Raw genomic sequence first — 461,373 nt, 5'->3', positions numbered from 1 at the left:
CGGACTGCGATTCGTTCGCCCGGTACGGGATTACTCATTCGGATCGACCCCTCCTGGACGTCGAACAGCGGCAGGCGCCGAGGAGCGGCGTCGCGCACAACTGATGGGATGGACGGTGGCAGCGGGATCAGCGAGTCGGGTACTTCTCCAGCGCCTGTCCATCATGGTATCTGTACAGCGAACCGGGTCCGGACCGAGCCTGCCCACGAAACTGGCACGCGGCAGCGCTGGCGCAGACCACCCTGTTCTGCGTACCGTGGGTGTGTGCGTGACCATCTACCACCTGGCTTGCCGCCGGATCCATTCGCCGGAGACCCCTCCGACCCGTCCGCCGCGCTCGATGCCATCGAGCCCGGCGAGCCGCTGGATCCCCACGAGCGCCTTGCGGTCGAGGAGGATCTCGCCGACCTCGCGGTCTACGAAGCGTTACTGGCCCACCGCGGCATCCGCGGACTCGTGGTCAGCTGCGAGGACTGCAGACAAGATCACTACCACGACTGGGACATGCTGCGCGCCAATCTGCTGCAATTGCTGGTGGACGGCACGGTGCGCCCCCATGAACCCGCCTATGATCCGACCCCCGAGGCCTACGTCACGTGGGATTACTGTCGCGGCTACGCGGACGCGTCGATGAACGAGGCGTTCCACGGCGACGGTTTCGACGGATTCGACAGCTGAATTCCCCGGCCCCGCCGCGGCGGGGTGATTCGGCCGGGCTCCCTCCCGGCTCGGTGCTGTGCGCTCGTTCGCGGATCTGCTCAGGCGGAATTGTCTACTCAGGAGTCCGCACACCGCCCGTCCCCGCACAACAGACGAGAACCGACCACCTCGGCAGGCGGTCGGTTCTCGCGAGCTCATGACAGGGATCGGTCAGGTTGTCGGCTCCGGTGAGAGCACGTCGGGCGGCAACAGCTCCGTCGGCAGCTGGAGGCCGCCGGAGGGCAGGGTCGGGATGATGCCCGACGGCAGGCCACCGCCGTTGCTCGGTGCCGTGGTCGGCGGAAGCTGTGTCGCCGGCGCGTTCGTGGTCGGCGGGTTCGTGGTCGGCGGGTTCGCGGTCGGCGGCTCATCCGACGGCTGCGTGGGCGGTGCGCCCGGATCGGTGGTCGCATCCGGCGTGCCCGAGGGCTCACCCGCCTGCGTCGGGTTCTCCGGATCCGTGGGATCGGTGGTGCCTTGGTTCGGGGGCAGCATCGTCACGGTGTTGCCGGTGGTCGGGTCCACGGTGACGGTGGTCCCGGGTCGCGGCACAGTGGACGGCTGCACCGTCTGCTCCAGCTGCGTCGCCAGCTCCGGAGATTTCTCGCGCAGGTCGGTCAGCAGCAGCTGCCACGCGCGTTCGAGCTCCTGCTTCTTACCGTTGTCGCTGACCTGGCCCACATTGGTCTGCGCACGTTCCAGCAGGGCGGCGGCTTGGCTGTAGTTGCCTTGTTCGAGCGCCTGTTCCGCCTGCGACAGCTCGCTGTCGGCGCGCTGGACGACGGTGGTCTGAGCCTGCTCGCTGAACACGACCTCCTTGACCCGCCACAGCGGATCGCCCGGCTCCGCGCTGTAGGAGAACGCGGTGGTGCCGCCGATGATCAGTGCGAGAGCGGCGGCCGCTCCCGTGATGGGGTACAGCAGTCGAAGCTTCCCACGCGCCTGGGCGCCGACACGGACCTTCCGAGCCCCGATCTCCTGGTTGACCGCGGCGACGACCGCGTCCAGATCGGGTGTGCTCGGCATCGGCGGCTCGATCAGCTCGCTCCGCCAGTCCGCGAGGAGCGCGGCGAGCTGGAATTCCTCCGCGCTGTCGGTCTGCACCGGACCACCACTCACGATGGCGTCGATCAGCGCATCATCGCGGCGCACCGCCGCGATGTCCACCGGTCCGGCATCACCAGCACCCCCGGCGTAGGGACCGCTGTTCCGCGATCCGCGCCGCGCCTTCCAGTCGCCTCGACCGCGCTCGCCATCCCTAGCCATACATTTCACCTGCCCTCGCCACTTGTGCTTTCAGTTTTGCGAGTGCCCTGTGCTGGGCAACCCGTATCGCCCCCGCCGTACTGCCCACGGCGGCTGCGGTTTCTTCCGCTGACAAACCCATGACCAGGCGCAGGACCAAGATCTCCCGATGCTTTTCGGGCAGAGTCGCGAGCAGACGATTCATCTGCCTGCTCGTCTCCGATTCGAGAGCTCGTTGTTCCGGGCCGTGGTCGGTGGATATGACATCTGGTACTTCGGCCATTGCCTCCGCCTTGTTACGGGCGGCGTTGCGATGGGCGTCGGCGACCTTGTGCGAAGCGATTCCGTAGACGAAGGCCATGAAGGGCCTGCCCTGGTCCTGATACCTGGGCAAGGCCGTCATCACAGCCAGACATACCTCCTGCGCGACGTCGTCCGCTGAGAGCTGACCGCGTTCGGCCGCACCGATACGCGCGCGGCAGTAACGGACAACGAGCGGACGGACCAGCCCCAGTACCCGAGCTAGAGCGGCCCTGTCGCCCTGCGCGGCGGCAGTGACGGCGAGGTCCAACTCTTCGCCCGTATGCGTCATCGTCAGAGATATTCCTGGCGTTACGAGTGGCACGGTCTGCGAGCGACCGGTGCTTCCGCCGAACCGGCGGAACGCAACCAACAATAGCGACACCACCCCCTGCCCCCAGCATTGTGGTCACCCGCGGCCGGAACCAACTCGGCCTCGGAAGTGACTTTCAGCACGTCCCGGCCGGTCGGAACCGTCCGCCCAGATGAAAGATCATCTGCTCGCACGAATTCGCCTCGGCTGTCGCGTAAGTCCGCCCCTCGGGCGTCGCCGCCACACCGGATCCGAGCATGGCGCTCGCCCACCGCAGCGGCAGCAGCCCGTGCTCGGCGGCACGCTCGCCGGTCGCCGCGGCGAGTTCCGCGGCTCGGTCGAGGTCTCCCGCGGCCGCGGTGGCCGCGGCGACGAGCAGCGCGGACTTGATCCGATGCCGGACCGAGGGTGTCGTATCGGCCAGTCGCAGCCCGGCTTCGGCGTGCGGGAGCGCCCGGACGGCGTCGCCGCCCGCCAGCGCGGTCTCGGCGCGGACCCAGCACAGGCGGATTCGGGCCCGCACCCGGACGCTCTCGTCGTCGCCGAGCAGTGCCCAGGCCCTTTCCAGCAGCCGGGCCGCCAGATCCAGCCGGCCCAGGCCGAGCGCGTCGGCGGCCAGGCCGGTGAGCGCGTCGCACGCGGCGTCCACCCGGTCCGGCATCACTGCGCCGGACTCGGGGTCCGCGGCGACGAGCCCGGGCAGCACCAGCGCGGCGGCCCTGCCGTCCCAGCCGGAAGCGGCGGCGTGCCAACCCAGTTGACGCAGCAGTGATCCTGTCGTGCTCGCGGCCAGTGACGACGACACTGGATCGAGAGGTCTCCGCAACACCCGCGTCAGTTCCGCCCTGGCCGCCGCGTATCGGCCCTGACCACCGAGCGCGACGGCTCGCAGCCAGGTCGCGAAGGGGTCCGTGGTGGCCGGCAACCCGACAGCGGCCTCGGCCGGACGGGCCCCGAACGCCGCGTCGACGAGGATTTCGAATCGAGCATCCGCTAGCGGAACTGGTACGAACACGAGCCGCAGCGTAACCCGCGCCACGCCGGACCCCCACCGTGACCGGAACCGGCGTGACCCCTTCGGCAAACAGTCAGCATTTCCACTCGGGCGCCATGTTTCTATCCGGTAAATCTCCCGGAGGAGTAGTGCGACCAACGCCGCCGCGAATTCACATCCGTTTCCCGCAATTTACCTGCGCGCCCCGTTCACGCCATCTGGAAACATACCGCCCAACCTGCTTTCGGCGATCTCCAGCACACCGGCCCTCGAACCGACCTCGAGCCCGACCAACTCATATCTGCCCCCGAAAATGATGACCTACCAGGGATTACGCGCGGGATCACATTGCGATCGCACACTGGCGTTCTATCGGGCAACCGTCCAGTACTACCGGACTGAAGGATGAATGTAAACAGTGCGGAGGTTAAATTTCACCTTCTCCTATTCGGAAAGCCGGCGCGTCGAACTATTGACGGAAATTCACGGCTGGCCCTAACGTAGCTCATCGCCACGACGGGCGCCGCGCGAAATTGCAGCGACCTCCCGGCGGGGCGAGACCCACGGCCACGGCCGATCGGGCCGTACCCGATGACTGTGCAGAAAACAACTGCTCGACGACGCTGACGAGCTCGCATCACAAGGAGTTCACCATGCCCATGCCGACCCACCTCCCCGGACCGAACGCCGACGTCTGGGACTGGCAGATGCGCGGTTCCTGCCGCGGCGTGGACTCGGCGGTCTTCTTCCACCCCGACGGCGAACGCGGCCGGGCTCGCACCGCACGCGAGATGCGCGCCAAGGAGATCTGCCGCGCCTGCCCGGTGCTGATGCAGTGCCGCAGCCACGCACTCAAGGTGAGTGAGCCCTACGGCATCTGGGGTGGTATGTCCGAGACCGAACGCGAATTGCACGCCCGGCGCAATCGTCGCCGCATGGCCGTCTGACAGACCGCGACCCATCCACTGCCCACACCTGCGCCGAATGCCTTGCGGAAACCGACCCGACACCGGGTCGGGCCCGCATTCGTTCCAGCGAGGCATTCCCGAACCCACACGCTCCGGAGCCCACACGGCCGAGGGCGGGACGGGCCGGACAGGCTGGGGCGAGACGCACGAGGCCTCGGGCCATGTTTCCGACAACTATGGGCGTCCCCCGGGCCGCCGGCTCGCATCACGCCCGGCGTGTCGCGAGTTGCCACAACATAGCCGCAAAATTGCTGAGCCACCGACGGTTCCGGCACCCCACAGGGTGCGCCGGCGATAGCTTCGCGCTAACGTAGTGACTGATGACACAGAATGGAGCGTTGTGACGACGCGGCCGTCGGCCGCAGAGGGCGACTCGATCCGAAGAGAAGCCACCCCACCAGATGTGGAGTCTGCGGTGTCGGCACGCGTAGCCGAAAGCCTCGAACTAGCCGCGCTGTTGCGCCGATGCGGCCAGGGCGACCAGAACGCTTTCGCAGAACTGTACGACCGAACGAGCTCACGCGTGTTCGGTCTGGTGCTCCGGGTGCTCCAAGATCCCGGGTACGCGGAGGAGACCACCCAGGAGGTCTACCTCCAGATATGGCGCAACGCAGGGAATTTCGATTCCACTCGCGGCTCCGCCATGACCTGGTTGATGACACTCGCCCATCGCCGCGCGGTCGACCGCGTCCGCGCCGAACAGGCCCACACCCTGCGGGAAGCCACCTACGGGGCGCGGGTGGGCGACAACGAGTTCGACGAGGTGGTGGAGGAAGTCGAGCGCAGATCCGAACAGCGCGCCGTCCTCGCCGGGCTCGCCGATCTCACCGAGACCCAGCGCGAGGCCATCTCGCTGGCCTACTACGGTGGGCGCACCTACGCCGAGGTCGCCGCGCACCTCGGGGTCGGGCTGCCGACCGTGAAATCCCGGATCAGGGATGGTTTGACACGACTGAAGAAAAGTTTGGGGGTGACGTGAGTTGACCGAAGCCCGGATCGATCTCGCGCACGCCGTCGCGCTCGGATCGATCGACGACGAAGACCAGCACGCCTTGCACGAAGCGCTCGATGACGAGGATCCCGCCGACAGAGCGGGATTCCGCGCCGAAGTGCTACGCGCCCAGGACGCCCTGGCCGCGCTGGCGGAGGTGACCGCCACCGCCCCTCCGCCCGGCTTGCGGGCGCGCCTTCTCGCGGCCGTCGCCGCCGATGACTCTCCGACCGCGGACTGAGGCCCTTCGACGGACATCGTCCTCGAATTCCCTCTCCTGACATCTCATTCCGCCGGGACCTTTCTCCTCGAAACTTCTTCCCGACGTCCTTTTCTCCGCAGTCGCGGATTTCCCTCAGCCGTCTCGCACGCCCGCGCTCGCCCCGAGCCTGCTGCGAGCGCGCGACCGTCGGAATCGCCTGCGCCAGTCGGATGCCGAGGGGCGTCCGCGCACGGCGTCTGCGGCTACCCGGCCACGCGGCGGAGGTCTCGGCTGTCCTTCAGGGCACACACGACGGCGCCCCCGGTCGAAACGACCGGGGGCGCCGTGGGTTCACGACCTGATCGGTGAATCAGTGGGCGTGCCCGTGGTGGCCGTGATCGTCGGCCTCCTCGGCGGGCTTGTCGACGATGGCGCTCTCGGTGGTGAGCACCATGCGCGCCACCGAGGCGGCGTTCACCACGGCGGAACGGGTCACCTTGACCGGGTCGACGACACCGTCGGTGAGCAGGTCACCGTAGGTGAGGGTCGCGGCGTTGAAACCTTCCTTGCCCTCGGCGACTCTGGCGACCACGACCGCGCCGTCCAGACCGGCATTGGTGGCGATCCAGAACAGCGGCGCCTGCAGCGCCTTGCGCACGACCTCGACGCCCACCGCCTCGTCGCCGGACAGCGAGTCCCGCAGCTCGACCAGCTTGGTCGCCGCCTGCACCAGGGCGGTGCCGCCGCCGGGCACGATGCCCTCGTCGACGGCGGCCTTGGCCGCGCTCACCGCGTCCTCGACCCGGTACTTGCGCTCCTTGAGCGCGGTCTCGGTAGCCGCGCCGACCTTGATCACCGCGACGCCACCCGCCAGCTTGGCCAGGCGTTCTTCGAGCTTCTCGCGATCCCAGTCCGAATCCGTCGCCTCGATCTCGCGGCGCAGCTGCGCGGAGCGGGCGGCGATGTCCTCGGCGGTGCCCGCACCGTCGATGATCGTGGTCTCGTCCTTGGTGACGACGACTCGGCGTGCCCGGCCGAGCACATCCAGGCCCGCCTCGCGCAGCGTGATGCCCAGATCCGGGTTGATCACGGTGCCCGCGGTGACCACGGCGAGGTCGTCGAGGAACGCCTTGCGGCGGTCACCGAAGAACGGCGCCTTGACCGCGACGGCCTTGAGGGTCTTGCGGATGGAGTTGACCACCAGGGTCGACAGCGCTTCGCCTTCGACATCCTCGGCGACGATCAGCACCGGCTTGCCCGCCTCGGCGATCTTCTCCAGCAGCGGCAGCAGGTCGGGCAGCGAGCTGATCTTCTCGCGATGCAGCAGGACGAAGACGTCCTCGTAGACGGCCTGCTGGGTGTCGGTGTCGGTGACGAAGTAGGGCGAGAGGTAGCCCTTGTCGAACTGCACGCCCTCGGTGACGACCAGCTCGGTCTGCATCGTCGAGGACTCCTCGACCGTGACCACGCCGTCCTTGCCGACAGTGTTCAGCGCCTTGCCGACCATCTCGCCGATCTCCTCGTCCCGCGAGGACACGGTGGCGACCTGGGCGATGGCCTGCTCGCCGGAGACCGGGGTGGCGGCGGCCAGCAGTGCCTCGGAGACCACATCGGTGGCCTTGGCGATGCCGGAACCCAGGGTGATGGGGTTGGCGCCCGCGGCGACGTTCTTCAGGCCGCCGCGCACCAGCGCCTGCGCCAGCACGGTGGCCGTGGTGGTGCCGTCACCGGCGACGTCGTTGGTCTTGGTGGCGACGCTCTTGACCAGCTGCGCGCCGAGATTCTCGAAGGGATCCTCGAGGTCGATGTCACGTGCGATGGTCACACCGTCGTTGGTGACGGTCGGTCCGCCGAACGCCTTGGCGAGCACCACGTGACGACCGCGCGGGCCGAGGGTGACCTTGACCGCGTCGGCGAGCTTGTCGACGCCGCGTTCGAGAGCCCGGCGAGCCTTTTCGTCGAACTCGATCTGCTTTGCCATGAGTCCTTTTCCTTGAATGGGGGCTGGAACGACGGTGCCCCGGCCCCGCTGCGGGGGAACCGGGGCACGTCGCTACGACTCGATCCCGGACGGGGCCGGGTGACGCGGGCCCGAGGGGACCACGTCGAGCGCGATCACTTGCTGACGACAGCCAGCACGTCGCGCGCGGAGAGGATCAGGTACTCCTCGCCCTGGTACTTGATCTCGGTGCCGCCGTACTTGCTGTAGATGACGGTGTCGCCCTCCTGAACATCCAGGGGGATGCGCTTTTCGCCCTCGTCGTCCCAGCGGCCGGGGCCGACGGCGACGACGGTGCCTTCCTGCGGCTTCTCCTTCGCCGTGTCCGGGATGACCAGGCCGGAGGCAGTCGTCGTCTCGGCCTCGTTGGCCTGGACGAGGATCTTGTCCTCGAGCGGCTTGATGTTCACGCTCGCCACGTTGAGCCCTCCACTTTCAGGGGATACGTCGTCCGGGACTGTTGTCCCGGACCATCGGGTTCGGTCACGGTGGTTGACCCTGCGCATAGCCCCGTCGTCGCGGGTGCCGGGACCCCTGCTCAGTAGTCACAACTGCGTTCGACATCGGTTGCCGTGGTGGGCAACCGCGTCACTAGCACTCTATACATGAGAGTGCCAGCGCTCAAGGCCGGGCGGTGCCAATTCTTCCGCCGACTTTCCATAGGTTCGCCGAAACTGTAACGTTCGCATAACGGATTGTGACAGTATGGGCGACGACCGGACCACGGCCGTCGGGCCGCGCTGCCCGCATCGGTGCGGGACTCACGGCGCGGAACTCATGAAGCGGAACTCATGAAGACGCCGGAGCACCGTCACGAAGCGTTGCGCACCACTGCCCCACCGTCCCCGCCGCTCCAATCGTCCCGCGCCCCTCGCCCGTCCGTTGAAGGGAGGTGAACATGCGAACGTCCCTCGGCATCTCCGCCGGAAACGAAGTCGTCTGCTCGGCGTTGGTCGCCACCGCCGCCAACGGCGCCAAGAGCTTCGACTACCGCGTCGTCTCGGCGGACGCCGCTCATTCCGACATCGGTGATCTCGTCGCCTCCTCGATCGACCTGATGACCACCCAACTTCCGGTGACCCCGCCCGGGCACGATGCCGCATGGCCCACCCGTTCGACCGGTGTCCGGCGCGCCGGCGAACACGACACCGCCACGCCCGCGCCCGCGCAGCCGCCGACCAGCGTCGCGGTCGCCTACCGCAGCAAAGAGCAGGCCCAGGTCATCCGTTCGGCCATCGGTAGGCGACGGGAACTCGAACTCGTCCCCGAGGCGAAGGCGGCGCTGATCTACCTGCGCCACACCGGCCTGACCGATCGCTACGACACCATCGCCCTGGTCGACCTCGGCGCCACCGGCATGAGCGTGACCGTCGCCGAACAGGCCGACGACACCGTGCTGCACTCCCAGCGCACCCACGCGATCAGCGGCACCGCCATCGACGAACTCATCTACCACCACCTGGTCGACCTGCACTTCGCCCGCCGCGGCACCCGTCCGAACCGGGCCATGCTGATCAATCGCGGACGTGCCGCCAAAGAGCATCTGTCGGTGGCGCCCGCCGTCACGATCGACCATGTGGCGGGCCGTCCGCTCAAGCTCACCAGGGCCGACTTCGAGGTGCTCATCGGCGGCCTGCTCGCCGACACCGCGGCCTACGTCGCCGCGGCCTTCGCACGCTCGGCGCGCGCGCCGGAGGCGGTGGCCCTCGTCGGCGGCGGCGCCAACATCCCGTCGCTGGCGCACACCCTGGGACGCAAGCTCGAACTCCCGGTGATCACCGTGGACGATCCGGAAGCCGTGATCGCCAAGGGCGCGGCGCTCGTCGCCGACGCCGCGCAGCCGACGGCGGCTCCGGTCGGTCAGATCGGCACGGAGTCCTCGGCGAGCACGTTCACCAAGGTGGCGGGCGTGCTCGCGTGTGCCGTCGTGGTGGTGGGCCTGATCATCGGCTACGGCATCAAGACTCTCGTGCCGACCGCCGACAACGAGGTCTCCCCGGCCGGCACCACCAGCAGCGCCCGCCTGCCCGCCACCCCGACGACCACGGCCACACCGACCCTCGCCGAGCCGAACGCCACCCGGCCGCCGACCGGCGCAACGGCCGTCGGCCCCGCGCCCGGAGTCGTCCCCGAAAGCCCGACGACACCGCAGACAACCACCCCGGACGCGATCACGCCGGACCCCACCGGATCCCTCGTGCCCAGCACCCCGCCGACGCTGCGGCCCGATCCGAACCTGCCCCCGATCCCGTTCCCCGAACTGCTGGGCGACCTGCTGGATCAGCAAGCGCCCGAACAGGGCCCGGCGTCCCAGGAGCCGGAACGGCAAGGTCCCACCACCCCGCCCACGATCACCTCGCCTGCGCCGAGCACACCGCCCCAGTCCCCCGCCAGGACCCGATTCCCCTTCCCGCCCGCCGAATCCGGTTCGGCCGCGGACAGCTCCACCGGCGAACAGCGCATCGCCTAGCGTGCTCCAGCGCATACGTCTCATCGACCCATTCCGGCAGGGGGACACATCCCCTCCTGACCGGCGGCCCATCGCGCCGGGCCTCCACCTGAACCGGTGACACCCTGGCCGAGGTTCATGGCCGAGGCTCACTATCACCTCCGCCGTGAGAACCGGTCGGGCGAACGACCGCGGTTCAGCAGATCTGGCTGACCGACACCGGTAGACCGGGATCGCTGGCGACGGTGAGCGACGAAGGCTGTGCCCCACCGGCGATCACATGCGCGCCCAACGCGGCGATCATCACCCCGTTGTCGGTGCACAGCCGCGGCTTGGGCACCCGCAGGGTGATGCCCGCCGCGGCGCAACGCTCTTCGGCCAATGACCGAATCCGGGAATTGGCGGTGGCGCCGCCGCCGAGCACCAGGGTGTCGACCCCGACGTCCTGCGCCGCGCGCACCGCCTTCATGGTGAGCACGTCGGCCACCGCTTCCTGGAAGGAGGCGGCGATATCCGGGATCGGCAGCCGATCGGGTGTGATGCCCTCGCGCTGCGCGGCTTCGACATAGCGGGCCACCGCGGTCTTGAGGCCGGAGAAGGAGAAGTCGTGGCGAGCGTCGCGCGGCCCGGTCATGCCGCGCGGGAAGGCGATCGCGCGCGGATCGCCGCTGCGCGCGGCCGCGTCGAGCGCGGGCCCGCCGGGGAAGCCGAGCCCCAGCAGCCGGGCGACCTTGTCGAAGGCCTCGCCAGCCGCGTCGTCGACGGTGCTGCCGAGTTCGACGATCGGTTCGGCGAGATCGGTCACGTGCAGCAGGTGGGTGTGGCCGCCGGAGACCAGCAGCGCCACGCACGGTGGCATCGGACCGTGTTCGAGGGTGTCCACGGCCACATGGCCGCCGAGATGATTGAGCGCGTAGAACGGCACATCCCACGCCGCCGCATAGGCTTTCGCGGCCGCGACGCCTACCAGCAGCGCACCGGCCAGACCGGGGCCGATGGTGACCGCCAGTGCGTCCGGCGCGACTATGCCCGCCGCCGACAGTGCGCGCCGCATCGCGGGCACGATCGCCTCCAGGTGGGCGCGTGAGGCGATCTCAGGTACCACGCCGCCGAAGCGGGCGTGCTGATCGACGCTGGAAGCGACCTCGTCGGCGAGCAGTTCGCAACTGCCGTCCGGATGCCGCCGGACGATGCCCACCCCGGTTTCGTCGCAGGAGGATTCGATACCCATGACGATCACGACAACACCTCGTCGGTCTGGCTCGCGCGCCATTCCCGGCCCTGCGCGGTGAGTTCCGGCCTGCGCATGGTGTAGGCGTCGGCGCCGCTGGGGTGGTAGTAGTTCTTGCGCAAGCCGATGATGTGGAATCCGTGCTTGGCGTAGAGCGCGATGGCCGGCGCGTTGTCGGTACGCACCTCCAAGAACACCGGGCCGCCGCGTTTGCCCGCCTCGGCAAGCAGCGCGTTGAGCAGCAGGGTGCCGATGCCGCCGCGATGGCAGTCGGGATCGACTCCGATGGTGTGCACTTCGGCTTCGGGATGTTCGCCGTCGCCGAGCAGGGCGATGCCCGCGTACCCAACCATCCGGCCGGTGCTGTCGCGGGCGGTGATGTAGCGGTTGTGCGCTCCGGCGAGCTCGGAGTGGAAGGACACCGCCTGCCAGGGATCGTCCTCGGGGAAGAGCAGGTGCTCGAGCTCGACACAACGCGCGATGTCGGCCTCGGTCATCGGCACGATGCTGATGCCCGCGGCGCCGAGGCCGGGAACAGCGAGATCGGGAGCAGCGATGCCGGGAACGCTGAGGTCGGGAACGCTGAGGTCGGCGTCGCCGCCCGGTGATTCGGTCACCGTCACGCTCCCGTCCGGTCGAGCGTGCGGAAGGCCTTCTCGACGGCGTCGGGCCTACGCAGATACAACGGTGTCAACGGATCGGGCGCCGCACCCGCGAGCAGCCGGTCGGCGGCGACGCGGACCAGTCCGGCCGGCGAGGGCGTCTCCACCGGGATCACCGGCAGATCGAAGTAGTCGACGTGCGAAGCGGATCCCGCGACCGCACCGGCGCCTTCGTGGTCGAGGTCGGCGGGCTTGATCACCCCGGGCCCGTCGATGCGAACTCCGTCACGGTAGCGGGCCCAGTACACCTCGCGTCGGCGCGCGTCGGTGACCACCAGAAGTTCCCGAGCGGCGGGCAGATCGGCCGCTTCGGCCACATCGGCGGCGATCGCGTCGAGACTGCACACCCCGTGCACCGGGAGGCCGAGCGCGTCACCGAACGCCGCCGCGGTGGCCATCCCCACGCGCAGCCCGGTGAACGGGCCGGGGCCGATGCCGACGACGACGGCCTCGATATCGGTCCTGGAACGTCGTGCCTCGTCGAGACATTGGAGGATCTGCGGGGTGAGTACCTCGGCGTGGGCGCGCGCGTCGACGGTGATCCGCGAGGCCAGTGTGCGTGACCCGGCCGCGTCGGCCGAACCGTCCGCGGCCTGTCCCAGTTCCACCAGTCCCGCGGTGACGGCGGGGGTCGCGGTGTCGACGGCGAGTACAAGCATGATTGACCCCACGATACCGGGTGGTAGCTCGCGTCTTCGCGCAGCATCGGGCTGTGGCGGAAGACCGGCGAGCCGGGGCGTCCTCGGCGGCGCCCGCCCGGTCAGCCGATCCACTCCCAGACCGCGGTACGCACCTCCGAATCCGGTTCCCTGCGCAGTTCCACCCGCAGATGACGTTCGCTCAGATGCTCGACCACGCCGCGCCCCCATTCCACGACCACCACCGCCTGATGCAGTTCGGTATCCAGATCCAGCGCGTCCAACTCGTCGAGGTCGCCGCCGAGCCGGTAGGCGTCCACGTGTACCAGCGGCACCGGCGGGGCGCCCGCACGCGCACCGGCGCGGTGCAGCCGGGCGATGATGAAGGTGGGGGAACTCACCCTTCCCTGTACGCCGAGCCCCGCGGCGATGCCCCGGGTGAGCGCGGTCTTACCCGCGCCGAGGGGACCGTCGAGTACCACGAGATCGCCCGCCGAGAGATCGGCGGCGAGTTCACGGCCCAGCGCCTCGGTATCGGCGACGGTCGGCAGGTTGCGTTCGTGCCGCTCTGTCACGGCTGCTCTCCGTTCCCGTCCTCGATGTCGACACGGGCGACCCGCCGTGGGTCGCCGCCGGCGTCGAGCCTACCGGTGTCCTCGGGCGCCCTTCGGCGGTCCCCGTGTCCGCCTGCGGAACCGGCCCGGGCGCGTGCGAGGTCAGCTGCCCTGCCGAAGCCGCATGTCCTCGTCGAAGATCCCGGCGCGAACCAACAGGTCGTCGAGCGCGTCGTTCACCTGGTCGGGGTGTTGCAGGTGCGGCATGTGCGCGGCGTCACGGACCCGGACCAGTTCGCTGTCGGGCAGCGCCTCGGCCAGCAGGCGCGAGTGACCGAACGGGATCACCACGTCGTTGCTGCCGCCGAGCACCAGCACGGGGGTGTCGGCCAGCGCGGGCAATGCGGCCGATTCGTCGTGCAGGCGGATGGAATCGAGGAACTTCACGATCGTGTCGATCGAGGTGCGGTCGATCATCCGGGTGGTGAATCGCGACAGCGCCGGACTGACCGGGCCGTGGAAGGAGGTGACGTGCAGCAGCGGGGTGATCACGTGCCGCGCGGTGGTGCGTCCTGCCTGCACGAGCGCGGGGGCGAGGTGCGCGAACAGCCGGAAGCCGTCGATCGCCGGATTACGCAGCAGCTGGGTCACCCCCATCGAGGTCACCTCGGCCGCCGTCGTGGAGATCAACGCGACCGCGCGGATCCGGGTGGTGAACAGCTCCGGGAACCGGGACGCGGCGGCGAGCACCGCCATGCCGCCGAGCGAATGGCCCACCAGCACCACCGGCCCGCTCGGCGCGACCTTCTCGATCACCGCGCCCAAGTCGCGACCCAACCGCCCGACAGTGCAGGTGCCCGCCGCGGGCACCCCGGAGTGACCGTGCCCGCGCTGGTCGAAGAAGACCAGCCGCACATCCGGCCCCCAGCGTCGGGGCAGGTCACGGCGCTGGAAGTGGAACGAATCCATCGTGTTGCAGAAGCCGTGCACGAATATGACGGTGGCCGCGGCGTTTTCGTGCCCGTGGGTGCGCACCGCGAGCCGCACGCCGTCGGCGGTCCTGACCCAGCTCGCCGGATCGCTGTCGAACAGGGCGAAATCCTCGTTCTCATAGTCGTCGGGGAGCCGCGAATGCAGCACCCACTGACCCGCCCGGCGCAGCGCGTGCGCCCCGGCGAGCGCACCGACCATGATGGCGGCGGCCAATCCTCCGCGTCCGACAACGGAGCGTCGTGACCTCATCGGATGCATCCCCTCAGCAGACTGATTCCGAGTCCAGCACAGCACCCGACCGGTCGGCAACCGATTCGACACACTTCACGAACCGGCTCCGATGTGACGTCGGCTCACCCGCCCACGTGGCGCGCAGACCACCTCGTAGTGAATGGTGCCGAGCCGATCCGCCCACTCCTGGGCGCTGGGCACCCCCGCGCCCGCACCGAACAGCACGGCGGTGTCGCCCTCTTTCACCCCGGCCTCGTTCTCCCCGAGATCGACGATGAACTGATCCATGCAGACCCGGCCCACATTGGGGCGGCGAGCACCGCCCAGCCACACGTCGAAATGTCCGCTGAGCAGCCGGAACACGCCGTCGGCGTACCCGGCGGGCACCAGCGCCACGGTGGTGTCGCGCGGGGCGGTCCACTGGTGCCCGTAGGAAACACCCTGGCCCGCGGCGACCCGCTTCACCTGCGCGACCGAGGCTTGAAACGTCATGGCCGGGCGCAGACCGAAGTCGCCGAGTTCGGGCACCGGGCTCAATCCGTAGACGGCGATGCCGGGCCGCACCATGTCGAAGCGCAGATCCGGCCGAGTCATGGTCGCCGCCGAGTTGGCGATATGGGTCACCTCCGGGCGCAGGCCGTGCGCCGAGGCGGTGGCGATCGCCGCGACGAACCGCTCGCGCTGTTCGTCGAGGAAGGCGTGCTTGGGTTCGTCGGCGTGGGCGAGATGGGAGAACATCCCGCGTAGCCGGACCACCTTCTCCTCGACCAGTTCGCTCGACACCGCCAGGGTCGCGGGCAGCTCCGCCTCGGCGATGCCGTTGCGATTGAGCCCGGTGTCGATCTTGAGAGTGATCGTGGCCCTTCGGCCCACGGTGCGCGCCGCCGCCGCGACCGCCCGCAGCTGCGCCATGCTCGACACGGCGATCTCGACGTCGGCGGCGATTCCCGCGGCGTAGTCGGTGTCCTCGGTGTGCAGCCAGCACAGGATCGGCGCGGTGATCCCCGCCTCGCGCAACCGCAGCGCCTCCGGAATCGTCGTCACACCCAGTTCGCGAGCCCCCGCGGCCAGCGCCGTGCGTGCCACCTCCACCGCTCCGTGGTTGTAGGCATCCGCCTTCACCACGGCCATCAGTGCCGCGGCACCGGCATGGTCGCGCAGAACTCGGACGTTATGGGCGATCGCGTCGAGATCGACGACAGTTTCCACCTGGGCACTCACAGCCCCCGATCCTGCCACTCGTTGCCCCGAAAGTTATGGGCACCCCGTCTCGCCGGATCGAGAACAGGCAGGTCACAGGGATGTTCCCGAAAAGAATCACGAACGATTCTCGTTGCGGCCCTGATCGATCCGATCCGCACCAGTCGATCGGGGGCGAAAGACGGCCCACCGGCGACGGCGCCGCTGATCACTCGGGGCACGCGGACGCGCCTTCGGCGAGCGCACGCAGGTTCGCGATCGCGGCGGGCACGTGTGCCAGCAGTGGGGAGGCGGAGACCGGCGCGCCGACCGGGCCGTGCTGGTGGGCGGCCAGGGCAGCGGCGAGGGCGTGGGCCCGTGCTGCCGACGCGGCGGCCTCGGCCGGATCACGACCGGCGGCCAGCAGCGCGCCGATGATTCCGGAGAGCACGTCGCCCGCACCCGCCGTCGCTGCCCAGGATCCGCCCGCTTCGTTGACCAGCACCGGCTGTCCCGGCTGGGCGACCAGGGTGGCGCGGCCCTTGAGCAGCACGGTGACTTCCCAGCGCTCGGCGAGGTCACGGACCGCGGCGACGCGGTCGGGGCCAGGTTCGCGTCCGGTCAGCCGGGCGAACTCACCTGCGTGCGGGGTCAATACGGTGGGTGCGGTACGGCCGCGCAGCAGTTCGGGTTCGCGCGCGAGCAGGGTCAGGCCGTCGGCGTCGATCACGACCGGAACCTCGGTGGCGAGGATCTCGACCAGCCGTCGGCGCGCGTCCGCGTCGGTGCCCGCGCCGGGGCCGAACACCCAGGACTGCACCCGGCCGGTGGTGGCGATGTCTCCGGTGGCGATCGTCTCGGGGAAACGCGCGAGTACTTGTGCCGTGGCGCTGCCGGCGTAGCGCACCATCCCGGAGGTGGCCGCGACCGCGCCTCCCACCGAGAGCACCGCCGCACCGGGATAGGTCGCGCTGCCCGCGCAGACGCCGGTGACGCCCTGGGTGTATTTGTCGTCGGTAGCGGCGGGCACAGGCCACCGCGCACCCACCCGCGCGGGCGAGAGCGCCGCCAGCTGCGCCGGTGGCAGACGTAATCCGATGTCCACCAACTCGATTCGGCCGCACCACGGCGCGGCCAGCGCGTGCACGGGCTTGTAGGCGCCGAAGGTCACCGTCACCGCCGCGCGCACCGCGGGCCCGGCGATCGCACCCGTGTCCGGGTCCACGCCGCTGGGCAGGTCGACCGCCACGATCGGCGCCGCCACCCGCGCGATCACGTCCGCGGCCGCGGGGCGCAGCGCCCCTTTCCCACCGATACCGACGATGCCGTCGACGACGAGATCCGGGTGACCCGGCTCGCCGCCCACCCGGCCACCCGCCCGGCGCAACGCGGCGAGTCCCGCGGTGTGCGCCCGCTCGGGCTCGAGCAGGATCGCGCGCACGGCGACCCCGCGTCCCCGCAGTTTCGCCCCCGCCCACAGCGCGTCGCCGCCGTTGTCACCCGCGCCGACGATCAATGTCACCGACCGCCCGGCCACCCCACCGGTACGCTCCCGCAGTTCGGCGGCCACCACCCGGGCCAGCCCGTGCGCCGCCCGCTGCATCGGCACTCCGTCCGGCACGCGCGTGAACAGTTCCGCTTCGGCGGCACGGATATCGGCTACACCGAAGTAGCCGCGCGCGGATAAGCGAGAAGAATCTGACAGAACGGACATCTACGCTCGCCTCCCACGATCGGCCGGACCGTACATCGACGCGCCGCCCCACACGACACGTGCGTCCGGACCCTACCCGGCCGCCCACTACGCTCGTCCATCATGCCGATCCTGCACCGTCCCAGCCGCGCGCGTGTGATCGCCGCGCTCGTCCTGACCGCCTCGGCGGTCCTCGCCGGCTGCGGTTCCGGCGACACCGACCCGGTGCCCGCCACCGCTTCGACCTCCGTCTCCGGCGGCACGGGCGCCCCGGTCGACCCCTCCCGGACCGCGGGCGCCGCGGCCGTCACGGTGAACGTCGACGACATGGCCTTCTCCCCGGCGAATGTGTCCGTCCGGGTCGGCGATACCGTGACCTGGATCTTCGCCGACAGCGTGCCGCATTCGGTCCAAGGCATCGGCGACAAGGCGATGGGCATCAACAGCCCCATCCTCACCGCGGGCGAATGGAGCTATACCTTCACCGTGCCCGGCGAGTACCGCTACCTGTGCAGCCTGCATCCGGACATGCGCGCAACGGTCACGGTCGAGTAGTCGTCCTGGTTCTTCGCCTGGGCCGGTGTCACCGGGCGGGTCGCCGCCGACTCGGCAGCGCTGGCGGTCCCCTGGGCGGGCCCCCGTGGGTCGCAGGCCGCTCATCTCGAAGCGCGGCTTCGGGACCGGCCGGTCTACTCGACGGTGACGGACTTCGCCAGGTTGCGCGGCTTGTCGACGTCGTAGCCGCGTGCCTGCGCGATCTCGGCCGCGAAGATCTGCAGCGGCACCGTCGAGAGCAGCGGCTGGAACAACGTCGGCGCGGACGGGATCTCGATGAGGTCGTCGGCGAACGGACGCACCGTGTCGTCGCCCTCCTCGGCGATCACGATGGTGCGCGCGCCGCGGGCCTGGATCTCGCGAATATTGCTCAGCAACTTGGAGTGCAGCACCGCCCGGCCCTTCGGCGACGGCATCACCACGATCACCGGCAACCCGTCCTCGATCAGCGCGATCGGGCCGTGCTTGAGTTCACCGGCGGCGAAGCCCTCGGCGTGCATGTAGGCCAGTTCCTTGAGCTTGAGCGCGCCCTCGAGTGCCACCGGGTAGCCGACGTGGCGACCGAGGAACAACACGGTCGGCACCTGCGCGAGTTCACGGGCGATCGCCCGCACCTGCGGGGCGGTCTCGAGGACCCGTGCCACCAGCTTCGGCATCGCCTCGAGTTCCTGGAACTCGCGGGCGACCTCGTCGGGGTACTTGGTGCCCCGCGCCTGCGCCAGCGCCAGGCCGACGAGATAGTTCGCCGCGACCTGTGCGAGGAAAGCCTTGGTGGAGGCCACGCCGATCTCCGGGCCGGTGCGGGTGTAGAGCACCGCGTCGGATTCGCGCGGGATCTGCGCGCCGTTGGTGTTGCAGATCGCCAGCACCCTGGCCTTCTGCTCCTTGGCGTGGCGCACCGCCTCCAGCGTGTCAGCGGTCTCGCCGGACTGCGAGATGGCGACCACCAGCGTGGAGCGGTCCAACACCGGGTCGCGGTAGCGGAACTCGCTGGCCAGCTCGACCTCGACGGGCAGACGTGTCCAGTGCTCGATCGCGTACTTCGCCAGCAGGCCCGCGTGGTAGGAGCTGCCGCAGGCCACCACGAACACCTTGTCGAACTCGCGCAGTTCCTGATCGGCCAGACGCTGCTCGTCGAGCACGATGCGCCCGCCCGATTCGTCGGTGGTGAAATGCCCGATCAGCGTGTCGGCGACAGCGGTGGGTTGCTCCTCGATCTCCTTGAGCATGAAGTAGTCGTGGCCGCCCTTCTCGGCGGCGGCGATGTCCCAGTCGATCGTGTACGGCCGGGTCCGCACGCCGTCGGCACGCCCGGCGAAGTCGGTGACGGTGTAACCCTCGGCGGTGATCACCACGGCCTGGTCCTGGCCGAGCTCCACCGCTTCGCGGGTGTGCTCGATGAACGCGGTGACGTCGGAGGCGATGAACATCTCGCCCTGGCCGACACCCACCACCAGCGGGGTGTTGCGACGCGCCGCGACGATCATGTCCGGGTGGTCGGCGTGCGCGAACACCAACGTGAACGCGCCCTCCAGCCGACGCAGCACGGCCAGCGCGCTGGCCGTGAAGTCGCCCGCGGTCGGGCCTTCGGCATAGGCCCGAGCGACGAGGTGGACCGCGACCTCGGTGTCGGTGTCGCTGAGCAGTTCGACCCCCGCGATCTCGAGTTCGCGGCGCAATGGGGCGAAGTTCTCGATGATGCCGTTGTGCACCACCGCGACCTTGCCGTCGGCGGCCCGGTGCGGGTGCGCGTTGCGGTCGGTAGGTGCGCCGTGGGTGGCCCAGCGGGTGTGCCCCATACCGGTGCTTCCCGCGAACGCGCCCGGCCCGGACTCGGCGAGTTCGGCCTCCAGATTCGCCAAACGGCCCGCTTTGCGTTCGACCGCCAGCGAGCCCACGCCGTCCAGGATCGCGACGCCCGCGGAGTCGTATCCGCGATACTCCATGTGGCGCAACGCGTCAACGACGACGCCGAGCGCGTCCCGGTACCCGACGTAGCCAACGATTCCGCACATGGCTCCCCAGAGTACTTATCGGATAACGTTCACGTCGTGTCGGTGTCTGTGAAAGAGCTTCTGAGCGCCCTGACCCGTCGTGGCCCGCACCGCGTGCTGCGCGGCAACCTGGGAATCGCGGGCCAGCCGGGTGTCGTCTACACCCCGGAGAGTGGGCGCGGGCTGCCCGCCGTCGCCTTCGGTCACAGCTGGCTGACCGGCGCCGCCCGCTACCGCGAACTCCTCGAGCATCTCGCTTCCTGGGGCATCGTGACCGCCGCCCCGGACACCGAGCGCGGCCCGATCCCGTCGCATCTGGGTCTGGCCACCGACCTGCTCACCACCCTCGACATCTGCACCGGCGTCCGCCTCGGCGACGGCACGGTCACCGTCCACCCGGACAAGCTCGCCCTCGCCGGTCACGGCATGGGCGCCGGCGCCGCCGTACTCGCCGCCGCCCAGCGCGACGTCGCCGCCGTCGTCCCCCTCTTCCCCGCTCCCACCGCGCCCGCCGCGGAGTCCCTGGCGGGCCGGATCCGGACCCCCGCCCTGCTGATGGCCGGGACCGACATCGCAGGCGTCAACTCCAACGCCCTGCCCTTGGCCAGGGCCTGGTCGGGTCCGCTCATCCTCCGCCGCCTCGACGGCGCCACCCACAACGGCCTCATCGAGGGACGCCACGCGCTGTCCACCCTCGGCGCGGGCAAGCACGAGCCCAAGACCCACCGCACCACCCGGGCACTGCTCACCGGCTATCTGCTGCACACCCTCGCCGAAGACAAGAAATACGCCCCGTTCGCCGATCCGGAGGCCGACATCCCCCGGACCACCGTCATCGACCCGCACGCTCCCGTCGAGGAGAAGGCGACCAAGCCCAGCCTGTCTTTGGGCACCTTGCGCCAACTGGTCCGCTGATCCGGCTCCGCCGCGCCGTCGTCGCCGCGAAGAACGCCCGATCCGCACCCATTCGGCACACACCGCCATCAACGACACTGTCGGCGATCCTGCCGAGCCCAACAGCGCCGACACCGACGGCACCACATCGGCCGACACACCGCGACAAGCGGGATGCACTGCCGAGCCGACCGAGGCCGCACCGAAGCCGGTCGGGTCCGGTCGGGGAAGCGCATCCGGGCGAGGTCGATCAGATGAGCCAGCTCTCCCGCCGGTAGTACTCGCCCTCCGGGTCCTCGTCGTCGATCGGCACCACCACTTCGCCGGAGCGCCGCGCCGCCGAGGACCGCGCCATCGCCTCGCGGTACTCGCGTAGCTCGGCCGCCTGGCGTTCCTGCTCGGCGCGTTCCGCGGCCGCTCTGCGCTCCTGCTCCTCCGCCTCGGCCTGCGCGGCGGCGATCGTCTCGCCGTGTTCCTCCCAGAACTCCCGCATCGCCGCGCGCGAACGCTCGGTCAGCATCGCGCTCGTCTCCGCGGTCCGGCGGTTGATCTCGGCCAGATCGTTCTCGAGCGCCGCTGCCTCACGCCTGCACCGGTCGATGATGCGCTCCATCTCCGCGCGGTAATCCGCCATCGTCGTCCTCCTTCACCGGCCGCGCTCGTCCCACCACCACCGCCGCGTCACTCTCCATGCGCCCGTGTCACCGCGCCCTCATCGTCACCGCGCTCCCAGCACACCCTCGTCACAGCGGGCCGGCCTCGGCCAGCAGTGCGCCGGTGTCACCGACCGGCGGCTTATCCGACACAGGCTCGGCGGGTGCGGACGCCTCCGCCTCGTCCTCGATGAACTCGGGCGCCGGGATGGGTGATGGGGTGTATTCGCCGTCCTCTTCCTGCTTCGCCGGCGCCGGAGCCGACGGCACCGAACCTGATCCTGCGGGCTGCTCCTCGACGGCCGGAGTCCCCTCCGCCGGTGTCTCCTGCTCGGCTCGGTCCCCACCGGCGGGCTCGCCGGTTTCGCCCTCGACCGCGGAGATGAGCGGCACGCCGTTCTCATCGATCGTCATGCGGTATTCGGTGGTTGTCCCGTCGGGGTCGGTGAGGACCATCTTCAGACCGTCCTCACCCTGCTCGAAGGTCACCTCTTTGCCCGCGAGATCGAATTCGGCCAGCGGCTCGGACTCCTCGTCGGGCTTGCCGTCGCCGTCCTCGTCCTCCCCGGCGCCATCGGCCGGATCATCCTCGGCGTCGGTGAGGTTTTTCAGATTCTCCAGTGCCTTGTCGATCTCCGTGTCGATCGTGGTGGTCAGTGAGCTCAGCACGCTCTGCACGCTCTCGGTCAGCGAGGACAGCAGCGGGCTGAGCTGGTCGGCGATCCGACCGAGATTCGTCGAGCCGCTCAGCGGGTTCGAGGTATCGGCAGGATCGGTCGAATCGTCATCGTCGTCGGTGTCGGTGTCGGTGTCGTCGGTGTCGGTGTCGGTGTCGGTGTCGGTGCTCGTCGGATTGCTCGAGGGTGTACTCGCCGGAGTCGTCGGGGTATCCGTCGAGGACGGCGTATTGCCGGTCGGCGTGTCACTCGACGAGGTGCCGCTTCCGCGATCCTCCTCGTACGGGGAGTTCTGTGTAGACGTTGCCTTCGGGCGCGGATACGCAGCCGTCTCCAGTTTGTCGATCGCGTCGGTGATCGCTGTGTAGGCCTCGGTGACTCCCCGGTCCGTAGCGTCACATGCGTCGACCAACAGGTCGGCCTTATCCGAATATTCGGGCTTGAAGACGGTGTCCAGCCAGTCCTTGCAGCGCGTCGTGATGAGGTTCGCGTACGGTGTGCCACCTATGACGAGACCGCCCGGAGAACTGTTCGTGGAAGCGTTCCATCCGTCGACGAAACCCTCATCCATATCAGGAAAGATGCGACGTATTCGATTCACCAACGTGTCGTTCCCGAATACGGTGGACAAGCCGACTCCCTCAGCCACCGCGACGATCGCCTCGACGTCGTCTTTCGACTTGCCATCCACTCTGGGCTCGCCGTTGTCCAGAATATGGGCCACAGCATCGGATTTCAGCCGGACAGCCGCCCGGAGCGCGTCCGGAGCCAGTTCCAGAGCAGAAGCAATACTCGCCGCCACCTCCGCGTCGGCGGAGGCCAACGTGAGCTGAGTGGTGATCATCCCCAAGGCGGTCGACGCAGCGGCACCTTCCCATACCTGGGAAATGTTCTGCGAGATGGCCTGTTGAGTGCCGTGCTCATCGGCCATCGTCTTCGCTGCCGCCGACACCGCTTCGAAAGCGTCGACCAGCGCGGCTTCGTCGATACCGTTCTGCTCGAAATATCGCGCATGCAGTTCCCGGTAGCTCGGGACATTCGCCACGTGAGGGAATATGCGCTTATAGAAAGGCTCGAAGGTCTCGAAGTACACCAGCGCTTCGGAACCGTAGTCGAGTAGTCCCGCAATGCTCTGGTCGGCAGGACCCGAAGCGGTCACTGTTCCACCCCCGTGATCACTGATCGTTCATCCGGTTCGAGCGTTCCCTGTCGACCGTCGAGTATTCGACGGCCCCCGCACCGATGACCTCGGCGGTCGCGCCGGTGGCTGTCGACCAGTCGTCGATGCGCCTGCTCAGCGCCTCCAACCCGGCCCGGATGGCCCTGCCCTGGGCAGAGTATCCGGCTCCGGCGTGCTCCGCCCCGAAGAGGTTGTCGTCGAGCTTCGCAACATTTCCGGCCACCACTTCCCCCGACGACCGCAGTTCGTTGGCCAGCCGTCCGAGCTCGTCGGTGCTCACGCCGAGCGTTTCGGTACTCATCGGTCGGGTGCCCCCTCATCCTCCGTGTGACCGGCCGCGTACGCGCGCGACCGACCGCCCTACTACCTTCGACTACTTCTTTCGACGCAGCGGGCCGGGGTACGGTTCCGACCATTCGCGGTTCGAAACCGCCGTGGACCGGCGGGGACGACGCCGGAGAAGGCTCATCCGCCCAGCGTGCCCTGGTCGGTGCGCACCCATTCCGAGGTGCCGTCGGGGTGACGGTGGAACTCCCACGAGGCATGATCGCCGTCGTTCTCGACCACCGTGACGTGATCGGCGAGGCCGTCGTGGTCGAAGTCGGTCCAGACCTGCATGGCGTCGGGTCCGTAGGTGGTGTCGGTATCGAGCAGGCCGTCGCCGTCGATGTCCTGGGTGGGATCGCCCAGTTCGACGGCGCCGAGATCGTCGAGGGCCGTGGCGGTATCGATACCGGGCAGCTCCAGACCGCCGAATTCACCGGATGTGACCATGGCTCCTCCTCGAACATCGACCCCTGCGATGACGCGCCGACGAGACGGGCGCTGGATTCCTCCATCCTGTCATCTCCGCGCCCGCACGTCAGCCCCGCCCCGGCGGTGACCGCCGTCGCACGATCGGTTGGGATCACCGCCGGGGAATCACCAACCACAGCACGAGATACAGCAGGAACTGGGGGCCGGGCAGCAGGCAGGACAGCACGAACACCAGGCGCACGGCGTTCGCGCTCCAGCCGAAGTAGTCGGCGAGGCCGCCGCAGACTCCCGCTATCCAGCGATCGTCGGAGCGGGTGAGACGGCGTGTGGGTGCGGTCATCGGAAGATCCTTCCCTCTGAATCGGTATGTCTTCCACTGTCGTCGCGCGCGACGGCTCGCGCATCGGTCGAACACCCCATATCCACCCTGATTTCCGCCCCGCCGAACCGAGGGGCGAACCCCGACCACGGCGGTGACCGGCCCACCGGCACCGGAGCGGGACGACGTGGGTGGACACGGCAGACTGATCGGGGTGAGTACCACTCTGCACGCGCGCGGCCTGTCCGCCGGACACGGTGAACGAATGCTGTTCGACGATCTCGACCTGACCCTCGCCCCGGGCGACGTGATCGGGCTGGTCGGGGTGAACGGCGCGGGCAAGTCGACGCTGTTGCGGATGCTCGCCGATCGCGACAGTGCGGCCGGGGCCATCACCACCAGCCCGCCGGACGCGACCATCGGCTATCTCGCGCAGGAACCCGAGCGCGTGCCCGGCGAGTCGGTGCTGGACTTCCTCGGCAGGCGCACCGGGGTCAGCGCGGCGCAGCAGGCTATGGATTCCGCGGCCGAGCGCCTCGCCGAGGGCGGGGACGACGACTACTCGCCCGCCCTGGAGCGCTGGCTGACCCTGGGCGGCGCGGATCTGGAATCGCGAGCCGAGGAGGTGGCCGCCGAACTCGGCCTGACCGACTCGCTCGCGCAGGGACTCGCGACCCCGATGACCGGGCTCTCGGGTGGTCAGGCGGCCCGCGCCGGGCTCGCATCGGTCTTGCTGTCGCGCTACGACATTCTGCTGCTCGACGAACCGACCAATGATCTGGACCTCGACGGCCTGACCCGCCTCGAGGATTTCGTGACCGGCGTGCGGGTGCCGCTGGTGGTGATCAGTCACGACCGGGAGTTCCTGGCGCGTACGGTCAACCGGATCGTGGAGCTGGACCTGGCCCAGCAGCAGGTCGGACTCTATGACGGCGGTTACGAGGCGTATCTCGCCGAGCGCGAGATCGCCCGTCGTCATGCCAGGCAGGCCTACGAGGAGTTCGCCGACACCAAGGCCGGGCTGGAGACCAGGGCGCAGATGCAGCGCAACTGGCTGGAGCACGGTGTCCGCAACGCTCGGCGCAAGGCGAAGACCGACTCCGACAAGGCCGGTCGCAAGATGCGCGCGGAGTCGACCGAGAAGCAGGCCGCCAAAGCCCGCCAGACCCAGCGCCGAATCGAACGCCTGGAAGTGGTCGAGGAGCCGCGCAAGGAGTGGGAACTGCGGATGCAGATCGCCCCGGCCCCACGCAGCGGCTCGGTGGTGACCACGCTCACCGAAGCGGTGGTCACGCGCGGGGATTTCCGGCTGGGACCGGTGAGCACCCAGATCGAGTGGGCCGACCGGATCGTGCTCACCGGTGCCAACGGCGCGGGCAAATCCACGCTGCTCGGACTCCTGCTGGGGCGGATCACCCCCGACATCGGCACGGCCACACTCGGATCCGGCGTGCAGATCGGCGAGGTCGACCAGGCTCGTGGCCTGTTCCGCGGCGCCGACCACCTGGCCGATACTTTCGGCGCGCAGAAGCCGGACTGGCCCGATGCCGAGATCCGCACGCTGCTGGCCAAGTTCGGCCTGCGCGGCCCGCATGTGACACGCCCCTGCGACACCCTCTCTCCCGGTGAACGGACCCGCGCCGCGCTGGCACTCTTGCAGGCCAGAGGAGTGAACCTGCTGGTGCTGGACGAGCCGACCAACCATCTCGACCTGCCCGCCATCGAACAACTCGAGCAGGCCGTCGATTCGTTCACCGGCACCCTGCTGCTGGTCACTCACGACCGCCGCATGCTCGATTCGGTCCGCGCCACCCGTCGCTGGCACCTGGACAACGGTCGCTTGCACGAAGAATGACCTCCGCGTCATCGGGTGGTTCCGGCTACCCGGCCCGCATCGTCCGGAACCCGATTCCGGACGACCTCACCGCCGGAGAGACAACGCGTGCGCCACCGAGCAGCCCGATCCGGTCGTGGCGAGGACACAGAGGTGGTTGCCGGCGCGGCCATCGCGGGCAGCTCGCCGGATCGCGTCGGCACCCTCGTGGCGGACGCGATCTCCACCAGCTCGTCCGCCTGCACCCTGCCCCGGCGCCCCCGCTGGGACTCCAGTTGCACGAACAGCGCCGCCCGCGAGATCCCCCTGTCCAAAGCGGCTTCCACCACCGACAGCGCCTCGGGCCTGCTCAGCGTGCGCGCCACATCCACTACCGTGCGCACCAGGCCGGTGGCGGTCGTGCCCTGGACCATGTCGAGTTCACGCGCGTCGGCGCCGTCGGGGTGCACGACCAACCGCGGCGATCGCATCGGCCGGGCGCCGAGCACATGGGTCACCGGGTCATCGAACACGGGTAATCCGTGCAGTCGCGCCGCTGTACCGTAGGCGGCCACGAGTCCGGGGACACCGAGACACAACCGAGCCGCCTCCACCCGTAGCCGAGCCGTCGGCGGGTTCGACGCCTCCCGGTAGACACCGCGGAAGACCTGCACCCAGATCCCTCGGTCGATGAGTTCGCGCATCTCGGCCCTGCTGTACTCGCACAGCACCTGCCAGCCGGTGAACACGCCGAACTGTGTGTCGCGCACCTGCGCCAATCCCGGTCTCATGCGTCGAAGCATGCACCGCCCGGGAACCGGCGGGGCTCGGCCGACCAGGGCGAACGCGGAGCCTGTGGACAACTCCGCGATTGGGGACAATCGCGGTCACCGCGTCGAGCGGTCGCGCAGCCCCAGCCGCGTGCCGTCCGCGGCGGATGTCAGATCGTGGCGACCAGCTTGGCGAGATTCTCGGCCAGTCGCTCGGCCTTCACCTGATCGGTGGCCTCCACCATCACCCGGACCAGTTGCTCGGTCCCACTGGGCCGCAGCAGGACTCGCCCGGAATCGCCGAGTTCACGCTCGGCCTCGAGCACCGCCTCGCGCACCTCGCGCGCGTTCACGACGGCAGCCTTGTCACTCACCGGCACGTTCAGCAGAATCTGCGGGACCGTGGTCAGCACGCCGGCCAGCTCTGCCAGCGAACGCCCGGTCTGCGCCATCCGCGCCATCAGTTTCAGCCCGGTCAGCACACCGTCACCGGTAGTGCCGAACCTCGGCAGGACGACGTGTCCGGACTGCTCCCCACCGAGGGTGTAACCGCCGGCGCGCAGGTCCTCGAGCACGTAACGGTCGCCGACCGCAGTGGTGCGCAGAGTGATTCCGGCTTCGCGCATGGCGATGTGCAGACCGAGATTGCTCATGACCGTCGCGACCAGGGTGTCCTCGGCCAGATGTCCGGCTTCTTTCATGGCGATGGCCAGCACCGCCAGAATCGCGTCGCCGTCGACCACGGAACCGTCGGCGGCGACCGCCAGGCAGCGATCGGCGTCACCGTCGTGGGCCAGCCCGAGGTCGGCGCCGTGCTCCACGACCGCGGCGCGCACCTGGTCCAGATGGGTGGAGCCGCAGCCCTCGTTGATGTTGAGGCCGTCGGGTTCGGCGTTGATCGCGATCACCGTGGCTCCCGCCTCCCGGTAGGCGGCCGGCCCGACCTCGGCGGCCGCGCCGTTGGCGCAGTCGACCACCACGGTCAACCCGCTCAGATCCTGCCCGGTGGCCTCCACCAGATGTTCGACGTAGCGCTCGTGGGTGCCTTCGACGCTGTACTGGTCGGGAATGATCACACCGTGGTCGCGGGCGCCGGAGGCGTTGAGCACCCGGCCGATCCCGGCGCCTGTCGGGCGGAACGGCTCATCGGCGGCCACGAGCGCCTCGATGCGATCCTCGGCGGCGTCGTCGAGCTTGTGCCCGCCCGCGGCGAAGATCTTGATGCCGTTGTCCGGCATCGGATTGTGCGAGGCGGAGATCATCACACCGAGGCACGCGTCGTACAGGGCGGTGAGGTAGGCGACGGCCGGCGTCGGGAGCACGCCCACCGACAACACGTTCATTCCCGCGGCGGTGAGCCCTGCGGTGACGGCGGCCTCCAGCATCTCCCCGGAAGCTCTCGGGTCGCGGCCGACCAGTGCCAGCGCGCGCGTCCTGCCGCGTCCGAGCACCTGCGCGGCCGCGCCCGAAACGCGTAGCGCCAGCTCCGGACTCAGCGATTCGTTGGCCAGCCCGCGCACACCGTCGGTGCCGAACAACCGTCCCATACCTAGCCCCTATCGCGGTGAACATGCGTCGATACAGCACGAGAGCAGGCGACCAGCGATGCTGGCAGCCTGCTCTCGGACTGCTGTCGGTCCTGGGCCGCGCCGGTGTCCGGTACCCCAGGGGTACCGGACACCGCGGCCGAGAACCTGGAGATCAGCGCTTCGAGTACTGAGGCGCCTTACGGGCCTTCTTCAGACCGTACTTCTTGCGCTCGGTGGCACGCGGGTCACGCGTCAGGAAGCCGGCGCGCTTGAGGGCCGGACGGTCCTCCGGGGTGACCTCGATGAGGGCACGCGCGATGGCCAGACGCAGAGCGCCCGCCTGACCCGAGGGGCCGCCGCCGACGAGACGGGCGTGGATGTCGAAGGACTCGGTCCGCTCGACGGTCACCAGCGGCGACTTGACCAGCTGCTGGTGCACCTTGTTCGGGAAGTAGTCCTCGATGGTGCGGCCGTTGAGCACGAAGTTGCCGGAGCCGGGCACCAGGCGAACGCGCACGACGGCTTCCTTGCGGCGGCCGACGGTCTGCACCGGGCGGTCGATGACGACCGGGGCGACGTAGGCCTCGGACTCACCGTCGGCCTCGTAGCCGTAATCCTCGTCCACGACCTCGACGGCCGCGTCCTCGGCCACGAAGTCCTCGTTGAATTCTTCGGGAGCGGTCACTGGGCCACCTGCTTGATCTCGAACGGAACGGGCTGCTGAGCCGCATGCGGATGGTTCGGGCCTGCGTAGACCTTGAGCTTGCCCGCGATCGCGTTACCCAGCTTGTTCTTCGGGATCATGCCCTTGACGGCCTTCTCCACGAGACGCTCGGGACGGGTCTCCAACACCTGACCGACAGTGCGCGACTTGAGGCCGCCCGGATGACCGGAGTGGTGGTGGATGAGCTTGTCCTGCCGCTTGTTGCCACTGATGGCAACCTTCTCGGCGTTGATGATGATGACGAAATCGCCACCATCGACGTGCGGGGCGTAGGTCGGCTTGGTCTTGCCGCGCAGCAGATTCGCTGCCTGCACGGCGAGACGGCCGAGCACTACGTCAGTGGCGTCGATGACGTACCACTGCCGGGTGACGTCACCCGCCTTGGGGCTGTACGTAGGCACAGTGCATCCCTGTCTGTCGTCGGTGTTGCCGGCCCAGCGTGTGGTCGAGGTGATCCCGGCGGCCGGTGGAGACCCGGGCCCCGATATGGCCCACACGCCAGCGAGCCACGATACCAGGCGGGTATGGCAGGAAGAGAATCGACCGACTGCCCCTCCGCGGGCCGGGCTAGATACGGACCGGCGGACCCGGGTCGGCCGCGCCCGGCGGACCGGGGACGACATAGCGCAGCGTGTCCATGTTCGGACGGTTGCAGTCGGGCGCGGTATCCGAGCCGCGCACGGTGGCGATGCCCTGGCGCGACCGGTCCCGCTCGGCTCGTGGGATGTCCACGCAGGAGTGCTGCACCTGGGCTGCGCTGTGCACCTGCGCCGGGCTCTGCGTGGCCGGTCCGGCTCCGGGCGCCGGTCCCAGCTCGCCGGGCGCGGCCACCACCGCCAGCGCCATCACGCCGAGCACGGCGGGCACGCCGAACAGATTGTCCTTCAGGGTCGGGAACAGCCTGCCACGGTCCTGGCCGCCGTCCTCGCCGCGCGGGGGCTCCGCACGGGTGACCCGGGTGGTGGGCTCCTCGCCGGGTGCGGGCGCCGAGGGGTATCCGGGTCCGGAGGTCACCACCGGTGCGCCGGGCGACTGCGGTGGACCCGGCGGCGCGGGCGACCGGCGCTGATCGACCGGGACGGACCGCACCGGTTCGGCCGGATACTGCGGGCCCGGCGCCGCACCCGAGGATTCGGCGTCCTCGCTCTCGGTCACCAGCAGATGGGTGGCGCCGAGTACCAGCGCGTGCATCGGATGCGCGGCGACGTGCAACCGGTGACCCAGATGATTCTGGAACGCCAGCCGCAGCGCCTCGTTGAAGCAGGCGTTGCCACTCAGCAGCACCGTCGAGGTGTCCGCCCCGATCGAGCGCGCCGCGGCCATCACTTCGATCACCACGTTGTCGGCGGAGCGGGCATCGCGCATGGCATCGGCGGTGACCGGTACCTCGATCGATTCGGTGGGCTGCTCGTCGTCACCGTGCACCGCGACCACCAGCATGGTGCGCCCGTCGCAGTACACCCCGGTCGCGCCGATGCCGCGGGGATCGCGCGCGTCCGGCGGCCGGACCAATCCCAGAGCGCGCACGTATCCCGACAGCGCGACGCTCTCCGGCAACGGCTCCACCACGACGTCCAGCTTCTCGATGAGGTCGGCGTAGAGTTCGATCTTCTCGTCGGGCCAGCCATCCGGGAAGGGCAACGCGATCACATCGGGTTTGCCGCGCAGAAACGCGCCGATGGCCGCCAGCGGGTTGTACATCCTGGCGTGGAAGACCAGCTCCGCGGGCCAGGTCGCCCCCGCGACCACGATCTGCGGATAGCCGAGGATGTCGCGCACATCGGAGATGGCCAATCCCAGATCCGGTCTGGTCCGCTCGGCTCCGGCGGTGTGCAACCTGCCCGACGCGTCGGCCAGCAGGTACGCGGGCGGCGTATAGGTGCCCTCCACCTTCACCGGACGGATGGGGGTGCCGCCCCCGCCCGCCGCCACGGACACCACATCCCAGCCGAGATGTACTGCCCCTACTCGCACTGTCACAGGCTCAAGTGTGCACGGTGTGTGCGCGGCGCGCGCGGGATGCCTGCCCGCGGCGCGCCGGGCCCGGCCGGTACGGCACTCATCAGGCCGACCTCTTCAACCGTAGGTTGCGCCGGACGATCACCGCGAGCACCACCGTGATGACGACCAGTGCCGCGATATCGATCGCCCACCACTGCACGGTGTGCTGCCACAGCGTGTCCGGCTCGGCCTTGACGAACAGGGTCGTGAGGTCGACCGTCGAGGCACCGGAGGCGAAGCCCCACCGTGCCGGGAACAGCCACGACAGCTGCTCGAGGCCGGGCCGTCCGGCCACCGGGATGAAGCTGCCCATCATCACCAGCTGCACGATGATCGCGAGGATGAGCACCGCCATCATCTGCTCGTTGGATTTCACCAGCGAGGAGATCAGCAGGCCGAGTACCACGCTGGACACCGCCAGCAAGGTGATGTCGACGAACAATTCGACCGCGCCCGGCGGGATGACCACACCCTCGCGCGGCCCGCTCTTGCCGACCAGCACGATCGCGAGCATCACCGCGACCTGATAGACCGCGGCCAGGCTGAACACCAGGATCTTGGCCATCAGATACGCCGAGGGCGACAATCCCACCGCGCGCTCGCGCACGAAGATGGTCCGCTCGCCGACCAGGTCGCGCACGCTCAACGAGATGCCCATGAAGCAGGCGCCGATCACCAGGAACGACAGCAGCGTCTGCGCCTCGGAGCTGATCGCCGGACCGATGCCCTCCGAGGTCTGCACCAGCGGCGGCGGCTGGAAGCCGTTCTTGCCCGGTGCGGTCAGGGTGACCGCACCGACCACGACCGGCAACAGCAGCAGCGTCAGCGAGTACACCCGGTCGGAGGCGATGAGCCGCAGCTGCCTGCGCACCAGCGTCGAGAACTGCTTGACCGAGCTGGTCTGGGGAGGGGAGCCCGCCGGCCCGTAGCGCGGCGGCGGAGGCGGCGGGGGCGCGAAGGCCTGCCGCGAACGGTAGGCCGCGAACGCCTGGTCGGGATTGGCTGCCACCTCGGCGAAGATCTCGGCCCAGTCGCTGGTGCCCATGGCCGCGCCGACACCGGCGGGATGGCCGCAGAAGGCCGTCTTGCCGCCGGGCGCGAGCAACAGCACCTGGTCGCACATGTCCAGGCAGGCGACCGAGTGGGTGACCACGATGACGACGCGTCCCGCGTCGGCGAGTTCGCGCAGCATCACCATGACCTGGCGGTCCAGCGCGGGATCGAGGCCGGAGGTCGGCTCGTCCAGGATCAGCAGCGAGGGGCCGGTCAGCAGTTCCAGCGCCACCGAGGCGCGCTTGCGCTGACCGCCGGAAAGCTTGTCGACCCGGGTGTCGGCGTGCTCGGTGAGCGAGAGCTCTTTCAGTACGCCGTCGATGACCTGCTGCCGATCGGCTTTGGTGGTGTCCGGCGGCAGCCGCAGCTCGGCCGCATAGCCGAGCGCCTGCCGGACGGTCAGCTGCCGGTGCAGCACATCGTCCTGCGGCACCATGCCGATACGCGAGCGCAGTGCCTCGTACTCGGCGTGCAGATTGCGGCCTTCGAAGGTGACCACGCCGCCCGAGGGCTGGGTGTTGCCCGCGATCAATTTCGACAGCGTCGACTTGCCCGCACCCGACGGACCGATCAGCGCGGTCAGCGTGCCGCGACCCGCCTGCATGTTCACGTCGACGAGCAGCTGCTTGTTGTTCTCGACGGTGAACCCGACGCCGTGCACGTGCAGGCCCTGCTCGGTGACCGGCTTCTGCCGCAGCACCAGCGTGCCCTGTTGGACGGCGAAGTCGATGTTGCCGATGGTGATGACATCGCCTTCGCGCAGTACCGAGCGCTGCTGGCGGGTGCCGTTGACGAAGGTGCCGTTGGCCGAGCCGAGATCCTCGATGGTGAGGCCCTCGGGGCCCGCGACGAGGCGCGCGTGCTTACGCGAAGCCAGCGGATCGTTGACGACGATCTGATTGTCGGTGGTACGGCCGATGGCGAGCCCGCCCGGCGGGAGCCGGTCGGCGCGCGCGATCGCCGCGGTGGAGTTGCGTGCCCGCAGCGGCGGCAGTGCCGAGGTATCGGCCTTGGTCGTCATGTTGACGTTGGGCTGCTGCGCTTGCTGGACAGGGGGCGCGGCGTGCTGCGCCTGCTGGGCCGGAACCTGGGGACGCGCGCCCGGATACGGTCCGGCGGCCGGCTGCTGCCCCGAGCTGGGGCCCGGCTGTTGCTGCGGGAACGGCGGAGTGGGCGGACGTTGGTAACTCGGTCGTTGCGGCGGTGGCGCCGATCTGCCCTGGTGCGGCATCGGCCCGGACGGCGGCCGCGGCACCATTGCGCTGGGAAGCAGGTGCAGCAACGGCCCGCTGATCGCGTCGCCCAGCCGAACCTGCGTCGGCCGGTCGATCGTGACCGGCTGACTCAGGCGACGGGCGTCGACGAAAACGCCGTTCGTGCTTCCGTTGTCGGTAAGGACCCAGCCGCTCCCCTGCCAGGTCAATGTCGCGTGCACCCGCGACACCAACGGACTGTCGACGAACAGCGTCACTTCCGGGGCACGCCCCAGGGTGATCGGCTGGTTCGAATCGAAGGTCCGTTCCGTTCCATCATGGCGCACGGTGATGGTCTGCGCCCCCGGTGAAGACATGCAGCGGATACTATGCCATCGACCGGACATCGGGAGCGCCCCGGAAGCTCGTCCCACCCTGATCCGGCCCCTGATCCGAACCGCTGAACAGGCCGACGAGGGGGAGCCTTGGCCACACTCCGAGCGACGAGCATTTTCGCCGTCGTCCTGTGCGCGGTCACCCTGCTCGCCGGGTGCACCAGCTACGTCGACGGACGAGCGGTCTCGGTCTACGACGACCCGTTCAAAGTGGCAGGCCTGCCGACCACCAGCGGTCCGAGTGGGCCGCGCGAGGGTGTCGCCGACTCCACCCTCACCGCGACCAACGGCGACGGCGGCGAGATCGACACGTTGGCGCTCAATGCCGTCGAGGACATCCAGACCTACTGGCGGGTGGAGTACGGCAAGGCGTTCGGTGGCGAATTCGAGCCGGTCGATGAGCTGATCTCGTGGAGTGCCAAGGACCGCTCGCAGGGGCCCGAGTTCTGCGAGGAGTCGACCTACCGCCTCGTGAACGCGGCCTACTGCCGGTTGGACACGTCGATCGGCTGGGATCGCGGGGTGCTGCTGCCCACCATGGCCGAGACGTTCGGTCAGATGGCCGTGGTCATGGTGCTCGCCCACGAGTACGGTCACGCCATCCAGGACCAGTCCGGCATCGTGGCCACCAAGGATCCGGTCATCGTGAAGGAGCAGCAGGCCGACTGCTTCGCCGGCGCGTTCATCCGCCATGTCGCCGAGGGCAGGTCCGCGCACTTCACCATCAACACCTCCGACGGGCTGAACTCGGTGCTGGCGGCGACGGTCGCCATCCGCGACACCGACCCCGACGACCCGGCCAGCGTGCACGGCTCGGCGTTCGAGCGGGTCACCGCGGTACAGATCGGCTTCACCGACGGCCCGGTGGCCTGCAAGAGCATCGACATCGACGAGATCAACCAGCGCCGCGGCAACCTGCCGCAGACACTCGGCGGTCACGACGGCGAATACCCGATCGACAAGGACAGCCTGATCGAGCTGAGCAAGGCACTCGCCGCCATCCTGCCGCTGGACAACGGTCCCACCTACGACTACTCCGGCGCCGAGATCGACTGCGCCGACGGCGTCAGCACCGCGCCGGTGTCCTACTGCCCGGCCGACAACACCATCTCCACCGACATCCCGCTGCTGGCCGAACGCGGCACCGACGACAGCGATCCCGACGACCCGCTGCCGATGAAGGTGTCCGGAGACTACAACGGCTACGTCGTCTTCATCGCCCGCTACACCCTCGCCGTGCAGAACAGTCACGGACAGTCGCTCAGCGGCGCCAAGACCGGCCTGCGCGCGGCCTGCCTGGCCGGGGTGGTGACCGGCGAGCTCGCCGACCCGAACAGGCAACGCTCCCAGGGCAACATCTCGCTGGCCGCGGGCGACCTGGACGAGGCGGTCTCCGGCCTGCTCACCGACGGTCTGGCCGCCAGCGACGTGCAGGGCAAGACAGTGCCGAGCGGCTTCGCGCGGGTGGACGCCTTCCGCGCAGGGGTGCTCTACGGCGAGAACACCTGCATGTCGCGCTATTCCTGATCGGGTCCCCGCACTCCGGGGGCCGAATTCAGCCGCCGAACGGCGGCGGGGCGATCGGTTCCAGGCGCAGTACCCGATTGCCGAGCATGACCTCCGAGCCAGGGATCAGCGTCATCGGCTGATACGGATTGAGCCGGATCCAATCGCGGTAGCCGGGCAGCCTGGTCCTGGTGCCGTTGGTGGAGCCGCGGTCCACCACCGTCACATCCCAGTTCACCAACCGGATCTCGGCGTGCGCGCGGGACATGCCGCCGGAGGCGTCGTCGACCTTCAACGGCACCAGGCCCTGCTGCGCGGCCTCGGAATGTTCCGGGTCACGGCCGAGTACGGCGTCGGCGGCCAGCATGTAGGTCATGCCGTCGTCGAGGACCAGCATGCCCAGCGGCGGACGCACCACTTCGATGAGCGCCTGTGTCTGGTCGACCGGCATGCCACACACCGTGCAGAAGGCCGAACGCGGATCGCTGGGATGGGCACGAGCACATTTGAATCCGAGCACCTTGACCGTCAGAGCGGTCGCCTTCGCGGTGGCTTCCAACCGGCGCTGCAGTTCGGGATCGGGCCGGGGAGCGGGATTGGTCCCCGTGCCGGGACGGGGGCGAGCGGCGTTCTGTTCGTCGACGGAATCCATCATCGACGTCGCCGCGGCGGTCCGCGTATCGGCCTCGGCGGAGTCGACGGCGGCCGGCGCTTCACGCGCTGGGACAGCCGGTGCCGCAGGCACGGCCGCGGGCGGGATGTCGCGTTCGGTGGGCGCGTGAGCTCGCGGCCCCTGTTCGATGCGCGCGGTCGGGACCGGCGGGGCGGCGGCGGTCTCCCGGCCCGGACCGGACCCGGCCGCCGACCAGCCGCCACCGGTCCACAGAATGGCGCCGCCCGCCTGCGCCACACCGTCGACCAACCGGCCGATCCCCGGTGCCTCGGGCAATTCGGGTGCCCGGCCGCCCGCGTCGTCGACATACAGTCCCACCGCACGAGCGGGTACCGCGACGACCCGATCGACGGTGAACGCGGCGTCTCTGCCGCGCAATCGCTCGACCGCGCCCGCATCGGCCAGCACAGCCGTGACACCGCCGTGCAGGAACACCGCGAGCGCACCCTGTTCGGCGGGCGAGAGGATGCCGAAATCGATGGGCACGCCGGGGCTTATCCGTTCGGCGTGTTTCATCAACCAGCGGGTGGCCTCCCTGGCGACCAGCGGGCCGGGCCCGGACGGCTGGAACCGCTGAGCGTCGCGAACCAGATCACCGAGCGCGTGCAGAGCGACCGCCGCGGGCGACTCGGGAGTCACCGGTCCACGACCGCGGTGGGCGACCACGAGCACCGCGCCGCAGACCCGGGCCACCGCGTGCTCACCGGCGACGATCTCGACCTGACGATCCTGCACCGCTATCGGTCTCCGCCTGCCGGGTGATCACGGGTCGTCGCCATGTCGTCCAGGGTATTGCACGCCCGGGACCGCCGTCGCGATCCGGGCGGGAATCATCCATCGTCGTAGAGGCCCGATTCCGGTAGCTTCTTCTGCAGGAACGGGAGGAACGAGGGGCGCGTCATGGCACGTACTTCAAGGGTCGCGACAGTGGTGATCGCGATGGCAGCGGTGGCGGCTCTGACGGGGTGCAGCGCGGTCTCCGGCACCGCCCTCCCCGCCGAGCCGGATGTCAGGAAGCTGGAGGTCGGCCCCTATCAGGTCACCAAGCACCGCTACGACCAGGAATCCGGCGGCCGCGGCGCATTGCTCGAAGGTATGCGCATGTCCGAGGCCGTCGTGCCGACCGTGCAGATCGACCCCTCGCTGAAGTACGGGCGCGGATCGCGGGTGCTCGCCGACAGCGAAGAGGCGTTGAGCTTCCTGGCCCAGGTGTCCAAGCCCGTACTCGACACCCGCCGGTTCCTCACCGGATTCGCGGCCGCGGGCGCCGACGAAGCCGATCCACCCGGCCAGACCAGGCCCGCGCCCGATACCACCGCGATCACCAATGTGGTGCTGCGCTTCCCCGACGAGGCGATCGCCAAACTGGCGGCCCGCGAACTCGAGGACGCCGACATCGGAGTCTCCCCCGACAACCAGCGCCTCGGCTCCACCGCACATCCCGACGCCTACATCCACTGGCGGCCCGGCATCGCGAACGCCGGGGCGTTCATCGCCCACCGCGAGTTCGTCGTCTCGCTGTTCGTGCAGCGACCGACGGCCGACAGCGGCGACCTGGTGAAGTGGATCGACAAGACACTGGACGCGCAACTGCCCGCGCTCGACGCGTTCGATCCGACGCCTGTGGCGCAGTTCGACTCGCTGAAGGTCGATCCGGACGACCTGCTGGCCCGCGTCGTCGTGGAGGATCGCGACGACCGGGTGCCCGACGCCTCCAGCTTCACGATCGTCGATGCCCGTGACGCCGTGCACAATTCCGACGACCAGGCGGCGGCCCGGCGACTGGTGGAACAGACCGGCGCCGACCGCATCGCGGTCGTCGACACCGACTCGGTCTTCCGTGTCCGCGACGAGGACGCCGGACGCGCCCTGATCGACGGGCTGATCGACGCGGTAGGCGACCAGTACGACCCGCTCGAGGCACCCAAGGACGTGCCAGGCGCGAAATGCTTGCAGCTGAACAGCAGTGGCGATGTGGAACGCGAATACAGGTATCGCTGTTACGTGCCCTACAAGCGCTACGTCGGCATCGTCGTCAGCGACCAGGAGCCCGATGTGCGCCAGAAGATCGCCGCGCAGTACGCGCTGCTGGCGAACAGCCTGTAAACACGTCGGCGGCGGTCGGTAACATCCGCGGTAGGCGCATCATCGCACTTCTGGGGGGGATGAACCGATGCCGAGCGACCGCTTCTTCCGAACGCGGGGGCGAGCCCTGCTCGCCGTCGCGTCGATCGCACTGCTGACAGGCTGCGGTCAGACCGTCGGCGGGCACGCCACTGCCCGGGTCGTCCCGGTCGACCCCGCGACTCTCGAGACCGGCCCGTACCCCATCGAGCCCGCCGCCTACGAGCCCGAATTCGATGACAAGGAACAGGTCTTCGAGATCGAGTCGCGACGCATGCTCGGCTATCTCGTCCCGCCCTTCGACATCGATCCCGAACTGTCCCATCTCGACAGGCTCGAACTCGTTTCCGCCGGCGAGGGTTTGTACGGCGAGGGCTACGACGCCGCCTATCCCGCCGAGTTCAAGCCCATCGTCGATCGCCACCACCTGATCTCGGGGGTGATGACGATCCGGTCGAACAACAGCGTGCGGGCGTCGAAGAACGCCGTTCATTCGCTGCTGCGCTTCCCCTCCGACCAGACGGCGGGCGCGGCGGCAAGCGATTTCGCCACCGCGATGCACACGATCGAACCAGCGCTGCGGAAGATCGCTGTGCCAGGGCACACCGGGATCGAGGTCAGCACAGCCGACGACAAGAAGGGCTATCTGTTCCTCGCCCGCGGCTCGTTCGTGGTGCTCACCATGCTGACCATGCCCACCCCCGACGCCGGCGCACTGGCCGAACAGGCCGCCGCTCTGCTCGACCGCCAGTTCGAGCGGCTCGAATCGGCCACCGCGACACCCGTCGACGAGATCCTCGACCTGCCGTTGGACCCCGACGGGATCATGCGGCGCACCCTGCCACAGGTCGGGGGCGAGTACCTGACGGGCAGGCAATTCTCCGGACCGCTGTCCCCGGCAGCCCAGTTGCATTTCGAACGCGACGGCGCCGCGCTGAGCGAGGCGTTCGAGAACGCGGGCGTCGACCTCGTCGCGCGCAACTACGCCGTCCTGTACCGGACCCGCGATCAGCAGGCATCCTTCCGCCTGCACACCGCTCTGACGCGCCTCGACCGCGACGACGAGGACATCGACCCGCCGCCGGGACTGGAGGACGCCGCCCGCTGCCGGGTACTGGCCGAACGGGACCCCGTCACCGATTTCACGACCGTGTGTGTCCTGCTCCACGACCGCTATGTCGCCGTCGTCGGCTCGTCCGAGTCGCTCGCCCGCGGTCTCGATCCCGGCCTGTACCAGCGTGCGGCGGCGCAGTACTCGATCCTGGCGAGGAGCGAATGATGCCCGCGGCGCCCATCACCCGCCGCGCCCGTGCACTGGCCACCGTACTGCTCTGCCTCGCGATCACCGCGTGCGGCGCCGACGGCGAAGCGACCGAACCCACCCTCGCGCTCGACCCGGGCAACTACCCGACCACCCCACGCGACATCGAAGCCGAACGCACCCCTGCCACGGGTTCCCTGCAGGAATCCATCCGGATGGCCGAGCACGTCGCGCTCATGATGGATCTGAACCCGCGCCTGGTCTTCTCCAGCAGAACGTCGAGCACCCGCCACTACACCGCCCAGCACCCGCCGGTGTCCAGCGGTGTCGGTTCGGCCGAGGAGTTCAACGCGCAGATCCCGGGGCTTGTCGCCGGGTGGCGCACGGACGCCTCCCGCCGCGCCCGCCCCGCCCTCGGGCTGCACGTCACCCTCGACCTGTTCCGCTTCACCACCCCGCAACAGGCCGAACACGCGATGAACGTGCTCGCGGAGAAGAACAACGAGAAATACCCGCCCCAGCGGCCGCTCGACCTGCCCGGCCATCCGAGCAACCGCACCTTCCTCAGCACCCACGACGCGGTACAGTCCTGGACCACCCACGGTGAGTACCTCATGTGGACCTATGTCTCCGACGCACTGGCGACCCCGCCCGACCACACGCCGCTGCTCGAATTCACCCGGACGATCCTCGACGACCAGGTACGCCGCCTCGACTCCTACCAGCCCACACCGGCCGACCGGCTCTCCGACGTCCCCGCCGACATCGATGGCCTGCTCGGCCGCACCCTGCCGTACCCGGATCCGGGCAGCTACGACGATCCCACCGCCGTCTACCCGGCCCGGGTCTTCCTGCACCTGGTCTCCCGCCCCGACCTGACCGCCCGGGCCTTCGCCGACGCGGGCGTCGACCTGATCGCCCGCGGCGACTCCTCGGTCTACCGCACCGCCGACACCGACGCCGCCGCGCGACTTCTCAGCGCCCTCGTCGACCAGCACACGGACATGTTCCCCACCGACCCGCCCACCGGCGCCCCACCCGGCACCAGTTGCGTCCAGGAGGCGGCCGGCACCCCCAGCAGCCCACGACTGATCCGGACCACTGAGTGCTACCTCACCTACGACCGCTACCTGGGAGTTGTCGCCGCCACCCAGCCCCAGGATCTCAGCCAGCGCATCGCCGCCCAGTACCTGCTCCTGAGTCACGAATGAGGGCATCCCCGAACATCATGCGTGCCGGTGACGTAGTATCCCCGGCGGATGTCCGGGTTCTCGGGGGGACCGAGCGGTTCGTCGGTGACGAGAGCCAGCCGGGCACCACCGAGGAGGGGACGAGATGAGACTCGGAAAAAGTGTGCTGACGGTGGTCGCGGCGACTGTTCTGGCGGGATGTGCCGCGGAGATTCCCGGCAATCCCCAGCCAGGACAGCTACCCGTCGACATCACCACGCTGAACACCGGCGCGTATCCCGCGGAGCCGACGGCACACGACTTCGACATCTCGACGATCGGCGAATTGCGACTGGTCGAATCCCGGCGATTGCTCGAGTATCTGGTCAGCCCGTCGGAGATCGACAGCGACATCTCGGTTGCCAGTCCACTTGCTTTGTTCTCGGGCCCGAACATAGTCGGCGAGCGCACTTTTCCGGCGCAGTACGAAGCCGCAGCAGTGGACAACAACATGTTGCTCGGCGTCTATCAGTCGCGAATCAACGGTGACCTGCGTAAGCGGAAGAAGCTGATCATTTCGGTCCTGCGGTTTCCCACCGAAGACGCGAGCCGGCAGGCAGCCGAGCAGTTCGACCGGACCGCGAACGCCGAGACCGGCCGCCACCCGATCGCGGTGTCCGCCTATCCACAGGCCAGGGTGTCCTCCGGTGATGACATCACCGCGGTGGGATTCCTGGCGCACGGGCCGTACGTGATCGTGGTGAACACGGCGGTTCCCGAGCCCGATGCCCAGGCGCTGGCTTCGATCGTCGGCAGAACGTTACAGGCGCAGACCGCTCGACTCGACCAGACGACGCCGACGCCACTGGACGACGTTCTCGACCTGCCGCTCGATCCGGACAGCATCATGCGGCGAACACTGCCGCAGTCCTCCGACTACAGCGACCCGTTCTTCGGGGACTCCGATGTCGGCGTGTACACACCGGCCGCCGCACTTCATTTCGAGCGTGATCCCGAACGAATGCGAGAGGCGTTCGAGGATGCGGGAGTCGATCTCGTCGCCCGACGCGGCGGAATGCTCTATCGGGCACGCGATCTCGCCGGCGCGTTTCGGCTGCAGAACGCATTGATGACGGCCGGCCGCAAAGATGAGGAGCTGCCCCCACCACCGGGTCTCGGCGACGCCCGATGCCTGAAACTCGATGTCCCCGATCAGACGCGCAATTTCGATCTGTTCTGCACCGTGGTCTTCGATCGCTATGTCGGAATGGTCATTGCCCAGGCAGGTATTACCGGGAGGATAGACGGCGTGCTGTATCAACGCGCGGCGGCCCAATATGCCATTCTGGCCAACAGCGAGGGCACGCGATGAAATCTCTCCATCGTCTCGCTCTCGCCCTCGTCGTCGTGGCCGCCGTCGCTGGTTGCGGTACACCCGAGAAGAGCACCGACACAGCAACAATCGATCTCACGATGCTCGATTCGGGAAATTTCCCGACAGAACCGCGGACGATCGAATCCGTGCCGGGAGCAGGCCACTATCTCGAAGCTGTGCGGATCGCCGATGTCACGCCGCTCGTGGTCGACATCGACCCTGGGTACTCGTTCCAGCGTTTCCGGTACCAGGCCGACCGACGCAATACTCCCGATTCCCCGCCGCTGCTGTTCTCCGTCTCCGAGGAGGCGCAGTTCGCCGACCTCGCGGACGGCTTCGTGGCGGGGTGGGAGACCAACGGCGAGCGCCGAGCCCGGACACTGCTCGGGCGGGAGGCCACGCTCTACGCCCTGCGTTTCGAGACCGCAGCACAGGCGCAGGCAGCGGGCAACCGGATCGCCGATCGCCAGGCGGCGGACTACCCCGGCGATTCCCTTGTTCTCGAGGGCTTTACGAACGCACGATCGAAGTGGTCGGTGGACAAGCGTTCCCTCGACACCTGGCTAGCCGACGACATCATGCTCATCGGCGTCCATATCGACGACCCGGTGAGCGAACCGGCCGATCCTGCCCCGCTGATCGAATTCACTCGTCAGGCCCTGACCACTCAACTGGAGATGCTGCGCGACTACCGACCCACCCCGGTCGCCGACTTGGACTCGCTGCCCGCCGATACCGACGGACTGCTCGGCCGCACGCTTCCTTTCGAGGACAAGGATCGGTCCGCCGGCGGCGTCGATCGGTCGTGGGTCGGTCCTGCGCAGGCTGCACTGCATCCGGAGAGCCGCCCCGCGCTGGCCGCGTCCGCATTCACCGATGCGGGGGTCGATCTGGTGGCCAGCGCGGGATCACGCCTGTACCGCGCCCGCGACGCCGACGGTGCCGTCCGGTTGATGGCAGCGCTCACCAGGATCGAAGCGGAGCGTTACCTACCGGCCCAAGCCCCGCCGAACATGCCGGACGCGCAGTGCTATCAAGTCGAGGACGAGTCGGACAACCTCACGTATCCGCCCTTCTGCTACTTCGCCTATGGACGAATCGTCAGCCGAGTGCACGGCGCGAACACCCAAGAGTTGCAGCAGAAGACCGCCGCGCAGTACAAGCTGCTCGCACACGGCGCGTGACCGGCTAGGAAGGCCCATGCGAAAGAAGACACCGGCACGAGCCGCGCTCGCCCTGGCGGCCGCCGCCGCATTGTCGATCACCGGTTCCGGGTGTGGCTCGGAGATCGACGGCTCACCGGTCCGCGCGCAGACCGATCTGTCGACCTTGAACGTCGGCAACTTCCGAACCGCGCCCGAGCAGATGGGCAACGCCGGCAACGAGCGCCAGGCCAGAGTTCGGGAATCCCAGCGGCTGGGAGACTACGTGGCATTGCCGTTCGAGGCGGATCCGTCGTATACCGAGGACGTATGGTCCGTCAGGCCGCACGTCGTACTCGATCAGGACGCACTCGGCGCCCTGATCATCAACGACACTTTCGACGAAGTCGCCGAAGACCTCGTCGCAGGATGGGTGAACGCCTGGTCCACCGGCGGCGGTCCCGACGACCCGCGTCGAACAATGAACATCGCGGTGCTGATGTTCCCCGATGCGGTGACAGCCGAGGAAGTCGGCCCGGCCCTCGAACACGACGACTTCACCTACAACCCGGGCAACGAACCGGTCGCCATAGGAAAGTATCCCGCGACGAAGGCGCACTGGCGTCCCAACGTCTCCTCGATCGGCTCGTGGACGGTTCACGACCGGTACGTGGTCTTCGTGAAGATCGATGACGGGATCTCCCCACCCGACCTGCCTGCGTTGACAGCGCAGGTGGAGCAGATTCTCGATGTGCAGGTCCCGCTGCTCGACGAGTTCGAGCCGACACCGGCCGATCAGTTGCGCCGTATCCCGCTCGACCCGGAAGGACTACTCGGCCGCACTCTTCCGACAGATCCGACCACCCCGATCCGGGCGGATCCGGACGGTCTGTACACCGGCCGCGCGATCCTGTCGCTCCTGCAAGCTGCCCCAGGCGATCTGGAGATGTTGCGCGAGCATGACGTCGATCTGGTCGCCTTCGGAGATGCGGTGGTCTTTCGCAGCGAGGAGGCCGAGAGCGCGATGGCGCTGTGGCAACGGTGGCGCCCCTCGGCGGCACCGAAGCCGGAGCAGCGGATAGTCGAAGCCCCCTCTGGGCTCGGCGACAATGTCGAGTGCTACGCCGACCTGTACATCTTCGAGGGCACCGAACGAATCCGCGGATACCTCTGTGTGCTGCAGGTGGACCGCTACACCGTACAGGCCTACGCGCAGCAGCTGCAGATACTGCACCAGAAGATCTCCGCGCAGTACGCGCTGCTGACCGCGCAATGAGGCAACTCCGTCAGCGCTGGACAGCAGATGTCGCCGGGCCACGGGGGTCGAGCGTGCGGCGAAGCCTTGCTAGATTCTCGTGGATGCTCGTGGTCCGGGCGTTCGACTGGTGAGGGAGGACCGAATGGCGTTGCGGCCCGGCGCGATCGTGGGGGGCTACCGGGTGATCCAGACACTGGGTAGCGGCGGCATGGGCACGGTATACCTCGCGCAGAACCCGATCCTGCCTCGCCGCGACGCACTCAAGGTGCTCAGCTCCGATCTGTCCACCGACGACGAGTTCCGTGCCCGATTCGAACGCGAGGCCAATCTTGCGGCGGGCCTCGATCATCCGAACATTGTGGCGGTGTACAACCGCGGTGAAGAGGACGGCCAGCTCTGGATCGCGATGCAGTACGTCGACGGCACGGACGCCTCGGAGGAGACGGCGAAGGGGCCCGCGGTGATGACGCCGCAACGGGCGTTGCGTATCGCTACCGAGGTCGGCAAGGGCCTGGATTACGCTCATCGCCGCGGCCTGCTGCATCGCGACATCAAACCCGCCAATTTCCTGCTCTCGGCCGTCGAGGCCGATGACGAGGAGCGGGTTCTGCTGACAGATTTCGGAGTCGCCAAGTCAGCCGAGGACGGTCAGGATCTCACCGCCACCGGAAAATTCATGGCGACCGTCGCCTACGCCTCGCCGGAGCAGCTACTCGGCGAGCGTCTGGACCACCGATCCGATATCTACAGTCTCGGCTGTTCGTTCTATCGGATGCTCACCGGCCAGAATCCCTACCCGTCGACCGTGCCGGCCGTCGTCATGATGGGTCACCTCCACGAGGCGCCACCCAAGCCATCCGTCGTGCGCTACGGACTTCCCGTTGCACTGGACGCGGTCATGGCGAAGGTATTGGCCAAGAACCCTGCCGACCGGTACGCCACCTGCAAGGAGTTCGTCCAGGATGCCGAAGCAGCCCTCTCCGGAAGGCCGCCGGCGCGAGCGCCGATCAGCGATCCCCACATTCCGCTGCAGCAGTTGCGTTCCCAACCGCAGGTCGGCACCGCGATTCACCCGGTCACCGCCACGTACACGCCGACGGTTTCCCCCTACGACGAGACAGATCAGCACCTCGTCGACACTCTACGCAACGGCAAGCCACCCCGATCCAAAGGCCGAGTCCTGCTGTTGCCTGCGATCGTCAGCCTGGTGGTGGCAGTCGTGGTGGCAGCAGGTACCTACTTCCTCACCAGGCCGGATGCGGCTGGAGACGGCGCAGATCTGATCGCGGCTGTTCGTAGTGAGTATCCGCAATTCGCGGGGAAGTCGGTGACTGCGTTCAACTTCGGTGACGCCTCGTTGTCGGCCGTTCTCACCCCGAGTACCCAGGCACGTTTCCTGCAGGACATCGGCTTCACCTACAGCAGCACGTACAAGGCTGTCGGGCAGGAGGAGTCGCCGCGCCCCTTGTCCTTGTCCTCCTACGCGAACGAGGTCGACTCCGAGGTCGTCATCGTATTGCGCAGCGACAAGGAGGCCGGCAACGGCGGCCTGCGGGGGCTGCCCAGCTCGATTCTGAACAGCGGGGCTCGGATCGTCGTGGTCGACGATCTGGCAACGGTTCAGGCCTTTCAGGTATGGACCGACCAGTCGACAGCCACCTTGGTCGACAAAATGGTCCCGGTGATCGGCAAGGTCGTCACCGGGTAGGTGAACATGCTGGCGCCACAGGGTGCCCGTTCGGTAGGGTGATTCCAGCCAGCCCACTTGCCGCAGGGGGAAGGAGGGGAGCGGTGGTGTTGGCGACCCTGCAGCGTGGTGATGCCGCGCTCCGAGCGCCTCAGCCAATGCGGCTTTTCGCCGGTCGAGCAGCAGCGCCGCCGAGAACCGGCCATCGCCAGCCCACACGGGGACCAAGGGCTTCGCAGAATCAGGGGTTCGAAAATTTCTCTCCGATCCGATGGAACCGATCGGACACGAGGCACGTCCAACCATATGAATCGGTCAGCTGACACTTGCCATGTTGACCATGACGAGAAGCAGGAGCAACCGCGATGGCGAACAACTTCGTTGCAGATACCGGCGCAATCAACGCCAAGGCGAAAGAGTTCATGGATCAGCACAGCGCTCTGATGGCGTCCATCCGTCAGCTGAAGACCGACGAGGACAACGTCACCAACGGCGCCAACTGGCAGGGCGCGGCGCGCGACGCCTTCAACGCGTTCATGGAGCGGTACTACTTCCAGGCCGACAAGATGAACGACAAGCTGATGGAAACCGCGCAGAACCTGATGAAGGTGAGCGGTCAGGTCTCCGACCACGACACGGACTTCGCCTCCCAGGTCCAGAACCAGGTCTCCAGCCTCGACCTGCCGGCACTCTGATCCAACTTTCAATCTCACGAACAGGAGTTTCGCTATGGATCGCAATATCTCAGCGAATTTCGAGGGCGTTTCCGACGGTGCGCAGACCATCATCAAGCGTGCCGAAGGCATCCGTGACGAACTGAACGCCTTCCATCAGAAGGTCAAGGAGTTCGCGGAGACCCAGGGTGGTGCGGCGAACGAAGCGTTCATCGCATTCCAGACCCAGTGGCAGCAGCACGTCGAGCAGCTGAACACCACGCTGACCGGCGCCGGTCAGCTGGTCAGCAGCGGCAACTCGGAGCTGCAGAGTACTGACAAGGCACTGGCGAACCTCTTCAACTGAGTTCCGCCGAAGCCTGTTCGGGCCCCCGTGCTATGGCACCGGGGCCCGAACCGCGTTCAGTGGCCGAAACATTGAGAGTCGGTACGCCACGCGGGGCAACGCAAGCCCCGCTCAGGGTTGCACGTCTACCGACGCGGCAAGTTCCGCACAACTCGGCTCCAGGATCTTCCAATCACCCTCGGCCACATACTGGCACCCGATGCTGACCTGCGTGCCGTGTTCGAGCAGGACGTGCCAGCGGACGGTAGAGCCGCCTTCGGGGCGCTCGACATAGGACAGGCCGGACCGGCCGGCGAACACCACGTCGCGACGCAGGTCGCCGAGGGAAGGCTTCTCGCGCATCTGGGCTTCCAGGTCCGCCGCGATCCTGGCATAACCGGCATCGGTGGCGACAGGGGTCTGCATGACGGTGAGCCGCAGGCGGGAGCCGTCCTCGGGGACGAGATCGACTCGGCTGCTGCGGGTGCTCGGGGAACTCACGCGCCAGCCTTCCGGGATCCGGAAGGTGATGCGGCCGATGGCTTGCGTGGCGACTGGTGCGCTGGGGGGCGTCGAGGTGCTCGGGGCGGTGCTCGTCGGGTGGGTAGAGGTCGCGGCCGAGATGGTCGGTGCGGCAGCGGGCTGGTGGGAATCGTCCGAGCCGCTGACCGCGACGACCACACCGACAGCGGCGGCGGTGAGGGCAAGGACCGCGGCTGCGGCCGACGCGTACACGGCGGTGTTGCGCTCGGGTGCTCGGGCGGCGGCACGCCGGCGCAGCGGCTGCAGCCATTCGGAATCGGGCATGGCGCGCACCGGGTCGGGGACGTAGCCGGACCTGGGTTCGGGGCGGTGCAGAAGGTCGACGCCGGAGATGGGACGCACTTCTACATCTGTGCCGCAGATCTGGCGCGCCACCTGGTCGATGAGATCGAGTTTCGCGGGGTCGGATGTGCCGAACACCTGCACGACGTCGACGCGGACGCCGTCGAGCAGTCGGGTGAGCACCGCGGCCACGGCGTCGGCCGCGCCCGGGTCGACGCCGAGGTCGTCCAGCGCGAGATCTGGTTCGTATTCACAGGATTCGACCTCCGCGCCGCCGTGAGTGCGCACAACGGTGGCGGCGGTGGTGGTGAGTGTGCCGAATTCCAGGACCGCGACGCGGCGGGCACGCAGCGTCGCGTCGTCGGTGACGACCGACCGCGCGGCGAGCGGCTCGAAGACGACGTCGCCGGTGAAGCGGCGCGCCGCGGTGGCTATCGTTTCGCGGCGGCGGGTGCCCCACTCTGTCGGACAGACAATGGTGAATCGCTCGCACGGACTGCCGAGACCGAGGTTGTCCAAGACGGTGGCGAACAGCGCCGCAAGTGCCTCGGTGAGCTCGGGCACGCGCGGCAGCAACGCGATCCGCTCGGCGGTGACGAACTGCACCGCCGAGCTGACCTGACCGAGCGGAGCGAGCGGCTCGCCGACGACCAGGCTTCCGTTGCCTCCCAGCACGACGGACGGCACACCGTCCCAGTGGGTCGAGGGGCCGCGTGCCCAGATCCTGGTGTCGGTGAGGACCAGCTCGACCTGGCTCATCACTCGGCCGGCATCCAGCCGAGCTGGATCAACTCCTGGCTGTTGCGGGTCACGTAGGTGCCGCGTCCCGGCGGCAGCTGGCTCGGACGCACGCTGCCCATCAGAACGCCCTCGTCCTTCGGGCAGCTCATGATCAAGCCCGCCGCGCCGAAGTCCTTCATCCGCGCCAGCGTCGACTCGTACATCGCGCGGCTGGCGCCACCGGCCCGGCGGGCGATGATCAGGTGGAAACCGAGATCGCGCGCGTGCGGTAGGTGTTCGACCAGCGGCGCGGTCGGATTGCCCATCGACGTGGCGACCATGTCGTAGTCGTCGATGATCACGTACAGCTCGGGACCGGTCAGCCAGGCGCGATCGCGCACTTCCTGGGGGGTCACGTCCGGGCCGGGGCCACGCTGAGCGACATAGGCCGCCAGGTCGTTCATGTTCTTGGTGAACTGCGGTCCAGTGGAGCCGTATCCGGCCTGGTAGCCCTCGGGGATCATCCCGAGCATGGTGCGCCGGTAGTCACCGATGATGAAACGCGCCTCGTTCGGGGTGTTCGACGCGGCGATGCCCTCGATGATCGAGCGCAGTAGTGTCGTCTTCCCCGCCTCGCCGTCACCGATGACGATGAAGTGCGGGGTCTCGTTGAAGTCCAGGTAGACGGGGGCCAGCTCGGATTCGTTGATGCCGATGGGAATGCGCAGGTTTCTGGTCCCGCGCGGCACCTGCGAGGGCCAGTTGCCCGCCAGCTGCAGCAGTTGTTCGCGCGGCAGCCTCTCGGGCAGCATACGGGCGGCGGGCGCCGGGCGGCCGGGGGTGAGCCGGGCGATGGTAGCGACGGCCTCGGCGACGGCCTGGCCCAGCGTGTTCGGGTCGGCGCTGCCGTCGATGCGGGGCAGACCGGTGAGCATGTGCAGGCAGTCCGGGGTCATACCGCGACCGGGGCGGCCCTGCGGGACCAAGGCGGCGAACTTGCGGCCGAGGTCGGAGTCCATCGGATCACCCAGGCGCAGTTCGATCCTGGTGCCGATCTGGTCTTTGAGGGCCGGACGCGCCTCGGCCCAGCGGGCGAGTGCGATCACCACGTGCACGCCGTAGGACAGACCCTGCACGGCGAGGTTCATGATCGTCTGCTCGAGCGGGTCGAAATCCTGGCGGATCGAGCCGAAACCATCGATGACCAGGAACACGTCGCCGAAGGGGTCCTCATGCGCGCCCGCGGCGGCGTGGCTGCTCGCCGGGTCCATCGACCGCAGTCGCCGGAACTCGGCCATCGATTCGATGCCGAGCTGACGGAACCTGGCCTCGCGGGTGCGCACGATGGTGGTCATCTCCGCGACGGTGCGTCGGACCTTGTCAGCGTCGAGGCGACCGGCCACGGAGCCGACATGCGGCAGGCCCTCGAGGCCGGCCAGCGTGCCACCGCCGAAGTCCAGGCAGTAGAACTGCACCTGTTCGGCGGTGTGGGTCATGGACATGGCCATGATCAGCGTGCGCAGTGCGGTGGACTTGCCCGACTGCGGGCCGCCGACGACCGCCACATTGCCGCGGGCGCCCGACAGGTCGACCACCATCGGGTCACGACGCTGGTCGTAGGGGCGGTCGACGATGCCGATGGGCGCGCGCAGCGTGGCGATCGCCGAGTACTCGCCGGTGAGCACCGAACGCGGGATGAGCTGGTCGAGGCTGGGAGCCTCGTCCAGCGGCGGCAGCCAGATCTCGTGGGCGGGCCTGCCGTGGCCGCGGATGCGCGAGACCAGCATGTCCAGGTTGGACAGTTTCTCGCCGTCCTCGCCGCGGTGCTCCTCGGGTTCGTCGGAGGAGGCGGCGGGCAACGGGATCCGGTCGATCGCACGGAAGTCGACGTGATGCGCCGTGAACGGCCGCGCCTTGACGTCGATCTCCCCGCCCGCAACACCGGCCTGGGTGACCTCGCGCTGCGAGCCGCCGCCGACATAGGGGCCGGAGACATAGGACGCCTGGAAACGCTGGATCTCGCCGGAATCGGACTTGAGGTAGCCGCCGCCGGGGATGTTGGGCAGGTTGTAGGCGTCGGGCACGCCGAGCACCTGACGAGATTCGTTGGCGGAGAACGTCTTCAGGCCGATGCGATAGGAGAGGTGGCTTTCCAGGCCTTTGAGCTTGCCTTCCTCGAGGCGCTGGGAGGCCAGCAGCAGATGCACGTGCAGCGAGCGCCCGAGGCGGCCGATCATGACGAACAACTCCGCGAAATCCGGATGCTGGGTGAGCAGTTCGGAGAACTCGTCGAGCACCACGAACAGCGCGGGCAGCGGATCGAGATCGGCGCCCGCGGCACGGGCCTTCTCGTATTCGGAGACGTTGGCGAAGTTGCCCGCTTGGCGAAGCACTTCCTGGCGGCGGTTCATCTCGCCGGCCAGCGCGTCTTTCATGCGGTCGACGAGATCGGCTTCTTCTTCGAGGTTGGTGATGACGGCTGCGACGTGCGGGACGCCCTCCAGACCGAGGAAGGTCGCGCCGCCCTTGAAGTCGACCAGAACCAGGTTCAGCTGGTCCGGGGAATGGGTGGCCAGCAGGCTCAGCACCAGGGTGCGCAGGAACTCCGACTTGCCGGAACCGGTGGCGCCGATGCACAGGCCGTGCGGGCCCATGCCGCTCTCGGCGGCTTCCTTGATGTCGAGCTCGATCGGCATGCCCTCCGGGCCGACGCCGAAGGGCACCCGCAGCCGTTCGCGGCCGTAGCGAGGCCGCCACGCGCTCTCCGGATTGAACGTGCCGATGTCGCCGAGGCTCATCAGCTGCGCCCACGACGAGATGACCTCGGTGTCCTCGGTCTCCACGTCACTGCTGCGCTGGGTGGCCGCGCGGTAAGGGGCCAGCCGGCGCGCGGCCTGCTGGGCTTGATGGGGGCTGATCCGGTCGACGGTGGCGAAGCGCTCGAGGTTGCCGGTGGCGCCGCGGCCGACGCACTCGCCGTCCTCCACCATCATCTTGATGCCACGCGACACGGCCAGGCGCGGCGCGTATCCGCACAGGTCGATGATGGTGACGCCCTCGTAACCGGACTCGCGCAGCTGATCGTCTTCGGATTCGAGCAGGCCGCCGTCGACCACGATCACGACTTGGACGAGGCCGGGGTTGGCGGGCTGGTTACGCGAGTACCTGACCCGGTTGGCCAGCAGCGGATGCAGGCTGGCGGTGGCCTCGCGGATGGATCCGAAGAACATGCGCCGACTGCCGATGCCGTCCTGGGAATCCGGGTGCTGGGTGTGCGGCAGCCACTTGGTCCACTCCCACTCGCGCGCGGTGTCCGGGCCCGCGACGACGGCGACGAGCACTTGGTCGGGGCCCTGGAACATGCACAGCTGCAACAACATCGCGCGCACCATGTCGCGGGCCTGGGCGCGGTCGCCGTCGAGGGCGATGGTGGCGAAGCCCTTCACCGCGATCGCGGTCGGCAGGTCGGGCACGGTGGAATGCGCGCGCACGAACCGGCGCAGCGACACCGCCGCGATGGGCTCGAGTTCCTCGACCGGACCGGTTTCCGGAGCCACCAGCCTGGTCGCCAGCCGCTGCGGGCCGATGCCGATGCGGGCGTGGCAGAAGTCCTTGTCGCCGGCGCGGCGCTCCCACATGCGGCTGGTGCCCGCGAGCATCCAGATCAGGCCCGGCTCCGGGTGGCTCCACTCGACCGAGGCGCGCTGCTGACGGGCGGTCTCGTCGACATCCTTGCGGACCTGGTCGAGATAGCGCAGATAGTCCTTGCGGTCCTCGTTGGCCTCGGCCGCCTTCTGGCCCTTGCCGCCGCCCTGCCCGGCGAACATGGTCACCATCGAGACCATCATCATGACCGGGAACATCAGCATCATCGGGTTCTGCGCGATGCCGGTGCCCATGGTGAACATCAGACCGACCATGCCCAGCATGGCGACGACCATGACGACCGGCATCAGCTTCATGAGCAGATTGCCCGGTGTCACCCTGGGGATTTCGGGCGGCGGCTGCAGCGTGACCTCGCCGCCCGGAGTGCGCGGCATCTCCCGGCGCGCACGACGCTGGAACCGGACAGTGCTCATCGCCGAAATCCCCCTACTTCGCATGCGGCAACTCCGGGCTCAGTGTAGAGCCACCGGCCGACATGTCGTACAGTTCGTCTCGCATTCTGCTGCCCGGACGTCAGGGTTCGCAAACCCACCCGACGACACGCGGCTCAGCGGAATTCCGAGGTAGAGCACCAGGTTGGGGGAATCTTGACGCACGCACGAATGGACCACATCGACGAAGATGCTTCACGGGGCATCGTACGCGCGCCGGACCTGGCCCGGGTGACGATCCTCGCCAAGCACACCCAGGTCGACATGGCGATCCCGGTCGATGTCCCGGTGGCGCTGGTGATTCCCAGTGTCGTGGACATGGTCGCCCAGCACAGCCGCAGCAACGACTTCGACAACGAGGGTGAACGATTCGAGCCGGCCGAATGGGTGCTGGCCAGGATCGGGCATCCACCGTTCTCCAACTCGCTGTCCCTCGGCGAGCACGGCGTGCGCGACGGCGAGTTGCTGATGCTCGAAAGCGCCTCGCACACCGCGCCGACCCCGCTGTTCGACGACATCATGTACAACGTCGCGATCGCCGACGCCGACCACTTCCGTGGCTGGACGCCGCGCACCGCGCGGCTGACCGGCTCGATCCTGGCCGCGCTCACCATGCTCGTCGGCTGTCTGGGCCTGCTGGCCGCGCCGGAGGCGCTGCCGGTGTGGGTGAGCGGTTCGGTGGCGCTGGCGGTGGCCATCCTGCTGGTGGTGGCGGGCATGGTGCTGAGTCGGATGTACGGCGACACCGCCACCGCGCTCGTGCTCGCGGGGTGCGCGCTCCCGGCCGCATTCACCGCCGGAATGCTCTACGTACCAGATCATTACGGGTGGGCGCATCTGCTGCTGGCCTCCAGTCTGCTCGGCGCGACCGCCATCCTGTCCTGGCGGGTGACCGGGGTCGGGCTCGCGCTGTTCATCGGCGCCGCCGCCCTCGCGGTCTACGCCGTCCCGGCCGCGCTGGTCGGCATGCTCACCGATCAGTCGGTACGCGCGATCGGCGCGGTCGCCGCGGCACTGGGCCTGCTCGGTCTGTCCCTCGCGCCCCGGGTGTCCATGCTGCTGGCGAAACTGCCGCTGCCGCCGGTCCCCTCCCCCGGCACTCCGATCGACCCGACCGAGGACGATCCGGACGACCATCGCGCCCTGCCCACCTTGGACGTGCTGCGGGCCAAGTCCGATCATGCCCGGCAGTACCTGGCCGGTCTGGTCTCCGCGACGACGTCGACGACCGTCGTCGGCGCGCTCGCCGCGACCGATCACCAGGCCGACGACCCGTACTGGCAGGGCATCGCGCTCGCGCTAGTCTGCGCGGCGGTACTGATGTTCCGCAGCCGCACCTACGCGGGCGCCGAGCAGGCTGTCGTGCTGATCGCCGGTGGCGCCGCGATCGTGCTGATCATGCTGACCGGGATGGCACTGACGATGGAGATTCCGCTCGCCGTGTTCGGCGTGGCGATGCTGATCCTGGTGTCGGCGCTGATCCTGGGCATCATCATCCCGAACCAGTCGGCGACACCGCCGATGCGTCGTGCCGTGGAACTGCTGGAATACGGGTTCGTGGCCGCGGTGCTGCCGCTGGTGTTCTGGGTGACCTCGCTCTACTCCGTCGTCCGCGGGCTGTGAGCGGGCGGTGGCGCGTCGCCGCCGCTGCGGTGACGCTGGGCATGAGCGCATCTTTCGGAGTCGGCGCGAACGGCGGTGTCGCGCTGGCTGATCGGCCGCCCGCGGTGGACCCGGGCCTGAAACCGCCGGGCGATCCGGCCGCGCCGCCGGACAAGACCGAACGCCCCGCCAACTCCCACTGCGCGGATATCGTCACCGGTGGCGAAGGCCCGACGATCCCGGACGCCCAGCGCGCGCTGGATCTCGAGCGCGCCTGGCAGTTCTCCAAGGGCGCGGGTCAGCGCATCGCGGTGATCGACACCGGGGTGGCTCGGCATCCGCGCCTGCCCGGTCTGGAGGCGGGCGGTGATTTCGTCGCGAACGTGGGTGACGGCACCGAGGACTGCGACGGTCACGGCACCCTGGTGGCGGGCATCATCGCCGCGTCCCAGATCCCTGGGCAAGGGTTCGCCGGCGTCGCACCCGAGGCGCAGATCATCACGATCCGCCAGACCAGCAAGATGTATCAGAAGGAAGGCCGCTCGGCGGAGAAGGCGCCCGAAGATCTTCCCGACAGCTACGGCAATCTGCACACGATGGCTTCGGCGATCGTGCGCGCCGCCGACATGAATGTATCGGTCATCAACATCTCCGAAGTCTGGTGCGGCACCGGCAGCCCGGACGCGGACAACAAGGTCGGCGCCGCGCTGCGTTACGCGGCGGTGGAGAAGAACGTCGTCGTGGTCGTCGCCGCGGGGAACAAGGACGATTCCTGCAAGGGCGAGAACCAGGTCATCGACCCGCTCGACCCGACCGCCGACCCGTGGAGCAACGTCACCTACAACATCAGCCCGGCCCGCTGGGACGACTACGTGCTGGCCGTCGGCTCCGTCGACGCGAACGGCGCGCCGTCGAGTTTCACGATTCCCGGCCCGTGGGTGGGTGTGGCCGCTTCCGGGGAGAACATGGTCTCCCTGGATCCACGCGGCACCGGCACCGCGATCGGCACGGTCGACCAACGCGGTCAGCAGGGCTACATCACCGGCACGAGTTTCGCCACGCCCGTCGTCGCAGGCGTCGCCGCACTCGTCCGCGCGCGCTTCCCCGAGCTGAGCGCGCTGGAGGTCATCGAGCGCATCCAAGCCACCGCGCACGCGCCGGCCGAGGGGTGGAATCCCTACATCGGTTACGGGGCGGTCGATCCTGTCGCCGCGCTGACCCACGCGGTGCCGGACGCACTGCCGCCCAAGGAGCCCGCCCCGGCCAGGAGCAGGCAACTGGCGGTGCCCGCGCCACCCACGCCGCCGGACCACACCGCCCGGAATGTGGCGCTCATCGGCACCGGCGTGATCGCGACCGCGTCGATCCTGGGGTATCTGGCCTCGTTCCCGATCCGCCGCCGATTCGGCGTCGGTGGCGACGAGATGTAAGCCGTGTCCGGGCCTGCCGACGGCACCCACTGCCGTCTGCGGGCCCGGGCCGGAACTCCGACTCGCACCGATCGAGTCGGCCCGGTACGCATGTGGCGGTCCTGTCCTCGATCAGTTGGTCTTACCCACGGGATTCTCGGCGGGCGAGGCGTCCGGCGCGATGCCGTCGTGTGCCACCATCGCCTCTTCGCGTCCCAGTGTCGGACCGTTGGCGAGCAGTCCCACGATCGGCCAGGGTGCCGGTTCCGGCTTCACCCCGGACTCGATGTCCAATCCCAGCGCCTTCTGGGCGTCGGCGTTCTTGATGCCGTATCGCACGCCCGTGTCGGCGACGTAGAACATCGAATCCTTCCGAGTGCTGTCCGGTTCGATGCCGGTGGACTGCACGAACGCGCCGGTGCCCGGCGGAATATAGGTCGAGTCGGCATTGGGCCCGTTGCCGTCGGACTGCGCGAGCGGGACCAGCTTGCCGCTGTCGGGAATCGGCAGCGCGACACCGGTGACCACTGACAATTCGGCCTGTTTGCCGCCCTCGTTGTGCTCGGCGGCGACCGGATTCGGCTTCCACGACAGACAGCTGATCGGCTCGTCCTTCAACTCGACGATGTCCATCTGCCGCTGCGGATAGGTGGCGACCGCCAGGGTGTTCACCAGGTCCACCGCGACCCGGTCGGCCTGGTCGATCGTGGAGTCGGTGCCCGAGGACCGGTAGGTGTTGCGAATGATGTCGGCGGTCAGCGGGGAGATCTCCTGCAGGCCGTCGGTGAGCACGACGTAGTTCTTGTCCGGCTCGGTCGCCACCTGCACCACGTCACCGACACGGTGGCTGCCGATCTGGTAGCTCACGCTCGCGCCGGGATCGTTGATCTTGGGCGGAATGATGGGCAGCACTTCGGGAATCGCGTTGAGCAGGCCCTCACCGACGGGGCGCGGCGTCATTCCGGTGATGCCGAGGGCGTCGGTGACCTTGCGATCGTTCATGTCGACGCGGGCGCGGGTGTTGTCGTAGACGAGATAGTCCTTGTCCTGCGCGGTCACCAGCAGCGCTCGGTCCGAACCCATCGTCGAGGCCTTGTCGCCGAGTTCGAGGTCACCGGCGATGACCGAGGTCGTCAGATCGTTGCTGCCGTCGACGGCGAGCACGTCGCAGACCGTCCAGGTGCGGCCCGAACCGTCGGCGTCGTAGTGCAGCGCGGCGGGCGCGCCGGGAATGCCGATCAGCTGTCCGCGCGGCTTCTTGGTGAGCTCGGATTCCTTGATGATCGCGGCTTTTCCGCTCTCACCGGAGGCCAGCCGAGCCGAGGCGATGTTCAGCGCGGGATGGACCACATTGTCGATGACGACATAGACACCACCGCTCTCCTTGCCGATGAGCAGGGTGTTGTCGCCGATCTTGTCCTGCGGGCGGAACAGCGCGAGAATGCCGCATCCCGCCAGTACCACGACGCCGAGCACCAGGCCGACGGCGTAGGCACGCGACTGGGACCGCATCGGGTCGTGCAGCATTCGCACATCGCGGCGCACCAGCGCGTGTTCCATCCTGCGCACCAGGAATCGATAGCCGCTCACCTGCCAGCGCGTGGTGGGCTTTGAAGGCATGGTTCCTCCCCCGAACAGTGCTCACGTCCGCGCAACACAGTACAGTTCCTGGGGACTGTTGTTGAGTTCGGCCGGGCGGATTCGGCCGACACCGGTTACTTGGGGGACGTGATGGCCGAAGCCACCGGAGCGGGGCCGCGCCCGCTCCTCGGACGCATCTCGATGCCGAATCTGCTCGTCGCGCAGATCTTCGCACTCCTCGCCGGTATTGTCTCGCTGCTCTCGGGGCTGCCCGCGCTCTACTCGCTCCTCGTAGCGCTGGTCGCCCTGTTGCTGCCGCTGATCCCGATCGCCAAACGCACCGCGCTGGACTGGGTGATCACGTTGTGGCGGTTCAAGACCCGACGCGACTACGAATTGGGCGACACCGTGGACTACCGCGGTCCCGACGACCGCTCGCTCGGCCTGTACTGGGATGGCACCAGGGTGGTCACGGTCGTCGAGGTGCTGCCCCCGCGCGGCGGGCTGACCCGCATCTCCAGCAGCACCGTGCTCGCCTCGCACCTGCTGCCGCTGCCGGAACTGGCGAAATGCCTGAACCAGCACGACATTCTGCTCAGCGGCATCGACATCGTCAGCCACGGGCACCGCAGCCGCGCGGGCACCCCCGCGGGAAAGATCTACGAGTCGCTGCTCGGCCCGTTGCCCGCGACCGCCCACCGCTCGGTATGGCTGGCGATCGGTTTCGACGCGGTCGCCGGAGCCGGGGCGGCGGCTCGCCGGGGCGGGGGCACCGAGGGCGCCTCACGTGCGGTCACGATCGCGACCCAGCGCATCATGCGCGCGCTCGAGGACGCCGACTGCGGCGCCCGCATCCTCACCGCACCCGAGATCCGCAAGGCCGTCCTGCAGATCACCGCGGGTTACGACCCGCGCGAACTCACCCATACCTGGCGCTACGCCGAACTGGGCAACGCGGTCAATATCGGCAGCGCGGTCGATCCGGAACATCTCGGCTCGGATCTGCTGGCCCAACTGTGGGTCGCGCCCTCCCGCGGAACCACCATGACGGTGCGGCTGCGGCCGGGCAGTTCCGCGGAGTCGGTGAACATCGGCGCCTCCTGGCGGCTGACCACTCGCGAGCTGCCCGAGGGCGGCAAGCTCGACGGCATGATCTCGATGAACGGCCGTCATCGCGACGGGTTGCTGGCGAATCTGCCGTTGGCGGTGCCCGCGGTCGACGACGCGGTGCCGATGACCGAGTACCCGATCGATGTCATCGGCGCGCTGCACCTGCCCTCGTCGGGCTGCGGCCAGCTGATCGGTTCGGACGAGAACAACCAGGGTGTGGCGGTGCGCATCGTCGGTCAAGGTATCTCCACGGTCTACGTCGCCGGCGAGTTGTATCTGGCGCAGCAGCTGGTGTTCCGCGCGCTGGCCGTCGGTGAGCGCATCCTCGTCCGCACCGATCGCCCGCACGCGTGGGATCAGCTGGTGCAGACCATCAACAACCCGGAACGGCTGGCGATCGCGGTGGAAACCCACCAGTCCGACGCCGGGTTCACCGCGGCCGTGGTCGACGGTGTGCTCGCGCCCGCGCCGCACGCCGGTGTCACCACCATCTACGTCACCGGCGATCCGATGGGCTGGCCCGCCACCCGACCGGATCTGTCGATTCACCAGCCGGGCGCGATCGGCAACCGCGTCATCGTGCGCACCGGCACCACCCAGGTCGATCTGACCCTGGTGTCGATCGCCAAGGAAGCCACCTACATCGGCAATCCGCGCGGCCGCCGACCGATGGCCGCCGCGCGCTGACGCCGCCCGGGCCCTTCGGCACGCTAACCCGGATAGGGCTCGGCGTCTCGCGCTGCCCGCAAAGCCCTTCCCCACCAGGATAATTGGTTCAGCATCCGCTCGGCGGCGTCGATCGCTGCCCCGTCGCGGGTCCGGCCGTCGGCGTCGAACTGCCGCTTGGCGCGGTGGAATCCGACGCTTTCGCGCAGCGACACCATGTGCAGTTCGGCGACCACCTGACGCAGTTGCTCGACCGCGCGCAGCCCGCCCGACATCCCTCCGTAGGACACGAATCCGATCGGCTTGGCCCGCCATTCGTGTTTGGCCGAGTCGAACGCGGTCTTCAGCGAGGCCGGGTACCCGTGGTTGTACTCGGAGGTGACCGCGACGAATGCGTCCGCCGCGCGCAGCCGGGCACGGAAGGCCGAGACTTCCGCGGTCTCGGTCAGGTCGGCGGGCAGCGGGGTGTCGAGCAGATCGATGACCCCGATGTCGAATTCGGGGCGCGCACCAGCGGTCGCCAGGAACCAGTCGGCCACGACCGGCGCGAACCGCTCCGGCCGCACGCTGGCCACGATCACCTCGAGTCGCAACGGTGCGCGCACGGCCCGGGCGTCTTCTCCGGTCACGGCAGATCGAACGGCAGCACGACGCCCTCGTGCGGGCTGCAGTGCGCGCAAGTCTCGGTACTCTCCACCGCCGCGATCGCCTTGCGGACCACCTCCTTGAACGGCTCGATATTGCGCTTGAACTCGGCGAACACATCGACCGCGTGCACGCCGTCACCGCTTTCGAGCCCGGCGTCGAGATCGGTGACCAGCGCGATGGCCGAGTAGCACATCTCCAGCTCCCGGGCGAGCACCGCCTCCGGGTGACCGGTCATGTTGACCAGGTCCCAGCCCTGCTCGGCGAACCAGCGACTCTCCGCACGGGTGGAGAAGCGCGGACCCTGCACGACGACCATGGCACCCCCCGCGCGCAGCGGCAGCTCCTCGACTTCGGCGCCGATCGCGGCGACGCGCAGTTCGGGGCAGTAGGGGTCGGCGAAGGAGACGTGCACGCCACCGCCGTCGAAGTAGGTCTGCGCCCGTCCGGACGTGCGGTCGACGATCTGGTCCGGCACCGCGACCGTGCCCGGCCCCCAGTCGGCGCGCAGGCTGCCGACCGCGCACGGCGCGAAGATCCGTCGTACGCCCAGCGAACGCAACGCCCACATATTGGCCAGATACGGCAGCGTGTGCGGAGCGTACTCGTGCTTCTTGCCGTGGCGCGGCACGAACGCGACCGGCCTGCCCGCCACGTCACCGACCGCGATGGGCGCGCTGGGCTTGCCGTAGGGGGTGTCGATGTCGATCTCGCGCGTCTCGGCGTCGAAGAAGTCGTAGAACCCGGTGCCGCCGATGACGGCCAGGGCGGGGCGGGGAAGCTCGCTCATGACCGTTGATTCTCCCGGAGCGGCCGGGACGGCCCGCAAGGTGCCCCATCAACCGCCGACGCGACCACCTCGCCGCCCCGTACCGGCCGCACGACCCGCTCCCCCCGCCGCCCGACCACCCGATCTCGTCGCGCATGCTTGTTCACAACGGGGATGGGATGTCAGAGCCAGAGGCCGAGTTCGAAACGTCGAGGAGGTGCGGTGTCGCGCGCGCGGTCCGGTGTGTGGCTGACCGTGGCGAGCGGTCTGGCGTTCGCCAGTTCCGGCCCGCTGGCCAAGTCGGTGCTGGCGGCGCAGTGGTCGCCCGGCGCGATCCTCGCCGTCCGTTTGACCGGCGCCGCCGCGATCGTGCTGGTGGTCGCGGCACTCGCCGATCCTCGCGAGCTGCGGGAGAGTCCGCGGCATCTACGCACCATCACCGCGTTCGGCGTGGTCGCGGTGGCGGGTGTGCAGGCCACCTTCTTCCTCTCGCTGCAATATCTGCAGGTGGGTGTCGCGCTCATGATCCAGTTCCTGGCGCCGGTCGTGGTCATCTTCTGGGACTGGATCGTGCGGCGGCGCAGGCCGAGCGCCCGCACGCTCGTCGGGGCCACAATCGCGCTCCTCGGCGCCGCGCTGGTCATCGACGTGCTCCACAGCGCGGAGCTGAGCGTGGCCGGTCTGGGCTGGGCCGCGTTGTCGATGCTGTGCAATGCGGCGTTCTTCCTGCTGTCTGCGCGCACATCCGACAGCCTGAGTCCGGTGACACTGCTCGGGGCCGGGCTGGCCGTCGCGGCGGTGACGGCGTGGGTACTGGGCCTGGCGAGCGTGCTGCCGCTGCATGTCGGTGCGAGCACGGCCGTGATGGCCGAGCGCGGACTACCGGTGTGGGTGGCGCTGGCACTGCTGATCGCGATCAGTACGGTGGTGGCCTATCTGTGCGGGGTCGCGGGCGCCGCGCGGATCGGTTCGACGCTGATGTCGCTGGTGCTGTTGAGCGAGGTGTTGTTCGCGGTCGTGCTGGCCCGGATACTGCTGGGCGAGGCGATCGCGCCGGTGCAGATGGCCGGCGGCGTGCTGCTGGTCGGTGGCATCGCGCTGGCTCGTTCCGGGGCGGAGCGGCCGATCGGCGCGCCGGTCGAGACAACGCCGAGTTCGCCCACGGCGTGACCAGCGCAAACCCCTGTACCCTCGGGGGGTATGGACCGGCCTCGTCGGCAGGCCCAGAGCAAGGAGACAGTGGTGACCATCCCCGACGCGACAGACAACAGAGAACCCGCGGCACTCGACCCCGCCGCCCATGATCACGCCGCCCACAACCACGCGGGGCACGGCTACATCACGAGCAAGGACGACTACCTCAAGCGACTGCGCCGGATCGAGGGCCAGTCCCGCGGCCTGCAGCGCATGGTGGAGGAGGAGAAGTACTGCATCGATATCCTCACCCAGGTCTCGGCGATGACCAAGGCGCTGCAGGCCGTCGCGATGGGCCTGCTCGAGGACCACATCAGTCATTGTGTGGTCGATGCCGCCCGGACAGGCGGCCCCGAGGCGGAAGCGAAGATCAAGGAAGCGACCGACGCCATCGCCCGGTTCGTGCGCTGAGCACGACGCTAGCGCGGGAGCAACGGCGCGAGCGCTCGCAGCGGGGTCAGGTAATCCTCGCCGAGCGGCTGCAGCGCCACATGGTCGGCGCCCGCGTCCAGGTGCGCCCCGAGTTGCTCGGCCACCCGCGCAGCGCTTCCGTGCACGGCGAGCGCGTCGATCAGCCGGTCGCTGCCGGTCCCGTCGACGTCGCTCTCCTCGTAGCCGAGCCTGCGCAGATTGTTCACATAGTTAGCCAAACCCAGATACATCGTGACCACCGAACGCCCCAGCGCGCGGGCACGTTCCGCGTCGTCGTCGACCACCAGTTTCTGTTCCACCGCCAGTAGCGACCTGGCGCCGAGTACTTCGCGGGCGCGGCGGGTGTGCTCCGGCGTGCCGAGATAGGGCAATGCGCCCAGGGACCGGTCCCGCGCCGCCTCCAGTACCCGGGGGCCCAACGCCGCGACCGCCCGGCGCGATCGCGGCACCCCGGCGGCATCCAGGGCGTCGAGGTACTCGACGAGCGCGTCGTAGGGCTTGCGGTAGGTGCTGACAGCTTCCGGGTGCCCCACGCCGATGCCGAGCAGGAACCGCCCGGGATACCGGTCTTCGATGCGGTGGAACGACTCGGCGAGTTCCGTCACCGACGCGGTCCAGATGTTGACGATACTGGTGCCCACCGTGAGCGACTCGGTCGCCGCGAGCAGCGGCTCCACCGTATCCAGCGACGCGGGCGGCGACCCGCCGAGCCAGAGCGCGCCGTAACCGAGCTCTTCCAGTTCGGCGGCCTCCTCCGGCCGAAACCCTTTGTAGCCGCGCCACACACCGAATCGACCGAGTCCGTATTCCGTCATGCCGGAACCAACCTCCCGCTCGTCTCATACATTCCGGCGCGCGGCATCTCCGATCACTCCATTCCTGACGCAGGCATCGTGAGCCGGGTGATCCACCCGGTTCCGGACACCGAAACGATGCTGGCACTCCCACCCCTAGAGTGCTAATATCGGAGGTGCACAGCTTCCGGCGCTCGTCGGCCGAGGTGAGCGCCGCAGTGATCGAAATGGGAGGTGATTGCTGTGCTGCGATTCGATCCATTCCATGACATCGACACCGTCGCTCGCCAGTTACTCGGCGAGAGTGCCGGGACCGCACGGGCGCCCCGCTTCATGCCGATGGATCTGTTCAAGGCGGGCGACCACTACGTGCTCAATGCCGACCTGCCCGGTGTCGACCCGGGTTCCGTCGACGTCAGCGTGGACAACGGCACGCTGACCCTGCGCGCTCAGCGCAGCCTCCCCAGCGACGAAGGCGTCCAGTGGATCGCCTCCGAGCGTTTCGCGGGCACCTACATGCGTCAGCTGTCGTTGGGCGACAACGTCGATGCCGACAAGATCAGCGCGAGCTACAACAACGGCGTGCTCTCGGTGACCATCCCGATCGCCGAACGAGCCAAGCCGCGCCGCATCCAGATCAGCGGAGGCTCCGAGCAGAAGACGATCGAGGCGAGCACCGGCAGTTGAGGCCACGACACCGTCGGGGTCCACACACGATATCCACACCAAAGCGTCGCGCGTCGCCGAAATCGGCGGCGCGCTTCGCTTTCGCAGCCCAGCGCACGACGAACGCCGACCGACCCGGCACGCGGACTTCCAGTGCGGCAGCTCAGGGGCACGTGGCCGCGGGAGCTGGGGAGCGGGATGGGCAGCAGTGCTGCCCATCAGTCCCCGCAGCAGCCTTCCGGGGTGGGCACCGTCCGCATCTCCCTGGTCTGGACATTGCGGGCCGCCAGATCCTCCTCGGCCGGGTAGTCCACGGCGACGAGACTGAGTCCGTGCGCGGGCGCGACGGTGACCGCGCTCGAGCGCTGGGTCTCCCGCAGCAATCCAGCGACCCAGTCGGGCGTGCGCCTGCCCTCCCCCACCGCGAGCACCGCGCCGACCAGGCTGCGCACCATCGACCAGCAGAACGCGTCCGCGCTGACGTGTGCGATCAGCAGATCTCCCTGCCGCTCCCAGTCGTAGCGTTGCAGTTCGCGCACCGTCGTCGCGCCTTCGCGCCGTCGGCAGAAGGCGGCGAAATCGTGCAGCCCCAGCAGTTTCCGCGAGGCCGTGCGCATCGCGTCCAGATCCACCCCGGGCTTACAGGGGACCACATTGCGCGCCGCCAGGGGTTCCGCCCCGTACGGTGCGGTGGTCAGCCGGTAGACGTAGTGCCGGCGGATGGCCGAGAACCTGGCATCGAAATCGGCCGGCGCCGGGCGCGCGTCCTTGACCCGCACATCCTTCGGCAGGAACCGGGCCAGCCGGTGCACCAGCTTCGGGCCGTCGAACTCGGCCGTGGTGTCGAAATGCGCGACCTGTCCCTCCGCGTGCACACCGGCATCCGTCCGCCCGGCGACGGTCAGCTGGATGGGCTCACGCAGCACCTTGGTCAGCGATTCCTCCAGCACCCCCTGCACGGTGCGTAGTCCCGGCTGCCTGGCCCAGCCGGTGAAATCCGTTCCGTCGTAGGAGATGTCGAGCCGCACGCGAATGAGCCCGCCACCCAGGAGGGCGGCGGGCTCATCCATGGAATCCCGAGTCAGCTCAGGCTTCCTTCTTGTCCTCGGCGGACTCTTCGGCCGGAGCCTCGTCAGCCTTGGTCTCCTCGGCCGGAGCCTCGGTGGTCTCGGCGGTCGCCGTGCCCTCCTCGGAGGGAGCTTCCTCGACCTTCTTCTCTTCGGCCTTCTGCGAGGCGGCCACGCGGCGGGCGCGATCGGCTTCGTTGGTCACGGTCTTCTCCCGGACCAGCTCGATGATCGCCATCGGCGCATTGTCACCCTTGCGGGGCAGCGTCTTGATGATGCGGGTGTAGCCACCCTCGCGCCCCTCGAACGACGGCCCGATCTCGGCGAAGAGCGCGTGCACGACGTCCTTGTTGCGGATCACCTTCAGCACCTCGCGACGGTCGGCGAGAGTGCCGCCCTTCGCCTTGGTGATGATCTTCTCGGCGTAGGGACGCACGGCCTTGGCCTTGGACTCGGTCGTGGTGATCCGGCCGTGCTCGAAGAGCGCCGTCGCCAGATTGGCGAAGATCGCCTTCTGGTGCGACGCCGACCCGCCGAAGCGGGCACCCTTCTTGGGCTTAGGCATTGTTGTTCTCCTGTGTCTGATTGCGGCGTTCGCGGGGCCCTTCGTGGTGACGCTTCGCTACCGCCTCCGGGCCTGTCGCTCACGCCGCTGTCTGATTGCGGCGTTCGCGGGGCCCTTCGTGGTGACGCTTCGCTACCGCCTCCGGGCCCGTCGCTCACGCCGCGGGTCAAGGCCGACCTGGGTTGCCTACCCCAGCCGCCTAGAGCTGTTCGGTCTCGGCGTAGTCCTGCTCGCCGCCGTCGTTGTCGCTGAAAGTGCCGCTGTCGCTCCACGTTCCGGTGCTCGCGTCGTAACCCACCACGGAGGACGGGTCGAACGACGCCGGGCTGTCCTTGAGCGAGAGGCCCAGCGCGTGCAGCTTGACCTTCACCTCGTCGATGGACTTCTGACCGAAGTTGCGGATGTCCAGCAGGTCCGACTCGGTGCGGGCCACCAGCTCGCCCACCGTGTGCACACCCTCGCGCTTGAGGCAGTTGTAGGACCGGACGGTGAGGTCCAGATCCTCGATCGGCAGACCGAACGAGGCGATGTGATCCGCCTCGGCCGGCGAGGGGCCGATCTCGATGCCTTCGGCTTCGACGTTCAGCTCACGGGCCAGGCCGAACAGTTCGACCAGGGTCTTGCCCGCCGAGGCGAGCGCGTCCCGCGCGCTGATGGAGTTCTTGGTCTCCACGTCCAGGATGAGCCGGTCGAAGTCGGTGCGCTGCTCGACACGGGTCGCCTCGACCTTGTAGGTCACCTTGAGCACCGGCGAGTAGATCGAGTCCACCGGGATCCGGCCGATCTCCGCGCCGGACGCCTTGTTCTGCACGGCGGGCACGTAGCCGCGGCCCCGCTCGACGACGAGCTCGATCTCGAGCTTGCCCTTGTCGTTCAGGGTGGCGATGTGCATGTCCGGGTTGTGCACGACGACTCCGGCAGGCGGCACGATGTCACCGGCGGTGACGGTGCCCGGGCCCTGCTTGCGCACGTACATGGTGACCGGCTCGTCCTCCTCCGAGGACACGACCAGGCCCTTGAGGTTCAGGATGATGTCGGTGACATCTTCCTTCACGCCGGGGACGGTGGTGAACTCGTGCAGAACGCCGTCGATGCGGATGCTCGTGACCGCGGCCCCCGGGATCGAGGACAGCAGGGTCCGCCGCAGCGAGTTGCCCAGGGTGTAGCCGAAGCCCGGCTCGAGGGGCTCGATGGTGAACTTCGACCGGTTCTCGGCGACGACCTCTTCGGTCAGCGTCGGTCGCTGGGAAATCAGCATGAGGATCTTCCTCCTTCTAGGGCGCCCGCTATTTGACGCCACGTTTCAGGGGTTGTGTGTGGCCGCTCGTCGTCGAACGGCCACACACCAGCGGCACAGCGCGCTGAATTACTTCGAGTAGTACTCGACGATCAGCTGTTCCTGCAGCGGCACATCGATCTGTGCGCGCTCGGGCTCCTGGTGGACCAGGATCCGCAGACGACCGGGGATCACCTGCAGCCAGCCGGGAACCGGCCGGTCGCCGACGGTCTCGCGAGCCACCTGGAACGGCAGGGTCGGCAGCGACTTCTCCTTGACATCGATGATGTCGTACTGGGAGACGCGGTAGCTGGGCACGTCGACCTTCACGCCGTTGACCAGGAAGTGGCCGTGGCTGACGAGCTGACGGGCCTGACGGCGGGTACGGGCCAGACCGGCGCGGTACACCACGTTGTCGAGGCGGGTCTCCAGCAGGCGCAGCAGGTTGTCACCCGTCTTGCCCTTCTGGCGGTTGGCCTCTTCGTAGTAGCGACGGAACTGCTTCTCCATGACGCCGTAGGAGAAGCGAGCCTTCTGCTTCTCCTGCAGCTGGAGCAGGTACTCGCTCTCCTTGATCCGCGCGCGGCCGTGCTGGCCGGGCGGGTAGGGGCGACGTTCGAACGCCTGGTCACCGCCGACCAAGTCAACACGGAGCCGACGGCTTTTGCGGGTGATAGGGCCTGTGTAACGAGCCATTGTTCGCTATTCCTTTCCCGCTAGACGCGACGCCGCTTGGGCGGACGGCAGCCGTTGTGCGGCTGCGGGGTGACATCGGAGATCGTGCCCACTTCCAGGCCGGCGGCCTGCAGCGAACGGATCGCGGTCTCGCGGCCCGAACCCGGGCCCTTGACGAACACGTCGACCTTCTTGACGCCGTGCTCCTGCGCCTTGCGGGCCGCGTTCTCGGCAGCCAGCTGAGCGGCGAACGGGGTCGACTTGCGCGAACCCTTGAAGCCGACGTGACCCGAGGACGCCCAGGAGATGACGTTGCCGCTGGGGTCGGTGATCGACACGATCGTGTTGTTGAACGTGCTCTTGATGTGCGCGTGGCCGTGCGGGACGTTCTTCTTGTCCCTGCGACGCGCCTTCTGGGTCTTCTTCGGGCCCGTAGCCCGACTCTTCGGAGGCATGCGGATCCCTTACTTCTTCTTGCCGGCGACGGTCTTCTTCGGACCCTTACGCGTACGCGCGTTGGTCTTGGTGCGCTGGCCGCGCACCGGCAGACCACGGCGGTGCCGCAGACCCTGGTAGCAGCCGATCTCGATCTTGCGACGGATGTCGGCCTGCACCTCGCGGCGCAGATCGCCTTCGACCTTGAACTCCGAGGCCTCGATGTAGTCGCGGAGCTTGGTCAGGTCGTCGTCGCTCAGATCCTTCGAACGCAGGTCCGGGCTGACGCCGGTGGCCTCGAGGATCTCCTTGGAGCGGGTACGGCCGATGCCGAAAATGTAGGTCAGCGCGATCTCCATGCGCTTTTCGCGCGGGAGATCGACGCCCATCAGACGTGCCATGGTGGCAGTTCCTTCATGGTTGGCGGAGGTCTGCTCCCTGTCCGTCCCCGCGTCTGTTGATTCGGGGCACCGGCCTCCGTACCGGTGGTTGGCATACACGCCCCGGGTTGTCCTCCACAGGGGAAGAGCCCGAATTTCCACAGCGTGCAGCTGGAGCTGGGAGTTCTTCTTTGTTGGCCAAGCCGATCAGGCGATCGGTGCCCGGCGGTGGTTCTCGATCAGCCCTGGCGCTGCTTGTGGCGCAGGTTGTCGCAGATCACCATGACCCGCCCGTTACGGCGGATCACCTTGCACTTCTCGCAGATCTTCTTGACGCTCGGCTGAACCTTCACGTCTGTCCAATCTGTTGCGGGTTCACTGGGGTGTGAACACAGTTTTTCCCCAGCCGACGGCTGGGGAAGTCTCTCTATGGGATTCCGGGCGCAGCGCACTGCGCCGTCGGCCCGGACTCATCCTGCCGCGCCCCGGTGCGCCCGGGACCCGACCTCACTTGTAGCGGTAAACGATCCGGCCGCGGGACAGGTCGTAGGGCGAGAGCTCGACGACCACCCGGTCCTCGGGGAGGATGCGAATGTAGTGCTGCCGCATCTTCCCGCTGATGTGCGCGAGAACCTTGTGTCCGTTCTCGAGCTCGATCCGGAACATCGCATTGGGCAGCGGTTCGACAACCCGACCCTCGACCTCGATGGCCCCGTCTTTCTTCGCCATGTCCTCCGCGCTCCCGGCCCGGAGGCGGCCGGAGCCGCTCGAACCTGGTGTGTTTGCCTGGTTGTTTGTCCGCGTGCTTGCCGTTCGCAGGGTTTCTGCTTGGATGTACTCGTCGGGGATCACCCGGCGGTACACCGAACAGGTGGCACGCGGAACAGTCGGCGCATGGGTGCACCGCCGCTCCAGCTTACCGATCGCTGGACGATGAGGCAAAAGGCCCCCTCCGGCAGCGACAGGGGTAAAGGGGTACAGCGCTGCCTGCGCCACCCGGGGCCGGTGCGGTCCCGTAAACTGAACCGGTCCAGGCACCGGTCGAGAAGCTCTATCAGGGGGACGTCGTGAGGCAGCGCAGGGAGCGCGCGATGCTCGGCGGGCACCGGCGGTTTCGCACCACACGACGGACACCGATCACGGGGGTCCCGGACGGGTACGACAGCCGGGCGAGGCAGAGCGGAGCGCGGTCGTGAGCCGTGTCGACGACGGCCTGCCCATGCTGCCGCCGTGGCTGTCGGAAAGCGACGCCGGCGACAGCTACGACGCCCCGCCCGTCCAGAACCTCCCGCACGACGAACTCATCGACGACGAGCCCGCTCCCAAGCGCAAGAAGCGCCGGTTCTTCGGCGGCCGCGACAAGGACGATCGCACCTCCGACACCGCCGCACCCGATGCCGACGGTGATACCGCGGACCGGCCCGCCGGTCCCGGACCCCGTGATGCCCGGCCCGCGCCGCCCGCCCAAGTCCCCGCCGAGCAGACTCCGTGGGCGCCCGAACAAGACACCGGCGCCCGGCTGCCCACCCGACAGCCCACCACCCCGTCGGCGGCCTTCCGCCCCCTCGGCGCCCCCGAGCCGGCTCCCCCGGTGTCCGGGCCCTTCGTGTCGGCGTCGCCGCCACCCCTGCCGGGCCCCGCGCCCGCCCCGTCCGGATTCGCGCCGACGCCGGATGTCCAGCGGCCGCCACTGCCGAGCCCACCACCCGGCGCACCGGCGCTGCCTCCGCCCCCCTCGGGCGAGCTGCCGGCCCCGCCCGAGGCACAGCGGTCGTCGCTGCCCGCCCCCTCCATCGGTACGCCCACCCCCACGCCCACTCCCACGCCCCCGTCGCACGGATTCGGGAGTCCCCGCCCGGCGTCCGAGGCGCCGCAGCCGCCGAATCCCTCGACCGGCGTCCCCACTCCGACACCACCACGCGGCTCCGGCGATACGCCGGCGCCTGCGGAGGCTCTTCGCCCCCCGGTCCCGAATCCTTCGATCGGCCCCTCCGCGCCGACGCCCCCTTTCCCCGTCCGCGAGTCCGGGGACATGCCCGCGCCGCAGGGCCGTCCGGCGCTGCCCAATCCTTCGATCGGCACCCCGACCCCGACGATCCCGCGCGGATCCGGCGAGGTACCCGCAGCACCCGAGGCTCTGCGCCCGTCGCTGCCGAATCCGTCGATCGGCACCCCGACGGCGACGCCGCCGCACGAGTCCGGTGCGCCTTCCCCCTCGGAGAGCCTGCGCGCGCCGGCGTCCGGTGCGCCGGGCGGGACGACATCGGCATCGGCATCGGCCACCTCCACACGCCCGCCGCTGCCTGATCCGCCGATGCCAGGCCAGGTCGGCGACCGGTCGCCGGATCATCACCAGGCCACCGGTACCGACGCAGCCGTCCCGGCGGGCGTTTCGAATGCCGAGGGGCCACCGGCGCGGACCGGCCCCGTGCCCGGCGCGCCGGCAATCCCAGGCCCCCCTGCAGCGCCCACCACAGCAGCTGTCGGTGCGGGCACATCACCAGTCGCGCCGCACGCGCCTGCGGCGGAGTCCGAATCCTCGGGACCGAACTCGGGGCGGCATCGCATGGCGACCGGCGATCACCCGCTGGCCGACGGCGATGCTCGCGGGCCGTCAGGGCCGCCGACGCCGGGGCATCCCGGTGGTTCACCGGTGAGCCGGGATACCGAGGCGCCCGCGGGGCTCGGCGGCCCCGCCGGTGAAGCACCCCCCGGCGACAGTCCGGCATCTCGGGCACCTCAGGCGTCGCCGGCTTCCTCGGCGGCGACGTCCGACGACTCCGCTTCGGGCAGGATCGAACCACCGCGCGCCGAGCGCTCGCCCTACGCCACGAATCCGGCCGGTCCGGCAGCGCCGGATACCCACGCGTCGGCCGAGGGCGGACCGTCCGCGTACGCCCCGGCAGCCGAACTGCCCTATACCGGCTACGGGACGATGAACGGTCAGCCCGCCTACGGTCCCGGCTCGAATCCGGTGTACGGGCTGGAATCTCCGGCCACGGGCGAGCAGCCCTACGGTTCGCCGGGCCCGCGCGGCGGGTGGGCCGGGCCCGAGGGCTCGGGACACGGCGGCGCTCCCGCGCCCAGCAGGGGTCCGGGTGCCGGCGATCTGCCTTGGCAGAACGGTGCGCCGCAACAGTCTTCGCACCGCGCGCCGGTGAGCGAGCCGTCCGGTCACGCCGGATACCGCGACCCACGTACCTTCGTCCAGCCCCCGCCCCAGGCGCCGGGCGGCGATCCACGGATGCCTGGTGAACGCCGCGATCCCCGAGTGTTCGCGCAGCCGGAGCCGCCACCGGCGCCGTCGCCGTATCCGCCGCCGCCTCCCGGACAGCCGGAAGGCGTTCCCGCGCCGTGGAATACGGGCCCGCAGGGACATCGGGTAGAGGGTGGTCCCCCCGGGGCAGACGGCCACTGGGGTACGCCGACACAGGGACATCAGCCCGCACCGGGACCGCACCCCTCCTTGGACGACGTGCCGCTGCGGCGGGCGAAGAAGTCACCGGGCAGCGGATGGCGAAAAGCCGTGCACCACATCTCCGGCGGCGCGATCAATCCGGGCATGTCCGCCGAGGAACGACGGCTGCAGGAGTTGGTGGCGCGGATCCGTCAGCCGGTCCGCGGCGACTACCGGATCGCCGTGCTGTCGTTGAAAGGCGGGGTCGGCAAGACCACCACCACGATGGGCCTGGGGTCGATCTTCGCCTCGGTGCGCGGTGACCGGGTGATCGCGGTGGATGCCAATCCCGACTTCGGCACCCTGTCGCAGCGGGTGTCGTTGCAGACCCGATCGACTGTGCGCGATCTGCTGCTCGACCCCTCGATCGAACGCTATTCCGATGTCCGCAGGCACACCTCCCAGGCCACCAGCCGACTGGAAGTGCTTGCCAGCGAACGGGATCCGGCCGCGTCGGAGTCGTTCAACGACGAGGAGTATCGGGCGGTCGCACGGATCCTGCAGCGCTTCTACAACATCATCCTGACCGACTGCGGCACCGGTTTGATGCATTCGGCGATGACCGGCGTCCTCGACCTGGCCCATTCCCTGGTGTTGGTCTCCTCGGCGGCCATCGACGGCGCGCGCAGCGCCGCGGCCACCCTGGACTGGTTGTCCCTGCACGGCCACGACCATCTGGTCCGCAACGCCGTCGTGGTGATCAACCTGCCGCGCGAGGGATCACCGAATGTGGGCGTCCAGCAGTTGCGCGAATACTTCCTCGCCCGCTGCCGCGCCGTGCACATCATTCCCTACGACGCGCATCTTTCCGAGGGCGCCGAGATCGACCTGCACCGCCTGAGCAAGCAGGCCAAGCGCGCCTACGTGGAGCTGGCCGCGACGGTGGCCGACGGTTTCGGCGCCGACCACCGGCGATTCCACCACTAGGGACGCGACCGCACCCGGGAACAGCTCACCACTCGGGCAGCCGACGGCGACCCGCGAGCACATCGCGGATCAGATCGTCGTAGGCGTCGGCGATCTCGGCCAGCCGATGCCACGCACCGTGCAGCAGATCGTCGTTCGCCGCGAGGGTCATCAGCGCGTGGTGCGCACGGACCGAGGACTCGGCGATGCGGTCGACCACCGCGCCGACGGTCTCGGTGTGCAGGGTCGCGCCGATGCGGTGCTGCAGCACATTCCGGGCGACCCAGTCGTCGATGGCCATGACCAGTTCGCTTCTGCGCCGCTGGATCTCGAGCGATGCGGCGGACTCGGTGTCCACCGAACCATCGCGTCCCACCAGCCGCTTCTCGTGGAGCACCGCGAGATCACGGGCGAGCCAGAGCACCGGCCCGCCGACCACACGATGCCCGCGGCACGCGCGAACCAGCAGATCGGAGGTGGGTAACACCCCCGAATCCGTGGCGCCGTCCGCCGAGTCGGCGCACCAGGGTGCGCCGGAAGGAGCCATCACGACCGTAGATGAATTCGAACCTGCCACGTTGCCTCGCCGTTCATCGCCGCACAACACCGGATCAGGACGCCATCACCCTAGACCGCACTGCCGCGCTTTCAAGGTCTTTCGCGTTGCCGAACGCCACGCTGTAAGCAGTTCGTTATCTCGTGCCAACCGGTCTACAACGGTGGCAGGTGCGCGATCTGCACCATCTCCTGGCCACGTGAACGGGAGACGAGTACACCACGCCCCGGCGGCAGCTTGCTGGGCCGCACGTCGCCGATCAGCTTGCCCTCGTCGCGTGGTCCGCTCATGATCAGCGTGTCCACCGACATGTTCTTCATCGTGCCGAGCACGTTGTCGAAGAGCGCTCGCGAGGCGCCGCCGATGCGCCGGGTCACGATCAGGTGCAGGCCGATGTCCCTGGCTTGCGGCAGGTACTCCACCAGCGGAACCAACGGGTTCATGCCGGTGGCGACCATGTCGTAGTCGTCGACGACGAGGTAGATCTCCGGTCCTGTCCACCAGCTGCGTTCGCGCAGCTGCTGCGGGGTGATGTCGGAACCGGGGATGCGCTGGGACATGTACTTGGCCAGCCCGGTGAGCATCTTGCCCGAGGTCTGCGACGACGTCGAGTATCCGGCCAGGTACTCCTCCGGCACCACACCGAGCATGGTGCGCCGGTAGTCGATGAGGATGATCTTGGCCTGCTCGGGTGTGGAGTTCTCCAGCACGCCCATGACGACATTGCGCAGCAGGGTCGTCTTGCCGCATTCCACATCGGCGAAAGCCATGAAGTGCGGCTCGGACCCGAAGTCCATGACCCAGGGTTCCAGCTCGTTCTCGCCCAGACCCACCACGACCTTGGTCGGGCTCGGTGTCACATCGTGATCGGCCGCGATCGCGAGCACATCCGAGCGGCTGATCTCCAGCGGCAGCATGCGCACCTCGGGTGCACGGCGGCCACCGTACATCTGGACCAGTTCGTGCTTGGCCTGTGTGACACCGTCGGCGACGGTGGTCGCGTCCGAATTCGAGTCCAGACGCGGCAGTGCGATCAGCATGTGCAGCTGTTCCGGGGTGAGGCCACGGCCCGGCCTGCCCATCGGCACCAGTGCCGCTGTGCGCCTGCCCATCTCGGAGTCGGTCGGGTCGCCGAGGCGAAGCTCGAGCCGGGTGGCGATCTGATCCTTGATGGCCGGGCGGATCTCGCCCCAACGCGAAGCGGTCAGGATGAGGTGGATGCCGTAGGACAGGCCCTGCGCCGCGATCGCGTTGACCTGCGACTCGAGCACGTCGAACTCTTCGCGCATCGCGGCCCAGCCGTCGATCACCAGGAAGACGTCACCGAACTGGTCGGCGGCCAGCGGATCACGTGCCTGGTCGGCCGGCGTGCCGTTGATCGACCTGGCCTCGAGCGAGGCGAACTTGCGGCGCCGGAATTCGGTCATCGACTCGATGCCGAGTTCGGCGAAACGCTCCTCGCGCTGGCGCAGCAGAGTGGTCAACTCGGCAACGGTGCGGCGCACCCGGTCACTGTCCAGGCGCCCGGCCACCGACCCGACGTGCGGAATGCCGGACAGGCCCGCCAGACTGCCGCCGCCGAAGTCCAGGCAGTAGAACTGCACCTGCTCCGGGGTGTGCGTGGCGGCGGCCGCCATGACGATGGTGCGCACCGTCGTCGACTTGCCCGACTGCGGGCCGCCGACGATCGCCACATTGCCCGCCGCCCCCGCCAACTGCACCGTGAGCACGTCGCGACGCTGCTCGTAGGGCTTGTCGATGATGCCGATCGGCATCCACAGCTGCCCGTGCCGATTCACCGGGGACCGCCAATCCGGTTCCGGGAGCAGCATGTCCACGCTGGGTGACTCGTCCAGCGGCGGCAGCCACACCTCGTGTGCCGGACGGCCGTGCCCGGTGAGCCGTTTGACGACCACCTCCAGCAGCGTGTCCGGAAGACCTTCTTCCCGCGTCGGTGTGGTGGGGGGCGGCGGGGGCAGCTCCGGCAGTCCCGGTCGTTCGGTAGCGACCGGCGCCTCCGTGGCAGTCGTCTCGACGGGTGCGGCGGTGAACACCGTCGGGCTCTGGCCGCCCACGACGTGGCCGTCCACCTCGTTGCCGCCGCTCGGCGAGATGTACGGCCCGGAAACGTAGGTGGCATTGAAGCGCAACGGGTCGTCGGCGTCGCTCTTGAGGTATCCGGAGCCCGGCACGCCCGGCAGATGGTACGCATCGGTGATGCCGAGGACGGCGCGGGATTCATTGGCGGAGAAGGTGCGAAGGCCGATGCGGTAGGACAGGTGGGAGTCCAGGCCGCGCAGTTTGTTCTCCTCCAGACGCTGCGAGGCGAGCAGCAGATGCACGTGCAGTGAGCGGCCGAGCCGGCCGATCATGACGAACAGGTCCGCGAAATCCGGTTTCTGGGACAGGAGCTCGGAGAACTCGTCGACCACGACGAACAGCGCGGGCAGCGGGTCGAGCGGTGCGCCCGCAGCCCGGGCCTTCTCGTAGTCGGTCACGTTGGCGAAATTGCCCGCCGAGCGCAACAACTCCTGGCGGCGGTTCATCTCGCCCGCCAGGGCATCTTTCATACGATCGACCATCGAGAGTTCTTCCTCGAGATTGGTGATCACGGCCGCCACGTGTGGCAGCGGCTCCAGCCCGAGGAAGGTCGCGCCGCCCTTGAAATCCACCAGCACCAAGTTCAGGTAGTCCGGGGAATGGGTGGTGACCAGCGAGAGCACGAGGGTGCGCAGGAATTCCGACTTACCGGATCCGGTGGCGCCGATGCAGAGGCCGTGCGGGCCCATACCGTTCTCGGCGGATTCCTTGATGTCGATCTCGACGGGGGTGCCGTCCGGCGTGACGCCGATGGGAACCCGCAGCCGTTCGCGCGCCGTGCGCGGCCGCCACACCCGGGCAGGCTCGATCTGCGCGGCGTCGGAGATCTTCAACAGTGCCATCAGGCCGGGGTCGGCGCGGGTCTCGTCGCCGAGGCTCACGATCTGGGCGGCGGTGGCGATCCGGTAGCGCGCCACACTGCGACCGAACGCCTCCGACTCGGCGATGCTGGTCTCGTCGGCGGTGGCGAACTTCTCCACTCCCGCCGCGCTCTTGGCGCTCACGTCGCCGTCGGCCACGACGAGTTGCAGACCGCGCCGCGCCGCGAGGCCGTTCTCCGGCGCGTTCAGGTCGAGCACGGTCACCGCGTCCAGGCCGGACTCGCTGATCAGGCGCTCGCTGCCGTTGACGTAACCGTCGTCGATGACGACCACCAGATGCAGCCGTCCCTGGGTCGGCTGCGGATTGCGCATGAATCGGCCCCGCTCGAGCAGCTCCTCGTTGAGCGCGGTCTCCAGTTCCCCGAGCGAGCCGTACATCATGCGGGCCGAGCCCATTCCGTCGCGGGCCGTGGGATGTTGCAGGTGCGGCAGCCATTTCAACCACGACCAGGTGGGGGCGTCCGGGTCCGCGCAGACGACCGCGACCGCGACGTGATCGGGCCCGTGAAAGGCGGTGAGCTCCATGAGCATCGACCGCACCAGGGTGCGCGCCTGCTCGGCATCGCCGCCGACATTGACAGCGGGGAACGCGCGCAACGACACGGCGGTCGGCAGTCGATGCACCACCGAGTGGGTGCGCACGAACCTGCGCAAAGCGACCGTGGACACGGGTTCGAGGTCCTCCAGCGGCCCGGTCTCGGGGCGGGCCAGCTTGGTCGCGAGCCGGTGGCTGCCCACGCCCACCCGGACATGCCCGAAATCCGGGTCGTTGGGCCTGCGCTCCCACATTCGCCTGGTGCCGACCACCGAGATCAGGTCGCGTGGCTCGGGATGGCTCCACAGCAGCGAGTCCAGCTGCTTCTTCCCGGTGCGGCGCACGTCCTTGCGCATCTGATCCAGGTAGCGGAAGTAGTCCTTGCGTTCCTCGTTGAGTTCCGCGGCCGACTTCGAGGTACCGCCTCGGTAGCCCATCATCATGCCGACCATCGACATGATCATCATCATCGGGAACATCATCATCATCGGATTGGCCAGCAGGTTGCGACCCATCATGGCCATCATCGCGATCATGCCGACAACCGCGACGACCATCACGACCGGCATCAGTTTCATCAGCAGCGGCGCGGGCAGCGGCCTGGGGATCTCCGGCGGCGCGTTCAGCGCCACCTCCCCGCCTGGCGCGCGTGGTGGCGCGATGCGGGGGCGGCGCACGAAACCTTCGGTGACCATTCGCTATCCCTCAGTGTTTTCCCGGTCGAGGTGGTCGAGATCGAGTTCGCGCCGGTTGCGGAACGGAATCGACAGTGCGGCGCCGATGCCGAGAACGGCCAGGGCCGTGATGGAGCCGATGGCGGCCACCCGGCGCGGCAGCGGGTCGGGCCCGGGCGGACGGAACGGCGCGGGTAGTGCCCGCGGCGTGTCGGCCCCGGCGTGGACCGGCTGATCCGGCAGGTCGGCGGTCAGTGCGGCGACCGGGTCTATCAGGCCGTGGCCGAGTTCGTCGTCGCGGCCGGTGCCCGGCGCGTGCGCGGTGCGGATGACGCGGTCGATGACCTGCGCGGCGTTCAATTCCGGGAACCGGGCCCGGACCAGGGCGACCAGACCGGACACATAGGGTGCCGCGAAACTGGTGCCCTCGATGGGGCTGACGCCCTCGCTGGTCTGTACTCCGTCGACCAGGCCGGTGCCGCCGGGCTTGCTGTCGAGCGAGACGATCCCGCGCCCGATGGCGGCCGCGCGTATCCACGGTCCGTGCAGCGAGAGTTCCGAGACCATGCCGTTGGGGTCGATGGAGGCGACCGAGAGCACGTACGGATCGAACCATGCCGGGCTGGCCACCGTCTGCACCGCGGACCAGCCGGGCTGTTCGTTCTGCGTCTTACAGGCGCCCTCGGACTGCATGTTGCCCGCGGCGGCGACGACGACGACGTTGCGGTCGAAGGCGTATTTGACGGCCGCGCCCAGCGCGCCGTCCTGCGGCGTCCCGCCCGCGGTCGAACAGGCGACCTCGGAGATGTTGATGACGGTGGCGCCCATGTCCACGGCCCGCACGACCGCGCCCGCCAAGGTGAGCACGTTGCCGTAGCCGGAGGTGGTGATGGCGCCGGACTGCTCGCCGGACCGGCGGTCCTTGGGCTCGTAGGCAAGGCTGAGCTGGCGGATGGCGAGAATCTCGGCCTCGGGGGCCACACCGACGAACGCGTCGTCGGGACTGGGCACGGCGGCGATGATGCCCGCGACGAGGGTGCCGTGTCCGTCGCAGTCCACCGTGCCGTCGGTGTCGGAGACGTAGTCGCCACCCGGTTGCAGCGCGGGCAGACGTGGATGGCGGTTCACGCCGGTGTCGATGACGGCCACTTTCTGGCCCGCCCCGCGGCTGAACTGCCACGCGGTCGGAAGGTCCAGAACCGCCTGCGCCACCGATGGTTCCATGGGCGGGGCGCCGGTGAGCATCGGTTCGGCACACACCGAGCGCTGTTCGGTCGGCTCGAGCGGCGCGGGTCTGCCGCTGATCGCCAACGCCGCACCCAGCGCCGCGTCGTCGACCGCGGGTGGATCGATCGCCGCTGCCGGGGCAGGCCGCCCGAACGACGCCGTGCCGAGAACAAGGGCGGCGCTGATGATTCCGATGCCGCGGCGCAGCCCCAGCCGCCCGGTCATAGGTTCAGGTTCCTCGCCATCGAGTAGACATCGAGCAGCCACAGCGCCAGCGGGATGATGGCGCAGATCAGCAGGTATTCGAAGATCTCGCCGATCCGCCTGGTGACCGGGGTGATCTCGAGGTGCGGACCGATGACGCCGAAGGTCACGACCGCGGCGGCCAGAGCCAGCAGCAGGCCACCCGAGAGCAGCAGCAGTCCGGAGTCGCCGAAAGCGAGCCCGGTCAGCAGCCCGGCGATCACCGATGCGCCGGCCACGATCAGCGTGCCCGCCTGCACGAGATCGGCGAACGCGCGTCCGCGCAGGCAGAGGATGATCGCGGTGATCACCGCCAGCGTCAGGCCCTGCCAGCGCACCTGGCCCAGGGGGTCGGCGGTGCCGAGCGCACCGACGGTCGCGGCGACCGCGCTGCCGATGACCATGCCCGTCTGGTACTGGTTGGCCGCCCGGGCTCGCTGTCCCAACCCGGCCGCCGACGGCAGGGCCGTCGCACCGATCGCACCGATGCCCTCGATGGTCGGTCGCTGTTCGTGATCGGCCGGATCGATGGCCGCGCCCGCCGTCGGCACCGGAGGCACCGGCAGCCGGGCCGCGACAGCGGCGAGCCGGGGAATCATGGAGATCAGGATGATCGCACCGACCAACATGCCGACGGCGATCTTGGGCAGCGATGGCTCCCACACCATCCGCACGAGCGCGGCCACGCCGCCGAACAGCGTGAGCGTCACTGCCGCCGCACACAATGTCGCGCCCACCCCGGTCGCGCGATACAGCCCGACGGCGATCACCAGGGTGGCCGAGCAGCCCAGCATCAGATGCGGACTGCCCAGCTCGCCGGGCACGAAAAGCGCTGCCCCACCGAAGAACAGCAGCAGCGCGGTCAGCGACAACCACAGTGCGGTCAAGTGGTCGGTGTACTTGCGCGCCGCGATCACGGCACCGGCCGTGGCGGCGAGGCCGCCGCCGGTCGCCAGGAAGGGTGCGGCGAGCCCGCCGCCGTGCGACCGGCCGACCGCGAAGAGCATCAGCGCCAGCAGCACTGTCGCCACGCCCGCGGCCAGGCCCGTCCAGCGCGCCGATCCCGGCGACCAGCTGTGATGGTCCTCAGCCGTCAGACGCGAGACCGCGTCGATGACGTCGTCGAACAGCGCGGGTGATTCCTTGGCCGTCACCGCGCGCAGCACCAGCAGTTCGCCGTCGTACACCTCGGCTTCGGTGAGGCTGCGGCTCGGCGGGATGGCCTCGCGGCCCAGCCGGGCCAACGTCCAGTGCTGGGGCTCCAACGGCGCGCCGCCGTCCTCGCTGTCCACCGGATCCTGAGTGCGGGATTCGATCAGCGACACGAGATCCCGCATGAACGAAGCGATCGGTACGGTCGCGGGCAGACCGACGTCCACCTGCGTGTTGCCGCCGATCACGGAGACCCGGCACAGTTCGGGTTCAGCGGCTACCGCGCCACTGCTCAGCGATTCGGTCAATTGCTGAACGACCCCAGTTCCCTACTGAACATTCCCGACAACGAACCTATCCGACCCACTCGCGCATTCGGCGGGAATTCCCGCGAGCCGTGCGCGATCGCGCGGTGCCGTTCACACACCACACGGTGCACGCGTTGCGGCGGACCGGCAGCGAAACCTAATGTATCGGACAGGATCAACGCACGCGATCGGTAGGCTGGCTGAAACATGAACGCAGGCAGTATCACTGGTGAACACCAGAGGGACCGGCTTCGATGAGCGGCAACAGACAAGCGCAACGCGCCTTCGACGCGGGGGTGCTCTCACTCGGGCTCACCATCGACGGCCAGGAGTCGGTCCGTGATCTGGAGTACGCGAAACTGGCGTTTCAGCGTGCGACCGAATGGGATCCGTCGATGTGCGACGCCTGGCTGGGGCGCGCCGCCGCGGGCGAGGTGACCGCCGAGGTCCTGCACAACCTCTACAAGACCAGCACGACGACGCTCTACCGCGAACAGCGCCGCCTCGGCCTGGCGCCGCGCGCGCTGTCCGGCCGATTCCTGTCCGGCCTGTACATCGACTACCCGCTGTCCAGTTACACCGAGATCTGCCTGGCCAAGGCGGCGCACCTGATCGGCGAGAAAGAGTACGACGAGGCCGAGAAGGTGCTCGACGCCCTCTCCGAGCATCGCCGTCGGCTCACCTCCGACACCGATCGGGTGGCCGACGACAGGATCAGCGCCTATGTCCGCGGTGTTCTGCACTTCAACACCCAGCGCTGGCCCGACGTGATGAGCGTGCTCGCGGGATCGGCCGAATGGGACGATCCGTACCTGGCCTCGGGCGCGCACGTCATGGTGGGCACCGCGTGTGCTCAGCTGGGCTTGTTCGGCGAGGCGATCCGTCGCATGGAACAGGCCGAGGCCGGCCCGATCCCGGCCGCGCGCACCACCGCCATGTTCTGCCGTGGCCTGTGCCTGCGCGAGACCGGCGAGGAGGACAAGGCGCAGTCCCTGTTCGAGAAGGTCTATTCGCAGGCACCGGATTTCGCGGCCAACACCGCCGCGATGCGCGACCGCACCTACCGCCTCACGGTCACCACGAAAGAATCCATCGACGCCAGGACCGACCGATGGGACCCGGCGTCCGCGCCGTCGGCGGAGCAGATGCAGAGCGCCGACGCCGAGGATCGCGCGAAACGGATCCTGGCCGAGGCACGCGCCGAACTCGACCGCCAGATCGGTTTGGACTCGGTGAAAACGCAGGTGGCCAAACTGCAGGCCACCGCGCAGTTGGCGAAGATCCGCGCGGAGAAGGGCATGGCCAGCGTGCCACGCGGCAATCACCTGGCGTTCACCGGCCCGCCCGGCACCGGCAAGACGACCATCGCCCGCGTCGTCGCCAAGATCTACTGCGGTGTCGGACTGCTCAAGACCGACAAGGTCGTCGAGGCCAAGCGCATGGATCTCGTCGGCCAGCACCTGGGCAGCACCGCGATCAAGACCGACAAGCTGATCGACACCGCGATGGACGGCGTGCTGTTCATCGACGAGGCGTACACGCTGATCCAGACCGGCCTGTCCGGTGGTGATGCCTTCGGCCGCGAGGCCGTGGACACGTTGCTGGCGCGGATGGAGAACGACCGCGACCGCCTGGTGGTCATCATCGCGGGCTACGACGGCGAGATCGACCGGTTGCTGGCCGCCAACGACGGTCTGGCGTCTCGTTTCGCCAAGCGCCTGCAGTTCCCCTCCTACACACCGTCCGAACTCGGCCGGATCGGCAAGCTCATTGCCGAGTCGCGGGATTCGGAGCTGTCCGAGGAGGCCCTTGCGTTGCTCGAGAAGGCCTGCGAGGGACTCTACAACTCCGAGCGCGTCGACCAGAGCGGTCAGCCACGGCGGGGGATCGACTTGGCGGGCAACGGCCGCTTCGTCCGTAACGTCATCGAAGCGGCCGAGGAGGAGCGTGAGTTCCGGTTGGCCAACGACGATTCGCTCGATCTGAGCACGGTCGACGAGGCGGTGCTGATGCGCATCGAAGCCGCCGACATGCACGCCGCGCTCACCGGCGTGCTGGCCTCATTGGGTGTGACCAACCCGTCCTGACCTGGAGATCTCCCGCTGACAGCATCCCCGCGCGGCGGATCGGTCAGCGGGCGGTGGGCAGCACGTCGTGCTGGACCAGCGCGTCCGCGACGGACAACGTCGGCCCGGGGACCAGTTGGCCGACGATCGCCCACGGCGCCAGGCGCGGCTCGGCGTCGAGACCGAGCACCGCGGCGGTGTCCATGTCCGGGATGCCGTAGCGGATGCCGTTGTCGGCGATGTAGAACAGGCTGCCGCGCCGGGGGCTACCGGGATCCATGCCGGTCATCTGGACGAATTCCCCGGAGGAGGGCCGCAGGAAGGCGGTGTCCACCCGGTCGCCGGTCCCGTCGGCGGTGGCCAGCGTGACCGGTCCCGCCGACTCCGGTATCGGCGTCCTCGTCCCCGCCAGCAGCGTCACGGTGGCGCGGTCCGCGCTGCCCTCCGCGGTCGAATCCCGGGTGGGATCGGTCTTGCCCCAAGCCAGGCAGGTCACCGGCGCGTCTTCGGCGGAGACCAGTCGCGGCGCGGTCGCCGGAAAATGGTCCACGGGCAGCACGGTCACCTGGGGGATGCCGGAGAGCACATCCGGCGGCATGGTCTTGATCTGACTCATGCCCTGCGAATTCGCGGTGCGGATCACCTCGGCGGTGAAGGCACTGACCCGCTGTACGCCCTGCGCGAGCACCACATACAGGTCGCCCGCTCCCGCGCCCGCGCCGCCGACGGAGATGACGCCGCCGACCGGCACCTCCGACAGTCGGCCCGGCCCCGGCGTGCCCGACTCCGGGATCTCCGGCGCGGCCAACGGCGGAACGGCGGCGGCCGCGTCCAGCAACCCGGCGCCGACCGGGCGCGATCGGTGACCGGACAGGTCGAGCGCCCTGACCATTATCGAGTCGGCCGGATCGAGGGCCGCGCGTTTGCCGTCGTAGAGCAGGTAGGTCTGGGTGCCGCGCCGCACCAATACCGCCTCGTCCTCGCCGAGTTCCCGGATGCGCTCACTCACCTGCGGCCGGCCCGCGATCACCGTGGTCGCCACGCCTGATGCCGCGGCGGCGCTGCCGGTGATCGACAGTTCGACCGTGTCGCAGATGCTCCAGTCGGAGCGATCACCCTGCGCGGAGCCGGGCAGCGCGGACGGCGCGCCGGGAATGCCGAGCAGCGGTCCGCGCGCCTCGCCGGCGAGCTTGCTGTCCTTCACCGAGTGCGGCGATTCGCTGCTGCCCGAGATAAGCCGAGCCGAGGCGAGATTGAGCACCGGATGGAGCCGGCGCTCACCGGAGTCGCTCTGCACCACAACATAGAGCGCGCCGCTGTCCTTACCCATCACGATCAGCGAGTCGCCGATGGCGCCCTGCGGTCGCAGGAAGGCCATGATCGCCGCGCCCGCGACCACGAGCAACCCCAGGACCGCGCCGACCATCAGCGAACGGGCCTGGGAGCGCATGGGATCGTGCAGCATTCGCACGTCCCGGCGTACCAGCGCGTGATCGAGCCTGCGCAAGAGGAAACGGTATCCGTTGACCTGAGCCTTGGTAGTCAGCTGGGCAGGCACGTGGTCTCCATCGAATGCTCGGCGACGGGGGTTGTCCCGCAGTTGTTTACAGTATCGGCCACCCTGCCGGTGTCAATCCGCACAACGTGTCCGGCCCTGCGAAGGGACGTGGCCGCTGCTGGGCGCGGCCGAAATCCGCACGGTAGGGTGAGCGTGAAAGAGAGCCCGCCGAAGCGGGTGACCTGAACGTATCGACCGGCGTGACCGGGTCCGATAATCGTGACCGGGTCCGATAATCGCGAACGAGGCCGATCATCGTGGACGAGGCAGTGAACGAATCCGAATCCGCGCGGGGCGAGCCCCGGCGAACGGAACCGCAGAACTCGGTGAACACCGCATTGCAGGATCCGGAATTCTGGTTGTTTCGCCATATTCCACTTCGATACACAGTTCCGCTGGCCTTGTTCGCCGCAGCGGCGGCGTGGTCGGCGACGGCATTCGACGCCCCGGCGTATGTGATCGCGATCGTGGTCGTGGTCGTGCTGTCGGCAGGCGCGGCGCCGGTCCGCCGCCGCCACCCTCGCAACGTCGTGGGGATGATCGCGCGCACTGTCGCCTTCCGCAGGCGAAGGATCCGTCCCGACCGCCTGCCGTCCGGTGGCGAGGCCGTCGACGTTCCGCTGCCCGAGGGCGGCAGCTATGGAATGCGCTGGGATCGCGGTCTGCTGATCACCATGATGCGGATCGACCCACCACCGGACGCGCTGACCCTGTTGCGCCGCGGCTCGCTGAGCACCGCGCAGGTGCTGCCACTGACCGAGATCGGTAAATGCCTGAGCCAGTTCGACATCCGACTGGCCTCGATCGATGTCATCAGCACAGGCGCCCGTACCGCGAGCAACGGTGTCGTCGCGCGGCTCTACGACAGCATCATCGGCCCGCTGCCCGCCATCGCGCACCGCACGGTCTGGCTGGTGCTGCGATTGGACCCGCTGGCCAACGCTCGAGCGGTCGACAACCGCGGCGGCGGAGCCGAGGGCACGTTGCGCACCGCGATCATCGCGACCCGGCGGGTGGCCAATCGGCTCGCCGCGCTGGACATCTCCACATCGGTGCTGGCCGCGGGCGAGATGAACGCGGCTATGCGCATGCTCACCCGCAACGTCGCGTTGGAGGACTTCGTCGAGACCCAGCACTCGCTCGTTCACGACGGCGTCCACTCGACCAGCTACGAGATCGGCCCGGACCTGATCGGCTCCCGCGGGTTCGCCGACATCTGGGCGACACCGAGCCTGACCACCACGGTCACCGTCCGGCTGCGGCCGGGGGCGCCTCGAACCCACGAGCGGATCGAGGACTCACCGCCCATCACCTTGGGTGCGCTGGTGCGCTTCGACACCGCCGTCGAGCCCGAACAGCCGCCCGTCGAGGGGCTGCGGCCGCTGCCGGGACGCCAGTTCCACGCACTGCTCGACTGCCTGCCCGCCCAGTTGAGCGCCCATGACGCGATCGGTGACTATCAGGGTCCGCTCGACGCGCTGACGGGCATCGCGTTGCCCACCGCCGGCTGTGGGCAGCTGATCGGCGCCGACGGACTCGGACAGGGCATCGCCGTGCCGTTGATCGGTGAGGGCACCCGCCACCTCGAGGTGATCGGGAAGCTCGACCTGGCCCAGCAGGTCATCCTGCGCGCGATCGCGCTGGGAGCGCGGGCGGTCGTACACACCGACCGGCCCGAGGCGTGGCACACCATGGTCGTCAATGTCGGTGATCCGCACGCACTCTCGTTGGCTTCCCGGCTCGCAGGCACCGGTCAGCAGCCCGCTCCCCCGGTGGCGACGCCCGGCCCCTTCGCCACCACCACCGTGATCGTCTTCGACGGCATCGCGCCGATGGCGCAGACGGGTGGCGCGACGATCGTGCACGTGCGCGCGCCCGGAAGCCCCGCCGACGAATCGGACGCCGATGTCGTCCTGATCCAGGATCCACTCGCCCCCAACTCGATCACGGTGCGTACTTCGACCGCGAGCACCACGGTGACCATGGTCACCACCCCGGACGAGATGCGATACATCGGCGAATCGCTCGTCGCCGCCCGCTGATTCGCGCCGCTACCAAGCACAACCGCTCCGGTCGCTCCGCCACCGACACCGAGCGCGAGAGACGGCCGGTCGGAGTCGAACTCCGACCGGCCGTCTCAGCGGATCATCACGCGCCGAAGCCGTCGCCGATCGTCTTGTCGGTGTGGAACGCGTTCTGCATCGCGCTGTCGACCGCCGCGGCGATCTTGTTCAGAAGCGCGAGCGCATCCTGGTACTCGGGCTCCCACTTGCCGACTTCTCTGTTGAAGCCTTCGAGACCGGAGCCCTGCCATGCCTCGTTCATCTTCTTGGCGGCCTGGCTCATGTTCTCGGCCTCTTGCGTCAGTTTGTTGTAGTTGTCGTGCAAGTCGTTGTACAGGGCGGTGATCGCCGCTTCGTCGTAAAGCATGCCGTCCGACATGTGCTGTGTCCTTCGCTATCTGTGGTGAATGCGGGCGAATGTGTCAGGCGAGGCGAAGGCCGCCGAAGTCGTCGTTGTTGCTGGTGTCCATCGCCGTGAATTGCGCGGTACCGACACCGACCTGCTGCTCGATGGCGGTCAAGACGCGGTTGAGGTCGTCGTTCTTCTTGTTCCACTCGGCCGCGGCGGTCTGGAACCCGCCTGCAGCTTCACCCTTCCACCCTGCCTTCGCGGCATCGACTGCCGAGTCGATCGCGGCGAGGGCCCGCTGAACCCCGTCGACCGCATCGACCATCTCCTGCTGCGCCTGCTTGGCGAGGTCGTTGTTGGCTTCCAAGAGAGCCATGATTGTTTCCTTCCGAATATCTGGTGTGCTGGAGGGTGATGGTGTACTCCATCACCCGGTCGGAGATGATTACTGCGGTAGCCACCTCCCCCCGGGCAAGATCTCGATCAATCCGGAGATCGCCTGTGCGACACGATGATCGGTGCCCGGTGTGACGGTGGACCAGACCCGGAGGTCCGGGGCAGCGCCGGGCGCGACCACGATGCGGCCGCGACCGGTCTCGTACACCACGGCCGCGCAGGGCGTGCGCGTGGTCACGCCGTCGACGTGCGCGTAGGCGACGATCTCGGCGTAGGCACGACAGGACTCGAAGGCGAGCCCGTAGCGAGTGGCGTCGCGTTCGGCGACGCCCAGGGCGTAGACGGCGTCGGCGAAGTCGGCCGATGTCCTGGCCGTGGACAACCGGTCCGCGAGGTCGTCGGCGAGCGCGCTGAACGCGGCCACATCGGCGGGCTCACCGGGACCGAGCGTGCGCAGCAGCCGCGTGGTCAGCGCCGAGCCCGATTCGTCGGACCAGGCCGTGCCGATCTCGATGCGGTCGCCGATCCGCTCGGCGAGTGCGTGCTGGTCCGCACGGCGGGCCAAGCAGAGCCGGATCGGTTCGCTGCCCGCACGATGGATTCTGGCGACCAGCTCACGATCCGGCTGGGCGAGGGTATGCATGGCCTGCGCCAGTTCCGGTGCGACCTCCCCGTACCCGTCGATCAGGCCGGAGCCGGTCAGCTCGGTGAGGACTTCACGCTGCGCATCGGTCCACTCCTGGTAGGTCGGCTGCTGCGGCGCGATCGCCAGGACCAGCGGCATGGTCTGGATGCCGAGCCGCTCGGCCAGCGCGAGGACGCCGTCGTTCGTCAGCATCGTCATGCGCCACCGCCTGCCGCCGCGCCTCGATCGGACGGTGTTGCCATGGATTCAGGAGCTCCGAGGACCGCGGGCGCGGCGACGATGCCGAGGTCGGCCCCGAGCGCGTCGCCGACGGGTGCCGCCCCCGTCTGCGCCTCGTACTCCTGCTCCTGCGCGCTCCCGGCGGCGCCCACCGCACCCGGCAGCAGCGGCACCGAGGAACCGCCGCCGGCGGGCACCGGCTGGGTGGCGGGGGTGGCCTGTGTGACCGCCTCGGCCACCGGCGCTTGGACAGGAACCGGCGTCTGGTACGCGGTCTTCGCCCGCGGGATCGCGCCGAGTCCGAACCCGGCGGGGCGAATCATCCCCACGGTGCCGGGCGCTGTCGCACCGGCGACGGCGGTGGCCGCCGCCTGCCCGGATTGTTCGGCCTCGAGCGCGGCCGCCGAGACGAGCGCGGGCGGTTCTCGCTGTTCCCAGGGCATCGCGAGCGGTTCGGTCGCCGCCTCGTAGGCGCGCATCACCCGGGAGGCCGCCGCCTTGGCGACATCGGAGTCGGCGTCCGTACGCGCCGCCACCGCCTGAATCGGCGCGCCGAGCCCTGCGGTCATCGCTTCGAGCAGCCGCTTGGCCTCCGCCAGCGCGGCCAGCTCGCCGCCGTCGGGCATCGCCAGCCGCGCGACCTCGTACGCCGCCGCCTGCGTCTGCGCTTTGACGGCATGATCGGCGGCCGCGCTCGCGGCCTCCATCAACCAGTCCCGCAGCCTGCTCACCCGGTCCAGAACATCCCGGCTGGTGGTGGATTGCCACGCCCCGCGCAGGCTCGCCACGATCTGCTCGTACTCGACCACCGCGGTGCCGAAGCTCTCGGCAAGCCTGCCCCACGCGGCGCCTGCCTCTGCCAGCGGAACCACGCCGGGTCCGGTGGTGAGTTCGCGCGCCATCCGCTCCGGCTCGACAGCCTCCCAGACGACGCCGGTGAATCCGGGCTGCGGTGGTTCGATCATGATTGTGCTCCGTACCTCCTCCGCGCGGAACTCAGCCGAGACCGGCGCCGCCGAAGCCCGCCGCGTTGTCGCCTTCGACGCGGCCGAACCCCTCGACCTGGCCGCGCAGCACCGCGGCCAGCCTGCGTAGTTCGAGAACACCGGCGGCGGCGTTGTCCGCGTACTTCGCCGCGACCTCGTTCATCGTCTGCGCGGCACGCTGCGACACCGCATCCAGACCAGCGGGCTCGACGACCAGGGCGGGCTCGTCGTCCCGCAGCCGGTGTTCGAGGCGATCGGCCAGGCCGTCGAGCCTGCTCGCCGCCGCACGGGCGGCCACCGGGTCGAACTGCACTCCCGCGAAATCCACTCCACCGCTCACCATGCCGAACCTCCTGATCAGAGCGTGAGATCTATGTCGGGCGGCGCCTCCGCCGACGTCTGCTCGGCCGCGCCGACCACCGGTAGCGAGACCCCTTCCAGGTCGCCGACGACCTCGTCGCCGTGCTGGGCGTTCACCAGGAATCCCGGTACGTCGCCGCCGTCCCCGGCACCCCGTGTGCCGGCCGCGGCTCCGGCCCCACCCATCGGCATCATGCCGCCGGGAGTGCCACCGGAGACCGGCATCGAGGAGCGAGCGGGCGACGCGGATCCGGTCGAGGCTGGTTCCGCACCGAAACCGGCCGTCCCACCCGGGGGCAGACCGGCGGACCTGGTCCCGGTGTAGGGACTCAACGGCGTCGCTGCGGGTCCGATGCCGCCGACACCACCACCACCGACACCACCACCGGCGCCACTCGCACCGCCGAGCGCCTTCGCCTCGTCGAGCTTCTCGCCCTCCGGGGACGCGGCGTCCGCGGTGGTCTTCGGGGCGAGCAGCCCGGTGTTCGCCGCCGCCAATTGGGTCAGGCTCTGCGCGCTCTGACCCGCCATCGTCAGCAGCGGCGTGAGCATCTGCATCATCTGCATCGCCTGCTGCATCGAGTCCACGCCCTTCGGCGCGTTGGTGATCGGGACCTTCTGGCCCGCGGCGGTCATGCTCGCGGACTCGGCACCGAGTTCGGTCCGCGTCTTCGCCACGACCGCCAACGCCTCGGTGACGGCTTCGGTGGTAGCGGCGACCATGAACAGCTGTCCGCCAGGCGAACCCAGCAGCGGCGCGGCCGCGACCATCGACGCCACGAACTTCGCGATGACCGCCGACATGAGCCCGGCTCCGACCGCGACCGATGTCGCGGCGGCGGTGAGCACCACTTTCTCCTGGGTACTCTGCGTGGCGAGTTCGGCTCCGTCCTGTTGCGCCTGCCCCGCCTTCTCGGCGGCGGCCGCGGCGCCCATGCCCTGCCACACCGCCATGACGGCCTGCAACGCCGTGGTGCCCAACGTGGTGGCGGTCTGCAGCGCGGTGTTGACGCCGGTGAGCATCTGCGTCGGATTCGGGCCGGCGCCGGCCGCGGCGTCCAGCGCGCCGGTGCCGAAACTACTCGCCATATCCGTGAGCGGGCGCGCCAGAGCGGCGATGTCGATCACCGGCAGCGGCGGCAGTTCGGGCAGCGGCGGAAGCGCGGCCGGATCCGGCAACGACGGCAGGCCCATGTCCCGCAGGATGTCGTTCACGGGCCGGTCGATCAGCGGGGCGAGCGCACTGCCCCGCAACAGGTCCAGGACCGTGGGATCCATCGGCGCATTCATGCTAGATCGCGTGTGACCGAATCGAATCCGGCCCTCGAAGTCGCCTCGGACGCCTCGTAGGCGAGCGCACTCTGATCGGCGGTGAGCGCCGTCGCGGCGTGCACCGCCGCCAGCTCCATCACCGCGGACAGATGATTGGCCTGTGCGTGCGCGAACGCGAACAGGAAATCCTGCCCGATCAGGCCGAACACCGGAGTCACCGCCGCCATCGTGGCGGCTTGGTCGACCGTGCCCGCGGTCGCCACCCCGGCGGCCATCGCGGCGGCGGACGCCGCGTATCCGCGGAGGGCATCGGCTTCAGCTACGAGCTCGCTCATCGTATTCCCCGTTCCCATAACGGAATTGAACTGCCCAGTCGAACATACCAGCGACGCTTCCGCCCTCGAAAGCCTTTCCGGGCGTGTCCGGCGTTCTCCGAGCTCCCGTGTCCCTGTGAGACTCTGACGTAGATCCGTGAACGACAGATGTCTACCCGGCGACTTCCTCGTTGAATGCGGTGACCAGTTCGGCCCGGCGCGCGAACGCCGTGGCCGCGGCCGCGGTGGCCGTCGACACGAGGCACTGTTCGAAGTCGGCAGGCGAAAGCGACGAAATCCCCTCCCCGAATGACAGATTCAGTAGCGCACCGTTTCCGTCCACCTCGACGGTGATCGCGCCGTCTTCCGACGTCGCGGTGGCCCGCACGCCCGACATGTCGTCGACGAGATCGCGCATCCGATACAGCCGTCTACGCACGCTCGCTTCCAGCTCGTCCATCGTCTCGTACACGACATCCCCTCTTCCCGCCGAGATGGTACGGCGCCCGACCGTTACACCTCGCGCAGCCAGCTGCGCGGCTCGGCCTCGTATTCTTCCTCCTCGGCCAGCTCTCGACCAGCCACCTCTTCCTGGGTCGGCAAGCCGAGCAACGCCAGCATCTCAGCGGGCATTCCCGCCTGCTCGAGTTGCTCCCGCCGTGCCATCCCCGCGCGGTTGGCCGCCTGCCTGCACAACCTGAGCACCTCTGCCGCCAATTCTGCCGGATCACGGCGCAATTCCGCCGCTTCGATCGAAATGCCGCGCGGCAGACCCTGGTCGGTGGTGCGCACGGTGATCGCGCCGTCACGCGAGGACGCGCTCCACTCGGCCGGGTCCTGCTGTTGCTCGCTCATGCCCTCCCTCTCACACCCGCTCGTCCTTGATCGCCCGCACCACTGCGGCGATCCGGGTATTGATCAGCTCCGTCAACCGGCGGGCGCTCGCGGGTACCGCGACCGGCGGTGTGCGGTCGTCGATCACATAGCGCCCGTCGTCGACCAGATCTCGCCAGCGCAATCTGTGCTCGGTGATGCCACGCGGACCGAACAGGGAACGCCCTTGGATCACCGATATGCTGCCGATACGTTCGGTCGGCGCCTTCAGGAATTCCTCGCTGTTCACGTCCATCGAATCGGCGAACGAATCACGCACCGCCGACCTGCCGTACGAATAGTCCAACCCGTCGTCGTCCTCGTCGGTCGACAGGACGACCTCGCGCCGACTTCCCGGCTTCACCTCCGGCATCATGTCGACGGCCGCGGAAGCCAGCTCCAGCGCGGCACATTCGGTGACGGTGAAATCGCCACTGTGCCAGAACGTCTTTCCGGGCTGTTGGCAGACCACATACCCGCGATCACCCCGGCGGATCGCCAGAACGCGCACGATACCTTCCGGCCGATCGGCGTCATCCTCGTCCCAGGCATCGATGATCAGCCGGATGTCGTGGTGGACGAGCGCTTCGATCATGGTGCTCCACTGCGGGTCCCAGCGCGCGCGCAGTCCGTCCAGTTTCTCCCGCGCCAGCTCCTCGAATTCCTCGCTGGTGGCGACTGCGCTTCGGAAGACGAACGGTGGGGGCACGTATTCCTGCTTGTGCGCCCGGCACAGGGCGAAGAACTCGAGATCGGTGAATGTCGAGGTCGGTGTCATTTCTCCACAATGGGTTTCGCGACGATGGGCGCCTCGCCGAGCGCTTCCTCCAGATGTTCGACCGAATCCAGGTAATCGGCTCGCTTGTGTTCCTTGTTCTGTCCCTGTCCGGCGCCCTGGCCCGCCGCACCCGTCGCGCCCGGCGCGCCGGGCGTGCCCTGGCCTGCCGCCACCAGTCCGGTCCGGCCTGCGACGATGCCGGTCTCGGCGATCGAAGCACGGGGGAACAGTTTGGATGTCGCGGCCAGGTCCTTGAGCGTGCCGCCACCGCCGCCGAGTCCGGCGCCCGCGCCACCACCGCCCGCGCCTTTGCCCGCGCCACCACCGCCCCCCGCCTTCTTCTGCAGCTCCTTCTGCAGGTCGGACAGCGAGCCGGGCACACCGGCCATTCCAGCGGGGGTCAGATTCTGCTGCGCGCCTTGCAGTGCCTGCTCCAGTGCCTGCTGTCCACCCTGCAGTCCCTGCTGCAACGCTTGCTGAGCTTGCTGAGCAGCCTGTTGCGCCGCCTGTTGGGCGGCTTGCTGGGCCGCCCGCTGCTCGGCCGCTTGTTGCGCGGCGGCCTGCTGCGCAGCGAGTTCCTTCAGGCGGTTTTCCTGTTCCTGCGCCGCCCTGTCCATCGCCCGCTGCAGGTCCTTCTGCTGTTGGGCTGCCGGTAGCTGCGCGCTGGTCAGTCCGTTGGTGTTCGGCGGCTTGGCACCGCCACCGGGCCCGCCTGCCGATGGATCGCCACCACCCGGCGTCGTGCGGGTGGGGGGCCCACCGTTCACCGGGGCGATCGCGGGTGGCAGGAGCGGCACCGCCGAACTGGCCTGTGTCACGCCGGGCTTGTACCAGGCGTTGTAGGCTGCGATCGCTCTCGGCAGCATCGAATCCCGCTGGTACTCCCGAGTGGTGATATACAGCGACTCGGACGGCAGAGATGCCGCCAAACCCTTCATGCTGCCGGAGAACTGGACGAGGTTCTCGCCGAGCAGCGACATACTTTCGGCGAGCTTTCCGAAATTGCCGGCGTAGGCGCGGATCGCGCCGTTGGCGGTCCGGGCGGCGTCGGAACTCCACATCCCGTCGTTGACCTTGGCGGTCACGTGATTGGCGAAGATGTCCGCATCGGTCTTCAGTTGGTCTGCCATCCACTTCCACAGCCCGCCGAGGTCCGCGACCCGGCTGTGGTTGGCGCCGGCATTGGTCCGCAAATCCGCATACTGTTCCAACGTCAGGCTGGTGGCCTCTTCGGGCTTCACCGGCGAGGTGTCGCGACCTTCTTTGTCGCCGGCCAGCGACTTCAGTCGCTCCGGCAGATCGGGAGTCCCGGCCGTCGAAATCAGCGGTAATGTCCCCGAATTGGCCCAACCCGGGGACGGCGTCGCACCGTTGCGCGGCACAGCGGCGATGTGGCGCCGATCATTGGCGGTGTTTTCCCTTTTGAGTCGGTCGAACGCGGCCTCGGTCGACTCTTCGTTCGCTTTGTACTTCTTGTCTGCCGTGATGAAGGTGTTGATCACCTCTCGCAGAATCGCTTTGTGATCACCCAGGGTGCTCACCAGCGACCCCCCTGCCTTGAAGAACTTGCTGGCGAGGGCTTCGCCGGAAGGCAGACCGCCGAACATGTCGGGGTTGTACCCACCCTTTCCGGCGACCAGGTACGCGAAACCGTCGATCATCTCGACGGTGAGGAGCAGATCGGTGGCGGCGTTGGACAGTTCCTTGGCCACGCCGTGCTCGACCTGCAGTGCCTTCCCGCCCGCCGCCTGGTCGGCAATCCCCTTCCACGGCCCCGTCTCGGGTGGTTGGCCCATCCGTCAACTCCTGCCTCGATCGGCGCGGCCATCGTGCCACGTGTTTTCCCGAGCCCCTGGTGATCCTTGCCTGCGACCGGCAGGTCACTCCCCGCCGATCATCCCACGGATCACGTGAACGGTCAGTAGCCGAATCGTGAATGGTGCTCGGCCAGAGGGCTTTGCGTGAAACATCGGGAGACTGTCGAGGTCAGGCACCCACCGCCCCGTGCCGTTGCTGGAAGCGGCGCTCGAATTCGGTGACGAACACCGAGGGCGCCACCGACGAGGAGGACTGTTCCAGCACACCGTCGTCGGCGATGTAGAAGATCGCGCGGCCCACCGCCATCTCGCCGGGGCGGGTCGGCGCGTAGACCATCCAGCCGACGCTGATCCGGTCGGCGCGCAGTTCGTCGACCGGGTAGCCCGCCGCGTACATGCCACGCTCGACGACGAAGCGGCGTACCTTCGCGACGGCGTCCTCCTGCGGCATCGGGTCGGGCACGGTGACCGCGACACCCGCCATCGTCAGCTGGTAGAAGGCGCTGTCCACATCGAAATCACCGGTGTCGCCGAAGGCGGCGACGAGCGTTTCCCTGGTGACCACGCCGACCTCGGCGGCCGAGACGAGAGTGGCCACAGCGGTGCGCTGCTGCTCGGAGGGATCTGCGCCGAGCAGTCCGCAGACGACCTCGGCCACCGTGTCGCTGGTCCAGATGCCGGGTACCGCCTCGGCCAGCGCCTCGGCGCCCGGTGACTCGCCGCGGTACCAGCTGCCCGCTTCCCACCAGTAGCAGAACGACAGCAGGCCGTTGCCCGCGCGCGGATTCAGCACGGGGTTGGCCACCCATTCCGGCGCGCCCGCGTACACCCGGGGTACGTCCGCGCCGTGGTTGTAGGCGGCGTCGAGCTCCGGGGCGTTCCAGACGCCGCCCGACAGCACGGCTCGCCCACCCGGCAACATGTACAGGGTGGCGCCGCTGCGCCGTGCGCCCTCGAAGAAGCCCAGCGCGGGCAGAATCCGCGGGCCCCACTGCGATCCGGCGGCGACGAACGCTGCCGCCATCACCGCCCAGCGGCCCCAGAGCACCGGGAGCGCCGGAAATTCATCGTCGCTGCGCACCGCACGCACGCCCTGCGCCCGGTCGGCGCGAGCCTGCGCGGCCGCCAAGCGCGCCGGGCGCGATTGACGGCCGCCGTGCCGGAGGTACGCGGCCAGCCACACCGGCAGCGTCGCCCGCGGATAGGTCTCGAGGTCGGCGGCGTAGACCTCCGGCGGGAACAGCTGATCGTCCGGGAACGGTTCGTCGCCGTAGTCGAAATCGACCTCGATCGCGCCGTCGTTGCGCAGAGTGAGCAGCATTCGCCACCACGGGCCGTCGCCGAGTTCGGCGGACAGGTGCCGGTGGTCACGGACCCAGCTCAGCACGTCGTGGCTCGGCTGCACACGACGGGCGCGGTTGTCCTCGTCGGAGAAGAAGACCTGCGCCATCTCGGTCGTGGTGGTGAGTGCGAACATCGCCTCCAGCCGCGCCCAGCCCTGCGGGCCCTGCGCCGCGAGACCGCGCGCGATGCGGTGGCACAGGTGTTTCGCACGCTCTGCCAGCTGCGTCGGGTCCTCCGACAGGGTGAACCCGATGTCGGGATCTTCCTCGGCGTGGGAGTCGTCCGCGCGGGCGGGCGCGTCCGACTCGGCGTGGGCGGCGGTGGCGGTCTGGAGGGCGTCGGGTCGGGCCCCGGGGTCTGCCGGTGGATCGGCGGGATTCGGCGCGACAGCGGCCGGATCCCGCCAGTCGTCCCGAGTCGTGGCGTCGTCAGGGGTCCGATCGTCAGGCGTGGTCACGTCGCAGCCCTCTCCTCGTCGTCGTGCCCGCACCTCCGCTGCGCGCGGAAGGCGTTGTACCGCTGCGGCTTTGCTGTGCTCCGACGTGAAAGTTTCTGCCGGAGATCGCCCTTCTTCCGGGCCGGGGCCGTGCTCGCGTCCAATCCTGGCACAGCGGCCCCGAGCGGATCACACGGTCGGTGTCTGCGCACATCAGGCGAAGATCCGTGCGCGGCGGTCGGGATCGGCGCAGATGTCCCGGAGGAACAGGCCGATGTCGAGTTCGGCGGGCAGCGTGCGGTAGGCCATGCTGCACAGCACCGAGGGCCCGGCGCTGATCGTGAGGGTGGTCCGGCGTTGCGGGCCCGCCGCCCAGTCGACCGTCACCGGCTCGTCCAGCTGGATCAGTTGTCCGCCGATGCGCACCGCGAGCCGGGATTCGCACCGGTACAGCACAACCGGCAGACCGGCCAGATCGCCGTACACCCCCGCCTCCACACCTGAGCGGATCGATGTCGCCTGTAGCGCGCCGGTCGCCGGGTCGAACTCGGCCGAGACACCGAATCCGGAGTACGGGCGCACCAACAGGGTGGTCGGTGCGCCTTCGTCGGCGGACCGATGCCCGTTGCCGTTCGCGCGGCGACCGCCCGCCCGGGTCGTCGACGCCCCACCGCCACCCGGCATGCCCGGAACGCCCGGCGGCATCATCGGGGCCGAGGTGACAGGCGACGAGTTCGTGCGCGGCACAGCTCGATCGGCTGGGCCCGGCAATTCGGTGGGCCGACCCGACGGAGGAAGACCCGGCAGCCAAGGGCCCGGCGGCCGGCCACCGGGCGATCCCGTTCCGGGACCCCCACCGTTCGGCGTGCCGGGGCTCGGTGCGCCGTTCGGCGGTTGCGGTGCTCCGGGCACCCACGAATCGGGCGGCACCCACGAATCGGGCGGTGACCACGAGCCAGGCGGTGACCACGAGCCAGGCGGATACGAACCACGAGGCGGCACGGGTGATCCCGGCGTCCCACTACCGGGCGGCACGTGGCCCGGCGGGCCGGGTTGCCCGGGTGGTTGTCCCGGCTGCCCGGGCGGCGGCGTCCCGGGCGGCCACCCGCCGGGCGGGATGTGCCCACCTGGCGGCGGGGAGCCCTCGGGCGGACACATCCCCGGCGGCGATTGTCGCCCGGGAGGCTCGGGGCCTTCCGGCGGGTAGGAGGGGGCCGGAATCGACGGCGGCGTCGAACCAGGCGGCGCGGGCTGTCCCGGCGGGCAGTCCGCACCCCCCGGTGGAGTAGTCGGAGGAGTGTCACGCGGGGTGTCCGGTGGCCTGGGCTCGGCCGGCCGCTCCGGCATCGGCCAGGGCTCGGATTCCACCGGCGGAACGACCTTCGTGACAGGCAACTCGAAGTCATAGGTCTTGGGTGGGTGCGGGATATGCGACCGCAACGACGAACCGGGCACGGTGGGTGGCTTCGGCGGGGCCGGATCGTCACCGGCGCGGGGCGGCTGGTCGCCGTCGTCGTCACCGTGGCGCGACCGTGCCCGCGTCCCCTCGGCCCTCGAGGTGCTCTCCCCTGGCTCGTCATCCGAGCGCTGGGCAGCACCGTCCGCGGGCTCCGGCTCCGCACCGGCACGCGGCGTCGACCGCCGCCCGCGCGGTTGATCGGCATCGTCGACGCCCCGGCCGGTGCCCTCGGGCGGTTCGGCCACGCCGTCGGCCGGACGACGCGGGATCGGGTCGCCCGCCCGCGGCGGCCGGCTCGCCTGTTCCCCTCGATCGCCGTCGCCGTTTCGCCGCGCGGCATCCTGTGCGGACGGCGTCTCATCGCGGTCGGCGGGCTCTTGCGGCGGCTGGGGTCGATGTTGCTGCGCCGGTTGCCGGTGTTCGGTGGTGTCCGGCTGTTGTGTCCCTTGGTCGTTCGGGAGGGGCGCCGAGGCGGGCGGCGCCGTGGGCGGCCGCGAGGGCTGCGGCAGCGCGGGATGGCCGCCGGTCGGCCCGTCCTCGGGACCGTCGAGGCCGGGAGAGTCGTTGCCCCGGTCACGCGGCGGTGTCCATCCTGGGTCGACCGGCACGGGCGCGGGTGCGTAGGGGATTCCGGCACGCCAACCGGTGAGCGGCGGACGGTCGGCGTCCCAGTGGTAGCCGAGGCCGACAGCATGGGTGTTCGCGTCCCGCCAGCCGGCGTTGGGATGCCTGCGCAGGTACTCGGATTCGGCGAGGGCGTCGTGCAGGAGAACGAAATCCTGTCGCAGCGGTTCACCCCCCATGAGCCGGTTCCATGCCTCGGCGACGTCGGCAAGACGGTCCATCGGCCTGCGTACATAGCCGCCGTGCGGGTCGGTGTGGTCACGCACCCGATGCTCGTCGCGCATCAGGTGATCCTTGATCTGCTGGATCTGCTCGCGGGTGAAGACCGGCACCTCGTCGCGCATGTACTCCGCGAGCAGGCGGACGAGACCGTCCTCGGTCGACTCGTCCGGCCGCAACGCGCCGGTGAACCCGTCGGGATGGTCGGGGTTCAGCAGTAGCTCCCGGATGTCGGCCACGGTGTCACGCACCGCATCCGGATCATCGGAATCGAAGCGGTCGGCCACCTCCTCGGCCACCCGATCGATCTCGGCCTCCACCCGCGCGAGCTGCGCATCGACGTCACCGGCCGGGTCGATGCCCCGATGCCGGTCGACCAACTGCGCACGCACGGCCTCGACCACCTCGCGGACCGCGGCCTCCTGCTGAGCACGCCGATGCGCGTCCAGCCCGTCGAGAACAGCATCGACATCGGCATCATCGACCAGGAAACGCTCGTACTCCGCGTCGGCCCAGGCCTGCACCCGCCGCCACTCGGCGATCTCACGCTCCCACTCCTCCCCCAGCCCGAGCGGAATGTCCACCCGCCCGGCGGGCGGAGCGTGATCGGCCGCATCCCAGCTGCGGAACATCGGCTGCACATTGCGTTCCGGCGGCGCGAACCACTGATAGTCGCGGAACACCGTGCCGAACGGCGGCACATGCCGCAGCCACGGCCGCGCCTGCACCCAGCGACCGATCTCCGGATGCCGCTGGATCCACGCCTTCACCGCCGGATGCTTCGGCACCTGCGCGGCCATCAGGATCAAGCGCACCACGTTGTAGGAGTCGGCGCCCCAGTGCTGGCCGAACACCGTCACGCCGTCCGGAACGCCGGAGGTGCTGTACTGCGAGGGTGCCTGCGGTGCGTTGACCGGCAGCAGGCTCTCGGGCAGCTGGCCTGGCGGCACGTCGTCGGCCGGCAACGTGATGTCGTTGACGACATCCTCCATGGCCCAGCCGCTGACGCCGTCCGGCGGATCCTTCGGGGTGAACTTCTTCGGCAGCTCGCGCCCGTCCTGACCGGTGGTCCAATCCGGGCGGGTGGGGTCGACGGGATGCCAGACCCCCTCGGCGTCGCGCCAGCGCGTCAGCTCCAGGCGTCGCCCGCCGAACCCACCCGAGGACATCCGCTCCACCTCCGGCGGGGACATCGGCTCGTTCCGCACGACGCCCTGCCGGTCGGCGAGCACACGCCGATATTCGACCGTGGTCTCGGGCCGGACGATCGCCTGCGCCACCGACGCGTCGGTGTTCGCCGCCTCGTCCAACGCCCGATCATGATCCGCCCGCGGCGCCCGCGGGTCCGGCCGTGGACCGAAGACGACGATGCGGGGACGTTCTCCTTCGACGATGCCGACCCGGTCGGTGACCATCCGACCGCCCTCGGCCTGGATCTGCGTGCGCCACGCACCGGCCAGACCCGCCATCTCGTCCTGCAGACGCCCGATCCGGTTGTGCGCGGCGGCCACGTCGGCGGCCGCGTGGGCCAGTGCGTCGACGGCTCGTAGCCGCGCCGGCAGCTCGTCGACCGGCAGTGCGCCGGAACGCAAGTCGTGAGCGACCCGGTCCCCGAGGTCGTCCACGGTGCGGTCGAGATCGCGGGAGAGCGCCGTCTCGTCCGGGACACCGGACTCGTCGACCACCCCCAAGCGCACCGCGAGGTCGTCGCGCATCGTCCGGCGCGGTTTGATCCCGCGCACCTCGGCCGCCCGCTCACGCGCCAATTCGTCGAGGTGCGCGGCGATCTCGGCCGTCGGCGGACGGTGCTCGGCGATGCCCGCGTCCTCCAGTTCGGCGAGACGCTGCTCCTGCTGCCGCACCTGGTCGGCCAGCTCGTCGAACTCGCCCGTTGTCTCGATGAGCTTCTCCAGATCCGCCAGGCGCCTGCGCACATCCTCGTCGTCGGCGAGCCGACGTTCCTGGCGGCCGACCTCGTCGAGAGCAGCAGGCAGGTCGACGAGGTCGGTGCGGGCCTCGGCGTAGAAAATGCGCACGGCGTCGTCGCGGCTCTCGGCATCCCGGTCCGTCCACGGCGGATCGTCGACGCCCAGCAGGTTCTCGGCGCGTTCGTCGGCCTTGTGGCGGACGAACTCGCGCTCACGCACCAGTTCCTTGTGCTCGGCCAGGAGGCGGTCGTATTCCTCGAGCAGACCGATCCGGGCGGCGCTGTCGGCCGCGTCGGCAATCGCCTCGAAGTAGCCCGGAAGCAGATCCCTCAACTCCGCCAGCGCTTCGGCCCGGTCGCCGTCGAGTCGCCACCCCGCCCGCTCACGAACGGTGGCCTGGATGTTCTGCGGATCCAATGCGTCCGGTTCCCGGATCGACAGTCGCTCCCCGAGGGCGCGGATCCGCTGCGCCAGCTCGTCGCGCCTGGCCACGGCCTCGGCGTGTGCGCGGAGAGCGTCCTCGTGCGCGGAATCACGGGAACGGTCCTGCTCGGCGGAGTCGTCGGCCTGATCCGGACGCTCCGGCGGGGGTTCCTCGCCGACCTCGCCGAGGTCATCAGCGGAGCGGGGCTCCTCGGCGGCATCGTTCGGACGCGGGCCCTCGGTGTCGGGCGGTGCCGGATGGACGGCGTCAGGCGTGGTGGGAGCCGACTCGCCGGCGCTGGAGCGCACGCCCGGTGTGTCCGCGGACCGGGGGATGCCGTCTGTGGACGGGTCGACCAGATGTGCGGTGATGACGCCGTTCTCGTCGATGCTGAGCCGGAGTTCGCGGATCTGTGCGCCTGGCTGACGCAGCAGCTCTGCCAGCGCGGGTTCGGCGGCGAGGGCTTCGGTCAAGGCGCGGCCGGTGTCGGCGCCACCCCATCCGGCGACCAGATAGCGGGGCGGTTCGCCGGTAAGCACGCCCACACGCGGACCGATGAAATGCGCTCCCGCTTCGAGCAGCGCGTGGCGCGCGTTCGCGAGCAGCAGGGCGTCCTCGAGCTGCGCCATCCGCTCCGCCGCGTCCCCGGCGGCACGATCGTCTCCCGCGGCGCGGGCGGCGTCCCGGTCTCGGGCCGCGGCCTCGATATCGGCCGCGATGCGGTTCATGACAGCTTCGCGGAACCGCGATTCCGAGTCGGCCGATCGGTCGGGCTCCGTCGTCGCATCAACCGATTCCGGCGGTGTCGAGGTGTGGGCCACGGCGGTGGGGTCGGCGTTGCCCGACCGGTCCGGCGGTCCCGAATCACCCGGGTCGCGCGGGTCACCCGGATCGCCCGCGGCGGGTGGCGCGGCAGGCGGTTTCGACGGCGGGCCGGACGGCGGTGCGGCGGGCGCTGGTCCATCGTCGGGATCGTCGTCTGCTGTCGGCTCGTCCGGGCGGAGCTGGTCGGCTCCGGGCGCGTCCGGGCGCGTCACCTCAGCGCGGGGCACGTCCGGTCGCGTCTGCCCGGTATCGGACGGATCCCCCACCTCCGGCAGTGTCGGTGTGAGGTCGGCACGGGTGCGCATGCTGTCCGGCAGCGACGCGTCCGGGTCGGGCAGTGTTCGGGCGGGGTCCGCACCAGTCGTCGCGCCCTCCGGCAGCGGCCGGGTGTCCGCCTCTGTGATGCCGTCCGGGCGCGTGGTGTCGGTGAGTCCGCTCATCGGTGATCGCGGAGGGCGGTCCGGGAGCTGCGGTGTCTCGGGGCGGACGGGCGGAGCTTGGGGCCCGACGGGGGGCGGGGCGTAGGGGATCCCCGCGCGCCAGTCGGTGAGCGGGGGACGAGCGGCGTTCCAGTCGTAGCCCAGTCTGATGGCGTGCTGGTTGGCGTCGCGCCAGGTGGCCAGCGGGTTGTCGCGCCGGAAATCCGACTCGGCGAGAGCATCCCGCAGCAACAGCAGATCCTGCGGCAGGTGGTCGCCGTTGACCAGCCGGTTCCATGCCTCGGCCACGTCCGCGACGGCGTCCAGGCGCTGACGCACCAGGGCGCCGTCCTCCGGAGCGCGGATCAAGTGCTCGGCGAACATGAGGTGGTTCTTGATCCGGTGCAGTTCCTCCCGGGTGAACTCCGATCGGCCGGTGCCCAGCTGCTCGGCGACCACGTCGACCAGTTGCTCGTAGGCTCCGGCGTCCAACGGCCTGCCGACGACCCCCATCAGGTCGGCGACAAGTCGCGCCGCGTCGCCGGGCTGTTCGTCGGGCAGCGTGCCGGTCAGGTCCGAGATGATCGCCTCGGTGTCGGGAGCGTCTTGTGCCGCCAACGCCCGCAGACGCTCGATCAGCTCACGCGCCCGCGTGTTCCGCTCCGTCCTAGCCGCCTCGGTGAGGTTGTCGAAGATGCTCGCGATGTCGTCACCGGCGGTGTCGTTGCGGAACCGTTCGTACTCTCCGTCGGCCCACTGCTGCACCCGCGCCCATTCCGCTCGAGCCGCCTCCTGACGAGCACGGAATTCCGGACTGAGATTCCCGTCGTCCGGAATCCGGTCCGCGGCATTCCACTCCCGAACCATCGGCTGCACATCGGGCCGCGGCGCGCGGAACCACGGATGGCCCTTGAAACCAGGACGAATCCGACCCGGATTCGCGCTGTCGGCGAACCATGTGAAGCCGGACAACTTCGCCGACTCCAGAATGATCCGCATCGTGTGGTAGAACACGTCCGCGAACGGCAACGAATAGCTCGGAATATCCGACGGCGGCATCCCACCCGGAATCGCCGGCAGGAGCCCTTCGTTGACAGCCCCCCGCGGCACATTCCCCGAAGGATCGACGAACGGATCGACCACCGCCGCCTGGAACGGATTCACCGCCCAGCCACTCACGCCCTCCGGCAGATCACGCGGACTGAACTTCTTCGGCACCCCGCTCTCGTCACGGCCCGTATCCCACTCCGGCAGGCCGGGATTCACGTCGTTCCACCGGCCGTCGCCGTCGCGCCACCGGGTGAGATGGATACCCGGCCTGCCGGCGATCGGCGGCGAGTGCACGAATTCCCGCACCGGCGCGCGCAGATCGACAGGCTGCCAACGCCCTTCCCGGTCGGAGACGATCTGCCGATACTCGATCGTCGTCTCCGGCCGCACCATCGCCTGCGCCAACGCACCACTACGCCGCAGGGCATCGGCCAACGCCGCGTCATGATCGGCGAACGGCGCATCCCAGCGACCCCGCGGACCCACCACCACGATTCGCGGACTCTCACCGTCCACCACGCCGACACGATCGGTGATCCGCCTGGCACCCGCGGCATCGAAGACATCTCGGGCCGCCCCCGCCAGTTCCGCCATCCGATCCTGCAGACGACCGATCTCGTTCTCGGCACGATCGAACTGAACGGCGGCCTCGGCAAGCAGTTCCAGATTCCGCGCGTGCAACTCGGCCTCGTCCGCGAGGACGGTCCGGTTCGCCGCCTCGTCCAGCGTGGCCGCCAACTCCTCCGGACCCAACCGGCCCGGGTCGACGCCCAATCGGGCCGCGATGTCGTCGCGCATCACCCGCCACGGCTTCTGCCGCAACACCTGCGCCGCCCGCTCCCGGCCCAACCGCTCCAGTTCCGCAGCCGACTCCGCGCCGCGCGGACGATCCGGGAGGACGTGCGCGGCTTCCAACGCGGCGATCCGCCGGTCGATGTCGGCCAGGGCGTCGGTGGCCGCGATGAACTGTTCGGAAGCCTCCTGCAATCGGAAGATCGCCGCGCGACGCTGCTCGCGCTCCGCCGCACCCACCATTTCCGGTGTCGGTCTGGACAGTTCCTCGCCGGTGCCCGCGACCTCTCGGGTGCCGACGACCTGGTCGAGCAACCGCTGCATGGTCGGCTCCAGCCGATCGGGGCCCAGCATCCGGTCCGGGTCGCCGATGTCGAATCGCGACGCGCGATCGTCACGTTTGGCACGCCAGAACTCGCGCTCGGAGGTGAATCGCGCCTGCTCGCGCAGCAGCGCTTCGTATTCAGCTTCCGGCGACGCGACCGTCCGGAGGTAGTCGATCATCTCGTCGAGGCGAGCCAGCTCGGCGTCGGCGTCATGCAGTTCGCGCATCATCCGGTCGAGAGCATCGGCCGTCGCGGCGCGATCGGGCGCCTGCTCGGCGGACTCGGCGAGTCCGGCGATGTCCTCGCGCATTCCATCGATCCGGGCGCGGGTTTCGGCGCGCCGATGCAGGAGGTCGGCGATCTGCTCCCGGATACCGGTGGCCGGGTCGTCCGGTGTGCCGTGCTCGGAATCCCGGCTCGGCGACGCGGCATCGTGACCGCCCGTGGCCGGGGTCTCCGGGGCTCGGGGCGGTGCGATCCGGGTGGCGGCGATCCGGCCGGTCTCGTCGACCTGCACCATGCGGTAGTCGATCTCGACATCGTTGTCCGCCAACCAGGCCCGGGTTTCGGCGGGCAACAGCACCCTCGGATCGGCCAACGGCGAGGCGATGATCAACCGACGTCCGTCACGGGTCAGGCCGACCCCTTCGAGGACCATCCGCGTGCCCTCGGCAGCGAGGACGACGCGGGCGGCCAGCACGCCCGCGATCATCCGGGCGTCGTATTCGGCGCGAACAGCGTCCTGCCAGTCCCGCAGGTCCTGCCGGATCGAGTCGACCACGTCGGCGAGCCGGTCCAGGCGGTCCCGCGCCTGAGCGAGTTCTTCCTGATGCCCGCCGATCTCGTCCGGTGGCACGTCCGGCCGCTCCCGCACCTCGTCGTGGAGCGCGCGGGCATCGAGCAACTGCTGCTCGGCCGCGCGAGCGACCTCTTCGATCGTCGGATCGGTGACATCGACGGGGAGTTCCCGGACGTGCCGGAGAATCGACTGCTCGAGTTCCCGGCGTCGGACGGCGGCCGCCCGAGCCCGCTCGCCGAGTGCACGCAGTTCCCGACTCGTCGCCTCGGACGGCGGCGCGTAGACCCGCGGTGCGCCGACCGACGTCCATGCTTCGGGATCGGTGATCGTCGGCTCGCCGGATTCCGGTTGCCGCTGCGCCGGATCCGATCCGGGTTGCCGCGGTGTGGACGCATCCGGCTGCCGCGAGGTCGGCGCCGTTTCCGGCCGCGTCGCTGTGGCCTCCGCATCCGGCCGCATCGGTGCGGAATCCGATGCCGGCCGCTGTCCGGCGGTCGTATCCGGCTCGGCCGCCGAGGGTTCCGGCTCCGGGCTACCGGGTGGCCTGCCATGCTCGACCGGCTCGGCGGGCCGGGCGGATTCCTCGACCTCTGCAGCAGATGTCCGCGGCTCCGGCAGCCGCCCACTGTCCGAGGCCGCCACGTCGGGTGTGCGCTGTGCACCGGTGGGCGGTGCGGCCGGTGGTCGCGACGGCGGGCCGGGCGGCCTGACAGCAGGCCCGGCACTGTCGTCGGGGTCGGAGTCACCGGGCGGCGCCCACGGGAACCCCGCGCGGCGGGCCAGCTCGTCGAAGAACTCCTCGTTACGACGCCGCTCCTCGGCACGCTGCTCGGCCAGTCGGCGATCCACCGCGTCGAGCGCGTCGTCCACCTCTCGGCGCTGCGCGTCGAATTCGCGCGCCACCGACTCCTCGCGCATCCGCACGACCCAGTCGGCGAGCTCCGCGCGCGTCCGCGCGTTCCACTCCTGCTGCTCGGCCAGCTGGGCACGCAGCCACTCCGACGGCCCTTCTGAGTCGGGGGTTTCCGGCGCGGGCGTCTCGGTGTCCGCCTCCGCACGCGGCGGACGTGGTTCTCCCTTCGGACTCCGCGCATCGGACGGTGCGGCGGGCTGTTCACCGCCGGCGGCGTCGGCAGAGGTCCAGGGAAGCCCCGCCCGGCGAGCCAGCTCCGCGAAGAACTCCTCGTTGCGGCGGCGCTCCTCGGCACGCTGCTCGGCCAGTCGGCGATCCACCGCGTCGAGCGCGTCGTCCACCTCTCGGCGCTGCGCGTCGAATTCGCGCGCCACCGACTCCTCGCGCGTCCGCGCGACCCAGTCGGCGAGTTCCGCGCGCATCCGCGCGTTCCACTCCTGCTGCTCGGCCAGCTGGGCACGCAGCCATTCGGACGGCTCGTCGGGTTCCGGCGCACCGCGGGTGGGCGGCGGTTCCGAGGGCGGTTTGCCCGCCCCTGCGCCGGATTCGGTGGCCGGCGCCGACCGCTCGGCGGGCGGGACGACGGGCCGCCGTACCGGAGGACCCGCGGGCGAGTCGGTGAGCGGGCGACCGTCGTCCTCGTCGACGGGCCTCGGCGTGGCCGAATCGTCCGGCGCATCCGGAATCCGCTCGGGGTGCGTGGAATCGGTGCGAGTGTCGGCTCGGTCCGGCGTCGGCGTATCCGGCCGAGTCGTCTCGGCGTCGACCGGTGGCGACTCTGGGCGGGTCTCGTCCGCGGCCGGACGACGCGTCGGCTCGTCGGGGCTGGTCGATGTGTCGCCGGGCCGGGGTTCGGCGGTGTCGTCGGCCTGCTCGGCGTGCGGCAGGGGCAGCGGCCGTGTCGGATCGGTGACCGTCTGGCCCGCGGCGGGAAGCGGCAGCGTGCTGTTCGACGGGAGTTCCGGCGTCTCGGGGCGGACAGGCGGAGCTTGGGGACCGACCGGGGGCGGGGCGTAACCGATGCCCGCACGCCAATCGGTGAGCGGAGGACGGGCGGCGTTCCAGTCGTAACCGAGGCTGATGGCGAACTGGTTGGCGTCGCGCCACAGCGCGATCGGATTGTCGATCAGGAAATTCGCCTCGGCGAGAGCGTCTTGCAGCAGCAGGAGGTCCGCGGGCAACGACTCACCCGCGATGAGCCGGTTCCACGCCTCGGCCACGTCGGCGACCGCGTCGAGTGGCTGCCGCGTGAGAATCCCGTCGGTGGCCCGGTGGATCCAGTATTCGTTGCTCATCAGGTGCCGCTTGACCAGTGCGATCTCCTCGGGGGTGAAGACGGGCTGGCTGTCGGCCAGCTGGTCGGCCACCAGGCGGGTGATCTCGGCGTGGTCGGCGGGTTCCATCGGCCTGGCGACCACGTCGAGCAGGTCGGCCACCAGTCGCGCCGCGTCACCCGGCTGTTCGTCGACGAGTCCACCGGTGAGTTCGTCGACGATGGCCTCGAGCCGGGTGACGGCGTCCTCGCGGCCGGCGAGCGCGCGGAGCCGGTCGACGAGCGCGCGGAGCCGGTCGACGAGCGCGCGGAGCCGGTCGACGAGCGAGCGGGCGCGGTCGGCACGGTCGGCGGCGGCACGATCGGCTGTGTGGTCCGCGATGCGGGCGATGTCGCTGTCATCGGCGCGGAACCGCTCGTATTCGGCGTCCGCCCAATCCTGCACCCGCTGCCACGCCTGCTGCGCGCCACGCTGTCGGTCGCGGAACGGTGTGGTGAGGTTCCCGTCGTCGGGGAAGTGTTCGGCGATATTCCATTCCCGCACCATCGGCTGCACCTCCGGGCTCCGCGAACGGAACCACGGATGCCCTTTGAAGCCGGGCCGGATGCGTCCGGGGTGGGCGCTGTCGCTGAACCAGGTGAAACCCGACAGCTTCGCGCTCTCGAGGATGAGCCGCATCGTGTGATAGAAGGCGTCGGCGAAGGGCAGCGAGTACGTCGGCACATCCGAATACGGTGCGCCGCCGGGAATCTGCGGCAGGTAGGCTTCGTTGATGGCCTTCGGGTCGACGGGGCCCGACGGATCGGCGAACACATCGACCACCGCGGCCTGGATCGGATTGGCGCCCCAGCCGCTGACTCCTTCGGGAAGCGGTCGCGGTTCGAACTCCTTGGGCACCCTGGTCGAGCTTCTGCCGTCCTCCCACTCCGGCCGCGCGGTGTCGACGTGGTGCCACTGGCCGTCGCCGTCACGCCATCGGGTCAGGTGCACACCGCCCGCGCCGTTCCTCGGCGGCGCGGTGACGAATTCCCGGACCGGCGGACGCATGTCCACCGGCCGCCAGTCGCCTTCCCGATCCGAGACGATCTGCCGGTACTCGATCGTCGTCTCCGGCCGGACCATCGCCTGCGCGATCGCCGGACTGCGGCGCACCGCGTCGGCCAACGCCGCGTCGTGATCGGCGAACGGCGCGTCCCATCGGCCACGAGGACCGACGACGACGATGCGCGGATTCTCGCCGTCCACCAGGCCCACCCGATCGGTGATCCGCCGCGCGCCGGCCGCATCGAAGAGATCCCGGTTCGCCCCCGCCAGCTCCGCCATCCGATCCTGCAGACGACCGATCTCGTTCTCGGCGCGGTTGAACCGCAACGCGGCCTCGGCCAGCAGTTCCAGATTCCGCGCCCGCAGTTCGACCTCGTCCGCGGAGACGGTCCGGTTCGCCGCCTCGTCGAGGGTGGCCGCCAACTCCTCCGGCCCCAACCGGCTCGGGTCGACACCCGATCGGGCCGCGATGTCGTCGCGCATCAGCCGCCACGGCTTCTGCCCTAGCACCTGCGCCGCCCGCTCCCGGCCCAACCGGTCCAGTTCGCTCGCGACCTCGGCACTCGGCGGCCTGCCCGCGCCCGCGCCTCCGGCCTCCAGCGCGGCGATCTGCCGGTCCACCTCGGCCAGCGCATCGCCTGCCGCGATGAACTGTTCGGCGGCCTCCTGCAACCGGAAGATCGCCGCGCGACGCCGGTCGAGTTCGGCCGAACCCACCGTTTCCGGTGCCGGCCTGGACATCTCCTCACCGGTCGCGGCCAGGTCGTGCACGCCGACGACCCGCTCGAGCAGGCGTTGCAGGGTCGGTTCGAGTCGGTCGGGACCGAGTTCGCGATCCGGGTCGGCGAGGTCGAACCGCGAGGCGCGATCGTCGCGTTTGGCGCGCCAGAACTCGCGCTCGGATGCCAGTGCGGCCCGCTCCCGCACCAGTGCGGCGTACGCGTCCTCCGCGGTGGCGTCCGGCTGGTCGCGCCCGCTCTCCTCGTCGGTGCGCGTCGTCTCCGCGGGGTCGGGTTCGGTGTCGGGGCGCGGACGCGTGGAGCCGGATTCGGTGTCGGGGCGCGTAGGCGCGGAGTGGGGCTCGGCACCGGGACGCGACCGAGCGGAGTCATCGGCGCGGTCGGGGGCGGTCCCCGGATCGGTGTCGACGGGAGGCCGCAGATCGGTGACCGTGATCCGGCCCGCCACATCGACTTCCACCAGGCGGTACTCGACCGTGACACCGCCTTCTGCCAGGCTCCGCCGCATATCGGGGGGCAGCACGGGGTCCGGGCGGGCCAGCGGCGAGGCGACGATGACGCGACCGTCGTCCGGCAGCACGCCGACGCCCTCGCCGACCATCCGCGCGCCCTCGGCGGCCAGCACCTCACGCGCGGCCAGCACGCCCGCGGTCATCCTGGCGTCGTTCTCGGTGCGAACGGCCTCTATCCACCGGCCGATCTCGACGCGCGCCGCGCTCACCGTGCGGATCGTCTCGGAAAGGGCGGACTGCGCCGCACGAAGGTCCTCGAAGTGCCGGGCCATCTCCGCGGCCGGCACCTCGGGCCGGTCGCGCAGGTGCTCGACCCGCTCTTCGGCAGCGGCGAGGCGATCGTCGAGCGCTCGCGAGATCTCTTGCGGCGTACGCCCGTCCGGCTCGACCCCCAGCCGGCGAGCCAGTTCGGCGACCCGGTTCTCGGCCAGGCGGCGGGCGGTGGCCGCGTCGCCGATCCGTTCCCCGGCTCGCACCATCGCCTGGCGAATCGGCTCGCCGGTCGGCTCGTGCACGCGGCCCGGCCCCTCCGGCGACCAGTCCCGCCCGGCCGGTCTGCTCTGGTCCGGAACCGGCTGGGGTGCGCTCGATTCCGGATCGGCGGATGATCCGCGAGCCGGGTCCGGTTCGGCCGGGTCCGGCGCGGCCGACACCGGCGGCTGCCCGGGTGGCTTGCCCGCACCGCCCTCGGACCCCGGCTGCGGCGGCGGTGCGTCCGCACCGGCCGGACGCGCACCGCTGTCCGACGAGCGCGGCGCCTGCGACGCATCCTCCACCCGGATCACCGTCGCGCGGCCCGAGTCGTCGAAACGCAACTCCCGCACCCGGACATCGGCGTCCGCCAGCAACCCGGCGAGCTCCGGATGCCGAGTCGCCGCGTCCCCGAGCATCTGCCGGGCATCGCGGCCGTCGAGGTTGGCGATCACCACCATCGGCGGCTCGCCGTCGACGACACCGATCCGGTCGGTCAGCGGGCGGGCGTCGACGGCGGCCAGCGCGTCGCGTGCGCGGGCCGTGTCGATGTCCCCGGCGAGCTGATCGGCCCGCTGTCGAGCGGCTTCGGCGCGATCGAGATCACCTGCCGCGACAGCATGCTCGTGCTCGCGCAGCGCGGCGGCCCGCTCGGCCACGAGCCTGTCGATCGTCGCGCGCCGGTCCTGCGCGGCGGCCGCCCTGTCCGCGTCGGCCTCGGCGCCGCGCTCGGCCGGGAACTCCGGCGGCTCGATCCGATCGAAGGCGGTTTCCGTGCGGTCACGCGCGTTCGGGAGCGCCGCGGTGTCGCCGGCGGGGTTCGATGTGAACGGCAACCGGTTCAGCACTCTGCGGACCCCGCCGCGCTCCGGGGGCGCCAACTCCGCCGAACCGTCCTGCAGAATCCGGCCGATTCGCTTCACCAAACGCTTCGGATCGGAATCGGCCATCCCCGCGAACAACCTGCCGAGCGCGTCTTCGACCACGTTCTGCCCGGACGGCTCGGGGATGCGCCAGCCTCCGTCGCCGTCGGTCATCATGAGGACGGGGAACCTGGCGGCACCGAGGTTCAGTTCCTCCGACCGGTAGAACCGGTAGTACCGCGGCATCGCCCCGCCGTCGTCTTCACGCATGATCGCAAGCGCGATCTGGCGGGTGTACAGCCGCCGCGCCACCGAGGCCGGATGATGCTCGGGAAGACCGGGGCTCTGCTCGGTCATCTGGAATGCCTTGTCCAGGAAGTCCCCGCTGAGCTGCCCGGCACGGACGCTGCGTCGACGACTGTCGCGTGCTTCGGCCCGGGTGACGAACGCGTCGTCCGGCAGCGCGCGCAACCATTCCCGGAATCCGACGTCGATCAGACCCTCGGCGCGGTATCTGAGGTAATGCACCAGCATCTGGTCGCGGGCCTCGGTCGAGCCCGGGGCATGGTAGGGCTCTTCGGCGATGAACCGTCGCACCGGCGACAGTCGGGGCACCTCGCCGCGCCCCTGCGACACCGACAGGTACTCGATGTCGAACCCCCTGCGCCACAAGGCGCCTTCGTACTGCGGGTCACTCAGCTCCAGGGCGCGCACCGCGTCCACGTGCGCGCCCGGCTCCGCGACCACCAGCAGCCGCGTGACCGGCGCGCCCTCCGGGCTGAGGCGAGCGACGTTGTCGGTCAGACGCGTTGCGTCGGGGTGGCGGGCGAGTCGGGCGTCGAGCCCGCGGCGGGCGAGGTCGGCGGCGTCGTCCGACGCACGGGGAGCCGTCGTCGCCTCCCCCTCCGGGGCGGGCCGTGTCGGCGCCTCGGCGTCGACCAGATCGGCCCACGGCCGGTAGCCGCGGGCCTGCTCGCCCGCCCCGCGCACGACGGCGAAGGCCAGCTCGGCGTTCGCCAGGCCGACCTTGTCGAGATATCGGCGGATCGCCGCCCGGCCTGCCTCGTAGGCCTGTCTGCCGGGCGGTACGCCCCCGGTGTCACGACCACGAGCCTGCGCGCGTTCGGCATCTCGGTAGGCGCGGTCGTATGCCTCGGTGTAGGCGCGTTCGGCGGGTCCGACCGGTACGAACCGGCGAGCGTCGCGCAAGGCCCGCAGGTGCTCGATCTCGAATGCGTAGTCGGCGCTGCGCCGGTCGCGCAGCGCGGGCGAGTCGGCGGTCCGAGACGGCGACTGCCGTTCCCCTTCGGTCGGTGTGATCCCGCGGGCGCGGTCCCATTCCGCGCCGTAGTGCCCGGCGTAGTCGCGGTCGCCGAGACGCAACGCGCCCTGCGCCAGGTGCTCGCGGATCGCCCGCGCGCCTGCCTGATGGGCGGCGGCCTCGATCATGGACTCGATCACCGAACTGTTGCCTCGGAAGACCTTCCGGGCCTGGTCGGCGGCCGTGTCACGAGCCTGCACGTACTGCGAGTGCAATCCGTCCGAGCGGTAGTAGGCGGTGGGAGCGATACGAGCCCGCAGATAGCTGAACTCGTAGGCCATCGCGAGCGCGCGCGCCTGCCGGTCCAGCATCGTGTCGATGTACTCGTCACGGGAGAGGATCAACCGCTCGGGCGGACCGTCCTGCGCGGCGCGCATCTGGATCGCCATCGTGACCGCGTGGACCACGTCGGTCGCCATGTGGGCCGGACTGCCGTGCAGGTCGACGGTGAGCACACCGGTGAGCGGGTCGTAACGGGCGCCGAGTTCGGCAGTGACCGGCGTGGCGGATTCACCGAGTACGAAACGGATGGCGATGGCGTCGTCGAGCATCGCGGCGGCCCACTCGCCCACGATGTTGTGCTGGTAGTCGATGACCTGGCCGAGCAGTTCGCGGACATCGTCGAGCGCTTGTCGCGAACGCTGGGTCACGTCTTCCGGCGTGAGCAGGGGCAGTTCGCCCTTGGGACCGTCGGGCGGCCGGGGAGCGACCAGATGGCCGGGAATCGAGCGCGTGGCATCGGCTGCCCAGGCGTTGTGCAGATCGACTTGCGCGCGCCGCACACCCACCGCGCCGTCGTCGCCGACCCGCACGCTGAAGCGCTCGGCCGGCACGTGCCGCGTCGACACCATGTCCCGCAGGACGCGGTCGGCATTCACGGCGTCTCGCGTGACCGCCGCGAAATCGCCACGCGCGTCGGCGGCGAGCAACCGCGGTGGATCGCCGGGCAGCACGGCGACCCGATCCCCGACCCACCGCACGCCGTCCGGTCCGAACTCGCGCGTGAGCAGATCCCGCATCACCTGCGCGGCGAGTTGATCGGCGAGCCGGTCGCGCCGGGCTTCCAGGTCCGCGTACCGCCGGGTCGTCTCCGACAGCGCGGTCACGCTCGACACGAGCTCCGGCCGGGTGCGCCGCCAGATGTGTTCGCCGGAGAAGGAGCGGAGGTCGGCGACGATCTCCTCCAGCGCCGCCTGTCGCCCGCGGTCGAGCATGGCACGGTCGGCCGCCACCGTGGCGGGATCGAACGGACGCAGATGCCGGACGCCCCTGAGCCACTCGTCCTGCACCGCCCGCAGCTCCCGATCGAGCGCGGCCGCTTCGCGGACAAGTCGCTCCACCTCGCGGCGGGCCTCTGGCGTGGTCGGATGGTAGGAGTCGGGGTCGCTTGCCGGGACAGGCCGGGAGTCTTGGTCGCCCGCGAGGACATCATCCGCGAGCAGCGCGTCCACTCCCGCGTCGACGCCCACACGCCGCACTGTGGCACTGTCGGCGGAGGGGTCGGCCGTACGCGCCTGCGTGACGGCGGCGTCGTAGGCGTCGAGATATCGGGCGTGCAGTTCACGCGCGAGGGCGGTCTCGGTCCGATCCGCCACCGCCATGTCGGTGTCGGGATACCCGGCACGCATCAGTTCGTCGAGGAACTCCGCCCGCCTGCCGACCGCCTCGGCTTCCACCCGTGCCCGCGCATCCGGCGCGACCTCGGCCCCGGGCAGCGCAGGCAGACGCCCCGCCAGCACGGCTTCCGCGAGCGCGGCGACACGTACCAGTTCGGCAGCCTGCGCCTGCTCGCCGCGGTCGTGCGTATCGATGACCACGTCCATCGTGGCGGGGTTGAAGGCATCGGCTTCCCCCGACCGGTCGCCCAGGTCATCGAACCGCACCGCCGCGCCCGCGTCCCGCAGGACCGCCAGCGCGTGGCGGCCGGTGTCGGTATCGCCCAGAATCTGGTGCACCCGCGCTTCGGCCGGGTCGGTCGCGGGCGCGAACCAGTCCGCGCGCGGCGGCGCCGGGGCGTCGGCCGAGCGCGCTCCGTCCGCCTGTTCCGGCGGCGTGCCAGGATCCATCGGCAGCGAACCGGCACCGTTCGCGGGCTCGTCCGAGGACAGCATGTCCGGCGGTTCCGGCAGCCCGTCGGCCGACCGATCCGCGTCGTTCGGCTCGGCGGGCCGGATCACCAGGTAGCCGCGATCGGCGGCCTCTTCTTCGGTGAAGATGCCCGCGACGTCCTCGACCATCGGGATCGGGCTCTCGCCGTCACCGTGCGCGTCGTGGAGCGCGAACAACGCCTCCGGAGAAGTCGACCCGACATCCAGGTCGCTGTCCGGACGGAACGGTGAACCGGACTTCTCCGAGATGCCGGTCTGCCTGCTGCCGAAAAGAACGATCGGAGCGCCGCTTTCGGCGACCGATCGCATGGCCGCCTGCAACATGTCCGGCGTGACCCCCGGCCCCGGTTCTCCGAGCAATTCCACGCCCCACTGTTGCGGGGTCCGATGCACCGCAGCCGCGTCGACGGCGGTGACCGGCCGGTCCGGTGCGGGTGGCGGATCGGGCCTGGCGTGGTCGGCGAGCGCGTCGAGCATCCCGAGCACATCATCGTGCCAGCGCTGCCGGCCCAGCCGTTCGAAGTCCGGGCGCAAGGCTTCGACCCGCTCGCGCAGGTTCGCCACCTCACCCCGGGTGAGGTGGTGGTCGACGACCTCGAGGGTGCCGTCCGGTCCGCCGCGCTGGAAATGGGAGGCGAAGGGGCTCGAGCTGTCCGCGGTGACGGTGCCCTCGAAGGCACGGTGGTTGCCGATGCCGTGGATGTTGTCGTCGCCATCGACCATCCACCCGCGCGCGTCCCGGTCCGGGATGCCCGCGAGCGCGTCCGCCAGGCCGAGCGCGCGCCCGGCGTCGGAATCGTGGGCGCCGAGTTCGTGCGGATCACTGAAGGCGGGCCAGCGCTGCTGCGCCGTCGAGCCGGGCACCTGCCGCAGGAGGACGACATTGCGTCCGGCACGCACGGCCTCGGGGACCGGAGCACCCAGCGCGCGCGACAGCGCGGAGAACAACTGCTCGGCATCGGCGTGCCTGGCGTTGATCATCGTCTTGCGGATCAGCTGGGTGCCGTCGCCGTAGGTCACCAGCTCGACGCGGCGAGCGCTGTTGACCGAGCGGCCCTCGTGCAGCACCTGCACGGACTGCTCGCCGGAGGCCAGAGCGGCGCGCACGACGGACTCGAACGAGCGGATCCCGTGCGCGCTGTCCCACTCCGCGCGGAACACCTCGGCGTAGGTGGCACCGTCCTGGCCCGACGGCAGGTCCGCCACCAGCGGACGCAGCGCGCGCAGACCGGCGTCGTTGGCCAGGCGGTCGAGTTCGTGCGACATGGCGTCGGGATTCTCCCGCGCGGCGGCGGCCCTGGCCTCGGTGAAGGCTCGGGTGTACTCCTGCTCGCCCGGGACCAGCGGCAGTTCGTGTCCGGCCGCGCGCAACTGACTGCGCGCGACCACCTCGAGCGCGTAGGCCCTGGTCTCCTCGTCGAGCATCCGGTCGACATGGACCTCGCGCGGAGTCCGCATGCGGTCGATCGCGCCACCTGGCGTTTCGCGTGCCTGCGCGAGCTCGACATGGATCGCGTTGCGCACCAGCGCGGCCATCTGCTCGGCATCGGTGGCGCCGACGTCCAGCCGCACCGCGCGTGGCGTCGGAAGGTAGCCGTCGACGCCGTCCGAGCCGTAGACGACGCGCACGCCGTTCTCGTCGAGCACCCGGTTCGCCCACCGGCCGACCTCGGTGCCATCCAGTTCGGCGCGGACCCGGGCGATGCGGGTCTCGGCCGCCGCGGCGGCGGGATCGTGCGGGACGACCTCCGGCCGGTCGGCGGAGTCGGCGCGCGTGTTCGGGTCGGCACGGTCGAGCAGTACCCGCCCGTCGTTGTCGACGCGCGCGTCGAGATGGACGCGTTCGACGTCGCCACGGTCGAGGAGCGCGGAGAGCTCGGGATCCGTCCGCGCGCGGTCGAGGACGGACTGATGCTCGCCAGGAGGCGCGACGACGAGCAGACGATCCGGTTCCCCGGGCACCAGCGCGACCTGCTCGGCGAGCTGGCGGGCGCCGGGCTCGGCGCCGGCTCGCTCGGTCACGAACGCACGGGCGCCGCGGGCCGCGAGCTCGGCTCCGCGCTGGTCGATCGCATGCTGCATCGCGTCGCGCTGGTTCGCCAAGGCCGTCAGCGTCAACAGGTCGTGCTCGGTCCGTCGCAGGGTCGCCACCCGGTCGGGCGAGAGCCCCGCCGCACGCCACTGCGCGGCGACCTCAGCGAGCCGCTCGGCGATCCGCGCATCGAACACCGCGCGCGGCGCGGCCGGGTCGACGCCCAGCGGGGCGGCGAGTCTGCCGAAGCGCTCGGATATCTCGCGCAACGCCAGCATGTCCGATCGCAGCGCCAACGCGCCCGCGCGCAACTCCCTGGCGGCCTCGGCGCGCGTGGGCCGGAACACCTCGTCCACCGCGGGTGTGTCGCCACGCGCGGACGGAAGGCGTGCTGCCTCCCATGCCTCGCCGTAGAAGCGGGTGTAGTTGGCCCCGTTGTCGAACTCGAACAGTGTCAACGGCTCACGGAGGGCGTCGACGCCCACCTCGTGCGCGATCCTCGCCATCTCCTCGGGCGGCAGGTCCGGCTCCGCACGCAGCAGGCTGGTCTCGGCGCGTTCGTAGGCGTCGGTGTACACCCTCTCCAACTGGTTGGTGCCGACCTCGAGACCCAGCTCGCGCAGGTCCCTGGCGAGCTGGAAGCGCCTGCCGTTGGCCGCGGCCTCCTCCTCGATCATCGCGCGCACGTAGTCCTCGCGGGTCATCGAGCGCACGATCTCGGCGGAGTGCGGTGTCTGTCCGTCGATGTATCGCTGAGCGTGCACCGACTCGTGCGCCAGCGCCAACGCCTGCCTGACGTGGCTGTTGCCCTCGGTGAAGGCGACCGCGGCGAGGACGCTGCGGCGGAACGAACCGACTCGACCATCCGCCGAGGGGTTGTGGTCGTAGAGGTCACGCACCGGACCGTTGTCCAACGTGGCGAGGATCTCCCGCCCGGTAGGCGTCTGCGCGAGGATTTCGCGCACCTGATCGCGATGCTCGTCGATCGAGCGGCCGACGCGGAGGGCGGGCTCGCCCGCCTCGGCCACGTCCCCGAGGGGATGGGCGGAATCATCGGCGAGCGCACGGCCGTCGGCGTCGAGCAGGATCGCCGAGACGCGGTTCAGCTCCGCGGGCACATGTGGAGGGAAGCCGCGGGGCGCACCGTTGGCAGGGTCGATGACCTCGAGGTAGCGCGCACCCGTCACCGGGTCGACTCGAACAGTGACGAGGTAGGCGTGCGCGCCGACGCCGTAATCGTCCACGATGCCGTGATATTCGTCGACCACCAGTGCCCAGGTCGCCGAGTTGTCCTCGGCGAGCAGAACATCGGCGACGGACTGGTGCCGTGGCGCATCCGGGTCGGCCGGAGGCGCAACGTCGTGCATTCGCCCGCCCGCATGGCTCTCCACTTCGGCACGCGTCATACCCGCCGGGCCGACGTCGCGAGGTACGCGCACGGTCTCGCTGCCGGTCTCGGCGACGATCCGGTCGAGCGCGTCCGGCACACACTGCCCGCGACGTGCCGGATCGGTCTCCGGGTGCAGGACTCCCGTGGCATGCCTCCGATCGGGTCCGCCCGCCGCCGCACGGTCGGCGCCGGGGTCCTCGCCCCGCGGCTCGACGCCCCTCGGCGGCGCGGACGCCTCCGCGAGCGGCGGTACGGCGAGCATGCTCTCCGGTGGCACGGGCAGATTCGTGCCGTCGACCTGCTCCGGCGAAAGCTGCCGGCTCCGTGCGGGTTCCGCCGACGGCGCCGGAGCGTCGGCGTGGTGGGCCTGCACTCCGCCCTGGCGGCCGAGGGGGCTGCTGGTGCCGTCGGCGATGCCCGCGCGCCCGATCGGCGACGCGCCTGAGCGATCGGCGGGTGCGCCCGGTGACTGGCGGCTCTCGCCGGGGACGGCGGGGCGATCGGAGACCTGCGGGCCGGAAGCGTGCTGGGTATTGCCCGCCGTCGCACCGGCGGCGGCGCCGGTCCCGCTGCTCGGACCGGTGGACGAGGCTCCCGGCGCGGTGGCCGCACCGGGCGGCGGCCCCACCGAGACAGTGCTGCCCGGCGCGACCGGTCCGGCGCTCGCCGGCGGAGCGGCACCGGGAAGGCCGGACATCGGGGCGGCGGTCGGCTGTGCGGGGCCGTCCGGGCGGTGGGGCGTTGTCCCGTCGTGGACGCCGCCAGGGGTGGCGGGGGAACGGTCCGCGGTCGACGAGGCCGGACCGTCGGGGGTCGCTCCGGGCTGCTGCTGAGAGGTGTCGGCGCGTGGTGCGTCGTTCGTGCCGCGCGTCGGCTCGGCGGAATGGCTGCCGGTGTCGTCCGCGCGACTCGGAGCGTCGGTGTCCTGCTGCGCCGCGGCGCTGTTCGGCTCCCCAGCAGCGCTGTTCGGCTCCCCAGCAGCGCTGTTCGGCTCCGCCGCAGTGTTGTTCGGCTCCGCCGCGGTGGACTCCGCGCGCGGCGCACTGTCCGACGGTGCGTCGGCGGTGCGGTCCGCGATGGTGCCCCCGGGGTCGGCAGCTTCCCCTCGCGTGTCGCCGCTCGTCTCCGGCCGGGTGTTCACGCCGTCCGTGTCGGCCTCGTTGTCGCCGTCCGTGCTGGTTCTGGGGTCGCCGGGCTGGGGCACGGCCTCGCCTGCCGACCCGGCTGTCGAATTCCTGTCACCGTCCTGCGCCGTCGCGTCCGAGCCGGGGGCAGCGGTGTCCGGGGGCGTCGTCCCGGACGCGGGCGAAGTCCCGGGCGCGGGATCGCCGGTCGAGCCGGCTTCGGGTCCGGCGGTGTCCGGGGCGGTGCCCTCGGGGGCGAGACCCGCCCCGTCCGCACCGTTCCCCGTCGGATCCGCGCTGCCGTCGGTTCCGGTCATATCGGCGCCGTTGGTCCCGGTCGGATCCGCACCATTCGTGCCGGTCGGATCCGCACCATTCGTGCCGGTCGGATCCGCACCATTCGTGTTCGCCGGGTCGGCACCGTTCGTGCCGGTCGGATCCCCCCCGTTCGTGTTCGAGCCGAGCGGGTCCGGAGTCCCCCCGACGCGCGGTTCCGGATTGGGGTCGGGTGACGGCGCGGGATACCACTCGGGATGCCTGCGTTGATAGAAGCCGTCGGCCGTCGCCCGGCTCGCGCCCGACATCGCGCCGTTCGACATGCCCGCGGTGAGCATTCGCGGATCGAATTCGGTCTGTTTGGCGTTCTCCCACGCCTTGTCCCACCCGTCCTGGTAGGCGTCGATGCCCAACTGGGTCAACACGCTCCCGCCGAAGCCTGCCACCGACCCCACCAGGCCCGCCGCTGTTCCGACCACGGCACCGTTGATCGCACGATGCCCGAGGTTCGGCAGCGCATTGCCGAGCCAGTCCCCGACGGGGCTCGCCGCACCCGCGCCCACCGCGGAACTCGCGGCGGTCACGGCGATCTGCTCCCAGTTCATGGTGTCGCGATGACCCGCCTTGACCTGGTAGCCCTGGATCGCCACTTCCTGAAAGGTGCCGATGATCGTATCGAGGGCTATGTGCTGGACCAGGAACCTCGCCGCCCGCTGGCCGACCAGTCGCGCGGTCAACTGGATGATCCGGTTCATCACCCGCTGGGCGAGGAGCCGGATTCCGACGCGGGTGAGGCCGATGGCCACGGCCTCCGCGGCGGGCGCGGTGGGCGGGAAGATCCACGCCGCCGCGATCTCCGCGGCGAGCAGCGCCAGCGAGCTGATCATCATCAGCTGGGCGTACTCGATCTCGGTGCCCACGTCCTGCGCGGAATCACCCATCTGGTCGAAGAATTCCGCCAGTTTCTCCAGCGAATTGTCACCGCTGCGCAGCGCGTCGAAGGACTTGGTCATCTTCTCGATGCCCTCGCCCTGTGGGTAGGCCGCCAGAGTGGCGCTCTTGGCGTCGTCGATCTCGTTCAGGATCTCGCGCAGGCCGCCCGCCGCGATACGCCAGTCTCCGGCGATGTCCCACATGCCCTCGGGCTCGCCCGCGGGCCAGTCGGAGCCGGCCACCCACTCCAGCCACCGCAGGTAGCCTGGCAGCTCAGCCATCAGTGCCTACCACGGTCACCAACCGGAATCGGTGACTCCGCGGTCGCGCTCCACCAGATCGACGGCCTCGACATCGGTGAATCGCATATCCGTCGACTCCTCGCCGAATCCGATCGCCGACCGTTCCCCGGCCGTCGGCGGCGCCGTCGAGACGACCGGTGGGACAGGCACATCGGCGCCGAGATCGGGCATGCCCTCGATCAGATCGGAGAGTTTGGGCAAACGCGCGCGACGGTCCCGCAGCGTGGACATGAGTTCCTGGCCGCGCCGGGCGACGTCGGCCGCCGCCTGTTGCGCGGCTTCGGTGACCGCCTTGGCGATGTCGGGATAGGTCAACTCCTCGACGGCCGAGCCGAATTTGGTCTCGATCACCACACCGTCGGCGTTGACCGTGACCGTGACCTGCTTGCGGACCGTGGCGGTGGCCGTCAGCTGGGCGCGGTCCCGCTGGACGCGCGCGATCATCCTCATCTGCTGTTGGACCTCGTCCAGCACCGACAGCATCTCGGCCTTCGCGAACTCGTTGGTCATCTCCGCGAACCGCTCTACACCGTGTACTGGTCGCCGTTGCCGCGTTCCATCTTGCGCAACTCCCGAGCGGCATCGGTCTGCGTCTTGCTGAAGTTGCCGAAGCTGATCGCCATGTTCCCGGCGCTCTTCTCCAGGTTCTCCTTCGACTTGACGTACCCCTGGTCACCTTCGGCGAACTGCTTGCCCAGCTTGTCGTTTCCCCACGGCTCACCGCGTGCGGCGAGCGAGGCCGCGAGGGTGCTCAGCACACCGTTGATCCGATCGCGGACTTCACCGGTCGCCTGCGCCGCTTTGTCGAGCAGCGGCGGATAGTTCTCGACTGTCATGCCCTCGACTCCTCGGCGCTCGCACTGATGCCTCGAGGGTGCCGGTGACGGGCAACCGAGTGGTATCGACAACGTGAACGCAGGGTGCCGTGCTATTTACAGTCGGGCACGCATGGCGATCAGATCTGCATCTCCCAATGACTCTCGGTGCGCGCCAGCATGTCCTCGATGGCGTCGTCGACCTTCTTGGTCAGCCATTTGCGCCCGATTCCGACGGCAATCGGTGTGACAGCGGGCAACTCGATGACGTATCGACCGTCGCCAGGGAGATCCCGCCACACGAGAATGTGCTCGACGAGACCGCGCGGTCCGTACATGGAGTGGCCCTGGTGCACGGTGATCGCGCCGGTCCGGGTGGCCGGGGTGTCGAAAAACTCTCTGCTGCGACTCATTCCGGGTTCGTCGGCGGTCTCGGTGACCAGCGAACGTGGACGCCCGTACTCCTCGCCGACATCCACCTGGTCGGTGACGATGGGAATCGTTCCGGCGCGACCGGCCTCGACCCCTGGCGGAAGCAGTTTCACGATCGCCTCCGCCAAGCCGCGAGGACCGCAGTCCACGACGGTGTAACCGCCACTGTGGCCGATGGTTTCACCGGGCTTCTGGATGACCAGATACCCGTGCGCGCCGGTGCGCCCGGCACGTGCGCGCACCCACAGCTTCGGATCGTCGCGCCCGCGGTCGTACCAGCTGAGTACCCGGACGGAGACCTCGGGACGGACCAATACCCGAGTCATCTCGGCGAACTTCGGGTCGCCCGTGGCCCGCAACCGCTCCCAGGTCGAGATCTTCTGACGTTCGTAGTCGTCGGCGGTCTCGGCGCGGCCCTGGTAGGTCAGCGGCGGCGGGATATGGCTGTCGGCGTGGCGTTCACAGAGCACCCGGAATTCCAGGTCGGTCAGTTCCCAGCTGTGCATCAGGACTGGACCGCCGGGCGGGCCTCATCGAGCGGCTCGTCACCTTCCACCCATTGCTCTGTGCCGAAGTCGATGTGCCGGACCAACGGTTCCGAACCGGTGGATCGCGCGATCACGCCCGGCACGACGCCGCCGCTCTCGGACTCCGACGACACCCCCGCACCCCAGGAGGCATCCGACAGCGTGACACCGGCGTCGTCATCGGCACCCGGTGCCGAAAAGTACTCGTCGGGAGCCGAGAAGAGCTTCAGCGGAACATCCGGCAGGGCAGCGCGCGGGATCAGGCTCGCATGCTCGCCCTCCGGGGTGTAGCCGGCGGACGCCCCGGCCCCTGCCCGCACCTCGTTCGACTCTGCCGCAAGCGAATTCGCTTGTGCAGCGATCGCTTCCTCGGGTATTCCGATCACCTCGGCAAGCGGGCGCAACTCCGGGTGCTCGGCGATCAGCCGCGCGATCTCCGGCGATTCGACCAAGGCGGCGCGCAGGTCCGGCATCTTCTCCAAGAGCCCCCGAAGCGGTGCGAGGTCGAGGCCACCGGAGACAGGCTGCAGTTTCTGCAGCGACTCGAGCAGCGCGGGCACCGCCTGCGTCAGCGCGGGCACCGCCGAGGACAGCGCGCTCATCAGCGAACCAAGCATCTGCGCGGCATTCTGGCCGGCGCCGCTGTCCTGCGAACCGGGAGCAGGTGAGCCACTCACCGGCGAGGTCGGGCTACCCGCGCCATTCGGCGAATTCCCGGCCCCCGGGGCGCCGGCTCCAGGGGTCTGGTTGTTCTTCGGGTCGTTCTGGTTGTTCTTCGGGTCGCTCGGGTCGCCCTTCGGCTCTTTCTTGTTCTGCGGATCGTCCTTGGTGGGCACGGGTGTGCTCCCAGGAGCCAGGTTCTGCTTGGGATCACCCTGGTTCGGGCCCGAGCCCGGACCCGAGCCCGGGCCGCTCCCCGGGCCCCCGTTCGAGTTCGGATCGCCCTTCGAGGTCGGGTCCTTTTTCGAACCGTCGTCATCTCGACGCGGGTCCGGCGGCTTGGGTGGCTCACCGGGGACCGGCGGGGCTGCCACATGCGGAAACTGTTTTTCGGATGCGCGCGCACCTGTTCCGTAGTACTTGTCGAAGTCATCTCGACGGTGGTCCAAGTCCGCCCCACACGGCTCTTCGGCCTCGGTCGGCATGTTCAATCTGGTCAGGTCCAGCCAGTCAGCGGTGTATTCATAATTCAATTCCAGGGAGCGGGCGGCGTCGCTGAGCGCCAGCACCGTCGCGGCATACTTGCCGATCGCCGCGAGAGCCTGGTCGCCGCCTTCGCTTTCCCAACTGTCGGCGGTGATCTGCCGAAGGCCGTCCATGAGCTGAGTGGCTTCGCTGTTGGCGCGCTCGGCGATCTCTCCCCATACGGGGGCCCTGACCATGAATTCTTCGGCCTCGATATTCTGGCCGACCTTGTACAGGTCATTCCAACTCAACGTTTCGCCCGCTTCCGGCCGGGCGGCGATGGGCACTGCCGTACCGAGCTGGACGCCCTCGGGTTTGACGAGCCCTCCCGGGACTTTCAAGTCATGGTGACGCGAAGCATTGTTGGAGACGGGCGTCTTGTGATAAGTGCCGCTGCCGAGATCCCACTTGCCGTCCTTCTTGCCGGGCAGCTTCCAGGGAATGGACTCCGCAGCGGGGTCGGTCTTCACGTTTTTGAGAGCATCGAGAGTCTGCGCGGACTCCTGCTCCTTCTTCTTGTACAGATGGTCGGCGTTCCGGAAGAGCTCGATCAGATCCTGCAAAGTCTTGATGTGATTGCCGAGCTGTTCATAGAAATTGCCCGACGCCTCGTTGAAGGCGTAGGCGAGGCGGCCGCCCGAAGGAAGATCTCCGAATTCCTTCTGCGTCAGTTTGTCCATACCGACGCTGTCGAAGAGCGCCTTGTATCCCTTGAACGCGGCAATGGCCTCCGAGCAGGCGCGAGCGGCCGCGAGGGCGGCACCGGGAGCGACCTTGACCTTGCGCGATTTCGCCAACCCGGACCAGGCTGTGTTGTCTCCCACGCCGACACTCCTCGCTGTCTGCCACCGACCGCCCCGGCGCACCTTAAGCTCGATCGGTGACGAGTCTATGACATCAGGGTGAATCACCGCCCGAAGCCGCGTCGCCCGACCAGGCGAAAATCATTGCGCCCCTGCCTGGTACGAAGCCGGGGTCGCCAGGGCTCGACACCGGCGCGACCACTGCCGAACCTGTCGCCCGCTGGGCATCCGCGGATGCGAGGATCACCGCATGCGGGTACTCCTCCAGCGTGTCAGCTCCGCCCAGGTCACCGTCGACGGTGAGCTCGTCGGCCGGATCGAACCCGACCCACAGGGTCTCGTCGCGCTCGTCGGCGTCACGCACGCCGACACGGCCGACACCGCGCGAGCCCTGGCGGAGAAGTCGTGGCGGCTGCGCGTCCTGGACGGAGAGCGCTCGGCGGCGGAGACGAACGCACCGATCCTGGTCGTCAGCCAGTTCACCCTGTACGCCGACACCGCCAAGGGCCGCCGCCCGTCCTGGTCGGCCGCCGCGCCTGCGGCGGCGGCGGAACCTCTCGTCGATGCGTTCGCCCAGACCCTGCGCGAGCTGGGTGCCACCGTCGCCACCGGCCGATTCGGTGCGCACATGCGCATCGAGCTCGTCAACGACGGCCCGGTCACCGTCCTGCTGGAAGGGTGAGGCACGACCGTGGTCGAGCGACCACCGACACCCTCGGATGTCGAGTGAGGTCAGGCGCGCAGACGCCGCGATCCCGCTCTGACAGCGGATGTTCTCCTTGAGTTCACTTTTCGGCTGTGGCACAGTCAAGTGTTCACGTTTCGTCATCCGGCAGAGGCGATCCGGGAGGGGAGTCCACCATGAGCAGAGTTCGAGTGACCGCGGAGAGCGTGGCGAAGCTCGCGGGGGATGTGGAGGGCTTCGGCGGCCGACTGCGGCAGATCGCCGACGCGGCCGAAGCGGCACTCGCGCCACGGAGTTCGGCGTGGGGCGACGACAAGTTCGGTAGCAAGTTCGCCACCGAGGGCAAGTTCGACAAGAGCGCGACGACCATGCGCGACAACACCCGCAAGATCGCCGACACCTTCGACAACCTGGCCGAGGGGCTCGCCGATGCCGCGCGCGGGCTCCGGCGCGCCGAACGCGCCAGCACCTCGCAGTTCTAGATCGGGGCGGTGCGAATGCCGAACGAATTCGCCCGGCAGGCGACCTCCGACATCCTGGACGGGTTCGCCGCGCAGATGCGCGCCGTCGCGGCCGCGGCACAGCAGCGCGCCGAACTGACGGCGACGGCGTTCGCGCAGGGCAAGCGAGTCAAGGTCACCGTCAACGCCGATGGCGTCGTGCTGGAGACACGCTTCTCCGCCCACATCGGCGACCTCACCTACGACGAGATCGCGCGCGCGGTGACCGCCGCTGCCCAGGACGCGGCCGAGGAGGCGGCGAAGAAGGTGCAGGCGCTGGTGGCGCCGATCAACGATCAGCGCGCCCGCATGCCGAAGCTCTCGGAACTGATCGACGACCTGCCGGATCTCGAGTCGCAGCATCCGGACATCCCGCCCGCCTCCACGGTCCCGCTGAGCGCCAGGAAGCACGCCGTCGGCGACGCGGACTCCGCCGTCACCGAGCCGGACGCCACCGGAATCGAGTCGGCCGAGGAGTACCGGGCCCGGTGGGACGGCCGGGGCAGCGTCACCGACCAGGGCTGGTGAGGGCCTTCACCAGGCCGACAATGTCCGTGCGTAGTGGTCACGGATCGCCTCGAGCCGCGCGCGGGTGAACCTGCCGGGCTCCCGCTCGTACACCGAACGCCCGTCCATCGACGCGAACGCCGTCGCCGGGACAGCCTGCGCGGAGTCGGGCAGGAACTTCAGCACCTCCTCGACCGCGGCGAGCGCGGTCGCCAGCGTGTGCCGCCCCGTGCGTCGGCCGCGGTCGTCGAGGTTCGTGCCACGCTCGGGTACCTGGCGGGCACACTGGTCGGAATACCACAGCCATACACCGGGATCGAGAAGTTCGGACGGCTCGTCGGCGCCGAACCGCACAGTGTCCGCGGGGGGCGGCAGCACCTGGTCGGGAATGCGGAACTCGTACTGCCGAGGGGCGCCGCAGCCCGCGCAATCTCCGCTGTAGCGGCTGGCGAGTTCGCCGTCCACGGTGACCACGGCGCTGCGGAACGCGCAGTCGGCGGTCCCGCACACGTGACACGGCTGCAGCCGCAGGAAGAGCCTGGCCTCGGCGTTCGTCCTGGCCAGCGGAAGAGTCTGTGGCACCGCCACTCCCCTCACTTCGATCCGTCGGGTAGGTGAGCGTAGTTGGCTCGCTGCACCGGGGACAACCGCGCGACGGCGAGTTCACCGGCGCCCTCGCAGATCGGGCAGACGCGTCGATCGAAGCACTCCGGGCAACGGCGACGACCGTGCGGCTCGGCCGCGACCCATCCGCGGCCCTCGCACACCGGGCACCATCCCGCCCCGGCGCACTCGTAGCAGAGGACGTGACCGGGATCGACGGTGTCAGCGGTATGCGCCGGCGGACGGTGCCGGACCGGTGCGGGGTCGGAGAGCGCGATCGCGGCTGTTTCCCCGGTGTAGAGCACGACGGTCGACGTCGTCGAGAACCGCACGCGCACTTGCGATCCCGCGTTCGATCCGGTCACGATCACCCCGCCCGTGGACTCGTCCCGGTCCGTTTCCGGCACCTGCCATCCCGCGGCGGCCAGCGCGGCCGCGACGCGAGGCGCCAGGGTCTCCGGCGATAGCGCCGGGTCCCGTGATCCTCTGACCGTCAGGCTGTGCCGGTACCGCGGGGGCTCGTGCCAATCCGCCACTTCCGGCTCTGCGAGCGGTGGCATGTCGGCGAGCGCCTCCGGCGTACAGAGCGCGACGAGTTCGGCGATCCGCTCGCGCAGCTCGCCACCCCTGCGGTCCAACTCGGCCCGCGCAGCCGCTGTCTGTGCCATCGGTCCTCCGGATCTCGACGCTACCACCGACCGGCACGGGCGTCGTCGCCGCGGCAACCGGGTCACTGCGAGTATCGCTCGTGTTCCTGACCACCGTTGTTCGTATTGTCTTCACCGGGCTGTTGTGAAAAAGTCGTCAGTGCATCACCGATCGAAAGACGGGACGCGGCAGCGCTTTACGCGGCGGGCGAGCCGGCGTTCCGCGCGGATCGCGGGTCGGCGCGTCGAGCGAGGAGCTGAAGTGGGAGGGTTCACGCCATCGGCCGCTCGGTGCGATCACCGCTTCGCCCACCTCGGTGAAGGCTGAGGTCCGCTGTGGCGCTACCGTTTCCGGGCTGGGCCGAGCCGATCGAATGGCTCGTCGGCGCCGACTGGCCGCACGGCAACGAAGACCTCATGCGGGAGATGGGCCGCGACCTCGACGACGTCGCACAGGACATCCGCGCGCTCATACCGGATCTCGACGGCATCATCAGCGGCCTGAAGGAGATCTATCCGGAAGGCAGCGGCGGCGAGAAGATCGTCGCGTGGATGCAGCCTCTGCGCGACAGCGCCGACGGCGACCACGGCTCGCTGGAGAAGTTCGCGGCCAATTACGAACTGCTTTCCCGGTCGGCGGACTCCATGGGCGACCAACTCGAGGCCGCCAAGCTCAATTTCTACATCTCGTTCGCCTGGGTGCTCGCCGAGCTCGCCCTCGCCGCGATGAGCGGACCGGCCGGATGGCTGTCCACCACCGTGATCTACGGCACCGCGCGCGCCGCGTTCCGGGTGATCGCCAACACCCTGTTCGGACGGATCGCGGCGATCATCGCGCGGATCGCGGGCGGACGGATCAGCGAAGCACTGGTCAAACGCGTGCTGATGGAAGGTCTGCAGGAGGCGCTCGTCGAGACGTTGCAGGGCACCTCCCAGGAACTGCTGGTCCAGACCATCCAGAAACAGTCGGGCAATATCGACGGCTACGACTGGGACGCCGTCCGGAAGAACGCGGCCGTCTCCGCCGTGGCGGGCGGCGCGGGCGGACTCACCGGCGGACTGGCGGGCCTGCGCTTCGACACGAGGATGGGCGGCATGCAGGGCGCGCTGAACGGCGCCCTCGTGGGCGGGCTGGGCGGCTTGGGCGGCGCGGTGGCGGCCGGTCTGGTCACCGGTGAGTTCGATCCGCGCAGCCTCACCGGCGGCATCTTCTCCGGCGCGGGGCCGGGGGCCATTCGCGGGCTCCGCGGCAGCGGCACGGTCGCGGTGAACCTCGACCGGATGCCGACCGCCCCGACCGTCGACGGAGCGGTCCCCACGGTCGAGCCGATCACCGCGGACGACCCGGCCGCGGCCGGCACCGGCCCGGGACAGGCCGGTGACACAGACGCGTCCGCGAAGACTCCGCAGTCGACCCATCCGGCCGGTTCGACCGGCGATGCGGGCAACAGCCCCACCGATTCGCCCCAGGCGGGCGATCCCAGCGCTGCCCGCTCCACCGAGTCCGAGCCCGTGAACAACGCACCGCCCGCGGCGGACACCCGCAGGGACGGCGACGTCCAAGAGAGTGACGCCCGAGAGAGTTCCGAGGAATCAGGCGCACCGCGGGACACCACCGGGACCACTCAGGCGACCGACTCGCCGAACTCGGCGGGCACCACGCAATCCACCGGCGATACCGGACCGGCGGACCGAGCAGGTCAGGACAGGCCGAACACGGTCGATCCGGTGACCGACGCGCGTTCCGGCTCTCCCGATGCCAAGGCCGCCGACACGGTCGCTCCCGATTCGCGGGTCGCCGATTCGACGCCCCAGGCAACCGACTCCACCCCCCTGTCGGCCGACAGCCCGCCGGACACCACGCCTGCCTCGGCAAGCCCGAACGGTCAGACGCCGGGGGCTCTCGGATCGACCGCACCGGCCGGGCTCGCCGCGGCGGCTCCCGCGGCCCCGACATCGACGGCCTCGCCCGGCACGTCCGGCCCCGCCGCGGCGGGCACGCAGTCGTCCCCGTCCACCCCTACGGCCGGCACCGCGGCAGGGCCGACACCGCATGCCTCGTCCCCGGCTGCGCCGTCCACCCCGGGGTCCACCACGACACCGGGCTCGGCCGCCACGGGCTCGTCGACCCCGAATTCGTCGCCGTCCGCCCAGCCCACGCAGCAGGGTCAGCCCGAGTCCGGCCGGACATCCCGCCCGGACGGTGGCACACCGCTCGACGCGAAACCCGACGGATCCCGGCCACCCGTGAGCCCCGCACCGTCGCGCGCCGGCGTGGTCGACACCGCGACGACGTCTCCGTTCGCCGCCGCGCCGCAGGCCGTCTCGACCGGCATCGCGGTCGATCCGGCAGGCCCCTCGACCGCTACCGACTCGATGCCGGAGGCCGCCCTGGTCGCGCCGGTCGTGATGATCGCGGCGACCACAGGGGCACCGCGGACCTCGCCACGGATGCCCTGGGACGGCCGGGACATCGGGCAGCGAGGAGCGGCGAGCCCGGTCGGCGAGTTCCACGGCGACGCGCGACCGGCCGGTCAGCCGGATCTGGACATCGCCCAACTGCTGACCGCGATCAGCGAGAACCTGCTGCTGATCACCCCGGAGACCGTGTCCTGGAACCGGGACGGTGGCCACTTCGTCCTCGCCGACGGCCGCCGCATCCACCTGACCATCGCCCCGACGACGAACGGAGCGGTCGCGCAGTTCGGCCCCGCCTCGCACGGCGACGACTACGAGGTGCGTGTCTCCCCGCGCGCCCGCACCTCCGATGTGCCACGGGCGCTGGCGCACGAGCTCTCGGAGATCGCGCTCTCACTCGATCCGGACATCGACATCGACCCGGTCACCGAGACCCCGACCACGATGACGACCCATCTCGGGGGCCGATTCGCCGAACTCCGCGTGCTGCTCTCCCAGATCGACCGCGCCACTTTCGATCCCGCGCGCGCGGCCGAATTGCCGCTGCTGCGCCGCGACCTCGCGGATCTGTCCGCCCATCTCGGTCTCGACGACACGGCCGGGGGCCGGGTGCGTGAGCTCTTGCACGGCCACGATCCCCACCTCGCCCAGCGGTTCGACCTCGAGCAGGACAATCCGTTCGCCGCACGGCCTTCCATCGGTCCGGACGCCGACCTGTCCGCGGACACCGCTTCCTACGACGCGCAACTCGCAGAGCACCTCGACGGCGAGCACGCCGACAGCCTGCGGCGGATGGAGAACGCGGGCCTGCAGGGCCGAATCCGCGAAGAACTGGCCCGCCGCATCTTCGATCCGCTGTTCACCGGAGCGGACGCGAAAGCCGCGCGCGCGACGGTCCCCACCAAGAGCCTGCTCTCCGCCTTGGATCCGATCAACGCCGCGCTGAACGACACGACGACGACGGAAGCCCAGCGCGCTCGCGCCGTCGCCGCCGCGATCGACGGTTTTCGCGATGCCATGCCGCAGGCGTTCCGGGACGCGCTCGGCGACAACGGTTTCCAGCGTATGTACGACGCGGCGTCCGACCTGGCGAGCCATCCGCGACGCATCACCGCCGAACTGGAACAGAATGCCGGAACGGTCACCGTCGACGGTCGGCGCCTGTCGTTCGACGACTTCCTGCGCGAGGTCGACAACGCCAATCGCGGCGCGACCGCCCTGGGGGTGGACGTCGAGTACACCGTCGTCGTGCACGACCCGGTCGACGGCAGATCCGCGGTCGAGATCCTGCCCCGGCCCAGGCCCCAGCATCGGCTCCCGCTGCCGCAGAACGTGTTCGGCGAGGACGACCATCGCATCGAGCACCGGACCCGGCCCGCGGCGTCGGCGACCGCGGCGGGTGCGCACACCATCGACGTGGGTGTCGGCCGCAGCGCCTTCGGCGTGGAGATGACGCCCGCGGCGGATCGCGCCGCGGGCGGATTGATCATCAAGACCGAACTCGCTTCCGAGTTCCCGGTCGCCGCTCAGCGCCGTCGCGACCGCGGCATCCTCGACCCGGGACCGCTCACCGCACCGGGAACGGTGATGGTCTTCGGCGACCTGCTCTTCAACGGCGGCGCCCTCGTCCACGGCGGCGCGGGCACGGTGGGACGCATCTTCGTCAACAACGTCAGCGCGCACTTCACCGCGAGCCAGTACGACGCGCTCGCCGCCCAGTTGGTGCGGAGCCTGGCCCCCGGCGCGCGCATCGAACTGCAATGGGACACCAAGCCGGAGAGCGAGACAGGCTATGTCAACGACCGCGGCCACATCGACGGCGATCAGCTCTTCGCCGCGCTGCAGCGGCAGTTCCCCGACTCGGACGTGCCGTTCCGGGTGGAGGAGCGTTCGGAATTCCCGCCGCCGGGAAACTCCGATTACGACTACACCATCGACGCGGGCGGCAGCAATGTCCTGAACCGAGCGAAGATGGCCGAATTCTCCGCCCCGCGCCCGGATCACCGCATGGTGATCGTCTACGAGCCCGCCGGCACAGGGGTGCCGTCCGAGCATCGTGGCGCCGCCTCGGCGGTCGGCGACTTCCACGGCCACGCCCGCCCCGACGACCAACCCGACCTCACCGACCCCCAACTACACACCGAGATCGACAACAACCTCGACCTCATCGACCCCCTCCACGAAATCCGGACAGCGGAGCCCGGCCACTACGTCCTTCCCGACGGCACCCCGATCCGGGTGCGCGTCGCCCCCACCGCCGACAACGCCGTCGCGACTTTCGAACGCACCGACAACGGCTACGACGTGCTCGTCTCGCCCCGGGCCCGGACCGAGGACATCCCTCGCGCGATCGCCCATGAGGTCGCCGAGCTGATGCTGGCGCAACAACCGTCCATCGACATCGATCCGCTCAGCGAACGCCCGACAACGATGACCGCGCACCTGGGCGGCCGCTTCGCCGAATTGCGGGTGCTGCTCACCCAGATCGAACGAGCCGCGGCCGACCCCGCGTTCGAGAACCGGCTGCCCGGACTACGCCACGACCTGGCCGACCTGTCCGACAGGCTCGGCCTCTCCGGCCCCGAACGTTCCGCGGCCGCCGACATGCTGCTCACACGGTTCGATTCCGCTTTGGCGGAGCGGCTGCACACGGAGATCCCCTCGGACCCGGTGACCCCCGACCTGATCGAGCAGGTGCACGGGATTCCGAAACGGAATCAGGAGATCCTGTGGAACTACGCCAGACGCCACAACTTGGTGCTCTTCGTCCGGCCGACCAATCCCGACGCGGTCCGGCACCTGCTGCGCGGGGCGGTGCCCAAGCCGATGGCGATCAAGGACAAGACCGTCAACGACCTCGACATCGCCCTCGGCGCGAAGGATTGGTCGAAGGGCCTGGTCGGCCGGTTTCCGCCCGGATTCCTCAGGATGCCCGACACCACCGGAATGGAACAGTCCGAGATCGACGCACTGCGGAACCGCCTCGCCACCCGCGAGCAGGATTACGAACGCTATGCGCAGGCGATGGACCTCTACGCGGAGAAGGGCCGTTTCCGGACCACCGGGGACGGGGTGGTCGAGGCCTTCGTCGACGGCAGGTTCCGCCCGATCACCGGCGATCACGACCTGTTCGACATCCGCCGTCCCAGCGGTGATCCGCTGACCCCCGAGGAACTCGCCCGGCACGAGAAGGCGCTGATCGATCTGGGTGCCGGCGTACAGCACGGCCCACACGCGTACTGGGACCCGCCCGACACCTACCAGCGTGTCCGCAACTTCGAGTCGATCATCGCCTCGCATCAACCCGATCTCGACCCGCAGACGAAGAACGAGCCGCTGATCGTCTTCGCCCCGGACGCCGACCGGCCCGGCATGTCCTTCGCCGACCGCACCCCCGCCGCGATCGACCGCGTGATGACACCCTGGCATGTGCGCAGCGCCCTCGACAGCGTGCGCGGCGACACCGCCGCGCTGCGGGACCGCGTCGACGAACTCGCGCATCGACCCGACTTCGACCACCGCGACTACCAGACATGGATCGGCCCCGGGGCGCGCGTCCCGATCGCCATCGACATCGACGGCGACCTCGTGCCCTTCATGGCGATCGCGCGAGGCCCCGACGCCGACCCCGCGCTCGTGCGGACAGGAACACCCGCCCACGAACTCGCCACCATCCGCCGCAACGCGCAGCCGGACAGCACCCCGGCGCAGATCGTCCAGGCGGTCACCGACGCGCGCACCGCACCGCGGAACCTGCCGCAAGCCCGCGACACCGCTCATGCGCTGGAGATGGCTCGCGACCTCCTGTCTCGGGAGGACGGTGGCTTCGACCACGACCCAGCCGCTCGGGCCGCCTTGATCGAGGAACTCACCCGCGACACCGACACGTTCGACCCCGCGGCCCTTCGTGCGTGGTCCGGTGACGGCGCCCGTGTGGCGATCGTCGTCGACGCCGGTCATCGCCCCGTGGTGCGGATGGCGATCGTCGGGCCGGACGGTGATATCGGTTTCCACGACATCGGCACGCCGGCCCATCTGCTGTCGATCCTCCAGGAAAGCGAGAACACGGACGTACCGCTGAACCGGGAGCACCTCGGCGCGATCGCCGCGAACAGGTACCCGCGCGCCTACCTTCCCGCCGCCCGCGATCCCGAGCACGCGATCGAACTGGCCCGGTACATCCTCGGGCTCAACGAACCGCACGACCACATGGCCGTGCCCATCGACCCGGGCCCCAAGGTGATCGCCGACCTGAGCAACCACCCGGACGGGGTGACCAGGGACGCGGACGGCCTCATCACCCATATCGGCAACCGGCCGATCCAGGAAGTCGTCGACGCCATCGCCCACGACCGCGCGGACAAGTTCAGCGCGGCCCGGGCAACGCCCGCCGGCGAATCCGGCGCGCAGGCCACCGCACGGGTGAAGCGGTGGCAGGACAAGGGAATCCACGTCAATCACAAGTCCCACGGCAAGGTATCCGCCGTGGTCGCGGACCTGCGCACCGGCGTGGTCTTCGAGGGGTTCAACGGCCGCAACACCGACACGCTCACCATGGACGACACGCACCCCACGATCGAGCACAATGTCGACGCCATGCGGCGGCTGGGTCAGCTCATGCCCGACGGCGGCTACCCCCGCCTGGACCGCCGGGGCAATCCCGAGGGCGGCAGCGTCACCCGGCCCTACCCGCATTTCGACAGCCCCTATGGGCACGCCGAGGTCAAGGCCGCCAACGAAGCGCTCTGGGCTCGTGCGGCTCTCGGATACGACGACTCCCCCGCCGCGATGGCCGAACTCTACTCCCAGACCTATTCGCTGGTCCCGGAGAAGGACGCGGACGGCAACCCACTGCCGCTGACCCCGAAACCCTACTGCGCCAACTGTCACGGCGCGATGGGCTCAGCCACCAACCACAGCGGCCGATACCCGCGCTATCCACACGAGGACGACGAGATCACCGGGGCGTACACTCCATCCCCGGCGCATACCGGCCAGGATCCGCAGCCGGTCGGCTCGGACGCCGATGCGCCCGCGCGCACGACCCGTCACCCGGTGGGCGATCCCGCGCTCCAACGCCATCCGGTGGAAGACCCGGAACCCGAAGAGGAAGAAGAGGAGGAGCGCCGGTGACACGTATCGACCTGGATTCGGATCCCGTCGTCTACCGCAACGACGGGATCCTGGAATACGAGGGCGAGCCGTTCACCGGTGAGGTGGTCGAACAGCTCGGCGATCAGCTGATCGCCCAGCAGTTCTACGTCGACGGCATCCCACACGGCCCCGACCGCGAATGGTGGGTCGACGGTGGCCCGAAATCCGAAGGCGAAATCCGCCACGGCATGCCGACGGGCATCTACCGGGCGTGGCACCGCAACGGCCAACTCGCCGAAGAGCGGGAGTTCGCCGATGACGGCCGGGTGGCGGTGCTGCGCAGGTGGGACGAGGACGGCAACCCCATCGAAGTCGCCGGCCGCCGCGCTCGACCCGGTTCTTGAGAACTACTCCGGCCGCAACGTCAGAATCCGCGGCCCGTCCTCGGTGACCGCGACCGTGTGCTCCCAGTGCGCGGCGCGACTGCCGTCGGTGGTGACCACGGTCCAGTCGTCGTCGAGGATCTTGGTGTCGACAGTGCCCAGGGTCAGCATCGGTTCGATCGCCAGCACCGAGCCGACGACCAGCTTCGGGCCACGGCCCGGGGCGCCTTCGTTGGCCAGGAAGGGGTCCATGTGCATCTCGCGGCCGATGCCGTGACCGCCGTAGCCGTCGACGATTCCGTAGGCGCGGCCGTGTTCCTTCTCGGCGGCGCGGGTGCCCAGTTCGATGGCGTGCGAGATGTCGGTCAGGCGATTGCCCGGCACCATCGCGGCGATGCCCGCTTCCATCGACAGCCGGGTGGCCTCGCTGAGCAGCCGGTCGGCTTCGATGACGGCACCGACGCCGAAGGTCCACGCGGAGTCGCCGTGCCAGCCTTCGAGGACGGCGCCGCAATCGATGGAGACCAGGTCGCCTTCGACGAGCACTTCCTCGGCGCTGGGGATGCCGTGCACGACGCGGTCGTTGACCGACGCGCAGATCGAGGCCGGGAAGCCGTGGTAGCCCTTGAACGAGGGCACCGCGCCTGCTTCCCGGATCACCGTCTCGGCGACTTCGTCGAGTTCCAGCGTGGAGACCCCGGGCTTGGCGGCATCGCGCACGGCGACGAGGGCGCGGCCGACCACCGCGCCCGCCGCGGCCATCGCGTCGAGCTCACCGGTGGTGCGGAAAGGCACCACCTTCTTGTTCTTCCGGCCGAAGACCACGGGGCTCAGCGCTCCTGTGCTGTCATCAGCGGCCCAGCGCGGCCAGCGCGCGGGCGTTGACCTCTTCGACCTCGCCGACACCGTCGACGGAGACGACCAGACCCGCGTAGTGATCGAGCAGCGGCTCGGTCTCCTCGCGGTAGACCCGCAGCCGGTTGCGGATCACGTCTTCGCTGTCGTCGGCACGGCCGCGCGCGAGCATGCGCTCGACCACGGTGTCCTCGGCGACGACGAAGCACAGGACCGCGTCCAGCTTCTTGTCGATGTCGGCGAGGATCTTCTCCAGCGCGTCGGCCTGATCGACCGTGCGGGGGTAGCCGTCGAGGACGAAGCCGTTGGCGGCGTCGGGCTCGCCCACGCGCGCCTGCACCATGCGGTTGGTCACGTCGCTGGGCACCAGATCGCCGGCGTCCATGTACTTCTTCGCCTCGAGACCCAGCGGGGTCTGCTGGCTGATGTTCGCGCGGAACAGGTCCCCGGTGGAGATGTGCGGAACGCCCAGCTTTTCCGACAGGAGGACGGCCTGCGTGCCCTTGCCGGCACCGGGCGGACCGAGCAATACAACTCTCACTTGAGGAACCCTTCGTAATTTCTGTTCATCAACTGGCTTTCGATCTGCTTCACCGTGTCCAGACCGACGCTCACCATGATCAGCACCGCGGTACCGCCGAACGGCAGGTTCTGCACTCCGCCGGAATTACCGATGTCGAGGAACAGGTTGGGCAGGACGGCGACGAGACCGAGGTAGATGGAGCCTGGCAGCGTGATGCGGCTCAGTACGAAATTGAGATAGTCGGCGGTGGGCTTGCCCGGACGGTAACCGGGGATGAAACCACCGAACTTCTTCATCTCGTCGGCGCGCTCTTCGGGGTTGAAGGTGATCGCCACATAGAAGTAGGTGAAGAAGACGATGAGGCCGAAGTAGATCGCGATGTAGACCGGGTTGCCGGGATTCACCAGATACTTCTGGATGATCTCCTGCCACCAACTGGGATCGGTCGCGTTCTGCGCGCCGGTGAGCTGCGCGATCAGGTTCGGCAGGTAGAGCAGCGAGGACGCGAAGATCACCGGGATGACACCGGCCTGGTTGACCTTCAGCGGCAGGTAGGTCGAGGAGCCGCCGTACATCTTGCGGCCGACCACGCGCTTGGCGTACTGCACCGGAATACGGCGCTGGCCCTGCTCGACGAAGATGACCGCGACGATGATCAGGAACGCCGCCACGCAGACCAGCGCGAAGGTGATGTTGCCCCGGCTATCCAGGATCGCCTTGCCCTCGGTCGGGATCCGCGCCGCGATGCCGGCGAAGATCAACAGCGACATGCCGTTACCGATGCCGCGTTCGGTGATCTGCTCGCCGAACCACATCACCAGCGCCGCACCGGCGGTCATCACCAGGACGATGATGATCATGCCGAAGATGCTGGTGTCGGCCAGGATGTCCTGCTGGCAGCCCTGCAGGAGCTGGCCTCGGGCGGCGAGGGCCACCAGGCCGGTGGCCTGCAGGATCGCGAGCGCGATCGAGAGATAACGCGTGTACTGCGTCATCTTCGTCTGGCCCGCTTGGCCTTCCTTGCGCAATTCCTCGAACCGCGGGATGACCACGGTGAGCAATTGCACGATGATGCTCGCGGTGATGTAGGGCATGATGCCGATCGCGAAGACCGACAACTGCAGCAGCGCACCACCGGAGAAAAGATTGATCAGCTGGTAGATACCGGCGTTCTCACCGCCGGAGACCAGGTCGACGCACTCCTGAACAGCCTGGTAGTCGACGCCGGGAGACGGCAGCGCGGCGCCCACCCGGTACAGCGCGACCAACCCCAGCGTGAAGAGAATCTTCCGCCGTAAGTCCGGAGTCCGGAAGGCCGATACGAAGGCGGAAAGCACAGATCCTCCTGGCGCGAACGACATGGTCAGGACATGGGGATTTTGCGGCACGGTACATGCCGAAACCCATGGCGAGGCTTGGCAGAACTATTGAACTCTAACAGTGGCACCGGACGAGGTCTCACTCGTCCGGTGCCACCAGTTGGAGCCTACCGTCAGCCCAGCTCGGTGACAGTGCCACCGGCGGCGGTGATCTTCTCCTTGGCGGAGCCGGTCACCTTGTCGGCGGTCACCTGGACCGCGACGCCGATCTCGCCGTCGCCGAGGACCTTCACGAGCTGGTTCTTGCGAACCGCGCCCGCGGCCACCAGCTCGGCCTTGCCGATCTCGCCGCCCTCGGGGAAGAGTTCGGCGATGCGGCCCACGTTCACGACCTGGTATTCGGTGCGGAACTTGTTGGTGAAGCCCTTGAGCTTCGGCAGCCGCATGTGCAGCGGCATCTGGCCGCCCTCGAACGCCGCGGGGACGTTCTTGCGAGCCTTGGTGCCCTTGGTACCGCGGCCCGCGGTCTTGCCCTTGGAGCCCTCACCGCGACCCACACGGGTCTTCTCGGTCTTGGATCCGGGGGCGGGACGCAGGTGATGCAACTTGATGGTCATGTCAGACCTCCTCAACTGTCACGAGGTGGCGCACGACGTTGATCAGCCCACGGTTCTGGGCGTTGTCCTCACGAACCACCGACTTGCGGATGCCCCGCAGGCCGAGGGTACGCAGGCTGTCCCGCTGATTCTGCTTGGCGCCGATCGAACTCTTGATCTGGGTCACCTTGAGATCTGCCATTTACCTGGCACCTCCAGCCGCCTGAGCGCGCGCACGCAGCATGCCCGCAGGAGCGACGTCCTCGAGCGGCAGGCCACGGCGGGCCGCCACTTCTTCGGGGCGCTGCAGCATCTTGAGGGCCGCAACGGTCGCGTGCACGACGTTGATGGCGTTGTCGCTGCCGAGCGACTTCGCCAGGATGTCATGGATACCGGCGCATTCCAGCACAGCGCGCGCCGCGCCGCCGGCGATCACACCGGTACCGGGCGAGGCCGGACGCAGCATGACCACACCGGCCGCCGCCTCACCCTGAACCGGGTGGGTGATGGTCGAGCCGATCATCGGGACGCGGAAGAAGCCCTTGCGCGCTTCCTCGACGCCCTTCTGGATGGCCGCGGGAACTTCCTTGGCCTTGCCATAGCCGACGCCGACCAGACCGTTGCCATCGCCGACGATCACGAGGGCGGTGAAGCTGAAGCGACGACCACCCTTCACGACCTTGGAGACGCGGTTGATCGCGACGACGCGCTCGAGCTGGTTCTTCTCGGCCGCGCTGTCCCGACGGTCGCCGCCACCGCGGCGGTCGCCGCCGCCACGACGGTTGTCGCGGCCGCCCTCGGGGCCACTGGTGTTCTGTCCGGCGGGTCCGCTGCCGCCGTCACGCCGCTGACGTCCCGGCATCAGACGTTCCTTCCGTTGATGAAATCGAATCGCGAGCTGTGCTGAATACTCGCTCCGCAAGCTCCGCTCATTAGAACTTCAACCCGCCTTCACGAGCGGCATCGGCCAGCGCCGCGATGCGGCCGTGGTAGTCGTGACCACCACGGTCGAACACGACCGCCTCGATACCGGCAGCCTTGGCGCGGGCCGCGATGAGTTCGCCGACCTTCTTGCCCTTGGCGGTCTTGTCGCCGTCGACCGCGCGCACATCGGCCTCGATCGAGGACGCCGACGCGATGGTCTTGCCCACCGAGTCGTCGACCAGCTGCGCGTGCAGGTGCCGCGAGGAGCGGTGCACGATCAGGCGGGGACGCTCGGTGGTGCCCTCCACCTTCTTGCGGAGGCGGAAGTGGCGACGCGCCTTGGACAGGCGGCGCTTGGTGGCGACGTCCTTGCCCAGCGGAATGCGCTTGGACTTCTGGTTTTCGGTTTGCGCCATGATCACTTACCCGTCTTTCCGACCTTGCGGCGAACAACCTCGCCCGCGTAGCGGATGCCCTTGCCCTTGTACGGGTCGGGCTTGCGCAGGCCGTGGATGACCGCAGAGATCTGACCGACCTTCTGCTTGTCGATTCCGGACACGGAGAACTTGGTGGGCGATTCCACCGCGAAGGTGATACCTTCCGGCGCCTCGATCGGCACCGGGTGGCTGTAACCGAGGGCGAACTCGAGGTTCGAGCCCTTGGCCGCCACGCGGTAGCCGACGCCGAAGATCTCCATCTTCTTCTCGTAACCCTTGGTGACACCCTCGATCATGTTGGCGATCAGGGTGCGGGTCAGGCCGTGCAGCGAGCGGTTGCGACGCTCGTCGTTGGGACGGGTGACCTCGAGCTGGCCGTCCTCGCCCTTGGCGACGGTGATCGGCTCGGCGACGACGTGCGACAGAGCGCCCTTGGGCCCCTTGACCGACACGTTCTGGCCATCGATGGTGATTTCGACGCCCGCCGGGATTGCGATGGGCTTCTTACCAATACGCGACATTAGTCCTGACTCCCTTACCAGACGTAAGCGAGGACTTCGCCGCCCACGCCGCTCTTGGCCGCCTGCTTGTCGGTGAGCAGACCCTGCGACGTGGAGATGATCGCCACGCCGAGGCCGCCCAGGACCTTGGGCAAGTTGGTGGATTTCGCGTACACACGCAGACCCGGCTTGGACACCCGGCGCACACCGGCGAGGCTGCGCTCGCGGCTGGGGCCGTACTTGAGGTCGACGATGAGCGTCTTGCCCACCTGTGCGTCCTCGGTCCGGTAGTCGGCGATGTAGCCCTCGCGCTTGAGGATCTCGGCGATGTTCGCCTTGAGCTTCGAGTGCGGAGCCTTCACCTGATCGTGGTACGCCGAGTTGGCGTTGCGCAGACGGGTCAGGAAGTCTGCGATCGGATCGGTCATGGTCATGGTTCGACCTCGACACCTTTCTCGCTGCGGTTCCCATGCAGCACCCACGCGCTTGCGCACGCGAATGGTGGGCCTACAACAATTCGGCTGGTCCGGCCGGCAAACCTGCCGACCGCTGGGTACGTGCCACCGGGCGCCGCCCGCACGAATGCGGACAGATGGGTGCCCAGGCAACCGCTCTAGTGTAGGCAACCCCGCGACCTGGACAAAATCGGACTCCGCCGAGGTCGCGGCGGGTCCTCTCGGACAACCCTTGCGTCCGGTGGCTAAAGCTATTAGCCTTTGAGCTATGAGCATTAACCGCGCACCATCCGAAACCATGATTCTCGGGCTCGAGGGCGGCCGGCTGGCCTACGACGTGGCGGGCACCGGCACCAGCCCACTGTTCGTGCTGGTGCCTGGTATGGGCGAGAACAGGTCGACCTTCCGCGCCGTCGCCGACCGCCTCGTCGCCGCCGGTCACCGCGTCGCCACCATGGACATGCGCGGCCACGGCGATTCGAGCCTGGGCTGGGACTCCTACACCCGTGCCGATGTCGCAGCCGACATCCTCGCCCTGATCAGACACCTGGGCGGCCCGGCCGTCGTCGTCGGCCACTCGTTCGCCGGCGGCGCCGCCACCATCGCCGCGGCGGAGGCGCCCGACCTGGTCGAGGCCGTCGTCGAGATCGGCCCGTTCACCCGGCGCCAGCGGCCCGACATGCGCGCTCTGCTCACCAACAGCCGCTACCGCACGGGCATGCTCCTGCTGGCAGGCGCGGCGGGGCTGCGCAGTGTCGGGCTGTGGAAGCGCTACCTCGAACACGCCACCCCGGGCGCCAGGCCTGCGGACTTCGACGAGCGGCTCGCCGCGGCGGACGCCGATCTGCGTCGTCCGGGCAGGATGGCCGCGGTGAGCACGTTCGGCAGTGCGGCGCCCACCGATGCGGGCGAGAGACTGGCCGGCATCCGCTGCCCCGCGCTGGTCTTGATGGGCACCCTCGATCCGGACTGGCCGGACCCGAAGGCCGAAGGCGAAGGCATCGTGGCGGAGATGCCCGCCGGGCTCGGCCACCTCGAATTGGTCGAAGGCGCGGGCCACTACCCGCATGTCCAGTTCCCCGAGCGGGTCGCCGCGAGCATCCTCGCCTTCGTCACGGACACCGCCCGTGGCTAGGGCCACGCTGTCCCCGGCAGCGGTGGTCGAGATCGCGCTGGCGATCCTGGACGAGAGCGGCCCCGAGGCGCTGACGCTTTCCTCGGTGGCGGGCAGGGCCGGGGTGGCGACGCCGTCGCTGTACAAACATGTGCGCAATCTGGCCGAACTGCGCGCGCTGGTCTCGGCGCGTGTCCTCGGCGACATCGCCGACCGGGTGGGCGCCGCGGTGCTCGGCCGTTCCGCCGACGACGCCATCCGGGCCCTGATGACCGCGTGGCGCGAGTACGTGCGGCACCACCCGCACCGCTACGCGGCGGTCGTCCAGCGTCCGGATCCCTTGACCGAAGAAGCGGGCGCCCGCCTGGTCGGCATCGTCACCGCCGCCCTGCGCGCCTACGGCCTGACCGATTCCGCTGCCGTCCACGCGACCCGCTGTCTGCGCTCGGCGGTGCACGGGTTCGTCATACTCGAGGCCCAGGGCGGGTTCGGGCTGCCCGAGAAGCTGGACGAGAGCTACGACCTGCTGATCGGCATGACGATCGCCGGTCTGCGCGCCGATCGGCACGACGATCGCCGCTGACCAGCCGCGCAGAGGGCTGCCGCGTACCTGATCCCCCGGATTCCCCGGCTCTCCCGAATACCATGGTGATATGGCACGTCCGGCCCCACAGCGCCCAGACCTTCCGGAACGGATGACCTGGGAGGAACTCGCTCAGCTGCCCGAAGAGATCGCGCGCAATATCGAACTGTGGGAAGGCCGTGTGGTGTGGCTGCGGCGAGGCCCGGCCGAGCATCAGGAATTCACGAACCTGATGTGGAGCGGGCTGCGCCGGTGCGCGCGCGAGGCGATGGCGAAGAACCCGGAGGAATGCCGACGGGTCCACACCGAGACGAACGTGTTCTTCGGCGCGCACGGCAAGTCGGACTTCTGACCCCGGACTTCCTCGTCCAGCGCTGCCTGCCCGAGCCGTACCAGGATCTTCGCGCCACCGACGTTCAGCTCGTCGGTGAAGTCCTGTCCCCAGGTAACAGTCAGACCGACATCGATGCCAAGCGCAGGCGTTACGCCGCGGCAGGCATTCCCTGGTACTGGGAAGTGAAGCTCGAGCGGGAGAAGAGCGCGATCGCCGTGGTCCACGCGTATGCTCTCGAGACGCGGCCCGGCGAGTTGCCCGCCGGAGTACGCCCGCTGCATCCGGCGAACTATCTGCTCGTCGCCGAGTGGTCACCGAATGACAGTGAAGGCATCGTCATCGACTATCCCTTCCCCATACGCATTCCGTGGGCCGAACTCGAGTTCTGATCCGGTGGTGACCTCACCACGCCGCCGACGTAGCCCGCACCGAGCACACAGGAATGCCATCGATTCGAGGGGCTTGCACACACCGGCATGGCCCTCGCTCAACGATGCGGCAGCGACGCACCGGCCTTCCGCCTGCGGATCGAGTACCGGACGCCAGCGCCGATCAGCACCACCACGAGTCCGCCCGCGCCGAGGATCGCGGCGAGGATCGGCAGGGCGGACGACTCCGCTTCCTGCTGGGTCGCCGCCACCGGGGCGGGGTCGTCCGAGCTCCCGGGGGATGCGCTCGGTTTTCCGGATTCGCCGAAGACTCCGCCGTCGGTCGCGTTCTCGTAGGTCGGTCCCGGCTCGGGCTCGCCTGCCACCGTGAGGTCGATCGTCACCGGGACCGAGGCGCCTTTTCGCAGCCCGGTGTTCGATCCGACCTTGACGGCGAGGTAGTACCAGCCGGCCACCGACTGCCTGCGCTGGTCGAGGTCACCGTTGCGGTTGTCGTAGCGGACCGGCACGGTGGCCAACGGATTGCCGTCGAAGGGCAGTACGGTCGCGTCGCCGAGATAGGCCGCGGTGTCCATTGCAATCTCCTCGGCCAGGGGCGAGAACAGTTCGGTGCGAATGTTCGAGGCCATGGTGCGCTCGGCTTCGCCGAATCGCACGCGGTAGGCCAGGCCCTGCCCCCAGTCGAGGCGCACCCGGTAGTACACGATCTCGCCGCGCTGCAGCAGGTCGGTGTAGCGGCCGCTGCCGGGCAGTTCGGGGGCGAGTGTGAAGGAACCGCCGCCGACGACCGGCACACCGGGGTCGGTCGGTTCGACCATCACTGTGGGCGTGCCGACACGGGCGGGTCCGCGATCACTCACCGCCTGCTCGATGCCGACGAGCACCTCGAACGGCAGCCGCTGCGGCAGCTTCTCCGAGGTCTTCTTCCAGGTGAAGGCGAAGTAGTAGCGGCCCCCGCCACGGCACTTGTCCTCTGCCCGCCCGTCGCCCGCGGGCTCACGGGTGGCGCCTTCCCACGCCGCGACGCTGGTGAGGGCCTCGCCGTCGCTCGCCCCGGTCGCCAACGCGGTGTCGACTTCGAGACAGTCCTGCCCGTCCCTGCCGTAGATGCGCCGCTGGATGGAGTTCAGGTCGTCGAGGATCGACACGCCCGCGACACGGGGAAAGGGCAGGATGCCGGTGACGTAGGCGGTGGCGCGGGCGGGGACATCGACCGCGTACCAACGGGTCTCGCCCTTGCCGATCGTGTCCAGATGATGGCCGGGGGCGAGCACCGGTGCCGTCGTATGGTCGGCGCCGCCGGTCACCGGGATGCCGGTCGCCTGGTAGCTGCGCAACGCGGCGGCGGTGACCCTGGGCAGAATCCGTTCCAGGGCAGGACCGTCCGCGGCGTCGGTGTAGGAACCGCCCGTCGCGTCCGCCAGACAGCTCAGCTGCGCGCGTGCCTTCTCATCGACCGCGAAACCGATGGCGTGCACGGCCAGATCGACGCCGCCGGACTCCAATTCGCGAGCGACCTCACAGGGATCGGGCGGTGCGCAGGTGTCCTCGCCGTCGGAGACCAGCACGATCGAACGCGGGCCGGAATCCGGAAGCGCTTGCGCGGCTTGCCGCAAGGCCACACCTACCGGAGTCCAGCCCGACGCCTGGATACCGTCGACCGCACCGGCCAGAGCCGCCCGGTCCAACGGTTCGGGCTTGTGCAGGATCTTCACATCCGAACAGCCCGCGACCTTGTCCGCCTCGTCATTGCTCGTCCCGGTCCCATATGCCGTCAACCCCACTCGCGACTGCTCGGGTGCGGATTCGACGAACGAACGCACGGCATTCTTCGCCGCGTCCATCATCGTGCCGCTCGGATCTGGACGAAGCATCGAACCCGACGCGTCGAGCACGATCATCGTCGGCGCGTACTGCGTCTGCTCCGGAACCGCGGCGGCCGGAACCGCGGCGAGCATGACGCCGAGCACCCCCGCGACAAGCGCCGATACCGGACTGCTGTGCCTGCGCAACATTCACGATCCCCCGTCGCACTCGGTTTCTTCCCGCACCCTACGGGCATCGCCTGCGAAATCTCCAGGGGCCGACGCCACTCGGCACGCTCCGATAGCCAGCCGGTGCTGGAAGCACCGTTCGAAGCCGCCGGAGGACGTTGTCGAGACCACCCCCGATCTCCGGTTCGCTCCGATCCCGCCGAGGACGTAACTCCACCGCGGAGCATCCGTCCACGAACCGCCGGCGGGCGAACGCTCCGGCGACATCTCCTTCACCTTCGAGCACCGCTCTGATCAGCGGATTGGTCCGCGACGGACGGCAGTTGTCCCCTCCGGCAGCGCATCGACCACCGATATGGCACACTCGGCGAGCACGCGGGCGGATCGCCGCGTCGGAAGGTGAAGCGAGAGTTGAAGATCGCGATGGAGCTGAGCGCGATCGAGCGCCAGGTGGCGGTGGATCGCAGCGCGGCCAGAGATCGCACGGCCGAGAGCGAACTGCGGTTGGCGGCCTCGCTGTGTGAACTGGCCAAGGCGCTGGTCGAGACCAGGACCAACGGCGCGCCGCGGGATCGCACATCCGAGGCGATCGCCCCGGCCCAGGAGTCCGTCGGCATCCGGTTGCACTGGCTGATGAACGGCTACGTCACCGCCCAGGACGCCGGGGCCGTACAAGAAGCGCTGCGTGTGTTCGAGACCGTCACCCGTCAGACCGGTCATCGCGAGCTGGCGGTCAACACCATCCGCAACGCCTGCCACACCTACCGTGAGGTGGCTCAGCACTACCCGAACGTGGCGGGCACCTGCGCCGACGGTCTCGGCAAGTGCGGGGTGTGGCTGGGCAGGCTCGATCAGGACGCCGCCGTCGCCGCCACCGTGGACGCCGCCCGCATCCGGGCCGAACTGGCCGCCGCCAATCCGGAGCTGGCGGGCAAATACCTGGCCAGCCTCAGCACACTGCTGCGCACCCTGATGGTCGGCCGCTCCCGCAAGCAGGCGATCTCGATGTACCGGGAGCGGTATTCGGCGTTCACCCCGATGAGCCTGCAGATCCGGTTGCGCGCCTGCGGTGTCCGCGATCTGGACCTGACACCGAAGTCGCTGGCCGCGCTGACCGAACTGGAGTGCCGCACCCTCGAGGCGGCGGGCCGGTTGACCCAACAGCAGATCCTGCGCAAGACCTCCGGCGATCTGTCGACCGTCGAAGAGATCAACTGGCGGCTCGCGCTGGTCGGCCTGCGGCCGCTGGCCCCCGGCTCCGATCCCGAGCCGCCGTCCATGCCCGTCGAGATCGGCCCCACATTCGGCGCGCTCGGCGTGCGCTGCACCGACCGCGACGCCATCGACCAGATCAAGGCCGCGATCGTGGCCGCCTACGCGATGGACGACGCGCGCCCGGTGGACTCGAGCACCTACCGCGCGCAATCCGACTCGTTCTGGGGGATCGGCGACGCCGAGATCAACCGCGCCACCGCGCTCGGCGACGACATCGTCCTCATCGAGATGTCCTACGGCGGCTGGGTCACGGTGATGAGCCTGAACTGGGAACTCGCCCCGGTCGGCATGCATCCGCTGGCGCTGCGGCTGTCCACGCAGTGGCCGGTGATCAGCGTGTGCGCCACCGACAACACCACCTACGAACTGTGCCGCTACGACCAGGGCAAGCCCATCCAGTACGCCGCGCTCGGCCGGGTGCCGGGAGGCGGCACGACCGAGCCGCTCGGCCCGCTGGATTTCGAATGGCTGGCCACCTACGGCGCGCATTTCGCCACCGAGAACAAGCTGCGGGTGGCCTTCGGCAACACCCAGAGCTTCGCCAACCTCACCTATCTGCCCAGCAACGGCCTACGCCAGATCCGCAAGACCATGCCGCTGATCGACCACGATCACGTGCTGTTCTTCCGCACCGCCCCCGCGAACTGAACTCGCACCTCAGAAATACCGCGCCCACAGATAGCCGAACGCCAGCGCTGTCGAGGCCACGGTGACCACGACGCCGTACCTGGTGAACTGCCAGAACGTGATCGGGTGCCCCGCCCGGCGCGCGATCCCGAGCGCGACCACATTGGCTCCCGCCGCGACGGCCGTGCCGTTGCCGGAGAATCCCGCGCCGAAGGCGAACGACCACCACAACGCCCGGCCGGTCTGGTGATCGGGGGTCTGCTCGACCAGTTCCTCCACCACCGGCGCGATGGTCGTCGTGTACGGGATGTTGTCGATGAACGACCCGACCGCCGCGGAGCCGAACACCAGCGCCGCCGAAGCCGCGAGCGGACTGTCGCCCACCACCGCGACCGCCGCCGACGCCAGCCGATCGACGACGCCGGTGTGGATCAGTCCCGCCACCATCACGAACAGCCCCATGAAGAACACCAGCGTGCCCCATTCCACTTCGCGCAGGATCTCGTCGATGTCGAGATCGGCGACCAGCACCATCACCCCGGCGCCGACCAGCGCGACGATCGACGGCGCGATACCGACCACGGTGTGCAGCGCGAACCCGATCACCACGCCGGTCAGCACCGTCAGCGACCGCCACAGCAGCGCCGGATCGGTGATCGCCGCTCGCTCGTCCAGTGTCAGCGTCGCCGCCGCACGACACGCGGGCGTGCTGAGCTGCCCACGGAACAGCACCCTGGTGAACATCACGAACAGCGCGAAGATGACCGCCACCGCGGGCGCCATGTGGATGAGGAAGTCGTTGAAGCTCAGGCCCGCGCGGCTGCCGATGATGATGTTGGGCGGATCGCCGACCAGCGTCGCGGCCCCGCCGATATTGGCGGCCAGCACCTCGGCGATCAGGAAGGGCTGCGCGGGCAGCCCGAGCTGATCGCAGACCACGATGGTGATCGGCGCGACCAGCAGGATGATGGTGACATTGTCGAGAATCGGCGAGGCGATGGCGGTGATGGTCATCAGCATCACCATCAACCGGAACGGATCGCCGCGTGAACGTCTGGCCGCCCAGATGGCCAGGTAGTCGAACAGGCCGGTCTGCTTGACGACACCGACGATCACCATCATCCCCAACAACAGGAAGATGACATTCCAGTCGATGCCGATGTGCGGGTCGAAGAAGACGGCTTCGCTGGGAATCTGTCCCAGCACGGCCATCAGGCCGGCGGCGGACAGCACCACTTTGATCTTGTCGAACCGTTCGGTGGCGATACACCCGAACGCGACCACGAAGATGATCACCGCGAGCACCTGGTTCACGACGACCGCCGCCTCGGGCCGCCGCTACGCGCGCTCACGGCCGGTTCATGTTCGTGATCTCCGCTCATGCCGCCGCACCCAGCCGCCGACCGATCTCAGTCGCCGGGCCCGTCGGCGCGATCGATGCCCATCCTCCTATGCTCCTGTGCTGTGCCGCGGATACCGATGATCTCCAGTCTCTCGCCGCATCGGGCGAGACGCCATAGCTGTCAAAACCTGTGTCCACGCTCATAAGTACGGTTACAGTGCTGTCGCGGCCGACCCGGGGAGATCGGGGGCCGTGTCGTGACCGCTACAACAGTGAGAAACGTGTGATGAAGCCGCGCAACACAGCTCCCGGAACCCTGCGAAGAACCGACGGCGGGCTTTCCTCCCGGCTCGCGCCCACCTGGATCGTGCTCCTGCTGAGCGCGGCGTGCCTGCTGAGCGCGGGCTGCGGCAGCGACTCGAGCGCCGCCTCCGAGGGCAAGGCGACGCAGATTCCGGTGCCCGCCCGCAGCGCCCTGCCGATCCGCGACGGGCAATTCGAATTCATCGTCGCCAGTATCGAATCCGGCATCTCCACGATCGGCGGCCCCTCCTCCGGACGTGACGCGGACGGGCAGTTCGCCGTCGTCCACGTCCAGGTCACCAACACCGGCGACACCCGAAGCGTCTTCGACTACTCCTACCAGGAGCTTCTCGACGACAAGGGCGCCACCTACGCCCCCGACCTCGTCGGCAACATGTCGCTCAACGGCGAGTTCCGCCACGAGTACAACCCCGACGCGGCCACCACCATCCAGTTGGCCTTCGACATCCCCGAGGACGCGACCCCCGCGACGCTCGTCATGCGCGCCTCCGAGGGCTCCCCCGGCGTCCGCATCGACCTTTCCTGACCGGGGCTCCGCCGCCGCCCGTCCTGATCTCGGGGGACGGGCGCGGCATCCACCGTCCGGGGCTACCGGAAGTCGGCGAGTCGCCAGGTGAGCAGGCACACCCTGGCAGTCGAAATCAGAGCTCGCCGAGCTCGATCTCCGCGGGGAATGGGGCCGATACCTTGATGACTCCGGGGAACATATCGCCGGCAAGCGGAGCAGGTGCCACGCTCCGCCTCGAGTGCGTCGATCACCCGGCCGAATGCCGGGCGAATTCCGTCGCACCGGCCGTTGTCCGTGCCAAGGTTTCAGACAGTCCGATCCGCAGGTGCCGCGCACCACGAACCGAACCGGGAGACCACACGATGCCAACCCCTGACACACGCCCCGACTGGCGCGAGCGCGCACTGCTGGTCATCTTCCTGACCGCCTTCATCGGCCAGAACGCCATCGCCATCCCCTACGTGCGGAAGAACGGTCCGCGGTCGGTCGCCGACTTCTTCGTCGGCGATATTCTCCGGACGACACCCGGCCGCTTCGCGATGACCGACCTCGGCTTCGTCGTCATCGGCTTCCACACCTGGGCCTTCGGCGAGGCCAAACGCCTGGGCATCCTCCGGTGGTGGGCAGCCTCGATGGTGCTCACCTTCGGCGTCGGCATCGCGACGGCGATCCCGTTCTTCTTCCTCGCCAGAGAGCGCGCGCTGACACGGGCGGTGTGAATCCCGTCCCGAAGCGCTCAGACAGCCGATCCGTCCGATTGCCACGCCCGGGTCGGGAATTCGACATATTCGCGCCCGGGCACCTTGGAACTCAACGCTCCGTACTCGTAGTCGATCGTGTATCGAATGACTGGTTCACCGAAAGGCTCGATCGGCACCGACAGAAGAATGCCCGAGGTGATAATCGAACGCAGCGGCGCTTGGATATCAGCCATGGAGAAGGGATCGTCACGTGGAATCATGAGCGTAACGCCGAGGCCGAGGCCGACGAGAATACCGTCTTCGGTTCGAGTGAGCGTGAACGGAGATCCTGAAATCCGCGGAATGGCGGCGAGGATTTTCGTTTCCTTGTCCAAGAGAAAAACCCCTTCCCTTCCGAACTCGGCCGAGAGCCAGGAATGCAGATCCTCCATTACCCGACCGAAATCGTCCATCCTGGCTCTCTCCTACTCGTTAACGGCGACCGTCAGCACTCCACGCGCGACTCGGGTCCGTATCCATTCTGATAGTTCTTATAGGTCTTTCCGTCTACAGTCAGGAAGCCTTCGGCGATGCCGATGTACACGCCTGGGACACATGGGGTTCCGTTCTGGGACATCACAGTGTACTTCTTGCCTGCTGTCGGGTGGTGCACGGTGCGTTGCACGACACTGCTGTCGACCTTCGTCCAGGTCGAGCCTTCGAGCTTCGCGAAATAGATGAAGACGTCGGCGCGGTCCACGTCTCCCTCGCATACCAGAGATCCCTTGACATCCATCAGCCCAGGCGAGCCCTTCGATTGGTGCACATTGTGGACTTTGACGTCGCAACTTCCGGCGTCGGCATTTGCCGTACCCGGACTCGCCACAATGGTCCAGCCGAGTGCTGCAAGCAAAATGGCGAACGAGAACCGAATTGCGCATGATCGTGCCGCAGCAACGGCAGGCCGGAAAAGACTGATTCGCATAATTCCCCCCGAATTAATCCCCTGCTTGTCCGCAGGCGACGAGAAGAGTCTACTTCACGACGCCAGTCGGGACGTGACCAATGTATCCAGCACGGTTCTGCAGCGGCAGGGTGGGGCCACCGCCTTCGAACAGGCGTTCCCCTTTGCCGACGACGATCGGATGCACCAGCAGGTGCAGTTCGTCCAGCAGTCCGGCGGCCAGCAGTTGCCGGACCACCGACACCGACCCACTCATGGCGATGTCGCCGCCGGGCTCGTTCTTCAGCGCGGTCACCGCCTCGATCAGCTCGCCGCCGATGACCCCGGAGTTGCGCCAGTGGAACTCGAGGTTCTGCCGAGTGACCACGATCTGCGAATCGCTGTCAAAGGTTCAGACGGAGCGAGCGATAGGGATTCATCGGTACCGGGAACACAACATCGGCAGTGGCCGTGCCTGCCCTTCGCCTGTGTTGGACGGCGAGCGGAATCCGCTGCGCGGGTTCAGAACTCGAGTTCCGACCAAGGGATGCGGATCGGGAACGGCACATCGAGGTCGATCCCGGCCGAGGCTCCCGCCGACCACTTGCCGACCAGCAGATAGTTGGCCGGATACAGCGGACGCACGCCCGCGGGCAGCCGCCCGTGCGTGGTCTCCAACGCGTAGGCGTGGACATAGCGGATGGCGCTCCGCTCTCGATCCAACGCCACCTCCCAGTACCAGGGGATGCCGGCCTTCGCATAGCGCGCCTTCTTGTCCTCGATATCGGTCTGGGTATTCGACGGCGAGAGGACCTCTCCCGCGATCAGGACATCCTTGGCCCGAATGTCCTGATAGGGAACGAGGGGGCACCGGTAGACCAGGAAGTCCGGTGTCACGAAGTCGGATTTTCCTGTTTCACCGAAGAACACATTCGTCTCGAAATCCGCACGCCAACATTCGTCCGGCCGGTGCATCTTCGCTTCCCGAGTGCATCGCTTCAGTGCGGCCGTCAGCGCGAAGGTGAACGCCTGATGCTCCGCGGGTCCCCTCCGCAGCCACACCACTCGTCCTTCCCACAGCTCGATCTGGCTCGCGATCTCATCCGGCAACTGTTCGAGTTCATCCCAGGTCAAATACTCGGGGAGGTCCGGGCGCTCGGACTGCGGACTCGGCATGCCGCAATGGTAACGGCAACCGTTCGTCGCCGACGGCTCGGATCGCCCAGCGACACACGAGGGCACGGACTTGTCGAAAGTCCGTGCCCTCGTGGGATCTTCAGTTGGCGACGCTCAGACGAGCGTCAGCTCACCAGGAGCTCTTGTGCACGCCGGGCAGCTCGCCCTTGTGCGCCATGTCGCGCAGGCACACGCGGCACAGGCCGAACTTGCGGTAGACCGCGTGCGGCCGGCCGCAGCGCTGGCAGCGGGTGTAGGCGCGGACCGCGAACTTCGGCTTCGCATTGGCCTTGTTGACCAGAGCTTTCTTCGCCATGGCTCAGTTCTCCTTGAACGGGAAGCCGAGGTGCTTCAGCAGGGCACGGCCTTCTTCGTTGTTGGTCGCGGTGGTGACCACGGTGATGTCCATACCGCGCGGACGGTCGATGGAGTCCACGTCGATCTCGTGGAACATCGACTGCTCGCTCAGACCGAACGTGTAGTTGCCGTTGCCGTCGAACTGCTTCGGCGACAGGCCGCGGAAGTCGCGGATACGGGGCAGCGCGATGGAGACCAGGCGATCCAGGAACTCCCACATGCGGTCGCCGCGCAGGGTGACCTTCGCGCCGATCGGCATGCCCTCACGCAGCTTGAACTGCGCGATGGACTTGGTGGCCTTGCGGACCAGCGGCTTCTGGCCGGTGATGAGGGCCAGGTCCTCGACGGCGCCGTTGATCAGCTTGGCGTCACGGGCGGCGTCGCCGACACCCATGTTCACGACGACCTTCACCACGCCCGGGATCTGCATCACGTTGGCGTAGTCGAACTCGTTGTTCAGCGCGTCCCTGACCTCTTCGCGGTAGCGAACCTTGAGGCGCGGCTGGGTCTTCTCAGTCGTAGTCATGCTCAGATGTCCTTCCCGTTGCGACGGGAGATGCGGACCCGCTTGCCGTTCTCGTCGGTCCGGTAGCCGATGCGGGCCGGCTTGCCGTCGGAGTCGACGACCATCACGTTGGACACGTGGATGGGGGCTTCCTGGGTCACGATGCCGCCGGAGGAGGCGCCGCGCTGGTTGGCCGAGTCCGCGACGTGCTTCTTGATCCGGTTGACGCCCTCGACGAGGACGCGGTTGTCCTGCGGGTAGGCCTGGATGACCTTGCCCTTGGCGCCCTTGTCCTTACCCGAGATGACGAGCACGGTGTCGCCCTTGTGCACCTTCATGTCAGAGCACCTCCGGAGCCAGCGAGACGATCTTCATGAACTTCTTGTCGCGCAGCTCGCGGCCGACGGGGCCGAAGATACGAGTGCCGCGCGGATCGTTGTCCGCCTTGATGAGAACGGCGGCGTTCTCGTCGAACTTGATGTAGGAACCGTCCGGACGGCGGCGCTCCTTGACGGTGCGCACGACGACGGCCTTGACCACGTCACCCCGCTTGACGTTGCCGCCGGGGATGGCGTCCTTCACGGTGGCGACGATGATGTCGCCGATACCGGCATAGCGACGCGACGAACCACCGAGAACGCGGATGCAGAGGATTTCCTTCGCACCCGTGTTGTCGGCGACGCGCAGTCGCGACTCCTGCTGAATCACTTCAGCCTCCTTGACCTGGACGTAAAAGCACGCCGGATTTCCGACCCGACGGGCATGGTCGTGCTGCCCCCGGAAACGCGCGCCTACCAGCGGATTCTCACAACCACTGGGGGTTCACGGCCGAGTTCGCGGGATACAGCGCCCGCGGGCAACCGGTCAAGTGTATGGGAAAGCGCAGGTCGGACCCAAATCGGGGTCAGCCGATCGGGGCGAGCTGCCAGCCTGCCTCGGCGCCGCCCTCGAGTTCCAGGCGCTGGGTGTGGTGCTGGTCGACGGTGCTGCGGTGGGCGACGCTGACGAGGATGGTCTCCGGCGCCTCGGTGCGGATCAGGTGATAGAGGGAGTACTCGAGCCCCTCGTCGACCGCGGAGGTGGCCTCGTCGAGGAAGACCACCTTCGGTCGGATCAGCAGGATACGGGCGAAGGCCAGGCGCTGCTGCTCACCGGGCGAGAGGATCTTGGCCCAGTCGGCTTCCTCGTCGAGCCGATCCACCAGATGACCCAGGTGCACGGAATTCAGCGCGGCGCGCAGGGTGTCGTCACCGATCTCGTCGGGACGCGCCGGATAGGCCACGGCGGTGCGCAGGTCGCCCAGCGGCAGGTACGGGATCTGCGAGAGGAACAGGGTGTCGTCGCCTCCGGGCCTGCGGATCTGCCCGTCGGCGTAGGGCCACATCTGGGCCAGGGCGCGCAGCAGAGTGGTCTTGCCACTGCCGGAAGGGCCCTTCACGACCAGGGCGTCGCCCGGGACCAGACGCAGCGTCAGGTCGTCGATGAGGACCGCGCCGTCGGGCTTGCGCACGTCGATCTTGTCCAATTCGACGGCATCGTCCAGGTCGGTCACCGTCAGCTTGGGCAGGTGGCGCGACTCCTCGCCGGCCACCATCAAACCGTCGAGACGGATCAGCGAGGCGCGCAGCATGGCGAAGGTGTCGTAGGACTCGCGGAAGAACGACAGCGAATCGTGGATCTCGCCGAACGCGGTGGCGGTCTGGTTGACCCCGCCCAGAGTGACCTGGCCGGTGAAGAAGCGCGGCGCCTGGATGATCCACGGGAAGACGACGGCGGTCTGGTTGACACCGAGGTTCCAGCCGTTGAACTTGATGGTGCGGAACACCACTTGCCAGTAGACCTTGATGACCGCGGCGAATCGGCCGAGCAGACCGCGCCGCTCCACGTTCTCGCCCTGATAGAACGCGACGTTCTCGGCGCTGTCACGCAACCGGACCAGGGCGTAGCGGAAGTTGGCCGTCGCCATCTCGTAGAGGAAATTCAGGCGGATCAGCGGGCGGCCGATCCAGAACGCGATCACTGTCGACAGCAGCACGTAGATGAGGACGAGGAACATCATCGCGCGCGGGATCTCGACGTCGAACAAGGTCAGCGGCCCGGACAGATCCCACAGGATCTTGGTGAACGAGACGACGGTGACCACCGAACTGACCCCGCCCAGCGCCAGCGTCCGCGAATACATCACGAAGTTGGTGATGTCGGCCTGCACACGCTGGTCCGGGTTGTCGATCGTGTTGTCGATGAAGCGGGCCCGGTAGTAGGCGCGTTCGCGCAGCCAGTCCGTGGTGACATGGTCGGTGAGCCATTCACGCCAGCGGATGTCGAAGGCCTCGCCGAGGTAGTAGATCAGCAGCGCGCGGATCACGTGGATGGTGGCGAGCACGGCGAACAGGATCATCGAGTTCCAGAACGCCGTCTCGGCGGCGTCGAGGGCGGCCTGATCGCCGGAGACCAGGGCGCCCGCGCCTTCCTGAAGCGCCGAGAACATGTCGTTGCCCTGATAGGAGAACAGCACGTTCATCCGGACCGCGAACACCGTCATGAACAGCAGCAACGCGACGAAGGCGATGGTCCAGCGTCCCTCACGACCGGCGAAGAAACCACCGGTCAACCGCCAGAATTGCCTGCCCCAACTGGTCAGCCACAGCAGCAGCGCGACGATCACGGTGAAAGCGACGGCGGTGATCGTGAAAGCGATGGCCAGCCACTTCACGGTCGCGACGAGCTCGTTGCCCCAGTCCCTTGACGTTTCCAACCGAGCTCCCCATCCGCGCCGAGCACAAAGTCGGCGAAGTCTAACCCGCGGCAGCGACGGGCGCAGATCCGCGGGTTCGAGGCGTGAAACAGCAGGTGACCATAGGTGTACAGGGGCAGCTAGGTTAGCCTTTGCTCAACCATGGCTGCGGCATCGCCGGGCCGTCGCGCGATTCTCGACAGAGGAGGGTGCAGGCGATGAGGGCTGTCGGTAGAACTCGGATGTGGGCACGCGCCGCGGTCCCCGCTGTGGCGGCCGCGCTCGCGCTCGGTGTCGGCGCGTGCGGATCCTCGGAGGAGGACGGTTCGGGCGAGGAGATCACGGTCACTCACGCCCTCGGCGCGACCGTCGTCGACGGCGTCCCGGCCAAGATCGTCGCGCTGGGTGCGCAGTGGCTCGACACCGCCCTCGCGCTCGGCGTCACCCCGGTCGGCTACCTCGACAATATCGCCGTCACCTCGCGGCACGCCTCGCCCTGGCACCCCGAGGGCGCGCTGGCGTCCGCGACCGAGATCAGTACCACCGGCAATGTCGCCGAGCAGGTCGCCGCGCTCGAGCCGGATCTCATCCTGGCCGATCCGTTCATCGCTGATCAGGAGACCTACGGCGATCTGAGCGAGATCGCGCCCACCGTGCCCGGACTGTCCGCCTCGATCATCACGCCCTGGCAGGACCAGGTCACCACACTCGGCGGTGTGCTCGGCAAGCAAGGCGAAGCGAGCAGGGTCGTCTCGGGCGTCGACGAGAAGATCGCCGCCATCACCGCGGCCAACCCGGGCCTGGCGGGCAAGACCTTCGTCAGCACCTGGCTGGCGGGCCCCTCGCAGCTGATGGTCCTCATCGACCCGAACGACGGCTCGTCGAAGGTGTTCGCCGATCTCGGCATGACCATCCCACCGAACCTGCAGGACCTCCCCGCCCACCAGGGCCGCGTCACGCTCCCGCCGGAGCGGGTCGAGGAGTTGACCGCGGATCTGTTGCTGGCCGGTTACTCCCCCGGCATGGACGAGCAGTACCGCCGACTACCCGGCTTCAGCGATCTGCCCGCGGTGCAGAAAGGTTCGGCGGTATTCCTGACCACCCAGGAGATCAGCGCGGTGAATCAGCCCACGGCACTGTCGGTTCCCTACATCCTGGACAAGCTGGACCCGGCGTTCGCCGCGGCGGCACAGTAAGACGTGAGATCGTTCGGTTCCACACGCGGAGGTCAGCGGTTGCCCACCGTCACCTATTCAGAACAGACCCGATTCGCACTCTGTGACGGGCGTCACCTTCACCACCACCCCGGCCGGGGCCAGTCTCCACGCCCCGCCCCGCAATGTGGAATTCACCGATCTGGCCGACGGCCAGCTCCTCGCTTTGCGCACCTTGCACCAGGGCCCCAAGACGGTGTCGGAGATCGCGGCGCAGGCGGGTGGCGCGGATGTCGCCCCGCTGCTCGAGCAGCTCGCCGACGGCGGCTGGCTGGCGGTCACCATCCGCGACGGCGGCCGCGACCTCTACACCGTTCGCCCACACGACCGACCCGCGCCGCGCCCGACGCAACCACTGCCCTCCTGGTCGGCGACACTGTCGAAATTCGCGGTGCTGCACCGGGACTCGGAGGGTTTCGTGCTCGAGCACCCCCGATCGTGGTGTGCCCTGCGTATCCACGATCCGCGGCTGATGGCGCTGCTGGACGGTCTCGGCTCGGCCGACGCCAACATCCCGATCGCGGTGAAGACCCAGTTCGCCGATGATCTGCACTGGTGTGGATTCCTGGTCGCCGACGACCGGGCCGAGGAACGGGAGGCGGGCGCTCGCCGCTGGAGTGCGGCCGACCTGTGGTTCCACCGGCGCAGCACCTCGGGCGCAGGCGCCGGAACAGGCGACAGCGCCGCGGAAGACGCGCGAGTGCCCGTGCGCAGGCCCGACTATGCCGGCGAGGCGGTGCGCTTACCCGCGCCCGACCTCACGCAACGGCGCGCGTCGGACCCGAGCCTGGCCGCGGTGATGGAGGACAGGGTGTCCACCCGCGCCTTCGACGACGCCCGGCCGATGACCGTGGAGCAGCTCGGCGAACTCCTGTACCGCACGGCTCGTAGTCGCGGGGACGGCGCCCGCTCGGCGGCGCGGCCGTATCCGTCGAGGGACGACGCCTACGAGATCGAGCTGTATCCGGTGGTGTGCGGCGTCGCCGGACTGGCGCCGGGGATGTACCACTACGACTCGTTCGAGCACGAACTGCGGCCGGTCGCGCCCGCCGATTCGCTCTCGGTGCGGCGGCTGCTCGAGGCGTCGACCGCCGCACGGGCCGTGGGCAACGGCAACGGCGACGGCGACGGCGCGCCGCCGGTGAACGACGCCGCACTCGGCGAACGCGTTCGCCCCGTCGACGTCGGCGTACCGCGGACCACCGAATCGCCCGCCGGGAAGCCGCAGGTGCTGATCGTGCTCGCCGCACGTGCCGGGCGCGTGGTGGACTCCCACGGACAGGTCGGCTACGCGACGATCCTCCAGCACGTCGGCGCGCTCACCCAGACGCTGTATCTGGCGGGTGCGGCGATGGGGCTGGGCGTCTGCGCCCAGCCGTTCACCGAAACGGCGGCGTTCGCCGCGGCGACCGGTAACGACGAACTCGACGAATGCGGCTTGGGCGCGATCGTCGTCGGGACCCCCGCGCGGCGGTAGGGTGGCCCTCGGCCGGCCTGACGGGGGGCGGTCTGTTGATCAGGGGCGGTTCCGGGCGGCTCGAACCACGCACGGCCCGGCGCGGCGCCGTGACCACGAAACGAGCCGGTGATGTCGACCTTCGACGTGATTCTCGTCGTTCTCACGCTCGGCCACGCCGTCGCGACCGTAGCGGCGCCACGCGCGGCGATGTTCGCGCTGCCGGTCGTGGGACCGTTGTTGTTGTTCGGCTGGCCACTGCAACTGCTGGTGGAGCGCTTCTATTGGCAGTTCCTCCCGCTCTACCTCCTGTTCCCGCTCAGCGCGGTGGTGTCCTTCGTCGTGGGGGCGCGGCGGCGGACCGGTGCGCGCGCGGTCGGCGCGCGCGTCGCCGTGGCCGTGCTCGCGGTGATCGCGCTGCCCGCACCGGCCGCCGTGCCGGTGCCGCGCCTACCCGAACCGACCGGCCGCTACGCGGTGGGATCGGAGATCTTCCGCTGGGTCGACGAGCAGCGCGCCGAGCCGTCGGCCCCTGCCGACCGGCGCAATGTCGTCGTGCAGGCGTGGTACCCGTCCAACGGATCGTCCGGGCGGCGATACCTCTATCTCGACGGCGACGGTGAACTGCCCGGCAGCGTCGCCGGTGTGCCGGGGTGGCTGATGCGCGGATACGGTCTCATCGACAGTCACGCCTCCGCCGACGTGGCCGTCGCCGACGACCGGGCACGATGGCCGGTCGTGCTGTTCTCCCCCGGCTACGGCGCACCGCGCGCCTTCTACACCGCACTCGTCACCGACCTGGCCTCCCGGGGATTCGTGGTCCTCGCCGTCGACCACCCCTACGACTCCGCGATCACCACGCTTTCCGACGGCCGGATCGTGACCACCGCCCCCGACACCTCCGCCGACGACGCCGAGGCCGCCCGGGCGATGGGCGACAGGCAGCGCACCCGCGCCGCCGACCTGAGTTTCGTCATCGACCAGCTCGCCCGTCCCGATCTGCTCGGCCCGCTGGCCGGCCGCCTCGACACCGATCACATCGCCGCTGTCGGGCATTCCCTCGGCGGCGCGAGTGCGCTCGCCGCCCTCGCCGACGATCCGCGCATCGACGCCGCGGTCGATATCGACGGAACCCCCTATGCCGACCTTCCCGACCGCGCCCTCACCCGCCCCGTGCTACTGCTCGAGAGCGACCACGACCGCACCGACCACTCCCAGCGCTACCTCGACGGCAACAGCGCCCTGCTCGGCAACCTCACCGCACCCGGCCACCGCTACGCGCTCGGCGGCGCCGACCACTACGGCTTCACCGACGCCCCCTACTTCCTCGCCAGGCCCGCGCGCTTCGCGCTCGCCGGATTCCCCGGCGGCCCCCGCGAGCCCGCCGATACCGGACGCACCGCCAACGCGCTCATCGAAGCCTTCCTTCGCGGACCGCTCGGCGACCCGCCCGCCGACCTCGCCGCCACGGCCGCAGCCGCCGACGACGTCACCGGCGGGCCCGTCGGCCCCGGCTGAGCCGCACGGGATCACCCGCCGCGTGTGCGGCAGGCCACCGGACACCGGCCCTGGCCGGTGGGCTCGGGCGGCGTGGCCGATAGAGTTCGAGCCGATGAGACGCAGGCAGCAGCCACCGTTGCCCAAACGGCACGGCCTGGACCCCGCCCGGCTGCGGATGCCGGAAGCGGGCGAATGGGCGACGATCCGTGATCACCTGGTCGAGCGGTTGCCGCGCGTGTCACCCGACCGTATCGACGCATTGCTGCGCTCGGGCGAGATCGTCGACCTGTCCGGCCCGATCGCGCCGGACGCCCCGTACGTCCCCGGCGGAGCGGTCTGGTTCCACCGCGACCTGCCCGACGAGGTCGACGTTCCCTTCGAGATCACCGTCGTGCACCGTGACGACACCCTCCTCGTCGCCGACAAACCGCACTTCCTGGCGACCATCCCGCGCGGACAGCACATCCGCCAGACCGCGCTGGTGCGTCTGCGCGAACAACTCGGTCTGCCCGACCTGGTTCCCGCGCATCGGCTCGACCGGGTGACCGCCGGGCTGATCCTGTTCGTCGTCGACCCGGCGCGGCGCGGCGCGTATCAGACGATGTTCCACAAGCGCACCGTGCGCAAGCAGTACGAGGCCATCGCGCCCTACGACCCGCAACTGTCTCTGCCGCGCACCGTGCGCAGCCGCATCGTCAAGGAAAAGCACGTGCTCGCCGCCCGGGAAGTCGAGGGCGAGCCCAATGCCGAGACCCTGGTCGAACTGCTCGAACACCGTGACGGTCTCGGCCGCTACCGGCTGACCCCGCACACCGGCCGCACCCATCAGTTGCGCCTGCACATGAACAGCCTCGGGGTGCCCATCCTCGGCGACGACTTCTACCCCGTGATCACCGACAAGCCCGTGCACGAGTTCACCCGCCCACTGCAGCTACTGGCCTCGACGCTGGAGTTCACCGACCCGGTCACCGGCGAACCGCGCCGATTCCGGAGCACCCGCACGTTGCGGGCCTGGACCGATCACCGGGGCTGGGCCGGCTGACCGGCATCAGGACCCCATGAAGCCCAGTGGTCCGGCGCCACATGTGGCGCTGCCGCTGACCGTCGGTTCGGCCACATTCACCTTGATCTCGTAAGCCAGGCCCTGCAACGCGGCCAGAGTATGGGTGCCCGACTTCGACGGCTTCCACTGGATCGTGGCGACGCCGTCGACCGGCTTGACCGGGCTGCCCGAGATGACCAGAGCGTTGTCGTAGAACCAGACCTCGAACCAGTGGTTCACCTTCGCGGTCAACTGGTAGACGCAGCCCGCCTGCGGTCGGCTGCTCGACACCGCCAGGTGATCGACCGTTGCGGCGGCGTGCGGGGCCCCGGCGACCACCGCACAGGTCACCGCGGCAAGCGCGCCCAGTCCGACTCTGAGACGACCGACGTTCCTGCTCTCGCTCATGACAACTCCTCTACAGTCCATGCGAACGCTCGGACTGTATCGCCCGTCCAGTTCCCCGGTGCCGAATTCTGAAATATTGATTATTCACTTTCGTGCCGGTGGTGAGCATCGACACTTCGTGACCACCGGAACGGCCGCTCGGGCTGAGCGGCACGGGTTACGCCGATCCCCGGAACCCGTTCCGTCCCCGCGGTTCCCGCGCTCGCCCGCCGCAGCCCTCGGCACGGCGGTCCACGCAAAGACGTGGCGAACGCCGCAGTGCGCGCGATCCCCGGCTGGGTAAGCTGGGGCGAATGCACGAACCCGACGCCGTGGCCGTGATCGAAGCCCCTGCCGTGACCGCGACCGAGCCCGGTCGCCATCGGCTGCACGCCTATATCGATGTCGCCGTGGTGATCGCCGTGCTGGCGGGCACCAATCTCATCGCCCATTTCACCACGGCCTGGGCCAATATCGTCAGCGTCCCCGTCGCCGCGCTCGTTCTGCTCGCCCTGGTCCGCAGGCGCGGTCTCGGTTGGGCCGAACTCGGCCTCTCGCCCCGCCATTGGCGGCGCGGCTCGATCTACGCACTGGCCGCCGTCGGCCTGGTCCTCGCGGTGATCGCCGTCGGCGCACTCCTGCCGATCACCCGCCCGTTCTTCCTCGCCGACCGCTACGCCACCCTCTCCGGCGCCCTCATCGCGTCCATGATCGTCATCCCGCTGCAGACCGTCATTCCCGAAGAACTCGCCTTCCGCGGCGTCCTGCACGGCACCCTCGACCGCGCCTGGGGCGCCCGCGGCGTCTTCGCGGCCGGGTCGCTGCTGTTCGGCCTCTGGCACATCGCCTCCTCGTTCGGCCTCACCAGCGGCAACCAGGGCCTCAGCAGCCTGCTCCCCGGCGGCATCGTCGGCCAGGCGATCGGCATCCTGCTCGCCGTCATCGCCACCGCCGCCGCGGGCGTGGTCTTCACCTGGCTCCGGCAACGCAGCGGCAGCCTGCTCGCCCCCATCGCCCTGCACTGGTCGGTCAACGGGCTCGGCGCCCTCACCGCCGCCCTGGTCTGGCACACCACCCTGGCCTGACCGTCCGAACCGAGGTTCAGCACCCGGCGATCCCCGGTGTGCGAACACCCCACGCGCCATCCGTTCAGTGCGAGTCGTCCGGAAGAAGTCGAAAAGCGGGGTAGCGGTTCAGCGGGCGGATCGCCCGGAAGTCCCGGCGGTCCAGCGTCAAGATCGCATCTGTGTCGAAGTCATCCGCCAGCGTGACACACGCCGCGTCGACGAGATCCAGATTCAGTCCGTCATATTTCGCGCGAACATCGATCGCCGTTCGGAGCTGAGGGGCAGTCGTTTCGCCCATCACGATCCTGGTCGATGCGATGCGATCGGACAGCAACCCCAGGATGGCGTCGGCAGCTCTGCGACCTGCTCGCACACTCGCGACATGGTGAACCTCGGTCAGCGCGAGCGGGCTGATCACCAGCGCCCCGGCTCGGTCCGCGGCCCTGCGCACGGCGAAATGCTCGGGGTCAGAGCGATTGAACAGTGCCAGTATTCCCGAGGTGTCCGCGATGACAATCATGCGGGCCGGTTCATCGCGTCGCGAACATCCTCTTTGCCGATCGGCCCGCCGAGATCGAAGGTCTCCTCGTCGCTGAGCAGCGGGACATCCCACCGACGATGCCGCATCAGGTAATCGCGGACGGCGTCGCGCGTGATCTCCTGCTTCGACCGGCCCTCGAGATCGGCTTGCGCCGTGAGCGCTGCCTCTTCCTCTTCCGAGAGTCGCATTGTCCAAGCCATGATGCTGATGGTATCAGCACTGATACCGACTCCTGAAGCCCAACTGCTCCCATGCGTAAACATTCGCCTGCCGCGGATCGATCACTGTGCAACCACCGCGTCGACGGTGCACCGACCGAGGAGGCGAAGCCATGAATGTCACGATGAAGAGCGCGCTGGGCGTATCGATCGGCGCGGCAACGGGGTTCACCGCGTATGAACTCTGGGCACGCAGCCGCGACGGCAGCTGGCCCGACGGCGCCGCGGCCTGGCTCACGGTCGCCGTCACCGCGCTCGTCGTGGGGATCGTGACCGCGATCGTCTACCACCTCGTGCTCGGCCTCCGTGAACGCCGAGCCCGCGGGACGACTCGCTGATCGCGCCGCGTCATCCCGGCGTCACCCACCCGACCGTATCTCCGGAAGAGTCGAGACCAGGACACCACGAAGGCCCGCCTCCCCGGGGACGGGCCCGCACTCACCCGATGGCCTCAGCGGGTCTGGTGCTGATAGTTGAAGTTCGGGTTGGCGACCTGCGAGTTGATGGCGTTGCAGTACGCGTACGCCTGTCCGGGCCGATTGGCCCACGGCCCCCACGGCGACCAGCTGCCGTTCTTGCACAGGGCCCTGATCCGGAATTGCGAGTACGACCCACTGCGGCACTCGACGCCGAGCGCGTTCGTATCCCACCAGCTGATCTTGCAGCCGGGCACGGCTTCGGCCTGCTGCGGCGCTGTCACCATGAAGCCGACAGCGATGGCGGCCGCCGCCATCGTGCCCGAGAGGACGCGTTTCATGTCATCACCCTTCGTCACGTGAGCATCGACTGATAGCCGAAACCTTCACCGCCACAGCCTATCCCGTTTGCAAACACCTATGTTCGCTTCTCGTGACACGACCGAGCGCTCGGTGCGCCGGACCCGATGCGGCGACCCCTCGGTCGAGCATTCGCTTCGCCCGACTCGAACCCCGGTCGACTACCCAGCCTGCGCCTACGCTCTCAACCGGCATCATCCGGGAACAGCCGGAAGGCGGGGTACCTGTGCAGAGGCCGGAGCGCACGGAAATCCCGGCGGTCGAGGGTCGAGATGGCGTCGGTGTCGAATTCATCCGCCGGCGGGACCCCGGACACGACGAAGGCCCGCTTCCCCCGCAAGGGGAAACGGGCCTTCATGTTCTTCGACGTATAGGCCGAAGGATTCCTCAGTCGAGGAGTAAGCCTTACTTGGCCTTCTCCAGGACCTCGACCAGACGCCAGCGCTTGGTGGCCGACATCGGACGGGTCTCCATCAGCGCGACGCGGTCGCCGACACCGGCGATCTCGTTCTCGTCGTGCGCCTTCACCTTGGAGGTGGTGCGGATGATCTTGCCGTAGAGCGGGTGCCGGTGACGGTCTTCCAGCTCGACGACGATCGTCTTGTTCATCTTGTCCGAGACAACGTAGCCGCTACGAACCTTGCGGCTGTTACGGTCCTGTCCCTTCGCGTTCTCGCTCATGCCGCATCTCCCTTGTCAGCGGGTCCGGTGGCCAGACCGAGCTCACGCTCACGCATGACCGTGTAGATGCGCGCGATCTCGTGACGAACGACGCGCAGACGACGGTTGTTGTCGAGCTGACCCGTCGCCATCTGGAAGCGCAGGTTGAACAGCTCTTCCTTCGACTCACGCAGGCGGGAGACGAGTTCGTCCTCGGTGAGCTCGCGGAGCTCTGCGGCCGGTGTTCCGGTAGCCATCAGAACTGCTCCTCCCTGGTCACGATCCTGCACTTCATCGGGAGCTTGTGCATCGCGCGGCGCAGGGCCTCACGAGCGATCTCCTCATTGGGGTACGACATTTCGAACATCACGCGACCGGGCTTGACGTTCGCGACCCACCACTCCGGCGAACCCTTACCGGAACCCATGCGGGTTTCGGCCGGCTTCTTGGTCAGCGGGCGATCCGGGTAGATGTTGATCCAGATCTTGCCGCCACGCTTGATGTGGCGGGTCATCGCGATACGAGCGGACTCGATCTGCCGGTTGGTGACGTAGGCGGGCTCGAGAGCCTGGATGCCGAACTCACCGAAGGACACGGCGGTGCCGCCCTTGGCCATACCGGAGCGACTCGGGTGATGCTGCTTGCGGTGCTTGACCCTACGAGGCATCAGCATGCGTCAGCCCTCCTGATTCTCTGCCGGAGCCTCCGCCACCGCAGTGGCGGCCCGTCCGGCCTCAGTGCTGGTCGCGGTGGTGCCGGTGGAACCGGAACGACGCGGACGGCTCGGCCGCTCGCGGCGCGGACGATCACGATCGCCGGCCGGAGCGCTCACGGCGGTCAGCTCACGCTTGCCACCGACGATGTCGCCCTTGTAGATCCAGACCTTCACGCCGATGCGACCGAAGGTGGTCTTGGCCTCGTAGAGGCCGTAGTCGATGTCGGCGCGCAGCGTGTGCAGCGGCACCCGACCCTCGCGGTAGAACTCCGAGCGCGACATCTCGGCGCCACCGAGGCGGCCCGAGCACTGCACGCGGATGCCCTTGACGTTCGGCGAACGCATGGCCGACTGGATGGCCTTGCGCATCGCGCGACGGAACGCCACACGGTTGGACAGCTGCTCGGCCACACCCTGGGCGACGAGCTGGGCATCCGATTCGGGGTTCTTGACCTCGAGGATGTTCAGCTGCACCTGCTTCTTGGTGAGCTTCTCCAGCTCGGCGCGGATGCGGTCGGCCTCGGCGCCGCGACGGCCGATCACGATGCCCGGACGCGCGGTGTGGATGTCCACCCGCACGCGGTCACGGGTGCGCTCGATCTCGACCTTCGAGATGCCCGCGCGCTCCATGCCGGTGGCGAGGAGCTTGCGGATCGCGACGTCTTCCTTCACGTAGTCCGCGTACTGCTTGTCCGCGTACCAACGGGACTTCCAATCGGTGGTGATACCGAGGCGGAAGCCGTGGGGATTGATCTTCTGTCCCATTTACTTTGCCCCTCCCTTCCGGCGGCTGCGAGCAGCACCGGCGGTGGGCACGCTCTCGACCTCGATGGTGATGTGGCTGGTGCGCTTGCGGATCCGGAACGCGCGGCCCTGGGCCCGCGGCTGGAAACGCTTCAGGGTCGCGCCCTCGTCGACGTACGCGGTCGAGATGACCAGCGTGGCCGGGTCGAGGCCGAGGTTGTTCTCGGCGTTGGCCGCGGCACTGGCGACGACCTTGGCGACCGGCTCGCTCGCGGCCTGCGGAGCGAACTTCAGGATCGCCAGGGCGTCCTCGACCCGCTTGCCACGGACCAGGTCCACGACACGACGAGCCTTCATCGGAGTAACGCGAACGTGCTTGGCGGTCGCGCGGGCGGTCGGGTTCTGAGTCTCAGTCGTCATCGCCGCTTGCTCTTCCGATCTTCCTTGACGTGGCTCTTGAACGTCCTGGTCGGCGCGAACTCACCGAGCTTGTGCCCGACCATGTTCTCGGACACGAACACCGGCACGTGCTTGCGGCCGTCGTGGACCGCGAAGGTGTGACCGATGAAATCCGGGGTGATGGTCGAACGACGCGACCAGGTCTTGATGACCTGCTTCGTGCCCTTGTCGTTCTGCACGTCCACCTTCGCCTGGAGGTGGTCGTCGACGAACGGGCCCTTCTTGAGGCTACGTGGCATTTCTTACCTCCTCCTTCAGCGCTTCTTGCCGGTCTTGCGACGGCGGACGATGAGCTTGTCGCTCGGGCGGTTGGGCTTGCGGGTGCGGCCTTCCGGCTGACCCCACGGCGAGACCGGGTGGCGACCACCGGAGGTCTTGCCCTCACCACCACCGTGCGGGTGGTCGACGGGGTTCATCACGACACCACGAACCGTGGGGCGGCGGCCCTTCCAGCGCATACGGCCGGCCTTGCCCCAGTTGATGTTCGACTGCTCGGCGTTGCCGACCTCGCCGACGGTGGCGCGGCAGCGCACGTCGACGCGGCGGATTTCACCGGAGGGCATACGCAGCGTGGCGTAGGGGCCTTCCTTGCCGAGCAGCTGGATGCTCATGCCCGCGGCACGAGCCAGTTTGGCGCCGCCGCCGGGACGCAGCTCCACGTTGTGGATCGTGGTACCGGTCGGGATGTTGCGCAGCGGCAGGTTGTTACCCGGCTTGATGTCGGCGGTGGGGCCGGACTCGATCGGGGTGCCCTGCGAAATGCCCTTCGGCGCCAGGATGTAGCGCTTCTCGCCGTCCACGTAGTGCAGCAGCGCGATGTTGGCGGTCCGGTTGGGGTCGTACTCGATGTGCGCGACCTTGGCCGGGATGCCGTCCTTGTCCAGGCGACGGAAGTCGATGATGCGGTAGGCCCGCTTGTGCCCGCCACCGCGGTGACGGGTGGTGATGCGGCCGTGCGCGTTACGACCACCGGTCTTGCTCAGCGGACGCAGCAGCGACTTCTCGGGAGTGGACCGGGTGATCTCGGCGAAGTCCGAAACGGACGACCCACGCCTACCGGGGGTTGTCGGCTTGTACTTGCGAATTGCCATGAGTTCTTCTCTGCTTTCTGGAATCCCGTCCGCTTACGCGACCGGGCCTCCGAAGATCTCGATGGGCTTGCTGTCGGCCGAGATGGTCACGAGCGCGCGCTTGGTGTTCTTGCGCTTGCCGTAACCGAAGCGGGTCCGCTTGCGCTTGCCCTGACGGTTGGCGGTGTTGACGCTGGTGACCTTCACACCGAAGACCTTCTCGACGGCGATCTTGATCTGCGTCTTGTTGGAGTCCGGGTGCACGATGAAGGTGTAGGTGCCTTCCTCGATCAGTCCGTAGGACTTCTCCGAGATGACCGGCGCCAGCAGGATGTCGCGGGGGTCGGCGATGGTGGTCACTTGCTCTCCTCCTGAGCCGCCTCGGTCGGGCCGTGAACGAAAGCGTTCAGGGCTTCGACACTGAAGACCACGTCGTCGCTGTTGAGCACGTCGTAGGTGTTCAGCTGATCCGGGGCGATCGGCTGCACGTTCTGCAGGTTCGCCACGCTCTTCCACGCGGCGACGTCCTCGCGGCCGACGACGACCAGGAACTTCTTGCGGTCCGACAGCTCGGACAGGAAGCTCTTGGCGGTCTTGGTCGACGGGGTCTGGCCGGCCACCAGCTCGCTGATCACGTGGATGCGATCGTTGCGGGCCCGGTCGGACAGCGCGCCGTGCAGCGCGGCACGGATCATCTTCTTGGGGGTGCGCTGGCTGTAGTCACGCGGCTGCGGGCCGTGGACGGTGCCACCGCCGGCGAACTGCGGCGCGCGGGTCGAGCCCTGACGGGCGCGGCCGGTGCCCTTCTGCCGGTACGGCTTCTTGCCGCCGCCGGAGACCTGGCCACGCGTCTTGGTCGCGTGGGTGCCCTGACGGGCCGCGGCCAGCTGCGCGGTGACGACCTGGTGCATCAGCGCGATGTTGGCGGTCACGTCGAAGATCTCCGCGGGGAGCTCGACGGTGCCGTTGGTCTTGCCTCCGACTTCCTTGACAGGAAGCGTGAGGTTCGCCTTTTCGGTTTCCTTCTGAGTGCTCACGGCGCTCATGCGTGCGCACCACCCTTCACGGCGCTCTTGACGATCACGACGCCGCCCTTGCGACCCGGGATCGCACCCTTGATCAGCAGCAGGCCGTTCTCGGTGTCGACCTTGTGAACCGACAGGTTCTGCGTGGTCACGCGGTCGTTACCCATACGACCCGACATGCGCATGCCCTTGAACACGCGACCGGGGGTGGCACAGCCACCGATGGAACCCGGACGACGGTGCACGGCCTGCGCACCGTGCGAGGCACCCTGGCCGGCGAAGCCGTGGCGCTTCATGGTGCCCGCGAAGCCCTTGCCCTTGGAGGTGCCGGTGACGTCGACGTAGCTGCCCTCTTCGAACACGTCGGCGTTGAGCTCCTGGCCGACCTCGAAGGCCGAGGCGTCGGCGACACGGAGTTCGGCGATGTGGCGACGCGGGGTGACACCGGCCTTGGCGAACTGGCCGGAGACCGGCTTGTTCACCTTGCGGGGGTCGATGGCGCCGAAGGCGACCTGCACGGCGCTGTAGCCGTCGCGCTCCTCGGTGCGGATCTGGGTGACCACGTTCGGGCCCGCCTTGATCACGGTCACCGGGACGACGCGGTTCTTGTCGTCGAAGACCTGGGTCATGCCGAGCTTGGTGCCCAGGATTCCGGCGGCAGGCCGGTTCTTGTTGTCAGTCATATCTCGAGTCCCCGTCACTGAATATTGACGTCGACGCTGGCCGGCAGGTCGATGCGCATCAGCGCGTCGACCGTCTTCGGCGTCGGGTCGAGGATGTCGATGAGACGCTTGTGCGTGCGCATCTCGAAGTGTTCGCGCGAGTCCTTGTACTTGTGCGGCGAACGGATGACGCAGTACACGTTCTTCTCGGTCGGCAACGGCACCGGTCCGACCACGCGGGCCCCGGTGCGGGTGACCGTCTCCACGATCTTGCGCGCAGACGCGTCGATCGCCTCGTGGTCATAGGCCTTGAGCCTGATGCGGATCTTTTGTCCCGCCACGCTAAGTGTCCTTTTCTCCGCTTTCCTTCGTGGCCCGGAAGCCGTCAGGCATCCGATACCACCCTCATTTGCTACAGCCCGAACACACGAAAGACGCCTCAGAGGAGACCAACCGACCGGGGCATGCCCGATCTTCGCCGCTGTTCATCTGTCATGGTTCTCCGGTCCACGCGGTCGGGCGTGTCGCCTTTTCGCTCATTCTGCGGCCCGGATCGAAAACTTCATCACAGGCTTGCAGAACCATGTCCCGGACGTACTCACACCGGAATCCCGGTGAAGTACATGATTGGGTACTGCTCTCGCCCCACCCGATCACGTCCCGTTTCGCCAGGAAACGACCGCAACCCCGTGCAAGGCAACCCGAACAGTATGCATGAGCCCCGCCGCCGACTCAAATCGCCCCCGTGGCGGGTGCGATCGGACCGATAGCCCTGGTCCAGGCCCCGCCCACATCGGCCGAACGGCTGTCATGATCGGCGGATGAGCGAACGTGAGCTGACCGGACCCGTCGATCTGTGCGACGAGCGCGGGCGCCTGAATCCCGACGCCGTGGGCTGGTCGCGCACGCCGCTGCATCGCGCGAATCTGTCGCGAGCGTGGGGCAGGAAGAAGCGCTGGGATTACTGGTGCGTCACCGCGCCGGACCTCTATATCGCGATCACCTGCGCCGATCTGGATTACCTCGGCAACGCCTCGGTGTGGATCTGCCGTCCATCCACCGGCCTGTCGGTCTCGGTGGACCGCATCGTGCCCGGTGCGCGCGGTTTCGCCCTGCCGGACCAGCCGTGCACGGGTCTGACCGTCGTCGAGGCGTCCGGGCTGCGGGTGGAGATCGACGAACGATCGGCCGAGTCCACCAGGCTGCGGGCGTCGTGCGCCTCGACCACGGAAGGTCCCCTCGCCATAGACATCGAGGTCGCCGAACCGGCCGGGCACGAATCGCTGAATGTGGTGATCCCGTGGTCGCGGCGCCGCTTCCAGTACACGAGCAAACAGAACACCCGCCCGGCGACCGGCACCGTGCGCCTGGGCCGCCATCGATGGGAACTCGGCGGTGCCGATCTGCCCGCCTACGGCACCCTCGACCTCGGCCGCGGGGTCTGGAAATACCGCAATCGCTGGAACTGGGCGGCCGCCTCGGGCGTATCGCACGACGGCCGGACCGTCGGCCTGCAATTCGGTGGTAAGTGGACCGAAGGCACCGGCTACACCGAGAACGGACTGTGCGTCGACGGCAGGCTCACCAAGATCGGCGAGGAATTGCGGTGGAGCTACGACTGGGTCGAGCCCATGCGCCCGTGGCGGATACGCGACAGCGCGGGCATGGTCGACGTCGAACTCGTCCCCGACCACGACCGGTATGCCCGCACCAGTGCGGGCGTCCTGTCGATGGAGGTCCACCAGTGCTTCGGCCGCTGGTCGGGCACGATCGTCACAGATGCGGGCGAGCGGGTGGAATTCACCGACGTGATCGGCTTCGCCGAAGAGGCCCGCAACCGGTGGTGACGGTTCGGCGCACCCCCCTTCCCGGATAACTTACCGAAAAGTAAGATAGCTGGCATGACTGCCGCTACCTCGACCTTCCGCAGCTGGAAGAAGTTGCCCGACAACCTGTTCGGACACACGCTGTTCTCCCTGGGCATGGTGGCGCGGGTGCCGTACTTCGGCACCGTGCTGCCGACCGTGCGGCGGCTCGAGCCCGGGCTGTGCGAGGTGAGCGCGCCGAAGTGGTTCGGCATCCGCAATCATCTCGGCACCTTCCACGCCATCGCCGCCTGCAATCTGGCGGAGGTGGCGATGGGGATGCTGTGCGAGGCGACGGTGCCGTCGTCACATCGCTGGATCCCCAAGGGGATGAATGTGCGGTACCTGGCCAAGGCGGAGAGCAGGCTTCGGGCGGTGGCCTTCCTGCCCGAGGTCCCGGACTTCGCGGCGATCACCGAGGGGCGGGAGCTGGTGGTGCCGGTGTCGATCTACGACCGGGACGGTGTGGAGGTGGTGCACGCCGACATCACCACCTGGGTGACGCCGAGGTAGTTCATCGAACAAGGATCCGGGCAGCGTCAGCGCACGGCGGTCTGTGCCACCGGCGCGCTCCCCTCGAGCATCCACGGCCCACGCTTCCCGCCGGGGAGAGTGTTTGCGCTCGGACGGCGTGTCCGATTTGATGCCCTCATGAGCAATGGCGACAGGGAAGCCGACATCTGTGTGGTCGGCCTCGGTCCGACCGGGCGCGCGCTGGCGCACCGGGCGATGCGCGCGGGGATGCGGGTGACCGCGATCGACCCCCGCCCGGAGCGACTGTTCCCGCCCACCTTCTCCTGCTGGATCGACGAACTGCCGGACTGGCTGCCGCGGGAGGTGATCGCCAGCCGGATCGAGGCGCCGGTGGTGTGGACGAAGACCGAGCACCGGATCCAGCGGCCCTACGCGGTGCTTTCCAAGCAGGGTCTGCACGACGCGCTGTCGCTGGAGGACGCGACGGTGATCGCCGCACGCGCGAGGCGGGTGGACGCGCACGAAGTCGAACTCGGCGACGGGACCGTGGTGCGCGCGGCGACGGTGTTCGACACCAGGGGTCTGCCGACAACAGGGCGGCGGCGGGCCGCCAGCGCGCACGGGATCTTCGTGGACGAGCAGACCGCGGCCCCGATGGTGGCCGAGGGTGAGGGGCTGTTGCTGGACTGGCGGCCGGAGAACGGGGCCGGTCAGGACGAGCCGCCGTCGTTCCTCTACGCGGTACCGCTCGGGGACGGCACAGTGATCTTCGAGGAGACCAGTCTCGGCCTGCGCGGCGGGATGCCGCAGCACGAGTTACGCAAGCGGACGCTGGCCCGGCTGGCCGCGCACGGCATCCGGCTGTCCGGGGACGAGCCGACCGAGGCGGCGCACTATCCGCTGGACCAGCCACCGCCGCGCAAGGGCACCGCCCGGGCGGTCGAATTCGGCTCGCGCGGCGGCATGATGCACCCGTGCACCGGCTACAGCGTGGCCGATTCGCTGGCGCTGGTGGATACCGCGGTGGACGCCGTGCGGGAGGGACGCGACCCTATCGAGGCACTGTGGCCGTGGCAGGCGCGGCTGGTGTACTGGATGCGGATGCGCGGGCTCTACGGGCTGGGCCGATTGACCACCGCGCAGTCGATCTCGATGTTCGAGGCGTTCTTCACCGAGTCCGAGCGCGGGCAGCACGCCCTGCTCTCGGCGCACGCCGACTACACCGCGCTGGGGGCGGTGCTGTTCAACACCGTGGCGCACACCTGGCCGTTCCGCTGGCGCTACGACCTGGTCGGCTGGACCAACCGCAATCGCTGGGTCGGCTACGAGTTCGAGCCGGCGCGGGAGAAGACGCCCGAGCTGGACTGACCTGAGGACCGGGCACAGCGTCGGCTCTCGGCATCGCACGGACCGGCGCCGCGCACGGCGAGTCGGGCGGCCCGACTGTCTGTGCTCGATGGCCTCGGTCCCGCAGGCTGCCCTCGCCGCTCGCGCTGGGTTTCGTCGCACCGGAATGCCCGAACTGGCGATCAGACCGGAGCACACGGATCTGGCCGCGAAGAAGCCGAGCCCGGCGGGCACCTCCTCTCGAGGCGCCCGCCGGGCTCGTCGTGTCCGTGCCGGGCACGCCCGGCGAGTGATCAGCTGGTCTCGGCGGCGCGCCGGTACCCGCGGACGGCGGGCCAGGCGAACACGACGATCAGGCCGAGGGTCCAGGCGACGGTCTTCAGTAGCGGCTCGGCGACCGGACCGCCGTAGGACAGGCCGCGCATGGCGTCGATGGCGGTGCTCATCGGCTGGTTGGCGACGACGTCCTGCAGCCAGGTCGGGTAGGCGAAGACGGGGACGAAGCCGGTGTTGAAGAACATCAGCAGTGTGTTGATGATGCCGATGACGCTGACCAGCAGCACCCCCTCGGTCAGCGTGGCCAGCGCGGTGACCAGCACCGCGAAGCCGACCCCGAACATCACCGGGATCGCGATGAGCGCGATCGCGGCCAGCGGACCCTGACCGAAACGGAACCCGAGCATCAGGCCGACGGCGAGGACGAACAGCGTGGTGATGAGCACGCGGACCGCCTCGGCCAGCAACCGACCGGTCAGGCCCGCGGCCCGGTTCATCGGCATGGTGTGGAAGCGGGCCAGCAGGCCGGTGGCCTTCTCGGTCTTGAACCCCAGCGCGCTGACCACCGCACCCGACATGGCCGCGACCAGGCAGATCATCGGCACCTGGCCGTAGACCGAGGGCATCCCGGTGGCCGAGGAGATGGCGTTGCCGAGCACGATCTTGAACATCAGCAGGGTGGCCGCCGGATACACCAGCGTCTGGATGGTGGTCGCGGGGTCGCGCAGCCAGCCGATCAGCAGCCGCTTGCACTGCAGCAGGCTGTGCCGGGCCCAGGTGGCCGGTGAGTTCTCCGATCGCGCGGGCACCGCGGGCAACTGCTGGAAGCCCTCGGTCCGCGGTTGATCGCTCGTCGCGCTCGCCTCCTCCGATGGGGTCGCCGTGACTGTCGCCGTGGTCTGCACCGAACTCATGCCCGCCTCACACTCGCCCACACCGCGAACGGGGTGAACACCAAAGCCAAACCGACGACCCACGCCAGCGGCACCCACAGCACGCCCCAGCTCACGCCGTCCGCGGCCATGTCGCGCAGGGCGAAGGAGAACTGGGAGATCGGCTGATTGCGCACGAACGGCTGGATCCATTCAGGAAAATTGCGTTCGGGCACGAACCCGCAGGAGAGCATGCCGAAGATGAGCGTCGGCAGGGTGAGCGCCTGGCTGAGCTGCTCGGGGCTCTTGGTCAGGCTGCCCAGGCCGTCGGCGCCGACCGCGAGCACGGTGCCGACCGCCACGGAGAAGACGCAGAACAACACGGCCTGCCCCACGCCCGCCTCGAAGCGGAAGCCGATCATGTGACCGAACAGCAGCGCGCCGACCAGTGAGGTCAGCGAACGCACGAGGCCGGCGCTGATGCGCGAGCAGAACGGCACCAGCGTGCCGATCGGCATGGTCTGCAGCCGGGTGCTCAGGCCGGTCATCGCCTCGAAGGCGGCCAGCTGGGCATTGGAGAGCATGGTGACCGACATGGTCTGCAGCACGATGATGGGCATGACGAACTGCGCGTAGTCGATGCCCTGGAACTTCATCACGTAGCGCAGCGGCAGATAGAAGCCGAGGGTGAAGACCAGCGGGGTAACGAACGCGACGACCAGCTCGCCCTTGGTGGCCATCGTCCACACCACGCGACCGGTGAGCGCGCGCCACTGGGCGAACGACGAGGGCTTCGCCTGCGGAAGCGCGGCGAACAGGTCGGTGCGGGGGTGCTCGGCGACGGCGGTCACGCGTGACCACCCGAATGGCCGGTGATCGACAGAAACACGTCGTCGAGGGAGGGCCTGCGCAGGGCGATGTCGGCCAGTTCGACGCCGGCCGAGTCGAGCCTGCGCAGCGCTTCGGCGAGGGTGGCCGCGCCCTCGGGGGCCGGGATGGACAGGCGGTCGCCGCCGTCGCCGGACTCGGCTGCGGCCAGCACCGCCGCGGGCACCAGATCGCCGAGGGCGTAGGCGGCGATGGTCAGCTTGCTCGGGTCCAGCGGGACCACCTCGCAGTAGCTGCCGCCGGTGCGCTCCTTGAGCTCGTCGGCGGTGCCCTCGGCGATGACCGTGCCCTTATCGATGACGATGATGTTGTCGCTGAGCACGTCGGCCTCTTCGAGGTACTGCGTGGTCAGCAGGACGGTGATGCCTTGATCCTTGAGGACGTTCACCAGATCCCACACGCCCTGGCGGCTGCGCGGGTCCAGACCGGTGGTCGGCTCGTCGAGGAAGACCACCTCGGGGCGCACCACCAGGCCGCAGGCGATGTCCACGCGCCTGCGCATGCCGCCGGAGAAGGTGCGCACCGCGCGCTTGCCCGCGCCGACGAGGTCGAACTCCTCGAGCAGGGTGTCGGCGCGCTTGCGGGCGGCGGACTTGCCCAGCCCCATCAGTCGGCCGAACAGCTCGAGGTTCTCGCGGCCGGAGAGGTTCTCGTCGAGGGCGGCGTACTGGCCGGTCATCATGATCGAGCGGCGCACGCCCGCCGGGTCGATGCGCACATCGTGGCCGGCGACGATCGCGGTGCCGGAGTCCGGGCGCAGCAGCGTCGAGAGCACCTTGACGGTGGTGGTCTTGCCCGCGCCGTTGGGACCGAGGATGCCGAGCACGCTCGCCTTGGTCGCGGTGAAGCTGATGCCGCGCAGTGCGTGCACCTCGCCGAAGGATTTGTGCACGTCCTCCACGACGACCGCGGGGTCGATTGCCGCGGGCTCGCCTGCGGGTGATTCGGCCTGGGGGGAACTCGGCATCAACTCTCCACTGTCTACGCCATCGGCGAGGAATGTCGCCGCACGGCTGCTCGAACACATCGCGGTGATGATCCCTACCGCCCGGCCAGATGTTACCGGCATCCGCTTCAAACGTCGGCCGAGCGGCGAACCCGGGCGAGGATGGACCCAGCTCACAACGTAAGACAAACTATGGCGTTGGTCACAATTTGTCAGTAAGGTTCGGGCCCCGGGGAATCACCGCTGGTCGCGCCGTCGGCGCCGTCGGCGAGGGCGCCGCGACCGTCCTTGTCGGGCGGGTCGCGGCGGCCATACTGTGGTTCCCAGGGGACCAGGTCACTCACTCGTCGGTGGGACAGCCGGTATTTCGTCCCGCGAAGCCGGCTCGATTCGAGTGAGGTGTCAGCGGGACGACTTTGCGAAGAGGTGATCGATGGCCGAGTCCGCGCAGCCACGCCTGGCAGCGTATCCGGGAGGCACTGGCCGAACGAGTGTGCTGACTTCCTACGACCCACGCACCGGTGAGGCGGTCGGTGAGTATCCCGTGCAGCGCACGGCGGATCTCACCCGCGCGGTGCGCGCCGCCCGCGGTGCCGAGAAATGGTGGGGCGGACTGGGATTCAGCAAACGCAAGCGGTGGTTGCTGGATTGGAAGCGCCTCATCGCGCGCCGGGCGGACGAGCTGGTCGAACTGATCTGCACCGAGACAGGAAAACCGGAGGCCGACGCCACCGTCGAAGTAGTGCTGGCGATCGAGAACCTGGACTGGGCCGCGCGCAATGCCGCGCGCGCACTGGGCAGGCGCACGCTGGGCCGGAATTGGTTGACCCGCAATCACAAAGCCACCGTCGGCTATCTGCCGCTCGGGGTGGTCGGCGTGCTGGGCGCGTGGAACAACCCGGTCTACACGCCGATGGGCTCGATCACCTACGCCATGGCGGCGGGCAACGCGGTGGTGTTCAAGCCGCACGAGCTGACCACCGGCGTGGGGATGTGGCTGGCCGAGAGCTGGCGCGAGCTGGCTCCCGAGCAGCCGGTGCTGCAGGCGGTGACCGGGGACGAGAACACCGCGATGGGCCTGTGCCGGGCCGCGGTGGACAAGATCGCCTACTCCGGGTCGGAGGCCGTCGCGCGGCGGGTGATCTCCTGCTGCGCGGAGACCATGACGCCGGTGGTGGTGGAGCGCCACGACAAGGGCGCGATGATCGTGCACGTCGACGCGAAGCTCGACGACGCCGCCGAGGCCGCGGTGTACGGGGCGATGGCCAACGCGGGCCAGAATCCCAGCGGCATCCAGCGCGCGTACGTGGCCGATTCGGTCTACGACACGTTCCTGCACCTGGTGGCCGATCAGGCGCGGCGGTTGCGGCCGGGGGCGGACCGGCGCGCGTCCTACGGGCCGATGATCGTGGAATCGCAGGCCGAGGTGGTGCGCAGGCAGGTGCGTGACGCGCTGGCCAAGGGCGGGCGCGCGGTGGTCGGCGGGCTGGAGTCGATCCGCGAGCCCTACATCCAGCCGATCGTGCTGGCCGAGGTGCCCGAGGACAGCCTGGCGATCACCGGCGAGGCGATCGGTCCGGTGCTGGTGGTCAACCGGGTGGCGAGCATGGAGGAGGCCGCCGAACGAGTCGATGCCGGCGGCAACGCGGTCGCGGTCGCGATGTTCACCCGCGATGTGCACAACATCGAGACCTTCGCCGAGCGGCTGCGCGTGGGAGTGGTGACGATCAACTCCGCCACCGCCTACACCGGTATCCCCGCGCTGCCCTACGGCGGCGTCGGCGAGTACGGACAGGGCCACAGCCACGGCGACCAGGGTCTGCGCGAATTCAGCCGCACGCTGTCGATCGCCCGCAAGCGGTACCGGGGCACGGTCGACCTGACGACCTTCGACCGGGATCCCCGCGATCTCCGCCGGGCCAGGAGGATTTTCCAGATACGCCACGGCCACCGCCTGTGACGGTCAGGGCGGAGGCGGCCGTCGCTAGCTGGGCTCTCGGGTGTTCGCGCCGAGCAGGACCGCTTCCATGAGGGTCGTGACGCGGGCGAGCTGGGCGGGACGGGCGTCGAAGCGCAGCAGCCTGCCGACGTCGATGACCTGACCGATCGCGGCGTGCACGCGGAAGCGCGCCTCGATCGGGTCGCCGTCGAGCAGGTTGGCCCATTCGAGGATGTTCTGGCGCTGGATGGCACGCAGTTTGTGCTGTTCGGCCTGCGGCAGGTTGGAGAACTCGGCGTAGTAGACCGGCATGATCTCCGGCATGCCGAAGGTCAGCTTCGCCTGTCGTTCGGCGATCCGGCGAGCGGCGTCGGGCCTGCTGGTGGATTCGGCCAGCGCTTCGGTGATGGCCAGCGAGACGCGGTCGCCGGTGCGGTGGAAAGCGGCGGCGAGCAGGTCGGCCTTGCTGGAGAAGTACCGGTAGACGCTGGAGGCGTTGATGCCGACGGCCGCGCCGATCTCCTCGATGCTGGCCTCGTGGTACCCCTGGCGGCCGAAGATGCGGATCGCCTCGGTGAGCAGTTGTTCGCGTTTGGAGGTGACCGGCAGGCCGCGGGGCGCGGGTTGCTGCTCGACCGCTGGTGGCGCGGGCGGCAGGTCCGCGCGGAGCACGGCCCAGCTCATGTCGCGCAGCAGGGGCATGAGCCGGGCACTGGACAGCGCGGTGCGGTGGTGGGCGATGCTGGCGATGGCGCTCATCATCGAGGCCGCCAGGATGCGCAGGTCGGCCTGATCCAAGCCGGGGCGCAGCCGGGCGATGGGGGCGGCGACGGTGTCGTTGAGGTCGTCGTAGACCCGACGGATGCGGCGACGGTCCTCGGCCTCCAGATAGCGGCGTTCCCACCGGTAGAGCCCGGCTTCGCGGCGGATCTCGATGGTGTACTCGCTGAGCGCTTTGATCAGCGCGTCCAAGCGGGGCTCGGGGTCGAGATTCGGGTCGTCGGCCGCCTGTACGACCTGCAGCAGATGCTGGGCGCCGATTTCCGCGGCGGCGACGAGCAGGGCGTACTTGTTGGCGAAGTGCCGGTACAGCGCGGGCCCGGAGATACCGACCTCGGCGGCGATCTCGTCGACGCCGACCGGGTAGTAGCCGCGTTCGCTGAACGCCCTGGCCGCCGCCCGCACGATCTGCGCTTTACGGTCCTTGGGCCTGCGGCGCACGCCGGATTCGCCGTTCGCCCGATTCGCGCCGTTGCCCGTCGCCACCGCCGTCTCCGTCCCCGCGGATTTCGCGGCCGCCGTTCTCCCGCCCGGGCCCGGCCGCGATGTCGCGAGTTCGACCTCGCCGTGTTCCGCGACCATGCACCTCTCCCGTTCCGGACCGGCGCCATGTGGTTGACAGCGCCGGACATATCACCTTAAGTTAACCACAATTCGCAAAGTTAACCACTATTCGAGGCCCGGCGCCCGCCGAATCCCGCACGAGGAGCGCACCACGATGAGCAACACCGATTCCGCGACCGAGGCTCCGGCCCCGGCCCGCTTCTCGGCGGTCAAGGACGGCACGATCCTGCGCGTCACGATCACCAACCCGAAGCGCAAGAATGCCATCAGCTACGACACCTTGGTGGCGCTCGGCGATACTTTCCTCGAGGTCGCGCAGGATACCTCGGTGCGCGCGATCGTCCTCAGCGGCGAGGCGGGCGACTTCAGCACCGGTGCCGACCTGTCCTCCTCGGCCGCCGAAGCGCAGCGCGGCATCACTCCCGAGCAGATCATGGACGCGGCCAACCGCCTCGTGCGTGCGATCGTGGACGCGCCGGTCCCGGTGATCGCCAAGGTCACCGGCGCGGCCGCGGGCGTCGGTGTGGGCATCGCGCTGGCCGCCGACCTGGTCTACGCCGCCGAGGACTCCTACCTGCTGCTGGCCTTCATCAACATCGGCCTGATGCCCGACGGCGGCGCGGCCGCGCTGGTCGCCGCCGCGGCCGGTCGCCCGCTGGCCGCGAAGATGGCGCTGCTGGGCGAGCGGCTGCCCGCCGCCGAGGCGCACAAGGCCGGCCTGTTCACCGCCGTGCTGCCCGCGGACGAGCTGGACGCCGCGGTCGAGGCGGTGGCCGCGAAGGTCGCCGCGGGCCCGCGTCGCGCGCTCGAGCTCACCAAGCGCGCGCTGAACCAGAGCACCCTGGCCACCCTGGACGAGACGCTGGCCGCCGAGAAGACGGGCCAGTCCGAGCTGCTGCAGTCGCCGGACTTCGTCGAGGGCGCGACCGCCATGCTGACCAAGCGCAAGCCGGTCTTCGGCGACTAGCTCGCCGCGACGCCGCCGCGCGGGCGGGCTCGGACTCTACCGCGCGGTTGGATTCTTCCGCCTCACGGCGGATCGGTGGTTCGCGGGCCGTCCTGGGTAGCTCCGGGCCCGCGAACAGCCACCGTTCACGTCACAATTGTGACACCGAACACATGTGATCAGCGCCGACTGGCTATGTTGATCGGCTATGACATACCTGGTCACCGGCGCCACCGGGTTCATCGGCCGCTTCCTCGTTCCCGCGTTGCTGCGCCGCGACGGTGATATCCATGTCCTGATCCGGCCGGGCGACGCGGCTGCCGAGCGCTTCGCCCGCTGCGCCGCCGAATGGGACGGCGGCGAACGCGTCCGCCCGGTCGTGGGAGATCTCGCCGAGCCGGGCCCGACGATCGATCCGGCCTGGGTGGACGAGCATCGCGGGACGATCGCGCACGTCTTCCACCTCGCCACCACGATCGACCACATAGGCAACGCGGACACCGATCCCGAGCATCTCGCCGCCCTCGATCCGGCCGCGACCCGGCGCGTGGTGGAGCTGGCCCGAGCACTCGAGGCCGATCGGCTGCACCACCTTTCGACCGTTGACGTCTCCGGCGATCATCGCGGCCCGTTCACCGAGAGCATGCTCGACACCTGTCAGCACCTGACTCCCCGGCAGCGCGGGCGCTACGAGTCCGAGCGGGTGATCCGCGCGAGCGGGCTGGACTGGCGCATCTACCGACCGGCCATCGTGATCGGCCATTCCCGCACCGGCGAGGTCGACGAGTCCGACGTGGGCACCGGGCGGTTCTTCGAACTGCTGCGCCGCGCCGGGCAACTGCCGCGCCTGCTGCCGGTGCTCGTGCCGCAACTGGGCGAAACCAACATGGTCCCGGTCGATTTCGTCGCCGAAGCTCTCGACCACATCGCCCACTCCCCCGCACCCGCCCACAGCACCTTCCACCTGACCGATCCAGCCCGCGTACGCGCGGTGGACGCCCTGAACCTGTTCGCCGACGAAGCGGGCGCACCCCACCTGGTCGAGGTCATGGGCAAGAACACCCTGCGCAAAGTGCTGCGCATGCCCGGCATGCAGCGAATGCTGCCTAGCGTCGGACTGCCCGAGGACGCGCTGGAGCACAGCGAGTTCGGCTGCTGGTTCGACTGCGCGAATACCACCGCCGCCCTCGCGGGCACCGGCATCACGGTGCCACCGCTGGCCGACTACGCGCCGCGCATCTGGAAGACCTGGAACGAACTCGCCACCGTGCGGTGACCATGTCCCGATAGGTGACCATGTCCCGATAATCACACAGCCCGAGGTATCACTGCGGATCCACGGGTGCGAGAGCGACGAGGAAGTCCGCTCACCCGCCGACCACCAGGGCCAAGGTTGTCCTTCGTCGGCCACGACGAGTTCGACAGAATTTCCTTGAAGCATGCCCTCCACTTTTTCGTCGAAGTCCGGCCCAACCGATCGCGCAGTAGAGTCCGACCACCTCACCCCATCGCGTCGGTCTCAGGGCCGAGCGTCGAAAGGTACGCCTCCCAGGATGGCAGCACAAGCGGCTGCTCGGAATCGCTCACGTCGCTGGTCTCGAACTCCGCCACGATCCGTCGTCCATTGATCGCGAGGACGGCCTCGGTCTTGACCCGCTAGAATTCTTCGGCCGTATCGTAACGCCTGCCATCGATAACAAATTCCGCCCGCCACCGATCGTTTCGCTTCACCCAGACAATGCTTCGCCCTCCCCCTGAAACCACCATCAATCGCCACGAAGGAATCGTTCGAATGCGTCTTCCTCAGGCTCGGGCATACCGAACATCCCAGCGATTTCCAACATTCTCTCATCGGTCACGACAGCCGGCACGTAATCGCGACTGCGGACGTATTCGAGAAAATCATCCGGAGGCGAGACCCCATGCATCCGCACATAGTCCGCCCACGCCAAGGGCCATACCCACACGCCATCTGTCATAACTCCGACGGAAACGACCACAGAAGGGCCGTCAACGAAGGGATCGGGTATCATTCCCGGCGACAATACAACTGGAGACGCATTTCGAAAATAATACTCCAATCTACCGGCTTCAGCCGGCGATATACCGAACGGCTGAGCATCTATATGTCTGTCATCCGATCCGATACGTCGAGGCGCCGAAACCGCAGTCACTTCATTACCATTCACTAGATTTACGTGGCGAATACTATACGAATTTCCCTTGGTTCGTCGGATACTTGCCCTTACCTGCCGCATCCCGAGGAGCAGATCTGATTCGTTGAGACGGACATCCCTCCGCCACGGCCTCATCTCAACTCGTAGCCGAAACCAAATCCACCCTCGGTATCGGATCCATATCCTCGCGCCGATACTGTTGGCCGATTTGCATGCGGCTTATGTTCGATCACCCCAGCACCGTCGTAGTGTGCTGCTCGGCCTCCGCCTACGCAGCGGCCGCCCGCGCCTGGTAGCCCCTGGTCCGCACAGCGGAGGCCCTTGGTCCGTTCGGGGCGATATCGGAGAAGACAGCAGCCCCGCTCACACGCGTCGGTGAGCGGGGCTGCCGGGAACTACAGCGATCGACCTCAGATGCCGAGGCCCTTGGCCAGCACCGGCCAGGACTTGGGGAACTCCTCGTTCCAGTAGCCCCAGGAGTGGGTGCCGTTGGGGCGGAAGTTGTAGGTGGCGGGGATGCCGAGCGAGTCGAGCCTGTTCTTGAGGTTGTTGGTGCAGTAGTTGGTGCCCGCCTCGATGATGCCGCCGATGATGATCTGGTTGGCCAGGCCGTAGGAGCCGGGCAGCGCGTAGGGGCCGTCGAGGGTGTCGTACGGGCCGGGCAGGCCGTTGCCGGTGGAGATGTAGAGGTCGAGGCCGCGCAACTTCTCGGCGTTCACGTAGGGGTCGTTCTCGACCCACTCCTCCGAGCCCTCCGGGCCCCACATGTTCTCGACGTCGCCGCCGCCCCAGGTCTCGACGGTCAGCTTGATGAACTGCGCGCCGACCGGGTCACTGGTCTGCGCGCAGCCGCTGTAGGCGGCGGCGGCCTTGTACAGGCCGGGCTTGGCGATCGGCAGGGCCAGCACGGTGGTGCCGGAGGTGGACAGGCCCGCGATGGCGTTCACGCCGTTGGTGCCCAGCGCGCCGTCGACCAGCGGGGGCAACTCCTCGGTGAAGAAGGTCTTCCACTTGTTGCGGCCCAGCTCGGGATCGTCCTTGATCCAGTCGGTGTAGTAGCTCCACTTACCGCCGATGGGCTGGATGACATTGACGTTCTTGTCGGACAGGAAGTCCAGGGCGTTGGACTTGGCGACCCAGGACGCCGAGTCCTCGCCGCCGCCCGCGCCGTTGAGCAGGTACAGCGTCGGCCGGGGCACCGAGGCGTCGGCCGGGCGCTGGACGTCGATGATGATGTCCTCGTCCATCGCGGCCGAGTGGACGTAGAGGCGCAGGTTGCGGTCGTCCTTGACCTCGGCGCGGGAGATGCGCGAGCCGTTGGGGGCGACGGGATCGGCCAGCAGCGCGCCGGACTCCATGATCGGGTCAGCCGTCGCGGAGGAGACGCCGAGGCCGGAGACCAGTCCGGCGAACAGCGCGGTGGTCGCGATCAGCGCAGCGGCTCGCGAGCCACGACGCCGGGTCTGCCGACGAATCAATTTCGCACCTTCACTTCGTATCGGTATCGGGATCACGGGTCAGGTCGATCACGGGTCTCCCTCGATCGGGCGGCGTGCGGGTCCACCACGCCCCGACACGGCCCGCGTGTCCGATCGATGTAGTCGTCACGTCAGGGGGAACCGTTACCTTGCGTTGCCATCATGCCTGATGGGACCGCTGACCGGTGTTCGCACCCCCGGGGCGAGTCGCGCGGCCAGCGTCGGCCCGATCTGGGCGAGCGCGTGCGGCGAGGTCATCTCGTCGTGGGTGGCGTGCACCGGATGATCTACCACCTCGCCCGCGACGAACGGCCGCCACTTGACCGCCGAGGTCCCCGGATCGATGCCGCGCACCAGGTTGGCGCCCAGGATGCGGGCACTGAAGTAGTCGACCCGGCCCTTGAAGACTCCGGGACGGTAGTCGGAGATCAGTTCCGCCGAGCGGACGGCGCTGCGGTAGACCCGGCCCAGCCGCTCGGGGGTGAGCGCGGTCAGGTCGGCCGGGATCGCCGCGTGCAGGGCGGCCAGCGAGTCCTCGCTCAGGTACGGCGCGGGCTCGTCGCCGAGCAGGTTGTCGGCCTGGATGCCGATCTCGGCGAGCGCGCCGCGCAGCGCGTCGTGGAAGTCCGCGGCGGAGATGTCGTGGTGGCTGTCGAGCAGCGCCAGCACCGCGACCTCCTCGCCCGCCTCCTGCAGGGCGACCGCGACCGCGTGCGCCAGCAGACCACCCAGCGACCAGCCCACCAGGTGGTAGGGGCCGAAGGGCTGCACCGAGCGGATCTCGGCCAGGCAGCGCGCGGCCATCTCCTCGAGCGACCTGGGCAGGTAGTCGGGTTCCGACAGCGCGGGCGACTGCAGGCCCAGGACCGGGCGGGTCGGTTCGAGGTAGGCGAGCAGGCCCGCGTACCCCCAGGACAGACCGGCCATCGGGTAGAAGCAGAACAGCGGAGGCAGGGCGCCCTCGCCGCGGATCGGCAGCAGCGGGCCGAGCGCGTCGGCGGTGCCCGGCTCGTAGTCCACCCCGCAGGCGCGCGCCTGTTCGATGCGCCTGGCCAGGGTGGCGACCGTGGAATCGGTGAAGAACCACTGCACGCGGGTTTCCACCTCGGCGTCCTGGCGCAGCCTGGCGACCACCTTGGTCGCGGCCAGCGAGTTGCCGCCGAGTTCGAAGAAGTCGTCGTCGGCGCCGACCCGATCCACCTCGAGCACCTCGGCGAACACCGAGGCCAGCAGCTTCTCGGTCTCGGTGGCGGGTGCGCGATAGGGGCGCACCGGCAGTTCGGGCACCGGCAGCGCGCTGCGATCGAGCTTGCCGCTGGCATTGAGCGGCAGTTCCGACAGCGGCACCACGGCGGCGGGGACCATGTACGGCGGCAGCGCGGCCCGCGCGTGCGAGATCAGCGCGCCGGGCACGACGACCGCGCCCTCGTCGGGCACCACATAGGCGACCAGGCGTTCCCCGGCGGGGGCCTGCACGATCGAGACGGCGGCGTGACGCACCGCCGGATGGGCGAGCAGCACGGCCTCGATCTCACCGAGCTCGATGCGCTGGCCGCGCAGCTTGACCTGGAAGTCGGTGCGGCCCAGGTATTCCAGCACCGCCCGGCCACCCGCACCGCGCCGCCAGCGCACCACGTCGCCGGTGCGGTACATCCGCTCGCCGCCGTTGCGGGCGACGAAGCGCTCGGCGGTCAGGCCGGGCGCGCCGTGGTAGCCGCGCGCCAATTGCACACCCGCCACATACAACTCGCCCGCGGTGCCGTCGGGCACCGGCCGCAGCTGACGGTCGAGCACGTGCACGCGGGTGTTGGCGACCGGCGAGCCGATGGGCACGCTCGCGCCGCCCTCCGCATCGGCCGGGTCGGCCCGGTACTCGGTGACCACGGTCGCCTCGGCGGGCCCGTACCAGTTGAGCAGGTCGACGCCCGGCAGCCGCTCGGCGAACATCGCGGCGGTCTCGGTGGACAGCACCTCGCCCGCGGCGAACACCCGCCGCAGCGAGGTGCGCCTGCCCGGCCGGATGTCGGCGAGGAAGGCATCGAGCATGGAGGGCACGAAATGCACGGTGGTGACGCGATGTTCGGCGACCACCGCGGCCAGGTAGGCCGGGTCGCGGTGACCGTCGGGTTCGGCGATCACCACCGACGCGCCCGCCTGCAACGGCCAGAACAGCTCCCAGGCGGAGATGTCGAAGGTGATCGGCGTCTTGTGCAGGACCACGTCGGTGCGGTCGTGCGGTTGGGCGCGCTGGGCCCAGCGGAGCTGATTGGCCATCTGGCGGTGGGTGATCGCCACCCCCTTGGGCCTGCCAGTGGAGCCGGAGGTGTAGACGACGTAGGCCAGATCGTCGGCGGCGACCCGGACGCCGGGATGCGCGGGCATGCCGGTGAGGTCGAGGGTGTCGACCTCCACCACGGGAATCGCCGTGGCGGTGCGGAATTCGTCGACGGACCTGGTGAGCACGCAGACCGGCGCGGCGCCTGTCAGCACCTGCTCGTTGCGCTCGTCGGGATGGTCGGGGTCCACCGGCACGTATGCCGCGCCCGCGCGCAGCACCGCGTAGATCGCGACCACCAGGTCGATGCTGCGGCGCATGGCGACCGCGACCAGCTGTCGCGGCTCGACGCCCAGCTCGGCCAGTTCGGTGGCCAGCACGCGGGAGCGCCGGTCGAGTTCGGCGTAGTCCAGCACGGCACCACCGGCGATGAGCGCGGTCGCGCGCGGGGTGCGGGCGACCTGCTCGTCGAACAGCCGCGGAAGGGTCGCGTCGTCCAGCAGTTCGGGCACCACGGTCGAGTTGCGGGCGAACAGCGCCGCCCGCTCGTCGGCGAGCAGCGCGTCGACCTCGCCGACGCGGGCGTGCGGCACCGCGACGAACTTGCCGATCAGGGCGGCCAGCCGGGAGGCCAGGGTCTGCGCGGCCTCGGGTTCGAACAGATCGCGCAGATACTTCACCTGCACCCGCAGTTGCTCTCCGAGCGCCACGATCACCGTCACCGGGTAGTGCGTGCCGTCGGTGACGTGGACGCCGCTGACCCGCATGCCGTCGATCTCGCTGATCCGGCGCAGGCCCTCGGCGTCGACCGGGTAGGACTCGAAGACGACCAGCGAATCGAACAGCGACTCCAGACCCAGCGCCTCCTGGATCTCGCTGAGGCCGAGGTGATGGTGATCCAGCAGCACGGCCTGTTCGTCCTGCACGGTGCGCAGCAGCTGGTCGAGGGTCCTGGTCGGGTCGAGGCGCACCCGCACCGGTGCGGCGTTGAGGAACAGCCCGACCATCGTCTCCACGCCGTCGAGATCGGCGGGTCTGCCGGAGACGGTGGCGCCGAAGACCACGTCGTCGCGGTCGGTGCTGCGGCCGATCAGCAGCGCCCAGGCGGTCTGCACCACGGTGTTGACGGTGACGCCGACGCGCGCCGCCAGCCGAACCAGCGCCTCGGTCTGGGCGGTGGACAGGGCGAAGCCCGCTTCCCCGATGCCCGCGGAGATCTCATGGCCCGGCCTGCGCGCGAGCAGGGTCGGCTCGGTGACGCCCTCCAGCGCGGTCCGCCAGGCCGCCAGCGCCGCCTCGCGGTCCTGGTCGGCCAGCCAGATCAGGTAGTCGCGGTAGGGGCGCACCGGCGGGAGTTCCCGCGAGTGCGGACCGAACGCGTAGCCGGTCAGCAGTTCGCGCATGAGCAGCGGCACCGACCAGCCGTCGAGCAGGATGTGGTGGCTGGTGACCACCAGGTGATAGCGCTCCGGCGAGGTGCGCAGCAGGGTGAAGCGCAGCAGCGGCGCGGTGCCGGGATCGAAATGCTGTGCCAGTTCGGCGTTCTCGATGCGCTCGGCCTCGGCGGCGATGACCGCGGGATCGAGGTGGTCGAGCGCGATCTGCCGCCACGGGGCATCCACCCGGGCGGGCACCACCTGCACGGTGGTGCCGTCGGCGGTGTCGGCGAAGGCCACCCGCAGGTTGGCGTGCCGGTCCAGCAGTGCCTGGGCGGCGGCGCGCAGCCGGCCCGCATCGACGGAACCGTCGAGGTCGAGCACGAACTGGATCATGTACGGGTCGATGGAGGCGTCGGCCAGCAGCGCGTGGAACAGCATGCCGGACTGCAGCGCCGTCATCGGCCAGATGTCGGCGGGCGCGGAGTAGGTCTCGGTGAACCGGTCCAGATCGATCTGGGTCAGCCGCACCAGGGGGAAGTCCGAGGGCGTGTGCCCGCCCGCGCCGGGACGGGAGCCGTGTTCGGCCAGACCGCCGAGGGCGCGCACCCAGTGTTCGGCGAACCCGCGGACCTGCTCGGCGGTGAAGGCCGCCGAGGCGAAGTCGAAGCGCGCCAGCAGGCCGTTGCCGGTGGTCTCGATGAGCATGTCCAGCAGCAGGTCGTCGGCGGGGGCGTCGGTGTGCACGCGGGCCGGTCGCAGGTCGCGGTAGCGCAACCGGAGCAGGCCGGGTCCGGGCAGATCGATACCGGGATCGAGGTAGCGCAGCAGGCCGTAGCCGACGCCGCCCGCGGGGACCGCGCGATGCGCTTCCTTGACCTGAGCCAGTGCCCGGCCCGCGGCCGGACCGCCCACCAGGGCGTCGGCGGTGTCGAGGTCGCCGAGGTCGAGCACCAGCGGATAGCCGGTGGTGAACGCGCCCACCATGTCGGCGTCGGCTTCCGAACGCGCTTCGGTGTCGAAGGCGCCACGCGCGGCGGAATCGAAGCCGCCACGGGCGTCGGCGTGCAGGCGGACCACCGGGCCGGTGGCGCGCACGACGGGACTGTCCGCGGCGGTCCGCAGGGCCAGGGCCAGCGCGGTGAGCAGCACGTCCCCGACGCCGGTGTGATAGGCCGCCGCGGTCGTCGCGACGGCCGCGGCGCCTTCGGCGGTGATGGTCAGCGATACCCGGGAGCGGGCCGACAGCTCGAGATCGCGCGGTGCCTGCCTGCTCGCGGGCGCGACCGCGCGCCACCGGTCGAGTTCGGCGTGTACAGCCGGATCGGCGGCTCGGGCGGCCAGGTCGCGCAACAGGATCGCCAGACCGTGACCGGTGGCGGGCACCGGACGCACGAGTTCGGCGGAGTGCGGGCGCGACCAGGCCGCGACGAGCTGGTCGATGAGCACCCGCCAGGCGCGGTCGTCGACCACCAAGCCGTTGGCGACCACCACGAGCTGGGCGGAGCCGTCCGCGCCGACGTGCACGAACCGGATATTGCGGCCTTCGACCGGGTCGAGCGCGGCTGCCGCGGCGGCGACCACGTCGTCGAGCGGAACACTGTCGGCCAGCCGGAAGTACGGTCGGTCGTCCGGCGACGGGGTCGGCGGCAGGACGAATCCGGCGGGGCGTCCGTCGGCGGCGGTGCGCAGCCGCGCCCACAGCATCGGATTGCGGGCGAGCACGATCTCCACCGCCTGCCGCACCTTGACCGGTGTGGCGTCCACGGGCAGGTCCACGACCACCGCGCGCGGCTCGATGCCGTCCGGCCGGGTGGCCAGGATGCGCGTCGCCTTCGGGGTGAGCGGCAGTTCGCCCGGCCGCTGCGCGGGTCCGGCCGGCGGGGCGGTGCCCGCCGCGGCCAGAGCGGCGACGGTGCGCAATTCGAAGACCTGACGCGGAGTGAACCGCACGCCCGCGGCCCTGGCCCGCGCGACCACCTGGATGGCGGCGATGCTGTCGCCGCCGATGGCGAAGAAGTCGTCGTCGGCGCCGACCTGCTCGCGTCCGACCACCTCGGCCACGACCTCGGCGAGTGCCTGCTCGGCGGCGGTGGCGGGGGCGCGGTGCGTGGTAGCGGCCTGCCGTGGCGCGGGCAGCGCGGCGCGGTCCACCTTGCCGACCGAGGTCAGCGGCATCCGCGGCAGCACGACCACGGCGGTGGGCACCATGTATTCGGGCAGCCGGGTGCGCAGTCCGGCCAGCAGGGTCGCCTCGTCCAGCGGCGCGCGCTCGGCGGCGAGCACGTGCGCGGGGACGACATAGGACACCAGCGACATTGCCCGGCCGGGCTGGTCGCGGCCCACGGTGACCGCCTGGGCGACGCCGGGCTGGGCCAGCAGCGCGGCGTCGATCTCGCCGAGTTCGATGCGGAAGCCGCGGACCTTGACCTGGAAGTCGGTGCGGCCCAGGTATTCCAGATTCCCCGTCGTGGTCCGGACGACCAGGTCGCCGGTGCGGTACATCCGCTCGCCCGCCGCGCCACCGGCTTCGACGGCGAACGGGTCGGCGAGGAAACGCTCGGCGGTCAGCGCGGGCCTGCGATGGTAGCCGCGGGCCAGCTGCGCGCCCGCCAGGTACAGCTCGCCGGGGACGCCGTCGGGCACCGGGAGCAACATCCCGTCGAGCACATAGACGCGGCTGTTCCATTCCGGCGAGCCGATCGGCACGGTCGCCGAATCCGCTTCGCTCACCGCGTGATCGGTGATCGACACCGCGGCCTCGGTGGGTCCGTAGAGGTTGTGCAGCCGCACCCCGCTCGCGCGTACCCGCGCGGCCAGCGCGGCGGGCAGTTCCTCGCCGATGGCCAGTACCAGGCGTACCGAATCCGGCAGGCTGCCACCCGCTTCGGTGACCAGCGCGTCGAGCATCGACGGCACGGTGTGCAGGGTGTTGACCCCGGTCTCACGGATGAGGGTGTTGAGGTAGGACGGATCGCGGTGACCGTAGGCGTCGGCGATCACCAGCCTGCCGCCGCACACCGCCGCCGACCAGAACTCCCACACCGACAGGTCGAAGGTGGCCGCGGTCTTCAGCAGCACGATGGTGTCGCGGTCGAGCCCGAATTCGGCGGTCTTCCACAGCAACTGGTTGACGATCGCGCCGTGCGAGATCGTCACGCCCTTGGGGGTGCCGGTGGAGCCGGAGGTGAAGATCACGTACGCCGGGTGGTCGGCGTGCAGCTTGCCGTTGCGCTCCGAGGGCGCAATGGCCGCGGGCGAGAGCATCGACAGGTCGAGCGTGTCCACCACGACGGTGAGCGCGGCGGTGGTGTCGAAGGCGTCGCGGGTGGTGGTCAGCACGCAGATCGGCGCGGCGGTGGTCAGGATCTGCTCGACGCGCTCGACAGGCTGATCGGGATCGATCGGCACGTAGGCGGCGCCGGACTTGGCGACCGCGAACATGGCCACCACCAGGTCGACGCTGCGGCGCATGGCCAGCACCACCCGGTCCTCCGGGCGCACCCCGCGCCGGATGAGGTGGCGGGCCAGGCGGTTGACCCGCTGGTCCAGCTCGCCGTAGGTGATCCACACCGCGCGCTGGCCTTCGCCCGCGACCAGCGCCAGCGCCTCGGGGCTGCGCATGACGGTGTCGTCGAGCAGCGAGGACAGGTTCGCGCGCGGGTCGATCCAGTGCTCGGTCTCGTTCGCCGTGCGCAAGATCGCCTCGCGCTCGGCGGCCGAGAGCAGGTCGATACCGGCGACGGGCATCATCGGGTCGGTCAGCACGGTGTCGAGCACCCGCTGGAACCGGTCGGCGACGGCCTGGACGGTGGATTCGTCGAACAGGTCGGTGGCGTAGCTGAAGTCGGCCAGGATCTCGGCGGGCGTGCCGTCGGCCTCGTAGCGGTCGGTGACGGTGAGCTGCAGGTCGGTCTTGGCCAGATGGGTCTCGAACTCCAGCGGCGCCACCCGCAGGCCGGGCAGCTCGAAGGTGGTCTCGCGCAGATTCTGGAACGAAAGGCCCACCTGGAAGAGCGGATTGCGGGCGGTGGAGCGGGGCGGGTTGAGCACCTCGACCAGGCGCTCGAACGGCACGTCGGCATTGTCGAAGGCGGTCAGGTCGCCCTCGCGCACGCTCGCCAGCAGTTCGGTGAAACTCTCGCCGGGTGTCACGCTGGTCCGGAAGACGACGGTGTTGACGAACATGCCGATCAGGTCGTCGAGTTCGCGTTCGCCGCGACCGGCAAGCGGGGTGCCCACGGCGATGTCGCCGGAGCCGGAGAGCTTGGCCAGCAGCACCGCGAACGCGGCGTGCACGACCATGAACAGCGAGGCGCGGTTCACGCGAGCCAGCTCCTGGAGGGCGGCGTGCCGGTCGGCGGAGACCACCAGTCGCACGGTCGCGCCCTGGAAGGACTGCGCGGGCGGGCGCGGGCGGTCGGCGGGCAGGTCGAGCTGATCGGGCAGGCCGGCCAGCCGCTCACGCCAGTAGGCGATCTGCGCGGCCGCGACCGAATCCGGGTCGTCCTCGTCGCCGAGCACGGCGCGATGCCACAGAGCGTAGTCGGCGTACTGCACCGGCAGCGGGCTCCAGCGCGGCGTACTCCCGTGCAGGCGCGCGGTGTAGGCCACCATGATGTCGCGGGCCAGCGGGGCCATCGAGGCGCCGTCGGCGGAGACGTGGTGTACCACGAAGGCGAGCACGTGCTCGGTGGGCGCCAGGCGCAGCAGCGCGACGTGGAACGGGATCTCGCGGGTCACGTCGAAGGTGCGCCGGGCCAGGTCGGTGAGCGTGGCGAACAGCCGGTCCTCGGGCACGTCGACAGCGCCGAGTGCCACCGGCTCGGTGGGGACGGGGTGGATCAGCTGGTAGGGACGCTCGTCGCCGCCGGGATAGACGGTGCGCAGCACCTCGTGGCGGGCGAGCACATCGGTGACGGCGCGGCCGAGTGCGGCGACGTCGAGTTCGCCGGACAGGCGCACGGCCATCGGGATGTTGTCCACGGCGGAGGCCGCGACGTCGAACTGGTTGAGGAACCAGTAGCGCCGCTGCGCCGGGGACAGCGGAATCCGGTCGGGGCGCGCTCCCGCGGTCAGCGCGGGACGAGCCGCCGCGGAGGCGCCGGGCGCGGCGGAATCGAGCCGGGCGCCGAGGCGGGCGGCCAGACCGGCGACCGTCGGCGCGTCGAACAGTTCACGCACTTCCAGCCGGGTGCCGAGGGCGGCGCCGAGCCGGGCCACCACCTGGGTGGCGATCAGCGAATTGCCGCCGCGAGCGAAGAAGTCGTCGTCGGCGCCGACCGGTTCGGCGGACCCGAGGGCTTCGGCGTACAGCGAGGCGACCACCTGCTCGAGCCGACCGCGCGGGGCGCGGAAGGTGCTGACCCGCAACACCGGCGCGGGCAGCGCGGCGCGGTCCAGCTTGCCCGCGGGGGTGAGCGGAATGGTGTCGAGCACGGTGATCGAGGCGGGCACCATGTGCCGGGGCAGCGCCCGGCTCGCGGCGGCCAGCAGGTCGTCGGCATCGATGCGAGCGCCCGCGACGGGATGCACATAGGAGGCGAGAATCGTGCTGCCGTTGTCGAGTTGGTGGCCGACGGTGACCGCGAAGTCCACCTCGGGCTGCGCGGTCAGCGCGGCGTCGATCTCGCCCAGTTCGATACGGAAGCCGCGGATCTTGACCTGGAAGTCGTTGCGGCCCAGGTACTCCAGTTCGCCGGCAGCGGTGCGGCGCACCAGGTCGCCGGTGCGGTACATGCGGGTGCCGTCGGCCGCGAACGGGTCGGCGACGAAGCGGGTGGCGGTGAGCACAGACCGGTCGCGGTAGCCCCGGGCCAGGGCGGGACCGGAGAGGTAGAGCTCGCCGCTGACCCCGGCCGGGACCGGGCGCAGTCGCCGGTCCAGCACGTAGGCGGCCGTGGCGCGGAGGGGCGCGCCGATGGTGATCGGGGCATCGGGCGCCATCGGGCCGGTCACCGAGGCGACCACGGTGGACTCGGTGGGACCGTAGGCGTTGTGGAACGCGAGCGCGCCCGCCTCGATCGGACCGGCCCAGCGCCGCACCAGTTCCGGCGGGCATGCCTCGCCGCCGGTGATCAGCACCCGTAGATCGTCCAGGTTCTCGGGATCGAGCCCGGCCAGTGCGGCGGGGGTGATGAAGGCATGGGTCACCCGTTCCCTGCGCAGCACCTCGGCCAGGTCGCCGCCGCCGAACACACTGGGGGCGACCACGATCATGGTCGCGCCCGCACCGACGGCGAGCAGCAACTCCAGCACCGAGGCATCGAACGACGGCGAGGCGAAGTGCAGGGTGCGGGCGTGCGGGGTCAGCGCGAAGCGCTCGCGCAGTTCCTCGGCCAGCGCCGCGAGTCCCGCGTGGGTGACGGTGACGCCCTTGGGGGTTCCGGTGGAGCCGGAGGTGTAGATGACATACGCCGGATGCTGCGGACGCAGCGGGCGGCGCCGGTCGGCGTCGGTGAGCGCCGTGGTATCGAACCTGGCCAGACGCGCGACGAAGGCGATGTCGTCGAGCAGCAGCCAGCGCACCCGCTTGGGCAGCGCGGCCACCTCGTCGCAGACGGTCAGGCCGAGCACCGCGCCGGAGTCGGCGAGCATGTGCGCGATCCGCTCGGCCGGGTAGGCCGGGTCGATGGGCACGAATCCGGCGCCGGTCTTGGCGACGGCCCACAAGGCCAGTACCGATTCCAGTGAGCGCGGCACCGCCACGGCCACCAGGTCTTCCGGGCCGACGCCGCGGTCGACGAGTTCGCGGGCGAGCAGGGTGGAGCGGGCGTCGAGTTCCTGATAGTCCAGGACGCCGAGCTGCTCGACGGCGTCGGTGAACACCACCGCCGTGTTGCCCGGCGCGGTGTCGACCGCCTCGGCCAGCAGCTGCGGCAGGGTCAGGTCGGTGCGCACCGCGGTCTCGGCCGGACGCAGATATGCCCGATCGAGATCGTCGAGCAGGTCGATGTCGCCGATCGGCTGCGTGGGGTCGGCGGCGACCTCGGCGGCCAGCCGCGCGAAGCGGTGCGCGAAGCCCTGCGCGGTGGCGGCGTCGAAGATGTCGGTGGCATAGGTGAGCGCCGCGCCCAGCGGACCGGGCATGCCGTCGGCGTCGTGCCTGGGCTCGATTTCGAGCAGCAGGTCGAACTTGGCCGCCAGCGGACCGGAGTCCATCGCGGTCACGGTGAGGCCGGGCAGTTCCAGGACCGGCTTGGTGAGGTTCTCGAAGCCGAGCACCACCTGGAACAACGGGCTGCCGGTGCCCGCCCGGTCCGGGGCGACGGCGTCGACGACCCGCTCGTAGGGCAGCTCGGCGTGGTCGAAGGCGGCCAGGTCGGCCTCGCGCGCGGCCTCGACCAGTGCGCTGAAGCTCGAATCCACGTCGACGTCGGTGCGCAGGGTGAGCGTGTTGACGAACATGCCGACGAGGTCGTCGAGCGCGCGTTCGCCGCGGCCCGCGACCGGCGTGCCGATGGCGACGTCGGATTCGCCGCCGAGGCGGGCCAGCAGCGCGGCGAGCGCGGCGTGCACCACCATGAACAGCGAGGCGTTGTGTTCGCGGGCCAGCTCGGCCAAGGCGACGTGGACCTCGACGGGCAGTTCGAACCGTACCGACGCGCCGCGGGCGGCGGCACCGGTGGCGCGAGGCCGGTCCGGGGTCAGCGCCGGCCCGGGGCGCAGGCCGTCGAGCCGCTCGCGCCAGAAGGCGAGCTGTCGCGCGGCCAGCGATTCCGGATCGTCCTCGGCGCCCATCACCTCGCGCTGCCACAGCGCGTAGTCGGCGTACTGCACCGGCAGCGGTTCCCACTCGGGGGCCTGCCCGGCCGAGCGGGCGGCGTAGGCGGTCACCAGGTCGCGGGCCAGCGGGGCCAGCGAGGCGCCGTCGGCACAGATGTGGTGGGTGACCAGCACCAGCAGATGCTTGTCCGGCACACCGCCGTTGAGCAGCGCGATGCGCACCGGCACCCGCTCGGTGACGTCGAAGCCGGAGGTCATCAGCTCGATGACCCGGCCCATGATGTCGCGCGGCCGTTCGACCCGCAGGCCGCCGGGCAGCACCTCGCCCAGCGGCAGGATCTCCTGGTAGGGCAGCTCGTCGGCGCCCGCTGGGTAGCGGGTGCGCAGCACCTCGTGGCGCTCGAGTACGTCGTCGACCGCCCCGCGCAGCGCCTCGACGTCCAGCGCGCCCGCGATCTGCAGCGCGAACGGCACGTTGTAGGCGACCGAGGACGGGTCCATCCGGTTGAGCACCCACATGCGCTGCTGGGCCGGCGACAGCGGCACCGTCGCCGGGCGCGGGCCCGCGGTCAGCGCGACACGGCTGTTGCTGCCCGCACCGGGCACGATGCGCTCGGCCAGCGCGGCGACGGTGGGGGCCTGGAACAGGGCGCGCACGTCGAGGGCGGCATCGTGGGCCTCGTTGAGCCGGGCGATGACCCGGGTGGCCAGCAGGGAATTGCCACCCAGGGCGAAGAAGTCGTCGTCCAGACCGACCTCGTCGCGGCCGAGCAGGTCGGCGTAGACACCCGCCACAGACTGTTCGACGGCGGTGACGGGCGCGCGGAAACTCTTGGTCTCGAAGACCGGGTCGGGCAGCGCCTTGCGGTTCAGCTTGCCGACGGCGCTGAGCGGGAATTCGTCGAGCACCACGATCGCGGCGGGCACCATGTAGTCCGGCAGGGCCGCGGCCAGTCCGGCGCGCACGGTGTCCACATCGACCGCGGTGAACGAGCCCGCGGTGACGTAAGCGATCAGCTGATCACCGAGTTGCGGGTCGGTGCGCACCAGTGCGACCGCGTCGCGGACGCCCGGCTGGGCCCGCAGCGCCGTCTCGATCTCGCCGAGCTCGATGCGCAGGCCGCGCAGCTTCACCTGGAAGTCGCTGCGCCCCAGGTAGTTCAGCTCACCGTCGCGGGTCCACGACACCAGGTCGCCGGTACGGTACATGCGGGAACCGGACGCACCGAACGGGCAGGCCACGAAGCGGTCGGCGGTCAGATCCGGCCGCGACAGATAGCCCACCGCCAGCTGATCGCCCGCCAGATACAGTTCGCCCACGACGCCGGGCGCCACCGGGCGCAGGCGCGTATCGAGCACGAACACCGACGTGTTCCACACCGGGCGGCCGATCGGCACCGAGGTCACGTCGGCGTCGACGACCTCGTGGAAGGTCACGTCGACCGCGGCTTCGGTGGGGCCGTAGAGGTTGTGCAGGCGGGCGCCGGTCAACTCGCGCAACCGCTGCGCCGTCGCGGCGGGTAGCGCCTCGCCCGAGGCGAACACCTGTCGCAGGCTCGACACCCCGGCCCGCAACTGTTCGCCGTGCTCGGCGAGCGAGGCGACGAATACCGCCAGCATCGAGGGCACGAAATGCACCGTGGTGACGCGGTGTTCGGCGATGAGCCGGGCCAGGTAGACCGGATCGCGGTGGCCGTCCGGGGCGGCCACGACCAGGCGGGCGCCGGTCTGCAAGGGCCACAGGAACTCCCACACCGACACATCGAAGGTGGCGGGCGTCTTCTGCAGCACGGCGTCGGCCGGACCGATCGGATACTGCGCCTGCATCCACAGCAGGCGGTTGACGATCGCGGCCTGGCTCACCGCGACGCCCTTGGGACGGCCGGTCGAGCCCGAGGTGAAGATGACGTAGGCGATGTCGGCGCCGGTGGCGGCCCTCGGCCGTTCGGCCGCGGTGATCGGGCCGTCCGGCACACCGTCGAGGTCGAGTGCGTCGATGGCGATGCGCGGCACCGTGGAGCCGGGCGCGCCTGCCTGCCCGGCGGGCGTCGGCGACATCAGCGCCGCGTCGGCGCGGGTGGTCAGCATCAGGACCGGATCGGCGGTCCCGAGCACCGATTCCCGGCGTTCGGCGGGCTGTTCGGGATCGAGCGGCACGAAGCCCGCACCCGACTCGAGCACCGCGTACATGGCCACGACCAGGTCGATCGAGCGCCGGATGCCCAGGGCGACCAGGGAACCGGGGCCGACACCGGAGAGCAGCAACGCCCTGGTCAGGCGGTGCACGCGGGTGCCGAACTCGGCGTAGGTCAGCGTCTCGTGCTCACCGGCCACCGCGACCAGCCGCGGATCCGCGGCCAGGCGCGCCTCGAACAGTTCGACCAGCGTGACGTTCGGCACCGGATAGGTGGTGGCGTTCCACTCGGTGAGCACCGCGTGCCGTTCGGCGTCGGAGAGCAGGTCCACCTCGCCCGCGACTTTGTGGACGCTCGCGACCATGGCCGAGAGCACCCGGCGGTAGCGCTCGGCGAAGGAGCGGATGGTGTCGGCGTCGAAGAGGTCGGCGGCGTAGGCGATCTCGGCGGCGATGCCGGACGGGGTGCCGTGCTGGTCGGCGGATTCGGCCAGGGTCAGCTGCAGATCGAACTCCGCCAGCGGACGCGCCGAGGTGACGCCTTCCACGGTGAGCCCGGGCAGGTCCAACGCGCCCAGACGCAGGTTCTGGAAGGTCAGCATGACCTGGAAGAGCGGGTGGTGCGCGGTGGTGCGCGGCGGGTCGATCAGGCCGACCAGCCGTTCGAAGGGCAGGTCGGCGTGCTCGAAGGCGTCCGCGTCGCCGGCGCGCACCTGGGTGAGCAGTTCGTCGAAGGTGGCCTCCGGGCGCACCTGGGTCCGCAGCACCAGCGTGTTGACGAACATGCCCACCAGGTCGTCGAGGGCGGGTTCGCCGCGACCGGCGACCGGGGTGCCGATGGCGATGTCGTCGCCGCCGGACATCCTCGCCAGCAGCACCGCCAGCGCCACGTGGGCCACCATGAACAGCGTGACATTGTGGCGGCGCGCGAGTTCGGCGAGCGTCGCGTGGAATTCCGCGTCGATGCCGAAGGTCAGGGTGCCCGCGCGATAGGACGCCTCCTGCGGACGCGGCCGGTCGGTGGGCAGCGTCGACAGCTCGGGCAGATCGGCCAGCCTGGCGCGCCAGTACTCGCGCTGGTCGTGCAGCAGCGAACGCGGGTCGTCCGCCCCACCGAGCAGTTCGCGCTGCCAGAGCGTGTAGTCGGCGTACTGCACGGCCAGCGGCGTGAAGTCCGGCGCCCGGCCCGCCGTGCGCGCCTGGTAGGCGAGCATCAGGTCGCGGGTGAGCGGGCCCATCGAGAAGCCGTCGGCGGCGATGTGGTGTACCACGCACACCAGCACGTGCTCGCGCGGGGACAGCTCCAGCAGCCGCAGTCGGATCGGCGGCGCGACGGCCACGTCGAAGCCCGTGCCGATGACGGTGTTCATCAGTTCGGGCACCCGGTCCGGCGCGACCGCCAGGACGGGCAGTCCGGGTATCGCACGCGGGTCCTCGACCGGCAGCACCACCTGGGTGCCCTCGCCGTCGACCTCCGGGTAGACCGTCCGCAGCACCTCGTGGCGGGCGATGACGTCGGCGACGGCCGCGTCCAGCGCGGCCACGTCCAGCGCCCCCGACAACCGCACCGCCACCGGGATGTTGTTCACTCCGCTGGCCGCGTCGAAGCGGTTGAGGAACCACATGCGCTGCTGGGCATAGGACAGCGGGACCCGATCCGGCCGCTGCACCGCGCGCAACGGCGGGCGGGCAGGCGCGTCCAGACCCTCGATCAGTGCGGCGAGGCCGGACACGGTGGCGGCCTCGAACATCAGCTTGACCGGGACCTGAACGCTCGCGACGCTGCCGATCCTGGCGACCGCCTGGGTCGCCAGCAGCGAGTTGCCGCCCAGCTCGAAGAAGTCGTCGTCGGCGCCGACCTGCAGCTGCACGTCACCTTCGGGCGCCAGCACCGAGGCGAAGACCTCGGCCACGATCCGTTCCATCGGTGTCGACGGTTCGCGGTAGGTCCTGGTGGCGAAGACCGGCTCGGGCAGCGCGGCGCGGTCGAGCTTGCCGACGGCGTTGAGCGGCAGTTCGTCGAGCACCATGATCGACGAGGGCACCATGTAGGTGGGCAGGACCTTGCGGATGTGTTCGCTCACCTGGGTGATGTCCAGGGCGGTCCCCGCCCGCGCGAGCACGTAGGACACCAGCGCGGTGCTGCCCGAGGGCAGCGTGGCGCCCAGGGTCGCGGCGAAGTCGATGTCGGGGTGCGAGGTCAGTGCGCTGTCGATCTCGCCGAGTTCGATGCGCAGGCCGCGGATCTTCACCTGGAAGTCCGAGCGCCCCACGTACTCGAACGCGCCGTCGGATTCGCGGCGGCGCACCAGGTCGCCGGTGCGGTAGAGCCTGCTGCCCTCGCCGTCGAACGGGTCGGCCACGAAAGCGGCGGCGGTCAGCGCGGGGCGGCCGTGGTACCCGTGCGCCAGCGAAGGACCGGCCAGGTACAGCTCGCCCACCACACCCGCGGGCACCGGGCGTAAGAGGGTGTCGAGCACGTAGGCGCCGACTCCCGGCAGCGCCGTGCCAATCGTGATCTCCTCGTCGACGTGCAGCGGCTCGGAGACCGTCACGATCATCGTCGCCTCGGTCGGACCGTAGATGTTGTGCATGGTCCGGCCGGGGTACGCCCACCGGCCGACCAGTTCGGGGTTGAGCTTCTCGCCGCCGACGGCCAGCGTGCGCACCGAGGTCAGGCCGAACGGATCGACCGATTCCAGCGCGGCGGGGGTCATCATCAGGTGCGTGACGCCGGTCCGCTCGATCAGCGCGGCCAGTTCGGCCCCGCCGTAGACCTCCGGCGGGGCGATGACCATCGTCGCGCCCTGCGGGAAGGCGAACATCGCTTCCATCAGCGAGAAGTCGAAGCTCGGCGAACTCAGGTGGGTCACCAGGTCGCCGACGCCGATGCCCAGATTCGCGCCGGCCGAGGCGACAGCCGCGATGCCGGTGTGCGAGACCAGCACGCCCTTGGGCATGCCGGTCGAGCCGGAGGTGTAGATCATGTAGGCCGGGTGCGCCGGGGTGAGGGTGCGCACCCGGTCGGCGTAGGAGATCGGGTGCGCCGGATGGGCGGCGATGCGCTCGGCGCGCACCGGATCGTCCAGTTCGATCCAGTAGGTGCCTGTCCCCAGCACGGGGCGGTGCGCGGAGGTGGTCAGGCCGAACTCGGCGCCGGAATCGGCCAGGATGTGCGCGATCCGCTCGGCGGGGTAGTTCGGGTCCACCGGCACATAGGTGGCACCGGTCTTGGCGATCGCCCACAGCGAGAGCACCGATTCGATCGAGCGGGTGATGCCCATGGCGATCGTGTCGCCCGGGCCGAGATCGCGGCTGATCAGCTCCCTGGCGATCCGCGAGGAGGCTTCGTCGAGCTCCCGGTAGGTCAGCTGACGCCGGTCGGCGGGATCGCCGGTCGGGTCGCTGAGGACCGCCACCGCGTCGGCGGCGGACTCCACGGCCGCGGTGAGCAGCTGGGCCAGCAGCGGCGAGCCCGACCGGCGGCGGCGACCTTCACGGCTGGAACGTCTCCCTGTGTCCATCGCGCCAGTTCACCTCTCGGGTCGAGCAAAAACCACACCCGCACGGCACTCGTGCGGACATACACGGCGACCTCGGGCACGCAACAATAACCGCCCGCGATGTTCTGCACATCGCTGTACGCATACGGTTCATTGCACCCGAGACCCCGGTAGGTTACTCACACCACTTAACAGACCATCAGGTCTGGTCAGTGTGCGAGTCGGGTGACCTGCCACCCCGGTCACACGGATCATCTCTCGCCGCAGCGAAATACTCCAGAGTGTCGACGAACGGGCTCGGCATCGTATCCACCGCCACTCGTGGGCTGCCGCGACTGTGCCCGGTCGTCGTTGCGCGGGCCGTCGGCTGCCCCTCGGCCCGGCGGCCGGCGAAGGTCTCGGACGGCGCACGGCGTGACGAACCGGGCGGCAACGCGACGGCAACCGCATCGTCCCGGTGCGCCCCGTGGCCGGGCGCGGGGCTCGAGCCCCGCGCCCGAGCCGGATATCAGGAGCGGAGTGATCCGGCCTGCCGCGCCCGGTGCACCTCGTCGAGCACACGACCGATCTCTCCGAGCCCGGTCTCGGTCGTCATCCGCCAATGCGAGGTCGGCACCGGATGGACGCGGATCGTTCCCTCGATCGCCCCTCGCCAGGTGTCGGCCCCCGTGCGACCGGCCGGGTCGTCCTCGGCAGCTGCGAAATACACCAGGTCGCCGACGAACGGAAGCGGCCGGTACCGCGCGGTCACCGCCGCCGAATGCACCGCCCCCTCGAGCACCCGGCCGATGCGCTGGGCGCCGAAGGAGGCGAACGGCTCCGGCAACCGCGCCAGCCGCTCGGCGATCTCGGCGGGGCCGACCTCCGCGGCCGCATCGATGTCGCCGAGAGCGAGTTGCGCCGCGTCGCCGAGCAGGCCGCCGAGCAGCTCGGCCACCGGCGCGGGGCCGGACTCGATCGCGGACTCCTCGATCTCCACGCGCAGGTAACTGTCCATCATCGCCAGCAGCTCGACCCGTTCGCCCTCGGTCTGCAACTGCACCGCGATGGCATGGGCCAGGACGCCGCCCAGCGACCAGCCGAGCAGGTGGTAGGGCCCTTCCGGCTGCACCGCACGGATCTCCTCGAGATACCGCACGGCCCATTTCTCGGCGGTCTCCGGCAGCGTCTCGTCGGAACCGAGCGCCGGCGACTGCAGCCCGTAGATCGGGCGGTCGCGGTCCACGTGCGCCGAGAGCCCGGCGAAGGACCACGCGATGCCGCCGAAGGGGTGGATGCAGAACAGCGGTGCACCGGTACCGGCGCGCAGCGGCAACAGCACGTCATAGGCCGATTCCGTCGAATCCGCCGCATCCGGTTCGGCCAACCGCGCGGCCAGCGCCGCGACAGTGGACGCTTCGAACAGCAGCCGCACCGGCATACCGGTGTCCAGCGCGGTGCCGAGCCGGGCGGCGACCCTGATGGCGATCAGCGAGTTGCCACCCAGTTCGAAGAAGTCGTCGTCGGCTCCCACCCGTGGCAGATCGAGCGCCTCGGCGAAGACCTCCGCCACGGCCTCCTCGATCGGGCCCGCGGGCGCGCGGTACTCCCGCGCTCGGAATTCCGGAACGGGCAGCGCCTTGCGATCCAGCTTGCCGGAGGTGTTGAGCGGGAACTCGTCGAGCGTCACCACCGTCGAGGGCACCATGTAGGCAGGCAGCCTGCGACGCAGGGCGTTCTTGACGTCCTCGACGTCGAGTCCGGCCGCACCTGCGCCTGCGCCTGCGACCACGTAGGCGACCAGGTGTTCGCCCGTGGACGTGCTGATCACCTGTACCGCGGCCTGCTCGATGTCGCGATGCTCGAGCAGCGCGGCCTCGATCTCCTCGAGTTCGATGCGCTGGCCGTGGAACTTCACCTGGAAGTCGGTGCGGCCGAGGAACTCCAGCACCCCGTCCTCGAGCGGTCCCGCCCCGCTGTCCGCGTTGCCCTTCCAGCGCGCCAGATCCCCGGTCCGGTAGAGCCGCTCGCCGGGCTCGCCGAACGGATCGGCGACGAACCGTTGCGCCGTCAGATCCGGACGCGCGTGATAGCCGCGCGCGATCTGCACACCGCCCAGATACAGCTCGCCCGCCACACCAGGGGCCACCGGGTGCAAGCTCTCGTCCAGGACATGGACCCGCGAATTCCACACCGGGCGGCCGATGGGCACCGAGATCTCATCATCGGCCACCGGCCACCCCGTCGCGTTCACCGTGACCTCGGTAGGACCGTAGACGTTGACCAGCGCCGCCGAGGTCACGCTGCGCAGCAGACCGACGACGTGTGGCGTCAACGCCTCGCCGCCGGAGAAGATACTGCGCAGCGAAGCGCATTCCGCCTCGGAGGCAGTCGTGGCGAACACTGCCAGCAGCGTCGGCACGAACGACGTGAGCGTGACCCGATGCCGGTGGATCGTCTCGGCCAGATACCGTGCGTCGCGGTGCGCCTGCGGCTCGGTGAGGATCATGCGCGCGCCCATGATCAGCGGCGCGAACAGCTCCCACAGCGAGGCGTCGAACGTGAACGGCGTCTTGTGCATCACCACATCGGTCTCGTTCATACCGACGGCGTCGATGCGCCAAGCCAACTGGTTGACCATCGATGCATGGGCGATCGCGACGCCCTTCGGCCTGCCGGTGGAACCGGAGGTGTAGAGCACGTAGGCGATGTGCTCCGGACGCAGCGGCCCCCGGCGCTCGGCGGGTTGGATCGGCGAGTCGTCGTAGGCACCGAGGTCGGCGGTGTCGACCTGGACAACCGGGCACAGCGAGGTCCCGATGTCGTCGCGAGTGGTGGTCAGCAGCACCGCGGGCGCAGCATTGTCCAGCACGTACTCGGTGCGCTCGGCGGGGTGGTCCGGGTCGACGGGAACGTAGGCGCCACCCGCGGCCAGCGCCGCGTACACCGCCACCAGCATGTCGACCGACCGGCGCATGCCGACCGCCACCCGAACGTCCGGACCGACGCCCAGTTCGATCAATCTGCGCGCCAGCCGATTCACCCGCGCCGAGAACTGCGCGTAGGTCAATTCCGCGAACTGCCCGGTGCCCGATTCTCCCTGATCGGCGACCACAGCCGTCCGGTCGGCATACCTGCGCACGCTCTCGGCGAACAGATCCGGCACCAGGCCCACCCACGGGATCTCGTGGGTGGTGCGGTTCCATCCGCACAGCACGACCTCGCGTTCCGCGGGATCGAGGATCTCGATGTCGCGCACGGCAGTACCCGGCTCCGTGACCAGCACGCGCAGCACCTGCTCGAAGCGACGCACGAGGCTCTCGATGGTCGCGTGGTCGAACAGGCTGGTGCGGTAGGCGACCATGCAGGCGATGCCTTCCGGCGTGCCGGCGGAGTCGTAGCCGTCGGCGAGCGTCACCTGCAGGTCGTATTCGATGCTCTCGGAGTCGAATTCGATACCGGAGACCGACAGGCCGGGCAGTTCCAGGCGCGGCTTCGCCAGGTTCTGCAGCGCGAACATCACCTGGAACAGCGGATGCCGGGACTGTGAGCGAGCCGGATTCACGGCCTCCACGACACGTTCGAAGGGGATGTCGGCGTTGGCGAAGGCCGCCAGATCGGATTCCTGCTGCGCGGAGAGGAATTCGGAGAAGGAGCGAGCGGGATCCACCCGGCTGCGGAGCACCAGGGTGTTGACGAACATGCCGACCACATCGTCGAGCGCCTCCTCACCGCGACCGGCTACCGGCGTACCTACGGTGAGGTCGTCGGTGCCCGACAGCTTGCTCAACAGCACCGCGAGCGCACTGTGCAGCACCATGAACAGTGTCGTGCGCTCGGCACGCGCGAACTCGGTGAGATCGCGGTGGAGGTCGGCGTCGAGGTGGGCGGTCACCCGCCGCGCGCGGGTGTCGCGCGCGGCAGGCCGCGGCCGGTCGAAGGGCAGCGGCAGGGCATCGGGCAGACCGGCCAGCTCGGTGCGCCAGTAGTCGAGCTGCCGAGCGGCCTCCGAGTCCGGGTCGGCCTCGTCACCGAGAACCCGGTGCTGCCACAGGCTGAAATCGGCGTACTGGACCGGCAGCGGGGTCCATCCGGGCACCGCGCCTGCGACGCGGGCGGCGTAGGCGACGACGAGATCGCGGGTCACCGGGGCCATCGACCAGCCGTCCGCACTGATGTGGTGTACGACGAGCACCAACACGTGCTGCGAGGGATCCCCGTCGACGCGCAGCAGCGTGATCCGCAAGGGGACTTCGCTGGTCAGGTCGAACGGGGTCGCCATCTCGCGTGCGATCCGGGGGCGCAACTCCGCGCTGGGGACCGGCTCGGCGGCCAGGTCGGGCACGACCCGATCAGCCGTGACGATCACCTGGTGAGCGATTCCGTCCCGCGCCGGATAGTAGGTGCGCAGCGCCTCGTGCCGCGTCACCACGTCGGTCATCGCCTCGCGCAGCGCGGGCACCGACAACTCGCCGGACAAGGCGATGGCGGCGGGGATGGTGTACACCGCCACCCCCGTGTCGATGCGGCTCGCCAACCACATGCGCTGCTGGGCGAGCGAGAGTGGAATGTGGTCCGGCCGCGGCCCGGCGACCAGCGGCGGTCGCCTGCGCCCGCCCGCGCCCTTGCCTTCCGATTCCACGCGCGCAGCGAGCGCCGCGACCGTGCCCGTCTCGAACAGCCACCTGACCGGCACCTCGGTACCGGTCGCCGCCGACAGTCGGGCGGCCACCTGGGCCGCGATCAGCGAGTTGCCGCCGAGGGCGAAGAAGTCGTCGTCCGCACCGACCCGTTCCACGCCGAGTACAGCGGCGAACACGCCCGCGACGATCTCCTCCATCGGTGTCGAGGGCGCACGGAACTCGCGCGCCTGGAACACCGGGGCCGGCAACGCCTTGCGATCGAGCTTGCCGTTGGCGTTGAGCGGCAGCGCGTCGAGCACGACGAAAACGGAGGGCACCATGTACGACGGCACCCGCTCGGCCAGATGCGCCTTGACCGACTCGATCTCCACCTCGCCCACAGCCGGTTCCGGCACCACATAGCCGACGAGTTGATCGCCGATCTGGTCATCGGTGTGCACGGTGGCCACCGCCTGACGGACGGCATCGTGGGTCAGCAGCGCGGCCTCGATCTCGCCCAGCTCGATGCGCAGACCACGAAGCTTGACCTGGAAGTCCGTGCGGCCCAGGTACTCCATGTGTCCATCGGCATTCCAGCGCACCAGGTCACCGGTGCGATACAGCCGCTCCCCCGGCACGAACGGACTGGCGACATACCGGGCGGCGGTGAGATCGGGCCGCCCGAAATACCCGCGCGAGAGCTGGATACCACCGTGGTACAGCTCGCCCGCGACACCGACCGGCACCGGATGAAGCCGATCGTCGAGCACGTAGGCACCCACATTCGAGGTCGGCATGCCGATCGGCACGATGCCCGTGGCGTCCTCGGGAACCCGCGCGGTCATGGTGGCCACGGCAGCCTCGGTCGGACCGTAGAGATTGTCCAGCCTCGCCCGCGAGACCCGGCGCGCCGCCACCGCCGTGTCGGCCGAGAGAGCTTCGCCACCGAGCCAGATCACCCGCAGGGACGCCAACGCGCCGCCTTCCAGCGAGGTACCGGTATCGGTGTCGAGGATGGCACGCAGCATGGACGGGACGAACGGGATCACGGTGACCCGTTCGGCGGCGATCACCTCGGCCAGGTAGCGCGGATCGCGATGCCCGTCGCGGCCGGCGACCACCAGCCGACCACCGACGATGAAGGGCACGAACACATCCCACACCGACATGTCGAAGGTGATGGTCGTCTTGAACAGCGAGATGTCGGCCGCGCCGATGCTGTAGTCGGCGATGAACCAGCGCACATGGTTGGCCACCGCGCGATGCGGCACCGCGACACCCTTGGGCCGCCCGGTCGAGCCGGAAGTGAACAGGATGTAGGCGGTGTTCGCCGGACGCAACGGCGCGATGCGTTCCGCGTCGGTGACCGGCTCGTCACGGTAACCGGACAGATCCAGCTCATCGATCCGGATCACCGGCACGCGATCGGCGCGGAAATCCGCGGCCGCGTGGGTGAGCACACAAGCCGGCTCGGACAGCTCCAGCACGTAGGCGGTGCGGTCCTCGGGATGGTCCGGATCGACCGGCACATAGGCGCCACCCGCCCGCAATACAGCGTGGACAGCTACCAGCAGGTCGACACTGCGATGCAGCGCGACCACCACACGGGACTCCGGGCCCACCCCCCGCTCGATGAGGTATCGCGCCAGCCGGTGAACCCGCGCATCCCACTCCGCGTAGCTGATCTCGGTCCGCTCGTCGGTGAGCGCGCCGTCCACGATCGCCACCGCGCGCGGATCGACGCGCGAGCCGAACGCGGAGAGCGACACCAGAGTGGCCGCGGCGTCGAGCGGGTAGTCGGCGGTGTTCCGGACGGTGAGCGGGTAGTCGGCAGTGTTCCGGACGGCGATCGGGTGGTCGGTGGCGTTGCGGGCAGCGAGCACCTCGGCGCGTTCGGCCTCGGTGAGCCATTCGACGTCACCGACCGCAACGGCGGGCTCGACGGCCAGCGCGGCCAGCAACCGTTCGAACCGGCGGGCCAGCGTCTGGATCGTCGACTCGTCGAACAAACTGACCGGGAACAGGATCCGACCCCCGATACCGATCGGCTCACCATGCTCGTCGTAACCGTCGCCGAGCATCAACTGCAAGTCGTACTCGGTCTGCTCGGCATCGAACTCCATCGCCGAAACCGACAACCCCGGCAGCTCCAACCCGGCCCGAGCCTGATTCTGGAAAGCCAACATGATCTGGAAAACCGGATGCCTGGCAGTCGAGCGCACTGGATCGAGCACCTCCACCAAGTGCTCGAACGGCACATCAGCATGCGCGAAAGCAGCCAGATCGATCTCACGCTGACGGCCCAACAACTCACCGAACGACTGGGCTGGATCTACTCGAGTACGCAACACCAGCGTATTGACGAACATACCGATCAAGTCATCGAGCGCCGCCTCACCACGACCCGCGATCGGCGAGCCGATCGCTATGTCATCCGAACGCGACCAGCGCGCCAACAACACCGCCAGCGCCGTGTGCACCGCCATGAACAACGTCGCATTGTGCTCCCGGGCCACAGCCAGCAGCGCACGATGAGTGGCCGCGTCGATATTCAACGCCACTGAGCGGGCCACCGTTTCCTGCAACGCCGGACGCGGACGATCGAAGGGCAGATCGAGCGCATCCGGCAGCCCTGCCAGCGCAGTACGCCAATAGCCGAGCTGACGCGCGGCCACCGACTGCGGATCGCTCTCCTCACCGAGCAGCTCGCGCTGCCACAGACTGTAATCGGCGTACTGCACCGGCAGCGGCTGCCACCCGGGCGGACTACCCGCCACGCGCGCGGCATAGGCGATCATCAGATCACGGGTGAACGGCGCCATCGACCAACCGTCAGCGCTGATGTGATGGACCACCAGAACCAGCACATACTCGGACGGCTCCTCGGCGACCCGCAGCAACTCCACGCGCACCGGCACCTCGGCGGTCACATCGAACCCGGTCGTCACCACGCGCACGATCCGCTCGAGCACCTCGCTCGCGGGCACCACCCGCGCAGGCAGTTCCGGCCGCACCCGGTCCACGGGCAGCACCACCTGGTACGCGACACCATCGTGGGCCGGGTACACGGTGCGCAGGACCTCGTGACGGGCCAGCACGTCACCGAACGCCTCGCGCAGCGCCGACACCGACAGCTCGCCCGACAGCCGCACCGCGGCGGGGATGTTGTAGACGGCCGACCCACCATCGATGCTGTGCAGCAACCACATTCGCTGCTGGGCGGGCGACAGCGGGATGCGCTCCGGCCGCGATCGCGCCACCAGCCGCGGACGTCTGCCGGTACCGGACAGCGCCTCCACCGCGACCGCGAGTGCCGCGACGGTGGGTGCCTCGAACAGCAGCCGCACCGGCACCACGGCGTCCAGCGCCGCACCGAGCCGAGCCACGACCTGGGTGGCGATCAGCGAGTTGCCGCCCAGGGCGAAGAAGTCGTCGTCGACACCGACCCGTGTCACACCGAGCACATCGGCGAACACGCCCGCGACGATCTCCTCGATCGGCGTCGACGGCGGACGGAACTCTCTGCTGGCGAACACCGGTTCGGGCAGCGCCTTGCGATCCAGCTTGCCCGAAGCATTCAGCGGGAACGCGTCCAGCACCACGATCGCCGCCGGAACCATGTACGGCGGCAACGATTCCGAGATCGCGGCCCGCAACGCCGACTGATCGGCCACCTGCCCCGGACGCGGCACCACATAGGCCACCAGCTGATCGCCCAGCACCGAGGACACCACCAGCGTCACCGCCTGGTTGATCTCCGGCTGGGCCAGCAGCGCGGTATCGATCTCGCCCAGCTCGATCCGGAATCCGCGGAACTTCACCTGGAAGTCGGTACGGCCGATGTACTCCAGCCGCGGCTGCCCGGCCACGCCGGAACGCCACCGCACCAGGTCACCGGTGCGATACATCCGCGCACCCGGCACGAACGGATTCGCCACGAACCGGTCGGCGGACAGATCCGCACGCGCGACATAACCGCGCGCCAGCTGCTCACCGGCCAGATACAACTCACCGGCCACACCGTCGGGCACCGGCCGCAGACGCGAATCCAACACGTAGACAGCGACATTCCACTGCGGCAGACCGATCGGCACAGTCCGCTCGTCGTCTCCACGCGCGGGCCAATAGGTCACCGACACCGCGGTTTCGGTCGGGCCGTACAGGTTGTGCAGCCTCGCATCCGAGACCCGGTACCAGGCGGCGACCGTCTCCGGCGGCAACGCCTCACCGATGACGAACACATCGCGCAGCGTGGGCACCGAACCCGGCGCGGTGTGGGCGGCGAAGACGGTCAGCATGGACGGCACGAAATCGGTGACCGTGACCTGTTGTGCGGCTACGGTTTCCGCGAGGTAGGCCGGGTCGCGCAGACCGTCGTGGGTGGCCACCACCAGCTTCGCACCCGTGCGCAGCGGCATGAAGTAGCCCCACAGCGACAGATCGAAGGTCGTCGCGGTCTTGTGCAGATACCCATCCCCCGGACCCATCGGATACTCCGAGAGCATCCACGCGATCTGATTGTCGATCGCACCGTGCGAAACCGTCACCCCCTTCGGACGGCCGGTCGAACCCGACGTGAAGATGACATACGCCGGGTTGTCGCGGCGCACCGGACGCCGCAGCTCCCCCGCCTGGACCGGCGCGGTCGAGTAGCCGCTCAGGTCGACCCCATCCAACAGCACCACATCGGTGCCCGCCGGGACCGGCACCGCGTCGGCAGTCGTCGACAACACGCACGCCGGCCGCGCGGTATCCAGGACATGCGCGATGCGCTCGGCTGGGTGATCCGGGTCCAACGGCACATACGCGCCACCGGCCGTCACGATCGCGTACATGCCCACGACCAGATCCAGCGACCGCCGGACCGCCAGGCCCACCAGCGATTCCGGGCCGACGCCCCGGGCGATCAGCAATCGGGCCAACCGGTTGACCCGCTCGTCGAACTCCCGATACGTCAGCTCCGCACCCTCGTAGACGACAGCCACCGCATCGGCGTGCTCGACCACCGCGCGCCGGTAGCCGTCGAGCAGCAACGCGGGCTCCAGCGGATGAGCGGTGTCGTTGCGACCGGACACCAGCTCCCGCCGCTCGTCCCGATCCAGCAACGCCAGATCACCCACCGCAGTGCCCGGAGCCGCGACCACCGCGTCGAGCAGACGAACGAACCGCCGCGCGAACACCTCCACCGTCGGCCGCTCGAACAGATCACTCGCATAGGTGAACACACCCGCGACACCCGTCGGCACACCATGCTCGTCGTAGGTATCGGTCAGGATCAGATGCAGATCGAACTGCGAGACCTGGGTATCGAAGTCCACCCCCGACACCGTCAAGCCGGGCAGCTCCAACGAGGCCTTGGCCTGATTCTGGAACGACAGACCCACCTGGAACAACGGGTGCCGCGCCTGCGAACGCGCCGGATTGAGCACCTCCACCAGCCGCTCGAACGGCACATCCGCGTGCGCGAACGCCTGGATGTCGACCTCGCGCTGACGCGCCAACAGCGACTCGAACGACTCACTCGCATCGATACGGCTGCGGAACACCAGCGTGTTGACGAACATGCCGATCAGGTCTTCCAGCGCCGCCTCGCCACGACCGGCGATGGGCGTGCCGATGGCCAGATCCTGCGCACCCGACAGGCGCGAGAGCAGCACCGCGAACGCGGTGTGCACGACCATGAACAAGGTCGCGCCCCGGCCGCGCCCCAGATCCGTCAACGCCCGATGGGTCGCGGCGTCGATACGGACGTCGACCACGTCACCGGCGAAGGACTGGGTCGTCGGCCGAGGACGATCGGCGGGCAGGTCCAACTGCTCGGGCAGATCGGCCAGCGCGGTCCGCCAGTAGGCGAGCTGACCGGCTGCCACCGAGGCCGGGTCGTCCTCGCTGCCCAGCACGCGACGCTGCCAGATGCTGTAGTCGGCGTACTGCACGGGAAGCGGCGCCCACATCGGCGCATGCCCGGCCACGCGCGCGACGTAGGCGGTCATCAGATCTCTGGTCAGCGGTACGCCGGAGGAACCGTCACCGGCGATGTGATGCACCGCGATCGCGAGCACGTGCTCGATGTCCGCACCGGCCTGGGTCGCGCCGACCCGGAACAGCACCGCCCGCAGCGGCACTTCCGCGGTCACGTCGAATCCGCCCGTGAGGTGCTCGCCGATGGCCGAGCGCACGTGCTCCGGCGCGATCTCGCGCACCGCCAGCCGCGGCACCGACTCTCCCGGCGGCAAGATCACCTGCACCGGCCCGTCGGTGGTTTCCGGATACACGGTGCGCAGCACCTCGTGGCGGGCGATCAGGTCATCGAAGGCCGCGGTGAGTGCGGCCACATCCAGTGCGCCGGTCAACCGGATGGCGATCGGAATGCTGTAGGCCGATGAGCCGGGGTCGAAACGGTTGAGGAACCACATCCGCTGCTGTGCCGGTGACAGGGGGATGCGCTCGGGCCGGGGCACCGCGCGCAACTCTTCGAGCCCGCCGCCGGTGTTCCCGCCCGACAGTTCGGCCAATCGCTCGGCCAGCTTCGCCACCGAGGAGTTCTCGAATATCGACCGGGCGGGCACCTTGGTCTCCAGCGCCGCACCGAGTCGGGCCGCGGCCTGGGTGGCGATCAGCGAATTGCCGCCCAGCTCGAAGAAGTCGTCGGCCGCGCCGACCGGCGAGCCGTCACCGACGAGTTCACCGAAGACCCTCGCCACCATCTCCTCGTACCTGCCCGAAGGAGCGCGAAACACCGTGGTGCGCAAAACCGGAGCGGGCAGCGCGCGGCGGTCCAGCTTGCCGACCGGGGTCAGCGGGATCTCGTCGAGCACCGTGATGGAGGTCGGCACCATGTGCGCGGGCAGATGCCGCTCGGCCAGGGCGACGAGTTCGGTGGTGAGTTCCGCCGCGTCGACCGCCACGCCGGCAGCGGCGTGAACGTAGGCGGCGAGAATCGTGCTGCCGTTGTCGAGTGCGTGGCCCACGGTGACGGCGAAATCGACCTTCTCGTGCCCGGCCAGCACGGCATCGATCTCGCCGAGCTCGATCCGGAAACCGCGAATCTTCACCTGGAAGTCGTTGCGCCCCAGATACTCCAGGTCACCGGCCGAGGTGCGGCGTACCAGATCACCGGTGCGGTACATGCGGGCGCCGTCGGCGGCGAACGGATCGGCGACGAACCGCTGCGCGCTCAGCCCCGGCCGGTTTCCGTAGCCGCGAGCCAGTTGCGCGCCCGCGAGGTACAGCTCGCCCGTCACACCGGTGGGCACCCGATGCAGCCGTGAGTCGAGCACGTAGGCTGCCATATCGCGGATCGGCGCGCCGATGGTCACCAGTTCGCCGGGCACCAGCGGATCGCTGATATTGGTCATGATGGTGGTTTCGGTGGGCCCGTACCCGTTGTAGAACTCGCGGGTCGAACCGTCCGCGAGCGGAATCGCCCAACGGCGCACCAGCTCCGGCGGGCAGGCCTCGCCGCCGACGACCACGACGCGCAGCGCGTCCAGACCCTCGGGGTCGATCGAGGCCAGCGCGGCCGGGGTGATGAAGGCGTGGGTGACCGCGTTGCGCCGCAGCAGCGCCGCCAGCTCGGCGCCGCCGTACACGGTCGGAGCGGCCACGACCATCGTCGCCGCACCACCGATCGCCAACAGCAATTCGAGCACGGAGGCATCGAACGACGGTGAGGCGAAGTGCAGGGTCCGCGAGGATTCGGTCACCCGGTAGCGCGTGCGCTGCTCCTCGCAGAAGCTCGCCAGTCCGGCCTGGGTGACCACGACGCCCTTGGGCATGCCGGTCGAGCCGGAGGTGTAGATGACGTAGGCGGGATGTTCGGCGCGCAGACGCCGTACCCGGTCGGCGTCGATGATCGGCTCGGCGGACTGCGCGGCGAGCAGGGCGCTGGTGGCGGGGTCGTCCAGCACCAGCCATTCGATGTCATCGGGCAGATCCGCGCGTACGTCCGCGACGGTGATACCGACCGCGGCGCCCGAGTCGGAGAGCATGTGCGCGACGCGATCCCGGGGATAGTTCGGGTCGACGGGCACGAAACCGGCTCCGGTCCTGGCCACCGCCCAACACGCCGTCACCGATTCGATCGACCGCGGGATACCCAGCGCGACAAGATTTTCCGGCCCGATGCCACGGGCGATGAGCACGCGGGCGAGGCGGGTCGAGCGCTCGTCCATTTCACGATAGGTCGCTTCGGCCGGCACTCCATCGGCAGCCACCCCGAGCACGGCGACGCCGGAGGGAGTGGCCTCCACCGCCCGGGCGAGCAATTGCGGCAGGGTCACCACCCGCGGCCGACGGGGGCGGGGCCGGGGCCGGGGCTCGCGGACGGAACGGGTCATCGACGCACCCCCGCGCCGCTCTCACGCCACGAAGTTGCCACACCTGGGCCGAGCCGATCGAACATACCGAATTACCTCCCACTTCGTGCCGACATGCATCCCTCGGCCGACGGCCGTCTCGAACTCTGCGCGCACACCCCAGGCCCAGAGCGAACCCCCACGGGAACCGTACAGATTGGCATGCCGGAAAAGTCGGCTCCCCGCCGGGGGCCTCGCGGCGCGGGGAAGGTGGAACGGGCGCAGGCATATCCGTGTAACCGCCTGCGAGGAAGAAGGGTACGGGACAGCGTCGGCGCAGGTGGGGGTTCCGGCTGCGGAAGTTCGGTGCCTACGGCCCGTCGCCGGATGTCGACGGCGAGGCGCCGGCTCGAGCCGGCGCCTCGCCGGGTGTCAGGCTCGAGGTGTCCCGGACTGCCCCGACCCGTGGACCGCGTCGAGCACACGACCGATCTCGGCGAGCCCGGCCTCGGCGGTCATCCGCCAATGCGAGGTCGGGACCTGATGGTTGCGGATCGTTCCCTGGACCGCACCGATCCAGGTGTCGGCGCCCATACGGCCGCTCGGATCATCCTCGGCAGCGGTGAAGTACACCAGATCACCGTCGAACGGACGCGGCCGATAGAGCGCGGTCACCGCCGCCGAGTGCACCGCACCCTCGAGCACCCGGGCAATACGCTCGGCCCCGAACGAGGCGAACGGCTCCGGCAACCCCGCCAGCCGCTCAGCGATCTCGGCGGGACCGAACTCGGCAGCATCACCGATCTCGTCGAGGTCGAACTGCGCGGCGTCACCGAGCAGACCACCGAGCAGCTCCGACATCGGCACGGGCCCGGACGCGATCGCGGACTCCTCGATCTGCACGCGCAGATAGCTGTCCATCATCGCCAACAGCTCGACCCGCTCACCCTCGGCCTGCAACTGCACCGCGATGGCATGAGCCAAAACACCACCCAACGACCAACCCAGCAGATGGTAAGGCCCCCGCGGCTGCACCGCACGGATCTCCTCCAGATACCGCAACGCCCACTTCTCGGTCGACTCCGGCAACGTCTCATCGGACCCGAGCGCAGGCGACTGCAAACCGAAGATCGGGCGATCACCCCCCACATGGGCCGCGAGCCCGGCAAAGGACCACGCGATACCACCGAACGGATGAATACAGAACAACGGCGCACCGGTACCGACGCGCAAGGGCACCAGCACGTCGAACGCCGATTCCACGGATACCGGCCCGGCATCGGCGCCGGACTGCTGGGCGAGCACCTGTGCTGCCAGCCCGGCCGGTGTCGGCGCGGTGAACATCCACACCACGGGCACCCTGATCCCGAGCTCCTCGCCCAGGCGCGCCGCCGCGCGCGTGGCGACCAGGGAGTTGCCGCCCAGCTCGAAGAAGCTGTCGTCCATGCCCACCGCGTCCAGGCCGAGCACTTCGGCGAAGACTCCGGTGACGGAGTGTTCCAGCGGCGTCCGCGGTTCCCGGCGCGAGCGAGCCACGAACGCCGGGCGCGGCAGCTGTCGACGGTCGAGCTTGCCGTTGGCGTTGAGCGGCAGTTCGTCGAGCACGACGAAGGTGGCGGGCACCATGTAGGAGGGCACGCGCTCGGCCAGATGGGCCTTGAACGACTCGGTATCCACCTCGCCCGCGGCGGCTTCCGGCAGCACGTAGCCGACGAGCTGGTCGCCGAGCTGCTCGTCGGTGTGCACGATCACGACCGCCCGACGGACGCCCTCGTGCGCCGCCAGCGCGGTCTCGATCTCGCCGAGTTCGATGCGCAGGCCGCGGATCTTGACCTGGAAGTCGGTGCGGCCCAGGTACTCCATGTGTCCATCGGTATTCCATCGCACCAGATCGCCGGTGCGGTAGAGCCGCTCCCCCGGCGCGAACGGACTGGCCACATACCGCGACGCGGTCAGGTCGGGACGCCCGAAGTAGCCGTGCGAGAGCTGGATTCCGGCGTGGTAGAGCTCGCCCGCGACACCGACCGGCACCGGATGCAGCCGATCGTCGAGCACGTAGGCCCGCACATTCCAGATCGGCGTGCCGATGGGCACGATGCCGATGGCGTCCTCGGGGACCCGCGCGGTCATGGTGACCACCGCGGTCTCGGTCGGACCGTAGAGATTGTCCAGCCTCGCCCGCGAGACCCGGCGCGCGGCGGCCGCCGTCTCCGCCGGAAGCGCTTCACCGGCCAGCCAGATCACCCGCAACGAGTGCAACGCGGCGCTGTCGACAGCGGCGGTGTCGAGGATGGCCCGCAGCATGGACGGAACGAACGGCGTCACGCTCACCCGTTCGGCCTCGATCACCTCGGCCAGATAGCGGGGATCGCGATGTCCGTCACGGCTCGCGACCACAACCCGGCCACCGGTGATGAACGGCACGAACACATCCCAGATCGACATGTCGAAGGTGATGGTCGTCTTGAACAGCGAGATATCGGCCGCGCCGATGCCGTAGTCGGCGACGAACCAGCGCACATGGTTGGCCACCGCGCGATGCGGCACCGCGACACCCTTGGGCCGCCCGGTCGAACCGGAAGTGAACAAGATGTAGGCGGTGTTCGCCGGACGCAACGGCGCCAGCCGTTCGACGTCGGTGATCGGCTCGTCGCGGTAACCGGACAGATCCAGCTCGTCGATCCGGATCACCGGCGCCCGGTCGGTGCGGAAGTCGGCGGCCGCATGGGTCAGCACACAACTGGGCTCGGACAGTTCCAGCACATAAGCGGTGCGATCCTCGGGATGATCGGGATCGACCGGCACATACGTGCCGCCCGCGCGCAACACGGCGTGAACGGCGACCAACAGGTCGACGCTGCGATGCAGGGCGACCACCACGCGGGTTTCCGGACCCACCCCGAGCGAGATCAGGTGGCGAGCCAGCCGATGCACCCGCGCATCCCAGTCGGCGTAGCTGATCTCGGTGCGCTCGTCGGTGAGCGCGCCGTCCACGATCGCCACCGCGCGCGGATCGATGCGCGAGCCGAGCGCCGAGAGGGACACCAGGGTGGCCGCGGCGTCGAGCGGGTAGTCGGTGGCGTTGCGGACGGCGAGCACCTCGGCGCGTTCGGTCTCGGTGAGCCATTCGACGTCGCCGACCGGGACCGCGGGCTCGGCGGCCAAGGCTGCCAGCAGCCGTTCGAACCGGCGGGCCAGCGTCTGGATCGTCGACTCGTCGAACAAACTGACCGGGAACAGGATCCGACCCGCGATACCCGTCGGCTCACCATGCTCGTCGTAACCGTCGCCGAGCATCAACTGCAAGTCGTACTCGGTCTGCTCGGCATCGAACTCCATCGCCGAAACCGACAACCCCGGCAATTCCAGCCCGGCGCGGGCCTGATTCTGGAAAGCCAACATGATCTGGAAGACCGGATGCCTGGCAGTGGAGCGCACCGGGTTGAGCACGTCCACGAGATGCTCGAACGGCACGTCGGCGTGCGCGAAAGCGGCCAGGTCGGTCTCGCGCTGACGACTCAACAACTCACCGAACGACTCGGCTGTATTCACTCGAGTACGCAGCACCAGCGTATTGACGAACATGCCGATCAGGTCGTCGAGCGCGGCATCACCACGGCCCGCTGTCGGCGAACCGATCGCGATGTCATCCGAACGAGACCAGCGCGCCAGCAGCACCGCCAACGCGGTGTGCACCGCCATGAACAGGGTGGCGTTGCGCTCGCGGGCGACGGCGAGCAAGGCGCGGTGGGTGGGCGCGTCGATGTTCAGAACCACCGAGCGGGCCACCGTGTCCTGCAGCGCCGGACGCGGGCGGTCGAAGGGCAGATCGAGCGCGTCCGGCAGTCCGGCCAGCGCGGTGCGCCAGTAGCCGAGCTGACGCGCGGCCACCGACTGCGGATCGTTCTCGTCACCGAGCAGTTCGCGCTGCCACAGGCTGTAGTCGGCGTACTGCACCGGCAACGGCTGCCACGCGGGCGGACTGCCCGCCGTCCGCGCGGCATAGGCGATCATCAGGTCACGGGTGAACGGGGCCATCGACCAGCCGTCGGCACTGATGTGATGAACCACCAGGACCAGCACGTACTCGGACGGCTCCTCGGCAATCCGGAACAGTTCCACACGCACCGGCACTTCGGCGGTCACATCGAAACCGGTCGTCACCGCGCGCACGATCCGCTCGGGCACCTCGCTCGCGGGCACCGCCTGCGCGGTGAGCTCCGGCGCGACCTGGTCGGCGGGCAGCACCACTTGATGGGCCGTGCCCTCGTGCGCCGGGTACACGGTGCGCAGGACCTCGTGGCGGGCCAGCACGTCGGCCAGCGCCTCGCGCAGCGCGGACACCGACAGCTCACCCGACAGCCGCACCGCGGCGGGGATGTTGTAGACGGCGGTGCTCGCGCCCATGCCGTTGAGCAACCACATGCGCTGCTGGGCCAGCGAGAGCGGAATCCGGTCCGGGCGCGGCCGCGGCGACAGCGCGGGCCGCCTGCCCGCACCGGCCAGGGTCTCCACCCGTACCGCCAGCGCGGCCACGGTGGACGCCTCGAACAGCAGCCGCACCGGCACCTCGGCGTCCAGCGCCGCGCCGAGGCGGGCGGCGACCTGGGTGGCGATCAGCGAGTTGCCGCCCAGGGCGAAGAAGTCGTCGTCCACGCCGACCCGCTCGACGCCGAGCACATCGACGAACACGCCGGCCACGATCTCCTCGATCGGATTGCCGGGCGCACGGAACTCGCGGGCTTCGAACACCGGGTCCGGCAGGGCCTTGCGGTCGAGCTTGCCGTTGACGTTGAGCGGCAGCACGGGCAGCACCACCCACGCCGTCGGTGTCATATACGAGGGCAGGCGGGCGGCCAGCGCGGCGGTGATCGCGGGGATGTCGAGTTCGGCTCCGGCCTCGGCGGGCACGAGATAGCCAACCAGCAGGTCGCCGGTGTGCGGGTCGGACTTGGCCGCCACCGCCGCGGCCGCGACGCCCGGCCGGTCCAGCAGCGCGGCCTCGATCTCGCCGAGCTCGATGCGGAAACCGCGCACCTTCACCTGGAAGTCGGTGCGACCGCGATAGTCCAGTTCGCCTGCGGCGGTCCAGGCCACCAGGTCGCCGGTGCGGTACATGCGCGCGCCCGGTTCGAACGGGTTGGCCACGAACCGATCCGAGGTCAGATCGGGGCGGCCGAAGTACCCGCGGGCCAGCTGGTCGCCGGCGAGGTACAGCTCGCCCGGCACGCCGACCGGCACCGGCCGCAACCGCGCGTCCAGCACGTACACCCGGCTGTTCCACTCCGGCGCCCCGATCGGCACCGACGCCCGATCCGCTTCGGTCACCGGGTGATTGGTGATCGAGACGGCGGCCTCGGTGGGACCATAGAGGTTGAACAGCGCCGCGCCCGCGGCCAAGGTGCGCTGCGCGGTGGTCGCGGGCAGCGCCTCACCGATGGCCAGGATGCGGCGCAGCGCCCCCGGCAGCCTGCCGTCGGAGACGGTGAGCAGCGCGTCCAGCATGGACGGCACCACGTGCAGGGTGGTGACGCCCTCGCGCTCCATCAGGTGATTCAGGTAGGCCGGGTCGCGGTGACCGTCGGGGCTCGCGATGACCAGGCGGCCCGCGCAGACCGCCGCCGACCAGAACTCCCACACCGACAGGTCGAAGGTCGCGGCCGTCTTGAGCAGCACCGCGTCGTCGGCGGCGAGGCCGAATTCGGCGGCCTTCCAGCGCAACTGGTTGACCACCGCGGCGTGCGGCACCGCGACGCCCTTGGGCCTGCCGGTGGAGCCGGAGGTGAAGATGACGTAGGCGGTGTTGTCCGGGCGCAGCGGCGCGATCCGGTCGGCGTCGGTGATGGGGTCGGCGGAACCGGCGGTCAGCGCCGGGCCGTCCACCCGAAGCACCGCGGCGTTGCCGGAGACGAAATCGGTGGCCTCGTCGGTCAGGACGAGGATCGGCGCGGCGGTGAGCAGGATGTAGCCGGTACGGTCGGCGGCCTGATCCGGGTCGACCGGAACGTACGCGCCGCCCGCGCGGGTCACCGCGTACATGGCGACCACCAGGTTCACCCCGCGCCGCATGGCCAGCGCCACCCTGGTCTCCGGGCCGACGCCGCGCGCGATCAGCTGGCGGGCCAGCCGGTTGACGCGGGCGTCGAGCTCCGACCAGGACACCCGACTACCGTCGTCGGACACCAGCGCGACCGCGTGCGAGGAGGCCGCCGCGACCGAGGAGTCCAGCAGTTCGGCCAGCGTGCCCGGCCGCAGCGGGTAGCCGGTGGTGTTGGCGCGCACCAGGATCCGCTCGCGCTCGGCGGGGTCGAGCAGGTCGATGTCTCCGACCGGGGTGCGCGGAGCCGCGGTGACCTCGCGCAGCAGGCGCACGAACCGGTCGACGAACATCTCGACGGTCCTGCGCTCGAACAGCGCGGTGGCGAAGGTGAGCGCGCCGCCAAGACCGGCGGGGGCACCGTCGGCGTCGTAGCTGTCGCCGATGATCCAGTGCAGGTCGAACTGGGAGACGTGGGTGTCCACGTCCAGTCCCGCCACGGTCAGGCCGGGCAGTTCCAGGCTCGCCTGCGCGAGGTTCTGGAAGGAGAAACCCACTTGGAACAGCGGGTGCCGCGCGGTGGAACGCACCGGGTTGAGCACCTCGACCAGCCGCTCGAACGGCACGTCGGCGTGCGCGAAGGCCTGCAGGTCGGTCTCGCGCTGGCGTCCGAGCAGCGCGGTGAACGACTCGCCGCGGTCGATCCGGCTGCGGAACACCAGCGTGTTGACGAACATGCCGATCAGGTCGTCGAGCGCCGCCTCGCCGCGACCGGCGATGGGCGTGCCGATGGCGATGTCCTCGGCGCCGGACAGCCGCGACAGCAGCACCGCCAGCGCGGCGTGCACCACCATGAACAACGTCGCGCCCTCGGCGCGGGCCAGATCGGCCAGCGCACGGTGCAGCTCGGCATCGATACGGATGTCGACCACTCCGCCGTCGAAGGACTGCACCGCCGGGCGAGGACGGTCGGCGGGCAGGTCCAGCTGGTCGGGCAGATCCGCCAGCTGCCGCTTCCAGTAGCCGATCTGGGCCGCCGCGAGCGAATCCGGATCGTCGTCGCTGCCCAGCATCCGGCGCTGCCAGACGCTGTAGTCGGCGTACTGCACGGGCAGCGGCGGCCACTCCGGCGCGTGCCCCGCCGCCCTGGCGACGTAGGCCGTCATCAGATCCCTGGTCAGCGGGCCGCCGGAGGAACCGTCGCCGGCGATGTGGTGCACCGCGATGGCGAGCACGAACTCCTGCTCGGCCACCCGGAACAGCACCGCGCGCAACGGTACTTCGGTGGTCACGTCGAACCCGTCGGCGAGCAGCTCACCGACGGCGGCACGCACCTGCTCGGGCGTGACCTCGCGCAGCTCGAGCCGCGGCAGCTCCTCCCCCGGCGCCAGGATCACCTGCACCGGGCCGTCGGCGGTCTCCGGATACACGGTGCGCAGCACTTCGTGGCGGGCGATCAGGTCGTCGAAGGCCGCGGTGAGCGCGGCGACGTCCAGCGCACCGGACAGCCGGATGGCGATCGGGATGGTGTAGGCCGCCGACGCGGAGTCGAAGCGGTTGAGGAACCACATCCGCTGCTGGGCAAGCGAGAGCGGGATGCGCTCCGGGCGGGGGCCCGCGCGCAGTTCCTCGCGCCCGCCCTGACCGGACAGCTCGGCGATGCGTTCGGCCAGCTTCGCCACCGAGGACGCCTCGAACAGCAGGCGGGTGGGCACCTTGGTGTCCAGCAGCGCGCCGAGCCTGGCCGCGGCCTGGGTGGCGATCAGCGAGTTACCGCCCAGCTCGAAGAAGTCGTCGGCCGCGCCGATCGGCGATCCGTCCCCGACCAGGTCGTCGAAGACCTGCGCCACCATCTCCTCGAACCGGCCGACGGGGGCGCGGAACTCCTTGGTGTGCAGGGCCGGGGCGGGCAGTGCGCGGCGGTCCAGCTTGCCGACCGGGGTCAGCGGGATCTCGTCGAGCACCGTGATGGAGGTCGGCACCATGTGCGCGGGCAGATGCTGCTCGGCCAGGGCGACGAGTTCGGTGGTGAGTTCCGCCGCGTCGACCGCCGCGCCGTCGGCGGGGTGCACGTAGGCGGCGAGGATGGTGCTGCCGTTGTCGAGCTGGTGGCCCACGGTGACCGCGAAGTCCACCCGCTCGTGGGCGGCCAGCACCGCGTCGATCTCGCCCAGCTCGATGCGGAAGCCGCGGATCTTCACCTGGAAATCGTTGCGACCCAGATACTCGAGCTCGCCGGTGGCGGTGCGGCGCACCAGATCGCCGGTGCGGTACATGCGGGCACCGTTGTCGGCGAACGGATTGGCCACGAAGCGATCCGCGCTGAGCCCCGGCCGGTTTCCGTAGCCGCGGGCCAGTTGCGCGCCCGCGAGGTAGAGCTCGCCCGTCACGCCGGTGGGTACCAGACGCAGCCGGGAATCGAGCACGTAGGCGGTCACATTGCGGATGGGCGCGCCGATCGTCACCAGCTCGCCCGCGGTGAGCGGATCGCTGATGTTGGTCATGATGGTGGTCTCGGTGGGGCCGTACCCGTTGTAGAACTCACGGATCGAACCGTCGGCGAGCGGAATGGCCCAACGGCGCACCAGCTCCGGCGGAACGGCCTCGCCGCCCGCCACCACCACGCGCAGCGCGTCCAGACCGGTGGGATCGATCGAGGCCAGCGCGGCCGGAGTGATGAAGGCGTGCGTGACGTCGTTGCGCCGCAGCAGCCCGGCCAGTTCCGCGCCGCCGTAGACCGTCGGGGCGACCACGATCATGGTCGCCGCGCCGCCGATCGCCAGCAGCAGTTCCAGCACGGAGGCGTCGAACGACGGCGAGGCGAAGTGCAGGGTGCGCGAGGATTCGGTGACCCGGTAGCGCTCGCGCTGCTCCTCGCAGAAGCTCGCCAGGCCCGCCTGGGTGACGACGACGCCCTTGGGCATGCCGGTCGACCCGGAGGTGTAGATGACGTAGGCCGGATGCTCGGCGCGGATGTGGCGTACCCGGTCGTCGTTGGTGACGGGCTCCACCGACTGCCCGGCGACCAGCGCGTCGGTGGCCGGATCGTCGAGCACCAGCCATTCGACGTCGCCGGGTAGTTCGGCGCGCACGTCGGCGACGGTGATGCCGACCACGGCGCCGGAGTCGGAGAGCATGTGCGCGACCCGGTCCGCGGGGTAGTTCGGGTCGACGGGCACGAACCCGGCGCCGGTCTTGGCTACCGCCCAGCACGCCAGCACCGACTCCACCGAACGGGGGATGCCGAGGGCCACCAGATCCTCCGGGCCGATCCCGCGGGCGATCAGCGCGCGTGCCAGCCGGGTGGAACGCTCGTCGAGTTCGGCATAGGTGAGCTCGCCGAGGATGTCGGTGGCGTCCGCGCAGCGGACGGCCGTGCCGGCGGGGTTGGCCTCGACGGCCTTGGTCATCAGCTGGGCCAAGGTGGTCAGGCGGGGGCGGCGGGTGCGCGTCGGCCGGACGCGAGCGGGCCGGGTCACGCCGTCGCTCCCTGCATCACGAGCCGCCGCCGCTGTGCCGCGCCCCCCTGCGGGGCCGTCCGCCACCAACCCAACCGATCCACCATCCGAGCTTTCCTACCCACTTCTGCCGAGCGTTCGACGCCTGCCGAGATACCGTCACCGGGCGGGTGCCATATCGGCCTGCAACCGCTCGAGTGCCGTGCGCCGCCACCTACCCTGTCACGTCGTAGTTGTCGTTTCGTGACCAGGTAGCGCTACACCCTGTCGTTTCGTGACCAGGTCGCGCTACACAGCTGGGGCGGCGGCGAGCGCCATATCATGGCACCCGAATCATTCCGGCAGATGAACCGAGCGCTACGCCGAGCGGCAAGCCTGGTGACACAGCTCACCCCGTAGTGCTGCGGGCATGCTCATGCACAGTGGGCACGCCGGCTCTCGCCGGGACCGTCGTCGCTGGTCAGCTATCCGTGCGTGGCCTGCCTCAACGACGCGCGGGCTTCAGGAAATCGGCCACGGCGAAGACCTCCAAGCCCTCCGCGTCCCCGGCTTCCATCGTCCGGTCGTGGCCGTCGAGGACGACCACGCGCAGTTCCGACGGCGCAGTGAGGTCGATCGCGGCCGGTCCCTCCCGGTCGGTCAGCAGGTGGGTGACCCATTCCTCGGCCAGCGCTTCGGCGCGTTCGGCCGGGCTGGTCTCCGGCCCGCCGAGGGCGGCGAGTACGAGCGTCGCGCCCGCGGCGCCCGCCGCGACGACCTCGAGGATCGCCGCGCCCGAGCTCGCCGGACCGTACCGGAAGGTGCGAGATTCGAAGGTCAGCTTCGTGCGGGCCTGCAGCCGGTCGCTCGCGGCGGCGAGTCCGTCGTAGTCGATCGTCTCGCCGGAGGAGGGCACGAGTGCGGGATGCTCGCCTCGGAGCACTCGCACTCGGTTGGCGTAGGTGACGGGCCGGTTCGATTCCGCGGCGATCTGCGCCTGCGCCTGCGGAGTGTCCAGCCGCAACCACTGCTCACCGGAGAACTCGGCGTAGCTCCCCACGACCAGGCCCAGATCGGCTGGAGTGCCATCGGCGGGCTCAGGGTGCGCCTGCGTCACCGGAGCCAGCGCGGCACCGGTCTTGAGCACCGCCCAGACCGCCACCACGAACTCGGTGCCACGGTCGGCCGCCAGCGCGACGGTGCTTTCGGGCCCGATGCCCCGCCCGATCAAGACCCTGGCCAGGCGGGAGGACTCGGCGTCGAGTTCCCGGTAGCTGATCTCGACGTCGCCGCCCACCACCGCCGGGGCGTCGGGATCGTCCTCGACGACGGCGGTCAGCAGCTGCGGCAGTTCGGTGCCGCCGGTGGTGACGAACTCGTCGTCGTCCGCGTGGTCGGCGTCGAGCGCCGCGCCGGCCACCAGGCCGTGCTCCTCGGGCTCGAGAATGTCGATGTCGCCGACGATCGCGTCGGCGTCGGCGTGCACCGCGCGCAGGATCCGCTCGAACCGACGCGTCAGCGCCGCGATCGTCGCCTCGTCGAAAAGGTCGGTGGCATAGGTGAACAAGACGCCGAGCGGGCCGGGGGTGCCGTCCTCGTTCAGCCTCGGCTGCACGATCAGTTGCAGGTCGAACTTGGCGCTGACCTGATCGGAGTCCAGCAGCGAGACGGCCAGGCCGTGCAGTTGCGCGCTCGGCGGGGCGTAGTCCTCGAAGGCGATCACGACCTGGAACAGCGGGCTCTGATCGCGGTTGGCCTGCTGGACGACCTCCGAGACCCGCTCGAACGGGATGTCGGCGTGCGCGAAGGCCGCCAGATCGGTCTCCCTGGCGCGCTCCAGCAGCGCCTGGAAGCCTTCGGCCCGGTCGACCTCGGTGCGCAGGGTCAGTGTGTTGACGAACATGCCGACCAGCTCGTCGAGCGCGCGTTCGCCACGCCCGGCGATCGGGGTGCCGACGGCGATGTCGGAGCTGCCCGACATCCGCGCCAGCAGCACCGCGAGCGCGGCGTGCACCACCATGAACAGCGAGGCGCGATGGGCGTGGGCCAGTCGGACCAGACCGGCGTGCACGTCCGGTTCGACCTCGATCCCCACCGTCGCGCCGCGTTCGGACGGCACCGGCGGGCGCGGATGATCCAGCGGCAGATCCAGCGCGCCGGTCAGCCCGGCCAGCTGTTCGCGCCAGTACGCGAGCTGCCGCGCCGCGGGCGAGTCCGGGTCCTCGTCGGTGCCCACCACGTCACGCTGCCACAGCGCGAAATCGGCGTACTGCACCGGCAGCGGCGCCCAGCCGGGGGCCTCGCCGCCGCTGCGCGCCAGGTAGGCGGTGACCAGGTCGCGGGCCAGCGGGGACAGCGAGATGCCGTCGGCGCAGATGTGGTGCACCACCAGGACGAGCACGTGCTCACGACTGTTCGGGCCGCCGGACAACAGCCGGATGCGCAGCGGCGCGGCCTCGGTGACGTCGAAGCCCGCCGAGAGCAGTTCGCCGATGCGGGCCGCCGGATCGGCCGGTGTCTCCACCTCGAGGCCGTGCGGCAAGACCTCCACGACCGGGAGCACCTGCTGATAGGGCTGTTCGCCGGGCGCGGTCACCGGGAAGCGGGTGCGCAGTGCCTCGTGGCGCACCAGCACGTCCTCGACGGCCAGACGCAGCGCCTCGGTGTCGAGTTCGCCGGACAGCCGGATGGCGAAGGGCAGGTTGTAGGCGGCCGAGGCCGGATCGAGCTGGTTGAGCACCCACATCCGCTGTTGGGCCAGCGACAGCGGCACGTGCTCCGGTCGCGGCCGCTTGACCAGCGGCGGCCGGACGACCCCACCGGCGCCGGGGACCACGCGTGCGGCCAGCGCGGACACCGTCGGCGCCTCGAACAGATCACGCACGGAGACCGCGGTTTCCAGTGTCTCGTTCAGCCGGGCGACCGCGCGGGTGGCCAGCAGCGAGTTGCCGCCGAGAGCGAAGTAGTCGTCGTCGGCGCCCACCCGGTCCAGGCCGAGCAGTTCGGCGTAGACACCGGCGATGATCTCCTCGATCGGAGTGCTCGGGGCGCGGAACTGCCTGGTGCGGAAGGTCGGTTCCGGCAACGCCTTGCGATCCAGCTTGCCGCTGGTGTTGAGCGGGAAGGCGTCGAGCACCATCACCGCACCCGGAATCATGTACGCGGGCAAGCTCTTCGCGGCGGCGTCGAGCAGATCGTCGATGTCGACGGTCTCCCCCGGCCGCGCCACCACATAGCCCACGAGCTGGTCACCGGTGGCCGTCGGCACCACCAGCGCCACCGCCTGGCTGATCGACGGGTGCGCCAGCAGCGCGGTCTCGATCTCGCCGAGCTCGATCCGCTGACCGCGGAACTTCACCTGGAAGTCGGTGCGGCCCAGGTACTCCAGCCGGTGCGGCTGATCTCGCCAGACCACCAGGTCACCGGTGCGGTACATGCGCGCGCCCGGTTCGAAGGGATTGGCGACGAACCGATCCGAGGTCAGATCCGGGCGGGCGACATAGCCACGCGCCAACTGGTCGCCGGCCAGGTACAGCTCGCCGACCACACCGGCGGGCACCGCGCGCAGACGCGAATCCAGCACATATACGCGGGTGTTCCACTGCGGCAGGCCGATCGGGACGGTGGTGGTGTCGGCCTCGGTCGCGGGCCAGTAGGTCACCGACACCGCGGCCTCGGTGGGACCGTAGAGATTGTGGACGGCGGCACCGGACATCGCCCGCACCTCGGCGACCGTCTCCGGCGGCAGCGCCTCACCGATCACGAACACATCGCGCAGTGTGGGCACCGAACCCGGCGCGGTGTGGGTGGCGAAGACGGTCAGCATGGACGGCACGAAATCGGTGACCGTGACCCGCTGCGCCGCGATGGTTTCGGCGATGTAGGCCGGGTCGCGATGCCCGTCGTGGGTGGCCACGACCAACTTCGCGCCCGTCCGCAACGGCATGAAGTAACCCCACAGCGACACGTCGAAGGTCGTAGCGGTCTTCTGCAGGTACACATCCCCCGGACCCATCGGGTACTCCGAGAGCATCCACGCGGTCTGGTTGTCGATCGCGCCGTGCGAGATCGCCACGCCCTTCGGCCTGCCCGTGGAGCCGGAGGTGAAGATCACGTACGCGGGATTGTCACGGCGCAGCGGACGCAGCAGTTCCGTGGCCTCGACCGGCGCGCCGGAGACCCCGGACAGATCGACGGTGTCCACGCGTAGCACGTCGACGCCCGCGGGCACGGCATCGGAATCGGCGAGGGTCGACAGCACGCACACCGGCTGCGCGGTGTCGAGGATGTGCGCGATGCGCTCGGCCGGGTGATCCGGATCCAGCGGCACATACGCGCCACCGGCGGTCACGATCGCGTACATGCCCACGACCAGATCCAGCGACCGCCGGATCGCAAGACCGACCAGCGATTCCGGGCCGACGCCCTGGGAGATGAGCAACCGGGCCAACCGATTGACCCGCTCGTCGAACTCGCGATAGGTCAGCTCGGCGCCCTCGTAGGCGACGGCCACCGCGTCGGCGTGCTCGACGACCGCGCGCCGGTAGGCATCGTGGAGCAGTTCCGGGGCGAGCGGATGGGCGGTGTCGTTCCAGTCCCGCAGGATGCGCTGCTGCTCCCAGCGTTCCAGCAGTTCGATGCCGCCGACGCTGCGCTGCGGGTCGGCGACCACGGCGGTCAGGATGCGACGCAGGCGCTCGGCGAAAGCGGCCATGGTCGACTCGTCGAACAGGTCGGTGGCGTAGATGAAGGTGGCTGCCAGACCCGCGGGGGCGCCGTCGATCTCGTGCGGCACCAGGGTCAGTTCCAGATCGAACTTGGCGGGTGGGGCGCCCAGTTCCAGCGCCGAGGCGGTGAGGCCGGGCAGCCGGAGTTCGGTGTGCGACATGTTCTGGAAGGTCAGCATCACCTGGAACAGCGGGTGCCTGGCCATCGACCGGGCCGGGTCGAGCAGTTCGACCAGCCGCTCGAAGGGCAGGTCCGCGTGCGCGAACGCGGCCACGTCGGTGCGACGGACCTCGGCGAGCAGTTCGGCGAAGCTCTCGTCCGGATCGACCTCGCTGCGCAGCACCAGCGTGTTGACGAACATGCCGACCACGTCGTCGAGCGCCTCGTCGCCGCGCCCGGCCACCGGGGTACCCACCGCGATATCGGTGGTGCCCGAGAGCCGGGCGAGCAGCACGGCCATCGCGGCGTGCATCACGAAGAACAGCGTCGAATTGTGCTGCTTGGCCAGCGTGCTCAGCGCATTGTGCAGTTGGGCGTCCAGGGCGAAGGAGTAACCCGCCGAACGGTTGGACATCACCGCGGGGCGCGGGCGATCGGCGGGCAGATCCAGTTGCTCGGGCAGTCCGGCCAGTTGTGCACGCCAGAACGAGACCTGTTGGGCCAGAGTCGACTCCGGGTCGGACTCGGCGCCCAGGGTCGCGCGCTGCCACAGCGTGAAATCGGCGTACTGCACCGGCAGCGGCTCCCACGCGGGCTCCGCGCCGGTGGCGCGCACCGAGTACGCGGACATCAGATCACGGGTCAGCGGACCCATAGAGAAACCGTCGGCGGCGATGTGGTGCACCACGCACACGAGCACATGCTCCTCGGGAGCGAGCGCGAACAGCCGCAACCGGATCGGCGGTGCGAGCGTCACGTCGAAGCCGTCCATCGCGAGCGCGACGACCTGCGCGACCAGATCGTCCTCGGTCGCGGGCGCCAGGTCCATGGCGGGCACGGCGCGCTGATCCTCGATCGGCAGCACCACCTGCGTGCCCTCGCCGTCGACCTCCGGGTACACCGTCCGCAGCACCTCGTGGCGGGCGAGGAGATCGCCGACCGCCGCGCGCAGGGCGGCCACGTCCAGCGATCCGGACAGCCGGACGGCCACCGGGATATTGTTCACACCGCTGTCGGTGTCGAAACGGTTCAGGAACCACATCCGCTGCTGGGCGTAGGACAACGGAATCCGGTCGGGGCGGGTCATCGCACGCAGCGGCGGGCGCGCGGCCCCACCGGCCTGCTCACGCAGCCGGGCCGCCAGATCGGCGACGGTGGGACATTCGAACAGCAGCGGCAGCGGTACGCGGGTGTCGAGTTCGGCGGCGATGCGGGCCACCGCCTGGGTGGCCATCAGCGAGTTGCCGCCGAGCGCGAAGAAGTCGTCGTCCGCGCCGACCCGCTCGTCGGGACCGGCGTCCGGGATCAGCAGCGCGGCGAACACGTCGGCGACGATCTGCTCGAACCGGTCCGACGGCGCCCGGAAAGCCTTGCCCGCGAACACCGGCGCGGGCAGCGCGGCGCGATCGAGCTTGCCGACGGGGGTCAGCGGCAACTCGTCGAGCACCATGATCGCCGAGGGAACCATGTACGCGGGCACGGACTTTCCGACGAACTCCGCCACCTCGGCGGTGTCGAGCCCGGCGCCCTTGCGGCTGAGCACGTAGGCGACCAGCGTGGTGGCCCCCGAAGGCAGCGTGACGCCCAGGGTGGCCGCGTAGTCGATGTCCGGATGCGCGAGCAGCGCGTTGTCGATCTCGCCCAGTTCGATGCGCAGACCGCGGATCTTGACCTGGAAGTCCGATCGGCCCATGTACTCGAAGGCGCCGTCGGACTCGCGACGGCGCACCAGGTCGCCGGTGCGATACATCCGCGGGCTCGCCCCGTCGGATTCGGCGACGAACGGATTGGCGACGAACCGCTCCGCCGTCAGATCCTGCCGATTGCGGTACCCGTAGGCCAGCGAGGGCCCGGACAGATACAGCTCGCCGACCACGCCCGCGGGCACCGGACGCAGCATCGGATCGAGCACATAGGCGCCCACTCCCGGGAACGCGGGGCCGATGGTGATCGGCTCGTCCGGGCGCAGTTCGGTGCCGGTCACGATCACGGTGGTCTCGGTGGGGCCGTAGAAGTTGTGCACGGTGCGCCCGGGCGAAGCCCATCGGTTCACCAGCTCGGCGGAGACCTTCTCACCGGCGGCGACCACGGTGCGGATCCTGTCCAGGCCCGCCGGGTCCACCGACTCCAGTGCGCCCGGAGTCATCATCAGATCGGTGACCTGTTCGCGGCGCAACAGTTCGGCCATCTCCGCGCCACCGAAGATCATCGGCGGCGCGATCACCATCGTCGCGCCCCGCGGGAACGCGAAGAGCATCTCCATGAGCGAGAAGTCGAAGCTCGGCGAACTCAGGTGGGTGATCGTCGAACCGAGGCCGACGCCGAGCCGAGCGCCCGCGGCGACGACCGGGCCGAGGCCGTGATGGGACACCAGCACGCCCTTGGGCTTTCCGGTGGAGCCGGAGGTGTAGATGATCCACGCCGGATGGTCGGCGGTCAGCGGCCGGACCCGGTCGGCGTAGGAGATCGGGTGCGCGGGATGGGCGCCGATACCGGCGAGCTGATCGGGGTCGTCGAGTTCGATCCACTCCACTCCCTCGCCTGCAGCGCCCGCGTCCAGGGCGTCGCGGTGCGTGGAGGTGGTCAGGCCGACCCGGGTGCCGGAGTCGGTGAGGATGTGGGCGATGCGGTCGGCCGGGTATGCCGGGTCCACCGGGACGTAGGTGGCGCCGGTCTTGGCGACGGCCCACAGGGCGGTCACCGATTCGATCGAGCGCGCGATGCCCATCGCGATGTAGTCGCCGGGACCGAGGCCGCGCGCGATCAGTTCACGCGCCAGTCGCGAGGAGCTCTCGTCGAGTTCGCGGTAGGTCAGCTCGCGCTGGTCGGCCGGTGCGCCGGTCGGGTTGAACCGCAGCGCCACCGTGTCCGGCGCGGATTCCACCGCGGCCGTCAGCACCTGCGGAAGTAGGGACGCACCGGAACGCCGGCGTCGCCCGCCAGCAGCACGTGTACCCGCGGTCCGACGAGCGCTTTCCATCCGGCTGCACAACCTCTCGCGTCAGTCATGGCCCTCGGGCCGTTCTCCTGCGCCGGCGCAATCCAGGCCATCCGACCGAGCGCCATCGCCCCCGACAATGTCGGCATCGTGTTCTAATCGTCACCTCGCTCCGACCCGTTGCCGTGCTGTGATGTAGCTCACAGCAGCGGACGGCATACGGAACGCGTCCGAGGGGTACCACCCGTGGCGGAGGGTCGAGCGGACGATCCGCCCCGGGCATCGGTGCACCATGTCGGCCCCGGCGCCCGTTCCTCCCTTCGGACGCGCCGTGGCCGGAGCGTGGTACCGCCCGGATCGGCAACACAGTTGCCGTGACCCACCCCTGCTCGATACCGTACCGGCCCCAGGCGAACCCACCGAATCCGGCTGGTCGCCGTGGCCGCGCGGGCGGAAATCGACCCGCGCGGAGGAAGAAAGACCGCGACCCCCTCACGGCCGGGGAAGGCGTGAGGGGGTCGAGGGAACGGGTCGCGCGGCCTCGATGGGCGGGCGGGGAGCCTCAGTGGGCGTGCGAGGGGCCCCACTGCATCGGCACGCCCTTGGCGGCCAGGTACGGCTGCGGATCGATCTTGTTGCCGCCCTGGTCCCAGATCTCCAGGTGCAGGTGCGGGCCGGTGGACTGGCCCCGATTGCCCACGGTCGCAATGACATCGCCCGCGTTGACCCGCTGACCGGCCTGCACGTACATGTCGTTCACGTGCCCGTAGACCGCGGTGGTGCCGTCGTCCTGGAGCACCCGCACCCACAGCCCGAAGCCGGACGCGGGACCGGCCTCGATGACGGTGCCGTTGCTGACCGACTTGATCGGCGCGCCGAGCGCGTCGGCGAAGTCGATGCCGTAGTGCATGCTGCCCCAGCGCGCGCCGTAGCCGGAGCTGATGACCCCGGCGACCGGGCGCACGGCCACGGGCGGCGCGAGGTGCTGCTGCACGCCCTTGAGGATGTCCTCGACCTGGCCGAGCGGCGTGGCGATCTCGGCGGGCAGGTTCTGCAGGCCGAAGGGCTGAGACACCGGCTGCGCGACGGGCGCGGCGACCGCGGTGACCGGCGGCTCGGCGGCCTCGGCGGGCGCGGCGATGGCCTGCGCGGCCTCGACCAGCGGGATTTCCCCGGTGCCCTGGAAGGTGATGGCCTCCTCGGCGGCGTCGGTGTGACGTTCGGGAGCCAGCGGCGAGGCGGCGGCCAGCGCGGGCGCGACCTGCGCGGCCACGCCGACCAGGGCGGCGCCGGCGACAGCGGCCCCCGCGGCGGCACGGATGCGCTCGCTCTGGGCGGGCGCGGCCCGGTGCCGGGTGGGACGGGTCGCGACCGCGGTGCCACCACGCCCCTCGACACCGGAGCCGAGAAGGCTCTCGACAGTGATGGAGCTGGGGCCTACCCGGTGCTGCGACATACGTGCGTCCTCGCGTCCGTCCTACAGTTGCCAACGAACGCCGTAGCATCACCTGGTGCTCTCCCCGGACGACCATGTCGTCGGAGATCGGCCGGAAGTCACAATGTGTAACGTTTCGGCATCCGTTGTGATGGGAACTCTACCCGGTCGTGACCATTTCGCAACCTTCGAGTTCGAGGTACATGTCACAACGAGTGCCGACATATGTCGATCACGTGACCCACCCCGGCGCGCAAGATCCGGAGAACCCGGCCTGACCAGCGCGCATCGCCGAACGCGAGCCCGCCCGATCGCTCGACCGGCAGGCGCGACGGGCATCGTCACATCGACGAACAGATGCAAGCACATCCGCCGCGATATCGAAAGTTGGCCTCGCCGAACAGCTTCGACGCCGAATCCAGTCTTGTTGACAACAATTTTCGTTTAGACTCGGACGCGCACCGCCCCCGACCTTCTGGAGGAGAGCGCCATGTCCCTCGATGTTCCCGCCGCCCTGCTCGAACGCGCCGAACGAGGCGACGTCGACGATGCCGAGTTCGTCGACTGCGTGAAGAACTCGCTGCCCTACGCCTGGGAGGTGGTCAGCCGGGTCGTCGACGAACTGCGCTCCGGCGCCGACGAATACGCCGACAACACGATCCCCCCGCCGGACGACAAGGCCCGCGGCGAACTGCTGCGCGCGCTGGCCTCCGACGCGATCCGCGGCGGCCTGGAGCGCCACTTCGGCGTGAAGCTGGCCTTCCAGAACTGCCACCGCGTCGCGGCCTTCCCGCTCGCCTCGGTCGGCGGCGAGACCTACTCGACGTTCATCAGCACCCGCGCCCAGCTGCTCAACCAGAGCCCGGAACTGCGCAACTGCTGACGGCGCGAAAGCACCGCCCCTCACCGGCACGAACCCTTGTGCCGGTGAGGGGCGGTGCTGCCTCGGGTGAGGGCTTCTCCTCGTCGGTTACCTGATGTAGCCTGCGCCATACCATTCACAGCCGTCGCGTACCCGCGGAGCGCGCGCTCGATCCGACCGTGCGAGGGAGGCGCGGAGTCGCCGAGGTGATCTCGGCCGCCATCAGCTCCCGTCAGACAAACCGATGACCCACGCCATCGTGCGGGCCGATCGAACCGTCGCGGCCGGAGGGCCGCGGCGACAGCCGGAATCGGCCCGGCCCAGGTACCCACAACGAGCACGCGTGCCGAGATGGTAGATCGAAAGAAGTAGATGAACGATTCAGCACTGATCACCATCGGTTTGCCGATCGCTCTCGCGATCATCATGTTCGGACTCGGGTTGACTTTGACCGTCGCCGATTTCAGACGAGTGGCACGAACCCCGACCGCGGTCGTGATCGCGCTCGTCCTACAGATCCTGGTCCTGCCGCTGATCGCCTTCGGGCTGATCACCCTGTTCGACCTCGACCCGCTGCTGGCGGTGGGAATGATGTTGCTGGCCGCCTCACCCGGCGGAACCACCGCCAATCTGTTCAGCCACCTCTTCGGGGGCGACATCGCACTCAACATCAGCCTGACCGCGATCAATTCGATCCTGGCGGCCTTCACCATCCCGATCATCACCAACCTCGCCATCGCCCACTTCGATGCCGATGGCGAACTCGGATTGCAGTTCGCCAAGGTCATCCAGGTCATCGCGATCGTGCTCATCCCGGTCGTGATCGGCATGCTGGCACGCCGGCGCTGGGCGGAATTCGCTCAGCGTGCCGATCGTCCGGTTCGTGTCTTCTCCATCGCGGTGCTGGTGTTCGTCTCGTTCGGCGCGCTCGTGAGCGAACGCGACAACTTCGCTGACTATGCGAGGCAGGTCGGTGTGGTGACCGCCTTGTTCTGCCTGGCCAGCCTCACCCTCGGCTACGCCGGTGCGCGGCTGCTGCGACTCGAGCAGCGCCAGGCGATCGCGTGTTCGATGGAGATCGGGATCCACAACACGACCGTGGCTCTCACCATCGCGCTCAGCGTGCTGGACAGCACCGAGGTCGCGATCCCCAGCGCCGTCTACTCGGTGCTCATGTACATCCTGGCCACCGGCTTCGGCTTCCTGATCACCAGACTGCCCGCACGCACCGACACCGCTGCCTCCTCACCAGTCCGCTAGCGCGGCCGAGCACCGGTCTCGGCGCCTCGTCTGCCGGGCGGGTGAGGTGTCCGAGCCGGTCAGACCAGCGCCTGCCCCACCTCGTACTCGTCGGGATCGAATCGCCGTGTCTTCCAACGGAACAGCGAGGTGACCCCCGGCCAATTGTTGGTGATCCGCCCGGCGGCGTTGCGATACCAACTCGAGCAGAAATTCCACGGCGTCGTCTTCAATCGCCGTTGCAGCCAATCGTCCCAGTTCTGTTCGACATCGGCGCGCGCCGCCAGATGACGGCCGGGCCGTGCCGTCACATAGGAGACGACCTGCCGGATATAGCGCGCCTGCGACTCCAGCATGTAGATGATCGAGCCCGCGCCGACATTCGTGTTCGGCCCGTACATCATGAACAGATTCGGAAAGCGCGGCACGGACATGCCCAGATAGGCGCGCGCCCCGGCCGAGCCCCACACATCGGCCAGCTTGGCCCCGCCGAGCCCGTAGATGTTCATCGGCGCGAGGAATTCGGTGCCTTTGAATCCGGTGCCGTAGACGATCACGTCCACCGGGTGTTCCACGCCGTCGACCGTGCGCACCCCGGCCGGGGTGATCTCGGCGATCCCCGTCGTCTCCACCGTGACGTTCGCCTGCCCCAGTGCCGGGAAATAGTCGTTGGAGAACAGCCCGCGCTTGCATCCCGGCTCGTAATCCGGCGTCAGCTTCGCCCGCAACGCCGGATCGGGCACCTGCGTCCGCCGGTGCCGGTCGGCCAGCGCCACCACCGGCCGCTTGATCCACGGCAGGTCGGTGAGACCGAGCGCGAGGATTTCGAAGGTCGCCCAGATCAGGAAGCGCTCGGCCAGCCGCACCGGCGGCACAGATCTGAACAGCGCGTGATGCACCGGCCGGTACTCCACATCCGGCTTGGGCAGCACCCACGCCGCCGAACGCTGGAACAGCGTCAGTTCCAGGACCTGCGGCTGGATGCGCGGAATGTACTGCACGGCGCTCGCGCCGGTGCCGATGCAGGCCACCCGTTTGCCGGTCAGATCGATGTCGTGGTCCCACTCGGCGGAGTGGAACGACGCGCCCGCGAAGGTGTCGATGCCGGGAATGTTCGGCAGCGCGGGCCGCGACAGCTGCCCCACCGCGGGCACCAGAATCGTGGTGCCCAGTCGTTGCCCGTCGGCCGTGGTGACCGTCCAGCCGCCGGTGGCCTCGTCGAATTCGGCGTCGGTGACCTCGGTACCGAACCGGATGAAACGCGCCAGATCGTACTTACGCGCGACCGCGTGCATGTATTCGTGGATGTCACGCTGCTCGGAGAACCGGCGCGGCCAGTCCGACCTCGGCTCGAACGAGTACGAATACAACGGCGACGGCACATCGCAGGCCGCGCCGGGATAGGTGTTCTCCCGCCACACGCCGCCCAGGTCGGCGGCGCGCTCCAGAATGACGAAATCGTCGAACCCGGTTCGGCGCAATTCCAGGGCGAGGCCGAGACCGGCGAAACCGGCTCCGATGATCAGGACGGACGGCGTTCTCATGTCCCGAGCCTAAGCGCAGAACCGGCCGCGGGACAGGGGCTGACGGCCCCCGCCGTCACATGCTCGCGAGTTGCCTCGCGATGACCAGGCGCTGGATCTGGTTGGTGCCTTCGAAGATCTGCATGACCTTCGCCTCGCGCATATACCGCTCCACCGGGAAATCTTGGGTGTAGCCGTAGCCGCCGAGCACCTGCACCGCGTCGGTGGTGACCTTCATGGCCGCGTCGGTGGCGATCAGTTTCGCCACGCTGGCCTGGCGCGAATACGGCCGTCCCGCGTCGCGGCGGCGAGCGGCGTCGAGGTAGGTGGCGCGCGCGGAGTCGACCGCGGCGGCCATGTCCGCCAGCACGAAGCCGAGGCCCTGGTGGTCGATGATGTTCTTGCCGAACGCCTGACGTTCCTTGGCGTAGGCGACCGCGTCGTCGAGGGCGCGCTGCGCCAGCCCGGTGGCGACCGCGGCGATGCCGAGACGGCCGGAGTCCAGCGCGCTGAAGGCGATGGTCAGGCCCTGCCCCTCGTCGCCGATCAGCCGCTCGTCGGGCACGAACACCTCGTCGTAGGAAGCCGTGGTGGTCGGGATGGCACGCAGGCCCATCTTCTCCTCCGGCCTGCCGAACGAGAGCCCCGGCGTGTCCGCGGGCACGAGGAAGCAGGACACACCGCGCGATCCCGCACCCGTGCGCGCGAACAGGGTGTAGAAATCGGCCCGGCCACCGTGGGTGATCCACGCCTTGGAACCGTTGATCCGGTAGCCGCCGTCGACCTTGGTCGCCCGGCAGCGCAGCGCGGCGGCGTCGGAGCCGGCATGCGGTTCGGAAAGGCTGTAGGCGCCGACGGTCTCACCGGAGAGCATCTCGGCCAGCCAGCGGTCCTTCTGCTCGGCGGTGCCGAAAGCGAACAGCGGGTGGCACGACAGACTGTGCACACTCACCGCCACCGCCACCGCCGCCCACCGCGCGGCCAACTCCTCGAGCACCTGTAGGTACACCTCGTAGGGCTGACCGCCGCCGCCGAACTCCTCCGGATACGGCAGGCTCAGCAGCCCGGCGGCGCCGAGCGCGGGGAAGACCTCGTCCGGGTAGGTCTCGGTCTTCTCGCACTCGACGACCCGCGGCTCGAGCACCTTGTCGGCGATGTCGCGGGTGAGGTCGAGCAGGTCCCTGGCCTCCTGGGTGGGCAGCATCCGATCCACTGGCATGCGCCTTTTCTACCGTCCAGGCTCCGCGGCGGGCCACCCCCGTTCGGGGGTGGCGCCGCCACTATCGCCTCGCGCACCCTTGTCCCGCGTAACATCCCGGTGTGACGTGGCTCATTGCTCCCCAAGCGAGCAGCCCGCCACCGATGAGTTAGGAGTTCCCGCGAAATGTTGAGCACCATGCAGGACGAGCCGCTGTCGCTGGCGACATTGCTCCGATACGCCTCGACCTTCCAGGGCGACAGCACCGTGTCGACCTGGACCGGCACCGGCGTGCGCACCATCACCTACCGCGAACTCGGCGCCGAAGCGGCCCGGCTGGCGAACGCGCTGACCGGGTTCGGCATCGGTCGCGGCGATCGCGTCGGCACATTCATGTGGAACAACAACGAACACATGGTCGCCTACATCGGCGTACCCGCGATGGGGGCCGTGCTGCACGCGCTCAACATCCGCCTGTTCCCCGAGCAGCTGGTCTACGTCGCCAATCACGCCGAGGATCAGGTCGTCATCGTCGACGGCTCGCTGCTGCCGCTGTTCGCCCAGCTGCTGCCCCAGCTGAAGACCGTGCGCCACGTCATCGTCGCCAACGGCGACGCCGCGGACCTCACCGCCCCCGAGGGCGTCCAGGTGCACTCCTACACCGAGCTGCTCGCCGCGCAGTCCGACGACTTCGACTTCCCCGTGATCGACGAACGCGAAGCCGCCGCCATGTGCTACACCTCCGGCACCACCGGCGACCCGAAGGGCGTCGTCTACTCCCACCGCTCCAACTGGCTGCACGCCGTCCAGGTGCTCACCCCGATGGGCATGGGCCTCAGCGGCACCGACACCGTGCTGTCCATCGTTCCGCTCTTCCACGCCAACGCCTGGGGCATGCCCTACGCCGCGCTCATGTCCGGCGCGAACATGCTCATGCCCGACCGTTTCCTGCAGCCCGGCCCGCTGCTCGAGATGATGGCCGACCAGAAGCCCACCTTCGCCGCCGCCGTGCCCACCATCTGGGGCGGCGTACTCGCCGGCCTGGCCGCCCACCCCCAGGACATCTCCCACCTGCGCACCGCCGTGGTCGGCGGCTCGGCCGTCCCACCGTCGATGATGCGCGCCTTCCAGGAGAAGCACGGCGTGCGCGTCCTGCACGCCTGGGGCATGACCGAGACCTCCCCGCTCGGCTCGGTCGCCAACCCGCCCGCCGGCGTCACCGGCGAAGAGGAATGGGAATACCGCTTCACCCAGGGTCGCTTCCCCGCCGCCGTCCAGGCCCGCCTGGTCGGCGACGACGGCAAGGTCGTCCCCAACGACGGGAAGTCCCTGGGCGAGCTCGAAGTGCGCGGCCCCTGGATCACCGGCTCCTACTACTCCCCCGACGGCGCCGAGGTCGATCCGGACAAGTTCGACGACGGCTGGCTGCGCACCGGCGACGTCGGCAAGATCACCCCCAACGGCTACCTCACCCTCGTCGACCGCTCCAAGGACGTCATCAAGTCCGGCGGCGAATGGATCTCCTCGGTCGACCTGGAGAACGCCGTCATGGGCCACCCCGCCGTCGCCGAAGCCTCCGTCATCGGCGTCCCCGACGAGAAGTGGGACGAACGCCCCCTGGTCGCCATCGTCCTGGCCGACGGCGCCACCGCCACCGCCGCCGAACTGCGCGACTTCCTCGCCGACAAGTTCGCCAAGTGGCAGCTGCCCGAGCGCTGGACCTTCATCGACGAGGTCCCCAAGACCAGCGTCGGCAAGTTCGACAAGAAGCGGCTGCGCACTCGGTACGCGGACGGCGAGCTGGACGTCGTCACCCTCGACTGAGCAGGTGCGAGCCCGGCGGTTCTGCTGACCGCCGGGCTCGGCCCGGGACAATTCGGCTCCCGGCCACCGGACCCGGTAGACTCACCGACGTCCATATCGGCCTTCGTAGCTCAGGGGATAGAGCACCGCTCTCCTAAAGCGGGTGTCGCAGGTTCGAATCCTGCCGAGGGCACTTATATTTTTGCAGGTCAGGCCGATTTCTTGTCGCGATCTTCCGCCCCCGAAGCCCGTTTCGTACGCAGATCGTACGCAGCGGCGAAACCCATACGTGCCGAGTCAAGCCTGGTCGCTACGTCGTCCAAATCGTCATCGAAGAGATCGCTGTAGAAGTCCAGGGTGGTACTCGGCTTGTCGTGCCCGAGCATCCGCTGAAGCGCCAGCACCGAGGCACCTTCGGACACCGCCAACGACGCGGCGGTGTGCCGGAGTTCGTGAGGTGTGAGCCCTTCCAAGCCCGCAGCTTTCGCGGCCCCGTCGAACCAGTCCCGACGCATGTTGCGCACCCGCAGCACTGTCCCTTGCGACGAGGTGAAGACCTCAGCATCCTCGCGACGGCCCGCAAGACGCTGTTTCAGCGGATCAGCCAGGAATGCCGGAAAGGCGACGCTTCGCCGCTGGTGATCCTTTGGAGCCTTGATCACCAGCTTTCCGTCCACCTCGGTAATCGTCCGTTCGACCTGGATACGGCGACGCCCCAGGGACACCGCCGACACCTGCATACCGGCCAACTCAGCGAAGCGGAGACCGCAATATGCCAGCACCATCACCGTCAGCCAGTTGCCACCCGCGTGCTCGGCCAGCCGTTCGACCTCCACGCCGGACAAATAGCGCCGCTTGGCGAGCCGCTGTTTCGGACGGTCCACCGCACGGCACGGGTTGACCGCGATCTTGCGCGTCTTCACCGCATGGTCACAGATCTGCGAGAGCACACCGAGGTTCTTCCGCACAGTCCCACCTGCCGCCCCGTTCGCGACCTGACCAGTCACCCACGCCTGAATCTCGTCGTGCATCTCCACCAGATCAGCGAGGCGAACACTCCCCCATTTCGGAAGGATGTGCCGATTCACGATCGACTTGTAGCGGGAACGAGTTCCTTCCTCCCACGACGGATGACCGGCCAGCCACGCCTTCGCCACCACCTCGACAGTGACCCGCCCGGCCGAAGGTGGGGCATGTACCCCGGTGACGACGGCCGCCGTCTGACCATCCAACCAGGCTTGCGCGTCGACCTTGCGCGCGAACACCTTCGAATGCTCGCTACCGTTGCCGTCGACATACCTTGCGCGCCAACGCTTCCCCTTCCCGTCCAGCTTCGACGGGACCCGCTGCTTTGTGCCGTCCGGTAGACGTTCCTCCTTCGTCCAGAGGTCTTCGACACCAGAACGGCGGTTGCGTCGGGTAGCCACTATGCGGCCGAGTTCGTGCCGGTGGCCTGTTCCTGTTCGGCGATCCACGCCAGCACCACCGACTTGCGCCACACACGCCGCCGAGGACCAAGCTTGAAGCTCGCCGGACCCTTCCCGACGTGCGCCCACCACCGCCACGTTGCCTCCGGAATCCCCGTCAGCGCCTCGCAATCCTTCGCCCGCAAGTACTCCTCATGCCCCATCTGTCCGCCCCTCTCACGCTGCTGCTTGAACTGCTGAACGATTCGGTGGTTCCGGCGGCCCGCCACTTCCCGCAGCAAGGCGAGCATTGGTGTACTCGGCGCGTTGTCGCAGCCGTTCGGACACCGCGGCGATGATCAAGTGCTCACGCGGCGGGGCTTCCTTGTCCCCGGGCCGCACGAGGGTGATGCGCAGATCGGCGCGGGTGTCGGGGCGGATGATGCCGACCGCCGCGAGGGTTTGCCGAACGAACTCGGCCCGTTCGGCTTTGTGGTCGGCGACGGTCTTGCCGGTCCACAGGTTCGAGTTCAACACCCGCTGACCGGGCAAGCCGAGGGTGTCGCGGCGGTGCGCTTTGCCCTTGCATCGGCCGGGGATCATCTTGTCCTTGGCACCCTTGGGGACGATCCCGTAGCGCAGCCACACCCCGCAGGTCGGTGAGCATGGGGTCCGCTTGAGTTCTTCGTGAAGGCGGTCGTAGTGGACGGCGACGCGGGTGCTGTCGGGTTCGAGGAGTTCGGCGATCGACTTGGTGAGGTACTTGGTCAGGTACTTGACCTTGCGGTCTTCCTCGTCCGAGCCGCCGAGGATCTGAATCGGTTTGGACTGGGCACCGAACCGGATCGTGTGCGACGGCTCGAGGTCGTCCACGGCGTCCATCGCCGCCAACATGTCGTCCCAGGCGGCCAGCGGAGTCCGGGTGTCGGGATCCACGAATGTGTTGGCGCGGTAGTCCCAGACCGGCATGTGATCACCGCTGTAGAGCTCGCGGTCGTGCTGGGGCCACCAGATATTGCGGTAGGTCGCATTGGTGACGGCGGTGAAGATCGCGTTGGGGATGGTGCCGCGGATCGCGATGTGCAGGTGCGGGGCGCCGCGCTTCTGGGGTTCGACGGTGGCGAAGTACTGCACGTTCCAGCCCACGGCGCGGCGCAGGTTCTGCACCCACCGGTCGAACAGCTTGGCGAAGTGCACGATGTCGCGGGCGGCCTGGGTGTAGTCGTAGGTGTCGGGGTCACGAGGGGAGCCGTCGGTGACCAGCTTGCCGTCCGGGCCTGTCACCTGGTTGATGTGCCCGTAGGAGGGCAGGGTGAGGGTGACGAAGGTGGAGGGCCGGTACTTGCCCGCGTACTCGCGTCCGACCGTGGTTTTGGCGACCTTCTTGCGCGGCAGGTCGGGCACGTCGTCACGGCGACGAGTCGACTTCGCCTTTCGACGCGGTTTGCCGTCCAGCGGTGGGAACGGGCCACGGACGCCGAGTTCCTTCAACTCCTGGTCGAGTTCGCCGACGAGTTCGGCGATGGCGTCGGCGGCTTCGTCGTCACCGAGGCGGCGGGCTTCGTGGTACTCGGTGAACATGCGGGCACGCGCGTCCAGCACGTCCTTTTGGGCGTCGGTGACTGTGGGCTTGTCGCGTTGCGGTTCGTCGGCCAGGCACCAGCCTTCGCGGCATTGGGTCATGCGCAGCCAGCGAGCGGCTTTCGCGCACGGCGGGCAGACGGCTTCCATGGTGGATTTGCAGGGGACACCGATGTAGGAGACTTTGCCGGTGGTCGGGTCGATGGCGCGCATGGGCAGGACGCGGGAGCAGACGCCTTCTTTCTCGGCGGCGGATTCGGCGATCTCGCGCAGGTTCGGGAGTGCACGGTGAGCCGCCGCGGTCACCCGAGCATTCGGGGACTGCGACGGATCGCCGTTCACCGCCAGTACGGCAGTGCTGTTGCTCATGCTGCTCCCTTCATCCAGTCGGCCCCGTCGATGACCTGGGGAAGGTTCACCGGTTCGGCGAGGGCATCGTGGTAACGGAAGTTCAGTTCGACCAGGCCGGGGCCGAGGACACGGACTCGGCACTCCTCGGCGCCGAAGGCGTGCGCGAGCTGGTCGGCGCGGTCGCTGTAGTCGTCGGGGCGGTGGCCGGGCACCATCCGCACACGAACCAAGTCATCGGCCTCACCGATCGACACCTCGAGCAGTCGAGGCACCCGCACCCGGTCGCCGTCGAGGACGACCAGCTGGCAGGCGGTGAGCAGGCGCACCCAGCGACGCCGGTAGCGGAACAAGGCGAGGAACCGGGCACGGGCACGGGCGGTGATCCAGCGCTCGAAGGTCTGCGGGCTCCGCACTCGCCACAGCACTATCCCCGCGACAGCCCCACCGGCCACCCCGGCCCCGGCCAACGGATGCACCAGCACCCCGGCGACCACGGCCAGGGCGATCGGGAGCGAGACCATCGGGAACAGCACCGCCCACCAGACCGTCACCGCAACGGCGACGAGGATTCCGCCAACGAGGTTGAGCAGGGCCAGGCCGAGCACGTCGAGCGGGTCACGCCCGGTCGTGGTGGTGGTCGTGGTTGTGGTGCTCATCGCTCGGTGTCTTCCTGCTCGAAAAGGGTCATCTGGTTCGGGGACAGGGCGTACAGGTCGACCCGCTTCCTGCGGCGCTTCCCCTGATCGGCCGGTACCTGCTGCTCCGTTGTCTTCTCCTGCGCGGCAACAGGTTCGCGGGCAGTCACGCCGCCCACCCGCCGTCGCCGTCGTCGTAGCCGTCGCTGACCGGCCAGGCCATCACCGTGCCGGTCTCGGCCAGGACGTGGACCGCGACCGCGATCGGGTCCAGGCCACGAGCTTCGAGCTGGCAGCGGCGACGGGCTGCCAGGTCGATCACGTTGGAGTCGTAGCGGTTGCTCATCAGAGAAAGCCCTTCCGGGAGTAGACGAGATGCGATGCCGGGCTCAGGTCAGGCCGCGGCGGGCGAGGTGCCGGTGTCGCCGTCGCCGAGGTCGTCGGGGTCGAAATCCGAGTAGTCCTCGACCGGGCCGGTGATCTGCGGGGCCGGGGAATAGGCGTCCACGATCGCGTCGGCGGCATCGTCGGACACCCAGAACGCGCGCACCCGCACGAACTCGGTCGTGCCGTCCTCACCCACGAACCCGACACCCGGAGTGTGTTCACTGATCCGGTCACAGCGGGCACCCCGATCACGGGCGCCCTGGCCGTGAACCATCGCGACCTGGTTCGGCTCATCCAGGCGCAGGCCGATCCGGATCGGGAACAGTTGCCGGTTCGGCATGGTCTCCTTGGACGGATCCTGCAACGCCGCGACCACCGACACCCCCGCCGCACGACCCTGCGACAACAGCAGACCCGTCAGGCGCCGGAACTCGGCTTGCTGGTCCCGATCGGCGTAGGCCGACAGCGACGCCGCCTCATCGATAATGATCAGCAGCAACGGGTGTGCCGGGGTCGGGATGTGCTTGCGGATGCCGTTGGCGCGCATGAACGCCAGCCGTTCCCGCATGACCTCGACGGCCTCACGCAGCAGCGCCAGGATGGTGTCCGTATCGGTGGCGAACCGGACGAACAACCGGTCTTCCCCGCGCCCGAACTCGACACCGCCTTTCGGGTCGGCCATCCACACATCCACCAGGCCATCCCGGATCGCCGGACCGAGCCCGCCCAGGATCGACCACAGGACCGAGCCCTTCCCGGAACCGGTGGCCCCGGCGAGCAGGACGTGCCCGTAGAGGACCCGCAGCCGCCACAGGTCATGAGACTCGGTGACCCCGACCGGCACCGCCTCCAAATCGACCCGATGCCCGCCACCGAACGGCGACGGCGCCGGGACAGCGAGAGTGTCGACGGTCCGCACGTGCAGGCGCACCCAGGACGGTACGGGCGAGGAGGCGGTGACCTCGGGAACAGAGAAGTAGGTGGCGAACTGGGCAAGGGTTTCGTCGTTGGACCAGTCGGTGAAGGACTGGCCACCCAACATGAGGATGTCGACGTAGAGGCCGTGCTCGGTGTAGTCGTAGCTGTCCACGTGCGGGAACCCACCGTCGAGGGAGCCCAAGCCGAGCGCAGAGAACATCAGGTTCGTCTGTCCGGGATCGGCCAGGACGTAGACCGCGGTGCGCAATCCGGCCGGGGCGGCATCGGCGATATCGTCGGCTGTGACCGGGCGGGAAGGGGTCTCGCTGGCCCAGCGCATCCAGGCCATACCACCGGAGGCCAGGACGGCAGAACCGGCGGTGAACAGGGTTGTCAAGGTGGACATTTCAGCCTCCTACAGGCAGAGCGATCGGCAGCATGTCCTGCACCGGCCGCGAAGAACGGACAGGGTTGACCGGCACCACCGGCCGCGGAGCAGCCACCGGCATCGGCGCGGTCACCGGCTCCGGAGCAGGGACAGGCACCGGTTCGGGATCAGGTACGGGCACCGGTTCCGGCGATGCCACCTCGGGCACGGGATCGGCCGATTCGGCCGGCACTTCCGGGCGCGACTCCACCGACGGAACAGGCTCGGGCACATCGACCTTCGCCGGTGTGCGGTGAGCGACCCGGAACAGCACCGCCAAGCCGTGCGTATCAGCGAGCAGCGATATCGGGGCGATCGCCGCCACGATGGCCGACGCCCACGCCGGGAGCGGTTGACCGTTGGCGACCGCGTGCAGGCTGTTGCCCGCCACCGAGACCGCCGAGCCGATCACCAGCACGCCGAGGAAGAAACGGCGTTCCCGGCCCGGGCACACCAGCACCCCGAACGTGGCGAGCAAGATCGTGCCGTCCACGATCAACGGGAACAACCACGCGTCCTGGGCCGGGATATGGGCCAGGATCGCGAGGTCCTTGAGGGTGGAGTAGGACAGCCGGAACGCTGCCGCACCCACGCCGACGATGATGGCTGCGGCGGACCAACGCGCGTAACGCATTCCCGCCGCCTGGCCCGCCGCCCCCATGATCAGGCCGCCTTATCCGAGGCCACGGCCGCGTCGTGTTCGGCCAGCACACCCGGCAACTGGGCCAGCAGCGAACGAGCATCCTCGATACTCAGCCTCAGGTGAGCGGTCAGATCCGCCCCGGTCAGCGAGACATGCACCGCGCCGCTGAACGTGTGGCCACCGTGCTCGAAGCCGGGCAAATACTTAGCCGAAATCCCGTCGTGCCCGGTGACCGTGGTGGTGATGAACGACATGATCAGGCCGCCTTGCCCGCGGTGGGGTTGGTCTTGGCGCCGGAGTTGTCGCCCTTGATCCCGGTCGCCCGCACCGTCCAGCCGATCGACTTGAACTCACCCGACCCGGCGACCTTCGGCTTGACCATCAACCCCTCCAACTCGATCGGGGTCATGCCCGGCACGATCTCGGCGACCGCGGGGACCGGCTGCACGTCGGCCACGAACGTCACGTCGAAGGCGGCGTTCTTCGCGTTCGAGGCGCACGGATCGGTGACGGTGCCCTTCCACAGCCGCTTGCCGGTGCCGTTGCCCTCGAAGTCGAAGTCCTGCTTCTGGATCTTCGGCGCGTTGCGGTCCCGGTTGAACTCGGTCACCGGCTCGATCTCGCCCAGCAGGAACAGACCCTTCGGGAACGCCTCGTGGAAATCCGGGCGGAACCACACATCCTTCAGTGCCATCGCTTCTCATCTCCTCGATGTCTTCCTAGTCTCCCTAGGTAGATCGAAGGTAGCGCGATCTCCCTAGGTAGGTCAAGAGCCTTCCGGGGATACCTAGGCAGATCGGCTATTCTTGCTGCGTGGCAGCCATCGACCGCGACGATCACCGACCGCCCTCGCAGCAGATTGCGGACTATTTACGGGCGCAGATCTTGACGAGGAAGCTCGTCCCCGGCGAGAAGCTGCCCTCGGGCCCTCAGCTCAAGGAGCAGTTCAAGGTAGCGAAGAACACCGTCGAGCAGGCCATGCGCATTCTTCGTGACGAAGGACTCGTAGTGTCCCGCAAGGGATCTGGCGTCTATGTGCGCGAACGCACCGAGCGGCCCGTAGGACTCCGTCCACACATCGAGCGCGCTTTCGAGGCCGAACACGTCACGATCGATTTCGCCGGCTTCTCGGGCGAAACCCTCCACGGTGCGATTGCCGAACCGATCGACCGCATCCGGGAAGGCCAGTTGCGCCCTGACACGCTGACTGTGCGCCTGTTGGTTCCGGATGCTTCGATCCCGTGGCACCTGCCCGCGCGGACCGACGACCTAACCGATAGCCCCGCGTTCCGTCAGCGAGCGAACCGCATCATGGAGCGTCACAGTCTGGCGATCGTCGACGCCGTGCACGAACTCGGATCGCTCGGCCTCGTGTCCCACGCCACCGCACAGGTCCGGTCGTTCCCCTCGGTACCGCTGTTCAAGCTCTACATCCTCAACGGTGAGCAGGCGTTCTTCGGCTACTACCCGGTGCGCGAGCACAAACTCCAACTGGACGGGGACGCGGTAGCCATCTGGGATCTCATGGGCAAGGACGCCACACTGTTCGAGACGACCCGCGACGTCGATCCCGACTCCACCGACAGCCAGTTCGTCAGACAGTCCCAGATGTGGTTCGACAGCATCTGGGACTCCGTCGCCCGGGATTACCAGCCGTGAAGCCCGCGTCGGAGCTCATCACTTCCGACACCTGCCTCCTGCTCGACTTCGACGGCCCAGTGTGCTCGGTCTTCTCTGGCCTGACCAACCGCGAGGCTGCCCAGCGCCTCATTGCCGATCTCGATGCCGTGCCGACCAACGTGGCCGAAACCATCGATCCCTTCGACGTCCTCCACTTCGCTGCAACACGGGACGCAGCCACTGGTGCTCGGATCGAGGAACTGTTTACCGAGATTGAGATTGAGGCGGTGCGGGTGGCACGCCCTACATCGGGGGCGCATGAACTGATCCACCACGCCGCCGCGGCGGGTCACATCGTAGCCATCGTGAGCAACAACTCCATGGCCGCGATCAACGACTATCTCGTCCTCCACCAGCTGCGACACCGCATCCGCGGCATCTTCGCGAGGACCACTTCCGACCTGTCCCAGCTCAAGCCGAGCCCGTACCTGCTCGACATTGCAACCACCACACTGGAGGTGTCGGCCGAACGATGCGTCTTCATCGGCGACTCCACGACCGATATCCACGCCGCGCGAGCGGCCGGTGTACCGGTGATTGCCTACGCAAACAAACCCGACAAGCTCACACGCTTCTTGCCTCTTGCTCCGAACGCTCTCGTGAACAGCATGTTTGAGCTAGAGGGTACGATCAAGGACTAGTTCACCAGCTCCCAGATTGGGTGCACTGCCATGCACTGGCGACTACTGCTTGCATTGCGGGTACTGCCCAAGCCGTGCCGCTGGAAACCCGCATCATGCTGCCGCGCGCCGATGTCAGAGGGACTCCGTATCCTATTCGATCAAGCCGGATCGAGCGGCTAAGGGTGATATGCGGAGGAGTCGACCATGCAGGCATGGGCGTTCAAATCAGTTGGTGACGATCGTGATTGGCAGAGCAACGATGGTTACCCCGACGTCCACGGGTCGCAGTACGCTTACAACAACAAGGTTGGCAACTCGCAGCGAGTGACCGTCGGAGACGTCGTCGTCGTACACGACCGCCGTGCGGTGCATGGCATTTCCCGGATCGAAGAGATCAAGATCGAACCTGATGTCAAGGTCAGGATCCGACGATGCCCGAGCTGCCGAAAGACCGGCGCAGGGTTCCGTAAGAGCATGAGCCCGATGTACCTCTGCGGGAGATGCCGTCACGAGTTCGATGATCCGTTCGTCGAGTACGAGTCCCGGACTGTCTATACCGCATGCTACGAGACCGAGTGGCGACCCATTGACGGCAATGTGACAGCAGCAGCACTCCAAACCGTGCTGTTGGTCGACGACAAGCAGAGCGCGATCCGAGCCGTTGACCCCGACAAACTCGCCGACCTTCTTGGTGAAGCCGTAGATAACCCGAAGCCGCTGGAGGTCGTGCAACGCCGCCGCGCCGAGGAAATTCCTCCTACTAACGCGGTACCTTCGAAGCCGATCGCCGGCGGCCGAGAGAAGCGCATGGTTACCGTCCGCAAGAACCAGGGGCCGTTTCGACGTGCAGTGATGCGCCGCGACGGACTTGTCTGCGCTATCACCGGCCCAGCACCTTCGAGCGCCCTCCAGGCCGCGCATCTTCGTGCGTACGCCGTGCATGAGACCCACAATCCCGAAGAAGGGTTGATGCTGCGTACCGACATCCACGCGCTCTTCGACGCAGGCCTCCTCGCCGTCGATCCCACCACGATGTGCGTTGAGGCATCACCCGAACTCCGTCACTACCCGGACTACTGGAACCTTCGTGGAACTGAGGTCAAGTCCGGCCCTTGGAAGGCGGCACTAGCCGACCATTTCGCCGCAGCTTCCGAGGCGTGGCCGCCCAGTCCGGAGGCAGAGTGACCCCCGCCCAGCTGACAGGACAGGTCCCGACTTGCGATGCGCTGACAAGCCCATTGCGTACCAACGCTTCTCGCCTCGAAGAGTAGTTGCCGAAACCCGCCATATGAAGTCAAGGGCGCCTGCGGCGGCGCATACGCGCCGCCGCCGCGCTACGACGCGCAACGCGGCTGATGGGGCGTCGCTCGCGGCGCGTCGGCACGTCGGCGGCACGTTTGCGCCGTGGCAGAACGGTCCGTGATCCACTCTGACCGCCTTCTCCATCAACTGAGCAGGGCAGGGCACGACGCCAGCCCTACCGGACTTGCCTCCCGCAGCCGAGCACGAATCGGCCGGCACTCTGCCCGGTCCACTGGCTGTGGTCCCGCTCGATCCGGTCCAGCCAACCACGAATCTCACCCCGAGCACCCGATGAACTACTGCGCGACCTCTGGCCGCGTGGCCCTGCTCTGGGTTGGCCTGCATTGTGATCCCGCGCCCCTCACACCTCAAGAGCGCCTATCGGCGTCACTACGTGATCAGCTGCGCTGACTCTTGACCTGTGAGCCTCTGCGCGTGACGGGCAGGCCCTATGGGGCAGGCGGGTAGCCAGCCCCCGACGAGTGCAGCCCAACCCAGCACAGGGCCAACCGTGGTCCAGACATGCAGAAGTCGCGGAGCATCACACTCCGCGACTTTCGTACGCAGATCGTACGCAGCGCCCGCAGCGACGACCAATCTTTACCAACGAACCCAACGACGAAAACCCAGGTCACGCCACTTCAACCAACGATGCCAACAGCATCAATACCCGGCAAAGCGGACATTATCCGCTCTCCTAAAGCGGGTGTCGCAGGTTCGAATCCTGCCGAGGGCACACACGTAAACCCAGCTCAGGCTGGTTTCCTATCCGCGTCTGCTGTCGCCGAGCCCGGCTCGGTACGCAGGGAGTACGAAGTAACGAAGTTCCCCCGACGCGGCACAGCGGTGGGATGGAGGGTGGGGAGTCCTTCCAGGGAAGCCTTGCCAACAGAAATCGGGGCGTTTCAAACTTGCGGGCCCTGACTACTGTCAGCTCGTCGCTACTCAACGTTCGAAAGGCGGCGCAATGCCCCGAATGGCATCGAAAATTATTGTGGCGGTCGGCGTGACGTTGTCGGTGGGCTTCTCGCCCGCGATGGCCTCAGCCGCACCGGTGACGGCGGATCCCGTCGTGACCCCCCAGCCTTCCACCGGTTCCGACGCGATCGACCTCACCCGGCTCCTGCTGAGGTGCCTGACGACCGGTTCCACGGTCGCCCCTGGTGATCCGATGGGTTTCCCGGCGATCTGCGTGTAGCGGACTGCTGGACATCTCGGGTGTTCCGGCCCCGCGACGTCATCGCGGTGCGGGGCCGATGCAGTGAGCCGGTCACCCCCGGATGCCCGCACCGACTGGTCTACACGACTCATCTACGGAGTGTGCGGACATTCCGTGCCTCCGATCTGCCTCCCCGACCTGTTCGAGATCGTGGAGCGCATCGGCGAACGGGCGGTGCTGATCGACTCGGTCGAATCGGCTCGCGGCGCGGCGCACTCGACACCTTGGGCCGAGTCGGCGAGCGCCGGGTGCAGGGCCGAATTCGACGCTACGCGGGTCGTTTACGCGTGCATATGCCTACCACCGGTGACACATGTCGGCAGAGGGCGGCGGATACGTATCAGCTGGTGATGCGGTGTTCGACCTCGCCGATATCATCGAGGGTCAAGGTGAGGACATCTCCCGGCTCGAGCCAGTTACCGGTTTCCATACCGCTGCCGCCGGGCAGAGTGCCGGTTCCGAACAACTCTCCAGGAAAGAGATGTTCACTATGGGAAGCGTGAGCGAGGACTTCACCGAGGCTCCATCGCATCCCGGCGCTCGATACCGAGTTGACGGTGTTTCCGTTGATTCTGACCGACCCGGTGAGGCTATCGATGCGCGGCAAGATTTCGTCCGCGGTCACGGCTGTCGCCGACATCGAACTGGCGAAATGCTTGGACTTCTGTGGCCCGAATCCGCTAACCATCTCGGCGCGTTGGATGTCACGCGCGCTGAAGTCGTTGAGCAGGACGAATGCGCCGATCGCGGCAGCAGCCTGCTGCGGCGTCGCACAGTACAGGGGCTCGGCGAGAACGAATCCGATCTCGAGTTCGTAATCCAGTGCCGACGAGTAGTCCGGAGCGCAGATCGGGGTACCCGACGGGACGAATGTCAGATGATTTCCCATGTAGTAGATCGGCTGCTGATAGAACAACGGCTTCGGCTTGAACAGCGGAAAGCTCCGACCAGTCAGCCGCTCCACCGCAGCGGCCAACCTGTACTGCGTCGGATGGAAGCGGCGCACCAGACCGCGGCTGGCATCGATATTGTGCTGTTCGAACAACATGAAATCGCGAAATGATGCCGGGTTGAACGGCAGCAACAGCTCCGACTCCCGCAGGTGCCCGTCAGCGACGCCGAGCTCCCACTGATCACTGAACACCTTCCCGCCCAGCGGTTCTGGATGCGCAGACCACCGCCCATCACGCAAACACTGGGTCTGCAGACCATCCTCGGTCCGCACACGACGCAACTTCATCGGGGTCCCTTCATGCAGAACAGCAGCGTACTGGGTGCACCCGGCAGATGACGAGACCTCCGTCAGCGGGCGGCAGGACGGTCGAATGCGCAGCGTCCCCGACTCCCTACCAGCCGCGATCCTGTCCGCGGTCGATACCTCGTTCCCGGTCGCGCTCGGCCTCCCGATGCCGTCCCCGACTCACCGGCGGACGATGGAGCGAAGCCTGTCGCGCCGCCTCCGTCGCCGGTTCGACAGTGCTGATATCCACAACCTCTCGCATCAAGACCTGATCGACCGACAAGCCCCGGTCGACATCGCGCACCATCCGGGCCAGGCGCCGCTCCGGTGCATCGTGTTCGACTCCGACGGCCGGACTTCCCGACCGCTGGTAGCTGTGAACCTTGCCCGAAGAGTCGTATCCGGCTTCGTGACCGTCATGGACGGCACGAAACCGTTGCAGGTCCAAACCCGCGACCTTCTCCGGCATGATCAACAACCGCTCGGCCTGCCGACGAGCCTGATCGACCGCGATCTCCCGCTCCAACCCTTCCCTGCCCTGGTAACGCGCCTCAACCGACCGCAGATGCTCGACGCTCAGTCGCTGCACTCGCGCGTTGTGCTGTTCGGCGATCTCGCGCCACTGCCCCCGCTCGACCTCGCGTCCGATCTCCCCGAGACCGCGAACCACATCCTCGCGGCGGCGCTCCCGTTCCTCCTCCTGCAACTGCTCCATCGTGCGCATCTGCTTGTCGCTCAGCTGCAAACCCAGCGAGCGCAGCAGGCCACGGGCGTTCCTGCGCTCGGCCTCCCTGATGTTGTCCAGCCTCGTGCTCAACCGCTCATGCTGCTTCTGCAAGGTTGCGGCGTCCAGGGACTTGCCGGTCTCGGCGCGCTCGGCGATCTCGCGCAGTTGCTCTCGCACTTGCTCACGATGGCGCTCACGTTGTTCTGCCAACGACTTGCCGGTCTCGAGTACCTTAGTGAACGCTCTCTGCCGCCCAGGGTCTTTGCGTTCCCGAATCTGCTCCCGCGCCGTCTGACCGACACCCGGCAACTCGAGCTGCTGACCCCGTTCCAGTTGCCGCCCCAGCGCCCAGACCTCGCGAGCATCCGCACGCGAAACGATCTGGTGGGTGAACTTGTCCGGAAAATCCCGCTGTAGGTTGTCGATTAGTGTCTGCGCCTCCGGCGAGATGCGTTCACCGGCAACCGAACGCAGTAGCAGGTGTTCGACCTTGCCGTCCCGGATCAACTCGTAGTCGCGACGCAGTTGCTCTTCGTCCTTACGTCCACCGATCTTGCCTGATTTGTCTTCGATGGCTCGGACGGGACCGTTCTCGACGTTTCCCCGCTGTTTGTCGTAGCGACGACTTTTGTCGCGGGTGGTTAGTTCATGTTTCCGTGACGGCTTGAGATATCCATTTTCGCGATCACGGTAGTGACGGTCGGTGCCATTCTCCCAGATCCGGCCACGCGCATTGTTGTCGAACGACTCGCGATCTCTATCGTATCCGTCACGAGACATGACTAACCCACCCCCGCCATGCTGGTTGTCTCAGTTACAAATAATTGCGCTATCGGGTATTACCTGATCGAGCCAGCGATCCTGTCGTGCTCTTCCCGCATCTCGTCGGCTAGTAGGGAAAATCCGTCCCCATACTTGGAATGGTTCGCAACACCCTCCATGAGCGCCCATGCCGTGACTTCTTCGTCCTCGTCATCGTCGACGAGCCACCGAAGTGCGGGGTTCACGCTGTCGTAGAAGGAATGCTCCCTGCCACGCCATTCGAAGTCGAACCACTGGGCCCGTGCGAACTTGATATAGCATTCGCCGACAAAACAGATGAACTCGTCCGCAGCGTCCGAATTCTCTGGTCTCATGGCTGTCTCCATATTTGGAAATAGCTGTGTGACAAGGGCATCGAGCCTCTTCACCTCCGGCGAACCGGCGGCCCAGGGGGTGTTCGGGATGCGGGTGACCCCGGCGCGATCCATGAACTTCCGTGCCTGGGCTGTCCGGCGCTCAGGATCGACCCAGTCACCCCAGGCGGTCCGTTGCACTTCGAAGTCCAAGCCCAACTGCTCATCGGTTCCCATGCTCTTCCCTTCTGTCAGTTGCCGCTCATCGACGAGGGCTACTCGCGCGCCGCGCCGTCGGGCCAGACCACCGTGACCGGCACCCCACGCTCGCGGGCCAGCTCGACTACCGACGCAGTGCCCCCGGCCTGCCCGGTGTCGCCGTCCCACACCGCCACCAACTGGTCGACACTGCCCAGTACAGCCTCGTTCGCCGCCTCATACGCCTCCCGACCGGCAGCGTCGAAGTCCATCACCCGCACCACCGTCGCACTCCGCACGAGTTCATCGAACACCTCGGCGTGATCGGGCTTCACCTTCGCGGTCCGGTAGTTCCGCGAAGGCAACACCACCTCCAACTGTCCACCGATGTCGAGGACCGCACGCGCGAACACACTGTCAGCGCCACGCGCGATGCACGACACCCCGACCACCCCGCTCGGGTCGCGTCCGAGCAGGCCACGCAGCACCTCGTACACCAAGGCTGCTGTCGCCTCGGTGATGTTCACATGCCCGGTGACACCGATCCGCACCATGCCGCAGTACTCCTACACACTCGTGGTAACCAGTGGCCGCATCCGCTCCCGCAGCTCGACCACCGCCGGGACCATCGCGTAGGCCCCCGTGCGGTTGTACACGGTGGCGATCTTCTTCGCGACGGTCAGAGGCGGCGGTCTGCGACGCGGAGCGAACGACTCGCTGCCGTCGGTCCGCTGGAGACCTCGTCCATGAGCATCCGCAGCGTCAGCGAGTGCTTCTCCGGTGGCAGCGCATCGAGCGCCGCCCGGGCGTATGCGACGCCACCTTCCCGATCCCCGGTACGGACGAGCATCAGCCCTCGGTGCATCTCCAGGTGTGTCGCGAATCGGGGCATGGTGGCAGGCAGCAGCCGACGGGCCTCGTCCTGCGCCGCCACTGCGGTGGCCTCGTCGCCGAGGCGAGCCGCCAGCAGGGATCGGAAGACTCCGAGTCGCCAGTACGGCACCGCATAGTCGGACGCTTCGTCGTCGCCGGAACCGGCATGGTCGAACACCCGGCGCCCCTCGGTGTCGAGTGCACGCGCCGTATCGAGGTCGCCGGTGAGCGCTGCCGCGTGGGCCTTGCCGTAGATGGCGTTCAGACGGCCCAAGGAAGGTCTGTCGTCCAAGGCCAGCGCCTGATCGGCGAACATGTTCGCGATGGGTAGGGAGGCGCCCTCGTATCCCAACGCGATAGCGGCTCGCCCTCGTACCCATATGCGGGTGCTGATGTCGCCGGAGCGGTCGGCGGACTCGGCGGCCATCCGGTACCACGACACCGCCTTGGAACCATCCGACCCGGGGAAAGTCTTCGCGAACAAGGTCATCAGTCGCGAGGCGTGAGCCCACATGCGCGGGGTGTCGCACTGCTGCTGGATCACGGCGAGGTCGATCGCGAGCCGCTTCTGGATCTCGGCCGCGCCGAGAGTCATGTAGTCCGCTCCGTACGCCGTGAGCATCGAATCCCAGGTTTCGACAGTCGGGCCGGCACCGTTCAGCCGCGCCGAGAAGCCCTCGCGAGCAGGTCCGAGGCCACGCCGGGAGCGACAGTCGTGGCGGCGAACGTGGACAGGAATAGACGACGGTTCACTCCGGACTCCAGGACGGCTAGCGGGACATCGAGAACGGCGGCGAGATGCCGCATCCAGAACGCGGAGGGCTCGGTTTTGCACGACTCCCATCGACGGGAGATGTACTCGCGGCCGATCGGGACCCCTGAGTGCTCCGCGAGCGCATCGGCAAGGCGGCTCTGAGACCAACCGCGCGCCTGTCGCAGATCACGAATGAGCTTGCCCATGTGCATGAACATGCCCACCGCCGCGACGCACGGGCTGCCCCCTCTCGACTCGTTCACACCGCATGCACGTAGGCGCGCAGTGTCGCGCGTTCTTCGGCTGCTTCCTTCGAATCCGGGAAGTGCTGGGCAAGAATATTGCCCAGTTGGTTCAGCCGCTTCCGGACCCAGGAAAAATGGTGCTCGATCGGTTGCTCGAGAACCGGTGAGACAGCCGCCAGACTGGCGTCCAGATGGCCGACGCGAGCGTTGGCCGTGGCGAGGTAGATCCTCGTCAGCATTTCGTCGCCCGGCGAGCGCTGCACCTGCCAGGCGTGGAGAGCCTCCTCGGATGCCTTGATCGAGCGGTTCAGCGTCTTCGCATCGTCGGCCCACATCAGCGAGAACCCATGGTAGTACATCTGTTTCGCAGGAGTGAAGGTGAACAGTCCCGGAATTTCGTCGCTGTCGGCGCCATGATCGCGCACCCGGTCGGCCTGTTCGAGCAGTGCCAGTGCCCGGCCGCTGTCGCCGAGGTTGGCCACTGATGCGGCCAGACTGCACAACAGCCGCGGTTCCGAAGTACCGGTCGAGCCGTTCACATAATTCAGCCCGTCTTCGGCAGCTGCGGCCGCCAGCTCGAAATCCTTTGTGAACCTGTGCGCGAGGGCTTGCGTGCCACGCGACCAGGCGCGTAGCTGGTCATGGTCGGCACGGTCTCCGAGTTGGAATGCAGCTTGCGCGTGGATCTTGGCGTGATCGGCCTGGCCGAGGTCGAGGGTCAGATACGACAGGATTCCGCATACACGTCCCAGCGCCACATAGAGATCACGAATCGTGTTCGGGTTGTAGGCACCGGATCGCAGTCTGCGGGTCAGCTCAGCACGCAACGCGAGGGCGCGCTCCAACGTGCGGTCGTAGGACTCGAGCCGCGCTTTCGTCGCGATATCAACGATCCGCTGTCCGATCTCATCGAGAGAGGCACCATCCGGAACCAGCAAGAGTTCTTCCGACTCGCGGCGTGCAGTCTCGAGGAGACGCATCGTATCGGCTGCCTGCGCACGTTCGGCCTGGTCGGCATCCCAAGCCGCGACCAGTTCCCCACCCGCGTCCAACACCAGATCCACCTCTTCGACCCAACCACGATTCGCCGGCCATCGGCGGCCTGCCTCGATGCTGGTGATGAAAGAGCGATCGCAGAACAACGTGGCCGCCAACTCGCGTTGGCTCAGTCGCCGCGCGAGGCGGAATCGGCGAAGGGTCTGCCCTACTCGGTTCGAGTTCATATTCGGCAATCGTGCAGCTTGCGAGGTCATCTCTCATCATCCCCAGTGGTGACAGATCACGGATGCGCGGTTTGTCACCACCGTAGCCCCACGAATACCTCCTGGCGCGTGGTGATCTGAGTTCAGCGCGCGGCCAGGGATGCGACCCGCCGAGCGCCCGCTGTTCCGTCGCGCTTGCCCAATTCATCTGACACGGAGGGGATTCGAGATGTTCGTCAATGATGCCTGGATAGTCCTGGCGGTAGCGCCGTTGTCGTCGCTGCTCGTCCTCGTCCCGTTCTTCCTCGGCTTTCGATCCCGTCGACACCGGGCTCCGATCATCGAACCGACAACCCGGACGCACACTTCGCACTACACGCCGTTTCGCCCCTACAGCCTCGAAGTCGCCAGAGCGATAGCCATCGAACACGCCGACTGCCCACGCAGCCGATGCGGCGCCAAAGCCTCCGCGATGAGCGTGCTCACCGCAGCGGGGCGCACCTGCGCGACGAGGGGGCACCGGTGAGCGTTCATGAGCTGAGGCCACGCAAGAAGCCGCCCGTCAACGAGGGCTGCGAGAACGGGTCCGTGCCCGGAATCACCGATAAATGGGCACGCGGAATCATCGCGATCCACGAAGGCTGTGAACCAGCCTGCCCGCGGAAGACGACGGCCCTGCGATATCTCGCGGACTCAGCCAGTCAGACCGAACCCGACCCTGGACCGCCGCAGAACGACGAGGCATAGGCGGTGCCCCGTATGTGGGACATCATCGTCGTGTTCGCGGTGGTGGCCGGTGCCGCCACGCTCGCGTTCTGCCTCGTCTGCCCAGCAGACCACATCGAAGACCCACCACGGGAGGGGTCCGCGCCTCGTGAGCCCGCCTGCACCGACACGCGGCCGATCCCTCCGTGGGTGCATACGACGCCGCCCCGACCCCTGTCCATCACCCAGGCGCACCAGGTGATGCAAGACCACATCGACTGCCCACCCTGGCTGTGCGGAATGAAAGCCGCCGCGACGCAGACCCTCCGCGAATCCGGCCGCATCACCCTGCGACGCATGCCTCTGTGGTGAACCCGAGGAGCAGAAGCCACCATGCTGCCCAAACGCGAGAAGAACACCGACATCCGCCCGTACCCGATCCAGCCAGCACCGCTCTCGGTTATCGAGCGCACCCACGAGGCCATGCGGAAAGCCTGGCCCGAACTCGACCACACCCCCATACCCGCCGACGCCGTGAGCCGACATGCACCCGCACCCGGCCCGTCCGAGAGACACTGCGGGCCAACGAGTCCCGCACTTCAGCCCTGGCCAGCGTATCCGGAAAGCACCCGATGAAGTTTGTGGGCCCGTTCCGGTTTCCTGGAAGAACGGGCGGCAGATAGTTGTGCCGCCCGCCTACAGTGTCTGATCAGATGACCGATCAGGTCCAGCCGCCCATCATCTGGTCGGCTCGTGACCGTCCCGGCCGCACAGAGCGGCGAAGTGCTCGACTACAGCCACCTAACCTCCGCCCTACAGGGTCGAGCGTGACCGGAAGCGCATGTAGCCTCGCATCGAAAGGGGGGCTTGATGCTGATCGAATTCGTTCCCGACCGGAACCTCTACCCATTCGAGTCGCGTTGGTTCGACTCGTCCGTCGGCCGCGTCCACTACATCGACGCGGGGACCGGGCCGACGATCTTGTTCTGTCACGGTGCTCCGGCGTGGAGCTTCCTCTACCGCCGAATCGTGCAGAGCTTGCGTGGCCGGTATCGGTGTATCGCTCTGGACTATCTGGGTTTCGGGTTGTCCGAACGTCCCGCGGGGTTCGGCTACACGATCGCCGAGCACACCGCGGTCCTGGGTGAGCTGATCGATCATCTGTTTCTGGAGAACTTCGTCGTGGTGGGACACGATTGGGGCGGCCCCATCGGTCTGGGCGCGGCGACAACGCGGGCGGACCGAGTGCGGGGAATCGTGCTGGGGAACACCGCGTTCTGGCCGATCGAGGCGCTGGCCAATCGGGCGTTCAGTGTGATCATGAGCAGTCGTCCGATGCAACGGCGGATACTGGAGAAGAATTTCCTCGTCGAGCGCGTACTGCTGGGGGAACTGGGGCGCATGCTCACCACGGCCGAGGCCGATCATTACCGTGCGGTGCAGCCCACCGCGCAAGCCCGTCGAGCACTCGCCGTGACGCCTCGTGAGATCCGTGCCGCCCGCCCGCTGCTGAGTCGCCTCGCCGAAGATGTGCCCGCCGCGCTGGGCGACAAGCCGACTCTGTTGGTATGGGGCATGCGGGACATGGTGTTTCGTCCCAGCGCCTGTATCCCGCGGATGCGTGCCGCCTTCTCCGATCTGGAGGTGACCGAACTGCCCCGGGCGCGGCACTTCATCCAGGAACACGAACCAGCGGCGATCGCGACGGCGATCGCCGGGCGATTCCCCTCATCAGTCTGACGATGTGCACGACCGGCCACCCGGCCATATCTCTCGGCCACCTCGGGAATGGGTAGAACTCACCGACCTGCCACGCTGACACATCCTGCCAACTGCCGGCACGGCGATCGGGCCGAGCTAGTACTGGTAGGCGTTGTAGGTGAGGTAGCCGGTGTCGCCACCGGCGTAGTAGGTCGCTTCGTCGGCCTCGGCGAGCGGCAGATCGGCGCGCAGCCGCTCGACGAGGTCCGGGTTGGCGATGAACGCTCGCCCGAAGCTGATCAGGTCCGCGCCCAGTTCGAGCCAATGATCGGCGGCCTTGCGGTCGGACTGGACGGCGCCCAGCGGCTCACCGGGGTTCATGATCATGGCGCCGGGCCACGCGCGACGCAGCCCGAGGAGAGTGTCCTCGTCGGTCGTCGCTTCCAGGTGCACATAGGCGAGGTCGTGGGTGGCGATTTCGGCCAACAATGCGCCGTAGAGCTCGGGTACGTCGTCATCGATCGCGTCCCAGATACCCGCTCCCGGGCTGAGCCGGATGCCGACGCGGGCGCCACCGACGGCATCCACCGTCGCGGCGACCGCCTCGGCGGCGAAGCGGATCCGGCCCGCGATCGATCCGCCGTAACGGTCGGTGCGGTGATTGGCGCTACTGGAGAGGAACTGCCCGATCAGGTAGCCGTTGGCGCCGTGCAGTTCGACGCCGTCGAAGCCCGCTTCGACCGCCTTGCGGGCGGCGACCGCGTACGACAAGGCCTCCTGCCCGGCCTCGGCGGTGGTCAGCGCGCGCGGAACGGGCGCGGGCTGCCGCCCGGTCGGGGTGAAGACCATCGCGTCACGTGCGGCGACCGCCGACGGACCGACGGGCTGCAAGCCGGTGGTGTCGGGGTGACCGATCCGGCCACCGTGCATGATCTGACCGAAGATCCGCCCGCCGTTGGTGTGGACGGCGGCGGTGACCGGCTTCCACGATTCGACCTGGGCGTCGGTGTACAGGCCGGGAGTCAGCGGATTGGATTGACCGAGCAGGCTCGGCTGGATGCCTTCGGAGATGAGCAGGCCGGCTGTCGCGCGCTGGGCGTAATACGCGGCCATCGACGGCGTGGCCGTCCCCTCGGTGTTGGAGCGGGCGCGGGTCATCGGAGCCATCACGATCCGATTCGGAAGCCGCAGCCCGGACATGTGGAAAGTCTCGAACAGAGTTGCCATGCCCACCACGCTAAAATCTACCGTTGACGTCAGGGGCAAGCATTTGTGGTGGAGGTCATAATGCGAATCGGTGAGCTGGCGGAGCAGGCGGGCGTGAGCGTTCGCTCGTTGCGCTACTACGAGGAACACGGATTGCTGACCAGCACTCGCAGCGGCGGCGGCCAACGGATCTACGCACCCGGCGATGTCGACCGCGTTCGCCTGCTCCAGCGCCTCTACGCCGCCGGACTGTCGAGCCGGACCATCGCCGAGGTGCTGCCGTGCGTCTACACGCCGAGCGCCGAACAGGCGGATGAGACGTGGGACCGACTGATGGAAGAACGTCGACACCTCGACGACCGCATCGCCGACCTTCTTCGCGCCCGCGACGCCCTCGACGAGATCATCGCGGTGAACCGCCGGCACCGCCAGACATATCGCGATGCATCCGACCGACCACGCGACGACGCCCCCCTGCCCGTCTTCCAGAGCGGTCGTTCGCGCAGCGTCGGTGAGATTCGTGAGGATATCCACCAGCAGAGCGAGCAGCGATCGGCCCGACCATGATCGCGCGTCCACCGCTTCGCGCCGAGCAGGGCAGCACAAGGCTCATGAAAGGCACGATCCTCGGCGCGCTGTTCGAGCATTTGGTGGCACTCAGCGTCCATACCTACGCCGAAGCCGCCGAAGCACATCTCGCTCACCTGCGCAGCCGAAATGGCGACCACGAAGTCGACGGGTCCGCCTACCCGTGTCGAGCCACGTCCTCGCACAGAATGCTCGGCCAGCGGGCGAGATCGGCCGGTGTGCGCGCCACCTCCAGGGTGGCCTTCGGCAGCAGGTCCACCAGCGCCTCGGCGGTCGACACCGGATGGGCGGGGTCGCCGATCCAGGCCAGCACCGTGGTCGGCACCTCGATGGCCGCGATCGCCTCGGGGGCGGGCAGGTCGCTCATCGCCGCTCCGCGGAACAGGGACGGCAGCAGGTGCTCAGCGACATCGGGCACGGTATCCGGGCTCCCGGCAGTGGCCGGCGGGCGAGCCATGGCGAGATCGGCGCCGAGGAAGGCGTCGAGTCCCTGCTCCTCGATCAAGCGGGCGTTCTTCCGGTAGATTTCGGCCTTCGCAGCGCGGGTTTCCCAGGCGGTCGCGGGCACCAGCAGGGTGAGGCCGGCGAATCGGCCGGGGTCGCGGACAGCGGCGTGCAGCAGTGTCCCGGTGCCCATCGACGGGCCGACCCCGTGCACCTTTTCGCCGGGAAACCAGTGGTCGAGCAATTGCAGCAGGTCGTCGGCCAGCGCCGGCCATCGATAGTCCTCGGGGACGGCACGACCCGTCGACTGGCCGTGGCCGCGCGCGTCGTAGCGCAGCAGCCGGGTTCCGCTGAGTCCGCGGCCGAGATCGAGGTCCATCAGGCGGTCGCGGTGGCGGCTGGAGGTGAGGCCGTGGAGCTGGACGACGGGGTGGCCGCCCTCGTCGCTCAGTTCCACGTCGAGGTCGGCGCCGGGAACGCGGAAGGTCGGCACGGTGACTCCAGTGATGGTGAGACAGGGTGGTGAGGCAGCGGTGGTGAGACGCTGGGAAGGAGCCTAGGATACGCGCATGCGGCTGACCAATGTCGCGCATCTGCGCCTGCCGTTCGGCCGCTTGCTGGGCTACGACGTCACCGCGGGCCGGGTGGGCCATTCGCTTCCCGTGTCCTTCGATCAGCGACGCCACGTCGGCGCGGGCGACCGGCCGGGTTCCTGGATGGCCTTGTCGTTCAAGCTTTCCGCGCCGGTTCCGCTCGGCGAGCTCGCGACCGCCTGGCTGGCGGTGATCGAGCGGCACGGCACGCTGCGGTCGGTCTTCGTGCCGGGCGAGGACGGCGAGCCGCGGCTGCACGAGGTCGAGATCCTTCCCGGCGAGTGGGTCGAGCACGAGATCGCCGCGGGGCAGGCGGTCAACGACGCGCTGCGCGATGTGCTCGACCGTGCGTGCTCGCCGTACTGTCGCCCGTCGCATCGGCTGTGTGTGCTCGAGACCGCGGTCGGGCCGACGGTGGTGATCGCCGCCGACCACTCGCACGTCGACATGTGGTCGATGCTGGTGATCGCGCGCGACCTGCTCGCCGCGCTGGCCGCGGTGCGGGCGGGCCGCTCGCCCTCGTTGCCGCCTGTGCCCGCCTTCGCCGAGCACACCCGTGCGCTGCGTGATCAGCCTGCGGCGCCCGCCGAGGTGCGCCGCCGCTGGGCCGAGGTGCTGGCGAGCAGCGGCGGTGTGATGCCGCGGTTCCCGCTGTCGCTGGGTGCGGCGATGTTGCACGAGGAGCGCGTGGAGGTGCGCGATGTCCTCGACGTCGACGACAGCGCCGCGTTCTCGGCGCAGGCCCGCGACGACGGTGTCTCGACGCTGGCCCTGGTGGTGGGGGCGATGACCGAGGTGACCGGCGAGTTGGCGGGCACGGCACTGCGGGCCGTGTTTCCGGTGCACAGCCGGTACGAGGCCACCTGGCACGACTCGGTCGGGTGGTTCATCACCAATTCGGTGCTCGAGTCGGCCGACCCTGATCCCCGTGCCAGCGCGGAGGCGGTGAAAGAGGCCGTCCGGCTGGGGTCATGGCCATTGGAGGACATCCTGCGTCCGTGGGGCGGGATGCCCGAGGCGCCGGGAATGTTCGCGATCTCGTGGCTGGACCTGCGCCGTCTGCCGGTCCGAGTCGACGCGACCGGATTGGAGGCGCACTACGTCGGCGCGACGATCCGGACCGACGGTGTGATGCTCTGGTTCATCCTCGACGAGGCCGGACTGCACCTGCGCTGCCGGTACCCGGACACTCCCGAGGCCCGGCGGCACGTCGGCGCCTGGCTGGACACGCTGATCGCCCGATTGCAGTCACGGGCACGGGCTTCGGTCGGTGGCCTGCTGCGCCTCGGCGACCGGACCTATCGCGTGCAGCGGGCCGCGCGCGCCGATGTGCCCGCCCTGGTCGCACTGCTGTCCGACGACGAGATCAGCCGCGCGCGTGAGGTTTCCGAGATCGCACGCTATGAGGAAGCCTACGACGCCGTCAGCAGGGACTCCTCGCACTATCTGGCCGTGGTCCGGGACGAGGGCGACCGGATCGTCGGCACCATGCAGCTCACCATCATTCCGGGACTGTCCCGCGGCGGCGCCACCCGCCTCCAGATCGAGGGAGTCCGGGTCGCCGCCTCACAGCGCTCCCGCGGCATCGGAACCGCGATGCTCGAGTGGGCGCACGACCACGGCAGGCACCGAGGTGCGACACTCGCGCAGGTCACCACGGACCGGGTCCGTGAGCGGGCGCACGCCTTCTATGCCCGGCTCGGGTACGACAACAACCACATCGGACTGAAGCGGGCGCTCTGACCGATTCCCGGCACCGGCTCAGTGGCCCGAGAGGCGAGTACGCGCGAAAAATCTCTCGAAAGGCGCCCCGAATTCGGAAACGCCGTAGTCGTTGCCGCTGTCGATGAATCGCCGGCGCGGTTTCCGGTATCCGAACTCGGCCGGCGACCGGAAACCGCGCATCGTTCACCCGAAGAAAATCAGGGCAGGACCTGCGGAATGACCTGCGGGGCGATCGCGCCGACGATCAAGCCGACCAGAGCCCCCTGGAGCGCCGGTCCCAGAATGCAGAGCGGAACGAGCGGAATGCCGACCACAGTGACGGCACAGACGACAGCCCCGAATGCGCCACCGACCACCGCACCGGCCGCAGCGCCATTGGCCATCGGATCGTGGTTCTGAGCATTCGGATCCGTGGCGATATCTTCCACCCCCGCGATGGGCTGCACGACCTCGGGCGCCACCGTCGTAGCCGCAACCGGCATCTCCTCGACCGCGGCCGTCTGCACGACGGCGACCGACTGCGGGGAGACGGCCACAGCCTCGGCAGAAGCTGCTCCCGTACCCGCGAAAGTCACCGCGACCGCCAGCGGCAAAACCGCGACAATGCCCTTGCGACCGAATTTTCCGAAAGACCTGCGCATGATTTCCATCCTCACGACCCCCGCCGCACGCGAAACCTGTTGGCGTGCGAGATGTTCGACGTTGCGATTTGCAACGGCCAAGTTTTATCCGATCAGCGCCACCGAATCAAGTCCAGGCGCCGCCGCCGCACAGGGCGGAGTCGAAACATTCGACGGTTGCGGCTGCTCGACGAGCTGCCACCGGCCGTCGCGGAAGGTGAAACAGTTCGAGAAATCGGTCGCCGAATCCTTCGACCGGCACGAGAGCGTTTCACCGAGGCCGATAAGAGCGGTATCGCATTCCGGCCTCGGGGTCCCGCCGGAAAACGTAAGCTCGGTACGGTGATGCCGAGTGAAGTGCGGGAATGGCGCGATCGAGGGCACATGGTCCGATGCCGAGCAGGGTCGGTATTCCTGCGCCACGAACCCGGGGACGGAACGACCGTGCTGCTTCTGCACGGATACCCGTCGAGCTCCTATGACTACCGCCACATCGTCGGCCTCCTCGGTGGCCGGCCGTGGCTCGCACCGGACTTTCTCGGTTTCGGCTTGTCGGACAAGCCGCGACCGCACCGGTACAGCTTGTTCGAGCAAGCCGACATCGTCGAAGAAGTAGTCGCCGCGAGCGGCACGGAATCGGTGGTCGTGGTGGCGCACGACATGGGCACCTCGGTCGCGACCGAACTGTTCGCCCGCGATCTGGAAGGCTCGCTGTCGTTCGCGCTCGACCGAGCAATCCTGAGCAACGGCAGCGTGATCCTGGACCGGGCGACGCTGCGACCGATTCAGAAGATCTTGCGCGGCCCCTTCGGCCCGGTCGCGGCGCGGCTGGCGAACCGCCGCATGTTCGCTCGCGAATTCTCCACGCTGTTCTCGGCCGAACATCCGATCTCCGCGGACGAAGTGGCCGCGCAATGGGCGCTGCTGGCCGAAGCGAACGGTCACCGGATCGCGCACCTGCTGACCGCGTATCTGCGAGAACGCGTGACCTACGCCGACCGCTGGCACGGGGCGGTGCGGAACTGGGACAAGCCGCTCGGCTTCCTCTGGGGCACAGCGGATCCGGTCGCCACCACAGCTGTTCTCGACGGTCTGCGCGATCTTCGGCCTGCCGCGCCGGTCGTCGAACTGACCGGCGTGGGGCACTATCCCCAGATCGAAGTCCCCGACGCCTTCGCAGCGGGCGCTCGAACTCTGCTGGGTATCGACTGATCCCCGGCCACGCGGGAGGTGTGGCGGCCGACCTGCTCTTCCGGCTACGCGAGCGTGCGGATCGATGAGCGGACACCGAATCCGTTCCGAGTCAGAACTTGCCGGTGTGATGCACGATGCGATGACCGAGTCGGGCACCGAACTCGGTGACGAACTCCTCGGTGAGCGGCGGCCAGCCCCAGAAATCGAAGGCGAGGGCGCCGAGGGCGAAATCATCGGCCCAATGCCAGGCGGTGATCGGGCTCGTCGTGGCGCAGGAGGCGCAGGTCGCCGCGCCGGTTCCGGTGTCCTGCCACGCCTCGATCGCGTGCGAGAAGCGTTGCCAGACCATGGGATCGGCTTCCCACCGCTGTGGGTAGTCGATGATGACGGTGACGGCCCGGCAGTGCGGGCAGTGCGCGGCCGACGGTGCGGCGCCACCCTGCCCCGGATGATGGGCGTACCTACCGACGACGACGGCGACCGGACCCGGTATCCAGTCCTCGCCCCACTGCTGAGCGATCCGGTCCCACTCGGGGCCGGGCACATAACCTTCGTCGACCTGGAGGCTGTACATCCCCTGCCGTGAGGTCTCGCGGGACACGATGCCTCGCGACACCATCCAGTCGACCATCCGCTCGGCCGACGCGCGCGCGCCCTCCGAGCTCACCTCGACGTCGACGATCCGTTCGAAATAGTCACCCACACCCGCATGGTGCCAGTGCGCACCGACAGTGGGCCGCGGTTACCGGGTCGCCGGACGCTGTTCGAATTCAGGAGGCCCGCGAGCCGGCGCCGAGTCCGAACCGGTGCCCGGAAATTGCAGTTGTTCTGGAAGAAGTCGCATCCGTCCGGCATACCGAGCGGGAATTCGCAACGGGCCGGGTCCTGGAAAGGACCCGGCCCGGAATCTCGCCGCCGAATCAGCGGGCGTTGGCCGTGCAGATGACGTCGATGACTTCCGCGCCGCTCAGGCTCGCGGAGCCGACGTTGGCCAGATGCGCTGTCGGAGTGATCTCCGCGAGGCGCTGGAAGGCGGCACGTTCGGCCTCGGCGCGGTTCGGACCGGACGCCGCGGCCACCCCGTCGTTGCTGCCGACCAGCGCACCGCAGCCGTTGGCCCAGGCCACCATCAACGAGCAGTCGTCGGCGCCGCACTCGGCGATCGCGATGTCCCTCGACTCCTCGAAGGAGGCCGCATTCACACTGATCCCGTAAGCCCATTCGTTGTCGCTGAATGCGATCGCCGCGTACATGCCCGCAGCGTTTGCCGACCCCGCGCCCAGCACCGACCCCACCGCAAGGCTGCTCACCGCGAGGGCGAAACCGACCTTACCCATCAATCCCATCGAATATCTCTCTCTCGAAATGGTTCCGAAGTCGGAACTTCCGTAATCATTCACGCTGGAATCGTTTTCGTCCAATGGGCGGCAGGCGCGATCGAGAAGGCCGACCGGGGCGACGAATTCGGCGTCGCCCCGGCCGGCCGTGTTCTGCCGCCGATCAGATCTCGGGTACCTCGACGTAGGTGAAGGCACCGGCCGCGGTGGCGCTACCACCGGTGGTGGTGACGACCACGTCTGCCGGGCCCGCGACTCCCGCCGGAGTCGTCGCCGTGATCTGGAGATCGGAGACGACGGCGAACGGCGCGATCACACCATCGAAGGTGACCGACTGGGTGGTGGACAGACCGGTGCCGATGATGGTCACCGAGTCCCCTCCGATCGTCGAGCCTGCGATGGGGCTCAGGCTGCCGATCGTGGGCAGGGCGATGTAGACATACGGCAGCCCGTTGCTCGCGCCGCCGGCAGTCGTGACCACGACCTGCTCGATCCCGGTGCCCGCCGGAGCGGTCGCGGTGATCTGGGTGTCCGAGACGACCGTGAACGAGGTCGCCGGAGTCGCACCGAAGGTGACCGCACTGGCCCCGGTGAAACCGGTACCGGTGAGAGTCACCGTGGTGCCACCCGCCTCCGGACCCTCAACCGGATCCAGAGCGGCCAGCAGTGGAGCCACCACGAAGGTGAACGACAGACCGGTGCTGACACCACCGACGGTCGTCACCGTCACCGGCTCCACACCGGTCCCCGCCGGAGCGACCGCGGTGATCTCGGAGTCGGAGACGACGGTGAACGACGTCGCCGGAGTCGCACCGAAGGACACCGCCGTGGCCCCGGTGAAACCGGTGCCGGTGAGAGTCACCGTGGTCCCGCCCGCCGCCGCGCCTGCTGTCGGATCGAGCGAAGTCAGCACCGGGGCCGCCACGTAGGTGAACGGCGAACCGGTGCTGACACCACCCACCGTCGTCACCGTCACCAGCTCCACCCCGGTCCCCGCCGGAGCGACCGCAGTGATCTCGGAGTCGGACACGACCGTGAACAAGGTCGCCGGAGTCGCACCGAAGGTGACCGCACCGGCGCCGGTGAATCCTGTCCCGGTGATGGTCACCACGGTCCCGCCGGTTTCCGGGCCCTCAGCCGGATCCAGAGCAGCCACGACCGGAGCCGCCACGTAGGTGAACGGCAGACCGGTGCTGACACCACCCACCGTCGTCACCGTCACCGACTCCACCCCGGTCCCCGCCGGAGCGACCGCGGTGACCTCGGAGTCGGAGACGACCGTGAACGACGCCGCCGGAGTCGCACCGAAGGACACCGCAGAGGCCTCGGTGAAACCAGCGCCCGTGAGAGTCACCACGGTCCCACCGGTCTCCGGACCCGCGGTCGGATCGAGCGAAGCCAGCACCGGGGCCGCCACATACGTGAACGGAACACCGCTGCTGATGCCACCCACCGTCGTCACCGTCACCAGCTCGACACCGGTGCCCGCCGGAGCGACCGCCGTGATCTCGGTGTCCGAGACGACCGTGAACGAGGTCGCCGGGGTGGTATCGAAACCGACAGCGGTCGCGCCGGTGAAACCTGTCCCGGTGATGGTCACCACGGTCCCGCCGGTTTCCGGGCCCTCCGCCGGATCCAGACCAGCCACGAACGGAGCCGCCACATAGGTGAACGGGGAACCGTTGCTGACACCGCCGACGGTCGTCACCGTCACCGGCTCCACCCCGGTGCCCGCCGGAGCGGCCGCGGTGATCTGCGTGTCGGAGACGACGGTGAACGACGTCGCCGGAGTCGCACCGAAGGAGACCTCGGTCGCCCCCGCGAAACCGATACCGGTGATGGTCACCACGGTCCCGCCGGTCTCCGGGCCCTCCGCCGGATCCAGACCAGCCACGAATGGAGCCGCCACATAGGCGAACGGCAGACCGGTGCTGACACCACCCACCGTCGTGATCGTCACCAGCTCCACCCCGGTGCCCGCCGGAGCGGTCGCCGTGATCTCGGAGTCGGAGACGACCGTGAACGAGGTCGCCGGAGTCGCACCGAAGGACACTGCCGAGGCCCCGGTGAAACCAGCGCCCGTGAGAGTCACCACGGTCCCACCGGTCTCCGGACCCGCGGTCGGATCGAGCGAAGCCAGCACCGGGGCCGCCACATAGGTGAACGGAACACCGCTGCTGGTGCCGCCGATGGTCGTCACCGTCACCAGCTCCACCCCGGTCCCCGCCGGAGCGACCGCCGTGATCTGGGTATCGGACACGACGGTGAACGACGTCGCCGGAGTCGCACCGAAGGACACCGCCGAGGCGCCGGTGAAACCCGTGCCGGTGATGGTCACCACGGTGCCGCCGACGGTGGGGCCTTCCTCAGGGCTGATACCGCTGACCGAGGGAACCGCCACGTAGGTGTAGGAGACCCCACTGCTGGTACCGCCGACGGTCGTCACCGTCACCAGCTGGACACCGGTGCCCGCCGGCGCGATCGCGGTGATCTGCGTGTCGGAGACGACGATGAACGACGTCGCCGGGGTCGCACCGAAGGAGACCGCTGTGGCCCCCGACAGACCCGTGCCGGTGATGGTCACCACAGTGCCGCCGGTTTCCGGACCCGCGGTCGGATCGAGCGAGGCGACCACCGGAGCCGCCACATAGGCGAACGGCGAACCGGTGCTGACACCACCCACCGTCGTCACCGTCACCAGCTCCACTCCGGTCCCCGCCGGAGCGGTCGCGGTGATCTGGGTGTCGGACACGACGGTGAACGATGTCGCCGGAGTGGCGCCGAAGGACACCGCCGAGGCCCCGGTGAACCCCGTGCCGGTGAGAGTCACCACGGTCCCACCGGTTTCCGGACCCGAGACCGGATCCAGACCGACCACGACCGGAGCCGCCACATACGTGAACGGAACACCGCTGCTGACTCCGCCGACGGTCGTGACCGTCACCAGCTCCACCCCGGTCCCCGCCGGAGCGACCGCCGTGATCTGGGTATCGGAGACCACGGTGAACGACGTCGCCGGAGTGGCGCCGAAGGACACCGCCGAGGCCCCGGTGAACCCCGTGCCGGTGAGAGTCACCACGGTCCCACCGGTCTCCGGACCCGCGGTCGGATCGAGCGAAGCCAGCACCGGGGCCGCCACATAGGTGAACGGAACACCGCTGCTGGTGCCACCCACGGTCGTCACCGTCACCTGGGCGATCCCGGTCCCCGCCGGAGCGACCGCCGTGATCTGGGTATCGGACACGACGGTGAACGACGTCGCGGGCGTCGCACCGAAGGACACCGCCGAGGCGCCGGTGAACCCCGTACCGGTGAGAGTCACCACGGTCCCACCGGTTTCCGGACCCGAGACCGGATCCAGACCGACCACGACCGGAGCCGCCACATACGTGAACGGAACATCGTTGCTGACTCCGCCGACGGTCGTGACCGTCACCGGCTCCACCCCGGTCCCCGCCGGAGTCGTCGCGGTGATCTGGGTGTCCGAGACGACGGTGAACGACGTCGCGGGAGTCGCACCGAACAACACCGCCGAGGCATCAGTGAAACCCGTACCGGTGATGGTGACCGGAGTGCCACCGGTCTCCGGACCCGAGACCGGATCCAGACCGGCCACCACCGGAGCCGCCACATAGGTGAACGGAACACCGCCGCTGGTGCCACCCACGGTCGTCACCGTCACCTGGGCGATCCCGGTCCCCGCCGGAGCGACCGCCGTGATCTGCGTGTCGGACACGACGATGAACGAGGTCGCCGGAGTCGCACCGAAGGACACCGCCGTGGCCCCGGTGAAACCCGTACCGGTGATGGTGACCGGAGTGCCACCGGTCTCCGGACCCGAGACCGGATCCAGACCGGCCACCACCGGAGCCGCCACATAGGTGAACGGAACACCGCCGCTGGTGCCACCCACGGTCGTCACCGTCACCTGGGCGATCCCGGTCCCCGCCGGAGCGACCGCCGTGATCTGGGTATCGGACACGACGGTGAACGACGTCGCGGGCGTCGCACCGAAGGACACCGCGGAAGCGCCGGTGAACCCCGTACCGGTCAGAGTCACCACGGTCCCACCGGTCTCCGGACCCGAGAGTGGATCCAGACCGGCCACGACCGGAGCGAGGACGTAGGTGAACGGGACACCGTTGCTGGTGCCACCGACAGTCGTCACCGTCACCGACTCCACACCGGTCCCCGCCGGAGCGACCGCCGTGATCTGGGTATCCGAGACGACGGTGAACGAGGTCGCCGGAGTCGCACCGAAGGCCACCACCGAGGCACCGGTGAAACCGGAACCGCTGATGGTCACCACGGTGCCGCCGGTCGCGGGGCCTTCCTCAGGGCTGATATCGGTGATCGACGGAACCACAACGTAGGTGTAGGAGACCCCACTGCTGGTACCGCCGACGGTCGTCACCGTCACCTGCTGAACACCGGTCCCCGCCGGAGCGATCGCCGTGATCTGAGTGTCCGAGACGACCGTGAACGACGTCGCCGGAGTCGCACCGAAGGACACCGCTGAGGCCCCGGTGAACCCCGTACCGGTGATGCTCACCGGAGTCCCACCGGTCTCCGGGCCCTCAGCCGGATCCAGACCGGCCACGACCGGGGCCGCCACATAGGTGAACAGAACACCGTTGCTGGTGCCACCCACAGTCGTGACCGTCACCGACTCCACACCGGTCCCCGCCGGAGCGATCGCGGTGATCTCGGTGTCCGAGACGACGGTGAACGAGGTCGCCGGAGTCGCACCGAAGGACACCGCGGAAGCATCGGTGAACCCCGTACCGGTCAGAGTCACGACGGTCCCACCAGTCTCCGGACCCGAGAGCGGATCCAGACCGGCCAGCACCGGGGCGACCACATAGGTGAAAGGCTCACTGTTGCTGGTGCCGCCGACGGTCGTGACCGTCACCTGCACGGTCCCGGTCCCCGCCGGAGTCGTCGCGATGATCTGGGTGTCGGACAGAGCGGTGAACGAGGTCGCGGGAGTCCCGCCGAAAGACACCTCGGTCACGCCGGTGAAGCCCGTGCCGGTGAGGGTCACCAGAGTGCCGCCGGTCTCCGGACCCGAGGCGGGATCCAGAGTGGTCAGCACCGGAGCCGCCACATAGGTGAAGGGCTCACCGTTGCTGGTGCCACCGATGGTCGTCACCGTCACCTGCTCGACACCGGTCCCCGCCGGAGCGGTCGCGATGATCTGGGTGTCCGAGACGACGGTGAACGACGTGGCGGGAGTCCCGCCGAAGGACACCGCGGAAGCACCGGTGAAACCGGTACCGGTGATGCTCACCACGGTCCCACCGGTCTCCGGACCCGACGCCGGATCCAGATCGGCCAGTACCGGGGCCGCCACATAGGTGAACAGAACACCGTTGCTGGTGCCACCCACAGTCGTGACCGTCACCTGCTCGACACCGGTCCCCGCCGGAGCGATCGCGGTGATCTCGGTGTCGGAGACGACGGTGAACGAGGTCGCCGGAGTCGCACCGAAGGACACCGCGGAAGCATCGGTGAACCCCGTACCGGTCAGAGTCACGACGGTCCCACCGGTCTCCGGACCCGAGAGCGGATCCAGACCGGCCAGCACCGGGGCGACCACATAGGTGAAGGGCTCACTGTTGCTGGTGCCGCCGATGGTCGTGACCGTCACCTGCACGGTCCCGGTCCCCGGCGGAGCGGTCGCGATGATCTGGGTGTCGGAGAGAGCGATGAACGACGTCGCCGGGGTGGTACCGAAATCGACAGCGGTCGCGCCGGTGAAGCCCGTGCCGGTCAGGGTCACCACGGTCCCACCGGTCTCCGGACCCGACGCCGGATCCAGATCGATCAGCACCGGAGCCGCCACATAGGTGAACGGGACACCGTTGCTCGTGCCACCGACAGTCGTGACCGTCACCTGCTCGACACCGGTCCCCGCCGGAGCGGTCGCGATGATCTGGGTGTCCGAGACGACGGTGAACGAGGTGGCGGGAGTCCCGCCGAAGGACACCGCGGAAGCACCGGTGAAACCGGTACCGGTGATGCTCACCACGGTCCCACCGGTCTCCGGACCCGACGCCGGATCCAGATCGGCCAGTACCGGAGCAGGCACGTAGGTGAACAGGACACCGTTGCTCGTGCCACCGACGGTCGTCACCGTCACCGACTCCACACCGGTCCCCGCCGGAGCGATCGCGGTGATCTCGGTGTCCGAGACGACGGTGAACGACGTCGCCGGGGTGGCACCGAAATCGACAGCGGTCGCGCCGGTGAAGCCGGTACCGGTGAGGGTCACCACGGTCCCACCGGTCTCCGGACCCGACACCGGATCCAGATCGGCCAGCACCGGAGCAGGCACGTAGGTGAACAGGACACCGTTGCTGGTGCCACCAGGAGTCGTCACCGTCACCGACACCGTCCCGGTTCCCGCCGGCGCGGTCGCGGTGATCTGCGTATCCGAGACGACGGTGAACGACGTCGCCGGAGTACCACCGAAGGACACCGCGGTCGCCCCCGTGAAGCCGTTACCCGTCAGGACCACCGACGTGCCGCCCCCGATCGGACCTTCGTCGGGTTCGACAGCGCTGATCGACGGAACCACGGCATAGGTGTAGGGAAGCCCGTCGCTGGTGCCACCTACGGTCGTGACCGTCACCTGCTGGACACCGGTCCCCGCCGGAGCGATCGCGATGATCTGCGTGTCGGAGACGACGGTGAACGACGTCGCCGGGGTGGCGCCGAACGTCACCGCGGTAGCACCCGCCAGCCCCGTGCCGGTGAGGACGACCGCGTTCCCACCCGCTTCCGGGCCGGCAGTCGGATCGAGAGCGGTCAGGACCGGCGCCACCACGTAGGTGTAGGAAACGCTGTTGCTGACGCCGAAGAGGGTGGTGACAGTGACCTGCACTGTGCCACTGCCCGGCGGGGCGATCACGGTGATCTGGTTGCTGGAATCGACATCGAACGCGGCCGCCGTGGTGCCGAAACGCACGGCGGTGACATTCACGAATCCGGCACCGGTCAGCGTGACAGTGTTGCCCCCGGCCGCGGGACCTGCGGGCGGGTCGACGGAGGTGATCACCGGAAGCAGGAGGTAGGCGTAGGAGACACCGTTGCTGACACCGCCCGCAGTGGTGACGGTGACCTGCACTGCTCCGCTGCCCGGTGGCGCCGTCGCGGTGATCTGGGTGTCGGAGACGACGGTGAACGAGGTGGCGGGGGTCGCGCCGAAGGTGACCGCGGTGGCTCCGGTGAGACCGGTGCCGGTGAGGGTCACCGTGGTGCCGCCGGTGGTGGGGCCACGGTCGGGGCTGATGCCGCTGAGCGACGGGACGGGAATGTAGGTGTAGGGAAGTCCGTTACTGGTGCCGCCGGGGATCGCGGTGACAGTGACCTGCACTGTTCCGCTGCCCGCCGGGGCGGTCGCGATGATCTGGGTACTGGATTGGACGGTGAACGCCGCCGCCGTGGTGCCGAAGCGTACGGCGGCGACGTTCACGAATCCGGTGCCGGTCAGCGTGACGCTGTTCAGCCCGGCGGCGGGGCCCGAAGTCGGGGCGAGGGAGGTCAAGGCCGGAGCCATGAGGTGCTCCTTTCAGAGCGAGAGGGATCGGGTCAGAGAGCGGTGTAGGTGAAGGCACCGGCCGCGGTGTCGCTGCCACCGGCGGTGGTGACCACGATGTCGACGGTTCCGGCCGGATTCGCCGGGCTGACCGCGACGACCTGGGCGTCGGACAGGACGGCGAACGGCGCCGGGACGCCACCGAAAGTCACAGACGTGGTGGTGGTCAGGCCGGTGCCGGGGATGGTCACCGCGGTACCGCCCCCGACCGAACCCGAAGTGGGAAAGGGGGTCCCGACGCTGGGTGCGTCCACATAGGTGTACGAGAGGCCGTTGGTCGACCCGCCCGCCGTGGTGACGGTGACCCCGACGACCCCGGCCGCGGCGCCCGCGGGCACGGTCACCGTCAGCTCACCGTCGTTCACCACTGTCGGCTCCACGGACTCGGCTCCGAAAGCCACGGATTGGGCTGTGCTCAAGCCGATTCCGGTGATGGTTACCGTGTCGCCGCCCGTGACGACGCCCGCCGCCGGCGACAGGCTCGCTTTGAACGGCGGGCCGATGTAGTAGAACGTCAGCGGCCCGGCGATACCGCCCGGCGTGCTGACGGTCACCGGGACCGGGCCCGCCCCCGACGGGGAGACGACCGTCACCGAGGTCTCGGTGTTGTCGGTGATGGTGGCCGTCTTGGAGCCGAAGCGAACGGCCGTCGCGGAGCCCAGGTTGGTGCCGGTGATGGTGACAGTGGTGCCGCCGCCGGTGGTTCCCTGGGAAGGAGAGATGGGCATGGTGCTGTCCTTGTGCTCGAAGTGTGGTGTGGGCACGACTGATCGACGCCGGGCGGCCGCATGCCGCCGGGCGGGAATCGCGCACGTAGTTGTCGTCACTCGCACCCGCTGCCGCTGTCCGGCTGTCGGCGGGTACGGACGAGGAGGCGGCCCTGGTCGAGCTGCCGTCCGAGACATCACCGGTGCGGGGCCGCACAGTCACCACTCGCGCTCGGCGTGGTTGCCGCCCGGTGGCGGACGCGCCGATGCGGTGGCCGGCAGCCGACGATGACGATTTCTACCGGTGACGCAATCGCATAAAGCGTGAAGGCTCCACCGGCTCGAACCGGTGGCCTCGGATGATAATCAGTTATGATCCATATTTCTCCTCGCACAATTCTGATCGAAATGAGCCCAACCGCCAAGATACGTGCACGTAACACCTCGTGCAACAACGATTTTCGCGGTCGAGCACCTGGTCGGCACCGCTGCGATCGGAAATTCTCGCCAATTCCGAAGGAGTTCTCGCGAATTCTGACAGCATTTTTTCACGAATTCCGGCGGGGTCTTTTCACGAATTCTGGCGACACCAGCGAGAGATACCGGTTCGTTCGATACACCGATATCGCCCGACGCTCGCTCGGATATGCGCCGGAGCGCTGCGCGACGAAGTCGGCGGGCCCGCGAACGCCGCCCGGCGCGCGCGACCGCACCGGCCCGGCGACCTCGGGCGCGCCCGGCGCCGGGCGGATGAGCGGGATCAGTCGGCGAGCATGCCGGACTCGGCGCGAGCCCGGCGATAGCTCCGGGTTCCGGTGTCGACGACGGTGCCGCCGAAGGTGAGCCGGTCGATGATGGCGGCGCGGAGCCGCGCGTCGGGGAAGACTTCGGACCAGTGGACGATGCTGCGGTTGGACGCGATCGCGACCGACTTCTTCTCGTCGCGTTCGGTGAGGACCTGGAACAGCAGTTCGGCACCGCGCCGGTCGAGTGCGGTGTAACCGAGTTCGTCGATGCAGAGCAGGTCGACGCCTCGATAGCGGCCGATGATGCGCGAGAGCCGGTTTCGGTCGGCGGCTTCGGCCAGCGCGGTGACCAGTTCGGTAGCCAAGGTGTATCGGACCCGGAAGCCCGCTTTCGCCGCTTCGGCACCCAGGGCGATCAGCAGATGGGTCTTTCCTGTGCCCGCCTCGCCGGTCAAGCACAGCGGCCGTCCTTCTCGCACCCAGTCGCACCCGGTGAGGGCGCGGATCACCGCCGGGTCGACGCTCGGATTGGCACCGAAATCGAAGTCACGCAGCGTTTTCAGGCGCGGAAAGCCGGCCGTGCCGACGAGGCGGCCGGTGCGGCGGCGAGCGGTCACCTGCTCCGCGCGCAGTTGCGGCCTGCGTTCGCGGATATAGGCGCTGACCCGCTGATACGACACATCGGCCATGCCCTGCTCGGCGCGCAGACGCTGATAGATCCGGGTGGCCGTATGCCGTTGCCGTGGCGGACCTTCCAGATCACCGCGCAGGATGTCGTCGATGAACGGCTTGTAGGGATCCAGCTTCTGGGGACGCGGGGGATACTCTTTGCGCGGCCCGGGGAGCACCGACTCCGTGGCCTTCGCCACAGTGCGCCATCCGACGCCGTGCTTGCGTTCGATGGCGCGCTTGGACATACCCGCACGGAGATCCTCCCGGATCGCCGCGTACAGTTCGACTTTCGAGATCTCTGACATCACACCCCACCACTCGCCCCAGTTATTCCATATCTACATGATAGGTCGGGGGTGGGCACCGGCATCCGACCTTGAAACCGAAGGCAACGCCACCGTTTTCGGCGCGCGAACGCCGTCGGGATCGGTGAGCGGCGGGGCGCCGGGCTGATCGGCGCGCCGCGTAGATTCGCCGGTGTCGGGAGTGCGGGCGATTCCGGAAGGTTGCGCTGGTGGGCAGAGTGGTGGGGTTGCTGATCGTCGCTGTGATGGTCGGCCTCGTGGCGGGATTGCACTGGTACGTGTGGCGACGGCTGGTGCGCGACAGCACGGTGGCCGGGTCGATCGGGCGGCGCGCCGGGACCGCGGTGATCGTGGTCGGCGGGCTGTTCATGGTGGGCACGATGGCGACGCGGATCGACATGGTGCCGTTCGGAGTGGTGCGCGTGGTGGCCACGGTCGGGTATCTGTGGGCCGCGGTGCTGATCTATCTGCTGCTCGGGGTGCTGGTGGGGGAGGTTCTCCGTCCGCTGATGGTGGGGTGGGCGAACCGGCGGGGTGGGTCGGGCGCGGCTGCGGCCCGCACCGCAGCGGCGAGACGGGAGGCAGACCCCGAGGCACCGATGGGCGCCGAGGCGACAGCACCGACCGCGCGGACCGGTGCCGCCGGTACCGCTGAGACCACGGCGGAAGCGACGTCCCCGGCGATCGTCGAGAACACCCACGCGCCAGCCGAGAGCGCCGGGTCGCGGGCGGTGTCGCGAAGGATGTTCGTCAGCGGGGGGCTGGCCGGCGCGACGGCGGTGGCGGCGGTGGCCACGGTCGGCGCGGGCACGTACGGGGTGCTGAAAGGCCCGGCCGTCAATCGGGTGACCGTGCCGCTGCGGCGGCTGCCCGCCGAGGCGTCCGGGTTCCGCATCACCCTGGTCAGCGATCTGCACCTCGGTCCGTCGCTGGGCCGCGGTTTCGCGCGGACGGTGGTCGACACCGTGAACCGCACCCGGCCGGATCTGATCGCCGTCGCGGGCGACCTGGTCGACGGAACCGTCGCGGACCTGCGCGAACACGTAGCGCCGCTGGCGGACCTGCGCGCGCCGCACGGCGTCTACTTCTGTATGGGCAATCACGAGTACTACTCCGGCCCGGACGAGTGGATCGCGTATCTGCCGAACCTCGGCATCCGCGTCCTGTTCAACGAGCGCGCCGAACTCCCCTGGTTCGACATCGCCGGGGTGGACGACCTCGCCGCCGAGGCCTACGACCGCGCCCCCGACTTCGATGCCGCGCTCGGCGGTCGCGACACCTCGAAGCCCTGCGTGCTGCTGGCCCACCAGCCCTCGCTCGTCCACGACGCCGTCGATCACGGCGTGGACCTGCAACTGTCCGGTCACACCCACGGCGGCCAGATGTTCCCCGCGAATCTGATCGCCGCCCTGGCGAATCCGACGCTCGCCGGACTGGAGCGCTACGGCGACACCCAGCTCTACGTGACTCGCGGTGCGGGCGCGTGGGGTCCGCCGGTGCGCGTCGGGGCGCCCTCCGACATCGCCGTCATCGAGCTCGTCCCGGACAACTGAGGCGCGGTCTCGCACCGATCGGCCGCGAGTGGCCGCCGAAGTCGCCCGCGAGGCCCCGGTGGACCGGCGAGCGTGATCTCTTGCGCCGCATGGGCACCGGCCGTAGCGTCGGTCACCGTAGCTGTCAGGCGGGCTGAACACGACGATGTGTGAGCCGGGTACGAGGAGGAACAACCGTGGGTGGTCGGCTGGAGGGCAGGGTCGCGTTCGTCACCGGCGCCGCGCGCGGACAGGGACGCGCGCACGCGGTCCGGCTCGCCGGGGAAGGCGCCGACATCATCGCCGTCGACCTGTGCGCGCCGCTGCCGGAGGCCGTGCCCTACGACTCCTCGACGCCCGACGACCTCGCCGAAACCGTCGCACTGGTGGAGGCCACCGGGCGCAAGATCGTCGCGAAGGCCGCCGACGTGCGCGATATCGACGCGCTGCGGGCGGTCGTCGACGAAGGGTTTACGGCGTTCGGCAGGCTCGACGTGATCGTCGCCAACGCGGGCATCTGCATTCCGGAACCGTGGGACACCATCACGCCGCAGTCGTTCCGCGATGTCGTCGACACCAATGTCACCGGCACCTGGAACACCGTCATGGCGGGCGCGCACCGGATCATCGAAGGCGGGCGCGGCGGATCGATCATCCTCATCGGCTCGGCGGCCGGGGTGGCCATGCAGCCGTTCATGGTGCACTACACCGCCAGTAAGCACGCGGTCACCGGCATGGCGCGCGCGTTCGCCGCCGAACTCGGCAAGCACTCCATCCGCGTCAACAGCGTGGCTCCGGGGCCGGTGGCGACGCCGATGGGTTCCGGCGACATGGTCGGCGCGCTCGTGCGGGCCGGTCGGACGAACGAACTGCTGGCGAAGATGAACACGCCGATGCTGCCCGACGGCGTCGCCATGCCCGAGGACATCGCCGATACCGTGGCCTGGCTCGCCAGTGACGAGGCCCGGTTGGTCACCGCGGCCAGCATCTCCGTCGACCTGGGCGCATCCCAGTACTGAGCTGCCCCGTCGGACCCCGCATCCGCCCGGCATTCCCGCCGCAGTGCCTGGCGAACTGCTCGACGAGGCGGTGGTGGAGTCCCTGCGCTCCGGACACGACACGGGCACGAACATCCCCGACGCGGCCGACAAGGAACTGAAGACCCTGCGCGTGGTGGCCGAGAACAGCTGAGCTGACGCTGGCCTCGCATTCCAGCCTCCGACACTCTCGGCGGGTTCGTGCGCGAAAACCGATTGCGCCGCATCGGGTGTCCCATTACCGTTCATATCACTACATTCGAAGTACTTCGATCGGAGTGATAATGCGAGAGCTCGTGTACTACGCGGCGGTCAGCCTCGACGGCCGTATCGCCGGGCCGAAGGGAGAGGCCGACTTCTTCTACGTCCCCTTGACCGACGAGAAGCGCTCCGCCGCCTACCACGCGTGGATCGCGGAGCACTTCCCCGACGTCACGCCCACCCCGTTCCGCGAGCAGTCCGGGCTCGCCGATGTGCCGAACGTGCGGTTCGACACCGTGCTCATGGGGCTCGGGACCTACCGGGCGGCCTACGACGAGGGCATCACCAGCCCGTACGCGCATCTGCGCCAATACGTGGTGTCGAGCAGCCTCGGCGATATCGGCGAGCCGGCGGTGACGGTCGTCGGCCACGACCCGATCGCGCTGGTGCGTGAGCTGAAGAAGGAGGACAGCGACAAGGCGATCTGGCTGTGCGGCGGCGGACAGCTCGCGGGCACGTTGCTGCCGGAGATCGACCGTCTGGTGCTCAAGTCCTACCCGATGCTGGCGGGGGCGGGAATCGGTCTGATCGACGGCGGATTCGATCCCACGCTGTTCGCCCCGGTGGACCGGCAGGCGTTCGACAACGGGGTGACGGTCACCGAGTTCGTCCGCGCCTGAGCGGTTTCCGGCATCGATCGGGTGCCGGTACGCCTGCGGCTCGCGCCGGGCGGGAAAGCCCGGGACGGGCGCGGCGCCGGGCCGTAAGGTGACGGAATGGCGTCGTCGCAACAGCAGCATTCCGAGCTGGTCCAGTCGGTGGTGGAGTCCTATCTCCTGGGTGGCGAGCGCAAATACGACCGACATCAGGTCGCCGAGCATTCCGGGGTGGCGCCCGGGGTATCGCGCAGGCTGTGGACCGCGCTGGGCTTTCCCGCCAACGACGACAGCGCCGTCGACTACACCGAGGGCGATGTGGAGGCGGTGCGGAAGTTCCGGTCGATGAGCGTGGTCGGCGGCGCGGATCTGCGGTCCCAGGCGGCGGCGGCGCGCACCATCGGTCAGGGGATGGCGCGGCTGGCGGAATGGCAGGCGGACCTGGTGCTCGCCGAGATCTACACCCGGATGGCCGCCGAGGGCGACTCCCCGGAGAATGTCCGCCGCATCTCCGAGGAGACGATGACCGCGCTCGCGGATCTGCTCTCCTACACCTGGCGCAGGCACCTGGCCGCGGCGCTGAACCGTTCGTTCGACGGCGCGGTCACCCCGCTCAACGAGGACTCGACCAGGGAACTGGCCGTCGGATTCGCCGACATGGTCGGCTACACCCGGCTCACCAGGCACCTGCATCCCGACGAATTGTCCACGCTGCTGGAGGCTTTCGAGTCCACCACGACGGCAGCCATCACCGAGCACGGTGGGTGGGTGATCAAGAACGTCGGCGACGAGGTCATGTTCGCCGCCGAGACCGCGCGCGCCGCCGCGCACATCGCGCTCGACATCCAGGAGTCGACGATGCTGGTGGGCTCCACCCCGGAACTGCGGGTGGCGGTGGCCTACGGGCCGGTGCTGCAGCGATTCGGCGACCTGTACGGGACGGTGGTCAACATCGCGGCCAGGCTGACCGGCGTGGCCAGGCCCGGCACAGTGCTCGTCGACGACGGCGCCGAGGAGAAACTGCGCGACGATCCGGAGTTCAAGGTGCGGCATCTGCGCAGTGTCCGGCTGCGCGGGTTCAACCGGCTGCGCCCGCATCTGATCCGCCGGGCCTGACACGCCCGGGCGCACGGGCGTCCGTAAGGTCGACGGCGTGGATGCCGGAGTGGAAACGGACTGGTCGCGGCTGCGGGAGCGGTACCTGCTCGCCGAGGACGCGGCGGTGCTCGCGCTGAACAAGCCCGCGGGCATCTCGGTGACCGGGGAACGCCACGACACCGACATCGTGGAATCGGCCGCCGCGGCGGGCGAGACGTTGTATCCGGTGCACCGCATCGACAAGGTCACCTCGGGGCTGGTGCTGCTGGCCAAGGACCTCGGCGCGCACGGCATGCTGACCAGGCAGTTCGCCAAGCGCACGGCGGAGAAGGCGTACCTGGCGGTGGTCGAGGGGGTCGAGCTGCCCGATCGCGGCGTCATCGAGCTGCCGCTGAGCGTCGGGCGCAAGAATCGGGTGCGCATCGCCGCGCCGCGCGAGTCCATCCGGTCGGCGGACGGGCGCTGGTTCGTCGACGAGGCCGATCTGCTGCCCACCAAGAACTACCCGTCGCGCACCGAGTTCACGACCCTGGCCCGCACCGGCGGCCGGGCGGTGCTGGCCCTGCGCCCGGTGACCGGGCGCAGACATCAGATCCGGGTGCACCTGGCCTGGATCGGGCACGCGATCGTCGGCGATCCGCTGTTCGGCAGGTCCGGGCTGCCGCGCGCGCACCTGCACTCGTGGCGGCTGCGTTTGGACGCCCCCTGGCGCGATCCGGCCGTGCTCGATCTGATCGCGCCCCCGGGGGCGGACTTCTGGTCGGCGGTGCCCGAACTCGACGACCCGGCCGCCCTGCTCGATCCCGACGCGCCGATCGGCTCCTGAGCCGCGGCCCGTTCGCGCGAGCAGCGGCTCCGGTCGTCGACAGCCGACGGGGCCTTCCCGCCGCGGTCACCGCCCCCGCCGGTCCGTCGACGAGCGCGCACCGGTGCCGACCGATCGTGGTGAGGCTCATGCGGACCGGCGGTCCAGGGGCCGTTAGCCTGGACAGGTGCATGTGCTCGCGTGCCGACCACGCCGTGACGCGACGCGGCGACTCCGCAGAGAAAGCGACCGCCGATGATCCTGGTAGCGCAGGTCAGCGACACCCATTTCGACCTCGGCACCCGCAACGCCCGACGGGCCGAGAAGGTGATGGACTTCCTGGCCGACCTGCCGCGCAGGCCCGACGCGATCCTGCATACCGGTGACATCACCGAGTCCGGCAGCGCCGCGCAGTACGCCGAGGCGCGCGCCGCGTTGAAGTCCGACATCCCCGTCTATTCCATTCCCGGTAATCACGACGAGCGGGTCGCCTTCCGCACCGAACTGCTCGGCATCGAAGCCTCCGCCGATCCGATCCATCACGTCCACCGCATCGGCGAGCTGACGGTGATCATGCTGGACACGACCGTCCCCGGCGAGCCAGGCGGGCGGATCGACGAGCAGAGCTACGACTGGCTGCGCGGCGTCCTCGCCGAGACGTCCGCGCACGCGCCGATCGTGCTGGCCATGCATCATCCGCCGGTGCGCCTGCACAGTCCCATCGTCGACGACATCGCGCTCGCCGAGCCGGGCAGGCTGGCCGAACTGGTGACGTCCGATGCGCGGATCCGCGCTGTTCTCGCAGGTCACGCCCACTCTTCGGCGGTCACCCTGTTCGCCGGTCGGCCTCTGCTGGTCGCGCCGAGCACCTCGTCGGTGCTGAGCGGCGCGTGGGAGCTGCGGCCACCGGACCGGGTGATGGACTATTCCCCCGATCCGGCCGTCGCTCTGCATGTCTTCGACGAAACCGGGGCGATCACGACGCATTTCCGCACCGTGCCGATGAACGGATGCACGGGCGCGCCGCTGTCCTGACATCCGGGGCGGCCGGCAGCGCGGCCGCGCCGTTTGACCGGGGCGGGTCCGGGCACCCAGGCCACATGACCCAGCTCTTCCGTGAGTTCTTCGCGGGCGCGGCCCGACTCCGGCACGCGCGCGTCTTCCATCCCAACGGTCTGCCGCTGTCGGGCAGGCTGCACCCCGAGCCCGAGGTCGAAGACCTGTTCGGCGAGGGTGAACGCGCTGTACTCGCGCGCATGTCCAAGGGCATCGGCACACCGTCCGGACTCCCCGATGTGCTGGGGCTGGCGCTGCGGGTGCTCGATCGCGACGACAAACCGTTCGATCTCGCGCTGGCCACCACCGGCGAAGGCGTGCTCGGCCGCTACTTCCTCACCCCGGCGCGCGGCTGGCGCAGCGCCCGCTACGGCAGTCTGATGCCCTATCGGCTCGGCGACCGATCCCCGGTCTGGCTGTTCGCCGAGCCGGAGCCGGGTCTGCCCTCCTCTTCGTCGCTGGACGATCTCGAGGAGCACGTGCGCACGACGCCGATCGAATACACCCTGTCGGCGGCGGGCCTGATCGGACGGCCCCGCAAGATCGCCCGGGTCACCCTGCATCCGGTCGACGCCGGCGACTACCGCACCGACTTCTTCGATCCGGTGATGAACCATCCCGACGACGTGCGTCTCCTGCCCGAGGTCGTCGGCCGCGTGCGCGAGCTGGCCTATTCCGGCAGCCGGGAGGGGCGCGGCCAGCACCCGTGACCGGCATATTCCACAACCCCGCCGTTGTCCACAGGGCAGCGGCGCCTGCCGCCGAAAGGACATGACCGGCCATCGCGCGCCTCTACAGTTGAGGCATCGGCGGCAGGGTGAGGAGAGGCGCATGGGTTCAGGTCCTTCGGTGCTCGTCATCGGCGCCGGCTTCGGCGGCATCGGCGTGGCTGTCGAGTTGCAGCGCAACGGTTTCGACGATGTCGTCGTTCTCGAGCGGGCCAGCGACCTCGGTGGGGTGTGGCGGGAGAACACCTATCCCGGCGCGGCCTGTGATGTGCCCTCGCCGCTGTACTCCTATTCCTTCGAGCCCAAGCCGGATTGGCCTCAGCGCTACTCCGGTCAGGCCGCCATCCACGATTACCTGCGTGGTGTCGCACGCAGACACGGCCTGCTCGACCGCATCCGATTCGGTGCGCAGGTCACCGAGGCCGTCTTCGACGAACGGCCCGACGGGGCAGCAGCCCGCGCGAACGGCGGCGGTGCCGTCGCGGGCGCGGACACCGCGGCCCCCGGTGCCGGGCGGTGGACGGTGCGGACGGCCGAGGGGAACACCTACGTGGCCGATGTGCTCGTCTCGGCGGTGGGGCAGTTGTCGCGCCCCGCCATGCCCGACATCCCCGGGGTGGACACGTTCACCGGAGCCGCCTTCCACTCGGCGCTGTGGGATCACGATGTCGATCTCACCGGAAAACGGGTGGCGTGCATCGGGACAGGGGCCAGTGCCGTCCAGTACATCCCCCGGATCCAGCCGCGGGTCGAGCATCTGACGGTGTTCCAGCGCAGCGCGGCCTGGGTGCTGCCCAAGTTCGACACCGATTACACACCGGTGCAGCACACGCTGTTCGCGAGGATTCCCGGCATGCTCTCGGCGGAACGGCTCGGCTGGTGGACGCTGGCGGAGGTGTCCTCGCTGGGGCTGGTGGACGCGCCGTGGATCGCCTCGCTGGTGAGCAGGATCGCGGCAAGGCATCTGCGCAAACAGGTCCCCGATCCGGCGTTGCGGGCGAAGCTCACGCCCGACTATCCGATCGCCTGCAAGCGAGTCCTGTTCTCCGGGGATTACTTTCCCGCGCTCACCCAGCCGAATGTCACCGTGGCGACCGAGGCGATCACCGAGATCACCCCGACCGGCGTGCGCACCGCCGACGGGACGGTGCACGAGGCCGACGTGATCATCTACGGCACCGGCTTCAAGGGCACCGAATTCCTGTGGCCGATGCGGGTGCGCGGGCGGGGCGGGCGCGAACTCTCGGCGGCGTGGGCCGAGGGCGCGCACGCCTTCTACGGCATGACGGTGCCGGGCTTCCCCAACATGTTCATGGTCTACGGGCCCAACACCAATCTGGGTGTCGGCTCGATCATCGCCATGATCGAGACGCAGGCGCGCTATATCCGTCAGGCCGTCGAACTGCTCGCCGACCGACCGGGACACGTCATCGAGGTCGATGCCGCGCGGGAGGAGCGGTTCAACCGGGAACTGCGGGAGCGGCTCGATCGCTCACCGTGGAACTTCTGCTCGAGCTGGTACCGCGATGCCGCCGGGCGCATCACCAACAACTGGCCGGGCACGGTCACCAGCTACCGCCGTCGGGTCCGCACGCTCGACCCCGACGACTACCTTCTGACGCCCGCGTCGTGAGCGGCACGCGCGACGGCCGCGGTCGACGCCCGCGGCGCCGCACACACGCGCGGGCCGCCCTCGCCCCTCCCCAGCAGGCCGGCGGGCGGAGCAGCGAGCCACGACCTGGCGGGCCCACGACCGCGCGGCTGCCGGGGCGTCGCCGGGTCGTACCGGAGCAGCGGGCCGGGGCCTCGCGGGCCGACGGCCGGTCGGCTGCCTTGTCGGCGGGCAGGCGGCGGCCGCGGGCAGGGGCTCGTGGGCGAGTCGGCGTAGTCCGCCGCAGTCCGCCGCCGAGCCGAGTGGCCCCGCGGCGGGGCTGGCAGACTTGTTCGCGTGAGTGAGACGCCGACCGTGCTCGTCGCCGGTCCTGGGCAACGCGGGACGCTGCGGCCGATCGAACTGGCCGTGGGCGCGGTGCTCGGCGGCGTCACCGTCGGCCTGATCACCGTCGGCTCGGTGGTGCCGTTCGCGGCCGCGCTGCAACTGGTGGCGGCGGTGCCGATGGGCATGCTCGCGCATCGGTACCGGGTGCGGGCGCTGGTGACCGCGACGGTCGCGGCGGCGCTGGTGACCTTCGTGGCGGCGGGCGTGATGCCCGCCATCGGCGTGGTCAGCACCGCCACCATCGGCGGCATCATCGGCGGAGTCAAACGGCACGGGCGCGGGCTGGCGACAGCCTGTCTCGCGGCGTCGGTGGCCGGGCTGGCGTGGGCGGCGTTCTCGGTGGGATCGCTGCTGGTGTTCGCCAAGACCAGGGAACTGTTCTTCGACACCGTCCGCAACACCGCGGGCGGGGTGCGCGAGATCACCGAGAGCAGGCCGGAGCTGGAGTCGATCGGCCGCGCGGTGGACTCGGCCACCGAGGCCGTGCTCACGTGGTGGTGGCTCTACGTCGGCAGCGGCGTGGTGGTCGGTGTGCTGGTCAGCGCGGTGTGCTCCTGGTATGTGCTCGGCTCGATCCTGGACCGGTTGGCCTGGCTGCCCAGCCGTGACCGGCTCGACGCCCCCGCCGACGACCGGCCGATCGGCCCGTTGCCGGTGACCTTGCGTGGGGCCGGGTTCCGCTATCCCGGCGCGCACGTCGACGCACTGCACGGCATCGACCTGACCGTGGCCGCGGGCGAGTTCGTCGCCGTGGTCGGCCACAACGGCTCGGGCAAATCCACGCTGACCCGGCTGCTGGCCGGTCTGCCGCCCACCAGCGGCGAAGTGCTGCGGCCGGGCTCGGCCGGACTCGGGCACTTGGGTGGCACGGCGCTGGTGCTGCAACGCCCGGAGAGCCAGACGCTGGGCGTGCTGGTCGCCGACGACGTGGTGTGGGGGCTGCCCACCGACCTCGCCGCGCAGGTGGATGTGGACGGGCTGCTGCGCGAGGTGGGCCTGGACGGTATGGGCGGACGGGAGACGGCCACGCTCTCGGGCGGCCAGCAGCAGCGGCTCGCGGTGGCCGCGGCGCTGGCCCGCAGGCCCGCGCTGCTGATCGCCGACGAGGCGACCTCCATGATCGATCCGCGCGGGCGCCGGGATCTGGTCGCGCTGCTGCGTGAACTGCCTGCCAGGCACCGGATGGCGGTCGTGCTGGTGACCCACCACGAAGCCGACGCGGCCGCCGCCGACCGGGTGGTGCATCTGGGCGCCGGCCGGATGGTGCAGCGCCTGCCCGCCTGGCCGCAGCCCGCACGCGGCGAGCGGCGCACGCCGATGGGCGGGCCGGTGCTGGAGCTGCGCGATGTCCGCCATACCTACAACCGGGGCACGCCGTGGGAGGCGCCCGCCCTGCACGGGCTCGACCTGACCGTGCGCCAGGGGGAGGCGGTGCTGGTGGTGGGTGGCAACGGCTCGGGCAAGTCGACGCTGGCCTGGATCATGGCCGGGCTCGTGACCCCGAGTTCGGGTGCGTGCCTGCTCGGTGGAAAGCCGGTGACCCGGCAGATCGGGCGGGTGGCGCTGGCCTTCCAGCATTCGCGGCTGCAACTGCAGAAGCAGACCGTGGGCGCGGAGATCGCGGACTGGGGCGGGCGGGCCACGGGTTCCGGCGCGGTCGGGCGGGCACTGGACGCCGTCGGGCTGGACCGGGCGCTGGCAGCGCGCTCGATCGAGGAACTCAGTGGCGGGCAGGCCAAACGGGTAGTGCTGGCGGCCATCGTGGCCAGCCACCCGCAGGTGGTGGTGCTCGACGAGCCGCTGGCCGGGCTCGACCCGAAGGGCCGCGCCGACATCGTGGAACTACTTGCGCGGCTGCGCGATTCCGGGCTCACCCTCATCGTCATCTCCCATGACGTCGAGGACATGGCCGCGGTCTGCGACCGCACCGTGCATCTGAGCGGGGGCCGCTTCACCGACACCGCCGGCTCCGGGGACACCCCTGGATTCGAGGACAGGTCAGCCAGTTCGAGATCGCGGCCCGCGCAGGTGTGGGGATACCAGGACGGGAGTCACCGATGAGCACCATTCTGCTGCGCCGGGTTCCGGTGGACAGCCCCGTGCACCGGCTGTGGGCGGGCACCAAGATGATCGCGGCCTTCCTGCTCAGCCTGCTGCTCATGGTGTGGCCGTCGTGGACGGTACTGGGCGTGATGATCGTCTTCCTGATCGTCATCGGCGCGGTCGCGCGACTGCCGCTGGGAACCCTGCCGCGGCTGCCGCTGTGGTTCTGGTCGCTGATCGCGGCGGGCGCGCTGATCAATCTGCCCATGGGCGGGTCGGCGGTGCTGCGCTACACGCAGGTGGTGGTGTTCGGTTTCGTGTTGGTGGCGGCGTCGTTCCTCATCGCGTGGACCACCCCGATGGGCGAGATCGCGCCCGCTCTGGCCAAACTCGGGGCTCCGCTGCGCAAGCTGCGGGTGCCGGTGGACGAGTGGGCGGTGGTGGTCGCGTTGACGCTGCGCGGGCTGCCGCTGCTGCTCGAGGAGATCCGGGTGCTGCGGGCGGCCCGCAAGCTGCGACCCAAGGAGCGGCTGCTCGAGCGCGCCACCGACAGCCCCGTCATCGACATCCTCACCGCGGCGATGGCGGTGGCGTCGCGCCGGGCGACCGAACTGGGCGAGGCGATCACCGCGCGCGGCGGCACCGGTCAGCTCACCGCTCATCCGGCCGTTCCGACCCGCCGTGACGCGCTGGCGCTGGCGCTCGTGGTGCTCGCCGGGGCGGGCGCGGTGGCGATCGACCTGCTCCTCTGAGCGGCGCGGGCGGGGTCGCGCACGTGCGGGTGCACAGCCACCGCCGAATGGACTGCCGACAAGTTGCTGGCCGCTTGCAAAAACAAACCGTCCAGATTGTCAAAACCCCCAGCCTTGGGGGCAGAAACAGCTTCCGGCACCGATTCCGCCACATACTCACAAATCAGAAATAGCCGATCCACATAAGGCGACCTCGCCGAAAAGAGCACGGCGAACACTCTGTTGCGACGATCACAACGAGGGAGTTCGCCTATCACGAACTGGCGTCATAGCCGAGGGCAATGGATCGGCGGATGTCGAGCGAACGCACCACATTCCTCGAATTGCTTCCCTTTTACCGGGAATTCGCGTGCCGGAATACCCAGCGATTCAGTAAGGTTACGGTGACGTAGCTGTTCTGTGGATCATCGCCTGTCCACCCCGGCGTCGAGGGGAGCTTTTCTCGCCGGGGCGGACTTCGTAAGGGCTCGACCTCATGAAGATTGGAATCCTCGCATGCGCATGCGCAAGCTCTCCGCGGTCCTGGTACCGCTGATCGCCGCTGTCACCGTCGGCGCGAGCACCGTCGCCCACGCCGAACCGGCGCCGGTGCCGGATGTCGGTTACGAGGCGAAGCTGGTGGGCGACAAGGTCGTCACCACGCTCACCAACGGCACCTTCGAGACCGACGGCGGCATCGTCGAGGTGAAGGACGCGGCGGACAACACGCTCGTCTCCTTCCCGCTGGCGTTCCGGCAGGACGGACTGGAATACCCGCTCGGGCACCAGATCGCCGACGAGGGCCGGATGCTGGAACTGTCGGTCGTCAAGGACGTCTCCAAGGCCAGGCCGGTGCCGGTGACCCCGGTGGCCTCGCTGGAGGAGAACCGGCGGGCGATGGATACCTTCGCCTCGCAGTTCGGTCTCGCCACGGCGGTCGGCGGGTTCATCGGGCTCGCGGCCGGTGCGGTCATCGGCTGCATCGCCGGGCTGGTCGGAGCCGTTGTCGGCTGCCTGCCCGGTATCGCGACCGGTGCGAGTGTCGGCGGCATCATCGGCACCATCGTCGTCGGTGGCCCGACGCTGGTGGTAGCCGGTATCGACCTCATCCAGACGCTGGCCGCCGAGCCGGGCACCACGAAGTGGATGGAACAGACGGGTCAGCCCGCGAACTGAATCCCCCCACCCACGAACACGGCGCGCGCCGAGCACGATTCGGCGCGCGCCGTCTCGTGTCCGCACGACCGGGAGCGAGCGGCGGCCCGCCGACGGACGGCGTGCCCTCACGATCACGAGTCGGCCTCGCCCAGCCAGGCGGCGTGCCACAGTCGCCCGGTCTCCGTCCATCTCATGAACCGCACCCGGCCGGTGACCACCGGATCCACCCAGATCGCGTCCTTGCGTTCGGCGGCGGTGAGTTCGGTGGTGAACGGACAGGTCGGACGCCGGGACGACCGTAGTCGCGGACCCAGCTCACGCATATCCGGGTCGGAGAATCCGGTGCCGACGCGCCCCGCGTAGACCAGTTCCTCGCCGATCGGGATGCCGACCAGCAGCGAGGCGAAGTCGCGGGCGGCGCTGCGCCGATAGCCGCCGACCACCACCTCGCGGGTGCGCCAGTTGCGGTGTTTGATCCAGGACTGCCCGCGCCTGCCGGGCAGGTAGACCGAATCGAATCGCTTCGCCAGCACCCCTTCCAGCCCACGTTCGGCACTGAGCCGCACAGCGTCGGCACCGTTGTCCGCCAGCGGCGGCGGGACCAGTAAGGACGATGCCGTGGCCGCGAGGGCTTCGAGTACCCGGCGCCGATCGGCGAAGCGCTTGCGCACCAGCGATGTTCCGTCCAGGTACAGCACATCGAAGGCGACGAATTCCGCACGCGCCGGATCCGCCTGCAGCAGGCTGATGTCGGGCACGCCGTCGTCGTCGAAGACCACCATCTCCCCGTCGAGAACCACCCGGTGGCCGGACAATTCGGCCGCGGCGGCGGCGAAGCGCGGATAGCGGGCGGTCACGTCCGTGCCGGACCGGCTGCGCAGGACGAGATCGTCGCCGTCGATGACGGCCATCACCCGGAAGCCGTCCCATTTCGTCTCGAAGCACCATTGCCCGGGGTCGAGCCCGGCCACCTCGCCCGCAGTGGCCAGCATCGGCGCGAGGTCACGCGGGAAAGGTGCCTCGCTACGTCGTTGTCCGCCATTGCCTTCGGCGCGGCGACCGGGCACGCCCGGGGACGGCTCCGCCCGGGAGGGGGCATCCCGCACCGATCCCACTCCTGCCCGTGCGGGCGGTGTCGACTCGGGGGGCTGATCGCGCATGAGATGCATCAGCCATTGGTCGGCACGGGTACGGATGAGTGCGTAGCGGCCGGTGAGGGTCCGGCCGTGGAAACGGACGATGACCTCGTCCTCGCGCCACTTCTCGGTCTCGTAGGTACCGCGATCCCAGATGGTCATCCGGCCGCCGCCGTATTCGCCGCGCGGGATGACACCGTGGAAATCGAGGTATTCCAGCGGATGATCCTCGGTGCGCACGGCCAGGCGGTTCTGCGACGGCGAGGTCGGCGGGCCTTTGGGCACCGCCCAGGAGGCCAGCACGCCGTCTCGTTCCAGGCGCACGTCCCAGTGCAGGCGGCGCGCATGGTGCTCCTGGACCACGAAACGATCACCGGAGCCGGGAGTCGGCGGTGCCGCCGGGACGGGCTCGGGGGTACGGGCGGGATCGCGCATGGACCGGTATCTCGCCAGCGCGTCGCGCTCGTGCGGGGCGGACTCGACGGGCAGCGGTGGATCGAGATCGGCGAGCAGGTCGCCGTCGTCGCGCCACCGGGCCAGCACCTCGTCGAAACGCAGGTGGCGCAAGGTCGCGGTGTCCTCGATCTCGGCCCAGGTGCGCGGGGCGGCCACATCGGGGTGTGCGCGGCCGCGCAACGAATACGGCGAGACGGTGGTCTTGGCGGGGTTGTTCTGACTCCAGTCCAGCAGGACCCTGCCCCGGCGCACCTCTTTCGCCATCGTGGCGGTCACCAGGTCGGGGTGCAACTTCTCCAGATCGGTGGCGAGCTGTTTGGCGACGGTGGACGCGCCGCCCGGGCTGAGCACCCGATCCAGCGGGACATAGAGGTGAATGCCCTTGCTGCCGCTGGTCACCGGATACACGCGCATGCCCGCGCCCTCGATGATCTCCTTGACCGCCAGCGCCACCTCGGCGCATTCCGGTAGTCCGGCACCGGGACCGGGATCGAGGTCGAACACCATCCTGGTCGCCGGCCCCGGCCGATGGCCGGCGATACGCCATTGCGGCACATGGATTTCCAACGCGGCCTGTTGTCCGAGCCAGGCCAGGCCCGCCTCGGAGTCGACGAGCGGATAGGTGACACGGCGATCGCTGTGCTCGATCGCCTGGCGGCTCAGCCAGGCCGGGGCATGGCCGGGCAGGTTCTTCTCGAAGAACGAGGTCTCCGCCACCCCGTTCGGCCAGCGTTTACGGGTGATCGGACGCCCGGACAGGTGCGGCAGTATCGCCGGGGCGATGGCGGTGTAGTAGGCGATGACCTCGCCCTTGGTGGTCCCGGTCTCCGGATAGAGGACCTTGTCGAGGTTGGTGAGCGCCACCTCGATCGGCCCCGCACCCGGACCGCCGTCGAACGCCGCGCGCACCACCGGTGCCGGCCTCAGCGAGGGCCGGGCCGGACCGGCGGGCTACCGACGCAAGAGCCGCCGCCGCGCGGACTCACGCGCTCGGGGGCTGTCCGGGCTGCTCCGGCGGGACCGCCTTCTTGGCGGCCTCCTTGCCCTTGGCGATCTTGTCGGCGTACTTGCCGTGGGTCTTCTGATCGAGGAAATCGCCGCCCTTGTCGATCGCCTCGTTGATCTTGTCCGCGTTCTTGGCCGCGGCCTCCTTGCCTTTTTCGACCAGACCTCTGAGATTGTTCGCGAAACTCATCCGTTGCGTTCCTTCCGCTGTCGACGTGCCTGGGAACTGCTGATCAATCCACATTCTCCCACCAGGGCTCGGTCCGCGCCGGATTCCCCGCGCTCACCCGCTCCCCCGGCCTGGGCACCGCGATGTCGGTGCCCGTCGCGCGCGCGGCGACGACCAGCCTGCGCACCGGTTCGGACCAGCCGTGCAGGGCCAGGTTGAAGGTGGCCCAGTGGATCGGTACGAGCAGCCCGTACCCGGCGTCGCCGAGACAGAGGTCGCCGTGCGCGCGGACCGCCTCTTCGGGATTCATGTGGATGTCGACCCAGTGCTCGTCGTAGGCGCCGATGGGCAGCAGGGTCAGATCGAAGGGACCGAGCGCGGCACCCGCTTCTGCGAAGGCCTTGGTGTAGCCGGTGTCACCGCCGAAGTACACCCTCCTGGTCGGACCGACGATCGACCAGGATGCCCACAACGTCGTGTTGCGCACCAGGGCGCGACCGGAGAAATGCCGCGCCTCCGAGCAGGTGAGGGTGAGATCGGCGCCGTCGCGTCCGCGGCCGAGCGCGGACAGCGACACCGAAGCGCCCCAGGCCAGTTCGACGATGCGATGATCGGGTACTCCCCAGTGCCGCAGATGCGCGCCGATGCCGACCGGCACCACGAACGGCGTCGACCGGTGCTGCGCCAGCGCCATGATCGTCGACTTGTCGAGGTGGTCGTAGTGATCGTGGGAGATGACGACCGCGTCCACTTCGGGAAGTTCGGCCAGCGGCAGCGGGACCGGATGCAACCGGGCGGGGCCGACCAGTGACGACGGGGAAACCCGCTCGCTCCACACCGGGTCGGTGAGTACCAGGAAACCGTCGATCTCGATCAGCGCCGACGCGTGACCGTACCAGGTGACCGCCAGATCGGCGGGTGCGCCGGTGGCCTGCGGGCGCACGACCGGTACCGGCTTTCCGGGGCGGCCGTTCTTACGCTGACGCCACGCCGTGAACACCAGCGCCGCCGCCGAACCCGCTTCGAGTTGGGTGCTGGGCTCGGTGTTGTGGAACCGGTCGCCGCGGTAGTTCGCCGCCGCGCCCGCGACGGGCTTGATCGCCGAGACCGAGGCGCCCAGCGTCGAAGGGATATCCCACACGGCGCGGGCCGTCCACGCCGCCGCGGCCGCACCGGCCGCCAGCAGAAGAGGTTTCATCTGTCCATCATGCCCGCGACTCCGGTGCGCGGCCGGTCGGCGCGGCGACTGCCGGACCGGTGTCAGCGGCCGGTGAACCTGGGCCGGCGTTTCTCTTCGCGGGCCCGGCGGGCTTCCTTGGCGTCGTCGCTGGCCCAGGCCGCGGCCAGTGCCTCGCGCTGCACCGCCGAATCCGGATCGCGCGTGCCGTCGTCGTTGAGCACCAGCTTCATGTGCCGCAACGACAGCGGGGCCAGTTCGGCGATGGATTTCGCCCAGGTCTGCGCGTCGGCGAGGGTGCCGAGGCGGTTGGCGAAGCCGAAGGCATGGCACTCGCGGGCGGACACCTGCTCGGCGCCGAGCAGGACGGCTCGGGCCGGACCGCCGCCGATCAGCGACACCAGCCGGTGCATGGTCCAGCGATCCACCGTGACGCCCAGTTTCGCGGCCGGAATGGCGATGTAGGAGTCCGGCTCCATCACCCGTAGGTCCGAGGCCAGCGTGAGCTGCACGCCGCCGCCGAGCGCGCCGCCGTTGATCGCCGAGATCACCGGCACCGGGGCCGATTCGATGGTGTGCAGCATGTCCATCAGCAATTCGAGGAACTCGTCGGAGTACACCCCGTTCAGGTCCGCGCCCGCGCTGAAGATCGGACCGCGCCCGGTCAGCACGATCGCCCTGGCCCCGTCAGCGACGGCGGCGAGCACGGCTTCCCGCAGCAGCGTCACCAGTTCGACATTGAGCGCGTTGCGCCGCTGTTCGCGCTGCATCTCGATCGTGACGACATCACCGTCGCGGCTGACTCCGAGCATGATTCCTCCCCGCACCGGCTGTTCGCTGTGGATGCCCTCAACTCTGCCACAGCGCCGCTGCGCCCCCGGAGACGCACTACCATCGGCCGTTGTGCCGGACGATTTCGACATCCTGGTGATCGGCGCCGGCCAAGCCGGATTGTCGGCCGCCTATCACCTGCGCAGGCTCGGACTGGTCCCCGAGCGGGACTTCCTCGTGCTCGACCACGCCGAGGGGCCGGGCGGCGCGTGGCAGCACCGCTGGCCGTCGCTGACGTTGAGCACGGTGAACCGGGTGCACGACCTGCCCGGCATGAGCTTCGGGGAGACCCTGCCGCCCGGGTCGGAGCAGGCCCAGGCCGCGACCGCCGTGCCGCACTACTACGAACTCTACGAAAAACGCTTCGACCTGCGGGTGCACCGGCCGGTCTCGGTGCGGGTGGTCTGCGACCGAACCGCCGACGGGCAGCGCTGCGACTATTCCCGGCGACGCGGCGACATACTGCACGCCGAGACCGACACGGCGGGCACAGTGCGGGCACGCGGGCTGATCAACTGCACCGGCACCTGGGAACGACCGTTCATCCCGCGCTATCGTGGCCAGGAGGACTTCGCCGGGCGGCAGTTGCACACCCGCGACTATCACGACGCCGCCGAATTCGCGGGCAAGCACGTGGTCGTGGTGGGCGGCGGGATCTCCGCCGTGCAGTTGCTCGACGAGATCTCCCAGGTGACGTCGACAACCTGGGTGACGCGCAGCGAACCGGTGTTCCGGGACGAGCAGTTCGGCCCGGAGGACGGGCGGGCGGCCGTCGCCCGGGTCGAGGACCGGGTGCGGCGCGGGCTGCCGCCCGGTTCGGTGGTGTCGGTGACCGGGCTGCCGTGGACCGACGCGCTGCGCGCGGCGAAGGCGCGCGGCGCGCTGGACCGCGAGCCGATGTTCGACCACATCGAACCGGGCGGGGTGCGCTGGGCCGACGGCGGCTTCCAAGCCGCCGACGTCATTCTCTGGGCCACCGGATTCCGCAGTTCGCTCGACCATCTCGCGCCGCTGCGGCTGCGCGGTCCCGGCGGCGGCATCACCATGACCGGGCGACTGGCCACCCGGGTGGCGGCCGACCCTCGCATCCATCTGATCGGCTACGGGCCGTCGGCGAGCACGATCGGCGCCAACCGGGCCGGGCGCGCGGCCGCGGTGGAACTGACCGCCGAACTCGGGTTGTCCGGGATCAGAGACCGGCGCTGAAGGTCTCCGGGTCGCCGCCCATCCGGTAACCGCGGTCCAGGGCGTCGATCGCCGACATCTGTTCCTCGTCGAGCTCGAAGCCGAAGACATCGAAATTGGACTCGATGCGCGAGGGCGTCACCGACTTCGGGATGACGATGGTGCCGGACTGCAGATGCCAGCGGATGATCACCTGCGCCGGCGTGCGGTGCACCTGCTCGGCGAGCGCCATGACGACCGGATGGTCGAGCATGGTGCCCTGGCCGAGCGGCGCCCACGCCTGGGTCGCGATCGCGTTGTCGGCGTGGAACTCTCGCAGTTCACGCTGGGCCAGCGCGGGGTGCAGCTCGATCTGGTTGACCGCGGGGACGGTACCGGTCTCGGAGATCAGCGTGCGCAGATCGCCGATGGTGAAGTTGGAGACGCCGATGGAACGGACCCGGCCCTGACGCTGGAGTTCGGAGAAAGCACGGAAGGTATCGACGAAACGGCCCGCCACGGGCACCGGCCAGTGGATCAGGTACAGGTCCACGTATTCGAGGCCGAGCCTGTCCAGGCTGGCGTCGAAGGCCCGCAGTGTCGAGTCGTAGCCCTGCTCGGAGTTCCACAGCTTGGTGGTGACGTGGACTTCGTCACGGGGTAGACCGTACGCGCGGATCGCGCGGCCCACGCCCTCCTCGTTGCCGTAGATCGCGGCTGTGTCGATCCCTCGGTAACCCGCTTTCAGGGCCGCGGAGACCACGTCGAAGGTGGTCTCGGGCGGAACCTGGAACACGCCGAATCCGAGCTGAGGGATCACGTTTCCGTCGTTGAGCACGATCGACGGCACGGTGGAGGTATCGCTGCGGAAGGTCACCTTCCGACCGTAGGAGTGTGCGGGCGAGCCGTCAACGAAGGTCGCGGGCGTGTTCGCCGCGGCTCGTTCACCCGGTGAAGCCGGGCACCCCCAGACGCCGATACCGCAGGTGACGGCTCTGGCGCAGGTCCGGCGCGGACACGCCGCGCAGCTCGGCGAGCTCGTGCGCGACGGCGGCGACCACGCGACGGGCGAACTCGACCGGCTCGTCGGCGGCGTCGGGGAGCTCCGGCACGATCCGGTCCACCACCCCGTCGGAACGCAGGTCGGCGGCGCCGATGCGCTGTGCGGCGGCCAGCTCCGGTGCGTGGTCGACATCGCGGTGCACGATCGCGCTCGCGCCCTCCGGCGGCAGCGGCGCCAGCCACGCGTGGGTGGCGGCCAGCACACGGTCGGCGGGCAGCAGGGCCAGGGCCCCGCCGCCGGTGCCCTGACCGAGCAGGATCGACACGGTGGGCGTGTCCAGCGTGACCAGATCGGAGATGCATCGTGCGATCTCCGGGGCCAGCCCGCGCTCTTCGGCCTCCTTGGACAGGGCCGCACCCGCGGTGTCGATCACCAGCACCAGGGGCAGCCGCAGTTCCTGGGCCAACGCCATGCCGCGGCGAGCTTCGCGCAGCGCCGCCGGACCCATGTGCTCGCCCTGCCGACCGGCGCGGTCGTGGCCGAACACCACGCACGGCTGGCCGCGGAACCGGGCCAGCGCGAGCAGGGTGGTGCGGTCGGCCTCGCCCTGGCCGGTGCCGCTGAGCGGAACGCGCTGGGTGGCGTGGCGCAGCAACTCGCGAACGCCCGGGCGGGCGGGTCGGCGGGAGATCACCACCGAGCGCCACGTCGGCGAATCGGTGTCGTCACCGCGCGTCGGCCCGCCTGCCGAGAGAGGGGCGGCGGACTCCGGTATCCCCGCTGCCTCCGCCGAGGGCGTCCGAGCTCCGCCGTGCCCGGACGATCGTTCGGCCGCTGCCGTGCCTTCCACATCCGAGACGGGCTGTGGCACCGGCGAGGGCGCCGCGGCCACCCCTGGGCCCGCCGCCACCGGAGCCGGTTCGCTGGTCCCCCGCTCCGTCAGGACGGTCCCCTGCTCCGGAAGCACGACACCGCTGCACACGCTCAGGGCGCGGTGGGCGATGCGGCGGAAGACCGAGACCGGCAGCACGCCGTCGATCACGCCGTGGCGGTAGAGGTTCTCCGCGGTCTGCACCCCTTCGGGAAAATTCTCGCCGTAGAGCGCCTGGTAGACGCGCGGGCCGAGGAAGCCGACCATCGCGCCGGGCTCGGCGAAAGTCATGTGGCCGAGCGAACCCCACGAGGCGAAGACGCCGCCCATCGTGGGGTTGCGCAAGTACACCAGATACGGATGACCCGCCGCCTTGTGCGCGGCGACCGCGCCCGCGATCTTGATCATCTGCACGAAGGCGACAGTGCCCTCCTGCATGCGCGTGCCGCCGGAGGTCGGTGAGGCCACCAGCGGCAGGCCGAGTTCGGTCGCGCGCTCCACGGCCAGCACGATGCGCTCGGCCGCGGCCACGCCGATCGATCCCGCGAGAAAGCCGAACTCGCAGGCGATCACGGCCACGCGCCTGCCGCGCAACATTCCCTCGCCGGTCAGCACCGACTCGTCGGTGCCCGCCGCGTCCCGCGCCGCGCGCAGCTCATCGCGATAGCGCGGTGCGGTGGTGGCCGCGGCAACCGTCACCGGTGGCCGATCCCAGCTCACGAACGACTCCGCGTCGAGCAGCTGCCCGAGTAGTTCCCGCGCCGATATCCGCATCGCGCGAGCGTATCGCGCCGGACACACCGACCCGAGCGGCTGTGGGCAGCACAACATCGCGGCACCACCGGATCGGCGGTGCCGCGATGTCATGGTCTCGCACGGGCCCGATCGTTCCCCGCCGCCGACGCGCGGCCCTCGGTGCTGCTACCCCACAGCACTTCCGGCTCCGCCGCGCCTCCGGTCCGGTGGCGAACGAGATCGGTGACACCTCGGGCATCCGCAGCACTGGTCGGCACCGCGGCTGCACGGGAGTTCAGTAGCCCTGCATCACCTTGCGCAGCGCGTACTCGGTCAACGCCACCAACGCCTGCTTGGCAGGCTCACGGCGACGCGCGTCGATGGACAGGATCGGCACGTCGGCGGAGACCGCCAGCGCCTGCCGAATGTCCTCGATCGGGTATCGGGGCGAATCGTCGAACTCGTTGAGCGCCACCAGGAAAGGTAGGTTGCGCGCCTCGAAGTAGTCGACGGCCGCGAAGCTGTCCTCGAGCCTGCGGGTGTCGACCAGCACCACCGCGCCGATGGCGCCGCGGATCAGGTCGTCCCACATGAACCAGAAGCGGTACTGGCCCGGCGTACCGAACAAATACAGCACCAGGTCGTCTGCGAGGCTGATCCGGCCGAAGTCCATCGCCACCGTGGTGGTCGACTTCATCGGAATGCCGGTCAGATTGTCGATACCCGCACTGGCGTTGGTGACCAATGCCTCGGTGCGCAGCGGAACGATCTCCGAGACAGCACCGACCAACGTGGTCTTACCGACACCGAAGCCGCCGGCGACCACGATCTTGGCCGAGGTCGGCTTGCTGGTGCGGGTATCGACCTGCGCCGTCGAATCAAATACGCCGGAGTCCACTGAGAACCCTTTCGATCAACTCGCGACGTTCATCGTCGCTGGAATCCTCTTTCAATGTCGCCGAAACGCGCACGTGCCCGGCATCGATCAAGTCGGCTACGAGTACCCGCGCAACTCCGATCGGAATCCCGAGCCGCGCCGCCACTTCGGCGACGGACGGCGATTCTCTGCACAACTCCACGATCGACGTCTCGATGTTGGTCAGCTCGAACTGCCGCTCCATAGCGACCGGCTGTGAGGCGACAAGCGCCTCGAGCGCCAACTCGACCTTGGGCCTGGTGCGGCCCGCGGTCAGCGAGTACGGCCGGACGAGGCTCGGCTCGGCGCTCTCCACGTGGTGATCTTCTATGTCCATCCCACCATCAGGAACCCATCGTGACACGCGGCGTGGCCTGTACTGTCTGGCCCACCCGTTCGACCAGCAGCGCCATCTCGTAGCCCACCTGTCCGATATCGCAGGACGTGTTGGTCAGCACCGCGAGGTAGGAGCCGTCGCCCACCGCCATCAGCAGCAGGTAGCCGTGCTCCATCTCCACGACGGACTGCAGCACCGTGCCGCCTTCGAACAGATTGGACACACCTACGGAGAGGCTGGCCAGGCCGGCGGTCACCGCCGAGAGTTGTTCGGCGCGATCGACGGGCAGCTGGGCGCTCGCGGCCATCAGTAGGCCGTCAGCCGAGACCAGGACGGCATGAGCTACGCCAGGAACCTCGTTGGCGAAGTTCGAAACCAGCCAATCCAGCTGACGGTTCGTACCACCTAGATCGGGGTTCATCGGTCTCCTTTGTCTCCGGTTAGGTTCATTGCTCTCATTGCGCGGCCATCCCGGACGCCCTTCTGGTGACGACTCAAGCTGGACCTGATCGACTCCGGATCACGCCTTGGCGCGCGATCCGCGGCGCCAGTTACGGCACCGGGGACTAGCCTTCCGCCCGGATCGCGTTGCGGCAAGCCCGCAGCGGTCTTTTTCTCGGCTCGGGCCTCACTCGCCTGTTGCGCGGCCCGCCAGCCCTCGTCGGCGGGCGAGTCGAACGCCTGGACCACTTCGGAGCGGTCCGGGTTCGGATCGGCCAGCCACGCCGACATCATCTCGGCGAAGATCGGGCTGTCCATCGACGTGCCGGGCTCGGCGGTGGCGGGCTGCAACCGGGTCTGGAAGAACGAGGCCGTCTTGGCCGGGTTCGACTTGTAGCTGTGCTTGCCGGGATCGCGGGCGGGGGCACCCTCGGCCGCGCCCTCGGTGCCTTCCTGGCCGGGAGCGCGCTGCGGCAGACCGACACCGGGCGGAACCTCGCCGAGCGGCTGCAGGCGTGCGCCCGGATCGCGCTGCGGCAGACCACCGCCCGCCGGGGGCTGCGGAGCGCCGTTGGCGCCCGGGGCGCGCTGCGGCAGACCGCCGGCGCCCGGAGCACGTTGCGGCAGACCGCCCTCGCGCTGCGGCAGACCACCCTCGCGCTGCGGCAGACCGCCGGGACCCCGCTGTGGGAGCCCGGTCGCGGCCGCGTCACGCTGCGGCAGACCGGGCGTGGCACCCGGCTGACGCTGCGGCAGGCTGCCGGAGGTGGGCCGGGGACCGGGAGCGCCGGGACCCGCGTCGCGCTGCGGCAGACCGCCAGGGGCGGCGCCGGGGGAGATCTCCGGCCGCGGCGCGCCGTTGGCGCCGGGAGCACGGTGCGGGAGACCACCCGCCAGTGGCTGTGGGCTGCCGTTGGCGCCCGGCTGACGCTGCGGCAGACCGCCCTGGGACGGGCCCGCGGGAGCCGGGCTGCCGTTGGCGCCGGGCTGACGTTGGGGCAGGCCCCCGTGGACCGAGCCACCTTGGACCGAGCCACCCTGGACCGAGCCACCCTGAACCGGACCACCCCGACCGGGACCGCCGGGGCCGCCGAGGCCCGGACCACCCGGCTCGGACGGCGGAGCGCCGTTGGTGCCCGGCTGCCGCTGCGGCAGCCCGCCGGACGCGGGCCGCTGAGCGGGACCGGCCGGAGCCGAGCCGCCGAGCGCCGCGGCCTGGTTGGGGCCGTTCGCACCTGGCTGACGCTGTGGGAGGCCACCGGGACCGCTCGGCGCGGGACTGCCGTTGGCACCGGGTTCACGCTGCGGGAGACCGCCCGCGTTCACACCGGGCTCGCGCCGCGGCGGACCGCTCGGCGCGGCGACCGAGGGCGCCTCACGCACGGTGGGCCCGGAGACCGGCGGCAGCGGACCCGAAGGCGGCTGCGCGGTCCCCGGCGTCGCGGCGGACACGTTGCGCTTGGGCATGCTGGCAGCGGCGAGCTTGCCGCGCTGCGGGCCGCCGGCCGCGGCGGACGCGCTCGACTCGCGCAGGCTCGCCGAATGCGTGCCGCCGCCGCTTCCGCTCTCGGCGGCCATGCCCGCCGAAGCGGCGGCCGTACCGGGCTGACGCTGCGGCAGTCCGCCGGATCCGGTGGCGGCGGGGACAGCGGGGGCAGCGGGGGCCATGGGGGCGATCGGAGCGGAATCACCGGTCTGGATCGGACCGCTGACACCCGGATCGACAGTGACCACCACGTTGCCCGCCGACGTGCGGGTGACCGCGCGAGTCTGCATGGTCGACACCGGGCGCTGCGGGTTCGGCTGCACCGGCGCGGCCTGCACGGCCTGCGGCCCGGTACCCGCGGCGCTGCCCTTGATCGGCACGATCAGGCCGACCGGCACGTGCACGGTGACCGTGACGCCCGGATCGCGGGCGGTGTCGAAGGTCGGGCGAAGCCGGACGGTCAGACCGTGTCGCTCGGCCAGCCTGCCGACCACGAACAGGCCCATGTGGCGGGCGGTGTCCGGGCCGGGCTCGGCGGTCTGCTCGAGCTTGCGGTTGATCTCGGCCATCTCCGCGGGCGGCATGCCGATGCCGCGGTCGGCGACCTCGATGAGCAGCCCCTGATCGTGCGCCTGCGCGAAGGTGAACTTCACGTCCGTCTCCGGCGGCGAGGCGCGCAGCGCGTTGTCGAGCAACTCGGCGAACAGATGCGCGAGGTCGGAGGCGGCCGGTTCCTTGAGCGCGCCCCGCGGGGTCGCGCCCAGCTTCACCCGCTCGTAGTCCTCGACCTCGGAGATCGCGGCGCGCAGCACGTCGGCGATCTCCACCGGGGCGGACTTGGCGCGACGCTGCTTGGTGCCGGCCAGAATCAGCAGGTTGTCGCCGTTACGGCGCATACGGGCGGCGAGATGGTCCAGCCGGAACAGGTTCTCCAGCAGGCGCGGGTCCTTCTCGTCGTACTCCATCGCCTCGATGAGGGTGAGCTGATGGTCGACGAGGGACTTGGAGCGCCGGGCCAGGGTCTCGAACATGTCGTTGACCTGGGAACGCATCTGCGCCTGATCGCTGGCCAGGCGCAGCGCCTGACCGTGGATGTCGTCGATGGCGCGGGCCAGCTGGCCGATCTCCTCCTCCGAGCGGATCGGCATCGGCTCCAGCGGCACGTCCTCCGGGGAGGCGCCGGTACGCAGCTGGGCGACCTCGTGCGGCAGGTCGCTCTCGGCCACGCGCAGCGCGGCCAGGCGCAGGCGGTGCAGCGGCACGATCATCGAGCGCGCGACGAACACCGCGAGCAGCAGCGCCGCCAGGATCGTGGCGAGCACGACCGCGGTGTAGGTCCAGGCGTCCCGGTTGGCACGGCTGGACAGATCGTTCATGGCGGTGTCGAGGTCGCTGGTGGCCTTCGCGATGACGCGCTCGTAGACATCGACGCTGGTGGTCAGCGAGTTCTTCAACTCGCCGAGCGGGATCTTGCCCGCCTGCGCCTCCGGGCCCTCGATCAGCGCGATACGGGTGTCCACGCCCGCGCGCAGGTCGGCGATGGCGGTGTCGCCGTCGGCGAAGCGGTGCGCCAGCACGTTCAACAGGTGCCGTTCGGTCTCCGAGGCGGTCACGAACTCGTCGACACCCTTGTCGAAGGAGTGCAGGACGGTGTTGAACGCGGCGAGCTCGGTGACCAGCGTCGCGCGGGTGTTCAGCGAGTCGACCAGACGCAGCTTGGCCGCGTCCATGGCCGGATCGCTGACCTGCGACACGGTGCCCTCGACGATGCTCACGCTCTCGTTGCGGATCTTGTCGATCCCGGCGAGCGCCTCGGCCGAGCCGACGGCCGCCTTGCCCCTGGCGAGGATCGACCTGGCTTCGGTGACCATCGTCTGCAACGAGGCCTGCGACTCGTCGCGGCCGTCGAGTTTCCCGTTCGCGGATTCCGCGGTCGCGATGGCCTCGTCGAGCTCGGTGAGGTCCTGATCGGTCACCACGGAGGCGCCGGGTATCAGGGACACCATCTGCGAGCCCGCGACCGTGGCGGCCGCGGCGCTCAGGCCGGTGACGGCCGGAATGACCTCGATATTTCCCGCGACGCCCTCGAGCCGATTGGCTTCGCCGAACTCCGTGGTAATCCTCGACACTCCGAGACCGACCGCGACCGCCAGAGGCACGGCGAGAACCGCCGTAACCTTCCAGCGCAGGTCCCAATTGCCGAGCGCCCAGCGCTTCTTGCCGGACCTTGCGGCGTCACGCATCTCCCACTCACTTTCCAAACTGGCCCCATCCACGCGCCATCAGCGAACCTCCACAATCGCACTGGCTCGACAGGTGGAGCTGGCCGAGAACTGCGGCTGGCCGAGAAATTGCGTCTATGACGGCCGAAATAAGTGACATCAGATTCTAACGGATCAATAACAGCTTGGGCGACATCAGGTAGCGCCACGGGACTTGACCAGCCTCTTCCAGGCATAACCAAAGGTCGCGGCGCCCTCCCGGGCGTCGCGTGAAGTCTGCCACAATCACACAGATCTATCGAGGCGGGCATCGAAGCGAGGGCTAGGGAGTCACCGGAGTTGAACGAGAAGCGCGAGTACCGGCCGGTCTACCAGACCAGTCTGGTCGATCCGGCAGGCTTCTGGGCCGCCGCGGCCGAGGCCGTCGACTGGGATGTGCCGCCCACCCAGATCGTCGACGCAGGCGCCAAGCCGGCTGCCCGATGGTTTACCGATGCCCAGCTGAACACCTGTTTCAATGCCCTGGACCGGCACCTGCCCGAACGCGCCGACCAGCCCGCGCTGATCTACGACTCGGCGATGACCAATACCAAGCGCACTTATACCTATGCCGAATTGGTCGACGAAGTCGCCACCTTCGCGGGCGCGATGCGGGAACTGGGCGTGCGACGCGGTGACCGGGTGGTCGTCTATCTGCCGATGATCCCCGAGGCCGTGATCGCGATGCTGGCCTGCGCGCGGATCGGCGCGGTGCATTCGGTGGTCTTCGGCGGATTCGCCGCGCCGGAACTCGCCGCCCGCATCGACGACGCCGAACCTGTGCTCATCGTCACCGCCGCCGGTGGCCTCGAACCGAATCGCAAGATCGAATACCCGCCCATCGTGCGGCGCGCGCTCGGACTCGCCGAGAGCGGCACGGTGCGTCATGTCCTCGTGAAGAAGCGCGCGCCGCACTTCACGCCGGACACCGACGAGGACACCCGATCCACCGATACGGTGCGCTGGCTGGACTGGGACGACACCGTCGCCGACGCACCGAAAGCCGATCCGGTGAGCGTCGCCTCGACCGATCCGCTCTACATCCTCTACACCTCCGGCACCACCGGTAAGCCCAAGGGTGTGGTCCGCGACAACGGCGGGCACGCGGTGGCGCTGACCTGGTCGATGCGCAACATCTACGACATCGGCGCGGGCGAGGTGATGTGGGCCGCCTCCGATGTCGGCTGGGTGGTCGGCCACTCCTACATCGTCTACGCGCCGCTGCTGGCCGGGGCGACCACGCTGCTCTACGAGGGCAAACCGGTGGGCACCCCCGACGCGGGCGCGTTCTGGCGCATCGTCGAGGAGTACGACGTGCGGGTGCTGTTCACCGCGCCGACGGCGCTGCGCGCCATCCGCAAGGCCGATCCCGAGGCCAAGCTGGCCCGTTCCCACGATCTGTCGTCGCTGCACGCGCTGTTCTGCGCGGGCGAACGGCTCGACCCGGCCACCTTCGACTGGGCGTCGCGGACTCTGCTCGCCGACCTGCCGGACTGCCCGGTGGTCGACCACTGGTGGCAGACCGAGACCGGCTGGCCGATCTGCGCGAACCCGCTGGGTCTGCAGCGCCTGCCGATCAAGGCGGGCTCGTCGTCGGTGCCGGTACCCGGATTCCGGCTCCGCGTGCTCGACGCGGTCGGCAATCCGGTACCCGCGGGCGTCGAAGGCAATATCGTGATCGGCCTGCCCATGCCGCCGGGCACACTCATGGGGCTGTGGCACGACGACGAGCGCTTCACCCGCTCCTACACCACGGCCTTCCCCGGCCACTACGCCACCGGCGACGCGGGATACTTCGACGAGGACGGCTATCTCCACGTCCTGGGCCGCAGCGACGACGTCATCAACATGGCAGGCCACCGTCTGTCGGCCGGCAGCATGGAGGCCGCCGTCGCCGGGCACCCCGCCGTGGCCGAATGCGCGGTCATCGGGCTGCCCGACGAGCTCAAGGGGCAACGGCCGATCGCGTACGTGGTGCTCAAAGAAGGCATCGACGTCGATCCGACCGAGTTGCGCGACGAGCTGATCACGCGGGTCCGCGAGCAGGTCGGCGCGATCGCGGCGCTGTCGGACGCGGTGATCGTGGCGGGCCTGCCCAAGACTCGCTCGGGCAAGATCCTGCGCAAGACGATTCGTCAGATCAGCGCGGGCGAGCAGGTCGAAGTGCCCTCCACCATCGAGGACCCGGCCGTGCTGGCCGCGCTGGAGGACCAGATCCTCACCAGCCGAGCCGACGCGGCCGCCCGAGCCGCGAACGCGGCGGGACAGTCGCCGGTGGCCGAGGATCCCCAGCCGAGTTCCTGAGCGCGCGAGTTCCTGAGAAGACGGCACGGCGGCGAGCGCGGCGAAAAACGCGGCGCTCGGGTTCTTTTCGCGTTCCGGGCCGTCACGATCCTCAGAGTCTTCTCAATGAACTCACAAACCCGCACCCCGCGTTTGCACCTACCGTCGGGGGTAGTCGGGTACCGACACCCGACTGGATCTGGAGGCTCAACCGATGAATTTCGTGCGCACCCGCACCCGGCTCGCCGGCCTGACCGCCGCCACCGCTGCCACGGCGGCGGTTCTGCTCGGCCCCGCGGTCGCTTCCGCGGGCCCGGCCGAACTGGCCGAACCCCTGCTCACCAGCGACTGCACCTTCGCGCAGGTCGAAGCGGCGCTGCGAGTCGAGGCCCCCGAGCTGGCCCAACTGCTCGACGCCAACCCCAGCCAGAAGGCCGAGTTGCAGCGGCGCTTCGATCAGCCGGTCGAGCAGCGTCGCGCGGAGTTCCAGCGACTGCTCGAGGAGAACCCCGGGGCCGCGGAACAGGCGCAGTCCGATCCGCGCGCGGCTCACCTGAGCCAGGTGCTGGCCCAGGTCGCGGCGACCTGCCAGAACTACTGACGCCGGTGTCGTTCTGATGCCGCAGTCGCGTCCACGCGGAGAATGGGTGGGGTGAGCGCCATCCCACCGCCGACCGTCCTCGTCGTCGATGACGACGAGGACGTGCTCGTCTCGGTCGAGCGCGGGCTGCGGCTGTCGGGTTTCCACGTCCTGGTGGCCAGAGACGGCGCCGCCGCCTTGCGCAGCGTGACCGAGCACAGTCCCGACGCCGTCGTGCTCGACATGAACATGCCGCTGCTCGACGGCGCCGGGGTGGTCACCGCCCTGCGCGCGCTCGGCAACGAGGTGCCGGTCTGCGTGCTCAGCGCCCGCTCCTCGGTGGACGACCGGATCTCGGGTCTGGAATCCGGCGCCGACGACTACCTGGTGAAACCGTTCGTGCTCGCCGAACTGGTGGCCCGCATCAAGGCCCTGTTGCGCAGGCGCACCGACACCGCCCCGCCCGCCGCGCCGGGGACGATCGCCGTCGGACCGCTCGAGGTGGATGTCGCCGGTTACCGCGCCCTGCTGCACGGACGCGAAATCGAGCTGACCAAGCGCGAATTCGAACTGCTCTCGACGCTGGCCCGCAACGCGGGGGTGGTGCTGAGCCGGGAACGGCTGCTCGAACTGGTCTGGGGGTACGACTTCGTCGCCGACACCAATGTGGTGGACGTGTTCGTCGGCTATCTGCGCCGCAAGCTCGAGGCAGACGGCACCGCGCGACTGCTGCACACGGTGCGCGGGGTCGGGTTCGTCCTGCGAGCGCCGAAGTGAGTCCGTCCGCCGCCCGGCGCAACCGCACCGGCCGCAAGCGCCGGACGTTCTCCCTGCGCACCCGGGTCGCGGGCGCGGCGGCCGCCGGTGCGGTGATCCTGGTGCTGCTGGTCAGCGCGGTCGCCGTGCGCGCCATCGAGCGCATCAACCTGCAGCAGAGCGACCAGCAGCTCGCGGTGGCCTCTCGGCTGGTACTCATCAATCCGGTGATCGCGGTCGGCGTGCTCGGCCTGACGGGGCTGGGCGACGACATGGCGGTCACGGTGCGTGAGGGCGGCGAGGTGCTCGCGAGCAGTTCGGTGCTCCTGCCCGACCTACCGGTGGGCTCGCGCACCGTCACCGTGGCGGGCACCAGGTACCGGGTCCTCACCACCACCGAGAACCAACCCACCGGACGCACTGTCTCGCTGGGTATTCCGGCCGACGAGGCCGCGCGGGTCACCGCTGAACAGCAACGCAGGGTGGTCGGCGGCGCGCTGCTGGCGGTGGCCGCCGCGGCGGCGCTGGGCTGGCTGTTCGCCGGGCGGGCGGTGCGCCCGATCGTCGATCTCACCGAACGGGTCGGCGCGCGCACGGCTTTCGGCGGTCCCGAGCCCGCGTGGTCGCCGGTGGACGGCTCCGGCGTGCGGGAGGCCGAGCGCTTGGCCGAGGCGGTGAACACCATGCTGGCGCGCGTGGACCAGGCCCAGGCCGAGACCGCCGCCGCGCTGGCCACGGCCCGCGATTTCGCCGCTGCCTCCGCCCACGAACTGCGCACCCCGCTGACCGCCATGCGCACCGACCTCGAGGTGCTGCGGACCCTCGAGCTGACCGCGGAGCAGCGCGCCGAGATCCTCGCCGACCTGCAACGCGGCCAAGCTCGGGTGGAGGCCACCCTGGCGGCGCTGGAACGGTTGGCCACCGGCGATCTCACCCAGGACCGCGACCATGTGGACACCGATGTGGGCGACCTGTGCGACCAAGCCGCCCACGACGCGATGCGGCATTTCCCCGGCCTCACGGTGCGCATCGACGCCGACGCCGATCTGGTGACCCGCGGCCTGCCCGCCGGGCTACGGCTGGCGGTCGACAACGCGCTCGCGAATTCGGTGAAACACGGCGGCGCGACCGAGGCCGAGGTACACGCGCACCGCGTCGATGACGGAACGGTGGTGATAGCCGTCGACGACAACGGCAGCGGATTGCCCCTCGACGAACGGGAATCGGTGTTCGAGCGTTTCCGGCGCGGCCGCCGAGCCGGTAAAGGCGGCTCCGGACTGGGGCTCGCTCTCGTCGCGCAGCAGGCTCAATTGCACGGCGGTCGAGCCTATTTCACCGACAGTCCCCTGGGCGGCGTGCGCTTGGTGCTCGAATTACCGCAACGCCCGGGCAATTCGTTCTCCGCGCAATCGGATTCGCCCGCCGGGCGTTCGCACTGAGCGTTTTCCGCACTGCCTCCGCACCACGCACGAATCCGCACGCCACACCGAATTCCGGAGTTTCTCCGAACCCGGCCGGATATCGCGCCCAGAAGTCCGGCCCCCGGAAGAATTCGATCTCGATGCGCGAGCGCACTCTGCCGCGGGTCGTCGTGCGCACCCGATGTGCGCACCCGATCCGGATGGCCAGCGCATTCCGCCGCCGCCCGTAGTGTCGCACCCGATCCCGGATTCACGCCGTCAGACGTATTCGGACCCGATGGCCCAGCGCGCGCCCTGCCGCAGGCCCGTCGTACGCACCCGAGCCCTGTCCGCGCTTCGGACCTGTGCGACGCCGCGGGCGCACCGGTCCGGACCGGTGCGCCCGCGGCGTCGATCAGCGGCTCGCCGTGTCCCCGCGTCGGTCCCGCGGACGGGTGAGGCAGTGGCGGGCTGCCGATGCGCGGTGGCATTCCGCGGTCCGCCATCGGGCTCGACGTCCCCCGATCCGGTCGGGTGGCGGAGACGAGCCCGGCGCGGGCGGCCCTGCCTCAGGCGTGGCCGACGCTCGACCAGCCCGCGACCTCTTCGGGCTTGCGCGGCCCCGGGCCGGTGTAGATGGCGGCCGGGCGGACCAGCTTGCCCAGACGCTTCTGCTCCAGGATGTGCGCGCACCAACCCGCGGTCCGGCCACAGGTGAACATGGCGGGCATCATGTGCGCGGGCACCTCGGCGAAGTCGAGGATGACCGCCGCCCAGAACTCGACATTGGTCTCGATGGCGCGATCCGGGCGGCGCTCACGCAGCTCGGCCAGCGCCGCCTGCTCGAGCGCGGCGGCGACCTCGAAGCGCGGGGCGGCCAGCCGCTCGGCGGTGGCGCGCAGCACGCGGGCGCGGGGATCCTCGGCCCGGTAGACCCGGTGACCGAAGCCCATCAGCTTCTCCTTGCGGTCCAGGATGCCCTTGACCAACGCGCGGGCGTCGCCGCTCTTCTCGACCTCTTCGATCATCGGCAGCACGCGGGCCGGGGCGCCGCCGTGCAGCGGGCCCGACATCGCGCCGATCGCGCCGGACAGCGCGGCCGCCACGTCGGCACCGGTGGAGGCGATCACCCGGGCGGTGAAGGTGGAGGCGTTCATGCCGTGCTCGGCTGCCGAGACCCAGTAGGCGTCGATGGCCTCGGTGTGGCGCGGATCCGGGTCACCCTTCCATCGGGTCATGAAACGCTCGGTGACCGTCGTGCACTCGTCGATGGTCTTCTGCGGGACGGCGGGCTGGTAGATGCCGCGCGCGGACTGCGCCACATACGACAGCGCCATCACCGAGGCGCGCGCCAGGTTGTCCCTCGCGGTGGCGTCGTCGATGTCCAGCAGCGGCTGGTATCCCCAGATCGGAGCCAGCATGGCCAGGCCGGCCTGCACGTCGACGCGCACGTCGCCGGTGTGCACCGGCAGCGGGAAGGGCTCCGCGGGCGGCAGGCCGTGCCCGAACTCGCCGTCGACCAGCAGTGCCCACACGTCGCCGAAGGTCACCCGGCTGCCGACCAGATCCTCGATGTCGACGCCCCGGTAGCGCAGCGCGCCACCGTCCTTGTCGGGTTCGGCGATATCGGTCGTGAAGGCCACCACGCCCTCGAGACCACTGACGAAATCATCCGGAACGGCAGCGTTTCCACCGGATACCGCGGGGCTGGTAGTCATGGTGTGACTCTCCTTGCACTTCGGTCGCATGTCCTGCGAGGGCGCATGAGGCCTCGCCGAGGTGGGTGCTTCGCCGAGCCCATGCCGATCACCAGCACCCTATCTCCCCGCTACCGCGGAGTAACGTCTGCCCCATGGCTGACCTGCACAATTCCCCGCCCCACGCCGACCGGTCCGACGACGGGACCGGGCAGCCGACGAACCTGGAGGCGACCCTGCGACAGGTGGCTGCCGACCTGGCCGCCATGCGCGTGGACTACACCGGGGTGCCCTTCGGCTCCGGCGAGGACGTCGATCTCGACGAGACCTGGTTGGCAGGCGGCTGGGAGCCGTTGTTGCGCAACTGGATCGAGCAGGCGACCGCGGTGGGCGTCGCGGAGCCCAACGCGATGGTGCTGGCGACCGTCTCGATGGTCGACGGGGTGCCGAGACCGTCGTCGCGAACCGTGCTGTGTAAAGGCCTCTCGCCGGAAGGTGTGACCTTTTACACGAATTACGACAGCGCCAAGGGCAGGCAACTGCGCGAGGTGCCCTACGCGGCGATCACCTTCGTGTGGCCGACCCTGGCCAGACAGGTGCACCTGCGCGGGCCGGTGGAGCGGGTGAGCGCCGAGCAGACGCGGGTGTATTGGCGTTCGCGACCCCGTGACTCCCAGCTCGGCGCCTGGGCCTCCCAGCAGTCGCGGCCGATCGCATCCCGCGCCGAGCTGGACCGGGCACTGATCGAGACCACCGAGCGATTCGCGGGAACCGACGAGATCCCGGTGCCCCCGCACTGGGGCGGATTCCTGTTGCGCCCCGAGGAGGTGGAGTTCTGGCAGGGCCGCCAGGGCAGGCTGCACAACCGGGTCCGTATGCGCGTCGAGCCCGGCGGCATGCGCGCCGAGCGGCTCCAGCCCTGACGTACTCGCGTCATCCGCACTGACGCCGATATCCGCCCCCGTGACATTCGCGTGATATTTGCCACGGTTTCTCTCGTCGACGGCCCGGGTACTGCTGCGGGTCGGCGCGCTTCCCGCGGCCTCGCCGACCGCGGGCCGACGCGCCGGCGAGCATCGGGCGGGGAGCGATTCCGGCAGGCACGCAGCATCGCCGCGGGGGCGCCGGACACAGCGCGACAGCGCCTTTCGCACGACCCCACCCGGTGCTGCTCGCGCACCGTTCTACCACCGAGACGACGGCCTGCCACCAGGGAAATCCGGTTACCGGCCGGTACTCACCCGACGACCGTGCCGATTGTGAGCGGAGCGGGTATGTTCGCCACGGATACCCGCGCGGCGGACCTGGTCCCGGCGAGCCCGCCCGCCGTTCCTCCCCTCCCTCCCCCGCCCACCGGGGGCGTAGTCGAAGGCGCCGCGCCGCACGGTGGCCGGGCACCCCGTGCAGCGCACCCTCGTGCCGAAGGAACTCGCGTCAGCGACTAGCGTCTAAGTGATCGCACCGCCGTGCCGACCGCACTCCGATGCCGACGGTCCTAGCCTGAGAGGGATCCTTCCGTGCCCGAGAACCACAACGACGCCAAGCCGGTATTGAGCTACCCCGGCGGCGAATACGCCATGACGATCACCGAGGCCACCGAAGGCAACCACGGTGTCGACCTGGGCAAGATGCTGGCCAGCACCGGGTACGTCACCTACGACCCGGGTTTCATGAACACCGCGCCCACCAAGTCGGCGATCACCTACATCGACGGCGAAGCGGGCATCCTGCGCTACCGCGGCTACCCGATCGAGCAGCTGGCGGACTCCTCGACCTTCATCGAGGTCAGCTACCTGTTGATCTACGGCGAGCTACCCACCCAGGCGCAGCTCGACGAGTTCACCGACCGGATCCGCCGCCACACCCTGCTGCACGAGGATCTCAAGCGGTTCTTCGACGGCTTCCCGCGCAACGCGCACCCGATGCCGGTGCTGTCGTCGGCGGTCAACGCGCTGTCGGCCTACTACCAGGACTCGCTGGACCCGCGTGACCCCGAACAGGTCGAGCTGTCCACCATCCGCCTGCTGGCCAAGCTGCCCACCATCGCGGCCTACTCCTACAAGAAGTCGGTCGGTCAGCCGTTCCTCTACCCGGACAACTCGCTGACCCTGGTCGAGAACTTCCTGCGGATGACCTTCGGCTTCCCGGCCGAGCCCTACGAGGTCGACCCCGAGGTCGCCGCCGCGCTGGACATGCTGCTCATCCTGCACGCCGATCACGAGCAGAACTGCTCCACCTCCACCGTGCGCCTGGTCGGCTCCTCCGACGCCAACCTGTTCACCTCGGTCTCCGGCGGCATCAACGCGCTGTGGGGTCCGCTGCACGGCGGCGCCAACCAGGCCGTGCTGGAGATGCTCGACGACATCAAGGCCCAGGGCGGCGATGTCAAGGAGTTCATCCGCAAGGTCAAGAACAAGGAAGACGGCGTGAAGCTCATGGGCTTCGGACACCGCGTCTACCGCAACTACGACCCGCGCGCGGCGATCGCCAAGAAGCACGCCGACGCGATCCTGCGCAAGCTGGGTGGCGACGACGAGCTGTTCGACATCGCCCAGGCGCTCGAGGAAGCCGCGCTCACCGACGACTACTTCGTCGAGCGCCGCCTGTACCCGAACGTCGACTTCTACACCGGTGTCATCTACAAGGCGATGGGCTTCCCGACCCGCATGTTCACCGTGCTGTTCGCGATGGGCCGGCTGCCCGGCTGGATCGCGCACTGGCGCGAGATGCACAGCGAGCCGCTGAAGATCGGCCGCCCGCGTCAGATCTACACGGGCTACCCTGCCCGTGACTACGCCCGGATCACCGAGCGCTGACGATCCACGGGTCACACACCAGTCACGTTTCCAGCACTCACTGTCGAAGGGGATAGCGAATGACCAAGCCGGTTGTCGAATTCCAGGCCGGGCCGCCGCCCGCCGAGCTCGTCATCAAGGACATCATCGTGGGCGAGGGCGCCGAGGCCGTGCCCGGCGGCACCGTCGAGGTCCACTACGTCGGCGTCGAATTCGAGACCGGTGAGGAGTTCGACTCGTCGTGGAGCCGCGGCGAGTCCATCACCTTCCCGCTGCGTGGCCTGATCCAGGGCTGGCAGGACGGCATCCCCGGCATGAAGGTCGGCGGCCGCCGTCAGCTGACCATCCCGCCGGAGCTGGCCTACGGCCCGGCCGGTGGCGGTCACCCGCTGTCGGGCAAGACCCTCGTCTTCGTGATCGACCTGGTCGGCGCAGAGTAACTCGCGCATCGTGGAAAAGGCCCGCGTCCCGTGCTCCGGAACGCGGGCCTTTCTCGTCGCGGCGGCCGGTTCATTCGGCGCGCAGTGACGCCGTCCAGTCGACGGCGACCGACTCGCCGCGATCGACGGTGAAGAACGCGGCCCGCAGTCGGGTGCCCAGGTCGACCAGCCCGAGCGCGACCAGTGGCACCGGCTGGGTGATCCGGACCCGCCACGGTCGCGGCTCGTCCCAGGCCCGCAATTCCAGATCCAGGCGCAGCACCGGGTCGGCCAGGCCCGCGTAGTCGGCGGCCACCGGGGCGGCGGCCAGCACGGTCGCTTCGGCCCGGCGACCGTCGCGCAGGATGCGGGCCATACTGGTGGCCTCCTGCTCGCCGTTGTCGACCAGGTACAGCACGACGCGGGTCCGGTCGCCGGGATCCACCCGGCACAGCACGGTGTCACCGGGGCGCATGGATGCCAGATCCGCGCGGGACACGGGCTGGCGGACGGTCGTCTCGTAGGGCAGTTCGCCGTCGAGGCGCACGCGCACCCGTAATACCCGTTCGCGATCGTCGCTGCCCGGTCGCCGGGCGGCCATCCGGCGGGCGGCCTGCCCGGCGAACGGCCGAGCCGAGCGCCGCCGGACCGGTCGCACACCCATTACGACCGCCGTGCCGGGAGTACCGCGCAGCAGGAGTTCACGCCGTGCCTCGGCCGTGAGACCGGCCGGACGGCGGCCTCGGCCACGGCCGAGGCCCGGCCGCCATCGGGAGTTCGCTGCCGCCTTGCCCATGAGCGGATACGTTAGTCCCCGGACGATGCGTGCGACACCGGTCACATACCCGGCCCCGACCCGGCGTGTCCCCGCCACGCCGACCCCCACCCACTGTGATCGGGCAGGTCGGACACGCTTTACCCTGGTGCCATGACCTCTGCGTTCCCCACCATCCCCGACGACCTCAAGCCCGCCGACGGACGCTTCGGCTGCGGCCCTTCCAAGGTTCGCCCGGAGCAGCTCGAGTCCCTCGTGCGGGTGGGCGCCTCGGTGTTCGGAACCTCGCATCGGCAGAAGCCGGTCAAGGACGTGGTCGCCCGCGTGCGCTCCGGTCTGCGTGAGCTGTTCGCGCTGCCCGACGGCTACGAGGTGGTGCTCGGCAACGGCGGCACCACCGCCTTCTGGGATGCCGCCGCGTTCGGTTTGATCCGTGAACGCTCGCTGCATCTGACCAACGGCGAGTTCTCCAGCAAGTTCGCCTCCGTCGCCAAGGGCAACCCGTTCATCGGCGACCCGATCGTCGTGGCGTCCGAGCCGGGCAGCGCTCCCGAGCCGGTCTCCGACCCGTCGGCCGACCTCATCGGCTGGGCGCACAACGAGACCTCCACCGGCGTCTCGATCCCGGTGCAGCGGCCCGCCGGTTCCGAGCACGCGCTGATCGCCATCGACGCCACCTCCGGCGCGGGCGGCCTGCCGGTGAACATCACCGACGCCGACGTGTACTACTTCGCGCCGCAGAAGTGCTTCGCCGCCGACGGCGGGCTGTGGATCGCGCTGATGAGCCCCGCCGCGCTGGCCCGCGTCGAGGAGATCAAGAACAGCGGCCGCTGGACTCCGGAGTTCCTGTCGCTGCCCGTCGCGATCGACAACAGCACCAAGGACCAGACCTACAACACCCCGGCGCTGGCCACCCTGCTGCTGTTCGCCGACCAGATCGAGTGGCTCAACGGCAACGGCGGCCTGGACTGGGCGGTCAAGCGCACCGCCGATTCCTCCTCGCGCCTGTACACCTGGGCCGAGGCCAGCGAGTACGCCACCCCGTACGTGGTGGACCCGGCGCACCGCTCGCAGGTCGTGGGCACCGTCGACTTCGCCGACAGCGTGGACGCCGCCCAGGTGGCGAAGATCCTGCGCGCCAACGGCATCGTCGACACCGAGCCCTACCGCAAGCTCGGCCGCAACCAGCTGCGCATCGGTATGTTCCCGGCGATCGACCCCGAGGACGTCTCGCAGCTGACCCGCGCCATCGACTGGGTCGTCGGACAGCTCTGATCTGATTCCCCTGTCCTGTCCCCTTTTCGGCGGACGAGGACGGGGACGGACACGCCGCCTCCCGCAGCGCCGGATCGCACCAGCGGTCCGGCGCTGCAAGGTTTTTCGAGGATTTCGGGGTGCGTTCCCCGGCTGCGAAATCCACAAACATTAGCGCCTTCTCCGCCACTTCGCCGAAGTTTCCGCCCGCGTGTCTTGCCCCGGACCACTGTTGTGTGCACTACTGTTGCGAACCAGTGGGCGGTGTCGCGAGTCGGCGCGATAAGGAGGTAGCGGTGCGTGAACTTCGTGTGATCGGGGTGACGCCCGACTCCACGCACATCGTGTGTGTCGACACCGAATCCGGTCAGAAGTTCCGCCTTCCCGCGGACGACAAGCTCCGAGCCGCCGCGCGCGGCGACCTTGCCCGGTTCGGCCAGATCGAAATCGAAATGGAAGCGTCTATGCGTCCTCGCGATATTCAGGCCCGTATCCGTGCCGGCGCGTCCGTGGAGCAGGTGACCGCCGAGTCGGGGATGCCCGCCAGTCGCGTGGAGCGCTTCGCCTACCCGGTGTTGCTCGAGCGCGCCCGCGCGGCCGAACTCGCCCAGAAGGCGCATCCGGTACGCGCCGACGGCCCCGCGGTGGCGACCCTGATCGAGGTGGTCACCGCCGCCTTCACCGAGCGCGGGCACACTCTGGAGAACGCCGAGTGGGACGCCTGGAAGGACGAGAAGGGCTTCTGGGTCGCCCAGTTGCAGTGGCAGAACGGACGTTCGGAGATCGCCGCGCACTGGCGCTACCAGCCGGACGCGCACGGCGGCTCGGTGTCCCCGCTCGATGATCCGGCCTCGGATCTGATCGATCCCGACTTCGGCCGCGCGCTGCGCGGGCTGGCCACGATCCTGCCGTCCGAGCCCGAGATCGACGTGACCACACCGCAGGATCCGGTCCTCGAGCCGCGCCGCGATGTCGCCGCGCCGCCGGCACGACCGGCCAAGCAGGCCGCGCCGATGGTCGACGAATACTTCGAGAAGCGCGCGGTGGCCGCCGGTGGCGGTGTGCCCGCGGGGATCGCGGCCACCGCCGTTCCCGCCGCGCCGGTGACTCCGCCGGTCCCTGCCGCCCCGAAGACCGGCGGATCGAACGGCACCGCCCCCGAGTCCGCTCCGGCCGCCGAGATCGCGGCCCCGGCGCCCGCCGCCGAGGCTCCGGCCACGGCACCCGCGGTCAAGACGCCCGCGGCCGAGACCACGCCCGAGCCCGCCGAGAAGGACACCAAGGCGGCGGCCAAGCCGGCCAGGGCCAAGCGCGGCAAGGCACCGATGCCGTCCTGGGAGGATGTGTTGCTCGGAGTGCGCAGCTCCGGCCACTGACCCTCGGGACACACCGGTACGAACCCGATTCGGCCCCGCAGCGACCCGCTGGAAGTACATTTCCATCATCCGTTCACCCGAACATCGGAGGGGAACGTACGGTAGCGGGTAGTTAGCGAGGTAGCTCGCTCAGCACTCGGGAGGTGCCGGTAGATGGTCTCCACAGTCTCGACGCTCTGGTATGTCGACGCCGATGATCCGGCGGCCGTCCTGCGCGAGCACCGCGAACCCGACCAGGGGGCGGCCCAGGCGCTGGCCAAGCAGTTGTTCGAGGATCACGAGATCACGCCGAAGACGACCGGGACCCTGGCGGGCTGCGCGGGCCCGGCCGACGACGAGATCTACATCGGCTGCTATCCCGGCCTGACCGTGGTCTGTACCCGGCAGGTCCGGCTGCCCGACCCGACGACGCTGCCGGAGCCGCTCATCCGCCCGCTCGCCTGCGAGCACACCTATCTGGTGTCCTTCGACGCGAGCATGGGCTGGGGCAGCTTCGCGCACTGGGAGCGCGGCGAATTCCGCCGCGGGTTCTCCTCCTCGCGGATGAAGATCCTGGCCGACGCGGGCCTGCCGATGGTGTGGGAGCGCCCGTTCTGGGCCGGTGAACGCCCCGTACTCTGGCGCGCGAACGAAATCCCCGACCCGCAGTGCCTGCCCTACGACCCGCTCGATTTCGCCGACGAGGCCAACAGCGAATGGCTCGGCTTCCAGTACCGCGCACCGGTGGTCGCGGGTGCGCTGCTCCCCCGCGACATCGCGGTGTGCGGATTCACCCTGAGCCCCGAAGACCCTCCGCGGGAGCCCGCGCCCGATCCGCGAACCGCGGACGACCGGCCGCGGGACCCCGCCCCGGTGCACGACCAGCACAGCCGGGCGCCGGGGCGCAGCCGTGGCCTGCGAGCGCTGGAGGCCGGGCGGCGCGGCCAGGGGACGGAAGACCGGCCGGAGGATCAGGCATTCGAGCCGCACGATCCGGCGCCGGGCCCGCGCGCACGTGTGCGCGAGCCGCGCGCCCGGTCGGCCGGCCCGCGCGAGCAAACGATCGGGCCGCGTGGTCAGGTGCCCGCCGCTGTGCGACAGGCCCGCAGCACGCGCGCGGCAGTGCCCGGGCCGCAGGCCCGAGCCACCGGCGAGCGGAAGGCGATTCCGGGCGAACGAGAATCCCTCGCGGTTACGAAGCAGCGTGCGTTCGGTCAGCGGGGGCCGGTGGCGGCCCGGCAGGGACAGCCCTCGGATGTCGATGGGCGTGAGCCGGAGCCCGAGCCCCGCGCAGCGGCGCCGCAGGCGAGACAACGTCGCGGCCTGCTCGGCTGGCTCCGCGATGCCTCCCGGACGACCTGAGCCGACACGCCCGGCCTGCCGATACATCGACACGCGGTCCGGACCGGCGTGGCCCGTTCAGCCCACTGGATGACCGCGCACAGCCTTCACAGGGCGGCGAGTCCGGTGCTGATCAGCCCGAGCCAGCCGAGCATCACGCCCGCCGCGCATCCGAGCAGCACCCAGCGGGTGACCGGCGCATCCCGCCACCGCCAGGCCGTGGGCGCGGCGCCGCCGACCGCCACCAGATTGATGAGCAACGCCAGCAGCGGGTGCACTTCGGCCAGTGCCGCGCCGAAGGCGTAGACAGCCACCGTCGCCAGGGCGGCGACGAGCACGGCGACGGTGATCCCGGCCGCCCACGGCGTGGGATCGCGTACCGGCGGCACGGACCGGCCCGGGTCGTTGCGCGAATGGTCGACCACGTTCTCACCCTTCACGAGTTGCGGACCCGTTCGTAGAACGCCATCGCGGCAGCGGTGGCGACATTGAGCGAATCGGTGCCGGGCGTCATCGGGATGCGGGCCCGGACATCGCAGGCTCGCATCGTCTCCTCGGTGAGGCCGGGGCCTTCCGCGCCGAGCAGCAGGGCCACCCGCTCACCGGTCATGGCGCTCGCCAGGTTCGCCGCAGCCGGATCCGGGGTCAGGGCGATGAGCTGGAACCCCTCCGCGCGCAGGATGTCCAGGTCCCGCGGCCAGGCGGACAGCCGGGCGAACGGCACCCGCAGCACGTGCCCCATGGACACCCGCACCGAGCGGCGGTAGAGCGGATCCGAGCAGCGCTGCCCGAACAGGACGGCGTCGACGCCGAGCCCGGCGGCATTGCGGAACATCGAGCCGAGGTTCTCGTGATCGTTGACGCCCTCGAGCACCGCGACCGTGCGTGCCCCGGCGAGCACCTCGGGCACGCTCAGCTCGGCGGGGCGCGGCGCGACCGCGAGCACGCCCCGGTTGAGGTGGAAACCGACGATCTCGGCCATCGTGTGCGCGTCTGTCCGGTAACAGGGCACGTCGACGCGGGCGAGATCGTCGGCGAGTTCGTCCAGACGCCGCCCGACGCCCAGCAGAGCGCTCGGGGTGAACCGCGAGCTCAGCATGCGCTGCACGACGACCACGCCTTCGGCGATCACCAGCCCCTTGCGACCGGGCAGGTCGGGCCGCCGGTCGGCGTTCGACAGATCTCGGAAATCATCGACCCGCGGGTCGGCCGGGTCGTCCACGTCGATCACTTGGGCCACCCGCCCATCCTGCCGGACCGCGCGGGGCGCCGCGGCGGCGGCCACACGGCCGCGGCGACCTGCGCCTACGGCGCACCGCGCCGGAAGCTGGCATGCTGGTGGACGTGAAGCCGATTCAGCTGGTGCTCAACATCCTGTGGTTGATCTTCGCGGGATTCTGGATGGCGCTGGGCTACATCGTCGCCGGCATCATCTGCTGCCTGCTGATCATCACCATCCCGTTCGGGATCGCCTCGTTCCGCATCGCCGTCTATGTGCTGTGGCCGTTCGGGCGCACGACAGTGGAGAAGCCCGACGCGGGCGCGGGGTCACTGATCGGCAACATCATCTGGTTCGTCGTCGCCGGCTGGTGGCTGGCGATCGGGCACCTGCTCACCAGCATCCCGCTGTTCCTCTCGATCATCGGGATTCCGTTCGGATGGGCAAACCTCAAGTTCGTCCCGCTGTCGCTGTTCCCGTTGGGGCGCGAGATCGTCGACACGGACCAGGCTTTCGGTGGGCGCTGATTCCGGCGGGCGAGCCCACCCGGCTGTCTATTCGGATTCGGCGACGATCTGCTTCATGATCGCGACGGCCTCGCCGAGCACCTCGAGCTGAGACTCCGACAAGGTGGACAGCTGCTCGGTCATCCAGGCCTCGCGAGCGCTGGCTTCGTCGGCGAGCACCGCCTCACCCGCCTCGGACAGCGAGACGATGATCTGACGCCCATCGGTCGGATGCGGCTGTCGCTGCACCAGATTCATGTCCGACAGCGAAGCGATCACCCTGGTCATCGAGGGCGGTTGGACCCGTTCTCTGGCGGCCAGCATGCCCGGCGTCATGGCCCCGTCGCGGCGCAGGGCCGCGAGTGCCGACAGCTGGGTCAGCGAAACCGGTGAATCGGCGCGGCGGCCGCGGAGATGTCGCGTGAGCCGGACCACCGCCAGCGACAGCTCGCCGGCCAGGGCTCTCACATCCGAAGGGGTCGTCGTCACCCGCCAAACGATACGGGAAGCGCCCTGGACGCTACGCCTGTTCGCCCCGCTACCCTGGGGCGGTGACCCCCGAAGTACCGCAGATCCCGGCGCGCCTGACCGATCCCCGACCCGTGCTCGCCGTCGGCATCGCGTTGTGGGTGCTCGCCTCGATCGTCGTGTGGGCAGGTGGGGATCGTTGGGAGTCGATCCGTCCCGTCTGCGCGATGGGGGTGCTCGTCGGCGGGCTGGCCCTGGTGATCTTCCTGATCCAGCGGCGTGGCGCCCGCCGCGGCGACAAGGGCGCGCAGACCGGGCTCTGAGTCTCCGCGCGGCGGAGACTCAGAGCGGCGGAGACTCAGCGCGGCGGAGACTCAGCGCGGCGGAGACTCAGCGCGGCGGAGGCTTCGCGCGGCGGGCTTCAGCCGATCGTGAACTCTTCGCTGGTGCCGGTGAACGAACGCAGCTCACCACCGGCGGTGCGCTGGTCGGCGAAATGCACGAAACGGTAGCGGCCCGCCGGAGCATCGGCGGGGATATCCCAGGTGAAGCGGGCGACCGATTCCGCTGCGCCGCGCTTGCTCCAGTAGAAGCGCACCGCCCACTCCCCCTCGTTGGCGACGCGCACCCAGCGGTCCCCGTCGCGACGCTGGATCTCGAGGAAGGTGCCGTTACGGCGCGGATTGTGTTTCGGGTGCGCCGAGACGAATTCGACCGCCGCCTGCCCGCCCGGCGCGTAGGTCCCGGCGGGCTGGACGAGCACATCGCCGAACGCGCGGCCCACGGGCGCGGCGTCCGGGCCGGGCGCGGGCACGAAGTTCGGCTGCGCCCCGGAAAGGTCCCGGGGCGCGGGGCCGCGATCGATTCCCGCTCCTGCCGCGAATGCCGTTGCCAGACGGGTGAACTCCTGCAGGTAGGCGGGCAGGGTGTAGCGGCCGTAGAGCGTCGAGCCGCCCTCGTACTGCTGGGCGTCGTACTCCTCCGGCGTGGTCACGTACTGGTGGTAGGCGTTCGCGTAACCCTGCAGGAGGACCTGTTCGGTGGCCACGCCGAGCGCCGCGGCGACCGCGCGGCGCACCCGCAGACCGGCGACGATGGTGAACTCGCCGCCCGCGGCCGCCAGATACAGCTCCCCGATCCGCATCACCTGGATCGGCACCACGCTGGGCACCCACGGCACCGGCGGCAACAAGCCCAGCGGCGCGGCGATCACCTTGGGCGCCTGCGCGTCCGCGAGCCAGGACGGTGCGGGCCGGCCGGGATCGCCGAGCGCGTCGATCATCGGATTGCGCACGCCTTCCGGGACGGGACTGCCGGGGAGGCCGGGGCCGTCCTCGACGCTGCCCGCGATCAGCGAGAGGCCCGCGGCGGCGGTCGTGGTGCGGCGCGGCTGCCCGTCGGGAGTGAAGCGCCCGTCCACGGCTGTGTCGGCGAGGTCGATGTAGCACAGCAGGGCGCCGACCGGACCGCTGATCGGCCGCGCGGCCCCCAGCGCGGCGACCGATGCCGCGTATTGACGCTCGCCGATGACGCGGGTGTTGTCGAATTCGTTCTCGGTCGGCCCCGAGCCGGGGCGCAGGTTCAGGTTGGGCGACATGTCACCCGCGTTGGTCTGGGCGAAGGCGGCGATGAAATCCGGTCGGCCGTCGAGATAGCGGACGCCGTGGTCGAGGTACTCGTGCGCGAACGAGGCGTAGCCCTTGTTGTCCGAGCTGATCAGCCGATTCTCGTTGGTCATCGACGTGTTGTGGGTGGCGAACCAGGTGATCGCGCCGACCCGTCTGCCGCCCTTGTCGATCGCCAGCGCGGTGACGGCCGGATCGATGGCGGCGGGGAAGTGCTGCTTGTCCGCGGCCGGATTCCGGTCGAAGGCGACGCGGGAACGGTTCACGCTCGCGTCGTGCAGTTCGGCCCGGCCCAGTGCCAGCGTGGCCGGGCCGAGGTCGTCGTGGGCGGCGGCGACGGCCTCCACGATGCCGTTCACCTCGGCGTCGTAGACCTGCTGCTGGAAGCCGAGGATCGACAAGTTGTAGGCGTAGTCGTGGCTGGAACCACCGCAGCAGGCGTGCGAATGGGTGGAGGTGAGCAGGACGTTGCGCTCGGTGTAGAGATCGCCGTAGCGGCGGGCGAGTTCGAGCAGGACGCCACGGTGCACGGACTGGAAGATCATGCCGTTCTCGGCGACGGCGAACACCACCCGCTCACCACCCGCCTCGAACACATAGGCGCGGGCGCGGGGACGCAGGTGGATTCCCGCGGTGTCCTGGCCGAGCTGGGAGTAGCCCATCATGCCGCACTCGGCGGCCGGGCCGGTGAGATCGGAGATGCCCGCGCCGACCCGATATCCGGCGACGGGGGCGGCCGATGCCGTCGCGGCGCGGCCGGAGGACACCGCGCCCGCGACCGCGAGCGCGGCCGTCGTGACGCCGGTGCGGGCCAGCAGAGTCCGGCGATCCATTCCCGCCGGGTGAGTTCCGGTGACAGCGTTGCGCATCGAGCCTCCCTTTCTCCAGGTCGCAGCGAACCACACAACTGGACAAACGTCCAGTGACACCACAGATAACAGAGAATTGACTGTGCGAGTTCGGACGGCTTAACTCGCTGGAGTGTCCTCCCGATTGAGCGTCGAAGAACGACGGGCCCACCTTGTCGAGGCGGCTATCGGCTTGGCCGAGAAGAAGGGCGTCGCGGGCGTGACCACGCGCGATGTCGCTCAGGCAGCCGGTGTTTCGCTCGGAGTGGTGCACTACTGTTTCGAAAACAAAGACGCGCTGATGACCGAACTGGCCAAAGCGCTCGCCATGGAATTACGCGATTCCGTGGACGCCGACGAAGCGGTATGGCAAGACGCCGGAACCGGAATAGAAGCGCTTCGACAATTGGTGCGCGCCGGGCTGGAACTCATGTGGCTCAACATCGAGGCCACCCCCGAGCGTCAGCTGCTGACCTACGAGACGACGACCTACGCATTGCGCGAAGGCGAGACGACCCCGGCGAAGCTCGCGATCGCCCGCGAGCAGTACACCTTCAACGACTCGACCGTCGCCGACATCCTCGATCACGCCCGCGAGGCGACCGGCACCGAATGGTCGGTCCCGGTGCAGACCCTGAGCCGGTTCACGCTGAACATGATCGACGGGCTGGTGCTGCGCTGGCTGGTGGACAACGACAGCGCGGCGGTGCGCACCCAACTGGATCTGCTCACCGACATGGTCACCGGGTACGCCGTCGCGGGCTCGGACGACGCCTCCGGCTCCTGATCCGGCACTCAGCCGATCGGTTCGGGGGCGAGCACGTGGGTGACGGCGCCCTCGCGCCACCACGGCACCGCCACGGTGCCGCGCACCGCACCGTCGAGTCTTACCCGAAGCTCGGTGTGCAGGACCAATTCACCGCCCGCCACCGGCGCGGCGAACAATTCGGCCAGCACCACGGCGAGCGGTTCTTCCGACCAGGTGGTGTGCCTGCCCTCGCCGAGCACCTCGGCCGAGACCGCTTCGGAGACCAGCGGCAGGTCCAGCAGGCCGGCCAGCGCGTCGGCGTGCTCGGCCGACCCGGCGACCAGCCGTTGCGGGGAGATCGCGAGCCCGAACCAGGGCAGGTCGAGCACCATCGCCTCGCGGGCGTCCACCGCCGCGCCGGAGAGCGCGCGCACCCGATCGGGCAGATCGAGCTCGGCTACGTCGAGCCTGCCCCCGGCGACGGCGGCGGCCAGACGGCGGTGCGCGCCCGCGACCACGGCGGGGTCCGGACGGCGCCGCGGGTCGGCCAGCGCGTCGAGCAGAGCGTGGGCGAGATCGGTGTCGATGACGGCGGGATCGGCCAGGACGGTGCGCAGCAGGGCCAGCCGTGCGGGGTCGACGTCGGCTGCCGGGAAATCCGGTAGCAGACCGGCGAATTCCGGATCGCCGGGGAATCTGTGGTGGCCGAGCGGGATTCCGTCGTAGCGGGCGTGCTCGCGCAGCCACCAGGGGGTGTAGCCCCGCGGGTCGGTGAACAGGTCGGCGGTGCGCGGATCGGTGGTCAGCAGGCGAAGCGCGCGCGGCCAGGCCGCGTCGTCGACGAGGTCGAGATCGCGTACCGCGACGAGGTGCTCGGGATCGGACTCCAAGCCGGCCCACCAGTGTTCCTCGTCGTCGAGGTGATGATCGGGTCCCGTCGGATCGGTTTCGCTGACCAGCCCGAAGTTCCAGCCGACCCCGATCGCCCGCAGCGCCTCCGCGCCGTACTCCCGCACCGTCTCGGCGGCGACCACCCCGAACGGCGAATCGGCGACCAGCAGTTCGCCCAGCGGCGCGCCGGGCAACAGCAGTTCGTCGGCGGGACGCGGTGCACCGGTGCTGTCGGGCAATTCGAGCAGACCGAGCCAGGCGGGCAGGGACTGCGGCGCGGCGCGCGGGACCAGCCGCAACACGGCATCGACGATGTCCGGGTCGCCGGGATCGTCGTCCAGGTGGGCCCGCAATGCCGGGTCGGCGAGCAGATCCGCCGCCGTCGCCGTGCGCGCTCCCAGCCGTGCCAGCAACGGATGCGCGGCCTGCGGATGCACCAGCCGCGCCCACGGCAGCGCCACGGCCACGCCGAGCCCGTCGTCGAGCACCACGGTCCGCGGCCCCGTCACCACTCGATCGTCGGAGAGCGGAACCGCCAACGCGCCCAACGCCTCCGCCGCGACCGGATCCACCACGAACGGTTCCAGTGCCGCGTACAACGCACGCCACCAGGCGGGGGGCCGGCGTAGACCCGAGGTCGACTCCGCGACCCGCGCCAGACCCAGCCGGTGCACATCGAGCACCGCCAGCGCCTCCGCGTGCGCGGGCCCCGACAATCCTGGCGGTACCAGCGGCCCGATCAACTCATCGAGCAGGACCGCGAGTTCTGCTGTGAGCCCGGGGAAGACACTCGCCCGCGTCGGTAGCGCCACTGTCGCGCGCCGGGCGGCGAGCACCGCACTCCGCGTGCTCGGTACGGCGTCCGGGCCGTCGGAGGCAGAAGCCGAGTGGGCCCGGGCTGCTTGCGCGCCTTCGAGAGTGCCGACCGGGCGACCGGACTCGGCGCCCGGATCAGCGAGCACAGCGCCCGTAGTCGTCGGTGCGGCGCCGGGGATGCCGTGTTCGACCGGGCCGAGCACCGGCAACCACGGATGCGTGCGCAGTTCGTGCAGCAGGGCTTCGCGCAGCAGGCCGTCGATCTCGCTGCGCGCGAATCCGGGAGCGGGCACCAGCGCCAGGCGGGCATGTTCGGGCAGAGCGCGCGCGAAATCCGCGTAGCCCTCGGCCAGTGGAGACACCCGGGCGCCGGGCAACGCGCGGCGGCGGTCGGGCTGCATGGGGAGGTCGGCGACGAGGAGAGCGGGCAGCGACAGCTCCTCGTCGGAGCGGGTGGGCGCGCGCAGCACATCCTCGACGACCGGGACCGGACGACCGTCGCGCACGGGCAGCAGCCAGCGCGATCTGCGCGTGCGGTACTGCCACCAGGTGAGGGAACCGTCCGGCGTGTGCACCCGGACCTCCTCGAGGCCCGGACCGCCCGAGCCGTGCGAGTCGTCCGCGCTGTCACCATCACCGTCGTGGTCGCCGAGGATGTCGGCATCGATGGCGCCCACGGGCCCATCGACGTCGGCCGGGTGTCGGGGTCCGGACGGAACCGGGGTCACCTCGGCGGTGAACACGTCCTCGCCGATGCGGATCTCCCGCAGGGCGGGCAGTTCGAGCAGGAGGTCGACGGCTTCGGCACGCATGGCCGCGCGGAGACCGGAGCGGTCCACCTCGTCGCGCAGCAGGAGCACGATCTCGGTGTCCCAGCCGTCGGCGGGTGCGTGGGCCGCGGGCCAGGCCAGACGCAGGACCGCCGGGGCGGTCTCGGTTTCGGGCACGGCCGCCTCGGTGAGCGCGGCGCGCGTGGCCGTCAGGGAGAAGCACAGGCCCCCCGCGCGGGACCGGAGTTCGATTTCGTCGCTCACCGATCGCACGGCGGTGAAGCCGACGCCGAATCGGCCGACGTTCTCGCCGGTCTCCGACTTGCCGGACGCGCGCAGCGCGGTCAGCGCGTGCACGCCGGAAAGGTCGAGCGGCGCACCGGTATTCATGACATGCAGCGTGTCACCGGCGAGGCGGACGGCCAGCCTGCCCGGCACCCCGGCCCTGCGCGCGGCGTCGGCGGCGTTCTGCGCCAGTTCGGTCAGCAGCCGATCCCGGTAGCCCGCGCGCACCAGGTCCGCCTCGGTGGCGGCGTCCTCACGCAGGCGCGTCGGCGAATCCCGCCAGGCCGCGAGGATGCCCGCACGCAACGCCGCCGTCCCGAAGGGATCGGCCGGATCGCTCAGTTCGACGCCGATGACGAGGGCTCCGGCGAGTCGGAGTCGGACCCACCGACCTGTACACCGTCCGCCACTGGGGCCTCGGCCCCGGTCTCGCCGTCCTCCTGCGCGACAACTTCATCGGACGCGGCAAGGCCGTCGGACACGGCGATGTCATCGGACGCGGCGATGTCATCGGACACCGCAATTTCATCGGACACCGCAAGGTCGTCGGACGCGGCAAGGTCGTCGGACACCGCAGCCTCACCGGACACCGCAGCCTCCCCCGGCACGGGCGCCTCGCCGGTCACCGCCGTCGCGTCGTGGACTGCCTCACCGGAAGCCGCCGCAACCTCGCCGGACACAGCCGCGCGGAGTGACGCGGCGGCATCGGTGGACAAGGCGACCTCAGCGGTCACGACAGCGCGCTCGGATTCGACGGCTTCGTGGGGCACGGCGTCGCCGGGCATCGACGTGGGATCCGGCGCCGTCCCGTCGGACGAGGAAGCCTCGGAGAACACGGCAGCTTCGGGAGAGGCGGCATCCCCCTCCGGCACACCAACCTCGGGCGAAGCACCCGCGTCGGCGGAATCGGCCACCTCGGGCGATGCACCGTCGGCGGCGGGGGCGGGCCTGCGCAGTTCCGCGGCGGGGACGAGATCCACGGCCGCGTCGTCATAGGCCTCGTGGCGGGGCGAACCGCCGCCGGTGGGCAGTTCGACGTCGGAGTGCGCGCCGCAGCCGTACTCGACATGCACGACCATCCCGTCGGCGCCCATCGCATTGCCGCAGACGCCGAAGGCGGCACGCAGGGCACCGGATAGCGGGAGGTAGAAGCCGCAGCTGCCGCAGACGCCGGGGGCGGCCCGGGCCATATCGGTGTCGGGACCGTGCTCGGCGTACCAGCGTTCGGCTGCCTCGGCGCGGCCTTCGAGGCTGAGCACCTTGGTCCGACCGAGGCCGACCTCGCGGGCCAGCTCGTCGATTTCCGGGTCGCCGTTGGCGACGTAGCCGGGGACCAGACGCGGGTCGTCGGCGGGCGGTGCCAGCAGGTCGCCGGGGGCGAGGTCGCCCGGCCGGATGCGCTGCTCCCACGGGATGAAATCGGGTGCGACGAGGGCCTCGGGGCCCGGTAGCAGCGCGGATTCGCTGACCGTGGCGTAGTCGGCGCCAGGGGGCGCGGCCACCACCACCGCCCACTGCCAGCCGCGATAGCCGGGGAGAGTGGACTCGAAGCGGTGGGTGGCGGCGGAATCACCTTCGGCGGTGACGCCGAGATGGATGCCGACCCCGTTCGGTTCCAACTCCACGAGCGCACGGCGAGCCAGGTCGGCGGCATCGACCAGGACGGGACGCACGTCGGGCTCGGAAACAGAAACAGCGCTCACGGCCTACATTTTGCCGTATGGAACGCACTCTGCGTGCGTCGGCCGCCGGTGTGCTGGTCGGCGCGCTCGTCGCGGCGGGATGCGGGCAGCCCGCGGACCCCGCCCCACGGCTGCGTGTCGAGGTCGTCGGCACCCGGCCACACGACCGCGAGGCGTTCACCCAGGGCCTCGAAGTCGTCGGCGGCGTGCTCTACGAGAGCACCGGCCTGACCGGCCGTTCGGGTGTGCGGGCCACCGATCTTTCCACCGGAGCCGAACTCGCCCGCGCAGTGCTGGACGACGCCTACTTCGGGGAGGGCATCACCCACGCCGGAGCGATCCTGTGGCAACTCACCTGGCGTGAGGGCGTGGCCTTCGCCCGCGACCCCGAAACGCTGCGCGTGCTGCGCGAGGTGAGCTACGACGGCGAGGGCTGGGGCCTGTGCGCGAGAGGCGACACGCTGGTGATGAGTGACGGCAGCGACACGCTGACCTTTCGTGATCCGGTCACTTTCGAGGCCACCGGCACGCTGCGCCTGTCGAACAGAAGGGATGCGCATCTCAACGAATTGGATTGCGCGCCAGATGGTTTCGTCTACGCCAACGACTATCCGAGCAACCGGATACTGCGCATCGACCCGGAGACCGGCCAGGTGCTCGCGGTGGCGGACCTGGGCGGGTTGCTCACCCGCGCCGAACGCGCCGACGCCCAGGTGGCCAACGGTATCGCCGCGTTGCCTGGCACCGATCGGTTCCTGGTCACCGGCAAGTACTGGCCCGCCGTGTTCGAAGTCCGTTTCGTCCCGGAATGACCGATCCCAGAGACCACGTCGGCGAGCGCGAGTGAACCGTCCGCGACACGGTGGGCCAGAATTGGGGGGTGACTACCTCCCGCGATCCGCACGGTTGCGAGCGTGGTCCGTGGGACGGCGGTCAGCGGAACGCGGACGAACCACCACCGATCGAACGGCATCCCGGCCACGACAGGTACCCGCCGCCGAACTCGCCCACGCGACGGCGCACAGCGCTGCCCCCGCTCGATCCCGAACGCTACGCGCCCCGCCGCCCGCCGCTGGGCCCACTGGAGAAGCGCGGCACCGCGGCCGGTCCGAGGCCCCCGGCCGGACCCACCGCGCCCGGCCGAAGCGCGCCACCCCGAACCGAATCGCACCGGCCCGAGACATACCGTGCCGCACCCGGCCCACCCACCCGGCCGCTCGACGGACAGAACACCGACGCGGAGCACAGCCGCCCTCCCCGTGAGCAGCCCGTGCCGCGCAAGCTGACCGTAACCAGGGTGGCCGCCATGCGCGGCAAGCAGCTGACCGAGAAGGGCATCGCCACTTTCCAGCGCGCGGCCAAAGCCGACGGCGCCGACAAGTCCGGGCTGACCGCCCTGACCTACGCCACCATGGCGAACTTCGCCCTCGACGCCGCCATCGCGGTCTCGCTGGCCAACACCTTGTTCTTCGCCAGCGCGACCGCCGAGAGCAAGTCCAAGGTCGCGCTGTATCTGCTGATCACCATCGCGCCGTTCGCGGTGATCGCCCCGCTCATCGGCCCGCTGCTGGACCGGTTGCAGCGCGGGCGCAGGCTGGCGCTGGCCACCTCGTTCGGGGTGCGCGCCGTGCTGGCGGTCGTCCTGGTGGTGCAGTTCGACTCCTGGGCGCTGTATCCGCTGGCGCTGGGCATGATGATCGGCTCCAAATCGTTCGCGGTGCTCAAGAGCGCGGTCACGCCGAGAGTGCTGCCGCCGGAGATAGACCTCGTCCGTACCAACTCCCGGCTGACGGTCTTCGGCCTGGTCGGCGGCACCATCGGCGCGGGCGCGGTAGCCGGGGCGATCGCCGCCGTCGCGGGGTCCACCGGGTCGCTGATCCTGGCGACCGTCATCGCGATCGGCGGCGCCTATCTGAGCCTGCGCATCCCACGCTGGGTGGAGATCACCGAGGGGGAAGTGCCCGCCACCTTCGGCTACCACGGCGACGACGCGCGCACCGAGGTGCTGCGACCGGGCACCGAATCGGCCGTGCCCGCGCGCAAACGCAGGCAACCGCTCGGCCGCGCGGTGGTCTCCGGCCTGTGGGGCAACAGCTCCATCCGGGTGCTCACCGGCTTCCTCACCTTCTACATCGCCTTCGTCGCCAAAGCCACCGAACACCGTCCGTTGCAGCAGGCGCTGATGCTCGGCGCGGTGGGCGCGGCCGCGGGCATCGGCAACTTCGCGGGCAACGCCACCGGCGCGCGCCTCGCGCTGGGACGGCCCTCGGTCATCGTGGTCGGCGCCACCGCGGCCTGCACCGCAGTCGCGCTGTTCGCGGTGTTCGCCGACAACCTGCTCGGCGCGGTGGTGGCCGCGCTGGTGGCCTCGGCGGCCAGCGCGCTGGCGAAGGTGTCGCTGGACGCCTCGATCCAGGACGATCTGCCACCGGAGTCGATCGCGTCCGGATTCGGGCGCTCGGAGACGGCGCTGCAGCTGAGCTGGGTGATCGGCGGGGCGGCCGGGGTGCTGCTGCCGACCGAGTACTGGATCGGCTTCGCGGTGGTGTCGGGAATACTCGTGCTCGGGCTGGCCCAGACCTTCCTGAGCTATCGGGGTCACAGCATTCTGCCCGGCCTCGGCGGCAACCGGCCCCAGCACGCCGAACAGGAAGTGCACGCCACCGTCGCGCCACCGCGACGGCAACCCGGAAAGAGCCGAACCAGGATGACGGGAGAACGCTGAGTTGAATGGACCAGCGGTGAATGGACCAGCGGTGAATGGACCAGCGGTGAAAGAACCAGCGGTGAACGACCCGGCGTTGGATGATCGACGTTCCGCGTGGGCGGCGCGATGAGCGGGGCAGGCCGCGGGCGCGGGCGTCTGATCGCCGCGCTGGCCGGAGCGGGACTGCTGGCGCTGGTCGCCGTGATCGCCGTGGTCGTGACGATCGCGGTGCGCAACGCACCGAGGCAGGATCCGGAGATCACCGCGTACGCCTACGGCACCGCGGTCACGGTTCCGCCGTACCAGTACTGCGATCTGCGCCTGATCGGTGAGGACCGGCTGGACTTGGCCGACTGCAGGCAGAACCGGGTCGTCGACCTGGAGACGCCGCCGGGCTACCCGCTGCAACTGTCGCTGCCGTCGGAGATCGCCGACGCGCCCTGGCAGGGGCTGCTCGTCTACGCCTTGCCCGGCGACGAGGAGATCCTCACGCAGGAGATCTACCACTCCGACTACGCACCGGGCACCCTCGCGCTGACCATCGATTCCCAGCCCGCACCGGGCCTGCGCCTGATCGGCGTGGAGATCCAGCTTCCCGTCCCCGCGATCGACGAGGCGGGCCGGGAGACGACCGTGCCGCACGCCTCCTGGTCCATCCGCACCGGCACCCTCGGCGGCGACGAGCAGCAGTGACATCCGGTGGCCCGGTGATGCCCACGGCCGACCGGCCGTGACACTCGGGGACGCCTATGACAGAGGCCCCGCCGAGCGGTGGGGCCTCTGTCACGGGAAGGGCGCTGTCACGGGACTGCGTCCGGGTGGCCGGGAAGGCGTCGGGAAGAGCTCGGCGCCGACGGACCAGATCAGTGATCGAGCTCGCGCGCGACCGCCCGGACGACATCGGAGATGGTCTTGGCGGTCTTGCGGTCGGGGTAGCGCCCCTTGCGCAGGTCGGGCTGCACCTTGGTCTCGAGCAGGGTGATCATGTCCTCGACCAGGCCGTGCAGCTCGTCGGGCGCGCGCCGCGGACCGGCGGGTTCTTTGCGGCCGCCACGCTCGGCGCCCTGGCTCTGGCGCAGCGACGGCGGCGCGTCGATCAGCTTGAGGCTCAGCGCCTGGGGGCCGCGGCGACCCGCCGCCATGCCGAATTCGACGCGCTGCCCCGGCTTGAGTCCTTCGACGCCTTCGGGCAGCGCCGAAGAGCGGACGTAGACGTCCTCCCCCTCGTCCTGGGACAGGAAGCCGAAGCCCTTCTCGACGTCGTACCACTTCACCCGGCCGGTCGGCACTGCGCTCACCCGTTCATCGTTTCGACACCCGGACCCCGATGGTCCGTGCACAAGAACGCGCCCCACAGATGGTGCAGGACGCGATTACCCGAGTCTACCCCGGTGACCATACGCCGAGCACATCAGTTTTACGGTGCAGCGGTGACCAACTCTCCCCGCCCCGGTTCACCCCGATCCGGCTCGTCCCGCTCGGCCGATTGGTTGCTGAAGCTGGCGCTCGCGCTGTTCGCCGCGGGCCTGCTCGCGATCGTCGCCATCTTCGTCAGCCCTGTCGTTTCCGACGGCGAGCCGGCGCTGTGGCTGTACCTGGCCGCGATGCTCGCGCCGGCCGGTTTCCTGCTCGCGGTGATATTCGCGCTGTGGTCGGGTAGACGCTCGCGCTGAGGCGCGAGACCGATTACCCCGCAGGACCCGCGTGACGAACCATACTGTGATACTCATCACATAACGGTGTGATCACGGCCCGGCCTCAGCGGCGCGGCCGCCCGCCTACCCGCCTTCTAGCTGCGCGTACGCCTGCACGCGCACGCGAGACAGCACCGAGACCGACTTCCACACGCCGGTTACCAAATAGTGATTTTTCGCGGGAACCGTCGTACGGTCTATCCCAGCCGGGCAGTCCCGGCGCCACCGGCCCGCCGCACCGAACCTCGCCCCGCGGGTACCGGACACCCGACCGCCTCAGGGGTGAGGGCGGGACGGACGACCTCTCAGTCCGAACCCGAGCGAATCCTCGCAGGTGCGTACGAGAGGAAGACACCCGATATGAGTGGACGCCATCGCAAGCCGACCTCCACCGGGCGCACTGTTGCCAAGGTCGCCGTCACCGGCGCGATCTTCGGTACCGCGAGTGCCGCCCTCGCCGGAAACGCCAGCGCGGCTCCCGACTCCGACTGGGATCGCCTCGCGCAGTGCGAGGCCGGCGGCAACTGGGGCATCAACACCGGCAATGGTTACCAAGGCGGCCTGCAGTTCTCGCCGAGCACCTGGAAGGCGCACGGCGGCGGTGAGTTCGCTGCCAGCGCGAACCAGGCCACCCGTGAAGAGCAGATCGTGGTCGCCGAGAAGGTGCTCGCCTCCCAGGGCTGGGGCGCCTGGCCCTCCTGCTCCGCCAAGCTCGGTCTGAGCAGCGCGCCGACCATGCGCGAGGCCCCGACCGCCCCCGAATCCTTCGGCTGGAACCCGGCCCAGGCGGCCCCGCAGGCCCAGGCCGATCCGAACCAGGACCTGTTCCAGGCCGTCGATCGCGCGATCGCGACCGTGCAGCAGCAGGGTGTGCAGATTCCGCAGCCCGCGCTCGACTTCTTCAACGCCGCCAAGTCCAGCAATGTGCAACTCGACCCGCACGTGGTCGATTTCTTCGAGGCGAACAAGGGCCTGCTGCCCTCCTGAGTTCCCCGATACGCCAACGAACAAGGCCCCCGCCTCATCGAGGCGGGGGCCTTGTCCCACTCTGGGGCACGTCCCGGATCAGCGGTTGATCACCGTGTGCGGGTGCCGGTACGGCAATTTCTCGGCGGGCAGCGGAAATTCCGTGTCCTCCCCGTAGGGCGAGAGATTGCCGGCCCGATTGGCGGCCAGTTCGGTGACCGCATGGTCACCTTCCGCCACCTGGGGCCAACCATTGTCCACATAGGGCTTCTTCGATTTGTTCACCACAAGGTCATTCTGGCACGAACCGATTCCGGCGTGCCTCCGGTGCGGCGCAGGCGACATCGTAGGGTGGTCATGATGAGCACGACCGATTCCCTGGCGGGGTGGCTGGCATCCCGCAGCGATGCCCAGTTGGTCGCGCTGCTGCAAGCCCGGCCCGATCTGGCGGTCCCGCTGCCCTCGTCGATGACGGTGCTGGCGGCGCGGGCCGAACAGCGGGCTTCGGTACTGCGGGCCTGCGAGGATCTGGACACCCTGGAGTTCGCGATCATCGATCTGCTGGCCTGCCGCGCGCAGTCCGGCGACCCCGAGCCGCTGACCCGCCGAGCACTGCACGCGCAATGGAAGGGCCGGGCGGCCAAGGCCGCGATGGACGCCGCATTGGAGCGGCTGACCGGGCGGGCGCTGGTCTGGATCGACGATGACGCCCTGCGCCTGGTACCCGCGGCCGCCGAGGCGTTGCCGTGGCCGCTGGGCGCCGCCGTGGAACTCTCCGACGCGCTCACCGAACCCGAGATCGAGGCCGCGCTGGCCGAACTGGGCGCACCCGAGCGGGCGCTGCTGGACAAGCTCGCCACCACCGGCCCGCGCGGGCGCACCAAAGACGCCGCCCCGGACGCACCGGCGGACCGGCCGGTGCCCCGGCTGATCGCGTTGCGGCTGCTCGACCGGATCGACGAGGAAACCGTGGAGCTGCCGGTCACCGTCGCACAGATGCTGCGCCGAGAACCGGTCACCGCTCCCAACGTGCTGACCCCGCCGCGCACCAGGCCTGCCAAGCACTCGCCTGTCGAGGTCGCCGCCGTGGCCGCGGGCGAAGTCGGCGAGCTGCTGCGCCATTGCGCCGACATCCTCGCGGCGCTGAGCCGGTCGCCCGCCCCGGCGTTGCGGGCGGGCGGGCTCGGTGTGCGGGAGTTGCGCCGCATCGCCAAGCAGACCGGCATCGAGGAGGAGCGGGCCGCACTGTTGGTCGAAGTGCTCGCCGCCGCCAAACTCATCGAGAAGGGGCAGCCCGAGCCGCCGCCGGATACCGATTCCGACTCGGTCGACTACTGGGCGCCCACCCCGGCCTCGGACGCGTGGCTGGACGGTCCGCCCGCGCGCCGCTGGACGGTGCTGGCGATGGTGTGGCTGGATCTGGACCGGATGCCGTGGATGATCGGGATGCGCGACAGCAACGACAAGCCGCTGGCGGCACTGTCGGCCGAACTGCGCCTGCCGTACGCCCCGCGCGACCGCCGCGCCGTCCTCGGCGTGCTCGCCGAGCAGCCCTCCGGCACCGCGCTGGATGCCGCCGACCTGGGCCGGGCGCTCGCCTGGCGGCAGCCGCGGCGGCGCAGGCATTTCCGGCAGGAGGCGGTGGAGAACACCCTCGCCGAGGCCTCGGCACTCGGCTTGCTCGGACGGGGCGCGCTGGCTCCGGCGGCCAGGGCGCTGTTGCACGACACGGTCACCTCGGCCGCCGACGCCGAAGCCGAGATGGACGCGGCGCTGCCCGAACCGGTGGATCACGTGCTCGTGCAGGCGGACCTGACGGTGATCGCGCCGGGCCCCCTGGTCGGCGAACTGGCCCAGCGCATGTCCCTGGTGGCCGACATCGAATCCGCGGGCGCGGCCACGGTGTACCGGATCGGCGAGAACTCGGTGCGCCGCGCGCTCGACGCCGGCCTGACCGCCGCCGAACTGCACAGCCTGTTCGCCACCCGCTCCCGTACCCCGGTGCCGCAGGCGCTGACCTACCTGATCGACGATGTGGCGCGCAGGCACGGGCAGCTCAGGGCGGGGATGGCGCAGTCTTTCGTGCGCAGCGACGATCCGGCCCTGCTCGCGCAGGTACTGGCCGATCCGGTGGCCGGGCTGCTCGCGTTGCGGGCGGTGGCCCCGACGGTGGCGATCTCGCAGGCGCCGTTGGGTGAGGTGCTCGAACAATTACGCGGCGCGGGTTTCGCCCCGGCGGGCGAGGACTCCTCCGGCGGCATCGTCGATCTGCGCCCGCGCGGCGCGCGGATTTCCACCCGCCCCCATGCCAGGCAGGCGTATCGACCGATGCCACCGAACACCGAACAGCTCGCGCTGCTGGTCGCCGAGCTACGGGCCGGAGAACGGGCCGCGGGGGCGCGGTCGGGGCACGCGGTGCGCTCGGACGGCACCAGAACCAGCACGGCCGCCACACTCGCGCTGCTGCAATTGGCGGCGCGGGCGCGGCGGCCGGTGAACATCGGCTACGTCGATGCGCAGGGTGTGGCGTTGCAGCGGGTGGTCGAGCCGCTGCGGGTCGGCAACGGCCGGCTGGACGCGCTGGACCCGGTGACAGGCGCGGTCCGGCACTTCACCCTGCATCGCATCGCCTCGGTGGCACTGCTGGAGTGAGGCGGGACTAGGGCGTGCTCAGGCAGAACAGCGTCTTGGGGTCGGAGACGACGATGAATTCCTCACCGCTGTCGCAGAGCAGTTCGTCGGTCTCGCCGTCGACACGCTGCACCACCTTGAAAGTCGCGTCCGGGGACGAGCAGTCCACCCACTTGTAGGGCGAGGTGCCGACGTCGTTGTAGCAGGCGTCCTGTGCGAAATTGGGCGCCAGGCACAGGAACGTGGTGCCTCCGGTCGGCAACTGCTCGGTGTAGCTGGTGTACTCGTTGGAGGCGCACTCGGTCTGCTCGTCGAAGCTCTGATGCACCTTGTAGACCGCTTGCGGGGTGGAGCAGTCGGCGGGCTCGCCTTCGGTGGCGGTCGTCGAATTGTCGGTGATGTTGATGCAGTCGCCGACCTTCGTCTTGGCCACATCGGACTTCGTCGCGTCGTCGATGGCCGAACAGCCACTCATCACGACCGCGAGCGCGGCCGCCGCCAGGAGGGCGAGCGCGATACGCGCCAGCAGCCTCGGTCCCCGGAACTTCACGTGAAAACCTCTCTCACCGAATGTCGTTCACGTGGTTCTCGTGAACGCCGTTTTTCGTGAACGACGAGGAGAATACCCGCGCGCGCGCCGGGGTCGTCGAGCTGCCGCCTCGGCGCGCGCCGGGGAGCGCTCAGAGGCTGAGCCCGTGCATTCCCAACAGGGAGTAGCCGATAACGCGCGGAAGCAGCTGGCCGAGGAGGAGGTAGCCGGAAAGATCCACTGAGTAAAGCCTTTCAGAAATCGCCCACGAAGTGGACGCCTGCCCAATTCTTGAACAGTGTCGCTCCTCGGGGCCGGGTCGTTACGCTTGGCAAGTATGCCGCTGGAAGAGGTCGCCGTCGACTTGTACGGCCTGGTACCGGCCGATTTCGTCGCGGCCCGCGACGAGCGGGCCGCCGCCGCCACCCGCGCGGGCGACAAACGACTCGCCGCCGCCATCGGGGCCCTGCGTAAACCCACGCTCACCGCCTGGGCGGTGAATCTGCTCGTCAGACGAGCGAATGACGAGGTCGCCGCGCTGCTCGCGCTCGGCGAGCAACTGCGCCGGGCCCAGCGGGAACTGTCGGGCGAGCAGTTGCGGGGGCTCACCACACAACGTCAGCAGGCGGTCTCCGCGCTCGCCCGCCGCGCGGGCGAGCTGACCGCTGAACAGGGAAAACGTCTACCCGAGAACGCGATCCGTGAGGTCGTCCAGACCCTGAACGCCGCGCTGGCCGATCCGGAGGTCGCCGAGCGGGTGCGCACCGGGACACTGGCCACCGCGGCGACCTATGCCGGCTTCGGACCCGCGGGGCCGGAACTGGTCGCGGTCGACGGCGACGCGACCGAGCCGGCGCGCCGCGGCCGGGCCGCCGGAACGCAGGCCACCCACACGAAAGGCGACATTGCGCGGGCCGGAAAGCAGCCCGCGAAGAAGAAACCGCCCGCGACGACATCGAAGAAGGGCGCGGCGACGCCGAAGAAGGCCGACAACGTCGAGCGGACCAGGCAGCGGGATCGAGCCCGGCGCGAATTGGACAGGGCGCGCGGGGAACTCGACGATCTCGTCCAGACGCTGGAGTCCGAACGCGCGGCGCTGGCCGCTGCCCACGCCGAGGCCGAACGCGCCGATCGAGCGCTGCTGCGCTGCGAGGCGGAGATCGAGCGGCTGCGCGCGGAGCTGGCCCACGCCGAGCAGCAACGCCGGTTCGCCCGCACCGCGCAACGCGGCGCTCAGGACGAACTCGACACCGCGCAACGGCAGGTCGAGCGGGCCGAGCGCCGCGTACGGCGGGCTCGTGATCGCGTCGGGGAACTCTCCGACGCGAGCCGCTAGGGCCGCAGATCCGCCGGATACAGATACTCCGGGGGCGGCGGGGTCGTCCCGTCGAGCCAGGCGGCGAGGAAACCGGTCAGATCCGTCCCGGTCCTCGATGACAGGAAGGCGCGGAAATCCGCCATGGAAGCGTTGCCGTAGGCGTGGCGGGCCAGGAATTCGCGCAGCGCGGCGAAGAAGACCTCGTCGCCGATCAGCCTGCGCAGCGCGTGCAGGAACAGCGGTCCGCGGTAATAGACCGAGCTGAATTCGCGTCCCGCACCGGGATTCTGCAGCGGAATCTCCCAGAAATCCGGCGAGTCCTTCCGCCGTGCGATGGTCGCGCGGTAGCGCGCGTCGACGTCTGTTCTCTCGACCCGCTCCGGCCACAGGTAATCAGCGGTGTAGCTCGCGAAGCACTCGTGCAGGCAGATGTCGGACCAGTCCCGGATGGTGACGGAATCGCCCCACCACTGATGGGCGATCTCGTGCACGACGGTGTTCAGGTCGGTCCACGGTGCGTAGAGCGGGCGGGTCTGGGTCTCCAGCGAGAACGGCAGGTCGGTGTCGAGGTGGATGCCGCCCGCGGTGTCGAAGGGATAGGGGCCGTAGAGCTGTTCGGTGAAGTCGAGGATTTCCGGCAACCGGCGTTCGAAGGCGATCTTGTCCCCGGCCGCCGGGGCGAAGGCGCTCAGCAGCGGGGTGCCGTCGGCGCGGCGCTGTTCGAGGAAGGTGAACCGATCGACCGCCACGGTGGTGAGGTAGCCGATCACCGGGTGCCGCGATTCCCAGGTGACGGTGCGCGACGGCCCGTTCACCACGTTGCCGGTGCGCCTGCCGATGGAGACGACCTCCCAGTCGGCGGGCACGGTGGCACGCAAGGCGAAGGTCGCCTTGTCCCGTGGGGTGTCGTTGAGCGGGTACCAGGTGCTCGCCGAATGCGGCTCACCCGCCGCGAACGCGCCGCCGTTCGGGGTGAACGTCCAGCCCGCGCCCGCGTTCTCCACCGCCTCGCCGCCGTAGTGGACGGTCACGGTGAACGGCAGGCCGGGCAGCAGGGGCAGCAACGGGGTGATGGTGAGCTCGTGTTCGCCGTGGCGGTCGAACCCGGCCGGGAGCTGATTCACCGTCACACCGGTGACCGGCGGACCGCTGTAGTCGAGGTTGAACGCGCGCAACGGCTGGGTGGCCGCCGCGTCGATGCGGGCGGTCCCGTCCAGCCGCCTGCTCGGCGGATCGTAGGCGAGGGTGAGATCGTAGTGGCGGACGTCGTATCCGCCGTTGCCGTCCAGCGGGTAGTAGGCGTCGCCGAGTCCCGGCGCTCCGACGAACGGATCGGGTTGCGCCGCGGCCGGACCCGTACCCGCGAGCAGCGCGGCCACCACCGCCGCGCCCAGAATCGCCGACCGCACCCGCTGCCACCCCTTTTCCGCCGAGCCACCGCCCGGCCGAGCAGCCGGAGCCACCGTGCACGCTAGTGCGTCGCGCCGACCCGATCACTCGACGCGCCGCGTCCCCCGCCGGACTCCGCGCGTTCAGCCGCCCAGGTCGGGCAGCTGCCGGTGGTCGAGCAGCAAGCGTTTGGCGGCGGTGCGTCTCACCTTGTCGGCGAGCGCGAGATTGTCGGCGAGCAGCCGCCACTCCGCTTCGCTGATGGCCGCGCGGGCACGCTCGATCACCGCGGGATCGGTGGTGCCCCAGGCGATCGGCATGGGACTCACCGATTGCCAGCGCTCCCCCACCGGCCGCGGCGCCGCTTCGATGCGCACCGCCACCGCGGGCACCCGTTCGCCGGGACGCTTCTGATGACCGGGCAACGCGCGGACCCGCCTGGTGACCAGCGCGTAGCGCGGACCGGATGCGTCCGGCCCGGCGACGTCGACCAGCGCCAGCAGCACCAGGGCGCGGGGACGGATGCGCGAGACCACCGCGGGCACCAGTTCACCGGCTGCGTAGAGACGGTCGATGCGCGAGCGGCCAGGGGCGCGCAGCGCCACCCACCCGGCGATGATCGTGCCAAGCGCGAAGGCCACCGCGAGCAGATAGGACCACGGATGGTCCAGCCGGACGAGCAGGGCGGTCACCAGCGCCGAGGCGATCGCGGCGGCGATCGCGAGCAGGCGACGGCGACGCATGGCGGCGAGCACTTCGTTCACCGCGTGTGCATGCCCCCGGTCCACCGCGAATTCGAAGCTTCGCACGTATTCTTCCTAGCACACGTTGCGGAGGTTTTGCCTCCACTTATCCGGCCGCGTTCCCGGACCGACCGGCGCGATCACCCGATCGCCGGACCGAGCAGATCGTCGGCGTCGGTGATGCGGTACGCGTAGCCCTGCTCGGCGAGGAAGCGCTGACGGTGCGCGGCGTATTCGGCGTCGAGGGTGTCGCGGGCGACCACCGAATAGAAGTGCGCCTGTCCGCCGTCGTGCTTGGGCCGCAGCAGGCGGCCGAGGCGCTGGGCCTCCTCCTGCCTCGACCCGAAGGTGCCCGACACCTGCACCGCCACCGAGGCCTCGGGCAGGTCGATGGAGAAATTGGCCACCTTGCTCACCACGAGCACCGGGATCTCCCCGCGCCGGAAGGCGTCGAAGAGCGCCTCGCGCTCCTTCGTCCTGGTGGAACCCTGGATCACCGGCGCGTCCAGCGCCGCACCCAGTTCCTCGAGCTGGTCGAGGTAGGCGCCGATCACGAGTTTCTGCGAATCGGGATGCCTGCCGAGAATGGATTCGACCACGGCGACCTTGGTGCGCGCGGTCGAGCACAGCTTGTAGCGGTCCTCCGGCTCGGCGGTGGCGTAGGACATCCGTTCGGCGTCGGTGAGGGTGACGCGCACCTCGACGCACTCGGCCGGGGCGATCCAGCCCTGCGCCTCGATGTCCTTCCACGGCGCGTCGTAGCGCTTGGGGCCGATGAGGGAGAACACGTCGCCCTCGCGACCGTCCTCGCGGACCAGCGTCGCGGTGAGCCCGAGCCTGCGCCGGGACTGCAGGTCCGCGGTCATCCGGAAGACCGGTGCGGGCAGCAGGTGCACCTCGTCGTAGATGACCAGGCCCCAGTCGCGGCTGTCGAACAGCTCCAGGTGCTTGTACTCGCCCTTGGTGCGGCGGGTGATCACCTGATATGTGGCGATGGTGACGGGCCGGATCTCCTTGCGCTCGCCGGAGTACTCGCCGATCTCGTCCTCGGTCAGCGACGTGCGCGCCAGCAGTTCGCGCCGCCACTGCCTGCCCGCGACGGTGTTGGTCACCAGGATCAGCGTGGTGGCCTTGGCCTTGGCCATCGCCGCCGCGCCGACCATCGTCTTGCCCGCGCCGCAGGGCAGCACCACCACCCCGGAACCGCCCGCCCAGAACGAGTCGGCGGCCAGTTCCTGGTAGTCGCGCAGGTGCCAGTGCCCGCCCTCGTAGTCGAGCTCGATCGGGTGCGCCTCGCCGTCGACGTACCCGGCGAGATCGTCGGCGGGCCAGCCGATCTTGAGCAGCATCTGCTTGATCCGGCCGCGTTCGGAGGGATGCACGGCCACGGTGTCGTCGTCGATGCGCGCGCCGAGCATCGGGGCGATCTTCTTGTGCCGGAGCACCTCTTCGAGCACCGCGCGGTCCAGGCTGACCAGGGTGAGCCCGTGCGCGGGATGCTTGACCAGCTGCAGACGCCCGTAGCGGGCCATGGTGTCGACGATGTCGACCAGCAGCGGCTGGGGTACGGCGTAGCGGGAGAAGCTGACCAGCGCGTCGACGACCTGCTCGGCGTCGTGCCCGGCCGCGCGCGCGTTCCACAGCGCCAGCGGCGTCACCCGGTAGGTATGCACGTGTTCGGGGGCACGTTCCAGTTCGGCGAACGGCGCGATGGCCTGGCGCGCCGCGTCGGCCAGTTCGTGGTCGACCTCCAACAGCAGCGTCTTGTCACTCTGCACGATCAGCGGACCGTCGGTCACAGTCTCTCCTCGTCTCGGCGCACCCGGCGCGGTTCTTCCCGCGCAGCTCGGTGCTGCCCGTCCCTGGCAGGGCGCCGCCCTCATGGGGTGCGTCCATTGTCCCCGACCCCGCCGACCACCCCCACGGCGCATTCTCGCCGGTACAGCGTTCGGGGCGCCGGTTTTGTTCCGGAGCGGTGTCCTGCGAGCAGGTTCGCTCCGCGGCGGGTTGTCGGCAAGACCGCAAGGCCAGGGGCCCCCGACTGGACCGAGACGCGGCCGGACGTGGCGGGTGAGGATGGCGAGCATGATCGAGACGGCGGCGGTTCTCGGTGTCGCGGCGGCGGCGCTGGCGATGGTCCTCACCCCCGGGCCGAACATGATGTATCTGGTCTCCCGCACGGTCGCGCAGGGCAAGCGCGCCGGGCTGGTATCGCTCGGCGGGGTCGCGGCCGGTTTCGCGGTGTACCTGGCGGCGGCGACCGCGGGCATCACGGCGGTGTTCGCGGTGGTGCCCGGCCTGTACACGGCGGTAAAGGTGGCGGGTGCGGCCTACCTGCTGTGGCTGGCCTGGAAGGCGCTGCGACCCGGTGGCGTCTCGGTGTTCGCGCCCGCCGACCTGCCCGCCGACCCGGCGCGCAGGCTGTTCACTATGGGGTTGGTCACCAATCTGATGAACCCGAAGATCGCGGTCATGTACATGGCGCTGATCCCCCAGTTCGTCCGGCCGGGGCACAGCCCCGTCTGGCTACAGAGCCTGTGCCTGGGTGCGGTGCAGATCACCGTGGCGCTGGCGGTCAACGCGCTGATCGTGCTCGTCGCGGGTGGGCTGGTGGGATTTCTCACCCGACGTCCGCTGTGGTTGCGCACCCAGCGCTACGTCATGGGCGCCGCGCTGGCCGGAGTCGCGGCGTTCCTGGTCGCCGACCGCACCCGGCCGGTACCGGCCTGACCGGATGCGGATTCCCCGCGATCAGGCCGGGGGGCTCAGTCGGTAGGTGAGCACGGCGAACTGGCCCATGGTGGACGAGGCGGTCAGGCGCAACCGGTCGGAGAGGATACGGCGGGGCAGCAGGGGCGCGCCCGCGCCGAGAGTGACCGGGGCGATGGACACGATCACCTCGTCGAGCAGCCCGGCGTCGGCGAACTGCCCGGCGAGGTCTCCGCCGCCCATCACCCAGATGTTGCGCTCGCCCGCCGCCTCGGCCATCTCTTTGTGCACGTCGGCGACATCACCGGAGACGAAACGCAAGTTCGCCCCTGGCAGGGTGGGCAGATCGCGGTGGGTGAATATCCAGCAGGGCAGGTCGCCGTAGTTGTCGGTCCAGGTCTGCGGGGCCTCGTTGGCCAGGAGCCATTCGTAGGTGGTGGCGCCCATACACATGGCACCCACGTTCGCGGTGAAAGCGCCGATCTCCTGTTCGCTGCTGCCACCGTCGTCAACGGCGAACAGCCAGCTCAGCGAGTTGTCCTCGTCGGCGAGGAAGCCGTCGAGCGTGGTGGCGGTGTAGTACTGCGTCATCGTCATGAGGCGATCGTGGCAGGCAGACCTGACAACGAGTGTCAGGTTCCCGCGCGATTCTTGCGCAGCCGCCGCACGCCCTCGTCCAAAGTCTCGTCGCGCTTGCAGAAGGTGAAGCGGACGAGACTGTTCCAGGGTTGCTTGTTGTCGGCGAACACACTGACCGGCACCGCCGCGACCCCGACGGCGCCGGGCAGCGCGCGACAGAAGGCCAGCCCGTCGGTCTCGCCGAGCGGGGTGATGTCGGCGCAGACGAAATACCCTCCGTCGCTGGCCTTGACCTCCCAACCGCTCTCGGCCAGCGCTGCGGAGAGTCGTGTCCGCCGCTCGGACAGCGAATCGCGCAACCTATCCACCCAGTCGAGTTCCTCGGTCAGCGCGTGCGCGACGGCGGGCTGGAACGGGCCGCCGCCGACGAAGGTCAGGAACTGTTTTGCCGCGAGCACCGCGTCGAGCAGGTAGGCGGGGGCGCACACCCACCCGATCTTCCAGCCGGTCACGCTGAAGGTCTTGGCGGCGCTGGAGATCACCACGGTGCGCTCGGCCATGCCGGGCAGAGTCGACAGGCTGATGTGCTCGGCGCCGTCGTAGACCAGATGCTCGTACACCTCGTCGGCGACCACGAGAAGATCGCGCTCACAGGCGATCTCGGCGATGGCTGTCAGATCGTTCCGAGACAGGACCGCGCCGGTCGGATTGTGCGGTGAATTCACCATGATCACCCGGGTGGCGGGGGTGACGGCGGCGCGCAGGCTGTCCAGGTCGAGAACGAACCGGTCCCCCTCGGCGACGAGCCGAGCGGTGCGGCGGTGCGCGCCCGCCAAGGCCACGGCGGCGGCATAGGAATCGTAGTAGGGCTCGATGAGCACGACTTCCTGGCCCGGTTCGACCAGGCCGAGCAGGGTCGCGCTGATCGCCTCCGTCGCGCCGACGGTCACCAGGATCTCGGTGTCGGGGTCGTACTCGGTGCCGTAGCGGCGCCGTCGGTCGGCGGCGATCGCCTTGCGCAGCACCGCCATCCCGCGCCCCGGCGGGTACTGGTTGAGTCCGTCGGCGATGGCCCGGCGCGCGACCTCGAGCATGCCCGCCGGACCGTCGGAGTCGGGAAAGCCCTGCCCGAGATTCACCGCGTCGTGTGCGACGGCGAGCTCGGTCATCTCGGCGAAGATCGTGGCGCCGAACGGGCGCAGGCGTTCGACGGTGGCAGGGCGTACAGGCATAGCTCGCAGAGTAGCCGAGCGGTCGCCAAAGTTGCGAACAGATAGCGAAAGGCTATATTTCACATTTGTTTTCGGCCATCTACCTGCATGGTTGTGCGTTGCCGGAGCGGCAGCTAGCCTCCTCGTGTTCTACCTCACACCACTACCGCCGTTCCGGCGGCGGTGCATGAAAGGGGGCGCACATGAGCGCCTATCTCGACCTGTTGCTGCATCCGGCCGCGTCGGAGGTGGCCGGAACGGTACTGGGCGCGATCCGCGACGTGGCCCACGATCTGATCGCGGGCACGGGCGACTTCTTCACCGGATCCTCCACCGGCGACGCGGGACTGGGTTCCTCCACGCCCGACGCGGGCCTCGGCTCCTCGACCGGCGACTTCTTCACCGGCTCGACCTACCCGTGACACGCGCACCGGATCGGGTCGATCACGACCCGATCCGGTGTTCGCCCTGCGCGCTCGCACCGCGGCGACGATGCTGTTGCCATCCGCGCGACAACAACCCCGGGGAGGCCGACGGTGGGCGATGAACGGTTCGGTTGGATCGTCGAGATCATGGACTTGCGCCCCACCGACCTCGTCCTCGAGATCGGCCCCGGCCCGGGCACGTCGCTCGAATACCTCGCACGCGAACTTCCCCGCGGACGCGTACTCGCGGTCGACCGCTCGGCCACCGCGATCGAACGCGCGGCGCGGCGCAACGCCCGGGATATCGACGCCGGGCGGATCAGCCTGTGGCAAGCGGACTTCGGGCGGCTCACTCCCGATCGGGTGCGCGCTGATTTCGACGCTCCTGGTGGATTCGACAAGATTCTCGCGGTCAACGTCAACGCCTTCTGGACGACGAAGCGGCCGCCCGCCGAACTGACGGTGGCGCGCGAACTGCTCGCCCCCCACGGCGCGCTGTTCCTCTGCTACGGCTATGGCGCCTCGTCGACCGGGCCGAAGCCCGAGACAGGCGACCTCACCCGCCGCCTCGCCGAGGGTGGCTTCCTGACCACGACGATCACGCACGGCGATCTGCTCGCCGTCCGCGCCTGGACGCCGGGCGGGTGAGCCGGTCGAGCGGCAGACACGCAGAGAGCCGGGCCCCGAGTTACCTTCGGGGCCCGGCTCGTTCGCGCATGTCGGGCAGCGTCACTCACCGATGGAGTGGCGTCGCTCCTGATTCACTCACAAGGCACTGCCGAGGCAGACCGAACCCGAGCAGCCACCCACACCCACGTCGATCCCGGCCGGCGAGCTCAGGCCGGTGGCGATCTCGGTGAGCGTTCCGCCGGTGACCGGCAGCGAGTACACGGTGCCGGTCAACTGCTCGGTGACGTAGAGCGTGTCGCCGTCGACCGCGATGCCCACACCGACGTTCACTTCGGCCAACTCGGTCGGCGTGCCGCCGGTGACCGGCACGGACCAGATCGGGCCGATGGCGCTGGTGATGTACAGGGTGCCGTTGTCGGCCGCGATGGCCAGGGGGTTGGTCAAGTCGGCCACGACGGTGGTCGGCGCGCCACCGGTGACCGGCACCGAGACGACGCTGCCCGCCAGGGAGTTGATGGTGACGTACACCTGGCCGTTGTAGACCGCGATGCCGCCGACGTTGCCCAGGTCCGCCAGCAGCACCTCCGGCGTGCCGCCGTCCTTGTCCACCGAGTACACGGTGCCGGCGTCGACGATGAACAGGGTGTCCCCGGAGATCGCGATGTAGCTCGGGGCCACCAGGCCGGGGACGGCCAGCGGCGTGGCCGTTCCACCGCTGATCGGCGCGGTGACGATCCGGGCCGCGCCGGCCTCGGAGATGTAGAGGGTGTCACCGTCGACCGCGACGTCGAACGGCGAGATCAGCCCGGTGACCAGGGGATCCACCTGACCATCGAGGGAGACGGCCACCACCGTGCCCGCGGTGCTCTCGGCGACGAACAGGGTCTTCTCGCCGAAGGCGGCCGCCGGGCCCGCGCCGGGGCCCACCATCGCGGCGAGCGCCGTCACGAACAGCAGCAGCGCCGAGGCCGCCATGGTGACCACGCTGCCGAACCCACGACGGGCGCCGGCTCGATGACCACCGCGGCTCGCTAAGCGAGCCAATACGACATGCAGATTCACGCTTGTCCTCACTCTCCGAAGGAATTCTCGAAATGACGGAACTTCAGGAGCAGCGCGCGACCCGGAGCCGGCATCGAACAAACCGACCGATCGGGAACCCCCGGTATCGCGCCCCGAGTGGAGCGATCTCTTGCGAATGCCGCATAACCGTATCGAAACAAAAGCCCAGGTCAAGTACTAAAGGCATTTCAGAATGGCGTACGCGAGACAACGGCCCGCCCCGCTACCCGCGCGCCGACGCGCGCGCCGGTAACGAAACAGGCCGGTATGCGGGGGGCGGGTAGGGGCGAGAGCGGAATCAGAGACCGCGCCGACGGCGGACCGCGTCGGCCAACAGATCCAACTGCCGCGCCGTGGTGTCCCAGTCGATGCAGGCGTCGGTGATCGACTGACCGTAGGCGAGGTCGTCGGAACGACCGAGGGTCAGGTCCTGACGACCTGCCACCAGGAAGCTCTCCAGCATCAGACCCACCACCTCGCGCTCGCCGGCGGCGATCCGGCCCGCGATGTCGGCGACGACGTCGACCTGCTTGTTGTGGTCCTTGTTGCTGTTGCCGTGGCTGGCATCCACCACGACCCGCCGCGGCAACGACGCCTTCTCCAGGCGCAGGCAGGCATCGGTGACCGAAGCCGCGTCGTAGTTGGTCCCGTTGCTGCCGCCGCGCAGGATCACATGGCAGTCCGGGTTGCCGGAGGTGCGGATCAGGGCGGCGCGGCCGTCGAGATCGGTGCCGGGGAACACATGGCTGGCCGCGGCCGCGCGCACGCCGTCGACCGCTACCTGCACATCGCCGTCGGTTCCGTTCTTGATGCCGACCGGCATGGACAGCGCGCTGCTGAGCTGCCGATGCACCTGGCTGGCCGCGGTACGCGCGCCGATCGCGCCGTAGGAGACCAGGTCGGCGATGTACTGCGGGGTGATCGGATCGAGGAACTCGCACGCCACCGGCAGCCCGAGTCCGGTGATGTCGACCAGCAGCTTGCGTCCGATGCCCAGACCGGTGTTGACGTCGAAGGAGCCGTCCAGGTGCGGATCGTTGATCAGCCCCTTCCAGCCCAGGCTGGTGCGCGGCTTCTCGAAGTAGACCCGCATCACGATGTGCAGATCCTGCCCCAGTTCCTCGGCCTTGGCGGCCAGGCGGCGGGCGTAGTCCAGGGCGGCGGCGGGATCGTGCACCGAGCACGGGCCGACGATCACCATCAGGCGATCATCGGCGCCGTCGAGCACCTCGACGGTGGCCTTGCGGCCCGCGCGGACGGTATCGGCGTGGGTATCGGTGATCCGGTGGACCATGCGCACCTCGGCGGGCGAGCGCAACGGGCTCACCGCGAGAGTGCGCTGGTGATCGAGGTCGGCATGGCGTGCGTCGACGTCTACCGCAGTGGTCATCGTGGTCGTTTCCTTTTCTCCAGGCCGACCCACGGAAATCACGAACACCGTAGAGCCGGTCCATCATCCGGCTCGGGGTGGGATAGTCAGCGCAGGTGGTTGCCGCAGACCGACCCACCCGGGGCCGGCTTGCTAAACCAGAAATACGCGCGCTGCACGACAGAGACCATACCAGCCCACCACGCCGCGGTGACGCGGGGGCGGCGGACGTCACGCCCCGCGCCCCCGCGATCCCCCGGTCAGTGGAACTGACCGGGGACGTAACCGCCCGCGGGGGTACGGCTGATGACATTCATCCGGTTGTAGGCGTTGATCAGCGCGATCAGTGAGATCAGCGCCGCGATCTGCTCGGCGTCGTAGTGCTTCTCGACCTGCGCCCAGGTCTCGTCGGACACGCCCGTGTGCGCGTCGGCGAGGCGGGTGCCCTCCTCGGCCAGCGCCAGCGCGGCCCGCTCGGCCTCGGTGAACGCGGTGGCCTCGGGCCAGGCCGCGACGAGGTTCAGCCGCAGCGGATCCTCACCGGCGTGGACGGCGTCCTTGTAGTGCATGTCGACGCAGAACCCGCAGCCGTTGATCTGGCTGACCCGCAGCAGCACCAGTTCACGGGTGGCCGGGGCCAGCGTGGACTCGCCCACGACCATGCCCGCGTTGTTGATCCGCTTGACGAACTTCGCGCCGAGAGCGTTCCCCGCGTAGTCGAACCGCTGTTCCATGATCTGCTCCTCGCCTGTCTCGCGCCCGGCCTCCCGCCGAGCGGCTCACACACAGACGACGCCGCGGACCACCGGAGTGTGACACCCCGAGAAGTGACGGCCATCACAATGCTCGGACAATCAGCGCTCGGACAGCCCGAACTCGCGGTAGTCAGATCGAGTAGGTGACTCCGGTGAGGCGCTCGGACAGCGCGAACAGTTCACGCGCCACCGTCTCGTCGCGCGAGGCCTTCGTCGACCCGCAGCGAGCGGGGTGGCCGCGCATGCCGCCGAACGTGTCGGGACCGTAGAAGGCGCCTGGCTCGACCGGCTCGGTGGCGGCGAAAAGCTGTGGCAGCGCACCGTTCTCGGCGCTCTGGGCCAGCAGCCGGTTACCCACGGCCATGAACGAATCCATGAACGATTCGGTGTGTGACTGCAGATCCGTCGCCGCGTAGCCGGGATGGGCGGCCACCGAGAGGATCGGCGAGCCGGCCGCGGTGAGCCTGCGCTGCAACTCGTAGGCGAACATCAGGTTCGCCAGCTTGGCCTGTCCGTAGGCGAGCCAGCGTCGATACCGCCTGCGCTCCCAGTTCAGATCGTTCAGGTCGATCTTGCCCACGGTGTGCGCGCCGCTGGAGACGGTGACCACCCGATCGGCGATCTTGTCCAGTAACAGTCCGGTGAGCGCGAAATGACCGAGATGGTTGGTGCCGACCTGCATTTCGAAGCCGTCGGCGGTGCGACGCTTCGGCACCGCCATCACCCCGGCATTGTTGATCAGCACGTCGACGCGATCGATGCCCGCGGCGAAGGCGCGCACCGAGGACAGGTCGGCCAGATCGAGCGAACGCACGTCGGCGCGCGACCCGAGATCCGCAGCGACGCGTTCGGCCTTGGCCAGATCACGGCACGCCATGATCACCTGGGCACCCTTGGCCGCCAAGGCCCGGGCGGTGACCGCGCCGAGGCCGCCGTTGGCGCCGGTGACCACGAAGATCCGGCCGGTCTGATCGGGGATATCCACGGCTTCCCAGCGACTCATGCGATGAGTCTAGCCCGGATGATCAGCCGCCACCGGCCATTCAGATAGGGTTGCCTAACCTCATCTGATACGACCGGACCCAGCGAGGAATCGTGACGACAACCACCGACCACCGGGACGGCTATGTGCCCTTCCCCGCCGAGACCGCACAGGCGTACCGGGCCGCGGGCTACTGGACCGGCACGTCGCTCGGCGACCTGCTGCGCGCCACCGCGAAGCGGCATCCCGAGCGCGTCGCCCTGCGCACCGACGAGGGCGCCCGGGACTACGCCTGGGTGGACGCCGAAGCCGACCGCATCGCGCACGGCCTGATCGCCCTGGGCATCGCGCCCGGCGACCGAGTGGTCGTCCAGTTGCCGAACGTGCCGGAATTCCTGACGGTCCTGTTCGGCCTGCTGCGTGCGGGCGCCATCCCGGTGCTGACCCTGCCCGCGCACCGCAGAGCCGAGATCGAGCATCTGACCGCGCTGTCGGAGGCGGTGGGCTACATCATCGCCGACACCTTCGGCGACTTCGACTACCGCGATCTGGCCGCGACCGTGCGGGAGAAGGTCCCGAGCCTGCGCCACGTCCTGGTACTCGGCGACCCCGGACCGTTCACCGATCTGAACAGCATCGGCCGCGACGGTGATTCGCTGCCCGCGATCGATCCCTCCGACATCGCCTTGATGCTGGTCTCCGGCGGCACCACCGGCCTGCCCAAGCTGATCGCGCGCACCCACGACGACTACGTCTACAACGCCACCGGCAGCGCCGAGATCTGCGAACTCACCGCCGACGACGTGTATCTGGCGACCCTGCCCGCGGCGCACAACTTCCCGCTCGCCTGCCCCGGCATCCTCGGCAGCGTGAGCGTCGGCGCCTCGGTGTGCTTCGTCGGCGATCCGAGCCCGGAGAACGCCTTCGCCGCCATCGAGCGCCACGGCGTGACGGTGACGGCCGTGGTGCCGCCGCTGGCCCAGTTGTACTGCGCGGCCGTGGAATGGGAGCAAGCCGATCTGAGTTCACTGCGCCTGCTGCAGGTCGGCGGCGCGCGGCTGGCCGACGTGAACGCCAGGGAGGTCACACCCGCGCTGGGCGCGCGGCTCCAGCAGGTCTTCGGTATGGCCGAGGGCCTGCTCAACTACACCCGGCTCGACGATCCCGACGAGCTGATCTGCACCACCCAGGGCAGGCCGATGTCGCCCGCCGACGAGCTGCGCGTGGTCGACGCCGAGGGCAACGACGTCGCGCTCGGCGAGGAGGGCGAGCTGCTGACCCGCGGCCCCTACACTCTGCGCGGCTACTATCGGGCCCCCGAGCACAATGCCCGCGCGTTCACCCCCGACGGCTACTACCGCAGTGGTGATCTGGTGCGACGCCTGGAATCCGGGCACCTGATCGTCTCCGGCCGGATCAAGGACGTCATCAACCGTGGTGGCGAGAACATCTCCTGCGACGAACTCGAGGAACACCTGCTGGCGTACCCGGCGGTCCGGCACGCGGCCGCGGTCGGCCTGCCGGACGCGGCCCTGGGCGAGAAGGTGTGCGCGGTGCTGGTCGTCGACGGCGAGATGCCGAGCCTGCCGAGGATCAAGACCTTCCTCACCGAGCGTGGCCTGGCCACCTACAAGCTGCCCGATGTGCTGCGGCAATCCGATGTGCTGCCGATCACGGCGGTCGGCAAGATCGACAAGAAGGCACTGCGCGCCACCTACAGCTGACCGGCCCGCCCGGTCCGGCCCGTCACCCCGGTGGCGGTCCCGGCCGCGCGGAGCGGGCTACCGGCACAGCCGGGACGGACTCGGCGGATCGGACCGGGTCTACGAGTCCGACCCGGGAGGAAGCGGGCGGCGCATCCGAAAGATACGCCGCCCGTGCGTGTTCGCGCGGCGGCCGGTCAGGCCTTGACCACGTAGGGAGCGATACTGCCGAGCTTCTCGCAGGTCTCCTCGAACTCCCGCTCCGGCTCGGACTGACCCACCACGCCCGCGCCCGCGCGCAGCCACGCGCCCTCGGCGGTCTGGTAGACCGCGCGCAGCACCAGCGTCGCCTCCAACGCGCCGGTCGGCGAAACCGTCACCACCGCACCGGAATACAGCCCGCGCGGCGCGCCGTCGAGCCGGAAGACCGAATCCACGCCCTCACGCTTCGGGATGCCCGACGCGGTGACCGACGGGAACAGCACCTCGAGGGCGTCCCAGCCGGAACGATCGGCGGCCAGCGTGCCACGCACCGTCGAGGCCAGATGCTGCACGCTGCCGCGCTCGCGCACCGCCATGAAGTCCGACACCGCCGGGGTGCCGGGATCGGCGACCGAACTGATCTCGGCGAAGGACAGCTGCACCGAGATGGCGTGCTCCACGATCTCTTTCGGGTCGCTGACCAGGTCGGCGCGCGCGGCCATGTCCTCGGCGTGGCCGCGGCCGAAGGCGCGGGTGCCCGCCAGCGGCTCGGTGGTGACCACGCGGTCGTCGTCGACGGACACCACCAGCTCCGGGCTGAAACCGGCCGACTCCAGGCCACCCAGGCGCAGCAGGTAGGAGCGCGCCGGGGTGTTGTTGGCGCGACCGAGGCGGTAGGTGGCGGGCACGTCGACGATGAAGGGCAGATCCACCTTTCGCGACAGGATGACTTTCTGATACCTGCCGGCGCCGATCTCGGCGACGGCCTCGGCGACCCTGTCCCGATACCCGGTCGGGTCGACGCGCACGTCGATCGGCTGAGCGTGCGGCAGTTCGGTGTCCTGCGAGTCCGCGATGAGATCGTGGATGTCGGCGGCCTCCCGAGGGCTCGCGCCCGAGATCCGCACGCCGGACTCGTCGACGGTCACCTCGATGCGCGGAATCATCAGATGCGCCAGCGACATCCGCTCGTCGACGTGGGCCCTCGCCTGCAGTGCCCAGGCGCAGAATTCGAATCCGATCCAGCCGTAGGCGTGGGCGGAGTGCGCGGGCAGCATGGCCAGGGCGCGATCGAGGGCGCGGGCGGGCGAGCCCTCCCACGCCGTCACCGTGGTCTCGCCCGCCCAGCTGACCCGCAGCTCGGTGGCGTCGAGCTCGATACTGCCGATCGGGTCGGCGGCGAAGATCCACTGTCCGGGGCGCTCGTACATCACGTATTCGCCGAAACGATCCGCGCTCGCCAATCGGGACATCGCCGCCGCCGGATCGGTTACATACTCAACGCGAGAGCGCTCATCCGTCGTCGACAACGATCCTCCAGAATTAAGATGACCTAACTTGATGCGAAGTAAGGTTAGCATTACCTGCCTCGCGGGTGGGTGCGCTCGGCAGCGCGCCATCGCCTCGGCGAACTCGGGTCGTGAAGTCAGGGCGCAAGATCACCGCACGCGAGACAATGGGGTGCCGTGACTCGCGACCCCGCCGCATCGGGCGGCGGGCCGACAGGCAGACGGAGGCCCCATGATCGAGCCCGCCGATTCGCAGCCGCCACACCCGGCACCACGATCGGTGGTCGCCCTGGTGGACGCGTCCTCCGGCGTCGAGCGCGAACTGATCGGCACCTGGCTGGCCGAAGGCGGCATCGCGGCGGAACTCGGCACCGACGCCCCGGTCACCCAGATCGATCTGGACGCCACCGCGGTCGCGGCCCGGCTGATCGGCCGCCGGGACGATCCACTGGTGGTCCCCGTGCGGGTGCTGTGGCTGCCGAAAGAACGCGACGGCGTGCGGCGCATGAGCTTCGGCGACCTGGTCACACTGACCGATCCGCGCAAGCCCAATCGGCTCGTGCAACGCAGGCTCGCGCGCACGGCCCCCGACCGGCACGTCGTGCTCACCGGGGCACCCGCTCCGCTCAGCAAGCTGCGCGCCAAGAACCCCGAGGCCGCCGCCCTGCACACCGCGGGAAGCGGAGAGCCCTTCGCGCGTGCCATCGTGCGCGCCGCGGTGGTCGCGCTGGAGCGCGCCGAGCGCGCCGTGATCGGCGACCGTTACAAGGTCCCCCGGCTGGTAGCCGAGGAGATCCTGGATTCGCCGGAGTTCCTGCGCCGCCTGCGATTGATCGCCGATCAGATCGACGCCGATCCGCAGGATGTGTACCGGCGCGCGGAGAAGGGGCTCAACGAACTGGTGGCGGCCCAGTCGCGGATGGTGTCGGACCTGTTCACCCAAGCCATGCGCCCGGTACACGCCTCCACCTGGAAGGTCGACACCGACGACACCGGCCTGGACCGGCTGCGCGAGCTCAACCGCACCTGTCCGCTGGTCTTCCTGCCGTCGCACCGCTCCTATGTGGACGCGTTCGTGCTCGGCGATGTACTGGCGCGCAACGACTTCCCACCCAATCACGTCATCGGCGGAGCCAACCTGCGGTTCTGGCCCATCGGTCCGATCGCCCGGCGCACCGGCACGGTCTTCATCCGCCGCAGCTTCGGCGACGACGAGGTCTACAAGGCGGTCGTCGAGGAGTACTTCGCCTATCTGCTCAGCAAGCGATTCAACCTGGAGTGGTACTTCGAGGGCGGGCGAACCAGGACCGGCAAACTGCGACCGCCGCGCTACGGCCTGCTGAACTACCTGGCCGCCGCGGTGCGCGCCCATCGCGTCGACGACGTCATGCTGGTGCCTGTCTCGATCACCTACGAACGTCTCAACGAACTCGGCGCCATCGCCACCGAACAACTGGGGGGACGCAAGAAGCCCGAGGGCCTGACCTGGCTGGCCCGTTACATCCGCTCGCAACAACATTCGGCCGGACACGTCTACGTCCGCTTCGGCGAACCGCTCTCGGCGCGCGCTCGCCTGAGCGCGCTCGGCGACCCGATGCACACACCGCCGGTCACCATTCCGCTGCACGGCCCCGACAGCGCGGCACCCGCCCCGACGCCCGCCGAGCAGGAGATCGCGGAGAAGGAGCGCCGCGCCGTGCAACTGCTGGCCTTCGAGGTGGCCGTCGGCATCAACAACGTCACGCCGATCACGGTGAACGCGCTGGCCACCCTGGCCCTGCTCGGCGTCGAACAGCGCGCCCTCACCCTCGGCGAGGTCCGCGCACTGCTCGCCCCGGTCATCGATTACATCCGCCGCCGGAGACTGCCCTCCGGCGAACTCACCGCGCTGACCGAGGAACCCTCGCTCGCCGTCGTACTCGAACAGCTCTCGCTGGCCAGAGTGGTGACGGTCTACCGCGGCGGCATCGAGCCGGTGTACTCGATCGAGAGCGGCGCGCATCTGGAAGCCGCGTTCTATCGCAACAGCGCGGTGCACTGGTTCGTCGACCGCGCCATCATGGAGCTGTCGGTGCTGGCCGCGATCGAAGCCGTCGACGACAATCTGCGCGCGGGCTGGGAGGAGGCGTTCCGGTTGCGCGATCTGCTCAAGTTCGAGTTCTTCTTCCCCGACCGCGCCGAGTTCTCCGAGCGGATCACCGCCGAGATGCTGCTGGTCGACCCGGAGTGGAACAGCAGGGGCAGGGAGACCCAGGGCAGCGAGATCGTGGCGCGGCTGCGCGGCTCGGGCTTCATGATGGCTCACCGCGTGCTGCGTTCGTTCTTCGACGCGCAACTGGTGGTCGCCGAACGCCTGGCCGACAAGGACGCCGCCGCGCCGATCGACCGCAAGGAACTGATCGCCGAATGCGTGTCGGTGGGCAAGCAGATGCTGCTGCAACGGCGCCTGCACAGCCCGGAATCGGTGTCCACCGAGCTGTTCTCCAGCGCGATCGCCCTCGCCGACAACTACCACCTGATCGAGCCGGCCGAGGCGACAGCCGCCGCCGACCGCACCGACCTCACCCGGCGGCGCGCCGAGTTCGCCACCCAGCTGCGCGCCATCAGTTCCCGCATCTCCCTGGCGGCCAATCTCGACCCGTCCAACACGCTCGGCCCGGTGACACGATGAACGACCCGGCAGCGATGAGCGACCCGGCAAGGACACAGGACCTCACCGAACTGCTCGCGCGCATCCGCTCCGGACCGGCCGGGCCCGAGGTGCTCGCGGTTTTCGACCTGTCCGCCGTGCTGGACGGGTTCACCGGGCCCTCGGTGCTGCGCCGCACCCGGCCGGGCGGCGTCCGCGACCCCGCCGCCCGCATCCTGCTCGACGGCTTCGAGCCCGCGCTGACCGACGGCGGCTACAGCCGTTTCCTGCACCAGGCCGCGGCGCGACTGGCCGGGCGGCGCCGCGACGAGCTCGCCGAGCTGGGTGTCCGGCTGTTCCGGCGCGAGGTCTACGGCTACCTGTTCCCCGAAGCGTGGCAGCTGGTCCAGACGCACCTGGCGCGGGGACACACCGTGGTGCTGGTGAGCGCGCTGACCGAGTTCCAGGTCGCGCCGGTGGCCGCCGAACTCGGCATCGAGCACGTGCTGTGCACGGCGATGGACACCGACGCCGACGGCGCGCTCACCGGCTACGTGGCGGGCAAGACACTGTGGCGCAACGGCAAAGCTCGAGCCGTGCGGGCCTTCGCGACCGAACGCGGCCTCGCCCCGACGGCCGGCTACGCCTACAGCGGCGCGACCACCGATCAACCGCTGCTGGCCCTGACCGCGCACCCGGTGGTGATCGATCCCGATCGGATTCTGCGCGCGGCCGCCGTCGATCACGACTGGCCGGTGGTGTCGTTCCGGCGCAGACGCGATCCCCGGCTCGTCGACTACGTGCGGACTGTCGCCGGATTCGTCGCGCTGCTGCTCGGCGCGTTGTCCGGCGTGCTGGCCAAGTCCTCCACCCGCGAGCGACGCGCGATGGCCGACGGGCTGATGGCCTACGGGACAGCGGCGACGCTGGCCACGGTCGGGGTGCGGGTCCGGGTGACCGGTGCCCGCAACGCGCGCTCACCGCGACCGGCGGTGTTCCTGTTCAATCACCAGAGCCAGTTCGACGTGATCATCGTCCCGCACGTCCTGCACGGCGGCGTGACCGGAATCGGGAAGAAGGAACTGACCCGGAATCCGGTCTTCGGACCGCTCATGCGCTTCGTGGGCGTGACCTTCATCGACCGGTCCAGCACCGAGAAGGCCAGGGCCGCGCTGGCGCCGGTGGTCCACACCCTGCGCGAGGGGCTGTCCATCGCCGTTTCACCGGAGGGCACCCGGTCCTACTCCCCCGCGGTGGGCCCCTTCAAGAAGGGCGCCTTCCACATCGCCCATCAGGCGGGCGTGCCGATCATCCCGGTGGTGATCCGCAACGCCGGTGAGATCGCCAGACGCAATTCGATGGTCGCGCGCGCGGGCACGGTGGACGTAGCGATCCTGGAACCCGTCGACGTAGGTGACTGGAATCTCGCCGAACTGGACCTACGGGCCGAACAGGTGCGGCAGCTCTTCGTCGACACCCTGCTCGACTGGCCCGAACCCGACGAGGCGGCGAGGCCCCGGCCGAAACGGCAGCGGCAGGCCCGGAAGGGCTGAGTCAGACCGAACGGCCGAACAGCAGCTTCCACGGCATCAGCGCCGACTCCAGCTGCACCTTCAGACTCATCTTGGACGCGCCGAGGGTCCGCTCCTCGAAACGGATCGGCACCTCGGCGATGGCGATGCCCTTGCGGACAGCCCGGTAGTTCATCTCCACCTGGAACGAGTAGCCGTTGCTGCGGATGGAGGCCACGTCGATGGCGCGCAGGGTGTCGGCCTTCCACGCCTTGAAGCCGGCGGTGGCATCCTTCACCCCGAGGCGCAGGATGAGGTTGACGTAGAAGTTGGCCCAGGCCGAGAGCGCCTTGCGGTACCACTTCCACTCCTCGGCGGTGGAGCCGCCGGGCACGTAGCGGGATCCGAGCACCACACCCGCGTCGGATTCGCTCAGCTTCGCCAGCATCGCCGGGATCACCTCGGCGGGGTGCGAGAGATCGGCGTCCATCTGGATGACCACGTCGGCGCCCTCGTCCAGCGCGCGGGTGATGCCCGCGACATAGGCGCGGCCGAGGCCGTCCTTCTCGGTGCGGTGCAGCACTCCCACCACGTCGGGCAGTTCGATGGCCAGCTTGTCGGCCACCTCGCCCGTACCGTCCGGAGAGTTGTCGTCCACGACGAGGATGTGCAGGTCGGGCACCGCCAGCGCGGTCAGCCGGTCCACCGCCACCGGCAGATTCTCCCGCTCGTTGTAGGTCGGCACAACAACGGTAACCCTCAAGGGTCGCCCTCCCTGCTCACCTGTCCAGCTCGCAGGCCCACGCCGGACCGGTACGAGCGATAGTCGATTACCGAGAAACCGTACTCGATCCGCCTGATGAGCAGCTGAGCGGCCGCGACCGGACGCCGGACCGGGATCGAGTCACCGACCTGCGGCAACGTACCCGCACACCGGTGGCGGCGGCTCGGGCCGGTGAAAACGGTTGCCGCGCAGCGGCGCTTGTCAGTCGCCCTCGCGCCAGGACCGATCGCGGGCGTCCTCACGCTCGTTGCGCGCCCGCACGATCTCCAGCGCCCGCTCGGCCGTGGCCCGATCCGGATACGGACCCATCCGATCCTGGAACCAGCACTGCCTGCCCTGCTCGGCCCGCTGGTGCTTCAAGCAGTAGTACCACCGTTCAGCCATGCCTCCAGCATCGCATCTCCGGCCCCGGCCGGCTGCACAGACGAAAAATCCCCCTGGCCGGATACTGCTCCAGGGGGATGACGTGGCCAGGGCCGGGATCGAACCGGCGACCTTCCGCTTTTCAGGCGGACGCTCGTACCAACTGAGCTACCTGGCCGCAGGCACCCGTTCCGAATGCCATACGCGAAGCGCCGGATCTCTCCGGCGCTTACTTGCGACCCTGACGGGACTCGAACCCGCGACCTCCGCCGTGACAGGGCGGCGCGCTAACCAACTGCGCCACAGGGCCTTGCTGTGCTACCAACAGTCCGAAGACCGTACCCCCTACGGGATTCGAACCCGCGCTACCGCCTTGAAAGGGCGGCGTCCTAGGCCGCTAGACGAAGGGGGCTCGCCCCGGATTTCTCCGGACCGGCTTTCAACGGTGTTCCGTTGGGAGCTCGCATAGCTTATGACAGCATCGCCGAGAGTTCCAAATCGGCTGGTCAGACGCCCAAACCGAGCTCTTCCAGCCGCGCCGACGCAGCCCACCCGTCGACGGCGAACTTCTCCCGCCACTCCGGCGTCGCCATCGACTCGACGACGACCTCCAGCGCCTCCTGGAACCGGCCACGCAGATCGGCCGCCACGCCGGGCAGATCGACCAGATAGCGCTGGCCGGCCAGCGCCGCGCTCAGCGTGCGCGTGAAGCGATCCGGATCGGCGTCCTCACGCAGCTGTCCGTGCTCGACGGCCCGCAGCGCCAGCGAGCGCGTGGCCCGGATGAGGATACGCCCGCCGCCCGCCTGGACATCGCGATAGAAGTCGGGCTCGATGATCAGCCGGTATTCCGCCTGCACGATGATGTCGTGTTCGAGACGCAGGGCCAGCTCGTCGAGCATGCCGTGCAGCACGTCGAGTGGGCCCAGATCGGTTCGAGCGAGCCAGCGTTCGGCAGTGGCGCGGTAACGCTCCACCGCCGTCTCCAGCACCGCCCTGGCCAGTTCTTCCTTGGAGTCGAAGTGGAAGTACATCGCTCCCTTGGTCGCGCGCGACCCTTCCAGGATTCTGTTCAGCGATGCCGCGGCATAGCCGCTCTTACCGAATTCGACGGCCGCGGACCTGATTATCGCCGCCCGTGTCCGGCGGGCCCGCTCTTGCTGCCGTGCCATGCTCGAAACGCCTCCGAAGCTACTCACCGCCATTCGAAGCCCCCCGTAGGAACGGACCCCTGGCGCACTTGTTGAATAATTGAATACTTCGAGCCGGTTTCTTCGGTTCAATTCATACTTTCGGTATGAATATGGCCGAGTTACCAATAACACACCGGCTGGTATAATTCGTTGTGCCCGGGTGCGCCGCAGGGGGTGCGCACCCGGGCCCACCTACGTCTCCGGACCTGTCTCCGATCAGCCTCCTGCGGCAATCGTTGCTGTGTGCGGACACCACAATGACGCATCGAAATCCGATCGCCGGACGCGATGACGACCCCCTCGCAACGGCGATTCACCGGCGGCGCATCGCCGAGATCCGCGTCACCGGAAGACGTATCACCGAAATCGGCGATTCGCCCGCAATTCATCAATGCGCCACGGTACCCGCAATCACGATCCGACACGCGGCAAACCGGGGAGTCCGATAGCCCACTCGACACACTTCGCACACAGCTAACAGTTCGCAATCCAAAAGGTCTGCGCAGCGGGTATTTACAATTCGCCACAGCACCCGCGCCGCCGCGTCGCGGAGCCCGATCCGAGGACCACATCGGCCGCGCAGGCCGCCCGGGGCGGTCGGTCCCGAGCACCGCGCTCACACTCCCTCCGGGTGGCCTACCGAAGCGAAACCAAACTGGTTGGTAGGCAACATGATTCGATACTATCCAGCGGACGCCGAAATGAACAAAGCTGAGGCTCAACGCTTTCCCACCCACCCGATCGGCCACACGCAGCCCGCGCCGGCCCCTCCCCACGCACCCCCCGGAGGTTCACACTCCCGGTTTCCCGAACGAGGACCCGGCGCACTACACTTGCCGCACACGCCCCTATAGCTCAGTTGGTAGAGCTACGGACTTTTAATCCGCAGGTCCCAGGTTCGAGCCCTGGTGGGGGCACATCGGACGGGCGCCCGGTCGACCGGGCGCCCGTCCTCGTCTTCGGCCCCGGCCCGGCCGCCGCTCTCCGCCGCGGCCCACCTCTCCCTGGGCGGCGCCGACAACTCCCTTCGAGCGCCCCGGCCCCTCCGGCGACCCGCTCCGTTCATCACATCGATGGAAGGCCGTTGTGCCTGGTACGCGACCACAGTGGGCGAAAAGCGGCATCCGGGCTGATCAGACCCGGCGTGAATCGACACAGGGCTACCGGAGCCGAGTGCGTGAACAGGCACAGCGGGCCGGCGACCGACGCCGCGCGCGCCGGTTCCGCCGTCGGCCCAGCGCAGTCGGCGTTTCGCACGCGGCGCGAGACCGGCGCTAACGAATCGGGCGCCGGACCGATAGAGACGGGAACGAGGGTCGCGGCGCGGGGCTTCCCGCCCACTCGCCGCCCGTTCGCGCATACACTCGAGGTGGCCGCATCCTGCGGCGATGCCGTCGCGGGGACCATCGTCGTCCGGCGTGAGGACTTCGGTCCGCACTTCGGATTCACACCTCCGAGAGCGTTTCGTGTCACACCTACGGTGCCGTAAGGTATGGCCGCATCGGGCACGGTCCGCTCCGACAAACCACCTGCAAGAGTGCACGCAGACTATGAAGGGCTGATACATGGCAAGGGATCTGACTCAACTCGAGCTGCTCACGGAGTTGGAGCCGGTTGCCGAGGAAAACGTCAACCGTCACCTCTCCCTGGCCAAGGAATGGCATCCGCACGACTACGTCCCGTGGGACGAAGGCCGCAACTTCGCGGCGCTCGGCGGCGTGGACTGGGACCCGGAGCAGTCCAAGCTGAGCGAGGTCGCCAAGGCGGCCATGATCACCAACCTGCTCACCGAGGACAATCTGCCGTCCTACCACCGGGAGATCGCCGAGAACTTCTCCCAGGACGGTGCCTGGGGAACCTGGGTCGGTCGCTGGACCGCCGAGGAGAACCGTCACGGCATCGTGATGCGTGACTACCTGGTCGTCACCCGCGGCGTGGATCCGGTCGCGCTCGAAGAAGCGCGCATGATCCACATGACCAACGGATTCGCCTCCCCCGCCGACGCCGACGCCGGCTTCCTGCACTCTGTCGCCTACGTCACCTTCCAGGAACTCGCCACCCGCGTGAGCCACCGCAACACCGGCAGGGTCTGCGACGATCCCATCGCCGACCGCATGTTGCAGCGCGTGGCCGCGGACGAGAACCTGCACATGATCTTCTACCGCAACATGTGCGGCGCGGCCCTGGACCTGGTGCCCGACCAGGCGATCGAGGCGATCACCTTGATCCTGGAGAACTTCCAGATGCCCGGCGCGGGCATGCCCAACTTCCGCCGCAACGGCGTGCTGATGGCCAAGCACGGCATCTACGACCTGCGCCAGCACCTCGAAGAGGTGGTGCAGCCCGTGCTCAAGAAGTGGGACGTCTTCGAGCGCAACGACTTCACCGCACGCGGTGAGCAGACACGTGAGCGGCTGGCCGCCTTCCTGGAGAAGCTGTCCCAGGACGTCGTCAAGTTCGAGGAACAGCGCGACCGCATGCTGGCGCGCGAGGCGAAGAAGCGTGAACTCACGGGGGCGACCGCGGGCTGATCTCCGCGCCCTCGCACGACCTCATGGCACCGCCGCCGGGCTTCCGGAGGCGGTGCTCTCGTCTGTCGGGCGTGTGGCGGGTCGTACACCCGGTTCGGGCGTCCGGCCTGCCGCGGGGCAGTGATGAGAGACTGGAGACCGTGACGATGACTACCGAGGCGAAGGCGACGCTGCGGATCGGCCCGTATCCGGTCGACCCGCCGGTCGTGCTCGCGCCGATGGCGGGCATCACCAATCTGGCGTTCCGCAAGCTGTGCCGGGAGTTCGGCAGCCCGACGTCGATCTACGTCTGCGAGATGATCACCGCGCGCGCGGTGGTGGAACGCAACGAGAAGACGCTGCACATGATGTCCTTCGACGCCGACGAACATCCGCGTTCGATGCAGCTCTACGGCGTCGACCCGGAGACGCTCGGCGAGGCCGTGCGCATCATCGTCGGCGAGGGCTGGGCCGATCACATCGACATGAACCTCGGCTGTCCGGTACCCAAGGTGACCCGGCTCGGCGGCGGCGCGGCACTGCCCTACAAGCGGGCGCTGTTCGCCCGCATCGTGCGGGCCATGGTCGCCGCGGCCGAGCCGGCCGGCGTGCCGGTGACGGTGAAGTTCCGCATCGGCATCGACGACGAACACCTCACCTACCTGGACGCGGGCCGCATCGCCGAGGCCGAGGGCGCCCGAGCGGTCGCGTTGCACGCGCGCACCGCCGCCCAGCGCTACTCCGGACAGGCGGACTGGTCGGCCATCGCCCGGCTCAAGGAAGCGGTCACCACCATCCCGGTGCTGGGCAACGGCGACATCTTCGCCGCGGAGGACGCGGTGCGGATGATGGACGAGACAGGATGCGACGGCGTCGTGGTCGGGCGCGGCTGCCTGGGCAGGCCGTGGCTGTTCGCCGAGTTGCAGGCCGCGCTGCGCGGTGAGCCGCTGCCCGCGCCACCGAACCTCGGGCGGGTGGGCGAGATCCTGTACCGGCACGGAACGCTGCTGTCGGAGCACCTCGGCGAGGACAAGGCGATGCGCGATCTGCGCAAGCACATGGCCTGGTATCTGATGGGCTTCCCGGTCGGGGCCGATCTGCGCCGCTCGTTCGCGACGGTGTCGAGCCTGAACCAGCTCGGCGATCTGATCGAGCAGCTCGATCCGGAGGCGCCTTTTCCGCGGGACGCGGAGGGCCCCCGCGGGCGTCAGGGTTCGCCGGGCAAGGTGGCGCTGCCACACGGCTGGCTCGACGATCCCGACGATCCCGCGGTCCCGACGGCGGCCGATGTCATGCACAGCGGGGGCTGAACTGCGGAAACGCTGTTGCGGCGTAGCGGATTTCACACCGGCCTGCCTGGCCGTGGCGGAATCGTTATCATTGGCGAAATCGTTTCGTGCTGGTCGAGCTCGGCCCAAGCGACAGCAGAGAAGTAAAGCGAGGTTCGTTGGTGGGTGACGATCGGCACGGGCATGCCCAGCGGCCCGGAGGTCGTGCCCCGTGGGAGCGTGCTCCCGCGGCGGAGAACGAGCAGGAGGGCGTGTGGACCCCCCGACGTTCGAGGCACGGTGAGACCGACGACGACGCGACCCCGCTGACCGTTGCAGACCTCGTCGAGAAGGTCGACAGCGAACGCATCTCGCGCCGCCGTCGCGCCGACCCCGACGGTGCGCGATCCGCCCGGCACGACGCCGCCCCCTCGGCCCCACCCGCTCGTCCCCCCGCCGCCACGCCACCGCGCGGGGAGTCCGGTGCGCGGAGCACCGAGGCCGCGTCACGTCGTGGGACTCCCGAGGTCCCGGCCACCCGGCACCAGGCCGCGAGCGCGCCGCCGCGTGCCGTCCCGCCCGGCGCGCCCGCGGCGCGGCGTTCGGCTCCTGCCGAGCCTCCCGCCCCGCCGCGTCGCGCTTCCGGGGCCGACACTCCCCCCACCCGGCGCGGCGCCTCGGCCGACCCCCCGCCGCGGCGTGGCACCGCCGCGGAGCCGCCCTCTCCCCGTCGTACCGCCACACCGGCGGGCCGGGGCGAGTCCCCCCGGCGCGGCCGGACCTCACCCGTCGTCGAGGACATCACCGGCGGACAGCAGCCGGTCTCCGCGACGCCGACACGGGGCACACGCGGCGCAGAGGGCAAGCCCCTGCCTGCGGAACGGCCCGAGGAGGTCACCGACGTCCTGGCGCCGGTAGCCGACGACGAGAGCGGCGCGGGCCGCCGATGGCCGCTCACCCGCAACAGCCGGACCGAGAAGGCTCGTGACGGCGTCGAGGCCGAGGCCGACGGGGTCGAGGCGAAGAACGGCACACGGGCCGCGCTGAAATCGGTGCCCAGCGCGCCCCTGTCGCGGGTGGCCGCCGACAAGCAGCGCCGTAGCCGCAGGGCCAAGACGATGGGCCGTTCGATGGCGGCGGTGTTCGCGGTACTCGCCCTGCTGACCACCGGCGGCGGCTGGAGCTACCTGCAGTCGACGAACAACAGTTTCACTCAGGTCTCGGCGCTCGACGGGAACCCGGAAGACGTGGTCGACGGCGACGCCCAGCTCGGCGACGAGAACTATCTGATCGTCGGCACCGACACCCGCGCGGGTGTGAACGGCAAGATGGGTGCGGGCACGCTCGAGGACGCCGAGGGCGCGCGCGCCGACACCGTCATGCTCGTGCACGTCCCGAAGGACCGGCGCCGGGTGGTGGCGGTGTCGTTCCCCCGCGATCTGGACGTCACCCGGCCGCAGTGCGACCGCTGGGACAACGACAACGCCGACTACACCGACGAGACCTTCCCCCCGGCGATGGGCGACAAGCTCAATGCCGTGTACGCCCTGGGTGGCCCCCGCTGCCTGGTGAACGTGGTGCGCAAGATGACCGGCCTGAACATCGGCCACTTCATCGGCATCGACTTCGCCGGGTTCGAGGCGATGGTGGACACGATCGGCGGCGTGGAGGTGTGCTCGAACCAGCCGCTCGAGGACGGCGTCCTGGGCACCGTGCTGGAGAAGGCGGGCAAGCAGGTGGTCGACGGCCACACCGCGCTGAACTTCGTGCGCGCCCGTCACGTCTACGGCGAGGAACGCAGCGACTACGACCGGATCAACCGGCAGCAGCGGTTCATGGCCTCCCTGCTGCGCGGCGCGCTGTCGAGCAACGTCCTGCTCGATCCCGGCAAGCTCAACGGCTTCATCAACGCCTTCACCAAGCACACCTTCGTCGACAATGTGAAGCCCGAGGATCTGCTGCGGCTGGGTCGTTCGCTGCAGAAGGTCGAGGCGGGCGCGGTCACCTTCCTGACCATCCCCACCGCGGGCACCACCTCCTACGGCAACGAGATCCCGCGCGAGACCGATATCAAGGCGATCTTCTCCGCGATCCGCGACGACCGCCCGCTGCCGGGCGAGCAGACCACCGACGCGCCGCAACCGCAGGCCCCGCCGGAACCGCAGGCGCCGCCGGAGTACGTGGCGGTCGATCCGGAGACGATCAGCCTGCTGGTCTCCAACGGCTCGGGCTACTCCGGTCTGGCGGCGGCCGCGGCGACGCGGTTCGGCAACGAGGGCTTCTCCATCTACAACACCGCCAACTTCGACGGCGGCACCTCCTCGGTCACCAAGGTGCGCTTCTCCTCCGGTTACGAGGCCGAGGCGGCCACCGTCGCGAGCGCGGTGCCGGGCGCGAGCCTGGAAATCGACGAGGATCTGGGCGGCCTCGTGGAGATCGTCATCGGCGCCGACTCGGCGAACGGATTGGTGGTGCAGAGTCCGACCGACATCGGACAGACCATCACCGGACTGCCCGCGGTGGGCGCGTCCAAGGAGACCCCGCTGGAACTGCCGGAGGATTTGGAGCACGTCAACGCGGCGGGTGAGTTGTGCGCGTGAGACCGAGCACCCGGGCGATTCCTCGCCGGTTCCCGGGCACTCGGCAACACCTGCGCACCCTCCTTGTAACCCACCGTTGGTGACGTGGTTGCCGCACCGCACTACGCTTTGCAAGCATGCGTGTCATCTACAACGAGCAAATGGCCGATCTCGCCTCCCTTCTCGGCGAGATGGCCGATCTGGCGGGTTCGGCCATGGACCGAGCCACCCAGTCGCTGCTCCAGGCCGACCTCGCGCTCGCCGAGCAGGTGATCGGCGAGAGCGATCGCATCGGTGAGCTGATCGCCGACGCGGAGGAACGCGCGTTCGCGCTGCTGGCACTACAGGCACCCGTCGCGGGCGACCTGCGTCAGGTGGTCAGCGCCATCCAGATCGTCAACGATGTCAATCGGATGGGCGTGCTCGCCGTGCACGTGGCGAAGGTGACCCGCCGCCGCCATCCCCAGCCCGCACTACCCGAGGAAGTCAACGGCTACTTCGCCGAGATGGGCCGGATCGCGGTCAACATGGGCCACAGTGCGCGGGAAGTGCTCGAATCCCGTGACCCCGAGCGCGCCGCCCAGCTCAACCAGGACGACGAGGCGATGGACGACCTGCATCGCCATCTGTTCACCCTGCTGATGGACCGGGAATGGAAGCACGGCGTCGCCGCCGCGGTCGACATCACGCTGCTCGGCCGCTACTACGAGCGCTTCGCCGACCACGCCGTCGAGATCGGCAGACGGGTCATCTTCCTGGTCACCGGCGAACTCCCGCCCGACAAGGACAACTGAGAACCACGACACGGCGGAAGGCCCGCGCGATTATCGCGCGGGCCTTCCGCCATGAGCGAGGAGTGAGCCGGACCGGCCGGCCCGCCCGAGGCGGGGTTCCGCCGAAGCGGCCGATCAGCCGAAGCGGCCCGAGATGTAGTCCTCGGTGGCCTTCTGGCCCGGGTTGGAGAAGATCTTCTCGGTGTCGTCGATCTCGATCAGCCTGCCCGGCTTGCCCTGGGCCTCCAGGTTGAAGAAGCCGGTCTGATCGCTCACGCGCGCGGCCTGCTGCATGTTGTGCGTGACGATGACGATCGTGTAGTCCTTCTTCAGTTCGGTGATCAGGTCCTCGATCGCCAGGGTGGAGATCGGGTCCAGGGCCGAACAGGGCTCGTCCATCAGCAGCACGTCGGGTGAGACAGCGATGGCGCGGGCGATGCACAGACGCTGCTGCTGACCGCCGGACAGGCCGCCGCCCGGCTTGTCGAGCCGGTCCTTGACCTCGTTCCACAGGTTGGCCCCGCGCAGCGAGCGCTCGGCGACCTCGTCGAGTTCCTTCTTGTCGCGCACGCCCTGCAGACGCAGACCGGCCACCACGTTGTCACGGATCGACATGGTGGGGAACGGGTTCGGGCGCTGGAAGACCATGCCGATGGTGCGGCGCACACCGACCGGGTCGATGTTGTCGCCGTAGATGTCCTCGCCGTCGAGCAGCACCGCGCCCTCGACCCGGGCGTTCGGAGTCACCTCATGCATCCGGTTCAGCGAACGCAGCACGGTGGACTTACCGCAGCCGGACGGACCGATGAACGCGGTCACGCTCCGCGGCAGCACGGTCAGCGAGACATCGGCCACGGCGTGGAACTTGCCGTAGAAGATGTTGAGTTCTTTGACGTCGATCCGCTTGGCCATGTGAGTTTCCGTTCGCTTCTATCGGTTCCGCGTGAGCAGCTTGTTGACGACCGCGGCAGCCCCGTACAGCAGCGCGATGAGCAGGATCAGCGTGAGCGCCGCACCCCAGACTCGTTCGCGACCGGCCGCCTCGGGGTTGGCCAGTTCCTGGTAGATCAGCAGCGGCAGCGAAGCCATGTTGCCGTCGAAGAGGTTGGTGTTGATGGACTTGGCGTAACCGACCAGCACCAGCACCGGCGCCGTCTCGCCCATCACGCGGGCCAGCGCCAGCAGCATGCCGCTGATCATGCCCGGCGCGGCGGTCGGGATGACGATCCGTACGATCGTCTTCCACTTCGGGATACCCAGCGCGTAGGAGGCCTCGCGCAACTCGTCGGGCACGAGTTTGAGCATCTCCTCGGTGCTGCGCACCACCACCGGCAGCATCAGTAGCACCAGTGCCAGCGACACGGCGAAGGCGCTCTGCGGTGCGCCGAAGGTCGCGATCCACAGCGCGAAGATGAACAGCGCCGCGACGATCGAGGGCACACCGGCCAGGATGTCGACCATGAAGGTGGTGACCTTGGCCAGCCTGCCCTTGCCGTACTCGACCAGGTATACCGCCGCCATGATGCCCAGCGGCACCGCGATGACGGCGGCGACCGCGGACTGGACGATGGTGCCGTAGATCGCGTGGTAGACGCCGCCGCCGCTCTGATCCGGCAGGATGCCCTTCTGCGAGTTGGTCCACCAGGTCGAGGACATGATCGCGCTGATGCCCTCGCTGACCACCATCCACAGCACCCAGCCCAGCGGAACGAGGGCGATGGCGAAGCACAGGGTCACCACGGCGGTGGCGAGGTTGTTCTTGAAGCGCCTCGCGGAACTCACATGCCGGAAGGTGGGCGCCTTGACCGGCTGATCGAACTTCGTGAGCGTGGTCATCAGCCGTTCACCTTTCCGCCTGCGGCGAGCCGGGCCAGCGCGTTGACCACGAAGGTCAGCGCGAAGAGGACGAAGCCGGCCGCGATGTAGGCGCCGGTCGGCAGCGGCGAACTGAACTCCGATGCCGCCGAAGCGATCTTGGAGGCGAAGGTGTAGCCGCCGTCGAACAGCGACCAGTTCCCCGCCTGTGCCGACGTGCGCAGCACGATCAGCACCGCGATGGTCTCACCGAGCGCGCGGCCGAGACCGAGCATGGATCCGGCGATGACGCCGCTGCGCCCGTAGGGCAGCACCGTCATCCGCACGACTTCCCATTTGGTCGCGCCGAGCGCCTGGGCCGCCTCGATGTGCGAGACCGGCGTCAGGTTGAACACCTCGCGCGAGACCGAGGTGATGATCGGCAGGATCATCACGGCGAGCACGATGCCCGCGGTGAAGATGGTGCCGCCGCCGGAAATCGAGACGTTGCCCTCGGAGAACAGGAAGAACCAGCCGAGGTTGTCGTTCAGGAACCGCTGCACCGGCTCGATCTTCGGGGCGAGCACGAGGAAGCCCCACAGACCGAAGACGATCGACGGGACCGCCGCGAGCAGATCGACCAGGGTCGCGAACGGCCGCGCGACCTGCTTGGGGGCGTAGTGGGTGATGAACAGCGCGATGCCGATACCGATCGGCACCGCGATGGCCAGAGCGAACACCGAGCTCAGCACCGTGACCATGAACAGGTCGCGGATGCCGAACCGCAGATGGTCGGCATCGCCGGTGCTGAACTCGGTACTGGTGAAGAAGTTCGCCTCGTTCGCCATGACCGAGGGGACCGCGCGAATAAGCAGAAACAGCGCGATCAGCGCGATGGCCGCCACGATGGTCGCACCGGCCGCTGTCGCCAGCGATCGGAACGCGACCTCCAATCGCTGACTGGGGACGCTCCGCGACCGCCCGGCGGACGGTTCGGTGCTCGGTTCACTCGGCATAAGCGCAGTATCTCCAGCCACTGCCGAGCCAGTCGAGTCGGACTGGCCCACAGCGGCCACCTCGGGGTGCACGGTCATGGCTACGCGATCAGGAGATGGCGTCGATGGCGGCGGTCAGCTTGGTCTTGAACTTCTCGGGGATCGGGATGTACCCATTGTCCTCGAGGCCGTTCTGACCATTGGTGACGGCCGACACCAGGAACGCCTTGACGGCGGTCGCGGTCGCGTCGTCGGCGTAGTTCGAGCAGACGACCTCGTAGGTCGGCAGGATGATCGGGTACGCGCCCGCCGCGGTCGGCTTGTAGAACGAGGAGACGTCGAGCACGAGGTCGTTGCCCTCGCCCTTGATCTTCACGCTGTCGATGGCCTTGCCCGCCGACTCGACGGTCAGCTCGACCGGCTCGGGACCGGCCGTGGTGACCACCCGCGCGACCGAGAGGTTCTGCGCCTTCGCGAACGACCACTCGTTGTAGGTGATGGAGTTCTTGGTGTTCTTCACCGCGGCCGAGGTGCCCTCGTTGCCCTTGGCGCCCTCACCGACACCGCCCGCGAAGGACTTGCCCGCGCCCTTGCCCCACGCGCCCTCCGAGGCGGCGTCGAGGTAGAGCTGGAAGTTGTCGGTGGTGCCCGACTCGTCGGAGCGGAAGACCACCGCGATCGGCGCGGCGGGCAGCGAGGCGTTCGGGTTCAGCGCCTTGATCTCCGGGGCGTCCCAGGTCTTGACGGTGCCGTTGAAGATCTTGGCCGTGGTCGGGCCGTCCAGCACCAGATCGGTGACGCCGTCGATGTTGTAGGTGATCGCGATCGGGCCGAAGACGGTGGGCAGGTTCCACGCCGGCGAGCCGCAGCGTTCCTGCGCCTTGGCGGGCTCGCCCTTGCTCTGGCTCAGCGGCGAGTCGGTGCCGCCGAAGTCGGTCTGACCGCCGAGGAACTCGTTGACACCGGCGCCTGAACCGCTCGAGGTGTAGTTCAGGGTGTACCCGTCGCAGTTGGCCTCGTAAGCGGCGACGAAGCGCTCCATGGCGTTCTTCTGAGCCGACGAACCGCTCGACTTCAACGCGGTCGCACCGCCGCAGGCCACGCTGCTGTTGGCCTCGGTGCCGCCGTCAGAGGCGTTGTCGTCGCTGCCACAGGCGACGAGAGGCATGGCGACGGCCGCCAGAACGCCCACCAGGGCGCTGCTGCGCTTGAGATTCACTGTTCCTCCGGGAATCGCTTCCGACACGCCCGGTCCCTCACCGGCCCGGGCGGGTGGTCATGGTGGCCGTTCACACTGAACTCGCGCACCGGGCAACAGTGGTGTTGCCCAAGGAACAAAGTAGATTTCTCCGGTTGACAGCCGGACGAGCCAGGATGAACGCAGGGTGAACAGGATCGCGCGATTGCGTCTGAATTGCGTGATATTTGCCACCGGGTCGCTGTTCGCCATCTCGACGACATCGGATCGACATCCGGCGATTACCCGCCGCGGGCCGCGCTAACCGGAGATCGGCGCGCCATAGGCGACGTCGATGTGGAACGGAGCGAAGCCCAGTCTCGTGTAGGTGCGAACCGCCGCGGTGTTGTCGGCCTCGGTGTAGAGCAGGACGGTGTCCAGGCCGCGCGAGCGCAGATACCGCAGCCCGGCCAGGGTGAGCAGGCGCCCCAGGCCACGGCCCTGCGCCGCCGGATCGATGCCGACCACATAGACCTCACCCAACGGCGGCTCGGTCTCGGTGTGCACCTTGGTCCAGTGGAAGCCGAGGATCCGTTCCGGCGCGGCGGCCTCGGCCACGATGAACAGCCCCGCCGGATCGAACCAGGACTCGGTGCGCCTGGCCTCGATCTCGCGTTCGGTCCAGCCCCCCTGTTCGGGATGCCAGTCGAACGCGGCGTTGTTGACGCGAAGCAACTCGGCGGTGTCCGCGGGACCGGCGTAGGTCCGCAGCACGAGCCCCTCCGGCACCTCCAGTTCGGGTAGCTCGGGTGTCGCCAAGCCGCGGCGCATCTGCCACAGCTCGCGGGCAACCGTCAGGTCGAGCCGCGCCGCGACGCTCTTGGCCGCGGGCAGATCGCCGTGCGCCCAGATGCGTGCGCCAGGACCGCCCTCGGCCAGCGCGGCGTGCACCAGCTCGGCGCCGATACCGCGACCGCGCAGGCCCGGATCGACCGCCGCCTCCACCATCGCGGGGTGATCGCCGTGCGCGGCAACCAGATTCGCGTATCCCGCGAGAACGCCGTCCTGCTCGGCGAGCAGGTGCCGCGCCGCGCCGGGCGCGGTCAGCGAGAGCACCGCCTGTTCGGAGATCGGCGCGACACCGTCGGCCGCGTGCGCCCGCGCCAGCAACGCCCGGATCGCCTCGGCCGATGAGTCGGTGATCTCCTGCCACCGCAGGACGAGGTCGCTCATCGGTTACTGGGCCGATCTGTTGGTCGGCGCGAGCGCGTCGTCACCGGGCGCATCGGAGGAGTCCTCGTCGGGAAAGGTGGTGACCTCCCCCGCCGCTTCGCCGCCCTTGACCGACGAGCGCGCCGGGCGCACCGCCTTGTAGCCGACGTTGCGCACGGTGCCGATCAGCGATTCGTACTCGCTGCCGAGTTTGGCGCGCAGACGTCGCACGTGCACGTCCACGGTGCGGGTGCCGCCGAAGAAGTCGTAACCCCAGACCTCCTGCAGCAGCTGGGCGCGGGTGAAGACCCGGCCCGCGTGCTGAGCGAGGTACTTGAGGAGTTCGAACTCCTTGTAGGTGAGGTCGAGCGGGCGACCACGCAGCCGGGCCGTGTAGGTGCCCTCGTCGATGACCAGCTCACCCAGGGTGATCTTGCCGGTGTTCTCCGGGCTGGCCACGCCGCCGTTGCGACCGACGAGCAGCCGAAGCCTGGCGTCCAGCTCGGCGGGACCGGTGCCGGGCAGCAGGATGTCGTCCAGACCCCAATCCGCGTTCACCGCGACCAGCCCGCCCTCGGTCAGTACCGCCACGACCGGCACCGACGACCCGGTGCTGCCGAGCAACCTGCACAATCCGCGCGCGGCGGCCAGATCGGTGCGGGCGTCCACCAGAGCGACGTCCGCGGTTCCCGCCTCGAGCAGCGAAGCAACCTCGGTCGGCGCGGGTCGCACATTGTGCGCGAGTAGCACGAGCGAGGGCAGCACCGACTCAGGGTTGGGGTCGGAGGTCAGCAGGAGCAGCTCCACAAGCCCTCCTCCCATCTCATAGCACGGCCTTCGTGTGGCGGCGGTGCCGGAAGCGAGCAGCAGCAGCAACACCGGAGCACCGAAGCCGCATCGCTGTTACAGGTGATCGGATGCAAGATTAGCGCGTGCAACCCGATGACCTCGTGGTCCGGGTGAATGTACCCGCGCCGGGACCGTCGCGTCCGGCAACCGGAGGCCGCACTAGTGTGGACGAACATGCGCAAGGTGATCATCGGGCTGCTGTGCCTGGCGGGCTTGGCGGTGATCGTCGACTTCGGCGCCGCCGCCTACTCCGAGTACCAGGTCTCCCGCGCCCTGCGCGAGGGAGCCGCCCTCGGCGCCGACCCCGAGGTGACCATCCACGGCTTCCCCTTCATCGCCCATGCCCTGGACGGCAGGTTCGAGAGCGTGGTCATCACCGCCGTGGCCGTCCGCCCCGACATCCCCGGCGAGATCGCCATCGACGCGAGGCTGACCGGTGTCCGGCTGAACCTGGAGGAGCTCGACGAGGGCGGCAGCAGACGGGTGCCGGTCGAGCGGATCGAGGCCGCCATGCGAGTGCGGCCCACCGAACTGGGCAGGCTGTTCAACATCCCGGACCTGCAAGTGCATTCGCGCCCGGCGGACAAATCCGACGGAACAGGCGGATCGGGCGGATCGGGTATGACGACCGAGGGTGCGCTCGTGCTCACCGGCACCGTCGCGCGCGCGGGTGCGCCGACGAACATGGCCGCCGGACAGACCGGTGTCGCGGTGGCCGTCGACGCCGATCTCGTGCTCGACGGCGACCAGATCCGGATCACCGCCACCGGTCTGCACCGCAGCGACGAGAGCGACCTGGCCACCCCCGCGGTGGTGCCCGAGGTGGACGAACCCGCCGTGCTCGCGATGTTCTCCCGCACCATCGACACCAAAGACCTGCCGTTCGGCGTTACTCCTACCAAGGCGTTCGCGCTCGGCGGCCAGATCGTGGTGGAAGGCCGGGGCGAGAACGTGACCATCGACCTGGATCAGTTGCAGAGGCCATGACCGAAATCACAATTCTCATCGTCGTTCTCGTCGTCGCCGGGGGCATCGGACTGTTCGTGCAGCGCCGTGACGGCCGCGCCAGGCCGACCGAGGCCCCGGTGACCGACACCCGGCGCACCGAACTGCTCACGGCCGCGGGCATCGGCACGGCTGGTCCGGCGGTACTGCACTTCTCCGCCGAGTGGTGCGGGCCGTGCGCGGCGGTGCGGCGTGTGGTCTCCGGCGTCACAGCGGATCTGGCGGATCGCGCGCGACCGCCGCGCGACATCGAGATCGACATCGATGCCGAGCCCGCCCTCGCGCGCGAACTCAATGTGCTCTCGCTGCCGACGACCTTCGTCTTCGACACCGAGGGCCGTGAACGCTTCCGCATCTCCGGCGTCCCGAAGACCGCCGACCTCCGCTCCGCGCTGGACCCCTTGACAGTGGCCGACCAGGGCTGAGCGCCCGCTGTCCGACCCCGCGGTCCATTTCCCGCTCGAATTGGGTAAACTGCCTTCCGTGCAAGCCAACCACGAGCTGATGCTCACCCGACGTCGCACAGTTGACCTGTGTCGACTCGGTGGTTGTTGCTGTCTGTGCCGCTGACGGCCGGCCGTCTTCCGAAGTTCCATCCGACGCCGACCGCTGCCCGCCGCACGAGTGATCCCTTCCGGTTGATCCTCCGGCGACCTGGCCATTCCGCCATCGAAAGCAATCAGCGCAGGAGTTCGCACCATGTCCTCTCACCTCGAGACGTCTTCCCACCTCGAGCCGCCCCGCACCGAGTCCGCCTCTCGGCGCGCGATCGATCAGGTCGATGTGCGCGGACCGCGGTTCGTCGCCTGGATCACCACCGCCGTGCTGGTGCTGGTGCTGCTCGCGGCCTCCGCCGCTCCCGGCCTGGCCGCGGCGTTGATCGCGGTGCAGGCGGTCGTGTTCGCCGTCGGCGCGCTCGCGGGACCGCGTAAGCATCCCTACGGCCTGATCTTCGGCACGCTGGTCGCACCGCGACTGGGCCCGGTCACCGAGACCGAGCCGACGCCACCGCTGCGCTTCGCCCAACTGCTCGGCTTCGCCTTCGCGGCCGTGTCCCTGCTGGGCTTCGCGCTCGGCTCCACCGTGGTCGGCGCGGTGTTCGCCGGCTTCGCGCTGTTCGCGGCGTTCCTCAACGCCGCGTTCGGAATCTGCCTGGGCTGCCGGATCTATCCGCTGGTCGCCCGTTTCCGTCCGGCCGGATCCCCGGCATCGAACTGACCTGCACTGTTACTTCCGACCCTGCAGTTGTCATCGCTGAAAGGAACACAATGGCTCGCTCCGATGTCCTGGTCTCCGTGGACTGGGCCGAAGAGAACCTCAACACCCCCGGCGTGGTCTTCGTCGAGGTCGACGAGGACACCTCCGCCTACGACACCGGTCACATCGAAGGCGCCGTGCGCTTGGACTGGAAGACCGATCTGCAGGATCAGGTCCGCCGCGACTTCGTCGACCAGCAGCAGTTCTCCGACCTGCTCTCCGCGCGCGGCATCTCCAACGACGACACCGTCGTGCTCTACGGCGGCAACAACAACTGGTTCGCGGCCTACGCCTACTGGTACTTCAAGCTCTACGGCCACAACGACGTCAAGCTGCTCGACGGTGGCCGCAAGAAGTGGGAGCTCGACGGCCGCCCGCTGTCGACCGAGGCCGTGAACCGCCCGGCCACCCAGTACAAGGCCGCCGAGCCGGACCTGTCGATCCGCGCCTTCCGTGACGAGGTCATCGCGGCCATCGGCACCAAGAACCTGGTCGACGTGCGTTCGCCCGACGAGTTCTCCGGCAAGATCCTCGCCCCCGCGCACCTGCCGCAGGAGCAGAGCCAGCGGCCCGGCCACGTTCCCACCGCGATCAACGTGCCGTGGAGCAAGGCCGCCAACGAGGACGGCACCTTCAAGTCCGACGAGGAACTCGCCGCGCTCTACAAGGACGCGGGCCTGGACGGCGAGAAGGAGACCATCGCCTACTGCCGCATCGGCGAGCGTTCCTCGCACACCTGGTTCGTCCTGCAGGAGCTGCTGGGCCATCAGAACGTCAAGAACTACGACGGGAGCTGGACCGAGTACGGCTCCCTCGTCGGTGCACCGATCGAGTTGGGAGAGTAATCAGCATGTGTGCAGCACCTACCCAGGGACAGGCCATTCCGGCGGGCGTCGACGTGGAGAAGGAGACGGTCATCACCGGCCGTGTCCTGAGCGCCGACGGTCAGCCGGTGGGCGGCGCGTTCGTGCGTCTGCTCGACGGCAACGGTGACTTCACCGCCGAGGTCGTCGCCTCCGGCACCGGAGACTTCCGCTTCTTCGCCGCGCCGGGCTCGTGGACCGTGCGCGCGCTGTCCTCGGCGGGCAACGGCTCGGCCGAGGTCAGGCCCGAGGGCGCGGGCATCCACCACGTGGACGTCGCGGTCGCCAAGTAAGGCACCACCGAGCAAGACCCGCAAGGCTCCAACGGCCCCGCGGCCCCGCCGGATCACTCACCGGCGGGTTGCCGCGGGGCCGTTGCGCTGTCTCGGGAACGGAGTCGATAGACTCGGCGACGTGGTCCTCTTCTTCGAAGTTCTGCTGGTCCTGGTGTCGGTACTGATCGCGTGGTTCGGTCTGTACGTGTTCTACCGGCTGTTCACCGAGTCATGAACGGTCTCGCGAGCGAAGGTTCCGAACCGGCCGAGCGAGCGAGTAACACCATGAACGGCAATGCCGCTGCACCCCACCGCAGCGGTGATCAAGCCATTGCCGACGCCGCCGAGCGCGCCGAATCCACCGGCAGCCGCAACATTCCGGCGCTGCCCGGTCTTCCGTTGCCCGAGGACACCGCGAATCTGCGGCTCGGACCGGACCTCGACCACGCCTTGCTGGCACTGCTGCCGATGGTGGGCGTGTGGCGCGGCGAGGGCGAAGGCCACGACCCCACGCGTGGTGACTACCGCTTCGGCCAGCAGATCGTCGTCTCCCACGACGGCGGCGACTACCTGTGCTGGGAGTCGCGGAGCTGGTTCCTCGACGACGACGGCGACTACGACGGCCCCGACCTGCGCGAGACCGGCTTCTGGCGGGTCGGCGTGGATGGCAACGACGAGGTCATCGAGCTGCTGCTGACCCACAGCACCGGCATCGTCGAACTGTTCTACGGCACCGCGCTGACCCAGTCGTCCTGGGAGCTGGCCACCGACGTGGTGATCCGCAGCCAGTCCGGCATCGTCGTCGGCGGCGCCAAGCGCCTCTACGGCATCGTCGAGGGCGGCGACCTGGCGTATGTGGAAGAGCGCGTCGTCGCGGACGGCCCGCTGGAACCGCGCCTGTCCGCCCGGCTCCAGCGCTACATCGGCTGACCGGCTCGTCCGAACCCTTCGCTGCCGACGCCGCCGCTCACCCGCGACGGCCCAGCGCGGTCAGATCGATGTCGATCGGGAACGGCGCGGAGATCCGCACCCGGTCGTGGAAGATGCCGACCGGGACATAGCGCCTCGTCGCCGGATCGAGTTCGTAGGCATAGACGACGACACGATCATCGGCTCCGCGCTCCACACGCCAGAAATGCGGGATGCCGGCGTTCGCATACTTCAGCGGCTTGGTCTCCCTGTCGCGTTCCACCGAATCCGGAGAGACCGCCTCGACCGCGAGCACGAGATCGTCGGCCAGGTAGAACGCGGAGGGCTCGGGTCGCTCGAAGGCCGCCGTGGTGACGACGAGGACGTCAGGTTCCGGCATCTGCCGTGGACCGAGGCGAACAGCCATCTCGCGATCGGCCCGTAGATGCGGCGGCGCTTGAAGATCGAGTTCCCGGCGAAGCAGCGACAGTACCTGACGGTGCCACTTCTCCTGCGGGCTCACGAAGACAAGACCCCCGTCGATCAACTCGGTGTGTTTGGGCAGACCACGCAACGCCAGGAAAGCGTCTACGGTGTAACCGCCCGCAGGGGGGATCACCCAGTCGGGGAGCGGCTCGACGGTCATTGTCCCAGCGTAACGGTCTCTCGTGGATCGGTCCGGAAAAGGAACGACCCCCGAGCCGTATCGGCGCGGGCTGGTGCCTGCACCGATCCCGGGCGGACTCGACCGGGGGCTCGGGGGCCGGGTGACTGCCTGGTATTCGCTCGGCGCACAGCGTACGGGCGGATACCACCAGTGGTGGGCGCCTAGCGGACAGCCACCTCACATGTCCTGGAACTATCCATTCCTCGAACCACCTCCCTTCCTGTGTACCGACGAAAGTAGTCGCTGTTCAGGAGGTCGGCAATGTATTTTCCGCGACGTTCGCGGTGCGCGGATCCGGCGTGCCGGGGCCGGGCGCGATATCGATCCGCCAGGGTGGTTCGACCCTGACCACGGTGTCGGCGCGGTGGTCGGCGGGGAGCTGATGGGTGACCACGACGACCACGCGATCCGGCGACACCAGGCCGGAGTCGGCGTCGAGCAGGGCACGCAGCAGGTCGGCGCCCGCGTCGGCTTCCATGTGCTCGGTGGGCTCGTCGAGGAGCAGCACTCGGGCCGGGGAGACCAGGGCTCGGGCGAGCAGGAGACGTCGGCGCTGACCGCCCGACACCGCCGACGCGCCACCGACGAGATCGGTGCGCACACCGCCGGGCAGGGTGTCGAGCCAGTCCGCCAGACCGACGGTGCGCAAGGCGTCCTCGGCCTCGGCCTCGGTGAGATCGCCACGGGCGACGCGCAGGTTCTCCAGCACGCTCGTGCCGAACAGGTGCGCGTCCTCGGCGAAGAAGGTGATGCCCGCACGCTCGGCGCCCTGGCCGTCGAGCAGGCCGGCCCAGGCCATCAGCAGCGTCGACTTGCCCGCACCGCTGGGACCGATCACCGCGATGCGCCGGCCCGGTGGCAGATCGGGCAAGTCGGACGGGAAGTCTTCCCCGACTGCCGCCATGCCCTCGCCATCCCCGTCGACGGCGTGCCCGGTCGCGGGTCGACCGGCTGTCGTAGGTTCCGCCGTCGGCCCGCTCATCGAGCGGTCGGCAGCGCGGTCGGCGGTCGCCGTGGCGCGCTCTTCGTTCGATCGAGACGCCGCGCCTTCGGCGCGCTCGATGCGTCCCAGCGCCGCGCGAGCCGTGGTGACGGCCTTGGCGGCGGCGGGAAGCGCGGCCATCGCCTCGAAGGACGACAGGGGCAGCAGCACCAGGATCGTCAGCGCCATCGGGGTCATGCCGCCGGGCAGACCTCCGCCGGGGCCGTAGACGGCCACGCCGACCAGCAGCGCGCCGAGGACGCTCGCCCCCATCGCCAGCGGTGTGGCCGCGGCCGACCACGCGGTCCGGGCGGCAGCGGAATCCTCGGCGGCCACCGCGCGCTGCCCGGACATCCGGGCGGCGGCGACGGTGTCGTCCAGGCGGCCCGCCACCCGCAGTTCGGGGGCGTGATCCAGGACGGTCAGCGCCCGGGCGGTGAACTCAGCGCGATCGGCGACCACCGCCACCTCGGCCTCGCGGGCGGCGCGAGCCGACAGCCAGGGCGCGAGCACGGCCGACACCGCCAGGGACGCAGCCAGAATCACTGCGGCCTCCGGTGAAATGAAGGCGATAGCGCCGACCGCGGCCAGCGCGAGTACCACCGCGACGGCGATGGGGACCAGCGCGCGCACCACCACCGAGCCGAGATCGTCGATGTCCTTGCCGACCCGGACGAGCAGGTCGCCGCGGCGCAGTGGGCGGCCCGCACCGTCGGCGGCTCCCGACGACCGGCGTTCGCGGCGCAGCCAGATGTCCGATCCCGCCAGTTCGCGGTAGACGCTGGTGCGCGCCGTGGTCATGGAACGCAGCGCGACATCGTGGGTCGCCAACCGCTCCAGGTACCGGCACAAGCCACGGGAGATGCCCAGCGCGCGCACCGCGGTTACGGCGACGCTCAGGTCGAGCACCGGCGGCATCTGCCAGGCCCGGGCGATCAGCCAGGCGGCCAGCCCCGCCAGGGCGAGCGCGCTGCCGAAGGACAGCACGCCCCACCCGATCGCGACGCCCACCCGCATCGGCGCGAGTTCGAGCAGCCGCCAGATCGTGCGCAGATCCGCGAACAGCGACGCGAGTCCCGATCGCCGCTGCTCGGCATCGCTTCCTTCCTCGGTGCGCGGGCTCGCGTCGATGCCCGCGCGGGCGTTGAGACCGCCCCTCGAGCCGCACTGTGCCCCGGAGCGCACGTCGACCCCGGACCCGGCCCTGGTGAGCGAACCCGAGCCGATGCCCGCCCCAACACTCGAACCCGCTCCGAAGCCCGAACCGGAGTCAGGCGAAGCGGAGGAGCCCGCGTTGGAGTCGGGGCGGAATGATGCGCTCACGAGGCGTTCACCGTGTCCTTCGCCAGCACGGGCACGATCTCCTCGGCGGACGCCAGCACGGTGGGCCGGTGCCCGACCACCACGACGGTCGCCCCCGCGGCGGCCCGCTCGCGCAGCGCGGCGAGCACGCCCGCCTCGCTCGCCTCGTCCAGATGCGCGGTCGGCTCGTCGAGCAGCAGCACCGGCCGGTGTGTGGCGAGCATCCGGGTCAGCGCCAGCCGTTGCCGCTGCCCCAAGCTCAGGCCGTGTCCGCCCGCGCCGACGACGGTCTGCCATCCGTGCGGCAGTTCGGCGAGCACCGCGTCGAATCCGGTGGCGGCGCAGGCGCGATCGAGGTCGGCGAGGTCACCCGCCCCCAGCAGTTCCAGGTTCTCCCGCAAGGTGCCCGGCACCAGCACCGGCCGCTGCGGCAGCCACGCCAGCCGGTCCCACCACATCCGCTGATCGAGTTCGCGCACATCCACCCCGTCGATGAGCACCCGCCCGCGCTCGGGCTCGATGAGCCCGAGGATCGCCGACAGGGCGGTGGACTTGCCGCTGCCGTTGGCCCCGGCCAGCACGGTCAGCGCGCCGGGGGGCGCATCGGCGTTCAGTTCCCACGGCGCCCAGCCTTCTCGGGCGCGCACCCCCAGACCCCGTATCTCGATGCGAGCGGCGCCGTGGCCCGGCCGTCGATCACCCGGCGGCGTGGCAGCGGGCGTGGCGGTGCGCGCCTCGGACGGCTCGAGCACGGCGAAGGCCTTGTCCGCGGCGGCCATTCCGTCCTGAGCGGCGTGGAACCGCTCGCCCAAGGTGCGCAGCGGCAGGTAGACCTCGGGCGCGAGGATCAGCGCCACCAGTCCGTCGTAGAGGTCCATCTCGCCGTAGACCAGGCGCAGGCCGATGGACACGGCGATCAGGGCGACGCTGAGGGTGGCCAGCAGCTCGAGCACCATCGAGGAGAGGAATGCCATGCGCAGGGCGCGCATGGTGCGGATGCGCAGGCTGTCGCCGAGCGCCCGGACACGCGGGACCATCGACGGCGCCGTCGACGCGCCCGCGTCGTTCCCGGCGCTCTCGCGGCCGAGCGCGCGCAGGGTGGGCATACCGGCGAACAGGTCGAGCAGCTGGCCGGACAGGCGGGTGGTCGCGTCCAGCGTCGCGGTCGCCCGGCCCTGGGTGAGCAGGCCGATGAGGATCATGAAGACGGGGATCAGCGGCAGGGTCACCACGGCGATGCCGCCGGAGACCGGGTCGTGGGCGAAGATCACCGCCAGCAGCACCGGGGGTACCAGGACGGTGAGCAGCAGGGCGGGCAGATAGCCGGTGAGGTAGTCGCGCAGCCCGGACAGTCCGGTGCCCACCACCACGGCGAGTTCGGTTCGGCGATTGTCGAGTTCACGCGGGGTGAGCCCGGCTCCCGCGGCCAGCACGGCGGTCTCCAGTTCGGCGACCACGCTCGCGCCCGCCCGGTGCGCCAGCCTGGCCTGCCACCAGCTCGCCACCGCACGCCCGCCCAGCGCCACCGCGAGCACCGCGAGTTCGGTTGTCCAGTCGGCGAACTCGCGGTGCGTCGGGTCGGTGATCACTCCCGCCAGCACCCTGCTCAGCGCCACGGCGGCGACGACGATGCAGACCGTGGTCAGCACCGACAGGCCCACGCTGTAGCCGAGATAGCGGCGCGCCGAGCGGGCGTGACGCCACAGGCGGGGATCGACGGGCGGACGGGCCATCGGGTCGTCAGTCCTTGCCCGGCCGCAAGCTCAGCCCGATCGGCGCCGGGATGTGTTCGACGCTCAGGCGCTGGCGGAACACCCAGTAGGTCCACGCCTGGTAGCCGAGCACCACCGGGGTCACCACGACCGCCGCCCAGCTCATGACCTTCAGTGTGTACGGCGTCGACGAGGCGTTGTCGACGGTCAGCGAGAAGGCCTCCGAGATCGTCGAGGGCAGCACGTTCGGGAACAGTGCGCCGAACAGCAACACGGTGGCCGCGGCGATGGTCAGCGCGGTGCCGGTGAAGGCCCAGCCGTCCCGGTCGGCGAGCACCGCGACAGCGGCGACGACCAGCCCGACCACCGCCAGCGCGAGCGGGATCAAGGTCCAGCCCTGCCCGTACGCCGCTTGGGTCCAGATCCCGAATCCGGCCACCACGAGCGCGGTCGGAGCGAGCAGCAGTTTGGCGATGCGCACCGCGTCCGCGCGCACCTCGCCGCCGGTCTTGAGCCCGAGGAAGATCGCGCCGTGCAGCGCGAACAGCAGTCCGGTGGTCAGCGCGCCCAGCAGCGAGTACGGGGTGAGCAGGTCCGCCACAGAACCGGTGATCTGCTTGTTCTCGTCCAGCGGAACGCCGTGCACGATGGTGGCGAACACCCAGCCCCACGCGAACGCGGGCACCCACGAACCGATCCCGATGCCGATGTCGGCGCGGGCCCGCCAGCGCGGGTCGTTGATCTTGCCGCGCCATTCGATGGCGCAGATCCGCAGGATCAGCGCCACCAGCACCAGCAGCAGCGCGAAGTAGAACCCGGAGAACACGCTGGCGTACCACTCCGGGAAGGCGGCGAACATGGCGCCGCCCGCGGTGATCAGCCAGACCTCGTTGCCGTCCCACACCGGACCGATGGTGTTGAGCACGACCCGCCTGCGAGTGTCGTCGCCCTTGCCCAGCACCGGCATCAGCATGCCGACGCCGAAGTCGAAACCCTCCAGCACGAAGTAGCCGGTGAACAGGACGCCGATCAGGACGAACCAGAATTCCGCGAGACTCATTGCCTGGCTCCTCAGTACGCGAACGACAGTTGTTCGACGGCGGGCTCTTTCTCTTCCTCACCCCGGGCACCGCCCGCGCCGCCGGTGTAGTCCTCCGGCCCGCGGGGTTCGGGGCGGCTCGCCGGGTCGGGGCCCTCGATCACGTAGCGGCGCATCAGGAAGAACCACGCCACCGCGAGCACGCCGTAGAGCAGGGTGAACACCACCAGCGAGATGATCACCGTGCTCGTCGCGTGGTCGGAGACGCCCTGTTGCACGGTCATCCGCAGCAGCGGGTCGCCGGTCGGGTTGGGCACGACCACCCACGGCTGCCTGCCCATCTCGGTGAACACCCAGCCGGCGCTGTTGGCCAGGAACGGGGTGGGGATGGCCAGCAGGCTCAGCCACGAGAACCAGCGCTGATCGGGGATGCGCCCGCGCCTGGTCACCCACCATCCGGCCAGCAGCAGCAGGATCGAACCGGCCGACAGGCCGATCATGGCGCGGAAGGACCAGTAGGTGACGAACAGATTGGGCCGGTAGTCACCGGGGCCGAACTTCTCGACGTAGGCCTCCTGGAGGTCCTTCACGCCCTCGAGGGTGACGCCGCTGCCCTTGCCCTCGGCCAGGTAAGGCAGCACATAGGGCACCTCGATGAGGTGGGTGACGCTGTCGCAATTGTTGTGGGTGCCGACGGTGAGCACCGAGAAATCGGGATCTTCCTGCGTGTGGCACAGCGATTCGGCCGAGGCCATCTTCATGGGCTGCTGGTCGAACATCAGCTTGCCCTGGATGTCGCCGGTGATCACCAGTCCGACCATCGAGACCGCGATCACCCAGGCGCCCATCCGCCCGGCCGGCCGCCACATGCTGCGCGCTTCGGCCATCTTCTCGGGGTCACCGCTGCGCGCGTTGCGCACCATCCACCAGCCCGCGATACCGGCCACGAAGGTGCCCGACACCAGGAACGAGCCCGCGATCACGTGCGGGAACGCGGCCAGGGTGGTGTTGTTGGTGAGCACTTCCCAGATGCTGGTGAGCTCGGCGCGGCCGCGTTCGGGGTTGTAGCGCGCACCGACCGGGTGCTGCATGAACGAGTTGGCGGCGATGATGAAGTAGGCGGAGGCGTTGACGCCGATCGCGGCGATCCAGATGGTGGCCAGGTGCACCAGCCGGGGCAGTCGGGTCCAACCGAAGATCCACAGGCCGATGAAGGTCGACTCCATGAAGAACGCGATGAGCGCTTCCAGTGCCAGGGGGGCGCCGAAGACGTCGCCGACGAAGCGGGAGTATTCGCTCCAGTTCATGCCGAACTGGAATTCCTGCACGATGCCGGTGGCGACGCCGAGCGCGAAGTTGATCAGGAACAGCTTGCCGAAGAATTTCGTCAGGCGGTACCAGCGTTCGTTGCCCGTGATCACCCAGGCGGTCTGCATGCCCGCGACGAGCGGCGCCAGACCGATGGTGAGCGGGACGAACATGAAGTGATAGACGGTGGTGATACCGAACTGCCACCGGGATATGTCCAGCACATCCATCCGAACCTCCAACCCGACCTACTACGAAATGTCGTAGTCAAGGCTACGTCGGCTCGCACCTCCGGAGAACGAGGCACGCGTCACGAAACCCCATCGACTTCAGCGCCGACCTGGGGTTTCCCGGCCCGGCGGCGCTCGCCCCGCACCAGAAGTGCGCAGCATCACGCCGCCGAACCGCCACGATCACCAGTCGCCGATCGCTCCGCCGCGTTCGATGCCGCGATCGACGAGGTCGATGATCTCCTCGGCGTTGTCGGGCGCCGACATCCGCAGACCGTCCAGCGAATTCACCCGCGCGGCAAGCGTGATGCTCGACAGCATCCAGATGCTGTCGCAGGTCAGCAGGTCGGCGGTGAACAGCGGCGCGTAGCGGCATTCCCAGCCCGCCTTGGCCGCCTCGGTGTACAGCGCGCGCTGCGTCACGCCGGGCAGCACACCGTTCTTGGCGGGCGGGGTGATCAGTTCCTTGTCCCTGGCGATGACGACCGTCGAACGCGGCCCCTCCAGGACCCGGTTCTCGGTGCTGGTGAAGATGACGTCGTCGGCGCCCATCCGGTGCGCGAACCGCAGCGCGGCCATATTCGTCGCATAGGACAGCGTCTTGGCGCCGAGCAGCTGCCAGGGGGCGGCCTGGGCCAGGTCGATCGAGATCCCGCGGGCCAGCGTCACCACCGACACACCCTCGGTGCGGGCCTTCTCGACGCGCTCGGGCACCGGCGTCACGAGCACGTAAGCGGTCGGCACCGGCACGGCCGCGGCCAGATCACCCGAGGTGACAGAGGAAGGCGCGTTCAGTTCGCCCTCGCGGCCGCGGGTGAGCACCAGGCGCAGCACGCCCTCGCGTTCGGCGCCCCATTCCTTGGCGGCGAGCTGCGCGGCCTCACGCCACTTGGCCAGTTCGGGCTCGGGTAGATCCAGCGCCTGCGAGGAGCGGCGCAGTCTGCCGAGGTGGAATTCCAGCGCACACGGATCGCTATCGCGCACCAGCACCGTCTCGAAGACTCCGTCGCCGCGCAGCACCCCGATGTCGTCGGCGAACAGCAGCGGCTCGTCGGCGTCGCGAACGACGCCGTCGAGGGTGACAAGAACTCGATCTACCATGCGTCGAGCCTAGGCGGAACGGGTTGCCCGTGCCTACGTCAATCGCGAGTTTCCACCACCGGATTCGCATACTCGGCACCGGATGTGTCTCCGACCGCCGCCTGGCCGCCGAAACGGTGCTTGTTCACAGTCTCCGGGCGAGATTTCGGCCCGTCCGGGACCGGTGCGCACACATGAGCCAGGGCACGCCTAGAGTGGATGGGGTGTCCGTGGACGATGCACCCAGCCCTTTGCTCTCCGTCGCGGGCGCTGTCGCGGGCCCGCCCGGCTCTCCGGACGCCGCGGTGGCCTGGCATCACGGCGATCCCCTCGGTGAACAACGTGCCGCCGCCGAACGGGTCGCGATCGTGGACCGCTCGCATCGGTTCGTACTGAGGATCACCGGCGCCGAACGGCTGAGCTGGCTGCACACCATCTCCAGCCAGCACCTCACGGGGCTCGCCGACCGGCAGTCGGCGGAGAACCTCGATCTGGATCTCAACGGTCGCGTGCAGCACCACTTCGTGCTCAGCGATCTCGACGGCACCCTGTGGATCGACACCGAAGGCGAGCGCGGGCCCGCGCTGCTGGACTTCCTGACCAAGATGGTGTTCTGGGCCGACGCCGAACCCGCCGCCGCCACCGATCACGCGGTGCTGAGCCTGCTCGGCCCGCGGGTGGACAGCCTGCGCGAAGCACTCGGCGTGCCCGATCTGCCGGACGTCTACGAGGTCGCCCCGCTGCCCGGCGGCGGCTTCCTGCGCCGGATGCCGTGGCCCACCGAGGATTCCTACGACCTGGTTATCCCCCGCGATCAGCTCACCGCCTGGTGGTCGAAGCTCACCGAGGCCGGCGCCGAACCCGCCGGGCTCTGGGCCTTCGAGGCCCTGCGGGTGGCCGCGCTGCGCCCACGGATCGGGTTGGACACCGACGAGCGCACCATTCCACACGAGGTGCGCTGGATCGGCGGAGTCGCCGAACGCGGCGCGGTGCACCTGGACAAAGGGTGCTATCGCGGGCAGGAGACGGTCGCCCGTGTCCACAATCTGGGCAAGCCGCCGCGGCAGCTGGTGCTGCTGCATCTGGACGGATCGGCCGACGAGCGGCCCGCACCCGGTGACGAGGTGACGGCGGGCGGGCGCACGGTGGGCAGGCTCGGCACCGTCGTCGACCACTTCGAATACGGCCCGATCGCACTGGCGCTGATCAAACGCGCCGTCCCCGCCGACACCGCGCTCACCGTGGGCTCCTGCGCCGCGGCCATCGACCCCGACTCGGTGCCCGACGAGAGCGGCCCGCAGGCGGGCAGGCTCGCGGTCGAGCGGCTGCGGGGCCGGTGATCGGCACTGCACGGCGCGAGCGGCGCCGGATCGGCGGCGCTGACGTGTCTGTACCGAACCGCTCGGCGTGTTCGGCCGAACAGGGGAGGGGAACCGATGCCGACCACGGATGATCGGGCCGCGCGCGCCCGGGTGCTCGCGGTATGTGTGGTCCACGCGGAGCTGACCGTGCCGGGCCGAGTCGGGCGCACCGCCATCGACAAACGCCCGGTGCGCGGACGGGTCGAGGTCGGCCCGCTCGGGCTGAGCGGCGACCACGTCTGCAACACCAGAGACCACGGCGGCGTGCACCAGGCCGTCTACGCGTATGCCGAGCAGGATGCCCGGCTCTGGGCCGAGGAACTCGGCCGCGAGCTACCGGCGGGCTGGTTCGGCGAGAACCTGCGCATCGAGGGAATGGCCGTCTCCGACGCGGTGCTCGGCGCGCGCTGGGCGATCGGCGACACTCTGCTCGAGGTGAGCGCGCCCCGGGTGCCGTGCGCGACCTTCGGACACGTGGCAGGCGAAGCCCGCTGGGTGAAGCGTTTCACCCAGCGCGCGCACACCGGCGCGTACCTGCGGGTGCTCGAATCGGGCACGATCGGGGCGGGCGATCGCGTCGAGGTGGTGCACCAGCCCCGCCACGGGATCACCGTGCGTGAGGTGTTCACCGGCGCGGACATGGACCGGCTGGCCACCCTGCTCGCCGAGGAGCCGACGGTTTCCGACGACGTCCGGATGCAGATCGACCGGCATGCCCGCCGGCACGGCGTGCCCTCCCCCACCGGCGCCGTGCCCGCGGGCCGCTTCGGACCCGCCGGCGACGTCGAGGACGAGGTGGCCTCATGAGCGTGGAACTGGTCGAGGTGGTGCGTTCGGGCTTCCGTGAATGCGTGCACCGGGGTTCGGTGGTCGTTCTGGGAGCCGACGGCGAACCTACGGTGTCCCTCGGCGAAACACATCTGCCGATCTTCCCGCGCTCCACCAACAAGCCGATGCAGGCGCTGGCCCTGCTGCGACTCGGGTTCGAACCCGCCGACGACGTGGAACTGGCGCTGTCGAGCGCCTCGCACTACGGGGAGCCCGACCAGGTCGCGCTGGTCGAGCGTCTGCTCACCCGGTTCGGTTTCACCGAAGCCGATCTGGCCTGCCCGCCCGATCTGCCGTTCGACGAGCACGCCCGCGCCAGGGCGCTGGCCGCGGGCCCGCGCCCGATCTACATGAACTGCTCGGGCAAGCACGCCGCCATGCTCGCCACCTGCGCGGTCAACGGCTGGCCTGCCGAGGGTTATCCGGCGGAGAACCACTCGCTGCAGCAGGCCGTCGCCGCCACCATCGTCGAACTGACCGGCGAACCCGAGACCGATCTGGGTATCGACGGCTGCGGGTTGCCGATCATCCCGGTGTCGCTGGTCAACCTCGCCCGCGCCTATGCCCGGCTGGCCACCGCCGATGCGGGCAGTCCGCAGCGTCGGGTCGCCGACGCCATCCGCGCCCATCCGCGAGTGATTTCCGGCACGAACGCACCGGACCTGATGATCATGAATGCCACCCCGGGACTCGTCTGCAAGATCGGCGCCGACGGAGTGCACGCGGGCGCGTTGCCCGACGGTTCGGCTTTCGCTTACAAGATCGACGACGGCGGCGACCGCGCGCGCATGCCCCTGACGCTGGCGATTCTGCAGCGGATGGGGATCGACTGGACAGCTGTCCACGAGGATTTGGCGGCCCAGCCGGTGCTCGGCGGCGACGCTCGGGTGGGGGTGGTCCGGGCCATCCCCGGCATACTCTGAGCGACGCTGCTCACGACGAATTTCCGGCGCCCTGACCACCCGGCGCGGGCACTTCGGTCACTCATGGAGGCGCGGACGCCTGACACACGCTAAAGTGTCTGTCAGGAAGAGTATTAATTCGAACGGGGCCGCCAACACACCCCAGGCCGCCCCGCTGTGACGCGAGGGGGTCAGCCATGGGCCGTGGCCGGGCTAAGGCAAAGCAGACCAAGGTTGCTCGAGAGCTCAAGTACAGCTCGACGCCAACCGACTTCGCGAGCCTTCAGCGCGAGCTCTCGGGACACCCCACCAAGCACAGTGGTGGCGTGTTGTCCGATGAGCACGACTCGGACGACTCCTTGTCCCGCTGGGACGAGGACGACTACGACGACTGGCGCCGCTGACTCGGATACAACGTCAACAGGGGAGGCCGACGGGGCCTCCCTTTTGCACGTTGCCGGGTACGCGGCTCGGTCGAGCAGGCTTGCCAAGACAATTCGACGTCCGGTGACCCTTCGTGGTTGCCGGGCAACGAATTTCGCCGGGTAGTCCCGAACGACGATTTCGTCGTCGCCGCAGCGCGGGACGTCCGGTAAATTCTCACCGATACCGATCAGCCGCGGAATTCACCGGAACCGGAATTTCTCTCGGCACGAAAAAGGGCCGATCGTCCGCAAAACGGACGATCGGCCCTTCTCGTCGGTCGGTGACAATCCCGCGGCGATCCGATCAGAATCGGGGATGCTCGCCCAGCAAATGGGCCCGCGCGGAATCGGCGTCCTTGGCCTTCTTCACGGTGCCCAGCGTCCAGCATTCGACGTGGCGAGCGGTCAGCACCGCCAGCGCGCGGTCGACGTCCTCGGGCGCCACCACGGCGACCATGCCGACACCCATGTTGAAGGTCTTCTCCATCTCGGCCCGCTCGACCCGGCCGCGCTGGGCGATCATCTTGAACACCGGCGCCGGATTCCAGGTGCCGCGATCGAGCTCGGCGACCAGGCCCGCCGGGATCACGCGCGCGAGGTTGGCCGCCAGGCCGCCGCCGGTCACATGCGCGAAGGTGCGCACATCGGTCTCGGCGATCAGCGCCAGGCAGTCCTTGGCGTAGATGCGGGTCGGCTCGAGCAGTTCCTCACCGAGCGTGCGGCCGAACTCCTCGACGTGACCGGTCAGCGACATCCGGTCGATGTCCAGCAGCACCTTGCGGGCCAGGCTGTAGCCGTTGGAGTGCAGGCCCGAGGCGCCCATGGCGAGCACCACGTCACCGGGGCGCACCCGGTCCGGGCCGAGCACCGCGTCGGCTTCCACGACGCCCACGCCGGTGGCGGACAGGTCGTAGTCGTCGGGGTCCATCAGTCCGGGATGTTCGGCGGTCTCCCCGCCGAGCAGCGCACAGCCGGCCAGCACACAGCCCTCGGCGATACCGGAGACCAGTTCGGCGACCTTCTCCGGGACGACCTTGCCGATGGCGATGTAGTCCTGCAGGAACAGCGGCTCGGCGCCACAGACGACGAGGTCGTCGACCACCATGGCGACCAGATCGAGGCCGACGGTGTCGTGCTTGTCCATGGCCTGGGCGACCGCGATCTTGGTGCCCACGCCGTCGGTGGAGGCGGCGAGCAGCGGTTCACGGTAGCCGCCCTTGAGTGCGAAGAGACCGGCGAACCCACCGAGGCCACCTTGGACTTCGGGGCGAGTGGCCTTCTTCGCCAATGGCCCGAACAACTCGACTGCGCGATCACCGGCTTCGATGTCCACGCCTGCCGCGGCGTACGAGGCACCGCCGGTGGGGGTCTGTTCAGTCATTTTCGGGGAGAGCTCCAAACCGGATCGGCGGATACATGCCTGATCACGCTACCCGAACCGGATCTCGGGCACGCATGGGTGTCGGCCTCCACGCGACCCGATCGCGGGACGGCTCGACGACGGCAGTCAGGACGACTACGACGGGGAGTCAGGGACGACTCAGCGCGCTGGCGTTGGCGTTGTCGCCGAGCAGAACCGATTCCGGCTGCCCGGTGAGCATGCCCTCGAGCAGATTCTTGCCGATGGAAGCTTCGGTCGGGAGCGGAATCGGATAATCGCCGTCGAAACAGGCACAGCACAGTCGCGAGCGCGGCTGCTCGGTGGCGGCGATCATGCCCTCGGTGGAGATGTAGCCGAGCGAATCCGCGCCGATGGAGCGGCGGACGGCTTCGACCATGTCCTGGTAGCTGTCGTCGGCGCCCGCGCCGTTGGCGATCAGCTCGGCTCTGGAGGCGAAGTCGATGCCGTAGAAGCAGGGCCACTTGACCGGCGGGGAGGCGATGCGCACGTGGATCTCCAGCGCACCCGCCTCGCGCAGCATCCGGATCAGGGCGCGCTGGGTGTTGCCGCGCACGATCGAGTCGTCGACCACGACCAGCCGTTTGCCGCGGATGACCTCGCGCAGCGGATTGAGCTTGAGCCGGATGCCGAGCTGGCGGATGGTCTGACTGGGTTGGATGAAGGTACGACCCACGTAGGCGTTTTTCATCAGGCCCTGGCCGTAGGGGACGCCGGAACCCTGCGCGTAGCCGACGGCGGCGGGGGTCCCGGATTCGGGCACCGGGATCACCAGGTCGGCCTCGATCGGATGCTCCTTGGCGAGCCTGCGCCCGATCTCCACGCGCGTCGCGTGCACCGAGCGGCCCGCGATGGTGGAGTCCGGGCGGGCCAGGTACACGTACTCGAAGACACAGCCTTTGGGCTCGGGGTTGGCGAAGCGCATCGACCGCACGCCCTCGGCGTCGATGGCCAGCAGTTCGCCGGGTTCGATCTCGCGGACGAAGGCGGCGCCGACGATGTCCAGCGCGGCGGTCTCGCTGGCCACCACCCAGCCGCGTTCGAGCCTGCCCAGGCACAGCGGTCGCACACCGTGGGGGTCACGCGCGGCGTAGAGGGTGTGCTCGTCCATGAAGGTCAGGCAGAACGCGCCGCGCAGCTGCGGCAGCAGTGTCATCGCGGCCTGTTCGATGCTCGAGTCCGCGGCGGCGTGGGCCAGCAGCGCGGTCATCACATCGGAGTCGGAGGTGGCACCTACCGGCTGCGGGCGCCCGTCGGCGGCGACCGGTGTGCCGATCAGGCCGAGTTCCCGTGCGCGACCGGCCAGCTCGGCGGTGTTGACGAGGTTGCCGTTGTGACCGAGGGCCAGGCCGGAGCCGACAGCGGTGGTGCGGAAGATCGGCTGAGCGTTCTCCCAGGTCACGCCGCCGGTGGTGGAGTAACGGCAGTGCCCGACGGCGATGTGACCCGGCATGGCGGCCAGCGTCTGCTCGTCGAACACCTGACTGACCAGCCCGAGATCCTTGAACACCAGGATCTGCTGACCGTCGGAGACCGCGATGCCCGCCGCTTCCTGGCCGCGATGCTGGAGCGCGTAGAGGCCGTAGTACGTGAGCTTGGCCACGTCCTCGCTCGGGGCCCAGACACCGAAAACACCACACTCCTCGCGTGGTTCGTTCTCGTCCTGGTCCGAGGTGGCGGCGAGGTTGTCGACCGCGGATTCGGCGTTGATCACCGTACGCTCCCTGTTCGGGCGGGCTTGGGGGCTCTCGCCATTCTACGGGTGCCCACTGGTCGCGCGATCACCGCTTCGGCATACCGACGGCAATCACACCTGCCGGAGGATGTGCCGACAGCCGCCCGGGCGGTACCTTTCGATCGTGATGAGCGAAAACCGGCCGACGGAACAGACCGCACCGTCCCGGCCGCCCAAGCCGCACACACTGCTGCGCGCGACGGTCTTTCCGCTGGTCGTGATCACGCTGGTCGCGACTCTGCTGAGCTATCTGTATCTGGCCTATGTGGCCGATCCGGAGGAGAACCTGCACGGGTTCCCCGTCGCGCTGGTGAACATGGACGTCGGCGACACCCTCGGCACCGCCGCGGAACCCGAGCAGGTGAATTTCGGCACAGAAGTCGCCGAGGGCATTGTCGCCGGGATTCCGGCCGACGAGATCGACCTGCGAGAACTGGGCATCAACGAGGCGCAGCGCCAGCTGCGCAACGGCGAGGTGTACGGCGCGATCATCATCCCCGGCGATTTCAGCAAGCGCCTGGGCATCCTGGGCGTGGGCAGCGTGGTGCCCGGCGACATGGAGCAGCCGATCATCATCGTGCAGACCAATCCGCGGGTCGGCCCGTTCGCGACCACCATCGTCGACCGCATCGCCGATCAGATGTTCCCCCGGGTGAACGAGCAGGTCGGCAGACAGCTCACCGAACAGGTGCGAGCCCAGCTGACCCCGCCCGGCGGCGGCACGCCCACGGAGATCAGCGGCGCGACGCAGCTCACCCTGGAGTCCCCGCTGCGGCTGGTGCACGAGGAGTTCCGGCCGCTGCCCAGCGGCACCGGCGAGGGTCTGACCGCGTTCTTCTTCGCGCTGTTGCTGCTGCTGGTCGGCGTGATCGGCGCCATGACGATTCACACCATGGTCGACGCGGCGTTCGGTTTCGTACCGACCGAGTACGGACCCTGGTATGTGCACTTCCCGCCGACGCCGATCTCCCGGGTGCGCACCCTGTTGCTGAAGTGGGGTGTGATGACCGGCGCGGCGATCGTCATCGCCGGGGTCTTCCTGGTGGTGGCACACGCCTTGGACATGCCGATCGAGCGGCCGTTGGCGCTGTACCTCTACAGCGCGCTGGCGATCGTCGCGGTCGGGGTCACGGGGTTGTCCATGCTGGCGGCGTTCGGCTCGGCCGGCCTGCTGGTGAACCTGATCCTGTTCGTGGTGCTCGGCCTGCCCTCCTCCGGCGGCACCGTGCCGATCGAGGCGACGCCGAGCTACTTCGCCTGGCTGGCGACGTTCGAGCCCATGCACCAGGTGTACCTGTCCGTGCGAGCCATCCTGTACTTCAACGCCGACTTCAACGCCGGGCTCGGCCGCGGGCTGTGGATGACGATCTTCGGGCTGGTATTCGGCGTGATCTTCGGCCTGGTGATCACCCGCTTCTACGACTACAAGGGGCTGCACCGCAGCGCGGGCGAGCGCGTTCCCGCCTGATCCGATCCGGGCGACCGGTGGGGGCTCGGCACGAACTCGCCCGAGCGACTCGCCCCATCGGGGATCATTCGGAGGCCGGTCGCGTGATCGGCAGCCAGCGCGCGATCTCGCCCGCCCGGCTGCCCGACGCCGTGACCACCCCGTCCTCGACGGCGCGCGCGAATTCCGACAGCCCGGTGGCCAGCAGCAACCAGGTGCGCGGATCGGTCTCCACGACGTTCGGCGGCGTCCCGCGCGTGTGCCGCGGCCCCTCCACGCACTGCACCGCCACGAACGGCGGCACCCGCACCTCCACCGAGTGTCCCGGCGCGGCTTCCGCCAGCGTCCGCGCGGTCGCCCGCACCGCGGCCGCGATCTCCGCACGCGCCGGAGCGGCCGACCGCTCGTCGCGCAACCACTCGCTCACCGCCGCCACCGCGGCCCGCAACTCCCCCGGATCAACTCTGCGCCGTGCCACTCCGCGAGGCTACCGCCGTCCTCCCGCGTCACGAGTCGTGCCTCCGCCGAGCGAGCGTGACGATCACCGCACCGACGGCATCGAGGGTGAAATGCAGCAGCGCGGGGGCGGTGGTGCTGCGGGCACAGCGGTTCAGCAGAGTGAACACAACGCCCGCGGCGGTGGTGGCCACGACGGTCGGGAGCACCCGGTCACCCGCGCTACGGGCGGGGTGGATGTGCCAGAGACCGAAGGCGGCCGCGCCGAGGAGCAGGGCAGGGCGGGCACCGAACCGGGCGGTCAGCAGCGGGTCGAGGGTGGCGCGGAAGACGAGTTCCTCGGCCACGACGGTGCCGAAGGGGATGTGCACCGCGATCCATTCCGCCGGTGACACATCGGGCACGCGGTCGGGGGTTTCGGTGAGGACGGCGCGTACCGGGGCGAGGGCGAGCGCGGCGGCCGTGCCGGTCACGAGGACCGAGCTCACCGCGAGCCCCACGCGAAGGCCCGTGGCGGAACACCAGTTCGGCCGTCCCGCGAAAGTGGCGGCGTAACCGGTCGCGAAGCCGAGATGGGCCAGGGTGCGGCCGCGTCGACCCAGGCCGAGCGCGGGCGCGATCCGGTTGTTCCACAGCGGCGGAGCGATCAGCGCGGCGAACGCCGGGAACAACCGGATCACCGGCGCGTGGGAAAGACGCGGGCTCACTTGGTGGCTCGTTCGAAGTCCTCGGCCGACTCCAGCTGGAAACGCACCCGCTCGGCGAGCTCGGGGGTCCAGTCGGCGGGCTGGGCGATGGCGGCCCAGGCGTCGACGACCAGACTGCCGTAGCGGTGGCCGTGACCGTCGGCGACGCCCTGGGCATTGGTCAGGTCGGCGGTGACCTGCCAGAAGGTGATGAACGGCGCCCAGCGCATCTGCGAGGACACGTCCGAGCCGCGCGGTTCGGCCAGCCAGTCGGGACGGGAGAAGATCAGGTCGGGCGACCACCAGACGATCGGGTCGGAGGCATGCTGGAGGTAGGCGATGCGCGGCGTCTCCCACTGTGGTCCGGGCTCCGCCAGATCCGGTGCGTCGGCGGCGAAACGCACGACCAGCCCGTCGGCGTACATCGGCAGTACCTCCGGCGAGCCGGGGTCGCGGCGGTCGACGATCTGCTTCCACAGCCGGTTGGAATTCGGCGGTCCCACCCACAGCGCGCCGTCGACCTTGCCGCGCAGGTCCGCCAGCCCGGCGAACGCCTCCTCCGACCCCTGCGAACCGAGGCTCTCGCCGTAGACGAACAACTTCGGCCTGCTCTGCACCGGCTCCCGCGACCAGCGCTGGTACACCGCGTCGAAGATCTGCCTGCCCGCCGAGGCGGCCTTGCCCTTGTCCGCCAGGAACGACAGCACACTGGGCAGATACGAGTACTGCGTGGCGAGGATCGCGCTGTCCCCGCCGTACATGTACTCGATCGCGCCCGCGGCCATCGAGTTCACCCAACCGGTGCCGGTGCTGGTGGCCACGACCAGCACCTTCCGGTCGAAAGCGCCCGCGCGCTCGAGTTCGCGCACGGCCAGCTCGGCATGGGTCTCCTCGCCTTCGGCGGATTCCAGACCGACGTAGGCGCGGATGGGTTCCTGGGCGGGCCGGCCGGTGACCGCGGCGATCCGGCTCGCGGTGGGCCCTTGCGAGACGAACCAGCGCCCCTCGAACCCGAGGGTGTCCCACGCCGCGAACGATTCCGGACTGCCCGAGCGCTGCGGCAGTCGCGGCTGCACCGCGTTGGGCGAGGTGTGATCGTTGCGCACGCTGAACGCCGAGTTGGCGACGGCGAAGAAGGCCCGGGTGGCGACGCCGTTGAAGATCGTGGTCGCCGCCACCACCAGCACCAGCGCGCCGACGGCGGGGGCGAGTTCGCGCGGCACCCGGACCCAGCGATTGAGCTCTCTGGCCAGGAAGAGCACGATCTCGCGGATGGTGCGATAGACAGCCACCACGATGACGCCGATCGCCAGGCTCAGCAGCCCGGTACGCAGGTAGGCGGGCGTCGTGGTGCCCTCCATGCCCATCAGCGCGGTGATCTCGCGCTGCCAGCGCGCCGACTGCACCAGCATCAGCGCCGCGGTCAGCCCGGCGGTCGTCAGCACGGCCGCCTTCACCGCGTAGACCACCCAGCTCGGTGCGGGCGGGATCATGGTGAGCCTGGGACGGATCGAGGAACGGAAGCCCCACTCCAGCAGACAGCCGAGGCCGTAACCGAGCGCGGCGTTGACCCCGCTGATCAGTCCTTGGAACAGCCAGTCACGCGGCACCAGCGACGGGGTCACCGACAGCGCGAAGAACAGGGTGGCGACGACGATTCCGACGTAGTTGAGGTCGATGACGACCTCGGCCCGGCGCGCCAGGACGGCGCCGCGCGTGCGCAGCCTCGTCAAGGTGTCCGCTTTCTCGAGCACCCGAACAGTATGCGTGGTCGGTCCGGTTACCCGCCCGGCCCGCCCCGCAGTGTCCGGGGCGGGCCGGGCGGGTAGCCGGTGGGGCGCTCAGACCGTCTGGGCGCCGAACAGCTTCGGCAGCGTGCCCTCGAAGGCCTCGCGCAGTTCGGTCATCGGGATGGAGAACTGGCCCTGCACCTCGATCTCCTCGGAGCCCTGATCGACCACGCCGATGCGCACCCACGGCAACTGCCTGGCCTCGCACATCTTGGTGAACCGGGTCTCCTCCGAGCGCGGCACCGCCACCAGCACGCGACCGGCCGATTCCGAGAACAGGGTCACGAACGGGTCGGCGCCCTCGGGAAGCAGGATGCGGCAACCGGTCTCGCCGGCCAGCGCGGCCTCGACGACCGCCTGGGCCAGACCGCCCTCGGACAGGTCGTGCGCGGCGGAGATCATGCCGTCGCGCGAGCCGGCGACCAGCACCTCGGCGATCAGCTGCTCGCGGGCGAAATCCACCTTCGGCGGCACGCCACCGAGATGGTCGTGGGCGACCTGCGCCCAGATGGATCCGCCGAACTCGTCGTGGGTGTCGCCGAGCAGGATCAGCGTCTCCCCGGGCTCGAGGCCGAGCCCGGTGGGGATGCGCCGGTGCACGTCGTCGATGACGCCGAGCACTCCGACCACCGGGGTCGGCAGGATCGCGTCCTGACCGGTCTGGTTGTAGAAGCTGACATTGCCGCCGGTCACCGGGATCCCCAGGGCCACACAGCCGTCGGCCAGACCGCGCACGGCCTGCTGGAACTGCCACATCACGCCGGGATCCTCGGGCGAGCCGAAGTTCAGGCAGTTGGTGACGGCCTTCGGGGTCGCGCCGGTGGTGGCGACATTGCGGAACGCCTCGGCCAGCGCCAGTTGCGCGCCGGTGTACGGGTCGAGCTTGGTGTAGCGGCCGGAGGCGTCGGTGGCCAGGGCGATGCCGCGACCGGACTCCTCGTCGATGCGGATGACACCGGCGTCGGCGTTCTCCGCGAGCACTGTGTTGCCGCGCACGTAGCGGTCGTACTGCTCGGTGATCCACTTGCGGCTGCACAGCTGCGGGCTGGCGATCATCCTCAGCAGCGTCTCGCGCAGTTCCTCGGCGGTCTTCGGCCGCGGCAGCGCGTCGGGGGCGTCGGCGATCAACGCGTCCTGGTAATCCGGACGCCGCACCGGGCGTTCGTAGACCGGGCCCTCGTGGGCGACGGTGCGCGGCGGCACGTCCACCACGGTCTCGCCGTGCCAGCTGACGACCAGGCGATCACCGTCGGTGACCTCGCCGATCACCGTGGCCAGCACGTCCCACTTGGCGCAGACCGCCATGAAGGCGTCGACGTTGTCCGGGGTCACCACGGCGCACATGCGTTCCTGGGACTCGCTGGAGAGCACCTCGGCCGGGGTCATGCCGGTGGCGCGCAGCGGCACCTTGTCCAGTTCGATGTACATGCCGCCGTCACCGGCCGCGGCGAGTTCGGAGGTGGCACAGGACAATCCGGCGCCGCCGAGATCCTGGATGCCGACCACCAGCTCGGCCGCGTACAGCTCGAGACAGCACTCGATGAGCACCTTCTCGGTGAACGGGTCGCCGACCTGGACGCTGGGCAGCTTCTTGCGCCCGGAGCCCGATTCGTCGCCGGAGAAGGTGTCCGAGGCGAGCACGGACACGCCGCCGATGCCGTCGAGACCGGTGCGCGCGCCGAACAGGATGATCTTGTTGCCGGTGCCGGAGGCGAAGGCCAGGTGCAGGTCCTCGACCCGCATCACGCCCGCGCACAGCGCGTTGACCAGCGGGTTGCCCTGGTAGGAGGCGTCGAAGACGGTCTCGCCGCCGACATTCGGCAGGCCGAGGGAGTTGCCGTAGCCGCCGACGCCACGCACCACGCCGTCGACCACGCGACGGGTGTCGGGGGCATCGGCCGCGCCGAAGCGCAGCTGGTCCATCACCGCGATCGGGCGCGCGCCCATCGCCATGATGTCGCGCACGATGCCGCCGACGCCGGTGGCCGCGCCCTGGTAGGGCTCCACATAGGACGGGTGGTTGTGACTTTCCACCTTGAAGGTGACCGCCCAGCCGTCGCCGATGTCCACCACGCCCGCGTTCTCGCCGATGCCGGCCAGCATGCAGGCGCGCATCTCGTCGGTGGTGGTCTGACCGAAGTAGCGCAGGTGCACCTTGGACGACTTGTACGAGCAGTGCTCGCTCCACATCACCGAGTACATCGCCAGTTCGGCGTCGGTCGGCCTGCGGCCGAGGATCTCTTTGATGCGGGCGTACTCGTCGTCCTTGAGACCCAGTTCTTTGTAGGGTTGCGCGACCTCGGGGGTTGCTGCGGCTGCGCTGACGGTGTCGACCTGCGGAGTCACGGAGTACCAGGGTCCTTTCGGCCGGGCATTGTGAAGCGACGAGCTCCGGTCCCGCCGACATGACGGGAGGGCGGGCTCAGTCTACGGTGCACCCGCGACGGCCCCGCAGGTGAGGGGCCCGCCCGCGACCGCGGATGGGTACTCGGACATACCGGGCACACCCCGCCGGGAACCGATTCCGGGCCAGCGGTAGTCGCTGGGCCGTTGCCGCGAGCGCGCATCACCCCGGGTTCGCGGGCCACACGACTTGTCCACGCACCACACGGCCCGTGCGGGACAGATCGCCGCCCGTGACCGCGCAGTTGCCCGGACTGGTGAACACCGGGCCGGAAAGGTACAGCGCACCGGTACTCTGGGCGGGTGAACGAACGATCGGGGGTGGCCGAACAGGCCGCGAAGCCTGCCGACCTCGGCACCCCCCACCTCCACGGCGTAGAACCTCCCTCCCCCCGATCCACGGAACCCGCTGCCACGCTCGCGGGTTCACGGCTGCGGCTGCTTGCCGGCGCGCTCGCGCTCTTCGCCGTCTCCGCTCTGGTCTCGCTGCTGGCGCACTGGTGGAGCGGTTACATCGACCTGCAGGTCTATCGCAACGGCGCCCGAGTATGGCTGGACGGCGGCGAGCTGTACGGGCCGATGCCGCCGGTCGCCGGCATCGGGCTGCCGTTCACCTATCCGCCGCTGGCGGCGCTGTTCTTCGCCCCGCTGGCGCTGATGCCGCTGCTGCTCGCCGAGGTCGTCGTGCTGCTCACCTCGCTCGGCTGCCTCGGCCTGACGCTGTGGCTGGTGCTCGACCGGCTGCGCCCCGGCCTGGACCGGCGGGTGGCGGTGCCGGTGGTGATCGCCGCGCTGGCGCTGGCGCTCTACCTGGAACCGGTGCGCCAGACCTTCGGCTTCGGTCAGATCAACCTGGTACTGATGGCCGCGGTCGCGGCGGACTGCCTGGTACGCAAGCCGTTCTGGCCGCGCGGCATGCTCATCGGTATCACGGTGTCCATCAAGCTGATTCCGGGCGGCTTCCTGCTGTACTTCCTGCTGCGCCGGGACTGGAAGGCCGCTGCCACCATGGTGGTCTCCGCGATCGGCGCGGTGGGGCTGGGCTTTGTGCTGTTCCCGAGCGATTCGGTGGAGTACTGGTTCCGCACGCTCGCCGACACCGGCCGCATCGGTCCGCCCTACTTCGCGGGCAACCAGTCGCTCAAGGGCCTGGCCTTCCGGCTCGGCGTGCCCGACACCGCGGCGACGGTGATCTGGCTCGTCCTCGCGGTGATCGCGGTGGCGCTGGCCGCGGTGTGGATGCACCATCTGATCCGGGCCGGGGCGCACGTCGCGGCACTGCTGGTGAACGCGGCCGCGATCCTGCTGGTCTCCCCCGTCTCGTGGTCGCACCACTGGGTGTGGGCCGCGCCCGCCCTGCTTCTCACCGCCGACGTCATCGTGCGCAGGCGCGCCGGGCAGGCGCCCTGGCGGCTGTTCGCCTGGGTCGCCGGCGCGATCACCGTGCTGTACCTGATCGGCCCGCACTGGCTGCTGCCGCATGCGCAGGACCGCGAGCTCGACTGGGCGTGGTGGCAGCAGATCATCGGCAGCAGCTACGTGCTGGTCACCCTGGGCGTGCTCGCGGTCGCCGCGTTCACCTACCGGCCCGCGTCGGCGGCCCCGTCTTCGGGCGCCGAGAACGCGGCCAGCGCGGCGGCGTAGGAGACCACGTCGGCCGCGCCCATCAGTTCGCGCGCCGAATGCATCGCCAGCTGTGGCGCTCCCACGTCCACGGTCGGCATGCCGGTGCGCGCGGCGGTCATCGGGCCGATGGTGGAACCGCAGGGCAGATCCGCGCGGTGCACATAGCGCTGCAACCGGACCCCGGCCCGGGCGCAGGCCAGCGCGAACGCGCCCGCGCCGGTGGCGTCGGTGGCATAGCGCAGGTTCTGGTTGACCTTGAGCACCGGGCCGCCGTTGACCTCGATGCGGTGCGCGGGCTCGTGGCGCTCGGGGTAGTTCGGATGGGTGGCATGCGCCATATCCCCGGACGCGCAGATCGAACCGGCCAGCGCGGCCAGGTATTCGGCGCGGCCGCCGCCCCGGGTGAGCACGATGCGCTCGAGCACGGCGGGCAGCAGATCCGACTGCGCGCCGCGATCGGACTGGCTGCCGACCTCCTCGTGGTCGAACATGGCCAGCACCGGGATGGCCGTCCCCGGCGCGTCGACCGCGGCCAGGAATCCGTGCAGACCGGCGTAGCAGGTGCCCTGATTGTCCAGACGCGGCGCGCTGACCAGGTCGCGTTCCCGGCCGACCAGGCGACTGGGCGCCAGGTCGTGGGTCATCAGTTCCCAGCCGAGTACCGAATCCGATGCCACCCCGGCATATTCGGCGACCACATCCAGGAACGCGCCGCCCGTTTCACCGACGCCCCAGATCGCGTTGACGTGGCGCTGCGGATCGAGACTGACCCCGCGCCGGTCCTCGGACAGGTGGATCGCCAGTTGCGGCACCCGCAGAATGGGATCGTCGATGCGAACCAGTTCGGTGCGCACGGAGTTGCCGTCGCGGACGGTCAAGCGGCCGGACAGTCCCAGCTCACGGTCGAGCCAGGAGTTCAGCCACGCGCCGCCGTAGGGCTCGAGGCCGACCATCCGCCACCCGGCCGAGACCAGATCGGGATGCTGCTTGACGCGCAGGTTGGGACTGTCGGTGTGCGCGCCGACCACCCGGAACGGCGTGACGGCGGGACCGGGGGTATCGGCCCAGGCCACCAGAGAAGCCCCGCGCACCACGTAGTGCCTGCCCGGCTCACCCGCGGTCCACGCGGTGGACTCCGGCAACCGGGTGAACCCCGCCGCGTCGAGTTCGGCGGCGACGGTCCGGCAGACGTGGAACGGCGAGGGCGAGGCGTCGATGAAGGTGCACAGCCCTTCGGCGGTGGCGGAGGTGGTCGGGGTGCTGGCAGCTGACATACCGCCGATCCTAGGCAGCGCCGACCGCTACGCCGGGAAAGACCACGATGCCGGTGAAGACCCCCGGCTCGCCGCACTCAGGCCTCGGCGACGACCTCGAGCAGCCGCAACAGCTCTTCGTAGCGACGCGCGCCCAGTGTCGCCCGTACCCGCTGCTCGGCGAGCGCCTCGTCGGCGCGCACCGCGGCGACCAGTTCCACACCGCGTGTGCTCAGGCCGATGAGGATGCGTCTGCGGTCCTCTTCGGCCGCGACCCGGAAGATGAGCCCGCGTTCGGCCAGATGGTCCGCGTGCCGGGTGGCCGAGGACGGCGCCAGCTGAGCCTTGGCCGCCAGCTGGCTCATGGTGATACCGGTGTCGGCGGACAGATTGCACAGCATCGACCACTGGTCGGGCGAGAGTTGCCGTGCGCACAAGGTGTCGTCGAGGTGGCGCAGCCATCGGCGCTCCGCGGCGCGCAGCGCACCGTGCAATGTCGCGGTGCGGCCTACAATGGTGGTCATCGTTTTCCCGCCTGCCGTTTTCGCTCGATGGAGAAGAAGAGTACCGAATGTCCGCGTACGGGGAGAGCCCCGAGGACACCGTCGAGATCCTCAACATAGTTCCGATGCGCGGGCCGCTGGCGATCGCCGTCCCCTCCAGCGACAACGCCATCTCGCTGGCCACCGAGGAGATCAACTCGGGTACCGGGATTCTCGGCCGCGAGATCCGCGTCACGAACATCGACGGCGGACGCGCACCGGAGCAGGTCGCGACGGAGATCTCGGCGCTGCTGGCGACCGGCATGGTGCACGCCATCACCGGCTGGCACACCTCGGCGGTGCGGATGGCGGTGGCGGAGGCCGGCGGCGGGCGCGTCCCCTATATCTACGCCGCGTGCCATGAGGGCCTGCCGACGCCGACCGGCGTGCTGATGCTCGGTGAGCATCCGGCCGAGCACACCCTGGCGGCGGTGTCCTGGGCTCGCCGCGAACTCGGGGTGCAACGCTGGGCGATCATCGGCGCGGATTACATCTGGCCACGCGAACTCGCCAAGGCGATACGCGGGGCAGCCGCGGAATTCGGCGAGGTGGTGCTCGAACGATTCACGGCGCCGGGTGTGGCCGACTTCTCCGACTTCTTGGAGCACCGCGATCTGGACCGCGCCGACGGCGTGCTGATCATGTTGCTCGGCGCCGACGCCGCGGCTTTCAACCGGCAGTTCGCCGCTTCGGGCCGGGACGGGACACAGGTCAGGATCGGCCCGTCGATCGACGAGAACGTGCTGCTGGCGGGCGGACCGACCGCTCACCACAATCTGTACGTGCCCTCCAGCTTCTTCGTCGGCCGGTGTCATGAGAACGATCTCCGAGCGCGGTATCGCCGCCGCTTCGGCTCCTTCTCGCCGGGACTGACGACCTTCAGCAATGCCGGCTACGAGGCACTGCACACGCTGCGCGAGGTCGCCGAGATCGCGGGCTCGCTCGAGGTACCCGCCATCGAGCGGATCGTGCACGAGAAGGCCGCCTTCGACGCACCGGACGGGCCGTGCTTCTTCCGTGGCAGACAAGCCGTGCGGCCCAGTCGGCTGGCGCGCGTCGAGGGCGTCGACTTCGAGATCGTCGACACCCTCCACGGCGTCGGGCTCAGGCGCTGACGAGGCTGTCCAGCACCGACAGGAACAGGCCGAGGCCGTCGTCGCTGGGGCCGGTCAGCGGCTCGGTGGCGTGCTCGGGATGCGGCATCAGGCCCACCACCCGGCCGTTGGCCGAGGCGATGCCCGCGATGCCGCGCTGGGAGCCGTTCGGGTTCTCACCCGCGTAGCGGAACACCACGCGACCCTCGCCCTCGAGTTCGTCGAGCACCGCGGCCGAGGCCTGGTAGCGGCCCTCGCCGGACTTCAGCGGCACCAGGATCTGCGCGCCGGGCTCGTAGCGGGAGGTCCAGGCGGTGTTCACCGACTCGACAGTCAGCCACTGGTCGCGGCAGATGAAGTGCAGGCCCTCGTTGCGGGTCAGCGCGCCGGGCAGCAGGCCCGCCTCGCAGAGCACCTGGAAGCCGTTGCAGATGCCCAGCACGGGCAAGCCCTGCTCGGCGGCCCGGACGACCTCGCCCATGACCGGCGCGAACCTCGCGATCGCACCCGCGCGCAGGTAGTCGCCGTAGGAGAAGCCACCGGGCACGATCACCGCGTCGACGTTCTTCAGATCGGCGTCGGCGTGCCACAGGTTCACCGCCTCGGAGCCGGACAGCCGCACCGCCCGCGCCGCGTCGACATCGTCGAGGGTGCCGGGGAAGGTGATGACGCCGATGCGCGCGCTCACGAGAGCCGCACCACCTTCCACTCCTCGATGACGGTGTTGGCCAGCAGGCGCTCGGCGATCTGCTCGAGCTCGGCGTCGCTGACGTCGTCGGCCACGTCGAGTTCGAACCGCTTGCCCTGGCGGACATCCGAGATGCCCTCGAATCCCAGGCGCGGGAGTGCGCCGACGATGGCCTGCCCCTGGGGGTCCAGGATCTCGGCCTTCGGCATCACCTCGACCACGACTCGTGCCACGAGTTGCTCCTAGCTCTGAGGACACCACCCGAGCAGGGTGGTGGTTGCGGGGGGAATACCCATGCAGCCTAGTTGTCCTCCGACGTCACGCCACCTGCGGGGTCGAGCCGCATAGCATGGCGCCATGCGCATAGCCCATTTCGGACACTCCTGCCTGCTCGTCGAACTGCACGGCAAGAAGATCCTGTTCGATCCGGGGACGTTCTCCCACGGCTTCGAGGGCATCACCGGCCTGGACGCGATCGCGATCACCCATCAGCATCCCGACCACATCGACCCCGAACGCATCGACGCGCTCACCGAGGCCAATCCCGGCGCGCGGCTGCTGTCGGACCCACAGACCGCGGCACAGCGCGGGGGCCGCTGGGAGGCGGTGCACGCGGGCAACGTCCTGGATCTCGACGGGCTGCGCATCACCGGCGGGGGCGGTAGGCACGCGGTCATTCATCCCGAACTGCCGGTGATCGACAACACTGTCTTCCAGTTGGGGACAGCCGAGGATCCCGCCCAGCTGGTCCATCCCGGCGATTCGCTGTGGGTACCGCCGGTCCCGGTCGGCGTGCTGGCCACGCCCGCCGCCGCGCCGTGGATGAAGATCAGCGAGGCGGTGGACTATCTGCGAGCGGTCAACCCGCGCACCGCGATTCCGATCCATTACGGCATCGTCGCCCCGGAGGCCAGGGGCATCTACTTCGGGCGGCTCACCGAGATGCGGCCGGAGGGAACGGAATTCACCGTTCTGCCCGCCGAGGACAGCCGGGACTTCTCCGCCTGATCCCGCTCGCGGACCGAACCCTTCGCGCCGACACGAGCCCGGGCGCGAACGACCGCCGCCCCACACCGGATTTCCGGTGCGGGGCGGCGATCACGAGAACGACAGAACCGACTCAGAACAGGCCTTGGGGTTCGTCGTCCCCGCTCAGCGAAACGATCAGCGACAGCAGGAGCTCGAGCAAGCTATCCATGGTGCATCCTTTCGTCGGTTTCATGAGTGCTTGCACTGGCAGGTTTGCTCATTCACGGCGACCACAAACCACGCGAGCAAAGATTTCTCGAAAATCTTTCCCAGACCGCCGGATTGACCGACCATGATCAGCTGAAATCGCGAGAATCCGACCGAATCACCGGAAAAAGTCCCGAGCATCATGGATAGCGGCATGTTTGCACGCCGGGAATCGAACGCCGCGAATGCCGCTGCCCGTAGCGTGATTCGGATCGCGCGGGCCGGGTATGCCGCCCGACTGTCCGCCTATAGGTGATCTTGATCACATTCGCGGAACGATTCTCGCCCGAGTTGTCGCGCCCGCACAGGCCGGCTCATGCCGCGCGCGACGCGGAGGCCGGTGCGCGACGGTAGACCTCGCTGACCGCACCGTGATACAGCGCCAGATCCACCGCGTCGAGCATCGCCTGACGCGGACCGGGGCGCTGGAGTTGCGCGCCGGAGATGGCCAGCCGCAGGACACCGCCCCGGCGCGCGGTCCTGGCCGCGCCCATCACCAGTGCCCGGCACCACCAGGGCTCGGCACGGAAGCCCTCACCGATCCCGTAGACACGAGCCCGCTGCACACTGCCGCGTTCGAGGTCGTAGATGCCGGTCAGACCGAGGGCCACCCGGAAGCCGACGTCGGGCAGCGCGTCCAGCGCGCCCTCGGAGGCGCTCCAGCGCGGCGCGGCGAACAACCGGGTGCGCAACTCCACCTGCTCCATCACCCGGTCCGCCGCGGTCAGCCGCAGCCGCGCCTCGTGGCGAGGCAGCGCGGCGAATTCCGCGCGGCGGCGCTTGGTAGCGGCCTGGTCGTAGCCGTGCAGCACGATCGCGTCCTGTCTGGCGCGTCTGCCGCGCAACCACGCCTGGGTGGCGAGATCCTCGGTCAGCCGGTAGCCGCCCTTCAACCGGGGCGCGACCAACAGCGAGAGCCGGACCCGCCGCCGATCCATCTCGGCGGCGAATTCGATCGCCGCATCGCGAGTGGTGTCCCTGATCCCCGACACGGAAACGATCAGCTCGGCGCTCATGACACCACGATGCCGTACGCACGTGTACACCCCGTGCAGCCGACATGACGGGGCGACGAACACCCCATCACATTCGTCGGCAACACCGTCACACGGGTATCACCGGCACCGTGACGGCGCGCTGTCGGCCGGCAAGCGCTGGCCGCCCGGCCGGATTCCACACCTCACTCGGCGAGACCGACGGTGTCGAGCACCCAGGCGAACTCGAAGGCGACTTCCTTCCACTTCGCGTAGCGGCCGCTGACTCCGCCGTGGCCGGCGCTCATCTCGGTCTTGAGCAGCAGCGGCGCGTCACCGGTGCGGGTGGCGCGCAGCTTGGCGACCCACTTGGCCGGCTCCACGTACAGCACCCTGGTGTCGTTGATGCTGGTGATCGCCAGAATCGCCGGGTAGTCCGCGGCCCGCACGTTCTCGTACGGCGAGTACGACCTCATGTACTCGTAGACGTCCTTGTCGGCCAGCGGGTTGCCCCACTCGTCCCACTCGATGACCGTCAGTGGCAGCGACGGGTCGAGGATCGAGGTCAGCGGGTCGACGAACGGCACATTGGCCAGGATGCCCGCGAACAGCTCCGGCGCCAGGTTGGCGACCGCGCCCATCAGCAGACCGCCCGCGCTGCCACCGTCGGCGACCAGGCGATCCGGCGCGGTGACCCCGGCCTCGATCAGGTGCCGGGCGCAGGCCACGAAATCGGTGAAGGTGTTCTTCTTGCTGAGCGTCTTGCCGTTCTCGTACCAGAGCCTGCCCATCTCACCGCCGCCGCGCACATGCGCGACCGCGAACACCATGCCGCGGTCCAGGAGCGACAAGCGCGCCACCGAGAAACCGGGGTCGATGCTGGACTCGTAGGAGCCGTAGCCGTAGAGCAGCATCGGGCGCGGCTGCCCGCCGGGATCGGCCGCGCCCTTGCGCCACACCAGCGAGATCGGCACCCGGGTGCCGTCCTCGGCGACCGCCCAGTCCCGGTGCTGTTCGTAGTCGCCCGCGTCGTAGCCGCCGAGGACCGGCTGTTCCTTGCGCAGCAGCAGCTCGCCGGTCGCGGGGACGTAGTCGAAGACCTGCATCGGGGTGATGAACGAGGTCAGCCCGATGCGCAGAGTCGGCTGTTCCCACTCCGGATTCCCCCCCATGCCCACGGAGAACAACTCGAGATCGAACTCCAGCTCCCGCAGTTCCCCGTAGCCGGATTCGGTGAGCGGCCAGACCGCCACCCTGGTCAGCGCCTCACGGCGGTAGCTGAGCACCAGATGATCGGCGAAGGCGTCGATGTCCTCGAGCCGCACATCGTCGCGGTGCTCGATGAGGGTGCGCAGTTCGGACGGGTTGTCCACAGGCGCTTCGGTCAGCACGAAATTCTGCGCCTTCACACCGTCGGCGCCGGTGTCGTTGTGCAGGATCAGGAAACGGTCCTGTCCGGCGATCACCGCGTGTTCGGCGGAGTACTCCACACCCTCGCGGCGCGGCAGGATCACCCGGAACTCGCCTTCGGGATCATCGGACTCCAGCACCCAGCCCTCGGTGGTGATCTTGGAGCCGACCCAGATCATCAGGTACTTCTCCGAGCGGGTCGCGCCGACGCTGACCCAGTACCGCTCGTCGGGCTCGTGGAAGACCTTCACATCGGCGTCGGTGGCGGTGCCGAGCCGATGGCGCCAGACGGTGTCGGGCCGCCAGGATTCGTCGACGGTCTGGTAGAAGATGTGCGTCCCGTCCAGCGACCAGGTGGCGCCCGGCGCGGTACCCGCGACCTCGTCGGACAGCAGTTCGCCGGTGCGCAGATCCTTCACCCGCAGCGTGTAGCGCTCGTCGCCGACGGTGTCGACCGAGTAGGCCAGCAAATGACCGTCGTGGCTGACCGAGAACGCGCCGAGAGCGAAGAAATCGTGGCCTTCGGCGAGGGCGTTGCTGTCGAGCAGCACCTGCTCACCCGGGATCTCCCGATCCGCCTCGAGTTGCGGCGGCGTCCACGCCTGCGACTCGCCCGCGCTCGTGTCGATCGGGCACCGGCAGTGCACGCCGTACTGCTTGCCCTCGAAGCTGCGGGAGTAGTACCAGAACTCGCCCATCCGGGTCGGCACCGACAGGTCGGTCTCCTGGGTGCGCGCTTTGATCTCCTCGAAGATCTTCTCCCGCAGCCCGGCCAGGTGCGCGGTCCGCGCCTCGGTGTAGGCGTTCTCGGCCTCGAGGTAGCCGATGACCTCGGGGCTCTCCTTGTCGCGCAGCCATTCGTATTCGTCGACGAAGACGTCGCCGTGATGGATCCGCTCGGTCGGCACCCGCTTGGCGATCGGCGCCGCCACCTGACTCTCGACAGACATGGGGTCCACCCTACTGATCCGGCGGCCACGCGCCCGAGGGATCGGCGACGCCGCTCTCCCCTCGCCACTAGGCTCGCCCCATGCCCTCCGCCACGGCCGCCCGTCTCGCCGCCCTGGCGCTCCGGCGTCTCCGGCCCACGTCGCCTCGCACCGCCGCGACCGTTCCGCTCGCCTCGCCCGGTCCATCCGCCGCTGCGACCCGCGCCGCCGGACCGTCCCGCCGCGGGGCCGCCGCGGCTCGCGGTGCCGCGACGGTCGCGATCCTGGGCGCCGTGCTCTCGCCCGGCGCGATCGGCCCGGCGACGGCGTGCGCCTGCGGCGGCATCGTCAGCCCGGGCGACGCCGCGACGGTCCACCAGGAGACGGCGGCGCTGACCTGGGACGGACGACGCGAGACCGTGCTGATGCGACTGTCCCTGGCCTCCGACACCGACCACGCCGCCCTCGTCGTGCCCACGCCTACCCCGGCCACGGTGAGCGCCGGATCGGCGGACACCTTCGGCGAACTCGCTCGCCTGACCGCACCCGAATACATCGTCGAGACCGAGTGGTTCTCCGGCCGGGACGACGACGGCGTGGGCGCACCGGCGGGGGGCGGCGCGCCGATGGTGCTCGACCAGGTCCGGCTCGGCCCGCTCGAGGCGACCACCCTGTCCGGCGGCGATCTCGGCGGCCTGCGCCGCTGGCTCAGCGGCAACGGCTACGCCATGCGCCCCGAGGTGACCGCCACGCTGGAACCGTATCTGCGCGAAGGCTGGTCGTTCGTGGCCGTGCGGCTCACCGGCGACCGGGAACTGTCCGGCGCGCTCGACCCGGTGCGCCTCGCGTTCGACTCCGATCGGCTGATCTACCCGATGCGCATGTCGGCCGCGGCGAGCACCGCGCAATCGGTCCATCTCTACGTCCTCGGCGAGCACCGGATGCAACGCGACGACCCGAACGCGGCGGGTCAGAACACGGTGGTCGAGTTCTCCGGCCGTCTCTCCCCCGGCGACTCCGACGATCCGTTCCTGCGCGAAGCGATCGGCACCGGCCGCGACTTCCTGACCGAGATGCGGGTGCGCATCGGCGATCCCGGCGCCATCACCTCCGACTTCACCTTCGCCGCCGCGCCCGAGGACACCGTTTATCGCAAGCGCGTCGTGCAGACCGACACGGTGACGCTGTTCGGCCGACCGGCGGGGTACATCGTCCTCGGCGCCGCCGCGCTCGCCGCAGCGGTCGTGGTGGTCGCGGTCGTCCGGGTCGCGCGGGCTCGCCCCACCGACTGACCGCGACGGCCGTGGTGGGGCTCCGATGGCCGGGCCGACGGTGGCGCGGCCCGTCGCTGGAGGTAGCACCTGCACCTGGATGACCGACCCGTCGCGGGTGAGTCGGCGAACACGGCCGGGCTGGGGGCGCCGAACCTGTCGACGCGAACGCCCTGGGCTGCCCGAGGCAAGGGCACCTGGCGGACTCTCCGGTCTACTCGGCGCGCGCCAGCGCGCCCCGGATCGAACCGGCCAGATAGTCCAGATCGGCGCGGTGCGGACTGGTCGGGCGACCGCGCAGACCGAAGCCGTCGCCGGGCGTGCGCGGAATCACGTGCAGGTGCACGTGGAAGACCTCCTGTCCCGCGGTCACCCCGTCCGCGAGAAAGAAATTCACTCCGTCGCAGGCCACTTCACTGGCCCGCAGCGCGGCGGCCAGCCGCTGACCGACCTGGAACAGCTTGCCGCCCACCACCGGATCCAGCGCGGCGAGATCACGGGCGGGCACCTTGGGCACCACGAGCAGATGTCCGGGCGTCATCGGCCGGATGTCCATGAAGGCGAGGACGTCGTCGTCCTCGTACACCTTCGAGGCGGGTGCGCGACCGGCGACGATATCGGAGAAGACGGTGTACGGATCCACACCGCACCTTAACCCCGCCCGACGAGCCAGGCCGGGCAGCCGTCGCCGCGCCCAGGTCCGCAGACCGGGGCGGGGCAACGCGGGCATCGACAGCGGCCTGCGGACTACAGGATCGGGGACGGCGTGTAGCGGGCCGCCTCCGGATAGGTCTCGACCAGCTTCTGCACCTGCGCGACCACCTCGCCGGTCTGGTCGCCCGCGGCGCCGACGAAGGCCGACTTGTCCGCCAACGCGGCGTCGAGCGCGGCCCGGTCCAGCGGCAGCCTGGCATCGGCGGCCAAGCGGTCGAGCAGATCCGGCTCCCTGCCCTGTTCGCGCATGGCCAGCGCGACGGCCACCGCGTGCTCCTTGATGACCTCGTGCGCGGTCTCGCGACCCACACCGGCCCGCACCGCCGCCATCAGGATGCGGGTGGTGGCCAGGAACGGCAGGTAGCGGTCCAGTTCGCGGGCGATCACGGCCGGGTAGGCGCCGAATTCGGCCAGCACGGTCAGGAAGGTCTCCATCATGCCGTCGATGGCGAAGAACGCGTCGGGCAGCGCGACCCGGCGCACCACCGAGCAGAACACGTCGCCCTCGTTCCACTGCGCGCCGGCCAGTTCGGCGGCCATCGAGGCGTAGCCGCGCAGCACCACCTGCAGGCCGTTGACGCGCTCACACGAGCGGGTGTTCATCTTGTGCGGCATGGCCGAGCTGCCCACCTGGCCGGGCTGGAAGCCCTCGGTGACCAGTTCGTGGCCCGCCATCAGGCGGATGGTGTGCGCGAACGACGACTGTGCCGCGCCGATCTGCACCAGCGCCGAGAGCACGTCGTGGTCCAACGAACGCGGGTACACCTGACCGACGCTGGTCAGCACGGTCGCGAAGCCGAGATGGCCGGCCACCTGCTGTTCCAGGCGGGCCAGCTTCGCCGGATCGCCGAGCAGGTCCAGCATGTCCTGCGCGGTGCCCATCGGGCCCTTGATGCCACGCAGCGGGTAGCGGTCGATGAGTTCGCGCAGCCTGGTCAGGCCGATGAGCAGTTCGTCGGCGGCCGAGGCGAAACGTTTGCCCAGCGTGGTGGCCTGTGCGGCGACATTGTGCGAGCGGCCCGCCATCACCAGCGCCTGGTATTCGGCGGCCCGTTCGGCCAGCCGGGCGGCCACCGCGACGCCGTGGGCGTGCACGTGCTCGAGGGAGAGCCGGATCTGCAACTGCTCGACGTTCTCGGTCAGATCGCGGCTGGTCATGCCCTTGTGCACGTGCTCGTGCCCGGCGAGCGCGTTGAATTCCTCGATGCGCGCCTTCACGTCGTGGCGGGTGACCCGCTCACGTTCGGCGATGGAGGCGGTGTCGACGTGGTCGATCACCCGCTCGTAGTCGGCGAGCACGCCGTCGGGCAGGTCGATGCCGAGCTCGGACTGGGCCCGCAACACCTCCAGCCACAGCCGCCGCTCGAGCACGATCTTGTGTTCCGGCGACCACAGGTGCACCAGCTGCGGACTGGCATAGCGGGTGGCGAGGACGTTCGGGACGAGGGTCACGTGGGGTCAGTCTAGTGGCCGCATTTCCGGGCCGGTCGACCTGCTGCCGTTGAGTTGCTGCTCCAGGTCGGCCGGGCGCAGCGACGGGGAATCGACAGAGCGCAGCGGCGGGGCCACGATGTCGATCACTTCCAGCAGCGCGGCCCGTGCGGTGCGGCGCGGGTCGGGGTCGTTCTCGGTCAGCGCGGCGACGACGGCGCCGTCGACCACCGCCACCAGTCTTCGCAGATGTTCGGGGCGCACGCTGCGATCGGAGCGACGCAGCACGTCGGCGAGCAGTTCCTCGAGCTGCGCGCGCAGTCGGAGCTGGACCTCGCGTAGCTCGGGATGGCGAGCCGAGGCCACCGAACGCTCATAGCGGGCGATCAACTGGCCGCGCGCGGCCTCGTCGTGCCGATCGCCGATCAGTAGATCGAGCACCAGCTCGACGGTCGCCTCCGCACCGCGCCGACGGTGGCTGACCTCGCCGACGCGCTTGCGCATGGCGTCGAGTTCGGCACTGCCGCTGAACTCCACGGCGCGCGCGATCAGATCCTCGAGCGAGGCGAAGTAGTAGGTGGTCGACGCGAGCGGGAGGTCGGCGCGGGTCGCCACCGAACGATGCCGCACCGCATCGAATCCGCCTTCGAGGAGCAGTTCTGCGGCGGCGGCGACCAGGGCCTGGCGACGCCGTTCACCTTTCGGGGTCGTCGCGGTTATCACCGTGCCATCGTGCCAGTCATCATCGGTTCATCCGTGGAAAATCGAAAGAAGAGGCTTCAGCCGTCGAAGTGGGCTCAGCTGTCGAACTCAGCCGTCTTTTGTTCTACCCCATCCGGGGATCGACGGCATCGGAGCGGGGAAAGTTGTTGCCCACCAGACACTTCGAATCGGCGTCAATCCCCCGCGCGGAGATACCCCGCCAGCCGGAGCAATGCCTGCTCGATATCGGCGTGCGCACCGGCGAAAGAGAAACGCACAGAGCGATCTCCGTTCACGGTGTCGAAATCGATGCCGGGCGCCAGCGCCACCCCGGTGTGCGCGAGCACGTCCGCGCACCAGGCACGCGAATCCTCGGTCAGGTGGCCGATGTCGGCATAGGCGTAGAACGCGCCGTCGGCCGGGGCCAGTTTCGTGATCCCCAAGGCGGTCAGCCCGTCCAGCAGCAGCCTGCGGTTGGCCGCATAGCGCAGCACGTGGGAGTTCAGCTCGGCCTTGGACTCCTCGTCGAAGGCGTGCACCGCCGCGTACTGCGAGATGGCGGGCGGGCACACCGTCATGTTCGAGGCCAGCCGTTGCAGGGCCGGGCGCAGATCCGGGGGAACCAGCATCCAGCCCAGCCGCCAGCCGGTCATCGAGAAGTACTTCGACACCGAGCCGATGACCACCGCGGCGCGCGAACTCTCCCAGGCCGAGCTGGTGCGCGCGTCGTCGCCGTAGGTGATCCCGTGATAGATCTCGTCGGAAATGAGCAGCGTCCCGTTGTCCTCGCACCAGCGGGCGAGCGCGGCCAGCTCGCCCGGCTCGATCATGGTGCCGGTCGGATTCGCCGGGCTCGCCACGATCAGGCCCCTGGGCGGTTCCGGCAGCGCGGCCAGCATCTCCACCGTCGGCTGGAATCGGGTCTGCGGACCGCAATCGAGTTCGACCACGCGGCAGCCGAGCGCGCTGAGGGTGTTGCGGTAGGCCGGATATCCGGGCCGGGCCACCACCACGGTGTCGCCCGGGTCGAAGGCGGCCAGGAAGATCAGCGTGAAGGCACCGGAAGAACCGGTCGTGACCACCACGTCGTCGGGGTCGACCGGGTATCCGTAGGTCGTGGCGTGGTGTCCGGCGATGGCCTCGCGCAGCGCCAGGATGCCGAAGGTCTCGGTGTAGCCGAGCAATTCGGCGTCGATCGCGGCTTTGGTGGCGCGCAGCACCGGAGCGGGCGCGGGCGTCGAGGGCTGACCGGCGGCCAGCACGAGCACATCGCCGTGCGTTCTGGCGCGTTCGGCGGCGGCTTTCCAGACATCCATCACGTAGAAAGGTGGGATGGTCGACCTTCGAGATTCTCTGGACACCCGAACGACGGTAGAGCACCGTCGTTCGGGTGAGCCGGGATATGGTCGGCACGATGCTTGACAGGGCTCGTCGCACCGAACTGGATCGTGCGGGTGACGCGGGCGGCGGCGTCGTCATCCCGCCGGATTGGCGTTCGCGCGCCGCGCGCCGACGTCCCGGGCTGCGGCAGCGCGCCGCCGCACTGCGCCGCGCGGCCGGTCGCCGCGCCGCCGCGCTGGGAGACACGGCGGCCGGGCTGTGGGAGGCGGCCGAAGCGCTGCCCGACCGCGCCCGCACCGAACTCACCGGCATGCGGCACCGGGAGCTGCCCGATCCCCGGCGGCTGTGGACCGAGGACAAACGCGCCGAATACCTTCGTCTGCTGCAGCGCCATCGGTGGCTGATCGCCGGACTGATCGGCGTACTCGTGCTGGCCGGAGCCGATACGACCCTCGGACGCGGGTTCCAGGACGGTCCGCTGGGCCCGAACGAGGCCCGCCGCGTGTTCTTCGCCCACCCCCAGCAGTATCAGTCCACGCCGCCGTCGGTGCGCCGCTACCTCAATGCCATCGCCAACGGTGAACACCTGCGCGAACAGGCCGTGGTCGCCGCGGCCGCCCGCGCCACCCTGGAACGCGCCAAAGCCGAGGCCGCCGCCGCGGCCGCGGGGGAATGGCAGCCGTGGATCAACGAGCCCGGCGTGGTGGTCACGCCGGGCTCGGTGCTGCCGGGCATCGGCGGGTTCGTGCTGCCCGCGCGCGGGCTGTTCACCTCGGGATTCGGCTCCAGGTGGGGCACCTTCCACAACGGCATCGACGTCGCGGGCCCGATCGGCACCCCGATCTACGCCGTCGCGGACGGCACCGTCATCGACGCCGGTCCCGCCCAGGGCTTCGGCCTGTGGGTCCGCATCCGCCACGACGACGGTTCGATCACCGTCTACGGGCACATGTACGACTTCTTCGTCTCGGTCGGCGAACGCGTTCCTGCGGGCATGCAGATCGCCCGCATGGGCAACCGCGGCGACTCGACGGGCCCGCATCTGCACTTCGAGGTCATCGTCAACGGGGGCCATGTGGATCCCAGCCCCTGGCTCGCGGCCCGGGGCCTGCGGTACTGAGCACGATCGTCCCGGATCGGCACGACCTCGCCCCACCGGAGGGCCCGGTCCCGGTGAACTCAGATGGTGATGCGCGACTCGACGGCGGCCAGACCGATATCGGTGCGGAAGTGGCCGCCGGGCAGTTTGATCGAGGCCATCCGCGCGTAGGCGCGCTCGCGGGCCTGCGCCAGATCCGCGCCCACCCCGACGATGCTGAGCACCCGCCCGCCCGCGGACACCAGCGCACCGTCGTCCCTGGTGTTCGTCCCCGCGTGCAGTACGGCGGTCGTCTCGTCGGACGCGGCGTCACCGGCGCCGGTGATCACATCGCCCAGCCGTGGCCGGCCCGGGTAGTTCTCGGCGGCCAGCACGACCGTGATCGCCGCCCCGTCCTTCCAGCGCGGCGCCTCGACCTCACCGAGGGTGCCGGTGGCGGTGGCGTTCAGCAGTTCGCCGAGCGGGCTCTCCAGCAGCGCCAGCACCGCCTGGGTCTCGGGATCGCCGAAGCGGCAATTGAATTCGACGACCGCGGGGCCCGCCGCGCCGATCGCCAGACCGGCATAGAGCAATCCGGAGAACGGGCAGCCGCGGCGCACCATCTCGGCGGCCACCGGCTTCACCACATCCTCGACGATCTCGGTGACGGTCTCGACGGGCAGCCACGGCAGCGGCGTGTAGGCGCCCATGCCGCCGGTGTTGGGACCGGTGTCGCCGTCACCGACGCGCTTGTGATCCTGCGCGGGCAGCAGCGGCACCACGTTCTCCCCGTCCACCAGGCAGAACAGTGATACCTCCGGCCCGTCGAGGAAGGACTCCAGCAGCACCGGATGCCCCTGCTCGAGCAGCTCGGCGGCGTGATCGCGGGCCGCGGAGCGATCAGCGGTCACCACGACACCCTTGCCCGCGGCCAAACCGTCGTCCTTGACCACCCAGGTGGGGCCGAACCGGTCCAGCGCGTCGTCCAGCTCGGCGGGGGTGTCGACCACTTCGCTGTGCGCGGTGCGCACACCCGCCGCGGCCATCACGTCCTTGGCGAACGCTTTGGAGCCCTCGATCCGCGCCGCGGCGGCCGAGGGCCCGAAGCAGGCGATGCCCGCCGCGCGCACCGCGTCGGCGACGCCGAGCACCAGCGGCACCTCCGGCCCGATCACGACCAGGTCGGCCCGCACATCCTTCGCCAACGCGACGACCGCCTCGGCCGAGGAGGCGTCGACGGGACGCACGTCGGCGTGCTGGGCGATCCCGGCGTTCCCCGGCGCCGCGATCAACGCGGTGACGGCGGGGTCCCGGCGCAGCGCCAGGACGAGGGCATGTTCACGGGCTCCGGCTCCGATGACGAGTACGCGCACCGCAACAGCTTAGGGGACCGGCCCGGGGCCACTGTGCGCACCGGAGGACCGGTCGGCTGCTGTTCACCCACCGTTTGCCGGTCTCGTGCGAAATCGCTTGTCGTGCTTGACGTGTAGCACGCCGCGATACGGGCATAGTGGAGATACGGGCTCCGCGCACCTGGTCGGAGCCGCCGACGGGGACAGGGGCGAACGATGGGTCTGATGGATGGATTGATGGGCAATGCGGGCCGGATCGACCCGGCCGCGGCCCAGCAGGAGTACGCCAAGCTGCTCGGCAACGGCGAACAGGTCTACACCGCCTACATCCTGGTACGCGACGCCCTGCTGTTCACCGACCGCCGCCTGATCATCATCGACAAGCAGGGGCTCACCGGCCGCAAGGTCAATTACCACAGCGTCCCCTACCGGGCCATCACCCACTTCGCCGTGGAGACCGCGGGCACCTTCGACCTCGACGCGGAACTGCTCATCTGGCTCTCCGGCAGCGACGTCCCCATCCAGAAACGCTTCAACCGGCAGGTCGACATCTACGAGGTGCAGGGCATCCTGTCGCATTTCGTCGCCCGCTGACTACTACTCTGCGGGGCATGGCTTCTGTCTTCAGCGCGATCATCGCAGGTCAGCTCCCCGGTCGATTCGTATGGGAAGACGACGAATTCGTCGCCTTCCTGACGATCGCCCCCGTCACCCAGGGCCACACCCTCGTCGTGCCGCGCGCCGAGATCGATCAGTGGCAGGACATCGACCCGGCGGTGTTCGCCCGGCTCACCGCCGTCGCCCAGAACGTCGGTCAGGCCGTGCGCACCGCCTTCGACGCCCCGCGGGCCGGCCTGCTGATCGCCGGCCTCGAGGTCCCCCATCTGCACGTCCACGTCTTCCCCGCCTACGACATGGGCGACTTCGACATCTCCCGCGCCGACCCGAACCCCGCCCCCGCCTCCCTGGACGAAGCCCAGGCCAAGATCAAGCAGGCCCTGCGCGACCTCGGTCACGGAGCCAACGTCCCCGAGTGAGCCGACGAGAGCCGTTCCCGTCCCTGCCGACCCCGTCACCGCCGCCAACGCGGCGTCGACGGGATCGTCTGCGTCTGGGGCCGCCCGACCTCGACGCCCCCGTCGAGACGGCCATCCGACAGAGTCGTCCGCTCCCGACCGCGTGGTCCGAGTGTCCCGGAACCCTCGGATCCGGCCGAGGGCCTGCCCCGCTCGCGGCCGCGCGAACGGGCATGAGGTGCACCGACTTCCAGAACAGCGGCGTCCTTGCACTGCGACGTGCCGATCAGCCGCTGTGTCCGTCCGATTTCCCTTGACCGGTACACGCCGAAGCCCGGCATACGGGTGGTGGATGTGCGAGTGCGGCTCCGCACTGGTCGGAGCCGTTCCGGGCGAAGAGCCCCCTGTCAGGATTGAACTGACGACCTTTCGCTTACAAGGCGAGTGCTCTACCACTGAGCTAAGGAGGCGAAGATCGGAGTCCGGCTACGCGGAATCCGACGACGACGGTCATCATAGCCGCGCTCCGTCGCCGCGCGTCACCGGATATCGGTGACGTGCGGCGACGGTCGAGCGAGAGACTCCCGGCGCAGTATCGGCTACCGCAGGGTCAGGACTGGCTGCCCTGCCTGGCCGCGTCGTCGGCGGCCATCGCGTCGCGCAGGCTCTTGGGACGCATGTCGGTCCAGTTCTTCTCGACGTACTCCACGCAGGCGGCGCGGCTGTCCTCGCCGAACACGACTCGCCACCCGGCCGGGACCTCGGCGAAGGCAGGCCACAGGGAGTGCTGTTCCTCGTCGTTGACCAGGACGAAGAAGCGGCCGTCCTCGTCGTCGAAGGGGTTGGTGCTCAATTTCACCTCACTGGATACTGGCGCTTGTACGGGATTAGGCTCTTGGACCCCTCCGTTGCGGTGGCCCGTGCCACGACGAGCCACGCACCGGATGACTACCCGAGCGTTGTGTCGACCCTAGCAAGGGACACGTTACGGGAAGGCCATTACCTCGGGTGCCGACCGGCCGCACGTCCCCGGACGCGGTCGGCTCGGGTTCATTCGGTGAAGAAGTCGAGCAGGATCTTGTTCACCGTCTCCGGGCGCTCGAGATAACCGAAGTGACCGGCATCGGGTACTTCCTGGTAGCGGGCGCCCGGGATGACGTCGGCGACTTCCCTGGTCAGGTAGGCCGGGATCATCCGGTCGTCGGCGAACCCGACCGCCAGGCAGGGCACCTCGATCGCCTTGTACGCCTGCACACGGTCGAAATCGTGATCCATTCGCCGCTGGGCGCGGATGCCGGGGGTGACCGGACCGCCGGTGAATTCGAACAGGTCCAGCCAGTCGCGGGCGGCACTGACGTCGGCCAGGGTGGCCGGCGAGAGATTCATGACGGCGGTGACCGCGGCCTCGTATTTCGGCGGCAGCTTCACCCCGGCGGCATCGAGTTCGTGTTCGCCCAGCGACAGGGTCTTCTGGAACTGGTCGAGGCGGGCGTGCCCGGCCATGAAGACGGCCTTGCGGACCAGATCGGGACGGGCCAGCGCCAGTTCCTGGGCCACCCGCGCGCCCATCGAGGTACCCGCGACCAGGGCCGGCCCCTCGTCGAGAAGTTCGATCAGACCGGCGGTGTCGGCGACGAGATCCTCGATGGTGATCCCGGCCGCCGATTCGTCGGAGGGAGCGATACCGCGGTTGTCGAAGGTGCAGACGCGGAAACCCGCGGCCAGCAGCGCGGGCACCTGGTGCAGTTCCCAGACCCGGCCCGGGCTGCCGGTGCCCATGATCAGCAGGATCAGCGGCGCCGACCCCTTCGCCTCGGTGCCCTTCGCACGGTCTCCTTTGACCTGGTAGTTCAACGGTATTCCGTTCACCGTGGCCAGCGGCATGGTCCACCCTTTCGTCAGATGATGCAGCGCACCCACGGTATAGGCCGTACCCCTGTCGCCTACCATGGACACTTCGAAACGCTCGAGCGTAACGAATCGGGAGGACACGACAAATGGCCGCGAAGAGCAGCGCGAACGATATCGCGGACGACGAGCTGGAGCCACTGACCGACGAGACGGCGCGGCAGGCGCAGCGGGTCGTGGCGGCCTACGCCGCCGACGCCGACGAATGCCGGATGCTGCTGTCGATGCTCGGCATCGGGCCGAACAGCCGCGCCGAGTAGATCACCTGGCGCCGAGCGGGGACAAACACTCGGACCGGCGTGATCGCGGCGTGAGCGAGGGGCTGCCGCCGCTACGTGAGAACAGAACAAGGATGCGTGAGTGGACCAGATGACCGATCAGCCGTCCGAGAACTCCCAGCACTCCCAACCCGAACCGGAATCCGGCGCGGTGCGGTCCGACGACGGGCCGCATGACGCGGGTTCCGGTTCGGCCATCGACCGGCCGCGGGAAGCGGGCTCCGATTTCGTCGTGGTGGCCAACCGGCTGCCCGTCGACCTGGAACGTCTGCCCGACGGCACGACCCGGTGGAAACGCAGCCCCGGCGGTCTGGTGACCGCGCTCGAGCCGGTGCTGCGCAACAACAAGGGCGCCTGGGTCGGCTGGGCAGGTGTGCCCGATATCGATGTCGACCCGATCATCGAAGACGGCCTGGAACTGCATCCGGTGCCGCTGTCGGCGGGGGAGGTGGCCGACTACTACGAAGGTTTCTCCAACGGCACGCTGTGGCCGCTGTATCACGACGTGATCGTCCGGCCCACCTACGACCGCGCCTGGTGGGCGGCGTATGTGCAGGTCAACCGCCGTTTCGCGGAGGCGACGGCGAAGGTGGCCGCCCAGGGCGCGACGGTCTGGGTGCAGGATTACCAGCTGCAGCTGGTGCCGAAGATGCTGCGCATGCTGCGCCCGGACCTGACCATCGGGTTCTTCCTGCACATCCCGTTCCCGCCGGTCGAACTGTTCATGCAGATGCCGTGGCGCACCGAGATCATCGAGGGCCTGCTCGGCGCGGATCTGATCGGCTTCCACCTGCCCGGCGGCGCGCAGAATTTCCTCTACCTGGCGCGTAGGCTGGCCGGGCAGCCGACCTCCCGCGGCTCGGTCGGGGTCCGTTCCAAGCTGGGCGTCGTGCAGGTCGGTTTCCGCACCGTGCGGGTGGGCGCGTTCCCGATCTCGATCGCCTCGGCCGAACTGGACGAGCATTCGCGCAGGCGCTCGATCAAGGAGCGGGCCGCCAAGATCCGCGCCGAGCTGGGCAATCCGAAGAACATCCTGCTCGGGGTCGACCGCCTGGACTACACCAAGGGCATCGACATCCGGTTGAACGCGCTCGAGGAGCTGCTGCGCGAGAACCGGTTCGATCCGGCCGAGACGGTGATGCTGCAGCTGGCGACTCCCAGCCGGGAACGCGTCGAGAGCTACAAGCAGATGCGCGGCGACATCGAGCGCCAGGTGGGCCGGATCAACGGCGAGTTCGCCCGCGTCGGCTACCCGGTGGTGCACTATCTGCACCGGCCGATCCCCCGCGACGAGCTGATCGCCTTCTTCGTCGCCGCCGACGTCATGCTCGTGACGCCGTTGCGCGACGGCATGAACCTGGTCGCCAAGGAGTACGTGGCCTGCCACAGCGGTCTCAACGGCGCGCTGGTGCTCAGCGAGTTCACCGGCGCGGCGGCCGAGCTGCGCCAGGCCTACCTGTGCAACCCGCACGATCTGGACAGCGTGAAGGACGCCATCGTCGCCGCGCTCGAGGACGACAGGGAGACCAAGCGTCGCAAGATGCGCGGGCTGCGCAGGCAGGTACTCGCCCATGACGTCGACCGCTGGGCCAGGGCGTTCCTCGAGGCGCTGGCTCGCGACCAGGTGGCGGGCAGCGCGCTGATCGCCCCGCCCGAGGAGTTCTCCGACGAGGACGAGTTCTCGCGCTGACCGCCCTGGCGGACACCGCGGGACGCGCGAGCGGCCGCACAGCGACTTCACAGGAACCCTCCAGCGAGGTCCCAGCCCGCGGGCGCATCATGAGCGTATGAGTGATGCGCCCGCGGTGCGGCGTCCCGAGGCCCGCGTCCTGGTGGTCGACGACGAGCCGATGATCGTCGAACTGCTCTCGGTGAGCCTGCGGTTCCAGGGCTTCGAGGTCCAGACGGCGGTCGACGGCGCGCAGGCGCTCGATCGGGCCCGCGTGTTCCGGCCCGACGCGTTGATCGTGGACGTGATGATGCCCGGCATCGACGGCTTCGGCCTGCTGCCCCGGCTGCGCGCCGACGGCATCGACGCCCCGGTGCTGTTCCTGACCGCGCGCGACGACGTGCAGGACAAGGTCGCGGGCCTGACGCTGGGCGCCGACGACTACATCACCAAGCCGTTCAGCCTCGAAGAGGTGGTGGCCCGGCTGCGGGTGGTGTTGCGCCGGGCCGGGCACGGCGAGCCGGTGCGGGCGAGTTCGCGGATCACCTTCGCCGACATCGAACTCGACGACGACACCCACGAGGTGTGGAAGGCGGGTGAGCCGGTGGCGCTCTCACCCACCGAGTTCACGCTGTTGCGCTACTTCATGGTCAACGCGGGCACCGTGCTGAGCAAGCCGCGGATCCTGGATCACGTGTGGCGCTACGACTTCGGTGGCGAGGTCGGGGTGGTGGAGACCTACGTGTCGTATCTGCGCAAGAAGGTCGACACCGGCGAGCAGCGCCTCATCCACACCCTTCGCGGCGTGGGTTACGTGCTGCGGGCGCCGAACCGGTGATCGCCGCGCGATCGGGATCCACGCGCCCCGCTCCGGCCCCGCTGGGGCCGCTGCGCCGGGCCCGCGAGTACGTCGGGGCCCGGCTGAGCGCCATCCCGCTGCGGGTGACTTTGGTACTGGCGCTGGTCGTCTCGGCCGGGCTGGGCCTGGTGGTGTCGGGCACGGTGGTCACCTCCGCGCTGGAGAAATCGCTGCTCAGCCGCACCGATCAACAGTTGCGCGATGCGGTCTCACCTCGGCCGCGACCTCGCCCGGCCACCCCGCCACCGCCCGCGGACCCGCGCACTCCCCCGAGCTCGTTCTACATCGTCATCGACTCCGGTCCCGGCACAGACCTTTTCGTGCTGCGGCCCTACGACGTGGACGCCGCACCTGACCTGTCGAGCGTTCCCTCGGCCCAGCCGGTGACGGTGCCCTCCCTGGGCGGCGGCGAAGTCCATTGGCGCGCACTGAGAGTGACAGTGGCCGGCGAGACGACCACCATCGCGGTGCCGCTGACGCAGAACGAGGACACCGTGGCCCGGCTGGTGGCGCTGCAATCGATCGTCGGGCTGGCCGTGCTCGCCGTGCTGGCGCTGGCCGCGTATTTCGTGATCAGGCGCAGCCTGCGACCGTTGCGGCGAGTGGAGAACATCGCGGCGGCCATCGCGCGGGGTGATCTGTTCCGGCGGGTGCCGGTGCGCGGCACCAACACCGAGGTGGACCGATTGTCCCAGTCGCTCAACGGAATGCTGGCGCAGATCCAGTCGGCGTTCGCCGCGACCGAGGCTTCGGAGGCGGCCGCTCGCGAATCCGAGGCGAAGATGCGCCGGTTCGTCGCCGACGCCAGCCACGAACTACGGACCCCGCTGACCACCATTCGCGGGTTCGCCGAGTTGTACCGGCAGGGCGCGACGGACGACCCGGCGATGGTCGTCGACCGCATCGAGCACGAGGCCCGCCGGATGGGTCTGCTGGTCGAGGACCTGCTCATGCTGGCTCGGCTGGACGCGCAGCGCCCGCTGCGGCTGGGCACGGTGGATCTGCTGACCGTGGCGGGCGAGGCGGTGCACAATGCCCGCGCGGTGGCCGCGGCCGCCGACCCGGAGGGCCCGCGCAGGAGGATCGAGCTGGAGGTCGAGCCGGGGCCGGGGACGCTCGAGGTCAGCGGCGACGCCGATCGGTTGCGGCAGGTGCTGGCCAACCTGCTGACCAATGCCCTCACCCATACACCGGTCGAGGCGGAGGTGACTGTGCGGCTGACGCCCGGTGCGCACGAGGTGACCGTCGACGTCGTCGACACCGGCCCCGGACTGGCGCCGGAGGAAGCCGAGCGGGTGTTCGAGCGGTTCTATCGCACCGATGTCTCGCGCACCCGGGCCAGCGGCGGCTCCGGGCTGGGCCTGTCGATCGTGCAGGCGCTGGTCGCCGCGCACGGCGGGCGCGTCACGGTACGCAGCGCGCCAGGTGAGGGCACCTGTTTCGCGGTGTGCCTACCGCGTGCGACCTGATCCGGACCGGTCGCATCGCCGCGCCGGGCTCGAACTGTGAGACGGGTTCGACGCGTCACCCAGCCGGGCCGACGACATCGACCGGCGTCCCGGTGCGTGCGTTTCGATCGGGCACGCGCGTCCGCCCGTCGCGACCGGGAACGGGATTCAGATGGGGGTGACGGCGTCGACCAGCCAGCGGTCGCCGTCCTTGTCCAGTTCGACGCGCAGTCTGCTGCCGGTGGTGGTGCCCTCCGGGCTGTCCTTGCTGGTGGTCACCTGGTTGAGGAACAGCATTACCACGGCGTGTTCGCGATCGGCGTCGACGATGCCACCCGCCTGCGCGGTGGCCATGACGCTGAGCTGCTTCTCCTTGGCGCCGGGCGCGATGGCGCTGGTGATCAGCGCCAGATAGTCCTCGCGGAAGGCGGGCGAGAGCAGGTCGGCCGTCTTCGGCAGTTCGGTGTCGACAGTGGTGTATTCGTAGCTGAACATGGCGGGCACGGTCGTGGTGGCCGCCGCCAGCGCCTGCTCACGGGCCTTGTCGTCCTGGTCGGCACTCCAGTAGCGGTAGCCGCCGAAACCCATGACCAGCAGCGCGGACAGGGCGAGCACGCCCGCGAGGAACGCCGCGATCACTCCTGGGGTGAATTTCATGGCACGAACTCCACATTCGAGGCCGTCAGGCCGGAGTCGGATTCGGATACCGTCACCCGGAAGCGGTAGTACCGCGTCTGCGGCCCCTCCTGGCCCGCGTTGGTGAGGCTCTGCTTGGCAGCGACGAGCACCTTCGCCGAATTCTCCTCGTCGCTCTCCAGGGCGGCCTCGACGATCTCACCGGTGGCACGGACCTCGGCCTGCTGCACGATGGTGAGGAACGGATCGACCCGACCGTCGAACTCGGTCTTGAACTTGCCCGACGCCAGCGACAGGATGCGGTCGATGTCCTCCGCGGCCGTGTCGGCGTTGATGGTGGTGAGGTTCAGGATCGCCTGCTCGGCGGTCTGCACGTATTCGGTGCGCCGGTCGGCCTGGCGGTCGATGGAGCGGACGGCGAACACCGAGACCACCGCGCCGGCCACCAGCGCGGCGATCAGTACCGCGGCGGCCGCGACGAGCACGATGCCGCGCGTACCGAAACCGGTGGAGCGGGCGGGCACGTCCCCGGCGACGGACTCCTCCGCCGACTTCGACGACACGACCGTGGCCGCTTCGCCGGACACGTCCTCGTCGGCGGACGGGTCCGCGTCCGCCGACTTCGACAGCACCACCGTGGCGGACTCGGCGTCGGCTATCTGTTCGTCGGACTTCTTCGCCGCGGCCGGCGTCTTCGGCTTCGCTTCGGCGCCGACGGCCGCCCGCTGCCCGGCAGCGGACCGAGTCGCCGACTTCGAGGCCCCCGCGGTCGTCTTCGCGGTCGCCGACGCACCGGTATCGGCCGCACCGGCATCCTCCACCGGTGGGCCCGCGGTGCGGACCGCCCGGCGGCGGGTACGTCGTGAATCGTCGTTGATATCACTCATCGTTGCTGCTCCTCGAGCATCGCCTGCCAGCTCGACGGTACCGTCCCCGAACCGCCGGGGGCGACATCTCCTTGCCGATAGGTGCGGCCGTCGGTGCCGATGTAGACACCTGTGGACGGATCGTAGGACCGCCCCGCCGCGGGCGCCTGGTACGAGGCGGGGGCGGTGGTGCCGGGATCCTCGCCGGAGCCCGCGGCCGGGGGGACCGGATTCACCGGGCCGTACGCCGGTTCGTCGCCCAGCGGGACGTATCCCGTGCGGCACAGTTCGGGGGTGGGCGCGCGCCTGCCCGGGTACTCCATGCACGGGGTGTTGCGGATGCCGCGCACCTCGATCGGCGAGTCCTGCGGGAGCTTGCAGTACAGGCCGGGCGGGGTGGGGATGTAGTCGGTCTCACTCGGCGAGCGCCGCTGGTCCGCGGGCAGGAAGCCGGTGGTGCACGCGGGCGGGTCGTGCACGGTCGTCATGAAGTCGACCATGACGCCGTATTCCAGCGGGCCGCGGATCGCGGTGATGAGGGAGGCGATCAGCGGCGGATACACCACCAGTATCTGTTCGATGCCCGGGTGGTAGATCGAGGACACCTGTCCGACGCTGACCAGATTGGACAGCAGGATCGGCAGCGTGGGTTGCAGCTCGTTGAACTGCTGGGTCACCCGCGCCATCGCGGCGGGGCTGTCCTGGAGCAGGCTGCGCAGGGAGGGGTCGTGGGCACGCAGTTGGTCGGTGAGGGTGGCCAGGTCGGCGGTCCAGGATCGGATGGCGTCCTCGGAACGGACCTGGGTGTCCAGCAGCGGGCCGATCTGCTCGATCAGCTTCTTGGTCGGCTCGGTACTGTCCTGGGCCTCCTGCACCAGCAGTGCGGCCGAGTCGATGAAGCGCTGCAGATCCGGGCCCGCGCCGTTGAACGCCTTGAACGCCTCGTCGATCACCTGGCGCAGCCGGGTGTCCTGCACGCTGGCCAGCAGCCGCTCGGTCTGGTCGAGCAGCGCGCCGACGTCCTGGGGCAGCTGGGTGCGCTCGACGGGGATGACCGCGCCGTCTCCCAACTCGCCGCCGGTCGACGGGTCCGGCGGGATCAGATCGACGTACTGCTCGCCGATCGCCGAGACACTGCGCACCCAGGCGTCCACGTCGGCGGGGATCGGGTAGTCGCTGTCGATGGACAGTTCGGCTTCCACGCCCTCGGTGGTGAGCCGAACCTCCTTCACCCGCCCCACATTGGTGCCGCGATAGGTGACATTGGCGTGCTCGTAGAGCCCACCGGTGGCGGCCAGCTGCACGGTCACCTGGTAGCGGCCGATGCCGAACATGGCGGGCAGTTGCACATAGGTGCCCGCCATGACGGTCAGGCCGACCACGGTGAGGATCGAGAAGATCACCAACTGGGTGCGGACGAACCGGGTCAGTTTCATGGCTGTCCCCCTTCCAGCGGAACGGTCAGACCGGGAATGGCGGGCAGACCGGGGATCGGCGGCAGTCCGGGAATGGTCGGGGTGGGCGAGGGCGTCGGCGCGGGTTCGGCGAGCGGACCGGTGGCCGGGTTGCCGACGTCGCTGGCCGTGCTCGGCGCGAAGCTGCCGACAATGCCTTCCACGCCGCCGAAGCGACCACCCAGCGGGGTGCCCGACAGCCAGTTGGAGTCCAGGCGTTTGCCGGTCATGTCGACGGTCATGAACAGGTTCAGGTAATCGCCCTTGATGGCCTTGTCCAGGTTCTTCAACGGGAACGGGAACGTCAGCAGGATCTTCAGCGACTCGGCGAGATTGCCGCCGGTGTCGGCCAGCTGCTGCAGGGTCGGCCAGAGCGCGTCGAGGTTGGCCTTCAGGTTCTCCCCGCTGGTGTCGATGACCCGCTGGGTGACATCACTGAGCTCGCCCAGCGCGGTGATCGCGCGGGTGATGTTCTCCCTGCGGTCGGCCAGCACAGTCAGCGCCGGATGGATTCCGTCGAGCGCGTTCTCGAGCACCACCCGCTGATCGGCGAGTTGCCCGCCGAAGCGGTCGAGCCCTTCCATCGCGGCGATGATGTCGCCGGTCTGCGCCTGCAGATTGGTGGTCAGCTCGTTCAGCTGCGGCATCAGGTCGCGAATGGCGTCCTCACGGCCGGTCAGGGCCGCGTTCAGTTCGGTGGTGATGGTCTCGAGCTGCGCGATGCCGCCGCCATTGAGCACCACCGACAGCGAGGACAGCACTTCCTCGGTGGTCGGGTAGGCGCCTGCGCGGGCCAGCGGGATCACATCGCCCGGCTCGAGCTGTCCTTCCGGCGCGACGTCCTCGGGTGCGGCCAGCTCGACGTGGTTGGAGCCGAGCAGACTGGTCTGGCCGATCCGGGCGACAGCGTTGGCGGGCAGGCGCACCTCCGGATTCAGTGAGACGGTCACCAGCGCGTGCCAGTCCTGCACCACGATGTCGGTCACCGAGCCCACATCGACGTCGTCGACGCGCACCGGCGAGTTCTGCGTCAGCGTGGTGACATTGGGCATCTGGATCTGCACCTGGTAGGCGCCCTCGCCCGTGCCCTCCGCACCCGGCATGGGCAGCGAGTTCAGGCCGGTCCATTCACAGCCGGTGGTGGCCAGTGCCAGGCTCACCCCCAGCGCGAGCACCGCGGTCGTGCGGCGTGCGCGGCTCATCGTCCACCTCCGGGAATCGCCAGTCCGGCCAGCCCGCTGGGCACGACGACCGGCGCGGGTGCGGGCGCGGCCCGCGGGTTCTTCACCGATTCGGGCACCTCGTCGGCCAGGCTCGGCGGACTGAAGGTGAGCTGGTTCGGGAAGGCGTGCACGCCGGTGGCCGGGTTGACCATGATCGGCGCGTAGTTCATCGCCAGCGAGTCGATGACCGGGGCCAGATGGGTCGCGCACAGGTCGGCGCTGCGATCGGAGTCGTTCTCCTCGAGCGCGCGCACCGAACCGCACAGGAAGCTCAGCGGGTCGGCGGTGTTGTTGAGCGCGACGGCGCCGGTGAAGCTCCCTTGGGCCGGCTTGTAGAGCTGGTAGAAGTTCACCAGCGCGGTCGGGCCGGAGTGCAGCACTCGTTCGACCTCCGGGCGCTTGTCCACCAGGATCTGGGTGACCTCGGCCAGGCGCTGGGTGCTGTCGGTGAGTTCGGCGCCGCTGGAATCCAGGAAACGCTGCACGTCGGCGACGGCCAGATCCAGATTGTCCAGACCCGCCCCGAGGTCGTCGGACACGCCGGCCAGCACCGAGGAGACCGAGGCCAGCCTGCCGCCGAACTGCACGATCTGCTCATTGCTGGCCGAGATGACCTCGACGAACTGCTGCAGATTGCGGATGGTGCCGAACAGGTCGGTGCGACCGTCCGACAGCGTGGTCAAGGTGGCCGACAGTGCGCGCAGCGTTTCGCGCATCCGTTCGCCGTTGCCGTCGAGGTTGTCCGCGGTGGTCTCGACGAAGCGGCCGAAGGAGCCCTGCTCGTCGTCGCCGACCGGCCCCAGCGTGGTCGCCAGCTCGGACAGTTCGGTCTTGATGTCGTCCCATTCGACCGGGACGGCGGTCCGCTCGATCGGGATCTCGTCGCCGTCGACCAGCTTGTCGCCGCCGGTGTAGGCCGGGGCGAGCTGGATGAAGCGGGCGGTCACCAGCGAGGGCGAGACGATGACGGCGCGAGCGTCGGCGGGGATGTCGACGCCGCGGTCGACGGTCATGCGCACCTTCACCTGCTCGTCACCGGGCTCGACCGAATCGACCTTGCCGACCGGGACGCCGAGCACCCGCACGTCGTCGCCCTTGTACAGGCCCGAGGTGGACGGGAAGTAGGCGGTGATCCGCATGGTGCTGATCCGGGTGACGCCGATGTAGAGCAGCGCCCCGACGAGGGCGACGACGATCGCGGCGGCGACCAGCAGCGCCCAGCGCGGCGGCCTGCGCAGTCCGGAGGTCCGGTCGGCGGTGTCAGATGTGGTCATCGTGGCGGCTCCTGCACGGCCGGCTCGATCGAGGGCGGCGGGTTCAAGAAGAAGTTGCGCAGATCGTCGGGCAGATGCTCCGGCCACACCAGCGCGTCGACGAGGGGTTGCAGGCCGACGCTGGTCGCGTTGACGACGTAGGCGTTGAACCACGGCCCGTTGCCGACCTGTTCACCGAGGGCCGCCGCGAACGGGCCGAGCCCGTCGAGCGCCTCGCTGATGTCCTGGCGGTTGCGCTGCAACACATCCAGCACCTGATTGAGCTTGTCCAACGCGGGCGCGAGCTGCGCCTCGTTGTCGGCGACGAGTCCGCGCAGTTCCTGAGCCAGCCCGTTGACGTGGACGATCAGCTGGCCGAGCGCGGTGCGCCTGGCGTCGAGTTCACCGAGCAGCTGGTTGCCGTCCAAGAGCAGCGCGTTGATCTGCTGGCTGCGGTCGGAGAGGATCTTCGTGACGCTCTGCGCCCGTTCCAGCAGCTGCGAGAGCGCCTCGTCGCGGGTGTTGATGGTGCGCGAGAGTTCGGTGATGCCGTCGAGGGCGCCGCGCAACGGCGCGGGGGTGTCGGCGAAGGTCACCGACAGCGCGTCCAGGGTCTCGTCGACCTTCTGCATGTCCAGGCCCCCGACGGTGGTGGCGAGTTCGCCGAGCGCGTCGTTGAGCGAGTACGGCGAGGTGGTGCGCTCGAGCGGGATGGTGTCGTCGCGACGCAGCGCGCCCGCGCCGTCGGGCACCACCTCGAGCGACTTGCGCCCGAGCACGGTATTGGTCTTGATCGCGGCGGAGGTCCTGTCCCCCAGCACGAGCGTCTCGTCGACGGTGAACCTCACCAGCACCTTGTCCCCGGCCAGCTCCACGCCGTCGACCCGGCCCGACCGCACCCCGGCGACCTGCACATGGTCACCGGGCAGCAGTCCGCCCGCGTCGGCGAAGAAGGCGGTGTAGCTCGCGCCGGAGCGGATGAACGGCAGCCGGTCGAACTGCAGTGCCGACAGCGCCACGCAGACCGCGACGACGACGCCGACGATGCCGATGGTGATGGCGGGCGAGCGGTTCCCTGTCTTTCCGGCGTCTGTCTTTCCGGTGTCTGTCATTCCGCCGCACACCTTCCCGTGTCCTGACCGCCGGGCATGTTGACCAGCAGCGGTTTACCGTCGGGACCGTCGATCAGGAAGTTCGTGGCGCAGACGTAGAGGGCCAGGAACGAGCCGTAGGAACCGATGCGGATCAGCTTGCGGTAGGTCTCGGGCAGTTGCTGGATGACCCACTCCATGGTGTCTTCGCCGGCGTTGAGATTGCCCGCCAGCCGATCGGTCTGTTCGACGGTGGCGCGCAGATCCGGCCGAGCCTGGGCGAGCAGATCGGTGAGGTCGCCGGTGGCGCCGGCGATCCTGGGGATGGCCGAGGCGATCGGGTCGCTGTCCGCGGCCAGCCCGCTGACCAGGCGCTGCAGTTCGTTCAGGGTGGTGTCGAACTGCTGGTCGCGCTCGTCGATGGTGGCGAGCACGGTGTTGAGGTTGTCGATGACGCTGCCGATCAGCGCGTCGCGCTCGCCGAGGGTCCGGGCGAAGGAGCCGCCACTGTCGAGCAGGGAGACCAGCGTGCCGCCCTGGCCCTGGAACACCTGCAGCAACGCATTGGTGAGGTCGTTGACCTGGCCGGGGTCCAGGCCGCGCAGCAGCGGCTTGAATCCGCCGAGCAGCATGTCCAGATCCAGCGCGGGCGCGGTCTGCTGCACGGGAATGGTGCCACCGGGGCGCAGCTCGTCGGCGCTGCCCGGCCCCTCGACCAGTTCCAGATAGCGGTCGCCGACGAGGTTCTCGTACTTGATCTGGGCACGGGTGCTGGTGAGCAGCCGGTACTTGCGGTCGATGTCGAATTCGACGTGGGCCAGGTAGTCGCCGCCGGGCTCGTTCGCGTCGGACCTGTCCACCTCCACCGAACTGATCGATCCGACCGGCACGCCCGCGATGCGCACCTTGTCGCCGGGCAGGATGCCCGAGGAGCTGGTGAACACGGCGTGGTAGCCGTCCTGTCTGGCGAAGCGCATCTGACTGAACACGACGGCCAGGCCGGCGAAGATCAGCGCCATCACCAGGGTGAAGATGGTCAGTTTGACCGTGGTCGCGGTGTTTTTCACGGCGCGCTCACCCCCGGAAGACCTCCCAGCAGCAACTGGAACACTTTGGGACCGTTGAATTTCGTTTCCATGGACGGCACGTACGGCATGCCCTGACTGGTGTCGGTGACGACGTAGTTCACATGGCTGCCGGGCACCCGGTCGACCAGGCCCTCGCAGCGCGGACCGCCGGTGGCGTTCACCTTCGGCAGGTCGTCGGGATAGGAGTAGGGCTCGGCGCCGAACATGAAGTTGGTGTTCATGGCGACACCGGGCTGCAGGCCGCCGAACACCGCCTCGCCGAGGGGCATCATCGCGGCCACCGCGTTGATCATGCACTGCGTGCCCGGCGCGTACTGCTCGAGCAGTTGCGTGGTCGGGCGCAGCAGATCCAGCGCCGTCCCCAGGTTCTGCTCGTTCTCCCGCAGCACCGCGCCCGTGGTGTCGGCCAGGCCGATCAGGTTGGCCAGCACGTCGTCGAGGCTCGCCTGTTCGTCGACCAGCGCGGAACTGGTGACGACCGCATTGTCCACCATGCGCAGCAGATCAGGGGCGGTGTCGGCGTAGAGGTGGCCGACCTGCGCGGTCACCCGCAGATCCTCGCGCAGGGTGGGCAGCGTCGGGTTCATCTCGCGCAGGTACCCGTCCAGGTCTTCCATCAGCTGCCCCAGTGTCTCGCCGCGACCGTTCAGGGCTTGGCCGAGCGCGGCCAGCGTCGCGTTGAGCTTCTGCGGCTCGAGTTCGGTCAGGATGTCGGACAGCTGCTGGAACAGCGTGTTGAACTCGACGGTCACGTGGTCGGCGACCACCGTCGCGCCCGCCCGCAACGTTTCGGCCGACGGATTCTCCGGGATCTGGAAGTTGACGTACTTGGCGCCGAACACCGTGGTGGACCGGATGTCGACGGTCGCGTTGGCCGGCACCAGCTTCAGCTTGTCCGGATCCAGCGCCAGCTTCAGCGTCGCGTCCTCACCGTTGTGATCGATCTGCGCCACCGTGCCGATCTCCACGCCGCGCACCTTCACCTTGGCGTCGGGATCGAGGACCAGACCGCTGCGGGGCGCCTGCACCAGCACCGTGGCCGTGGTGGTGAAACCGCCGACGAACATGGTCAGCGCGACCGCGACGACGGCCACCAACCCGAGCACCATCGCCAGGCCCGCCAGTTTGAGGCCGAGCGGGCTGTCCAGCCTGCTCTGTGAATTCTTCGTACCCGCCATGTCCTGAGCCCGTCTACCCGGAGAGGTGGAAGTTGCCGGAGGTGCCGTAGATGGCCAGCGACATCAACAGCGTCACCGTGACCACCGCGACCAGTGAGGCGCGCACCGCATTGCCGACCGCGACGCCGACCCCGACCGGGCCGCCCGCGGCGAAATATCCGTAATAGGTGTGAATCATCATGACCGCCAACGCCATCAGGATCGCCTGCGCGAAAGACCACAGGATGTCGCTGGGGATGAGGAAGGTCGAGAAGTAATGGTCGTAGACGCCGGCCGACTGGCCGTAGATGACGACCGTGGCGAAGCGCGCCGCGAAGAACGAGGCGATCACCGCCAGCGCGTACAGCGGCACGATCGCGATCATCCCGGCCAGCACCCTGGTGCCGATGAGATACGGCACCGGGCGGATCGCCATCACCTCGAGCGCGTCGATCTCCTCGGAGACCCGCATCGCGCCCAGCTGCGCGGTGGATCCGGCGCCGATAGTGGCCGCCAGACCGATACCGGAGATCACCGGGGCGGCGATGCGCACGTTCAGGAAGGCCGAGAAGAAGCCGGTCAGCGCCTCGACGCCGATATTGCCCAGCGAGCTGTAGCCCTGCACGGCGATGGTGCCGCCGGAGAACAGCGTCAGGAAGCCGACGATCACCACCGTGCCGCCGATCACCGCCAGCGCGCCGGTGCCCATCGAGATCTCGGCGATGAGCCGGATGGTCTCGGTGCGGTAGTGCACCAGCGCGCGGGGGATGGAGGCCAGTGCCCTGGCGTAGAACACCGCGTGCTTGCCGGCTGTATCCAGCGAATCGGAGAGCCGGCGCACCCGTCGCACCGCCTTGGGGAAACGGGAAGCGATCACGAACGACATCGCGTCACCGCGCCGAGAACTTGATGCCGACCGCGGTGACCACCACGTTCACCACGAACAGGGCCATGAAGGCGAAGACGACGGTCTGGTTCACCGCATCACCGACACTCTTGGGACCACCTTTGACGTTCAGGCCGAGATAACAGGCCACCAACCCGGCGATCAGCCCGAACAGCCCGGCCTTCACCTCGGAGATGATCAGCTCGGGCAGATTGGTCAGCAGGGTGATGCCGTTGACGAAGGCGCCCGGATTCACGTCCTGCAGGTACACCGAGAAAAGAAAACCGCCGACGATGCCGATGGTGCACACCAGGCCGTTGAGCATGAGTGCGACGAACATCGAGGCGAGTACGCGCGGCACGACCAGGCGCTGTACCGGGTCGATGCCCAGTACCCGCATGGCGTCGATCTCCTCGCGGATGGTTCGCGCGCCGAGATCGGCGCAGATGGCCGTGGCGCCCGCGCCTGCCACGATGAGCACCGTGACGATCGGGCCGACCTGCGTCACCGCACCGAAAGCGGCGCCCGCGCCGCTGAGGTCGGCGGCGCCGATCTCGCGGAGCAGGATATTCAGCGTGAAGCTCACCAGAACGGTGAACGGGATCGCGACCAGCAGGGTCGGCACGATGGATACGCGCGCGATGAACCAGGACTGATCGATGAACTCACGCGCTTGGAAGGGCCTGCGGAAACTCGCTCGGGCGACATCGGCGCAGAGTTCGAAGAACCCTCCGACGGCGCGAAGCGGAACGGCAAGGACCTCGTTCATCCGCGATCCTCCTAGCTCACTCAGCACTTACGGCGACGGGACACGACCGATCGCCGTGGCCGCTTCGCCGTCATGATTAGAACACGTTCACATCTGAATTGTGAGTTTTTACCCACAATTGACCTGCATTTTGTCGAATGTCAGTCCGCAAAATTTGCAACACGTATCAGCACCATGTACTCCGTGTTTCGTCGATCCGGTGTGAGCCCGAGCACACATGGGGACACACATGTCTACCAAGACGCGGACCGGTGATCAACAAATGGACACTTGATCAGTTGAGCCGCGTCGCCGGTAGCTTCCGCGCGGTGGACCCGAAACCCGGTCCCACCGTCGCGACACCGGGCGCGAGGAGCTACCCCAGATCCTTCAGCGACGACGCCGAGAAGGTGCGATCGGCGGGACGCTCGGCGAAGTAGCCACCCAGCGTGGACGCCAATTCGGTTGCGCCCCAGGCATCTCCAGCAGCATCGAAGCGCTGCTCGACCACGGGTGCCGCCATCAGCGCGACCATCGGCCCGTAGACGACGAACAGCTGCCCGTTCACCGATTCCGCCGCGGGCGAGGCCAGGTACGCGACCAGGTTCGCCACATGATCGGGCGAGAGCGGATCGACAGCGCCCTCGGGCGCGTCGCTGAACACCGCCGCGGTCATCGCGGTCCTGGCCCGCGGGGCGATCGCGTTGGCCCGCACGCCGTAGCGCGCGAGCACCCGCGCGGCCGACAGGGTCAACGCGGTGATGCCCGCCTTGGCCGCGCCGTAGTTCGCCTGACCTTCCGGGCCGAGCAATCCCGCCTCGGAGGAGGTATTGATCAGCCGGCCGTATACCGGAGCTCCGGCCTGCTTGGATTTGTCGCGCCAATACGCGGCCGCATTGCGGGTCAGCAGGAAATGACCGCGCAGATGCACCGCGATCACCGCGTCGAATTCCTCGTCGGACATGTTGAACAGCATCCGGTCGCGGGTGATGCCCGCATTGTTGACCACGATGTCCACACCGCCGAAGGACTGTACGGCGGTGTCGATCAGCGCGTCGGCGGTGGCGCGCTCGGCGATGCTGCCCGCGACGAATTCCACCTTCGCGCCGCAGTCCCTGATCTCGGCGAGGGTTTCGGCGACCGCTTCATTCTCCGCCAGGTCGTTGATCACCACCGAGGCGCCCGCGCGGGCCAGCGCGAGCGCCTCCGCCTTGCCGAGTCCCGCACCCGCACCGGTCACCAGGGCCACCCGGCCCGCCAAGCTCAGATTCGTTTCGCTCACGGGCCGACTCTAGAACGTGTTCCTACCGGTGACAAGCATCGGTCAGAGCAGCTTCAGCGCGGCCTTCGGGCACTGCGCCACCGCATCCTCCACCGCGGCGCGGCGATCGGCGGGCACATCGTCGACGAGGATGTGCAGCTGGTCGTCGTCGTCGAGTTCGAACACGTCGGGGGCGAATCCGACGCAGATTCCGTTGGCCTCGCACTGGTCGAGATCGACGCTGACCTTCATGAGAACTCCTTTACACCCGACTCGGACGCCAGACTACAAGCCGATGCGGGCACTCGCGCGCGCATCGACGGTATTCACCGGCAATACTGGAACATGTTTCAGTCGATATGCAATCATCGGGACAACATCGGTATCGCCCAGAACACCCGCTGACACCCGCCGTCACGACATGAGGTCTCGCCATGCGCATCGCGTACACGCCGCAGCAAGAGGAGCTCCGCGCCCAGCTGCGCGACTACTTCGCCGAACTGCTCACCCCCGAGCGGCGTGCGGCGCTGAGCTCCACCACCGGCGAGTATGGCGAAGGCGACGTGTACCGGGAGGTCGTGCGTGACATGGGCCGCGACGGCTGGCTCGCGCTCGGCTGGCCGAAGGAATTCGGCGGTCAGGACCGCCCCACCATGGACCAGCTGATCTTCACCGACGAGGCGGCCATCGCAGGCGCCCCGGTGCCGTTCCTGACCATCAATTCGGTGGCGCCGACGATCATGCACTACGGCACCGAGGAACAGAAGAAGTTCTTCCTGCCCAAGATCGCCGCGGGGGAACTGCACTTCTCCATCGGCTACTCCGAGCCCGGCGCGGGCACCGATCTGGCCTCGCTGCGCACCACCGCGGTCCGCGACGGCGACGACTACGTGATCAACGGCCAGAAGATGTGGACCAGCCTGATCGCCTACGCCGACTACATCTGGCTGGCGGTGCGCACCGATCCCGATGCCAAGAAGCACAAGGGCATCAGCATGCTCATCGTGCCCGCCGACGCCGAGGGCTTCTCCTGGACTCCGGTGCACACCATGGCGGGCCCCGACACCAGCGCCACCTATTACCAGGACGTGCGGGTGCCGGTCAGCTCGCGGGTGGGCCCGGAGAACGGCGGCTGGGCTCTGGTCACCAACCAGCTCAACCACGAGCGCGTGGCGCTCACCTCCGCGGGCTCGCTGATGACCGGTCTGGCGCAGACCCTGCAATGGGCGCGCGAGACGAAGACCGCCGACGGCTCCCGGGTGATCGACCAGGAATGGGTGCGGGTGAAGCTGGCCGAGGTGCACGCCAAGGTCGAGTACCTGAAGCTGCTGAACTGGGAGATCGCCAGCCGCGCCGACGCGGGCGGCGACGCCGCGCCGCGCCCGTGGGATGCCTCGACCTGCAAGGTGTACGGCACCGAACTGGCGACCGAGGCCTACCGGCTGCTGATGGAGGTACTCGGCCCGCAGGCCTACCTGCGCCAGGACTCGGCGGGCGCGCAACTGCGCGGCAGGCTCGAACGCCTGCACCGCGCCGCACTCATCCTGACCTTCGGCGGTGGCACCAACGAAGTGCAGCGCGACATCATCGCCATGACCGCCCTGCGTCAGCCCGCCTCGGCCCGCTGATCGGCCCACGCGGAACCGGAAAGGTAGACACACCATGGATTTCACGCCCACCGAGGGCCAGCTCGATCTCGCCGCACTGACCGGCGAGGTGTGCGCCAAGCTGGTGACCGCCGACCGGCTGCGCGAACTCGACACCACCGCGAGCCGGACAGGCGCAGGGCGCTTCGACGAACCGCTGTGGGCCGCGCTCGCCGAGACCGGCATCCTGTCCGCGACGGTGCCCGAAGACGTCGGCGGCAACGGGCTCGGTGCGCTCGAGCAGTACGCGGTGCTGCGCGAACTCGGCAAAGTGGTGGCCGCCGTGCCCTACCTGTGGTCGGTGGTCGTCGGCGCGGGCACGCTGGCGCGCTTCGGTTCCGACCAGCAGCGGGAATGGGCGCGCCGCGCGGGCACCGGCTCGGCCGTCCTCAGCGCCGCGCTGATCGAAGAGTTCAACTACCGCCCCGAAGCGCCCGCCACCGCCGCGACCGAGAGCGCGGACGGCTGGCGGCTGACCGGCACCAAGATCACCGTTCCCTACGCCGACCGCGCGGCGCGCCTGCTCGTCTCCGCCCAGGTGGCGGGCTCGCCCGCCGTGTTCCTGGTCGATCCGGCGGCCGAAGGCGTGCGGATCACGCCCCAGCAGGTCGTCGATCTCGGCGCCGAGTCCATCGTCGAATTCACCGATGCCCCCGCCGAGCTGATCGGCCCGGAGGGCGCGCCGGAGAACGGCGCGACCGTCCTGGACTGGCTGCTGACCCGCGCCTGGTTCGGGCTGAGCGCCCAACAGCTCGGCACCTTGGAGCGCGCGCTGGACCTCGTCGCGGGCTACGCCAGGGAACGCGAGCAGTTCGGCAAGGCCATCGGAAGCTTCCAGGCCGTCGCCCAGCGCCTTGCCGACGCCTATATCGACGTCCAGGGCCTGCGCCTGGCCGTCACCCAGGCCGCGTGGCGGCTGGCCGAGGAACTGCCTGCCGCCGAGGCCGTGCACACCGCCAAGTTCTGGGCCGCCGACGCGGGCCACCGCGTCGCCCACACCGTCGTCCACATCCACGGTGGCGTCGGCATCGACCGCGACCACATCGTGCACAACTACTTCACCGCCGCCAAGCACAACGAATTCGCCCTCGGCGGAGCCACCGACCACCTGCGCGCCCTCGGCGCGCTCTTGGCCGACCCCGCCTGAGCGGGCTCGTGCACGGCGAAGCCGCCCGGCGACAAGCGTCGCCTGGGCGGCTTCGTCGTCCGAAGTCGTCGCGCGGCCCGTCTACCTAGCGTCGCGAGAAGTCCACCTGGGCGGCGGGATTGGCCACCGCCGTGGTCACGCCCGCGCCGAACGGCCCGTCCTCGTCGAACAGCGTGGCATTGCCGACCGCGATCCCGTCGGCGCTGAAGTGGTTCTCGGCCTGCACGCCGATCGCGCCGCCGCGTGGCAGCCTGCTCAGCACCAGGGTGAGGTCGCCGTTGATGAAGCCGACGCCCTGTGCGCCCCAGTTGGTCAGCATGCTGGTCGATTCGCCGACGGTGGCCACGGTGGCGAGCACATTCGGCTCCTCGCCGAGGATCACCGGGAACGGCCGCTGCCAGGTGCGCTTGCGCTGGTCGTTCTGGTGTCCGCCCAGGCGGCGTGACCAGCCGGCGGGGTCCTCGCCGCTGTTCCACAGATACGACACCGGCCCGCCGCTCAGCTCGGCGGGCGGCGGCGCGGGGATCTCACCACGGGTCCAGACCTCGCCCGGCGGCTGTTCGGAGGGGCGGAGGAACACCGCGGTGGCCCTGGCCACCGCACGGCCTTCCTGGAGCAGCTGAGCGTCGGCCACGGCGATGCGCGACCCGCGGCGGACCTCCACGGTGGTGACCTCGAGCGGCTTGCGCAGCGTCGCGCGGAACAGGTCGACGGTGAGCCGCGCCGGCACGAAACCTTCCGGCCGGTGCGCCGAGTCGAGCTCACCGGCGAGCAGACCGCAGATCGCGGGCCCGTTGACCATGTCGGGCGACCACGCGCCGACCGCGGCGGGCAGCGGCTCGAAACCACGGTCGGTGCGCTCGAAGAACGCGGGCGGAATATTCATCTCACTCCTGTCCGCCGCCGGGCGCGAAAAAGCCGCCGCGTCGTGACGCGGCGGCCCCTCGACCCTTCGGCCCTACTGCTGTGCCGGTTGCTTGGCGCCCGCCTCCGCGTGCGCGTCGGCCGGACGCGCCTCGGTCTGTTCCTTGGCCCAGCGGTAATCCGGCTTGCCCGCGGGCGAGCGCTTGATCTCGTCGACGAACCACAGGCTACGCGGATGCTTGTAGGAGGCGATCTCCTGGGTGAGCACCGGACGCAGCTCCTCGATGCTCGGGCGGTTCTCGCCGCGACACTGCACCACCGCGCAGACCCGCTGCCCCCAGCGCTCGTCCTCGACTCCGACGACCAGCGCGTCGAAGATGTCCGGATGCGCCTTGAGCGCGCCCTCGACCTCTTCCGGGAAGATCTTCTCGCCGCCGGAGTTGATGCTCACCGAACCACGCCCGAGCATGGTGACGGTGCCGTCCTCCTCCACGCGCGCGAAGTCGCCCGGGATCGAGTAGCGGATCCCGTTGAACTCTTTGAACGTCGCCGCTGTCTTGGCCTCGTCCTTGTAGTAGCCGAGCGGGATGTGGCCCTTGCGCGCCAGCACACCGATCTGCCCGGAGCCGGGGACCACCGGATTGCCCTGCTCGTCGAGCACCTCGGTGGAGGCGTCGATCTTCACCCGAGGACCGCCGCTGTTCCCGGCCCCCTTGGCGGCCATGCTGATGCCGGCGAAGCCGGTCTCCGAGGAGCCGATCGAGTCGGTGATGACCCGGTTGGGCAGCAGATCGAGGTACTTCTCCTTGATGCTCGGGGAGAACAGCGCCGCGCTGCTGGCGATCGCGTACAGACTCGACGGCTCGTAGGGCTTACCGGTCTCCGGGTTGCCCTCCAGCAGCGCGTCCAGCATCGGCCGTCCCATGGCGTCGCCGGTGATGAACAGGACATTCACCGCGTGCCGTTCGATGGCCTGCCACACCCCGTGCCCGCTGAACTCCGGCAGCATGACGACCTTGCCGCCGCCGAACAGGCTCTGGAAGGTCGCCCACTGCGAACCGCCGTGGATCATCGGCGGGATCGGGTACCGGGTCAGCGCGCCGTTGGTCTGCCCTTCCTTGGCCAGATCCCACTCGTCGCCCACGACCGCGCCGGTCATGAAGTTGATGCCGCCGCCGAGCACGCGCCAGACGTCTTCCTGCCGCCACATGACGCCCTTGGGCATGCCTGTGGTGCCGCCGGTGTAGAGCATGTAGAGGTCGTCGGGCGAGCGTTCGCCGAAATCCCGCTCCCCGGAGGACTGCGCCAGCGCCGCTTCGTATTCGACCGAATCGGCTGCGGTCGCGATGGTGCCGGTCGTATCGTCGTCGACGACGACGACGGTGCCCAGTTTCGGCGTATTGGCGCGCACGGCGGCCACCTTGTCGCTGTAGCGCCGCTCGTGGATCAGCGCCACCATGTCCGAGTTGTCGAAGATGTACTGCAACTCGTTCTCGACGTAACGGTAGTTGACGTTGATCATCACCGCGCGCGCCTTGAACACCGCGACCATGGCCTCGACGGCCTCAACGGTGTTACGCGAGTAGATACCCACCTTGTCGCCGGGCTTCACGCCCTGCTCGAGCAGGTGGTGGGCCAGTTTGTTGGCTCGCTCCTCCAGCTGTGCGTAAGTCACCTCACGGGCGTCGTCGACCAGCGCGACGCGGTCGGGCATGAGGTCGACGGCATGTTCGACGAGGTCCGCTATGTTGTAGCTCACAACCCCCAAAATAGAACGTGTTACTGTTTCTGACAAGACTCGAGCAGTCAGGAGAACAGAAGTCATGGCCCCAGAAGCGGGAACTTCCCACCCGGACACGAGCCACTGCCTCGTCGAGAAGCGCGGTCACGTCCTGATCGTCACGATGAACCGCCCCGAGGCGCGCAACGCGCTGTCGGCGGAGATGATGGCGATCATGCGCGATGCCTGGGATCAGGTCGACAGCGATCCGGAGATCCGCGTGGCGATCCTGACCGGCGCGGGCGGCGCGTTCTGCGCGGGGATGGATCTCAAGGCCATGAACTCCCGGCCGCCGGGCGATTCGTTCAAGGGCGGCGGCTGGGATCTCACGCGCTTCGACGCACTGCTCAAGGGCCGCAGGCTCACCAAGCCGCTCATCGCGGCCGTCGAGGGCCCCGCCATCGCGGGCGGCACCGAGATCCTGCAGGGCACCGACATCCGGGTGGCCGGCGAGAGCGCGAAATTCGGTGTGTCGGAAGCGCGCTGGGGGCTGTTCCCGCTCGGCGGCTCGGCGGTACGACTGGTCCGGCAGATCCCGTACACCATCGCCGCGGAGATCCTGCTCACCGGCCGCCACCTCCCCGCGGCCGAGGCCAAGGAGATCGGCCTGATCGGCCATGTGGTCCCCGACGGCACCGCGCTCGACAAGGCACTGGAACTGGCCGATCAGATCGCGGCCAACGGCCCGCTCGCGGTGCAGGCCATCCTGCGCACCATCCGGGACACCGAGGGCCTGCACGAGGAGGAGGCTTTCAAGATCGAGGCGAAGTTCGGCGCCGAGGTCTTCGCCTCGGCCGACGCCAAGGAAGGCCCGAGGGCTTTCGCCGAGAAGCGCAAGGCCACTTTCACCGGGCACTGACCTTTCCGGGCACCCGCACCTCGGGTGCCCGACCCCGGTGTGGCCGTCCCGGTCACTCCGCGCCGGGGTAGTCCATCCAGAACGGCTCCCACTGGTGGCCGTCCGGGTCGAGGAACGTGCGCCCGTGCATGCCCACCTCGGCCTCTTGGGCGCGCTTGTCCTCGTTGATCTCCTCGGTCCCGCCCGCCGCCAAGGCCGCCTCGGTCAGCGCGTCGACCTCCGCCGCGCTGCCGAGCGACAGGGCGTAGGCCGCGCCGGTCGCCGCGGTGGTCTCGGCGACCGGGCGGCGGGTGAAGGTCTGGAAGTACTCCCTGGTCAGCAACATCAGGCAGATGTTGTCGTCGACCACGATGCAGGCCGCGTTGTCGTCGGTGAAGTCCTCGTTCAACTTCCAGCCCAGCCTCTGGTAGAAGTCCTTGGCGCGGGACAGATCGCCGACCGGGAGATTGACGAAGATCATCTTGCTGCTCATGGTGTTTTCCTCTCGCACACGGTGTCGGTGTCATCAGTGCAGACGGAGCCCCACGGGCGGATTCATCGCTCCGGCCGTGCCGGTTTCGTACCCTGTTTCCTGTCGGTGGGCTGTGGCATCGTGATCGCCATGACCGAAACGTCAGGCTCGACCACCGCCACGGCCGACGCGAACGTGCTGGCCTCGTTCGAATCCCACCGGCGGGAACTGTGCGCCTACGCGTACCGTATGCTCGGATCCTCCTTCGAGGCCGAGGACGCGGTGCAGGAGACCTTCACCCGGGCATGGAAGTCCTACGGCTCGTTCCAGGGCCGCGCCAGCCTGCGGTCCTGGCTCTACAAGATCACGACCAATGTCTGCCTGGACATGCTCGACGGGCCACAACGCCGCGCCAGGCCGATGGACCTGTCCGGGCCGTCCCGGCCGGATTCGCCACTGCCCGCCCCGCAACCGGACTACGTGTGGGTGGAGCCGATACCCAACGCGCTGGCCTTCGGCGCCGACCCGGCCGAGCACGCCACCACCAAAGACTCTTTACGGCTGGCGTTCGTGGCGGCCTGTCAGCACCTGCCCGCCACCCAGCGGGCCATTCTGATCATGCGCGAGGTACTTCGCTTCTCGGCGAGCGAGACCGCCGAGGCGCTGACGCTGTCCCCCGCCTCGGTCAACAGCGCCCTGCAACGAGCGCGCGCCACCATGGCGAAGGTGCGCCCGGCCGACAACGACGAGTACGACGAAACCGACGACCAACAGCGCAGGCTCGTCGACGATTTCGTCACCGCGTTCGAGGCCTACGACATGGAGGCGCTGACCGCGCTGCTGAAAGCCGATGTGGCGCTGTCCATGCCGCCGATCGAGCTATGGATCAGCGGGCCGGAGAACGTCGCCGAGTTCATGCGCGGCACGGGCAGCGCCTGCGAGGGTTCGCGGATGATCCGGTTGGACGGGGCCAACGGGCTGCCCGCCTTCGGTCACTACAAGCCGACCGAGACGCCGGGAGTCTTCGCCCCCTGGTCGATCACGGTGCTCGAACTGTCCGGCGGCGCGATCAGCGGACTGAACTTCTTCCTCGACACCGAGCGGCTGTTCCCGCTGTTCGGCCTGCCGATGGAACTACGCGAGGAAACCGCCACCGAGCGGGCCGAGCAGGCTGCCTCCTAGCTCACCGGCGTCCCAACTCACCGGCGTCCCAGCTCACCGACGTCCGGACACAGAGCCGGCGCACGACCCGACGAGCAGCAGGAACGGTCGGTCCTGGGCTCGCGGGTCGTGCACAGTGCCTCGGTCGGCGCGCGATATCAGCTCGCCGGGACGTAGCGCTCGCGCAGCTTGCGCTTGTAGAGCTTGCCGTTCGGATCGCGCGGCAGCTCGTCGAGGTAGTCGATCGAGCGCGGCATCTTGTACTTGGCCAGGCGCTCGGCGGCGAAGGCGAGCAGTTCGGCGGTGAGTTCGTCGTCGCCGGTCACGCCTTCGGCCGGCTGGACGACCGCCTTGACCTCCTGGCCCCAATCCTCGTGCGGAATGCCGAAGACCGCGACGTCGGCGACTTTCGGATGGGTGATGAGTACGGTCTCGACCTCGGCCGGGTAGATGTTCACGCCGCCGGAGAGGATCAGGTCCGAGCGACGGTCGCACAGGAACAGGTAGCCGTCCTCGTCGAGATAGCCGATGTCGCCGACGGTGAACAGGTCGCCGACGCGCGACTCGTCGGTCTTGGCCTTGTCGTGGTGGTACTCGAAGCTGGAGGCGCCCATCTTCATGTAGACCAGGCCGGTCTCACCGGGCGGCAGCTCCGAGCCGTCCTCCTCGCTGAGCACCTTGATCACCGAGTACGGCCACGACTTGCCCACCGAGCCCGGCTTGTTCAGCCATTCGGCGCCGCTGATGACGGTACCGCCGCCCTCGGTGGCCGCGTAGTACTCGGTGACCGTCGGACCCCACCATTCGAGCATCCGGCGCTTGGTCTCCTGCGGGCACGGCGCCGCGCCGTGCACCATGCTGCGCAACGAGGACACGTCGTAGCGCGCGCGTACCTCGTCGGGCAGCGCGAGCAGGCGATGGAACTGGGTGGGCACCATGTGGCTGTGGGTGACACGATGCTTGTCGATCAGCCGCAGCATCTCCTCGGCGTCCCACTTGTCCATCAGAACGACCTTGTGCCCCAACTGGATCGAGATGGTCGCGAAGTTCAGCACCGCGGTGTGGTAGAGCGGGGAGCCGCAGATGTGCACGTGATCGTCGTAGGGCTCGAGCCCGAACAGAGCGAAGAAGGCGGTGTTCGCGGCCGACACCACATCGGGATCGGCGCCCGTGAGCGGGCGCCGCACTCCCTTCGGACGTCCGGTGGTCCCCGACGTGTACAGCATCGGCGCACCGGTGGTGCGCTCCTGCGGCCTGCCCGCGTCGTCGCTGCCCAGTTCCGACAGCGGGGTGAAGCCTTCGATCTCGCCGACCGCGAAGCGCGCCGTCGCGGGCAGGCCCGCCTCGTCGGCGGCCGCGGACGCCGCGGCGGCGAAGCGATCGCTGGCGAAGAACGCCTTGGCTTCGCTGTCGCCCAGGATGTAGGCGACTTCCGGCCCGGTCAGGTGCCAGTTCACGGCCACGATGTAGAGACCGGACTGATAGGCCGCGAAGTAGATCGCGATGGCCTCGGCACAGTTGTGCACCATGCTCACCAGCACGTCACCGGTGCGCAGGCCCAGCTCGTGCAGCCCGGCGGCGTAGCGGTTGGCCAGCTGGGCCAGTTCGCGATAGGTCACCTCCCGTCCCGACGGATCGACCAGCGCGATCCGCTCGGGTTCGGCGGCAGCGATGTTCCAAAGACCGAGAATTTCTGACTCCTGCGTCGTCACCCTGTCGAATTTAGAACGTGTTCTACTGATCGACAAGGGGTGCGAGCTTCCGAAGATGTTCCACGTCGGGAGCCGACACCAACATCATGGTCACGCCGGCCGCTTCCCAGATCTTCAGCTGCTCGCGCACATGGGCCTCGTTTCCGATGATCGCGGTGTCCAGGATCAGCTCGTCGGGGACCGCGGCGGCGGCCTCGGCCTTGCGTCCGGCCTGGAACAGCGCGCCGATCTCGTCGACCTCGCGGTCGTAGCCCATCCGCCGGTAGACCTGGGCGTGGAAATTCATCTCCGGAGCGCCCATGCCGCCGATGTAGAGCGCCATGATCCAGCGCATCCGCTCGAGTTCGGCGGCCGGATCGTCGGTGATCACCACCTGACAGCTGGCGGCGATCTCGAAATCCTCGCGGGAGCGGCGCGCGCCCGGCCGGGCGAAGCCCTCGTCCAACCAGGAGTGGTACATCTCGGCCAGTCGCGGGGCGAAGTAGATCGCCAGCCAGCCGTCGGCGATCTCGGCGGTCAGCGCCACATTCTTCGGCCCCTCCGAGCCCAGCCAGATCGGCAGATCCGCACGTAGCGGGTGCACGATCGGCTTGAGCGGCTTGCCGAGGCCGGTCGCGCCGGGGCCCGTGTAGGGCAGCGGGTAGTGCGGTCCGTCGTTGGTCACCGGCGCCTCGCGGGCCAGCACCTTGCGGATGATCTCGACATACTCCCGGGTGCGCTGCAACGGCTTGGCGAACGGCTGGCCGTACCAGCCCTCCACCACCTGCGGGCCGGACACGCCCAGCCCGAGCACCGCGCGGCCACCGCTGAGATGGTCCAGGGTCAGCGCGTGCATGGCGGTGGCCGCCGGGGTGCGCGCCGACATCTGCACCACCGAGGTGCCCAGCCGGACCCGCTCGGTGCGCGAGCCCCACCACGTGAGCGGCCCGAAGGCGTCCGAGCCCCAGGATTCGGCCGCGAAGACCGCGTCGAACCCGGCCGCCTCGGCGGCGACCACCAACTCCCCCGCGTTGGCGGGCGGCTGCGCCATCCAATATCCGAGTTGCAGTCCGAACTTCATGGTCGACCCTTTCAACGCACTTCTGCTTGCCACCAGAATAAGAACCTGTTCTACTCGAAAGCGTGACCGAGGGGAATAGCGCGTCCGGCGGCGTCGCAGCGCCCCACCCGGATCGACGCCGCGCCCTCACCACCATTGTCACCGCCGAGAAAGGGCCGGAATTGGACACCGCCACCAGCACGGGACCCGATGTGCTGAGCGCGCCCCTGCGGATGCGCTTCGACTACACCCGCTCGGTCGGACCGACCATCGGCGCGTTCCTCACCGGACTGCGCGCCCGCAAGGTCGTCGGGGCCCGCGGCAGCGACGGCCGGGTGCTCGTCCCGCCGCCGGAATACGACCCCGTGAGCAATCTCCCGCTCACCGACTTCGTCGACGTCGCCGACACCGGCACCGTCTCCACCTGGACCTGGGTGCGCGAACCGCAACCCGGTCAGCCCTTCGACCGGCCTTTCGCCTGGGCGCTGATCACCCTCGACGGCGCCGATTCCGCCCTGCTGCACGCCGTCGACGTCGACTCCCCCGAGCAGATCCACACCGGTCTGCGGGTGCGGGCGCGGTGGGCGGCGGAGACCACCGGCGACATCAAGGACATCGTCTGCTTCGAGCCGGGCGAGGGCTCCGAAACGGCCACGGCGCCGACCACGTCCGAGGGCGACGCCGAGCCGGTCACCATGATCACCACGCCGGTCGACCTGTCCTACAAGCACACCGCCTCCCCTCAGGAGACGGTGTATCTGCGCGGACTGGCCGAGGGCAAGCTGATCGGCGCGCGCACCGACGCGGGCGGCAAGGTGTACTTCCCGCCGCGCGGCGCCAACCCGACCTCCGGCCTGCCCACCGAGGACTACATCGAGTTGTCCGACCACGGCACGGTCACCACCTTCTGCATCGTCAACGTGCCCTTCCTCGGTCAGCGCATCAAGCCGCCCTATGTGGCGGCCTACGTGCTGCTCGACGGCGCCGACATCCCGATACTGCACCTGGTGCTGGGCTGCGAGGCGAGCGAGGTCCGGATGGGCATGCGGGTGAAGGCGGTCTGGAAACCGCGCGAGCAGTGGGGCCACGGGCTCGAGAACGTGGACCACTTCGAGCCCACCGGTGAACCCGATGCCGACTACGAGACCTACAAGCACCATCTCTGAGAGGCGAGCACGTTGACCGACAACTCCACCGACATCGCGGTCGTGGGTTTCGCCCATGCGCCGCACGTGCCGGAGACCTTCGGCACCACCAACGGTGTCGAGATGCTGGTGCCCTGCTTCCAGCAGCTCTACTCCGAACTCGGAATCACCAAGTCCGACATCGACTTCTGGTGCTCGGGCTCCTCGGACTACCTGGCCGGGCGCGCCTTCTCGTTCATCTCCGCGGTGGACTCGATCGGCGCGGTGCCGCCGATCAACGAGTCGCACGTGGAGATGGACGCGGCCTGGGCGCTCTACGAGGCTTTCGTGAAGTTGAAGTCGGGCCAGGCGTCCACGGCGCTGGTCTACGGCTTCGGCAAGTCCTCGGCGGGCAGCCTGCGCCGCATCCTGACCATGCAGCTCGATCCGTATCTGGTCGCCCCGCTGTGGCCGGACGCGCTGTCCATCGCCGGCCTGCAGGCCCGCGCGGGCATCGACGCGGGCCGCTGGAGCGAACGCGATATGGCCGCCGTCGCCGCGGGCGAGTCCGGTGACCTCGACGCTCTGCTCGACTCGCCCTATGTCGCCGATCCGCTTCGCGCCCACGACGTCGCGCCGATCACCGACGGCGCCGCCGCGATCGTGCTCGCCACCGGCGACCGGGCCCGCGAGCTGCGCGAACGTCCCGCCTGGATCACCGCGATGGCCCATCGCATCGACTCACCCGTGCTCGGCGCGCGCGATCTCACCGTCTCCCCCTCGGCCGCCGCGGCAGCCCAGGCCGCGACCGGCGGTGATGTGAGCGGCTTCGACCTGGCCGAACTGCACGCCCCCTTCAGCCACCAACAGCTGATCCTCACCGAAGCCCTGGGTCTGAAACCGGAGACCAGGATCAACCCCTCCGGTGGCGCGCTGGCCGCGAACCCCATGTTCGCCGCCGGACTCGAGCGCATCGGCCACGCGGCCACGGCGATCATGACCGGCACGGCCGGGCGCGCGCTCGCCCACGCCACCAGCGGCCCGGTGCTGCAGCAGAACCTTGTGACCGTCCTGGATTCGGAGGCGAGCCGATGAGCTTCCCGGCCGCGGTGCTCGGCACCGGACAGACCCATCACGTGACGAAGCGCCACGATGTGTCGATGGCGGGCATGTGCCGCGAAGCCATCGATCGCGCGCTCGCCGACGCCGGCCTCACCATCGCCGATATCGACGCCGTGGTGGTGGGCAAGGCCCCCGACATGTTCGAGGGCGTCATGATGCCGGAGCTCTATCTCGCCGACGCGCTCGGCGCGACCGGCAAGCCGCTGCTGCGCGTGCACACCGCCGGTTCGGTCGGTGGCTCGACCGGCATCGTGGCGGCCAATCTGGTGCAGGCCGGTGTGCACAAGCGGGTGCTGGCGATCGCGTGGGAGAAGCAGTCGGAGTCGAACGCCATGTGGGCGTTGTCGATTCCGGTGCCGTTCACCATGCCGGTCGGCGCGGGCGCGGGCGGGTACTTCGCCCCGCACGTTCGCTCCTACATCCGCCGCTCCAACGCGCCCAGCCACATCGGCGCGATGGTCGCGGTCAAGGACCGCCGAAACGGGGCCAAGAACCCGCTCGCCCATCTGCAGCAGCCCGACATCACCCTGGAGAAGGTGCTGGAATCCCAGATGCTCTGGGATCCCATTCGTTTCGACGAGACGTGCCCGTCCTCCGACGGTGCGTGCGCGGTCGTCATCGGCGATGCCGAAGCCGCCGAGAAGGTCGAGTCGCAGGGGCGCAAGGTCGCCTGGATCCACGGCACCGCCATGCGCACCGAACCGACCACCTTCTCCGGCCGCGACCAGGTGAACCCGCAGGCGGGCCGGGATGCCGCCGCCGCGCTGTGGGAGGCCGCGGGCATCACCGATCCGCTCGAGGAGATCGACGCCGCGGAGATCTACGTGCCGTTCTCCTGGTTCGAGCCGATGTGGCTGGAGAACCTGGGCTTCGCCGCGCCGGGTGAGGGCTGGAAGCTCACCGAGAAGGGCGAGACCGAGATCGGTGGCCGCATCCCGGTCAACCCGTCCGGTGGCGTGCTCTCCTCCAACCCGATCGGCGCCTCCGGGCTCATCCGCTTCGCCGAGGCCGCCAAGCAGGTCATGGACCGGGCGGGCGACTACCAGGTCGCCGGAGCCCGCAAGGCGCTCGGTCACGCGTACGGTGGTGGCTCGCAGTACTTCTCGATGTGGGTTGTCGGCTCGGAACGGCCGGGCGCATGACGGTGTCCACACAGCCGTTGCAGTTCACCCTCGGCATCGCGCTCAGCCCGCTCGAGCAGCTGGGCGAGCTGGCGCGCACCGCCGAGGAGTGTGGCTTCACCTCCATCGCGCTGCCGGACTCGCTGTTCTACATGAAGTCGGCGGCGGCGAAGTACCCCTACACCGCCGACGGCTCCCGGTTCTGGGGCGCGGACACCCCGTGGGTGGACCCGCTGATCGGCGCCACCGCGATGGCCGCGGTGACCACCCGGCTGCGCTTCTACACCAACGTCCTCAAACTGGGCTCGCGTAATCCGCTGCTGCTGGCCAGGCAGGTCGGCTCGGTAGCGAACCTGTCGAACAACCGGTTCGGATTCGGCGTCGGCATCGGCTGGGCGCCGGAGGAATTCGAGTGGTGCGGGCAGCCCTACGCCCGCCGCGGCGCGCGGGTCGACGAGATGATCGAGGTCATCAAGCTGGCGCTGGGCGGCGGCATGGTCGAATTCCACGGCGAGTTCTACGATTTCGACGAGCTGCAGATCAGTCCCGCGCCGAGCGAGCCGGTGCCGTTCTACATCGGCGGACACACCGACGTGGCGCTGCGCCGGGCGGCCAGGGTCGGCGACGGCTGGACCTCGGCCATGATGACCTTCGCCGAACTGACCGACACCATCGGCAAGCTGGACGCGCTGCGGGCCGAGTTCGGCCGCACGGAGGTGCCGTTCGAGATCCAGGCGGTGTGTGTGGACAAGGCGGGCCGCGAGGGCTATCAGGATCTCGCCGACGCGGGCGTGACCGACGCGATCGTGGTGCCCTGGCTGTTCGACGGTATCGGCTTCGACGGCGAACTCGCCGCCAAGCAGGACTCGCTGCGCCGCTTCGCCGAGAAGTACATCGCCGACCCGATCATCGGGCGGGCGCGATGAGCACCGCCGCCGAATCGAGGATCACCGAACATCCCGCGCGCGCGGCGGGCCTGGCCTCCCAGGCGGCCGTGCGCTCCCGCGACAAGGCGGCATGGCTGTCGCTGTTCGCCGTCGATGGGGTCGTCGAGGACCCCATCGGGCCGTCCGGCTTCGACCCCGAGGGCCGGGGCCATCACGGCCTCGACGCCATCGGCGCGTTCTGGGACACCGCGATCGCGCCGACCGAGTCCATCGAATTCCGCTTCGAGGACTCCTTCGCCTGCGGCGACGAGGTAGCTTTCACCGGCCTCATCCGCACGACCCTGGGCGGGCACCTCATCGACGCCGAGGGCGTGTTCACCTACCGGGTCGACGCGGAGGGAAAGATCGCGGCCTTGCGCGCCTACTGGGAACTCGACCGCGCCATGAAGACCGCGCGTCCGGCGCACTGAACGCCGGGCAGAGTCCCCAGGCCACCACGAAGGCCCTCGAATCACACCGATTCGAGGGCCTTCCGTGTTTCTCGCTACGCGGCGTCAGCGCGGTGGTCGGCACCGTCGCGCGCACGGCACCGAGGCCGCGCCGAGGTGCCGGTAGTCTCCGTCACCGCACCGAACGGCCGGATCGCGGCGCACAGCGCCGGATGGCCGGATCGCGGTGTCGCTCGCGACCGGCCGAACCGGAGCGTCAGTGCTTGACCGGGCAACCACCGGTCTTGTAATCCACCTGGAATTCCTTGATGCCGTTCAGCCAGCCCGAACGCAGCCGCTGCGGATCGCCGATCTTGGTGATGTCGGGCAGGTGGTCGGCGATGGCGTTGAAGATCAGGTCGATCTCCAGGCGGGCCAGGTTCGCGCCGATGCAGAAGTGCGCGCCGGTGCCGCCGAAGGACAGGTGCGGGTTGTCCGCGCGCATGATGTCGAACTTCAGCGGGTTCTCGAAGACGTCCTCGTCGAAGTTGGCCGACCGGTAGGCCAGCACCAGGCGCTGCCCCTTCTTGATCTGGACGCCGCCGAGCTCGACATCCTCGAGCGCGGTGCGCTGGAAGGAGGTGACCGGGGTGGCCCAGCGGATGATCTCGTCGGCGGCGGTGGCCGGGCGCTCCTTCTTGTAGAGCTCCCACTGGTCGGGGTTCTCCAGGAAGGCGATCATGCCGTGCGAGATGGCGTTGCGGGTGGTCTCGTTGCCCGCCACCGCCAGCATGATCACGAAGAAGCCGAATTCCTCCTCGGTGAGCTTGTCACCGTCGACGTCGGCCTCGATGAGAGTGGTGACGATGTCGTCGGCCGGGCAGGCCTTGCGGGCGGCGGCCATCTGGTAGGCGTAGCCGAGCACCTCGGCCGAGGCGACCACGGGGTCGGCGTCGTTGTCCGGATCGTCGTAACCGGTCATCTGGTTGGACCAGGTGAACACCTTCATCCGGTCCTCCTGCGGGATGCCGATCAGCTCGGCGATCGCCTGCAGCGGCAGCTCACAGGCCACCTGGGTGACGAAATCGCCCGAGCCCGCCTCGGCGGCGGCCTTGACGATCTGCTCCGCCTTGGCCGAGAGCTCGGCGCGCAGGCCGTTGATGGCCCGCGGGGTGAAGCCGCGCGAGATGATCTTGCGCAGCTTGGTGTGCTCCGGGGCATCCATGTTCAGCATCACGATGCGCTGCAGCTCGATCTGCTCGCGGGTGATGTCGTCGTTGAAGCGCGGGATGGCGGTGTTCTCGAAGTTGGAGAACACGTCGCTGCGCCGCGACACCTCCTTGATGTCGGCGTGCTTGGAGACGACCCAGAAGCCCTCGTCGTGGAATCCGCCGACCTCCGGCGGCTGCGGGTTCCACCAGATCGGGGCGGACCGGCGCAGCTCGGCGAATTCTTCGACCGGAACTCGCTCGGCATAGATGTCGGGGTCCGTCACGTCGAACCCTTCCGGCAGATTCGGGCGGGCGTTCCGAGTCTCAACCACCAGATGTCTCCTTCACCGCAGATGTCTCGCTCGCAGATTGCCCACGTCCGGATCGACCACGTCGGCAAACTGAAACACGTTCTACAATCAATTCCAGCACAGCCGGTCGCACTAGTAAAGAAGACCTGGGCATCCAGCTGTCACACGTTCCAGTTTTCCCGAGAGGAAGGTTCCCCCGATGGGCACTCCCGTCATCGTCGAGGCCGTACGTACCCCGATCGGCAAGCGCCGCGGCGCACTCGCCGGCCTGCACGCCGCCGAACTCCTCGGCCTCGCTCAGCGCGGCCTGCTCGATCGCGCCGGCCTCGACCCGGCACTGATCGAACAGGTCATCGGCGGCTGCGTCACCCAGGCGGGCGAGCAGTCCAACAACATCGCCCGCGTCGCCTGGCTGCACGCCGGACTGCCCTGGCAGACCGGGGCGACCACCGTCGACGCGCAGTGCGGTTCGGCCCAGCAGGCCAACCACCTGATCGCCGGCCTCATCGCCACCGGCGCCATCGAGATCGGCATGGCCTGCGGCGTGGAGGCGATGAGCCGAGTTCCCCTGGGCGCGAACATCGGCGAGAACGCGGGCCCGCGTCGCCCGGCGTCGTGGAGCATCGATCTGCCCAACCAGTTCGAGGCCGCCGAGCGGATCGCCAAGCGCCGCGGCATCACTCGCGACGACGTGGACGAACTCGGCGTGCGCTCCCAGCGACTGGCCGCCCAGGCCTGGGCCGAGGGTCGATTCGACCGCGAGATCATCCCGGTCACCGCCCCGGTGGTCGACAAGGAAGGCACGCTCACCGGCGAACAGCACGAGGTGACCCGCGATCAGGGCCTGCGCGAGACCACCAAGGAAGGGCTGGCGAAGCTGAAGCCGGTCATGGAAGGCGGCATCCACACCGCGGGCACGTCCTCGCAGATCTCCGACGGCGCGGCCGCGGTTCTGCTCATGGACGAAAAGGTCGCGCAGCGTGAGGGTTTGCGTCCGCGCGCGCGGATCCGCACTCAGGCACTGGTCGGTGGCGAACCGGAGTTCCATCTCGACGGCCCGGTGCAGGCCTGCTCCCGACTGTTGGAGCGTTCGGGTATGAGCATCGGCGACATCGATCTGTTCGAGATCAACGAAGCCTTCGCCTCGGTCGTCCTGTCCTGGGCCCAGGTACACAAGCCCGACATGGACCGGGTGAACGTCAACGGCGGCGCGATCGCACTCGGCCACCCGGTCGGATCGACCGGGTCTCGGCTCATCACAACGGCTTTGCACGAACTCGAACGGACCGGCGGAAGCACCGCGATGATCTTGATGTGCGCCGGCGGGGCGATGGCGACCGGCACGATCATCGAGCGCATCTAGGTCATTTGCCCAAATCTCGACCGTATGTTGAACCTTCATCCCCAGCCCGGCAAAACGTGTCGTACACCACACCATCCGCGTCGGTGGTAAACACATGAGATGTCAGCTATCTCACGGTTATCATGGGATGACTTCCGAAGACCGTCGCGACGGGCCGGAACCGGTGCGTACCGGGGGTCCACTGGAGGCGTTGGGGTGACCCGCAAACGCTATAGAGTCGACCGGTTCGCCACATCGGAGCCCTGGTTCGCGAAGGAAAACCCGAATCAGGCGTAGGTTTTCAGTTACTGAGCCGCTAATATCAATGATAGGTATCCGAGATAACGACTGTTAGTACAGTGAAGGGAATTGGGCGGCTCACAATGGCTGATTTCGCGGCGCGGCTGAACAAGCTGTTCGAAACCGTGCATCCCCCGGGGCGCAAGCCTCACACCAACGCGGAGGTGGCGGCTGCGCTGACCGCCTCCGGTCATCCGATCTCGAAACCGTATCTGTCGCAGCTGCGGTCGGGACAGCGGACGAATCCCTCGGATGAGACGGTGGCGGCGCTGGCCAAGTTCTTCAAGGTCAAGCCGGACTACTTCTTCAACGACATCTACGCTGCCAAGATCGATCACGATCTGGAGCTGCTGTCCCAGCTGCAGGGCTATGGACTGCGTCGCTTGTCGAGTAGGGCTTTCGACCTCTCCGAAGAATCACAGAACCTGCTGACCTCCATGGCGGAGAAGTTGCGAGCAAGCGAAGGCCTGCCCGAAATTCCTCCGGACGGCACGGAATAGGTTCACCGGCAACGCGGGCAGTGCGTCCTCCGGGCCGCACTGCCCGCGTTCTGCCCGCCGCCCGCGTGGGCGGCGACGCCGTCACGCCCGCCCGTGCAGGGGCAGGCAGCGGCGGCGAGGTCGCGGCAATGCCGCGATCAATTCACGCTTCGGCTTCTCACGCGGAAACTCACTATTGCAAGTACAGACGTACGTGCATTTCCGGGGACACGGATACCTATCTCACCAAAACCTCCCCGGCAACGCCTCCGTGATCGTACAGCGATCGCGAATGTCTGTGACAAGACCCGAATGCCCTGGTGGTTTCTCGGGATGCCGCACAGTTCTCCGTGACGACGCCCGACCTCACCGCCGGACGACCGAGGATGTGAACCTCGATCGATCGCTGAACGACTGCGGTCGGCGATCGATCGGGTGGTCAGCGTTCGGCGTTGCCGCTCACCAGCAGAGCTTCGTCGGACGCGTCGAAGGCCCGGGCGATCGCCCGCACCCAGCCACGCGGGCTGATGTCCTCCGGAGGCGCGATCCAGCGCGCGTCGACCACGATCTCGCCCAACGGGTTACGCGCCCAGCGGGCCACCCGCTCGGCTCGCACGGGCACGTCGGCGGGCGGACTGCCCGCGGCGACCAGCTCGATGCCGCTGCCGGACTGCAGATACAGCGCGTCCATGATCTGGGCGACCTGGTCGGAGGCGCGCAACTGAGTGGACGAGCTCGGCTGCTCGTGCGCGATCACCTCGGGGAAGCGTTCGAGCATCGTCCGGTGCAGCGCCCTGGTATCGCGCAACGTCTGCTTGGCGCGCACCCACAGTTCCACCACGATCCACACCGCGCCGAGCGCGAGCAGTAACGAAGCCGCCGACCACACCGGCCACGCCCATTGCGCCTGCCCCGGCTCCATCGACTCGGCGCCGGTCCACGACCGCCACGCCTGCAACGCCGCGAGCACGCCGACCACGGCAGTACCGGCGGTATAGACGGCGATGCCTCGGCCGAGGGCGGTCCAGTCCAGGTTGCGCAGACCGGTGAGCACGATGAACGCGCAGGCCAGGACGAGCGCCACCCAACCGGCGGTGAACGACGACACCAGTGTGCCGAGGATCGCCAGCGCGCCCACGCCGTAGATCACCGATGCGATCTGGCGAAGATTGCGCCGCGACACCACCGGCCACGCGGCGGCGGCCACCACCGAGGTGGCCGTGGCGAAGGCGATCCAGGCCGAGAGGTGTGCGCCGTCGGACAGCGATCCGGCCGGCAGTCCGGCCGGACGCAGATTGTCCACTGCCAGCGCGATTTCCGGCACCCCCACCGTGGCAGCCGCGCCGACCGCGGCCACGGCGGTCACGATCGCCACGCGCGGCGTCGTCGCCGGCCGCACCAAGACGCGGCCCACGCGGGCCCCGACGGCAACCCAAACCAGAAGAGCTGTCAACCACACGGTCATCCGAGAGCCTCGTCGAATCGAAGGGCCGAGACGCCCGCGCCCCGGCTGTTGAACACGCGTAGCCGCGTCATCAGCATCGCCGCGAAGGTCTCGGCCTCCCATTCGGCCATCTCGTCCGCGCCGTCGTCGACGATCTGCTGGTGCGCCCGCTGGCTGAGCATGTAGGCGATCAGATCGTCGCTCGCCTCGAGGGTCACCTCGGCGGCGGGCGCGCCTGCGTGGTTGAACACGATGTGCCCGAGTTCGTGCGCCAGTGTGTGTTCCCGGCTGGGCAATGCGGTCGCCAGCACGATCACGTCGCGGTCCGGGTAGAAGCGCCGCTGACCGCAGACACCCGGCCCGAGGTCGGCGTCGGCGATCTCGATGTCACGCATCCGCTCGGCGGAGACGGCGGCGACCACCTGCTCGAGCGTGGTGGCGTCGAAATCGGCGGCGACCGCGCAGACCGCGTCGACCGCGGCCGCGACCCGGCGGTAGGACCGCGGATTGATCCTGGTTCTGCTCTGACTCATGGTCATCCTCACAACCTCGGGCCCTACAGCCTCGGGCCGAAGAACTCGGCGCGCGCGGCGTCGACTCGGGCTTGGGCGGCAGAGGCGCTCTGGAAACTGACCGCGCCCGCGCCCGCGGCGACCAGTGCCATCGCGGCCAGGCCGCCGAGCACCACCAGTCCGTCCGTGTCGGGCGGCTCGGCTTCGGCGCTGGTCGGGCGCACGGAGTGGTCCGGCGCGGGCGGCGACGCGTGGGAGCGAGGCCGCTCGGCGGGGGCGGCCGGAGGCGGATCGGGGGCGGCCTCGACAGCGGTGGGAGCTGAGACCGGCAGTGCGGATTGCTCGGCGGACGGCCCCGTCGGCAGGGAAGGCGCGGAAGGCGTTGGCGCGGAAGGAATGTCCAGGGGCGTCGACGGCGTGGCGGGCACCGACGGGACAGGTGACGCGGGCACGCTGGGCAGCGGGATCAGCAGCAGTAGCAGCGGTACTGCCGAACCGACCGCCGCCGAACCGAGCGCCGCGCCCGCCGAACCGGCACCGAGCGCCGAGCCGAGTCCCACAGATCCGGCGCCCAGCCCCAGACCGAGTCCGGCCGAACCGACGCCCAGCCCCAGACCGAGTCCGGCGGATCCGGCGCCGAGTCCGGCGGAGCCGGTCGCCGGGCCGAGCCCCACACCCGCCGAACCGGTCCCGAGCACGGTGACGAGTCCTGACGAACCGGCGCCCAGTACCGCGGCGAGACCGGCAGAGCCGCTGCCGAGCACGACGGTCGCGCCCGCGGAACCGGCCGCCGAGCCCGCACCGGACCCGGTGGCACCGATCGGCTCGGGCGCATCGGATGTCGTGGGCGGGTCGAGCGAGAGTTCCGGTCCGACCGGAAGGCCGGGCGCCGGAGTGCCGCTCGCTTCCGACCCGGATGCCGATCCGGTCGGGGGCGGCTCGGGAACGTTCGCGATCGGACCGCTCTCGCCCTGTCCGGGGTTCGCACCCGCATTGCCCTGGTAGCCGGAATTCCCGTTCCCCGGGTTCCCGCCACCGGGATTGCCGTTGTTCGGATTCCCGTTGCCGAGGGTGCCGTTCGCGTTGCTGTTGCCGGATTCTCCTCCACCGGGACTCCCCTCGGTGGCGTCGCCGTCGGCCGGGCCACCCGCCCCGGACTCGGTGCCGGAAGGGCTGCCGCCGGAGTTACCGTCCGAAGCACCACCGGGACCGGCGTCGCCGGGTGAGCCGCCCCCTGGATCGATCCACGGGGTGCCCCCGCCCGAATTCCCGTTCCCGGCGTTCCCGTTCCCGGAGTTGCCGTTGCCGGAGTTGCCGTTGCCGGAGTTGCCGTTGCCGGAGTTGCCGTTGGCAGGACCTTGGTCCACGGACAGGTCGAGGGGCACATCGGAGTCGGTCGCGGGCTGCGCGGGGGCGGCGGGCTCGGCCGGAACGGCTGTGACCGAGTCGAGCGGCGGCTTGCCGCCCTCGCTCGCCGGCGCGGCCGACGCTCCGGTGGAAGCGGACAGCGCAATTCCGGCAACAGCGCTCGCCACGGCCACAACGCGCCTCGCGCGACCAGCGGCCATCGGCCGCCCTCCCCTCTGTACAGCGGCAATCCCGCTCGGTCACCCACTCCCGCCGGGACTTCGTACAACGGGAGCACATACTAATGCGCTTACCGAATAATGTGCGAAGAACGTTAGCAACCGTGGGAAAAGCCGAGAACAGTGGCTATGAGGGCTTCTTCGACCGCCGAGACGGGCCGCGCTCGAGCGCGCGGCGATCAGGCTCCGTATACCGCTTCCGGCGGCGCGGATTTGGCGATGAGATCGGCGACGACCGGCCCCAGCTCGGCCGGATCCCAGCGCGCTCCCCGGTCGACGGCAACGCCGTGGCGCCAGCCGTCGGCGAGGGCCACCTTGCCGCCCTCGAGCTCGAACACGCGCCCGGTGACCGCGGCCGATTCGGCACTGCCCAGCCACACCACCAGTGGCGAGATGTTCTCCGGGGCCATAGCGTCGAAGCCGGAATCGGGCTTGGCCATCATGTCGGCGAAAACGGTCTCGGTCATCCGGGTGCGCGCCGAGGGCGCGATGGCGTTGACCGTGGCGCCGTAGCGGGCGAATTCCGCGGACGCGGTCAGGGTCAGCCCGGCGATACCCGCTTTGGCCGCACCATAATTGGATTGTCCGACGCTGCCCTGCAGGCCCGCGCCGGAACTGGTGTTGATCACGCGCGCATCCACCGGGTGGCCCGCCTTGGATCGCGCGCGCCAGTACTCACCGGCGTGCCGCATGGTCGCGAAGTGGCCCTTGAGGTGGACCCGCACGACCGAATCCCATTCTTCCTCGGAGAGATTGACCAGCATCCGGTCGCGCACGAAACCGGCGTTGTTGACCAGCACGTCGAGTGTGCCGAAGGTGTCCACGGCCTGCTGCACGAGATTGCGCGAGCCCGTCCAGTCGGCGACGTCGTCGTAGTTGGCCACCGCCTCGCCGCCCGCCGCCCGAATCTCGGCGACCACCTGTTCGGCCGGACGCTCGCCGGTGGCGTCGCCGTGCAGGGACGAGCCGATGTCGTTGACGACCACCCGGGCGCCCGCCGCGGCGAAGGCCAGCGCGTGCGCGCGGCCGATTCCGCGTCCGGCGCCGGTGACGATGACGACACGCCCCGCGCAGATCTGCTGATCCATTCCGTTGTCCTCTTTCCGTTCTCGATGCGGGTCAGGCCCGCTGCTGCTCGCCTGTGCTCGCGGTGCCGTTGCCCGCTGCGCTGTTACCCACTGCGCTGTTGCCCGCGGTGGACACGGCGAGGAAGGGGGGCCGTTCACCGCCACCGTGCACCTGCACCATCGCCCCGCTCACATAGGCGGCCAGCGGGGAGGCGAGGAACACCGCGACCCGGCCGACGTCCTCGGGCTTGGCCAGCCGCCCGAGCGGGATGGTCGAGGCCACCGCGTCGATGCCCGCTCGATCGCCGTAATGCAGTTCGCTCAGCTCGGTCTCGACCGGGCCGACGATCAGGGAGTTGACGCGCACCTTGGGCGCCCATTCCATCGCCAGCGACTGGGTGAGGCTGTCCACGCCCGCCTTGGCGGCGCCGTAGGCGGCGGTGCCCGGCGAGGGCCGGTGCCCGCTGAGGCTGGAGATCATCACGATCGATCCGCCCTCGGGCTGCTGTTGCATCACGGCATTGGCGGCCTGTGAAACCCACAGCGCCGACATCAGATTCAGTTCCAGGATCTTGGTGTGGAAGTTGACGCTGGCCGTCGCGGCGGGCGCGAACGGTGCGCCGCCCGCGTTGTTGACCGCGTGATCGAGACGGCCGTGGGTATCGACCACGGTGTCGACCAGGGCGCGCACCGCCTCGGCGTCGCGCACATCGCAGGGCAGGAAGTGCGCCCGCCTGCCCTCGAAGCTCACCGGCGTCTCGGGTTCGCGGCGCGCGCACACGACGACGGTCGCCCCGGCGGCGAGGAATTCCCGGCTGATGCCCGCGCCCACACCACGTGCCCCGCCGGTCACCAAGACGACGCGATCGGACAGGTCGATTTCGAGTCCCACCGTGCTAACCTACCAAGCAACTGCTTGCTTTGCCAACCATTCGCTTTGTCACCAGAGCTGCATCTACGAAGGGCCTGCGATGGGCATCAACCGTCACACCGAATCCACCGGCATCGCCGTCGTCACGATCGACTACCCGCCGGTCAACGCCATCCCCACCGACGGCTGGTTCGCCATCGCCGACGAGATCCGCGAGGCCGGGCGCGACCGGAAGACCAAGGTCGTGGTGCTGCGCGCGGAGAACCGCGGTTTCAACGCGGGCGTCGACATCAAGGAGATCCAGAGCAAGCCGGGACACCAGGCGCTCATCGACGCCAACCACGGCTGCTTCGAGGCGTTCGGCGCGGTGTACGACTGCCCGGTCCCGGTGATCGCCTCGGTGCAGGGCTTCTGCCTGGGTGGCGGCATCGGCCTGGTCGGCAACGCGGACGTCGTGATCGCCTCCGACGACGCCACTTTCGGCCTGCCCGAGGTCGATCGCGGCGCGCTGGGCGCGGCCACCCACCTGGCCCGGCTGGTCCCCCAGCACCTGATGCGCGCGCTGTTCTACACCGCGAGCACCATCACCGCCCAGCAGTTGCACCACCACGGCTCGGTGTACCAGGTGGTGCCGCGCGCCGAGCTCGATGCCGCGACCTTGAAGGTGGCCGAGAACATCGCCGCCAAGGACGGCCGGGTGATCCGCGCGGCCAAGAAGGCCCTCAACGGCATCGACATCCAGGACGTGCACCGCAGCTACCGCTACGAGCAGGGCTTCACCTTCGAACTCAATCTGGCGGGCGTCGCCGACGAGATCCGCGCCCGCTTCGACGACGACCTCGCGGCCCGCAAGTCCGCGAACCAGGAGTGAGGACGATGAAAGACAAACGAATGTCGCTCGACGACGTGGTCGGCGAGCTGCGCAGCGGCATGACCATCGGCATCGGCGGCTGGGGTTCGCGACGCAAGCCGATGGCGCTGGTGCGCGCCATCCTGCGCTCGGACGTCACCGACCTGACCGTGGTCAGCTACGGCGGCCCCGACCTGGGCCTGCTGTGCTCGGCGGGCAAGGTGCGCAAGGCCTACTACGGCTTCGTGTCGCTGGACTCCGCGCCGTTCTACGACCCGTGGTTCGGCAAGGCCCGCACCTCCGGAGCGATCGTGTCGCGCGAGATGGACGAGGGCATGCTCAAGTGCGGGCTGGAGGCGGCCGCGGCCCGGCTGCCGTTCCTGCCGATCCGCGCCGGGCTCGGCTCGGATGTGTTCACCTTCTGGGAGGGTGAGCTGAAGACCGTCTCCTCGCCGTATCCCGGCGCCGACGGCAAGACCGAAACCCTCACCGCCATGCCCGCGCTGAACCTCGACGCCGCGCTGGTGCACCTCGACCTCGCCGACGAGCACGGCAATGCCGCCTACACCGGCATCGACCCGTACTTCGACGACCTGTACTGCATGGCCGCCGAGCGCCGCTACCTCTCGGTCGAGCGCGTGGTGGACACCGAGGAACTGGTGAAAGCCGTTGTACCGCAGCAACTGCTGCTCAACCGCATGATGGTCGACGGGGTGGTCGAGGCGCCGAACGGCGCGCACTTCACCTTCGCCGGCGACTACCAGCGCGACGAGAAGTTCCAGCGCCACTATGTGGAGGCGGCGAAGACGCCGGAGTCCTGGCAGCAGTTCGTCGACACCTACCTGGCGGTCTCCGAGGACGAGTACCAGGCCGCTGTCCGCCGGTTCGCACAACAGCAGGAGGGCTCGCGATGACCAGCACCGAGACCGTCACCAGGGCCGAGTACTGTGCCGTCGCCTGCGCGGAGATCTTCGACGGCGCGGGCGAGATCGTCGCCTCGCCGATGACGCCGATGGCCACCCTCGGCGCCCGGCTGGCCCGGCTCACCACCGAGCCGGATCTGCTGATGTCCGACGGCGAGGCGCTGCTGCTCGCCGACACTCCCCCGCTCGGCGGCAAGTCCCCCATCGAGGGCTGGATCCCGTTCCGCAAGGTCTTCGACGTGCTCGCCTCGGGCCGTCGCCACGTCGTGATGGGCGCCAACCAGATCGACCGCTTCGGCAACCAGAACCTCTCCGCCTTCGGCCCGCACCAGCAGCCGACCCGGCAGATGTTCGGCCTGCGCGGCGCGCCCGGCAACACCATCAACCACGCCACCAGCTACTGGGTCGCCAAGCACAACAAGCGCGTCTTCGTCGACGCCGTCGACATCGTCTGCGGCGTCGGCTACGACAAGGTCGACCCGGACAACCCGGCCTTCCGGTTCCTGAAGATCCATCGCGTGGTGACCAACCTCGGTGTCTTCGATTTCGAGGGCCCCGAGCACACCATGCGGGCCCGCAGCCTGCACCCCGGCGTCACCCCGGAGGAGGTCGCCGAGAACACCTCCTTCGAGGTCGCCGGTCTGGCCGAGGCGCCGCACTCCCCCGCGCCCAGCGCCGAGCAGCTGCGCATCATCCGGGAAGTGCTGGATCCGAGGAAGATTCGCGAGAAGGAGGTGCCGTCCGCATGACCACCCCGACGCCGCGC

Annotated in this window: 364 protein-coding genes, 7 tRNA genes and 1 pseudogene (2 of these 372 only partly in view); 145 read left to right on the top strand and 227 right to left on the bottom strand. The window is 69.2% G+C overall.

Features of this window, described 5'->3' with window-relative positions; all coding sequences use genetic code 11:
• Positions 1 to 38, bottom strand: the 5' portion of a protein-coding gene (gene guaB, locus IU449_RS17075) for an IMP dehydrogenase (protein WP_195003043.1). The gene continues 1,507 nt to the left of window position 1, outside the view; only the first 38 of its 1,545 coding nucleotides appear in the window; the start codon lies at positions 36 to 38; its stop codon lies off the left edge, out of view.
• A 226-nt stretch (positions 39 to 264) separates the two neighbouring features.
• Here guaB and IU449_RS17070 point away from each other — a divergent pair, with 226 nt between their 5' ends.
• The gene (locus IU449_RS17070; protein WP_011207424.1) at positions 265 to 678 is read left to right on the top strand and encodes a DUF5319 domain-containing protein; all 414 of its coding nucleotides are present in this window, start codon (positions 265 to 267) and stop codon (positions 676 to 678) included.
• A gap of 192 nt (positions 679 to 870) precedes the next feature.
• Here the strand turns inward: IU449_RS17070 and IU449_RS17065 are convergent, their stop codons facing one another.
• The 3 genes from IU449_RS17065 to IU449_RS17055 form a co-directional block, all read right to left on the bottom strand.
• A complete protein-coding gene (locus tag IU449_RS17065) occupies positions 871 to 1,965 on the bottom strand; it encodes an anti-sigma-D factor RsdA (RefSeq protein ID WP_228804787.1) in 1,095 nt (364 codons plus the stop codon).
• Positions 1,958 to 2,536 (bottom strand): sigma-70 family RNA polymerase sigma factor, encoded by a 579-nt coding sequence (locus IU449_RS17060; RefSeq protein ID WP_195003041.1) that lies wholly within the window; start codon positions 2,534 to 2,536, stop codon positions 1,958 to 1,960. Before IU449_RS17060 ends, IU449_RS17065 begins: the two co-directional genes overlap by 8 nt.
• Positions 2,537 to 2,693: 157 nt before the next feature.
• Positions 2,694 to 3,572 (bottom strand): hypothetical protein, encoded by an 879-nt coding sequence (locus IU449_RS17055; protein WP_195003040.1) that lies wholly within the window; start codon positions 3,570 to 3,572, stop codon positions 2,694 to 2,696.
• 632 nt (positions 3,573 to 4,204) lie between these two features.
• On the opposite strand from IU449_RS17055, the gene IU449_RS17050 reads away from it, so the two are divergent.
• The 3 genes from IU449_RS17050 (at position 4,205) to IU449_RS17040 (ending at position 5,751) form a co-directional block, all read left to right on the top strand.
• Positions 4,205 to 4,498, top strand: a complete 294-nt coding sequence (locus tag IU449_RS17050) for a WhiB family transcriptional regulator (RefSeq protein ID WP_040794630.1) — start codon at positions 4,205 to 4,207, stop codon at positions 4,496 to 4,498.
• A 424-nt stretch (positions 4,499 to 4,922) separates the two neighbouring features.
• Entirely contained in the window at positions 4,923 to 5,498 is a 576-nt protein-coding gene (gene sigK, locus IU449_RS17045) for an ECF RNA polymerase sigma factor SigK (RefSeq protein WP_195003039.1), read from the top strand.
• A gap of 1 nt (position 5,499) precedes the next feature.
• Positions 5,500 to 5,751: an RskA family anti-sigma factor gene (locus IU449_RS17040; RefSeq protein WP_195003038.1), complete on the top strand. Its 252-nt coding sequence runs from the start codon at positions 5,500 to 5,502 to the stop codon at positions 5,749 to 5,751.
• Positions 5,752 to 6,082: 331 nt separating this feature from the next.
• Here the strand turns inward: IU449_RS17040 and groL are convergent, their stop codons facing one another.
• Positions 6,083 to 7,693 (bottom strand): chaperonin GroEL, encoded by a 1,611-nt coding sequence (groL, locus tag IU449_RS17035; protein ID WP_195003037.1) that lies wholly within the window; start codon positions 7,691 to 7,693, stop codon positions 6,083 to 6,085.
• Positions 7,694 to 7,827: 134 nt separating this feature from the next.
• A complete protein-coding gene (gene groES / locus IU449_RS17030; RefSeq protein WP_040704586.1) occupies positions 7,828 to 8,130 on the bottom strand; it encodes a co-chaperone GroES in 303 nt (100 codons plus the stop codon).
• A gap of 479 nt (positions 8,131 to 8,609) precedes the next feature.
• Between groES and IU449_RS17025 the strand changes: the two genes are divergently transcribed.
• Positions 8,610 to 10,181, top strand: a complete 1,572-nt coding sequence (locus IU449_RS17025; protein ID WP_195003036.1) for an Hsp70 family protein — start codon at positions 8,610 to 8,612, stop codon at positions 10,179 to 10,181.
• A 175-nt stretch (positions 10,182 to 10,356) separates the two neighbouring features.
• On the opposite strand, the gene tsaD is transcribed toward IU449_RS17025, so the two are convergent.
• The 7 genes from tsaD to IU449_RS16990 form a co-directional block, all read right to left on the bottom strand.
• Positions 10,357 to 11,400, bottom strand: coding sequence for a tRNA (adenosine(37)-N6)-threonylcarbamoyltransferase complex transferase subunit TsaD (tsaD, locus tag IU449_RS17020; protein ID WP_195003035.1), 1,044 nt, complete (start codon positions 11,398 to 11,400; stop codon positions 10,357 to 10,359).
• Positions 11,397 to 11,888 (bottom strand): ribosomal protein S18-alanine N-acetyltransferase, encoded by a 492-nt coding sequence (gene rimI, locus IU449_RS17015; protein WP_195003255.1) that lies wholly within the window; start codon positions 11,886 to 11,888, stop codon positions 11,397 to 11,399. The genes tsaD and rimI overlap by 4 nt, the downstream gene beginning before the upstream one ends.
• Before the next feature lie 122 nt (positions 11,889 to 12,010).
• Positions 12,011 to 12,712: a tRNA (adenosine(37)-N6)-threonylcarbamoyltransferase complex dimerization subunit type 1 TsaB gene (gene tsaB / locus IU449_RS17010; RefSeq protein ID WP_195003034.1), complete on the bottom strand. Its 702-nt coding sequence runs from the start codon at positions 12,710 to 12,712 to the stop codon at positions 12,011 to 12,013.
• Positions 12,713 to 12,813: 101 nt separating this feature from the next.
• Positions 12,814 to 13,266: a tRNA (adenosine(37)-N6)-threonylcarbamoyltransferase complex ATPase subunit type 1 TsaE gene (gene tsaE, locus IU449_RS17005; protein WP_195003033.1), complete on the bottom strand. Its 453-nt coding sequence runs from the start codon at positions 13,264 to 13,266 to the stop codon at positions 12,814 to 12,816.
• Positions 13,267 to 13,407: 141 nt separating this feature from the next.
• The gene (locus tag IU449_RS17000; RefSeq protein WP_195003032.1) at positions 13,408 to 14,487 is read right to left on the bottom strand and encodes an alpha/beta fold hydrolase; all 1,080 of its coding nucleotides are present in this window, start codon (positions 14,485 to 14,487) and stop codon (positions 13,408 to 13,410) included.
• A gap of 75 nt (positions 14,488 to 14,562) precedes the next feature.
• Positions 14,563 to 15,708 carry an alanine racemase gene (alr, locus tag IU449_RS16995; protein ID WP_195003031.1) on the bottom strand — a complete coding sequence of 382 codons (1,146 nt, stop codon included), beginning with the start codon at positions 15,706 to 15,708 and terminating at the stop codon, positions 14,563 to 14,565.
• 169 nt (positions 15,709 to 15,877) lie between these two features.
• Positions 15,878 to 17,362: an NAD(P)H-hydrate dehydratase gene (locus IU449_RS16990; RefSeq protein WP_195003030.1), complete on the bottom strand. Its 1,485-nt coding sequence runs from the start codon at positions 17,360 to 17,362 to the stop codon at positions 15,878 to 15,880.
• Between the two features lie 102 nt (positions 17,363 to 17,464).
• Here IU449_RS16990 and IU449_RS16985 point away from each other — a divergent pair, with 102 nt between their 5' ends.
• Positions 17,465 to 17,896 carry a cupredoxin domain-containing protein gene (locus IU449_RS16985; RefSeq protein WP_195003029.1) on the top strand — a complete coding sequence of 144 codons (432 nt, stop codon included), beginning with the start codon at positions 17,465 to 17,467 and terminating at the stop codon, positions 17,894 to 17,896.
• A 134-nt stretch (positions 17,897 to 18,030) separates the two neighbouring features.
• Here the strand turns inward: IU449_RS16985 and glmS are convergent, their stop codons facing one another.
• Positions 18,031 to 19,911 (bottom strand): glutamine--fructose-6-phosphate transaminase (isomerizing), encoded by a 1,881-nt coding sequence (gene glmS, locus IU449_RS16980; protein WP_195003028.1) that lies wholly within the window; start codon positions 19,909 to 19,911, stop codon positions 18,031 to 18,033.
• Positions 19,912 to 19,947: 36 nt separating this feature from the next.
• Between glmS and IU449_RS16975 the strand changes: the two genes are divergently transcribed.
• Positions 19,948 to 20,805 (top strand): hypothetical protein, encoded by an 858-nt coding sequence (locus IU449_RS16975; protein ID WP_195003027.1) that lies wholly within the window; start codon positions 19,948 to 19,950, stop codon positions 20,803 to 20,805.
• 229 nt (positions 20,806 to 21,034) lie between these two features.
• Here the strand turns inward: IU449_RS16975 and IU449_RS16970 are convergent, their stop codons facing one another.
• The 5 genes from IU449_RS16970 to IU449_RS16950 form a co-directional block, all read right to left on the bottom strand.
• On the bottom strand, positions 21,035 to 21,418 hold the full coding sequence (locus IU449_RS16970; RefSeq protein ID WP_195003026.1) for a hypothetical protein: 384 nt from the start codon (positions 21,416 to 21,418) through the stop codon (positions 21,035 to 21,037).
• Between the two features lie 109 nt (positions 21,419 to 21,527).
• A complete protein-coding gene (locus IU449_RS16965) occupies positions 21,528 to 23,273 on the bottom strand; it encodes a hypothetical protein (protein WP_195003025.1) in 1,746 nt (581 codons plus the stop codon).
• Positions 23,274 to 23,289: 16 nt separating this feature from the next.
• The gene (locus tag IU449_RS16960; RefSeq protein ID WP_195003024.1) at positions 23,290 to 23,595 is read right to left on the bottom strand and encodes a hypothetical protein; all 306 of its coding nucleotides are present in this window, start codon (positions 23,593 to 23,595) and stop codon (positions 23,290 to 23,292) included.
• 164 nt (positions 23,596 to 23,759) lie between these two features.
• Positions 23,760 to 24,068 (bottom strand): DUF6802 family protein, encoded by a 309-nt coding sequence (locus IU449_RS16955; RefSeq protein ID WP_195003023.1) that lies wholly within the window; start codon positions 24,066 to 24,068, stop codon positions 23,760 to 23,762.
• 133 nt (positions 24,069 to 24,201) lie between these two features.
• Complete coding sequence (locus IU449_RS16950; protein ID WP_195003022.1) at positions 24,202 to 24,390, bottom strand: PspC domain-containing protein; 189 nt, start codon at positions 24,388 to 24,390, stop codon at positions 24,202 to 24,204.
• Between the two features lie 244 nt (positions 24,391 to 24,634).
• On the opposite strand from IU449_RS16950, the gene IU449_RS16945 reads away from it, so the two are divergent.
• The gene (locus IU449_RS16945; RefSeq protein WP_228805026.1) at positions 24,635 to 26,224 is read left to right on the top strand and encodes an ABC-F family ATP-binding cassette domain-containing protein; all 1,590 of its coding nucleotides are present in this window, start codon (positions 24,635 to 24,637) and stop codon (positions 26,222 to 26,224) included.
• 8 nt (positions 26,225 to 26,232) lie between these two features.
• On the opposite strand, the gene IU449_RS16940 is transcribed toward IU449_RS16945, so the two are convergent.
• The 6 genes from IU449_RS16940 to IU449_RS16915 all read right to left on the bottom strand — a co-directional run bounded on the left by IU449_RS16940 (position 26,233) and on the right by IU449_RS16915 (position 33,829).
• Entirely contained in the window at positions 26,233 to 26,973 is a 741-nt protein-coding gene (locus IU449_RS16940; RefSeq protein ID WP_195003020.1) for a hypothetical protein, read from the bottom strand.
• Positions 26,974 to 27,122: 149 nt separating this feature from the next.
• A complete protein-coding gene (glmM, locus tag IU449_RS16935; RefSeq protein WP_195003019.1) occupies positions 27,123 to 28,499 on the bottom strand; it encodes a phosphoglucosamine mutase in 1,377 nt (458 codons plus the stop codon).
• A 154-nt stretch (positions 28,500 to 28,653) separates the two neighbouring features.
• Complete coding sequence (rpsI, locus tag IU449_RS29110) at positions 28,654 to 29,166, bottom strand: 30S ribosomal protein S9 (protein ID WP_195003018.1); 513 nt, start codon at positions 29,164 to 29,166, stop codon at positions 28,654 to 28,656.
• On the bottom strand, positions 29,163 to 29,606 hold the full coding sequence (gene rplM / locus IU449_RS16925; RefSeq protein WP_195003017.1) for a 50S ribosomal protein L13: 444 nt from the start codon (positions 29,604 to 29,606) through the stop codon (positions 29,163 to 29,165). Before rplM ends, rpsI begins: the two co-directional genes overlap by 4 nt.
• 166 nt (positions 29,607 to 29,772) lie before the next feature.
• Positions 29,773 to 31,185 carry a hypothetical protein gene (locus IU449_RS16920; RefSeq protein ID WP_228804785.1) on the bottom strand — a complete coding sequence of 471 codons (1,413 nt, stop codon included), beginning with the start codon at positions 31,183 to 31,185 and terminating at the stop codon, positions 29,773 to 29,775.
• 82 nt (positions 31,186 to 31,267) lie between these two features.
• Positions 31,268 to 33,829: an FHA domain-containing protein gene (locus tag IU449_RS16915; RefSeq protein WP_195003016.1), complete on the bottom strand. Its 2,562-nt coding sequence runs from the start codon at positions 33,827 to 33,829 to the stop codon at positions 31,268 to 31,270.
• A 108-nt stretch (positions 33,830 to 33,937) separates the two neighbouring features.
• Between IU449_RS16915 and IU449_RS16910 the strand changes: the two genes are divergently transcribed.
• The gene (locus tag IU449_RS16910) at positions 33,938 to 35,374 is read left to right on the top strand and encodes a metallopeptidase (protein WP_195003015.1); all 1,437 of its coding nucleotides are present in this window, start codon (positions 33,938 to 33,940) and stop codon (positions 35,372 to 35,374) included.
• A gap of 28 nt (positions 35,375 to 35,402) precedes the next feature.
• Here IU449_RS16910 and IU449_RS16905 read toward each other — a convergent pair whose 3' ends face one another.
• Positions 35,403 to 36,761: an FHA domain-containing protein gene (locus IU449_RS16905; RefSeq protein WP_195003014.1), complete on the bottom strand. Its 1,359-nt coding sequence runs from the start codon at positions 36,759 to 36,761 to the stop codon at positions 35,403 to 35,405.
• A gap of 165 nt (positions 36,762 to 36,926) precedes the next feature.
• On the opposite strand from IU449_RS16905, the gene IU449_RS16900 reads away from it, so the two are divergent.
• The 9 genes from IU449_RS16900 (at position 36,927) to IU449_RS16860 (ending at position 47,062) form a co-directional block, all read left to right on the top strand.
• Positions 36,927 to 38,132, top strand: coding sequence for a DUF7373 family lipoprotein (locus IU449_RS16900; RefSeq protein WP_195003013.1), 1,206 nt, complete (start codon positions 36,927 to 36,929; stop codon positions 38,130 to 38,132).
• 67 nt (positions 38,133 to 38,199) lie between these two features.
• Positions 38,200 to 39,429 carry a DUF7373 family lipoprotein gene (locus IU449_RS16895; protein ID WP_195003012.1) on the top strand — a complete coding sequence of 410 codons (1,230 nt, stop codon included), beginning with the start codon at positions 38,200 to 38,202 and terminating at the stop codon, positions 39,427 to 39,429.
• A complete protein-coding gene (locus IU449_RS16890) occupies positions 39,429 to 40,622 on the top strand; it encodes a DUF7373 family lipoprotein (RefSeq protein ID WP_195003011.1) in 1,194 nt (397 codons plus the stop codon). The genes IU449_RS16895 and IU449_RS16890 overlap by 1 nt, the downstream gene beginning before the upstream one ends.
• A 304-nt stretch (positions 40,623 to 40,926) precedes the next feature.
• Entirely contained in the window at positions 40,927 to 41,952 is a 1,026-nt protein-coding gene (locus IU449_RS16885) for a DUF7373 family lipoprotein (protein ID WP_228804783.1), read from the top strand.
• 149 nt (positions 41,953 to 42,101) lie between these two features.
• Positions 42,102 to 43,139, top strand: a complete 1,038-nt coding sequence (locus tag IU449_RS16880) for a DUF7373 family lipoprotein (protein WP_195003009.1) — start codon at positions 42,102 to 42,104, stop codon at positions 43,137 to 43,139.
• A 16-nt stretch (positions 43,140 to 43,155) separates the two neighbouring features.
• Positions 43,156 to 44,373, top strand: a complete 1,218-nt coding sequence (locus IU449_RS16875; RefSeq protein ID WP_195003008.1) for a DUF7373 family lipoprotein — start codon at positions 43,156 to 43,158, stop codon at positions 44,371 to 44,373.
• A gap of 124 nt (positions 44,374 to 44,497) precedes the next feature.
• A complete protein-coding gene (locus IU449_RS16870; RefSeq protein WP_195003007.1) occupies positions 44,498 to 46,063 on the top strand; it encodes a serine/threonine-protein kinase in 1,566 nt (521 codons plus the stop codon).
• Positions 46,064 to 46,407: 344 nt separating this feature from the next.
• Positions 46,408 to 46,737 (top strand): WXG100 family type VII secretion target, encoded by a 330-nt coding sequence (locus IU449_RS16865; RefSeq protein ID WP_195003006.1) that lies wholly within the window; start codon positions 46,408 to 46,410, stop codon positions 46,735 to 46,737.
• Positions 46,738 to 46,771: 34 nt separating this feature from the next.
• Positions 46,772 to 47,062 carry a WXG100 family type VII secretion target gene (locus IU449_RS16860; protein ID WP_067861459.1) on the top strand — a complete coding sequence of 97 codons (291 nt, stop codon included), beginning with the start codon at positions 46,772 to 46,774 and terminating at the stop codon, positions 47,060 to 47,062.
• 111 nt (positions 47,063 to 47,173) lie between these two features.
• On the opposite strand, the gene IU449_RS16855 is transcribed toward IU449_RS16860, so the two are convergent.
• Together IU449_RS16855 and eccCa (IU449_RS16850) are read right to left on the bottom strand one after the other, a co-directional pair.
• Positions 47,174 to 48,625 (bottom strand): type VII secretion-associated protein, encoded by a 1,452-nt coding sequence (locus IU449_RS16855; RefSeq protein ID WP_195003005.1) that lies wholly within the window; start codon positions 48,623 to 48,625, stop codon positions 47,174 to 47,176.
• The gene (eccCa, locus tag IU449_RS16850) at positions 48,625 to 52,665 is read right to left on the bottom strand and encodes a type VII secretion protein EccCa (RefSeq protein WP_195003004.1); all 4,041 of its coding nucleotides are present in this window, start codon (positions 52,663 to 52,665) and stop codon (positions 48,625 to 48,627) included. The genes IU449_RS16855 and eccCa (IU449_RS16850) overlap by 1 nt, the downstream gene beginning before the upstream one ends.
• Before the next feature lie 189 nt (positions 52,666 to 52,854).
• Here eccCa (IU449_RS16850) and eccD (IU449_RS16845) point away from each other — a divergent pair, with 189 nt between their 5' ends.
• Positions 52,855 to 54,306 carry a type VII secretion integral membrane protein EccD gene (gene eccD, locus IU449_RS16845; protein WP_228804781.1) on the top strand — a complete coding sequence of 484 codons (1,452 nt, stop codon included), beginning with the start codon at positions 52,855 to 52,857 and terminating at the stop codon, positions 54,304 to 54,306.
• Positions 54,307 to 54,347: 41 nt separating this feature from the next.
• Entirely contained in the window at positions 54,348 to 55,715 is a 1,368-nt protein-coding gene (gene mycP, locus IU449_RS16840; protein WP_195003002.1) for a type VII secretion-associated serine protease mycosin, read from the top strand.
• A 111-nt stretch (positions 55,716 to 55,826) separates the two neighbouring features.
• Here the strand turns inward: mycP (IU449_RS16840) and eccB (IU449_RS16835) are convergent, their stop codons facing one another.
• Positions 55,827 to 57,314, bottom strand: a complete 1,488-nt coding sequence (eccB, locus tag IU449_RS16835; RefSeq protein ID WP_195003001.1) for a type VII secretion protein EccB — start codon at positions 57,312 to 57,314, stop codon at positions 55,827 to 55,829.
• Between the two features lie 111 nt (positions 57,315 to 57,425).
• Between eccB (IU449_RS16835) and eccE (IU449_RS16830) the strand changes: the two genes are divergently transcribed.
• On the top strand, positions 57,426 to 59,072 hold the full coding sequence (gene eccE, locus IU449_RS16830) for a type VII secretion protein EccE (RefSeq protein ID WP_195003000.1): 1,647 nt from the start codon (positions 57,426 to 57,428) through the stop codon (positions 59,070 to 59,072).
• Between the two features lie 23 nt (positions 59,073 to 59,095).
• Here eccE (IU449_RS16830) and IU449_RS16825 read toward each other — a convergent pair whose 3' ends face one another.
• Positions 59,096 to 59,680, bottom strand: coding sequence for an NAD(P)H-dependent oxidoreductase (locus IU449_RS16825; protein WP_324188288.1), 585 nt, complete (start codon positions 59,678 to 59,680; stop codon positions 59,096 to 59,098).
• Positions 59,677 to 60,486, bottom strand: coding sequence for an S-methyl-5'-thioadenosine phosphorylase (locus IU449_RS16820; RefSeq protein WP_195002999.1), 810 nt, complete (start codon positions 60,484 to 60,486; stop codon positions 59,677 to 59,679). Before IU449_RS16820 ends, IU449_RS16825 begins: the two co-directional genes overlap by 4 nt.
• A 201-nt stretch (positions 60,487 to 60,687) precedes the next feature.
• Here IU449_RS16820 and IU449_RS16815 point away from each other — a divergent pair, with 201 nt between their 5' ends.
• Both IU449_RS16815 and IU449_RS16810 read left to right on the top strand, forming a co-directional pair.
• Positions 60,688 to 61,635 carry an EamA family transporter gene (locus tag IU449_RS16815; protein ID WP_195002998.1) on the top strand — a complete coding sequence of 316 codons (948 nt, stop codon included), beginning with the start codon at positions 60,688 to 60,690 and terminating at the stop codon, positions 61,633 to 61,635.
• Between the two features lie 30 nt (positions 61,636 to 61,665).
• Positions 61,666 to 62,070, top strand: a complete 405-nt coding sequence (locus tag IU449_RS16810) for a metal-sensitive transcriptional regulator (RefSeq protein WP_228804778.1) — start codon at positions 61,666 to 61,668, stop codon at positions 62,068 to 62,070.
• A gap of 8 nt (positions 62,071 to 62,078) precedes the next feature.
• On the opposite strand, the gene IU449_RS16805 is transcribed toward IU449_RS16810, so the two are convergent.
• The gene (locus tag IU449_RS16805; protein ID WP_195002997.1) at positions 62,079 to 62,906 is read right to left on the bottom strand and encodes an LLM class F420-dependent oxidoreductase; all 828 of its coding nucleotides are present in this window, start codon (positions 62,904 to 62,906) and stop codon (positions 62,079 to 62,081) included.
• Between the two features lie 222 nt (positions 62,907 to 63,128).
• Between IU449_RS16805 and IU449_RS16800 the strand changes: the two genes are divergently transcribed.
• The gene (locus IU449_RS16800; protein WP_195002996.1) at positions 63,129 to 63,572 is read left to right on the top strand and encodes an Hsp20/alpha crystallin family protein; all 444 of its coding nucleotides are present in this window, start codon (positions 63,129 to 63,131) and stop codon (positions 63,570 to 63,572) included.
• A 197-nt stretch (positions 63,573 to 63,769) separates the two neighbouring features.
• On the opposite strand, the gene truA is transcribed toward IU449_RS16800, so the two are convergent.
• The 8 genes from truA to infA form a co-directional block, all read right to left on the bottom strand.
• The gene (truA, locus tag IU449_RS16795) at positions 63,770 to 64,621 is read right to left on the bottom strand and encodes a tRNA pseudouridine(38-40) synthase TruA (protein ID WP_195002995.1); all 852 of its coding nucleotides are present in this window, start codon (positions 64,619 to 64,621) and stop codon (positions 63,770 to 63,772) included.
• A 16-nt stretch (positions 64,622 to 64,637) separates the two neighbouring features.
• On the bottom strand, positions 64,638 to 65,183 hold the full coding sequence (gene rplQ, locus IU449_RS16790; RefSeq protein WP_195002994.1) for a 50S ribosomal protein L17: 546 nt from the start codon (positions 65,181 to 65,183) through the stop codon (positions 64,638 to 64,640).
• 199 nt (positions 65,184 to 65,382) lie between these two features.
• Positions 65,383 to 66,441, bottom strand: a complete 1,059-nt coding sequence (locus IU449_RS16785; RefSeq protein ID WP_040794580.1) for a DNA-directed RNA polymerase subunit alpha — start codon at positions 66,439 to 66,441, stop codon at positions 65,383 to 65,385.
• 108 nt (positions 66,442 to 66,549) lie between these two features.
• Positions 66,550 to 67,155, bottom strand: coding sequence for a 30S ribosomal protein S4 (gene rpsD / locus IU449_RS16780; RefSeq protein WP_067861486.1), 606 nt, complete (start codon positions 67,153 to 67,155; stop codon positions 66,550 to 66,552).
• Between the two features lie 20 nt (positions 67,156 to 67,175).
• Positions 67,176 to 67,589 (bottom strand): 30S ribosomal protein S11, encoded by a 414-nt coding sequence (rpsK, locus tag IU449_RS16775; protein WP_067861488.1) that lies wholly within the window; start codon positions 67,587 to 67,589, stop codon positions 67,176 to 67,178.
• 9 nt (positions 67,590 to 67,598) lie between these two features.
• On the bottom strand, positions 67,599 to 67,970 hold the full coding sequence (gene rpsM / locus IU449_RS16770; protein ID WP_040794577.1) for a 30S ribosomal protein S13: 372 nt from the start codon (positions 67,968 to 67,970) through the stop codon (positions 67,599 to 67,601).
• A gap of 218 nt (positions 67,971 to 68,188) precedes the next feature.
• Entirely contained in the window at positions 68,189 to 68,302 is a 114-nt protein-coding gene (gene rpmJ, locus IU449_RS16765) for a 50S ribosomal protein L36 (protein ID WP_025347279.1), read from the bottom strand.
• Between the two features lie 154 nt (positions 68,303 to 68,456).
• The gene (infA, locus tag IU449_RS16760) at positions 68,457 to 68,678 is read right to left on the bottom strand and encodes a translation initiation factor IF-1 (protein WP_003418601.1); all 222 of its coding nucleotides are present in this window, start codon (positions 68,676 to 68,678) and stop codon (positions 68,457 to 68,459) included.
• Positions 68,679 to 69,141: 463 nt separating this feature from the next.
• Here infA and IU449_RS29870 point away from each other — a divergent pair, with 463 nt between their 5' ends.
• Positions 69,142 to 72,333 (top strand): AAA family ATPase, encoded by a 3,192-nt coding sequence (locus tag IU449_RS29870; protein ID WP_416382181.1) that lies wholly within the window; start codon positions 69,142 to 69,144, stop codon positions 72,331 to 72,333.
• Between the two features lie 25 nt (positions 72,334 to 72,358).
• Here IU449_RS29870 and IU449_RS16750 read toward each other — a convergent pair whose 3' ends face one another.
• The 4 genes from IU449_RS16750 to eccD (IU449_RS16735) form a co-directional block, all read right to left on the bottom strand.
• A complete protein-coding gene (locus IU449_RS16750; protein WP_324188287.1) occupies positions 72,359 to 72,799 on the bottom strand; it encodes a DUF4254 domain-containing protein in 441 nt (146 codons plus the stop codon).
• Positions 72,800 to 73,023: 224 nt separating this feature from the next.
• Entirely contained in the window at positions 73,024 to 77,079 is a 4,056-nt protein-coding gene (gene eccCa / locus IU449_RS16745; RefSeq protein WP_195002993.1) for a type VII secretion protein EccCa, read from the bottom strand.
• 3 nt (positions 77,080 to 77,082) lie between these two features.
• Positions 77,083 to 78,510, bottom strand: a complete 1,428-nt coding sequence (mycP, locus tag IU449_RS16740; protein ID WP_195002992.1) for a type VII secretion-associated serine protease mycosin — start codon at positions 78,508 to 78,510, stop codon at positions 77,083 to 77,085.
• Positions 78,507 to 79,988 carry a type VII secretion integral membrane protein EccD gene (eccD, locus tag IU449_RS16735; protein ID WP_195002991.1) on the bottom strand — a complete coding sequence of 494 codons (1,482 nt, stop codon included), beginning with the start codon at positions 79,986 to 79,988 and terminating at the stop codon, positions 78,507 to 78,509. Before eccD (IU449_RS16735) ends, mycP (IU449_RS16740) begins: the two co-directional genes overlap by 4 nt.
• A gap of 254 nt (positions 79,989 to 80,242) precedes the next feature.
• On the opposite strand from eccD (IU449_RS16735), the gene eccA reads away from it, so the two are divergent.
• Complete coding sequence (eccA, locus tag IU449_RS16730; RefSeq protein ID WP_195002990.1) at positions 80,243 to 82,075, top strand: type VII secretion AAA-ATPase EccA; 1,833 nt, start codon at positions 80,243 to 80,245, stop codon at positions 82,073 to 82,075.
• Between the two features lie 43 nt (positions 82,076 to 82,118).
• On the opposite strand, the gene eccB (IU449_RS16725) is transcribed toward eccA, so the two are convergent.
• Positions 82,119 to 83,612: a type VII secretion protein EccB gene (eccB, locus tag IU449_RS16725; protein ID WP_195002989.1), complete on the bottom strand. Its 1,494-nt coding sequence runs from the start codon at positions 83,610 to 83,612 to the stop codon at positions 82,119 to 82,121.
• A 326-nt stretch (positions 83,613 to 83,938) separates the two neighbouring features.
• Between eccB (IU449_RS16725) and eccE (IU449_RS16720) the strand changes: the two genes are divergently transcribed.
• Positions 83,939 to 85,654 carry a type VII secretion protein EccE gene (eccE, locus tag IU449_RS16720; RefSeq protein ID WP_324188286.1) on the top strand — a complete coding sequence of 572 codons (1,716 nt, stop codon included), beginning with the start codon at positions 83,939 to 83,941 and terminating at the stop codon, positions 85,652 to 85,654.
• Positions 85,655 to 85,760: 106 nt separating this feature from the next.
• Here the strand turns inward: eccE (IU449_RS16720) and IU449_RS16715 are convergent, their stop codons facing one another.
• The 17 genes from IU449_RS16715 to IU449_RS16635 form a co-directional block, all read right to left on the bottom strand.
• Positions 85,761 to 86,054: a WXG100 family type VII secretion target gene (locus IU449_RS16715; RefSeq protein WP_067861502.1), complete on the bottom strand. Its 294-nt coding sequence runs from the start codon at positions 86,052 to 86,054 to the stop codon at positions 85,761 to 85,763.
• A gap of 43 nt (positions 86,055 to 86,097) precedes the next feature.
• Positions 86,098 to 86,391 (bottom strand): WXG100 family type VII secretion target, encoded by a 294-nt coding sequence (locus IU449_RS16710; protein WP_169811660.1) that lies wholly within the window; start codon positions 86,389 to 86,391, stop codon positions 86,098 to 86,100.
• Between the two features lie 78 nt (positions 86,392 to 86,469).
• The gene (locus IU449_RS16705; RefSeq protein WP_195002987.1) at positions 86,470 to 87,264 is read right to left on the bottom strand and encodes an ESX secretion-associated protein EspG; all 795 of its coding nucleotides are present in this window, start codon (positions 87,262 to 87,264) and stop codon (positions 86,470 to 86,472) included.
• Positions 87,261 to 88,250, bottom strand: a complete 990-nt coding sequence (locus IU449_RS16700; protein ID WP_195002986.1) for a PPE family protein — start codon at positions 88,248 to 88,250, stop codon at positions 87,261 to 87,263. Before IU449_RS16700 ends, IU449_RS16705 begins: the two co-directional genes overlap by 4 nt.
• A gap of 31 nt (positions 88,251 to 88,281) precedes the next feature.
• Entirely contained in the window at positions 88,282 to 88,614 is a 333-nt protein-coding gene (locus tag IU449_RS16695; protein ID WP_195002985.1) for a PE domain-containing protein, read from the bottom strand.
• A 14-nt stretch (positions 88,615 to 88,628) separates the two neighbouring features.
• Positions 88,629 to 89,909, bottom strand: coding sequence for a hypothetical protein (locus IU449_RS16690; protein WP_228804776.1), 1,281 nt, complete (start codon positions 89,907 to 89,909; stop codon positions 88,629 to 88,631).
• Positions 89,910 to 89,917: 8 nt separating this feature from the next.
• Entirely contained in the window at positions 89,918 to 90,238 is a 321-nt protein-coding gene (locus IU449_RS16685) for a type VII secretion target (protein WP_195002983.1), read from the bottom strand.
• Between the two features lie 151 nt (positions 90,239 to 90,389).
• Positions 90,390 to 90,677: a YbaB/EbfC family nucleoid-associated protein gene (locus IU449_RS16680; protein WP_228804774.1), complete on the bottom strand. Its 288-nt coding sequence runs from the start codon at positions 90,675 to 90,677 to the stop codon at positions 90,390 to 90,392.
• Positions 90,678 to 90,730: 53 nt separating this feature from the next.
• Positions 90,731 to 91,072 (bottom strand): hypothetical protein, encoded by a 342-nt coding sequence (locus IU449_RS16675; protein ID WP_195002981.1) that lies wholly within the window; start codon positions 91,070 to 91,072, stop codon positions 90,731 to 90,733.
• 10 nt (positions 91,073 to 91,082) lie between these two features.
• Positions 91,083 to 91,868, bottom strand: a complete 786-nt coding sequence (locus tag IU449_RS16670) for an ESX secretion-associated protein EspG (RefSeq protein WP_195002980.1) — start codon at positions 91,866 to 91,868, stop codon at positions 91,083 to 91,085.
• Complete coding sequence (locus tag IU449_RS16665; protein ID WP_195002979.1) at positions 91,865 to 93,664, bottom strand: hypothetical protein; 1,800 nt, start codon at positions 93,662 to 93,664, stop codon at positions 91,865 to 91,867. The genes IU449_RS16670 and IU449_RS16665 overlap by 4 nt, the downstream gene beginning before the upstream one ends.
• A 190-nt stretch (positions 93,665 to 93,854) precedes the next feature.
• A complete protein-coding gene (locus tag IU449_RS16660) occupies positions 93,855 to 95,486 on the bottom strand; it encodes a hypothetical protein (RefSeq protein WP_324188285.1) in 1,632 nt (543 codons plus the stop codon).
• Positions 95,487 to 95,678: 192 nt separating this feature from the next.
• The gene (locus IU449_RS16655; protein WP_195002978.1) at positions 95,679 to 119,612 is read right to left on the bottom strand and encodes a hypothetical protein; all 23,934 of its coding nucleotides are present in this window, start codon (positions 119,610 to 119,612) and stop codon (positions 95,679 to 95,681) included.
• Positions 119,613 to 119,627: 15 nt separating this feature from the next.
• Complete coding sequence (locus tag IU449_RS16650) at positions 119,628 to 120,143, bottom strand: YbaB/EbfC family nucleoid-associated protein (protein ID WP_195002977.1); 516 nt, start codon at positions 120,141 to 120,143, stop codon at positions 119,628 to 119,630.
• A 14-nt stretch (positions 120,144 to 120,157) separates the two neighbouring features.
• Entirely contained in the window at positions 120,158 to 120,469 is a 312-nt protein-coding gene (locus IU449_RS16645) for a hypothetical protein (RefSeq protein WP_195002976.1), read from the bottom strand.
• Positions 120,470 to 120,588: 119 nt separating this feature from the next.
• Positions 120,589 to 121,386, bottom strand: a complete 798-nt coding sequence (locus IU449_RS16640) for an ESX secretion-associated protein EspG (RefSeq protein WP_195002975.1) — start codon at positions 121,384 to 121,386, stop codon at positions 120,589 to 120,591.
• Positions 121,386 to 123,416 carry a hypothetical protein gene (locus tag IU449_RS16635; protein WP_195002974.1) on the bottom strand — a complete coding sequence of 677 codons (2,031 nt, stop codon included), beginning with the start codon at positions 123,414 to 123,416 and terminating at the stop codon, positions 121,386 to 121,388. The genes IU449_RS16640 and IU449_RS16635 overlap by 1 nt, the downstream gene beginning before the upstream one ends.
• Positions 123,417 to 123,645: 229 nt before the next feature.
• Here IU449_RS16635 and dtd point away from each other — a divergent pair, with 229 nt between their 5' ends.
• The 3 genes from dtd to IU449_RS16620 all read left to right on the top strand — a co-directional run bounded on the left by dtd (position 123,646) and on the right by IU449_RS16620 (position 125,108).
• On the top strand, positions 123,646 to 124,077 hold the full coding sequence (gene dtd, locus IU449_RS16630) for a D-aminoacyl-tRNA deacylase (protein ID WP_195002973.1): 432 nt from the start codon (positions 123,646 to 123,648) through the stop codon (positions 124,075 to 124,077).
• Positions 124,078 to 124,256: 179 nt separating this feature from the next.
• On the top strand, positions 124,257 to 124,562 hold the full coding sequence (locus IU449_RS16625) for a PE domain-containing protein (protein WP_195002972.1): 306 nt from the start codon (positions 124,257 to 124,259) through the stop codon (positions 124,560 to 124,562).
• A gap of 15 nt (positions 124,563 to 124,577) precedes the next feature.
• Positions 124,578 to 125,108 carry a YbaB/EbfC family nucleoid-associated protein gene (locus IU449_RS16620; protein WP_195002971.1) on the top strand — a complete coding sequence of 177 codons (531 nt, stop codon included), beginning with the start codon at positions 124,578 to 124,580 and terminating at the stop codon, positions 125,106 to 125,108.
• Between the two features lie 6 nt (positions 125,109 to 125,114).
• Here the strand turns inward: IU449_RS16620 and IU449_RS16615 are convergent, their stop codons facing one another.
• Both IU449_RS16615 and IU449_RS16610 read right to left on the bottom strand, forming a co-directional pair.
• Positions 125,115 to 125,669 (bottom strand): hypothetical protein, encoded by a 555-nt coding sequence (locus tag IU449_RS16615; protein WP_195002970.1) that lies wholly within the window; start codon positions 125,667 to 125,669, stop codon positions 125,115 to 125,117.
• Positions 125,670 to 125,680: 11 nt separating this feature from the next.
• Entirely contained in the window at positions 125,681 to 126,358 is a 678-nt protein-coding gene (locus IU449_RS16610) for a hypothetical protein (protein WP_195002969.1), read from the bottom strand.
• Between the two features lie 315 nt (positions 126,359 to 126,673).
• Here IU449_RS16610 and IU449_RS16605 point away from each other — a divergent pair, with 315 nt between their 5' ends.
• Both IU449_RS16605 and IU449_RS16600 read left to right on the top strand, forming a co-directional pair.
• Entirely contained in the window at positions 126,674 to 133,888 is a 7,215-nt protein-coding gene (locus tag IU449_RS16605; protein ID WP_195002968.1) for a hypothetical protein, read from the top strand.
• The gene (locus IU449_RS16600; protein WP_195002967.1) at positions 133,885 to 134,253 is read left to right on the top strand and encodes a toxin-antitoxin system YwqK family antitoxin; all 369 of its coding nucleotides are present in this window, start codon (positions 133,885 to 133,887) and stop codon (positions 134,251 to 134,253) included. The genes IU449_RS16605 and IU449_RS16600 overlap by 4 nt, the downstream gene beginning before the upstream one ends.
• A 3-nt stretch (positions 134,254 to 134,256) precedes the next feature.
• Here IU449_RS16600 and map read toward each other — a convergent pair whose 3' ends face one another.
• From map to rpsH, 9 genes are all read right to left on the bottom strand, one after another.
• Entirely contained in the window at positions 134,257 to 135,057 is an 801-nt protein-coding gene (gene map, locus IU449_RS16595; RefSeq protein ID WP_195002966.1) for a type I methionyl aminopeptidase, read from the bottom strand.
• A 25-nt stretch (positions 135,058 to 135,082) separates the two neighbouring features.
• Positions 135,083 to 135,628, bottom strand: a complete 546-nt coding sequence (locus IU449_RS16590) for an adenylate kinase (protein WP_195002965.1) — start codon at positions 135,626 to 135,628, stop codon at positions 135,083 to 135,085.
• Positions 135,625 to 136,947, bottom strand: a complete 1,323-nt coding sequence (gene secY, locus IU449_RS16585; RefSeq protein WP_195002964.1) for a preprotein translocase subunit SecY — start codon at positions 136,945 to 136,947, stop codon at positions 135,625 to 135,627. The genes IU449_RS16590 and secY overlap by 4 nt, the downstream gene beginning before the upstream one ends.
• A gap of 155 nt (positions 136,948 to 137,102) precedes the next feature.
• A complete protein-coding gene (rplO, locus tag IU449_RS16580) occupies positions 137,103 to 137,546 on the bottom strand; it encodes a 50S ribosomal protein L15 (protein ID WP_067861002.1) in 444 nt (147 codons plus the stop codon).
• Between the two features lies 1 nt (position 137,547).
• On the bottom strand, positions 137,548 to 137,727 hold the full coding sequence (gene rpmD, locus IU449_RS16575) for a 50S ribosomal protein L30 (protein WP_014349110.1): 180 nt from the start codon (positions 137,725 to 137,727) through the stop codon (positions 137,548 to 137,550).
• A complete protein-coding gene (rpsE, locus tag IU449_RS16570) occupies positions 137,728 to 138,387 on the bottom strand; it encodes a 30S ribosomal protein S5 (RefSeq protein WP_195003249.1) in 660 nt (219 codons plus the stop codon).
• Positions 138,388 to 138,457: 70 nt separating this feature from the next.
• A complete protein-coding gene (gene rplR, locus IU449_RS16565; RefSeq protein ID WP_195002963.1) occupies positions 138,458 to 138,865 on the bottom strand; it encodes a 50S ribosomal protein L18 in 408 nt (135 codons plus the stop codon).
• Positions 138,866 to 138,867: 2 nt separating this feature from the next.
• Positions 138,868 to 139,407 carry a 50S ribosomal protein L6 gene (gene rplF / locus IU449_RS16560; RefSeq protein ID WP_195002962.1) on the bottom strand — a complete coding sequence of 180 codons (540 nt, stop codon included), beginning with the start codon at positions 139,405 to 139,407 and terminating at the stop codon, positions 138,868 to 138,870.
• Positions 139,408 to 139,421: 14 nt separating this feature from the next.
• On the bottom strand, positions 139,422 to 139,820 hold the full coding sequence (gene rpsH / locus IU449_RS16555) for a 30S ribosomal protein S8 (protein WP_040794535.1): 399 nt from the start codon (positions 139,818 to 139,820) through the stop codon (positions 139,422 to 139,424).
• Positions 139,821 to 140,109: 289 nt separating this feature from the next.
• On the opposite strand from rpsH, the gene IU449_RS16550 reads away from it, so the two are divergent.
• From IU449_RS16550 to IU449_RS16540, 4 genes are all read left to right on the top strand, one after another.
• On the top strand, positions 140,110 to 140,976 hold the full coding sequence (locus IU449_RS16550) for an alpha/beta fold hydrolase (RefSeq protein WP_228804770.1): 867 nt from the start codon (positions 140,110 to 140,112) through the stop codon (positions 140,974 to 140,976).
• Positions 140,969 to 141,538, top strand: coding sequence for a TetR/AcrR family transcriptional regulator (locus IU449_RS16545; RefSeq protein ID WP_195002961.1), 570 nt, complete (start codon positions 140,969 to 140,971; stop codon positions 141,536 to 141,538). The genes IU449_RS16550 and IU449_RS16545 overlap by 8 nt, the downstream gene beginning before the upstream one ends.
• Before the next feature lie 70 nt (positions 141,539 to 141,608).
• Complete coding sequence (locus tag IU449_RS29695; RefSeq protein ID WP_324188284.1) at positions 141,609 to 141,890, top strand: hypothetical protein; 282 nt, start codon at positions 141,609 to 141,611, stop codon at positions 141,888 to 141,890.
• Positions 141,827 to 142,261 carry a Uma2 family endonuclease gene (locus IU449_RS16540; protein WP_324188283.1) on the top strand — a complete coding sequence of 145 codons (435 nt, stop codon included), beginning with the start codon at positions 141,827 to 141,829 and terminating at the stop codon, positions 142,259 to 142,261. The genes IU449_RS29695 and IU449_RS16540 overlap by 64 nt, the downstream gene beginning before the upstream one ends.
• Before the next feature lie 98 nt (positions 142,262 to 142,359).
• On the opposite strand, the gene IU449_RS16535 is transcribed toward IU449_RS16540, so the two are convergent.
• The gene (locus IU449_RS16535) at positions 142,360 to 144,276 is read right to left on the bottom strand and encodes a vWA domain-containing protein (RefSeq protein ID WP_195002960.1); all 1,917 of its coding nucleotides are present in this window, start codon (positions 144,274 to 144,276) and stop codon (positions 142,360 to 142,362) included.
• Positions 144,277 to 144,666: 390 nt separating this feature from the next.
• On the opposite strand from IU449_RS16535, the gene IU449_RS16530 reads away from it, so the two are divergent.
• The gene (locus IU449_RS16530; protein WP_228804766.1) at positions 144,667 to 146,178 is read left to right on the top strand and encodes a hypothetical protein; all 1,512 of its coding nucleotides are present in this window, start codon (positions 144,667 to 144,669) and stop codon (positions 146,176 to 146,178) included.
• Between the two features lie 9 nt (positions 146,179 to 146,187).
• Here IU449_RS16530 and IU449_RS16525 read toward each other — a convergent pair whose 3' ends face one another.
• Positions 146,188 to 147,471, bottom strand: a complete 1,284-nt coding sequence (locus tag IU449_RS16525) for an SLC13 family permease (protein ID WP_195002959.1) — start codon at positions 147,469 to 147,471, stop codon at positions 146,188 to 146,190.
• 314 nt (positions 147,472 to 147,785) lie between these two features.
• Here IU449_RS16525 and IU449_RS16520 point away from each other — a divergent pair, with 314 nt between their 5' ends.
• Together IU449_RS16520 and IU449_RS16515 are read left to right on the top strand one after the other, a co-directional pair.
• On the top strand, positions 147,786 to 148,349 hold the full coding sequence (locus tag IU449_RS16520) for a DUF4352 domain-containing protein (RefSeq protein ID WP_195002958.1): 564 nt from the start codon (positions 147,786 to 147,788) through the stop codon (positions 148,347 to 148,349).
• 344 nt (positions 148,350 to 148,693) lie between these two features.
• The gene (locus tag IU449_RS16515) at positions 148,694 to 149,050 is read left to right on the top strand and encodes a DUF2834 domain-containing protein (RefSeq protein ID WP_195002957.1); all 357 of its coding nucleotides are present in this window, start codon (positions 148,694 to 148,696) and stop codon (positions 149,048 to 149,050) included.
• 17 nt (positions 149,051 to 149,067) lie between these two features.
• Here the strand turns inward: IU449_RS16515 and IU449_RS16510 are convergent, their stop codons facing one another.
• From IU449_RS16510 to IU449_RS16470, 9 genes are all read right to left on the bottom strand, one after another.
• A complete protein-coding gene (locus tag IU449_RS16510; RefSeq protein WP_195002956.1) occupies positions 149,068 to 149,484 on the bottom strand; it encodes a hypothetical protein in 417 nt (138 codons plus the stop codon).
• 32 nt (positions 149,485 to 149,516) lie between these two features.
• On the bottom strand, positions 149,517 to 149,996 hold the full coding sequence (locus tag IU449_RS16505; RefSeq protein ID WP_195002955.1) for a hypothetical protein: 480 nt from the start codon (positions 149,994 to 149,996) through the stop codon (positions 149,517 to 149,519).
• Between the two features lie 49 nt (positions 149,997 to 150,045).
• A complete protein-coding gene (locus tag IU449_RS16500) occupies positions 150,046 to 150,342 on the bottom strand; it encodes a dihydrofolate reductase family protein (protein ID WP_324188282.1) in 297 nt (98 codons plus the stop codon).
• A 134-nt stretch (positions 150,343 to 150,476) separates the two neighbouring features.
• Positions 150,477 to 151,130, bottom strand: coding sequence for a Uma2 family endonuclease (locus IU449_RS16495; RefSeq protein ID WP_195002954.1), 654 nt, complete (start codon positions 151,128 to 151,130; stop codon positions 150,477 to 150,479).
• A gap of 130 nt (positions 151,131 to 151,260) precedes the next feature.
• Positions 151,261 to 151,446, bottom strand: a complete 186-nt coding sequence (locus IU449_RS16490) for a type Z 30S ribosomal protein S14 (protein ID WP_067646866.1) — start codon at positions 151,444 to 151,446, stop codon at positions 151,261 to 151,263.
• Positions 151,447 to 151,449: 3 nt separating this feature from the next.
• A complete protein-coding gene (gene rplE, locus IU449_RS16485) occupies positions 151,450 to 152,013 on the bottom strand; it encodes a 50S ribosomal protein L5 (RefSeq protein WP_040794499.1) in 564 nt (187 codons plus the stop codon).
• A 2-nt stretch (positions 152,014 to 152,015) separates the two neighbouring features.
• Complete coding sequence (gene rplX, locus IU449_RS16480; RefSeq protein WP_067861037.1) at positions 152,016 to 152,330, bottom strand: 50S ribosomal protein L24; 315 nt, start codon at positions 152,328 to 152,330, stop codon at positions 152,016 to 152,018.
• 1 nt (position 152,331) lies between these two features.
• Complete coding sequence (gene rplN, locus IU449_RS16475; RefSeq protein ID WP_014981702.1) at positions 152,332 to 152,700, bottom strand: 50S ribosomal protein L14; 369 nt, start codon at positions 152,698 to 152,700, stop codon at positions 152,332 to 152,334.
• A gap of 196 nt (positions 152,701 to 152,896) precedes the next feature.
• The gene (locus IU449_RS16470) at positions 152,897 to 154,747 is read right to left on the bottom strand and encodes an ABC transporter ATP-binding protein/permease (RefSeq protein WP_195002953.1); all 1,851 of its coding nucleotides are present in this window, start codon (positions 154,745 to 154,747) and stop codon (positions 152,897 to 152,899) included.
• Positions 154,748 to 154,944: 197 nt separating this feature from the next.
• Between IU449_RS16470 and IU449_RS16465 the strand changes: the two genes are divergently transcribed.
• From IU449_RS16465 to IU449_RS16450, 4 genes are all read left to right on the top strand, one after another.
• Positions 154,945 to 155,922 (top strand): ABC transporter substrate-binding protein, encoded by a 978-nt coding sequence (locus IU449_RS16465; protein WP_195002952.1) that lies wholly within the window; start codon positions 154,945 to 154,947, stop codon positions 155,920 to 155,922.
• A gap of 82 nt (positions 155,923 to 156,004) precedes the next feature.
• Positions 156,005 to 157,417 (top strand): nitroreductase family protein, encoded by a 1,413-nt coding sequence (locus IU449_RS16460; RefSeq protein ID WP_416382179.1) that lies wholly within the window; start codon positions 156,005 to 156,007, stop codon positions 157,415 to 157,417.
• 111 nt (positions 157,418 to 157,528) lie between these two features.
• A complete protein-coding gene (locus tag IU449_RS16455) occupies positions 157,529 to 158,914 on the top strand; it encodes an alpha/beta hydrolase family protein (protein WP_195002951.1) in 1,386 nt (461 codons plus the stop codon).
• 94 nt (positions 158,915 to 159,008) lie between these two features.
• The gene (locus IU449_RS16450) at positions 159,009 to 159,938 is read left to right on the top strand and encodes an RluA family pseudouridine synthase (RefSeq protein WP_195002950.1); all 930 of its coding nucleotides are present in this window, start codon (positions 159,009 to 159,011) and stop codon (positions 159,936 to 159,938) included.
• 6 nt (positions 159,939 to 159,944) lie between these two features.
• Here IU449_RS16450 and IU449_RS16445 read toward each other — a convergent pair whose 3' ends face one another.
• Positions 159,945 to 160,346 (bottom strand): hypothetical protein, encoded by a 402-nt coding sequence (locus IU449_RS16445; RefSeq protein WP_195002949.1) that lies wholly within the window; start codon positions 160,344 to 160,346, stop codon positions 159,945 to 159,947.
• A 293-nt stretch (positions 160,347 to 160,639) separates the two neighbouring features.
• On the opposite strand from IU449_RS16445, the gene IU449_RS16440 reads away from it, so the two are divergent.
• Positions 160,640 to 161,410, top strand: a complete 771-nt coding sequence (locus tag IU449_RS16440; RefSeq protein WP_195002948.1) for a CPBP family intramembrane glutamic endopeptidase — start codon at positions 160,640 to 160,642, stop codon at positions 161,408 to 161,410.
• 64 nt (positions 161,411 to 161,474) lie between these two features.
• On the opposite strand, the gene IU449_RS16435 is transcribed toward IU449_RS16440, so the two are convergent.
• Together IU449_RS16435 and IU449_RS16430 are read right to left on the bottom strand one after the other, a co-directional pair.
• Positions 161,475 to 161,912 carry a type II toxin-antitoxin system VapC family toxin gene (locus IU449_RS16435; RefSeq protein WP_195002947.1) on the bottom strand — a complete coding sequence of 146 codons (438 nt, stop codon included), beginning with the start codon at positions 161,910 to 161,912 and terminating at the stop codon, positions 161,475 to 161,477.
• Positions 161,909 to 162,133, bottom strand: a complete 225-nt coding sequence (locus tag IU449_RS16430; RefSeq protein ID WP_195002946.1) for a ribbon-helix-helix protein, CopG family — start codon at positions 162,131 to 162,133, stop codon at positions 161,909 to 161,911. The genes IU449_RS16435 and IU449_RS16430 overlap by 4 nt, the downstream gene beginning before the upstream one ends.
• Positions 162,134 to 162,264: 131 nt before the next feature.
• Here IU449_RS16430 and IU449_RS16425 point away from each other — a divergent pair, with 131 nt between their 5' ends.
• Positions 162,265 to 162,489 (top strand): hypothetical protein, encoded by a 225-nt coding sequence (locus IU449_RS16425; protein ID WP_195002945.1) that lies wholly within the window; start codon positions 162,265 to 162,267, stop codon positions 162,487 to 162,489.
• Between the two features lie 113 nt (positions 162,490 to 162,602).
• Here the strand turns inward: IU449_RS16425 and IU449_RS16420 are convergent, their stop codons facing one another.
• The 12 genes from IU449_RS16420 to rpsJ all read right to left on the bottom strand — a co-directional run bounded on the left by IU449_RS16420 (position 162,603) and on the right by rpsJ (position 168,603).
• A complete protein-coding gene (locus tag IU449_RS16420) occupies positions 162,603 to 162,908 on the bottom strand; it encodes a hypothetical protein (protein ID WP_195002944.1) in 306 nt (101 codons plus the stop codon).
• Between the two features lie 424 nt (positions 162,909 to 163,332).
• Positions 163,333 to 163,608 carry a 30S ribosomal protein S17 gene (rpsQ, locus tag IU449_RS16415; RefSeq protein WP_195002943.1) on the bottom strand — a complete coding sequence of 92 codons (276 nt, stop codon included), beginning with the start codon at positions 163,606 to 163,608 and terminating at the stop codon, positions 163,333 to 163,335.
• Positions 163,605 to 163,844 (bottom strand): 50S ribosomal protein L29, encoded by a 240-nt coding sequence (gene rpmC / locus IU449_RS16410; protein WP_040794488.1) that lies wholly within the window; start codon positions 163,842 to 163,844, stop codon positions 163,605 to 163,607. The genes rpsQ and rpmC overlap by 4 nt, the downstream gene beginning before the upstream one ends.
• Positions 163,844 to 164,260, bottom strand: coding sequence for a 50S ribosomal protein L16 (gene rplP, locus IU449_RS16405; protein ID WP_067861063.1), 417 nt, complete (start codon positions 164,258 to 164,260; stop codon positions 163,844 to 163,846). The genes rpmC and rplP overlap by 1 nt, the downstream gene beginning before the upstream one ends.
• Before the next feature lie 3 nt (positions 164,261 to 164,263).
• Positions 164,264 to 165,067 (bottom strand): 30S ribosomal protein S3, encoded by an 804-nt coding sequence (rpsC, locus tag IU449_RS16400; protein ID WP_195002942.1) that lies wholly within the window; start codon positions 165,065 to 165,067, stop codon positions 164,264 to 164,266.
• Positions 165,068 to 165,466, bottom strand: coding sequence for a 50S ribosomal protein L22 (gene rplV, locus IU449_RS16395; protein ID WP_195002941.1), 399 nt, complete (start codon positions 165,464 to 165,466; stop codon positions 165,068 to 165,070).
• On the bottom strand, positions 165,463 to 165,744 hold the full coding sequence (gene rpsS, locus IU449_RS16390) for a 30S ribosomal protein S19 (protein WP_014349056.1): 282 nt from the start codon (positions 165,742 to 165,744) through the stop codon (positions 165,463 to 165,465). The genes rplV and rpsS overlap by 4 nt, the downstream gene beginning before the upstream one ends.
• Positions 165,745 to 165,759: 15 nt before the next feature.
• Positions 165,760 to 166,596 (bottom strand): 50S ribosomal protein L2, encoded by an 837-nt coding sequence (gene rplB / locus IU449_RS16385; RefSeq protein WP_067861071.1) that lies wholly within the window; start codon positions 166,594 to 166,596, stop codon positions 165,760 to 165,762.
• 33 nt (positions 166,597 to 166,629) lie between these two features.
• The gene (gene rplW / locus IU449_RS16380; RefSeq protein WP_040794483.1) at positions 166,630 to 166,935 is read right to left on the bottom strand and encodes a 50S ribosomal protein L23; all 306 of its coding nucleotides are present in this window, start codon (positions 166,933 to 166,935) and stop codon (positions 166,630 to 166,632) included.
• Complete coding sequence (gene rplD / locus IU449_RS16375) at positions 166,932 to 167,621, bottom strand: 50S ribosomal protein L4 (protein WP_195002940.1); 690 nt, start codon at positions 167,619 to 167,621, stop codon at positions 166,932 to 166,934. The genes rplW and rplD overlap by 4 nt, the downstream gene beginning before the upstream one ends.
• Complete coding sequence (gene rplC, locus IU449_RS16370; protein ID WP_195002939.1) at positions 167,618 to 168,283, bottom strand: 50S ribosomal protein L3; 666 nt, start codon at positions 168,281 to 168,283, stop codon at positions 167,618 to 167,620. Before rplC ends, rplD begins: the two co-directional genes overlap by 4 nt.
• Positions 168,284 to 168,297: 14 nt before the next feature.
• Entirely contained in the window at positions 168,298 to 168,603 is a 306-nt protein-coding gene (gene rpsJ / locus IU449_RS16365) for a 30S ribosomal protein S10 (protein WP_003938093.1), read from the bottom strand.
• Between the two features lie 480 nt (positions 168,604 to 169,083).
• Here rpsJ and IU449_RS16360 point away from each other — a divergent pair, with 480 nt between their 5' ends.
• The 3 genes from IU449_RS16360 to IU449_RS16350 all read left to right on the top strand — a co-directional run bounded on the left by IU449_RS16360 (position 169,084) and on the right by IU449_RS16350 (position 171,969).
• Positions 169,084 to 170,109: a DUF2804 domain-containing protein gene (locus tag IU449_RS16360; RefSeq protein WP_195002938.1), complete on the top strand. Its 1,026-nt coding sequence runs from the start codon at positions 169,084 to 169,086 to the stop codon at positions 170,107 to 170,109.
• Positions 170,110 to 170,163: 54 nt separating this feature from the next.
• Positions 170,164 to 170,640, top strand: a complete 477-nt coding sequence (locus IU449_RS16355; protein ID WP_195002937.1) for a hotdog fold domain-containing protein — start codon at positions 170,164 to 170,166, stop codon at positions 170,638 to 170,640.
• A gap of 138 nt (positions 170,641 to 170,778) precedes the next feature.
• On the top strand, positions 170,779 to 171,969 hold the full coding sequence (locus IU449_RS16350) for a lycopene cyclase family protein (protein WP_195002936.1): 1,191 nt from the start codon (positions 170,779 to 170,781) through the stop codon (positions 171,967 to 171,969).
• A 272-nt stretch (positions 171,970 to 172,241) separates the two neighbouring features.
• On the opposite strand, the gene IU449_RS16345 is transcribed toward IU449_RS16350, so the two are convergent.
• From IU449_RS16345 to IU449_RS16335, 3 genes are read right to left on the bottom strand one after another with little or no spacing between them, the layout of a single operon-like run.
• Entirely contained in the window at positions 172,242 to 173,138 is an 897-nt protein-coding gene (locus IU449_RS16345; protein ID WP_195002935.1) for an ABC transporter permease, read from the bottom strand.
• The gene (locus tag IU449_RS16340; RefSeq protein WP_195002934.1) at positions 173,135 to 173,947 is read right to left on the bottom strand and encodes an ABC transporter permease; all 813 of its coding nucleotides are present in this window, start codon (positions 173,945 to 173,947) and stop codon (positions 173,135 to 173,137) included. The genes IU449_RS16345 and IU449_RS16340 overlap by 4 nt, the downstream gene beginning before the upstream one ends.
• A complete protein-coding gene (locus IU449_RS16335) occupies positions 173,944 to 174,951 on the bottom strand; it encodes an ATP-binding cassette domain-containing protein (RefSeq protein ID WP_195002933.1) in 1,008 nt (335 codons plus the stop codon). The genes IU449_RS16340 and IU449_RS16335 overlap by 4 nt, the downstream gene beginning before the upstream one ends.
• A 472-nt stretch (positions 174,952 to 175,423) precedes the next feature.
• Between IU449_RS16335 and IU449_RS16330 the strand changes: the two genes are divergently transcribed.
• The gene (locus tag IU449_RS16330; protein WP_324188281.1) at positions 175,424 to 176,890 is read left to right on the top strand and encodes an aldehyde dehydrogenase family protein; all 1,467 of its coding nucleotides are present in this window, start codon (positions 175,424 to 175,426) and stop codon (positions 176,888 to 176,890) included.
• Between the two features lie 24 nt (positions 176,891 to 176,914).
• Here IU449_RS16330 and IU449_RS16325 read toward each other — a convergent pair whose 3' ends face one another.
• A complete protein-coding gene (locus IU449_RS16325) occupies positions 176,915 to 178,231 on the bottom strand; it encodes a TetR/AcrR family transcriptional regulator (protein ID WP_195002931.1) in 1,317 nt (438 codons plus the stop codon).
• Between the two features lie 136 nt (positions 178,232 to 178,367).
• On the opposite strand from IU449_RS16325, the gene IU449_RS16320 reads away from it, so the two are divergent.
• Positions 178,368 to 179,180 (top strand): enoyl-CoA hydratase-related protein, encoded by an 813-nt coding sequence (locus tag IU449_RS16320; RefSeq protein ID WP_195002930.1) that lies wholly within the window; start codon positions 178,368 to 178,370, stop codon positions 179,178 to 179,180.
• A 187-nt stretch (positions 179,181 to 179,367) separates the two neighbouring features.
• Positions 179,368 to 180,435, top strand: coding sequence for an SDR family oxidoreductase (locus IU449_RS16315; RefSeq protein WP_195002929.1), 1,068 nt, complete (start codon positions 179,368 to 179,370; stop codon positions 180,433 to 180,435).
• Positions 180,436 to 181,746: 1,311 nt separating this feature from the next.
• Here IU449_RS16315 and IU449_RS16310 read toward each other — a convergent pair.
• From IU449_RS16310 to IU449_RS16285, 6 genes and pseudogenes are all read right to left on the bottom strand, one after another.
• A complete protein-coding gene (locus tag IU449_RS16310) occupies positions 181,747 to 182,769 on the bottom strand; it encodes an alpha/beta hydrolase (protein ID WP_228804998.1) in 1,023 nt (340 codons plus the stop codon).
• A 189-nt stretch (positions 182,770 to 182,958) separates the two neighbouring features.
• A complete protein-coding gene (locus tag IU449_RS16305) occupies positions 182,959 to 199,848 on the bottom strand; it encodes a non-ribosomal peptide synthetase (protein WP_195002928.1) in 16,890 nt (5,629 codons plus the stop codon).
• A 487-nt stretch (positions 199,849 to 200,335) separates the two neighbouring features.
• Positions 200,336 to 212,761: pseudogene (locus IU449_RS16300) on the bottom strand (amino acid adenylation domain-containing protein); the annotation flags it as partial.
• Positions 212,762 to 213,157: 396 nt separating this feature from the next.
• A complete protein-coding gene (locus IU449_RS16295) occupies positions 213,158 to 222,241 on the bottom strand; it encodes an amino acid adenylation domain-containing protein (protein ID WP_195002926.1) in 9,084 nt (3,027 codons plus the stop codon).
• Between the two features lie 463 nt (positions 222,242 to 222,704).
• Positions 222,705 to 230,066, bottom strand: a complete 7,362-nt coding sequence (locus tag IU449_RS16290; protein ID WP_195002925.1) for a non-ribosomal peptide synthetase — start codon at positions 230,064 to 230,066, stop codon at positions 222,705 to 222,707.
• Positions 230,067 to 230,586: 520 nt separating this feature from the next.
• Complete coding sequence (locus IU449_RS16285; protein ID WP_195002924.1) at positions 230,587 to 231,480, bottom strand: M23 family metallopeptidase; 894 nt, start codon at positions 231,478 to 231,480, stop codon at positions 230,587 to 230,589.
• Between the two features lie 469 nt (positions 231,481 to 231,949).
• Between IU449_RS16285 and IU449_RS16280 the strand changes: the two genes are divergently transcribed.
• Positions 231,950 to 232,342: an SCO5389 family protein gene (locus IU449_RS16280; RefSeq protein ID WP_195002923.1), complete on the top strand. Its 393-nt coding sequence runs from the start codon at positions 231,950 to 231,952 to the stop codon at positions 232,340 to 232,342.
• Between the two features lie 351 nt (positions 232,343 to 232,693).
• Entirely contained in the window at positions 232,694 to 233,581 is an 888-nt protein-coding gene (locus IU449_RS16275) for a bile acid:sodium symporter family protein (RefSeq protein WP_195002922.1), read from the top strand.
• Positions 233,582 to 233,640: 59 nt separating this feature from the next.
• Here the strand turns inward: IU449_RS16275 and IU449_RS16270 are convergent, their stop codons facing one another.
• Positions 233,641 to 235,104, bottom strand: coding sequence for a flavin-containing monooxygenase (locus IU449_RS16270; RefSeq protein WP_195002921.1), 1,464 nt, complete (start codon positions 235,102 to 235,104; stop codon positions 233,641 to 233,643).
• 55 nt (positions 235,105 to 235,159) lie between these two features.
• Positions 235,160 to 236,302: an acyl-CoA dehydrogenase family protein gene (locus IU449_RS16265; RefSeq protein ID WP_195002920.1), complete on the bottom strand. Its 1,143-nt coding sequence runs from the start codon at positions 236,300 to 236,302 to the stop codon at positions 235,160 to 235,162.
• Positions 236,303 to 236,467: 165 nt separating this feature from the next.
• Here IU449_RS16265 and IU449_RS16260 point away from each other — a divergent pair, with 165 nt between their 5' ends.
• Both IU449_RS16260 and IU449_RS16255 read left to right on the top strand, forming a co-directional pair.
• Entirely contained in the window at positions 236,468 to 238,105 is a 1,638-nt protein-coding gene (locus IU449_RS16260; RefSeq protein ID WP_195002919.1) for a long-chain fatty acid--CoA ligase, read from the top strand.
• Between the two features lie 99 nt (positions 238,106 to 238,204).
• Positions 238,205 to 238,277 (top strand) — tRNA-Arg (locus IU449_RS16255).
• A gap of 16 nt (positions 238,278 to 238,293) precedes the next feature.
• Here IU449_RS16255 and IU449_RS29865 read toward each other — a convergent pair.
• The 9 genes from IU449_RS29865 to IU449_RS16210 all read right to left on the bottom strand — a co-directional run bounded on the left by IU449_RS29865 (position 238,294) and on the right by IU449_RS16210 (position 245,126).
• The gene (locus tag IU449_RS29865) at positions 238,294 to 239,649 is read right to left on the bottom strand and encodes a tyrosine-type recombinase/integrase (protein ID WP_416382178.1); all 1,356 of its coding nucleotides are present in this window, start codon (positions 239,647 to 239,649) and stop codon (positions 238,294 to 238,296) included.
• Between the two features lie 78 nt (positions 239,650 to 239,727).
• Positions 239,728 to 241,440 carry a helitron helicase-like domain-containing protein gene (locus tag IU449_RS16245; protein ID WP_228804762.1) on the bottom strand — a complete coding sequence of 571 codons (1,713 nt, stop codon included), beginning with the start codon at positions 241,438 to 241,440 and terminating at the stop codon, positions 239,728 to 239,730.
• Positions 241,437 to 242,078, bottom strand: coding sequence for a hypothetical protein (locus tag IU449_RS16240; protein WP_195002918.1), 642 nt, complete (start codon positions 242,076 to 242,078; stop codon positions 241,437 to 241,439). Before IU449_RS16240 ends, IU449_RS16245 begins: the two co-directional genes overlap by 4 nt.
• A complete protein-coding gene (locus tag IU449_RS16235; RefSeq protein WP_195002917.1) occupies positions 242,075 to 242,227 on the bottom strand; it encodes a hypothetical protein in 153 nt (50 codons plus the stop codon). Before IU449_RS16235 ends, IU449_RS16240 begins: the two co-directional genes overlap by 4 nt.
• A complete protein-coding gene (locus tag IU449_RS16230; protein ID WP_195002916.1) occupies positions 242,224 to 242,403 on the bottom strand; it encodes a hypothetical protein in 180 nt (59 codons plus the stop codon). Before IU449_RS16230 ends, IU449_RS16235 begins: the two co-directional genes overlap by 4 nt.
• 48 nt (positions 242,404 to 242,451) lie before the next feature.
• Positions 242,452 to 243,768, bottom strand: coding sequence for an FtsK/SpoIIIE domain-containing protein (locus IU449_RS16225; RefSeq protein WP_195002915.1), 1,317 nt, complete (start codon positions 243,766 to 243,768; stop codon positions 242,452 to 242,454).
• Position 243,769: 1 nt separating this feature from the next.
• Complete coding sequence (locus tag IU449_RS16220; protein ID WP_195002914.1) at positions 243,770 to 244,423, bottom strand: DUF2637 domain-containing protein; 654 nt, start codon at positions 244,421 to 244,423, stop codon at positions 243,770 to 243,772.
• Between the two features lie 29 nt (positions 244,424 to 244,452).
• Positions 244,453 to 244,686 (bottom strand): hypothetical protein, encoded by a 234-nt coding sequence (locus IU449_RS16215; RefSeq protein ID WP_195002913.1) that lies wholly within the window; start codon positions 244,684 to 244,686, stop codon positions 244,453 to 244,455.
• Positions 244,687 to 244,688: 2 nt separating this feature from the next.
• Positions 244,689 to 245,126 carry a hypothetical protein gene (locus tag IU449_RS16210; protein WP_195002912.1) on the bottom strand — a complete coding sequence of 146 codons (438 nt, stop codon included), beginning with the start codon at positions 245,124 to 245,126 and terminating at the stop codon, positions 244,689 to 244,691.
• A gap of 119 nt (positions 245,127 to 245,245) precedes the next feature.
• Here IU449_RS16210 and IU449_RS16205 point away from each other — a divergent pair, with 119 nt between their 5' ends.
• From IU449_RS16205 to IU449_RS16190, 4 genes are all read left to right on the top strand, one after another.
• Complete coding sequence (locus IU449_RS16205) at positions 245,246 to 246,091, top strand: GntR family transcriptional regulator (protein ID WP_195002911.1); 846 nt, start codon at positions 245,246 to 245,248, stop codon at positions 246,089 to 246,091.
• Positions 246,088 to 246,753 (top strand): HAD family hydrolase, encoded by a 666-nt coding sequence (locus IU449_RS16200; RefSeq protein WP_195002910.1) that lies wholly within the window; start codon positions 246,088 to 246,090, stop codon positions 246,751 to 246,753. Before IU449_RS16205 ends, IU449_RS16200 begins: the two co-directional genes overlap by 4 nt.
• A gap of 186 nt (positions 246,754 to 246,939) precedes the next feature.
• Entirely contained in the window at positions 246,940 to 247,920 is a 981-nt protein-coding gene (locus IU449_RS16195; protein WP_195002909.1) for an HNH endonuclease, read from the top strand.
• 790 nt (positions 247,921 to 248,710) lie between these two features.
• Positions 248,711 to 248,773, top strand: a tRNA-Ser gene (locus IU449_RS16190).
• Positions 248,774 to 248,982: 209 nt separating this feature from the next.
• Here IU449_RS16190 and IU449_RS29085 read toward each other — a convergent pair.
• The 7 genes from IU449_RS29085 to IU449_RS16155 form a co-directional block, all read right to left on the bottom strand.
• A complete protein-coding gene (locus IU449_RS29085; RefSeq protein ID WP_228804760.1) occupies positions 248,983 to 249,153 on the bottom strand; it encodes a hypothetical protein in 171 nt (56 codons plus the stop codon).
• A 443-nt stretch (positions 249,154 to 249,596) separates the two neighbouring features.
• A complete protein-coding gene (locus tag IU449_RS16180; protein ID WP_195002907.1) occupies positions 249,597 to 250,496 on the bottom strand; it encodes a fumarylacetoacetate hydrolase family protein in 900 nt (299 codons plus the stop codon).
• A 106-nt stretch (positions 250,497 to 250,602) separates the two neighbouring features.
• Positions 250,603 to 252,003, bottom strand: coding sequence for a hypothetical protein (locus IU449_RS16175; RefSeq protein ID WP_195002906.1), 1,401 nt, complete (start codon positions 252,001 to 252,003; stop codon positions 250,603 to 250,605).
• Positions 252,004 to 252,062: 59 nt separating this feature from the next.
• Positions 252,063 to 252,575: a hypothetical protein gene (locus IU449_RS16170; protein ID WP_195002905.1), complete on the bottom strand. Its 513-nt coding sequence runs from the start codon at positions 252,573 to 252,575 to the stop codon at positions 252,063 to 252,065.
• A gap of 38 nt (positions 252,576 to 252,613) precedes the next feature.
• Complete coding sequence (locus IU449_RS29490) at positions 252,614 to 253,090, bottom strand: hypothetical protein (RefSeq protein ID WP_195002904.1); 477 nt, start codon at positions 253,088 to 253,090, stop codon at positions 252,614 to 252,616.
• A 125-nt stretch (positions 253,091 to 253,215) separates the two neighbouring features.
• Entirely contained in the window at positions 253,216 to 254,031 is an 816-nt protein-coding gene (locus IU449_RS16160; RefSeq protein WP_228804758.1) for a DNA-binding protein, read from the bottom strand.
• 391 nt (positions 254,032 to 254,422) lie between these two features.
• Positions 254,423 to 255,661, bottom strand: coding sequence for a helix-turn-helix domain-containing protein (locus IU449_RS16155; RefSeq protein WP_195002903.1), 1,239 nt, complete (start codon positions 255,659 to 255,661; stop codon positions 254,423 to 254,425).
• A 708-nt stretch (positions 255,662 to 256,369) separates the two neighbouring features.
• Between IU449_RS16155 and IU449_RS16150 the strand changes: the two genes are divergently transcribed.
• Together IU449_RS16150 and IU449_RS16145 are read left to right on the top strand one after the other, a co-directional pair.
• The gene (locus IU449_RS16150) at positions 256,370 to 256,687 is read left to right on the top strand and encodes a hypothetical protein (RefSeq protein ID WP_195002902.1); all 318 of its coding nucleotides are present in this window, start codon (positions 256,370 to 256,372) and stop codon (positions 256,685 to 256,687) included.
• A gap of 498 nt (positions 256,688 to 257,185) precedes the next feature.
• On the top strand, positions 257,186 to 258,055 hold the full coding sequence (locus IU449_RS16145) for a haloalkane dehalogenase (protein WP_195002901.1): 870 nt from the start codon (positions 257,186 to 257,188) through the stop codon (positions 258,053 to 258,055).
• A gap of 117 nt (positions 258,056 to 258,172) precedes the next feature.
• Here the strand turns inward: IU449_RS16145 and IU449_RS16140 are convergent, their stop codons facing one another.
• Entirely contained in the window at positions 258,173 to 259,243 is a 1,071-nt protein-coding gene (locus tag IU449_RS16140) for an alkene reductase (protein WP_195002900.1), read from the bottom strand.
• Positions 259,244 to 259,303: 60 nt separating this feature from the next.
• On the opposite strand from IU449_RS16140, the gene IU449_RS16135 reads away from it, so the two are divergent.
• Positions 259,304 to 259,789 (top strand): MerR family transcriptional regulator, encoded by a 486-nt coding sequence (locus IU449_RS16135; protein ID WP_195002899.1) that lies wholly within the window; start codon positions 259,304 to 259,306, stop codon positions 259,787 to 259,789.
• A 178-nt stretch (positions 259,790 to 259,967) separates the two neighbouring features.
• Here IU449_RS16135 and IU449_RS16130 read toward each other — a convergent pair whose 3' ends face one another.
• The gene (locus IU449_RS16130) at positions 259,968 to 260,747 is read right to left on the bottom strand and encodes an alpha/beta fold hydrolase (protein ID WP_195002898.1); all 780 of its coding nucleotides are present in this window, start codon (positions 260,745 to 260,747) and stop codon (positions 259,968 to 259,970) included.
• 76 nt (positions 260,748 to 260,823) lie between these two features.
• Here IU449_RS16130 and IU449_RS16125 point away from each other — a divergent pair, with 76 nt between their 5' ends.
• Entirely contained in the window at positions 260,824 to 262,590 is a 1,767-nt protein-coding gene (locus IU449_RS16125; RefSeq protein WP_195002897.1) for a GNAT family N-acetyltransferase, read from the top strand.
• A 179-nt stretch (positions 262,591 to 262,769) separates the two neighbouring features.
• On the opposite strand, the gene IU449_RS16120 is transcribed toward IU449_RS16125, so the two are convergent.
• Positions 262,770 to 263,294 carry a hypothetical protein gene (locus IU449_RS16120; protein ID WP_195002896.1) on the bottom strand — a complete coding sequence of 175 codons (525 nt, stop codon included), beginning with the start codon at positions 263,292 to 263,294 and terminating at the stop codon, positions 262,770 to 262,772.
• A gap of 243 nt (positions 263,295 to 263,537) precedes the next feature.
• Between IU449_RS16120 and IU449_RS16115 the strand changes: the two genes are divergently transcribed.
• Complete coding sequence (locus IU449_RS16115) at positions 263,538 to 264,404, top strand: alpha/beta fold hydrolase (protein WP_195003243.1); 867 nt, start codon at positions 263,538 to 263,540, stop codon at positions 264,402 to 264,404.
• Positions 264,405 to 264,495: 91 nt separating this feature from the next.
• Here IU449_RS16115 and IU449_RS16110 read toward each other — a convergent pair whose 3' ends face one another.
• From IU449_RS16110 to istB, 5 genes are all read right to left on the bottom strand, one after another.
• On the bottom strand, positions 264,496 to 265,089 hold the full coding sequence (locus IU449_RS16110) for a hypothetical protein (RefSeq protein ID WP_195002895.1): 594 nt from the start codon (positions 265,087 to 265,089) through the stop codon (positions 264,496 to 264,498).
• 217 nt (positions 265,090 to 265,306) lie between these two features.
• Positions 265,307 to 265,723 carry a DUF4189 domain-containing protein gene (locus IU449_RS16105; RefSeq protein WP_228804756.1) on the bottom strand — a complete coding sequence of 139 codons (417 nt, stop codon included), beginning with the start codon at positions 265,721 to 265,723 and terminating at the stop codon, positions 265,307 to 265,309.
• 163 nt (positions 265,724 to 265,886) lie between these two features.
• Positions 265,887 to 273,284: an IPT/TIG domain-containing protein gene (locus tag IU449_RS29075; protein WP_228804755.1), complete on the bottom strand. Its 7,398-nt coding sequence runs from the start codon at positions 273,282 to 273,284 to the stop codon at positions 265,887 to 265,889.
• Positions 273,285 to 273,316: 32 nt separating this feature from the next.
• Positions 273,317 to 274,051, bottom strand: coding sequence for an IPT/TIG domain-containing protein (locus tag IU449_RS16075; RefSeq protein ID WP_195002893.1), 735 nt, complete (start codon positions 274,049 to 274,051; stop codon positions 273,317 to 273,319).
• Positions 274,052 to 274,790: 739 nt separating this feature from the next.
• The gene (istB, locus tag IU449_RS29690; protein ID WP_324188279.1) at positions 274,791 to 275,753 is read right to left on the bottom strand and encodes an IS21-like element helper ATPase IstB; all 963 of its coding nucleotides are present in this window, start codon (positions 275,751 to 275,753) and stop codon (positions 274,791 to 274,793) included.
• A 209-nt stretch (positions 275,754 to 275,962) separates the two neighbouring features.
• Between istB and IU449_RS16065 the strand changes: the two genes are divergently transcribed.
• From IU449_RS16065 to IU449_RS16010, 12 genes are all read left to right on the top strand, one after another.
• The gene (locus IU449_RS16065) at positions 275,963 to 277,306 is read left to right on the top strand and encodes a metallophosphoesterase (protein WP_324188278.1); all 1,344 of its coding nucleotides are present in this window, start codon (positions 275,963 to 275,965) and stop codon (positions 277,304 to 277,306) included.
• A gap of 176 nt (positions 277,307 to 277,482) precedes the next feature.
• Positions 277,483 to 278,304: a mycofactocin-coupled SDR family oxidoreductase gene (locus IU449_RS16060; protein ID WP_195002892.1), complete on the top strand. Its 822-nt coding sequence runs from the start codon at positions 277,483 to 277,485 to the stop codon at positions 278,302 to 278,304.
• Positions 278,305 to 278,347: 43 nt separating this feature from the next.
• The gene (locus IU449_RS16055) at positions 278,348 to 278,476 is read left to right on the top strand and encodes a hypothetical protein (RefSeq protein ID WP_416382177.1); all 129 of its coding nucleotides are present in this window, start codon (positions 278,348 to 278,350) and stop codon (positions 278,474 to 278,476) included.
• Between the two features lie 130 nt (positions 278,477 to 278,606).
• Positions 278,607 to 279,203: a dihydrofolate reductase family protein gene (locus IU449_RS16050; RefSeq protein ID WP_195002891.1), complete on the top strand. Its 597-nt coding sequence runs from the start codon at positions 278,607 to 278,609 to the stop codon at positions 279,201 to 279,203.
• Between the two features lie 96 nt (positions 279,204 to 279,299).
• Complete coding sequence (locus tag IU449_RS16045) at positions 279,300 to 280,295, top strand: adenylate/guanylate cyclase domain-containing protein (RefSeq protein ID WP_195002890.1); 996 nt, start codon at positions 279,300 to 279,302, stop codon at positions 280,293 to 280,295.
• 37 nt (positions 280,296 to 280,332) lie between these two features.
• Positions 280,333 to 281,103, top strand: a complete 771-nt coding sequence (locus tag IU449_RS16040; RefSeq protein WP_324188277.1) for an RNA pseudouridine synthase — start codon at positions 280,333 to 280,335, stop codon at positions 281,101 to 281,103.
• 234 nt (positions 281,104 to 281,337) lie between these two features.
• Positions 281,338 to 282,117, top strand: a complete 780-nt coding sequence (locus tag IU449_RS16035) for a metallophosphoesterase (protein ID WP_195002889.1) — start codon at positions 281,338 to 281,340, stop codon at positions 282,115 to 282,117.
• A 65-nt stretch (positions 282,118 to 282,182) separates the two neighbouring features.
• Complete coding sequence (locus tag IU449_RS16030) at positions 282,183 to 282,848, top strand: phosphodiesterase (protein ID WP_195002888.1); 666 nt, start codon at positions 282,183 to 282,185, stop codon at positions 282,846 to 282,848.
• Between the two features lie 121 nt (positions 282,849 to 282,969).
• Positions 282,970 to 284,499 (top strand): flavin-containing monooxygenase, encoded by a 1,530-nt coding sequence (locus IU449_RS16025; protein WP_195002887.1) that lies wholly within the window; start codon positions 282,970 to 282,972, stop codon positions 284,497 to 284,499.
• A 315-nt stretch (positions 284,500 to 284,814) separates the two neighbouring features.
• The gene (locus IU449_RS16020) at positions 284,815 to 286,926 is read left to right on the top strand and encodes an ABC transporter ATP-binding protein (protein WP_195002886.1); all 2,112 of its coding nucleotides are present in this window, start codon (positions 284,815 to 284,817) and stop codon (positions 286,924 to 286,926) included.
• A complete protein-coding gene (locus IU449_RS16015) occupies positions 286,923 to 287,660 on the top strand; it encodes an energy-coupling factor transporter transmembrane component T family protein (protein WP_195002885.1) in 738 nt (245 codons plus the stop codon). The genes IU449_RS16020 and IU449_RS16015 overlap by 4 nt, the downstream gene beginning before the upstream one ends.
• A 495-nt stretch (positions 287,661 to 288,155) precedes the next feature.
• Positions 288,156 to 288,815, top strand: a complete 660-nt coding sequence (locus tag IU449_RS16010) for an ammonium transporter (protein ID WP_195002884.1) — start codon at positions 288,156 to 288,158, stop codon at positions 288,813 to 288,815.
• 113 nt (positions 288,816 to 288,928) lie between these two features.
• On the opposite strand, the gene IU449_RS16005 is transcribed toward IU449_RS16010, so the two are convergent.
• From IU449_RS16005 to IU449_RS15990, 4 genes are all read right to left on the bottom strand, one after another.
• Positions 288,929 to 291,298, bottom strand: coding sequence for an ATP-dependent DNA ligase (locus IU449_RS16005; RefSeq protein ID WP_195003238.1), 2,370 nt, complete (start codon positions 291,296 to 291,298; stop codon positions 288,929 to 288,931).
• Between the two features lie 73 nt (positions 291,299 to 291,371).
• Positions 291,372 to 291,584, bottom strand: a complete 213-nt coding sequence (locus tag IU449_RS16000; protein WP_195002883.1) for an antitoxin — start codon at positions 291,582 to 291,584, stop codon at positions 291,372 to 291,374.
• A gap of 43 nt (positions 291,585 to 291,627) precedes the next feature.
• On the bottom strand, positions 291,628 to 292,761 hold the full coding sequence (locus IU449_RS15995) for an MBL fold metallo-hydrolase (protein ID WP_195002882.1): 1,134 nt from the start codon (positions 292,759 to 292,761) through the stop codon (positions 291,628 to 291,630).
• Between the two features lie 62 nt (positions 292,762 to 292,823).
• A complete protein-coding gene (locus IU449_RS15990) occupies positions 292,824 to 293,552 on the bottom strand; it encodes an enoyl-CoA hydratase (RefSeq protein ID WP_195002881.1) in 729 nt (242 codons plus the stop codon).
• Between the two features lie 91 nt (positions 293,553 to 293,643).
• Here IU449_RS15990 and IU449_RS15985 point away from each other — a divergent pair, with 91 nt between their 5' ends.
• Positions 293,644 to 294,777: an NAD(P)-binding domain-containing protein gene (locus IU449_RS15985; RefSeq protein ID WP_324188276.1), complete on the top strand. Its 1,134-nt coding sequence runs from the start codon at positions 293,644 to 293,646 to the stop codon at positions 294,775 to 294,777.
• On the opposite strand, the gene IU449_RS15980 is transcribed toward IU449_RS15985, so the two are convergent.
• The 6 genes from IU449_RS15980 to IU449_RS15955 all read right to left on the bottom strand — a co-directional run bounded on the left by IU449_RS15980 (position 294,761) and on the right by IU449_RS15955 (position 302,767).
• Positions 294,761 to 295,612 carry an aldo/keto reductase gene (locus IU449_RS15980; protein WP_195002880.1) on the bottom strand — a complete coding sequence of 284 codons (852 nt, stop codon included), beginning with the start codon at positions 295,610 to 295,612 and terminating at the stop codon, positions 294,761 to 294,763. The two genes, IU449_RS15985 and IU449_RS15980, sit on opposite strands and share 17 nt — an antisense overlap.
• 67 nt (positions 295,613 to 295,679) lie before the next feature.
• Complete coding sequence (locus IU449_RS15975; RefSeq protein ID WP_195002879.1) at positions 295,680 to 297,383, bottom strand: acetyl-coenzyme A carboxylase carboxyl transferase subunits beta/alpha; 1,704 nt, start codon at positions 297,381 to 297,383, stop codon at positions 295,680 to 295,682.
• 256 nt (positions 297,384 to 297,639) lie between these two features.
• Positions 297,640 to 298,242 carry a GTP-binding protein gene (locus tag IU449_RS15970; RefSeq protein ID WP_195002878.1) on the bottom strand — a complete coding sequence of 201 codons (603 nt, stop codon included), beginning with the start codon at positions 298,240 to 298,242 and terminating at the stop codon, positions 297,640 to 297,642.
• Positions 298,223 to 298,597 carry a DUF742 domain-containing protein gene (locus IU449_RS15965; RefSeq protein ID WP_067865660.1) on the bottom strand — a complete coding sequence of 125 codons (375 nt, stop codon included), beginning with the start codon at positions 298,595 to 298,597 and terminating at the stop codon, positions 298,223 to 298,225. The genes IU449_RS15970 and IU449_RS15965 overlap by 20 nt, the downstream gene beginning before the upstream one ends.
• A 7-nt stretch (positions 298,598 to 298,604) precedes the next feature.
• Positions 298,605 to 299,018: a roadblock/LC7 domain-containing protein gene (locus IU449_RS15960; protein WP_011207200.1), complete on the bottom strand. Its 414-nt coding sequence runs from the start codon at positions 299,016 to 299,018 to the stop codon at positions 298,605 to 298,607.
• On the bottom strand, positions 299,015 to 302,767 hold the full coding sequence (locus tag IU449_RS15955) for an ATP-binding protein (RefSeq protein WP_195002877.1): 3,753 nt from the start codon (positions 302,765 to 302,767) through the stop codon (positions 299,015 to 299,017). Before IU449_RS15955 ends, IU449_RS15960 begins: the two co-directional genes overlap by 4 nt.
• A gap of 318 nt (positions 302,768 to 303,085) precedes the next feature.
• Between IU449_RS15955 and IU449_RS15950 the strand changes: the two genes are divergently transcribed.
• From IU449_RS15950 to IU449_RS15935, 4 genes are all read left to right on the top strand, one after another.
• Entirely contained in the window at positions 303,086 to 305,089 is a 2,004-nt protein-coding gene (locus tag IU449_RS15950; protein WP_195002876.1) for an AMP-binding protein, read from the top strand.
• 193 nt (positions 305,090 to 305,282) lie between these two features.
• On the top strand, positions 305,283 to 305,669 hold the full coding sequence (locus IU449_RS15945) for a hemophore-related protein (RefSeq protein ID WP_195002875.1): 387 nt from the start codon (positions 305,283 to 305,285) through the stop codon (positions 305,667 to 305,669).
• Between the two features lie 42 nt (positions 305,670 to 305,711).
• A complete protein-coding gene (locus IU449_RS15940; RefSeq protein WP_195002874.1) occupies positions 305,712 to 306,425 on the top strand; it encodes a response regulator transcription factor in 714 nt (237 codons plus the stop codon).
• Positions 306,422 to 307,843, top strand: a complete 1,422-nt coding sequence (locus tag IU449_RS15935; protein ID WP_195002873.1) for an ATP-binding protein — start codon at positions 306,422 to 306,424, stop codon at positions 307,841 to 307,843. Before IU449_RS15940 ends, IU449_RS15935 begins: the two co-directional genes overlap by 4 nt.
• Positions 307,844 to 308,373: 530 nt before the next feature.
• Here the strand turns inward: IU449_RS15935 and IU449_RS15930 are convergent.
• Positions 308,374 to 309,522 carry a citrate synthase 2 gene (locus IU449_RS15930; RefSeq protein WP_195002872.1) on the bottom strand — a complete coding sequence of 383 codons (1,149 nt, stop codon included), beginning with the start codon at positions 309,520 to 309,522 and terminating at the stop codon, positions 308,374 to 308,376.
• A gap of 245 nt (positions 309,523 to 309,767) precedes the next feature.
• Between IU449_RS15930 and pdxH the strand changes: the two genes are divergently transcribed.
• The 3 genes from pdxH (at position 309,768) to IU449_RS15915 (ending at position 312,736) form a co-directional block, all read left to right on the top strand.
• Entirely contained in the window at positions 309,768 to 310,424 is a 657-nt protein-coding gene (pdxH, locus tag IU449_RS15925) for a pyridoxamine 5'-phosphate oxidase (protein WP_228804975.1), read from the top strand.
• 594 nt (positions 310,425 to 311,018) lie between these two features.
• Complete coding sequence (locus IU449_RS15920) at positions 311,019 to 312,317, top strand: citrate synthase (RefSeq protein ID WP_195002870.1); 1,299 nt, start codon at positions 311,019 to 311,021, stop codon at positions 312,315 to 312,317.
• Positions 312,318 to 312,376: 59 nt separating this feature from the next.
• A complete protein-coding gene (locus IU449_RS15915) occupies positions 312,377 to 312,736 on the top strand; it encodes an FKBP-type peptidyl-prolyl cis-trans isomerase (RefSeq protein WP_195002869.1) in 360 nt (119 codons plus the stop codon).
• A gap of 70 nt (positions 312,737 to 312,806) precedes the next feature.
• Here the strand turns inward: IU449_RS15915 and IU449_RS15910 are convergent, their stop codons facing one another.
• Positions 312,807 to 313,511, bottom strand: coding sequence for a hypothetical protein (locus IU449_RS15910; RefSeq protein ID WP_195002868.1), 705 nt, complete (start codon positions 313,509 to 313,511; stop codon positions 312,807 to 312,809).
• Positions 313,512 to 313,643: 132 nt separating this feature from the next.
• Between IU449_RS15910 and serC the strand changes: the two genes are divergently transcribed.
• From serC to IU449_RS15895, 3 genes are all read left to right on the top strand, one after another.
• A complete protein-coding gene (gene serC, locus IU449_RS15905; protein WP_195002867.1) occupies positions 313,644 to 314,765 on the top strand; it encodes a phosphoserine transaminase in 1,122 nt (373 codons plus the stop codon).
• A 275-nt stretch (positions 314,766 to 315,040) separates the two neighbouring features.
• A complete protein-coding gene (gene sepH / locus IU449_RS15900) occupies positions 315,041 to 316,120 on the top strand; it encodes a septation protein SepH (RefSeq protein ID WP_195002866.1) in 1,080 nt (359 codons plus the stop codon).
• 153 nt (positions 316,121 to 316,273) lie between these two features.
• Positions 316,274 to 317,461, top strand: coding sequence for a DUF6928 family protein (locus IU449_RS15895; protein ID WP_195002865.1), 1,188 nt, complete (start codon positions 316,274 to 316,276; stop codon positions 317,459 to 317,461).
• Between the two features lie 86 nt (positions 317,462 to 317,547).
• On the opposite strand, the gene IU449_RS15890 is transcribed toward IU449_RS15895, so the two are convergent.
• Both IU449_RS15890 and IU449_RS15885 read right to left on the bottom strand, forming a co-directional pair.
• On the bottom strand, positions 317,548 to 317,865 hold the full coding sequence (locus tag IU449_RS15890; RefSeq protein WP_324188275.1) for a DUF2537 domain-containing protein: 318 nt from the start codon (positions 317,863 to 317,865) through the stop codon (positions 317,548 to 317,550).
• Positions 317,866 to 317,876: 11 nt separating this feature from the next.
• On the bottom strand, positions 317,877 to 318,680 hold the full coding sequence (locus IU449_RS15885; protein ID WP_195002864.1) for a TrmH family RNA methyltransferase: 804 nt from the start codon (positions 318,678 to 318,680) through the stop codon (positions 317,877 to 317,879).
• Positions 318,681 to 318,772: 92 nt separating this feature from the next.
• Here IU449_RS15885 and IU449_RS15880 point away from each other — a divergent pair, with 92 nt between their 5' ends.
• Complete coding sequence (locus tag IU449_RS15880) at positions 318,773 to 319,186, top strand: YccF domain-containing protein (RefSeq protein ID WP_228804753.1); 414 nt, start codon at positions 318,773 to 318,775, stop codon at positions 319,184 to 319,186.
• Positions 319,187 to 319,213: 27 nt separating this feature from the next.
• Here the strand turns inward: IU449_RS15880 and IU449_RS15875 are convergent, their stop codons facing one another.
• Positions 319,214 to 319,654 (bottom strand): MarR family winged helix-turn-helix transcriptional regulator, encoded by a 441-nt coding sequence (locus IU449_RS15875; protein ID WP_195002863.1) that lies wholly within the window; start codon positions 319,652 to 319,654, stop codon positions 319,214 to 319,216.
• A gap of 62 nt (positions 319,655 to 319,716) precedes the next feature.
• Between IU449_RS15875 and IU449_RS15870 the strand changes: the two genes are divergently transcribed.
• On the top strand, positions 319,717 to 319,956 hold the full coding sequence (locus IU449_RS15870; protein WP_195002862.1) for a DUF2530 domain-containing protein: 240 nt from the start codon (positions 319,717 to 319,719) through the stop codon (positions 319,954 to 319,956).
• Between the two features lie 98 nt (positions 319,957 to 320,054).
• Here the strand turns inward: IU449_RS15870 and IU449_RS15865 are convergent, their stop codons facing one another.
• On the bottom strand, positions 320,055 to 322,127 hold the full coding sequence (locus tag IU449_RS15865) for a neutral/alkaline ceramidase (RefSeq protein WP_228804751.1): 2,073 nt from the start codon (positions 322,125 to 322,127) through the stop codon (positions 320,055 to 320,057).
• A gap of 112 nt (positions 322,128 to 322,239) precedes the next feature.
• Here IU449_RS15865 and IU449_RS15860 point away from each other — a divergent pair, with 112 nt between their 5' ends.
• Positions 322,240 to 322,893, top strand: coding sequence for a TetR/AcrR family transcriptional regulator (locus IU449_RS15860; RefSeq protein WP_324188274.1), 654 nt, complete (start codon positions 322,240 to 322,242; stop codon positions 322,891 to 322,893).
• Between the two features lie 8 nt (positions 322,894 to 322,901).
• On the opposite strand, the gene IU449_RS15855 is transcribed toward IU449_RS15860, so the two are convergent.
• Together IU449_RS15855 and IU449_RS29860 are read right to left on the bottom strand one after the other, a co-directional pair.
• Complete coding sequence (locus IU449_RS15855; protein WP_228804749.1) at positions 322,902 to 325,922, bottom strand: sacsin N-terminal ATP-binding-like domain-containing protein; 3,021 nt, start codon at positions 325,920 to 325,922, stop codon at positions 322,902 to 322,904.
• A gap of 32 nt (positions 325,923 to 325,954) precedes the next feature.
• Positions 325,955 to 327,319, bottom strand: coding sequence for a DUF3027 domain-containing protein (locus IU449_RS29860; protein ID WP_195002861.1), 1,365 nt, complete (start codon positions 327,317 to 327,319; stop codon positions 325,955 to 325,957).
• Between the two features lie 17 nt (positions 327,320 to 327,336).
• Between IU449_RS29860 and IU449_RS15845 the strand changes: the two genes are divergently transcribed.
• The 3 genes from IU449_RS15845 (at position 327,337) to IU449_RS15835 (ending at position 330,698) form a co-directional block, all read left to right on the top strand.
• Positions 327,337 to 328,110, top strand: coding sequence for a glutaminyl-peptide cyclotransferase (locus tag IU449_RS15845; RefSeq protein WP_195002860.1), 774 nt, complete (start codon positions 327,337 to 327,339; stop codon positions 328,108 to 328,110).
• Positions 328,111 to 328,178: 68 nt separating this feature from the next.
• A complete protein-coding gene (locus IU449_RS15840; protein ID WP_195002859.1) occupies positions 328,179 to 330,023 on the top strand; it encodes an MFS transporter in 1,845 nt (614 codons plus the stop codon).
• A gap of 108 nt (positions 330,024 to 330,131) precedes the next feature.
• On the top strand, positions 330,132 to 330,698 hold the full coding sequence (locus tag IU449_RS15835) for a DUF2771 domain-containing protein (protein WP_195002858.1): 567 nt from the start codon (positions 330,132 to 330,134) through the stop codon (positions 330,696 to 330,698).
• A gap of 170 nt (positions 330,699 to 330,868) precedes the next feature.
• Here IU449_RS15835 and IU449_RS15830 read toward each other — a convergent pair whose 3' ends face one another.
• On the bottom strand, positions 330,869 to 331,294 hold the full coding sequence (locus IU449_RS15830; protein WP_067862052.1) for a cold-shock protein: 426 nt from the start codon (positions 331,292 to 331,294) through the stop codon (positions 330,869 to 330,871).
• 141 nt (positions 331,295 to 331,435) lie between these two features.
• Here IU449_RS15830 and IU449_RS15825 point away from each other — a divergent pair, with 141 nt between their 5' ends.
• Both IU449_RS15825 and IU449_RS15820 read left to right on the top strand, forming a co-directional pair.
• Positions 331,436 to 331,678 (top strand): hypothetical protein, encoded by a 243-nt coding sequence (locus IU449_RS15825; RefSeq protein WP_324188273.1) that lies wholly within the window; start codon positions 331,436 to 331,438, stop codon positions 331,676 to 331,678.
• Positions 331,679 to 332,059: 381 nt separating this feature from the next.
• Positions 332,060 to 332,686, top strand: coding sequence for a transglycosylase family protein (locus IU449_RS15820; RefSeq protein WP_195002857.1), 627 nt, complete (start codon positions 332,060 to 332,062; stop codon positions 332,684 to 332,686).
• A 78-nt stretch (positions 332,687 to 332,764) separates the two neighbouring features.
• Here IU449_RS15820 and IU449_RS15815 read toward each other — a convergent pair whose 3' ends face one another.
• Positions 332,765 to 332,953 (bottom strand): hypothetical protein, encoded by a 189-nt coding sequence (locus IU449_RS15815; RefSeq protein ID WP_195002856.1) that lies wholly within the window; start codon positions 332,951 to 332,953, stop codon positions 332,765 to 332,767.
• A gap of 72 nt (positions 332,954 to 333,025) precedes the next feature.
• Between IU449_RS15815 and IU449_RS15810 the strand changes: the two genes are divergently transcribed.
• Complete coding sequence (locus IU449_RS15810; protein ID WP_195002855.1) at positions 333,026 to 335,317, top strand: helicase-associated domain-containing protein; 2,292 nt, start codon at positions 333,026 to 333,028, stop codon at positions 335,315 to 335,317.
• Between the two features lie 7 nt (positions 335,318 to 335,324).
• On the opposite strand, the gene IU449_RS15805 is transcribed toward IU449_RS15810, so the two are convergent.
• Entirely contained in the window at positions 335,325 to 335,846 is a 522-nt protein-coding gene (locus IU449_RS15805; RefSeq protein ID WP_195002854.1) for an LppU/SCO3897 family protein, read from the bottom strand.
• Between the two features lie 316 nt (positions 335,847 to 336,162).
• Between IU449_RS15805 and IU449_RS15800 the strand changes: the two genes are divergently transcribed.
• Entirely contained in the window at positions 336,163 to 337,161 is a 999-nt protein-coding gene (locus IU449_RS15800; RefSeq protein ID WP_195002853.1) for a hypothetical protein, read from the top strand.
• Here the strand turns inward: IU449_RS15800 and IU449_RS15795 are convergent.
• The 3 genes from IU449_RS15795 to IU449_RS15785 all read right to left on the bottom strand — a co-directional run bounded on the left by IU449_RS15795 (position 337,158) and on the right by IU449_RS15785 (position 341,074).
• The gene (locus IU449_RS15795) at positions 337,158 to 338,606 is read right to left on the bottom strand and encodes a M1 family metallopeptidase (protein WP_324188272.1); all 1,449 of its coding nucleotides are present in this window, start codon (positions 338,604 to 338,606) and stop codon (positions 337,158 to 337,160) included. The genes IU449_RS15800 and IU449_RS15795 overlap by 4 nt on opposite strands.
• 69 nt (positions 338,607 to 338,675) lie before the next feature.
• A complete protein-coding gene (locus IU449_RS15790) occupies positions 338,676 to 339,341 on the bottom strand; it encodes a DUF3239 domain-containing protein (protein ID WP_195002852.1) in 666 nt (221 codons plus the stop codon).
• Positions 339,342 to 339,415: 74 nt separating this feature from the next.
• Positions 339,416 to 341,074 carry a DNA repair helicase XPB gene (locus IU449_RS15785; protein WP_195002851.1) on the bottom strand — a complete coding sequence of 553 codons (1,659 nt, stop codon included), beginning with the start codon at positions 341,072 to 341,074 and terminating at the stop codon, positions 339,416 to 339,418.
• 286 nt (positions 341,075 to 341,360) lie between these two features.
• Between IU449_RS15785 and IU449_RS15780 the strand changes: the two genes are divergently transcribed.
• Positions 341,361 to 342,005 carry a LysE family translocator gene (locus tag IU449_RS15780; protein WP_195002850.1) on the top strand — a complete coding sequence of 215 codons (645 nt, stop codon included), beginning with the start codon at positions 341,361 to 341,363 and terminating at the stop codon, positions 342,003 to 342,005.
• 21 nt (positions 342,006 to 342,026) lie between these two features.
• Here IU449_RS15780 and IU449_RS15775 read toward each other — a convergent pair whose 3' ends face one another.
• Both IU449_RS15775 and IU449_RS15770 read right to left on the bottom strand, forming a co-directional pair.
• A complete protein-coding gene (locus tag IU449_RS15775; protein WP_195002849.1) occupies positions 342,027 to 342,581 on the bottom strand; it encodes a dihydrofolate reductase family protein in 555 nt (184 codons plus the stop codon).
• A gap of 35 nt (positions 342,582 to 342,616) precedes the next feature.
• Positions 342,617 to 343,795 (bottom strand): pyridoxal phosphate-dependent aminotransferase, encoded by a 1,179-nt coding sequence (locus tag IU449_RS15770; protein ID WP_195002848.1) that lies wholly within the window; start codon positions 343,793 to 343,795, stop codon positions 342,617 to 342,619.
• A 182-nt stretch (positions 343,796 to 343,977) separates the two neighbouring features.
• On the opposite strand from IU449_RS15770, the gene IU449_RS15765 reads away from it, so the two are divergent.
• Both IU449_RS15765 and IU449_RS15760 read left to right on the top strand, forming a co-directional pair.
• Positions 343,978 to 344,196 (top strand): hypothetical protein, encoded by a 219-nt coding sequence (locus IU449_RS15765; protein WP_195002847.1) that lies wholly within the window; start codon positions 343,978 to 343,980, stop codon positions 344,194 to 344,196.
• Positions 344,197 to 344,310: 114 nt separating this feature from the next.
• Positions 344,311 to 344,847 (top strand): class I SAM-dependent methyltransferase, encoded by a 537-nt coding sequence (locus IU449_RS15760; protein ID WP_324188271.1) that lies wholly within the window; start codon positions 344,311 to 344,313, stop codon positions 344,845 to 344,847.
• Between the two features lie 117 nt (positions 344,848 to 344,964).
• Here IU449_RS15760 and IU449_RS15755 read toward each other — a convergent pair whose 3' ends face one another.
• The 4 genes from IU449_RS15755 to IU449_RS15740 all read right to left on the bottom strand — a co-directional run bounded on the left by IU449_RS15755 (position 344,965) and on the right by IU449_RS15740 (position 349,018).
• On the bottom strand, positions 344,965 to 345,813 hold the full coding sequence (locus tag IU449_RS15755) for a hypothetical protein (protein ID WP_195002846.1): 849 nt from the start codon (positions 345,811 to 345,813) through the stop codon (positions 344,965 to 344,967).
• A gap of 376 nt (positions 345,814 to 346,189) precedes the next feature.
• The gene (locus IU449_RS15750) at positions 346,190 to 347,281 is read right to left on the bottom strand and encodes a 3-deoxy-7-phosphoheptulonate synthase (protein WP_195002845.1); all 1,092 of its coding nucleotides are present in this window, start codon (positions 347,279 to 347,281) and stop codon (positions 346,190 to 346,192) included.
• 239 nt (positions 347,282 to 347,520) lie between these two features.
• Positions 347,521 to 347,994: a carboxymuconolactone decarboxylase family protein gene (locus IU449_RS15745; protein ID WP_195002844.1), complete on the bottom strand. Its 474-nt coding sequence runs from the start codon at positions 347,992 to 347,994 to the stop codon at positions 347,521 to 347,523.
• A gap of 151 nt (positions 347,995 to 348,145) precedes the next feature.
• Positions 348,146 to 349,018 (bottom strand): oxidoreductase, encoded by an 873-nt coding sequence (locus tag IU449_RS15740; protein ID WP_195002843.1) that lies wholly within the window; start codon positions 349,016 to 349,018, stop codon positions 348,146 to 348,148.
• Between the two features lie 92 nt (positions 349,019 to 349,110).
• Between IU449_RS15740 and IU449_RS15735 the strand changes: the two genes are divergently transcribed.
• Positions 349,111 to 350,721 (top strand): (2,3-dihydroxybenzoyl)adenylate synthase, encoded by a 1,611-nt coding sequence (locus IU449_RS15735; protein ID WP_195002842.1) that lies wholly within the window; start codon positions 349,111 to 349,113, stop codon positions 350,719 to 350,721.
• A 176-nt stretch (positions 350,722 to 350,897) separates the two neighbouring features.
• On the opposite strand, the gene nbtS is transcribed toward IU449_RS15735, so the two are convergent.
• A complete protein-coding gene (gene nbtS / locus IU449_RS15730; protein WP_195002841.1) occupies positions 350,898 to 352,211 on the bottom strand; it encodes a nocobactin biosynthesis salicylate synthase NbtS in 1,314 nt (437 codons plus the stop codon).
• 211 nt (positions 352,212 to 352,422) lie between these two features.
• Here nbtS and IU449_RS15725 point away from each other — a divergent pair, with 211 nt between their 5' ends.
• A complete protein-coding gene (locus IU449_RS15725; RefSeq protein ID WP_195002840.1) occupies positions 352,423 to 354,861 on the top strand; it encodes a glycerol-3-phosphate 1-O-acyltransferase in 2,439 nt (812 codons plus the stop codon).
• Positions 354,858 to 356,372: a 1-acylglycerol-3-phosphate O-acyltransferase gene (locus tag IU449_RS15720; RefSeq protein WP_195002839.1), complete on the top strand. Its 1,515-nt coding sequence runs from the start codon at positions 354,858 to 354,860 to the stop codon at positions 356,370 to 356,372. The genes IU449_RS15725 and IU449_RS15720 overlap by 4 nt, the downstream gene beginning before the upstream one ends.
• Before the next feature lies 1 nt (position 356,373).
• On the opposite strand, the gene IU449_RS15715 is transcribed toward IU449_RS15720, so the two are convergent.
• From IU449_RS15715 to IU449_RS15690, 6 genes are all read right to left on the bottom strand, one after another.
• A complete protein-coding gene (locus tag IU449_RS15715) occupies positions 356,374 to 357,093 on the bottom strand; it encodes a polyprenol monophosphomannose synthase (RefSeq protein WP_228804747.1) in 720 nt (239 codons plus the stop codon).
• Between the two features lie 222 nt (positions 357,094 to 357,315).
• A complete protein-coding gene (locus IU449_RS15710) occupies positions 357,316 to 357,498 on the bottom strand; it encodes a hypothetical protein (protein WP_195002838.1) in 183 nt (60 codons plus the stop codon).
• Positions 357,499 to 357,581: 83 nt separating this feature from the next.
• A tRNA-Phe gene (locus tag IU449_RS15705) sits at positions 357,582 to 357,655 on the bottom strand.
• A gap of 58 nt (positions 357,656 to 357,713) precedes the next feature.
• A tRNA-Asp gene (locus IU449_RS15700) sits at positions 357,714 to 357,787 on the bottom strand.
• A 29-nt stretch (positions 357,788 to 357,816) separates the two neighbouring features.
• A tRNA-Glu gene (locus tag IU449_RS15695) sits at positions 357,817 to 357,889 on the bottom strand.
• A 94-nt stretch (positions 357,890 to 357,983) separates the two neighbouring features.
• Positions 357,984 to 358,649: a TetR/AcrR family transcriptional regulator gene (locus IU449_RS15690; protein WP_195002837.1), complete on the bottom strand. Its 666-nt coding sequence runs from the start codon at positions 358,647 to 358,649 to the stop codon at positions 357,984 to 357,986.
• 865 nt (positions 358,650 to 359,514) lie between these two features.
• On the opposite strand from IU449_RS15690, the gene IU449_RS15685 reads away from it, so the two are divergent.
• From IU449_RS15685 to phoU, 5 genes are all read left to right on the top strand, one after another.
• Positions 359,515 to 359,587 (top strand) — tRNA-Lys (locus IU449_RS15685).
• 648 nt (positions 359,588 to 360,235) lie between these two features.
• Positions 360,236 to 361,201, top strand: a complete 966-nt coding sequence (locus IU449_RS15680) for an acyl-ACP desaturase (RefSeq protein ID WP_195002836.1) — start codon at positions 360,236 to 360,238, stop codon at positions 361,199 to 361,201.
• Between the two features lie 146 nt (positions 361,202 to 361,347).
• Positions 361,348 to 362,490, top strand: a complete 1,143-nt coding sequence (dusB, locus tag IU449_RS15675; RefSeq protein ID WP_195003227.1) for a tRNA dihydrouridine synthase DusB — start codon at positions 361,348 to 361,350, stop codon at positions 362,488 to 362,490.
• Between the two features lie 140 nt (positions 362,491 to 362,630).
• The gene (locus tag IU449_RS15670) at positions 362,631 to 365,048 is read left to right on the top strand and encodes an LCP family protein (RefSeq protein WP_324188270.1); all 2,418 of its coding nucleotides are present in this window, start codon (positions 362,631 to 362,633) and stop codon (positions 365,046 to 365,048) included.
• A gap of 116 nt (positions 365,049 to 365,164) precedes the next feature.
• Positions 365,165 to 365,821 carry a phosphate signaling complex protein PhoU gene (gene phoU / locus IU449_RS15665; RefSeq protein ID WP_067861953.1) on the top strand — a complete coding sequence of 219 codons (657 nt, stop codon included), beginning with the start codon at positions 365,165 to 365,167 and terminating at the stop codon, positions 365,819 to 365,821.
• A 114-nt stretch (positions 365,822 to 365,935) separates the two neighbouring features.
• Here the strand turns inward: phoU and pstB are convergent, their stop codons facing one another.
• The 6 genes from pstB to IU449_RS15635 all read right to left on the bottom strand — a co-directional run bounded on the left by pstB (position 365,936) and on the right by IU449_RS15635 (position 371,785).
• Complete coding sequence (pstB, locus tag IU449_RS15660) at positions 365,936 to 366,712, bottom strand: phosphate ABC transporter ATP-binding protein PstB (protein ID WP_067861950.1); 777 nt, start codon at positions 366,710 to 366,712, stop codon at positions 365,936 to 365,938.
• Between the two features lie 18 nt (positions 366,713 to 366,730).
• Entirely contained in the window at positions 366,731 to 367,636 is a 906-nt protein-coding gene (gene pstA, locus IU449_RS15655) for a phosphate ABC transporter permease PstA (RefSeq protein WP_195002834.1), read from the bottom strand.
• Positions 367,636 to 368,610 carry a phosphate ABC transporter permease subunit PstC gene (pstC, locus tag IU449_RS15650; RefSeq protein WP_228804743.1) on the bottom strand — a complete coding sequence of 325 codons (975 nt, stop codon included), beginning with the start codon at positions 368,608 to 368,610 and terminating at the stop codon, positions 367,636 to 367,638. The genes pstA and pstC overlap by 1 nt, the downstream gene beginning before the upstream one ends.
• 88 nt (positions 368,611 to 368,698) lie before the next feature.
• Positions 368,699 to 369,808 carry a phosphate ABC transporter substrate-binding protein PstS gene (pstS, locus tag IU449_RS15645; protein ID WP_195002832.1) on the bottom strand — a complete coding sequence of 370 codons (1,110 nt, stop codon included), beginning with the start codon at positions 369,806 to 369,808 and terminating at the stop codon, positions 368,699 to 368,701.
• A 279-nt stretch (positions 369,809 to 370,087) separates the two neighbouring features.
• Positions 370,088 to 370,999 carry a mycothiol synthase gene (gene mshD, locus IU449_RS15640; RefSeq protein ID WP_195002831.1) on the bottom strand — a complete coding sequence of 304 codons (912 nt, stop codon included), beginning with the start codon at positions 370,997 to 370,999 and terminating at the stop codon, positions 370,088 to 370,090.
• A 3-nt stretch (positions 371,000 to 371,002) separates the two neighbouring features.
• Complete coding sequence (locus IU449_RS15635; protein WP_324188269.1) at positions 371,003 to 371,785, bottom strand: response regulator transcription factor; 783 nt, start codon at positions 371,783 to 371,785, stop codon at positions 371,003 to 371,005.
• Positions 371,786 to 372,001: 216 nt separating this feature from the next.
• Here IU449_RS15635 and IU449_RS15630 point away from each other — a divergent pair, with 216 nt between their 5' ends.
• From IU449_RS15630 to IU449_RS15605, 6 genes are all read left to right on the top strand, one after another.
• A complete protein-coding gene (locus IU449_RS15630) occupies positions 372,002 to 372,814 on the top strand; it encodes an LmeA family phospholipid-binding protein (RefSeq protein ID WP_195002829.1) in 813 nt (270 codons plus the stop codon).
• Positions 372,811 to 373,257, top strand: a complete 447-nt coding sequence (locus tag IU449_RS15625; RefSeq protein ID WP_195002828.1) for a thioredoxin family protein — start codon at positions 372,811 to 372,813, stop codon at positions 373,255 to 373,257. Before IU449_RS15630 ends, IU449_RS15625 begins: the two co-directional genes overlap by 4 nt.
• A gap of 274 nt (positions 373,258 to 373,531) precedes the next feature.
• Positions 373,532 to 374,050: a DUF4395 domain-containing protein gene (locus tag IU449_RS15620; RefSeq protein ID WP_228804741.1), complete on the top strand. Its 519-nt coding sequence runs from the start codon at positions 373,532 to 373,534 to the stop codon at positions 374,048 to 374,050.
• A 50-nt stretch (positions 374,051 to 374,100) separates the two neighbouring features.
• Positions 374,101 to 374,934, top strand: a complete 834-nt coding sequence (locus IU449_RS15615; RefSeq protein WP_195002827.1) for a sulfurtransferase — start codon at positions 374,101 to 374,103, stop codon at positions 374,932 to 374,934.
• 5 nt (positions 374,935 to 374,939) lie between these two features.
• A complete protein-coding gene (locus tag IU449_RS15610) occupies positions 374,940 to 375,245 on the top strand; it encodes a DUF1416 domain-containing protein (RefSeq protein WP_195002826.1) in 306 nt (101 codons plus the stop codon).
• Between the two features lie 213 nt (positions 375,246 to 375,458).
• Positions 375,459 to 376,157, top strand: a complete 699-nt coding sequence (locus IU449_RS15605) for an FABP family protein (protein ID WP_195002825.1) — start codon at positions 375,459 to 375,461, stop codon at positions 376,155 to 376,157.
• A gap of 37 nt (positions 376,158 to 376,194) precedes the next feature.
• Here IU449_RS15605 and IU449_RS15600 read toward each other — a convergent pair whose 3' ends face one another.
• The 6 genes from IU449_RS15600 to IU449_RS15575 all read right to left on the bottom strand — a co-directional run bounded on the left by IU449_RS15600 (position 376,195) and on the right by IU449_RS15575 (position 384,477).
• Positions 376,195 to 376,782 carry a Uma2 family endonuclease gene (locus IU449_RS15600; protein ID WP_195002824.1) on the bottom strand — a complete coding sequence of 196 codons (588 nt, stop codon included), beginning with the start codon at positions 376,780 to 376,782 and terminating at the stop codon, positions 376,195 to 376,197.
• Positions 376,783 to 377,050: 268 nt separating this feature from the next.
• Entirely contained in the window at positions 377,051 to 378,802 is a 1,752-nt protein-coding gene (cydC, locus tag IU449_RS15595; RefSeq protein ID WP_228804946.1) for a thiol reductant ABC exporter subunit CydC, read from the bottom strand.
• Between the two features lie 302 nt (positions 378,803 to 379,104).
• Positions 379,105 to 380,820 carry a thiol reductant ABC exporter subunit CydD gene (cydD, locus tag IU449_RS15590; protein WP_195002823.1) on the bottom strand — a complete coding sequence of 572 codons (1,716 nt, stop codon included), beginning with the start codon at positions 380,818 to 380,820 and terminating at the stop codon, positions 379,105 to 379,107.
• 7 nt (positions 380,821 to 380,827) lie between these two features.
• Complete coding sequence (gene cydB, locus IU449_RS15585; protein ID WP_195002822.1) at positions 380,828 to 381,859, bottom strand: cytochrome d ubiquinol oxidase subunit II; 1,032 nt, start codon at positions 381,857 to 381,859, stop codon at positions 380,828 to 380,830.
• A gap of 11 nt (positions 381,860 to 381,870) precedes the next feature.
• On the bottom strand, positions 381,871 to 383,376 hold the full coding sequence (locus tag IU449_RS15580) for a cytochrome ubiquinol oxidase subunit I (protein ID WP_195002821.1): 1,506 nt from the start codon (positions 383,374 to 383,376) through the stop codon (positions 381,871 to 381,873).
• A 183-nt stretch (positions 383,377 to 383,559) separates the two neighbouring features.
• Positions 383,560 to 384,477: an aminodeoxychorismate lyase gene (locus IU449_RS15575; RefSeq protein ID WP_195002820.1), complete on the bottom strand. Its 918-nt coding sequence runs from the start codon at positions 384,475 to 384,477 to the stop codon at positions 383,560 to 383,562.
• A 173-nt stretch (positions 384,478 to 384,650) separates the two neighbouring features.
• On the opposite strand from IU449_RS15575, the gene IU449_RS15570 reads away from it, so the two are divergent.
• From IU449_RS15570 to IU449_RS15555, 4 genes are all read left to right on the top strand, one after another.
• Complete coding sequence (locus IU449_RS15570; protein ID WP_195002819.1) at positions 384,651 to 385,796, top strand: YgfZ/GcvT domain-containing protein; 1,146 nt, start codon at positions 384,651 to 384,653, stop codon at positions 385,794 to 385,796.
• A gap of 96 nt (positions 385,797 to 385,892) precedes the next feature.
• Positions 385,893 to 386,624, top strand: coding sequence for an MOSC domain-containing protein (locus IU449_RS15565; RefSeq protein WP_195002818.1), 732 nt, complete (start codon positions 385,893 to 385,895; stop codon positions 386,622 to 386,624).
• Entirely contained in the window at positions 386,621 to 387,568 is a 948-nt protein-coding gene (locus tag IU449_RS15560; protein WP_195002817.1) for an asparaginase, read from the top strand. Before IU449_RS15565 ends, IU449_RS15560 begins: the two co-directional genes overlap by 4 nt.
• A 176-nt stretch (positions 387,569 to 387,744) precedes the next feature.
• Positions 387,745 to 387,951: a DUF3073 domain-containing protein gene (locus IU449_RS15555; protein ID WP_040794344.1), complete on the top strand. Its 207-nt coding sequence runs from the start codon at positions 387,745 to 387,747 to the stop codon at positions 387,949 to 387,951.
• A 325-nt stretch (positions 387,952 to 388,276) separates the two neighbouring features.
• Here IU449_RS15555 and purM read toward each other — a convergent pair whose 3' ends face one another.
• Positions 388,277 to 389,353: a phosphoribosylformylglycinamidine cyclo-ligase gene (gene purM, locus IU449_RS15550; RefSeq protein ID WP_067861903.1), complete on the bottom strand. Its 1,077-nt coding sequence runs from the start codon at positions 389,351 to 389,353 to the stop codon at positions 388,277 to 388,279.
• A gap of 148 nt (positions 389,354 to 389,501) precedes the next feature.
• Positions 389,502 to 391,085, bottom strand: a complete 1,584-nt coding sequence (gene purF, locus IU449_RS15545) for an amidophosphoribosyltransferase (protein WP_195002816.1) — start codon at positions 391,083 to 391,085, stop codon at positions 389,502 to 389,504.
• 148 nt (positions 391,086 to 391,233) lie between these two features.
• Here purF and IU449_RS15540 point away from each other — a divergent pair, with 148 nt between their 5' ends.
• Positions 391,234 to 392,574, top strand: coding sequence for a YhgE/Pip domain-containing protein (locus IU449_RS15540; RefSeq protein ID WP_195002815.1), 1,341 nt, complete (start codon positions 391,234 to 391,236; stop codon positions 392,572 to 392,574).
• A gap of 64 nt (positions 392,575 to 392,638) precedes the next feature.
• On the opposite strand, the gene IU449_RS15535 is transcribed toward IU449_RS15540, so the two are convergent.
• From IU449_RS15535 to purL, 4 genes are all read right to left on the bottom strand, one after another.
• Entirely contained in the window at positions 392,639 to 393,031 is a 393-nt protein-coding gene (locus IU449_RS15535; RefSeq protein WP_195002814.1) for a sterol carrier family protein, read from the bottom strand.
• Positions 393,032 to 393,059: 28 nt separating this feature from the next.
• On the bottom strand, positions 393,060 to 393,716 hold the full coding sequence (locus tag IU449_RS15530) for a CPBP family intramembrane glutamic endopeptidase (RefSeq protein ID WP_324188268.1): 657 nt from the start codon (positions 393,714 to 393,716) through the stop codon (positions 393,060 to 393,062).
• Positions 393,713 to 395,449, bottom strand: a complete 1,737-nt coding sequence (locus tag IU449_RS15525) for an alpha/beta hydrolase (RefSeq protein ID WP_195002813.1) — start codon at positions 395,447 to 395,449, stop codon at positions 393,713 to 393,715. Before IU449_RS15525 ends, IU449_RS15530 begins: the two co-directional genes overlap by 4 nt.
• A gap of 87 nt (positions 395,450 to 395,536) precedes the next feature.
• Entirely contained in the window at positions 395,537 to 397,831 is a 2,295-nt protein-coding gene (gene purL / locus IU449_RS15520) for a phosphoribosylformylglycinamidine synthase subunit PurL (RefSeq protein WP_195002812.1), read from the bottom strand.
• Between the two features lie 360 nt (positions 397,832 to 398,191).
• Between purL and IU449_RS15515 the strand changes: the two genes are divergently transcribed.
• Entirely contained in the window at positions 398,192 to 399,532 is a 1,341-nt protein-coding gene (locus IU449_RS15515) for a glycosyltransferase 87 family protein (RefSeq protein ID WP_195002811.1), read from the top strand.
• Here IU449_RS15515 and IU449_RS15510 read toward each other — a convergent pair.
• Positions 399,469 to 400,788 (bottom strand): M18 family aminopeptidase, encoded by a 1,320-nt coding sequence (locus IU449_RS15510; protein WP_195002810.1) that lies wholly within the window; start codon positions 400,786 to 400,788, stop codon positions 399,469 to 399,471. The two genes, IU449_RS15515 and IU449_RS15510, sit on opposite strands and share 64 nt — an antisense overlap.
• Before the next feature lie 77 nt (positions 400,789 to 400,865).
• Positions 400,866 to 401,291 carry a MarR family winged helix-turn-helix transcriptional regulator gene (locus IU449_RS15505; protein WP_195002809.1) on the bottom strand — a complete coding sequence of 142 codons (426 nt, stop codon included), beginning with the start codon at positions 401,289 to 401,291 and terminating at the stop codon, positions 400,866 to 400,868.
• A gap of 47 nt (positions 401,292 to 401,338) precedes the next feature.
• Between IU449_RS15505 and IU449_RS15500 the strand changes: the two genes are divergently transcribed.
• Entirely contained in the window at positions 401,339 to 402,424 is a 1,086-nt protein-coding gene (locus IU449_RS15500; protein WP_195002808.1) for a substrate-binding domain-containing protein, read from the top strand.
• Here the strand turns inward: IU449_RS15500 and purQ are convergent.
• Together purQ and purS are read right to left on the bottom strand one after the other, a co-directional pair.
• Positions 402,414 to 403,091 carry a phosphoribosylformylglycinamidine synthase subunit PurQ gene (gene purQ / locus IU449_RS15495; RefSeq protein ID WP_195002807.1) on the bottom strand — a complete coding sequence of 226 codons (678 nt, stop codon included), beginning with the start codon at positions 403,089 to 403,091 and terminating at the stop codon, positions 402,414 to 402,416. The two genes, IU449_RS15500 and purQ, sit on opposite strands and share 11 nt — an antisense overlap.
• On the bottom strand, positions 403,088 to 403,324 hold the full coding sequence (purS, locus tag IU449_RS15490; RefSeq protein WP_040794334.1) for a phosphoribosylformylglycinamidine synthase subunit PurS: 237 nt from the start codon (positions 403,322 to 403,324) through the stop codon (positions 403,088 to 403,090). Before purS ends, purQ begins: the two co-directional genes overlap by 4 nt.
• A gap of 124 nt (positions 403,325 to 403,448) precedes the next feature.
• On the opposite strand from purS, the gene IU449_RS15485 reads away from it, so the two are divergent.
• Positions 403,449 to 404,099, top strand: coding sequence for an MBL fold metallo-hydrolase (locus tag IU449_RS15485; RefSeq protein WP_195002806.1), 651 nt, complete (start codon positions 403,449 to 403,451; stop codon positions 404,097 to 404,099).
• Positions 404,100 to 404,641: 542 nt separating this feature from the next.
• Here the strand turns inward: IU449_RS15485 and IU449_RS15480 are convergent.
• Positions 404,642 to 405,343 (bottom strand): DUF2334 domain-containing protein, encoded by a 702-nt coding sequence (locus IU449_RS15480; RefSeq protein ID WP_195002805.1) that lies wholly within the window; start codon positions 405,341 to 405,343, stop codon positions 404,642 to 404,644.
• A gap of 164 nt (positions 405,344 to 405,507) precedes the next feature.
• Positions 405,508 to 407,661, bottom strand: coding sequence for a S9 family peptidase (locus IU449_RS15475; protein WP_195002804.1), 2,154 nt, complete (start codon positions 407,659 to 407,661; stop codon positions 405,508 to 405,510).
• A gap of 80 nt (positions 407,662 to 407,741) precedes the next feature.
• On the opposite strand from IU449_RS15475, the gene IU449_RS15470 reads away from it, so the two are divergent.
• Positions 407,742 to 408,932 (top strand): DUF2330 domain-containing protein, encoded by a 1,191-nt coding sequence (locus IU449_RS15470; RefSeq protein WP_195002803.1) that lies wholly within the window; start codon positions 407,742 to 407,744, stop codon positions 408,930 to 408,932.
• A gap of 193 nt (positions 408,933 to 409,125) precedes the next feature.
• Here the strand turns inward: IU449_RS15470 and IU449_RS15465 are convergent, their stop codons facing one another.
• The 4 genes from IU449_RS15465 to IU449_RS15450 form a co-directional block, all read right to left on the bottom strand.
• Positions 409,126 to 409,554 carry an HIT family protein gene (locus IU449_RS15465; protein WP_195002802.1) on the bottom strand — a complete coding sequence of 143 codons (429 nt, stop codon included), beginning with the start codon at positions 409,552 to 409,554 and terminating at the stop codon, positions 409,126 to 409,128.
• A 104-nt stretch (positions 409,555 to 409,658) separates the two neighbouring features.
• Positions 409,659 to 411,077, bottom strand: coding sequence for an adenylosuccinate lyase (purB, locus tag IU449_RS15460; RefSeq protein WP_195002801.1), 1,419 nt, complete (start codon positions 411,075 to 411,077; stop codon positions 409,659 to 409,661).
• 6 nt (positions 411,078 to 411,083) lie between these two features.
• Entirely contained in the window at positions 411,084 to 411,779 is a 696-nt protein-coding gene (locus IU449_RS15455; protein WP_324188267.1) for a TetR family transcriptional regulator, read from the bottom strand.
• A 173-nt stretch (positions 411,780 to 411,952) separates the two neighbouring features.
• The gene (locus IU449_RS15450) at positions 411,953 to 413,119 is read right to left on the bottom strand and encodes a pyridoxal phosphate-dependent aminotransferase (protein ID WP_195002800.1); all 1,167 of its coding nucleotides are present in this window, start codon (positions 413,117 to 413,119) and stop codon (positions 411,953 to 411,955) included.
• Positions 413,120 to 413,172: 53 nt separating this feature from the next.
• Here IU449_RS15450 and IU449_RS15445 point away from each other — a divergent pair, with 53 nt between their 5' ends.
• Complete coding sequence (locus IU449_RS15445) at positions 413,173 to 414,219, top strand: M23 family metallopeptidase (RefSeq protein ID WP_228804737.1); 1,047 nt, start codon at positions 413,173 to 413,175, stop codon at positions 414,217 to 414,219.
• A 59-nt stretch (positions 414,220 to 414,278) separates the two neighbouring features.
• On the opposite strand, the gene purD is transcribed toward IU449_RS15445, so the two are convergent.
• Entirely contained in the window at positions 414,279 to 415,550 is a 1,272-nt protein-coding gene (gene purD, locus IU449_RS15440; protein ID WP_195002799.1) for a phosphoribosylamine--glycine ligase, read from the bottom strand.
• Positions 415,551 to 415,745: 195 nt separating this feature from the next.
• Between purD and IU449_RS15435 the strand changes: the two genes are divergently transcribed.
• Both IU449_RS15435 and IU449_RS15430 read left to right on the top strand, forming a co-directional pair.
• Positions 415,746 to 416,123, top strand: a complete 378-nt coding sequence (locus tag IU449_RS15435) for a PH domain-containing protein (RefSeq protein ID WP_195002798.1) — start codon at positions 415,746 to 415,748, stop codon at positions 416,121 to 416,123.
• 17 nt (positions 416,124 to 416,140) lie between these two features.
• Complete coding sequence (locus IU449_RS15430) at positions 416,141 to 416,566, top strand: HIT family protein (protein ID WP_195002797.1); 426 nt, start codon at positions 416,141 to 416,143, stop codon at positions 416,564 to 416,566.
• A 377-nt stretch (positions 416,567 to 416,943) separates the two neighbouring features.
• Here the strand turns inward: IU449_RS15430 and IU449_RS15425 are convergent.
• The 3 genes from IU449_RS15425 to IU449_RS15415 all read right to left on the bottom strand — a co-directional run bounded on the left by IU449_RS15425 (position 416,944) and on the right by IU449_RS15415 (position 418,429).
• Positions 416,944 to 417,015, bottom strand: a tRNA-Thr gene (locus IU449_RS15425).
• 140 nt (positions 417,016 to 417,155) lie between these two features.
• Entirely contained in the window at positions 417,156 to 417,398 is a 243-nt protein-coding gene (locus tag IU449_RS15420; RefSeq protein WP_040794323.1) for an MbtH family protein, read from the bottom strand.
• A 197-nt stretch (positions 417,399 to 417,595) separates the two neighbouring features.
• Complete coding sequence (locus IU449_RS15415; RefSeq protein ID WP_195003222.1) at positions 417,596 to 418,429, bottom strand: alpha/beta fold hydrolase; 834 nt, start codon at positions 418,427 to 418,429, stop codon at positions 417,596 to 417,598.
• Between the two features lie 113 nt (positions 418,430 to 418,542).
• Between IU449_RS15415 and IU449_RS15410 the strand changes: the two genes are divergently transcribed.
• The 4 genes from IU449_RS15410 (at position 418,543) to IU449_RS15395 (ending at position 422,728) form a co-directional block, all read left to right on the top strand.
• A complete protein-coding gene (locus IU449_RS15410) occupies positions 418,543 to 418,713 on the top strand; it encodes a hypothetical protein (RefSeq protein WP_195002796.1) in 171 nt (56 codons plus the stop codon).
• 109 nt (positions 418,714 to 418,822) lie between these two features.
• Positions 418,823 to 420,421 (top strand): trehalose-6-phosphate synthase, encoded by a 1,599-nt coding sequence (locus tag IU449_RS15405; RefSeq protein ID WP_228804927.1) that lies wholly within the window; start codon positions 418,823 to 418,825, stop codon positions 420,419 to 420,421.
• Between the two features lie 97 nt (positions 420,422 to 420,518).
• The gene (locus tag IU449_RS15400) at positions 420,519 to 421,238 is read left to right on the top strand and encodes a response regulator transcription factor (protein ID WP_195002795.1); all 720 of its coding nucleotides are present in this window, start codon (positions 420,519 to 420,521) and stop codon (positions 421,236 to 421,238) included.
• A gap of 92 nt (positions 421,239 to 421,330) precedes the next feature.
• Positions 421,331 to 422,728, top strand: a complete 1,398-nt coding sequence (locus tag IU449_RS15395) for a sensor histidine kinase (protein ID WP_195003220.1) — start codon at positions 421,331 to 421,333, stop codon at positions 422,726 to 422,728.
• Between the two features lie 147 nt (positions 422,729 to 422,875).
• Here IU449_RS15395 and IU449_RS15390 read toward each other — a convergent pair whose 3' ends face one another.
• The 12 genes from IU449_RS15390 to IU449_RS15335 form a co-directional block, all read right to left on the bottom strand.
• On the bottom strand, positions 422,876 to 423,364 hold the full coding sequence (locus IU449_RS15390) for a h domain protein (protein ID WP_195002794.1): 489 nt from the start codon (positions 423,362 to 423,364) through the stop codon (positions 422,876 to 422,878).
• Positions 423,361 to 424,230: a hypothetical protein gene (locus tag IU449_RS15385; protein ID WP_195002793.1), complete on the bottom strand. Its 870-nt coding sequence runs from the start codon at positions 424,228 to 424,230 to the stop codon at positions 423,361 to 423,363. Before IU449_RS15385 ends, IU449_RS15390 begins: the two co-directional genes overlap by 4 nt.
• On the bottom strand, positions 424,227 to 425,645 hold the full coding sequence (locus IU449_RS15380; protein ID WP_195002792.1) for an MCE family protein: 1,419 nt from the start codon (positions 425,643 to 425,645) through the stop codon (positions 424,227 to 424,229). Before IU449_RS15380 ends, IU449_RS15385 begins: the two co-directional genes overlap by 4 nt.
• Positions 425,642 to 426,865 (bottom strand): MCE family protein, encoded by a 1,224-nt coding sequence (locus tag IU449_RS15375; protein ID WP_195002791.1) that lies wholly within the window; start codon positions 426,863 to 426,865, stop codon positions 425,642 to 425,644. The genes IU449_RS15380 and IU449_RS15375 overlap by 4 nt, the downstream gene beginning before the upstream one ends.
• Positions 426,862 to 428,160: an MCE family protein gene (locus tag IU449_RS15370; protein WP_195002790.1), complete on the bottom strand. Its 1,299-nt coding sequence runs from the start codon at positions 428,158 to 428,160 to the stop codon at positions 426,862 to 426,864. The genes IU449_RS15375 and IU449_RS15370 overlap by 4 nt, the downstream gene beginning before the upstream one ends.
• Positions 428,157 to 429,251 carry an MCE family protein gene (locus IU449_RS15365; protein ID WP_195002789.1) on the bottom strand — a complete coding sequence of 365 codons (1,095 nt, stop codon included), beginning with the start codon at positions 429,249 to 429,251 and terminating at the stop codon, positions 428,157 to 428,159. Before IU449_RS15365 ends, IU449_RS15370 begins: the two co-directional genes overlap by 4 nt.
• Positions 429,248 to 430,297: an MCE family protein gene (locus tag IU449_RS15360; RefSeq protein ID WP_195002788.1), complete on the bottom strand. Its 1,050-nt coding sequence runs from the start codon at positions 430,295 to 430,297 to the stop codon at positions 429,248 to 429,250. Before IU449_RS15360 ends, IU449_RS15365 begins: the two co-directional genes overlap by 4 nt.
• On the bottom strand, positions 430,294 to 431,496 hold the full coding sequence (locus IU449_RS15355) for an MCE family protein (RefSeq protein ID WP_195002787.1): 1,203 nt from the start codon (positions 431,494 to 431,496) through the stop codon (positions 430,294 to 430,296). Before IU449_RS15355 ends, IU449_RS15360 begins: the two co-directional genes overlap by 4 nt.
• Before the next feature lie 13 nt (positions 431,497 to 431,509).
• Positions 431,510 to 432,361 (bottom strand): MlaE family ABC transporter permease, encoded by an 852-nt coding sequence (locus IU449_RS15350; RefSeq protein WP_195002786.1) that lies wholly within the window; start codon positions 432,359 to 432,361, stop codon positions 431,510 to 431,512.
• Between the two features lie 4 nt (positions 432,362 to 432,365).
• Entirely contained in the window at positions 432,366 to 433,130 is a 765-nt protein-coding gene (locus IU449_RS15345; RefSeq protein WP_195002785.1) for an MlaE family ABC transporter permease, read from the bottom strand.
• A 355-nt stretch (positions 433,131 to 433,485) separates the two neighbouring features.
• Positions 433,486 to 434,391 (bottom strand): 3-oxoacyl-ACP reductase, encoded by a 906-nt coding sequence (locus IU449_RS15340; protein ID WP_195002784.1) that lies wholly within the window; start codon positions 434,389 to 434,391, stop codon positions 433,486 to 433,488.
• A gap of 42 nt (positions 434,392 to 434,433) precedes the next feature.
• The gene (locus IU449_RS15335; protein WP_195002783.1) at positions 434,434 to 434,622 is read right to left on the bottom strand and encodes a ferredoxin; all 189 of its coding nucleotides are present in this window, start codon (positions 434,620 to 434,622) and stop codon (positions 434,434 to 434,436) included.
• Between the two features lie 182 nt (positions 434,623 to 434,804).
• Here IU449_RS15335 and IU449_RS15330 point away from each other — a divergent pair, with 182 nt between their 5' ends.
• Together IU449_RS15330 and IU449_RS15325 are read left to right on the top strand one after the other, a co-directional pair.
• Positions 434,805 to 435,998: an acyl-CoA dehydrogenase family protein gene (locus tag IU449_RS15330; RefSeq protein WP_195002782.1), complete on the top strand. Its 1,194-nt coding sequence runs from the start codon at positions 434,805 to 434,807 to the stop codon at positions 435,996 to 435,998.
• A 34-nt stretch (positions 435,999 to 436,032) separates the two neighbouring features.
• Positions 436,033 to 437,163, top strand: coding sequence for an acyl-CoA dehydrogenase family protein (locus IU449_RS15325; RefSeq protein ID WP_195002781.1), 1,131 nt, complete (start codon positions 436,033 to 436,035; stop codon positions 437,161 to 437,163).
• Positions 437,164 to 437,248: 85 nt separating this feature from the next.
• On the opposite strand, the gene IU449_RS15320 is transcribed toward IU449_RS15325, so the two are convergent.
• A complete protein-coding gene (locus tag IU449_RS15320; protein ID WP_195002780.1) occupies positions 437,249 to 438,049 on the bottom strand; it encodes an acyl-CoA thioesterase domain-containing protein in 801 nt (266 codons plus the stop codon).
• 72 nt (positions 438,050 to 438,121) lie between these two features.
• Positions 438,122 to 439,786 carry an acyl-CoA synthetase gene (locus IU449_RS15315; protein ID WP_195002779.1) on the bottom strand — a complete coding sequence of 555 codons (1,665 nt, stop codon included), beginning with the start codon at positions 439,784 to 439,786 and terminating at the stop codon, positions 438,122 to 438,124.
• Between the two features lie 64 nt (positions 439,787 to 439,850).
• Between IU449_RS15315 and IU449_RS15310 the strand changes: the two genes are divergently transcribed.
• Positions 439,851 to 440,666: a crotonase/enoyl-CoA hydratase family protein gene (locus tag IU449_RS15310; protein WP_195002778.1), complete on the top strand. Its 816-nt coding sequence runs from the start codon at positions 439,851 to 439,853 to the stop codon at positions 440,664 to 440,666.
• A 52-nt stretch (positions 440,667 to 440,718) separates the two neighbouring features.
• Here the strand turns inward: IU449_RS15310 and IU449_RS15305 are convergent, their stop codons facing one another.
• Entirely contained in the window at positions 440,719 to 441,138 is a 420-nt protein-coding gene (locus tag IU449_RS15305) for a VOC family protein (RefSeq protein WP_195002777.1), read from the bottom strand.
• 129 nt (positions 441,139 to 441,267) lie between these two features.
• Between IU449_RS15305 and IU449_RS15300 the strand changes: the two genes are divergently transcribed.
• A complete protein-coding gene (locus IU449_RS15300) occupies positions 441,268 to 442,299 on the top strand; it encodes a sigma-70 family RNA polymerase sigma factor (RefSeq protein ID WP_195002776.1) in 1,032 nt (343 codons plus the stop codon).
• A 137-nt stretch (positions 442,300 to 442,436) separates the two neighbouring features.
• Here IU449_RS15300 and IU449_RS15295 read toward each other — a convergent pair whose 3' ends face one another.
• Together IU449_RS15295 and IU449_RS15290 are read right to left on the bottom strand one after the other, a co-directional pair.
• A complete protein-coding gene (locus tag IU449_RS15295; RefSeq protein ID WP_195002775.1) occupies positions 442,437 to 443,990 on the bottom strand; it encodes an acyl-CoA synthetase in 1,554 nt (517 codons plus the stop codon).
• A 22-nt stretch (positions 443,991 to 444,012) separates the two neighbouring features.
• Positions 444,013 to 445,050 carry an LLM class F420-dependent oxidoreductase gene (locus IU449_RS15290; protein WP_195002774.1) on the bottom strand — a complete coding sequence of 346 codons (1,038 nt, stop codon included), beginning with the start codon at positions 445,048 to 445,050 and terminating at the stop codon, positions 444,013 to 444,015.
• Between the two features lie 212 nt (positions 445,051 to 445,262).
• On the opposite strand from IU449_RS15290, the gene IU449_RS15285 reads away from it, so the two are divergent.
• The 5 genes from IU449_RS15285 to IU449_RS15265 are packed head-to-tail and all read left to right on the top strand — an operon-like array spanning position 445,263 to position 449,753.
• Positions 445,263 to 446,195 carry a Zn-ribbon domain-containing OB-fold protein gene (locus IU449_RS15285; RefSeq protein ID WP_195003219.1) on the top strand — a complete coding sequence of 311 codons (933 nt, stop codon included), beginning with the start codon at positions 445,263 to 445,265 and terminating at the stop codon, positions 446,193 to 446,195.
• 12 nt (positions 446,196 to 446,207) lie between these two features.
• The gene (locus tag IU449_RS15280) at positions 446,208 to 447,248 is read left to right on the top strand and encodes a thiolase domain-containing protein (protein ID WP_195002773.1); all 1,041 of its coding nucleotides are present in this window, start codon (positions 446,208 to 446,210) and stop codon (positions 447,246 to 447,248) included.
• Complete coding sequence (locus IU449_RS15275; RefSeq protein WP_195002772.1) at positions 447,245 to 448,417, top strand: thiolase domain-containing protein; 1,173 nt, start codon at positions 447,245 to 447,247, stop codon at positions 448,415 to 448,417. The genes IU449_RS15280 and IU449_RS15275 overlap by 4 nt, the downstream gene beginning before the upstream one ends.
• 17 nt (positions 448,418 to 448,434) lie before the next feature.
• Positions 448,435 to 449,322 carry a TIGR03619 family F420-dependent LLM class oxidoreductase gene (locus IU449_RS15270; protein WP_195003218.1) on the top strand — a complete coding sequence of 296 codons (888 nt, stop codon included), beginning with the start codon at positions 448,435 to 448,437 and terminating at the stop codon, positions 449,320 to 449,322.
• Positions 449,319 to 449,753 carry a nuclear transport factor 2 family protein gene (locus tag IU449_RS15265; RefSeq protein WP_195002771.1) on the top strand — a complete coding sequence of 145 codons (435 nt, stop codon included), beginning with the start codon at positions 449,319 to 449,321 and terminating at the stop codon, positions 449,751 to 449,753. The genes IU449_RS15270 and IU449_RS15265 overlap by 4 nt, the downstream gene beginning before the upstream one ends.
• 235 nt (positions 449,754 to 449,988) lie before the next feature.
• Here the strand turns inward: IU449_RS15265 and IU449_RS15260 are convergent, their stop codons facing one another.
• Positions 449,989 to 451,254 (bottom strand): cytochrome P450, encoded by a 1,266-nt coding sequence (locus tag IU449_RS15260; protein ID WP_195002770.1) that lies wholly within the window; start codon positions 451,252 to 451,254, stop codon positions 449,989 to 449,991.
• 178 nt (positions 451,255 to 451,432) lie between these two features.
• Between IU449_RS15260 and IU449_RS15255 the strand changes: the two genes are divergently transcribed.
• The gene (locus tag IU449_RS15255) at positions 451,433 to 452,596 is read left to right on the top strand and encodes a steroid 3-ketoacyl-CoA thiolase (RefSeq protein ID WP_195002769.1); all 1,164 of its coding nucleotides are present in this window, start codon (positions 451,433 to 451,435) and stop codon (positions 452,594 to 452,596) included.
• A 362-nt stretch (positions 452,597 to 452,958) separates the two neighbouring features.
• Positions 452,959 to 453,375 (top strand): helix-turn-helix domain-containing protein, encoded by a 417-nt coding sequence (locus IU449_RS15250; protein WP_011207048.1) that lies wholly within the window; start codon positions 452,959 to 452,961, stop codon positions 453,373 to 453,375.
• 418 nt (positions 453,376 to 453,793) lie between these two features.
• On the opposite strand, the gene IU449_RS15245 is transcribed toward IU449_RS15250, so the two are convergent.
• The 5 genes from IU449_RS15245 to IU449_RS15225 all read right to left on the bottom strand — a co-directional run bounded on the left by IU449_RS15245 (position 453,794) and on the right by IU449_RS15225 (position 458,855).
• Positions 453,794 to 454,729 carry a hypothetical protein gene (locus IU449_RS15245; RefSeq protein ID WP_324188265.1) on the bottom strand — a complete coding sequence of 312 codons (936 nt, stop codon included), beginning with the start codon at positions 454,727 to 454,729 and terminating at the stop codon, positions 453,794 to 453,796.
• Between the two features lie 86 nt (positions 454,730 to 454,815).
• The gene (locus IU449_RS15240; protein WP_195002767.1) at positions 454,816 to 455,331 is read right to left on the bottom strand and encodes an ImmA/IrrE family metallo-endopeptidase; all 516 of its coding nucleotides are present in this window, start codon (positions 455,329 to 455,331) and stop codon (positions 454,816 to 454,818) included.
• Between the two features lie 23 nt (positions 455,332 to 455,354).
• Entirely contained in the window at positions 455,355 to 456,845 is a 1,491-nt protein-coding gene (locus tag IU449_RS15235; protein WP_195002766.1) for a hypothetical protein, read from the bottom strand.
• Positions 456,846 to 457,075: 230 nt separating this feature from the next.
• Positions 457,076 to 457,984 carry an SDR family oxidoreductase gene (locus IU449_RS15230; RefSeq protein ID WP_195002765.1) on the bottom strand — a complete coding sequence of 303 codons (909 nt, stop codon included), beginning with the start codon at positions 457,982 to 457,984 and terminating at the stop codon, positions 457,076 to 457,078.
• Between the two features lie 31 nt (positions 457,985 to 458,015).
• A complete protein-coding gene (locus IU449_RS15225) occupies positions 458,016 to 458,855 on the bottom strand; it encodes an SDR family oxidoreductase (RefSeq protein WP_195002764.1) in 840 nt (279 codons plus the stop codon).
• A 79-nt stretch (positions 458,856 to 458,934) separates the two neighbouring features.
• Between IU449_RS15225 and IU449_RS15220 the strand changes: the two genes are divergently transcribed.
• The 4 genes in view from IU449_RS15220 to IU449_RS15205 are tightly spaced (at most 5 nt apart) and all read left to right on the top strand, a layout consistent with a single transcriptional unit that may run on beyond the window.
• Entirely contained in the window at positions 458,935 to 459,705 is a 771-nt protein-coding gene (locus IU449_RS15220; protein WP_195002763.1) for an enoyl-CoA hydratase family protein, read from the top strand.
• A 5-nt stretch (positions 459,706 to 459,710) separates the two neighbouring features.
• On the top strand, positions 459,711 to 460,598 hold the full coding sequence (locus IU449_RS15215; protein WP_228804730.1) for a CoA-transferase: 888 nt from the start codon (positions 459,711 to 459,713) through the stop codon (positions 460,596 to 460,598).
• A complete protein-coding gene (locus tag IU449_RS15210) occupies positions 460,595 to 461,356 on the top strand; it encodes a CoA-transferase subunit beta (protein ID WP_195002761.1) in 762 nt (253 codons plus the stop codon). The genes IU449_RS15215 and IU449_RS15210 overlap by 4 nt, the downstream gene beginning before the upstream one ends.
• Positions 461,353 to 461,373 carry the 5' portion of an NAD(P)H-dependent flavin oxidoreductase gene (locus IU449_RS15205; RefSeq protein WP_195002760.1) on the top strand. It continues 1,077 nt past the right edge of the window, so the window shows 21 of its 1,098 coding nt (coding positions 1-21); the start codon lies at positions 461,353 to 461,355; its stop codon lies beyond the right edge, outside the window. The genes IU449_RS15210 and IU449_RS15205 overlap by 4 nt, the downstream gene beginning before the upstream one ends.

The organism is Nocardia higoensis, assembly GCF_015477835.1.
Classification (GTDB): domain Bacteria; phylum Actinomycetota; class Actinomycetes; order Mycobacteriales; family Mycobacteriaceae; genus Nocardia; species Nocardia higoensis_A.
This window is presented reverse-complemented; position numbering and strand designations above follow the sequence as displayed.

What these genes read in the sequence shown, in the direction of transcription:
- IU449_RS17065 (WP_228804787.1), bottom strand. Translation starts at nt 1,965, where the DNA reads ATGGCTAGGGATGGCGAGCGCGGTCGAGGCGACTGGAAGGCGCGGCGC.
- IU449_RS17060 (WP_195003041.1), bottom strand. Translation starts at nt 2,536, where the DNA reads ATGACGCATACGGGCGAAGAGTTGGACCTCGCCGTCACTGCCGCCGCG.
- IU449_RS17050 (WP_040794630.1), top strand. Translation starts at nt 4,205, where the DNA reads ATGCCCATGCCGACCCACCTCCCCGGACCGAACGCCGACGTCTGGGAC.
- groL (WP_195003037.1), bottom strand. Translation starts at nt 7,693, where the DNA reads ATGGCAAAGCAGATCGAGTTCGACGAAAAGGCTCGCCGGGCTCTCGAA.
- IU449_RS17025 (WP_195003036.1), top strand. Translation starts at nt 8,610, where the DNA reads ATGCGAACGTCCCTCGGCATCTCCGCCGGAAACGAAGTCGTCTGCTCG.
- rimI (WP_195003255.1), bottom strand. Translation starts at nt 11,888, where the DNA reads ATGACCGAGGCCGACATCGCGCGTTGTGTCGAGCTCGAGCACCTGCTC.
- tsaB (WP_195003034.1), bottom strand. Translation starts at nt 12,712, where the DNA reads ATGCTTGTACTCGCCGTCGACACCGCGACCCCCGCCGTCACCGCGGGA.
- IU449_RS17000 (WP_195003032.1), bottom strand. Translation starts at nt 14,487, where the DNA reads ATGAGGTCACGACGCTCCGTTGTCGGACGCGGAGGATTGGCCGCCGCC.
- IU449_RS16990 (WP_195003030.1), bottom strand. Translation starts at nt 17,362, where the DNA reads ATGTCCGTTCTGTCAGATTCTTCTCGCTTATCCGCGCGCGGCTACTTC.
- IU449_RS16985 (WP_195003029.1), top strand. Translation starts at nt 17,465, where the DNA reads ATGCCGATCCTGCACCGTCCCAGCCGCGCGCGTGTGATCGCCGCGCTC.
- glmS (WP_195003028.1), bottom strand. Translation starts at nt 19,911, where the DNA reads ATGTGCGGAATCGTTGGCTACGTCGGGTACCGGGACGCGCTCGGCGTC.
- IU449_RS16970 (WP_195003026.1), bottom strand. Translation starts at nt 21,418, where the DNA reads ATGGCGGATTACCGCGCGGAGATGGAGCGCATCATCGACCGGTGCAGG.
- IU449_RS16960 (WP_195003024.1), bottom strand. Translation starts at nt 23,595, where the DNA reads ATGAGTACCGAAACGCTCGGCGTGAGCACCGACGAGCTCGGACGGCTG.
- IU449_RS16955 (WP_195003023.1), bottom strand. Translation starts at nt 24,068, where the DNA reads ATGGTCACATCCGGTGAATTCGGCGGTCTGGAGCTGCCCGGTATCGAT.
- IU449_RS16950 (WP_195003022.1), bottom strand. Translation starts at nt 24,390, where the DNA reads ATGACCGCACCCACACGCCGTCTCACCCGCTCCGACGATCGCTGGATA.
- IU449_RS16945 (WP_228805026.1), top strand. Translation starts at nt 24,635, where the DNA reads ATGCTGTTCGACGATCTCGACCTGACCCTCGCCCCGGGCGACGTGATC.
- IU449_RS16940 (WP_195003020.1), bottom strand. Translation starts at nt 26,973, where the DNA reads ATGAGACCGGGATTGGCGCAGGTGCGCGACACACAGTTCGGCGTGTTC.
- glmM (WP_195003019.1), bottom strand. Translation starts at nt 28,499, where the DNA reads ATGGGACGGTTGTTCGGCACCGACGGTGTGCGCGGGCTGGCCAACGAA.
- IU449_RS16915 (WP_195003016.1), bottom strand. Translation starts at nt 33,829, where the DNA reads ATGTCTTCACCGGGGGCGCAGACCATCACCGTGCGCCATGATGGAACG.
- IU449_RS16900 (WP_195003013.1), top strand. Translation starts at nt 36,927, where the DNA reads ATGGCACGTACTTCAAGGGTCGCGACAGTGGTGATCGCGATGGCAGCG.
- IU449_RS16895 (WP_195003012.1), top strand. Translation starts at nt 38,200, where the DNA reads ATGCCGAGCGACCGCTTCTTCCGAACGCGGGGGCGAGCCCTGCTCGCC.
- IU449_RS16890 (WP_195003011.1), top strand. Translation starts at nt 39,429, where the DNA reads ATGCCCGCGGCGCCCATCACCCGCCGCGCCCGTGCACTGGCCACCGTA.
- IU449_RS16875 (WP_195003008.1), top strand. Translation starts at nt 43,156, where the DNA reads ATGCGAAAGAAGACACCGGCACGAGCCGCGCTCGCCCTGGCGGCCGCC.
- IU449_RS16870 (WP_195003007.1), top strand. Translation starts at nt 44,498, where the DNA reads ATGGCGTTGCGGCCCGGCGCGATCGTGGGGGGCTACCGGGTGATCCAG.
- IU449_RS16865 (WP_195003006.1), top strand. Translation starts at nt 46,408, where the DNA reads ATGGCGAACAACTTCGTTGCAGATACCGGCGCAATCAACGCCAAGGCG.
- IU449_RS16860 (WP_067861459.1), top strand. Translation starts at nt 46,772, where the DNA reads ATGGATCGCAATATCTCAGCGAATTTCGAGGGCGTTTCCGACGGTGCG.
- IU449_RS16855 (WP_195003005.1), bottom strand. Translation starts at nt 48,625, where the DNA reads ATGAGCCAGGTCGAGCTGGTCCTCACCGACACCAGGATCTGGGCACGC.
- eccCa (WP_195003004.1), bottom strand. Translation starts at nt 52,665, where the DNA reads ATGAGCACTGTCCGGTTCCAGCGTCGTGCGCGCCGGGAGATGCCGCGC.
- eccD (WP_228804781.1), top strand. Translation starts at nt 52,855, where the DNA reads ATGGACCACATCGACGAAGATGCTTCACGGGGCATCGTACGCGCGCCG.
- mycP (WP_195003002.1), top strand. Translation starts at nt 54,348, where the DNA reads ATGAGCGCATCTTTCGGAGTCGGCGCGAACGGCGGTGTCGCGCTGGCT.
- eccB (WP_195003001.1), bottom strand. Translation starts at nt 57,314, where the DNA reads ATGCCTTCAAAGCCCACCACGCGCTGGCAGGTGAGCGGCTATCGATTC.
- eccE (WP_195003000.1), top strand. Translation starts at nt 57,426, where the DNA reads ATGGCCGAAGCCACCGGAGCGGGGCCGCGCCCGCTCCTCGGACGCATC.
- IU449_RS16820 (WP_195002999.1), bottom strand. Translation starts at nt 60,486, where the DNA reads ATGAGCGAGCTTCCCCGCCCCGCCCTGGCCGTCATCGGCGGCACCGGG.
- IU449_RS16810 (WP_228804778.1), top strand. Translation starts at nt 61,666, where the DNA reads ATGGACCGGCCTCGTCGGCAGGCCCAGAGCAAGGAGACAGTGGTGACC.
- IU449_RS16805 (WP_195002997.1), bottom strand. Translation starts at nt 62,906, where the DNA reads ATGACGGAATACGGACTCGGTCGATTCGGTGTGTGGCGCGGCTACAAA.
- truA (WP_195002995.1), bottom strand. Translation starts at nt 64,621, where the DNA reads ATGGATGAGCCCGCCGCCCTCCTGGGTGGCGGGCTCATTCGCGTGCGG.
- rplQ (WP_195002994.1), bottom strand. Translation starts at nt 65,183, where the DNA reads ATGCCTAAGCCCAAGAAGGGTGCCCGCTTCGGCGGGTCGGCGTCGCAC.
- IU449_RS16785 (WP_040794580.1), bottom strand. Translation starts at nt 66,441, where the DNA reads ATGCTGATTTCCCAGCGACCGACGCTGACCGAAGAGGTCGTCGCCGAG.
- rpsD (WP_067861486.1), bottom strand. Translation starts at nt 67,155, where the DNA reads ATGGCTCGTTACACAGGCCCTATCACCCGCAAAAGCCGTCGGCTCCGT.
- rpsK (WP_067861488.1), bottom strand. Translation starts at nt 67,589, where the DNA reads ATGCCTCCGAAGAGTCGGGCTACGGGCCCGAAGAAGACCCAGAAGGCG.
- rpsM (WP_040794577.1), bottom strand. Translation starts at nt 67,970, where the DNA reads ATGGCACGTCTGATGGGCGTCGATCTCCCGCGCGAAAAGCGCATGGAG.
- infA (WP_003418601.1), bottom strand. Translation starts at nt 68,678, where the DNA reads ATGGCGAAGAAAGACGGGGCCATCGAGGTCGAGGGTCGGGTTGTCGAA.
- eccCa (WP_195002993.1), bottom strand. Translation starts at nt 77,079, where the DNA reads ATGGTCACCGAAGGTTTCGTGCGCCGCCCCCGCATCGCGCCACCACGC.
- mycP (WP_195002992.1), bottom strand. Translation starts at nt 78,510, where the DNA reads ATGACCGGGCGGCTGGGGCTGCGCCGCGGCATCGGAATCATCAGCGCC.
- eccA (WP_195002990.1), top strand. Translation starts at nt 80,243, where the DNA reads ATGAGCGGCAACAGACAAGCGCAACGCGCCTTCGACGCGGGGGTGCTC.
- IU449_RS16715 (WP_067861502.1), bottom strand. Translation starts at nt 86,054, where the DNA reads ATGTCGGACGGCATGCTTTACGACGAAGCGGCGATCACCGCCCTGTAC.
- IU449_RS16705 (WP_195002987.1), bottom strand. Translation starts at nt 87,264, where the DNA reads ATGACGATGCTGACGAACGACGGCGTCCTCGCGCTGGCCGAGCGGCTC.
- IU449_RS16700 (WP_195002986.1), bottom strand. Translation starts at nt 88,250, where the DNA reads ATGATCGAACCACCGCAGCCCGGATTCACCGGCGTCGTCTGGGAGGCT.
- IU449_RS16695 (WP_195002985.1), bottom strand. Translation starts at nt 88,614, where the DNA reads ATGGTGAGCGGTGGAGTGGATTTCGCGGGAGTGCAGTTCGACCCGGTG.
- IU449_RS16690 (WP_228804776.1), bottom strand. Translation starts at nt 89,909, where the DNA reads ATGGATCCCACGGTCCTGGACCTGTTGCGGGGCAGTGCGCTCGCCCCG.
- IU449_RS16685 (WP_195002983.1), bottom strand. Translation starts at nt 90,238, where the DNA reads ATGAGCGAGCTCGTAGCTGAAGCCGATGCCCTCCGCGGATACGCGGCG.
- IU449_RS16680 (WP_228804774.1), bottom strand. Translation starts at nt 90,677, where the DNA reads ATGGACGAGCTGGAAGCGAGCGTGCGTAGACGGCTGTATCGGATGCGC.
- IU449_RS16675 (WP_195002981.1), bottom strand. Translation starts at nt 91,072, where the DNA reads ATGAGCGAGCAACAGCAGGACCCGGCCGAGTGGAGCGCGTCCTCGCGT.
- IU449_RS16670 (WP_195002980.1), bottom strand. Translation starts at nt 91,868, where the DNA reads ATGACACCGACCTCGACATTCACCGATCTCGAGTTCTTCGCCCTGTGC.
- IU449_RS16665 (WP_195002979.1), bottom strand. Translation starts at nt 93,664, where the DNA reads ATGGGCCAACCACCCGAGACGGGGCCGTGGAAGGGGATTGCCGACCAG.
- IU449_RS16655 (WP_195002978.1), bottom strand. Translation starts at nt 119,612, where the DNA reads ATGGCTGAGCTGCCAGGCTACCTGCGGTGGCTGGAGTGGGTGGCCGGC.
- IU449_RS16650 (WP_195002977.1), bottom strand. Translation starts at nt 120,143, where the DNA reads ATGACCAACGAGTTCGCGAAGGCCGAGATGCTGTCGGTGCTGGACGAG.
- IU449_RS16645 (WP_195002976.1), bottom strand. Translation starts at nt 120,469, where the DNA reads ATGACAGTCGAGAACTATCCGCCGCTGCTCGACAAAGCGGCGCAGGCG.
- IU449_RS16640 (WP_195002975.1), bottom strand. Translation starts at nt 121,386, where the DNA reads ATGCACAGCTGGGAACTGACCGACCTGGAATTCCGGGTGCTCTGTGAA.
- dtd (WP_195002973.1), top strand. Translation starts at nt 123,646, where the DNA reads ATGCGGGTACTCCTCCAGCGTGTCAGCTCCGCCCAGGTCACCGTCGAC.
- IU449_RS16625 (WP_195002972.1), top strand. Translation starts at nt 124,257, where the DNA reads ATGAGCAGAGTTCGAGTGACCGCGGAGAGCGTGGCGAAGCTCGCGGGG.
- IU449_RS16620 (WP_195002971.1), top strand. Translation starts at nt 124,578, where the DNA reads ATGCCGAACGAATTCGCCCGGCAGGCGACCTCCGACATCCTGGACGGG.
- IU449_RS16610 (WP_195002969.1), bottom strand. Translation starts at nt 126,358, where the DNA reads ATGGCACAGACAGCGGCTGCGCGGGCCGAGTTGGACCGCAGGGGTGGC.
- rplO (WP_067861002.1), bottom strand. Translation starts at nt 137,546, where the DNA reads ATGACCATCAAGTTGCATCACCTGCGTCCCGCCCCCGGATCCAAGACC.
- rpmD (WP_014349110.1), bottom strand. Translation starts at nt 137,727, where the DNA reads ATGGCAGATCTCAAGGTGACCCAGATCAAGAGTTCGATCGGCGCCAAG.
- rpsE (WP_195003249.1), bottom strand. Translation starts at nt 138,387, where the DNA reads ATGCCGGGACGTCAGCGGCGTGACGGCGGCAGCGGACCCGCCGGACAG.
- rplR (WP_195002963.1), bottom strand. Translation starts at nt 138,865, where the DNA reads ATGGCGCAAACCGAAAACCAGAAGTCCAAGCGCATTCCGCTGGGCAAG.
- rplF (WP_195002962.1), bottom strand. Translation starts at nt 139,407, where the DNA reads ATGTCGCGTATTGGTAAGAAGCCCATCGCAATCCCGGCGGGCGTCGAA.
- rpsH (WP_040794535.1), bottom strand. Translation starts at nt 139,820, where the DNA reads ATGACCATGACCGATCCGATCGCAGACTTCCTGACCCGTCTGCGCAAC.
- IU449_RS16550 (WP_228804770.1), top strand. Translation starts at nt 140,110, where the DNA reads ATGAGCATTAACCGCGCACCATCCGAAACCATGATTCTCGGGCTCGAG.
- IU449_RS29695 (WP_324188284.1), top strand. Translation starts at nt 141,609, where the DNA reads ATGGCACGTCCGGCCCCACAGCGCCCAGACCTTCCGGAACGGATGACC.
- IU449_RS16540 (WP_324188283.1), top strand. Translation starts at nt 141,827, where the DNA reads ATGCCGACGGGTCCACACCGAGACGAACGTGTTCTTCGGCGCGCACGG.
- IU449_RS16535 (WP_195002960.1), bottom strand. Translation starts at nt 144,276, where the DNA reads ATGTTGCGCAGGCACAGCAGTCCGGTATCGGCGCTTGTCGCGGGGGTG.
- IU449_RS16520 (WP_195002958.1), top strand. Translation starts at nt 147,786, where the DNA reads ATGAAGCCGCGCAACACAGCTCCCGGAACCCTGCGAAGAACCGACGGC.
- IU449_RS16515 (WP_195002957.1), top strand. Translation starts at nt 148,694, where the DNA reads ATGCCAACCCCTGACACACGCCCCGACTGGCGCGAGCGCGCACTGCTG.
- IU449_RS16510 (WP_195002956.1), bottom strand. Translation starts at nt 149,484, where the DNA reads ATGGACGATTTCGGTCGGGTAATGGAGGATCTGCATTCCTGGCTCTCG.
- IU449_RS16505 (WP_195002955.1), bottom strand. Translation starts at nt 149,996, where the DNA reads ATGCGAATCAGTCTTTTCCGGCCTGCCGTTGCTGCGGCACGATCATGC.
- IU449_RS16495 (WP_195002954.1), bottom strand. Translation starts at nt 151,130, where the DNA reads ATGCCGAGTCCGCAGTCCGAGCGCCCGGACCTCCCCGAGTATTTGACC.
- IU449_RS16490 (WP_067646866.1), bottom strand. Translation starts at nt 151,446, where the DNA reads ATGGCGAAGAAAGCTCTGGTCAACAAGGCCAATGCGAAGCCGAAGTTC.
- rplE (WP_040794499.1), bottom strand. Translation starts at nt 152,013, where the DNA reads ATGACTACGACTGAGAAGACCCAGCCGCGCCTCAAGGTTCGCTACCGC.
- rplX (WP_067861037.1), bottom strand. Translation starts at nt 152,330, where the DNA reads ATGAAGGTGCACAAGGGCGACACCGTGCTCGTCATCTCGGGTAAGGAC.
- IU449_RS16465 (WP_195002952.1), top strand. Translation starts at nt 154,945, where the DNA reads ATGAGGGCTGTCGGTAGAACTCGGATGTGGGCACGCGCCGCGGTCCCC.
- IU449_RS16455 (WP_195002951.1), top strand. Translation starts at nt 157,529, where the DNA reads ATGTCGACCTTCGACGTGATTCTCGTCGTTCTCACGCTCGGCCACGCC.
- IU449_RS16450 (WP_195002950.1), top strand. Translation starts at nt 159,009, where the DNA reads ATGAGACGCAGGCAGCAGCCACCGTTGCCCAAACGGCACGGCCTGGAC.
- IU449_RS16445 (WP_195002949.1), bottom strand. Translation starts at nt 160,346, where the DNA reads ATGAGCGAGAGCAGGAACGTCGGTCGTCTCAGAGTCGGACTGGGCGCG.
- IU449_RS16440 (WP_195002948.1), top strand. Translation starts at nt 160,640, where the DNA reads ATGCACGAACCCGACGCCGTGGCCGTGATCGAAGCCCCTGCCGTGACC.
- IU449_RS16435 (WP_195002947.1), bottom strand. Translation starts at nt 161,912, where the DNA reads ATGATTGTCATCGCGGACACCTCGGGAATACTGGCACTGTTCAATCGC.
- IU449_RS16430 (WP_195002946.1), bottom strand. Translation starts at nt 162,133, where the DNA reads ATGGCTTGGACAATGCGACTCTCGGAAGAGGAAGAGGCAGCGCTCACG.
- IU449_RS16425 (WP_195002945.1), top strand. Translation starts at nt 162,265, where the DNA reads ATGAATGTCACGATGAAGAGCGCGCTGGGCGTATCGATCGGCGCGGCA.
- IU449_RS16420 (WP_195002944.1), bottom strand. Translation starts at nt 162,908, where the DNA reads ATGAAACGCGTCCTCTCGGGCACGATGGCGGCGGCCGCCATCGCTGTC.
- rpsQ (WP_195002943.1), bottom strand. Translation starts at nt 163,608, where the DNA reads ATGAGCGAGAACGCGAAGGGACAGGACCGTAACAGCCGCAAGGTTCGT.
- rpmC (WP_040794488.1), bottom strand. Translation starts at nt 163,844, where the DNA reads ATGGCTACCGGAACACCGGCCGCAGAGCTCCGCGAGCTCACCGAGGAC.
- rplP (WP_067861063.1), bottom strand. Translation starts at nt 164,260, where the DNA reads ATGCTGATGCCTCGTAGGGTCAAGCACCGCAAGCAGCATCACCCGAGT.
- rpsC (WP_195002942.1), bottom strand. Translation starts at nt 165,067, where the DNA reads ATGGGACAGAAGATCAATCCCCACGGCTTCCGCCTCGGTATCACCACC.
- rplV (WP_195002941.1), bottom strand. Translation starts at nt 165,466, where the DNA reads ATGACGACTGAGACTCAGAACCCGACCGCCCGCGCGACCGCCAAGCAC.
- rpsS (WP_014349056.1), bottom strand. Translation starts at nt 165,744, where the DNA reads ATGCCACGTAGCCTCAAGAAGGGCCCGTTCGTCGACGACCACCTCCAG.
- rplB (WP_067861071.1), bottom strand. Translation starts at nt 166,596, where the DNA reads ATGGCAATTCGCAAGTACAAGCCGACAACCCCCGGTAGGCGTGGGTCG.
- rplD (WP_195002940.1), bottom strand. Translation starts at nt 167,621, where the DNA reads ATGAGCGCCGTGAGCACTCAGAAGGAAACCGAAAAGGCGAACCTCACG.
- rplC (WP_195002939.1), bottom strand. Translation starts at nt 168,283, where the DNA reads ATGACTGACAACAAGAACCGGCCTGCCGCCGGAATCCTGGGCACCAAG.
- IU449_RS16360 (WP_195002938.1), top strand. Translation starts at nt 169,084, where the DNA reads ATGAGCGAACGTGAGCTGACCGGACCCGTCGATCTGTGCGACGAGCGC.
- IU449_RS16355 (WP_195002937.1), top strand. Translation starts at nt 170,164, where the DNA reads ATGACTGCCGCTACCTCGACCTTCCGCAGCTGGAAGAAGTTGCCCGAC.
- IU449_RS16350 (WP_195002936.1), top strand. Translation starts at nt 170,779, where the DNA reads ATGAGCAATGGCGACAGGGAAGCCGACATCTGTGTGGTCGGCCTCGGT.
- IU449_RS16345 (WP_195002935.1), bottom strand. Translation starts at nt 173,138, where the DNA reads ATGAGTTCGGTGCAGACCACGGCGACAGTCACGGCGACCCCATCGGAG.
- IU449_RS16335 (WP_195002933.1), bottom strand. Translation starts at nt 174,951, where the DNA reads ATGCCGAGTTCCCCCCAGGCCGAATCACCCGCAGGCGAGCCCGCGGCA.
- IU449_RS16325 (WP_195002931.1), bottom strand. Translation starts at nt 178,231, where the DNA reads ATGGTCGCGGAACACGGCGAGGTCGAACTCGCGACATCGCGGCCGGGC.
- IU449_RS16320 (WP_195002930.1), top strand. Translation starts at nt 178,368, where the DNA reads ATGAGCAACACCGATTCCGCGACCGAGGCTCCGGCCCCGGCCCGCTTC.
- IU449_RS16315 (WP_195002929.1), top strand. Translation starts at nt 179,368, where the DNA reads ATGACATACCTGGTCACCGGCGCCACCGGGTTCATCGGCCGCTTCCTC.
- IU449_RS16305 (WP_195002928.1), bottom strand. Translation starts at nt 199,848, where the DNA reads ATGGACACAGGGAGACGTTCCAGCCGTGAAGGTCGCCGCCGCCGGTCG.
- IU449_RS16290 (WP_195002925.1), bottom strand. Translation starts at nt 230,066, where the DNA reads ATGGAAAGCGCTCGTCGGACCGCGGGTACACGTGCTGCTGGCGGGCGA.
- IU449_RS16285 (WP_195002924.1), bottom strand. Translation starts at nt 231,480, where the DNA reads ATGTCGCAGCACCGGGTAGGCCCCAGCTCCATCACTGTCGAGAGCCTT.
- IU449_RS16280 (WP_195002923.1), top strand. Translation starts at nt 231,950, where the DNA reads ATGTCCCTCGATGTTCCCGCCGCCCTGCTCGAACGCGCCGAACGAGGC.
- IU449_RS16275 (WP_195002922.1), top strand. Translation starts at nt 232,694, where the DNA reads ATGAACGATTCAGCACTGATCACCATCGGTTTGCCGATCGCTCTCGCG.
- IU449_RS16270 (WP_195002921.1), bottom strand. Translation starts at nt 235,104, where the DNA reads ATGAGAACGCCGTCCGTCCTGATCATCGGAGCCGGTTTCGCCGGTCTC.
- IU449_RS16265 (WP_195002920.1), bottom strand. Translation starts at nt 236,302, where the DNA reads ATGCCAGTGGATCGGATGCTGCCCACCCAGGAGGCCAGGGACCTGCTC.
- IU449_RS16260 (WP_195002919.1), top strand. Translation starts at nt 236,468, where the DNA reads ATGTTGAGCACCATGCAGGACGAGCCGCTGTCGCTGGCGACATTGCTC.
- IU449_RS16245 (WP_228804762.1), bottom strand. Translation starts at nt 241,440, where the DNA reads ATGAGCAACAGCACTGCCGTACTGGCGGTGAACGGCGATCCGTCGCAG.
- IU449_RS16240 (WP_195002918.1), bottom strand. Translation starts at nt 242,078, where the DNA reads ATGAGCACCACAACCACGACCACCACCACGACCGGGCGTGACCCGCTC.
- IU449_RS16230 (WP_195002916.1), bottom strand. Translation starts at nt 242,403, where the DNA reads ATGAGCAACCGCTACGACTCCAACGTGATCGACCTGGCAGCCCGTCGC.
- IU449_RS16225 (WP_195002915.1), bottom strand. Translation starts at nt 243,768, where the DNA reads ATGTCCACCTTGACAACCCTGTTCACCGCCGGTTCTGCCGTCCTGGCC.
- IU449_RS16220 (WP_195002914.1), bottom strand. Translation starts at nt 244,423, where the DNA reads ATGCGTTACGCGCGTTGGTCCGCCGCAGCCATCATCGTCGGCGTGGGT.
- IU449_RS16215 (WP_195002913.1), bottom strand. Translation starts at nt 244,686, where the DNA reads ATGTCGTTCATCACCACCACGGTCACCGGGCACGACGGGATTTCGGCT.
- IU449_RS16210 (WP_195002912.1), bottom strand. Translation starts at nt 245,126, where the DNA reads ATGGCACTGAAGGATGTGTGGTTCCGCCCGGATTTCCACGAGGCGTTC.
- IU449_RS16195 (WP_195002909.1), top strand. Translation starts at nt 246,940, where the DNA reads ATGCAGGCATGGGCGTTCAAATCAGTTGGTGACGATCGTGATTGGCAG.
- IU449_RS16180 (WP_195002907.1), bottom strand. Translation starts at nt 250,496, where the DNA reads ATGAAGTTGCGTCGTGTGCGGACCGAGGATGGTCTGCAGACCCAGTGT.
- IU449_RS16175 (WP_195002906.1), bottom strand. Translation starts at nt 252,003, where the DNA reads ATGTCTCGTGACGGATACGATAGAGATCGCGAGTCGTTCGACAACAAT.
- IU449_RS16170 (WP_195002905.1), bottom strand. Translation starts at nt 252,575, where the DNA reads ATGGGAACCGATGAGCAGTTGGGCTTGGACTTCGAAGTGCAACGGACC.
- IU449_RS29490 (WP_195002904.1), bottom strand. Translation starts at nt 253,090, where the DNA reads ATGGTGCGGATCGGTGTCACCGGGCATGTGAACATCACCGAGGCGACA.
- IU449_RS16160 (WP_228804758.1), bottom strand. Translation starts at nt 254,031, where the DNA reads ATGCTCACGGCGTACGGAGCGGACTACATGACTCTCGGCGCGGCCGAG.
- IU449_RS16155 (WP_195002903.1), bottom strand. Translation starts at nt 255,661, where the DNA reads ATGACCTCGCAAGCTGCACGATTGCCGAATATGAACTCGAACCGAGTA.
- IU449_RS16150 (WP_195002902.1), top strand. Translation starts at nt 256,370, where the DNA reads ATGTGGGACATCATCGTCGTGTTCGCGGTGGTGGCCGGTGCCGCCACG.
- IU449_RS16145 (WP_195002901.1), top strand. Translation starts at nt 257,186, where the DNA reads ATGCTGATCGAATTCGTTCCCGACCGGAACCTCTACCCATTCGAGTCG.
- IU449_RS16140 (WP_195002900.1), bottom strand. Translation starts at nt 259,243, where the DNA reads ATGGCAACTCTGTTCGAGACTTTCCACATGTCCGGGCTGCGGCTTCCG.
- IU449_RS16135 (WP_195002899.1), top strand. Translation starts at nt 259,304, where the DNA reads ATGCGAATCGGTGAGCTGGCGGAGCAGGCGGGCGTGAGCGTTCGCTCG.
- IU449_RS16125 (WP_195002897.1), top strand. Translation starts at nt 260,824, where the DNA reads ATGCGGCTGACCAATGTCGCGCATCTGCGCCTGCCGTTCGGCCGCTTG.
- IU449_RS16115 (WP_195003243.1), top strand. Translation starts at nt 263,538, where the DNA reads ATGCCGAGTGAAGTGCGGGAATGGCGCGATCGAGGGCACATGGTCCGA.
- IU449_RS16105 (WP_228804756.1), bottom strand. Translation starts at nt 265,723, where the DNA reads ATGGGTAAGGTCGGTTTCGCCCTCGCGGTGAGCAGCCTTGCGGTGGGG.
- IU449_RS29075 (WP_228804755.1), bottom strand. Translation starts at nt 273,284, where the DNA reads ATGGCTCCGGCCTTGACCTCCCTCGCCCCGACTTCGGGCCCCGCCGCC.
- IU449_RS16075 (WP_195002893.1), bottom strand. Translation starts at nt 274,051, where the DNA reads ATGCCCATCTCTCCTTCCCAGGGAACCACCGGCGGCGGCACCACTGTC.
- istB (WP_324188279.1), bottom strand. Translation starts at nt 275,753, where the DNA reads ATGTCAGAGATCTCGAAAGTCGAACTGTACGCGGCGATCCGGGAGGAT.
- IU449_RS16050 (WP_195002891.1), top strand. Translation starts at nt 278,607, where the DNA reads ATGCGAGAGCTCGTGTACTACGCGGCGGTCAGCCTCGACGGCCGTATC.
- IU449_RS16045 (WP_195002890.1), top strand. Translation starts at nt 279,300, where the DNA reads ATGGCGTCGTCGCAACAGCAGCATTCCGAGCTGGTCCAGTCGGTGGTG.
- IU449_RS16035 (WP_195002889.1), top strand. Translation starts at nt 281,338, where the DNA reads ATGATCCTGGTAGCGCAGGTCAGCGACACCCATTTCGACCTCGGCACC.
- IU449_RS16030 (WP_195002888.1), top strand. Translation starts at nt 282,183, where the DNA reads ATGACCCAGCTCTTCCGTGAGTTCTTCGCGGGCGCGGCCCGACTCCGG.
- IU449_RS16025 (WP_195002887.1), top strand. Translation starts at nt 282,970, where the DNA reads ATGGGTTCAGGTCCTTCGGTGCTCGTCATCGGCGCCGGCTTCGGCGGC.
- IU449_RS16015 (WP_195002885.1), top strand. Translation starts at nt 286,923, where the DNA reads ATGAGCACCATTCTGCTGCGCCGGGTTCCGGTGGACAGCCCCGTGCAC.
- IU449_RS16010 (WP_195002884.1), top strand. Translation starts at nt 288,156, where the DNA reads ATGCGCATGCGCAAGCTCTCCGCGGTCCTGGTACCGCTGATCGCCGCT.
- IU449_RS16000 (WP_195002883.1), bottom strand. Translation starts at nt 291,584, where the DNA reads ATGAGTTTCGCGAACAATCTCAGAGGTCTGGTCGAAAAAGGCAAGGAG.
- IU449_RS15995 (WP_195002882.1), bottom strand. Translation starts at nt 292,761, where the DNA reads ATGAAACCTCTTCTGCTGGCGGCCGGTGCGGCCGCGGCGGCGTGGACG.
- IU449_RS15990 (WP_195002881.1), bottom strand. Translation starts at nt 293,552, where the DNA reads ATGCTCGGAGTCAGCCGCGACGGTGATGTCGTCACGATCGAGATGCAG.
- IU449_RS15975 (WP_195002879.1), bottom strand. Translation starts at nt 297,383, where the DNA reads ATGCGGATATCGGCGCGGGAACTACTCGGGCAGCTGCTCGACGCGGAG.
- IU449_RS15965 (WP_067865660.1), bottom strand. Translation starts at nt 298,597, where the DNA reads ATGGACATAGAAGATCACCACGTGGAGAGCGCCGAGCCGAGCCTCGTC.
- IU449_RS15960 (WP_011207200.1), bottom strand. Translation starts at nt 299,018, where the DNA reads ATGAACCCCGATCTAGGTGGTACGAACCGTCAGCTGGATTGGCTGGTT.
- IU449_RS15955 (WP_195002877.1), bottom strand. Translation starts at nt 302,767, where the DNA reads ATGCGTGACGCCGCAAGGTCCGGCAAGAAGCGCTGGGCGCTCGGCAAT.
- IU449_RS15945 (WP_195002875.1), top strand. Translation starts at nt 305,283, where the DNA reads ATGAATTTCGTGCGCACCCGCACCCGGCTCGCCGGCCTGACCGCCGCC.
- IU449_RS15940 (WP_195002874.1), top strand. Translation starts at nt 305,712, where the DNA reads ATGGGTGGGGTGAGCGCCATCCCACCGCCGACCGTCCTCGTCGTCGAT.
- IU449_RS15930 (WP_195002872.1), bottom strand. Translation starts at nt 309,522, where the DNA reads ATGACTACCAGCCCCGCGGTATCCGGTGGAAACGCTGCCGTTCCGGAT.
- pdxH (WP_228804975.1), top strand. Translation starts at nt 309,768, where the DNA reads ATGCGCGTGGACTACACCGGGGTGCCCTTCGGCTCCGGCGAGGACGTC.
- IU449_RS15915 (WP_195002869.1), top strand. Translation starts at nt 312,377, where the DNA reads ATGACCAAGCCGGTTGTCGAATTCCAGGCCGGGCCGCCGCCCGCCGAG.
- IU449_RS15910 (WP_195002868.1), bottom strand. Translation starts at nt 313,511, where the DNA reads ATGGGCAAGGCGGCAGCGAACTCCCGATGGCGGCCGGGCCTCGGCCGT.
- serC (WP_195002867.1), top strand. Translation starts at nt 313,644, where the DNA reads ATGACCTCTGCGTTCCCCACCATCCCCGACGACCTCAAGCCCGCCGAC.
- IU449_RS15895 (WP_195002865.1), top strand. Translation starts at nt 316,274, where the DNA reads ATGGTCTCCACAGTCTCGACGCTCTGGTATGTCGACGCCGATGATCCG.
- IU449_RS15880 (WP_228804753.1), top strand. Translation starts at nt 318,773, where the DNA reads ATGCTGGTGGACGTGAAGCCGATTCAGCTGGTGCTCAACATCCTGTGG.
- IU449_RS15865 (WP_228804751.1), bottom strand. Translation starts at nt 322,127, where the DNA reads ATGCGCAACGCTGTCACCGGAACTCACCCGGCGGGAATGGATCGCCGG.
- IU449_RS15845 (WP_195002860.1), top strand. Translation starts at nt 327,337, where the DNA reads ATGGAACGCACTCTGCGTGCGTCGGCCGCCGGTGTGCTGGTCGGCGCG.
- IU449_RS15835 (WP_195002858.1), top strand. Translation starts at nt 330,132, where the DNA reads ATGAGCGGGGCAGGCCGCGGGCGCGGGCGTCTGATCGCCGCGCTGGCC.
- IU449_RS15820 (WP_195002857.1), top strand. Translation starts at nt 332,060, where the DNA reads ATGAGTGGACGCCATCGCAAGCCGACCTCCACCGGGCGCACTGTTGCC.
- IU449_RS15810 (WP_195002855.1), top strand. Translation starts at nt 333,026, where the DNA reads ATGAGCACGACCGATTCCCTGGCGGGGTGGCTGGCATCCCGCAGCGAT.
- IU449_RS15800 (WP_195002853.1), top strand. Translation starts at nt 336,163, where the DNA reads ATGCCGCTGGAAGAGGTCGCCGTCGACTTGTACGGCCTGGTACCGGCC.
- IU449_RS15780 (WP_195002850.1), top strand. Translation starts at nt 341,361, where the DNA reads ATGATCGAGACGGCGGCGGTTCTCGGTGTCGCGGCGGCGGCGCTGGCG.
- IU449_RS15775 (WP_195002849.1), bottom strand. Translation starts at nt 342,581, where the DNA reads ATGACGATGACGCAGTACTACACCGCCACCACGCTCGACGGCTTCCTC.
- IU449_RS15770 (WP_195002848.1), bottom strand. Translation starts at nt 343,795, where the DNA reads ATGCCTGTACGCCCTGCCACCGTCGAACGCCTGCGCCCGTTCGGCGCC.
- IU449_RS15765 (WP_195002847.1), top strand. Translation starts at nt 343,978, where the DNA reads ATGAGCGCCTATCTCGACCTGTTGCTGCATCCGGCCGCGTCGGAGGTG.
- IU449_RS15750 (WP_195002845.1), bottom strand. Translation starts at nt 347,281, where the DNA reads ATGACCACTGCGGTAGACGTCGACGCACGCCATGCCGACCTCGATCAC.
- IU449_RS15745 (WP_195002844.1), bottom strand. Translation starts at nt 347,994, where the DNA reads ATGGAACAGCGGTTCGACTACGCGGGGAACGCTCTCGGCGCGAAGTTC.
- IU449_RS15740 (WP_195002843.1), bottom strand. Translation starts at nt 349,018, where the DNA reads ATGAGTCGCTGGGAAGCCGTGGATATCCCCGATCAGACCGGCCGGATC.
- IU449_RS15725 (WP_195002840.1), top strand. Translation starts at nt 352,423, where the DNA reads ATGATCGAGCCCGCCGATTCGCAGCCGCCACACCCGGCACCACGATCG.
- IU449_RS15720 (WP_195002839.1), top strand. Translation starts at nt 354,858, where the DNA reads ATGAACGACCCGGCAGCGATGAGCGACCCGGCAAGGACACAGGACCTC.
- IU449_RS15710 (WP_195002838.1), bottom strand. Translation starts at nt 357,498, where the DNA reads ATGGCTGAACGGTGGTACTACTGCTTGAAGCACCAGCGGGCCGAGCAG.
- IU449_RS15690 (WP_195002837.1), bottom strand. Translation starts at nt 358,649, where the DNA reads ATGGCACGGCAGCAAGAGCGGGCCCGCCGGACACGGGCGGCGATAATC.
- IU449_RS15680 (WP_195002836.1), top strand. Translation starts at nt 360,236, where the DNA reads ATGGCAAGGGATCTGACTCAACTCGAGCTGCTCACGGAGTTGGAGCCG.
- dusB (WP_195003227.1), top strand. Translation starts at nt 361,348, where the DNA reads ATGACTACCGAGGCGAAGGCGACGCTGCGGATCGGCCCGTATCCGGTC.
- phoU (WP_067861953.1), top strand. Translation starts at nt 365,165, where the DNA reads ATGCGTGTCATCTACAACGAGCAAATGGCCGATCTCGCCTCCCTTCTC.
- pstB (WP_067861950.1), bottom strand. Translation starts at nt 366,712, where the DNA reads ATGGCCAAGCGGATCGACGTCAAAGAACTCAACATCTTCTACGGCAAG.
- pstA (WP_195002834.1), bottom strand. Translation starts at nt 367,636, where the DNA reads ATGACCACGCTCACGAAGTTCGATCAGCCGGTCAAGGCGCCCACCTTC.
- pstC (WP_228804743.1), bottom strand. Translation starts at nt 368,610, where the DNA reads ATGCCGAGTGAACCGAGCACCGAACCGTCCGCCGGGCGGTCGCGGAGC.
- mshD (WP_195002831.1), bottom strand. Translation starts at nt 370,999, where the DNA reads ATGAGCGACCTCGTCCTGCGGTGGCAGGAGATCACCGACTCATCGGCC.
- IU449_RS15630 (WP_195002829.1), top strand. Translation starts at nt 372,002, where the DNA reads ATGCGCAAGGTGATCATCGGGCTGCTGTGCCTGGCGGGCTTGGCGGTG.
- IU449_RS15625 (WP_195002828.1), top strand. Translation starts at nt 372,811, where the DNA reads ATGACCGAAATCACAATTCTCATCGTCGTTCTCGTCGTCGCCGGGGGC.
- IU449_RS15620 (WP_228804741.1), top strand. Translation starts at nt 373,532, where the DNA reads ATGTCCTCTCACCTCGAGACGTCTTCCCACCTCGAGCCGCCCCGCACC.
- IU449_RS15615 (WP_195002827.1), top strand. Translation starts at nt 374,101, where the DNA reads ATGGCTCGCTCCGATGTCCTGGTCTCCGTGGACTGGGCCGAAGAGAAC.
- IU449_RS15610 (WP_195002826.1), top strand. Translation starts at nt 374,940, where the DNA reads ATGTGTGCAGCACCTACCCAGGGACAGGCCATTCCGGCGGGCGTCGAC.
- IU449_RS15605 (WP_195002825.1), top strand. Translation starts at nt 375,459, where the DNA reads ATGAACGGTCTCGCGAGCGAAGGTTCCGAACCGGCCGAGCGAGCGAGT.
- IU449_RS15600 (WP_195002824.1), bottom strand. Translation starts at nt 376,782, where the DNA reads ATGACCGTCGAGCCGCTCCCCGACTGGGTGATCCCCCCTGCGGGCGGT.
- cydC (WP_228804946.1), bottom strand. Translation starts at nt 378,802, where the DNA reads ATGCGGGTGGGCGTCGCGATCGGGTGGGGCGTGCTGTCCTTCGGCAGC.
- cydD (WP_195002823.1), bottom strand. Translation starts at nt 380,820, where the DNA reads ATGGCCCGTCCGCCCGTCGATCCCCGCCTGTGGCGTCACGCCCGCTCG.
- cydB (WP_195002822.1), bottom strand. Translation starts at nt 381,859, where the DNA reads ATGAGTCTCGCGGAATTCTGGTTCGTCCTGATCGGCGTCCTGTTCACC.
- IU449_RS15580 (WP_195002821.1), bottom strand. Translation starts at nt 383,376, where the DNA reads ATGGATGTGCTGGACATATCCCGGTGGCAGTTCGGTATCACCACCGTC.
- IU449_RS15575 (WP_195002820.1), bottom strand. Translation starts at nt 384,477, where the DNA reads ATGGTAGATCGAGTTCTTGTCACCCTCGACGGCGTCGTTCGCGACGCC.
- IU449_RS15570 (WP_195002819.1), top strand. Translation starts at nt 384,651, where the DNA reads ATGAGCCAGGGCACGCCTAGAGTGGATGGGGTGTCCGTGGACGATGCA.
- IU449_RS15565 (WP_195002818.1), top strand. Translation starts at nt 385,893, where the DNA reads ATGCCGACCACGGATGATCGGGCCGCGCGCGCCCGGGTGCTCGCGGTA.
- IU449_RS15560 (WP_195002817.1), top strand. Translation starts at nt 386,621, where the DNA reads ATGAGCGTGGAACTGGTCGAGGTGGTGCGTTCGGGCTTCCGTGAATGC.
- IU449_RS15555 (WP_040794344.1), top strand. Translation starts at nt 387,745, where the DNA reads ATGGGCCGTGGCCGGGCTAAGGCAAAGCAGACCAAGGTTGCTCGAGAG.
- purM (WP_067861903.1), bottom strand. Translation starts at nt 389,353, where the DNA reads ATGACTGAACAGACCCCCACCGGCGGTGCCTCGTACGCCGCGGCAGGC.
- IU449_RS15540 (WP_195002815.1), top strand. Translation starts at nt 391,234, where the DNA reads ATGAGCGAAAACCGGCCGACGGAACAGACCGCACCGTCCCGGCCGCCC.
- IU449_RS15510 (WP_195002810.1), bottom strand. Translation starts at nt 400,788, where the DNA reads ATGTCAGCTGCCAGCACCCCGACCACCTCCGCCACCGCCGAAGGGCTG.
- IU449_RS15505 (WP_195002809.1), bottom strand. Translation starts at nt 401,291, where the DNA reads ATGACCACCATTGTAGGCCGCACCGCGACATTGCACGGTGCGCTGCGC.
- IU449_RS15500 (WP_195002808.1), top strand. Translation starts at nt 401,339, where the DNA reads ATGTCCGCGTACGGGGAGAGCCCCGAGGACACCGTCGAGATCCTCAAC.
- IU449_RS15485 (WP_195002806.1), top strand. Translation starts at nt 403,449, where the DNA reads ATGCGCATAGCCCATTTCGGACACTCCTGCCTGCTCGTCGAACTGCAC.
- IU449_RS15480 (WP_195002805.1), bottom strand. Translation starts at nt 405,343, where the DNA reads ATGAGCGCCGAGCTGATCGTTTCCGTGTCGGGGATCAGGGACACCACT.
- IU449_RS15475 (WP_195002804.1), bottom strand. Translation starts at nt 407,661, where the DNA reads ATGTCTGTCGAGAGTCAGGTGGCGGCGCCGATCGCCAAGCGGGTGCCG.
- IU449_RS15470 (WP_195002803.1), top strand. Translation starts at nt 407,742, where the DNA reads ATGCCCTCCGCCACGGCCGCCCGTCTCGCCGCCCTGGCGCTCCGGCGT.
- IU449_RS15445 (WP_228804737.1), top strand. Translation starts at nt 413,173, where the DNA reads ATGCTTGACAGGGCTCGTCGCACCGAACTGGATCGTGCGGGTGACGCG.
- IU449_RS15435 (WP_195002798.1), top strand. Translation starts at nt 415,746, where the DNA reads ATGGGTCTGATGGATGGATTGATGGGCAATGCGGGCCGGATCGACCCG.
- IU449_RS15430 (WP_195002797.1), top strand. Translation starts at nt 416,141, where the DNA reads ATGGCTTCTGTCTTCAGCGCGATCATCGCAGGTCAGCTCCCCGGTCGA.
- IU449_RS15415 (WP_195003222.1), bottom strand. Translation starts at nt 418,429, where the DNA reads ATGCCGCTGGCCACGGTGAACGGAATACCGTTGAACTACCAGGTCAAA.
- IU449_RS15410 (WP_195002796.1), top strand. Translation starts at nt 418,543, where the DNA reads ATGGCCGCGAAGAGCAGCGCGAACGATATCGCGGACGACGAGCTGGAG.
- IU449_RS15405 (WP_228804927.1), top strand. Translation starts at nt 418,823, where the DNA reads ATGACCGATCAGCCGTCCGAGAACTCCCAGCACTCCCAACCCGAACCG.
- IU449_RS15400 (WP_195002795.1), top strand. Translation starts at nt 420,519, where the DNA reads ATGAGTGATGCGCCCGCGGTGCGGCGTCCCGAGGCCCGCGTCCTGGTG.
- IU449_RS15390 (WP_195002794.1), bottom strand. Translation starts at nt 423,364, where the DNA reads ATGAAATTCACCCCAGGAGTGATCGCGGCGTTCCTCGCGGGCGTGCTC.
- IU449_RS15385 (WP_195002793.1), bottom strand. Translation starts at nt 424,230, where the DNA reads ATGAGTGATATCAACGACGATTCACGACGTACCCGCCGCCGGGCGGTC.
- IU449_RS15380 (WP_195002792.1), bottom strand. Translation starts at nt 425,645, where the DNA reads ATGAAACTGACCCGGTTCGTCCGCACCCAGTTGGTGATCTTCTCGATC.
- IU449_RS15375 (WP_195002791.1), bottom strand. Translation starts at nt 426,865, where the DNA reads ATGAGCCGCGCACGCCGCACGACCGCGGTGCTCGCGCTGGGGGTGAGC.
- IU449_RS15370 (WP_195002790.1), bottom strand. Translation starts at nt 428,160, where the DNA reads ATGACCACATCTGACACCGCCGACCGGACCTCCGGACTGCGCAGGCCG.
- IU449_RS15365 (WP_195002789.1), bottom strand. Translation starts at nt 429,251, where the DNA reads ATGACAGACACCGGAAAGACAGACGCCGGAAAGACAGGGAACCGCTCG.
- IU449_RS15355 (WP_195002787.1), bottom strand. Translation starts at nt 431,496, where the DNA reads ATGGCGGGTACGAAGAATTCACAGAGCAGGCTGGACAGCCCGCTCGGC.
- IU449_RS15350 (WP_195002786.1), bottom strand. Translation starts at nt 432,361, where the DNA reads ATGTCGTTCGTGATCGCTTCCCGTTTCCCCAAGGCGGTGCGACGGGTG.
- IU449_RS15345 (WP_195002785.1), bottom strand. Translation starts at nt 433,130, where the DNA reads ATGAACGAGGTCCTTGCCGTTCCGCTTCGCGCCGTCGGAGGGTTCTTC.
- IU449_RS15335 (WP_195002783.1), bottom strand. Translation starts at nt 434,622, where the DNA reads ATGAAGGTCAGCGTCGATCTCGACCAGTGCGAGGCCAACGGAATCTGC.
- IU449_RS15330 (WP_195002782.1), top strand. Translation starts at nt 434,805, where the DNA reads ATGCGCATCGCGTACACGCCGCAGCAAGAGGAGCTCCGCGCCCAGCTG.
- IU449_RS15325 (WP_195002781.1), top strand. Translation starts at nt 436,033, where the DNA reads ATGGATTTCACGCCCACCGAGGGCCAGCTCGATCTCGCCGCACTGACC.
- IU449_RS15320 (WP_195002780.1), bottom strand. Translation starts at nt 438,049, where the DNA reads ATGAATATTCCGCCCGCGTTCTTCGAGCGCACCGACCGTGGTTTCGAG.
- IU449_RS15310 (WP_195002778.1), top strand. Translation starts at nt 439,851, where the DNA reads ATGGCCCCAGAAGCGGGAACTTCCCACCCGGACACGAGCCACTGCCTC.
- IU449_RS15305 (WP_195002777.1), bottom strand. Translation starts at nt 441,138, where the DNA reads ATGAGCAGCAAGATGATCTTCGTCAATCTCCCGGTCGGCGATCTGTCC.
- IU449_RS15300 (WP_195002776.1), top strand. Translation starts at nt 441,268, where the DNA reads ATGACCGAAACGTCAGGCTCGACCACCGCCACGGCCGACGCGAACGTG.
- IU449_RS15290 (WP_195002774.1), bottom strand. Translation starts at nt 445,050, where the DNA reads ATGAAGTTCGGACTGCAACTCGGATATTGGATGGCGCAGCCGCCCGCC.
- IU449_RS15285 (WP_195003219.1), top strand. Translation starts at nt 445,263, where the DNA reads ATGCGCTTCGACTACACCCGCTCGGTCGGACCGACCATCGGCGCGTTC.
- IU449_RS15275 (WP_195002772.1), top strand. Translation starts at nt 447,245, where the DNA reads ATGAGCTTCCCGGCCGCGGTGCTCGGCACCGGACAGACCCATCACGTG.
- IU449_RS15265 (WP_195002771.1), top strand. Translation starts at nt 449,319, where the DNA reads ATGAGCACCGCCGCCGAATCGAGGATCACCGAACATCCCGCGCGCGCG.
- IU449_RS15255 (WP_195002769.1), top strand. Translation starts at nt 451,433, where the DNA reads ATGGGCACTCCCGTCATCGTCGAGGCCGTACGTACCCCGATCGGCAAG.
- IU449_RS15250 (WP_011207048.1), top strand. Translation starts at nt 452,959, where the DNA reads ATGGCTGATTTCGCGGCGCGGCTGAACAAGCTGTTCGAAACCGTGCAT.
- IU449_RS15240 (WP_195002767.1), bottom strand. Translation starts at nt 455,331, where the DNA reads ATGAGTCAGAGCAGAACCAGGATCAATCCGCGGTCCTACCGCCGGGTC.
- IU449_RS15230 (WP_195002765.1), bottom strand. Translation starts at nt 457,984, where the DNA reads ATGGATCAGCAGATCTGCGCGGGGCGTGTCGTCATCGTCACCGGCGCC.
- IU449_RS15220 (WP_195002763.1), top strand. Translation starts at nt 458,935, where the DNA reads ATGGGCATCAACCGTCACACCGAATCCACCGGCATCGCCGTCGTCACG.
- IU449_RS15215 (WP_228804730.1), top strand. Translation starts at nt 459,711, where the DNA reads ATGAAAGACAAACGAATGTCGCTCGACGACGTGGTCGGCGAGCTGCGC.
- IU449_RS15210 (WP_195002761.1), top strand. Translation starts at nt 460,595, where the DNA reads ATGACCAGCACCGAGACCGTCACCAGGGCCGAGTACTGTGCCGTCGCC.